This is a genomic window from Rhizobium sp. PvP014, assembly GCF_017876855.1.
Classification (GTDB): domain Bacteria; phylum Pseudomonadota; class Alphaproteobacteria; order Rhizobiales; family Rhizobiaceae; genus Neorhizobium; species Neorhizobium soli.
Genome location: NZ_JAGIOT010000002.1, coordinates 1710208 through 2162020, shown reverse-complemented (window position 1 = coordinate 2162020; position 451813 = coordinate 1710208). Strand labels below are relative to the sequence as shown.

Below are 451813 nucleotides of genomic sequence, written 5' to 3'. Positions count from 1 at the left end.
CGGCATGTGCCTTCGCGGCAAGGCCGGCTGGGGCGAGAACATGGCCTTCGTTTCGGCCCTCACCAACTCCTTCGGCGGACGCTGGTTCGACGAAAAGTGGAAGCCGCAGTTCGATCAGCCGGAATGGAAGGCAGCACTTACCTTCTACGCCGACATGATGAAGAATTCCGGCCCGTCGGGCGCTTCTTCCAACGGCTTCAACGAAAACCTGACGCTGTTCCAGCAGGGCAAATGCGGCATGTGGATCGATGCGACCGTCGCCGCATCGTTCGTGTCGAACCCGAAGGACTCAAAGGTTGCCGACAAGGTCGGTTACGCGCTCTTCCCAAGCAAGGAAGGCGTTGCCAACCACGGCAACTGGCTGTGGTCCTGGAACCTTGCCGTTCCGGCATCGTCCAAGAAGGCTGAATCGGCTCAGAAGTTCATCTCCTGGGCAACCAGCAAGGAATACACGACGCTTGTTGCTGCCAAGGAAGGCTGGGCCAACGTTCCTCCGGGCACGCGCACCTCGCTCTACAAGAACGCGGACTATCAGAAGGCCGCTGCCTTCGCAGCTCCGACGCTTGCTGCCATGGACGCTGCCGACATCACCAAGCCAACGGTCAAGCCGGTTCCTTATACCGGTGGCCAGTTCGTCGCGATCCCTGAATTCCAGGCTCTCGGCACCACTGTCGGTCAGTTGTTCTCGGCTGTCATCGCCGGCCAGTCCACGGTCGATGACGCTCTTGCCGCCGCTCAGGCAACGGCAACCCGCGACATGACCCGCGCCGGTTACATCAAGTAAGCTTGGTCAAGACACTGCTGTCCGGCATCCGTGCCGGGCAGCAGATCACAGGATGACGATTGGATGCTGAACTGCATCTCGCTGTTCCAGCACGCTACCCTATAAAAACAAGATCATGCCTTCGCGTCCTCCTCTGGCCGCGTGCGGCGCGCTTACCTCCGGGGAGGGGCCTCAAAGATGGCAACGCAAAATACCAAGACGTTGGCACGCCTGATGATGGCGCCCTCCGTCATCGTTCTTTTGGTCTGGATGGCCGTACCGCTCGCAATGACGCTGTACTACTCGTTCCAGAACTACAACCTGCTGACGCCGCAGAACGTGAGCTTCGCAGGCTTCTTCAATTATCAGTATTTCTACACCGATCCGGCCTTCTTCCAGTCGATCTGGAACACGATGCTGCTGGTGCTCGGCGTGCTCGGCATTACCGTCATCGGCGGTGTCGCGATCGCGCTTCTGCTCGACCAGCCGATCTTCGGCCAGGGTATCGTGCGCATTCTGGTGATCTCGCCGTTCTTCGTGATGCCGCCGGTGGCCGCGCTGATCTGGAAGAACATGATCATGCATCCGGGCTACGGCGTGCTGGCGGATCTCGCGCGGTTCTTCGGGGTTCAGCCGATCGACTGGTTTGCCCAGTATCCGCTGTTTGCGGTCATCATCATCGTTGCCTGGCAATGGTTGCCGTTTGCGACGCTCATCCTTTTGACGGCGCTTCAGTCGCTCGACAGCGAGCAGCGCGAAGCCGCCGAAATGGATGGCGCCAACTTCTTCAACCGCTTCATCTACCTGACGCTGCCGCATCTTTCGCGCGCGATCACGGTCGTCATCCTGATCCAGACGATCTTCCTGCTCGGCATCTACGCTGAAATCCTGGTCACCACCAATGGCGGCCCGGGCTATGCGTCCACCAACCTCACCTTCCTCATCTACCGCACCGCACGTCTCGGCTATGACGTCGGCGGGGGTGCAGCGGGTGGTATCATCGCCGTCGTCCTTGCCAATATCGTCGCCTTCTTCCTGATGCGCGCCGTCGGCAAGAACCTGGACAAGTAGGAGGAACGATCATGGCTCGCAAAGTAACAACCGGAGCGAAGATCGGCTGGACAATCCTGGCCTGGGTCGTCGCGCTCCTGATCTTCTTCCCCATCCTCTACGCGCTGATCACCAGCCTGAAGACGGAGCAGGAAGCGATCGCCGGCTTCAGCCTGATCCCATCGGGCACGCTTGAGAACTACATCACGGTGCAGACGCAGCGCGATTACTTCAAGCCGTTTATGAACTCGGTGATCCTGTCGGTCGGCTCCACCATCCTCGCGCTGATCATCGCGATCCCCGGGGCCTGGGCGATGGCGTTCGCACCTGGCAAGCGTACCAAGGACATCCTGATGTGGATGCTGTCGACCAAGATGATGCCGGCCGTGGCGGTGCTGCTACCGATCTTCATCCTGTTCCGCAACTTCGGCCTGCTCGACAGCCGCATCGGCCTCACCATCATGCTGACGCTGATCAACCTGCCGATCGTGGTGTGGATGCTCTACACATACTTTCGCGAAATTCCGGGCGAAATCCTGGAAGCGGCACGGATGGACGGCGCCAATCTGTGGAAGGAAATCGTCTACGTGCTGACGCCGATGGCGGTTCCCGGCATCGCCTCGACGCTGCTTTTGAACATCATCCTGGCCTGGAACGAAGCGTTCTGGACGATCCAGCTGACCACGACAAACGCGGCTCCGCTGACGGCCTTCATCGCCTCCTTCTCCTCGCCGCAGGGTCTGTTCTGGGCAAAGCTTTCGGCGGCCTCGACCATGGCCATCGCGCCGATCCTCATCCTCGGCTGGTTCAGCCAGAAGCAACTCGTTCGCGGCCTCACGTTTGGCGCGGTTAAGTAAGGATCACTTTCATGGGCAGCATTACTCTTTCCAAAGTGTCGAAGACGTTCGGCGAAGCCAAGGTCATCCCGTCGATCGATCTCGAGATCAACGACGGCGAGTTCGTCGTGTTCGTTGGACCTTCGGGTTGCGGCAAGTCCACGCTTCTGCGTCTCATTGCAGGTCTTGAAGACGTGTCCGGCGGCCAGATCAAGATCGACGGTCGCGACGTGACGGACGCTGCTCCCGCCGAACGCGGGCTTGCGATGGTGTTCCAATCCTATGCGCTCTATCCGCATATGAGCGTGCGCAAGAACATCGCCTTCCCGCTGAAGATGGCGAAGATGGAGCAGTCGGCGATCGACAAGAAGGTCGCCGATGCGGCGCACATCCTCAACCTCACCGATTATCTCGAGCGTCGCCCCGGCCAGCTTTCGGGCGGCCAGCGTCAGCGCGTGGCAATCGGCCGTGCGATCGTGCGCGAACCTTCGGCCTTCCTGTTCGACGAGCCGCTTTCCAACCTCGATGCGGCACTGCGCGGCACGATGCGTCTGGAGATCAGCGACCTGCACAACCAGCTGAAGACCACGATGGTCTACGTTACGCACGACCAGATCGAAGCCATGACCATGGCCGACAAGATCGTGGTGCTCAACCGCGGCAATATCGAGCAGGTCGGTTCGCCGCTCGAGCTCTACAAGTCGCCGCGCAATCTGTTTGTCGCAGGCTTTATCGGTTCGCCGAAGATGAACCTGCTGGAAGGCGATTACGCCAAGGCGCGGAACGCCAAGACCGTGGGCGTGCGTCCCGAACATATCGGGCTTTCCAAGGATAGCGGTCTGTGGACCGGCAGGGTTTCGGTTGCCGAACATCTGGGCGCCGACACGTTTCTGCATCTCGACGTAGATGGTATCGGCCCGATCACGGCCCGTGCCGGCGGCGAGTTCGGCGCGAGCTACGGCGACACCGTCTACCTGACGCCGGATGAAACCAAACTGCATCGCTTCGACGACAAGGGTCTTGCGATCCGGGCCTGAATGATCCCAAAGGCCTGAACAGCAGGCCAATCGGAGTATGAGAAAATGACTGTGAAGCTTTCGTTGGCAACTCTCAAGGATGCCGCAGCGACCGCTGGCGTGCCCGCCTACGATCCGAAGACGCTCTCCCCCGGCATCGTACATTTCGGCGTCGGCAACTTCCACCGCGCCCATCAGGCGATCTACCTGGACGACCTGTTCAACATCGGCAAGGGCCACGACTGGGCCATCATCGGTGCCGGCGTGATGCCGTCCGATGCGGCCATGCGCGACAAGCTGAAGGCGCAGGATTTCCTCACCACCGTCGTGGAGCAGGACAACAACAAGACCGGCGCCCGCGTGACCGCCCCGATGATCGACATCATCGCGCCTGACGACAAGCAGGCGCTGATCGAGAAGCTGGCCGATCCGACGATCCGCATCGTCTCGATGACGATCACCGAGGGCGGTTATTTCATCGACGCGTCCGGTCACTTCAACCCGGCCCATCCGGCCATGGTCGAAGACGGCAGCAACCCGGATGCGCCGAAGACGGTGTTCGGCCTGATCCTTGCCGGCCTCAAGCTTCGCCGTTCGCGCGGACTTGCGCCATTCACGATCATGTCCTGCGACAACATTCCCGGCAACGGCCACGTGACCGAAAACACCGTCGTTGGTCTCGCCAAGCTGTCGGACCCGGATTTTGCGACCTGGATCCACGACAATGTCGCCTTCCCGAATTCGATGGTCGACCGCATCACGCCGGCCACCGGTCAGCGCGAAGTCGATATCCTCAAGAACGACTACAATATCGACGATAACTGGCCGGTATTCTGCGAAGAGTTCAAGCAGTGGGTGATGGAAGATCATTTCCCGCTCGGCCGTCCGCCGCTTGAAGAAGTCGGCGTTCAGTTCGTGCCCGATGTCGCGCCCTACGAGCTGATGAAGCTGCGCATTCTCAACGGCGGCCATGCGACGATCGCTTATCCCGGCGAGTTGCTGGACATCCATTTCGTGCACGAGGCAATGGAGCATCCGCTGATCCGGGCCTTCCTTGCCAAGCTCGAGAAGGAAGAGATCATCCCGATCGTGCCGCCGGTTCCAGATACCATCCTCGACGACTATTTCGACCTGATCGAGCACCGCTTCCTCAACCCGAAGATCGGCGACACCATTCCGCGTTTGGCGCAGGACGGTTCCAACCGCCAGCCGAAGTTCATCCTGCCATCGACCCGCGACAGGCTGGACCAGGGCCTCGACATCGTCGGCCTGTCGCTTGTGTCGGCGCTGTGGTGCCGCTATTTTGCGGGCACGTCGGACAGCGGTCGCCAGATCGTGTTCAACGATACGAGTGCCGAGAAGCTGCAGGCGGCCGCGATCAAGGCCAAGGACGACCCGGATGCGTTCCTGGTGTTCGACGAGATCTTCGGCGAAGTCTCGACGTCTGAGTTGTTCCGCAAGCGGTTTGCGCATGCGCTGAAGACGCTCTGGACACAGGGCACGGCCAAGACGCTGCAGCTCTATCTCGACGACCAGCTCGTCAAGGATTGAGGTGAACACCGTGACGGGAATTAGCGCAATCAAACCACGCCATCTCGTGATCTTCGATTGCGACGGCGTCCTTGTCGACAGCGAGCCGCTGTCGGTGCGGGTTCTGGTGGCTGCGCTCAACCGCCACGGTATCGAAATGGCCGAGGAGGAAGCCTATGAGCGCTTCCTCGGTCGCAGCCTGGCGACCATGCGCCAGGTCATGGACGAGGAATATGGTTTCCACACCGGGCCGGAATTTCTCGAGGGTATGCGCACCGATCTCTACAGCCTGTTCAAGGCCGAGCTGAAGCCGATCCCCGGCATTGCCGAAACGCTCGAGGCGCTCGGGCTTCAAGCCTGCGTCGCATCCTCCAGCAATCCCGACCGCATCCGGCTGTCGCTGACGATCACCGGCCTGATCGACAAGCTCGATCCCCATATCTTTAGCGCCACAATGGTGAAGAACGGCAAGCCCGCGCCGGACCTCTTCCTGCTGGCAGCAAGCGAAATGGGGTTCGCGCCGCAAGATTGCATCGTCATTGAAGACAGCCCCGCGGGCATCGAGGCGGCCCAGCGGGCGGGCATGGCGTCATTCGCCTTTACCGGCGGATCGCACACCCACACTTCCGGATACCGTGACCGGATCGAGGCGCTATCGCCCGACGTCGTGTTTGACGCGATGCCGGATTTGCTCCACCTTGTCCAAAAATATATCGAGGATCGCAACGGTTCGGTTTCCGCGAACACCTGAAGCTCGGCTTTCAGGCTGGCGGGACGCGACGGGGACAGTCTGCGCGACTTACAGGGACAGGAAACAAATCGGGATGCGTGATTTTCTCGTTGCGGTCGATATCGGCACGGCAAGCGCCCGTGCCGGCGTGTTCGGCCGCGACGGAACGCTGATTGCGAAATCCAAACATCCGATCCTGATGTTCCGCCCACGGGATAAGCACGCCGAACATTCCTCCGAAGACATCTGGTCCGCAACCTGCATCTCCGTGAAAGCGGCGTTGGCCGAGGCTGGGATTTCTGCATCCCAGGTGGCGGCCATCGGCTTTGACGCGACCTGCTCGCTTGTGGCGCGGGACCGCGATGGGGAACCGCTGAGCGTTTCGGTCAGCGGGAACGCGCATCAGGATACGATTGTCTGGCACGACCACCGGGCGATCAGTCAGGCGGAGACGCTGTCAAGAAGCGGCCATGCGGTGCTCGATTTCGCCGGGGGATCGATCTCGCCGGAAATGGAAATGCCCAAGCTGATGTGGCTGAAGCAGAACCTTCCAGACAGCTGGAGCCGGGCCGGTTATTTCTTCGATCTTGCCGATTTCCTGACCTGGAAAGCCACAGGTTCCGCGTCGCGTTCGCGCTGCACGCTGACGGCCAAATGGAATTACCTGGCGCATGAGACGCCGGGCTGGAGCGCGGATTATCTGGCGCTTGCCGGGCTCGACGACCTTATTGAGAAGGGCGGTCTGCCGGACGATACGATCGGTGTCGGCGGCTCGATCGGACCGCTCAGCGAAAAGGCGGCGGCCGAACTTGGCCTCGATACCGGCGTTCAGGTCGCGCCGGGAATGATCGACGCTTACGCGGGTGCCTATGGCGTGCTTGGCGGTGTTGGGGCGAAAAGCTTTCCAGGCTCGTCGCTGGAGACGAGCGTTGCCCTGATCGGGGGTACATCGAGCTGCATCGTCGCCTTCACCAGGGAGCCGAAACCCGGTCGCAGCCTTTGGGGCCCATATTACGAGGCGGTACTGCCCGACCATTGGCTGGTCGAAGGCGGACAGTCGGCGGCGGGCGCGCTGCTCGATCATATCGTCATGATGCACGCAGCCGGCGGCGAGCCGACCACCGAGCTGCATGAGCGGATCATTGCCCGCGTCGGCGAGATGCGTGCAGCGGCAGGCGGCGAGGAGATTGCGCCGGATCTGCACATTCTGCCCGACTTTCACGGCAACCGGTCGCCGCTTGCGGACCCGCATGCGACCGGCGTCATCAGCGGGCTGACGCTCGATACGTCCTTCGACGGGCTTTGCCGCCGCTATTGGCGGACCTGCGTGTCGATCGCGCTCGGCATCCGTCATATTCTCGATGCGATGGCTGACTTTGGGTACCGGTTCGAGACGCTGCACGTGACCGGCGGGCATGTGAACAACCCGCTGCTGGTGGAACTCTATGCGGATGTCACGGGCTGCAAGGTGGTCATCCCGCACAACCGCGATGCGGTTCTGCTCGGAACGGCCATGGCTGCCGCGGTCGCGGGCGGTCTGCACGGCTCGTTGCTTGATGCCGGACATGCGATGAACAGCGGCGGCAGCGAGCGGCTACCCAGCACGGGACGAGACCTTTATGAGCGCGACTACCGGCGGTTCCTTGCGATGATCCGTCACCGCGAAGAGCTGCGGTCGCTGGACTAAGCTGCAACTCAGCCCGAAAGCTGATCCGCCTCGACGATGCGCTCTCCCTTTTCACCGCCGATTGCAGCATCCAGCAGAACTTTTGCCACCACATGGGCCGGGCTGATGCGCAGCCGTCGCGGCAGGATGGGATGGGCGATCTTCAGCGCGATGCTGGCAAGCCGTTCGCCGAGCCGGAATTCGCTGCGGTCGCCACCCAAAAGGCTGGGCCTGACGATGGTGAGCGTGGAAAAGCCGATGGCGCGGATGGCATCTTCAAGCTCGCCCTTGGTGCGCAGGTAAAGCAGGCTGGACTTCGAATTGGCGCCGGTGGACGAGACGAGCGAGAAACGGGTTGCACCTCGTTCATGCGCGCGCCGGGCCGCACCGAGCGGCGTGGCGTAATCCACCAGACGGAAGGCCTCGTCCGATCCCGCCTTTGCCCGCGTGGTGCCGAGCGCCGAAATGACCGCGTCGACAGTCCACCAGTCCGCCTCGGGCAGACCGCTGCTGAGATCGGTGATGGGATTTTCGAGCTTCGGATGGGCCGGCAAGGCGGTCGGAGGCAGCGGCCGGCGGGTGGGCGCGACGACGCGGGTGACCCGGTCGTCCTTGAGCGCCAGTTCGAGGACGTGGCCGCCGACCAATCCGGTCGCGCCAAGGAGCAGCAGGCTTGTCATGCGGATCTCCGTCACTACCACGCCCGGTGCGGGTGTCTGCCGGTGAGTATACGATTCTCGCGGCCAGATTCCTATATCCACCGGCGCTTGTTCCAGGGCGATGGTTGACCTACATGCTGCGGGCCTAACCTGGAGACGCCGATGATCCTCGACGCCGCACGCCTATCGCTGATCAACCTGTTTGCGCCCGAAACGAGATCGGCCTTCTGGAAGACGCTGGGGCTGACATTCCTTATCCTGATCGGGTTGTGGTTCGGATTGCGCGAGCTCTTCGCGCTCTATCTCTGGCCGTGGTTTGCCGCCTTCTTTCCCGATGTGCCGGATTGGACGGGATGGCTGACGCTGTTTGCGGCGATTGCTGCCGGTATCGGGCTGGCGCTGGTGCTTGCCTTGCTGATCGCGCCGATTACTGCGCTGATTGCGGGCCTGTTCCTCGACGATGTGGCGGCGGTGATCGAGAAGCGCGACTATCCCGATGATGTGCCGGGCCGGGAAATGCCGCTCGGCCAGGCGATCCTGGGGTCGATCCAGTTTCTCGGCATCGTCATCATCGGCAATATCATCGCGCTGCTTTTGCTGTTCATTCCCGGCGTCAACCTGATCGCGTTCTTCCTGGTAAACGGGTATCTGCTGGGGCGGGAGTTCTTCGAGTTCGCCGCGATGCGGTTCCGGCCGCCGGCAGAGGCGCGGGCTTTCCGCTCGAAGCATTCCTCCACCGTGTTCGTGGCGGGCCTTTTGATCGCCGGCTTCCTGGCGATCCCCTTCGTCAACCTGCTGACGCCGCTGTTTGCAGCAGGGCTGATGGTGCATCTGCACAAGAAGGTATCGAAGCGCGATCCGTCCTTCCGGCTTCAGACGCCGATCACCTGAGGCGGTAGCTCGACCAGCGGCGCCGGGAAAGGACAGGTCTTTTCGGGCGACCGACAGAGATCGGCGATAACGCAGTGCTCGCATTCAGGCTTGCGGGCCTTGCAGGTATAGCGGCCGTGCAGGATCAGCCAGTGATGGGCGTGGAACAGGTACTGGTCGGGGATGACTTTCAGGAACTGCTCCTCGACCTCATCCGGCGTTTTGCCCGGCGCCATCAGGCAGCGGTTGCCGATGCGAAACACATGCGTGTCGACGGCAAGCGTCGGAATGCCGAAGGCCATGGACATGACCACGTTGGCCGTCTTGCGGCCGACGCCCGGCAGGCGCACCAGGTCCACGCGTGTGCTTGGCACCTCGGATCCGAACTCGTCGATCAGCATGCGACAGAGCGCGATGACGTTCTTGGCCTTGTTGCGATAGAGCCCGATCGTCCTGATATGGGCAATGACGCCGTCCTCGCCGAGCGCCAGCATCTTTTCCGGCGTGTCGGCAATCTTGAACAGTTCGCGGGTCGCCTTGTTGACGCCTGCGTCGGTTGCCTGCGCCGACAGCGCCACGGCGACCACGAGCGTGAACGGATTGACGTGCTCGAGCTCGCCCTTCGGCTTCGGCCGCTGCACCGAGAAGCGGCGGAAGATCTCCACCATTTCGTCAGGCGTATAGGCCGGCTTGAAGCGCTTGGGCTTCCGGCCTTTGGAGATGCTGCTTTTTGTCGCCGGGGTTTTCGTGGATTTGATTTTCGCAAGGGCCATGACACTGTATAGTCTCGCGCCATGACGGAAATCAACGCGCAGCCGATCGATGAGAAACCGGTCTTTGCGGCCGAACTGACGCCCTATCGGTCGCTCGGCCGACGCGGGTTTTTTGTCGTGCTGTCGATATCGGGTGCCGTCTGCCTGTTCTACGGCCTTTTCTTCCTGGCGACCGGCGCCTGGCCGATCGGGCTGTTCCTCGGTTTTGATTTCCTGCTTCTCTATGGCGCGCTGAAACTCAGCTACCGTTCCGGCCGGCAGCGCGAGGAAGTCACGGTGTCGAGGACCAATCTTTCGATCCGGAAATTTTCACCAACGGGGCGGATGGTGGAGCATCGCTACAACCCGTTTTGGGCGCGATTTACTGTCAGCAGGCACGAGGAATTCGGGATTACGGCGATGCAGGTCTCGGGTGAGGGACGGCAGACCGAAATCGGTTCCTTTCTGAACCCGGACGATCGTGAGAGCTTTGCGAGGGCATTTCGCGGAGCGCTGGCGACCGTCACGAGACGATTGTGACCCCGACAAGAAACGGGTGGCTCTGATGGGATCGAGCGTGCATCTATAGGGCACAGGGAGACTGCCATGAACGCTCTTGCTACGCTTTCCAGGCCCGACATGTCCGCACCCGGCATCGACGTGACACCTGTGGCAGTGTGGGGTGGGGGGGGGGCCCAGACAGTCGGCCCGCGGGGTGACGCGTGAGCGGGCAGACGACTGGAACACGGGCTATTGTGGCTCCTTCGTACTGGGTAGGCCGATAACTCGGCGGTGCTACAGGATTATACGGCTGCTGTGGAGTGATTATTCGGCTAACGCCAGGAGCCGTCGGAGCAAAGGGCGGGAGCGGCGGGCCCGGTCGTGTGGAAGAGTAGATACGGAAAGCAGCGCCATATATGTATAGGAAGAGGCATAAGTGAGGAAATGTTGAATGGAAAAGGATAGATGTAAGATGATGAATTAAGGGGAGAAATTTGAGAAAGGTGAGTGAGGTAAACAGGATATGATAGTCGTTCTTTAGGATTGAAAAAAGTCGTGTCTATCTTGAGATGGGTGATAGTTAATTTATGGAAAAATTTTTAAATATTAAAGTAGAATGAAAAATGAATGATGGGATGAGGGTTATAAGGGATGTAAGGAATGATAAATGTCGTTCTGATCGGGACCGATTTTCAGCTCAAGGTGTGGCAGAGCCTGTTGAAGATCCCGTTCGGCAAGGCGGTCACCTATTCCGCCGTCGCCTCCGATATCGGCCAGCCGACGGCAAGCCGGGCGGTGGGTGCCGCAATCGGCGCCAACCCGATCTCCTTCGTCGTGCCCTGCCACCGGGCCGTGGCAAAGAACGGGGCTTTGACCGGGTATCACTGGGGTCTGACCCGCAAACGGGCGATCCTGGGCTGGGAGACAGGCAACGCCTGAGCCGCACAGTCCGCCCGACAACTTGCCGTCCTTCAGGTGCGTGTCAGCAAACAGGCCGAAATGATTGCCATCCTGCACTTCAACGGACGGCAGCATGGAACAGTCACGCGTCAGAAGCTGGTTTCGCATGGGAGCCTCGGCGATTTTCGCTGCCGCTCTGGGTTTGGGGGCCTATCTCGGGTATCTGCAGCTCAGCGGCAATTTCCATACGGTGATCGACGGCGAGCTCTACCGGTCTGCCCAGCCGGGTGCCGCCGATATCGAGACCTATGCAAAGACCTACGGCATCCGCACCATCGTCAACCTGCGCGGTGAGGACGACAAGGCCGGATGGTATGCCGAGGAGGTCTCCGCCGCAAAAAGGCTTGGCCTGACGCATCTCGATTTCCGGATGTCGGCTTCCAAGCAGTTGAGCGAAGCGGAGGCGGACCGGCTTGTCACGATGATGCGGGACGCACCGAAGCCGATCCTGATCCATTGCCGCTCGGGTTCCGACCGCACCGGCCTTGCCGCCGGGCTCTACAGCAGCGAGATCGCCGGCATGTCCGAAGAGATCGCCGAGCGCCAGCTTTCCCTCTACTTCGGCCATATCGGTATTCCGGTCATCTCGTCGGCCTATGCCATGGACAGGACATGGGAGCGGCTCGAGCACCATTCCTGGCGCGACAGGATTGCATTGCTGACAACGGATATCGACCTCTGACGTCGTTGCGGCCGAGGCTGGGAAACTCCTGTGGCAGTTGGCGGGTCGTGCCCAATGCGCTAGGATCTCGGCCAGTTCCAAGGAGCCATCATGCCAACATGCAACGTCGTTCTGACAGAGCACCACCAGCAGGTGATCGAGCGGCTTCTGGAAACGGGACGCTATCAGAACGCCAGCGAAATCGTGGGCGATGCACTGCGGCTTATCTGCCCAGGCCGACATCATCAAGATCATTGCCTATACGGATGAGAACTTCGGACGCGGCGCAAGGCGCCGTGACGTACAGCTTCTCGTGACTGCCTTTCGCGATTTGTCGCAAGACCCGACCGGGTTCAATCGATAGGGCGGAGCTTGGGGCAGGCATACGCAGCTTCCATCTCAGGCATAGCCGGACGAGGGCTAAGCACGCAAGCGGACTGGTCGTGCAGCCTCGCCACTTCATTCTCTACCGGTATCTTGAACCGTCGCTTATCGGGATCGGTCGCGTGCTTCATGACGCTGTCGATCTCGAAAGGCACCTCCCGTCAGCATTCGGCGATGAAAGCGGGCGGTCCTAATCCGCTTCCGCCAGCCGCAGCAGTTCCACTGCGGCGGTTTCGTCGGTGATCAGGGTGTTGCAGCCGATGCGGCGGATGGTGGCGCGGATGGCGATGGCGCGGTGTGTGCCGCCGGAGGAGAGGACGATGTGTTTTGCCTTGGCGAGCGTATCGAGGTCGACAGACATCACCCGCTCGTTGAGCTTCTGATCGACCGACCGGCCTTCCTCGTCGAGAAAATTGAACATCGTATCGCAGACGCAGCCGGCGGCGATCAGCCGCTCGAGTTCGGTGGCTGAAATGAAGCCTTCCGACAGCGAGGTCGAATGCGGGCCGATATCACCGCAGCTGACGACGGCGAGATCGAGGTTCTCGGCGAGGTCATAGACGGCATCGAGGCCGCATTTGTCGATCAGCGCCCGCTTGGTGGCGACGCTGTCGACCAGAAGCGGGGCGAGGAACATGAAGCATTCGGCGCCCAGCTGGCCGGCAAAGCGCCAGGTGAAGTCGATCGGGTTGGTCTGGTGGACAGCGACGATGCCGCCGAGCAGCGAGACGACCTTGCAGCGTTCGCGACGGGGCGGGCGGAAGCTCGAAAGCGCTGCCGTCATCGTGCGGCCCCAGCCGACGCCGATCGTCATGTCGTTCTGGATTGCTTCCGACAGGAACTGGCCGAGCGCCAGACCGACGGCGCCGGCCAGCGCATCGGCGCTGTTGTCGCGCGGGGCGGGCACCACGACCGCCTCATCCAGTCCGTAGGCGCGTTCCAGCTTGGTCGCCAGCTCGACACAGGTGTCGATGCCTTCCGAGATCCAGATCTGCACTTCGGAGCGTTTCATTGCCTCGTCGAGCAGGCGGATGACGGTCGAGCGACTGATGCCGAGCCGCTCGGCTACCTCCTTCTGAGTCAGGCCCTGGTTGTAGTAGAGCCAGGCAGCGCGAAGCCGCAGGGAGGACGCTTCCGAATATGCGGTGTGGGTATCGCGTCTCAGCTTGGCCAAATTCTGATGTCCTTTTTCATTCAGGACCATAGGGCTGACGTGAAACATATGTCAATTGTGAAGGACAAATGTCTTGACTTCTTTACCCTGAAGGGTTGTTATCCGGTCAACAGCGATCCAGAAACCATACGACGCCCCGAGCGTTTGTATTCGCTTAACAAGGATTTATTCGGATGACGTCGAAACTAGAGCAGCTTCGTTCCATGACAACGGTCGTCGCCGACACGGGCGACATCGAGGCGGTGACCCGCCTCAAGCCGGTCGATTGCACCACCAACCCGTCGATCGTTCTGAAGGCGATCGGTTCGCCGGCATTTGCCGACACGTTCCAGGAAACGGTAGCCTGGGGCCGCAAACAGGGCGGCAGCGACGACGCGATCACGGTTGCCGTGGCTGACAAGCTGGCGATCGACGTGGGCGCGGCGCTTGCGGGGATTGTCCCCGGCCGTGTTTCGACCGAAGTCGACGCCGACCTTTCCTTCGACACCGAAGGTTCGATCACCAAGGCGCACAAGATCATCGCAGCCTACAAGGATCGCGGCATCGAGCGCGAACGCATCCTGATCAAGCTGGCATCGACCTGGGAAGGCATCAAGGCCGCCGAAGTTCTGCAGGCCGAAGGGATCGACTGCAACCTGACGCTTCTGTTCAGCCACGCCCAGGCCGTTGCCTGCGCGGACGCCAAGGCGTTCCTGATCTCGCCCTTTGTCGGGCGCATTCTCGACTGGTACAAGAAGTCGACCGGCGAGGACTACACGTCCGAGACCGATCCCGGCGTCGTCTCGGTGCGTTCGATCTACAATTACTACAAGGCGAACGGCATCTCGACGATCGTCATGGGCGCTTCGTTCCGCAATGTCGGCGAGATCGAAGCTCTTGCCGGTTGCGACCGCCTGACGATTTCGCCGAACCTGCTCGACGAGCTCGACAAGGCGGAAGGCACGCTCGAGCGCAAGCTTTCGCCTGAAAAGTTCGAGCCGGCCGCGCCGATCAAGATGGACGAAAAGACCTTCCGCTGGATGCTCAACGAAGACCAGATGGCGACCGAAAAGCTTTCGGACGGTATCCGGGCGTTCAACAAGGATCTCGGCGCGCTCCGCGAGCTCGTGAAGAAGGAACTGGTCCGCGCCGCGGCCTGATTTCCTCAACGTTTTCCAATGACAAGGCCCGCCTCGTGCGGGTCTTTTTCGTTTTCCTAATGTGCGCGGCCGAGGCACAGGGTTAACCGAACGTTTAGCCGGAACTCCTAGATCTTTCAGCCTACAAATCACTTTGAAGCTGGAGCGCATCGATGGCTGGGATTTCTTTTGGCCGTATCTTGTCCAACGCCGCCGTGATCAAGGCCCTCAATCGGTCGCAGGCGATCATCGAATTCGACCTGAAGGGCATCATACTTGATGCCAACGAAAACTTCTGCAATGCGCTCGGCTACCGCCTGGACGAGATCGTCGGCAGGCATCACAGCATGTTCGTCGATCCGGCCGATGCAGCTTCCTCGGATTACGCGGCGTTCTGGGCACGGCTTTCCACCGGCGCGTTCGATCAGGGGAAATACAAACGCGTGGGCAAAAGCGGCCGCGAGATCTGGATCGAAGCCACCTACAATCCGATTCTGAAAGGCGGCAAGCCTTACAAGGTCGTGAAGTTTGCGACCGACATCACGGAAGCGCGCAAGCGGGCGCTCGAGGACCGGGGCAAGCTTGAGGCACTGTCGCGGGCGCAGGCGATCATCGAATTTTCGCCGACAGGCGAGATTCTCAACGCCAACGACAATTTCTGTGCCGCCGTCGGCTACCGTCTCGATGAGATCGTCGGCAAGCACCATTCTATCTTCTGCGAACCCGACTATGCGCGCTCGCCGGACTATCAGGAGTTCTGGAAGAAGCTCGGACGCGGCACCTTTTCGGCCGATCAGTTCACCCGCATCACCAAGACCGGCGAGAAGATCTATATCCAGGCATCCTACAACCCGATCATCGACGACAGCGGACGGGTGTTCAAGGTCGTCAAGTTCGCAACGGATGTGAGCGAACGGGTAAGGGTGGTCAACGATCTCGGCACCGGACTTGCACGTCTCGCCGATTGCAATATCCAGCAGACGCTGGATACGCCCTTCATCGTGGAATTCGAGCCGCTGCGCCGGGACTTCAACGCCTCGATCGGGGCGTTCCAGAAGACGCTGATGGGGGTCCTGCAGCAGACTTCCAGCCTCAACGACAGCAGCCAGGACATGCAGGTGGCGGCCGACCAGCTGTCCGCCCGCACCAAGGAGCAGGCAGCGTCGCTTCGAGAAACGACGGCGGCGCTGGAGCAGGTGACGGAGACGGTAAGGTCCTCCAACACCAATGCGGAGGAAACCCGCAAGCTGGTCAAGGGGGCGCTGCAATCTGCGACCACGTCCTCCTGCGTGGTGCAGGAAACCATCACGGCGATGAAGCGGATCGAAGGCGCATCGTCCGAGATTACGAAGATCATCAGCGTGATCGACGAGATCGCGTTCCAGACCAATCTTCTGGCGCTCAATGCCGGCGTCGAGGCGGCCCGTGCGGGCGAGGCGGGCAAGGGCTTTGCGGTTGTGGCACAGGAGGTGCGTGAACTGGCGCAGCGTTCCGCCAAAGCCGCCAAGGAGATCAAGGGACTGATCGAGAATTCCGGCCGGCAGGTCACGGAGGGCGTGCGCCTTGTCGACGCGACGGGCGCCGCGCTGCACGAGATCGAACGGTTTGTCGCCTCGATCGACCAGAATGTCCAGTCGCTGGCCACTGCGGCGCAGGAACAGTCGGGTGGCCTGTCCGACATCAACCAGACGGTTTCGCAGCTCGACCGGATGACGCAGCAGAACGCGGCGATGGTGGAGCACACGACCGGCATCAGCCGCCAGCTTGCAAACGGCGCGGCTCTGTTGTCGGAACTGGTCGGACATTTCAAGCTCAACAGGCGCGGCGAAATGCGCGAAACGGGTTCACCGCGTGCCGGCGGCGGACGCAGGGCCGCTTGACGCAACAGCGAGCGACGACCGGTGGAGAGGCCCGCGTCATGCGGGCCTTTTGTCGTCTGAAGGTCAGGCATGATGGGCGATGTGCCGGCCGGAGCGTGGATGCGCTTCGGGAGCCTCATTCCGGGACAGGCGTTGGGCGAAGGAAAAGCCCAGGCTTAAAGCTTCTTCAATCAGAGTAGCGCAGACTGCGGCTTGAGTATTCCATGTCTTGTTGTGCGTGATGGGGTGAAGATGCCGGAGTTCGGCGCGTGAAGATACGGCTATCGAAGAAGCTGCTCGCGGTCGTCGGCGGTATTTCCGTGCTCTGCGCCGGCAGCGGCGCGGCGGCCGTGTTCGTGGGCAAGGAAAAGCTTTTCGGCCCGTCCTACGCCGATCTCAACGGCCTGACCTGTTCGGTGTTGCAGACGTTCACGACCAAGCGCGACGGACGCACCTGGGTGCGCCGCTATGTGAATGCCGACGAGGTTGCCTCGGCGGATGGCGTTGGTGACGGCATGGCCCGCATCCGCACCGCATTGCGCGTGGCAAAATCCATCCAGGAGAAGGAAAAGGCCGACATCGTGCAGGTGGCGATGGTCGACAAGGCGGGTCCGAAGGACCGCGCCGAAATGCGCGGCCGCATGATCGGCGCGCAGGTCGTCTACATTCCAGATGTTTCCAAGGCACCTGATGGCGCAGCGCGGGAACCCTATTCCGCATTCTATGTCGAGGGTGCTGCGACATCCAAGGGCGAGTATTACGGCCAGCGCATCGACATGCCGCTCGCCGATATCGAGCATCTCGAAGCAAGTCTCACCGACAAGACCGATTGTATCGACCCCGTGGCGATTGCCGCGGCCGAGGCTGCTGCCGCAGAAGGACACGGCGCGGCCAAGGGGCATGACAAGAAGCCTGCCAAGGGGCATGAACCTGCCGGACATGGCGAAGCCTCCGGTGGGCACGACGCACCAGCCGCTGAAGGAGAAGCGCCGGTAGGCGAGCACGGCAGCGCGCCCGCCGAAGGACATGGCGAGGCCGCGGCCGCGGGCCATGGCGAGGGCGGGGAACCTGCCGCCAAGGAAAGCGGCGGTCTCCTGAGTTCGGTGACCGGCCTGATCTTCGGTTCGAAAGAGGAAGCAGCGCCTGCCGCCGCCGCGCATGCGCCGGACGGCGAGGGGCACGCTGCACCGCAAGGCGGCGAGCATCCAATCGACTCGAAGCAGGATGGTCATGCACCAGCTCCAGCCGCAGCGGGGGATGACACAGCCGAGGGTTCGAAAGAGCATGCCGCAAAGGGTGAGCCTATCTCTGCGCCGGCAGAAACACCTGCACCGACCGAAGAGAAGAGTTTTGTCTCTTCCATGAAGGAGATGCTCTTCGGTTCCAGTGACAAGGCTCCGGACGCGGCGCCGGATGCCACACATGACGAAGCCTCGGCTGAGCCGGCTTCGCCAAAGACCGAGCCCGCGCCAGAGCCCCGCACCTCTGCCGAGGGCGGCAAGCGCTGGTCGAAGCAGGATGGCAACGACGAGATCCGTTCCGGCGGGCCTTCAGCAAGCGACGCCGTGCATGACGACAAGGCCGCCGAGCCAGCCGCTACGGTCGCGTCGGATCAGCCGGGCGCGGCAGCAGGCGGGTCCAATGCCGCGGATGCGGCCGGTGCCGCGTGGCTTGAGAAGCTGCGGGCGCAACAGGCTGGGTCGGCCAGCAAGCCCTAGTCAAAAAACAACCTATCGGTTGCTCCATCGTCCAGAGAGGCCCTTGCCATCGATCCCCGTTGGCAAGGCGTGCGTATGGTCGGAACCTGCGAGAAGATCCACTGATCCTCTCCCCGTTTCAGGGAGAGGAGTCAGGTTGCTGACAAAGGTCTTGTCAAACAACTCTTGATGTCATTTTGGAAACGATCCGGTTGGCAACCTCCCCTCATCCTCGCCCTTTTGGCGGGGATCCCGTCAGCTCAAGTCCTTGAGCTGAGAGAGTCTTTGACCCGACGGACGTCGTGTCGCTGGATGACCGCCGCAAGGGCAAGGATGAGGGAGAGTGGGGTATCGCTCTCGCCAAGCAAGCTTCTTCAGCGTTTGTCGGCAGTCTGACCCTCTCCCTGTTTCAGGGGAGAGGAGCAGGTCTGTCTGATCAATCCGCCTTGGCGCGGCGGGCTGGGAAGAGGATGACGTCGCGGATGGACGGGGCGTTGGTGAGCAGCATGATCAGGCGGTCGACGCCGATGCCGAGGCCGCCGGCGGGGGGCATGCCCTGGTCGATGGCGTCGAGGAACTCGTCGTCGAGCTGCTTGTCCTTCTCGCCGCGGGCGTGGGCCTGTTCGAGCTGCTCGACCATGCGCTTGCGCTGCTCTTCAGGATCGTTCAGCTCGGAGAAGGCATTGCCCAGTTCCCAGGCGTTGCAATAGGTCTCGAAACGTTCGACGAGGCGTGGTTCGCCCGGGACTTCCTTGGCAAAGGGCGAGATGTCCTTCGGGAAATGGGTGACGTGGCTCGGCTGGATCAGCGTGGCCTCGACCTTTTCCTCGAAGATGAAGGCGAGGCATTCGCCCCAGGTCCAGTCCTTCTCGACTTCGAAGCCGGCAGCCTTGGCGGCGGTGCGGGCTTCCTCGTCGGTCTTCATGCTCAAGAAGTCGATACCGGTGACTTCCTTGACGGCGTCGGGCATCGGCACGCGCTTGAACGGGCCCTTGAACGACAGTTGCTTGTCGCCATAGGCGAATTCGGTGGAGCCGTGGATCTTCATGGCGAGGTCGGCGAACAGGCGTTCGACGAGGTCCATGATGTCCTCGTAGTCGGCATAGGCCCAGTAGCATTCCATCATGGTGAATTCAGGATTGTGCCGGGTGGAGACGCCTTCGTTGCGGAAGTTGCGGTTGATCTCGAACACCTTGTCGGTCAGGCCCGACACCAGCGTGCGCTTCAAGAACAGTTCCGGCGCGATGCGCAGGTACATGTCGAGCTTCAGCGTGTTGTGGTGGGTCTTGAAGGGTTCGGCCGTGGCACCGCCATAGACTGAGTGCAGCATCGGCGTTTCGACTTCCATGAAGCCGTCGTCTTCCATGAAGCGGCGGATGCCGGAGACGATCTTGGAGCGCTGCTGGAAGCGGAGCTTGCTTTCCTCGTTGCTGAGGATGTCGAGGTGGCGCTTGCGGTAGCGGATCTCGACATCGGCAATGCCGTTCCACTTTTCCGGCATCGGCAAAAGCGACTTGGTCAGCATGGTGATTTCGCGGGCGCTGATGGACAACTCGCCGCGCTTGGTGCGGCGCACGATGCCGGTGACGCCGATGATGTCGCCAAGATCGATCATCGACAGCATCGCCCGGGCTTCCTCGGGCGTCACGTCCTTGTGGGAGAAGATCTGGATCTTGCCGCCGGCGTCATGGATATCCATGAACATGCCGGAATTGCGCGAGGAAAAGACGCGGCCGGCAACCGTGACGACATCGGTGGTTTCGACGTCGGCCTCGAGATCCTTGTACTTTTCCGCCAGTTCCGCATTGGTCATGGTGCGGTGGAAATGCGCCGGATAGACGTCGCCGACGGTTTCGCGCAGCTTTGCCAGTTTCTGGGCGCGCACTTCTGTGGCGTCGGAGGAGAGGGCGGTTTCGGTCTTGGTGTTCTCGGTCATGGTTTTTGCCTTCGAGGCTGGTTGTTCTGGTTCGCCGATGCGGCGGGCTCGGCTAACCCTCCCCCTTGTGGGGAGGGTCGGAGCGCAGCGACGGGGAGGGGTATCCCGGATTGCGAAAGAAAAGGCCCCTCCCTAACCCTCCCCACAAGGGGGAGGGAAGCTGTCGCCGCAGGTATTACTTCTGCGCACCCACCATGGACGACACCACGGCGGCGGCGATCTTCAGGCGCTGGCGCACGACCGAACGGCCGAGGATTGCCATGCTGTCGAACAGCGGCAGCGAGCGCTGCGAGCCGGACATGGCGATGAACAGCGGCGGGGTGACGACGCGTAGCTTCTTTTCGAGCTTGTCGGCAACCGAGCGCAGTTCGGCATCTATCGCCTCGACGTTCCATTCGATCATCTTTTCGATGTCGGCCTGGACCATGGTGATGATGGCAAGCGTGTCTTCCGGCGAGGTCTTGAGGCCAGCAAAGGAGGCCGGTGTCAGGTTGACGTCGGCGGCGAGCAGGAAGCCTGCGAGGTTCGGTAGGTCGCCGAGCTTGGAAACGCGGCTCTGCGAGTGCTTCAGACCCTCGATCAGGCGCTGATTTTCCATCGCCCATTCGAGCGTGCGCGACACGAACTCTTCCGGCGAAAGCTTTTCGCGCAGCCAGCGGCCGTTCACCCAGTCCAGCTTCTGCAGATCGAAGATGGCGCCGGCCTTGGACAGGGCTTCCGGATCGAAGCTGCTGATCATCTCATCCATGGTCAGAAGCTCTTCGCCTTCTGCGATCTGCACGAAGAACAGACCGAGGAAGTTCATCAGGGCTTCCGGCAGGTAGCCGAGCGCCGAGTAATAGCTGATCGAGGTCGGGTTCTTGCGCTTGGACAGTTTCGACTTGTCGGCATTTCTCATGAGGGAGAGATGCATGAAGACAGGCGCTTCCCAGCCGAAATAGCGATAGAGAAGGATGTGCTTGGGCACCGATGCCAGCCACTCTTCGCCGCGCGCCACATGGGTGATCTTCATCAGATGGTCGTCGATGACGTTGGCCATATGATAGGTCGGCATGCCGTCGCCCTTGATCAGGACCTGCATGTCGACCGAATCCCACGGGATCGAGACATCGCCATAGACGCCGTCGGTGAAATCGCACGAGCCTTCGGTCGGGATTTTCATGCGCACGACGGACTGTTCGCCGGCCGCCATCTTTTCGGTAACTTCCTCGGCCGAGTATTTCAGGCAGAGACCGTCATACTTCGGCGGCTTGCCGGCAGCGCGCTGGCCTTCGCGCATCTGCTCCAGACGTTCCGGCGTGCAGAAGCAGCGGAAGGCATGGCCCTTGTCGAGCAGATCCTGCGCATGCGGCCAGTACATGTCCTTGCGGTCCGACTGGCGGTAGGGGCCGTAGGGACCGCCGATATCTGGACCTTCCGCCCAGGTAAGCCCGGTCCATTTCAGCGCGTCCAGCACCTTCTGCTCGTATTCGAGCGTCGAGCGGGTCGCGTCGGTATCTTCGATGCGCAGGATGAATTCGCCGCCGTGCTTTTTCGCGAACAGGTAGTTGAAGAGGGCGATATAAGCGGTGCCGACATGGGGCTCGCCGGTGGGCGATGGGGCGATGCGGACGCGAGGGGTCGGATTGATCATGGATGCTGCTCTTTCCACGGCGCGCATGGCTGCGCAAAGCCTGTGCCTTTGAATAGGGATTGGCGCAGGCTTAGGCCATATTCAGGCGGGAGCGTCAAGGTTTTTGGCGAAAACGGCTGCCCCGATCCCCTCGTTGAAGGGACGGGGTCAGCCTGGGTGGGTCGAGCGCGGAAAGGACTAGTTCACCGGCCAGATATAGAGGAGGGCCGGGACGCTGACGACAATGATCAGGAACGACAAAGGCAGGCCAAGTCGCGGGTAATCGGAAAACTTGTAGCCGCCCGGGCCGAACACCAGAGTGTTGCACTGGTGGCCGACCGGGGTGAGGAAATCGCAGCCGGCGCCGATCGCCACCGCCATCAGGAAGGGCTCGGGGCGAAAGCCGAGATTGGTGGCAAAGCTTGCGGCGATCGGCCCCATGACCAGCACGGTTGCTGCGTTGTTGAGGAAGGGGGTGACGGCCATGGCGGTGACGAGGATCAGGCCGATCGCGCCCCAGGCGGGCAAGGTCGCCGCCGCTTGGCCGAGCCATCCGGCGATCAGTTCGCTACCGCCGGAGGTTCGCAGAGAATCCGAAACCGGGATGAGCGCCGCCAGCATGACGAGGATCGGGCCATCAACGGATTTGTAGAAATCGGTCAGCGGAATGGCGCGGAAAACCACCATACCGAGAGCGGCCGCGAAGAAAGCGACCGGCACAGGGGCAAGCCCGACGGCCGTCGTGCCCATCGCCAGTGCCAGGATGATGAGTGGAATGAAGGCCTGCCTCCGCGTGCCGAGCAGCACTTCGCGCTGAGCGAGCGGCAAAAGCGAGAAGTCCTGCATCACCGTCGGCATGTTCTTGCGGCTGCCCTGCAACACGATCACGTCGCCCGCCATCAGGGTGATGGTGCCAAGACGCTGCTTGAGGCGTTCGCCATGCCGGCTGATTGCCAGAAGATTGACGCCACGGGTGTAGGAGAGCGCCAGTTCCTTGGCGGAAAGCCCCTTGAGCGGCGAATCCTGGGTGATGATCGCCTCGATGGAGATGACATCGGCCTGGGCCTGTCCGTTTTCCATCAGCGGCTTGCCGGAAAGCTGCAGCCTGCCGCCGGAGACCATCCGGTCGAGCGCCTTTGACGGGCCTTCGAGCAGCACGACATCGTTTTCACGCAGGATGAGGTCCGGGAACGGTGCCATGCGCGATGGACCGCGCAGGACGGCATTGGCAATCACCTCGCCGTCGCCGATCTTCAACAGCTCGGCGACCGTTTTTTCAAGAACAGTCGACAGCGGGGTAATAATCACCTCGGACGTATAGTTGGTGATCTCGACTGCTTCCTCGAGGGAATCATTCTGCTTTGTGCGGCTGGGCACCAGCCAGTGGAAGAACAACAGGAAGGTAATACCGACAAACGCCAGGATCGCACCCATCGGGGTGAAGTCGAACATCGTGAAGGATTCGCCGGTCAGTTCCTGGCGGATCCGCGACACGACGATATTGGGCGAGGTGCCGATCTGCGTCATCAGGCCACCGAGCAGAGCGGCGAAAGCCATCGGCATCAGGTATTTCGACGGCGAGGCGCCGGATTTGCGGGCGAACTGGAACGCTACCGGCATCATGATGGCAAGCGCGCCGATATTCTTGATGAAGGCCGACAGCACGGCGACGACGATCATCAGCAGTGCCAGCTGGGTATGCAGCGTGTTGAGGTTGGGGAAGAACTTCTTGATCGCCATGTCGACGATGCCGGAGCGGGCAACGCCTGCCGAAACGACCAGCGCGCTGCCGACGATGATGACGATATCATCCGAGAAGCCGGAAAACGCCTGGTCGACCGGAACGATCCCCACCGTCACCGCCACGACGAGCGCACAGCAGGCGACCACATCGTAGCGGAAGCGATCCCAGATGAAGACGGCCATCATCACAGCGATGACGGAAAAGGCAAGGATCTGCTGGGTTGTCATGTGGCTCCGGGGGCGCTGGAAATGGGATGCAGCGAGAGGCGATGATCGGCGTGGTGATAAGATCGTGCCCTAGAATGCCCCAGTGCCACAAATGTTGCAAAGTCTGATGACGTTTCGCAAAAGGCGTCTATCGCCGCTCAGGGCGTGTCTGCTGGACAAACCGTGGTGGACGCATAAGTAGACGATATCAACTGCAGTTGTTTGCGCCAATTCCCCTGCGCCAAAGCCCCCGGAGCCGTCATGACCGATATCCTTGCCATCCCCGTCAAGCTTGCCGACGGCCGGAATACGACGCTTGCCGAATACCGTGGAAAAGTCATGCTGGTGGTCAACGTCGCGTCCAAATGCGGCCTGACCACGCAGTATGAAGGGTTGGAAAAACTCTATGAGCAAAAGCGGGACAGGGGCTTTGTCATCGCAGCCTTTCCGGCCAACGACTTCATGGGGCAGGAGCCCGGCTCGGATACGGAAATCGTCGAATTCTGCCAGCTGACCTATGACGTGAAGTTTCCGATCTTCTCAAAGATTTCCGTCAAGGGCGATGCCAAGCATCCGCTCTACAAGGCGCTGACCGCAGATCCGGTGCCCACCATCGGCGACGGTCCGATGAAGGCGCGCCTGCGCGGCCGCGGCATGGACATCAAAGATGGCGAGATCGTCTGGAACTTCGAAAAGTTTCTGATCGGACGCGATGGTCGGATCAAGGCACGCTTCGCGCCTGACGTGACCGCAGACGATAACCGGCTGCTCGAAGCGCTGGACCGGGAACTGTCCGAGCGGTGATCGGCCGGGTCTAGGCCCTTGGGCCGACCACAAAAAAGGGCGCCTCGCGGGCGCCCTTTGCATGTCAATGTTTGTGGCAACGTCAATGCAGCGTGCCGGAGGCCTTTTTCTTGGCGCGGGCGCCCTTCGCGAACATGTTGAGGGCCTCGACGCCGGCCGAGAAGGCCATGGCGGCGTAGATATAGCCCTTCGGAACGTGCACGCCGAAACCTTCGACGATCAAGGTGCCGCCGATCATCAGCAGGAAGGCGAGAGCCAGCATGACGATGGTCGGGTTCCTCTCGATGAAGTTGGCAAGGGGGGTTGCTGCCAGAAGCATCACGGTGACAGCGGCGACGACGGCCACGATCATGATCGGCAGATGCGGCGTCATGCCGACTGCGGTGATGATGCTGTCGATCGAGAAAACCAGGTCGAGGATCAGGATCTGCACGATGGCGGCGCTGAAGCTCATCTGCACGACTTCCTTGCCGGCGCCGACCATGTCTTCCTTGTTGTCGACCACATCCACGGAATGGTGGATTTCCTTGGTCGCCTTGTAAACGAGGAACAGACCACCGGCGATCAGGATCATGTCCTTCCAGGAGAAGGGGTGACCGAAGGCTTCAAAGACCGGATTGGTAAGCTGAACGATCCAGGCAACGGTGCCGAGCAGACCAAGACGCATGACCAGCGCCAGGCCGATACCGATCTTGCGTGCCTTTTCCCGATGCTCAGGTGGCAGCTTGTTGGTGAGGATGGAGATGAAGATCAGGTTGTCGATGCCAAGCACCACTTCCATGACCACAAGTGTAACGAGCGCTACCCAGGCCGTCGGGTCTGCTACCAGCGCTGCAATGTCCATCCATCTCTCCTGTTTTCAATCAAAGGGCGCAATTTCCCGCCGCATTTGGGGATCGACCCATTAAAAACAAGAGTAGGTTGAATATGGACCGACCAGAATCAGGCGGAATCAGCCCCATTATCGATCACGGGTTTGTTATGACAACCATAGGCCGCCATGAAAACGCGGACTGCACCTTGGATGGTCCGGTGGATTTCCTCGTCTGACGGGGCGTCTTCCATGGACCCGAACAGACGAACCTTGAAATAGCCGCCGCTGACGAGGTCGATATACTGGCCTGCGGCAAGTTCGATATCGTCGATATTCAGCCTGCCGGCCTCGACGTGGAGGGCGAGAAAGTCGCGCATCACGGTGCGCAGATTTTCGGGTCCGCGGAAAAAGCGCCGACACAGGTCCGGCATACGCTCGCGGACGCCAAGCACGGTGCGCATCGCGGTGATGATTTTCTCTTCCGTCATGTGGCTGAGGAACGAGACGCCAAAATCGTAGAGGCTCTTTTCCACGTTGCCGTTGGTCGACAGAACGGACCGAACAGTGGCGAGGAAAGCGGCGCGCTCCTGTTCCACCATGGCGACGAACAAATCTTCCTTGTTCTGGAAGTAGACGTAGATCGTTCCCTTCGAAACGCCGGCCTCGCGCGTGATGTCGTTCATGCTTGCGGCTTCGAAACCAAGCTTCATGAAAACCCGCGTCGCGCCTTCCATGATCTGGCTGCGCTTGGCCGGATCCTCGCCCGCAGCAAAACGCCCTGCAGTGCGGGGGGACGTGTCTCGCGGCGCGGATCTCTTTAACGGTTTCGGCATTATAATTCAGCATTCCGGTTTTTTTCGAACCGATTGGTTCGATGTGGTCTTGATATGTGTGATCGAAGGCTTTATGTCAACGCTCCGAACTGATCGGTTCGATCGGTTTTCGCTTTTCAAAGATGGTTACGACAATGACGGCCTCCAAGAATGCCGGCGCGCTGCGCACCGTAAAAAACGAAGATGTGAATGCCGATGACACGGCGCGCGACGACGCGTCGCCGGCTGCCGAGAAACCTGCGGCACCTGTTGCAACGCCATCGCCCGAAGCCAAGGCCGACGCACCCGCAAAGAAGGGCAAGCGCGGCCTTATCCTGCCGATCATCGTGCTGGCGCTGCTCGCCGGTGGCGGCTGGTATGGATATCAGTGGTGGACGACGGGCCGGTTCATGGTGTCGACGGACGATGCCTATATCGAAGGCGATATTGCCACGATTTCCCCAAAGGTCACGGCTTTCGTTTCGAAAGTGAATGTCGCCGCCAACCAGCAGGTCAAGGCCGGCGATGTGCTGGCGACGCTCGACAATGGCGATTACCAGAACGCGCTTGATCAGGCCAATGCCGCCATCGAAACCGGCAAGCTGTCGCTGACCCGCATCGACGCACAGGTCGAAGGTGCGCAGGCAACCCTTGCCCAGGCGCAGGCCTCCAAGGTTGCACTGCAGGCAGCGGTCCGCGGTGCCGAGATCACGCTCAAGCGCCAGACCGAGCTTGCCGCAAAGTCGGTCGGCACGACCGCCGATCTCGACAGCGCCACGATTGCGCTCGATCAGGCCAAGGCCAACCTTGTCGGCGGCGATGCGTCGATCAAGTCGGCAGAAGCCAACATCACCATTCTTGAAGCGCAGCGCAAGGAAGCCGAAGGCCAGGTCCGGACGCTGGAACTGCAGCGCGACAAAGCGGCCCGCGACTTGTCCTTTACCGTTCTGAAGGCGCCCTATGACGGGATTGTCGGCAATCGCTCGGTGCAGGAAGGCGATCTCGTTTCGCCGGGACAGCGGCTGATGGCGCTGGTGCCGACGCGCCAGCTCTATATCGACGCCAATTTCAAGGAAACGCAGATCCAGCATCTGGAGATCGGTTCCAAGGTGGAAGTGCATGTGGATGCCTATAGCGAGGAGCCGATCATCGGGACGGTAGAATCGCTTGCGCCGGCTTCCGGCTCGGTATTCTCGCTGCTGCCGCCGGAAAACGCGACGGGCAACTTTACCAAGATCATCCAGCGCGTTCCGGTCAGGATCGCCCTGCCGCAGGATGCGCTCGACAGCGGCCGTCTTCGGGCGGGTCTGAGCGTTGTCGTCGACGTGGACATCCGCACCGCACCCAAGAAGTAACTGGGCTTTGGCCTAACAGCCCCATCGGGGCGGAGGTGGTCCCATGGCTGGGAGCGCAACGACAACTGCAGGATCGATATCGTCCGCGGCACAGGCATCGTCTGCTCCCAAGGTGGACGAGAAGATGCCGACCGGCCGGCTGATCGCGTTTTTCGCGATGGTCGTCGGCATGTTCATGTCGATCCTCGACATCCAGATCGTGTCTGCCTCGCTGTCTGAAATTCAGGCGGGCCTTTCGGCCGGATCGGACGAGATCGGCTGGGTGCAGACGTCGTATCTGATTGCCGAAGTCATCATGATCCCGCTCTCGGGCACCTTGGCGCGTATCGTCTCGACGCGCTATCTATTTGCGTTCTCGGCGGCCGGCTTTACGGCCGCGAGCGCGCTTGCGGCGACGGCATCCAATATCGACCAGATGATCGTCTACCGCGCGATCCAGGGCTTTATCGGCGGCGGTATGATTCCGTCTGTGTTTGCGGCAGCCTTCACCATTTTCCCGCCATCGAAGCGGGCGTTCGTCTCGCCGATCATCGGGCTGATCGCGACGCTTGCGCCCACGATTGGACCAACGGTCGGCGGTTATCTCTCGAACGCGTTTTCGTGGCACTGGCTGTTCCTGGTCAACATCATTCCCGGCATCTTCGTGACGATCCTGACCTGGCGGTTCATCGATTTCGACAAGCCGGAACTGTCGCTGTTCAAGAAGTTCGACTGGTGGGGCCTTGCCGCGATGGGCGTGTTCCTCGGCGGCCTCGAATATGTGCTGGAAGAGGGCAATTCCAACGACTGGTTCAACGACCACATGATCGTCATCGGTGCCATCGCATCGGGGCTTGGCTGCCTGGTCTTCTTCTATCGCGCCTTTACCTCGGAATTTCCCGTCGTGGACCTGACGGCGTTTACGAACCGGAACTTCGCGTTCGGCTCGATCTTCTCCTTCGTGATGGGTATCGGGCTCTACGGGCTCACCTATATCTACCCGGTCTATCTCAGCCGCATCCGCGGTTACGACAGCCAGATGATCGGCGAGACGATGTTCGTCTCGGGTCTTGCCATGTTCGTCACGGCGCCGATCGCAGGCAAGCTGTCGACCAAGATGGACCTGAGAGCGATGATGGTGATCGGTTTCATCAGCTTTGCCTCCGGCACCTATATCATGACCGGCATCACCGCCGATTGGGACTTCTACGAGCTTCTGATCCCGCAGATCCTGCGCGGTTTTGGCCTGATGATGTGCATGGTGCCGATCAATAATATCGCGCTTGGCACTTTGTCTCCGGCCCGCATCCGGGGGGCGTCCGGCCTGTTCAACCTGACCCGCAACCTTGGTGGCGCGGTGGGGCTTGCGATCATCAGCACGCTTTTGTCCAACCGCCAGGACGTGCATTACGAGCGGCTGCGCGAGCATCTCGACTGGGGCAACCGGATCGCTTCCGACCAGCTCGACTCGATGGCGTCCAATCTGAACACCTACGGTCTAGATGGCGCGACCGGCGCGATCCGGCAGATGGTGCAGCTGGTGACCAAGCAGGCCGTGGTGATGTCATTCTCGGACGTTTTCCTGATCCTGACCGTGCTGTTTGCGATGATGATCCTCGGCGTTGCCGCCATCGAAAAGCCAGCCCCCCAGGGCGGTGGCGGTGGTAGCGGCCACTGATCGCGGACTTCGCGCTGAAGATTTCTAAGAACCACCGCCTGCAGAGGGGTCGTCGCAAACCGCGGCGGCCCCTTTGCGATTCATCCAGCGCGTTGTTCGAATAAATTTGATTTACGTACCTCAAATTCTCCGTTACGAAGATCGGCGGAGGACCGCATGAAGCCAACCGTACACGATATCGCGCGTAGCGCCGGCGTCAGCCTGGCGACCGTCGACCGTGTGCTGAACGGTCGGCCGGGCGTGCGGCGCATCACCCAGGAGAAGGTCGAGGAGGCGATCGCCGTCCTCGGCTACGTGCGGGACGTGGCGGCTGCGAACCTTGCCAAGGGACGGACTTACGCCTTCACCTTCGTGCTGCCTGAGAACGACAACTCGTTTATGATCGGCTTGCGCGAAGAGGTGGAGCAGGCGGTTGGTCGCTCCGGCGCCGAACGAACCCGTATCCGCGTCGTCGACGTGCCGCCTTTCGACGGGCAGGCCTTGTCGACCATGCTGGACGGCGTGCTTGCCGACAGGCCTGACGGTGTCGCGTTCGTGGCGGTCGAAAGCAGCGACGTGCAGGCAGCAGTCGCACGGTTGCGGGAGGCGGGCATTGCCGTCGTGACGCTGGTGTCGGACCTGCCGGGCTCGCAGCGGCACCATTTTGCCGGGATCGACAACCACGCGGCCGGGCGCACCGCTGCCAATCTCCTCGGAAGGTTTCTCAGCGGTCGCGACGGGCGGGTGGCGATGGTTGCCGGATCGATGCTGGTGCGCGATCACCGCGAGCGGCTGGAAGGGTTTCTGTCCGTGCTATCGGAGGATTTTCCGCGGCTTGCCATCCTTCCCGTGATCGAAGCGCGCGACGATCCTGCAATTGCCGAGGAATTGGTGACGGGCCTGTTTCGCCGCTATCCGGATGTGATCGGGCTCTACAGCCTCGGCGCCGGCAATCGCGGGATCCTCAAGGCTGTGCGCAGCCTGCCGGAAGCACGCAGACCTGTGATTATCGCGCATGAACTGACGCGTTCGACGCGGGCAGCGCTGGCCGACGGTGTCGTCGATGCGGTGCTGAACCAGGATGCGGGTCATGAAGTGCGAAGCGCGATCCGGGTTTTGAAGGCAAAGGCGGACGGGCTGCCCGTGATCGCCGCGCAGGAGCGCATTCGTATCGACATATTCTTGAAGGATAACCTGCCCTGACAGGCAATCGTGCTCCGGATCGTATCAAACGGACCGGACACGACGCGTGATGAAACAAAGATCTGCCGAAACGCGGCAGCAACAGGAGAATGCAAGCATGTATCTCGGTCTCGATCTGGGCACTTCCGGCGTCAAGGCGATGCTGATCGACGGCGATCAGACGATCATCGGCTCGGGGAACGGGTCGCTCGACGTATCGCGCCCGCATTCGGGTTGGTCGGAACAGGATCCGGCTCACTGGATCCGCGCCTGCGAAGAGGCGATCGACGGGCTGAAGGCGAAGTTTCCCAAGGAGCTTGCCGCAGTAAAGGGTATCGGCCTTTCCGGCCAGATGCATGGTGCGACCTTGCTCGATGCCGACGACAAGGTGCTGCGGCCCTGCATCCTGTGGAACGACACACGCTCGTTTAAGGAGGCAGCGGCGCTCGATGCGGATCCGCGGTTCCGTGCCATCACCGGCAATATCGTGTTTCCGGGCTTTACTGCGCCGAAGCTTGCATGGGTGAAGAACAACGAGCCCGAGATTTTTGCGAAGGTCGCCAAGGTTCTGCTGCCCAAGGATTACCTGCGGCTGTGGCTGACGGGTGAGCACATTTCCGAAATGTCCGATTCGGCCGGCACGTCCTGGCTCGATACGGGCGCGCGCAAGTGGTCATCGGAACTCCTGGCGGCGACCGATCTTACCGAGGATCAGATGCCGACGCTGGTCGAGGGCACCGAGGAAGCCGGGCGCCTGCGGGGCGAGCTGAAGTCGAAATGGGGAATTGCCGGCGATGTCGTCGTTGCCGGCGGTGCCGGCGACAATGCGGCGTCTGCCTGCGGCATGGGCACCGTCGCCGAAGGGCATGCGTTCGTCTCGCTTGGCACATCCGGCGTGCTGTTTGCCGCCAACGCCTCCTATCTGCCGAAGCCGGAAAGTGCCGTGCATGCGTTCTGCCACGCGCTGCCGAAGACCTGGCACCAGATGGGCGTCATCCTGTCGGCGACCGATGCCCTGAACTGGCATTCGAAAGTGTCCGGCAAGCCTGCCGCCGATCTGGTCGCCGAACTCGGCGAAGGCCTCAAGGCACCGACGGGCGTCACCTTCCTGCCGTACCTTTCCGGCGAGCGCACGCCGCATAACGATGCCGTCATTCGCGGCGCATTTCTCGGGCTCGAGCACGAGAGCAGCCGTGCGGTGCTGACCCAGGCGGTGCTCGAAGGCGTGACCTTTGCGATCCGCGACAATCTGGAAGCGCTGAAATCCGCGGGAACCTCGATCTCCCGCGTGACCGCGATCGGCGGCGGTTCGCGCTCGCGCTACTGGCTATCGTCGATTGCCACCTCGCTTGGCGTTCCCGTGGATATTCCAGCCGACGGCGATTTCGGTGCAGCGTTTGGCGCTGCCCGGCTCGGACTGATCGCTGCAACCGGCGCCGATCCGGTTGCCGTCTGCTCCGCTCCCAAAACGGAAGCGGTGATCGAACCTGAAGCCGGCCTTCACGACGCCTATGAGGCTGCATACCAGCGCTACCGGGCTGCCTATCCAGCAATTCGCGGCTTGATGAACTAACCGGCAAAGGGGAGGAGACATCTCCTCCCCCAAGTCGGGCAACTCGAACCACGCTTTACCTGCTACAGTGAGGTACGTACCTCACCGTGGCGCACTTACCAGAACCAAGTTTCTACCAAGGAGGAAACCACCATGAGCACAGGCTTTTTCGGCGATATCACCAAGATCAAGTACGAAGGTCCTGACAGCACCAATCCGCTGGCATTCCGGCACTACAACCCGGATGAAATGGTCGGCGGCAAGCGGATGGAAGAGCATCTGCGGTTTGCCGTTGCCTATTGGCACACGTTCACATGGCCGGGCGGCGATCCCTTCGGCGGCCAGACATTCGAGCGTCCCTGGTTCGACGACAGCATGCAGGCAGCCAAGCTAAAGGCCGATGTTGCATTCGAATTCTTCGATCTGCTTGGGTCGCCTTACTACTGCTTCCACGATGCGGATGTGCGTCCTGAAGGCGCAAACTTTGCGGAAAACACGAAGAACCTCAACGAGATCGTCGACTACTTCGAGAAGAAGCAGGCGGACACCGGCGTCAAGCTTCTTTGGGGCACCGCGAACCTGTTTTCGCATCGCCGCTATATGTCGGGCGCTGCCACCAATCCCGATCCTGACGTGTTCGCGTTTTCCGCGGCGACTGTCAAAACGTGCCTTGATGCCACCAAGCGTCTCGGCGGTGCGAACTATGTCCTGTGGGGCGGTCGCGAGGGTTACGAGACGATCCTCAACACCGATTTCACCCGCGAACTCGACCAGATGGGCCGCTTCCTCAACCTGGTCGTCGAATACAAGTACAAGATCGGCTTTGAGGGCACGATCCTGATCGAGCCGAAGCCGCAGGAGCCGACCAAGCACCAGTACGACTACGACGTTTCCACCGTATACGCCTTCCTGCAGAAGCACGGGCTGGACAAGGAAGTGAAGGTCAATATCGAGCAGGGCCACGCGGTTCTTGCCGGCCATTCCTTCGAGCATGAAATCGCCATGGCGAATACGTTCGGCATTTTCGGCTCGATCGACATGAACCGCAACGACTACCAGTCGGGCTGGGATACGGACCAGTTCCCGAACAACGTGCCGGAAATGGCGCTGGCCTATTACCACGTGCTCGCCGGCGGCGGGTTCAAGAACGGCGGCACCAACTTCGATTCCAAGCTGCGTCGCCAGTCGCTCGATCCGGCAGATCTGCTGATCGGTCATATCGGCGGCATGGATTGCTGCGCCCGTGGCCTGAAGGCTGCGGCGAAGATGATCGATGACGGCGCACTGAAGACGCCGCTCGATGCGCGCTACGAAAAGTGGGACAGCCCGGAGGCTCAAAAGATGCTGCGCGGCGAGTACAAGCTCGACGAAATCGCCGCCCGCGTCGAGAAGGAAGGGATCAATCCCGAGCCGAAGTCCGGACGTCAGGAATATCTCGAAAACGTGATAAACCGCTACGTCTGAGACAAGCAGCCTCGTCCCCTTGTGACAAAGGCGTGAACGGCCCCGGAATGGCGAGAAATCGCGCAACATTTCGGGGCTGGAAACGTTTGATCCTGTGCTTATGTTATGGCTTGGCGAACGGGATTATCCTGCGACCCTTTCAAACGTGAGTTCTGCCGGGGCCTCGGTCGCGAAAGCGGCTGGCTTAAGGCCTCCAACGACACGAAGGAGAATGACATGAAGTGGACTGCACCTAAGTTTGTCGAAGTAAGCTGCGGCATGGAAATCAACCGTTACGCACCTGCAGACGGCAGCGAGCCGGTTCTGTTTTAATTATGAAGAGCACGGGACCCATGACCGGTCTCCGGTTTCTGGTGCTCGGCTCTGCAGCCGGCGGCGGATTACCGCAGTGGAACTGCAATTGTTCCAACTGCGCCGCCGCCCGCGATCCGTCTTCGGGACTTCAGCCGCAGACGCAGTCGTCGCTCGCCGTCAGTATTGACGGAGAGACCTGGGCGATCTTCAACGCCTCGCCGGATATTCGCCAGCAAATCCAGCAGACGCCGCATCTTCATCCGAAAGCCCTCCGCCACAGCCCGATCCAAAGCGTCGTCATCACCAATGCCGATGTGGATCATATCGGCGGTCTCCTGACGATCCGCGAGAAGCAGGCGTTTTCACTGTTTTCGACGGCCGCGATCGGCTCCGTTCTCGATGCGAGCCCGGTCTTCCGAGTCCTGGATCCTGATTTCGTGGCGCGCAAGACGATCCGTCTCGACGAGGATTTTTCACCGCTCGATGGGCTTGAGGCGCGCATCTTTGCAGTGCCCGGAAAGGTCGCCTTGTTTCTCGAGGATGGCGAACCTGAGCTTGGTCTCGAAGGCGAGCAGACAATCGGCGTCGAGTTCGTGGCAAACGGCAAGCGCGCCTACTATATTCCGGGCTGTGCGACGCTTCCGGACTGGCTTTGCGAGCGCATAAGCGGCGCCGACCTCGTGTTCTTCGATGGCACCGTGTTTACCGATGATGAGATGATCCGCGTCGGTACCGGCATCAAGACCGGCCAGCGCATGGGGCATATGCCGATCACTGGCGACGACGCCGGAGGTGGGGGTAGCCTGGAAGCCCTGTCGAAGCTTGGCATAGGCCGCATGGTCTATGTTCATATCAACAATACGAACCCGATCTGGCGCCAAGGCCCGGAGCGGGACGCGGTCACAGACGCCGGCTTCGAAGTCGGCCATGACGGCATGGAGATCGAACTTGCCTGACGCCCTGAATGTTGCCCTGAACAGAACCGATTTTGAAGCCCGGCTGCGCGCCATCGGTGCTGCGCGCTATCACGACAAGCATCCGTTTCACGGCATGCTGCATGGTGGCGGATGCTCGATGACGCAGGTGCGCGCTTGGGTGATCAACCGGTTCTACTACCAGAGCCGTATTCCGCTGAAGGATGCAGCCTTCATGTCGCGCTGCGAGGACATTTCGATCCGGCGCGCCTGGCGCAAGCGGATCGAGGATCACGACGGCGGCCGGGAAGAGGGCGGCGGTATACGGCGCTGGCTGAAGCTTGCCGAAGCGGTCGGGCTCGATCCGGATTACGTCGCGTCCAACCGGGGCGTTCTGCCGGGCACGCGGTTTGCCTGCGATGCCTATGTGCGTTTTGTGCGCGACATGCCGATGCTTGATGCGGTTGCCGCTTCGCTCACCGAGCTGTTCGCGCCGACGATCCACAAGAACCGCATTGCCGGTCTGCTCGAGCACTACGCTTTCGCGAATGAAATCGCGCTCTCCTATTTCCGCAAGCGTCTGGACGAGGCGCCGGTCGATGTCGCCTTCGGGCTCAACTACGTGCTCGACCATGCGGACACGCTGGAAAAGCAGGATGCGGCTGCCGCTGCGCTGACCTTCAAGACGGATGTGCTTTGGGCGCAGCTCGATGCGTTGCAGAGCGCTTACGTATCGCCGGCACTTCTGCCGCCGGGTGGATGGGACGGCAAGGAGGGCGTGATCGGCGCTCTCGACCAGCCGGCTCTGAGAGAGCCTGTGCGGGGAGCGGCGGAATGAGCGAACCTTCCGCAGTGACCGTCACGGCGCAGACGATTGCGAAGCTTGCCCGCGGTGTGCGGCTTCGGGAAGATCCGGTGCGCGGCCAGACGGTGCTGCTTGCGCCGGAACGGGCGCTGGCGCTCGACGAGATCGCTGTGATGATCGTCAACGCGCTCGACGGCGAGCGTGATCTCGATGCCATCGCGCAGGAGTTCTCCGTGAAATTCGAAGCGCCCAAGGAGCAGATCCTGGTCGACGTGATTGCTTTCGTCGACGAGTTTTCCAAGCGGCGCATGCTGGAGTTGAAATCGTGAACGAGCATGTCAGCATTGCGCGGATAAGCGACAGAACGAGCGAATGGACCGACCGGGACGGGGTGACGGGTCGTATCCGCATTCCCGCACCGATCGCCATGCTCGCGGAGCTGACGCATCGCTGTCCGCTGGCTTGCCCCTATTGCTCCAATCCGCTGGAGCTGGAAGGCATCAGCACCGAGCTTTCCACGCAGGAATGGATCCGGGTGTTTCAGGAAGCAGCAGCACTTGGCGTGCTGCACCTGCATCTCTCGGGTGGCGAACCGGCGTCGCGGCGCGATCTGGTGGAGCTCACGGCGGCGGCCGCCAAGGCCGGGCTTTATACCAACCTGATTACGTCGGGCATTGGCCTCAATGAGAAGCGCATCGCCGAGCTGTCCGCGGCCGGGCTCGATCATCTGCAGCTTTCGATCCAGGGCGCGACGCCTGTTCTGGCCGACAAGGTGGGTGGTTACAAAGGCGGTTACGATCGCAAGATCGCGGTGGCCGAGTGGACACATGCGGCCGGCATCCCGCTCACCGTCAACGCCGTCTGCCACAAGCAGAACATGGACGAGCTGGGCGCCATGCTGGATCTTGCCGTCGAACTCGGTGCGCGCCGCATCGAGATCGCCACCGTGCAGTTTCACGGCTGGGCCGAGAAGAACCGCAAAGCGCTGATGCCCACCAAGGAACAGGTGCTGCACGCCAACGCCTTTGTTGAGGAAGCGCGCAAACGGCTGGAAGGCATCATCGTCATCGATTACGTGCCGGCCGATCACCACTCGACCTTTCCGAAGGCCTGCATGGGCGGCTGGGGACGCACGGGCCTGAATGTTACGCCATCGGGCAAGGTTCTGCCCTGCCATGCGGCCGAAAGCATTCCGTCGCTCAACTTCGAGACCGTGCGCGACATGTCGCTGACCGACATCTGGTATGACAGCCAGGCGTTCAACGCCTATAGGGGCGACAGCTGGATGCCGGATCTTTGCCGGTCCTGCGATCGCAAGGGCGTGGATTTTGGCGGTTGCCGTTGCCAGGCGATGGCGTTGGCCGGCGACGCCGCGACCACCGACCCGGTCTGCATCCTGTCGCCGATGCGCCATCTCCTGGTCGAGCAGGCAGAGATCGACAGCCGCGCCGAGCCGCCTGAATTCGTCTATCGCGGCCGCTAACGCCACTCCCGGTGGTGTCGCGAATGTGAACGAAGCTCATGAGCTGAAACTGCTTTACGTACCTCAAATTCTTCGATAGCCTGAAATTCAGGGAGGAATTTCAGTGCATCACACCACTTGCGAGGAGGCAGGTGTTGTGGGCGTGCCGCGTTGCGGCTGCTTCACGACGCTTCAGATTTTGAGGCCGGTGCATGGTTGATGCGCCCGGGCAAACGGCTGCGCCTCTGCTCGATGCGCGCGGCCTTTCAAAGACGTTCGGCATTGTCGAAGTCCTCAAGGATATCGCGCTCACTGTTCGTGCCGGAGAGGTCCACGCGATCATCGGCGAAAACGGCGCCGGCAAATCCACCTTGATGAAGATCCTTGCCGGCAACCATCAGCCGACAAGCGGCGAACTTGCGATCGACGGGCAGGTCGTCAGCTTTTCGGGGCCGGTCGATGCGGAAAAGCATGGCATCGTGCTGGTGCATCAGGAAATCCTTCTCGCACCGGATCTGACGGTGGCGCAGAACATCTATCTCGGTCGCGAGGTTCGAAAGGGCATCGCGCTTGATGACCGGGCGATGAATGCGGGCGCAGCAGACGCGATCCGCGATCTGGGTGCCGATATCGATCCCGAGACCATCGTCTCAAGACTTTCGATCGCGCAGCGCCAGCTGGTGCAGATCGCGCGGGTCCTGCTGGTGCCGCATCGCATCGTCATCTTCGACGAACCGACGGCTTCGCTGACGCCGCACGAAACCGAAGCGCTGTTGAAGGTCATCACCGATATCCGCGCCAAGGGCGTCGGCGTGCTCTACATCTCGCACCGGCTGCCGGAGGTAAAGGAGATCGCCGACCGCGTGACGGTGCTGCGCGACGGGCGACTGGTCGCTTCGCACCCGACAAGCGAGCTGGAACCGGCCGACATGGCGCGTCTGATGGTGGGCCGCGATGTGGCAAAGCTCTACCCGGACCGGCAGGCGGCCGTTGAGCCCGAAACGGTGCTTCAGGTGGAAGGATTCGATGTGCCGGGCTACGCGCGCGATGCCGGGTTTACCCTGCACAAGGGTGAGATCCTCGGTTTTGCCGGGCTGATCGGCGCCGGTCGCACCGAACTGATGGAAGGGCTGGCCGGACTTCGACCGGCCAAGGGCAAGGTGACGCTACGGGGCCGGCCGGTTCAGTTTACCGACGTGCATTCGAGCCTCAAGGCGGGCGTCGCCTATCTGTCCGAGGACCGTAAGGGCAAGGGCCTGCTCTTGACCAAGGACCTGACCGTCAACCTGACGCTCGCCTCGCTCGGCAAGTTCATCCGTGGCCTGCAGATCGATCGCAAGCGAGAGGCGCAGGCGCTCGACAAGGCGATCGAGGATTTCGACATCCGCACCGGCACGAAGACGATCCTCGCAGGACAGCTTTCCGGCGGCAACCAGCAGAAACTGCTGCTTGCCAAGATGATGCTGCTCGATCCGCAGGTTGTCATCATCGACGAGCCGACGCGCGGCATCGATATCGGCAACAAAGAACAGATCTACAAATTCATCGCTGCTCTGGCCGCGGAAGGGCGCTCGATCATCGTCGTCTCGTCCGAAATGCCGGAGCTGATCGGCATCTGCGACCGCATCCTGGTGATGCGCGGCGGCCGGATCGTCGGCGAAGTTCAGGGAGACCACATGACGGAAAACGAGATCGTCCAGCTTGCAACCGGTGTCAATGTCGGTGCGGGGGAGGCGGCATGAGTGCGGTCGTAACCGAGACGAAGGCGCCGAAGACTTCGCGCGACTGGGACATGGCGGCCATCGCGCCGTTTGTTGCGCTGGCGCTGCTTCTGGTGCTCGGCTATTTCGCCAACCCGAATTTCGTGTCGCTGGCCAACCTCACCAACGTCATCACCCGCAGCGCCTTTATCGCCGTGATAGCGCTTGGGGCGACCTATGTGATCTCGGCGGGGGGACTGGATCTCTCGGTCGGGGCGATGGTGGCGTTTGTCGCCAGCCTGATGATCCTGTTCATGAACTCAGGCGTGATTGCCGATCCGATGCTGATGCTGATGGCCGGCATGGCGGTGGCGCTGGTTCTGGGGGCGGCCTGCGGGCTGGCGAACGGGCTTATCACCACGCTCGGGCGGATCGAGCCGTTTATCGCGACGCTCGGCACGATGGGGATCTATCGCGGCCTGACGACGTGGCTTTCCCAGGGCGGTGCGATCACGCTCAAGGACCGGCAGTTGCAGCAGCTCTACCGGCCGGTCTATTTCGGCGACGTGTTCGGCGTGCCGATCCCGATCATCGTGATCTTCGTGACGGCGGCGCTCGCTGCCTTCGTGCTCTACCGCACCCGGTATGGCCGTCATGTGATCGCCGTCGGATCGAACGAGGAAGTGGCGCGCTATTCGGGCATTTCGGTCAACAAGGTGCGCACCATCGCCTATGTGGTGCAGGGGCTCTGCGTGGCTGTTGCTGTCATGATCTACGTGCCGCGGCTGGGATCGACGTCTGCGACGACAGGCATCCTGTGGGAATTGCAGGCGATCACGGCGGTCGTTGTTGGCGGGACGGCACTTCGCGGCGGGGTCGGTCGCATCTGGGGCACGATCTGCGGCGCCTTCATTCTGGAAATCGTCGGCAACATCATGATCCTGTCGAACTTCGTGTCGGAATATCTGATCGGGGCGATCCAGGGCGCGATCATTATCATTGCCATGCTGGTGCAGAGGTCGCTGATGCGAAAGTAAGAGGTTGTTACGGGACCCCTCCGGCCTGCCGGCCATCTCCACCACAAGGGGGGAGAAGACTCGCCGCAATCGCCTGCCTCGATCGAGTGTTGGCGTTAGCTGCCGGGTTAAGCCCGCCCCCTTGTGGGCAGGGCGGGGAGGGGTTTCGGGTCGCTGAGACCAATGGTTTGGCCGGGCCTCTGGGGCGGGTCCGGTTTCGGGAGGATGACCCCTTAAACTCTGGGAGAGAGAACATGCATAGAAGAACATTCGGTCTCGGCGTTGCAGGACTTGCAGCGTCGGTTGCCGCCGCACCAAGCCTCGGGCTTGCACAGGAGGCGAAGAAGGTGACGATCGGTGTGTCCATTCCGGCGGCCGACCATGGCTGGACGGCTGGCGTGGTGTTCCATGCCGAACGCGTCGCGAAACTTCTGATGGCCGAGCACAAGGGCCTCACTGTCATCGTGAAGACCTCGGCGGATCCGGCGAGCCAGGCAAACGCGGTGCAGGATCTGGCGGTGCAGGGCATCGATGCGCTCGTCATCCTGCCGAGCGATCCGGATCAGCTGGTCACCGCGATCCAGCAGGTGAAGGACGACGGCAAGTTCGTGGCGCTGGTCGACCGTGCACCATCGGTCAACGACAACACGATCCGCAATCTCTACGTGGCCGGCAACAACCCGGCGCTTGGCGAAGTGGCCGGAAAGTACATCGCCGAGAAGACGCCGGAAGCGCAGGTTGTCGTGATCCGCGGCCTGCCGATCCCGATCGACCAGCAGCGCCAGGACGGTTTCGACAAGGGGATCGCCGGTTCCAAGGTGAAGGTGCTGGAGCGCCAATACGGCAACTGGAGCCGCGACGACGCCTTCAAGGTGATGCAGGATTTTCTGACCAAGCATCAGAAGATCGATGTGGTCTGGTGCCAGGACGACGACATGGCCGTCGGCGTGCTGGAGGCGATCGAGCAGGCGAAGCGCACCGACATTCAGTATGTCGTTGGTGGTGCCGGCTCCAAGGACATGATCAAGCGCGTCATGGACGGCGATAAGATGATGCCGGTCGACGTGCTCTATCCGCCGGCGATGGTGGCAACCGCCATGCAGCTGACGGCGGCCAACTTCTACGATCAGGTCCCGGTCAGCGGCAACTATATCCTCGACGCCACGCTGGTGACGAAGGAGAATGCGCAGAACTTCTACTTCGCCGACTCGCCGTTCTGAGATCACCAAGGCGAGAGGGGGCGTTTGTCGCAAGACGCCCTCTTTCCTCGCGTCATCCCTGTGCTCGTGACAGGGATTCAAGCCAGCCCAAGTCGCTGGGCTGAAGAAAATTGCTCTGACCCGACGGAAATCGGGTCACTGGATTCCTGTGACAAGCACAGGAATGCCGGAGAGTTTGCGGAACGCACCGAGCCCGACATCGAGGGCGGCATATCGGAAAGGAAACACCATGAAGACGATCAAGGGTCCGGGCATTTTTCTCGGTCAGTTTGCCGGAGACAAGGCGCCGTTCGACAGCTGGGACGGCATCACCAAATGGGCGGCCGACAAGGGTTATCTCGGTGTGCAGGTGCCGACCTGGGCGAGCCAGCTGATCGACCTCAGACAAGCTGCCTCGTCGAAGGATTACTGCGACGAGTTCGCCGGTGTCGCCCGCCAGAACGGTGTCGAAGTGACCGAATTGTCCACCCATCTTCAGGGGCAGCTGGTCGCCGTGCATCCGGCCTATGATGACGCCTTCGACGGCTTCGCTGCGCCGGAAGTGCGCGGCAATCCGAAGGCGCGTCAGGAATGGGCGGTCGAGCAGGTGAAGATGGCGATCACAGCCTCGAAGCATCTTGGCATCACGGCGCATGCCACCTTTTCCGGCGCGCTCGCCTGGCCCTACATCTATCCCTGGCCGCAGCGCCCGGCCGGTCTGGTCGAGACCGCCTTCGACGAGCTTGCCCGCCGCTGGACGCCGATCCTCGATCACGCGGACGAAAACGGCGTCGACGTGTGTTACGAAATCCACCCCGGCGAGGACCTGCATGACGGCGTCACGTTCGAGATGTTCCTGGAGCGGGTAAAGAACCATCCGCGCGCCAACATGCTCTACGATCCCTCGCACTACATCCTGCAATGCCTGGATTATCTCGATAATATCGACATCTACAAAGACCGGATCAAGATGTTCCACGTCAAGGACGCGGAGTTCAATCCGACCGGGCGGCAGGGCGTCTATGGCGGCTTCCAGAGCTGGGTGAACCGGGCCGGACGGTTCCGTTCGCCGGGCGATGGTCAGGTGGATTTCGGGGCGATCTTTTCCAAGATGGCGGCCAACGATTTCGACGGCTGGGCCGTGGTCGAATGGGAATGCGCCCTGAAGCATCCCGAAGACGGAGCCCGCGAAGGCGCGGAATTCGTCAAGCACCACATCATCCGCGTGACGGAACATGCATTCGACGACTTTGCCGCCGGCGGCACGGACGAGGCGGCCAACAGGCGGATGCTGGGGCTTTCATAGAAACCCCTCCCCACAAGGGGAGGGCTTAACCTGCCGCACCCTTCGGTCATGACCCGAGACGTTGCGGAGGGGTCTCTCCCCCCTTGTGGGGGAGATGGCCTGCAGGCCAGAGGGGACTTTCCCCGCAATGAATTTCCAAGGAGACATCATCGTGACCATCGAAGCCAAGGACGAACAGACACGCGCACCCCGTATCCGGCTCGGCATGGTCGGCGGCGGATCAGGTGCCTTTATCGGCGCGGTGCACCGGATGGCGGCGCGGCTGGATGACCGGTTCGAGCTTGTCGCCGGCGCGCTTTCCTCGACGGCGGAGAAATCGGCGGCATCGGGGCGGGAACTCGGGCTTGATACGGACCGAACCTACGGCTCCTATGAGGAGATGGCGAGCCGCGAGGCGGAGCGTGAGGACGGCATCGAGGCGGTGTCGATCGTCACGCCGAACCATGTTCATTTCGATGCCGCCAAAGCTTTTCTCAAGCGCGGTATCCACGTCATCTGCGACAAGCCGCTGACCTCCAACCTTGCCGACGCGAAGGCGCTGAAGCAGGTAGCCGACGAGAGCGGCGCACTGTTCATCCTCACCCACAACTACACCGGCTATCCGATGGTGCGCCAGGCCCGCGAGATGGTCGAGAGCGGCGCTCTCGGCGATATCCGCATCGTTCAGGCGGAATATCCGCAGGACTGGTTGACCGAGGCGGTCGAACAGACCGGCGCCAAGCAGGCGGTGTGGCGCACCGACCCGGCACAATCCGGTGCCGGCGGCTCGACCGGCGATATCGGCACGCATGCCTATAACCTCGCCTGCTTCATCACAGGGCTGACGCTCGACAGCCTTGCCGCCGATCTCGACAGTTTCGTCGAAGGCCGCCGGCTCGACGACAATGCCCATGTCATGCTGCGCTTCGCGGCAAGACACGGCGAGAAGCCGGCCAAGGGCATGCTCTGGTGTAGCCAGGTGGCGCCGGGCCATGAGAACGGCCTAAAGATCCGCGTCTACGGCACCAAGGGCGGCATCGAATGGGTGCAGGCCGATCCGAACTACCTCTGGTTCACGCCGTTCGGGCAAGAAAAGCGGCTGATCACCCGCAATGGCGCCGGTTCCGGCGCCGCTGCTGCGCGTGTCTCCCGCATTCCATCGGGTCATCCGGAAGGTTATCTCGAAGCCTTTGCAACGATCTACACGGAGGCGGCACTGGCAATTCACGCCCACCGGACGGGCGCGAAACTGGACGAGGCGGTTATCTATCCAACCGTCGACGACGGCGTGAAGGGCGTCGCCTTTGTCGAGGCCTGCGTGGAGTCGTCTCGGAACAATGGTGCTTGGGTGAAGGTGTAAAGACTTGGTGGGCGGCGTCTGCCCCTCACCCTAACCCTCTCCCCGTAGACGGGGAGAGGGGACGTGGCTCGATCGGGGCAAGGCGCGTGCGGCAAAGGACCTTCTCCCCAACTGCGGAGAGAAGGGTCCGCAGGACGCAGCCGGATGAGGGGCCTGGGGAAGAGGTGGCGGCACCCGGATAGGCGTTGGAACCCTCGCCGCGGCCGGATCTACCTCCAGTGTCAGGAGCCCAATATTGACATTTCCATTCAATCTGTACAGATATATGTACATTCTGAGAGGAGAGCATTGTGGCCCACGTTCGTTTGACCGAGTTTAGGCAGAACATTGCGACCCACTTCGACAACGTGATCGCCTCTCGCGCTCCTTTGCTGGTCACGCGTCAGGGGTCAGAGGCGTTGGTTCTGATTGCTGAGGGCGAATACGAGAGCATGCAGGAAACTCTGCACCTTCTTTCCACTCCAGCGAATTCTGATCGGCTGCGCGAGAGTATTGCGCAGCTTCGCGGAGAAGAGCTGATCGAAAAAGACCCGACTCTCTGACATGAACCTTCTCTGGACGGGAAACGCCTGGGAAGAGTATCAATACTGGCAAAGCGTCGATCAATCGATGGTCGAGAAAATCAACGAGCTGATCAGGGATACGAAGAGATCGCCCTTCAAGGGGCTTGGAAAACCGGAACCGCTGAAGGGCAGTCTCTCCGGGTTTTGGTCGAGGCGCATTCTTGGGGAGCATCGACTGGTGTATTGTGTGTCGGGTAAAGGAAGCACCCAGCAACTTCAAATCATCCAGTGCCGTTTTCACTATGAGAGATAGTATAGAGCGTACTTAAGACGATAATCGCGAACGAGCTCGTCGCGCTGAACGGGTTTTCGCGCTCCAATACCTGTACAACGGGCGGGCATTTGGGTACACGTCGCTGCTATGACGGCCGGGGTCATTGTCTCGGTCGCACCTCCATATGGCGGCATCCTCATGACTGATCCCAAAATTCTCGCAGCCCGCTTCCCGGGTGACTTCACGTTTGGCGTTGCGACCGCCGCCTACCAGATCGAGGGATCGACCAAGGCGGATGGCAGGAAGCCGTCCATTTGGGATGCGTTTTCCAACATGCCGGGGCGGGTTCACAACCGCGACAATGGCGATATCGCCTGCGATCACTACAATCGCTGGGAAGCGGATCTCGATCTGATCGCGGACATGGGCGTTTCCGCCTACCGGTTCTCGCTGGCGTGGCCGCGGATCATTCCTGAGGGCACCGGCCGGATCAACGAGCAGGGGCTCGATTTCTACGACAAGCTGATCGACGGATTGAAGGCGCGCGGCATCAAGGCCTTCGCGACGCTCTATCACTGGGACCTGCCGCTGGCGCTGATGGGCGACGGCGGCTGGGCCGCGCGATCGACTGCCTACGCCTTCCAGCGCTACGCCAAGGTGGTGATGGCGCGTCTTGGGGACCGGCTGGATTCGGTTGCGACATTCAACGAACCGTGGTGCTCGGTGTGGCTGAGCCACCTCTACGGCGAGCATGCGCCGGGCGAGCGCAACATGGAGGCGGCCCTTGCCGCCATGCACCACACCAATCTCGCGCATGGACTGGCGGTCGAAGCGATCCGGCATGTGACGCCGAATGTGCCTGTTGGTCTCGTCCTCAACGCACATTCCGTCATTGCGGGTTCCGATAGCGCCGAAGATAGCGCTGCTGCCGAGCGTGCCTTCGACTTCCACAACGGCGCCTTTTTCGGCCCGGTGTTCAAGGGCGAATATCCGGCGTCGCTGATGTCGGCGCTTGGCGATCGGATGCCGAAAGTGGAAGACGGCGATCTTGCCGTCATCAACCAGAAACTCGACTGGTGGGGCCTCAATTATTACACGCCGATGCGCGTTCTTGCCGATACCGCTGAGGGTGCGGAATTCCCGGCAACGCAGCCTGCGCCCTTCGTCGAAACGGCGGTGACCGATATCGGCTGGGAGATCTATGCGCCCGCCATGAAATTGCTGGTCGAGGATCTCTACCGTCGCTACGACCTGCCGGAATGCTACGTCACGGAAAACGGTGCCTGCGACAATACCGATCTTGGCGCCGACGGCACAATCGATGACACGATGCGGCTTGACTACTATGTCGAACATCTCGGCGTCGTCGCGGATCTCGCCCGCGACGGTTATCCGATGAAGGGCTATTTCGCGTGGAGCCTGATGGACAATTTCGAGTGGGCCAAGGGCTATCAGATGCGGTTCGGCCTCGTCCATGTCGACTATCAGACGCAGGTTCGCACGATCAAGCAGAGCGGCAAATGGTATCGGGATCTGGCTGCAGAGTTCCCCAAGGGTAACCACGCACCGGCTTAATTTTGCGCTGCGTAGAAGATTTTTTCTCGTTTTCGCCGAATTTGAAATCTCATCCCTGTAAAATGTGGCGCAGGCGGGGCATTGATGCGCCATCAATAACGAGGCCTCCCGGCTTCATTGAAAGCCGATCGAATGCTCCGCAAAGTCACCTGTCATCGAACGTGCCGCTTGGCTGCATGAATTGAGACGGCGACCCTTGTCGCCGGGATGACCTGACTGAACGTGTGAGCTTATCATGACACTTGTTACTGCCGTGGCCGATGCCGCTTCGCCTGACGTGGCGAATGCTGCGCCCATGGTGTCGTTCGAAAAGGTGGTGAAGCGGTTCGGCGGTGCGTCCGGGCAGCCCGAATTCACCGCGCTCGACGGTATCGATTTTTCGGTCGCCCGCGGCTCCATCGCCGGTATCATCGGCCGATCCGGGGCCGGAAAGTCGACTCTGATCCGGCTGGTCAACGGGCTTGAAAAGGCGACGTCCGGCACGGTCGTGGTCGATGGCGTCGAAGTGGGCGGGCTCGGCGAAGATGGTTTGCGTTCGCTGCGCCGCCAGGTCGGCATGATCTTCCAGCATTTCAATCTGCTGTCCTCGCGAACCGCGTTCGACAATGTGGCGCTGCCGCTCGAGATTGCCGGTGTGGACAAGGCGGCGATCAAGGCCAAGGTCGGGCCTCTGCTCGATCTCGTCGGTCTCGGCGACAAGGCCGGGCGTTACCCGTCCGAGCTGTCGGGTGGGCAAAAGCAGCGCGTCGGCATTGCCCGCGCGCTGGCGACCGATCCGAAACTGCTGCTCTCAGACGAAGCCACCTCGGCGCTCGATCCGGAGACCACGCATTCGATCCTTGATCTTCTGAAGCGCATCAACGCCGAACTCGGGCTGACGGTGCTTCTGATCACGCACGAAATGGAAGTGGTGAAAACGGTCGCCAGCCATGTGGCGGTGATCGATGCGGGTCGCATCGTCGAGGCCGGGCGCACGTTCGAGGTTTACGCCGACCCCAGGCACGAGACGACGCGCACGCTGCTTGCCTCTTCGCTCAACCTGCCGGAATGGCTGCGCAACGGCATCAAACGGCAACCATCGGCGGGGGACCGGGCGCTGGTGCGGCTGGTGTTCTTCGGCGACACGGCTTTCAAGCCGCTGACGGGACGTCTGGTTGCCGAACTGGGCGCCGACGTCAACATTCTGGCGGGCGCGATCGAGGAGATCGCCGGCGAGCCTTTCGGATCGCTGGTCGTTTCCTATTCCGCCGACCCGGCCGTGATGGCGCGGGCGCAACAATTCTATGCCGAGACCGGCCTGAAGACGGAGGTGCTCGGCTATGTCGCTTGAGATGCTCATCAACCTTCTCACCAAGGCGCTGACCCAGACGCTGCAGATGGTGGCGATCGCCGGCCTGATCGGCTCGGCCATCGGACTGCCGATCGGCATTTTTCTTGCCACCAGCGGCCGTGGCGAGCTGTTTCCGGCACCGGCGGCGAACCGCGTCATCGGCCTCATCGTCAATGCCGCGCGCTCGACGCCGTTCATTATTCTGGTCGTTGCGATCATACCGTTTACCCGGTTGATCACGGGAACCTCGATCGGCACCAATGCGGCTATCGTGCCTTTGACGATCGCCACCATTCCGTTCTTTGCGCGGCTCGTGGAGGCGGCGATCCGCGAGATCGACAGCGGTCTCATCGAGGCGGCCCGCGCCATGGGGGCTTCGCCGATGCAGATCGTCTTCAAGGTGCTGCTCGCGGAAGCCCGGCCCGGCCTGATCCTCGCGCTCACCATGACCATGGTCAGCCTGATCGGCTATTCGGCGATGGTCGGTGCGGTCGGCGGCGGTGGTCTCGGCGATCTCGGGATCCGCTACGGTTACCAGCGCTTCATGCCGGAAGTCATGCTTGCCGTCGTCGTGGTGCTGATCGTTCTGGTTCAGCTGGTCCAGAGCGCCGGCGACAGTCTTGCCCGACGGTTCGACAGGCGCAACCGCAAGACCTGATCAAGAACAAGCCATTCATTCTTTCAAATCCAAGGAGACAGACATGAAGAACATCATTCTCGCGGCCGCCTTCAGTGCGCTCACTGCCGCATCGGCCTTTGCCGAAGACATCAAGATCGGCGTGACGCCCGGTCCGCACGCGCAGATCATGGAAAAGGTCAAGGAAATCGCAGCCCCCAAGGGCCTCAACATCGATATCCTCGAATTCTCCGACTACGTCGTTCCGAACCAGGCGCTGGCTGATGGCGAACTTCAGGCCAATTCCTTCCAGCACAAGCCGTATCTCGACAATCAGGTAACCGACCGCAAGTTCGACCTGATCGCCGTCGGCACAACCGTCAACTTCCCGATGGGTGTCTATTCCAAGAAGGTGAAGAGCCTCGACGAACTGAAGGAAGGTGCTACGGTTTCGATCCCCAACGACCCGACCAATGGCGGTCGCGCGCTTTTGATCCTCGCCGACAAGGGTCTCATCAAGCTCAATGCCGACAAGGGCCTCAAGGTCACGCCGGCCGACGTCACCGAAAACCCGAAGAAGATCGAATTTGCCGAGCTCGACGCAGCTCAGCTTCCGCGTTCGCTCGATGACGTCGACGCGGCCGTGATCAACACCAACTTCGCGGTCGAGGGCGGTCTCAACCCGGCCAAGGACACGATCGCCAAGGAAGGCGAAAAGGCACCTTACATCAACATCATCGCGATCAACGCGAAGGACAAGGATGCCGCCTGGGTGAAGACGCTGGTCGACAGCTATCACAGCCCTGAGGTGAAGCAGTTCGTGCTCGACACGTTCAAGGGCGTCGTCATTCCGTCCTGGTAACACGTCGAAAGACGATAGGATCTCAGAGTGAAGTGATCTAATCGAGGCCGGTCTCCGCGGAGACCGGCTTTTCTTATTGAAGTTAACGATATCTGAAGAGATCGCCGTCCAATGTGGCCCCCTTAATGAAGGGGCGGGCTATTGTTGTTCATGCCGTCACATTTCCGGCGTTCCGTTCCGGCCGGCCGTCGGTCTGTCGTGGCGATGCAACTTGTCCTGTTCGCAGTCGTCGTCACGCTCGTGACCGTCTTCATTCTGACGGCCGTCGGCCGCATTGCAGATTATGCCAACCGGTATGACGACAGCCGCTCGATGCAGACCACCGAAGGCGCGCTGCAGACCTTCCGAACCCAGCTTCAGGCCACCCTCAACGATTATTCGGCATGGGATGATGCTGCCCAGTTCGTCTATGCCCCGGATGGCCAGGATTGGGTTGTCAGCAATTACGGCGATATGACGTCCAACAGCGGCCTGTTCGATATCGCGATCGTGATGGACACCGAGCGCAACGTGCTGATGTCCTATCAGGAGGGACGTCCGGCAGAATGGAACCCGCGAGAGTATTTCGATACGTCGCTCTGGACCTTGTTCGATCGGGTCCTGTCCACGGGTCGCGACGGTCTGCCGGAAGCCACGGGCTTTGTTCAGACACGCGACGGCGTTGCGGCTGTCGGCGTCGCCCTGGTGCGCGAAAAATCCGGCGCGCTCGACAAGCCGCTCTCGGAGAGACGGTTTCTCGTCTTTGCCCGCCAGCTGGACGAAAAGAAGGTGGCGGAACTTGCAAGGACCTATGTTGTCGAGGGTTTGCGGTTCATCGACAAGACCGATCAGACCAGCAACAGTGTCGAACTTCGCAACCTGCACGGCAAGCTTTTGGTCAAGCTTTCGTGGCAGCCGCGGCGTCCGGGCGACCTCGGCTTCTCCCAGGTGCAGCCTCTGGTCTATGGCGCGCTTGCCATGGTCGGGCTGTTTTTCCTGCTGCTCGTGGTCAGTGGCAGCATCACCCTAAATCAGCTCAAGCGCGACGAAGCCGATGCGAGACGGCTCGCGATGTGCGACCGGTTGAGCGGGCTTTTGAACCGTTCAGGTTTCTTTACCGCTCTCGACGCCCTTGTTCTCGAAAGCCGGGCGCAGGGCGCGCATGTTTTGCTTCTCTATCTGGATCTCGATGGCTTCAAGGAGGTCAACGATGCCTATGGTCACGGGACCGGCGACAAGCTGATCCGCGGCGTGGCGGCCGGGTTGAAGACGCTTGTTGGCAGCGAGGCGATCCTGGCGCGCGTCGGCGGCGACGAATTCGCCATCGCTCTGCCGGTGATGGGGGCATCTCCGGTGGCACCTGTTCTCTGCGACCGCATTCTCGGCTTCTTCGGCGAGCCCTTCGTCATCGGCGAACGGGTGGCTGTGATCGGAACCAGTATCGGTGTCGCCATCTCGCCGCGCGGCAACGTGCCGGGAGAAGAGCTTGTCCGTCGGGCCGACATGGCGATGTACCGTGCCAAGGAAACCGGCCGCGGCCGTTACGAGAATTACCGGCCGGAAATGGATGCCGAGCGCGAGGAGCGCAACCGGCTGGAAGTGGACCTGCGGATCGCCATCGAGCGGCGCGAAATCAACATCGTCTACCAGCCCGTGGTGGATGCAACGAACTGGCGGCTGATCGGCGTCGAAGCGTTGGCCCGCTGGACCCGCAAGGGTTACGGACCGGTGCCGCCGGATGTGTTCATTCCGATTGCGGAATCAAGCGGACTGATCGACCAGCTGGGTCTGTTCGTCATGCACCGGGCCTGCGAGCGCATCGCCGACTGGCCCGGCATCAAGCTTGCCGTCAATATCTCGCCCGGCCAGTTCCGTGATCCCGAATTTTCGCAGCATGTGGCCTCGATGTTCCGCAAGACCGGAACCGATCCGTCGCGCATCACGCTGGAAATGACCGAGGGGTATTTCATCCAGAACCCAGACCGCGCTCGCGCAGCGATTGCCAGGCTGAAAAAGCTCGGTGTCGAAATTGCTCTGGACGATTTCGGCGCTGGTTTTTCGAGCGTCGGATATCTGCGGCAGTTCGGTTTCGACCGGATGAAGATCGATCGCTCGCTGGTGCATGCGATGTCCGAGGGTGACCACGCGGTTCAGACGTTGCAGGCGACCGTGGCGCTTGCCCGTTCGCTCGGCATGCCGGTGACGGCGGAAGGCGTCGAGAGCGAGGACCAGGCGTTGAAGTTGCGGATGACGGGCTGTGATGAATTGCAGGGCTATTTCTTCGGTCGGCCGATGGAAGCCCATGAGATCGACGTCATTTACCGCACCGACCGGGGACGGGACGGAAAGCGGATTGCCTGAAAACGTCTCAGGCTAGAGATGCCGCGGCACCTTTGTCTTCAGGATTGCAATCAGGCCCGCATCCATGAAGTCGTAATCGTCAGGTATATCGAGACAGATCAGCCGCTTGCCCTTGAGCTTCGATCGGTATCTCTGCTGGATCTTTGCCCGGTGGGTCCGTTCCATGACGAAGAGGATGTCGGCCCATTCGATCAATTCGGCTGAGAGAGAGTTTTCGGCATCATTGTTGGTGCCGGCGGACGACACCTCGATGCCGGGCCATTCTGCAAAAACCTGCTCGGCCGTCGGGCTGCGCAGCTTGTTCTGGCTGCAGACGAAAAGGATGTTTTTCAGGTTACTCCATCCTTCTCGCGGACGCTCAGCTACCGATATGTTTGACGCCGCGCTGTTTGGCGAGGGCGATCTGGAGCTGCCGCTGACGGTAACGCAACCGGTCTTCCTCGGTGCGGCTGTCGTAGCAATGGGAACAGGAGACGCCTTCCTCATACTTGGGCGAGGTGACATCTTCGGCGGTGATCGGATTGCGGCAGGCGTGGCAGAGCTTGTGGTTGCCTTCCTTCAGGCCGTGCTCGACGGAGACGCGCTCGTCGAACACGAAACAGGCGCCTTCCCACAGGCTTTCCTCTTCCGGCACCTGTTCGAGATATTTCAGGATGCCGCCCTTCAGGTGGTAGACGTCCTCGAAACCCTGCTGCTTCATGAAGGCTGTTGCCTTTTCGCAGCGGATGCCGCCAGTGCAGTACATGGCGATCTTCGGCTTGTTGTGCAGGCCGGTATTGTTCTTCACCCAGTCCGGGAATTCGCGAAACGTCTTGGTGTTGGGGTCGACTGCGCCCTTGAAGATGCCGATCGCAGTCTCGTAATCGTTGCGCGTATCGATGACGATGGTCTCGGGATCCGAGATCAGCGCGTTCCAGTCCTTCGCCTCGACATAGGTGCCAACGATTCTGTTGGGATCGATATCCTCGACCCCCATCGTGACGATTTCCTTCTTGAGCTTAACCTTCATGCGCACGAAGGGCATTTTCGACGCGCGGCTTTCCTTGTGCTCCAGACTGGTGAATTCCGGCTGGGCGCGTAGGAACGTCAGAAGCTCCGCGATATCAGTGTCGGAGCCCGCCACAGTTCCATTGATGCCTTCGCGCGCGATCAGCAGCGTGCCCTTGATGCCGCGCGCGTCGCAAAAGGCCTGCAGCGGCGTCTGGAACTCACCAAATCGTTCGAACCGCGCAAAGTGATAGAGCGCGGCAACGAGAAATGCGCCCGTGGCTTCGGGGCGGGGGAGAAGGTGGCTTTCGGTCATGCCGGTCCCATACAACCAGATGCGCTGTTGCGCAATGGATCGGGCGTCGTCGTCACGACGCCGCGTGTTTCCAGAGGAGTGCGACAAGCTTGCTTTCCGTGGCGGCACTGTCGGAAAACACCGATTGGGCGATCGGCAGTGCTTCTTTCCGGAGTGCCTGCTGGCGGGCGATGATGGCGGCGAGTAGCCGCGCCAGCGTGTCGCTGTCGCCGAAAAGGTCGGGGCTTTCGTTGACGAGGCCCGAGAGAACGGAAAGATCGTGCTCGTGACCTAAGAGATCGACCAGCGATTTCGCCTCGGCCTGTTTGGCGCGCATCGCCGACGGCCAGATGTCGCGCAGGAGGGCAAGATGCATCCAGTAGGTCTGGCCGCTCTTGCGCAATTCGTGGAATGCCTCGGCATGGGCATTGCCTTCGCATTCCTTTATCGCGGCGATCGCCTGCAGGCGTTGTTTCTTCCAGACCTTGGCAAGCCGATTGGCGGTCTTTTCCGGCCGGTCGTCGAGGGAGAGGCCGTGCAACGCGTCGATGGCTTCGTGGCAGATGATCACCGCCGTCGCCATGCGGGCGGGCAAGTCTTCCTGGTGCTTGGCAATCTCGTCGCGGCGTTTGGAAAGGGCGTCGCGGGCAAATGCAAGTGCTGCCTGTTCTTCCGGCAACGTGGACTGGCCGGCAAGATAATCGACCGTTTCGACAAGTGCCGTTGCATCGCGCACGGCAGAGAGGCTGCGGGCCATGTCGCCGATCCGGGTGTTTTCCCGGCTTCTGAATTCCTTGGCATCCGGCTGGATCAGGCGGTACAGCGCCCGCACGCGCTTGAAACGCTTGCGCGCATCGTGGATCGCCGTGTGTTCTCCGTCGGGCTTGTCGGCGAGATAACGGACAGCCTTCGACAGCTGCTGCTCGGCAACCGCAACGAATTCGGCGGTAAACGGCTTATCGGGTCTCAGGCGATAGGCCATCGAGAAGCTCCCTGCTCAGATCCTGGTTGGCCATGACGGCATTGGAATAGCGGCGATCGCCGGTGACGTCGTCGCCGATCCAGTCCGGTATCGGCGGACGTTCGGTTTCGCTTTGAAGTTCGACCTCGGCGACAACCAGGCCGTTATAGACGCCCTCATAGACATCCACTTCCCAGGTGTAGCCCTGATGCTCGACATTGAAGCGGGTCTTGTCGAGGACGATGCCGGTGGCACCTGCTGCCATGTCTTTGGCATCGGCGAGCGGGATCTCGTATTCGAACTCCGAGCGCGAGAACAATTCCGAGCCGATCTTGATCGTCAGCTTGGCCTTCTCGTCATCCATGATGCGAACGCGAACCGAGCGATCAGCGGCAACGGCGATATAGGCCTGCAGGAACCGCGAGGAGGATGCGACCTCGTTCCGCCAGGCATCGTTCTTGACCAGATACTTGCGCTCGATTTCCTGTCCCATGGGCCTCGTCTTGGTTGTGGAGATGTACCGTAGCGCAAAGATGCACAAGGGCAAGAGTATCGGCAAGAGCATGGTAAAGCGGTGCTTCGGCCGGGTGCTTAAGAGAAGTCGGCAAGGGGCCCGAGGTTGCGTCGATCGGGGGATTTGTTCTCGACAATGACGTGATCGACCGTTATTTCCGGGCAAGGAATTTCAATCGTTTTAGGGAGTGTTCTTCATGGCTGACCAGAATCCGGGCCAGAACCCAAGCAAGACTGAAAAGCTGCTGACCATCCTGAAATTGCAGCCCGTCGTTCCGGTGCTGATCGTTGACGATGCGAAGTCGGCTGTCTTGCTCGCCCGGGCGCTGGTCGCCGGCGGGCTCCGGGCGATCGAGATCACCATGCGCACGCCGGCAGCACTCGACGCCGTGAAGGCGGTTGCAGCCGAAGTCGAAGGCGCCAATGTCGGTGCCGGCACGATCCTCAACGCGAAAGACTGGGAAGCCGCCGTGAAGGCCGGCTCGACCTTTATCGTTTCGCCGGGCGTATCTCCGGGTGTTCTGGCAGCCGCCAAGGATTCGCCGGTCCCACTTTTGCCGGGTGCAGCGACTGCCAGCGAAGTGATGACGCTTCGGGAAGCCGGTTACAACGTGATGAAGTTCTTTCCCGCCGAACAGGCCGGCGGCTCCGCCTATCTGAAGGCCCTTTCGTCGCCACTCGCAGGCACGCTGTTTTGCCCGACCGGCGGCATTTCGCTGAAGAATGCCAACGATTACCTGTCGCTCCCCAACGTCATCTGCGTCGGCGGTTCCTGGGTAGCCCCGAAGGAACTCGTCGCAGCCGGCGACTGGGCCGCCATCACCAAGCTTGCCTCCGAGGCATTCGCGCTCAGGGCTTAAATCCGTTCTGACATTTTCGTTATCGGCGGCGCGGGAAAATTGTTTTCCTGGGCTGCCGTTCCTATCTCCGTGTTCGAATTCAACAGTAGGAGATACGGATGTTCGACGCAAAAAAGCTTCTTGACCAGTTCCTGGGTTCGCAGGTTCCCGGTCTTTCGGGAAGCGTGAAGGGCCGGGCTGGGCAGTTCGGCGATATGGCGAAGAACAATCCGTTGAAGTCTGCAGGCATTGCCGCCGCACTTCTCGGCACCAAGACCGGCCGCAAGATTGCCGGCAATGTGGTGACCGTGGGTGGCATCGCAGCCGTCGCGGGTCTCGGCTATCTCGCCTACAAGAACTACAAATCCGGGCAGTCGCCGCAGGCCGCGATTCAGCCGACGCCGTCTGCTGCAGAGCCTATCGCGCTGCCGCCGCCGGACAGCCCGTTTTCGCTGCAGTCGCCTGAGCTGACCAACGATTTCGCCCTGACCCTGGTGCGCGCCATGATCGCCGCCGCTAAGGCAGACGGTCATATCGATGCGGCCGAGCGGGCCAATATCATGAACAAGGTGCATGAGGTCGATCTCGGCGACGAGGCGGAAGCCTTCATCCGCGACGAGCTTGCGAACCCCGTCGATATCGACGATCTGGTCGCCGCTGCCCGCACCGAGGAGCAGAAGGTGGAGCTTTACACCGCGACCCGCATGACCATCGATCCCGATACACGGGCCGAGCGCGGTTACCTCGATCTTCTCGCGGGACGCCTGGGTCTGCCCGATGCTCTGCTCGAGCATATCGATGCCACGGTCACCGCGGCAAAAGTGCCCGCTTAAAGGGCGAGAACATGGGTAACGATCTCGGTGACATCTACCGCGATTACATCCATTGCCTGAACCGGCAGGACTGGGAGCGGCTCGGGGACTTTGTGGATGACGGTGTCATCCATAACGACCGGCCGCTCGGGCTGTCCGGCTACCGCGACATGCTCGTCGGGAATTTCAGCGATATTCCCGACCTTCGCTTCAGCATTGATCTGCTGGTCGTCGATCCGCCGCATGTGGTCAGCCGGTTGCTGTTCGATTGTTCGCCTCGGGCCGAGTTTCTGGGGCTTCCGGTCAATGAGCGCCGGGTGTCGTTTAGTGAAAACGTCTTTTATCGGTTCCGCGACGGCAAGATCGTGCAGGTCTGGTCGATTGTCGACAAGGCCGCCATCGAAGCGCAGCTGTGAGCTCCGTCGATCAGCTTCGGCCGGTTGCCTTTCGACAGGCGCTGGCCTAAGCCTTGAGGCCTCATCTGCAGGGGTTGCGAGGCAGCCCTTGCGCAGCTTGCTGGAACCGCCCGAATGCGCGATCTCGCCAATTACAAAGTTTCCGCTCCGACACCCGTCACGCTGGCCGGACGGTTCTTGACGCTCGAACCCTATGACCGGGAGAAGCATCTGGCTGATCTTTGGGATGCACTTGGGGGTGCCGAGGGGATCAACGAGCTGATCCGCTATTTTCCGAACGATCAATATTCGAACGCCGAAGAGTTTGGCGCGTGGCTGGACAATGTGAATGCGAACCTTGGCTTCGTAACGCTGGTTGCGCGTGAAAACGCCTCTGGCGCGGTTGTCGGCATGGCGAGCTATATGCGGCCGGACCCGAAGAACGGTGTGATCGAGGTGGGGTCCGTGGCGCATGGGCTTGCCATGAAGCGGTCGCCGATGTCGACGGAGCTGCATTACCTGATGGCTCGCCACGTGTTCGAGACGCTGGATTATCGTCGCTACGAATGGAAATGCCACAACGAGAACGAGCCTTCCAAGGTGACCGCGCTGCGTTACGGCTTTACCTTCGAAGGCGTGTTCCGGCAGCACATCATCTCGCGCGGTGCCAACCGCGATACGGCCTGGTTCTCGATGATCGACAGCGAGTGGCCGGTGATCAAGGCCGGGTTCGAGGCCTGGCTCTCGCCCGATAATTTCGACGATGCCGGCCGGCAGAAAAAGCGGCTGGAAGATCTGAGGGCCGAATTTGCCGGCGGGAAAACCACATGACGCCAGAAGCGAAATCACAGGCGATCGCGGCTGCCGCCATTCTCTTCGGCGCGGCGGTGGTCATCTATCTCATGCCGACCATCGTGTTGTGGATCGGCAATTACTCGCCGCTGCTGGCGTTTTTCGTCGGCGCGCTGCTGGTTCTCGGCTTCTTCCTGATCTTCTGGCTGCGAGCAAGGTATCAGCGGCGGAAGTAATTGCAGGGTATGGTCGGGCGCAAGCGTGAAGACGTTCTCATCCCTGTGCCTGTCACAGGGATGAGTGTGGAAAGCTAGCCGCTCGCCCTTAAGCCGCTTTGGCGCCGATCGCTTCCAGCTCCGCCATCACATCTTCCGACAGTTCGATGTCGGCGACGGCGAGGTTTTCGCGCAGGTGCCCGCGCGACGAGGTGCCCGGGATCAGCAGGATGTTCGGCGAGCGCTTCAGCAGCCAGGCCAGTGCCACCTGCATCGGCGTTGCGTCGAGCCTTGCTGCTACATCCGACAGCGTCGAGGATTGCAGGGGCGAGAAGCCGCCGAGCGGGAAGAAGGGGACGTAGGCCGTGCCTTCTGCCGCCAGATGATCGATGAGGTCATCGTCGTCGCGGTGCGCGAGATTGTACTGGTTCTGGACGCAGACGATCTCGGTGATCTTGCGGCCATCCTCAACCTGCTTTCGCGTCACGTTCGACAGGCCGATATGCTTGATGAGGCCCTCGCGCTGGAGTTCGGCAAGGATCGTCAGCGGTTCTTCGAGCGAGCCTTCGGCCGGGCCATGGACATCCAGCATGGAGCGTAGGTTGACCACCTCCATCGCATCGAGACCGAGGTTCCTGAGGTTATCGTGGACGGCCTTCGTGAGTGCTTTTTTCGAAAAGGCCGGGTTCCACGATGCGTCGTCGCCCCTGATGGCGCCGACCTTGGTGACGATGACGAGATCGTCGCTATAGGGATGCAGCGCTTCGCGGATGATCTCGTTCGTAATATGCGGACCGTAGAAGTCGCTGGTGTCGATATGGTCGACGCCGGCTTCGATGGCCTCGCGCAGCACCGCAACGGCTTCCGCGCGGTCTTTCGGCGGGCCGAACACGCCCTTGCCGGCTAGCTGCATGGCGCCGTAGCCGAGACGCTTTACGGCGCGGTCGCCGAGTTTATAGGTGCCGGCTTTTTCAAGATTGGTCATGGTTTTACTCCCTATCGGTGAGGCAGAGATAGGGCTATCCAGCCCGCGCGATAATCGGTTACAATTCGAACGGGCTGTACGGCAGGGCGGACAATGAAATACGACGCTGGTGATCTCGAAGCATTCGTCGCGGTGGCGAGGACCAGAGGGTTCCGCGATGCGGCCCGGCTGACCGGTGGCAGCGCTTCGGGATTGAGCGACGCGGTTCGTCGTCTGGAGGAGAAGATCGGCGTCCGGCTTCTCAACCGCACGACCCGCAGCGTGACGCCGACGGAAGCGGGGAGGGCGCTGCTCGACCGGCTGGGACCGGCGCTATCGGAAATGGAAGCGGCGCTCGACATGGCTGCCGGGTTTCGGGGGCGGCCGGCGGGACTGTTGACGCTGAATGTGCCGGCCAGTGCGGCGCGGATCGTCCTGCCGCAGATCGTGCCGGCGTTTCTGGCTGCCTATCCGGACATCCGTCTCGACATCATGACCGACGAGAGCTTCGTCGATATCATCGCTGCCGGCTGCGACGCCGGCATCCGCTATGACGAGCGGCTGGAGCAGGACATGATCGCCGTGCCGATCGGTCCACGCGTTCAGCGTTTCGCACTCGCTGCGTCGCCAGCCTATCTTGCCGCGCGCGGCCGGCCGGACCATCCACGGGATCTTTTGGCGCATTCCTGCATCCGGAGCCGGTTCAGGGACCGTCCGGTGACGCCCTGGGAGTTCGAACGCGATGGCGAAGAGGTGGTGGTGGATCCACCGGCGCAGCTGATCGTGCAGGCGGGTGGCGGGTCCGATCTCGGTGTGGACGCGGCGATTGCCGGCACCGGTATCGTCGCGCTGTTCGAGGACTGGCTGAAGCCGCATTTTGACAGTGGTGCGCTGGAGCAGGTGCTCGAGCCGTGGTGGCCCTCATTCTCAGGGCCGTTTCTCTACTATCCAGGGCGACGGCTGGTGCCGGCTCCGCTGCGCACCTTCATCGATTTCATCAAGGCGATGCCGCAGCCGGGTTGAGCGTTCAGCCCTGCAGCGAGGCGCCGAGCAGGGAAAGGCCGATCAGCAGGATGAACAGGGCGCCGCCGATCTCGATCGCATGGCCGATGCGTCGTCCGCTGCGCGAGCCGGGGCCTGCGAACTTGAGCGCGATATCCTTGGCGCCGACGGCTAGCGTTGCGAGGATCGTCACCGTGATCGCCGTGCCGATCGACATGGCGAGGACAGACAGCACGCCGCCGAGATAGAGGCCATTCAGAAGCGAGAAGCTCATGACGAGGATGGCGCCGGAGCAGGGGCGAAGTCCGACAGCAATGATCGCCGACCAAGCTTCCTTGAGGTTGAAGTTGCGGGCGCCGAGCGTCGACGGGTCAGGCATGTGGCTGATGCCGCAGGCCTCGCAGGTGTCGCTGTCTCCCTGAAATGCGTGGTCGTCGATCTCGACCGCCTGGAAATTGAGACCGGTCGCGCGTCGTCCGTTGGAAGAGCCGTCGAACAGCATGGCGGTCGATCCGCCGGCTGAAGTCGCCGCTGCCGCCGTGCGGCCGCGGTCTGGAGCGCGCACGACCCGCATGCGGAGTGCCCGGATCTTCTTGACCAGCAGCCAGGCGCCGAACAGGGAGACCATGGCAAAGCTTGCAACCTCCATGGTCCAGGTGGCCTGGGTCATGGTGATGCCGGTGCCGCGGAGCAGGACGAAGGCAGCGCCGACCACGAGGATCGCGACCAGGCCCTGCAAAAGCGCGGAGATGAAGGAGATCGTGACGCCGCGGCGCAGTTCGACTTCGTTGGCGATCATGTAGGAGGAAATCACCGCCTTGCCGTGGCCGGGGCCGGCGGCGTGGAAGACGCCATAGGCAAAAGACAGGCCGATCAGGCCGACAAGTGCAGACGGATCCTCGCGCATCGCCCGCAGCGCGCCGGTCAGAGAGCGGTAGAAGCCCTGCTGGTAGGCGTTGATCCACTGGAAGAAGGGGGCAAGCGGCCCGCCCACCGAGAAAGAGGGTTCCGCTGCACCGACGCCGAGCGGCGACTGGGCGTGCGCGGCGGTGGCGACCAGCGCCGCCGCGAGAGCGGCAAACAGCAGGCTGGTCGACGCTTTCCTCAGCATGTCACTTCCATGCGGGTGGCAAAGAGCTTGGTCATGTCGGTCCCCGTCGGATCGTTGAAGAAAGCATCTGTCAGAGACGCGCTGTTTTGCGAAATCACGTCGTCTGGATCGGGCCGTACGACCTTGTGCTGGCACTTCTCGAAAGCGGCACCCTTCAGCACCAGATCCTTGTCGGTGGGGAAGTCGATTGCCGTGTACATGGTGGGATCGTAGATGCCGAAGGTGAGCTTGCCCTTGAGCGGCACGGGCTTTTCAGGCTTCACCGCAAAGATCAGCATCAACTGCTTGTCCTGCATTGTGGTGTGAAAGACGTCCGGCTTCTTTATGCCGATCTGTGCGCCATCCAGCGTCACGGTGGAGAAGTAGTGGTAGTCGGCAAGCGAGGTGCGGATGGTTTCGCCGAGTTCGGCGAGTTCATGCGGATCGAGCTTGAGATCGCCGTTCTTGTCGAAATCCAGAATCACGCTCGAGGAGAACACTTCATCGAAGCGCCAGACATTGCGCAGTTCCTGCACGGTGCCATCGGCGCCTGCGACAATTTCCAGCCGCGCCTCGGCGAAGATATGCGGATGGGCAAGAGCCGGTGCGGGAACGGCCAGGGGTGCAGCCAGGGCCGCTGCCGTCAGAATTGTCGCAAGTCTGTTTCGCATATCCGAGCAGGTCCAGCATAGTTGCGCAGCGGCATTGCGTCCGGACCTGCGCCAAATCAAAAGGGGTGTCGTTCGTCCGTCCGCAAGCTGTGGTCTGGCCCCGAAATGGGACGGAATTTCGACTTCGACGTTATAGAATTACAGGTCAGCGCGGTTGGCGGAACCAGTTGGCGAGGAAATCCACGAAGCTTCTCACCTTGGCCGGGAGGTAACGGCGATGCGGATAGACCGCATAGATGCCGCGTTCACGGGTGATGTATTCGTCGAACAGATTGACGAGTTCGCCCGACTGGATCGAGGCCATGGCGACGAAGTCGGGGATGATCGCGACGCCGAGACCGGCGCGGGCCGCGCGCAAGGTTGCCTGCGGACTGTTGACCTCGATCGGGCCCGAGACCGCGACTGAAATCATCGAGCCATCAGGATCGACGAAGCGGATATTGTTGTGCCAGCGCGAATTGGTGTCGATAATGAACGGTACCTTGTTCAGCTGCTGCGGATGCGTAAGGGGCCCGTATTGCGCCACGACATCGGGCGTTGCGACCGCATGGACCCGGAAATCGGCAAGCTTCTTGGCGATCAGGCCGGAATCCTCCAGGCGGGTGATTCGGATCGCCAGATCGAAATTTTCCTCGATCAGGTCGACAAACCGGTCATCGGCGACGATTTCCAACTGGACGTCCGGATGCGCCTTGGCGAAATCGATGAACGACTGGCCGACATCCGCATCGATGAAGGTGCGCGGCACGGAGATCCGCAGGCGGCCCTTGAGATCGGCATTGTTCTCGCGCACGAGGTCGGCAAGATTGTCGATCTCCTTCAGGATATCGGCAGCCGTGCGATAATAGGTATGGCCCGCCTCCGTCATCGAGAACTGGCGGGTGGTCCGGTTGAGAAGAAGCGCGCCGAGATCGTCTTCCAGTTCGCGGACATATTTCGACAGCAGCGCCTTGGAACGGCCGGTGCGACGGGCGGCGGCCGAAAAGCCCTCGGCCTCGACCACGTCGATAAAGGCGCGCATGCGGGTGAGTGTGTCCATGGGCGAAGGGTGCTCCCGATCTCAGAAGTCTTCTGTCTCCGCCAGGGAAAGCAGAAATACAAGCGCTGTGCTGAGCCGACGCATGTCTTTCTGGCTGAAGGCCCCTATCTTGCTGCCAATTCTCAAGCAAGAGACGCCGATGAACTTGTCCGTCATGACCTGTGACGGATGCCGCAGGCCATTTTCCCGATCGGGTTCGACAAGGATGCGGAAGTCGAGATCAAGACGTGTCGATGTCGTGGGGCAGACGACGACCGAAGGATAGGTATCCGACAAAGCGTTCGTCTGGATCACGATGGCCGGGCGCGGCTTCCCGTAGTCGCCGGAGATGGAAACGGTGACGATGTCGCCTCGTTTCATTCCTGCCGCGGCCCGCCTGGCTCGTCCTCATTCCAATCCGCAACCCTCTCCATCCATTCTAGGATCTCACGTTCCTCTTCCGGACCAAGGCTTGCGATCGCGGCTGCCAGCCGAGCCTGGGCCTCAGGGCTTTTCAGCTCCAGAAGCTGCTCCCGAATTTCAGGCGAGATCACCGTTGAGGACGGTGATCCATGTGTGGTCTGCTTCCCAACCGTCGGCATCCAGTATCGCCAACGCTGGCCTGTTCCACCAGTGGAATCGTGCGCGTGCCCTCGCGGAAATTCTACCGGGGGCTGCCTTTTGATTATTTTCCCCCCGGCCCAAAATACCGCTTGATTATGACCGCGAATATTCTTATTCCCCGTGCAGCCCAAAGTCGCACGTGCCCGTGGGTGTCCGCCGACCCTCTATTTGGTGAGGTCATCGGTAAGGTACCTGGAACTAACCCCTCCAGTCGCTATTCCGGCCATCCGGGAAATGCGAGGACATCTAAAGCAACGACGGTGCGGGCCTTTTTGTTCTCTCCCGGCTTTCCAACAGCCGGGGTTACTGAAGAGGCACACCATCATTGCCGGAAGTGCGGTAGGGACCTCCCTCCAATCCATGGCAGACAAAGCCGGATTTTCGTTCTTGGCAGAACGTTGATCCACTTACCGCGCGTTTGAGCGTGTCAGGGAACCGGTGTCTCCACCGACTGGATCCTGGCGCATGTTCATCCGTCCTTTGTCCTCCGGTTCGCAAGCCGGAGCCTTTGAGATTTGGAAGGGATTGACCATGACCACTGCCCGCATCCTCGACTTCATCAAGACCCAGCGTCCCGATGGTCCCTACCTCGTGGTCGATCTCGATGTCGTGCGCGACAATTTCAACGCCTTCCGTCATGCCCTGCCGGACAGCGCGATCTACTACGCCGTGAAGGCCAATCCCGAGCCGGCAATCCTCAAGCTTCTCGCTTCGATGGGTTCCAACTTCGACTGCGCCTCCGTCGCCGAAATCCAGATGGCACTCGATGCCGGTGCAAACGCATCGCGCATCTCGTTCGGCAACACGATCAAGAAGGAACGCGACATTGCGCGTGCTTTCGCGCTCGGCGTTGGCCTCTACGCCGTCGACAGCCATGAGGAAGTCGAAAAGATTTCCCGTGCAGCTCCCGGTGCAAAGGTGTTCTGCCGCGTGCTGACCGATGGCGAAGGCGCCGAATGGCCGCTGTCGCGCAAGTTCGGCTGCGTGCCGCAGATGGCCGTCGACGTTCTCGTCTACGCACACCAGCTTGGTCTCGAAAGCTACGGCGTCTCGTTCCATGTCGGTTCGCAGATGACGAAGGTCGATGCCTGGGATGCGGCTCTGGCCGATGCCAAGCGCGTGTTCAGCCAGCTCGCAAAGCAGGGTATCGTTCTGCAGATGGTCAACATGGGCGGCGGTTTCCCAACTAAGTACCTGCGCGACGTGCCGAAGGCTGAAGAATACGGCCAGGCGATCTTTGCTTCGCTGCGCAAGCATTTCGGCAATAACCTGCCGAAGACGATCATCGAGCCGGGTCGCGGCATGGTCGGCAATGCAGGCGTCATCAAGGCTGAAGTCGTTCTCGTGTCGAAGAAGTCGGACAACGACAACCACCGTTGGGTCTTCCTCGACATCGGCAAGTTCGGCGGTCTCGCCGAAACCATGGACGAGGCTATCCGTTACCCGATCCGCACCGAGCGCGACGGCGACGCGATGGAGCCTTGCGTTCTGGCCGGCCCGACCTGCGATTCGGCCGACGTGATGTACGAGAAGAACATGTACCCGCTGCCGATCTCGCTTTCGATCGGCGACGAAGTTCTGATCGAGGGTACCGGAGCCTACACGACCACCTATTCGGCGGTTGCGTTTAACGGCTTCGATCCGCTCAAGGCCTACGTCATCTAAGGCGTTACAAGCGTCACTACTTTCGCGGTTCCCGACCTCCAGACGGGAGCCGCAAATTCACAATGATCGTCCGATACCGTTTGAAACGGTTTTAAGTGCGGGAGGCCAGGATGGCCACTGTTCTTGATTCTGTCCGTGCGCTGTTTGCGCCCGCGTCCACATTCACCATCACTGCCGAAACTCCGGCCGACGTGGTGGCTCGTGAAACTCTGCTCGATCGCGCCATGGGCGCCGACCGACGCTTGAAGTCGTCCGAAAAGATCCGCCAGAACCGCGTGCCGGCCGAAGGCCTGGCGCTCGTTGCGCGCGACGAGGACGGTCATGTCATCGGCACCGTGCGTCTGTGGAACATCGAGGCCGGTATTTCGCCAGAAGGCAACGCCATCGACGCGCTTCTGCTTGGACCGCTTGCCGTCTGCTCGTCGCATGAGGGCAAGGGAATCGGTGCGGCCCTGATGCGTGCGGCGATCGGCCAGGCGCATGATCGTGGCCATGGCGCCGTGCTTCTGGTCGGTGACGCCGCCTATTACGAGCGCTTCGGCTTCTTCGGTGGCAAGACCCAGCATCTGGTGATGCCCGGCCCCTGCGACCGCGCGCGCTTCCTGGCGCTCGAGCTGAAAGCCGGTTGGCTCGAAGGTGCAGCCGGCATGATCGTTGCGAGTGGGCGCAAGCTCGCCTGAGCCGCTGCTGATCGAAATAACCATAGACCCCGTCTTCCCATAGAGGAGGCGGGGTTTTTTGTTTTCCGGCCGGCGACGGGTGGCGCAATGGTTTCACGCTCCGTCACCTTCGCGTGAATCTCGGGGCTCGGCCATAGTCGCGTGCGGGTCTCGACCTAGATTGGCATCCATGATCACACGCCGCACAGCTCTTCTTGCCACTCCTTTCGTCCTCACATCCATGCGGGCCTTCGCGCAGCAAACCGGCGGGACTGGCGTGGCGCAGGCGCCGCGGACGCTGAAGGCCGTGCTCGGCCGGGCGGCTGACCTCGAGCCGTTGAAGGTCGTGATGGTGTCGCGCAAGGGCGAGACGATTGCCAGGGAAGCGTTCAACGGCAGTGGCCTCAACGCCTCGACCAACATCAAGTCGGCGTCGAAATCGATCATCTCCTGCCTTGTCGGCATTGCGATCGATCGCAAGCTGCTCGAGGGGCCGGACCAGAAAATCGCCTCGATCCTGAAGGCCGATCTGCCGCGCGATGCGGATCCGCGTCTCTCCGAGGTCACCATCGGCAATCTTCTCTCCATGCAGGCGGGTCTGTCTCGCATGTCGGGGCCGAATTACGGGCGCTGGGTGGGCAGTTCCAACTGGGTGCGGTTTGCGCTGTCGGAACCGTTCGACGGCGAGCCGGGCGGTCAGATGCTCTATTCGACGGCCTCGACGCATCTCTTGTCGGCTATCCTCACCCGCGTCGGCAAACGGCCGACGCTGGCACTGGCGCGCGATTGGCTGGAGCCGGTCGACGGGTTTCGCATCGGGGCCTGGGAGCGCGATCCGCAGGGCATCTATCTCGGCGGCAACCAGATGGCGATGACGGCGGCATCCCTGCTGGCATTCGGCGATCTCTACCGCAACGGCGGGAAAACTAAGGGCGGCCGGCAGGTGGTCTCGCAGAGCTGGATCGACCAATCCTGGATGCCACGCACGAACTCGCGCTTTTCCGGCGACGGCTATGGCTACGGATGGTTTCTGCGTGAGATCGGCGGACAGGATGTGAAGTTCGGCTGGGGGTATGGCGGGCAAATGGTCTACGTGGTTCCCGCGCTCGACATGACCGTGGTGATGACGTCGAAGGAGAGCGGTCCGTCTGCCCGAAACGGCTACCGTGACCAGTTGCACGACCTTCTCGTCGAGATTATAGGCGCTGTCGCGTCAGCGTAAGCGCCAAGCGTTCGCATAGCAGAGGTCGTCCTGACATGCGCTACGAGCATGCGGGGCCGTGTGAGCCCCGCATGTTTCATTGCAAATTGGACTGCCGGCTTAGCCGGAAATGTCGATGACGCCGCAGTCGCCGGCTTCCGAGGAAAATGCCAGCAGCTTGCCGCTGGCGCTCCAGCTCATGCCGGTGATGGCGCCCTTACCGGGCCGGCGCAGCAGCGCTTCCTTGCCGTCGGCAATGCGAACGCCGAGGATCATACCGTCGATAAAGCCGATGGCGAGCACTTCTTCCAATGGATGAAACGCCACCTGCGTCACCATAATATTGGCGCGCGTACCAAGTTCCATCGGTGCCTTGCCCATCGGGCCGTCCTTTGCCGAAAACGGCCAGACGATCGCGGCTGGCGCACCGGAGGAGGCGAGCCACTTTCCCTTGACCGACCAGGACAGCGATTTGACCTTGGCCGGATAGCCGGTCATCCGCATATGGCGGCTTTCGCCCGACTTGCTGTCGAGCTTCCAGCCGTGCAGGGCGTTTTCCTGCATCATGGTGACGAGGAAGCGGCCGTCCGGAGAGAAGGTAACGCCCGTATGGGCACCCTTCCAGTCGAGATCCTGCATCGGACTGTTGGTGCCGACCCAATGCAAGGATACGCCGTTATAACGTGCGGCCGCAATCCGCAGGCCCTTGGGTGCGAAGGCGATCGCTTCGACGCTGCGCTCTTCCTTCACTTCCTTGACGGTGCCGTCGGACAGCTTCACGAAGCTGGATTTCCCTTGCGCCCAGGCAACCGCACCCTGAGGTCCACCGGCGACGACGGAGATCCACTTACGCGGCGTTTCCGAAATCGTGCTGACGGTGCCATCATGGGAAATGCGCTGCACCCTGCCGTCTTCGCCGCCACTCAATAACGTGGCGCTGAAGGGATCGCGGATGCAGGTCAACAGGCCATGATGCGCGTCCGTTACCTTTTCACCGCCGTCGAGGCGGTGAATGGTGCCGGCTGCGGTAGCAAAGATCGGGATATCGCCGAGAAAGTGAGCCGCGACGACATGACCGTCGATATCAAGAGGTGCAACGGTTGGCATCAGGCGACAACAACCTCAGCCTGGCAAGCCATGAAGCTCTTCTGGATCTTCTCGAAATCGAGCTCGCGGCCGATGAAGACGAGGCGGCTTTCACGCTTTTCGCCATCCTTCCACGGACGCTGGTGATCGCCTTCGACGATCATGTGGACGCCCTGGATGACATAGCGTTCCTCGTCGCCCTTGAAGGCGATGATGCCCTTGAGGCGCAGGATGTTCGGACCTTCCGCCTGGGTGATCTTCTGGATCCACGGGAAGAAACGATCCGGGTTCATCTCGCCGCCGCGCAGGGAGACAGACTTCACCGTGATATCGTGGATCGGCGACATCGCATCGTGATGCGCATGATGGCCGTGGTCATGATGCTTGTGATCATGATGATCGTGGTCGTGCGCGTGATGGTCATGCCCGTGGTCGTGGTGATCGTGGCTATGGTCGTGACCGCAATCGGGGCCGCACACATGGTCTTCGTGGTCGTGGTCGAGGAAATGCGGATCGTTTTCCAGCGCCCGTTCCAGATTGAAGGCGCCCTGATCGAGCACGCGGGCGAGATCGATCCCCGAACGGCTGGTGTTGTAGATACGGGCAGTCGGGTTGATGGCGCGAACCACGTCTTCGACGATCGCCAGCTCTTCCGGCGTCACGAGATCGGTCTTGTTGATCAGAACGACGTCGGCGAACGCGATCTGGTCTTCGGCCTCGCGGGAATCCTTGAGGCGCAGCGGCAGATGCTTGGCATCGACCAGAGCGATGACGGCGTCGAGTTCGGTCTTTGCGCGAACATCGTCGTCCATGAAGAAGGTCTGGGCAACAGGAACCGGATCGGCCAGGCCCGTCGTCTCGACGATAATGCCGTCAAAGCGGCCCGGGCGGCGCATCAGGCCCTCGACGACACGGATAAGGTCGCCACGAACCGTGCAGCAGACGCAGCCGTTGTTCATCTCGTAGATCTCTTCGTCGGACTCGACGATCAGATCGTTGTCGATGCCGATTTCGCCGAATTCGTTGACGATCACGGCGTATTTCTTGCCGTGGCTCTCCGACAGGATGCGGTTGAGCAAGGTCGTCTTGCCGGCGCCGAGATAGCCGGTCAGCACGGTCACAGGAATTGGCTTTGCAGCGACGGGAGCGGTGTTTTCAGTCATGGGAAACCTCTAAGGGTTCTGGAGCGCTCGGGGGAGCGCGGAAGCGTGTTGGCCTCATATAAGGGCAAGGCCGCGCGAGTTCAAAGGGGTTTTGAATGTTATATGATCACATCAAGGCAATGTCGACGCGTCGGTTTGCCGAAGAAGCTGGTCGAGCGTGAGAAGCGGCTCGCCGGCCACTTTCGCATGCGCGTAATGGAAACAGTCGAAGTTGCTCAAGTGCCGCTTACCGATGCCATGTTTCTGAGCCACCGCGACAGCAAAGCTTAAGAGCGCACGCGGCGAGCCCGCCTCACGGATATCAATGCCGCGCGCGTCGAGCCATTCCACGACAGCGCTTTCTGCCTGGCCGTAGGCGCAGTCTAATTGGTCGGGCCGAGAAAGCACGATAATTGCTTCCCAGGCAGCGAGAGGAGACGTGAATGGCAGTGTCGATTTTGCCAACGCCCTTTCATAGGCTTCCGCGGTATCTTCGCCAGCCATCAACGATACGATCGCACAAGCATCGACAAACATGTGCGATCAATCCAGGTCGTGGTCGAGATCGTGATAGGCGGAAGCTGGGGGCACGGGTCGAGTCTGTTTGAAGGAAAGCCCGTGCTTTGCAAGGATGCGGCTGGCTGTCTCGCCTGGCGTCTCCTGCTGCGCGCGCTTGTCGATGGTTTCCCGCAGTGCGGTGACCACCGCTTGCGTGATTGTCGTTCCATCTATCTGCGCGAGCTCTTTCGCAAGTGCCTGAGCTTCTTCACTGCTAATGTTGAGGGTCATGAGACACCACCTTCGTGTGCGCAAGTCTCGCACATTATGCGGCTCAGCGCTACTTCAACGCGTCAACATCAAACCGTGCCACATCCCGTAGCAACTCGATGATGCCGTTCACCGCGTGCTTCACCAGCTGCTCGCCCCGTTCTGCGGTGGCGGCGGTTGCGTTGCCGGCGGCGCCCTTGGCGCTGAGGTCAGACATCTTCCACCCGAACGCATGTGGGCCGTAGGCGCGCAGGTGACGAAAGTCTTTCGCGAAATCTGTCTGGCGCGATGGGAAGTTTTCGGCCCTCTCCATGTTCACCCGGTCCGGCCACAGTGCCAGCATGACGGAGGTCTCGATATCGCCGCCGTGGATATCGATTGCCTTGTTTTCCGGAGCGATCCAGCCTTCGGGCTGGCCGAAGCGCGTCCAGCTCGTCGCCACCGCCAGCATGTTGAAACGGACGCGGGCCTCTGTCGTGACGATCGTCAGCAGCGGCGCGTTGCCGCCATGGGCATTCAGCATCACCAGTTTGCGGATGCCTTGCTGGTGAAGTTCATCGGCGATGCCGAGCCAGCGGTCGATGGCCTCGGCGGCGGCCAGCGTCTTCGTTCCTGCCACATCCATGTGCTCGATCGAGTAGCCGACTGGCTCTACCGGCAGGAACGTCACCGGAAGATCAGCCGGAAGGGCAGGGATAATGCGGTCGACAAGGCCCTGTGCGATCAGCGTATCGGTCTCGAAAGGCAGGTGCGGACCGTGCTGTTCGTGGGCGCCGAGCGGCAGAACGGCGATCCAGTCGCCTCTTTTAGCGCTTTCTGTGGACGGGGGCGTAACATCGTTGTCATGATAGCGCGGCAAGGGATGCGGCATCTGGCGGTCAATTCCGGGTTTCGATAAGGGTGGCGTGGTATAGTTATAGCGCCGACTTCCATGACGCAAAACGGGCGGAGCCTATGAGCAAGAAAAAAGGCGACAAGAAATCCAAGTCGGGCAAGAAGAAGGACGGCGCTGGTCTTTCCGCAACCGACCTTGCGCCTGTCATTACACAGACCGCCCGGTCGATGCGCACCGCGTTGTCCCGCAGTCTGGTCGAAAGCGGCCTTTATGCCGGGCAGGACGGGGTGATCCTGGCGCTTTCCGAAGAAGACGGCATGACGCCGGGTCATCTTGCGAACCGCATGGGCGTCAAGGCTCCCACCATGACCCGCACGATCGGCCGCATGGAAGCGCAGGGATTTCTGGAGCGCCGGTCGGATGGAACGGATGGTCGCCTGACCAAGGTGCATCTGACGGAGACTGGTCTGAAGAGCGTCGAGCAGATCGGCCGCGCGGTGGCCGAGTGCGGCGAACTGGCGGTCAAAGGTCTTTCGGACAAGGAAGTTCGCACCCTTCTCAAACTTCTCAAAGCCGTCGAGCACAATCTTCAGTCGGATGAGGGCGATCGCGACTGAGGGTTGCGTTTGCCAACCTGCTCGTCCGAAAAATCCCGTCACAGGATTGTCGCAAGGAATTAAATTGTTTATTTAAACTTTAATTCGGGTGCTCTGCGTAAGAATGCAGGCTGCATGAGAACGCGGGGCTAGATGGCGCAGAAAATCAAACTGTCGACGATTGCCGAAAGTCTCGGTCTTTCAACAGCCACGATTTCGCTTGCTCTCCGGGACAGTCCGCTTGTCGCCGCCGATACCCGCGAGAAGATCAAGGAACAGGCGCGGGCCCTCGGCTACATCTACAATCGCCGTGCCGCCAGCCTTCGCACCTCGCGCTCCGGGATCATCGGAGTCGTCGTGCATGACGTGATGAACCCGTTCTACGGTGAAATCCTGAAAGCCATCGAGAGCGAGCTGGACCGCAGCCGTCACACGTTCATTCTCTCCAACCATTACGATTCGGTCGAAAAGCAGCGCACGTTTATCGAGACGTTGCTGCAGCTTGGCGGCGACGGGGTGATCATGTCGCCGGCGATCGGGACGCCGATCGAGGACATGAAGCTTGCCGAAGAAAACGGCATGCCGGCCATTCTTGTTGCCCGCTCGATGGAAGGCCTCGACCTGCCGACCTATCGTGGCGACGATGCTTATGGCATTTCGCTGGCCACCAACCATCTTATCGGACTGGGCCACCGGGCGATCGCCATGATCGGCGGCACCGACCAGACATCGACCGGTCGCGACCGTTACCAGGGCTACGTCAACGCGCTGCTGAAAGCCAATATCGAGGTCGATCCGAACCTGCGCATTCCGGGACCCCGTTCGATGCAGGGCGGGTTCGAGGCGGCGGTGCATTTCCTGTCCCTACCGCAAAAGCCGACGGCTGCGGTCTGCTGGAACGATCTGGTGGCGATCGGTTTGATGAACGGCATTGCGCGCGCCGGGCTGACGCCGGGCGTCGATATCTCCGTCACCGGCTATGACGATCTGGAACAGGCGTCGATCTCGACGCCGTCTCTGACCACCGTTTCCAACGGACAGGCCGATGTCGGGCGCTTAGCGGCGCGGGCACTGCTCGATCGTCTTGCCGGGAGCCATGAGCCTGACGGTCTCCATCTGATCAAGCCGGAAATGCGTCTGCGCCAGTCGACCGGCGTCTTTCGTCCACGCTGATTATTCTTCATAAAGAGGTTGCTGCATGTCTGAGAATCCTGCCACCATCTTCGTGCCGGGCCGTATTCATCCGCGCGTTCTGGAGCGTCTGAACGACAGTTTCGAGGTCATCTCGGCTCCGCATGCCGAACTGGCATCCGTCGACGCCGAGACGAGGGCGCGCGTGCGTGGCATCGCGGTTTCCGGCAAATGCGATGCTGCCGTCATCGACGCGTTTCCCAATCTCGAAGTCATCTCCAGCTTCGGCGTCGGTTACGACGGGACCGATACGAAGAAAGCTGCCGAGCGCGGCATCATCGTTACCAACACGCCTGACGTTCTGAACGACGAAGTGGCTGATACTGCCATTGCGCTGCTCCTCAACACGCTGCGCCAGTTTCCGAAGGCGGAAACCTATCTGCGCGAGGGACGCTGGGCGAGCGAAGGGCCGTTTCCGCTGTCGCCGTTTTCACTGAAGGGCCGCAGCATCGGCATTCTCGGCCTTGGCCGCATCGGTCTCGAAATCGCAAAGCGGCTTGAGCCGTTCAAGGTGACGATCGGCTATTATAGCCGCAGCCAGCGCTCGGATGTCGGCTATATCTACTATCCGTCCTTAAAGGAGATGGCTGAGGCCGTCGATACGCTGATCTGCATCGCGCCCGGGACGCCGGATACGTTCAAGATCATCAATGCGGAGATCTTCGAAGCGCTTGGGCCGGGCGGCGTGTTTATCAATGTCGGACGTGGATCGAGCGTTGACGAGGAGGCAATGATTGCCGCCCTCAGCGACAAGACGATTGCCGCGGCCGGGCTTGACGTGTTCTTCGACGAGCCGAACGTACCGGCGGAGCTGATCGCTCTCGATAATACCTGCCTTCTGCCGCATGTCGCATCCGCGTCGGTTCAGACCCGCAATGCGATGGCCGATCTTGTCGTCGACAACCTGATCGGCTGGTTCAAGGATGGCCGCGTGCTGACCCCGGTTCCGGAAACCCCCGTCAAAGGATAACTGGCAAACACGGCGAGGGCGTTTGCTTCACGCGGTGCGGGCAACCGTTGGGCTGGTCGCACCGCTTGTCGATGCCGCATAGGCGCGGGCCGCATCGCCGAACGCCCGGAACAGGGCGCCCGACGGTGCGTCGGTTTCGGCCCAGTATTCCGGATGCCACTGGACGCCAACGGCGAAATTCTTCGCGTCGATCACCGACACCGCCTCGATCGTGCCGTCTGCGGCCGTCGCCTCCACCTTCAGGCGGGGAGCGGTCTTTGCAATCGCCTGGCGGTGGAGCGAATTCACCTGGACTTCGCCGGAAAATCCGAGGAAATCCGCGATGCAGGATCCTTCCTTGACGAAGACCGGCTGGCGGATCGCGTACATCGCGTCGCGGTCTGGCAGGTCGGGCTTGCGGTGGTCCCAGTTGCCCGGCTGATCCTGGATCTCGCTTGCCAGCGTGCCACCGAGCGCAACGTTCAGTTCCTGGATGCCGCGACAGATGGCGAGAAGCGGAATGCCGCGCTCGATCGCGCGGCGGATCATCGGCAGCGAGGTGGCGTCGCGGCCGGGGTCGAACGGGCCGTCTGCCTCGGTTGCTTCGCGGCCGTAAAGCGACGGGTGGACATTGCTGACGGCGCCGGAGACCAGCACGCCGTCGACCCGGTCGAGGATCGTGTCGACATCGTTGCCCTCTTCGAAGGCGGGAACGATGAAGCTCATGACATCGGCCACTTTCAGCGCCGCATTGACATACTGGTTGGGCGTGGCGTGCCAGAGAGCGCCCTCGAATTGCCTGAGATCGGCGGGGACGGCGACGATGGGCTTGCGGCGCGAAACGGACATGAACAATCTCCAGGCGGGGCAGTGGTTCTCATCCCGTATTGCTGCCGGAGGCGGGGTGAAGTCAAGCCGTAGCGACGCCGTGCAGCGTGAACCACGACGATCGCGGAAGACGAAAGTATAATGCGGTTTAACCTTGGTCCGCCGTCATTGTTACATGGTCTGCTTGCAAGCATTCAAGCAACATGATTACCTCATCTAGGACTGGCGAGGTATGGGAGGAGACATCTTCGCGGTCTGTTCAACCCGGGAGGATTTTTGATGGATCGTCGTTCATTCCTGAAAAAGACGGCAGTCGGCGGCGCGGGAGCCGCTGCAGCCACAGTGCTTGCTGTTCCGCTTTCGACACCTGCCATTGCCCAGCAGAACCCGAAGATCAACTGGCGCCTGACATCGTCATTTCCGAAATCGCTGGACACGATTTATGGCGGCGCCGACGATATCGCGAAGCATGTTGCAGCCGCCACCGACGGCAATTTCACGATCCAGCCGTTTGCAGGTGGTGAGATCGTCCCGGGTCTGCAGGCGGCCGATGCGGTCTCCGCTGGCACGGTCGAGATGTGCCATACCTGCTCCTACTATTTTGTCGGCAAGGACCCGACCTTTGCGATCGGCACGGCGATCCCCTTCGGCATGAATGCGCGCCTGACGAACTCGTGGTTCTACCAGGGCAACGGCAATACGCTGATGAACGAGTTCTATGCCAAGCATCAGATCTACGGCATGCCGGCCGGCAATACCGGCGCCCAGATGGGCGGCTGGTTCCGCAAGGAAATCAACACCGTCGACGACTTTAAGGGCGTGAAGATGCGCATTGCCGGCATTGCCGGGAAGGTGCTCGAAAAGCTCGGCGCCGTACCGCAGCAGATCGCCGGAGGCGATATCTATCCGGCGCTGGAAAAGGGCACGATCGATGCGGCGGAGTGGGTCGGTCCCTATGACGACCACAAGCTCGGCTTCTACAAGGTGGCCAAGTATTACTACTATCCGGCTTTCTGGGAAGGCGGCCCGACAATCCATGCCTTCATCAACCTCGACAAGTGGAACAGCCTGCCAAAGCATTATCAGTCGGCGCTGACCGATGCCTGCGCTTTCGCCAATACCAACATGATGGCGAAATACGATCTGAAGAACCCGATGGCGATCAAGCAGATCGTATCGCAGGGGACGACGTTGCGGCCATTCAGCCAGGATATCCTCGAGGCCTGCTACACGGCTGCAATGGACGTCTACAAAGGTATTTCCGCAACCAACGCGGATTTCAAGAAGGTCTACGACGACCAGGTCGCATTCAAGAAGGAAGGTTACCTCTGGATGCAGCTTTCGGAGTACACATTCGACACGTTCATGATGATCCAGCAGCGAAACGGCAAGATCTGATCTTTCCATAGCGTTGCTACGACACGTACCCCGGATCGCAAGGTCCGGGGTTTTGTTTTGCAGCTGAGGGATGGCGCCGGACTGGATTCACGCAATAGACGCGCTGCACGTATGCCCGGTTGCGTCGGCTCGACAATCACACGCTGTTATCTATGATGGCAGTGTTCGGAAGCAGAAGCAGAGCACTCCGTGGCCAGCCGGAGTATCGGTGAAGACGGGCTTCCCCGACTTTTAGGCAAAAGCCTTGCCGTCGAACAGGAGGTGATGCGATGTGGTTTCCACTGAGCATTACGTTGCTGGTTAGGAAATACCGGACGGGCTGGTCAGTGTCCGTCCGGCTCAATTTCCTAGTCAAATAACAAACGGAGGGCAGAGTTCGCGCTTTGCTCTCCACTCCAATGTACTACTGCACCGGTTTTCTGGCAAGACGAAGCCGTTACGGGTTGATCTTGGGTGGCTCGCCGAAGTTGGGCATGCCGGGTAGTCCGGGGGCAGGTTGCGCGCCGCCGCCCTGACCGGGCGCACCATCCATCGGCGGCAGGCCAAAATTGGGCATCTGGTTGTTGCCGCTATCATTGCCGAAGCCGGGGATTTCGATCTTGATCGTATTGAGATCGACGTCTGGAGCCTTGTCCAGCCAGTAGGTGACGGATTCCGGCCAGAAGATGATGATGGCGACGAGGATCAGCTGCATCCCGAGCCACGGAATGGCGCCGAGATAGATGTCCTTCGTCTTCACAGTCTTCGGCGCGATCGAGCGCAGGTAGAAGAGTGCGAAGCCGAATGGCGGGTGCATGAACGAGGTCTGCATGTTGACGCAGAGCAGCACGCCGAACCAGATCAGGTCGATGCCGAGCGCGGTTGCGACCGGTGCCAGCATCGGCAGGACGATAAAGGCGATCTCGAAGAAATCCAGGAAGAAGGCCAGGAAGAAAATGAAGATGTTGACGAAGATCAGGAAGCCGAGGGCGCCGCCCGGAATATGAGACAGCAGGAATTCGATCCAGAGCCCGCCGTTCATGCCCTGAAAGACGAGGCTGAAGCAGGTGGCACCGACGAGGATGAAGACGACCATCGAGGTGATCGTCATGGTCGAATGCATGGCCTGCTTGACGAGGTCCCAGGTCAGGCGGCGGTGCATGGCAGCAAGCGCCATGGCGCCGACGACGCCGAGCGCGCCGGCTTCCGTCGGTGTGGCAAGTCCCATGAACAGGGTGCCGAGGACAAGGAAGATCAGCACGACCGAAGGGACCATGCCCCACAGCACTCTCAACACCAGCGCGGCATTGAGTTCGCCGCGGGCCTCCGGCGGCAGCGCCGGAACATCCTGGGGGCGGACGATCGAGGTGAAGAGAATGAACAGCAGGAAGATGACGACCTGCAGGATCGAAGGACCGATGGCGCCGAGATACATGTCGCCGACCGAACGGCCGAGCTGATCGGCCAGAACGATGAGGACGAGCGACGGCGGAATGACTTGGGTGATCGTGCCGGAGGCTGCGATTACGCCGGTCGCGAGACGCGGATTGTAGCCGTATTTCAGCATGATCGGCAGGGAAATCACACCCATGGTGATGACGGATGCGGCAACCGTGCCGGTGATGGCGCCGAGAATTGCGCCGACGATGATCACCGCATAGGCAAGGCCGCCGGGAATGGCGCCGAACAGTTTTCCGGTGCCTTCGAGCAGGTCCTCGGCAAGGCCGCAGCGTTCAAGAATGGCACCCATGAAGGTGAAGAAGGGAATGGCGAGAAGCAGGTCGTTGGAGACGATGCCGAAAATGCGCAGCGGCAGGGCCTGCATGAACGCATATTCGAAATGACCGGTGTAGATACCCAGGAAGCCGAAAAACAGCCCGACCGCCGAAAGGGAAAAGGCGACCGGAAAGCCGTAGAGCATGAAAATGATCATGCCCAGAAACATGGCCGGTGGCATTACGCCGTATTCAAACATGAGCTTGGTTTCCCCCCGGAATGGCGCGGTCTTATTGCAGTGGCTTTTCGTAGGTCGTGTCGACCTGGAGGGTGCCTGTGAGGCCGGCGATGCGCTTGATCAGCTCGGACAGGCCCTGAAAGGCAAGGAGCACGAACCCCGAGACGATGATGAATTTGACGGGCCAGCGGATCAGGCCGCCGGCATTCGAAGACACTTCGCCTTGCATGAAAGACAGGGAGAAGAACGGCCAGGACAGCCATGCCAGAAAGAGGCATGCCGGGATCAGAAAGATCACCAGGCCGATCGCATCGATCCACAACCGCTTGCGATCCGAGACGGCGCCGTAGATCAGATCGACGCGGACGTGTTCGTTGAGACGAAGCGTATGGGATGCGCCCAAGAGAACGATAAACGCGAACAGATACCACTGGATTTCCAGCCAGCCATTCGAGCTGTAGTTGAACGCATAGCGGATGCAGGCATTACCGGCACTGATCAGGCAGCAGGCCAGAACGAGATAACCCGCAAATTTTCCGACGATTTCGCTGACACGGTCAATTAACGCGCTGAATTTCAACAGGCCCGCCATACTCACTCGCTCCCCAGCAGGTCTTTACCTCTGCCCGAATGAGGCGATGTAAACGAACGCTTATTAAAAGAAAAGACCCCCATAGGTCGCATAAATGCCGTTTCCAGGCATTCCGCGAAATATTATTGCGAAGGTGGTCGCGAGAGCGCATAATTGAGTTTGGAGAGTTTCAGCAATCCCTGTTACCGTTCATTGATCGCTTTTCGACGAACCCCCACAATCCAAGGGGTCGCACTCCGACAACAATCAATTTTTAAAACGTTTTCTCCATTGTCGGTCTGATGGCAAGGGAATGTGCCCCTATGAAGAATGCGGAAGCGCAAACGCTGCCGACAGAAGTGTATCTGTCGTTCGTCGAATCGCTGTTTAGAAATCGTGGAACGCTGTGGACTGGCATGGTGGTCCATATCCTGTCGTGCGCAGTGATTTTTGCCACGACGGGCTCTACCTTCTATATCATGCTGATTGCGGTGTTCTTGGCCGTCTTCACGTTCCGGGTCATCTCGTTCCGTCGCTTCGACAGTCTCGACCGTGCGGTTCTTTCCCGCGACGAGATCGAAAGCTGGGAAACACGCTATGTCTACGGCGCCGCGGCGACTGCTTTCCTTCTCGGTATCAGCAGCGCCTATGCGGTTCTTGTCCTGCGGGACATGATGGCCGCCTTCATGTGCATCGCGGTCACCATGGCGTCGATGGTGTCGATCGTCGGCCGCAACTACGGGTCTGCTCGCGCGGTTGCGCTGCAGACGACCGGCTGCTGCTTGCCGCTGATCATTGCCTGCGTGCTGACCGGCGAAATCAATCTTGCGCTGATGGCGCTCTTTCTCGTGCCGTTCGGGTTGACCACCCAGTCGATGGCGACGGGGGTGCGGGAATTTCTCTACAAGAACGTCATCGTTTCGCGCGAGATGAAGACGGTTGCCGACCAGCTCGACAGTGCGCTCAGCACCATGACGCATGCGCTGATCATGCTGGACGCCGATGGCCGGGTGCAGGTCGTCAACCGGCGCGCGCATGAATTGCTGGGACTGGGCGATGCCGAAGACCTGATGGGCGCGAGTTTCATTGCCGCCCTGCGCGACCGCGAAAACGCGTTTCCGGACGAGATCCTGACGCAGATCGGCGGCTTGCTGGAAGGGCAGGCGGGCAAGACGCTGCTGCGTCTCAATGACGACACCTATCTGGAGTTCTCGCTCAGCCGCCGTTCCGAGGGCGGTCTCGTGATGATCTTCGAGGATGTCAGCGCAAGGGTCGCTGCCGAAGAGAAAATCCTTCACCTTGTTCGTTTCGACACGCTGACCGGCCTGCCGACGCGGGGACATTTCACCGAACAGGTCAAACGGCGGCTGGCAAATGCAGGTCCGGAGATGTGGGCCGGGCTTGCTATTCTTGATGTCGACGGGTTCAAGCATGTCAACGACATGCGCGGCCACGTGGTGGGCGACAAGCTTCTTGCAGCAATTGCCGAACGGGCAGCGGCGTTTGCGAGCGACGAGGTTCTGATCGGCCGGCTGGTCGGCGACGAGTTCGTTCTGCTGGTGACCGGCAAAGACGGTTCTTGCGCGATCGAGGCGCGTATCCGCGAGATTCATCGGACATTCGAGGGGGATTACCGGGTCGACGGGCTTAGTCTTTCGGTATCGCTCAACAGCGGTTGCGTCATTCTGCCCGCTGAAGATTTCGACATGGAATCCTGGCAGATCAAGGCGGACCTTGCCCTCAACGAGGCAAAGTCGACCGGCAACGGCACGGTTCGAACCTTCAGGCCGGAAATGGATGGTCGGTATGTGGCCGAGCAGCGTCTGCGGACCGATCTGCGCCATGCCATCGAAAACGGCCATCTGTCCGTCGTCTACCAGCCGATGTACCGGCCGGACGGGTCCGAGATGGAATGCTGCGAGGCACTGGTAAGATGGTCGCATCCCGAGCGCGGCTGGATCGGACCCAACATCTTCATCCCGCTTGCCGAAAGCATGGGCTTGATTTCGGACGTCACCCGGTTCGTGCTCGACAAGGCATGCGCCGACTGCGCCGAATGGTCGGGCGGTATGGCGGTCTCCGTCAATCTCTCGGTCAAGGATCTTCGTGGCGGTGCGATCACGGCAATGGTGGCCGAGACTTTGGCGCGCTACAGTCTGCCTGCCGCACGGCTGCATCTGGAAGTAACCGAAAGCTGCTTCATGGAGGAGCCTGTCGCCGTGAGTGCGACGCTCAGCCGGTTGCGCGCCAACGGCGTGACGATCGCAATCGACGATTTCGGCACCGGGTTCTCGAGCCTCAGTTATCTGGATTCCCTGCCGATCGATATCGTCAAGATCGACCGCGCCTTCGTGCGCGACATCGGTACCGATCCGCGCCGCATGAAGCTTTTGAGCGGCATCGTGCATCTTTCACGCGAGCTCGATCTCCGCATCGTTCTCGAAGGCGTCGAAACCCAGGAACAGCTGGATCTCGTGCGCAAGCACAATTTTGCGGACCTGGTTCAGGGCTACATCTTCTCGCCGCCGGTGCCGGTCGATGCGCTGGAGAGTCTGCGCGTCAACGGCGTTGCTCTCAGCAAGGCAGGTAGTCGTGCCGTATCGGGCCGCAAGAACGACGCGCCGCGGTCACTGAGCGCGGCTGGGTAGACGCGCTTCCCCATATCTTTACGGGCTATTTTTTGCACCCGCGGCATAAGGTTACCGCTGGCGGTTAACTATTTCTGTTTAAAATTTGTTAAACATAATTTCGGCGATTGCGATCAAGGCTCAGTTCACGGTTAATCCTGGGTTAACGTCCCATGGATAATTCACATGCCGATAAAGCAATCTGTTCCTGAAGCACCATTTTCCGAAAAGCTCCTCGCATCTCTCGACCACATCGAATACCGCCGCATTCAGAGCGCCGAAGATTTCGAAGATATCGCCAGATTAAGATACAAAGCCTACAAGGCGCAGGATGTTCTCCCCGTTGGTGCGGTGGACATGCTCGATGAGATCGATTTCGACCGCAACGCCTATGTCTTCGGCATTCATCATTACGAAGAACTGATCGCCACGATCCGCGTCCATTACGTGACGCCTGACCATCGTGTGTGCCAGTCAACAGGCGTGTTTCCCGATGCGGTCCACGCTTTCCTCGATGCCGGGATGACGCTGATCGATCCCGCCCGGTTTGCGGTCGATCCGGCTGTCGTCGCCGAATTGCCGACCATCCCCTATATCACGCTGCGGCCCAGCATCATGGCTGCCATCCATTTCGATGCCGACCGGGTGTTGCAGCATATCCGCCCGCCGCATGCCTCGTTCTACAAGCGCATCTTCCTGGCGGATATCGTCGTGCCGCCAACGATGGCCGGCATCTACGGCTTCGAGCTCACGCTTCTTGCGTCACGCGTCAAGGAGGTAAGGCCACAGTTGATGCGGCGGTTCCCGTTGTTCCGGTCGGAGGCCTATGAACGGCGGATGATGTTCGGCAACGAAGCGCAGTTCGACAGTCCGCCACTCACCGTTCTGCCGACCGCGAGGATCGCGGGAAGGCCGACCTCTCAGGAAATGGCGTTCGCCGAGTAGGTGTTAAAGCACCAGCCGCGGCGCGGCGCGATTGCGCTTTGAAGCGGTGTGTGTAATCTGGATCGAGAGGCGCTTTTCGGTGATCTGCCAAGGATTCGAAGAGCGAGGAGGAGGCTACCGCGCCACCCCGCCGTGATCGGCTCGTTGGCGCGGCGTTGAAGGAGATCGATGATGGACAATCACCAGAGCGGACCTATGGAGACCGGTGCTCCCATGGATTATCGCGAGCACGAGAAAACCTACGAGGGTTTTCTGGCCGCTGCAAAATGGGGCACGATGTCTACCGTCGTTCTGATGATCGCCATGGCGGCCGGCTTTTTCGGCGGCGCCGGACTTCTCGGCGGCCTCATCGTTTTCATCATCCTCAATATCGCTGGCGTCTTCCTGCTGCGCTAAGTCGGATCTGTTTCTGTCGGAGCGCGGGTGTGACGTTGCACCCGCGCGACCCTGCCGGCAGGTACTCCAGGCGCTATTTCATTCCATCTTCACAGACTTCGTTCGCAATCTGCGAACAATCCGTCTGCGCCCAATTCGCGGCAGGGCCCTAACGGATGCTGCTGCGGCATGCCATGTAGGGGGCAACACCTCTTCTCATGCGCATATTGCCGGAGCCCTCTTATGAAGAAAATCGGTTTCCTATCATTCGGTCACTGGACGCCGTCGCCACAATCGCAGACGCGCTCTGCGGGCGACGTGCTGTTGCAGTCGATCGATCTTGCCGTCGCTGCCGAGGAACTCGGTGCCGACGGCGCCTATTTCCGCGTTCACCATTTCGCCCGCCAGTTGGCTTCGCCGTTTCCGCTTCTGGCCGCCGTCGGTGCGCGCACGTCGAAGATCGAGATCGGCACCGGCGTCATCGACATGCGCTATGAAAACCCGCTCTACATGGCGGAAGACGCGGGATCGGCGGATCTGATTTCGCAAGGGCGCCTGCAGCTTGGCATCAGCCGCGGTTCGCCGGAACAGGTGATCGAGGGCTGGCGCTATTTTGGCTACGAGCCGGGCGAGGGGATGACGGATGCCGATATGGGCCGCCGCCACGCCGAAGTCTTTCTCGACGTGCTGAAGGGCGAGGGGTTTGCCAAACCCAACCCGCGCCCGATGTTTCCGAACCCGCCGGGCATGCTGCGTCTGGAGCCGCATTCGGAAGGGCTGCGAGACCGCATCTGGTGGGGCGCAAGCTCCGATGCAACGGCAGTCTGGGCGGCCGGGAAGGGCATGCATCTGCAGAGCTCGACCCTGAAGAACGACGAGACGGGCGAGCCTTTCCACATCCAGCAGGCAAAGCAGATCCGCGCCTATCGCGACGCCTGGAAAGCGGCCGGCCATCAGCGCGAACCGCGGGTATCGGTCAGCCGCTCAATCTTCGCGCTGACGGACGATCGCGACCGGGCCTATTTCGGCCGCGGCGGCAAGGAGCAGGACTCGGTCGGATATATCGACGACAGCACGCGGGCGATCTTTGGTCGTTCCTATGCGGCAGAACCGGAAGCCCTGATCGAGGAGCTGCGCCAGGATGAGGGCATTGCCGAGGCCGATACGCTGCTTCTGACCGTGCCGAACCAGCTCGGCGTCGACTATAATGCCCATGTCATCGAGTCGATCCTGAAGCATGTGGCGCCAGCGCTCGGCTGGCGCTGAGGGCTGTCAGCTAAAGCGCGACAGACGGTAGGGGGCGAGAAGCGGTTCTTGCGCCCCTTCCAGGATTTCGCCGGCGGCGAACAGGCCGATCGCCGGAGCGAGCGTGATGCCCGAATGGGTGACGGCAATGTAGAGGCCGGTGAGGGTTTGACCGGTCTGATCTTCGGCACGTCCGATGATCGGAAAGCCGTCCTTTGGCGTGGGGCGATAACCGACGGTGTAGAAGTCCATGACCAGGCTGTCGCCGCCTTTGACGGACCGCTTCAGTTTGCAGAACAGCTCTTCCGCCGCGCCATCCGGATCGGTACCCGGATCCATGCCGCCGAAATCGGTGCCGGCGACGAGCCGACCCTCCGCGGTTTGCCGCACATGCAGTTCCGGCGCAATGACAAGGCCGTTGAGGATCGGCGCGACCGGCGTCGAGTGGACGAGGAGGCCGGGTGGTGTTTCGACCGGAACGTCTATTCCGACAGAAGCGGCAAGGGTCGCGCTGCCGGCGCCGGCGGCGAGTACGATCTCACCGGCTGCGAATTCGCCGCTATCGGTGACCACAGTTGCGACATTGCCTTCGCCATTGCGCCTGAGGGCAGTGACCCGGACGCCTTCGATGAGGAGCATGCCGCGTCTTTGGGCGTCTGCGATGAGGATCTCGGCGCTCGCCTGCGGCTCGGCTACACCCTCCATCGCGGCGTAAAGCGCGGTGTTAGGCACGTCGTTCAAGGCCGGTTCGATGGCGGCAATCCTAACGGCATCGACCTCAGCAATATCGTAGCCCCAGCCGGAATGCTGGCTGGCGTAGGTCGTCAGGTCAGCCTGCGACATGTCCCAGCATAGGCCGCCCGCGAAAGATAGGGGCAGGGTGGGGACGTCCTTCGCAAGGCGCTTCCATTCGGCGATGGCGCGCATGCGCAGGTCGAAATAGGCGCGCGGATTGCCCCAGCTGGCGTTGATCCAGGCGAAGGAATTCGGCGTGGCTATGCCGCCCGGTTTCTCAGAAAGAAGATGAACTTTGGCGCCTGACACCGTGAGGTGCCAGGCAATCGAGGCGCCGACAATCCCGCCGCCGATGACGATGATATCATGGCGACCGGACTGCTGCATCGTCATGGCTCCGCTTAGCTATTGCCGCCGCGCGTACGTGCCGCGCCGTCTTGGGCCGGCTTGTAGTTCGGGTCCAGGCGGACGGCATGCGAGAACGAACGGTTGGCGCGGGCACGGTCGCCGCGATGCTCATACACCAGTGCCTGGTTGGCCCAGGATTCGGCAAGCTTGTCGTTCAGCTCGATGGCACGGTTGAAGTCGGCAAACGCATTCTCGTCGTCGTTCATGGCGAGATAGGAAATACCGCGACCGTTATAAGGCTCGGCCGAGCTGGAGGAGAGCGAGATCGCCTTGGAGAAGTCGTCGATCGCCTGCGCGTGCTGATTGCGGGCCTGATAGATCAGGCCGCGGTTGTGGTAAGCGCGACCATCGGTCGTATCGAGATCGATGGCCTTGTTGAAGTCACTGAAGGCTTCGTTGAGGCGGCCGGCCTGGCGATAGATATTGCCGCGGCCGATCAGGGCGACGTCGTAATTGGCATTGATCTGGAGCGCGCGGTTGTAATCGTTCGCGGCTTCGACAGGCTTGCCCATGTTGCGATAGACGAGCGCCCGGTTCGCATAGGCCTGGTAGAACTGCGGATTGATCTGGAGCGCGCGATTGAAATCGTCCAGCGCCCGCTTGAATTCGCCGGCGCGGCCGTAGGCCGACCCGCGAATGTTGTAGCCTTCCGGATCAGACGGGTTGGAGCTGATGACGGAGGACAGGGACGAGATGTTCTGTTCCGACCCCTGGGCGCGATCGACGCTGATCATGTCCGTCGACGTGGTCGTCGAGCAGCCGGCCAGCGCGAGCACTGCCACGATACCGATCGGAGCGAGGGCCTTGCGAATTGGGGCGACGGTCAAGGAATGGCCGGAGTTTCGGGTTCCATCGGAAAAAACGGCAGTCTTGGCGGCCATCAGGCGCATGTCCTCGTATCGGGCTGTCAGGATCGGCAGAACGTGTCGGAATGTCGACTGTTCCGAATCAAAAAAGCGGCGGCGCCCATGTCGCCACCGCTCATAATCACATGAAAACGTCGAAAAAACGACCGATCAACGAGCAGCCGGACGGGCGGTTGCCGGGCGCGGCGTTGCCGGAAGAAGACCTTCGCGCTGCATGCGCTTGCGGGCCAGCTTGCGGACGCGGCGAACGGCTTCAGCCTTTTCGCGGGCGCGCTTTTCCGAAGGCTTTTCGTAGTAATCACGCATCTTCATTTCACGGAAAATGCCTTCGCGCTGCATCTTCTTCTTGAGAGCGCGGAGAGCCTGATCAACGTTGTTGTCGCGGACAAGTACCTGCACGTGAAATCCCGTTCCTTTGGTTTGTTATCGCCAGGGAATCTGCAGGATTCGAGGCGAGAGAATGTCGGAGCCCGGCGGATAGCCGAAGCGATTGGTGAAGGCACTTAACAGAGGAGATGTCAAAAGTCTACCCGCGGCTGCGGGCTTCTCAAGAATTTTACAGCCGCTGCTCCGCGCGGGGTTATATCCGCCTAGCGATGTCCTATATCCGCCACCAAGCCATAGTCGATTTGCGCCCATGCGGGAACCTGTTCCCAACCGGCCCAAGCCTTGTCCTGCCGAGCCACGCGGGACCGAACGGAGAAATCTCATGCGTAGTGCCATTCATTCCAGTTTCGGCGATCCGTCTTCCGTCCTGTCGATCGAGGATCGCCCAATTCCGCAGCCCGGCCCCGGCCAGATCCGGATCCGCATGTCGATGGCGGCGATCCACAATCACGATCTTCTGACGGTTTCCGGCGATTACGGCTACAAGCCCGACCTGCCAGCCGTCGCCGGCACCGAAGGAACCGGTATCGTCGATGCGCTGGGCGAGGGCGTCTCGGACCTGAAGGTCGGGCAGCGTGTGGCGGCCTCAGGGCAGGGCACCTGGGCGGAGTATTATATCGCGTCGGCCATGGCGGCCGTGCCGCTGCCCGATTCGATTTCCGATGAGGCTGGCGCGCAGCTGATCTCGATGCCGCTCAGCGCCCTGACACTGCTCGATTTTGCGGGTGTCGAAAAAGGTGACTGGATCATCCAGAACGCGGCCAATGGTGCGGTCGGCAAGACGCTCGCGATGTTTGCCAAGCCGCGTCAGATCAATGTCATCAACCTCGTCCGACGTGACGAGGCGGTGCGCGAACTGGCGGATCTCGGCATCCAGAATGTCGTCTCGACGTCGCAGACCGGATGGCGCGAGACGGTCAATGCGCTCTCGGGCGGAGCCGCGATCAAGGCGGGGGTCGATGGCGTCGGCGGCCCGGCCTCCGGAGACCTGCTGTCGGTGCTTGGCGAAAACGGACTGCTGATCTCGTTCGGACTCATGTCGGGAACGCCGATGCAGCTTTCAGCCAGCGACATGATTTTCAAGCAGGCTGTGGTCAAGGGTTTCTGGCTCGCCAAGATCGCGCCCAAGCTTCCTGCGGAAAAGATGAAGAGCCATATCAGCGAGATCGTCGAAGCCGTCGCCAACGGCACCGTGACCCTCACCGTCTCCGAGGTCTTTGGTCTCGATGACATCGCCAAGGCGGCCAAGGCAGCCGGCGAGCACGGCCGCACCGGCAAGGTGCTGCTCCGGGCCTGATTTTGCCTCTCGATGACAAACCGGGGAAACTTTCCCTGGTTTCTGTCTGTCCAAAATTCACAGGAAGCCTGTGGCCGCGTTAACGGCCGGTCGCTCTAACGTCACGACCCCATCTTCCCTCCGCCGTCGTCACATGAACGTCGGCCGGGCCTTTCGTCCGAGGTTCCCGGGCCTGTTTTCCGCGCGTGTCGAAACAATCCTCTGAGGCGTCGCAAAACGGCCATTGCGGCGCATATTGATTTGCGATGGGTATGGTTCTACCCAAGAGCCTTACCGGCGGATCAAGGAGAAGCGGCCTCATGCGCAAATATTCGGTTTTCGCCATAGCCCGCGAGGCACTGCGCGCCCACAAGGGATGGGAGGCGCAGTGGACCTCTCCCGAGCCGCGCAGCTCATACGACGTGATCATCGTCGGTGCCGGCGGTCATGGTCTGGGTGCCGCCTATTATCTTGCCAAGGAACACGGCATCACCAATATCGCGGTGATCGAGAAGGGCTGGCTTGGCGGCGGCAATACCGGCCGCAACACGACCATCATCCGCTCGAACTATCTCTATGAAGAGAGCATGGACATCTATGAGCATTCCCTCAAACTGTGGGAAGGCCTGAGCCAGGAGCTCAACTACAACGTCATGTATTCGCCGCGCGGCGTGATGATGCTGTCGCACAACATTCATGACCAGCAGTCGTTCAAGCGGCACATCAACGCCAACAGACTTTACGGTATCGACAACGAGTGGATGACGCCGGAACAGGCGAAGGCCTTCGTTCCGGTTCTCGATATTTCGAAGACGGCACGCTACGCCATCAATGGCGCCGCCCTGCAACGCCGCGGCGGCACCGCCCGCCACGATGCCGTTGCCTGGGGCTATGCGCGTGCGGCGGCCGATCGCGGCGTCCATATCATCCAGAACTGCGAGGTCACCGGCATTCGCCGCGGACCGGGTGGCGAAGTTCAGGGCGTCGAGACCTCCAAGGGTTTCATCGGCGCCAACAAGGTCGGCGTATCGGCGGCCGGTCATTCGTCTGTCGTCATGGAAATGGCGGGCGTTCGCGTGCCTCTTCATTCCACCCCGCTGCAGGCGCTGGTCTCGGAGCCGCTCAAGCCGATCTTCCCCTGCGTCGTCATGTCGAACACGGTGCATGCCTATATCTCGCAGTCCGACAAGGGCGAGCTCGTGATCGGCGCCGGCACCGACCAGTATAATTCATACTCCCAGACCGGCGGCCTGCAGATCATTACCCATACGCTCGATGCGATCTGCGAACTGTTTCCGATCTTCCGCCGCGTCAAGATGATGCGGCAGTGGGGCGGCATTACCGACAACACGCCGGACAGGTCGCCTATTCAGGGTGTCACGCCCGTTCCAGGCCTGTTCGTCAACTGCGGCTGGGGTACCGGCGGGTTCAAGGCGACGCCGGGCTCGGCCAACCTGTTTGCGCATCTGATCGCCAAGGGCGAACCGCATAAACTGGCTTCGGGTCTCAATCTCGACCGGTTCCGCACGGGCCGCCTGATCGACGAGGCGGCAGCCGCTGCCGTCGCGCACTGATAGTGAGGGGATAGACCAGATGCTTTTGATCCACTGCCCCTATTGCGAAGAAGATCGCTCGGAACTGGAATTTCGCTGGGCCGGCGAGGCGCATATTGCCCGGCCGGAGAATATCGCGGCAATTTCCGACGAGGAGTTCGCGGAGTTCTTCTTTCTGCGCAACAACGAGAAGGGTCTCACCTATGAACGGTGGCGGCATATTCACGGCTGCGGCCGCTTCTTCAACGCGGCCCGCGATACGGTGAGCGACAGGTTCCTGATGACCTACAAGGCGGGTCTGCCGAAACAGCCGATCCCGGTCGCAAGCCATGCTGCGGCGATCGCCGAAGAAAAGACCGTCGAAACCTGGGAAGCTACGGAAGGAGACGCGAGATGAGTTCTTCCTCCAACTCGGGCGAATTCCGCATCAATGGCGCCGGACGCCATACGCCGGCTCGCACGGCGCGCTTCACATTCGACGGCAAAAGCTACACGGCGCTGGAGGGCGATACGGTCGCGTCAGCGCTTCTGGCGCATGGCGTGCATCTGCTCGGCCGCTCGTTCAAATACCACCGCCCGCGCGGCATCCTGACATCAGGTCCGGAAGAGCCGAATGCGCTGCTCGACGTGTCGCGAGATGCCGCTCGCCGTCAGCCGAACGTGCGCGCCACGGTGCAGGAAGTGTTCGATGGCGCAAAGATCGCCTCGCAGAACCGCTGGCCGTCGCTCAAATACGATATCGGCGCGTTCAACGACATGCTGTCGCCGTTCTTTGCCGCGGGTTTCTACTACAAGACCTTCATGTGGCCGCGGGAAGCCTGGCACAAACTCTATGAGCCGATCATCCGTCGCGCCGCAGGCCTTGGCGAAGCGCCGAAGGAAGCGGATCCCGATCATTACGCCAGCCGCTACGTGCATTGCGACGTGCTGATTGCAGGCGCCGGTGTTGCCGGCCTGACGGCGGCACTTTCGGCGGCGGCGACGGGCAAAAAGGTCATTCTCGTCGACGAACAGCCGGAAGTCGGCGGTGCGCTGCATTTCGACAGTTCCACGGTGATCGACGGCAAGAACGGTTTCGACTGGGCGCAGGCGACGGCTGCAAAGCTGAAGGCGATGGACAATGTCACGGTGCTGACCCGCACCACCGTGTTCGGCTATTACAACCACGGTTTCCTCGGCCTTGTGGAACGGGTGACCGACCATGTCGCGCTTCCGGGCCGGGATCTGCCGCGCGAGCGTCTCTGGCAGGTGCGTGCGAAAAAGGTCGTGCTGGCGACCGGCTCGATCGAACGGCATATGGTATTTGCCAACAACGACCGGCCGGGCATCATGCTGGCGTCTGCCGCGCGCAGCTTCCTCAACCATCACGGCGTTGCCGTCGGCCGCAATGTCGGCGTCTATACCGCGCATGACAGCGCCTATGAGGCGGCCTTCGACCTGAAGCGGGCGGGTGTGTCGATCGCGGCGATCATCGACAGCCGCAGCCATCCGGGCGATGCGGTGCTGGCCGAGGCACGTGCGCTCGGGATCGACGTGCTGACAGGCCATGCCGTGACCGACACGTCCGGCCGGCTGCGGATCAACTCCATCACCGTCTCCCGCAATGGCGGCGCCAATGCGCGCAAGATCAAAGTCGACGCGCTGCTCATCTCGGCAGGCTGGACTCCGTCAGTGCATCTGTTCTCGCAGTCTCGCGGAAAACTGCGCTTCGACGAGGCAAACCAGCGGTTCCTGCCGGATATCTATGCTCAGAACTGCATCTCGGTCGGTGCCTGCAACGGGACCGACGATCTCGCCGATCTGATCGACGAGGCGATTGCCGCAGGCGGCGGTGCAGCTGTGGTCTCGGGCGAAAACCGGTTCGAATGGACCGGCGGCATGATCGGGGCGGCCGAAGGGGCGGGACCGGAGGATGCGGTCAAGGCGTTCGTCGATTTCCAGCATGACGTGACCGCCAAGGACATCCGTCTTGCCGTGCGCGAGGGCATGCATTCGATCGAGCATATCAAGCGCTTTACCACCAATGGCATGGCGTCCGACCAGGGCAAGCTTTCCAACATGCATGGCCTCGCCATCGCGTCGGAAATGCTCGACCGGCCAATCCCGCAGGTGGGTCTCACCACGTTCCGTGCGCCCTATACGCCGGTCACCTACGGCACGCTGATCGCCCATTCGCGCGGCGAGTTGTTCGATCCGGCCCGGAAGACGCCGATGCATGCTCTGGAGGCGTCCGAAGGCGCCGAGTTCGAGGATGTGGGCAACTGGAAGCGGGCCTGGTATTTCCCAAAGCGCGGCGAAGACATGCACGCAGCCGTCAACCGCGAGTGCAGAACCGTGCGTGAGGTCGGCGGCGTGTTTGATGCCTCGACGCTCGGCAAGATCGAGGTGGTCGGCCCGGATGCGGCGAAATTCCTCAACCTGCTCTACACCAATGCCTGGGATACGCTGAAACCCGGCAAGAGCCGTTATGGGATCATGACAAGGGAAGACGGGTTCATCTATGACGACGGTGTCGTCGGGCGCCTGGCAGAAGACCGTTTCCATGTGACGACCACGACCGGCGGTGCGCCGCGGGTGTTGCAGCATATGGAAGACTATCTGCAGACGGAATTCCCGCATCTCAACGTATGGCTGACATCGACCACCGAACAATGGGCTGTCATCGCAGTTCAGGGTCCGAAGGCGCGCGAGATCATTGCGCCCCTCATCGACGGGCTCGACATTTCCAACGAAGCCTTCCCGCATATGAGCGTTGCCGAGTGCACGATCATGGGCGTTCCGGGGCGGTTGTTCCGCATGTCGTTTACCGGCGAGCTCGGGTTCGAAGTCAATGTGCCCGCCGATTTCGGGGCGGCGGTTTGGAAGGCGATCTGGGAACGCGCGCAATCGATGGGGGCCTGCCTCTACGGCACGGAAACCATGCACGTTCTCCGCGCCGAAAAGGGCTATATCATCGTCGGCCAGGATACGGACGGCACGGTCACCCCTGACGATTCCGGTTATGGCTGGGCTGTCTCGAAGAAGAAGACCGATTTCGTCGGCATCAGAGGGCTGAAGCGTCCGGACCTTGTGCGCGAGGGACGCAAGCAGCTGGTCGGCCTGTTCACCAAGGATCCGAAGGATGTGCTGGAAGAGGGCGCGCAGATCGTTGCCGATCCGAACCAGCCGAAGCCGATGACCATGCTCGGCCATGTGACCTCGTCCTACTGGTCGGAAACTCTCGGCCGATCGATCGCGATCGCGCTGGTTGCCGGCGGACGCGCAAAGATGGGCAGCACGCTCTACGTGCCGATGGCCGACAGGACGATTTCGGTGGAAATGACCGACATGGTGTTCTTCGACAAGGAAGGAGGCCGCATCAATGGCTGATTTTGCAATGGCTCAGCGCGTAGTCCCGATGACCGGTTTTCACGGCGGATCTTCCGTCGTCCGGCTCGAACCGGCAGCTCCGGCCGGCCGCATTTCGCTGCGGGCGAAGGCGGAGGATGTATCCGCACTTTCAGGCTCGCTCGGCGTCGATCTGCCGGTCAGGCCGAAGACGTCCGCATCCGCCAATGGCCGCACCGCGCTATGGCTCGGACCGGACGAGTGGCTGGTGATCGACGAAAGCGAAAGCGGCCTGATGACCGCTGCCGCCAATTCCGGTGTGCTGCATTCCGCGACCGACGTGTCTCACCGCAACACCGCGATCCTGATTTCGGGTCCGGGTGCGGAGGCCGCGATCAACACGGGTTGCCCGCAGGATCTGTCGCTGTCAGTCTTTCCGGTCGGTGCCTGCTCGCGCACGCTGTTTGGCAAGGTGGAAGTGGTGCTTCTGCGCACGGGCGAGGAGGCGTTCCGAATGGAAGTCTGGCGGTCGTTTTCCGACTACGCCTTCGGCCTTCTCTCGGAGGGCGCGAAAGACGCTGCGCTCTAGCTCTTCGACCATCGCCTGACTTGAATTGGGTTCGACAATACCGCACCCTCCCATTGCAGAATGGGAGGGTTTTTTATGGTGGACGCTGGTTGGCCGGATATTCAGTGGGTCTTGCTCGGGATCGCTGCCGCCATCGCCGGGGGCGCGGTAGCGGCGAAGTTGTCCGGTGTCGAACTGTGGAAGGGCATTCTGGTCGGCGGAGTAGCGGTCATTGCGGCGCTACTGGCTTCGCTCGTGCCGGGGATCGACCGCAGTCTGTCGATGCCGATCGCCGGGTTGATCGCGGCCGGGGTTTCCGGTTCTGCGCTGGGGCTGACGGCATCCCGGACGGCGCCCCTTCTCATCGGTGCCGCCTTGCCGCCGCTCATCGGGTTGCTGATGCTGGAATTGGGATGACGCGAGAGGAGATGAACGGGAGGTAACTCAGGCGTCTTCCGGCCGATCCTTCGGGTCGAACTGGACGATGGTGATCCATGTGGCGGTCAGTGCCGGCTTTTTCTCGTTCTCGATCTCGATCGAAACCTCGTAGGTGGTCATCAGCATGCCGGCGCCGCGGAAGCGGCTGTCGGCCAGCGTGAAGTGGCCGCGGACCCGCGCGCCGCTCTTGACGGGCGACATGAAGCGGACCTTGTCGAACCCGTAATTGATCCCCATCGTCTGTTCGCGGATTTTCGGCATGGTTTCGTAGTTCATGGCTGACAGCAGCGACAGCGACAGAAAGCCGTGGGCGATGGTGCCGCCGAATGGGCTTTCGGCCTTGGCGCGCTCTGGATCCACGTGGATAAACTGGTGATCGAGCGTCGCATCGGCGAACTGGTCGATCATTGTCTGGTTGACGGTAATCCAGTCGGAAACACCCAGTTCCTGACCGACCAGTCCTGCAACATCGGCGAGGGAAATTTCACGCATGCGCTGCTCTTTCCGTTGGTTGTGATGCGGACTCTTACAGGCTTTAAAGGACTTGGCGACAGGTTTTTGCAGTGCATCAATTTTCGATGCAAAAGCGGACCGACCGGGGGGCAAGTGCCGTATCCCACGGCTGGTTATCAGGATAACAACGCCAGTTCGGGCCGGAAAGGGCGAAGGTTTGGGGAGTGTGGCCGCGGTTGACGATGATGGCGAGCCGCGTGGCTTTTCCGGTCGTTGCATCGTCGGTTTTCAGCATGAAACCGAGGACCGGATTGGCGGGGTTTTCCCAGTCGGACACCTGCATCGGCTGGCCGCTTGGCGAGATCCATTCGATATCGCCATCGCCCGTGAGCAGGCTGGTTTCGGAGAATACGGAGAACCGTTTGCGGAGGGCTGAAAGCATTGCCGTGTGCTCGACCAGCGCCTCGTCGAGCGTTGCCCAGTCCATCCAGGTGATCTCGTTATCCTGCGCATAGGCGTTGTTGTTGCCGCGCTGGGAGCGGCCGGCCTCGTCGCCCATCGTCAGCATGATCGTGCCTCGGCTGGCAAACAGCGTCGAGAGCAGGGCTTCGGCGTCCCTTCGACGGTCGGCGAGGATATCGCGGTCGCGGGTCACGCCTTCGGTGCCGTTGTTCCAGGACATGTTGTCGCCGTGACCGTCGCGGTTGTCTTCGCCGTTCGCCTCATTGTGTTTGTGCTCGTTGGACACGAGATCCATCAGCGTGAAGCCGTCATGGGCGGCGAGGAAATTGACCGTGCGCGTGTGTCCGGAGAAAAGGTCAGACGAGCCGGCAAGCCGGGTGGCGAGCGCGCCTGTCGTCCACTCGTCGCCGCGCCAGTAACGGCGGATGTCGTCGCGGGCGCGGTCGTTCCACTCGAGGAATTTTTCCGGAAAATTGCCGAGCTGATAGCCGCCGGGGCCGATATCCCAGGGTTCGGCGATCATGACGCGGTCTTTCAGGACCTCGTCTTCGAGCATCGCGGTCAGCGTTTCGCTATCGGCGTCGAAACCGTTCGAGGTGCGACCGAGGATCGGTGCCAGATCGAAGCGGAAGCCGTCGACGCCTGCATGAATGACGAAATGGCGCAGCGTATCGACGATCAGGCGCCGGACTTCGGGATGGTCGCAGGCGAGCGTGTTGCCGGTACCGGTGTCGTTGATGAGAAGGCCGGGCTCACCCTGCGCGTGACGATAATAGGAGAGGTTGTCGATCCCGCGCATCGACAGCGTGGCACCGTAGCGATCGCTTTCGCCCGAATGGTTGAACACGAGATCGAGGATGACGCCGATGCCCGCCTCGTGCAGGGCGGCGACGGTGTCGCGCAGTTCTTGGACGCCACCGGGGCAGAGGCGCGGGTCGAGCGCCATGAAGGCGATGGGATTGTAGCCCCAGCCATTGGTGAGACCGAGCGACGGGAGGTGCCGTTCGTCGATCCAGGCGGTGATTGGCATCAGCTCGATCGCGTCGACGCCGATCCTCTTGAGATGGGCGATGACCGCTGGATGCGCGAGCGCTGCGACCGTGCCGCGGATATCTTCCGGCACGTCGGGGTGAAGAATGGTGAAGGGTTTTACGGCGACTTCGTAGATCAGTCCGCCGGGAGTAAACCGCGGCGCCTCGATCTTGGCTGCGACGTGCTCCGTGACGATCGCCTTGGGCACCAGGCCGGCCGTGTCGAAGTTGAACTGCGAGAGGTTCGGATCGTAGACGAAGGGGCGGTCGAGTTCTTTGGCGTAGGGGTCGACAAGCAGTTTCGACGGGTCGAACCAGAGGCCTTTATCCGGATCGTAGATGCCATGCGCACGAAAACCGTAGCGCTGGCCGGGTCTGATCGAGGGAAGGTCGATGCGGTAAAGGTTGTCGTCGCCGCGCGTCATCGGGTGGCGGGCGGTTTCCGTCTCGCCATCGGCATCGAACAGGCAGAGTTCGATCTTTTCCGCATGCTGCGACCAGACCGAGAATTCCGCCATCTTATCCAGGAGAACAGCGCCGCGTCTTTGAGCGTGTGCATAAGACATATCTGGTTCCTTATCGCTCATCCATTTCGCCAGCGACCCTGCGTTCGCGGCTGACAATCAGCCTGCCTTCTCTCCGCTTGGTGGGAAGAAGAGACATGTCCTGTGGAAGTAGGGTCCCGTGTCGCTGCGGCAAATCCTTCTCCCCGATTGCGGGGAGAAGGTTGCTGTCGCCGGATGAGGGGCAATGTCACCCGGCAGCCTCGATCAGGTGATCACCGTCGGGGCATCCCGGCCGGAGCGCTTCTTGAGATCCGAAATCTCGTCTGCCACCGCGATCAGGTCGGCAAGTGCTGTCTGGGTCTCGATGTCGTGACGGCTGGCATCGGGTTCGTAGCGCTCGACATAGACGCGGATCGTCGCACCCGACGTGCCGGTGCCCGACAGGCGGAACACGACGCGGGAGCCACCTTCGAACAGGATGCGGATGCCCTGGTTCTTCGAAACGGAGCCGTCGATCGGGTCGAGATAGGCGAAATCGTCAGCAAATTCGACCTTGAGTGCGCCGAAGGTCTGGCCGGGGAGCGTCGGGAGCTTTTCGCGCAGGGCCGCCACGAGAGCGTTCGCTGCATCCGAATCCACTTCCTCGTAGTCGTGGCGGGAATAGTAGTTGCGGCCGTATTCGGCCCAATGCGACTTGACGATTTCAGCGACGCTCTCGTTTCTGGCTGCCATGATATTCAGCCAGAACAGAACCGCCCAGAGGCCGTCCTTTTCGCGCACGTGGTCGGAACCGGTGCCGAAGCTTTCCTCGCCGCAGACGGTGGCCTTGCCGGCATCGAGCAGATTGCCGAAGAACTTCCAGCCGGTCGGCGTTTCGTACATGCCGATCTTCAGCTTTTCCGCCACGCGGTCGGCCGCCGCACTTGTCGGCATCGAACGGGCAATGCCTGCAATGCCCTTGGCGTAGCCGGGTGCCAGCGTCGCGTTTGCGGCGATGATCGCCAGACTGTCCGACGGTGTCACGAACATGCCCTTGCCGACGACCATGTTGCGGTCGCCGTCGCCATCGGAGGCGGCACCGAAATGCGGGCCGCTCTTGCTCATCACGTCGTCATAGAGTTCCTTGGCATGGACAAGGTTCGGGTCCGGATGATGACCGCCGAAATCGGGAAGCGGGGTCGCGTTGCGTACCGAGCCCTCGGGCGCACCAAGCCGGTTCTCGAAGATTTCCACGGCATAGGGGCCTGTGACGGCGCCCATCGAATCGATCGCAATGCGGACGCCGCTCGCAAGCAGGGCACGGATTGCCACGAAATCGAACAGCTGCTCCATCAGTTCGGCATAGTCAGCGACCGGATCGATGACCTGGACTTCCATTCCGGAGATCTTGAACGTTCCGACGTCATCGAGGTCGATATCGGCCGCATCAGCGATCTTGTAGGTGTCGATGACCTTGGTACGGGCATAGATCGCATCGGTGATCTTTTCAGGCGCCGGGCCGCCGTTGCCAGTGTTGTACTTGATGCCGAAATCTTCGTTCGGGCCGCCGGGATTGTGGCTGGCCGACAGGATCAGGCCGCCGAAGGCGTGGTATTTGCGAATGATGTTGGAGGCGGCCGGCGTCGACAGGATACCGCCCTGGCCGACCATGACCTTGCCGAAGCCGGAGGCCGCGGCCATCTTGATCGCCTTCTGGATGACTTCGCGGTTGTAATAGCGGCCGTCGCCGCCGATCACCAGCGTCTTGCCGGCAAATCCCTCGAGACTGTCGAAGATCGCCTGGATGAAGTTCTCGGCGTAATTCTCCTGAGCGAAGACAGGCACCTTCTTGCGCAGGCCGGAGGTCCCAGGCTTCTGGTCCTGATAGGGCGTGGTCGATACGGTTTTGATCATCTCAAATGCCTTTTCTTGCAAGTAGATCGGAATAGAGCGCGGCGTAGAGGCCAGCACTCCTTTCCCAGGAAACGTCGGATTTCATGCCCTGCTTCTGCATTTCCGTCCAGACATCAGGGTCCTTGTAGAGACGGATGGCGCGGCGCAGGGCGCGGCCAAGATTGTCGGCTGTTGCCGGGCCGAAGGAGACACCGGTTGCGGCCTTCGCAGCGAGTGCGGCGGGGCTGGCGTCGATGACCGTGTCGTTGAGGCCACCGGTGCGGGCAACGACCGGGATGCAGCCGTAACGCAGACCGTAGAGCTGGGTAAGGCCACACGGCTCGAACCGGGAGGGGATGATGATGGCATCGGAGCCGCCCTGAAGCAGGTGCGACAGCGGCTCGTCATAGGTGGTCAGAACCGAAACGCTGCCCGGATGGCGGCCTGCAGCGGCGTGAAATGCGGTTTCGAGCGCCTGATCGCCGGAGCCGAGCACCGCCAGCCTGCCGCCGGCCTCGACAAGGTTGTCGATCTCCTGCGCCAGCAGATCCATGCCCTTCTGCGAGGTGAGGCGGGAGATGACGCAAAACAGCGGACCGTCGCTTTCAACGAGGCCGAACCGCTCCTCGATCGCCCGCTTGTTGGCAGCGCGGCTCTTGAGGCTTCCGGCACCGTAGCGGGTGTGCAGGTTGATGTCGGTTTCCGGGTCCCAGATTTCAGCGTCGATGCCGTTGACGATACCCGTCAGATCCACGGAGCGGCGGGAGAGCAGACCCTCGAGCCCCATGCCGTATTCGCCGCTCAGAATTTCCTCGGCATAGGAGGGAGAAACGGTAGAGATTGCCCAGCTCGTCTCCAGCCCGGCTTTCAAATAGCTGATGCCGCCGAAATATTCGATCCCGTCCATCGCAAAGGCATGGTCCGGCAGACCGAGAAAGGGGAAGATATCGGCGCCGAACATGCCCTGGAACGCGATGTTGTGAATGGTGATCAGCGTCGGGATTTCGGGCGTTTCCGAGTAGCGCATAAAGGCCGGAAGCATGGCCGCCTGCCAGTCATGGACATGTGCGATGTCGGGCCGCCAGCCCGCGATACCGTCCTGCGCGATGATCGCACCCGCCTTGGACAGTGCCGCGAAGCGTCTCCAGTTGTCGGGATGGTCCTTGCCCGTCTGATCGAGATAGGGGCCGCCCGGCCTGTCGAAGAACATGGGGCAGTCGAGCACCAGGAGGTCTAGCCCCTGGTGCGTGACTTCGAGGATATCGGCACTGGCACCGAGAAGGTCGTCGAAACTCATGACGAGTTTTGCATCCTTCAGCACCCGCATGACAGCCGGATAGCCCGGCATCAGGGTCTTCATCGAGACGCCCTGGCTCTTGAGTGCCAGCGGCAGTGCGCCGGCCACATCGGCGAGGCCGCCGGTTTTTACCAGCGGAAAGACTTCGGACGCGACCGACAGAACATTCATCGGAGGATCCCGTTCACAGCTCGAGCTTGTCGATCATCGCCTGGGTGATCAGGCAGATACCGCTCTCGGTGCGGCGGAAGCGCTTGGCATCGAGTTCGGGATCCTCTCCGACGATCAGGCCTTCCGGAATGGTCACGCCGTGGTCGATGATGACGTCGCGAAGCTGGGCGCGTCGTCCGATCCGCACGTTCGGCAGCACAACCGCGCCTTCGAGCTTGGAATAGGAATTGGCACGCACGCCGGTAAACAGCAGGCTTCGGTTGAGCGACGAACCGGAAATGATGCAGTCGCCGGAAATGACCGAGGATGTTGCCGAACCGCGGCGGTTTTCGTCGTCATGCACAAATTTTGCCGGTGGGGTAATTTCACCGAAGGTCCAGATCGGCCAGGACTTGTCGTAGAGATCAAGGCCGGGCACGATTTCTGTCAGGTCGATATTGGCTTGCCAGTATGCGTCCACCGTCCCTGCATCGCGCCAGTAGGGCTCGCGCTCGAAATCGGACCGGACGCAGCTATCGGCAAAGCGGTGCGCGACGGCCTTACCGTGCTCGACGATATAGGGAATGATATCCTTGCCGAAGTCCCGGCTGGAGCCTTCGGCTTCCGCGTCGCGTTTCAGCGCCTCGATCAGGAATTTGGTGTGGAAGACGTAGATGCCCATCGAGGCCAGCGCGAAATCCGGATTGCCGGGAATTCCCGGTGGGTCGGCCGGCTTTTCGACGAAATCGATGATCTCGTCCTTCTCGTTGACATGCATGACGCCGAAGCCCGTGGCTTCCATGCGCGGAACCTCAAGGCAACCGACGGTGACGTCGGCGCCGGAGTTCACGTGCTGCTGCAGCATGTACTCGTAGTCCATCTTGTAGACGTGGTCGCCGGCAAGGATGACCATGTATTCCGGCGCGTAGCCTTCGATGATGTCGATGTTCTGGAACACCGCGTCGGCCGTGCCTTCATACCATTGCGTTTCCGAAACGCGCTGGGAGGCGGGCAGGATGTCGAAGCTTTCATTGCGCTCTGAACGCAGGAAGTTCCAGCCGCGCTGCATGTGGCGGATCAGCGAATGCGCCTTGTACTGGGTCGCAACGCCGATGCGGCGGATGCCGGAATTCAGCGCGTTCGACAGCGCGAAATCGATGATGCGCGCCTTGCCGCCGAAGTAGACCGCGGGCTTGGCGCGGCGATCCGTCAGTTCTTTCAGGCGACTGCCGCGGCCGCCGGCCAGGACATAGGCCATCGCGTCGCGTGAGAGTGGCTGTATGCGTTTGTCGTTCATGGTTCTCCCTCCCGGTCGTTATTGCAATTCCAGCATGATCGTCGCCAGAGGCGGCAACGTGATGTCGGCGGTGATCGTTCCTCCCGCATTCACCGCCTGCACGCGTCCGCCATTCCCCTTGCCGGTGCCGCCATAGATCTCGGCATCGGTGTTGAGGATTTCCCGCCATCTGCCCTCGCTTGGCAAGGGAATACGGTAATTTTCCCGGTAGACCGGGGTAAAATTCGTGATCACCGCCACCGGCTTTTCCCCCGGCGCCATACGCAGCCAGGCAAACACGGAGTTTTCGGCATCATCGGCAATCAGCCAGCGGAACCCTTCGCTCTCGCAATCGCGGGCATGCAGGGCGGGCTTGGAGCGGTAGCAGAAGTTCAGATCGCGGACGAGACGGCGCATGCCTTCGTGCGGGCTGTATTGCAGCAGGTTCCAGTCCAGCGACCGCTCCTCGCTCCATTCGCTCCACTGGGCAAATTCCTGGCCCATGAACAGCAGCTTCTTGCCCGGATAACCCCACATGAACCCGTAATAGGCGCGCAGATTGGCGAATTTCTGCCAGTCGTCGCCGGCCATCTTGGCGATCAGCGACCCCTTGCCGTGCACGACTTCATCATGGCTGAGCGGCAGGACGAAATTTTCGGAATAGGCGTAGACCATGCCGAAGGTGATGGCGCTGTGGTGATGCTTGCGGTGAACAGGCTCGCGCGCGAGATAGCTCAGCGTGTCATGCATGAAACCCATGTTCCACTTGAACCCGAAGCCGAGACCGCCTTCGTGGACCGGCGCCGAGACCTTGGGCCAGGATGTGGATTCCTCGGCAATGGTCATCACACCGGGATGATTGCCGTAGGAAAGCGAATTCATCTTCTGCAGGAAGCGGACAGATTCCAGGTTCTCGCGGCCGCCATACTCGTTCGGCACCCATTCGCCCTCGCGGCGGGAATAGTCGAGATAGAGCATCGAGGCGACCGCATCGACACGCAGGCCATCGAGGTGGAATTTCTCCGACCAGTAGAGCGCGTTGTTGACGAGGTAGGACAGGACTTCCAGTCGGCCGAAATTGTAGATCGCCGTGTTCCAGTCGGGGTGGAAACCCTGGCGCGGATCTTCATGCTCGTAGAGTGCGGTACCGTCGAAATGGCGAAGCCCGTGCGCATCGACCGGAAAGTGGGCGGGCACCCAGTCGAGGATGACGCCGATGCCGACCTTGTGGCAGCCGTTGACGAAGCGGGCAAAGCCTTCCGGCTCGCCGAAACGGGCCGACGGAGCATAGAGGCCGGTGGTCTGGTAGCCCCAGGACGGATCATAGGGATGTTCGGTAATCGGAAGGAATTCGATATGGGTAAAGCCCATGTCGGTGCAGTAGGGAATGAGTTCGGCGGCAAGCTCGTCCCAGGAGAGGAACGAACCATCCTGCTTGCGGCGCCATGAACCGGCGTGCACTTCGTAGATCGAGATCGCCTGCCGGCGATGATCAGCCTTTTCCCAGAATTCGCGGTGGGCTTCGTCATCCCACTTCTGCACCAGTTCCGGCGTGGTGACGGACGCCGTCTTCGGGCGCATTTCGGCGCGCCGGGCGTAAGGGTCGGCCTTGAGGGGCAGAACTTCGCCGTCGCTGCCGACGATCTCGAACTTGTAGGGGGTGCCAGCCAGGATATCGGGCGCGAAGATTTCCCAGATGCCGGTGTCTTGACGCAGCCGCATGATGTGGCGGCGGCCATCCCAGGTGTTGAAATCACCGACGACGGAAACGCGCTTGGCATTCGGTGCCCAGACGGCGAAATGATATCCCTCGACGCCCTCGTGCTTAAGGGGATGGGCGCCCATCTTGTCGAACAGGCGCAGATGCGATCCCTCGCGGACGAAATAATCGTCCATCGGTCCCAGAACCGGGCCGAACGAGTAGGGGTCCGTCACCGCCCACTCGTCATCACCGCGGCGGGCGCGGTAACGGACGGGCTGGCGTTGCGAGGCGGAGACGATGCCTTCGAAATAACCGGCTTCGTGGCGGCAGGTGAGTTCGCCCAGTTCCGTGCCGTTCAGCGCCGTGGCCGTGACGGCCTCGGCGCCGGGGATGAAACAGCGGACCCTGTAGACGTCCCCGACCTTGTGCAGGCCGAGAACGGCAAAGAGGTTTGTATGCCTGCCTTCCAAAATCGCCTCGATCTCGGATAACGGGATTTCTCCAGGAGCTCTCCCGTCATCGAGCGTACGCGGCGCTTTTGTCATCAGGCTCTCCAGATTTCCGACGCGTATTGGCGAATGGTTCTATCGGAGGAGAACCAACCCATGCGGGCGGTGTTGAGAATAGTCTTCGAATACCATGATTTAGGGTCCGACCAGATTTGGTCAACGCTGCGCTGCGCTGCTGCATAGGCATCGAAGTCGGCGGCAACCATGAACCAGTCGTGATTGTAGATCCCGTCCATCAGGACTGTGAAACGCGACCGGTCATCCGGCGAGAACACGCCTGTCGCGATGGCATTCAGGGCCTGTGCAAGTTCCGGAGACTGGTCGATAACGGCGCGGGGATCGTGGCCCTCGTCGCGGACCTTCTGCACCTCGTCCGCTTTCAGGCCGAAGATGACGATGTTGTCTTCCCCGACATGGTCGCGCATTTCGACATTGGCGCCGTCGAGCGTGCCGATCGTCAGTGCCCCGTTCAGGGCAAACTTCATGTTGCCGGTTCCCGACGCTTCCATGCCTGCCGTCGAGATCTGCTCGGAAAGATCGGCCGCGGGGACCATGATCTCGGCGAGAGACACGTTGTAGTTGGGTATGAAGACGATCTTCAGGAGACCGCGCACCGATGGGTCGTTGTTGATGACGCGAGCGACGTCGTTGGCCAGCTTGATGATCAGCTTGGCGTTGTGATAGCTCGGCGCCGCCTTGCCGGCGAACAGTTTTACGCGCGGCACCCAGTCGAGTTCCGGATGCGAGCGGATCTGGTCGTAAAGCGCTACCGCCTCGATGATGTTGAGGAGCTGGCGCTTGTATTCGTGGATGCGCTTGATCTGGATATCGAACATGGCCGACGGATCGAGCCTGATGCCCATGCGGCTGCCGACCAGATTGGCAAGTGCGATCTTGTTGGTGCGCTTGATCGCCGCAAACTTGTCCTGGAACGAGCTGTCGCTTGAGAATTTCTCAAGATCTGTCAGCGCCTCGGTGTCATCAAGGAATTTGTCGCCGATGGCGTCCTGGATCAGCGAAGTGAGGCCCGGATTGCACTGCATCAGCCAGCGGCGAGGGGTGATGCCGTTGGTCTTGTTGTTGATGCGGGTGGGATAGAGCGTGTGCAGGTCCTGGAACACAGTGACCTTCATCAGGTCCGTATGCAGGGCCGAAACGCCGTTGATCGAATGCGAGCCGACAAAGGCAAGGTTGCCCATGCGCACGCGGCGCTCGCCGCCCTCGTCGATCAGCGAGATCGAACGGATCTGGGTTTCGGAGAAGTTCTTCAGCTTGCGCGCTTCCAGCAAGATCTTGGTGTTGATCGCATAGACGAGCTGCATGTGGCGCGGCAGCAGGCGCTCGAACAACGGTACCGGCCAGCTTTCCAGCGCCTCGGGGAGAAGCGTGTGGTTGGTGTAGGAGAAGGTCTTGCGGACGATCTCCCAGCTCTCGTCGAAATCCACGCCGTGGATGTCGACCAGAAGGCGCATCAACTCGCCGATCGAAATTGCCGGATGGGTGTCGTTGAGCTGGATCGCGACCTTGTCGGGAAGATTGGTGAAATCCGGATACTGCTGCAGGTGGCGGCGCAGGATGTCCTGGAGCGAGGCGGAGGAGAAGAAGAATTCCTGGCGCAGGCGCAGTTCCTGGCCGGCCGGGTTGGCATCGGCCGGGTAGAGAACGCGGGTCAGGCTTTCGGCCTTGTTGCTTTCGCGCAGCGCACCGATGTGGTCACCGGCGTTGAAGGCGTCGAGCAGGATCGGATCGATCGGCTGGGCCGACCAGAGGCGCAGCGTGTTGACGCGCTTGCCACGCCAGCCAACGATCGGCGTGTCGTAGGCCATGGCGATCACGCGTTCGGCCGGCTTCCAGACATAGCGCGGCGCATCGTCGTAACCGCCGACGGTATCGACCGTGCCGCCGAAGCCTATTTCGTAGGAGCTTTCGCGGCGCTCGAATTCCCAGGGGTTGCCGTGGGCGAGCCAGGTTTCCGGAAGTTCCACCTGCCAGCCATCGGCCATCTGCTGACGGAACAGGCCGTGGACGTAGCGGATACCGTAGCCGTAGGCCGGGATCTCGACGGTTGCCATGCTCTCCATGAAACAGGCGGCGAGACGGCCGAGGCCGCCGTTGCCGAGGGCCGCATCGGGTTCGAGGCCGGCAATGACAGCCACATCGACGCCGAGCGATGTCAGCGCGTCGCGAATTTCCGACATCAGGCCGAGATTGCTGACGGCATCGCGCATCAGGCGGCCGATCAGGAATTCCAGCGATAGATAGTAAACGCGCTTCTCGCCTGTCTTGTAGACCTTGCGGGTCGAATCCATCCACCGGTCGATAATGCGGTCGCGCACCACCAGGATCGTTGCGGTCAGCCAGTCATGCGGCTTGGCGACCTGCGCATCCTTGCCGATCCGATAGGTCAGGCGCTCGATGATCTCCTCCGCCATGATTTCAGGCCGGGAGCTGCGTGGTGCCGGAAAGGGGAGTTCGACGTTAGAAGAGGTCTTGTCCATGTCGCGCTAACTTTCTGGTTAAGCGTGAGAATTGCGTCCGATTCGGACCCTCGTTGAAGATCTGGGAAACCAGTTATGCACCGTTACGAAACGCTTGCAACGGGCAATGATATTGGTCTTGAAATATGTCATGGGCATGTAAAATCGCAAAAAAGCAAAACCCCGCCGGTTGGACGGGGTTCTGCAAATAATCAAACGTTCCGAGAGACTTAGACTGCCGCCTAGTTGGTGAGGCGAACCGCGGATTTTGCCGCCTTGTTGGCGATATCGCCGAACGCGTTGACGAGATCGGTCATGTCTTCAGGCTCGTAATAGTAGTCGCTGGCGCTTGCGCAGGTGCTCAGCAGCGACTTGCCCTTGTCCGGCGCCATGAAGGCAACGGTGAAGATCTTGATGCCGTCGGCCTTGGCGGTTTCGCACTGGCTGCGCACTGTTCTGTCCAGCGCCGGATTCCAGTTGGCGCTTTTGCCGGTCATTTCGCCATCCGTCATCAGCACGATGTAGCGGTTGAAGGTGGCATTGCCCTTGGCCGTATGCGCCGTTGCCTCGGTCGTGTTGCTCGATTTCAGTGCATTCAGTGCGAGGGTCATCGCGCCGCTGGCATCGGTGCCGCCGGTCGGAACGCTTGGAAGCGCCGCCACGTACTTGGCAGCCTCGGTCGTGCCCCATGTCATCGGTGTCGGAGACTGCGTCTCATCGGTGTAGGAAACCGCACCGACACGGATCAGCGTGTTTTTCGGGTCGGACGTCTTCAGCGACGTGAACAGCCCCGTTGCCGCCGTCTGCAGGGCCTCGATCTTGCGGATGTAGCAGGGCCAGTAGAAGGCGACCGACGGCCAGTCAGCGTTGGTGTAGTTGTCACAGTAGGACCGTAGTGTATTCCTGTCGCTGGTGACAAAGGACATCGAGCCGGACCGGTCAAGCGCCAGGTACATCGAGATGCCGTTGGTCGTTTCCGAACTGCTGGATGCCGTGGCCGCAATATTCAGCGTGATGGACTGGCCGCCGATCATGCTGGTGATCGGATTCAGCTTCATCGTGTACTTGGTGTTGAGCGCCACCGTGTAGCCCTTGCTGGAAGCGCTGTTGTTGGTGGTCTTGGCGCTGACGGCGGTGGCCTTGCGGATCGCCTCCTGCTGCGCTGCCTTTTCTTCAGGTGTGGCGTTCGCGTCTATGCCATTGGCAAGGATCTGGCCGGCAAGGTAGTCGGTCGCCAGTTCCTGGGCGTCCTTCTCGTTCATGCCTTTCTGGGCCATCGATGAGGCAGCTGCCAGTGCCGCGGAATCCGCCAGACCCTGCATCTTGCTCTTGATCTGCATGGCATTGGTGAAATCAAGCGCGACGCCCGCCGAACCCAGGAGGATGGGCAGGAGCACCGCTGTCATAAGGCCGAAATTTCCGTCGCGGTTCTTGGAAAACCGCGTCCAAATTGATGCTGTCATCGCACTTACCCCCGTGCCGTAACCGCGCAACTCATTTGCACTAACACGTGGTCTTGATAGCGCGGAGCGGGTGGAGGAACCGCTAAATCAACCTTTAAAAATTGAACCAACACGACGATTCAGCGCCAAAACGGGTCTATCTGACCGGTATCACATCAACCCCCTGGATGATCTTTCGATTTCCGTAACCTTTGAGCACGCCGATGACAGGTGCGATATCGGAATAGTCACGGCCGTAGGCGACAACGATATGGTCGGTGCCGGCCATGATGTCGTTGGTGGGGTCCAGTTCGACATAGCCGACCGCCTCGCCGCACCAGACCTTGACCCAGGCATGCATCGCGTCCGCGCCTTCCAAACGCTCCTTGCCCGGGGGCGGCAGAGTGCGCAGGAACCCGGAAACATAGCCTGCGGGGATGCCGAGGCTGCGCAGCGCGGTGATCATGATATGGGCAAAGTCCTGGCAGACGCCGCGCTTCAGCTTGAAGGCCTCGCGCGGGGTTGTGTCGACCTTGGTCGCCTTGGAGTCATACTCGAAGTCGTCGTAGATGCGGGTGCAGAGCTCCTTTGCGATCTCCAGCACCGTCTGGCCCGGCTTGACGACGTCGCGGGCATAGGCGGCAATCTGCGGATCTTCGGGCAGGCGAGGGCTTGCGCCGGTCAGGTTGTGCGGCGAGCTGCCGTCGACGCTAAGATACGCTGCAAGCTCCCGCCTCAAGCCATCGAGCCGTGGCGACAGATCCGCGGAGATCGTCGGGGTCTCGACCATGACGCGCGCCTGCATACGGATGTCGAACCGTTCATGCGGCGCGCGCAGCAGGATTGAGGTCGCCTGCTGGCCGAAGAAATCAATGAAGGTGGCTTTCTCCTCTGCGTTCGGCGTGACGGTGATCGTGCCTGCAATCAGCCGCTGGCGGCCGGGCAGCGACAGGGGCAGGACCCGGATCACATGCCGTGCGACCGAGGCCGGCTGGTCATAGACATAGCCCATGTGCATGGAGAGGTCGTAAAGCATGGCGTGTCCTCTCCCGCTCAGTTGAAATAGGTTCGGGCGAGAATGTCGGAAAGCCGTTCAAGCTCCTGCTCAAGCTTACGGTAAACTTCCACGTCCATGCCCTCGGGGGTCATGACTGCAAGGCCCGAATGCAGCCGCATCGCTTCCCTGTAGAAGGGCGACATCTGGCCGTTGAAAACGGCATTGGGCAGTTGCTCGACCTCGGTGCGGATCTCGGCCAGCTGGAACAGGATGGAGCGCGGGTTGAGCGGATCGAGCGCCAGGAGGTCGGCGACCGTCAGCCGCGCGGTGTTGACGTTGTAGCGGCGCCGGTGGGTCATGACGCTGTCGCCGATTTCGAGCAGCATGTCCAGCGAACCGTCCGGGGCGTCCGGGCCGGACATGTGGGCGAGCAGCCGCGTCATATGAAGGCCGCGTTCGAGGTAGCGACCGATGGAAAGAAAACGCCAGCCGGTGAAGCGATACATGTTTTCGTGCACGAGACCGGCAAAACCCGCCAGTTTGCGCAGAAGAATGGTGCTGGCATGGGCGGCATCATCGCCCGGTTGTGCGGTCTCATGGAAGCGCTTGGTGGTCTTGGCAAGGTCCGTCAGGGCCAGCCAGCCATCCGGCGAAAAGCGGTCGCGGATGTTGCTGGCCGAATAGATGGCGCTGTTGAGGTGGGACAGAAGCGGCGCCGGCACGGCCTTTGCCATGTCCATATCGATCGACTTCAGATAGCCGTCGACGTCGACCAGAAGCGGCGCGTCGGGATCTGCTGACTCCGCGTAGCGCAGGTGCCAGGAGCGCAGGATGCGCAAGGCACCTTCGGAGCGCTCGATATAGCGGCCGAGCCAGAACAGATTGTCGGCGGCGCGCGAGGGCAGCGAACCCGGCATGTTGCGGGTAAAGCTTTCTTCCGGTGGCAGCAGCGTCGGCTTGTCGACGGGCTTGTCGGAAACGATCCAGACATCGGCCGCGGTGCCGCCGGCCTGCATGGCGATTGCGGCCACGTCGTCGCCCGAACCGATACGGGCAAAACCGCCGGGCATAAGCTGCCAGCCATCTTCGGTGCGCGCCGCAAAGACGCGCAGCGACATCGGACGCGGGACCAGCTTGCCATCGACATAGGCAGGCGTTGTCGACAGCGTCACGACTTCCTGGCCGACGAGCTTGGCGCCTTCGCTCGACAGCCATTCACCGATCGATTCTCTTGCGGTCTCTCTCAAGGACGATCCGAGCACCGACTGGCCGTTGTCGTCGAAGAAGGGCAGGCCGGAATAGGCCGGGCCGATGACCATCCGCCCGATATTCTTGGCCACATGGTCCCGCTCGGCCTTCTGGCCGCACCACCAGGTCGCGATCGACGGCATGATCGGTTCTTCGCCGAGCAGGCGGTGGCAGATGGCGGGCATGAAGGCGAGCAGCGCCCGGGTTTCGAGGATACCGGAGCCGAGCGCATTGACGAGTGTCAGCGACCCGGACCGCAGGGCCTGCACCATGCCGGGCGTGCCGATATGGGAGCTCTGGTTCAGTTCCAGCGGATCGGCATAGGAGGCGTCGAGGCGGCGCCAGAGAACGCCGATGGGTTTGAGACCCGCCGCGGTGCGCACCATGACGCGGTTGTTGAGAACGGTCAGGTCCTCGCCTTCCAGCAGCATGAAACCGAGATAGCGGGCGATATAGGCGTGTTCGAAATAGGTTTCGTTGGCGGGGCCGGGGGAAAGAACCGCGATCCGGTCGTCGGGATATTGCTTGTGGCTCTGCAGCGCATCGCGGAAGGCGCCGAAGAAGGAGGCGAGGCGGTGAACATGGCTTTCGGCATAGATATCCGACAGCGCGCGTGTGGTGGCGACGCGGTTTTCCAGCGCAAAGCCTGCGCCGGATGGAGCCTGCGTGCGATCCGCCAGAACCCACCAGTCGCCATCCGGACCGCGGCCGATTTCGAACGAACAGAAATGCAGGTAGTGGCCGCTGACCGGCTTTATGCCAACCAGCGGGCGCAGAAACTCCGGGTTGCCGGCAACAAGCTGCGGCGGCAGAAAGCCTTCCTCGACCAGCTTGTTGTCGCCGTAGATATCGGCAAGCATCGCTTCCAGAAGGTCTGCGCGTTGCTTGAGGCCGCGGGAGATCTCCTCCCATTCCTTTTCTGCGATCAGGACCGGGATATGGCTGATCGGCCAGGCACGTTCGCCGCTGCCGCTTCCGGCCGTGCTGCCGGGTGCCGCATAGGTGCGGTAGAACACGCCGGCATCGCGCAGGTAGCGATCGGCGCGGGCAAACCGTTCGTGCAGCTCGGCTTCCGAGAGACGGCTCAGATGCGCGATCAGGTTCTCCCAGACCGGCTTGATACGACCTTCGGCGTCCAGCATCTCGTCGGTGACGCCGGCCAAGGCCGCGTAGCCGAGGATCGGGTCAATGCCGATCTCGCCAACGCCTGTCTCGCCAATGGCGGCTTCCGCCTTGGCGTGCTCTGTTGCCGGTCCGTTGGACATGGCTTGCTGTCAACTCCAGTTAAAACCCAGGCGGTCCGTTTAAATCCCGGGTGGCCGGCGCAGGTCGAGTGTCAGCGGAAATTCGGGCGACGGCATTTCCTGCATCAAAGCATAACTGCCCGCCGTGTGTCCCCACGGTTCGAACCGTGCGAGCCTTCGCGCTTCCGCTTCGTTGCCATTGACCGGAAAGGTCTCATAGTTGCGACCGCCCGGATGGGCAACATGATATATGCAGCCACCGATCGAGCGGCTGGACCATGTATCATAGATATCGAATGTCAGCGGTGTATTGACCGGCAGAACCGGATGCAGGCCAGACGAAGGCTGCCAGGCCTTGAAGCGCACGCCGGCGACCGAAACACCGGATATGCCCGTCGGCGTCAAGGGGACGGCGCGACCGTTGCAGGCGACCGTATAGCGCTGCGGATTGCTGGTTTCGAGCCGCACCTGCAGGCGTTCTACTGAACTGTCGACATAGCGCACCGTGCCGCCGATCGCGCCCTGTTCGCCCATCACATGCCAGGGCTCCAGCGCCTGGCGCAGTTCCAGCTTGGCGCCTTCGTACTCGACTTCACCGAAGAATGGGAAGCGGAACTCGAGCTGTGCCTCGAACCATTCGGGCCTAAGGTCGAAGCCGTTTTCGCGAAGGTCCGCCAGCACGTCCATGAAATCGGCCCAGATGTAATGGGACAGCATGAACCGGTCCGCCAGCGCCGTGCCCCAGCGGGTAAACCTGCCCTGAACCGGGTTTTTCCAGAAGCGGGCGATCAGTGCCCGCACAAGCAGCTGCTGCGCCAGCGACATGCGCGCATTCGGCGGCATTTCGAAGCCGCGGAATTCCACGAGGCCGAGGCGACCGGTCGGACCGTCGGGGGAAAATAGCTTGTCGATGCAGATTTCCGAACGGTGGGTGTTGCCGGTGACGTCGGTCAAAAGGTTGCGGAACAGTCGGTCCACGAGCCATGGCAGCGGTGCGGCACCCTGGCCCGGCATCGGCACCTGTGCCATCGCGATTTCAAGCTCGTACATCGAATCGTGGCGGGCTTCGTCGAGGCGCGGTGCCTGGCTGGTCGGGCCGATGAACAGGCCGGAGAACAGGTAGGACAGCGCCGGATGGCGCTGCCAGTGCAGCACGAGGCTTTTGAGCAGGTCCGGACGTCGCAGGAAGGGGCTGTCGTTCGGGTTGGCACCACCAACCACGACGTGGTTGCCGCCGCCGGTGCCGGTGTGGCGCCCGTCGATCATGAACTTGTCGGCGCCGAGACGGCTCTGGCGGGCCTCTTCATAGATCGCCGTTGTCGTCTCGACCGTCTCCTTCCAGCTTGCGGCCGGATGGATGTTGACCTCGATGACGCCAGGATCGGGCGCGACGCGGATGACGTTGATGCGCTCGTCATGCGGCGGCGCGTAGCCTTCGATATGGACGGCGAGACCGAGCTTCGTCGCGGCGTTTTCGGCAGCAGCGATCAGTTCGAGATAGTCCTCGATCTTTTCGACCGGCGGCATGAAGACGCAGAGACGGCCATCGCGCGGCTCGACGGAAATTGCCGTGCGCACAGCGCCGCCAATTTCACCGAGCGTCTGTTCGACGCGGCCGGGATTGACCGGGTCGCCTGCCGTGAACGACTGCTCCGGCATCGCGCGGCCTTCGGTCGCTTCGTGACCGGGCGGGACGATCACGTCGGGCAGGGCAGTGCGGGGGATCGAGGGATCGGCCTCGTGGATATAGGGGAACTGCGATGGCGGGATATAGGGAAGCGTGCCGAGCGGCAGGCGGTAGCCGACGGGGCTGTCGCCGGGCACAAGGAAGATCTTGCCGCGACGGGTGCTCCATTTTTCGCTGATCCAGCGCTTTGCGCCCATGCTGCCGCCTCTCGCATGCGACTGCCAGGCCTGAACAGGCAGGATATAACCCGACGGGTTGGTCAGGCCCCGTTCGAAGACGCGGGCAATGCGGTTGCGCTCTTCCGGGTCCTTGAGTTTCGAATTGGATGGATCGACATTATCAGGCAGCGAGCCCTCCTTGATGATCCACTCGGCCGGATCCTCATAGGCGGGCACGACCATCTCTGCGCCGATATCGAGTTCCGCTGCGAGTGCCGTCAGGAATTGCTGCGAGTCCTGTTCGCCGCTGCCATAGTCGAGGCCTTCTTCGGCCACCAAATCCGGATTGCTCCAGATCGGCTTGCCGTCCTTGCGCCAGTAGAGCGAGAACGTCCAGCGCGGCAGGCTTTCGCCCGGATACCATTTGCCCTGGCCGTAATGCAGGAAGCCGCCCGGCGCAAATTTCTCGCGCAGCTTGCGGATGAGGACGTCGGCCTTTTCGCGCTTGGTAGGGCCGACGGCGCCGGTGTTCCATTCGTCGGATTCGAAGTCGTCGATCGACACGAAGGTCGGTTCGCCGCCCATGGTGAGGCGCACGTCCTGGGCTTCCAGCACGCGGTCCACCTGTTCGCCAAGATCGTTCAGCGCGTCCCAGCTGTCATCCGAGAAGGGCTTGGTGATGCGCGGATGTTCGGCAACGCGCGTGACGTTCATGGCGAAGTCGAACGACGTGTTCGCCTCGCCGAAGTAATCGCCTGAAATCGGCGCGGCGTTGCGGTAATGGGGCGTGGCGGCCAGCGGAATGTGGCTTTCGCCGGTCAGCAGGCCCGATGTCGGATCAAGGCCGATCCAGCCGGCGCCTGGCAGATAGACTTCGCACCAGGCATGCAGATCGGTGAAATCGACTTCGGTGCCGGAGGGGCCGTCGAGCGCCTTCAGGTCCGGCGTCAGCTGGATGAGGTAGCCGGAGACGAAACGGGCAGCGAAGCCCAGATGGCGCAGGATCTGCACCAGCAGCCAGCTCGAATCGCGGCAGGAACCCATTGCCGAGGTCAGCGTCTGCTCGGGCGTCTGGACGCCGGGTTCCATGCGGATGACATAGCCGATCGCCTGCTGCAGGCGGGCATTGATGCCGACCACCATGTCGACGGTGGGCTGGCCGGGCGACATGTCCAGCGTCTTCAGGTATTCGACGAGGGCAGGTTCCGGCGGCTCGGGCGTGCGGTAGATCGACAGGTCTTCGATGAGATCGGCCGGGTAGGTGAACGGCCAGGCCTGCGCCTCTTCCTCGACGAAGAAGTCGAAGGGATTGTAGACCGTCATGTCGGCGACGAGGTCGACCTCGATCTTGAATTCGGTCACCGGTTCGGGAAACACGAAGCGGGCGAGGTAGTTGCCGTAGGGGTCCTGCTGCAGGTTGACGAAGTGATTCTCCGGCGTGACCTTCAGCGAATGCGACAGCACTTTTGTGCGGGAATGGGCGGCGGGCTTGAGCCGGATGATCTGCGGCCCCATGCGGACCGGCCTGTCATAGCTGTAATGGGTGAGGTGGTAGATGCTCGCCTTGATCGACATTATGCCCCTTGCCGGCCTTGTTGAACGGGCCGTTACGTCATCGTTGCCGCGAGTTTGTGCAATGCATGAAAAGAATGCAAGGCGGGGCAGGCTGTTTTCCCGCTCGTGTCGAAAGGTGAGCTTCGTTCGGTTTTCGATGGTCGTGCCGGGGTAGGCTCATCCGCCCGCGACTGCCCATCATCCGGCTGCCGCCACCTTCTCCCCGAAGGCGGAGTGAAAGACGCGAGCCGCTTGCTCTACGCCTCAATCAAGGCACGTCCCCTCTCCCCGCGAGGGGGGAGAGGTTTAGGGTGAGGGGCGCCACAGATATTTCCGCTAAGCGGCGACGGCTTCCGTCGGGACCTTGGCGCCGGTCATGAAAGCCACCGCGTCCGACATCGTGTAGTCCTTCGGGTTGATGACGGTCAGGCGTTTTCCGAGCCGGTGGATGTGGATACGGTCGGCGACTTCAAAGACATGCGGCATGTTGTGGCTGATCAGCACGATCGGAATGCCGCGCGAGCGCACGTCGAGGATCAGTTCCAGCACCTTGCGGCTTTCCTTGACGCCAAGCGCCGCCGTCGGTTCGTCGAGGATGATCACCTTGGAACCGAAGGCCGCAGCGCGCGCCACAGCGACACCCTGGCGCTGACCGCCCGAGAGTGTCTCGACCGCCTGGTTGATGTTCTGGATGGTCATCAGGCCGAGTTCGGAGAGCTTGCCGCGGGCAAACTTTTCCATGGCGCCATGATCGAGCTTGCGCAGGTATTTGCCCATGAAACCCTTGCTGCGGATTTCGCGGCCGAGGAACATGTTGTCTGCGATCGACAGTGCCGGCGAGAGCGCGAGGTTCTGGTAGACGGTCTCGATGCCCGCATCGCGGGCCTCGATCGGCGAGCGGAACTGGACCGGCTTGCCTTCCAGCGTGATCTCGCCCTCGTCGGGACGGATCGCGCCTGAAATCGCCTTGATCAGCGACGACTTGCCGGCGCCGTTATCGCCGATGACGGCGAGGATTTCACCCGGGTAGAGGTCGAAATCCGCGTTGTCGAGGGCGGTCACGCGGCCGTAGCGCTTGACCAGTCCGCGGGCGGCGAGGATGGGTTGAGTGTTCGGATCGCGTGCCATCAGCCGGCTGCCTTTCTGATCCATTGATCGATTGCGACGGCGGCGATGATCAGCACGCCGATCAGGAGGTAGGTCCACTGCACGTCGGTGCCGAGCATTCGAAGGCCGAACGAGAACACGCCGACGATGAGGGCGCCGAACACCATGCCGAGGATCGAGCCGCGGCCGCCGAACAGCGATATGCCGCCGATCACCACGGCGGTGATCGATTCGATGTTGGCGAACTGGCCGACCGTCGGGGAAACCGAGCCGTTGCGGCCGATCGAGACCCAGCCTGCAAGCGCGCAGATGGTGCCGGCCAGAACGTAGACCGAAATCAGCATGCGCTTGACGTTGACGCCGGAAAGCTCTGCCGCTTCGGGATCGTCACCGACTGCGTAAAGATGTCTGCCCCAGGCGGTCTGGTTGAGGACGTACCAGAGTGCCGCGACAAGAAGCACCATCGCGACGACGCCAAAGGTGAAGACGGCGCCGCCGACCTTGAACGTCGTGCCGAGGAACTGCAGAAGCGGAGCCGTCGCCTCGATTTCCTGCGAGCGGATCGTCTCGTTGGAGGAATAGAGGAAGTTGGTGGCAAGCACGATCTGCCACATGCCGAGCGTGACGATGAAGGGCGGCAGTTTCACGCGGGCGATCAGGAAGCCGTTGATGAAGCCGCAAATCGCGCCGACCGCGAAGCCGCAGGGAATGGCGATTTCAACAGGAACCCCGTAGCGGAAGACCATCTGGCCCATGACGACAGAGGAAAGGACCATGATGGCGCCGACCGAAAGATCGATGCCGGCGGTCATGATGACAAGCGTCTGTGCCGCGCCGATAATGCCGGTGATTGCCACCTGCTGCAGGATCAGCGTCAGGGAGAAGGCGTTGAAGAATTTTCCGCCGAGAAGGATGCCGAACACCAGCAGGGCTGCGACGAGGACGATCAGCGAAACCGCCGACGGACTGGTGTGCAGGAAGTGCTGGAATTTCTGGACTGGCGTTTTCTTGTCGCCGTCGAAGGATGCGACGTCGGTCGAACTGTCCTTCAGAACCTTTTCGTAGTCATGATGCGGCGATGCCGCCGTTGGCTCGGTCATGGATGTTCCTCCGAGAAATTCCGTTGTCGCTCGACAGTTAGAGACCCTCTCCGGCCTGCCGGCCATCTCTCCCACCCCGGTGGGAGAAGACTTGCGGCGGACGCAGGGATTGTCTGAGCGGTTGCCGCCGGATCAAGCCCTCCCCGTTGCGGGGAGGGTAGTGGTTTGATCTTTCAAATGCAGGTGGGGATCAGCCCCAGCACTTGTTCAGACCTTCCTTGGTGTCGATCGACTTGATCGCGGGAACCGGCTTGTCGGTCACGAGCGTCACGCCTGTGTCGAAGAAATCCTTGCCGGCAGTCGGCTTCGGCTTTTCACCGGTATCGGCGAACTTCTTGATCGCCTCGATGCCGAGCGACGCCATCTGCAGCGGATACTGCTGCGAGGTTGCACCGATGACACCGCCGGCAACGTTCTTGACGCCTGGGCAGCCGCCGTCGACGGAGACCAGAAGCACGTCCTTCTCGCGACCGACGGCCTTCAGCGCTTCATAGGCGCCGGCTGCTGCCGGTTCGTTGATCGTGTGAACGACGTTGATGGTCGGATCCTTCTGGAGAAGGTTTTCCATCGCGGTGCGACCGCCTTCTTCATTGCCGTTGGTCACGTCATGGCCGACGATGCGCGGATCGTCTTCGTCGCCGATCTTGTTCGGATCCTTCGGATCGATGCCGAAACCGATCATGAAGCCCTGGTCGCGCAGGATGTCGACGGAAGGCTGCGACGGGGTAAGGTCGAGGAAGGCCACCTTGGCTTCCTTGGCCTTGTCGCCGAGCGTTTCCTTGGCCCACTGGCCAATCAGCTTGCCGGCGAGAAGGTTGTCGGTTGCAAACGTCATGTCGGCAGCGCTGATCGGCTCCAGCGGCGTGTCGAGCGCGATGATCAGCAGTCCGGCGTCGCGAGCCTTCTTGAGGTTCGGCACGATGCCCTTGGTGTCGGACGCGGTGATCAGGATACCCTTGGCGCCATCGGCGATGCAGGTTTCGATCGCCGCAACCTGGCTTTCGGAATCGCCATCGATCTTGCCGGCGTAGGATTTCAGCGTGACGCCGAGTTCCTTGGCTTTCGCGGTTGCGCCGTCCTTCATCTTGACGAAGAAGGGATTGGTATCTGTCTTGGTGATGAGGCAGGCGGAGACGCCGGCTGCGTGCGCCGGAGCGGAAAACGCAACGCCGAGGACAAGCGCCGCAAAGGCGCCAGAAAGCACTGTCTTCTTCATGATATCTCCTCCCGAGAGATCTTTTCCCCAGGTCTGGGGCGATTGATGCAAATGTTCAGAAACACCGGGTGCCATCGAATTCGACGAGCGCCGTCTCCAAGCCTCCCATGTCCTCTGCAGCCCGGATTAAGACCAGTTTTCCATGAGCTGTCAATAATTAATTCCGATTGAATTATTTATCCACGGTGGCATATTCGGCATGCGTGGAGATGACGATCCACGGCGAGTTTCGGGAGGAGTTCCAATGTCGATCGCGGGAAGTACCGCGACAGGGTCGATGCCGCTCGGCAGTTTTTCGGGCGGATCGAACCAGGTTCGCGTGCGTGCCTATAACGAGAGGCTGGTCCTTTCGCTTGTTCGCATGCACGGCGAAATGTCGAAGGCGGACATTACCCGCGCCAGCGGACTGTCGGCGCAGACTGTGTCGGTGATCATGCGATCGCTCGAAAAGGACGGGCTTCTGCTGCGCGGCGAACCGATCCGCGGCCGGGTGGGGCAGCCGTCGGTACCGATGCGGCTCAATCCCGATGCCGTGTTTTCCTTCGGGGTGAAAATCGGCCGGCGCAGCGCCGATCTGGTGCTGATGGATTTCGTCGGGCAGATCCGGATGCATCATCACGAAACCTATGCCTACCCAGTGCCGCAGAAGATCATCGAAATCATCGGCAAGGGGATCGGCAGGCTCGAGGGCCAGCTCAGCATGGTCGAGCGTGAGCGGATAGCCGGCATCGGGATCTCGGCGCCGTTCGAACTGTGGAACTGGGCAGATGAGGTCGGCGCGCCTGCGGGCGCGATGGACCTCTGGCGCGATTTCGACCTGCAGCAGGAGGTCTCCGCCTCGACCAAGCATGCCGTCTACCTGCAGAACGACGCGACCAGCGCCTGCGGTGCGGAGCTGGTGTTCGGGATCGGTCCATCCTATCCGGACTTCGTCTATTTCTTCATCGGGTCATTTATCGGCGGCGGCATCGTTCTGAACTCCGCCGTGTTTTCCGGCCGAACCGGGACTGCCGGCGCCGTCGCGCCACTTCCGGTGCGCGGCAGGGACGGTTCAACCCGGCAGTTGCTCGACGTCGCTTCGATTTTCGTTCTCGAGAACATGCTGAAGGAAAAGGGGATCGATCCGGAGCCGCTCTGGTATTCGGCCGACGAATGGATCGATTTCGGGGCGCCGCTCGATCTGTGGATCGGCGAGACGGCGGCAGCGCTTGCCCAGGCGATCATTGCCAGCGCCTCGATCATCGATTTCGGGGCTGCCGTGATCGATGGCGGATTTCCGTCATGGGTGCGCAAGCGGATCGTCACCGAGACGATCGAGGCCGTCAAGCGGCTCGATCTGCAAGGTGTCATCATCCCCGATATCATCGAGGGCAAGGTCGGCAGCCACGCCCGCGCCATCGGCGGCGCCAGCCTGCCGATCTTTGCGAAATACCTCACCGATCCGAGTGTGCTGTTCAAGGCGATGTGACGAGCGGACGTCCGCATTCGATCGTGGGACGCTCGACGCTGTTCCCGGTCAGCCGTGAACGGCACGCCTTTCTCGCACCTTCGCAATTCCCTTGTGGTAGTTAGGACTCGACACAGACAGGCAGGAGCCGGCGGCAGATGGTGAATTCGCAAGATAAGGCGGAGCCCTATGAACTTCCTCTGTCTGGCCAGCTCAAAATGATGACAGGGGCGTTCTGGGCGTCCCCGGTGCGCAATCCCGTTCTCGCGCTCACGGCCGCGCTGCTCTGCGTCATCTTCGCGACCACCTACGCCACCTATCGGCTGAACGAGTGGAACGGACCGTTCTACGATGCCTTGGCGCGGCGCGACATGCCCGAATTCCTCCACCAGCTTGTGGTGTTCGGAGTCCTCGCCTCGCTCCTGACACTGCTCAACGTCATCCAGCAATGGCTGAACCAGATCGCTGCGATGCGGATGCGAGAAGGGCTGGCCCGCGATCTCGCCGATGTCTGGCTGACGCCGGGGCGGGCCCTGAAGCTTGCCGGTGCCGGCGCGATCGCCGACAATCCGGACCAGAGACTGCATGAGGACACCCGCATCCTGGCCGAAAACACGACGTCACTGTCGATCGGTCTCGTCAATTCGACCATTCTTCTTGCAAGTTTTATCGGCGTGCTATGGTCGATCTCGACTGATTTCGGCCTGCAGATCGGAGGTCGTACCATTGTCATTCCCGGCTATATGCTGTGGGCGACGATCCTCTACGCCCTTTTCGGATCCGTCATGAGCAACGTTGTCGGCAGCCGGCTGGCGCGGCTGAATGCGCAGCGCTATGCCCGCGAGGCTGATCTGCGCGCGACCCTTGTGCGGGCGAACGAGAACATGAAGCCGATCACGCTTGCGCGCGGCGAGGAAAGCGAGCTTTTCCGCGTTCACACCGCAATCGATGGCGTGCTCGGCATGCTGCGCAAGCTTGCCTGGGCGCTCACCAACCTCACCTGGGTGTCGGCCGGTTTCGGCTGGCTGGCGTTGGTGGCGCCGATCATCATTGCCTCGCCGATGTATTTTTCCGGCAATCTTTCGTTCGGCGGTCTGATGATGGCGGTCGGCGCCTTCAACCAGGTCAACCAGGCGCTGCGCTGGTATGTTGCAAATTTCAGCGTCATCGCCGACTGGCGGGCGACGCTCGGCCGTGTCTCCTCGTTCCGCAACGCACTGGTTTCGATGGATACGCCGGCGATGGAAGGCTCCGTCCTCACCTACCGGAAAAGCGATGGGGAGGACGTGCTGTCCGTGACCGACCTTGCGGTTTTCGGAGAACCCGACAAGGGCGGGGACGGCCATGGCATCAGGGTCGCCGAAGGCGCGTTCACCATCCGGCCCGGCGAGCGGGTGCTGATCAACGGCAATCCGGGGACAGACCGGCATCTTCTGTTCCAGGCACTGTCCGGCATCTGGCCCTGGGGCAAGGGCGAGATCCGACTGCCGGCCGCAGATCGGATGATCATGATGCCGCAGGAAGGTTATCTGCCGACCGCATCGCTGCGCGAGGTCATGACCTATCCGGCGACTGGGCCCGCTGGCATGCGCGATGGCATTCCCGACATGACCGACGCGGCGCTGGCGCAAGCGTTGGAGAAAGTCGGTCTGCATCGGCTCGTCGATAAACTCGACGAGGTGGAGCGATGGGACCGGCTGCTCGACAAGGACGAGGAAGTGGCGCTGCAGATCGCCAATGCCGTGCTTCGAAAGCCGGACTGGCTGATCATGGACGACGTCCTGGAAGGGCTCGAACCGGAGACGCAGGCGCTGTTGCTCGACGTGCTGGCCGGGCTTACCGGCTCGACACTGATCTATATCGGCCGCTCCGACGTGTTTTCGGACAGATTTTCACCAAAGGTATTTCATCTGGCGCCGCTCCTGGCTGTCGATACGAAGAACGAGGCTTGAGACAATGGGTAAGCATGCTTCTCAAACGACAGGGAGAACCGGGCAATGCCTCATCTGCGGTCGCACGTTTGCGGTATCGAAGCTTCACAAGGCGGGCACTCTAAGGCCGCATCTCTTCGAGATGATCGCGGAGGAGGTAAAGACCTGTAGCGCCGACAGTCTGATCTGCGACGAGGATCTGGCGCGCTTCAGGCGGCGCTACGTGGAGGCACTGCTGGAAGAGGAGCGGGGCGAGATCACCGAGCTTGACGCCCGCGTGCTCGACAGTTTCGAAAAGGGAACGCTGACGGTTCAGGCGGGCGCGCCCGCCGCAATCGACCAGGCGGAAACGTTCGGGGAAAGGGTCGCCGACAGGGTCGCCGCCTTCGGAGGCTCCTGGACCTTCATCCTGTCCTTTTTAGCCGTGCTGGTTTTGTGGATGGCGCTTAACGTGGTCGGTTTGTCCGCCGATCCGTTCGACCCCTATCCGTTCATCCTGCTCAATCTCGTCCTGTCCTCGCTTGCCGCCCTGCAGGCACCCGTCATCATGATGAGCCAGAGGCGGCAGGAGGACAAGGACCGGCTGCGCAGCGAAAACGACTACATGGTCAACCTTCGAGCCGAACTCGAAATCCGCCAGCTGCATGAAAAGATCGATCACCAGATGGCCAAGCAGTGGGAACGGCTCGCGGAACTGCAGCAGATCCAGATCGAGTTGCTGGAGAAACGATGATCAGTCGGCGTGAGGGATGAGAGGGGACACGCTTTACGTGGATCTCGGAGATTGATAATTTCGAGGAAACAAGCGTGGATCTTATGCCTTCCAGTTATGAACTCGGCCCCCATTACGAAAGCTTCGTGCGCAGGCTGGTGGAAAGCGGACGCTATGCAAGCGAAAGCGAAGTCATGCGCGATAGCCTTCGCCTGCTCGAAGAGATGGAGGAGCATGGCAAGGCCGGCTTCGACGCACTGAAGGCGGATATACGCACCGGGATCGAGAGTGGGCCGGGCATTCCGGCGGATGACGTCTTCGATCGGCTTGAAGCCAGATATGGCGGACGCCGCTCCTGATGCGCGACCGGGCTTCGTTGCATCCACTTCAAACGGTACGTGATGTTCTACACCGTGTCCCAGGATGGTGTGAGAATTGAGCGCATCCTGCACGGCGCGCGATATCCCCGCAGCATTCAAGGAACAAGACTAAACCGATCTCACGGCGGCGTCTGTTGGATTCTTCCGGCGTTCGGGCGTCGCAGGTTGAAGAGGTTGCCGGCGAGGATGAGGATTGCGCCGGCGGCGGTCAGGCCGTCGATGGCTTCGGCGTAGAGAAGGTAGCCGATGAGGGCCGAGGCCGGCACGCGGAGATAATCCATCGGCATCGCCACCGTCGCATCGGCATAAGACAGCGCCTTTGCCATGCAGTAATGCGCGAATGTCCCGGTGAACGCGATCAGGAAGATCCACGGCCAGATCCCCGCGGACGGCCAGGTCCATACCCTGATTGCCGGGATCAGCCCGATGATCGACTGGATGATCAGCATCCAGAAGATGATCTTGGTGGCGCTGTCGGTGCGCGTCAGGAGCTTGGTGGTGATGAAGGAGATGGCGAAGAAGAAGGCAGCGCCCAGCACGATCAGGTGGCCGGGGTTGAGCGGGGCGGCGCCTGGCCGCAGGATCAGAAGCACGCCGGCGAGCCCGAAGCCGATCGCCGCACCCTTGCGCCATGTCAGCTTCTCCCCGAGGAAAGCCGCTGCCATGAGCGCTGCCCAGATCGGGGCGGTGAATTCGATGGCGATGACCTGCGCGAGCGGGATCAGCGTCAGGCCCATCAGCCAGGCGAACTGGCCGATATAGTGGGCGACGTTGCGGCCGATATGGGCCGGCAGGATGGTGGTCCGCATGGCTTTGAAGCCGCCCTCGCGAAACACCAGCGGCAAAAGCATGAAGAAGGCGATGATCGAGCGCATTTCCATCACCTGGAAGACGTCGATCTCGCGGGTGATGATCCGGCCGGAAATCGCCATCAGCAGCAGCAGGCTGATCGACGTCAGCATCCACGCTGCAGCCTTCTTCGTCGACGGGGCCGGCTGGGCTGACGACGTCGCCCGCGAGGCCCTTGCCGATTGATTGCTGTCCACTTCAGTCTCCTTCGACGCAGAACGGTCGCTCTAATGCTTTTTCGGTTTGAAAGGAAAGCCTTTCCGCCCACCGGTTGTGTCTGCTGCTTATCCCGACGTCAGAATTCCCATCGAGCGGAGCAGGTTTTCGTGCTGGTCGCGGCTGACAGTCATGCCCTTGAACGACGCCATGGCTGCAAGATCCATCTCGTCGAAGGTCGCCTGCGAGAGGTTGGCGAAATCAAGCGTCGCGCCGGTGAAATCGATATTGTTGAGGCTCGAACCCATCAGGCTGACGCGGCTCAGATTGCTGTCGACAAACGAGCAGTCTCTGAGATCGCAGCTCTCGAACCGGCTCTCTTCGTAGCTTGCGGCCGCAAACACCGCGTATTGCAGCTTGCAACGCTGGAGAACGACACCACCGAACATCATGCGCTTGCTGATCTTGCGATGAACCTCGGCGTCGAACTGCAGACCGACAGCCGACGAGTCGGTAATCTCGAGCAGGAAGGCCTCGCATTTGACGATGCGGTTGTTGGAAAGGTTGCAAGCCTTAAACTTCGCCTCGTTGAGGTCGCAGTAATTCCACGCAGATCCTGCCTGCGTTTCGCGATCGACGAAGATGCAGTTGAAAAACTCGGCTTCCTTGAAGGAGCAGTTGGAAAAGCTGCAGCCGATGAATTCGCATTCCCTGATCTTCGCGCCGTCGAAGACGCAGTCGTTGAACCGGCAATCTGCGAATTTCGACTCGGACGTGATGAAATCGGTCAGGTCTTCGGATGCAAATCGGAGGCCGATGACGGGTTCCTTCATCGAGAATGCGGCTTCCAGCGACGATTTCTCCACCACGCAATCTCCAATGTCGGGCGTACTGCCTATAAGCCCACGCCACGTTCGCGGTGTGACAGCGGGCTCTCGTTCGCTCTGGGGGTCACCGCCACATCCCGCGCATTCTTGCGGTTACGTCGATGCGGATCTGGTGGCGGGCTTGGCGTTCGGCTTCCGTCATCTGCGCCACCACCGGCCAGGCGGTGCTTTCGAAGAACTGCAGGAGCGTTGCCGGGATGAAGCGGGAGCGCGAGGCGTAGACGTGCCTGTCGCCCTGGGAATGCTGGCCGTGGGTAAAGAATCGCTGCGGCGTGATCAGATGTAGATGATCCTTCGCCCGCGTCATCGCCACATAGAGAAGCCGCCGTTCCTCCTCGATCTCGGCCGTCGTGCCGGTGCCGAGATCGGAGGGAATGCAGCCGTCGACACAGTTGAGCAGGAAAACCGAGCGCCATTCCTGGCCCTTGGCGGAATGGATGGTCGAAAGGATCAGGTAATCCTCGTCCAGCAGCGGAACGCCGGCCTGATCGCTCGTCGCATCCGGCGGATCGAGCGTCAGTTCGGTGAGGAAGCGTTCGCGCGACGCGTAGCCCGAGGCGATCTGCTCCAGTTGCAGAAGGTCGGCCTTGCGGGTGTCGGCATCTTCGTGGATGCGGCTAAGATGCGGCTCGTACCATTGGCGGGCGAGACCGATTTCGGAAGGCCAGCCTTCGCTTTTCCTGACGGCGCCAAGCATCTCGACAAAGGCCGGCCAGTCTTCGCCGGACCTTGGAGGCGAGGGGATTTCCTGGAGTGCTGCCAGCGGTTCCGGATCGGCTGCGATCGCATCGAGGATCTTTGCCGCCGTTTGCGGGCCGATACCCGGAATGAGCTGCAGAAGCCTGAACCCCGCAACCCGGTCACGCGGGTTCTGGGCAAAGCGCAGAGCCGCCAGCATGTCCTTCACATGGGCGCTATCGAGGAATTTCAGGCCGCCGAACTTGACGAAGGGAATGTTGCGGCGCGTGAGTTCCACTTCCAGCGGACCGGAATGGTGCGAGGCGCGAAACAGCACGGCCTGCTGCTTCAGCAACATGCCGGTTTCGCGGTTCTCGAGGATTTTTTCCACGATATAGCTCGCCTGCTCGGTCTCGTCCTTGACGGTGACCAGACGCGGCCGCTCCTCCGACTGCCGGTCGGTCCACAGGTTTTTGGTGAACCGCTCGCGGGCAAGTTCGATGACGCCATTGGCGGCTGCCAGAATGGTGGTGGTCGAGCGGTAGTTGCGGTCGAGCGTGACGATGTTGGCCGGCGGGTCGAAGGTCGCGGGAAAATCGAGGATGTTGCGGATCGTGGCGGCACGGAACGAATAGATCGACTGGGCGTCGTCGCCCACCACCGTCAGGCCGCGGCCGCCGGGTTTCATCGCCATCAGGATCGAGGATTGTAGCCGGTTGGTGTCCTGGTATTCGTCGACCATGACGTGATCGAACCGTTCGCCGACATCCTGCGCAATCAGCGGCTCGCTCATCATCTGCGCCCAGTAGAGCAGAAGATCGTCGTAATCGAGAACGTTCTGCGCCTGCTTGGCGTCCACATAGGAGGCGAACAGGTCGCGCAGCTGCGGTTCCCAGGCAAGGCACCATGGGAAGGAGGTCTTCAGCACCTCGTCCAGCGGCGTCTCGGAATTGACGGCGCGCGAATAGATCGCAAGGCAGGTGCCCTTGGTCGGAAACCGGCTCTCCGTCTTGGAGAAGCCGAGCTCGTGGCGAACGAGGTTCATCAGGTCGGCGGAATCCTCACGGTCGTGGATGGTGAATTCCTGGTCGAGGCCGATCTGTTCGGCATAGATCCGCAACAGCCTTGCGCCGATGCCGTGAAACGTGCCGGCCCAGGCCAGCGCATCGGTCATGACGCCGGACTTCGCCCCCATCACTTCGCGGCAGATGCGCTGGACGCGGCGGCCCATTTCGGAGGCCGCACGGCGGGAAAACGTCATCAGCAGCAGGCGGCGCGGATCGGCGCCCGACACGATCAGGTGGGCGACGCGATGGGCAAGCGTGTTGGTCTTGCCGGAGCCTGCGCCTGCAATCACCAGAAGCGGTCCCGCCGCGCCGCCATCCGGCACGTCCGAACCATGTTCGACCGCGCGGCGCTGGGCCTCGTTCAATTTTTCCAGATAAGCAACCGACATTCAGCTTCCGAGGCATGTTCTTGATGTGTTCGTTTCAGCTCTACCTGATTCGCCGGCATTTGCCGCAATCGGTCTCCATCCCCGTTCGATTCTTAAACTTGACTACGCAGGTCGGCTTTGGCTATCGATGCGATGACGCTTATGAATTGGAGGCAAACTTGAAAATTGTGTCTGCTCTTTCGGCCGGAGCTTCGCTCGCCGTTTCGCTACTCGCTCTGTCCATGCCGGCCAACGCGCAGGTCGCCGACAGCCTGACGATCTACAATGCCCAGCACGAGGGCCTGACCAAGGAATGGGTCGAGGCCTTCAAGGAAGAGACCGGCATCGTCATTACGGTGCGCAACGGATCCGACCTCGAAATGGCAAACCAGATTGTGCAGGAAGGCGCCAACTCGCCGGCCGACCTGTTTCTGACGGAAAATTCGCCGGCCATGGCGCTTGTCGATGGCAAGGGGCTGTTTGAGCCTGTCGACAAGGCAACGCTCGATCTCGTTCCCGAGCAGTTCCGCCCGGCCAACGGTCACTGGACCGGAATTGCCGCGCGCTCCACCGTGTTTGCCTATGACAAGACCAAGCTCACCGAGGACAAGCTGCCGAAATCGATGCTCGATCTCGCCAAGCCCGAATGGAAGGGCCGTTGGGCCGCATCTCCATCGGGCGCCGATTTCCAGGCGATCGTCGGCGCGTTTCTGCAGCTGAAGGGTGAGCCGGAAACTGCTGCCTGGCTGAAGGGCATGAAAGAGAACTTCACCGCCGTGCGGGGCAATTCCACCGCCATGAAGGCCGTCAATGCGGGCCAGTTCGAAGGCGCGCTGATCTATCACTACTACTATTTCGGCGATCAGGCGAAGACCGGCGAAAATAGCAAGAACGTTGCGCTGCATTACTTCAAGAACCAGGATCCGGGCGCCTTCGTGTCGATCTCCGGCGGTGGCATTCTGGCCTCTTCCAAGCACAAGGAGCAGGCGCAGGCATTTCTGAAATGGCTTGCCGGCAAGGGCGGCCAGAAGATTCTGCGTGACGGCACCTCGTTCGAATACGCCGTCGGCAAGGACGAGGCTTCCAACAAGGCGCTCGTTCCGATTGCCGACCTTCAGGCGCCGAAGGTCGAGCCTTCGAGCCTCAACAATGCCAAGGTCACCGACATGATGACAGCCGCCGGCATTCTCTAAACACCATCGAATCCTGTTGCGCACGGACATCGCAGGGCGTACCTGCGATGTCTCTTCTTTCTTGAGCACGCGATGACGTTTACCACCGAGAGCATGGTTGCCAGCCGGCCGCGCCGGAAGCCTGCGGGGAAACCCCTTGCCGGATCGTCTTGGACGCTGGCAATCGCCGTTGCGATTGCCGCCCTGACGCTGACGCCGCTCGGGTTCGTGTTCTGGGCAACGGTTGCGACCGGCTGGGAAACGGCAGCGCAGCTGATCTTCCGTTCCCGTGTCAGCGACCTCCTGTTCAATACCGTTGCGCTGATCGTCTTCACGGTGCCGGTCGCGACGGTTCTTGCAACAGCGCTTGCATGGCTGACGGAGCGCACCGACCTGCCGGGCGCAAAGCTATGGGCCTGGCTTGCCATCGTGCCGCTCGCTATTCCCGCCTTCGTGCAGTCCTATGCCTGGATCGGTATGTGGCCGCGGCTGAACGGGCTTGGAGCGGGCGTGGCGATCTCGGTCGTGACCTACTTTCCCTTCGTCTACCTGCCCGTGTCGGCGGCGCTTCGGCTGATCGATCCAGCGCTCGAGGATCAGGCGGCCTCTCTCGGTCTTTCGCCTGCTGCGGTCTTGCGGCGTGTCGTGTTGCCGCAACTCAGACTGTCGCTGTGTGGCGGGGCGCTGCTGATCAGCCTGCATCTCCTGTCGGAATACGGGCTCTATGCGATGATCCGGTTCGATACGTTCACGACGGCAATCCTTGACCAGTTCCAGTCCACCTACAACGGCGTTGCAGCGCATATGCTGGCGCTGGTGCTGGTTGCCTGCTGCTTCGTGCTGATCGGCGTCGATGCCGCCGTGCGGGGCCGCCGTCGCTATGCCCGGATCGGGTCGGGCGTTGCCCGCCATCCGGTGCGCGCCTCGCTTGGCGTCTGGCGATATCCCTGCCTGCTGCTGCCGGTCGTGACTACTGCGGTTTCGCTTGGCGTGCCGGTGCTGACGCTCGGGCGCTGGCTGATCGCCGGTGGTGCTGATATCTGGCAATTCAGCGAGATCGGGTTGGCCCTTTCCCAGACGCTGACGATCTGCGTGATCGGCGGTGTGGCGACGGCTGCTGCCGCCGTGCCGATCGCCTGGCTTTCGGTGCGCCGCCCGACGCGTTCCAGTCGGTTTCTCGAAGGCTGCTATTATCTCGCAAGCTCGATGCCGGGCGTGGTTGTCGCGCTCGCTCTGGTGACGATCTCGATCCGGGTGATGCTGCCGCTTTACCAGACGGTGGCGACGATCGTCATCGCTTACGTCATCATGTTTCTGCCGCGGGCGCTGGTCAGCCTGCGCGCCAGCATCGCGCAGGTGCCGGCAGAGCTGGAACAGGCGGCCGAAAGTCTCGGACGTTCGCCCGCGCGGGCGCTCTGGTCCACCACAGTGCGGCTGGCGGCGCCCGGCGCTGCATCTGCCATGGCGCTTTCCTCGCTCGGCATCATGAACGAGCTGACCGCGACCCAGATGCTTGCGCCCAACGGCACGCGCACGCTTGCCATGGCATTCTGGGCGCTGACCAGCGAGATCGACTATGCGGGAGCCGCACCCTATGCGCTGCTGATGATCCTGTTTTCGCTGCCGCTTACCCTTCTCCTTCACCACCAGTCAAAAAAGATCGCCGGGCGATGACGCTGCTTACCCTTTCCTCCGTTGCCAAGAGCTACGGTTCCGTCGCAGCCGTTGCCGGTGTCGACCTTGCAGCCCAAAGCGGAAGCCGCACGGCCATCGTCGGCCCTTCCGGCTGCGGCAAGACCACGCTGCTACGGCTGATCGCCGGGTTCGAGGTTCCTGACGCCGGCTCGATCACGCTTGGCGGCGAGATCATGTCCAATGCGGACGCGCATGTTGCTGCCTACCGACGTAATATCGGCATCGTGGCGCAGGACGGTTGCCTTTTTCCGCATCTCTCGGTGCTCGACAATATCGGTTTCGGCATGGACGCGGATCGCACGGCCAAACAGGCAAGGGCTGCGGAACTGATGGAGATGGTCGGACTCGACGGGGCGATGCTTGCCCGCAAGCCGGATCAGCTTTCCGGCGGCCAGCAGCAGCGCGTGGCGCTGGCAAGGGCGCTTGCCCGCAGGCCACGGCTGATGCTGCTGGACGAACCCTTCTCGGCGCTCGACATGGGCCTGAGGACCGCCACCCGAAAGGCTGTGGCCGACGTACTGTCTGCTGCCGGCGTCACCACCATTCTCGTGACCCATGACCAGGCGGAAGCGCTTGCCTTCGCCGATGAGCTGGTCGTGATGCGGGCGGGAAAATTCGCCCAGGTCGGCACGCCGCGCGAGGTCTATCTGAAACCCGTCGACCGGGCGACGGCCACCTTCCTCGGAGAAGCGGTCGTGCTGCCGGCCGTGGTCGGCGACGGGATAGCCGACAGCCCGATCGGCCGGCTAGAGGTTGCGGACGTCACCTATCGCGGCCGGGCGCAGATCATGATCCGGCCTGAGCAGTTTACCGTCAGCCGGATCGAATACGCGCCGGACAACGGGGTCTCGGCTGTGGTCAGCGACGTGGTTTTCTGCGGGCCATCGCTTGATGCGAGGATAACACTCGCCGGAGACGGTATCGCCGAGGGCGAGATTTCCTTCCGCCTGGATATCCCCGGCCGCGAGCTGCTTGCGTCAGGCGACCGGGTGTCGATCGGCATCTCGGGACGAGTGCATCTGCTTGCCGACGCGTAGTTCACATTTTTGCCGGAATATTTCTTCGCGGCCATCACGGCGCTGGAACCTGGAACCTTTTGTCACGTTGTTCCCGCATCAAATATGAAGGAATAATACCATGCTGAAATGGGCTCTCATCTTTCTCGTCATCTCCGTGATTTCAGGCTTCCTCGGCTTCTCCGGCGTCTCCTCTGCCACCGCGGGCATCGCGAAAATCCTGTTCTTTATCGCTATCGTGATCTTCCTGATCTTCCTGGTTCTGGCACTGACGGCAGGCGCCGTGGTCTTCTAAGAAAGACCCCAAGGATCAAAACAGCAAAGCCGCCCTGGAGCTTCCACGGGCGGCTTTTGTTTGCGGTAAATTCGGGAAGTGAAGCGCTATTGAAGCGGCCAGAGCCCCACACGACCCCGGCCGCCTGAGTGCCACTGGCCGAGAGGCCAGCCACAAACTCAGACCCACAAGCTCCCGCATCCGCAAGCCTCGCGCTATTGGTATTGTTACGGATGGAAGAATGGTGACGGGACGTTATGCGGTCGGTTAACGGCTTGAAACGAAAAAGGCTTCCGGTTTCCCGGAAGCCTTTCGTGCCTTGCGGCTAATCAGGATGGTGGGCGTAACAGGGATTGAACCTGTGACCCCTACGATGTCAACGTAGTGCTCTCCCGCTGAGCTATACGCCCATCCGATGGGCGGCTTAAGACCACAGAAACCGATGTGCCGTCAATAGGCTTTTTCCGGTTTTGTGAAGTCTTTTTGACAGCCGCCGGAAAACCGGGCTTACGCGGCCAGAAGCTTGTTCACTTCATCCACAAGATCGCGCAGGTGGAAGGGCTTGGAGAGAACCTTTGCATCCTTCGGGGCCTTCGAATCAGAATTCAGAGCGACGGCGGCAAACCCTGTGATGAACATGACCTTGAGATCGGGGTCGAGTTCGGTCGCGCGCCGGGCGAGCTCGATGCCGTCCATCTCGGGCATGACGATGTCGGTCAGGAGCAGCGAGAAAGGCTCTTCGCGGAGCCGGTCGTAGGCGCTGGCGCCGTTGTCGAAGGAAATGACCTTGTAGCCCGCCTTTTCCAACGCTTTCACCAGGAACCGGCGCATGTCGTTGTCATCTTCGGCGAGAAGGATTTTTGGAAGCATCTCGGGGACCGCTATCTGTCTATGAGTCGTGGCTGTATGGCCGTCTACACTCTCAATTGACGGTAAACATCCGTTTAATAAGAGCCGAAGCAGCCTTGGTGGGATTACATAGTATGGACTTCCCGCCGGGCAACTGGCAACATACCTCATCCGACTTGTTCATGACATGGTAAAAACGGAATGGATTTCAACGCCGGCGATCCTGAGCATTTCGAGGTAAGGGAACCCGCCAGGCAAACCATTCCCTTCGTGTACAACTCTCCCCATAGCGGCCGGTGCTACCCGGAAAGCTTTCTTGCCGACAGCAATCTCGACTCGATGTCGATTCGCCGTTCGGCAGATCATTATGTCGACGATCTCTTCGCCGATGCGCCGGAACTTGGCGCGCCCTTGCTGGCCGCCCATTTCCCCAGGGCCTATCTCGACGTCAATCGCGAGCCGTTCGAACTCGATCCGCGTATGTTCGATGGTCCGTTGCCGCCTTACGCCAATATCGGATCGATGCGCGTTGCCGGTGGCCTCGGCACCATTCCGCGCATCGTCGCCGAGAACATGGATATCTACCGGCGCAAGCTTTCGGTGGTGGAGGGCCTGTCCCGGATCGAGGCAATCTACAAGCCATACCATGCCTGCCTACGCCGGCTGATCGCGGCCACGCATGCCCGGTTCGGCATCTGCGTGTTGATTGATTGTCATTCGATGCCTGGCAATATCCGGCTTTCGGGTTCGAACGTGAAGCCCGACTTCATCATCGGCGATCGTTACGGCACAAGCGCGTCTGCCGAAATTTCGCGCGCAGCGCTCAGCTTCCTGAGTGAGATGGGTTTTGCCGCCGTGCGCAACAAACCCTATGCTGGCGGCTTCATCACCGAACACTACGGCCGGCCCGTGCGCGGCCTGCACGCGCTGCAGATCGAGATCAACCGCGGGCTTTACGTGGATGAGGGGACGCTTTCGAAGCGGCCGGAATTTGATGCGATCGCCGCCGCACTCTCGCTCTTCATGCGCCAGATGGCCGACTTCGTCGCTGATTTCTCGGCCGGCGACACTGCGCTCGCAGCGGAATAGTTTCCCCGCATCAGGCTGACTTCGATCGCCGAGGTAGCCGACTCCCTGACAGAACTCAATGCCGCAGCATGCAGACATCTGCGTGCTCATCGAGCGATATCCTTCCATCCCTGTATTTGGACAAAAAAAACCGCGCTTACAGCGCGGCTAAGTCTAGGGAGGAAACACCCAAGGAGGGTATTTACAGTCAAAGACTGTATGAAGACGCTACGTCCGTTATGCACATTTGTCAATCAATTATTTGACTTGATGAAAATTGCATCATTATTTGGCGAAGTGATCACGTTTTGGTCAGTCGAAGAACGGTTCAGGCCTTTCTAAGCGTCAAGACCTGCTTTAGAACGGGGGCAGCTTTTCTGGGACGGAGTTGTTGATGCTGCCTGATCGCGCTTTTTTCGATACGCTTGCCGATGCCGCCCGCGAGCAGACGCTGCCGCGCTTCCGCACCGGTGTCTCCGTCGTCAACAAGCTGGCCGGCGGTTTCGATCCGGTGACCGAGGGCGACAGGGCGGCGGAAACCGCGATCCGGACCTTGATCGAGGCGCGTTTCCCCGAACACGGCATCCTGGGCGAAGAGCATGGCAATGTCGGGCTCGACCGCGAGCATGTCTGGGTCATCGATCCGATCGACGGGACGCGGGCCTTTATCTCAGGCGTGCCGCTGTGGGGCACGCTGATCGGCTTGCAGTCGAATGGTCGGGCCACGATGGGCATGATGGACCAGCCGTTTACCGGCGAACGCTATTTTGCCGATGGCAAGGTCGCAACCTATCGCGGCCCGGGTGGTGAGGCCGTCCTTGCCGTGCGTGACTGCGGACAGCTATCCGATGCGGTTCTCTTCACCACGTCACCGCATATTTTCGAGGGCGAGGATCTGGCCCTTTACCGCTCGATCGAAGAGAAGGTGCGGCTGTTCCGCTATGGCTGCGATTGCTACGCCTATTGCCTTCTGGCGGGCGGTCATATCGATCTCGTGGTCGAGAATAATCTGCAGCCCTATGATGTCGGTGCGCTGATCCCGATCATCGAGCAGGCGGGCGGCATCATCACCGATTGGGATGGTGGCCGGCCGGAGAACGGCGGCAATATCATCGCCGCCGGTTCGCGTAGCGTGCACGCCGAAGCGCTTGCGCTGCTGGCGCGCCGATAAGACGGGTCAGGCCGCGGTTTCGCTAAGGTCTATGCCGCCATCGAGACCGGGCATGAAGGCCTCGAGCGCCGCCATCACCTGGGCCCGGTAGATATTCTTTTCCTGCAGCAGCTCATGGCGGCCGCCGGTGATGGTGATGAGCTGTGCCGCGCGGAAATTTCGCGATAGTTCCTCCTGCGCCGAATACGGCACGACGCCATCGAGGACAGGCGCGATGATCAGCGTCGGAATGGTGATCCGTGTCAGATGCGCCTGCGACGAGACACGCCGGCCTGCGCGAAGGGTCTCGTGAACCCAGCCGGCCGTCGGTGCGCCGACTGTCAGTTCCGGATAGGCGGCGTAGAGGCCGAGATTTCGCTCGAAGCGGGTGCGATCGCCGGTCAGGCCGTTTCGTTCGAAGGGTATGAAGCGTTTGTCTCCGCCAAGCTGGATCTTGCCGAGCCCGGTCCAGCGCATGACCGTCGAAAGCGGCCAGACGATGCGTTCCGGCAGGGCCTGGCCCTGAAAGCCGATATAGGGCGACAGCAGCGCCATGCGGCTGATCCGGTTGGCGAGTTTCGGCGCCGACGACAGTGCGATCAGTGCGCCGGTGGAATGGGCGATCAGAAAAAAAGGCAGGCGTGCATCCGGAAGCACGATCTGCTCGAGAAAGATGTCGAGGTCTTTCTGGTAGTCGGAGAAATGTCTGACATGGCCTTTTTTCAGATGCCGTGTCTCGCGGTCGGAACCGCCCTGGCCGCGCAGATCGTAGGTCGCGACCCACAGGCCCATCGCGTTGAGCTCGCGGATAGTCTCGAAATATTTCTCGATGAACTCATTGCGCCCCTGCAGCAGCACGATCGTGCCGCGGGCCGGTGAGACCGGTGAGCGGAAAAGCGCGTAACGCAGCTTCGTGCCGCGGTGACCGGTGAAATGGCCAGCGGTGTAATCGGCCGGCGCCGGATTTTCCGGGGTCGATCGCAACAGGGTCTGTGAGGCGTGGGGCGTGTCAGTCATGCCGACAGGCTCAAGCGATCCGGGCCGCCACGTCAAGTGAAATCATCTGAAATGGTGGATGCGGATAGAGGCGAGGCCGGAGCGGAGAACTCTGACCTGCCGGCCTATAACCAGAAAGCCGAGCCCGTCACCGGATGAATTTCCCCCGACAAAAAACCTCTTGAATGACGGAAAATCAATTCCCATCTTTCCTCTGCAGGCGCCGAAAGGGCCTGCAGAACGGGGTCTTCATCGCCAGAACGGGGTGAGACACCAAAGCTAAACCGCAACGTCGCTTCAATGGAGGACTTTATGCGTCACGTCGATTTTTCCCCCCTTTACCGCTCCACCGTCGGTTTCGACCGTCTCTTCAATCTGCTCGACAATCGCAACCTTGGCGATCAGGCCCAGAGCTATCCGCCCTACAATATCGAGCGGACCGGCGACAACACCTATCGCATCACGATGGCTGTCGCGGGATTTGACGAGAAGGAACTCTCGATCGAATTCCAGGCCCATTCGCTGACCGTGAAGGGCGAGAAGAGCGATGACGAAGCCGGTGCCGAGACCGAATATCTCTACCGCGGCATCGCCAAGCGCGCCTTCGAGCGCCGCTTCCAGCTCGCCGATCACGTGGAAGTCGAAACCGCTTCGCTGAAGAACGGTCTCTTGCACATCGATCTGGTGCGCAACATTCCGGAAGCGCTGAAGCCACGCCGTATCTCGATTGCGGCCGATGCTTCCGACAGCGTCAAGACGATCGAAGCGCAGATCGCTCCGCAGCAGGTCAACTGACCCGCCACGGAGAGTAATGACAGCCCAATGACCTCCAGTCACGGGTAGCATACAGACGCCTCTTCCCACGCCGGGAGGGGGCGTTTTTTGCGTGGGATTGATCAGGGCCAAAGCTTCGGCCCTGATTGGCACACCTTAAGGTCTGCACGCCGGTTTCAGGCTGCGGCGACCTTGGCGAGGGCTTCTTCCTTGGCCCTGGCGCGATCGGCGTATTTCTGGGCGATCGCAGCGCAGGCCATCAGCTGGATCTGATGGAACAGCATGATCGGCAGTACGATGGCGCCGATCGAGGCCGACTGGCCGGAGAAGATGGCGTTGGCCATCGGTACGCCGCTTGCCAGCGATTTTTTCGAGCCGCAGAAGGTGATGGTGATCTCGTCTTCTTTCTTGAAGCCGAGCAGTCTGCTGCCGAACATGGTGATGCAGATGACGACGGTCAGAAGCAGCATGTCGATGACGACGACTGCGGCGATGTCGCTCACCGAAAATCGGCTCCAGATCCCTTCGATGACCGCTTCCGAGAAGGCGAGGTAGACGACCATCAGGATCGAGCCGCGGTCGACGGGCGAGAGGATCTTTTTCTTGGAGCGGATCCAGTTGCCGATCCACGGCTGCAGGATCTGGCCGGCGATGAACGGTGCCAGAAGCTGAAGACCGATCTTCTGGATGGCATCGGTCGAAACGCCGGCGTCGCCAGTCGTCGACAGAAGCAGGCCGACCAGAAGCGGGGTCAGGAACATGCCGAGGATGTTGGAGCCGGATGCCGCAACGATTGCCGCCGGCACGTTGCCGCCCGCCATCGAGGTAAAGGCGATCGACGACTGCACGGTGGACGGCAGCACACAGAGGAAGAGGATGCCCATGTAGAGCGGTGCCGGCAGGATGTCTTCCGGAACGAACCCGATCATGAGCCCAAGGATCGGGAAGATCGCAAACGTCGTCAAAAGGATCGTCAGATGCAGGCGCCAGTGCAGGACGCCTGCAACCACCACATCCCGCGACAGGCGCGCGCCATGCAGAAAGAAGAGCAGGCCGATGGCGATGTCTGTCGCCACCCCGAACCATTCCGCCCATACACCCTGGATCGGCAGGAAGGAGGCGAGGATGACGGTGCAGACGAGCATGACTGTGAAGCGATCCGGCAGGTAGCGGCGCATGGAAAATCCTTCGACGATTTCATTGTTTGTCGAGGCTGTCTTCGCTTATCATGAATTTGAATGCAAACACTAACAGCTATCGTGAAGTCGGATAACCATGCTCAACCTGCATCACCTGAACAGTTTTCTCGTGCTGGAGCAGACGGGAAGTTTTACCGATACGGCAGCGCGGCTGGGGCTCGGACAATCGACCGTTACCCAGCATATCCAGCGGTTGGAAAAGTCGCTCGGGCGTCAGCTCGTTTCGCGGGATACGCACCACGTGCGGCTGACGACGGAAGGGGAGGCGCTGCTGGGCTATGCGCGCGGAATGCTGGATCTGAACAGCAAGGTGTCGTCGCTGTTCGGCGAAAGCCGGCTGCGTGGCAGATTGCGGCTCGGCGTTTCCGAGGATGTGGTTGCGAGCCGGCTGACGGGCATTCTCGAAGATTTTATTCGTCTGCATCCACTGGTCGATCTGGAGCTGACCGTGGCGCTGTCGGCCGTGCTCAACCAGATGCAGGACGCGGGCGATCTCGATCTGGTTCTCGCCAAACGGCATGTGGGGGAAACCCATGGGCGTCTGCTCTACCGCGAGCCGCTTGTGTGGCTGGCGCGGGATCCGGAGCGCATGATCGACCGGACCGATGCTCTGCCGCTGATCGCCTTCCCGTCGCCCTCGATCACGCGGCGGGTGGCGCAAGAGGCGCTGGATGGAGCCGGTATGTCCTGGCGGATCGTCTGCACCTGCGGCAGTCTCAGCGGTCTGACGGCTGCGGCGCGGGCGGGAATGGGCGTGCTCGTGCAGCCGCGCAGCATGGCGCCCGAAGGCCTCAAGGAGATCACCGGGGACCGTTTGCCAACGCTGCAGGATGTCGAGTTCGTGCTGATTTCCAGGCGCGGCGCAGATGCCGCGCTGGTCGAGGCCCTGTCCAGCCTGATTACGGCGCAGATTGCGCCACAAAAGCAGGGCTGACGATCAGGCGGAAGCGCAGATCGACAGGAACTGGTCGACGTCCTCTTCAGTGGTCGCAAACGATGTGACCATGCGGATGAGCACTTCGTCTGCCTTGACCTTTTCCGGAATGTCGCGGGGTGCCGGCCAGTTGTAGAAGCGTGCGCCCTGTTCTTCGGCGGCCTTGGCTGAGGCTTTCGGCAGGACCGCGAACACTTCGTTCGATGTCGTCGGCCAGGCAAGCCGGGCGCTGTTGAGCGCGCCGAAGCCAGTGCGCAGGCGATCGGCCATGGTGTTGGCATGGCCGGCGAGACCCATCCACAGGTCGTCCTTCAGATAGGCGTCGAACTGGGCTGCGATAAAGCGCGATTTCGAAAACAGCTGTGCGCTGCGCTTGCGCAGGAATGCAAAATCCTTGGCGAGATCAGGATTGAAGAACACGATCGCCTCGGCGCACCAGCAGCCGTTCTTGGTGCCGCCGAAGGACAGCACGTCGACGCCGCGCTTCCAGGTCATCTCGGCGGGCGAGCAATCAAGCGCGACCAGAGCATTGGCGAAGCGGGCCCCGTCCATGTGCAGCGGCAGACCGTTGTCCTTGGCGATCTTTGCGATCGCGTCGATTTCATCGAGCGTATAGATCGTGCCGACTTCTGTTGCCTGCGTCATGGTGATGGCGGCGGCGCGGCCGTGGTGAATGGCGTCCTGCGGGTAGCGTGAGATGCGCTCCACGAGGTTTTCCGGCAGCATTTTGCCGGCCGGTCCCTCGACCGCGACCATGCGCATGCCCGAGAAGAAGTCGGGTGCTCCGCATTCGTCCTCGATCACATGCGCTTCGGAATGACAAAAGGTGAGGCCGCCGGGGCGGGCGACGCTGGCAAGCGCTAGCGAATTGGCTGCCGTGCCGGTCGCGACAAAGAAGACGGCGACGTCGCGTTCAAACATCTCGTTGAAGCGAGCCTCGATCGAGCGGTCGAGCTCGCTGTTGCCGTAGGCCGCGGAAAAGCGGGTGGATTCCTTCGACAAGCGTTCATTGATTGCGGGATGGGCGCCAGCCCAGTTGTCCGAGGCGAAGAACATGACGTTACCTTGCAAGCGATGTGGGATAAGATGCGGGGCTTTGAGCGAGGCGGACCATAAGCCTTTTGGACCGTTGATCAATCGGGAAACGTGCCGAATGAGCGGTGTCTGCTCGTGCCGCGTAATCAAAGCCGAGTTTTGTCATTCGCGGCGCAAGATTATTTCAAGCTGGCATCGCAACCAGTAATCAAGTGTCGTTTAGCTTTAACTTTTTCGTGGGCCGGGGATTGAAGACAGGCGGCACATATGTCATAAAATTCGAGAATTAGGACAGAAATGTTGTCCTAATTTTTGAACTGAAGGTGGTTTTTCGCTTCCGAGCGGTGACCGTCGACGTGTTCAAGGGTATGCTTCGCACTCTCAAGGGCTTCCTGCTTCAGCAGTCTGCCACCTGAAAGGACGAGGCATTTCTTCGGGTGAAATGAAGAATACGCCGTTTGCAAGCTCGATCGTGAGTGGCCAACAGGAGGAATAGCAATGACGAAGAATGTTCCTGAAGTGCACTGTCTGCCCGCCACCGCGACCGCGGCGGAAGCTGGCTCGGGCGTCGAACAGCGTCTGCCATTCATTGCCTCCGGTATTCCGGCAGCACAAGGTCTTTACAACCCGGGCAACGAGCACGATGCCTGCGGCGTCGGCTTCATCGCCCATATGAAGGGCCAGAAGTCGCACCAGATCATCAGGGATGGCCTGTTCATTCTGGAAAACCTCACCCATCGCGGCGCCGTCGGCGCTGATCCGCTGATGGGCGATGGTGCCGGCATTCTGCTGCAGATCCCCGACAAGTTCTTCCGCGAGGAAATGGCGAAGCAGGGCATCACCCTGCCCAAGTCTGGCGAGTATGCCGTCGGTCACTTCTTCCTGCCGCGCGACCCGGATCAGATCGAGCATTTCAAGAAGGTCATCGTCGATGTGACGGCCGAAGAGGGCCAGCAGTTCATCGGCTTCCGCGAAGTGCCCGTCGACAACTCCTCGCTGTCCAAGGCGCCGGATATTGCCGGTACCGAGCCCTATCACCTCCAGGTGTTCATTGGCGCCGGCCGCGATGCTGCGACCAATCAGGATTTCGAGCGCAAGCTCTTCCTCATTCGCAAGGTCATCTCCAACCGAATCTACGATCAGTTCGGCGGTCAGGAAACCGGCTTCTATCCGGTATCGCTGTCATCGACGACGATCGTCTACAAGGGCATGTTCCTCGCCTATCAGGTCGGCGCCTATTACAAGGATCTGGCCGACCCGCGGTTTGAAAGTGCTGTCGCCCTCGTGCACCAGCGGTTCTCGACCAACACGTTCCCGTCCTGGAAGCTCGCGCATCCATACCGCATGGTTGCCCATAACGGCGAAATCAACACGCTGCGCTCCAACGTCAACTGGATGGCGGCGCGTCAGGCGTCGGTGTCATCGCCGCTGTTCGGCGACGACATTTCCAAGCTCTGGCCGATCTCCTACGAGGGCCAGTCGGATACGGCCTGCTTCGACAACGCGCTCGAATTCCTTCTGCGCGGCGGCTATTCGCTGGCGCATGCGATGATGATGCTGATCCCCGAAGCCTGGGCCGGCAACCAGTCGATGTCGAAGGAGCGCAAGGCTTTCTACGAATACCATGCGGCTCTGATGGAGCCATGGGATGGTCCGGCTGCCGTGTGCTTTACCGATGGCCGCCAGATCGGCGCGACGCTCGACCGCAACGGTCTGCGCCCGGCGCGTTACCTCGTCACGGACGACGATCGCATCATTCTGGCATCCGAAGCCGGCACGCTGCCGGTGCCGGAAGAAAGCATCATCAAGAAGTGGCGTCTGCAGCCGGGCAAGATGCTGCTGATCGACATGGAAAAGGGTCAGATCATCTCCGACGAGGAGTTGAAGACCACGCTTGCAACCCGCCATCCATACGAAAAGTGGCTGGATCGCACGCAGCTGATCCTCGAGGACCTGAAGCCGGTCGAACCGCGGGCGCTGCGTCGCGACGTGTCGCTGCTCGATCGCCAGCAGGCGTTCGGCTACACATCCGAGGACACCAAGATTCTGATGTCACCGATGGCGACGACCGGTCAGGAAGCCGTGGGCTCGATGGGCACCGACACGCCGATCTCGGCGATGTCGCAAAAGTCGAAGCTGCTTTACACCTATTTCAAGCAGAACTTTGCGCAGGTGACGAACCCGCCGATCGATCCGATCCGCGAAGAGCTCGTCATGAGCCTCGTCTCGTTTATCGGGCCGCGGCCGAACATTCTCGACCATGAAGGTGCCGCCAACGCCAAGCGCCTGGAAGTGCGCCAGCCGATCCTCACCAATGGCGATCTGGAAAAGATCCGCTCGATCGGTCACACGGAAGACCGTTTCGACACTAAGACGCTCGATTTCACCTACGATATCGAGCGCGGCGCCGAAGGCATGCCGGAAATGCTCGATCGCCTCTGCGAGCGTGCGGAAGCGGCGGTCAAGGGCGGCTATAACATCATCGTTCTCTCCGACCGCCAGATCGGACCGGACAGGATTGCCATTCCGGCGCTTCTCGCAACGGCTGCCGTGCATCACCACCTGATCCGCAAGGGTCTTCGCACCTCGGTCGGTCTCGTCGTCGAATCGGGCGAGCCGCGCGAGATCCACCATTTCTGCCTTCTCGCCGGTTATGGTGCCGAAGCCATCAACCCGTATCTTGCCTTCGATACGCTCACCGACATGCACATGCGCGGCGAGTTTCCGAAGGAAGTGGACAGTTCCGAGATCGTCTCGCGCTATATCAAGGCGGTCGGCAAGGGCATCCTCAAGGTCATGTCCAAGATGGGCATCTCGACCTACCAGTCCTATTGCGGCGGCCAGATCTTCGATGCCGTCGGTCTGAACACGGAGCTGGTCAACCAGTATTTCTTCGGCACAGCGACGTCGATCGAAGGTATCGGTCTCGATCATATCGCCGAGGAAACCGTCACCCGCCACCGCGCAGCCTTCGGCAAGGATCCGGTTCTGGCCTCCTCGCTCGATATCGGCGGCGAATATGCCTACCGCATGCGTGGCGAAAGCCATGCCTGGACGCCGGATGTGGTCGCCACCCTGCAGCACGCCGTGCGCGGCAACAGCCAGGATCGCTACCGCGAGTTCGCCGAAATGGTGAACGAGAGCGCGGTGCGGATGAACACCATTCGCGGCCTGTTCAAGATCAAGTCGGCGGAACGGTCCGGTCGCAAGCCGGTGTCGCTCGACGAAGTCGAACCGGCGGTCGATATCGTCAAGCGCTTCTCGACCGGCGCCATGTCGTTCGGCTCGATTTCGCGTGAGGCGCATACGACGCTCGCGATTGCCATGAACCGCATCGGCGGCAAGTCGAACACCGGTGAAGGCGGCGAGGAAAGCGATCGTTATCTTCCGCTTGCCGACGGTTCGATGAACCCGGAGCGTTCGGCGATCAAGCAGATCGCATCCGGCCGCTTCGGTGTGACGACCGAGTATCTGGTCAATGCGGATATGCTGCAGATCAAGGTGGCGCAGGGTGCAAAGCCCGGCGAGGGCGGTCAGTTGCCCGGCCACAAGGTGGATGCGACCGTTGCCAAGACCCGTCACTCGACGCCGGGGGTCGGCCTCATCTCGCCGCCGCCGCATCACGATATCTATTCGATCGAAGATCTGGCGCAGCTGATCTATGACCTGAAGAACGTCAACCCGACCTCCGACATCTCCGTCAAGCTGGTCTCGGAAGTGGGCGTTGGCACGGTTGCGGCTGGCGTTGCGAAGGCACGCGCCGACCATATCACGGTCGCAGGCTTCGACGGCGGCACGGGTGCTTCGCCACTGACGTCGCTGAAGCATGCGGGTTCGCCTTGGGAAATCGGCCTTGCCGAGACCCAGCAGACGCTGGTGCTGAACGGTTTGCGGTCGCGTATCGCGCTGCAGGTCGATGGTGGCCTGAAGACCGGCCGCGACGTCATCATCGGTGCCCTGCTTGGAGCCGACGAGTTCGGCTTTGCGACGGCTCCTGTCATTGCTGCCGGCTGCATCATGATGCGCAAGTGCCATCTCAACACCTGCCCCGTCGGTGTCGCGACGCAGGACCCGGTTCTGCGCAAGCGCTTCAAGGGCACGCCGGAACACGTGATCAACTACTTCTTCTTCGTGGCTGAGGAAGTGCGCGAGATCCTCGCATCGCTTGGCTTTACCAAGTTCGACGAGATCATCGGCCTTTCCGAGCTGCTCGAGAAGGACGACATGCTGGCGCATTGGAAGTCGCAGGGCCTCGACTTCACCAAGCTGTTCCACAAGGTTGAGGCTCCGAAGTCTGCTACCTACTGGACCGAGCGGCAGAAGCATCCGATCGACGACATTCTCGATCGCAAGCTGATCGAGAAGTCGCAGGCGGCCCTTGATAGCAAGGAGCCTGTTGTCTTCGAAGTGCCGATCAAGAACGTCGACCGGTCCGTTGGTGCCATGCTCTCCGGTGCGCTCGTCAAGCGCTGGGGCCAGAAGGGCCTGAAGGACGACACGATCCATGTGACGCTGCGCGGCACGGCCGGACAGTCGTTCGCGGCGTTCCTGGCGCGTGGCATCACGTTCGACCTGATCGGTGACGGCAACGACTATGTCGGCAAGGGTCTGTCGGGTGGACGCATCATCGTGCGGCCGCCGGAAAACTCCAACATCGTCGCTGAGAACTCGATCATCGTCGGAAACACCGTGCTCTACGGCGCAACGACCGGCGAGTGCTACTTCCGCGGCGTCGCCGGTGAGCGTTTCTCGGTGCGCAACTCGGGCGCCATCGCGGTGGTCGAGGGCGTGGGCGACCACGGCTGCGAATACATGACCGGCGGCATCGTCGTCGTGCTCGGCGAAACCGGCCGCAACTTCGCAGCCGGCATGTCGGGCGGCGTGGCTTACGTTCTCGACGAGACGGGCGATTTCGCCAAGCGCTGCAACATGGCGATGGTGGAACTGGAGCCGGTTCCGGAAGAAGACGACATGCTGGAAAAGCTGCACCATCACGGCGGCGACATCATGCACAAGGGACGCGTGGACGTTTCCGAAGACATGACGCGTCACGACGAGGAGCGGCTCTACCAGCTGATCTCCAACCACATGCACTATACCGGTTCCACCCGCGCCAAGGACATTCTCGACCGCTGGAGCGAGTTCCGTCCGAAATTCCGCAAGGTCATGCCGGTCGAATATCGCCGTGCGCTGGTGGAAATGGAACGGATGCGGATGGGCGTGGCTGCGGAGTGAACCGCAGCTGCCCCTCACCCCGCCTCCGCTTCGCTCGGCGCACCCTCTCCCCGTAAACGGGGCGAGGGGACATCGAGACGGTGCGGCGCCACCCCTTCGCCCCGTTTACGGGGAGAAGGTGCCGGCAGGCGGATGAGGGGCGTTACGACAAGAACAACGAGATTGAGGGAAGTAGACATGGGCAAGGTCACTGGATTCATGGAAATCGACCGGCAGGTTGGCAAGTACCAGCCGGCGTCCGATCGTATCCGCCATTTCCGCGAATTCACCATTCCGATGTCGGATGCGGAAGTGACGAAACAGGCGGCCCGCTGCATGGACTGTGGCATTCCCTATTGCCACGGCCCGACCGGCTGCCCTGTTCATAACCAGATCCCCGATTGGAACGACCTCGTCTACAACAACAAGTGGGAGGAGGCGATCCGCAACCTTCATTCCACCAACAACTTCCCGGAATTCACCGGTCGCGTTTGTCCCGCGCCGTGCGAGGAAGCCTGCACGCTCAACCTCGAAGATGCGCCAGTCGCGATCAAGACCGTCGAGCAGGCGATTGCCGACAAGGCGTATGAGCTCGGCTATATCGTGCCGCAGCCGGCGACCGTAAAGACTGGCCGCAAGGTTGCCGTCATCGGCTCCGGTCCTGCCGGCATGGCGGCGGCCCAGCAGCTTTCCCGCGCTGGTCACGACGTGCATCTGTTCGAGCGCGAGTCCAAGGCCGGCGGTCTGCTGCGCTACGGTATTCCGGATTTCAAGATGGAGAAGAACTTCATCGACCGGCGCGTCGAGCAGATGACCGGCGAAGGCGTGACCTTCCACTACGGCGTCAATATCGGCGTCGACAAAAAGGTCGAGGAACTGACCGCAGAATTCGATGCCGTGCTCTATTGCGGCGGTTCGGAAACCCCGCGTCCGGCCGGGATTCCCGGCACGGATCTGCATGGCGTCTATGATGCGATGCCGTATCTCGTGCAGCAGAACCGCCGCATCGGTCGCGAGAATATCGACAGCGTCGCCTGGGCCGCCGAGCCGATCCTCGCCGGTGGCAAGCATATCGTCGTCGTCGGTGGCGGCGATACCGCGTCCGACTGCGTCGGCACCGCGTTCCGTCAGGGTGCCGTCAAGGTGACCCAGCTCGACATCCGCCCGCAGCCGCCGGAAAAGGAAGACAAGCTTGCCGTCTGGCCATTCTGGGCAACCAAGATGCGCACCTCGTCAAGCCAGGCCGAAGGCGCGATCCGCGAGTTTCAGGTGGCAACGCTCGAATTCGTCGGGGAAGATGGCCAGCTGACCGGGGTTCGCTGCTGCGAGGTAGACGATCGCCGCCAGCCGATCGCGGGCACCGACTTCATCATCAAGGCCGATCTCGCCTTCATCGCCATCGGCTTCTCCGGTCCGGCAACCGACAGCGTGCTGTCCGAACTCGACGGCAAGCTGGCGCTCAACGTCGACCGTCGCGGCTCCACCAACGTCATCGCCAACGAACGCGACTACAAGACCTCGGTCGACAAGCTGTGGACCGCCGGCGACGTGCGTCGCGGCCAGTCGCTGGTCGTGTGGGCGATCCGCGAAGGCCGTCAGGCAGCACGAGCCATCGACGAAGCGCTGATGGGATCGAGCGTTCTGCCGCGCTAACCGGTTTGTTAAAATGAACGGCCTCTCTCCGTTTTGCGGGGAGGGGCCGTTTTCGTTTCGGCAGAATCAGGTCATGCTTGCCCATGACCATCCCGCAATCGATCTTGGCCTCCTCGATACGCTGTGTATCGCTCGGATCATTACTTTCACGATCGGATTCCTGCGCTCAGACGGTCATCACAAGGATCGACCCGAATTGCTGCTTAGCCGACGCTTGCGTTCCACGATAAGCGTCTGGTCTAACGATCGCATCACTCGCTGCTGGAGAGAAACGCGTCGATCATCTTGATGGTGGCATCCGGCTGTTCTTCCATCAGCCAGTGGCCGGCATCGGCGATTACGCCTTCGCTGACCTGCGTGGCTGCGGTGCGCATGACCGCCGCCATGCCCGGCCCGAAGGACTTTTCACCGCCAACGGCCAGAATGGGCATTTCCAGTTTTGCGCCCGTGGCTGCCCAGGCGCGGTTGTCGATCGCATCCTGGTCGAAGGCCGCGAACTGGGCGAAGCCGGAATGCATGGCGCCGGGCAAGGCATAGAGGGCGGCATAGTGTTTGCGGGATGCTTCGTCGAACCGCTTTGGGTCGGCGGAAAATTCGTTCCAGAACCGGTCCAGATAGATCCGCTCGCGCCCGGCGACGAGACGCTCCATGTCCGGCCCCCCGAAGCGGAAATGCCAGAGAAGCGGGTTTTTCAGGATCTCGTCCCATGGGCCGATGCCGGGAACGGGCGCATCGAGCAGCGCGAAGCGGGTCACGCGGGCGGGTTGCTGCGTCGCGAGGGCGAAGCCCACCATGTTGCCGATATCGTGCGTGACCAGCGCGAAACGATCAATGTGCAGTCCGTTCAGAATGGTGGCCAGGTCGCGGGCCTGGCTCGCCTTGTCGAAGCCGCCTTCGGGGTGTGATGACAGACCCATGCCGCGAAGATCGGGAACGATGACCAGATGATCCATCTCGAGCTTTGCAGCCAGCGGCGCCCACATGTCGCCGGTTTCGCCGTAGCCATGTAGCAGAACGACGGCAGGTCCCCTGCCGCCAATCCGGAGATGGATGTCTACGTTGCCGACATGGACAGTTTGGGTCCTGAAGGTGGATGGAAACGGCGGAACCTCTGCAAGGACCGGCGTCGCAAGCAGGATCGTGGATACTATAACGCGAAAAAGCAGGTTCATGCGGGCACTCCGATAAAAGAGATCAGCTAGGCCATGCACGTCTGAACTGGGAATTTATGACTATGTAGCACGTTTTTTCACGAAGCTACAGGCGAGAGCTCGCGCTCGTGTCAAAGACCTACTGGGTCGTGAGCCGGTAGTCGTCGATCCGACCGGCCGGGGCGGGCTCGAGTTCGCCGCGTTTGACCAGTTTGTCGCGCGGCGTTTCCGTCAGACGGGCCGGTGGCGCATTGCCGCCCAGAAGCTCCTGGCCGCCGTCCAGCTCCGGGTCAACCAGGCTGATCGGCCGTACGGGCACTTCGGGGTTGGCAGGAGATTCGAGCGTCTGGAGCGGCGGGAGGGTGCTGCTGTCGAATTTGGCGAGATCGGGGCTTGCCATGTCGCCCAGATGCCGGCGCAGGACCTTGTCGACATAGAAGGCGAGCTTTTCCTTGCCGGGCTTGGTGAGCGTGATGCCGTCGGAATTGCGCAGGCGTACCTGCTGTCCGTTGACGTCCGAGCCAGTCAGGACGAACCTGCCGTCCTCGTCGACGAAGCCGTCCCAGATGTCGACGAATTCGCCGCCGACCTTCTCCACCTGTCCCCGATAAAGCGTGTTGAGCGTGACCGCGTCCGCCATCATCGATGGCGACTGGAACGCCGGCAGGCCGACCCAAAGCAGCGTCAGCTTGCGCTGCGCGATCATGCCGGCAAGCTCCGCGACACGGGTTTCATATAGTTTGAACCAGGCATCCGTGCGGAATTTCTCGCGGCCGCTGGCGGTGTCCATTTGCTGGCGGTCGTTGGCACCCAGCATGACGACCACGATCGCGGGTTTGGCCTCGTCGAGAATAGCCGGCAGTTGGCCAAGCCAGTCGTAATGGTCGTCGCGCACCAGGCCGGAGGATCCGTCGCTGCGGCTGATGATCGAAACCCCCGGGGAGGTCGCAAACGTCGTTTCCAGCTCACCCCCGATATTGCCGGCGAGAAAATCGCCGATAACGAGTATTTTCTTGGCGGTTTCCAGTTTGGCGACGGGTTCGGCCTGGGGCTGAGAGGGTATCGGCGCCGTCCTCGTGCGGGGAGCCGCAGCCTGCGGAGTGGCACGGCTTCTCTGCCGGCGTGGCGCCATCTCGATGATCGATCCATCCTGCCGGTCATATCGCCGGGTCGGACGTTCGTAGCGTTCATATCGCTCTGTGCGGGGCGCACCGAACAGCATGTTGAACAGGTTGCGCCGATCGCCGCCGTCCTGGGCAAACGAAACGGTTGATGGCAGCGACAGCACGAGGCTGGTCGCTACCATGAATACCGTCCGGACCAGGCGTCGGTTTGGCCTGTTGTGGCGCAAGAGCTTCATCGTTTTCATGCCTTTTGGCCGCACCGTTCACGATGCGGCGCATCGCATGCTAGCCTCAACGGATCGCCTTGAGAAGAGAATGCGACGGCTCGCCATCCGGCTGCATGCCAAGGCGCTTCTGAATGGCGGAGATCGCGGCCTTCGAGCCGGAGCCGAAATTGCCGTCCACTTCGCCTTCGTAATAGCCGAGTTCCTTCATGCGGCTCTGCAGCTCGAACTTCTCCTTGATGTCGAGCGTGCCGTTGGGGCGCGGCCAGGACTGCTGTACACCGCCGAAACCTGCGATCTCGTCGGCGAGAAGACCGACCGCGAGCGCGTAGCTGTCGGCTGCGTTGTAGCGCTTGATGGTGAAGAAGTTGGAGAGCATCAGGTAGGCTGGACCGTTCGCGCCGGCCATCAGCTTCAATGTCGCGCGGTCTGCTCCGCGCGGAAAACCCTTGCCGTTCGGACGCTGGAAGCCGAGCGCTGCCCACTGCGCCAAGGTCTTGCTCTGGCCTTCGTATTTTGCGGCGCCGGCGGGAAGCACGGATTCGTAGCCCCAGGTCTTGCCGGCAGTCCAGCCGTTCTTGGCCAGGAGGTTGGCGGAGGTCGCCAGCGCATCGGGAACCGAATGCCAGATGTCGCGCTTGCCGTTGCCATCAGCGTCGACCGCATAGAGCAGGTAGCTCGTCGGGATGAACTGGGTATGGCCCATCGCGCCTGCCCAGGAACCGGTCAGCTGCTTGGGGGATACGTCGCCTGCCTGCAGGATCTTCAAGGCGGCGATCAGCTGGTTGCGCGCGAACTTGCCGCGCTTCGGATCGCCCCACCCGAGCGTCGCCAGTGCCTGCGGCACGTGGTGCAGACGTTCGGGATTTTCCAGAGCTGCGCCATAGTTGGATTCCATCGACCAGATGGCGAGGAGAATGTTTCTGTCGACACCGAAATGCCGCTCCACGGCGTTCAGCGTCGCGCCATGGCGGGCAGCCATTTCGCGGCCGATCTTGACCGTGTAGGGATTGACGCGGCTGTCGAGATAATCCCAGATTTTCGACTTGAATTCCGGCTGGTACTCGGCCTTGCGCAGGACTTCCTGATCGGGACCGCTGATGCCTGCAAAGGCGCGATCATAGGTCGAGCGACTGATGCCGCTTTTGGCAGCAGTCGAATAGAAATTTGCAACCCACGTCTTGAAACCGGCATCGGCGCGGGCATCTATCGCGCAGGTCGATATGGCAAGGCCGGCGACAAGCGAGAAGATCGTTGCGCGGAAGCGATTGGGGCTTTTTTTTTTCATCGGCAGTCGGTCCATTTTTATTCTGGCCATCATGGCGAGATCGGGATGCGGCTCAACGATGTGATAACAGGATAGGGTCAACAAATTCTTTACCATGAAACGCGCGGCCGGGGCAGATCTTTGCTAAAAGGTAGCAAATGTTTATTACAGCCGACAAAAGACCCGAAACCGCACAGCGAAATGCATCAGGAGGCATGAGTGTCACAAGAACGGAAAATTCGTAAAGCAGTCTTCCCTGTTGCGGGCCTCGGCACCCGCTTCCTGCCGGCCACAAAGGCTGTGCCAAAAGAAATGCTGACGGTCGTCGACAAGCCGGTCATCCAGTATGTGGTCGATGAAGCGGCGGAAGCCGGCATCGAACATTTCGTATTCGTGACCGGCCGTGGCAAAGGTGTGATCGAAGACTATTTCGATATTCAGTTCGAACTCGAGCAGATGCTGCGCGAGCGCAACAAGAATGCCGAACTGACGCTGCTCTCGCATATCCTGCCGAAGGCCGGTACGGCGAGCTTCACCCGCCAGCAGGTTCCGCTCGGTCTCGGTCACGCCGTCTGGTGTGCGCGCGACATCGTCGGCAACGAACCCTTCGCGGTCCTGTTGCCGGACATGATCATGTCGTCGGAAAAGAGCTGCCTCAAGGGCATGGTCGAACTTTACGACCAGACCGGCGGCAACGTTCTCGCGGTCGAGGAATGCGATCCGGACCAGGCCCACAAGTACGGTATCGTCGGCAAGGGTGAGACCGTCGGCGACGGTTTCAAGATCACCGAAATGGTCGAGAAGCCTGCCAAGGGTACGGCCCCTTCGAACTTCTTCATCAACGGCCGCTACATCCTGCAGCCGGAGATCTTCAAGATCCTGGAAACCCAGGAACGTGGCGCCGGCAACGAGATCCAGTTGACCGACGGCATGCTGGCGCTGGCCAAGAGCCAGGAATTTGCCGGCTACCACTTCAAGGGCGAGACCTACGACTGCGGCGCCAAGGACGGCTTCATCATGGCCAATATCGCCTTTGCCCTGCAGCGCCCGGACATTCGCCCGGCGATCGAGGAGCCCCTGAAGGCGCTCGTCTCGAAGCTGATGTAAGCCTATCCGTTACTGCAAAAGAAAACGCCCCCGCGAGACGATCGCGGGGGCGTTTTTCGTTTCGGGGATCCATGCCTTCGATCAGGCGGCCCTGTGACCCTTGAGGCCGTAATAGGCGATGTAGAGGTAGCATATCGCCGGCATCAGGAAGGCGAGGTGGATGCCGACCGTATCGGCCAGCATGCCCTGCACGACCGGCAGGATGGCACCGCCGACGATCGCCAGGCACAGGATGCCCGATCCCTGGCTGGTGTGGCGACCAAGACCCTTGAGTGCCAGGCTGAAGATGGTCGGGAACATGATCGAGTTGAACAGGCCGATGGCGAGGACCGACCACATTGCCAGCGAGCCGCCCGCAAACACCGTGAGCAGGATCAGCAGGATCGCAACACCGGCATTGAACGCCAGCGCCTTGCCGTCGTCGACGAAGCGCATGACATAGGCGCCGACGAAACGACCGATCATGGCGCCGCCCCAGAAATAGGCGACGTAATGGGCGGCTTCGGATTCCGGCATGCCGGCGATGCTTGGTTCTGCCAGGTAATTGACCAGGAACGAGCCGATCGACACTTCGGCACCGACATAGACGAACAGGCCGATCGCGCCGAGAACGAGGTGACGGTAGGCCCACGCGGAGCTACGTTCGCCGCCTTCGGAGACCGTCGTGTCTTCCGTTTCGACATGCGGCAGCTTCAGGGCTGCAAAGACGGCGGCCAGCACGAGGAAGGCGATTGCCAGAAGCATGTAAGGGAAGCGGACGGCATCAGCCTCTGCGAGGCGCAAGGCTTCGAGTTGTTCGCCGCTGGCGTTCTGGATGTCGCCGGTCGCGGCCGACAGGATAAGGAAGGCGCCGAAGAGCGGTGCGATCGTGGTTCCGAGCGAGTTAAAGGCCTGGGTCAGCGTCAGCCGGCTCGAGGCAGTTTCAGGGGCGCCCAGCTCCGTCACATAGGGATTGGCGGCAACCTGCAGAATGGTGACACCGCTTGCCAGCACAAACAGCGCGCCGAGAAACAGCGCATAGACGCGGTAGCTGGCAGCCGGGATGAACAACGCACAGCCGATCGCTGCAATCAGCAGGCCGACGACGATGCCCCATTTGTAGCTGATGCGCTTCACAAGCGCGCCGGCCGGCAGCGACACGATGAAATAGGCGCCGAAAAAGCACAGCTGGATCATCATCGACTGGGTGTAGTTGAGCTGGAAGACGTTCTTCAGGTGCGGGATCAGAATGTCGTTCAGGCAGGTGATAAAGCCCCACATGAAAAACAGGGAAGTCAGGGCAACGAGAGCAAAGCGGTAATTGTTACCTGCCGTCGAACTTGTTGCTGTGCGCGGTGTGGTCGCGCTGTCTGTTGGAATTCCAGCCACGTTGAGCCTCTAATTTATCAGGATGTATCGATGGAGTGCATTAATGCTGCACTGCGACAATTCGACGTGAGCGCTTATATGTTGCGCACAGTCCTGAGGGGAAGTGGGCGGAAGCCCGGGCGCAAGCTTTGTACAACGTGCATGGACGGCGTGATCGGCTGGAGAAGCCATGCGCTGGAGGAGTGGCTGGAGCAACGATTGCTGCAGTGCGGAAATTATTGTTCGCGGGAAGGTATGTTGGAGACAGAACCCATTCCGATCCCGGGCCGTTTAGCGCGACTTCGTACTTTATGCCTATTGTGAAGGCACACATGTCGAAGCATTGGCGCCGAGTGGCGGCAGTACCGGGATAGATATCACGGAAACGTGATTGCCTGATGGGCGCTATCGCTTCAGAGTCAGCCCCATGCCCGCGCGAACGATGTTCTGTTCGGTGCCGCCCGTGGTTTTCTCGTATTCAACGTCGCTCGTGAGATCGAGATAGCGGTTGATCGCCCATGTTATCCCCGCGCCGGCAAGCCAGGTGACCTCGTCTTCGCTGCCGGAATCAAAGTTGCGGAACACGGTGCTGCCGCTCAGGCGTGCCACGACGCTGTCGCGCATCTCGTGCGCAAGCGCTGCGGTGAGCTCATACTCCACCCATCCGCCTTCGCCGGGCGTTGTGGAATCCTGGACTGTCGTGCGCAGACCGAGATTGACGTCGGTGCCGCGCTGTGGTGACCAGGTCGCATCGCCATCAAAGCTGATGCCACCGACATTCTTGAGGCGGTTATCCTCGTAGTCGACGACCTCATAGCCCGTTCCCAACTCGCCGCGCAGTTTCTCGCCGAAATCGAACTCGACGCCGGTGCGCGCGGCATAGGTCTGCGATGAGCGCTGATAGCCAGAAGCATCGCGCTTGCGATCGTAGAATGTGTGGCCCGATGCGATTTCCCCAAACGGGATGAGGGCAGGCGAAAGTTCATAGCCGAGGCGCAGTCGACCATCGATGCCGCTGCGATTGCGGTCTTTCATGTTGAGCGTGCCGCCGTCCGCAAGCTTTGCCTCGGTATAGACATATCGAGAGCCGTTGACGGCGGCGAGTGCTCTGATCTTGCCGATGTCGCGGCCGATCGAGGACCCGGTCTGGAACAGGTGCACGCCGGACTGGACGTCGGCGCCACCGACGGCGTTCGGGTCGTCATTGTCCTCACGGGTAAAGCTGTAACCGCTGGTCAGATGCGCAACGGTATCGTCTGCAAGATCGAGACGCAGATCCGCGCTGATCTTGCCCTCCGGATCCTCGCCTTCCTTGCTCTTGGTGAAATTGTGCTCGATCGTGGTTTCGCCGGTAACTGTCAGCGCATGCCGTGACCAGTCGGAGGTCAGCGTTCCGCGAATCCCGGTTGCCGCGTAATTGCGCGTTTCCTTCGATCCGTTCTCGCGGGTGATTTCTGTGTTGATGCTCTGATTGATGGACGGGCGCAGCATGAACGTGCCTAGCCGGATGCCGGTCGAATCCACCTCTTGACGCGGAGCCTCCTGCGGATCGATTGCCTCGGGACCATCATCGAGCGGCTCGAGATCGGACGGACCGATCGGCTGGTTGAGATCGACTTCCGGCTCCTGAACACGCGCGGCCGCACTTTGTTGCGCCGTCGTATCGGCGGTCCGTTCGTCTCCGGCGACGGCGACTATGCCGGGAATCGTCCCGCCGACCGGTGCAGTCGGGGTGTTGCGGGTAATCGTCGATGTTCCGGCTGTTCCGACCTGGCTGCTGGGAATGGCGGGAAGCGCGCTGCCGCTGTCTGGAAAAAGGCTCTGCGAAACGGCAGCCGACGGGAGGATCAGCGCCGAGCCGGCCAGCAGCAGTCCATACGCACGGCCGCGCAACGAAAGCGTCGTGGCTTTTGTCCTGCTGATAATCATCGGACTGCCCGGAAATCGGAAATGCTGATCCAAAGGCAAAGTCCAGCGTCGCTCCGCATCCACAGGTCCGTCCTGGCTAAGTGTATGCTTTGAAACACGAATGTCACCTTGTCGGATTTATCGCGAAGTATGCCTCGAAAGGGTTAGTTTATGGTTAACAGTTGGTGAAGCCGGCCGCGTGGGGCTGCGCGACTGCCCTTCACGCTATCCGTCCACTCGCCAGGAGATGCCACCACGTTTGCATGAACATTCACAACGCGCATGGATGGTCACAGGGCACAAACGCCGGTTGCCCAGGCAGGCGAATTCGCGCGTTTACCGTGATTTAACCAAGTCAAACGTGACATTTACACACATTGGATTTGTTTAAGCGCATTAAGAAAATGTATCTACAGTTCAAGTATAGAAACTTGACATCGGAGCAATTCCGTTCCGAGGGGCGAGTCAGGGAAGAGTTATATGTCAATTCTTGCACGCATGATGAAGGATGAGTCGGGCGCGACTGCCATCGAATATGGCCTCATTGCCGCACTCATTTCCGTTGCTTTGATTGCCGGCGCAACAACGCTAGGCGGCGCTTTGAATAACCAGTTCAGCAACATAGCAGGAAAGCTCACCTGCGACGGAAGTGCCACCACTTGCTGATTGCAGTCTGCGAAATGCCATAGAAGGAGCCGTCTCGACATTCGAGGGGGCTCCGTTCGTCATCAGGCTGCACTGCGCAGGGACCTGTTGGACCTATTTATTCCGCGAAAATCTTGAAACGCTGGACGCGTTGGTGATGAACGCCAACAGCCGTGCGATTTTCCGTTGCCTAGTCCCTTCTTTGCTCAGCGACGCTCTAGCCACCGATCGGTTTCGAAGATCGACGCATTGTTTTCTCGAAGTCCGCAATACTTGCTCAGCGGCTAATGCGATGGACTTGACCAGGAAAAAGCGCTAAGCCTGCGACATGATAAAGAGAGCGTTGCAGGCCGCAGAGGTCGATGTCATTGATTCCGCCCTGCGGACGATTGCCTTTGGAAAACAGGGCCTTGTAGCCCTTGATCATGCCCTTCAGAATGGCCTGGGCGGCCCGTTCCGCGCAGCGGCCGAGCTGATCGGTGGCATCAGCGGTCGTGTCATCGTGACCGGCATCGGCAAGAGCGGCCATATCGGCAAAAAGATTGCTGCAAGCTTTGCCTCGACAGGAACGCCAGCCTTCTTCGTGCATCCGGTCGAAGCAAACCACGGCGATCTCGGCATGATTGCGCCCGGCGATGTCGTGCTGGCGCTGTCCTGGAGCGGCGAGACCGCCGAGTTGCAGGGGATCGTATCGTTCACCCGTCGCTTTTCTATTCCTTTGATCGCACTCACGTCTGGTGAGGTCTCAGCGCTTGGCAGAGCGGCAGATGTCGTTCTGCTTCTGCCGAAGGAACAGGAAGCCTGTCCGCACGGGCTGGCTCCAACCACCTCCACGCTGATGCAGCTTGCGATGGGCGATGCACTTGCTGTTGCGCTGCTGGAAGCGCGCGGTTTTTCGGCAACCGATTTCCGCGTCTATCATCCTGGCGGCAAGCTCGGCGCCATGCTGTCGCATGTCAGCGACCTCATGCATGTCGGCGACAGCATTCCGTTGGTGCGCCAGGGCGTGCTGATGCCGGAAGCGGTGCAGGAACTGTCGCGCAAGCGGTTCGGCTGCGTCGGTGTTACCGATGATGAGGGCCGGCTTGTCGGCGTCGTCACCGATGGCGACATTGCGCGCCATCTCGATGTCGACCTGACGAAGATGCCCGTGGACGAGGTCATGACCGTGCGCCCGAAGACTGTCGGCAAGGATACGCTGGCGACTGCGGCTCTTGCGCTTCTCAACCAGTACAGTATCGGTGCACTTCTCGTCGTCGGCGAAGATCAGCGCCCGATCGGCATCGTCCATTTCCACGATCTGCTGCGCGTCGGCGTCGCCTGAAACCCATCTGAGTTTCAGGTTGGACGCAAGACGGTGGCGGTTGCTTCGACGCGAAGATCGCGGCCATTTGATTCGATGATCACCACCTGAGTGCCGGCCGGCAGGTCCGGCCCGATGATCGACCACCACGTATCATCAAGCCTGATCCGTCCGTGACCTTCCGCGATCGGCTCGTGCAGCGTTGCGGTGCGCCCGACGAGGCTTTCGCCACGCCGGTTGAGGTTCGGCTGATCGCTCTCGCCGCCACGGCCGGAATAGAAGCGACGCCCAACCACCGCCAATCCGACCGCTAGCACGGCAAACAGCAGAAGCTGCACCTGCCAGGTCCAGATGCCGGTATCCCAGAGTGCCAGAGACAGCGCGCCGATGATGATGGCAGCAAGCCCGATCCAGATCAGGAAGGCACCGGGAACGGCCAGTTCTGCTGCGAGCAGGACGAGGCCGAGGAGCCACCAGCTCCACGAGCCGAGGCTGCGTACCAGATCGATGATCATTGCAGCCTCATTTGTCGGAGGAGGGCGTATAGGGCGGGATGACAGCGGTCACGCTGGGCGTGCTGCGGGTGGTGCGCGAAGGCTGGCCGGGTTGCGTGCGGGGCGCTGCCGGGGCAGGGCCGTCGCCATTTCCGAAGACTTCCTTGGCGATGGCGCCGATGCCGCCGAGCGAACCGATCAGCGACGAGGCTTCAAGCGGCATGAGCACGATCTTGGAATTGTTCGCCTTGCCGATCTCGACCAGAGCTTCGGTATATTTCTGCGCCACGAAGTAGTTGATCGCCTGCACGTTGCCGGAGGCGATTGCTTCGGAGACGACCTGCGTCGCGCGCGCTTCGGCTTCTGCCAGACGCTCGCGCGCCTCGGCATCGCGGAACGCTGCTTCGCGTTCGCCTTCGGCCTGCAGCACAGCTGCCTGTTTCGCGCCCTCGGCCCGCAGGATCTGCGCGTTGCGTGAGCCTTCGGCCTCGAGGATCTGGGCGCGCTTCTCGCGCTCCGCCTTCATCTGGCGGCCCATCGATTGCACGAGGTCTGCCGGCGGCTGGATGTCCTTGATCTCGACGCGGGTGACCTTGATGCCCCAGGGATGAACCGCCTGGTCGACGACGCGCAGCAGCCGTTCGTTGATGACTTCGCGGTTGGACAACAGCTCGTCGAGGTCCATCGAACCCATGACCGAGCGAATATTTGTCATCGTGAGGTTCTGGATGGCGAGCTGGAGATTGGTGATCTGGTAGGCGGCCTGCGCGGCGTTGAGCACCTGATAGAAGGCGACGGCATCGGCCGAAACGCTGGCATTGTCCCGGGTAATGACTTCCTGGGTGGGAATATCAAGCACCTGTTCCATGACGTTCATCCGCGCGCCGATGCGCTCGATGAACGGTGTCAGGATATTGAGGCCCGGCTCCAGCGTGCGCGTGTAGCGGCCAAACCGCTCGACGGTGTAGTTATAGCCCTGCGGCACGGTCTTCACGAGGGCAAAGAGCAGGAGTATCGCGAGGATTACGATACCGATGACAAAATAGTCGAAACCGTCCAGGCTCATGAAGAGGCCTCCTGCCCAATAAATTGCGTTCGTTTCATACCCGACAACCCTAGAGATGTGCGGAGGTGTTCACAAGCGCATGTTCTTGCACTAGAAACCGCCGGACACACGGGTCGCAGCCTACCCCGACAAAACAAGGACCAAAACCATGAAGACCATCGTCGTCTGTTCCGGCGGACTGGATTCCGTTTCGCTTGCCCACAAGATTGATGCCGAGCAGGATTTGATCGGGCTCGTCTCGTTCGACTACGGCCAGCGGCACCGGAAGGAACTCGACTATGCCGCGGCTTGCGCGACGCGGCTGGGTGTACCCCACCAGATCATCGATATGCGCTCGATCGGAAGCCAGCTGACCGGATCGGCGCTGACGGACGATCTCGACGTGCCTGACGGCCATTACGCTGAGGAAACCATGCGCGTCACCGTCGTGCCGAACCGCAACGCGATCATGCTGGCGGTCGCGTTCGGCGTGGCGGCGGCACAGAGCGCGGATGCGGTGGCGATTGCCGTCCATGGCGGCGACCATTTCATCTATCCCGATTGCCGGCCGGGCTTTATCGACGCGTTCCAGACGATGCAGGATCATGCGCTCGACGGATACGCCTCGGTGCGGCTGCTGGCGCCTTATGTGAATGGGTCGAAGGCCGATATCGTCACCGACGGCGCGAAGCATGGCACACCGTTCGGCGACACCTGGTCCTGCTACAAGGGTGGCGAAAACCATTGCGGCCGGTGCGGCACCTGCGTCGAGCGTCGCGAAGCGTTTCATCTCGCTGGCGTCGCGGATCCGACCGAGTATGAGGATGCCGATTTCTGGAAGGCTGCAACCGACGGGTTTCGCGCCGACGAAGTGCGGTAAGCGCTATTCGGCGTAGATCATCTTTTTCGTCATGCCGCCATCGAGGGTCAGGACCTGGCCGGTCATGAAGCCGGCACCCGTCAGATAGAGGACGGCGTCGGCAATGTCCTTCGGGCGACCGACGCGGCCGACCGGATGCTGTGCGTGGTCTTCCTCGCTCAGCGTCGTCTCATTGGTGATCCAGCCCGGCGCGATGGCATTGACCCGGATTTTCGGGCCAAGGCTGATCGCAAGTGCGTGGGTGAAGGCGACCAATGCGCCCTTGGACGCGGCATAGGCTTCCGTATCCGGTTCCGACATTAAGGCGCGTGTCGACACCATGTTCACGATGGATCCGCCTGATGACATCAGCGGAACTGCAGCGCGGGTCATCAGGAAGGCGCCCGTCAGATGGCTATCGGTCACGCGGCGCCAGTCGGCCAGCGACAGCTGCGCAATCGGGCCATGGTTCGGGCTGGCGATGCCGGCATTGTTGACGAGCAGGTCGAGACTGTGCCAGCCGAGTAGCGCAAAGGCTTCCTCGACCGAGGTTTCGTCGGAGACATCGCAGAGAACGGGCTGAACGCCCTTCGGAACATCAGCCGTTTCGCTGAAGTCGAACGAGGCGACCTCGAAACCGTGGTCGGCCAGATCAGTGCAGATCCCGCTTCCGATCAGGCCGGCACCGCCGGTAACGATGGCTCGCTTCATCGCGATCTCCCTAAAGCTCAGACCCAGCCCTGCAACTCGCGACGAACCACCGTCTCAAGCACGTTGATGCCGTCGACGCTGTCGTTGAGGCAGGGAATATGGACGAAATTCTCGCCGCCATGGTGCATGAAGATCTCGCCAGCCTCGCCGGCAATTTCCTCAAGCGTTTCCAGGCAGTCGGAGACGAAGCCGGGGTTCATGATGGCAACGCGCTTGATGCCTTCGGCGGCAAGCGTTTCCATCGTCTTGTCGGTATAGGGCTGCAGCCATTCCTCGGGCCCGAAGCGCGACTGGAAGGTCAGGCGCAACTGCTTCTCGGTATAGCCGAGCTCTTCGCGCAGCAACCGTGCGGTCTTGTAGCAGAAACAGTGATAGGGGTCGCCGGCCTTGAAATAGGACTGCGGAATGCCGTGGAAAGAGGTGATCAGCAGCTGCGGTTCCCACTCGAGCGTCGACAGCGTCTGGCGAACGGAATTGGCCAGCGCCACGATATAGGCGGGGTCATCGTGATAGGTTGGCACCGTGCGCAAGGCCGGCTGCCAGCGCTGCTTCATCAGGTATTCGAACGCCTTGTCGTTGACGGTCGCCGTCGTTGCAGCCGCGTATTGCGGGTAAAGAGGAAACAGCAGGATCCGGTCGCAGCCCTGCGCCTTCAGCGCGTCCATGCGCTCGGCGATGGAGGGCTTTCCGTAGCGCATGCCCCAGTCGACCACGACGTTTGGCAGATCGGCCAGACGCTCGGCCATTTTCTCGCCCTGGCTGCGGGTGTAGGTGCGCAGATAGCTCTCGTCGAGATCCTTGTTCCAGATCTCCTCATAGGCCTTGCCGACCTTCTGCGGGCGCTTGTTGAGGACGATGCCGTAGAGGATCGGATACCAGAACAGCCGCGACCATTCGATCACGCGCTTGTCGGACAGGAATTCGGCGAGATAACGCCGCATCGACCAGTAGTCCGTGCCGTCGGGCGTGCCGAGGTTGACGAGCAGGACGCCAACTTTGCCGAAGGTAACCTTCGGATGACCGGTGGGCAGTTTTGAGGGCACGATATTCATGCGGTCACTTCCGATCGGGTTCGACCGCAGGATGCGGCCGGAGGATTGTCTGGCTCTATTTAGAAACAATCAACGGCCCGGGGAAGCCCCGAGCCGTCGGTTGCATCAGGACAAATTGTCCCGCTTTCGATTTTATCTGGCCGGCAGTTCCAGCTCCTTGCCGATCTGGATGACATCCGGGTTGCGAAGGCTGTTGGCCTTGGAGATGTCCATCCACTTCTCGCCGTCGCCATAGGTGCTTTCGGCGATCTTCCACAGCGAGTCACCCTTGACCACGGTGTATTTGCTCGGGCCAGCAGGAGCCGGGGACGCCGTCGTGGCCGGTGCAGGGGTGGCTGGTGCAGGTGCGGCTGGTGCAGGTGCTGCCGGTTCCGTTGTCATGGGCACGGGGGCGGCTGGAGCCGCTGGTGCAGGAGCCGGTGCTGCTGGTGCGGGGGTCGCAGGTGCCGGGGTTGCCGGTGCCGCTGGCGCCGGTGTGGCCGGAGCAGGAGTAGCCGGAGTGGCCGGGGCGGGAGTAGCCGGGGCAGAGGGGGCAGGAGTGGCAGGAGCTTGGGCCGTCGTTGCCGGTGCAGCCGGTGCGGGAGTTGTAGCAGGCGCCGGAGCAGGAGTTGCGGCAGGCGCCGGAGCAGGCGTTGCAGCCGGTGCCGGTGCCGGGGCGGCAGCTGCCTTCGGTAACGGCTTGTAGTCTGCCGGTGTCAGGTCGGTGATGCGGCCATCGGTATAGGGCTTGTAGGGGCTGTTGGCCGAGATGTAGTCGGCAACGGCGTTTTCGAGGTTGGGTCCGAAGTCGTAGGCGTTGACGGCCGCGGTGTTGAAGATCTTGTAGCCGTCGCCGCCGGTGCGGACGTAGTTGTTGGTAACGACGCCGTATGTCTTGTTCGGGTCGATCGGAACGAAGGCCTCGCCTTCCTTGACCTGAACGTCGCTGATGCGGCTGCCGCTCGACTTCGACCGGTCGAAGGAGAACTTCATGCCTGCCACCTGCGGGAAGCGACCGGCGCCGTCGTCGATCTGGCTGACGCCGTTTTCAAGGGCGGTGACGACATCCGAGCCTTTCAGCTGGAAGGTTGCGATCGTGTTCTGGAACGGCAGGACGGTAAGGATTTCGCCCATCGTCACTTCGCCGGAATCGATCGAGGCACGCAGGCCGCCGCCGTTCTGGATGGAGAGCGTGATGCCCTGATCCTTGACGCGGTCAAGCTGTGCATCGGCAAGCAGGTTGCCCATCGTGCATTCCTTGGCGCGGCAGTTGAGGCGATCGCCATCGATGACGCCTTCGGTCGAGCCGACGACCTTCTTCTTGATCTCTTCGAGCGGGCCGCCGAGTTCCTTGACCTTGGCGACAAACGCCGCGTCCTGCGGAACGCTGGAATCGAGCAGCTTCGGTGCCCCCGCTGAAGACCTCACGACGCCGTTGTCATCAAACACGACGGAGAGATCACCGAGATACTTGGAGTAGGCGTAGGAGGTCACGATCGGAATATCGACGCCGGCAGGGCTTTTGACGATGGTCGGGTAGGGGCCGGATGCCTTGGGATCGGTGCTGGACAGGTAGGTATGGCTGTGGCCGCCGACGATCACGTCGATGCCGGCAACGGCTGCCGCGATTTCCTTGTCCTTGACGTAGCCGACATGGGAGAGGAGCACGATCTTGTTGATGCCCTGCGACTGAAGGTCCGCTACGGCATTCTTCACATAGGTGATCTCGTCCTCGAAGGTGATGTCGGGACCCGGCGAAGAGGTCTCGCTCGTATCTTTCGCGAGAACGGAGACGATGGCAACACGCTGGCCGCCGAAATCCTTGATCACGTAACCCTTGTACTTGTCGGCCAGCGGTGTTCCAGCCTTGGCGATGGTATTGCCGGAAATGATCGGAAACTTCAGCGCGGTAATGAACTTCAGCAGTTCCTGCGGGCCATCGTCGAACTCGTGGTTGCCGATCGCCATCGCATCGAAGCCGATGCCGTTCATGAATTCGGCAACGGGTGCGCTCTTGTAGGTGCTGTAAAAGAGCGAACCCTGAAACTGGTCACCGGCGTCGAGAACGAGAACGTTCTTGCCCTGCAACTCGCTGCGGCGGGCGTCGATGGCCGACTTCATGCGCGCGATGCCACCGAAGCATTCGTTCTTTTCGGTCTCGGCCGGCGTGCAGGTGGAATCGTATTTGTTGATCGGCTCGATACGGGAATGCAGGTCGTTGATGTGGAGAATGTTGAGTTCGAAGTCGGCCATCGCGACGCCGCTCGAAAGGGCAATGACCGATGCGGTCACGATCCCCAATCCGATAGTTCTCATCATCATCTCTCTCCTTTTATGATTGCGCGCGTGTGGGCGTGCATGTTCCCGATTTTTGTATCACGCCATGGTGACGATCGTTGTGCAGCGCATGTTTTCACCAAGCAAAACTGGTTTCAAGGTAAATGTGACAAGGCCGGAGCTATTCGCCCTCGCGCACAACGCGAAAGGCCCCGCATCAAGCGAGGCCCTCCCTAACTCTGGAATGACTGTGAAGCTGGGCGATCAGCTGCGGCGGGCGAGCGAAAACTGCGCGCCGCTATCCTGCGTGCAGTTCAGCTGGCTCTGCGTGACCAACGAGCAGTTGACGCGCGACTGCGTCTTGCGCACCAGCGAGGTCATGTTGATCTCGACCAGCGTCGGCGAGAGCTTGTTATAGGTGCCGGAGGCGAGAAGCGCGTTGCTGTCGCTTGCACGGGTGTTGAACGTGCCCGCCTGGAAGGTGGAGACGATACCGTTCGGATCGACCCATGCACCCTCGACGCCCTGCGGCTGCACTGGTGCTGATACCATGCGTGGCGGCGGAGAAGAGACGCAGGCCGTGAGGCTGGCTGCCGCAATGAGCACGAGGCCCGTTTTGAAGTTCATGATCTGTCTCCCGCGATTCGGTCCGGCTTGTGGTCTGCAACCATGCCTTCTGGAGCCTATGTAAAGCAAGACTGCGGATTGGGAAGACTGGGGACAGGCAGGAGTTTTCGCTTTGTGAAGAACGGGCGCGGGTGTGGCTTTTATACGCTCCAGCCGGTTCTTCCCGTCATGGCCTGGAAGAGGCCGCAAGTTGCCGCCGCAAGGCGCGATCGAGGCGGGGTTCCGCGCCGCGCAAGCGGGAGAGGGCGTGGGGCCCGCGGCTGACGCGAGCCCCCTCATTGATTCCTAGCGAACCAGGATGTTCTTGAACTGCCAGGCGTCCTTTTCGTCGATGTCTTCCGGGAACAGACCCGGGCGACCTTCGAGCGGGGTCCAGTCGGTGTAGTGGCCTTCGACCGGGCCGAGATACGGCATCTGCACTTCGAGGCAGCGCTTGTAATCCACCTCGTCGGCTTCGACGATGCCGGCCTTCGGGTTTTCGAGCGCCCAGACCATGCCGGCGAGAACCGCCGAAGTTACCTGCAGACCGGTTGCGTTCTGGTAAGGCGCGATGCGGCGGGTTTCTTCCAGCGACAGGCGCGAGCCGAACCAGTAGGCATTCTTCTCGTGACCGTAGAGCAGCACACCGAGTTCATCGACACCGTCTTCCAGTTCATGCTCGTCGAGCACGTGCAGGACGGGCTGCTGAGTGCCGCCATTGCCGAACATTTCGTGCAGCGACAGAACCGCGTCATTGGCCGGGTGATAGGCATAGTGGCAGGTCGGACGGTAGACGACTTCGCCGTCCTTTTCGACGGTGAAATAGTCGGCGATCGAGATCGACTCGTTGTGGGTGACGAGGAAACCGTATTGCGGACCCGGCGTCGGGCACCAGGTGCGAACGCGGGTGTTGGCGCCCGGCTGTTCGAGGTAGATTGCGGCCTGGCAGCCCTTCTTGTGCTTCTTGGCGTTCTTCGGCATCCAGTTTTCGTGGGTGCCCCAACCGAGTTCGGCCGGCTGCAGACCTTCCGAGATGAAGCCTTCGACAGACCACGTGTTCCAGAACACGTTGAGCGGCTTGGGGTTCTTGGTGCGCTGGGTGTCGCGCTCGGCAATGTGAACGCCCTTGACGCCCAGCTTCTTCATCAGCTTGGCCCAGCCTTCGCGGTCGTGCTGGTCCGGCTCGTCGAATTTGAGGCCGGTGTCGTTGGCAAGGTTGACCAGCGCCTGCTTGACGAACCAGGAAACCATGCCCGGGTTTGCGCCGCAGGTGGAAACGGCCGTGGTGCCGCCCGGGTTCTTCTTCTTCTCATGGCGCACGGTCTCGCGCAGCGCATAGTTGGTGCGCTCGGAGTTCTTCATGCTCTTGTCGAAATAGAAGCCGAGCCAGGGTTCGACGACGGTGTCGATATAGAGAACGTCGAGCTTGCGGCACATCTTCATCAGGTCGAGCGAGCCCGTGTCGACCGACAGGTTGACGCAGAAGCCCTGGCCTTCGCCTTCGGTCAGAAGCGGCTTCAGCAGCTCCTTGTAGTTTTCCTTGGTGACATGGTCTTTGATGTGACGGATGCCGTGCTTCTTGAGGATCTCCATGTCGGAGGGCTCTTCGCGCGGGTCGATAACCACCATCCGGCTCTTGTCGAACTTGAAATGGCGTTCGATCAACGGCAGCGTGCCGCGGCCGATCGATCCGAAACCGATCATCACGATCGGACCGGTGATTTCGCCATATACCGGATAGGTCTCGTCTTTCATCGTATTCTCCCTATGGGTCGACTGCTCTTCCACCGCCGCAGCCTGCGTTTTGCAGGCGTAACGGACCCGTGTGACATGCATCTGATGCCCGGCCTAGATCACAAAATTTCGTCACAATAAAGGGGTCGCGTTTGAGGCGTACGGTGGAATAACGGTCCCGAGGTTGTTTTCGCCCGACCGGCGCGCCGGCCGCCCAAAATGTGGTTTCCGCTCGGTTGGTCCGTTTTGCGTGGATAATGCTAAATCTAGCACCTGTCCCTTGGATCCGTTTTCGCGCACCCTAAAATCTGCTGGGAACGACCAGGGGAATGTCATGTTGAAATTCGGTTTGCGTTTGTCGCCGAATAGGTCAGGGCGCGGGGGCATCGGGGCGATCGTGGTGCCGTCGAAGCTTAGCAGGATCCGGCGCGGCAATGCGTCGATGGCACGTGCTTTTCCGGCGTGGGGATTGTGGGTCGTGTTCTGGCTGGTGCTGGCGCTTGGGTGCACCATGGCGGTGGCTGTCGCCCGGTCGCCTGCCTGACATCACTCATCTGGTCCTTTGCAGGTGATCCACCAGAGCGCGCAGTTTTGGTGCCATGTTCCGCCTGCTCGGATAGTAGAGATAGAAGCCCGGAAACCACGGGCTGAATTCTTCGAGCACCGGCACCAGCTCGCCCGTGGCGATCGCCGGGCGGAAGCTCTCTTCCATGCCGAAGCTGATGCCCGCACCGGCAATGGCCAGGCGAACCATCAGCGCCATGTCGGTCGTGGTGATCGTGTCAGAAACGGCGACCGAGAATTCCTTGCCGTCTTGCGAAAACTCCCAGCGATAGGGCGCCTGATGGAGGGAGGCCCGCCAGCCGATGCAACGGTGAACGCCAAGTTCGCGTGGGTGAGCCGGGGTGCCGTAGCCTTTGAGGTAGCCCGGCGAGGCGACGGCGATCTGGCGCTGGTTTCCGGAAACCGGCACGGCGATCATGTCCTGCGCGATGACTTCGCCGAGCCTCACGCCCGCATCATAGCCCTCCGCAACGATATCGAATTCTTCGTCGGTCACAGTGATATGCAATGTCACCTCCGGATGTTCCTCGGAGAAGGACGCGAGCACGGGGCCGGATAGAAAGCTCTCGGCAATCGAGGAGACCGCAAGGTTCAGGCGGCCGCGCGGACGTCCGTGCAGGTTTGCTGCCGCCTCGGTGGCGCTGCGCATCTCCGACAGCGCTGGCGCAACCTCGGAATAGAGCCGCTCGCCCGCCTCCGTCAGGGCAACGCTGCGGGTGGTGCGTGCAACGAGCGCGATGCCGAGCGTCTCTTCCAACCGGCGGATCGTCTGGCTGACGGCCGAGCGGGTGACGCCGAGGCGGTCGGCGGCGGCACGAAAGCTTTTTTCTTCTGCAACCAGCGTGAAGACCGCGAGCGCATTGTAATCAGTCAGCATTGGTTAGAATTCCTTGCCACTGTGGAAACAACTGGGCGGCTTATCGCGACAATGGAGGAGGAATAGGGTCCTTGCAATCCGCAGGCAAGCGGAGAGCAAAGGAGCTAATCACATGGACAAGGTTGTTCTCATCACCGGCGCATCGAGCGGGATCGGTGCAGGTATCGCCCGCGAACTGGCAAAAGCCGGGGCGGCACTGATGCTGGGCGCCCGCCGCACCGACCGGCTGGAGGAGCTCGCCCGGGAACTCCGGGACTTGGGCGCCAAGGTCGCGACACGCAGGCTTGACGTCACCGATCGCGCCGATGTGGCGGCATTTGCGCAGGCGGCGGTGGCGGAATTCGGCCGGGTCGACGTGATCGTCAACAATGCGGGCGTCATGCCGCTATCGCTGATGTCTTCGCTCAAGGTCGACGAGTGGGACCGGATGATCGACGTGAATATCAAGGGCGTGCTCTACGGCATCGCCGCCGTACTGCCGCAGATGACGGCGCAGGGCTCAGGCCAGATCATCAATATCGCATCGGTCGGCGCTCTCAGTGTTTCACCCACGGCTGCAGTCTATTGCGCCACCAAATATGCGGTGCGGGCGATTTCCGACGGCTTGCGGCAGGAGCATGACAACCTGCGCGTCACCTGCATCCATCCGGGTGTGGTGGAAAGCGAGCTTGCCGATACCATCACCGATGCCGTGGCTGCCGAGGCCATGAAGACCTACCGCGCCATTGCCCTGAAGCCGGATGCGATCGGTCGCGCCGTGCGCTTCGCGATCGAGCAGCCCGACGATGTCGATGTGAATGAGATTGTCGTTCGCCCGACGCGGGCGCAGTGAAGGGTACGGCTGCCATGAACCGCCGCCATCTCCTCCTCGTTGCCGCCGCGTCTTTCGGCGCGGCGCTTCCCTCCCGTGCAGAGGACATCATGGACAACAAGATCCAACCCGCGAGTCATCCCTACGTCGGAATGTGGGTAACGGCAGACGGACATATCCGCCACGAGCTGCAGCAAGATAACCGCTATGATGAAGCACGCGGCTCTCGCAAAAGCGCGTATCAGGGCCGGTATCTCGTCACCGGCGATCACATCGAGTATTGGGACGATACCGGGTTCACCGCCGATGGCGACTTCATCGACGGCGTGCTGCATCATGCGGGCATGGTGCTTTACCGGGAACAGTAGGGGCTTCGCTTCAGACCAGTTCGGCCCGGATCAGGCCGCGCAGGGAATTGCCGACGAAGAGGCGTTTCCCGGCAAGGTCGGTCTGTTTCACAAGGCCAGACTTGGCGCGGCCCTCGCGGATCAGATCGCCGCGCAGGATCCCCGCAAGCAGACCGGATGAGATCGGCGGTGTCGTCAGCGTGCCGTAGGCCTGCTCCACGAAGAGATTGGTGCGCGTGCCTTCGCAGACCTCTGCGCGTTCGTTGAGCAGGATCACCTCGTCCACGTCTTCAGAGAATTCGGCGCGGGCGGCGTCATAGACTTCGCGGCGCGATGTCTTGTGGCGATACATCGGATCATCCGAGGGCAGGCGCGTCTGCGCGATCCCGATCCGCCAGATCGCATCCTTGGCAACGGGCGCGAACGGCGTGGCGACGATCTCGACCTTGCCGCGGAACGTCATTTCCAGCCGCACGCGAAGCGGCGTCTCTCCTTCGACCGAGGCCTGGAGCTGTTTCATCAGGTCTGGCGGGGCCGGGCGAAAGCCCAGGGCATCGGCCGAACGGTTCAGCCGACGCAAATGCTGGTCGATCCGGGTAAAACCGGAACCCGGCTCCCAGCGCATGGTTTCGATCAGCGAAAGATCCACCGGTTTTGCACCGCGACCCTTGGCCTTCACAGACATCGCAACCCCTCCGACCTGCGTTTGACCGTCCGTTGATCAGACAGCCTTGTCCAAAGCTTCCAACTCGTCGATCAGACCTTCGATCATCGACAGGCCCTTCGACCAGAAGGACGGATCGGTGGCATCTAGGCCGAATGGCTTGAGCAATTCCGAATGATGCTTGGTGCCGCCTGCCTTCAGAAGGTCGAAATACTTGTCCTGGAAGCCGGGTGCGGCGTTCTGGTAGACCGCGTAGAGCGAGTTCACCAGGCAGTCGCCGAAGGCATAGGCATAGACGTAGAAGGGCGAATGGATGAAGTGGGGGATATAGGTCCACCACGTCTCGTAGCCTTCCGAGATCCGGATTGCCGGGCCGAGGCTCTCGTTCTGGACGGACAGCCACAGTTCGCCGATCTGCTCCGACGTCAGTTCGCCCTGCTTGCGGGCCGTGTGGATCTTGCGCTCGAACTGGTAGAAGGCGATCTGGCGGACGACCGTATTTATCATATCCTCCACCTTCTGGGCGAGCATCGCCTTGCGTTCGCGCTTGTCCCTGGTCTTTTCCAAGAGTGCCCGGAACGTCAGCATCTCGCCGAACACGGAGGCGGTTTCGGCAAGCGTCAGCGGTGTCTGGCACATCAGCGCGCCCTGGCCGCCGGCGAGAACCTGATGCACGCCGTGGCCAAGCTCATGGGCAAGCGTCATCACGTCGCGCGGCTTACCCATATAGTTGACGAGAACGTAAGGGTGCGCAGACGGCACGACCGGATGCGCGAACGCGCCCGGTGCCTTGCCGGGCCGTGCCGGCGCGTCGATCCATTCCTCGTCGAAGAAGCGGCCGGCGATGGCGGCCATCTCGGGCGAGAAGGCGCCGTAGGCGGATAATACGGTGTCCTTTGCTTCCGGCCAGGAAATGAGGCCCTTCGGCGTTTCCGGCAGCGGCGCGTTGCGGTCCCAGTAGTTCAGCTGGTCGACGCCGAGCCATTTCGCTTTCATCGCGTAATAGCGGTGCGACAGGCGCGGATAGGCTTGCGTGACAGCTTCTGAAAGCGCGTCGACGACCTCGCGTTCGACACGGTTCGCCAGGTGACGGCTGTCGGCGATATCCTCAAAGCCGCGCCAGCGGTCGGAAATTTCCTTGTCCTTGGCGAGCGTGTTGGTGATCAACGTGAAGACGCGCAGGTTTTCGCCAAAGGTTTTCGACAGTGCTACGGCCGCCTTGGCGCGGGTTTCCGGCTCGGGCTCTACCAGCATGTTGAGCGTGATTTCGAGCGGTTGTTTTTCGCCGTCCACCTCGAAGCGCAGCTCCGACATGGTTTCGTCGAACAGGCGGTTGAAGGCTGCGGCCGACGTCATCGACTTTTCGAGAAAGAGCTGCTCGAGCTTGTCGTCCAGCTGGAAGGGCTTGTCCATTCTCAAGTCCACCAGCCAGGGGCGGAAATGGCCGGTTGCGGGATCGCGGTCCATCGCCGCATTGATGACCGCATCGTCGATCCGGTTCAGTTCCAGCGCGAAAAACAGGAGATGCGAGGAGAGATCCGTCAGCTTTGTCTGAATGTCGCCGTAGAACTTGCCGTTTGCGGGGTTGGAAGTGTCTGAAAAATAGGTGAGGCCGGCGAACGAGCCGATCTTGCCGAGGAGGTCGTCGAGCGCGTCATATTCCGACAAGGCCTCGCCAAGTCCGCCGGCACCGGTTTTTGCGGCAGCGTCTGCAAGCTTGCCCTTCCACTTTTCCTCGAAAGCGAGCGACAGCGTGCGCGCCTTTTCCAGATCGGCCACAAATTCTGGGGCATCCTTGGCAGCGTAGAGATCGGACAATTTCCAGACTGGCAGGAGACCGAGCGCGGGGTCGGCGGGCGAAGCAGCGGGCGACGCGCCGGAAAAAGCAGGAGAGGCGGTCATGGTGTGCCAGTAACGGAAATTTCTCACGGTTTTCTCCTGTCGACGGCGATCCTGTGCCAGAACCGACTGTTTTCCCCCTCGGACGTTAAAATGCAAGCTTTTCTCAAAAGGGGATGTTCAAGCCTCTCTGACACAACTTGCAGCATAAGAGCCCATCAAGGGTGCACGATGAACGTTGCAGGAGCCGAGCATGATTGCCCATGTCCTAGTCGTAGATGACGATCCGATCCAGCGCCGCCTCTTGAAGAATGCCGTCGAACGGTTCGGACATGTCGCCCATCTCGCCGAGAACGGCCTCGTTGCTCTCGACTTTCTCCAGAACCTCAGCGGACCGGTCAATGTCATCGTGCTTGACCTGATGATGCCGGAAATGGACGGGCTGAGCTTTCTTTCAACCATCCGCAGCATGGGCATCGATACGCCCGTCATCGTGCAGACCGGCCAGGGCGGCATCGAAACGGTGGTGGAAGCCATGCGCGCCGGTGCCTTCGATTTCGTCGTCAAGCCGGTTTCGCCGGAACGGATCGGCGCGTCGATCGGCAATGCCCTCAAGGTTGGCCAGAAGGAAACCAAGTCGCGCACCGGTCGCCGCCGCGCCGGCATCGTCGGTTTCAACGATATCGTTTCGGCAAGCCCGGACATGCTGCGCGTCATCGATCTGGCCCAGCGCGCCGCGCATTCCAACATTCCGGTGGTGCTCGAAGGCGAATCGGGCGTTGGCAAGGAAATGGTGGCCCGCGCCATCCAGTCCGCCAGCGACCGCGCAGGAAAGCCATTCATCACCGTCAATTGCGGTGCCATCCCGCACAATCTTGTCGAGAGCATCCTGTTCGGTCACGAGAAGGGCGCGTTTACCGGCGCCTCCGAGCGGCACACGGGCAAGTTCGTCGAGGCTGACGGCGGCACGCTGTTCCTGGACGAGATCGGTGATCTTCCACTTGAAGTTCAGGTGAAGCTTCTGCGCGCCGTGCAGCAGGGTGAAATCGAGACGGTTGGGGCCGGCAAGGTCCAGAAGGTCAACGTGCGGCTGATTTCGGCGACCAACAAGGACCTGATCGAGGAAGTCCGGGCAGGGCGGTTCCGCGAGGACCTCTATTACCGTCTCAACGTCTTCCCCATCACCATCCCGGCGCTGCGTCGCCGCAAGGAAGACATTCCGCATCTGGTCCGGGTTTTCGCCGAGCGCTTTTCGGTGGAACAGAAGCTCGAACGCAGTGTCGGGATCAGCGCCAGCGCGATGGCACTTCTGACCGCCTACGACTGGCCGGGCAATATCCGCCAGCTGGAAAACGCGATCTTCCGCGCCGTGGTTCTGACCCAGGGCGACAAGCTGACGGACGAAGATTTCCCTCAGATTGCAGCTCAGCTGCCGGAATTCCGCAGCGAAGAATTGGCCGCGACCGGCGCTGCCGTGCAGCCTTCATCGCTCGAGATGGATCCGCGTCCGCGTCTGCGGCACGAGGCCGTTGTCGATGGTGGCTTCCCGATCCCGGTACGGTCCGCCATGCATACCCAGCCAATGCGGCCCGATCCGCGCGCGCTGCTGGCGGCCGCCTATCCGGCTTCCGACAACGTCATCGTCAGCACGGACGACACCGGCGAAGTGCGTAAACTGGCCGACGTGGAAGAAGAGCTGATCCGTTTTGCACTGAAATTTTATCGCGGACAGATGAGCCAGGTGGCGCGCAAACTCGGCATCGGACGCTCGACTCTCTACAGAAAACTCAAGGATTATGGCATCGATCCCGACGATCCGCTGAAGGAAGCGGCCTGAATCCGCGCGAAATCGGGATTTTTATGACGATAATCTTCGCGCAAGCCTCTTCCCCTAACCTTGTCAATCTCTCATTAGCAATTCATTGACTATACGAGAGGTGCTTGTGCTTGTGTGACACATTTGCCATGCTGTCACCGCATTTAGCAGTCAGATGAGACGACGAGGGTAGTTGTCGACAGGACGGGGAACGCTTTGCCGTATTTCAAAGTTCAGAAAACGCCTTCGGGTGTGCGCTCTGACGATGACCGTGCGGCGCGCGTTGGCGCCGGATCTGGTCGTCTTGCAGGGATCAGATCGTCGATCTTCAAGCGGATCGCCAAGCGTTTCGTCGTGGCGTCGACCCTTGCTGCAATCGCATTTACGATTTTTCCAGCTTCGGTGCACGAGGCAGAGGCCGCTGGCGATACCCGCAGCCTGAAGCTCTATTTCGTCCACACCGGCGAGAAGGCCACCATCACCTACAAGCGCAATGGACGATTCGATCCGCGCGGTCTGGCACAGCTCAACCAGTTCCTCCGCGACTGGCGCCAGAACCAGCCGACGAAGATGGATCCGCGCCTGTTCGACCTGGTTTGGGAAGTCTACCAGCGCTCCGGCGCCACCGATTCCATCCACATCGTCTCCGCTTTCCGTTCGCCGACCACAAACGGCATGCTGCGCGGTCGCTCGCGCAAGACGGGCGTCGCGAAGAACAGCCAGCACATGCTCGGCAAGGCGATGGACTTTTACATTCCGGGCGTGAAGCTCTCGACCCTCCGGGCGCTCGCCATGCAGATGCAGGTGGGCGGCGTCGGCTTCTACCCGACTTCCGGTTCCCCTTTCGTGCATCTCGATGTTGGCGGCGTTCGTGCCTGGCCGCGCATGACCCGCAAGGAACTGGTTCAGATCTTCCCGAAGGGCAACACGCTGCATCTTCCGGCTGACGGCAATCCGTTGCCGGGCTACGAGGTCGCTCTCGCCGATTACAAGAAGCGCGTTGGTTCTGATTCAATTGCGATCGCCAGCACAGCCGGCGGCTCGATCCGCGGCGAAGCACCCAAGCGTCGCGGGTTCCTTGCCGCACTGTTTGGCGGCGGTGGTGCCGACGAGGTCGAAGACAACGAAGACATGAAGGCACCAATGGTCGCCAGCCGTGGAGCACCGCGTTCCGCTCCGGCTGCCGACGATGGCGAAGAGGCACCGGTCGCGACTGCACGGGTTGCGCCGACGCCGACTGCCCCGACGCCGACTGCACCGACACTCGTTGCTGCTGCTGAGCCGGTCGAGCCGGCGATTGCAGCGCCTGTGCCGCTGTCACGGCCGGCCTTCCGTTCCGATTCCAGCACCGCGGGTCCGGGTGGGCTTGCCACGGCGCTCTATCAGCCGACCCGCAATGCGGCGCAGGACGCGCTTGCCATGCAGACGGCTGCTGCAGCCGATGTGCAGCGGGCTGAAAATTTCGCCGATCTGTCCGGTTACGCCATTCCGGTTCCGACCCTCCTTGGTCCTCGCGGGCTGAAGGGTGATGCGGAAACCAGCGTCTTGACTGCCTCCATAGAGCCGGCGCCATTCGAAAACCTTGGCTCCGTGCCAGTTCCGATCCACCGCCCGGGTGCTCCAGCAGCGCCGCTCGTTGCATCGCGCCCGCAGAGCGATCAGCAGAGCCTTACGCCGGAACTGGTGGCAGCGCTGTCGCGAAGCGTCGAAGCGCCGGTTGTTCCGGCACCGCAGGCGGCGCCAGCAAGAGCGCCAGCCCAGGCCGTCGCCGTGTCGGCACCGGTGCCGATGGCCGCGCCTGCGCAGCGCCAGATGGCGGCTCTTTCGCCCAAGGTGATCCAGCCGTCCGCCAAGCAGATGCAGTTCGGCGACGGGTTTGACGCGCCGCGTCCTGCAACGGCGTCGCTGGGTACCATGCCGAGCTACGGCACCGCCAAGAGCGGCCGCTCCGGCAAGCCTGCGACTGCACAGGGGCAGGCCAAAGCTGGCAAGAACGGCTTGACCGGTGACATGGTGGCGAAATGGGCGGTGAACAACAATCGCGCCGAAGGTCAGAACCCGGTTTCGATGAAGGCGCCTCGCGTGGTCAGCCGGACGCTCGATCGTGATTATTCGGCCGGTTACACAAGCAGCGGCTTCAAGCCTGTGAGTGCTGCCGTCGCCATCGATCCCAACCGGTTCAGCGGCCAGGACTGAGTTTCAGGACTTTGGCCGCCACCTGTTTGCCGGCGACGATTGCCCCCTCGACATAGCCCGGGAAAGACGGCGACAGTTCCGACGATGCGAAATGTACCGGCGGCATGCCGGTTGTCAGGGTCGCTTCCGCGTCGTTGGCGTCGAGACTGGTGATCACGTCACTATAGGCGCCGTCGCTCCAGCGGTCGTCGACCCAGTCACGCATGCGAATGTCCAGACTGTGTCTGGCCTCGTCGCCCAGCGCCTCCGCCAGTTTCTCAATTACGAACGTTTCAAGCTCACGGGCGGGCTTGTCGTGCCACGCCGCCGCCAAAGGTCCGCTAACGAAGACGATCAGTCCGGCGTAACCGTCGCGACTGGCGTCGCAGGCAAACAGGCCTTGCGGATCATTCCACATGGTCATGCCGCTAAGATCCCGGTCTCGCCAGAAGGGTCGCTCAAAGCGGATGTTGAGCTTGATGACCATGCCGGGGATCCACGCATCCAGTGCTCTTGTCAGATGCGGCGGGAGTGCTGGGGCGTAGGACAGGCGGCGCGCCATGATGGGCGGCACTGCGAGCACAACCTGCGCTGCCGTCATTTTTCCCGTGCCGGTCATCACCGTGACGCCGCCACCGGAAATGGCAACCTCATTGACAGGCGTACCAAGCCTGAGCCGATCTCCGAGTGTTGCCGCCAGATCGTCGGCCAGCGCATGCATCGTTCCGGCGAGAAACAGCTCGAGCTCGGACGTGGTGTTGGTGATGCGTCTGTCGTTTGCCGCGAGATAGGTGAAGGCAATCTCCTCCGGCGCGCGGCACCAGAGGCCGGTCACCATGCGCAGAAACCCCTGCCGTATATCGTCCTCGACCGGCTGTCTCTGCGCCCAGTCGTAAGCCGTCAGCTTTCTCAGCGCCGGATCGGAAAGATCGCTTGCGATCATCGTCTCGCGCAGTGCATCGACGCCGTTCCAGATCGCTTCTGCCCGCCCGCGGGGGACTTCGGGAAGGTATGTGGTGTCGCCCTCGGCATAGGTCTTCACAAAGGTCCTGCCGAACTCTCTTGCCAATGAGACCACTTCCGGCATGTCGCTGCAAAAGAACTGGCCGCCTGCATCGACGGCCGTGCCATCCTCAAAAACCTGCGCCTCGACGCGGCCGCCGACGCGCTCCTGGGCTTCGAGCAGAACAACGTTCACGCCCGCTTTCATCAGCTGCGTTGCAGCAGTCAGACCCGTAAAGCCGGCGCCGACGACGATGACATCATAATCCATGACCGATACCGAGCGTCTCTGAGGAAGATGCGATGCTTGCGCCCATGAAAAAACCCGCCGTTGCCGGCGGGTTCCTTGTCGTCTTCGAAATTGTTTAGGCTGCGTCCTGTTCGGCCGGGCTTTCGATCATGCCGAGGGCGGCCAGATAGGTGTCGAGGATCAGGTCCTCTTCCATCCGCTCCTGGTCGTCCTTCTTGCGAAGGGCGATGACCTTTTTCATGATCTTGGTATCGTAGCCCATGCCCTTTGCCTCGCCGTAGACATCCTTGATGTCGTCGGCGATGGTCTTCTTCTCTTCTTCCAGTCGCTCGATGCGCTCGATAAATGCGCGGAGCTGGTCGCGGGCGACGCCATGAGCATCAGACATCGGGGCCTCCTGATCTTGATCTGTGTTGATTGGCTGTCACCTGCCGAAAAGCGGCGGCAAGGTCAAGGCCCAAATACGCGAGCCTTGTCCGTGGGCGTCAGCCATGGGTCGGCTTGTTGCCCTCGAATGCGGCTTTTTGAGCGCCTGTCGATTCCGCCTGGTGCAGATTTTTCCAGTCCTCGTAGGGCATGCCATAGACGATCTCGCGGGATGCATCCTTCGTGAGAGCAAGACCTGCCTCGTCGGCTGCGTCCTTGTACCAGTTGGACAGGCAGTTTCGGCAGAAGCCGGCCATGTTCATCAGATCGATGTTCTGGACGTCGGTCCGCTCGCGCAGATGTGACACGAGGCGACGGAAGGCTGCAGCCTCGAGCTCGGTCTGCTGTTCCTTGGAAAGTTCGGTCATCGTGACCTCCTTTGTCTGAACGCTCACGCGGGGTAGGGGCCGGTGCGCGACGGAAAGATTTTGTACTCGTGCAATGTGGGGTCTGCATTGAGCGTCGTGAAGATCGGCGCCAGTCTTTGTGCCCAGTCCTCGATGCCTTGCTCGTCGCCGATCAGGTCCTGGCGCACTTCGAGCAGGGTGTGCGGAATGCCCGGGATCATGCAGTGCCGGTACATGGTGTCGCCCCTGAGTGCGCCGTCATAGGGTTCGTTGTCGCCGACGACGATATCGCCGGGAAGGCGAAGCTGCTCGATCAGCGGCACCACGACCCGATCGTCGGTATCCCACAGTACGCCCGCATGCCAGGGCCGCGGCGTTTCGCGCCAGAACGGCGTGAAGGAATGCAGCGACAGAACAAGCGGTGCCCGGCCGGACGCGCTGGCCCTTGAAATCGTCTGTTCGACGGCGCGGTGATAGGGCCGGTGGTAGTTGGTAAGCCTGAAATCCCATTCTTCCTGGGTGATCGGGTGGTTGCCGGAAACGATGGCGCCGTCGGAGATCTTCATGATCAGCGTCGGATCATCTTCGCCGCGGTTCGGATCGATCAGCAGGCGGGAAAAGCAACCGAGCACGGCCGGCACGTTCAGAATGTCGGCCAACCGGCGGGTCAATCCCTCGATGCCGATATCGAAGGCGATGTGGCGCCGGAATGCGTCTTCTGGCAGGCCAAGATCGCCGTAGCGGGCGGGCAGGCGGTTCATTGCGTGGTCGGCGAGAAGAACCATCCCGCCGTCATAATCGCCGTCTATGATTTCGAACGGTTGGAAGTCGTCTGTGTCCATCGGGGCTTGTACCATTGTTTTGCGCAGCCTGTCCCGGTGATATCTCGGCCGTTTCCTGCCATGGTCGCCGCGGACAAGGCAAGCGGCCCCCGGCGGGCGTTCAGAATATAATCGATTAGATTGCGTTGACTTTCAAACCCTGCCGCGCGAGAAAGTGCATCACGAATAACCATGGAGTCCTGACGGAAACCGTGTCGAAAAAATCCCTTAGAACATATCTTTCCGCCCTGTTTTCTGTGCCTGCCGTGGCATCCGCGCTCTGCGTCAGTGCGCCGCTGTTGATGGCGTCTCCGGCACTTGCGGATTTCCGCGTCTGCAACGGAACCCAGAACCTCGTCGGCGTGGCGATCGGCTACCGTGCCAAGGATGGCTGGAACACCGAAGGCTGGTGGCAGGTACCCGCATCAACCTGCGCGACGCTGATCGAAGGCGAGCTGCAGTCCCGCTATTATTATCTCTATGCCGAGGACGCGGCCCGCGGCGGCCGCTGGACCGGCGGCGTCAACATGTGCGTCGCCGAGAACGAGTTCAAGGTCGTCGGCGTCGACGACTGCTTCACCCGTGGCTTCCAGCGCATGGGTTTCAAGGAATATGACACGGGCCGTCAGGGCAGCTGGATGGTCCAGCTTTCAGACACGTCCGGATCCCAGGAAGGCCAGAATTGATGAGGCGATACCGCAAAGTTAAGATCCTTGCCACACTCGGCCCGGCATCCTCCGACGAGGAGATGATTGCCAAGCTGCACGAGGCAGGCGCGGATCTTTTCCGCATCAACATGAGCCATTCGAGCCATGAGATGATGCGGACGCTGATCGAGCGTATTCGCTCTGTCGAAAAGAAGTCCGGTCGCCCGATCGGCATCCTCGCCGACCTCCAGGGTCCGAAACTGCGCGTCGGCAAGTTTGCCGATACCAAGGTGACGCTGGTCCCAGGCCAGACGTTTACACTCGACAATAATGAGGCTCCCGGCGACGAGAACCGAGTCTTCCTGCCGCATCCCGAAATTCTCGAATCGGTGAAGGTCGGCGATCGCCTGCTGATCGATGACGGCAAGCTGGCGCTGCGGGCCGAAAAGGTTGACGGCACGTCGATCACCTGCACTGTCGTTGCCGGCACCGGCATTTCCGACCGCAAGGGTGTTAGCCTTCCCGATACGCTGCTCGCCGTTGGCGTGCTCACCGACAAGGATCGAGCCGATCTCGATGCCGTGCTTGAGACCGACGATGTCGACTGGGTCGCTTTGTCCTTCGTTCAGCGCCCGGAAGATCTCGCCGAAGTTCGCAAGATTGCCCGCGGCCGCGTCGGCATCATGTCTAAGATCGAAAAGCCGCAGGCACTCGAGCGGATCGACGAGATCATCGATCTCTCCGACGCCGTCATGGTGGCCCGTGGCGATCTTGGCGTCGAAATGCCGATCGAGGCGGTCCCCGGCATCCAGAAGCAGCTGACACGCGCATGTCGCCGCGCCGGCAAGCCGGTCGTGGTCGCGACCCAGATGCTGGAATCGATGATCAGCGCGCCGGTTCCGACCCGCGCCGAAGTTTCCGACGTCTCGATTGCCGTGTTCGAAGGTGCCGATGCGATCATGCTGTCGGCCGAATCGGCGTCCGGTCAGTATCCGGTCGAAGCCGTTTCGATGATGGCGTCGATTGCCCGCAAGGTGGAAGACGATCCGCTTTATCCGAGCATCATCTACGCGCAGCGTGCCACACCGGAAGCAACCGGTGCCGATGCGATCTCGCTTGCTGCTCGACAGATCGCCGAGACGCTGCGGCTTGCCGTGATCGTCACCTACACATCGTCGGGCACAACAGGCCTTCGCGCTTCGCGCGAGCGTCCGAACGTTCCGATCCTGGCACTGTCGCCAAGCGTCAAGACCGCGCGTCGGCTGTCGATCGGCTGGGGCATGCACTGCGTCGTCACCCATGACGCGACTGACCTCGACGACATGGTCAACAACGCCTGCCGCATCGTCGCCTCCGAAGGCTTCGGCAAGCCGGGCGACCGGATCATCATCTCGGCCGGCGTGCCACTGGGCACACCGGGCGCCACCAACATGCTGCGCATCGCCTATATCGGCGCAGATGGGCAGAGTGGGGTGTAAACCCGCTTTCAACAGTGTGAAATATGAAAGGCCGTCGGAGTGATCCGGCGGTCTTTGTCGTTTCAGGTCTTTTCGATCGAGAAATCCATGTCCGGCATGGGCTCGTCGACCACCTGCGCCAGTCGCGCCTCGACCCTGCGGGCAACGGACTGCAGGTCGCGGTGGTGGCCTGCGAGCTTTTCGATCCCGGCTATGGCGAGATCGGTCGCGAGGTAATCCGGCTTGTGGCCGAGGCCGCGGATGACGACCAGTTCGGCACCGGCGACGGCGGCCGTCAGCGCCTTCGCATGGATATCCATCGAGACGATCTTGTCGCTGTCGCCGTTGATGATCAGCGTCGGTGCGGTGATCTCGCTGTAGCGCGGTGCGACCCTGGTGACGTAGTCGTTGAGATTGGCGACGTCGATCGCGTTGTTGCGGAAGTTCTCGGGCCGCAACACCAGTGCGGTGGCGCCGCCGTCGAGGTAGCGGTCTGGACGGGGGTTGGGATGGAAGACGGCATGGGTTGCCTTCTCCATCAGCACTAGCCCGGCGGGAAGAGCGAGGAAGCGGGTGAACAGACGTCCGAGATAGGGGCGGGCTGCGAGATTGTAGTACCAGTCGACGCCGCCCGGCCAGGGATGGGTGGCGGGCGCAAGCAGTAGCAGCCCCGCTGTCTTTTCCGGGTGGTAAAGCGCGAAGGATGTGGCGATCGCGCCCCCGAAGGAGTGACCGACGATGATGGCCTTGTCGATGCCGTAACGATCCATCAGGCGCGCAATCGTGTCGGCCTGGCCATCCGGGAAACCGTTCTCTTCTCCGCCACGCTCGGAATAACCGTGACCGGGACGGTCGACGAACAGCATTTCGGCGCGCCCTTCTAGCGGTCTGCGGAACGCTGCTTCCTGGTCCTTCAGATTGCCGCTGGCGCCGTGGATGAAGACGATCGGGGGAAGGTCGCCCTCGGCTGGTGCTGCGACGTGAAGGGCGTTGATGCGGATATCGCCGAGATCGGTAAGTTCACCGTCGTTCGGCAGGTCGGCCTCGATCGCTTTCGCCTTCCAGGCAGTGAAGCCGAAGCCGAATGCGATGAGAGACAAGATAAGAGGTACAATCCCCATGGCGGCCCATCAGGTTCGGTTGCCGGCGATCTTTTCGGATAGCTTGGTCACAGCCTCCTGCGCCTCGCGATCGGCGGGGTAGATGTCGAGATAACGCTCCCACGCATTCAGCGCCTGGCTGTCCCGTCCGGCTTCGGTGAGGATTCCGGCAAGACCGGCCAGCGCGCCGAAATGGCGAGGCTCACGCTTCAGCACTTCGGCAATATCGGCCATCGCCTTGCGCTGGTCGCCCATCGCGTAATGCATTGTGGCGCGGCGGTTCCAGCCTTCGACATAGGCGGGATCGATGAGAGTGACGCGGTCGAGGAAGTCGAGGGCGGCGGCGTTGCGCTTTTCCTTGGCGGCCGTGGCCGCCCAGCCCATCAGAAGATTGACTGTGGGACTGCCCGACTCACCCATGTTCATGGCGATCTGCGTGGCGATTCCGCGCGCCTTTTCCGGATTGCGCTCACGTTTCAGCGCCGCAAATAGTGGGTCGACCCTGGCGTTGAGAGGCTGGCCGGCATTCGGTGCTGCCTGCGTACCTCCCTGCGCCGGACTTTCCAGCGACGGAGCGGGAGGCATCGGTTGGGATGGCGGCATGGGCTGGGGCAGGGTCTGCGCAAAGGCAGGCACCGCAACACACACAGCAAGGATCACGAAGCTTGAACGAAAATAGCGCATGCGGATAAAGTAATCCGCATGCGCCGAAGGTCAAACCCGAAATTTCACGCTACCGACAATTTGATCGTCTCAGGCGTGCCCGGACAACCCGTCGATATCAGCGCAAATCAGCCCTGGCGGGCCTTGAAGCGCGGGTTCTGCTTGTTGATGATGTAAACGCGGCCCTTGCGGCGAACCAGACGGTTATCGCGATGACGAGCCTTCAGCGCCTTGAGCGAGTTCTTGATCTTCATTGTACTGGTCCAGAAGTCTGTGGGCTCAAAGAGCCGCTTGTCTCTATCAATCGAAAGCGTGCCGCCTATCTGTCGACGAGGGGCGCGCTCAGGTTGGCGTGCAGATAACCCGTGGCTGGATGCGTGTCAACCTTGTGACGCACTTTATGACCGGGTTTTCCGCCCCTTCAGCTCCGTGACATGGCCCATTTTCCGGCCCGGACGGGATTCTGTCTTGCCGTAGAGGTGGACCAGCACGTCGGGCCTGGCGAGCCAGCCGGGCACGTCGAGGATGTCGTCGCCGATCAGGTTGGTCATCACGCAATCGGAATGACGGCGCGGATCGCCGAGGCTTGCGCCGGCCACCGCGCGGATATGCTGCTCGAACTGCGAGACCACGCAGGCAGCCTCTGTCCAATGACCGGAATTGTGCACGCGCGGTGCGATCTCGTTGGCAATCAGGGTGCCATCGGCCATCACAAAGAATTCCATGCCGATCACGCCGACATAGTCGAGGGCAGCGAGGAGCTTTTCGGCGGCACTGCGCGCGGTCTGCGCGGTCGTGTCTGGAATGGTCGCGGGCAGGGTGGAGGTATGAAGGATGCCGTTGCGGTGGATGTTCTCGGCCGGATCGTAGCAGGAGACCGTGCCGTCCTTGGCGCGCGCGGCGATGATCGAGATTTCGCGCTCGAAGGGCACGAAGCTTTCAAGAACCATCGGCACCGAGCCGAGGTCCGCATAGGCGCCATCGGCCTTGTCGTCGCTGGAGCGGAACACGCGCTGGCCCTTGCCGTCGTAGCCCATGCGGCGGGTCTTCAAAACACCCTTGCCGCCGAAGTCTGCAAGCGCTGCTTCGAGATCGGACTGGCTGTCGACGGAATGAAACCTTGCGGTCTCGATGCCGCAGCCGTTGAGGAACTGCTTTTCAACAATCCTGTCCTGCGCCACTTCCAGGGCCTTGGCCGGCGGGTAGACTGGAACCGACTGCTGCAGGAACTCGGCTGCCTCAACCGGTACGTTTTCAAATTCGTAGGTCACGACGTCGCAGCGGCTGGCGAGATCGGCCAGCGCCGTCCTGTCGTCGTAGGCCGCCGTGATCTGTTCGTTCGCGACCTGGGCGGCCGGGCAATCCGCCTGCGGTTCAAGGATGATGATGCGGTAGTTCAGGCGTGCGGCAGCGATCGCCAGCATGCGGCCGAGCTGGCCGCCGCCGATTATGCCGATGGTGCGGATCGTCATGATGTTTCTCAGGGTGCTTCGTCGATGGGATATTCGGCGACCGATGCGGTGTGGTGCGCGCGATAGGCGTCGAGCCGGTCGGCAAGGTCATCGTCGGAAAGGGCAAGCACCGCTGCAGCAAGAAGGGCGGCATTGATCGCGCCGGCACGGCCGATGGCCAGCGTGCCGACGGGAATTCCGGCCGGCATCTGGACGATCGAGTAGAGGCTGTCGGTTCCGCTCATCGTTTTCGACTGGACGGGCACGCCGAACACCGGAAGCGGCGTCAGGGCCGCTGTCATGCCCGGCAGGTGGGCAGCGCCGCCGGCACCGGCGATGATGACCTTGAAGCCCTCGTCGCGGGCGCTCTTAGCGAATTCGTACATCCGGTCCGGCGTGCGGTGTGCCGAGACGATCCGTGCTTCGTAACCGATGTCGAGCGTATCAAGCGTGTCGGCGGCGTTCTTCATGGTCTCCCAGTCGGACTGGCTGCCCATGATGATGGCGACTGCGGGTCTTTCTGACATTCCAGGCCCTTTAAGGTGAACTCAAGCGATGATGTCGGGAATGATCTGGTCTTCGATCTGGGTCATCCGGTCCTTGATGGCCAGCTTCTTCTTCTTCATGCGCTGGATGCGAAGAGCCTCACAGCCAACCTTGATCATGGCATTGATCGCGGCGTCGTAATCTTCGTGTTCCTGGCGAAGTTTCGCGAGTACCAGCCGGTTATCCGCCTGTTCCTGATCACGCATGCTCAGTCCCCATTCTTTACGCCGGCTTTTTGCAAACCCCGGCTTCATCCGCAAGCTCCTACCATCAAACCGCGTTAACTGGAAGTTAGCCGACGCCACGAATTTGCCGCTGAGAGACCATGATTTCTCCTTCGACAAAGCGGACCAACCGTGTCACACTTCTGTTGCAAACCTGAAGCCTTGGCTCAGAGGAGTGCCAAGGCAGGTACCTAAGGAAGGAACATGCCACATGACCGTCCAGGCGCATATCGCATCGCTTGAAAAGAAGCACGGCGACCTCGAAGAGGAACTCCAGTCCGTTCTCGCATCTCCATCCGCCGACGATCGTGAGATCGCAGAGCTCAAGCGCCGCAAGCTGCGCATCAAAGACGAGGTGGAGCGGTTAAAGACCGACACCCGTCATTAGGCGATCAAAAGCGCCACGCGCCTCACGTACATTCGTGAGAGGGTGCCCACAGCGGCACGATAAATTCCAAGACTAAAAGCAACAGTTCTGGTCGTAACGTCACAGTCGCGGCCAGAATTCACGTCCAGAACTGGTCGAGCCACAGGTTGAGCCGGGTGAAGCCGCTGCCGTTCACGGCATAGATGCGCCGCGTTCCCTCTGGTGTGACAGTCACGAGATCGCTGTCCAGCAGTGCTTTCAGATGCTGCGAGACGGCCGGCCTGCTGATCGGCAGTCCTTGTGCAAGTTCATTCACGGTTTTCGGCGCGCGTCTCAGCTCTTCGAGGAGATGGCGCCGGTTCGGGTCGGCAATGGCTGAAAACGGATCGAGTGTCATAGTTTGAAGCTAAGCATAACTTGACGAAGCATCAACCGTTTTCGTGTCTCGCGACTGGCGGAAGGCCTTATTGTAATTGGGTTTTTTATGATGTTCGGATGGACCGGTCAGATCGGCAGGCCGTCCCACAGAAGCTTTACGCCGGCAACGAGAGCGAGCGCGTAGGTCATCGGATAGAACACTTCCGACTTCAGATGCTTGACGATCGCGGCACCGAGCATGGTCGAGACCAGGGCTGCCGGCAGCAATGTCGCCGAGATCGTCAGGTTTTCGGCCCCCAATGCGCCGAGAAGGAAATAGGGGATGATCTTGACGGCGTTGACGATGGCGAAGAAGCGGATGCTGGCCCCGGTGTATTTCTTAGGATCGAGCTTCATCGGCAGAACGTAGATCTGGAAGGGCGGGCCGCCGGCATGCGCCACGAAACTGGCATAGCCCGACAGCGCGCCCCAGAACGTGGCGGCCGCCGGACGATGCGGCAGTGCGGCGGCCGGACGGTTCTTATCCGGGCCGTAGACCTGCCAGAAGTAGCGGAGGGCGAAGAAGATCGTTGCCGCGGCAATAACAATCCGCAACGCGTCGTCCGAGACATAGGCCGAGGTCGCCCAGCCGAGCGCGATGCCGATGACACCGCCCGGCAGGATCATCAGCAGGGTTTTTCTGTCGTTGAAATGGCGCCAGGACCAAAGCGCCACGATATCCATCAGGATCAGGATCGGCAGGAAGATCGCCGCCGCTTTGACCGGGTCGACGGCAAGCGACATCAGCGGCATGCCCATCAGGCCGATCGCGCCGCCAATGCCGCCCTTGGAAAGCCCGACCAGCATCACGGCGGGCACCGCTGCTGCAAAGAAGGCGAGGCTGAGCGTATCGGAGGAAAATATGTCTGGCATGGGCACTTCAGGCTTGCACCGTTGAGGCGGGCAGATGGGATGAGCGGTTGATTGCGCAATCCTTCCGGTCTATCGAATCATTCAAGAGAAAACGAGTGCGGATCGCCGGGTTGCGGTTCGCTGCATGGGAAGAAACATGAAGAAACAGGAAGAGCGTTGCCGTCTGGTGCTGATCGTGCCGCAGGATGCGGATGCGAAAGCGCAGGCGGACCGACTGGAGAAGGCGCTTGCGGGCGGCGATGTCGCCTCGGTGATCCTGCCGCAATATGATGAAGACGATACCGCGTTCCAGGACCGCGCCGAACTCATGGTGCCGATGATCCAGGCCGCGGGTGCCGCAGCGCTGATCGCCGGAGACAGCCGCGTCGCAGGTCGCGTCAAGGCAGATGGCCTGCATATGGCCGGTTCGATGGAAGAGCTGGAAGAAACGATCGAGAAATTCAGCCCGAAGATGATCGTCGGTGCCGGTGGCGCATCCGAGCGTCACACGGCGCTCGAAGTGGGCGAGCGCCGCCCCGACTATATTTTCTTCGGCAAGCTCGATGGCGACATCAAGCCGGAGGCGCATCCCAAGAACGTCGCGCTTGCGGAATGGTGGGCTTCGATGGTGGAAATTCCCTGCATCGCCATGGGCGGCACCGACATTTCCTCGGCGCTGGTCGTGGCCGAAAACGGTGCCGAATTCGTGGCCCTGAGACTGGCCGTCTTCGATCATCCCGAAGGTCCGCAGGAAGCCGTGCGGTTGGTCAACGCCGATCTGGACGAAAAAGCGCCACGGTTTGAGGCTTGATGGTCGGTATGCCATCGATTCGCCGCGCCTCATCCACTGTCCTGATACTTGCCGCCAGCCTTTGCGCGTCTGTCGTATTGCCGCATTCGGCAGTCTCGCAGGTGCAGCAACCCGGTGCGGTGGAGCAGGAGGGGCCGACGGCGGCGCAGTCGCGTCAAGTGGTGACGAGACCGGTCGCGCCGGATGCAATGGGCGTCGAACGCGGTGCACAGCCCGATGGCATCGTGCCGTCCGCCGGTGTCGAACTCTATCAGCGCATGGGCGTGACCTTGCCGCCACTGCCGCCGGAGAAGCCCTATACGGGCCCGATCGACGAGGCCTATGGTGCGTTCCAGCGCGGCTTGTACGTCAAGGCGCTCGATGTCGCACTGAAGCGTGCGTCGGCCGGCGATGCGGCGTCGCAGACGCTTGTCGCCGAAATGATGAGCAAGGGGCTCGGCATCAACCGCGACGCAAAGACCGCGGCCTTCTGGTACGGGCAGGCTGCCGAGCGCGGCGATCCTGCCGCCATGTTCCAGTATTCGCTTCTTTTGATGAGCGGCCGTTACGTGCCCGCCGACAAAAAGAAGGCCGACGACTATATGCGCAAGGCGGCGGAAGCCGGCAATTCATCGGCGCAGTTCAACTGGGGCCAGATCCTGGTGTCGGACAATCCGGGCGACAAAGGTTTCAAGCTGGCGTTGCCCTTCTACGAGCGGGCGGCAAAGCAGGGCGTGGCGGATGCGCAATATGCGGTGGCCCAGCTCTACGTGAACATGAAGGGCGTGCCCGAGGAGAAGAAGGCCGAGGCTCGCCGATGGCTGGAGCGCGCGGCGAAGGCCGGGTTCGACACGGCGCAGCTCGACATGGGCATTTGGTTCGTCAACGGCGTCGGCGGCGAACGCAACTACGACAAGGGCTTCGAATGGCTGCGGATTGCGGCCCATCGCGGCAATGTGGTTGCCCAGAACAAGCTGTCGCATCTCTATATCGAGGCGCTGGGGACACGACCGAACCCGGTCGAGGCCGCCAAGTGGTATGTGCTTTCCCGTCGTGCCGGACTTCAGGACGCGGCGCTTGAAGATTTCTACCTCGGCATCAACGACGAGCAGCAGCGACAGGCGATCGATGCGGCGAACCGCTTCCGACGCCAGTAGTCAACCGCCAGTAGTTCGAGTGGTCAGGCGGTTGCCTTCATCGCCGCCAGCGTGAACAGGGCGTGGCGGATGATAAAGCCGTGGGCAAGCGCCAGGATCAGCAGCGTTACCAGCCAGACGATCAGGTAGATGCCCGGCGAGGCCTTGATACGGCCGCCCATGCGGGGGCCAAGTGCGAACATGGCCGTCACGAACAGCGCGCAGGCCGGCAGAAGCAGCAGCGCGATCATGGCTGGTGCCGTGCTGGTCGGTGTACCGGTCAGGGTGAAGTGGATCGGCAGCTGGGTATCGGCCGGCAGCGCCGAGATCAGACCCAGCGACAGCATGGTCATCACGCCCACAAGTCCGAGGCTGATGCCGAATGGCAATGCGATCTTCACGGTGATACTCCTAAAATCTCGATAGCCGGCGTTCTGGCAGATCGCAGGCAGGCGGGCAATGTCGCATTTTGTCCGTTCACGCGGGGTTTGTCGGCTTCGACTTGAATTTCCCTTGGTTTTGTGGTCTTGAACCGGCCAATCAAGACAATTCGCCACAGACACGTCCCGGCTGATGCATGTTCGGGACCATACGATCAGGATTTCCCGCATGGCCCGCTCAGCCCTTCTCAACGTCATGGTTCAGGCCGCCCTCAAGGCTGGCAAGTCGCTCTCCAGGGATTTCGGCGAAGTTCAGAACCTGCAGGTTTCGGTCAAGGGACCGGGCGATTTCGTGACCCAGGCGGATCTCAAGGCGGAAAAGATCGTCCATGACGAGCTGATGAAGGCGCGCCCGACCTACGGCTTCCTCGGTGAGGAAAGCCAGGAGGAGAAGGGCACGGACGGCGCTCACCGCTGGATCGTCGATCCGCTCGACGGCACGACCAACTTCCTGCACGGCATTCCGCAGTTCGCGGTGTCGATCGCGCTGGAGCGCAATGGCGAAATCGTCGCCGGCGTGATCTTCAACCCGGGCACCGACGAACTCTATACGGCAGAAAAGGGCGGCGGCGCGTTCTTGAACGACCGTCGCATTCGCGTTGCCGCACGCCGGGTCCTGTCCGATTGCGTGGTTGGTTGCGGCGTGCCGCATCTCGGCCGCGGCGATCACGGCAAGTTCCTGGTCGAACTGCGCCACGTGATGGGCGAAGTGGCGGGCGTTCGTCGCCTTGGCGCTGCGTCGCTTGATCTCGCCTATGTCGCTGCCGGTCGCTTCGACGGTCACTGGGAAATCGGTCTTTCGCCGTGGGACATCGCTGCCGGCCTCGTTCTCATCCGCGAAGCGGGCGGCTTTGTCAGCGACATCAAGGGTTCGACCGATATGTTCGGCACCAAGAGCATTGTTGCCGGCAACGAGCTGATCCAGAAGGCGCTGCTGGAAGTTTCCAATCGTCCGGTTCCGTCGCGCTGATTGCTGATGCGGTGACGGCCGGAGTGCTGCTTGTCATTTGAAATGGCGAGGAAAAAACTTCGGCTTGTCCCGGTCTTTGCACCGTGGCGACACTTCAATTCGTCGCAATTTTGCTCTAGCCTCCGCGCGACGCGACCCAGAGGCGAGGCTTATTATGGCGAATGCGACAGTGGACGATCTGGACGAAACTGAAGCTAACCGCCGCCGTTTTACCGAAAAGCTTTCCAACCCGGCTTCCTTCCTCTGGACGATGCTGATCTTCCTGATCATCGTCGGTTTTGTCTGCTCGATCCTGTACCGTCAGGCCGCACAAGCGTTCCAGACCAATCCGGGTCTGAACGGTCTGATCCTCGGCGTCCTGTTGATTGGTATCGTCCTGGTTTTCCTGCAGGTCATCGGCCTTATTCCGGAAGTGCGCTGGTTCAACTCGTTCCGCGCTGCCGGCACCGTCGACAAGGTGGGCCGCGAGCCGAAACTTCTGGCGCCGATGCGCTCGCTGATCGGTGGTCGCCGCAAAACGGCGCTTTCGACCGCAACCTTGCGCTCCATTCTCGATTCGATCGGCACCCGCCTCGACGAATCTCGGGATACGTCCCGTTACCTGATCGGGCTCCTGGTGTTTCTCGGCCTGCTTGGCACGTTCTGGGGCCTGATCGGCACGATCGGCTCGATCAGCGACGTCATCGGTGCGCTCGATCCGGGCGCCGGCGGCTCCAACGACATTCTGTCGGCTATCAAGACCGGTCTTGCGCAGCCGCTTGCCGGTATGGGCACGGCGTTCTCCTCGTCGCTGCTCGGCCTCTCGGGCTCGCTGATCCTCGGCTTCCTCGATCTCCAGGCAGGACGTGCGCAGAACCGGTTCTATACGGAACTCGAAAATTGGCTCTCATCGGTGACCGATACGGGATCGGACGCGCCGGTTGCGGCGGCAGGGCTTTCAGCTGGTTCCTCCGGCGAATTCAAGACGCTTGCCGACGAGCTGCGCAAGATTGCGGCGGCTCAGGGCAGAACCGGCAGCGGTGATGTCCAGCAGAACGAGAAGTCGCTTGCGGCCATGGCAAACCTTGCCGAAGGCATTCAGGGGCTGGTCAAGAACATGCGCAACGAGCAGCAGATGCTGCGCGACTGGATCGAGGCGCAGCAGGAAGAATCGAAGGCCTTGCGGCGCACGCTGGACCGGCTCTCCGACAAGATCGGTCAGTCCGACAAGATCGGGAGCAAGTAGACCATGGCGCTGGGCAAGAACCGTCGCCGCCAGCACGGCGTGGACTACTGGCCGGGCTTCGTCGACGCGCTGACCACGCTTTTGATGGCGATCATGTTCCTGCTGACGGTGTTCGTGCTGGCGCAGTTCCTGCTCACACGCGAGATTTCCGGTCGCGACGAGGTTCTGAACCGGCTGAACAGCCAGATCGCGGAACTGACAGAGCTTCTGGCGCTGGAAAAGGGCAACAATCAGGATATCGAAGACCAGCTCGCCAACCTGCAATCGTCGCTGGCGGTTGCTGAAAGCGACCGGTCGCGGCTGCAGCAGCTTCTCAACCAGGGCAGTGGTGCAAGCGACGCGGCCAATTCCCGCGTGACCACTCTGACGGGTGAACTCTCCAACGAGCGGCAGGTCAGCGCCCGGGCGATGAGCCAGATCGAGCTTCTCAACCAGCAGATCGCGGCGCTGCGGGCCCAGATCGCCGCCGTCGAACAGGCACTGCAGGCGTCGGAAACGAAGGACGCCAACTCGCAGGCGCAGATTTCGGATCTTGGTCGTCGCCTCAACGTGGCGCTTGCAGCCCGCGTGCAGGAGCTCAATCGCTACCGCTCCGACTTCTTCGGGCGTCTGCGTGAGATTCTCTCCGATCGCGAAAACATCCGCATCGTCGGCGATCGGTTCGTGTTTCAGTCGGAAGTTCTCTTCCCGATCGGCGGCAACGAACTCGATGCGGCCGGTCTCGTGGAGATGGACAAGCTTGCCGCCGCACTTCTCGATCTCGCCAAGGAAATTCCGGCCGAGATCAACTGGGTGCTGCGGGTCGACGGACATACGGACAACGCTCCGCTTTCCGGCACCGGACGTTACCGCGACAACTGGGAGCTTTCGTCTGCGCGCGCGACGTCGGTGGTCAAGTATCTGATCTCGAAGGGCGTGCCGGCCAACCGGCTGGTGGCCGCGGGCTTTGGCGAATTCCAGCCGATCGCGGCTGGCGATACGCCGGATGCTAGAAACCAGAACCGCCGCATTGAACTGAAGCTTACCGAACGCTGACATGACCTACAGCAAGCCCGACATCGACGCGATCGCCAAGGCGGTGGCAGATACGCCTCGCCGCGATAACACCGCCTATCACGAGGCGATGGCGCAGGCGCGTCGGGCGTTCGAGGAGGCGCAGGCTGCGTTCGGCGAGCAATCGGTCCAGCTGAAGATGAAGACCAAGATCAAGCGCAATGGCGATCATGTCGTCAAATGGACGTTCAAACGCGCGAAGTGATCAGGTGCCGGCGTTTTTGTGCTCGAGCGGAGTGGCCGGATAGCGGAATCCCAGCCGGTCGAGGCCGCGGCGCACTTCCGGAGCGGCCATGAACAGTTTCCACAACAGACCCGAGCGGTGGTTCTCGATCATCGCGACGATCGGACCCTGGTCGATAGCGATGTAGGTCGATGCGACCCAGCCTGTCTTCGGCGCAAACGCGTCGGCGAAGCCGAAGCGGTTGACCAGCCGTCCGTTCTCGTAGGCAAGGAGCGCGCGCAAGGCTTCTTCCGCATGGCCGGGCACGAAAGGAAAGCTCGACAGTGCTGCAGACGGTGCAATCGCGCCGAAATCGACCAGCGGCGAATTGGCGGCGTAGCCGGCCTGGGCTTCCGATGCCGTCAGGCCCCAGACGCCGGCTGCGGCATATTCCGGCACCGTCAGGCAATAGGCGCGATTGATCCGTGAATGCGCGACCGCCTGGCGCCAGTAATCGGCGTAGCGATCGGACAGACCGCGTGGATTGAGCGCACAGAAGGAATATTGCGACAGGAACAGCGGCCCGCCCATGGGTTCACCGAGCGGCAGCTGTATGCCGAAATATTCTTCGCCGTTCTTCATGGCGCCGTTGCGTGCCCATCCGCAGTGATAGTTCTGCGGATCGATCGGAAACGTGTCCGAGCCGGCGGCAAAGACATAGGTTGACAGCGCCTCGTTCCAGCCGGTGATCGGCAGGTTCATCGCCCATTCGTTGATCGGGCTCCAGTGCCAGTAGATCGGGCCGTCGGTCTTGCCGCGGGTGTACCAGGTCCACTCGACTTCGTCGAACAGCCGGGTGATCGCGGTGCGCAGCGATTTCTCGGAAATGGTCTCTGCCGCGAAATATTCACGGGCGCAGATCAGGCCCTGTAGGAGAAGCGTCGTTTCGACGATGTCGCCCCCATCATCCAGCGCCGAAAACGGAATCATTGCGCTGGTAGCGGGATTGATGAAGTGAGAGAACGCGCCGTGGTAGCGCGGTGCCAGTTCGAGGCTCTCGACAATCGTGGTAATGCGAACCAGCGCCTCGTCGCTGGTGATCCAGCCGCGCTCGCAGGCGACCAGAATTGCCATCAGACCAAAGCCCGTGCCGCTGATCGAGATCGCATCGATGCCGGGTGTGCCGTCGAGAAGGCATTTGTCATAAGGGAGGCCGCTCTGCGGATGGGCACCATCCCAGAAATACCGGAAGGTGCGCTGCTGAACGTCATCGAGCAGACTATCCAGATCTGCGGAGATGATGGGGGTCGCGTCCATCAGATCGCGCTGACGGAAGTTTGCTCGAGATCATGGAATTGCAGCCGCGCGAGCTTCGCATAGAGACCGCCAGCCGCCACCAGGCTCTGGTGCGTGCCTTCCTCGACGACGCGACCGTTTTCCAGGACCAGGATCCGGTCGGCTTTCAACACCGTCGCAAGGCGATGGGCGATGACGAGCGTGGTGCGGTTGCGCATGAGACCGTCGAGCGCCTTCTGCACCAGTGTTTCGCTTTCCGCATCGAGCGCCGAGGTGGCTTCGTCGAGCAGCAGGACCGGAGCATCCTTCAGGATGGCGCGGGCGATGGCGATCCGCTGGCGCTGGCCGCCGGACAGGGTGATGCCGCGTTCGCCGGCGAGCGTGTCATAGCCGTTGTCGAGCTTCGCGATGAATTCGTCTGCTTGGGCAGCGATTGCTGCGGCACGCACGGCCTCGCGGGTCGCGTTCGGTACCCCGAAGGCGATGTTGTCGTGGATGGAGGCTGCAAAGATCGTCACGTCCTGCGGTACGATCGCAAGCCGTGAGCGGATGTCTTCAAGGGTCGCATGGCGGAGGTCGACGCCGTCGAGCCGGATCGATCCGGCCGTCGGATCGTAGAAGCGCAGCAGCAGCGAAAAGATCGTGCTCTTGCCGGCACCGGAGGGACCGACGATGGCGACAGTTTCTCCGGGCGCCACATGCAGGGAAAGCGCATTGAGCGTGATGGCGCTGACACGGGCGGGATAGGCGAAGGAGACGCTGTCGAACGCGACATCGCCGCGCGGGGGTGAGGGGAGGGCTTTCGGGTGTTCCGGGTCACGCACGGCGGACACTTCATCCAGCAGTTCGGACAGCCGTTCGGCGGCGCCGCCTGCAGACGACAGTTCGCCCCAGACTTCCGACAGTGTGCCGAGCGAGCTTGCCGCAATCACCGAATAGAGCACGAACTGGCCGAGCGTGCCCGGTGTCATCGTGCCGGCAAGCACGCTCTGGGCGCCGTACCAGAGGACGCCGACGATCGAGCCGAAGATCAGCACGATGCCGAAGCCGGTCAGAAGCGCGCGGGCGCGGATCGACTTGCGGGCGGCCTCAAAGGCATTCTCGACTGTGTCGCTGTAGCGCGAGGTGGCGACAGCCTCGCCGGTGAAGGCCTGAACGGTGCGTGTGGCGCCGATCGTTTCGGCTGCATATGCCGAGGTCGCGGCCAGCATGTCCTGTGCGGCGCGCGACCGGCGGCGCACCGAGCGGCCGAAGCCGACGAGCGGAAAGACGATCAGCGGGATGGCGCCGAGTGCCAGAGCCGAGAGTTTGGGGCTCGTATAGACCATCATGCCCATCGCTCCGAGACAGAGGATGGTGTTGCGCAGGGCCTGGGACGCGGCAGAACCGAAGGCGGACTTGATCTGGGTCGTATCGGCGGTCAGCCGCGAGACGATCTCGCCGGACTGGTTGACGTCGAAGAAGGAAGCAGACAAACGCGTCACATGCGAAAAGACCTCACGGCGAAGATCCGCCACCACGCGCTCGCCGATGGTGATCACATAATAGTAGCGCATGCCGCTTGCGATCGCGAGAAGCACCGCCAGAACGAACAGCATCACGAAATAGTTGTTGATGAAATGCCCGTCAGATGACGCGAATCCATGATCCACCATGCGGCGGACGGCCAGCGGCAGCGCAAGTGTGGTGCAGGCGGCAAGGACGAGAAAAAAAGTCGCGCCGGCGACCATGGCTCGATAGCGGGAAAGATAGGGGAGCAGTCGGGAAAGCGGCTTGAGACTGCGGTTTTTCTTCTGATTTTCTCGGCTTTCGGCCATGTCGTCTCCATGGCCCCCGGGCAGCGGAATCTCAGCCTTTCGGGGACTTGTACTTGCGGCGCCCTTCCTGTATAGGCTCCGCATCCAATTGGGAAGCCGTGACCGCGCCGGTTTGCGGCTTCATTCATTAAAGACGGTTCTTGCTCGCGCAATGCGACGAATGGACCTCGCAGAGCAGGAATATCGACATGAAGGCTGGCATCCATCCCGACTACCACAAGATCAAGGTCGTCATGACCGACGGTACCGAATACGAGACGTTCTCGACCTGGGGCACCGAAGGCGCCACCATGAACCTCGAAATCGACCCGACGTCGCACCCGGCCTGGACCGGCGGCAACCAGCAGATGCTGGACCGCGGTGGCCGCGTTTCCAAGTTCAACAAGCGTTTCGGCGGTCTCGGCCTCTAATCGCTTTTTGCATTTTGACAAAAGAAGCCTGGCGAAAGCCGGGCTTTTTTGTTTTTCTAGAAGGCATGGAGGAGAAGGCCAACTGTCTGTCCAAGCTACCGCTTCCGCTCTGCCGCGTGCTCATTTTCGGCAATGGCGGATCGGGTAAGACGTGGCTTGCGACAAGGATGGGGGAGGCGCTCGGCCATCACCCGATTCATCTGGACGACGTCCACTGGGAGCCGGGACGTTACGGCATCGCCCGTGACAGGCAGGTCGTTGACGACGACGTTTGCCGGATTGCAGCACAGGATGTCTGGCTGATCGAGGGCGTCTATGGCCGGCTTGCCAGTCTCGCCATCACCCGGGCAACGACGCTGATCTTCCTCGACATCGCCGACGACGTCTGCCTCGAAAACATTCGCCATCGCGGTCTTCAGGGTGGGGGAAGCGTTGCGTCCTTCGAAGAGCTACTCCATTGGGTGGCGGGCTATCGCTTCCGACACAACAACTGGAATTCATTCGAGGCGCATGACCGGATGTTCAGCGCCTTCGAGGGCCCGAAACACCGGCTGGACTGTCGTGACAGTGTCAACGCCTATCTGGCGTCGCTATCTGCATAGTCCCAAACGCAAAAAGGCAGGCCCAATGCCTGCCTTTGGACTGTCGACGTTAAAATCTCAGCCACCAAATGCGGTGTGAAGCAGGTTCTGCTGGGCGCGGACACTGTTTTCGTTGTCGGAGATGACAACGGCTTCCGGGGCGCGATAGATTTCGCGGTCCAGAAGAGCGACGCGGTTCTGCAAACGAAGCGAGCGTTCGACAAGATCACGGAAACTTTCCGGCAGATCGAGCCAGCCCGGAGCATTGCGATCGACATTGAAGCCGTCGAGACGCACCTTGCTCTTTTCCGAAAGAACCTGATCGCGGCTCATCTCGCCGTTGTTGACGGCACGCTGAAGCAGAAGCCACGATGCCATCTGCATCAGGCGAGTTGTCAGACGCATGGATTCAGCTGCATACAAAACTGAGGCCATGCGCGGCAGAACCTTGGATGCAGCACGACCCTGACCGTCCAGATAGCTTGCTGTCTCTTCAACAAGAGCCATGCCTTCGGAGTATAGTGACTTGAACTGGGCAGAGCTTGCGGCGCGGCCCGCAAAACTCACTGTGTTCAATCCCTGCTCGGACATCGAATTCATTCCTGCTAATGCTTTCTTACTCAGGCAATGGCGAAGTGGCTCAAAAAGTTCCATCTGGCCCGCTGAATGAAGTGAACATGATCCTTATACTGGAAATCCGCAAGGCGTTTCTTAATGAAAGGTTAATACCCACAGGAACCGGTAAACGCCTCGATCTTCTTGAAATGAAACAGATCTTGCGAAAGCGCAAGTCCCCTGAAAATGGCCTTGGGAACGGGTTTTTGATGGCTGCGTGAGCCTGTACAGACCGACAGCCAAAAAAAAGAGCCGCAAAAGCGGCTCTCAAGGTAAAACAGGGAGAAATCAGACCATTCGCCGAGCGGTGAAACTGTCTGAGTCCGGCAGAACCGAACATCGCTATATTCTCTGTTAATGATTAATGTTTGCTTAAGATTGGTCGTAGTTTTGCGGTTTATTCTTAGTCCGGCAGATCAGGTCCGGAAAAAGCTGTCAGCGGCCTTGCGACCCTCAGCCTTCCTCGCCTTCTCTGCTTCCAGTCTCGCGATCTCTTCCTGCAGGATGGTGATGCGCGTCTGCAGTTCGTCCGCAGAGAGCAGCGAGAGATCGGCGCCGATCTCGTGGGCTGCGGGTTTCTTCGGGCGGTCGTCGTCGAGAAATGACATTTCAAGGCTCCTTGGCCGTTATGGCGTCGTCTGCTGTTCAGGCGCGGCTGCATCCTTGGGTCTTGCGCGCGGATCGAGCGAGAGGCCCTCGGGTGTCGCGAGTGGTCCGTTGGTTCCAGTCACCGTCGTGTAGGCGTCGCGTTCGCCGGCAGGGACGGGTGCGCGCTGCCGGCTTCGGACGATCGCATAGACGGTGATCATCAGATGGGCGACAGCCGTGACGCCGAACAGCGCGTGCGGGCCGGCCCAGGTCATGACAGGACCTCCAAGCGTCGGGCCGATGATCGTCCCGATGCCGTAAAGAAGCAACAGGCCGCCGGAGACCTTTACGAAGTCCTCGGGCTGGGCGAAGTCGTTGGCATGGGCAACGGCTATCGGGTAGAGCGCGTTTGCGGCGGCGCCATAGGTCGCGACGAGGATAACGATCGTGTAGACGTTGGTCGGCGCAACCAGCACAACGGCAAGGCCTGCCAGCGCACTGACGCCGGAGAGGACTGCAAGGACATGGCGGCGGTCCAGCCTGTCCGACAAACGACCCGCCGGAAACTGCATGATCGCGCCGGCAAAGATGGTGATCGAGACCATCGCTGCGACCGATCCCTTGTCGAGGCCGACCTTGGTGGCGAACACGGCGCCGAGCGTGCCATAGGCGCCGTTGGCGATGCCGACCAAGAGAATGCCTACGCAGGAGATCGGCGAGTTTCGAAACAGTCCCTTGAGATCCAGCCGCGCGCGTTTCAGCGGTTGTGGTGACGCAGCCTTGGACAGCGTCGTCGGCAGGGCGGCGATCGAGTAGAGGATGCCGCAGACCATGAACAGCGTCGGCAGCGTCACATCGGCAAACGGCACCATCAACTGGCCACCGACAACGCCGAACAGGGTGATGGAGATATAGAAGGAAAAGATCGTGCCCCGGTTTTCCGGTGTGGCACGTTCGTTGAGCCAGCTTTCGATGATCATCGACGTACCGGCAGTGCAAAAGCCGGTGATTGCCCGCAGGATGAGCCACGCGACGTCATCGACCAGCAGGCCGGTCATAAGCACGTTGAGGCAGATCAGGGCCAGAAAGCCGGAAAAAGCGCGAACGTGCCCGATGCGGCGCACGACATTCGGTGCCACGAAGCAACCGATGACGAAACCTGAGGCCCAGGTTGTGCCGAGGAGGCCGAGAACCTCGTTCGAGTAACCTTCGATCGAACCGCGCACCGGCAACAAAAGACCCTGCAGGCCGTTGCCGAGGAACAGAAAGAGCGTACCAGTGAGGAGGGCGAGAACGGGAAGGAGATTACGGCTCATCGTCTATACTGTCAGCTCTCTTCGTGGTCGGTGATCCGCCCTGCCGTGCCGGAGCGATGTTGCGCAGACCGGCACAGGACGTTAACGAAGGTAAGGCAGATCAGAGATCATGACGCAACAGACCCCGATTCTCCTCCCGGTCTAACTGTGGTGGAGAGCAAAAATGTCCAGCCTGTGGCGAGCCTTTGAAACAGTGACGAAAGACAGATGACAAAAACAATCTCCGTCCTGTTGATGCTGGCCATGGTCGTGCAGATCATCAAGCCATTGAACCTCCCGGGCCTCAGGCGCCGGATGGATTTCTGGAAGCTGGCGCTGGTCGCCTTCGCGCTCTGGTCCGTGGCACTGCTGCTGCGCGAGTTCGTCGGCTGATTACAGCTCGATCCGGCCGCTCATCACCTTCACGCAGCTTCCGCTGATCCGCACATCGGTGACGCGACCCTGTCTTTTGACCATGGCGAGCTCGATCACGCTGCGGCGGCCCATCTCCACACCCTGTTCGACGGTCATGCGGATATCGGCGTCGGTTTTAGGGTCAAGCATCGCAAGGAACGCGCCGAGCGCTGCAGACGCGCTACCCGTTGCCGGGTCTTCCGGCACATTGTCGAGCGGTGCGAACATGCGGGCACGGATATGCAGGGGATCCTTGGCATCACGGACATAGAGAAACAGCGAAAACTCCATCTGATCGCCCGGGCTGATCTCGGCCGCGCGATGGAATGACGTGAGATCCGGCCTGGCCGCGGCGAGCGCGTGCAGGCCGTCCAACTCAGCAACTGCGAATGGCAAGCCGACCGATGCGAAGACGGGTGCGTGGTTGTGCATGACGACATGCTCGACGCCGATGGAGGCGCAGTCGGCGATACGTTCGGGCTCGATCTCGGCGCCCAGTTCAAGTGGCCGCGGTGCCCGGATGGTTGCGCCGACAACCACATCGCCCTTCCGGATCAGGTCGATCTCGACCAGTCCGGCGATTTCCTCGAAGCGGAGCGTGTTGCCTAAAGCGTTGCCGAACAGGTCGGGCAGGTTTCCAAGGACGAAGGCAGTTCCGACATTCGGATGGCCGGCAAAGGGAACCTCTGTCGTCGGCGTGAAGATGCGCACGCGCGCCGTGTTGGCTGGATTGTCCGGTGGAAGCACGAACGTGGTTTCGGAATAGCCGAACTCCGTTGCGATCGCCTGCATCTCATCGCCCGAAAGGCCGCGGGCGTCTGTGATGACCGCAAGCGGATTGCCGAAGAAGCGCTGGTCGGTAAAGACATCGACGGTGACGAAATCGGCAACAGGCATGGACAGGCTCCCCAGTTGAGGCCCCACTTCTAGAGCCTGCGATCTCCCATCACCAGACAATGGTTTTGATGGAAGACATCAATCCTGATTGTCTGGGCAGGGTCTGGAAACGAGAAAGGCCGCACCCCCCGGTGCGGCCTCTTCCTCCCATGAAAAGGGCCAGAGCTATTAAAGCTGAGGCGGCCTTTTCCAGGTTCGTGTTCCCGATGCCGCAGCATCAGGGTTAGAGCATCAGGCCTTGTTGACGCTTGCGGAATAGATCCCGTCGATGGTTTCAGCCAGGCTCGCGTCGAAATCTGCATCGCTCATCGATACGCGCAGGTTTTCGGTGAGCGCGCGCGAGAAGCTCGCGATCATGTCGCGGTTGTGGCTGAGCTTTTCGCAGGCGTCGGCACGGCTGTAGCCGCCGGACAGGGCGACGAGGCGAACGACCGACTTGTGAGCGGCAAGATCCGCATAGAAGTCGGCGACCGTTGGGATCGTTACCTTCAGCATCACGTCTTCGCCCGGACCGAGCGTATCGAGCTGCTGGGCGATCTCGTCGCGCAGGATGGTCTCAGCTTCAGCCTTGGTCGGGCTGTTAATGAGGATCTCCGGTTCGATGATCGGAACGAGGCCCTGTGCGATGATCTGGCGCGCGACTTCGAACTGCTGCTGCACGACGTCAGCGATGCCGGCCTTGTCGGCAGAGGCAATCACCGAGCGCATCTTTGTACCGAAAATTCCCTTTTCGCGGCCGCGGATCAGGAGAGCGTCGAGATCGGGCATCGGCTTCATCAGCTGCACGCCGTTTTCTTCGGCAGCAAGGCCCTTGTCGATCTTCAGGAAAGGCACGACACCGCGCTTTTCCCAGAGGTAGGAGGGAACAGGTTCGCCATCGACATCGCCATCCATGGTGCGCTCGAAGAGGATGGCGCCGACGACCTTGTCGCCTGTAAAGGCCGGTGCCTTCATGATGCGGGCGCGCATGGCGTGCATCAGGCGGAACATCTCTTCGTCGCCCTGGTATTCGGTTTCGGCAATGCCGTAGAGCAGCAGCGCTTTGGGTGTCGAACCACCGCTCTGATCAAGCGCCGCAATGAAACCGGGCGCCGACCTGACTTTGTCCAACATCTTCGCGTCTACCATAATCGCTCCTATCCCTCACAATGGCGCGTTGCGCGCGTGTGCCCATTCAATCTCCGGAGAGCCCGATATTGAAGAGCATATCCGAAGTTCTCTCCCGCCGATAACAGAAGTTCTTTTAAAGGGAAATGATGCTCTAAGCCATTGAAACGATTGAAATCGTTTCAATCGTTTAAAATATTGAATTTCTTTAAATCCGCCTTGCCGATCGGGCGCGGAAGCCTATGTCCCGCGCCTCCGAACCCATCGAGGGTTGCGTCCTGGAAAGCCGGTTGATCAGGCCTTGGTCAGCACCGAAACGCCGGGCAGTTCCTTGCCTTCCATCCATTCCAGAAAGGCGCCGCCTGCGGTCGAGACGTAGGAGAAATCGTCGGCCACGCCTGCATGGTTGAGTGCTGCCACCGTATCGCCGCCACCGGCGACCGAAACCAGCCTGCCGGCCTTGGTCTCACTCGCTGCGAACTTTGCAGCGGAGACTGTCGCGGTGTCGAACGGGGTGATCTCGAAGGCGCCGAGCGGGCCGTTCCAGACCAGCGTCGAGGCCTTGCCGATCCATTCGTTGACGGTTTCGACGGATTTCGGGCCGACGTCGAGCATCATCGCGTCAGACGGGATGGCATCGATCGCGACGGTTTCGTTTGCGGCATTCGCCTTGAATTCGCGTGCCACGACGCCGTCGGTCGGCAGCACGATCGTGCAGCCGGACGCTTCGGCTTCCGCCATGATGGCGCGGGCAGTGTCTGCAAGGTCATGCTCGCAAAGCGACTTGCCGACATCGATGCCTTGTGCGGCAATGAACGTGTTGGCCATGCCGCCGCCGATCACCAGCGCATCCACCTTCTTCACCAGGTTCTGCAGCAGATCGATCTTGCTCGACACTTTGGCGCCGCCGACGATGGCGACGACCGGGCGGGCAGGGGCGCCGAGGCCCTTTTCCAGCGCTTCGAGTTCAGCCTGCATGGTGCGGCCGGCATAGGCGGGCAGGCGGTGGGCAAGTCCTTCCGTGGAGGCATGGGCGCGGTGGGCGGCCGAGAAGGCGTCGTTGACATAGATGTCGCCGTTCTTGGCCAGTTCTTCGGTAAAGCCGCTGTCGTTCTTTTCTTCGCCCGTGTGGAAGCGGGTGTTTTCGAGAAGGAGAACATCGCCGTTCTTCATCGAGGCGACAGCATCCTCGGCTTCCGGGCCGATGCAGTCGGAGGCGAACAGGATCTTCTGACCGAGCACCTGATTGACGGCCATGACGATCTGGGACAGCGACATGTCGGCGACCGGTTCGCCCTTGGGGCGGCCGAAGTGGGCGAGCAGGATGACCTTGGCGCCTTTCTTCGACAGTTCCGTGATCGTCGGAGCAACGCGCTCGATACGGGTCGCGTCCGTCACCTTGCCGTCGCTCACGGGAACGTTGAGGTCGACGCGGACGAGAATGCGCTTACCTGCGATATCGGTGAGGTCGTCGAGGGTCTTGAAGGCCGGCATGGTACTGATCCCGTTGCTTGATAAAGGGTGGCGGGACCATACTATTCTTGTCCGACGGCGCAAGGCTGTCAGCTCAACGAATTAGCCTTTGCGCCGGTTGCCGGATGGCGGCCGGGGTTCAGGCGGAGGGGCGGCCGGGCACCGGCTTGCCGCGATACTTGCGGATCTGGTCCCTTATCCGGTGGGCGATTTCGCGCATGTTGATGAAGATCGGCAGCTTGGTGGCAGGCTCCACCGGTTCCAGCGAAACGCCGATCTTGGTGACATGATCAAGCTCGTCGGTTTCCCGGACGATCAGCACGATCGAGCCGAAACGCATGCGGTCGGCATATTCCGTCTTGCCGCCCAGCCGGGAATGCATCAGTTCGCCGATCGTCATTGCCTGCTCGGTTGCCGAGAGCAGGCCCGGACCATAGGCGAGGTCCAGTTCGGTTGCGGGCCGTGTCGGCGAGATGGCGAAGGCGCCGAAGAACTCGGCATCGTCATCATCGACAGGCACGCGGCTCGCAAACAGCCGATCGAGCAGTTTCGTGTAGTTCGGCGTCACGAACAGATAGACCTGATCGTTCTCCCGCAGGCGTCCGGCATACTGGTAGCGCAGGCTGCGGCCGTCGCGGATGACCAGCGACGGCATGGCCCAGCGGGGAATGCGTTCGCCGGACAGGATCGGGCTGTCTTTGAGGACGCGGTAGGAGATCAGCTCATGCGTCGCCTTGCCGGGAAGATCGAGTTCCAGCTTGTCGACGGCGCCGATCCGCGGCGGAATGATCAACCCGAGATACCGCGCCACCGGCTTGATCGTCCAACCCTGGAGAAGAAGCGAGACGAGCACGATGATGAAGGTGACGTTGAAGAAGACGGACCCGTTTTCGGCGCCCGACAGGATCGGCGTGATGGCGAGCAGGATGGACACCGCGCCGCGCAGACCGACCCAGGACAGAAAACCGATTTCCTGCTGCGTGAAGTCATAGGCCATCAGGCTGATCCACACGGCAATCGGGCGGGCGACGAAAATCAGGAACAGCGCCAGACCGATCGCCGGCACGAGCAGGATCGGGAACTGGGAGGGTGTGGCGAGCAGGCCGAGCACCAGGAACATGATGATCTGCGCCAGCCACGTCAGCCCCTCGTTGAAGCGCGTGATCTGATGCTTGGCAAACATCTTGCGATTGCCCGAGTAGATGCCGGCCACATAGACCGCAAGAAAGCCGCTGCCGCCCATGGCGCCGGTGAAGGCGAACACGAGCAACGCAAGCGTCAGGACCAGGATCGGAGCGAGACCCCGATCGGAGGTGAAGCGGTTCAGCACCCAGACGATCATCAAGCCGCCGAGCAGGCCGAAGATGACGCCGAGCCCCATTTCCTCGAGGAACATGACGGCGAAATGCAGGTCGAGGCCGCCGAAGCCCTGGCCGGTGGCGAGCAGTTCGGACAGCGCGATCGTCAGGAAGATCGCCATCGGGTCGTTGGTGCCGGATTCCACTTCGAGCGTGGAGCGCACCTTGTCGCGGATGTTGATGCCGCCGATGCGCAGCAGAAAGAACACCGCGGCAGCGTCAGTCGAGGCGACGATCGACCCGAGCAGGAAGCCTTCGAGCCAGCTGAAGCCCAGGAAATACTTGGCCGCGACGCCGAATACGCCGGCGGTCAAGAGCACGCCGACGGACGCGAGCGTGAGCGCCGGAACCGCGGCTATTCGGAAGGAGTGGAGCGAGGTGCCGAAGCCGCTGTCGAACAGGATGATGGCGAGCGCCAACGACCCCAGCATGAAGGTGAAGGAGTAGTTCTCGAAGCGGATGCCAAGACCATCGACACCGGCCAGCAGGCCGATCGACAGGAAGACGAGAAGCAGGGGGGCGCCGAACCGGAAGGCAAGCAGGCTGGAAAAGGCCGCAGCCAACACCAGAACCGTGCCAACCAGCAGGATGATGTAGAAAGCCTCCAAAGTCCCCGTCCTTCCTCTCGCCGCCGTTTACGGAAGTCCATCCATCAGCAGGCCCGGCGATTGTCGGATCCTGTGCCGCTGTCGCGATGCGACAAGATAGCCATGGAGCAGATCCCGGTCAGTGGCCGGGCGATTCGATGTGCATATTCAAATAGACGGGAACAAATCCGGCAAGAGAAGGGCCGGGGCTAAGAAAAATCACGCCGGTGCGAAGTGAATGGTTGGCGCAGGCCGGTCCGGCAGCGACCTCGGCCACGATGGCGTCATTGTCGGTCAGCACGTCGTGAAGGTTGGTTTGGTCGCGGACACGCCGAAGAGCTGCTCGCAGCGCAGGTCTAAGGAGCGAAAAGCATTTCCCTTCGCTGCTATTACTCAGCGGCGACCCTGCCGATCACCGTCAGTGGATCGGCCGCACGTGCCGTGACGAACAGGAGTTCGCCGCTGGCAGGAACGATGTTGGTAAGCCCGGTTATGTTGACCTGGTGGGTGACCAGCACAACCGGCCGGCCGGGCGGCAAGCCCGTCATCCAGGCGCGCAGGGCCTGCGTCTGCGGCCTGCCATCTTCGGGACTGCCGAAAAACGAGTTGAGCAGCGGCTGCGGCTCGACCGGTCCAAGACCAAGACCTTTAGCGGTATCGAGGCAGCGGCACCACTGGCTGGAAAAGACCCGCGCCTGCGCCACGCCCTTCTCCCGGAAGAGCGTGCCGATCCGGCTCGCCTGCGCGATGCCCTGCGCGGAGAGATTGCGCTGCGTGCTGCAATCATTGACCGCAAAATTCGCCGGATCGCCGGTTCCGGGCGCAATCGCGTGGCGAAGAAGCACCATAGCCGCGCCGGTGCGAAGCTCTGCCCACGGGTCGGATTGCGCCCTTGCCTTGCTGGTCAGGGCAAGAGCGGAGGCGATCAGCAACTGGCGTCGCAGAAACATGGCGTATCTCCAGGTGGTGCTGGCGTTTGTCTGTCCAAAGCCAATACGTGCAATGATACTGCGTGGTTTCCACCCTCACGAAAAATAACATCCCTCGGATGGGGTATCTGCTGACGCCGGCAGTCATGATCGCAATTGGGTCGTGCCAGAAAGTGTGCTAAGCGCCGGCGAAACAATGACTGGAGCATACCATGAGCGAACCGACCGTAGCCGAAGCGACAAACCGCATTTATGAATCGCTTCAGGCCAACAATGCCGATCTCGACACGCATATCGCAACCCTCAAGGCAGCGCTGACCCAGGCTGGCCAGAAGGAAGCTGAGTTCGACCCGGCGCGGATCGTGCAGAACAATCGTCAGGGCCGCAAGCTGATGCAGGCCTATTTTCGCCAGCGCGGCGTGACGGTGAAGTTTACGGCGTCCTGAAGAATTGTTGCGCGGGCGACCTCTCCCGTCCACATCCTATAACGCAAAACCCCCTCCTTTAAGGGGAGGGGGTTAAAAGCCCGAGCATCAAGACCGGTCCTTGAGAACCGGCATACGCGCTTTCTTTAGATCAGCTTGCCCATGGCAACAGCGGTATCCGACATGCGGTTGGAGAAGCCCCACTCGTTGTCGTACCAGGTCAGGATGCGCACGAACGTGCCTTCGAGAACCTTTGTCTGGTCGAAAGCGAAGATCGAGGAGTGGCTATCGTGGTTGAAGTCGCGGGAAACCAGCGGCTCGTCGGTGTAGCCAAGGATGCCCTTCAGCTTGCCGTCTGCGGCAGACTTGATGGCGTCGTTGATTTCGGCAACGGTGGTGGCGCGCTTGGCGACGAAGTTGAAGTCGACGACCGAGACGTTCGGGGTCGGAACGCGGATCGACGTGCCGTCCAGCTTGCCCTTCAGTTCCGGCAGAACGAGGCCAACGGCCTTGGCTGCACCGGTCGAAGTCGGGATCATCGACAGAGCCGCTGCACGGGCGCGGTAGAGGTCCTTGTGCATCGTGTCGAGGGTCGGCTGGTCGCCGGTATAGGAATGGATCGTGGTCATGAAGCCGTGGTCGATGCCGACAGCGTCGTTCAGCACCTTGACGACCGGAACCAGGCAGTTCGTGGTGCAGGATGCGTTGGAGATGACCAGGTGGTCCTTGGTCAGCTGATCGTCGTTGACGCCGAACACGACCGTGAGGTCGGCATTGTCGCCAGGCGCCGAGATGATGACGCGCTTGGCGCCGGCCGTCAGGTGGGCAGCGGCCTTGTCACGGGCGGTGAAGATGCCGGTGCATTCGAGCGTGATATCGACGCCCATTTCGGCGTGCGGCAGCTGGGCCGGGTCACGCACCGCGGTTACCTTGATCGGCTTGCCGCCGGCAACGATGATCGTGTCGCCTTCGACCTTGACGTCCGCCGGGAACTTGCCGTGGATCGAGTCGTAGCGCAGAAGATGGGCATTGGTCTCGACCGGGCCGAGATCGTTGATCGCGACCACTTCGATATCGGTGCGGCCGGATTCGACGATCGCGCGCAGGACGTTGCGGCCGATACGGCCAAAGCCGTTGATGGCAACCTTTACAGTCATAGGGTTCTCCCGAAAAAATAGTTTGGCAGCTGGACGGGGCGGGCGGTGTGACCGTCGCCCCGTCGTTTGAATGATCAGGCGAGCTTTGCTTCGGCCGCAGCGACGATGGCGTCAGCCGTGATGCCGAAGTGCTTGAAGACATCCTTGGCAGGACCCGAAGCGCCGAAGCCCTTCATGCCGACGAACGTGCCTTCCGGACCGATAAAGGCATCCCAGCCTTCACGGACAGCAGCTTCAACCGCGATCTTGACCGGCGAGTTGCCGAGGATCTCGCGGCGATAGTCGTCCGGCTGTTCGAAGAACAGTTCGGTGCAGGGCACGGAAACGACGCGTGTGCTGGTGCCCTTTTCCTCGAGTGTCTTTGCCGCCGCAATCGCCAGTTCGACTTCCGAACCGGATGCGAAGATGGTGACCTTGGCATCTGCATTGCCCGACAGCGTGTAGGCGCCGAGCGTGCAGAGGTTCTTTTTCGAGTATTCGGTGCGGGCCGGTGCAAGGTTCTGACGCGTCAGCGCAAGCGCTGACGGACGGTCCTTGGTTTCGAGCGCGATCTGCCAGCATTCGGCCGTCTCAGTCGCATCGGCCGGACGGAACACCATCAGGTTCGGGATGGCGCGAAGGCTTGCCACCTGTTCGACCGGCTGGTGGGTCGGGCCATCTTCGCCAACGCCGATCGAGTCATGCGTCAGGACGTGGATGACGCGAATGCCCATCAGGGACGCGAGGCGGATCGGCGGACGGCAATAGTCCGAGAAGATCATGAAGCCGCCGCCATAGGGGATCAGACCGCCATGCAGGGTGACGCCGTTCATGGCGGATGCCATGCCGTGTTCGCGGATACCCCAGTGCATGTAGCGGCCGGAGAAGTCCGTCGGCGTGATCGAGACCATCTGGCTGGTCTTGGTATTGTTCGACGGCGTCAGGTCGGCGGAGCCGCCGAGCGTTTCCGGCACGAAACCGTTGATGACTTCCAGAACGTCTTCCGACGCCTTGCGGGTCGCAACGGTCGGCTTGGTTTCAGCAAGCTTCTTCTTGAAGTCGTTGATGGTGGCGTCGAAACCTGCAGGCAGGTCACCGGCGAAGCGGCGGTCGAACTCGGCCTTGTGGGCAGACGCTGCAAGGCGGCCTTCCCAGGCCTTGACGGCTTCGAGGGAGCGGACGCCGGCTGCGCGCCAGTCGGACAGAACGTCGTTGGGAATGACGAAGGGTTCGTATTCCCAGTTCAGGGCCTTGCGGGTCGCTGCAATTTCCTCGGCGCCGAGCGGCGAACCGTGAACCTTGTGGCTGCCGGCCTTGTTCGGCGAACCGAAGCCGATCGTGGTCTTGCAGGCGATAAAGGTCGGGCGGTCGGACTTGTGGGCCTGCTCGATCGCGTCTGCGATAGCGGCCTGATCGTGACCGTCGATCTCGATCGTGTTCCAGTGCACGGCCTTGAAGCGGGCGATCTGGTCCGTCGAGTCGGACAGCGACACGGCACCGTCGATGGTGATCGAGTTGTTGTCCCAGAACAGGATCAGCTTGTTCAGCTTCAGGTGACCGGCAAGTGCGATCGACTCGTGGGAGATGCCTTCCATCAGGCAGCCGTCGCCGTTGATCACGTATGTGTAGTGATCCTGCAGGTCGGCGCCGAATTCTTCGCGCAGCTTGCGTTCGGCGATTGCCATGCCGACGGCGTTGCCGATGCCCTGGCCGAGAGGACCAGTGGTGGTCTCGATGCCGGTCGCATGGCCGTATTCCGGATGTCCGGCAGTCTTGGAGCCGAGCTGGCGGAAGCCTTTCAGGTCGTCCACCGACATGTCAGGGTAGCCGGTCAGATACAGTACCGAGTACAGCAGCATCGAGCCGTGGCCGGCCGACAGCACAAAGCGGTCGCGGTCGGGCCAATGCGGCTTGGTCGGGTCGAATTTCAGGTATTTGGTAAACAGGACCGTTGCGACGTCAGCCATGCCCATGGGCATGCCCGGGTGTCCGGAATTCGCCTTTTCGACGGCATCCATGGCAAGGAAACGGATCGCATTGGCCATCCGGTCGTGTTGTTCGCGAGAAATCATGGCTAATCCACTATCGTCCGAGTGTCGGTCAGGCCCTATGATCGGGCCTCGTCAGGAAGCGTCCGATCCATATCAGGTGGGGCGCGCAAGTCAACAAAAGGCGGGCCACCGGTGGCACATAATGATCGGGTTTAGCACAGTCTGCCTGCTATTTCGGCAGGGCCGCCGAGTGCCCTTGATCAGCGACGATCCACAGTTCGATGCGGTATCGTCTGCGTGTTTTATTGACCGGCTTTCAAGCGGTGAATAGTCTACGGCGCTTGTTGGCGAGGCGCTGCCGTACGATTCGGCGCCGATCGCGACCTCACGGGATATACGCATGCCGGCAGAAAAGACGGTGGATCTGGCGCTTTCGGAACTTCGGGCTGCGATAAGCGGGCTGGAGAATGCCGTCGATGTGCGCATCGAGCAGCAAAGAGACCAGGGCGAGATGGAAGGCGAGGTCAAGCGCGTGCATGCCGATCGATCGCGCCTGGCGCAGGAACTGGATCAGTCGCAGTTTCGGGCCAATCGTCTCGAAGAGGTCAACCGAGAGGTTTCCCGCCGTCTGGTGACGGCGATGGAGACGATCCGCGCGGTTCTGGACCGGTAAGGAAAAAGAGATGGCCCAGGTAACGGTAACGATCGACGGCAAAGCCTATCGGATGGCTTGCGAAGAAGGTCAGGAACAGCACCTGACGGACCTCGCCGACCAATTCGACCGCTATGTCGGACATCTGAAGGGCCAGTTCGGCGAGATTGGTGATCTTCGCATCACGGTCATGGCCGGGATCATGATCATGGATGAGCTTTCCGAGCTGACCCGCAAGGTCGGTGCGCTCGAAGGCGAGGTGCAGTCGCTAAAATCCAACCGCGCCGGTGCCGCTGAAAACCAGAGCCGCAGCGACGAGCTTGTCGTCTCCGCCCTGAGCGAGCTTTCATCCAGACTGGAAGGCCTGACCGCCAAGCTCAACGGCCGTGTGCCGGCGAACTAAGACCGTCTCACGCCGGGGTTCAGCGTCGCTGAAAGCCTGCAGAAAAAAATGCCTCGCGATGCCACTGGCGCGCCATCGACTTCAGCCTTATATTGAAAATGCGTTCTGCGCTTCTCGACAGGAACCACAATCCCTGGGGCCATACTCGATCCAAAGGGAGCTGTCCCTGGCCAGGCCCGTGGGCTTGGACATATGGCGCCCACCTACGTTTGTAGGCACCCAGGATCGTAAAAATCCATCGGTCGCCGCGGATCGCACCTTACAGAATTCGGGCTCGATCATTCATAATGGTCGCGCCCAAAAACGAAAAACCCCGCTCAAGGCGGGGTTTTGCACGTCTAGTCGATTGGGATGCTTACGAGCGCTTTTCGATCGAGCAGACCAGAACACGGGAGAGAACGCGCTCATAGCCGACGATTTCGCGGGCGATCCGCATAACGCGGGCATGATCGCCACTGGAGCTGACAACGCCTTCAAGAACAATGAAGTCGCCGGTCACGTCGACGGTGAGATTGCTGCTGTCGAAGTTGGGGAGGTAACTCAGTTCCGTTTCGATAGCGGTCTTTTCCATCATCATGCCGTGGTCATGGGCAAAGGCGAATGAAGCGGTAGGCTGAAGGCTGCTCAAGAACATTGTCGAAACTCCCAACATGAACGTCTGATGAATGAACTGTTGTCTTACGTTTATGTTCCGAATGTGTCCGCGCTTTTTCTAATTTCTTTTTCCAGTACACGAGTTCGTCAGATTGCCAGTCCGGTTTTCCCCTGATGTGGCATCAGGCGCCCCTGTCTGACGCTTGACAATGGCCGCGCCGTTTCCGAGTAAGTCTGCGTGTTTTCAATCGGCGGACTTCTTCATGCCCAACGCAAAAGCCACGTTCGCCCGCTCGTCGCTCCTGATGCTCGTCATCGGCGCGGCTATCCTGCTCGGCATCGTGATGTCTTCTTTCTTCCTGGCGCAGATGACCAGGACGTATTTCGATGACGTCACGAAGCTGAGAGCATTGCGCGCGACCACTGCCGATCTGCTTTTGCTTGTGCAGACCGCCGAGACCGGACAGCGCGGCTACCTTTTGGTGCAGGATCCGCTGTTTCTCGAGCCCTACCGGACATCCATCGGTGCGCTGCCGCTCCAGCTGCAGAAGGTGGAGCGGACGGCGGCCAATCAGGACATCGTCAGCGTTCCGCTGGACGAGATCCGCAGCCTGATCGCGCTAAAGACCAATGAGATGCAGGCGACGCTGTCGCTCGCAAGTTCGGGTCAGGTCGAGCAGGCAGTCGCCATCGTTCGCAACCAGTCGGGCCTTGAGGCCATGCAGAAATTGCGCGCCCTGCTTGGCGGCGTGATCGGCGAACTGGATGGACACCTGATTTCTGGGATCGGAGAGATTCGCGGAAGTTCCGAAAAGCTGCAGTGGTTTACCGTCGGCGGCGGTATCCTGATCATTCTCGTTCTCGGGGGCGCGATTGCCATCGTCTTCCAGCATGTCCGCCAGCTACAGAAGGCCCGTGCCGAGGTGGAAACCTTGAATGCCGGATTGGAGGAGCGGGTCAACGAGCGTACCGAAGACCTCATCCAGGCAAACCGCGAGATCCAGCGATACGCCTATATCGTCTCGCACGATCTGAGAGCGCCGCTTGTCAACATCATGGGCTTTACCAGCGAGCTGGATAGTTCGCTCAAATCGATCTCCGCCTACGTGCTGGCCGATTACGTCAAGCCGAGCGAACTTCAGGTGAGGGACGCCCGGCTTGCAGTCGAGGAAGATCTTCCAGAGGCAATCGGTTTTATCCGTTCCTCGACCAAGAAGATGGATGGCCTGATCAACGCCATCCTGAAGATCTCCCGCGACGGAAGGCGTGAGCTGAAGCCGGAGCGGATCGATCTCGCCGAACTGCTGGAGGCAACCGCTGCAAGCGTCTACCACCAGGTCAATGAGGGCGGCGGCGAAGTGGCGATTTCCACGTCGGCCGCAAAGACCCTCGTCACCGACCGGTTCTCGCTGGAGCAGGTTTTCGGTAACCTGTTCGACAATGCGGTCAAATACCAACATCCCGACCGGCCGCTGGCGCTGTCGATCACGTCAACGCCGCTCGGGCGAAGCTTTGTCCGGATCGAGGTTGCCGATAACGGGCGCGGCATTGCGCCGGAAGACCACGAACGGGTGTTCGAGCTGTTCCGCCGTTCCGGCGTGCAGAACCAGCCCGGCGAGGGCATCGGCCTTGCGCATGTGCGATCATTAGTCAGAAATTTAGGTGGCGAGATTACGATCACGTCAACCTTGGGCGGCGGTGCGACATTCATCATCCGTCTGCCCACCGATCTGTCCCAATATGTCAGGAGTCATGGGTCATGAATGCTGCCGGCAAAGAAGTTACCATCGTTATGGTCGAGGACGACGAGGGGCATGCGCGCCTCATCGAAAAGAATGTCCGTCGAGCAGGCGTCAACAACGAGATCGTACCGTTCACAAACGGAAACGCGGCGCTCGATTATATTCTCGGCGCTGACCGCCTGGGAGCGGCCAATGCGGATCGGTATTTGCTGATCCTTCTCGACCTCAACCTCCCCGATATGTCGGGTATTGACATACTTGAGAAGGTGAAGTCCAACCCTCACTCGAAGCGACTGCCCGTGGTCATCCTGACCACGACCGACGACGAGCGAGAGATCCAGCGGTGCTACGATCTCGGTGCCAACGTTTATATAACGAAGCCAGTGGATTATGAGAGTTTCGCGCACGCCATCAGACAGCTCGGTCTGTTCTTTGCCGTGATGCAAATTCCCGGACAATGACGAGACGTGATGCAGCACACCATTCTCTACGTCGATGACGACCTTGCCCTTGCGCGGCTTGCCGTGCGCAATCTGGGTCGCTTCGGCTATCAGGTCGTCCATGCCGTGGATCTGTCCGCGGCAATGGAGACCGTTGAGAAGGGTGGCGTGCACGCAGTGGTTCTCGACCACTATCTCAGCACCGGTACCGGCCTCGAAATCCTTCACAGGCTGAACGAGATGGGGGCGGGGCTCCCGGTCATCTACGTCACCGGTTCGAGCGATGCGACGATCGCGATCGACGCATTGAAGAACGGTGCGTCCGACTATGTCATCAAGACGGTGGGCGACGAGTTCTGGCCGCTGATGCAGAGCGCGATCGGCCAGGGGATTGCGACCGCCGAGCTTCGCCGCGCCAAGGAGCGCGCCGATCAGGAGATCCGGCTTGGCAAGGAACGCGCCGAGGTGCTGTTGACGGAAGTCAACCATCGCGTCGCCAACAGCCTGGCGCTGGTTGCCGCGCTGATCCGCCTTCAGGTGTCGAGCAGCAAGAACGACGACGTCAAGGCGGCCCTGTCGGAGACGCAGGCGCGCATCTCCGCGATCGCCGGCATGCACCGCAGCCTTTATACGTCCGACGACGTGCGCCAGGTGGAGATGGACAAGTATCTCGGCACTCTGGTCAAGGAAGTGCAGGGTACGGTCAACGATCACCAGAGCGCGACGATCCTTTTGCAGGCCGACGAACTCGCGCTGAAGTCCGACCGGGCCGTCTCCGTCGGGATGATCGTGACCGAACTTCTCACCAATGCGCTGAAATATGCCTATCCGCCGGGCGCTGAGGGCGAGGTGCGTGTGCTTCTCAAGCGGCAGGATGATGACAAGGCGCTGCTTGCGGTGGAGGACGACGGCGTCGGCTGGAAGGAAGGCGACATGCCGAAGGGCACGGGTCTTGGCAGTCGGATCGTCAAGTCGATGGCGGCAACGCTTGGTGCTTCCATCCAATATGTGCCGCGCGAAAGCGGCACCCGCGCCGAACTGCTGATCGACCTGACGGCGTGATTTCTCCCTTTCCGACCGGACGCTCGCAAGTTCCACAGTGACGGCCATTGCATTGGACGCATGCTGACCCTATGATTTCCACCGCGAGCGAAGGTGCATAGCTCCGAGAACCCCCAAGGATTGCGGGCGGTTTTCCGAACTGTGCGCGAAGCAGCGCCGACGCTCCCATAGGGTGCGTTCGATAACGGTTCTCGTTGAAGTGGGCCGTGGCGTCAGTTTTGCAGGCAGGATATTGTTCCAGATTAAGAGCCCCTTTTGTTAACCGAAATATTCATCGTCGTTGCACTCACCATTCTCAATGGTGTCCTCGCAATGTCGGAACTTGCCGTCGTGTCCTCGCGTCCCGTGCGCCTCCGGGTCATGGCAGAGCAGGGAAATCGTGGCGCAGCTGCCGCCATCAAGCTGGCTGAAGATCCAGGCCGCTTCCTTTCCTCCGTTCAGATCGGCATCACCCTTGTCGGCGTTCTCTCCGGTGCGTTTTCCGGTGCAACGCTCGGCACCCGTCTGACCAACTGGCTGTCCGAGCAGGGTATGCCGCAAAACTTCGCCGACTGGCTCGGCGTCGGCGGTGTCGTCGTGGTCATCACCTATATGTCGCTGATTGTCGGCGAACTCGTGCCGAAGCAGATCGCATTGCGGGCGCCTGAGCTCGTGGCCGCCAAAGTGGCGCCGGCGATGAAGATGGTCGCGACAATCGGTGCCCCGGTCGTGTGGTTCCTCGACATCTCGGGTCGGTTTCTTCTGGCCCTTCTCGGCCAGAGCGGGGAATCGAACGAGAAAGTCACCGACGAGGAAATCCGCACCGTGCTTGCCGAGGCACATAGCGCGGGCGTGATCGAGACCGAGGAATCGGCGATGATATCAGGCGTCATGCGACTGGCCGACCGTACCGCGCGCGGCCTCATGACGCCACGCCGCGATGTGGAGGTGCTCGATACCGAAGATGAGCCGGAAGAGCTTCGTGCCCAGCTGCGGGCGACGACACGGTCGCGTCTGCCTGTACGCAAGGGCTCGTCGGACGAGATCCAGGGCGTGCTCTTCGTCAAGGACGCCTATGAATTCATGGCCGGCGGCAGGGGCGGCGATCCCGCCTCGCTGATGCGTGAAGCGCCTGTCGTTTCCGACCTGACCGGCGCGCTCGACGTCATCCAGGCCCTGCGCAAGTCACCGGCACATATGGTTCTCGTCTATGACGAATACGGCCATTTCGAAGGTATCATCACCTCCGGCGACGTGCTCGAAGCCATCACCGGTGTGTTCCAGGAGGACGAGGTTGAAGAACCCGCCATCGTCGCGCGCGACGACGGATCCTATCTCGTCGCCGGCTGGATGGCAGTCGACGAGTTCTCCGCGCAGATGGGCGTGCCGATCGAGGATGACCCGGGTTACGAGACCGTTGCAGGCTTCGTTCTCGACGAGCTGAAGCATCTGCCGGAACTGGGCGAGAAGTTCACAACACGAGGCTGGACCTTCGAGGTGATCGATCTCGACGGACGTCGTATCGACAAGCTGCTGCTCAGCCGCGCACCAGACTGACGGCACGGGACCGATGAGCGAGGCTTTTTCCGACAATCGCATGCGCAAGACGGAACTGCGGCGCCAGAGCCTCACCGCGAGAGACGCTCTGTCTGTTTCGGATAGGGTCGAAAAGAGCCAGGCGCTTGCCGTTCATGGCGCCGGGGCAATCGAGTTGCATGCCGGAGCGATCGTGTCGGGCTTTCTGCCGATCCGATCCGAGGTGGATCTCCATCCTCTGATGGCATTGCTGCGGGATCGCGGCGGGCGCATCTGCCTGCCCGTCGTCCTCGACAAGGAAACGATCGTGTTTCGCGAACTGACGCCTGAGACGGTGCTTGTACCCGGTACGTTCGGGACATCGGGTCCCGGGCCCGAGGCGGAAGAACTCGAGCCCGAGATCATGCTCGTGCCACTGGCCGCATTCGATGCGCGCGGCCACCGGATCGGCTATGGCGGCGGATATTATGACCGGGCCATTCACCGTTTGCGCGAAAAAGGCTTGAACCCGCGGTTGATCGGCATTGCATTCGACTGCCAGGAAGTGGCATCAGTGCCTGAAGAACCTCATGATATGAAGCTCGATGCCGTCTTGACCGAAAGCGGCTATCGGCCGTTCGCGGGTATGCCCGCGTAGATTGGACAAGCATGCGTCTTTTGTTTCTGGGTGACATGGTCGGCAAAACCGGCCGTACGGCGGTTTGGGACAAGTTGCCGGGGCTGGTGTCCGACCTGAAACTCGACTTCGTGATCGTCAACGGCGAGAATGCCGCTGGTGGCTTCGGCATTACCGAGGAGATCTTTCTCGAGACGATCAATGCCGGTGCCGACGTTGTCACCACCGGCAACCATGTCTGGGACCAGAAGGAAGCCGTCGGCTTTGCCGGTCGCCACGACCAGTTCCTGCGCCCGGCCAACTATCCGGCCGGCACGCCCGGCAAGGGATCCGGCATCTTCTACGGCCGCAACGGCGCGCGCATCCTCGTCGCCAACATCATGGGCCGGGTCTTCATGCATCCGGAACTCGACGATCCCTTCAAGTCCGCCGAGGCGATCCTTGCCGCGGCCCCGCTGAAGGAACAGGCGGATGCCATCATCTTCGACTTCCATGCGGAAGCCACCAGCGAAAAGCAGTGTTTCGGGCATTTCGTCGATGGTCGTGCGTCGCTCGTCGTCGGCACGCACACGCATGTGCCGACCGCCGACTGCCAGATCCTGAACGGCGGCACCGGCTACATGTCGGATGCCGGCATGTGCGGCGACTACGATTCGTCGCTCGGCATGGACAAGGAAGAGCCGCTCAACCGCTTCATCTCGAAAATGCCGAAGGGCCGTTTCGAGGCGGCAAACGGTCCCGCGACAATCTGCGGTCTCGGCATCGAGATTTCCGACACGACGGGACTGGCCGAGAAGATCGAGCCGCTCCGGATCGGGCCGCGGCTCGCGGAGACCATTCCGAGCTTCTGGCGGTAGAATGGTTCGGGCGCTGCTTCTGTTTGCGGTTCTGATGCTTCCGGTTTTCGGAGCATCGGCACAGCAAAGCGTCCAGCCTTCAGCCGGAACGTGGGCTCAGAAGAAGTGCAGTTTCTACGCCAAGGCTTGGCACGACCTGCTTTCGATGTCCGCTGACGGCGACGTTACCCGTGCTTTCATTGAGGGGAACAATGCTTTCATTGCAGCCGGCTGCTCCAACGGTGCGGATGTGTGCCCGTCGTCCAAGGGTGATATCGATCTTGCCAATCGCCTCACCATGGCCGCGATGAACTTCGGGACAGCGAGCTCATTCCTGCCCTTCGTCTGCCGGACGCGTTGAGGCGCTAACCACTCAATGACATGATTGTGAGACGACCTCGGCGCTTCGTCGCTGGACGCTTCGCCATGCTTGCCGCATCCTGAGTACCAGAATGGCATGAACGCATCGGCTCGATTTTTCGCAACGCGGTTCGGGGTGTGGCATGAAGCTGCGAACGCTGGCATTCAGTTTTTCGGCTCTCCTTCTATCCGCCATATCGGCGCTGGCGCAGGAGGGCGGGTTGCCGGTCAGCCAGTGCCAGGCGATTGCGCAGAACCTGCCGGGCGAGAAATTCCCCCATGTCCGCTATGCCAGCTTCAACCCTTCGGGTCCCGCGTTTGCGCCAGTCGTCAAACCGGTAAACCTGTCGGCGCGGGAAGAGGTGAAGATTACCTTCGTCGGCCACTCGACCTATTTCATCCAGAGCCCCGACGGTATCGGCATCGCCACCGATTACAGCGGCGTTCACCAGCCGTCACGGATGCCTGACGTGGTGACGATGAACAAGGCGCATTCCACCCACTATACGATGATGCCGGATCCTGCGATCGCCCACGTGATGCGCGGATGGAGCGATGTGCCGGGTGAGAAGGCCGAGCATCGGGAAATGGTCGGGGACGTCTATATCCGCAATGTCGTCTCTGATATCCGCAACTGGGGCGGCGGGATCGAGCCGGACGGCAATTCGATCTTCATCTTCGAGGTCGCCGGGCTCTGCATCGGGCATCTCGGCCATCTGCATTTTGAACTCAACGAGCAGCAGTACACGCAGATCGGTCGGCTTGATATTCTGATGGTGCCTGTTGATGGTGGTTTGACGATGGGGGCGGACAGCATGAGCCGCGTCGTTCAGCGGCTGCGGTCGTCACTGATCCTGCCGATGCACCGTTTCGGGCCGCCGCTCGAGCGGTTCCTGTCGATGTTCGACGGCAAGTTCGACATCGCCTACGCGCCGAGCGAGACGATCACCGTGTCGATGCGAAGCCTGCCGAAGAAGCCGACGATCATGGTGCCGCAAGGGCTGTGACAGGGGCTGTTCAAGCCCCTGTCGGTCGTTTGATCAGGCGTGACGCGTGAAGGTCAGGCGCTTGTTGACGCCGACTTCCGGCATCTTCTCGTCGTTCAGGTTCGCCTTGGCGATTTCCCAGCCGAACTTGAGCGTGCTGTCGGTCGACGCCCAGATTTCCGCATCATCGACACGGAAGGCCAGCATGGTGAGATGGGGATCGGACTTACCGTGTTCGTACCAGGCAGCCGTCACGGCGCTCCAGTATTCATCGATCTTCGCCTCGTCCTTGCGGACTTCCAGGGTGCCCGAGAGGCAGGCGTGGTAATCGTGATCCTTGCCGACCACGTTGAAGTGGGCGCGGGAGGCTGTGCCGAGCGCCTTCACCAGATCCGTATCGGTCCTGGTATAGAACCAGATCGTGTTGGTCTCGGAATCGACATTCGGCGCCATCGGCTGAAAATGCATGTGCGCACCTTCGATGCCGAGCATGCCCGCATGGATTCCGTTGATTTCGTCCCACATCTGACGTTCGGGGGCTTCGCGTGCTTCGGTAAGGCTCGCCATCTATAATTCTCCTTCTTTGTCGTGCGGTTGAAGAACGGAGGCGGGGCGGGGTTTGTTCCTCATCCGAAAGGCTCTTGAACGGCCTCCGCTTCGAAACTATAAGGCGGCACAATTCCAGATAATGATGCAGACAGGGGTGCCATGGCTGGCCATTCACAGTTCAAGAACATCATGCACCGCAAGGGCAAGCAGGACGGTATCCGTTCCAAGATGTTCTCCAAGCTTGCACGCGAGATCACCGTTGCGGCAAAGTCCGGTCTACCCGACCCGGATATGAACGCGGCACTGCGCCTTGCCGTTCAAAACGCCAAAGCGCAGTCGATGCCCAAAGACAATATCGACCGCGCCATCAAGAAGGCGTCGGGCGCCGATGCTGAGAACTATGACGCGGTGCGTTACGAAGGCTATGGCCCAGGCGGCACGGCCGTGATCGTCGAGGCTCTGACCGATAACCGCAACCGTACCGCCTCCAACGTTCGCTCGATCTTCACGAAGGCCGGCGGTGCTCTTGGCGAAACCGGTTCGGTGTCCTTCTCCTTCGACCATGTCGGCGAGATCACCTACAAGGCGTCGGTCGGCGATGCGGATACGGTCATGGAAGCTGCGATCGAAGCGGGTGCCGACGATGTGATTTCCGACGAGGAAGGCCACACGATCATCTGTGGGTTCGAGGCGCTCGGTGAAGTCTCCAAGGCGCTCGACGCCACGCTCGGCGGTGCCGAGACGGTCAAGTCGATCTGGAAGCCGCAGAACACGATCGAAGTCGACGAGGAACGCGCGCTGTCGCTGATGAAGCTCATCGGCAATCTCGAAGACGACGACGACGTGCAGAACGTCTATTCGAACTTCGAAGTCTCGGATGAGGTCATGGCCAAGTTGTCGGCCTGATCGCCTCTCTGGTCTTGAAATGAAGCGGGCCGGTCGTTGAGACCGGCCCGTATTCGATTACGCGGCTCGCTGCAGCTGGCTATCCATCAGCGACAGCTGCGAAAACAATTCCACCGAGCGGAGACGCTTGTCGATATCGTGGATCGGCATCGAGATGATGAGCTCGTCGGCCTGGGTTTCGGCCAGGAACTCACCGAGCTTGCGTTCGATGGTTCGCGGCGAGCCGACCGCTGCGTAGCGCAGCGTGTGCTCCACATTCATCTTCTCCATCGGCGTCCAGAAACCGGCCATCGTATCGAGCGGTTTCGGGAAAAGGCCGCGGACATTCTTGCGCAGGTTGACAAACTGCTGCTGCGACGAGGTGAAGAGCCTGTTTGCTTCCTCATCCGTATCTGCTGCCACACCCATGACACCGGCCATCACATACGGTTTGTCGAGATCCGCCGAGGGCTGGAAGCGATCGCGGTAGATGGCAATCGCGTCGAGCAGCATGTCGGGCGCAAAATGCGAGGCAAACGCGTAGGGGAGACCCAAAGCGGCCGCCACGTGGGCGCTGTAGGTCGAGGAGCCGAGCAGCCAGATCGGCACATTCGCCTCGGTTCCCGGCACGGCAAGGATTGCCTGGTTCGGGACGGGCGTTCCAAGCAGATGCTTGAGCTCGACGATATCCTGCGGGAAGTTTTCTGCGCCCGCATCGAGATTGCGTCTCAGCGCATTTGCCGTGCGCATGTCGGTTCCGGGCGCTCGGCCGAGGCCGAGATCGACACGGCCGGGGAGCAGCGCTTCCAGCGTGCCGAACTGTTCGGCGATCACAAGAGGAGAATGGTTTGGCAGCATGATGCCGCCGGAGCCAACCCGGATGGTCTTGGTCGCGGCGCCGACATGGGCGATGACGAGCGCGGTGGCCGCGCTGGCAATGCCCGGCATGCCATGGTGTTCGGCAAGCCAGAGGCGGTTATAGCCATGCTGTTCGGCCTTGATCGCCAGCCTGCGGGACTGGTCGAGAGCCTGGCTGACGGAATACCCTTCGCCGATCAGCGAAAGGTCGAGAATGGAAAACGGGATCATCGGCATATCCTGAAATGGATAGGAAAACGTGTTCTCCCTATCTAGGCAGCCGGTCTTGCAAATACGACCCCGCCGGCGATGAAAGTCGCTCGGCGGGGTCGGTGGAGGTCCGACAGTGAGGTCGCTGCCTCAGGTCTTGATCAGGCGCAGGAAGGGCTTGCGACCTCCCGACGACGGGGGCGACCCTTCAGGCGGAAAGAGTGGTGGCGCCGGCAAAATGGTCACGTCGGAGTAGCGTGCGGCAGCGCGATCAATCTCGCCGATGCTGCGGTTCAGACTGTCGAGAACAAGCGGCGTGGTCAGGATTTCGGGGGCCCGGGCATCCTTTGCCTTGGCCATTTCGTCGAGCTCGCCACGGATAGCCTCGGCCTCGGCCGCCTGAGCATCGGCGGATTCGGTCAGTTCCTCGACATTCTGGGCCAATGCATCGACGTAAAGGCCGATCGCACGCAGTTCGCGCTCGATCTCTTCGGTCTTGGCGCGGATTGCGCTCATGCCTGTAGCACTGGGCGTACCGGCCGACAGTTCCATCGTCTCGATCAGCTTCAACGCGGCAGCGACCGCTTCGCGCGGTCGGCGCATGTCAAGCTTGGTGTTGTGAGCGATCGTGCCGACGTGACGGGTGATTGCCTGACGCTGCTTGGCGCTTCTCTCATGCGCGCTCGTCTTTGACTTCGCGCGGGTAATTCTGTCTGCCTGATCCTGGCGGGCCTGAGCCTGGCTGCGCAGGATGGCGGCCATGGCTTCGGTGTCGGCCCGCATCGTCTCGACACTCGAAACGACGGTGCCGATGGTCCGGTCGATTGTTGCGAGGCCACGATTGAAATCGCGGCGCATGCCCTCAAAACGCAGTGGCATGGGTTCATCAAGTGTGGTGCGGATATCACCGCTTGCAAAGCGGCGCAGACCGCCGTCCAGGATGTCGGCGGTTCTGCGAAGATCGCGCAGCTCGGTCTCATTCCGATCATAGTCCCGTATCATTCGGGCGCCTCCTCGTGATTCTTAAGAAACCCTTTGTGACGAACCAACGCCATTAGGAAAAGGTTGTTGCGGTTGGATCACCACTTCTGCCCAAAACGATGCGGTTATGGTTAACAAAAGATGAACGCTTCCGACGGCTTCGGTCCGCATGTTGGCCTGCAGAGTCACTCCGCGTTTCGGCCTTGGCGCAGGATTCCCGGCGTGACACAACAGTTGCCATGACAAAACCGATTCGCATCATCGGCATCGATCCGGGGCTTCGCCGCACAGGGTGGGGTGTTATCGAGACACTGGGAAACTCGTTGCGCTTTGTGGCATCGGGGACGGTCGTGTCCGACGGTGACATCGACCTCGCCTCGCGCCTCTGCCAGCTGCACGATGGTCTGGCCGAAGTTGTGCATACCTACACGCCAGACGAGGCGGCGGTCGAGCAGACGTTCGTCAACAAGGATGCGGTGGCGACGCTGAAGCTTGGTCAGGCGCGTGGCGTCGTGATGCTGGTGCCGGCGCGTGCCGGGTTGCCTGTTTCGGAATATGCGCCAAACGCTGTCAAGAAAGCGGTCATCGGCGTTGGCCACGGCGAGAAGCAGCAGATCCACATGATGGTGAAGATTCTGATGCCGAAGGCGGAGTTCAAGGGTAATGATGCCGCCGACGCGCTGGCGATCGCCATCTGCCACGCCCATAACCGCGTTGCAAACCGCATGCGCCAAGCTTTGGCCGGCTGACGCATCAGCCTCCTCTGTTCTTGACTTGTTCTGACGCCCTCAGTAGGTATTTCGGCAGAGGCCGTACGCTCGCATCGGCTTCTGACGCGCGATGCAGCGCGCTATCGTGCCTGTTTCCCGATGCTCGGCATCATGATTTCCGGAACCCATTCTCCTTCATCCTCAGCGGCGGACCTAAGACATGATCGGCAAGCTCAAAGGCACTATCGACGAGATCGGCGAGGACTACGCGCTCGTTGACGTGCACGGCGTCTGCTACGAAGCCTTCTGTTCGGCCCGCACGCTGGCCCGCCTCAATGTGGGCGAAGCGGCAGTGCTGTTTATCGAGACCTATGTGCGCGAGGACCAGTTGAAACTGTTCGGCTTCCTGTCGGCACTGGAGCGCGAGTGGTTCAACCTCCTGCAGAGCGTGCAGGGCGTCGGCGCCAAGGTGGCGCTGGCCTTGCTCTCAACGCTGACACCGGGCGAACTGGCCAATGCGATTGCGCTGCAGGACAAGACCGCAGTGTCGCGGGCGCCCGGTGTCGGCCCCAAGGTCGCCGTCCGCATTGTCACAGAACTCAAGAACAAGGCGCCCGCCTTTGCCGGCGAGGCATCCGCCAATATCGGCTTCAAGCAGGAACTGGGCGAGGGCGTGGCGTCTGCGCCCGTCAGCGATGCGGTCTCGGCGCTCACCAATCTTGGCTATTCCCGAGACCAGGCGGCCAATGCCGTCGCCGCAGCTTTGAAGGCAGCCGGTGAGGATGCCGACAGCGCCAAGCTGATCCGGCTGGGTCTGAAGGAACTGGCGAGGTCGTGATATCCGGGGTAAGCACTGGGATATCGATAGGGCCAGACGATTACGGGAAGTAACAGATTGGGTGCGTTCACGAACATGGCTCTTGAAGGTCAGATCACGATAGCGATCAAGGATCGCGACGTGGCGAGAGTTGCTGCTCCACATGGCCGGTGCCACTGCTCCATGACATCAGACACAAAGGCCGCATCCTGCGCGCCCGAGATGGAAATTCTTGCATGACCGACGAAAACCGCCTCATCTCGCCGGAAAAACGGGGCGAAGATTTCGATACGGCGCTGCGCCCGCAGTCGCTCGACGAGTTTACCGGGCAGGCAGAGGCTCGCGCCAACCTCAAGATCTTCATCGAGGCCGCCAAGAACCGGGGTGAGGCGCTGGATCACGTGCTGTTCGTCGGCCCGCCGGGTCTCGGCAAGACCACGCTTGCGCAGATCATGGCCAAGGAACTGGGCGTCAATTTCCGCTCGACCTCCGGTCCTGTCATTGCAAAGGCCGGTGATCTTGCGGCGCTTCTGACCAATCTCGAAGACCGCGACGTGCTGTTCATCGATGAAATCCACCGTCTCAACCCGGCGGTCGAGGAAATCCTCTATCCGGCGATGGAAGACTTTCAGCTCGATCTGATCATCGGCGAAGGGCCGTCGGCACGGTCGGTGAAAATCGACCTGTCGAAATTCACGCTGGTTGCTGCCACCACCCGTATCGGGCTGTTGACCACGCCGCTGCGCGACCGGTTCGGCATTCCCGTGCGCTTGTCGTTCTACACGGTCGAGGAACTGGAAGGCATCGTCCGGCGTGGTGCGCGCCTGATGAACCTGCCGATGACCGATGGCGGCGCGCGCGAGATCGCACGGCGCGCCCGTGGCACGCCGCGTATCGCCGGACGGCTGTTGCGCCGTGTCCGCGATTTTGCCGAAGTGGCGCGTGCGGAAGCCGTGACCAAGGAGATCGCCGACGAGGCGCTGATCCGCCTCAATGTCGACCACGCCGGTTTCGACCAGCTCGACAAGCGCTATCTCAACATGATCGCCGTCAACTTCGGCGGCGGGCCCGTGGGCATCGAGACGATTGCGGCGGGACTTTCGGAGCCGCGCGACGCGATCGAGGATATTATCGAGCCCTACATGATCCAGCAGGGCTTCATCCAGCGCACGCCGCGGGGCAGGGTGCTGACGGCGATCGCCTGGAAGCATCTGGGCCTGCAGCCGCCCAAGGATATGGAAGCCGCCCAGTTCAGGATCAGCTTCGACGATGAGTAAGCGCGACAAACCCCAGGATCTGCGCATCCGGATGAAGTTCAAGCCGAAGCGCATTTTCCAGATGCGCATCGCCGGGCTTGGTTTTCGCGATGGCCATGTGCTGGTGCACCGCGCCGTGCACGAGACGTTCTGGACCTTTCCGGGCGGACGCGCGGAAGTGGGTGAAATGTCCGAAGAGACGCTAAAACGCGAGATGGTCGAGGAACTCGGGGCCGAGGTGAAGGTCGGGCGGCTGCTCTGGGCGGTCGAGAACTTCTTCCACTACGAAGACCGCGACTGGCACGAACTCGGCTTCTACTACCTGATGGAGCTGCCGGAGAGCTTTCCGTTTCATCCGACCGATATCGTCCATCGGATCGTCGACACGCACGAACTCGAGTTCAAGTGGGTGAAGGCGACGAGGGACTCGTTGAAGGCGCTGGATATCCCGCCCTATTTCATCGCGGACGAGATCGAAGATCTGACCATGAGCCCGAAACACGTGGTCTGGCGCGATGGCGATCTCGATCTGAAAGACTGATGTTGGAACATCCTTTGCTCGCTTGAGTTTTTTCAGGAGTAGAAGGAGATGATCCATGCAGAAGATCAGCGTCGGAAACGAAGTCGAATGGAAATGGGGAAAGTCGAAGGCCGAAGGTAAGGTCGCCGAGAAGTTCACCAAGGATGTCGAGCGCAAGATCAAGGGCAAGACGATCAAGCGCAAGGCAGATGCCGACAAGCCCGCCTTCCTCGTCAAGCAGGAAGACGGCGACAAGGTTTTGAAAAGCCAATCGGAGCTGAAGAAGACCGATGGCTGAAAGATCTTCGCACGAACATCAGCACGAGCAGTCTAAGACTCGCGCGCGCAGCCCGTCCAAACCATCGCAGCTTGACCACAAGCCGCCAGCCGACGTTGCGGCTGCGGCCGAGAAGGGCTTGAAGCTGCGCGCCGAATATCGCCGTGGCGGCACGACGGTCGGGATAGCACGCGCTCGCGATCTTCAGCATCGCAAGCATCTGTCGGAACAGACGGTGAAGCGGATGGTAAGCTACTTCAAGCGTCACAATGTCGACAAGCGCTCCGACAATTTCGGCGACGACGGCAACCCATCTGCTGGTTACATTGCCTGGCTTTTGTGGGGCGGCGACGCCGGCCAGAAATGGGCCGAAGAGCACATGAAGCAGATCGACAAGACGAAGCAAGAGGCCAAGACGCAACGCACCTCGTCCCACTAGGATCGTAGCGGGGATAAGATCAGGAGGAGGCGAGGCGGCGGATTGTTTGTGCAAGCAACGGTTTGCCACCGCCCCTCCAGCCAAGCGCCTCGATCTTTGCCGTCGGCATGACGCGCACTCGCGACAGATCAGCCTTCTCGGGCAAGCGGCGGCCATTGTCGACGTGACTGAGGATTTCGCTTCGATCGGTGAGTATGTCTGACACGTTGAAACTTTCGCCGGCGATCCTGGAGGCTTCGGCTTCCAGCATCAGACGAACGGCGGAGCCGACATCGCTGCCGTTTACTTCCGTTCCCGCACGCGGTTCAATGACGCCGCCGGAACGGTAGGTTTCAAACATCTGATCCCATTTGTTGGGTCTCAGATGTCCGTAGACACCAGTCAACCGCAGGCTTGCGGTCGAAAAGTGCGCGTCGCAAAGCCCGGCGACTGCCAATTCGCCTTTATGCTTGATTTCGCCGTAGAGACTTGTCGGTGACAGATCCGTGTCTTCGATCAGCGGCAACCCGTCAGGCAGGCCGTCATAGACAGCGCGGCTGGAGATGAGGACGGCGCGGCGGAGACCGGCTCGTTTGGCAGTCTCGAACAGTTTCATCGTGCCATTGAGGTTCATGCGGGCAAACCGCGTGGGATCGTCGCCTTCGCCGCCCCGGTATTTCCCCGCGACGTGGTCGAAGGCGGCGTGGACGAAGAAATCGGCACCGGTGAAGACATCACTCTGGTCGAGATCGGGATCGAGCGAGAGGGGGACGAATTCGACTGGTTTCGAGAACAGGTCGGGTTGCGGCCGTGTCCGGCCGCCGACGGTGACCGAGTAGCTGGCGTCCAGCAGCGCTTCGACGATATAGCGGCCAACGAGCCCGGTCCCGCCCGAGACGAGGACTTTCATGGCAACGGCGCCGGATTGGGCAGCGCGGTGATGTCGGGCGAGCGCCCTTCGTAGAAGTCCCACCAGAGATCGATCAGAGGTCTCAACTGCTGCGCCTTCGGGTGATCCTTCTCCCAGGGCTTTTCATACTGGTAGTGGAGGATGCCGATGCTTTCCCAGTTCCAGAGATCGGGCATTGCGAACCACACATATTGCAGCATGTTCATGGTCACCGGCAGGCCGTGCCAGTCCGGAAAGAAGTGTTCCAGAAACGTCTGGTCGGTGCGCCGCCAGAAGGCGTCGGGAACGTCCAGCGCCGCCATCATACCGTCGAAGGTCTGCAGCGAGGGTTTGGCTACGAAGACGCCGGAGTTCATCCGGTGGAAGTCGGCCATGCTCTCGTAGACGTTCGGTGCCGCGGAAAACTCCGGATAGGCGAACAGCTTGTCTATGTTCTTCAGCACCAGCGCGTCCGCATCGACGAAAACGACCTTGTCGTAGTCGGTCAGCTGCCACAGGCGCAGCTTGCAGAAATTGTCGAGCGGCGTGTGGAACTCCGGCTTGTTGCCTTTGGTAAAAGGCGCCGCGCCATGCAGGTGCTTACGGGCGTGACGGTCGTTGAACGCGTCGGACAGCGGAAGGTGTGTGACTTCCACCATACGGCAGCCCAGGGCTTCGAGGGGGCCAAGGTCGGATGCTGAGACCGCCGCCGTATGCAGCACGACGATCTCGGCCGTGGTCCCGGTCAACCTGATCGACCGGGCCAATGCCGTGGCGCCCATCGCGTAATCGGCATTGGTGACGAGGGTGACGAAGGCGTTTTTCATTGCGCCATCACGAGACGGATTTCAGCCGCATGCCTTCCGGATCGTGCTCCACTTTGGCGGCGATATCGCGCGTCCAGGCGGAAACGGCGGGGACACGGCTGCGATCGACGCGGTAGGCATATTTCTTCGCGACATCAACGATCTCGGCGAGCAGGCCTTCGCCGAGCGTCGTCGGCTGCAGGCCGAGGCTCAGGAACTTGTCGTTCTTCACGACGAGATCGTTTTCCGGGGCTTCCTTGCGCGGGTTGGGCAGCCAGGCAATCTGGGCGCCGCTCATCTTGGAGATCATTTCGGCCAGATCCCGCACCCGGTGGGTTTCCGTCATCTGGTTGAAGATCTCGACGCGGTTGTTGCGGGCCGGCGGCGCGTTGAGCGCGATCTCGATGCAGCGCACCGAATCCTGGATGTGGATGAAGGCCCGCGTCTGGCCGCCGGTTCCGTGTACCGTCAGCGGATAGCCGATCGCCGACTGGATCAGGAAGCGGTTGAGAACCGTGCCGTAATCGCCGTCGTAGTCGAACCGGTTGATCAGCTGCTCGTGCCGGCGTGTCTGCTCCGTGTGGGTTCCCCAGACGATGCCCTGATGGAGGTCGGTGATCCGCAGGCCGTCGTTCTTAGCATAGAAGGCAAACAGCTGCTGATCGAGGCATTTCGTCATGTGGTAGATCGAGCCGGGATTGCTTGGATAGAGGATCTCCTGGCTGACCGTGCGCCCATCCATCGTCTCGATGCCAACAGGAAGGTAGCCTTCCGGGATCGCCGCACCGACGGTCGAGTAGCCATAGACACCCATCGTGCCCAGGTGGATGAGATGCGCGTCGAGGTCGAGCTCGACCATGGCGTTCAACAGATTGTGCGTGGCGTTGACGTTGTTGTTGACAGTGTAGTTCTTGTGGCGGTCGCTCTTCATCGAATAGGGGGCTGCCCGCTGTTCGGCGAAGTGGATGATGGCGTCTGGACGGTTCGCCGCCAGCCAACCCTTCAGAAGCTCGTAATCCTTGGCAAGGTCGATCAGGTGAAAGTGGATGCGGCGGCCGGTCTCGGCGTGCCAGATGCGGGTCCGTTCCTGAATGCTGTCCATCGGCGTCAGCGACTGAACACCGAGTTCCGTATCGATCCAGCGGCGCGACAGGTTATCGAGAATATGCACCTCGTGGCCGGCATCGGACAGGTGAAGCGATGTCGGCCAGCCGACGAAACCATCGCCGCCAAGGACTGCAATCTTCATGAATGTTCTCTCCGTTCGCGGGTGCCCTATTTTATGCGGGCGGGAAGTATGACAGGACACCGAAAGTGGATCGGTATTCCGCCTTTATCCAGGGGATGAAGATGGAATTTCAAGGCAAGCTTATGACAGAGCAGAATTTTTTGTTATCCGGAGAACTGATCGAGGGCGGTCACAGCCTCGTCCAGCGGGTCTATTACGAGGACACGGACTTCTCCGGCCTCGTCTATCACGCCCGCTACCTGCACTTTCTCGAGCGCGGCCGAACCGATTATCTGCGTTGCCTCGGCTGCGAGCAGGGTGCGCTTCTGTCGGCGGATGAGGAGGGGCTGGTCTTCGTCGTGCACCGCATGGAGATCGATTTCAAGCAACCGGCCCGGATGGACGATATACTGACGATCCAGACGATCACCGAAAAGGCGGGTGGCGCCAAGATGGTTCTCACCCAGGAAATCCGCCGCGGCGAAACGCTGCTGATTGCGGCGAAGGTGGTCATCGCCGTCATCAACAGATACGGCCGTCCACGACGACTGCCGGAGGCGATCGCGGAGAAGTTTCTAACAGCGCCGATCTGAGCTTCAGACAATAGAGCCAAAGCGCTGATCAAGCTTGCGGCCGTAACACATTATTAACGATAATGTAGTCTTACTAACCCGTGAGGAATTTGTGCAACGCACGCCTTCCTTTGACCAAATTTGAAGGCGAGAAGCCAAGCTGAAAACTCAGGACATCTTGGGCGTTAGGCGGCGATCTCGGCGGACAGAAACATTCTCGCGAGAGCGCGCTTTGGAACCCGCCCGGTTGTGAAATGCCGGGCGTTTGGATTCGGGGATTGAAGACAGATGGAACAGGTAGCTCTGGAAGCTGCGACGCATGACGTGAGCCTTTGGGCGCTGTTCATGCAGGCCGGACTGATCGTCAAGATGGTGATGATCGGGCTGATGGGTGCCTCGGTCTGGACCTGGGCGATCGTCATCGACAAATATATGGCCTTTTCAAAGGCGCGGCGTCAGTTCGATCAGTTCGAACAGGTGTTCTGGTCGGGTCAGTCGCTCGAAGAACTCTACCGCACCCTTGGCGAGCGCCAGAATACAGGCCTTGCCGCCATCTTCGTCGCTGCCATGCGCGAGTGGAAAAAGAGCTTTGAACGCGGCGCCCGTTCGCCGATCGGTCTCCAGATGCGTATCGACCGCGCCATGGACGTGACGATGTCGCGTGAAGGCGAGGCCTACGAGGCACGTCTTGGGTCGCTCGCAACCATCGGTTCGGCCGGTCCGTTCATCGGTCTGTTCGGTACCGTCATCGGTATCATGACCTCCTTCCAGGCGATCGCCGGATCGAAGTCCACCAACCTTGCGGTCGTTGCACCGGGTATCGCCGAAGCGCTCTTGGCAACCGCCATCGGCCTTGTTGCCGCTATCCCGGCAGTTATCGCCTACAACCGTTTCATGGGCGAGGCTGGCAAGCTTTCATCGCGGATGGAAGGTTTTGCCGACGAATTCTCGGCCATCCTTTCGCGCCAGATCGACGAGAAGCTGCAGCCACGCCAGGCCGCTCAGTAATCAGGCACAACGCCAGGAGTAAGCACCATGGGCATGTCGGCCGGAGGAGCAAAGTCGGGAGGCGGTCGTCGCGGACGTCGCGGTGGGCGAAGCCGTAGCGGCGCGATCAGCGAAATCAACGTCACGCCGCTTGTCGACGTCATGCTCGTGCTTCTCATCATCTTCATGGTCGCCGCACCGATGATGACTGTCGGCGTGCCGATCGACCTGCCTGAAACCCAGGCCAAGGCGATGAATTCCGATACGCAGCCGATCACCGTTTCGGTCAATCCGGAAGGGCAGATCTTCCTGCAGGAAACCCCGATCACGATCGACGAAATCCTGCCGAAGCTGCAGGCGATCGCCACGACCGGCTATAACGAGCGCATCTATGTGCGTGGCGACACTGCCGCTGCCTATGGCGTGGTGATGAAGGTCATGGCCCGCATTTCGTCTGCCGGTTACAAGAACCTCGGCCTCGTTACCCTTCAGGAACAGGAGCAGTGATCCCACGCCATGAAGGGTAGTATCGGCACATCGCTGGTTCTCCATTCGGTGCTTCTCGGCTGGGCGCTTGTCTCGCTGAGTTCACCGATGCAGCTCAACGTCGCCGACGTCGAGGCGCTTCCGGTCGACATTGTCCCGGTGGAATCGATCACCCAGATGCAGCAGGGTGACAAGAAGGCGCCTCTCACCGAAAAGCCTTCGGTGAAGGAAACTAAGAACCAGAAGGTCGTCGAAAACGCCGAGAATGCCGGCGAGAGCGACATCGACCTGAAGTCCCCGCCGACACCCGCCAAGAAGCCCCTGAAGACCGAAGCCGCCGCCGCGCCAAAGCCGGTGGAGCGCCCGACGCCGACCCCGACGGACGAGGACAACCAGGTCAAGGATATCGTCAAGGAAGAGACGGCACCGAAGCCTCAGGAAGTGGCAGCGCTGCCGCAGCCTAAGCCGGAGCCGACCCCGCCAAAGCCCGAGCCGACGCCGCCCAAGGCCGAGACACCGCCACCGACCCCAACTCCGACCGAAGCCAAGACCGAGGAAGCGCCGCTTCCCGACAGCGTTCCGGTGCCCGCTGCCAAGCCGAAGCAGGAACCGCCGAAGGAGCAGGCAAAGCCCGTCGAAAAGCCGGTCGAGAAGAAGCCTGACCCGCCGAAGCCGACAGAAACCGCCAAGGCGGATACCAAGGCGACGGAAGCTTCAAAGCCGACCGACAAGAAGGAAGGCAAGAAGCAGGAGACGGCCAAGTCCTCGTCTTCCAAGGCCAGCGACTTCAATGCCGACCAGATCGCAGCGCTTCTCAACAAGCAGGACGCGTCGGGCGGCGGTGCCAAGCGTTCGACGTCGCCTGCTTCCACCGGCAGCACTAAGCCGTCTACTGGTTCAAAGCTCAGCGTCAGCGAAATGGACGCGTTGCGCGGGCAGATCGGCAAGAACTGGTCCTATATCGCCGGCATCGAAGGTGCAGAAGGCGTGGTGATCCGCGTCCATATGCGGCTCGACCAGTCGGGCATGATCGTCGGCGAACCCGAAGTTTCCTCAAGCGGCGGTTCAGATACGGCCCGCCGGACGCTTGAATCCAGCGCGCGCCGCGCTGTCTTGCGTTCGTCGCCGTTCAAGAACCTGCCGGCAGACAAATACGATGCGTGGAGCGAAGTCATCGTGAACTTCAGCCCCAGCGATCTTGATATGCTTTGAAAGGCCAAACCATGATCAGACGTTCCTTCCTCGGGCTCATGATGGCGTCCGCCGGTGCCGCCGCGATCTCCAACCCCGCAAACGCGGTGGTCGAGATCAACATCAACAAGGGCAATGTTGAGCCGCTGCCGATCGCGATTACCGATTTCCTGTCCAACAACGAGCTTGGACCGCAGATTTCGCAGGTTATCGCCGCCGATCTTCAGCGCTCGGGCCTCTTTGCGCCTGTGAACAAGCAGGCGTTCATCGAAAAGATCACCGATCCGGGCCGCGCGCCGCGTTTCGAAGACTGGAAGGCGATCAACGCCCAGGCGCTGGTCGTCGGCCGTGTCAGCCGTGAAGGCGACGGTCGTCTGCGCGCCGAATTCCGTCTCTGGGATACGTTTGCCGGCCAGCAGATGACCGGCCAGCAGTTCTTTACTCAGCCGGAAAACTGGCGTCGTCTGGCGCACATCATCGCCGACGCGATCTACAAGCAGATCACCGGCGAGCAGGGCTATTTTGACACCCGCGTCGTGTTCGTATCCGAAAGCGGTCCGAAGACTGCCCGTCAGCGTCAGTTGGCAATCATGGACCAGGACGGTTTCAACGTCCGCATGCTGACCGGCACCAAGGATCTCGTGCTGACGCCGCGCTTTTCGCCAAGCCGTCAGGAAGTCACCTACATGTCGTTCGAGGGCAACCAGCCGCGGGTCTACCTGCTGCAGCTGGAAACTGGACAGCGCGAAGTGGTGGGCAATTTCCCCGGCATGACGTTCTCGCCTCGCTTCTCGCCTGACGGTCAGAAGGTGATCATGAGCCTTCAGCAGGAAGGCAACGCCAATATCTACACGATGGACCTGCGTTCGCGCACGACGACGCGCCTGACGTCGACGGCTGCGATCGATACCGCGCCATCCTATTCGCCCGACGGTGCCCGCATCACGTTCGAAAGCGACCGTGGCGGCCGCCAGCAGATCTACGTGATGGGGGCCGACGGTTCGGGCCAGAGCCGCGTCTCGTTCGGCGATGGTTCCTATTCGACGCCGGTCTGGTCGCCGCGTGGCGATCTGATCGCGTTCACCAAGCAGTCGGGCGGAAAGTTCTCGATCGGCGTGATGCGTCCGGACGGTTCCGGCGAGCGCATCCTAACATCGGGCTTCCATAACGAGGGTCCGACCTGGGCACCGAACGGTCGTGTTCTGATGTTCTTCCGCCAGAACGCCGGCGCCGGTGGTCCGCAGTTGTATTCGATCGATCTCAGCGGCTATAACGAGCAGATGGTCAAGACACCGGCATTCGGGTCCGACCCGGCCTGGTCGCCGCTTCTTGAATAGGAGGCACGTTTGAGGCGCGGCAGATCTGCCGCGCTTGCGTTCCAACCGGCAGCGAACGACTGAAAAATAGGGCACCGGAAGGAATTCGTTAACCATAAGCGTTTGATCATGGTTAACCTAAATCCGTTAGAGTTCGGCAACTCTTAAATTAAATGATCAAGGAGAGAACGGCCATGAGCCGCATTCATACCCCGGCGATGAGCCGTATGCAGACCCTCGCTCGCAACCCGGCCGTCATCGCTCTGACGCTGGCCCTCGCTCTCGCAGGCTGCGCCAACAAGAAGAACCTTCCGAACAACGCGGGTGACCTTGGCCTCAACGGCGGTGGTGCCGGCGGCTCGGCGACACCTGGCTCGAGCCAGGACTTCACGGTCAATGTCGGCGACCGGATCTTCTTCGATACGGACTCGACCTCGATCCGTGCAGATGCCCAGCAGACGCTCGATCGTCAGGCTCAGTGGCTGCAGCGTTACCCGAACTACGCGATCACCGTCGAAGGCCATGCCGACGAACGCGGTACCCGCGAATACAACCTGGCACTCGGCGCCCGTCGCGCTTCGTCCACCAAGGAATATCTTGCTTCGCGCGGCATTCCTGCCAACCGCATCAAGACCATCTCCTTCGGCAAGGAACGTCCGGTCGCCGTTTGCGACGACATCTCCTGCTGGTCGCAGAACCGCCGCGCGGTTACCGTTCTCGGTGGCGCTGGCATGTAATGCCGGTGAGGGGCGGGGCCAGTCTCCGTTCCACACATGACATTTTGGTGAGAAAAGGTGGCCTTCGCGCCACCTTTTTTGTTTTTCCTTAGTTTGGCCCCGTTTCCCTTGATTTTGAACGTCGACTTGGTTGCTTTTTGACGGCAGTTCAGAAAAATCCGTATTGCGCCAATCCGGCGCAAGCTACAGCGCCGCGCACCGGGTTTCCGATGCGCACAGCGCGTTGTAGAACATAGGTTGCGCTTCGTTCTTTCCGAAAGCCATTCCGGCTTGAGGGCCGAAGCGCGGGAAGCAGGACGGACGACATGAAGAAAATTGTCTTGGCAGCGATGCTGGGGCTGGCGGCGATGGCGGGCCCTGCTGGGGCCTTCTCATTTCCGAAACTCTTCCAGGGCGAGCAAAGCGTTCCGCAACAGCCGCAGGCCGAACAACGGCCTGTGATCCTCGCGCAGGGCGGCGATGCCGTCCGGACGCAGCAGCTTCAGGAAGAGGTACGGCAGCTTAACGGCCGTATCGAGGAAATGAGTTATCAGCTCCTGCAGATGCAGGAACAACTGCGCAAAACGCAGGAAGATAACGAATTCCGTTTCCAGGACCTGGAAAAGAAGAAGAGAAGCGACTTGGGCGACACGGGCGGGCAACCGGCCGTGGCGTCCAACCGCCCTTCGTCTTCGGCTTCCTCCGGCGAACCCTCCCCACCTGCCGCGCAAGGCGCCGACGACGTGGCTCGCATCATTGGTGAGCCTTCCAGCCCATCCGCGACCACAGGCAACCGCGCCGCACCAGCGCCAACAACGCTTGGCTCGATGAATCTCGACACGAGCGGAAATACTGTCGGTGCGTCCCGCAACGACAATGCCCGCAATTCGGCCGGTCTTCCCGGTGTTGCTTCCGGCTCGTCGCGCAGCGGTGGGTCGCAGGATCCGCAGCAGACGGCCTCGCTCGGCAGTGAGGGCGACAGCTACAAGATCGCCTATGACCATGTTCTTTCCGGCGACTACCCGCTCGCCGAGAAAGAATTCTCCAGCTACCTTGCCAGCTACCCGAAGAGCTCACGGGCCGCAGACGCCAATTTCTGGCTCGGCGAAGCGCAGTTCTCGCAGGCGAAATATGCCGATGCGGCAAAGACCTTTCTCAACGCGCACCAGACCTACGGCAAGTCCGCCAAGGCGCCGGAAATGCTGCTGAAGCTCGGCATGTCGCTTGCGGCTCTCGACAACAAGGATACGGCCTGCGCAACGCTTCGCGAGGTTCCCAAGCGCTATCCGAATGCGCAGCGCGCCGTGCTTGGCAAGGTGACGACCGAGCAGAAGCGGCTGTCCTGCTGATCCCGCGGCGGTGACCACCCCGGATCCATCCCCGCAGTCAGCGGTTCGTGAATTTCTCGCCGGTCTTTCAAGGCCGGCGAAACTGCTTGTGGGGATCTCCGGCGGCAGTGATTCGACCGGGCTTCTGCTCGCGCTTCAGGAGGCGCTGGCCACTGACCCGGAAGGCGGGATCGAACTTGCCGCCGCAACGATCGATCATTCGCTGCGGGCCGAATCAGGCGCGGAGTCCGGCGCGGTGGCATTTCTTTGCGCACGCATGGGCATCCCCCACACGATCCGCCGCTGGGACGGCGACAAACCAACGACCGGCATTCCGGCTGCTGCACGAGAAGCTCGCTACCGGCTGCTGATGGAGATCGCTGACGAGATCGCAGCTACCGCCATCCTCACGGGCCATACGCTGGATGACCAGATCGAAACGGTGGCGATGCGCGCAGTGCGCAACGGCACGAAGGGCAAGCTCGGTCTGGCGGGCATGGCAGGTGCCGTCCTGCTCGACAGACGGCGCTGGCTGCTGCGACCGTTTCTGTCTGTGCGTCGCTCAGCGATCCGGGATTTTCTTGCAGCGGGAGGCGAGGGCTGGATCGACGACCCGAGCAACCTCGACAGCCATTACGAGAGGGTCAGAACTCGAAATGCTCTGACGGGCATCGAAACGGTGACGATGGACGAGATCGCTGCGGCCGGCGCTTCGCGAACGCGTCTGTCCCGCCATGCGGCGGAACTGGCCCGCGAGCAGCTGACCATCAGCCATGGGGTTCTGGCTTATCTTCCGGTCGAAGCATTGGGCGGCGATCCACTGGCTCGGGACCATCTGCTCGGACATCTCATCGCGCTCCTGGGCGGACGGGAACACGTTCCTTCGACCGAGACGATGACACGGGTCGCGGCATTTTTGGATGGCCGGCAGCTCGGCCGAATGTCTGCAGGGCGGGTCATCTTCGATCTGCGTCGGGATGGGCTGTATCTTTACCGGGAAAGCCGCAATCTGAACCCTGTTCGCATCGCGGCGGGGGCGGTGAAGGTCTGGGATGGCCGATACCGCGTCCACAACCCAACCAATAGCGAAATCGTGATCGGGCCGACCATTCCCGATCGCACGCTGGCGGGCTCACTTTTCCCGAATGCGCCCGGGTCGGTCGCGATGCGGGCCATGGCGGCAATGCCACAGGTGCAAACACTCGAAACTGGCCTGCTGCACGCGATTGACATGCACCCGGTCCTGGGGACGTTCGAACGCTTCCTGTCGCAGTTCGAGCTCGAAATTGCAGCCCAGTTCGCCGATTTGGTCGGATGCGACGATATACCCCCGCTTCCGGTTAAGCTTTCCCAGCGGAAAAGCTAGGCGTCCGTGCCGGTTCGCCTTGGCAATGCCAAAGCTCAACCCTATGTTAGGTTCCAAGAAGGGCGGTCGCCATGATGTGACCGTTGGCATACTGGGGAGTTCGATGAACCCAAATTTTCGCAATTTTGCCCTCTGGGCCATTATAGCCCTGCTGCTGATCGCTTTGTTCAGCATGTTCCAGACGGCGCCGTCGCAGACGTCCTCGCGCGAAATTCCGTATTCGCAGTTCCTGCGTGACGTGGATTCCGGCCGCGTTCGCGACGTCGTCGTGACCGGCAATCGTGTCCTCGGCACCTATACCGAGAACGGCACCAACTTCCAGACCTACTCCCCGGTCATCGATGACAGCCTGATGGAGCGTCTTCAGTCGAAGAACGTCTCGATCATGGCTCGCCCCGAGACAGACGGATCGTCTGGCTTCCTGAGCTATATCGGCACGCTGTTGCCGATGCTGCTGATCCTCGGTGTCTGGCTGTTCTTCATGCGTCAGATGCAGGGTGGCTCACGCGGTGCGATGGGCTTCGGCAAGTCGAAGGCGAAGCTTCTGACCGAAGCGCATGGTCGCGTCACGTTTGAGGACGTTGCCGGCGTCGACGAAGCCAAGGCTGACCTCGAGGAAATCGTCGAATTCCTGCGCGATCCGCAAAAGTTTCAGCGTCTCGGCGGTCGTATCCCGCGCGGCGTGCTGCTTGTCGGCCCTCCGGGCACAGGTAAGACGCTGCTCGCCCGTTCGGTGGCAGGTGAAGCCAACGTGCCGTTCTTTACGATCTCCGGTTCGGACTTCGTGGAGATGTTCGTTGGTGTCGGCGCATCCCGCGTGCGCGACATGTTCGAGCAGGCCAAGAAGAATGCGCCCTGCATCATCTTCATCGACGAAATCGACGCCGTCGGCCGTCACCGTGGCGCAGGCCTCGGCGGTGGTAACGACGAACGCGAGCAGACGCTGAACCAGCTTCTGGTCGAGATGGACGGCTTTGAGGCGAACGAGGGTATCATCCTCATCGCCGCGACCAACCGTCCCGACGTTCTCGATCCCGCTCTTCTGCGTCCAGGCCGTTTCGACCGTCAGGTCGTCGTGCCGAACCCTGACATCGTCGGTCGCGAACGCATCCTCAAGGTGCATGCACGCAACGTGCCGCTCGCTCCGAATGTGGATCTCAAGGTTCTTGCCCGCGGTACGCCCGGTTTCTCCGGTGCCGACCTCATGAACCTTGTCAACGAATCTGCCCTGATGGCAGCGCGCCGTAACAAGCGCCTTGTCACCATGCAGGAATTCGAAGACGCCAAGGACAAGATCATGATGGGCGCCGAGCGTCGCTCGTCCGCCATGACCGAAGCCGAAAAGAAGCTCACCGCCTATCACGAAGCCGGTCATGCGATCACCGCCCTCAAGGTGGCCGTTGCCGATCCGCTGCACAAGGCGACCATTATTCCGCGCGGCCGTGCGCTCGGCATGGTCATGCAGTTGCCGGAAGGCGACCGCTATTCGATGAGCTACAAGTGGATGGTATCGCGCCTGACCATCATGATGGGTGGCCGCGTTGCTGAAGAACTGACATTCGGCAAGGAAAATATCACGTCGGGTGCATCCTCGGATATCGAGCAGGCGACAAAGCTTGCCCGCGCCATGGTCACCCAGTGGGGCTTCTCCGACATTCTCGGTCAGGTCGCCTATGGTGAGAACCAGCAGGAAGTGTTCCTCGGCCATTCGGTTTCGCAGTCGAAGAACGTCTCCGAATCGACGGCCCAGAAGATCGACAGCGAAGTTCGCCGCCTGATCGACGAAGCCTATACGGAAGCGCGCCACATCCTGACTGAATACCACGATCAGTTCGTGGCCATCGCTGAGGGCCTTCTCGAGTACGAAACCCTTTCGGGTGACGAAATCAGAGCGCTGATTCTCGGCCAGAAGCCGTCGCGTGACCTTGGCGACGATTCGACGCCAAGCCGTGGTTCGGCTGTGCCGAGCGCCGGTGCAAAGAAGGACGAGCCGAAGGGCGATGCGCCCGAAGGCGGTCTTGAACCGCAGCCGCACTGATCTCTACTGCATCAAACCTATTAAAGCCGCTGCGGAAACTTCCGCGGCGGCTTTTGCTTATAGATCTTAGCGGGCCTGGTTCGGTAACGGGATATAAGCGATTTTGACGGTAATTTAGGTGCCAACGCAGACGAACTGTGGCATGAGCCGATCTTGGACGGCAGTGCCGCCGATCCGCTCGGGCATGTTGCACATACAGACATAACCGGGCGAAGACCGCGCTTTTGAAAGCGCGTGTACCAGGGAGCTTACATGACACGCCGCTATTTTGGGACTGATGGCATCCGCGGGCATTCCAACGTTTATCCGATGACGCCAGATCTTGCGATGCGCGTCGGTATTGCCGTCGGAACGATTTTTCGCAACGGAACGCACCGCCACCGCGTGGTGATCGGCAAGGATACCCGTCTTTCCGGCTACATGCTGGAAAATGCCATGGTCGCGGGCTTTACCGCAGCCGGCCTCGACGTGTTTTTGCTTGGCCCGATCCCGACTCCCGCCGTTGCCATGCTGACGCGCTCGCTGCGTGCGGATGTCGGCGTGATGATTTCCGCTTCACACAACCCGTTCGAGGATAACGGCATCAAGCTGTTCGGCCCCGACGGCTACAAGCTTTCCGATGAGCTGGAAATGCGGATCGAGGATCTGCTCGACAGCGACCTCCATTCGCAGCTGGCAAAATCGGCCGATATCGGTCGCGCCAAGCGCGTCGAGGGCGATATCTACCGTTATATCGAACAGGCCAAGCGCACGCTCCCGCGTGACGTGACGCTGCACGGTCTTCGGGTCGCGATCGATTGCGCCAATGGTGCCGCCTACAAGGTCGCGCCGCTGGCTCTGTGGGAGCTCGGCGCCGAAGTGGTCACGATCGGCAACGAGCCGAACGGCACCAACATCAATCTCGATTGCGGCTCAACCAGCCCGGCGGCGCTGCAGCGCAAGGTCCACGAGACGCGCTCCGATATCGGCATTGCGCTCGACGGCGACGCGGACCGTGTCATCATCGTCGACGAGAATGGCGATATCATCGATGGCGACCAGCTGATGGCGGTCATCGGCGAAAGCTGGGCGGAAGACGACAAGCTGACCGGCGGCGGCATTGTCGCGACCGTCATGTCCAATCTCGGGCTCGAGCGCTTCATGGAGAAGAAAGGCCTGACGCTTGCGCGCACCAAGGTCGGCGACCGGTACGTGGTCGAGCACATGCGCAATCACGATTTCAACGTGGGTGGCGAACAGTCCGGTCATATCGTGCTGTCGGATTTCGGCACCACCGGTGACGGTCTTGTCGCAGCCTTGCAGATTCTTGCCCGCGTCAAGCGGCTCGATCGCCCGGTGAGCGAAGTCTGCCGCCGGTTCGAGCCAGTGCCGCAGCTTTTGAAAAACGTGCGCTTTGCGGGTGGCAAGCCGCTGGAAAACGCCGTCGTTCGTCAGGCGATCGCGGATGCGGAAGCCGAGCTTGCCACCAAGGGCCGACTCGTCATCCGCCCATCGGGCACCGAGCCGCTGATCCGTGTCATGGCTGAAGGCGACGACCGGGCCCAGGTCGAGCGCATCGTCGGCGATCTCGTTACGGTGATTGCCAACGCCAGACCGGAAGCGGCCTGACGGATCGTTCGGATCTAGCCTCTCCCGGCTATGACGGGAGAGGGATGGGCCACGACCTTGTGGCCGTTCGCTGGTTACGGCCGCCACTGCCTGAACTTGCCGTCCAGTGCGCCGTCGAGGTAGAAGGCGGCGCTGATCAGGGCGAGGTGGGTGAAGGCCTGCGGGAAGTTGCCGAGGAACTCACCGCGCGGATCGAATTCTTCCGCATAGAGCTGCAGGTGATTGCCGAACAGGAGCAGCTTTTCCATGTTGATCTCGGCTTCCGCCAGGCGACCGGCGCGGGCGAGGCACTCCACATACCAGAATGAACAGGCGGCGAAGAAGCCTTCATCGCCGTCCAGGCCGTCCTTGCGCTTGTAGCGCATGACGAGCGCATCATCGGCAAGTTCGTTGCCGATTGCATCGAGCGTCGCCAGCCAGGCCGGGTCGGTGGCACTGATGAAGCGCACGAGCGGCATCATCAGCATGGACGCGTCGAGATCACTGCCGCCCTTGGCATGAACGAAGTGCCCGAGATCGGCATTCCAGAAGTTTGCCCAGATGTCGTCGCTGATGGCATTGCGTGCCTCGACCCAGCGTCCGAACGGAGCTGTTAGCGACCGCTTCTGAGCCAGCCGGATGGCGCGATCGACAGCGACCCAGCACATGAGCCGGGAATGCAGATGTTCCTGCGGCTCGCTGCGGATTTCCCAGATGCCGGCATCGGCGTCCTGCCAGATGTCGCAGACATGGTCGACGATGCGCCGGACAGCATTCCAGTTGTCGTGGGAGATCGCCTCGCCGTATTTGTTGCTTATATAGACCGAATCGAGAAGCTCGCCGTAGATGTCGAGCTGGATCTGTTCGGCGGCATTGTTGCCGACGCGGATGGGTTTGGCACCGCCATAGCCCGAGAGGTGGTCGAGTTCCTGTTCGGTGTCGACGCGACTGCCATCGAGATTGTACATGATCTGTATTTCCCCACCTGGCGACCGGTCCGTCCTGTCGACGAGCCAATGGGAAAATGCGTTCGCTTCGTCCTGATAGCCAAGGCGCATCAGCGCGTAGATCGTGAAGGAGGCATCCCGGATCCAGGTCGCACGGTAATCCCAGTTTCGCGGGCCGCCCGGAGCTTCGGGCAAACCGAATGTGCCCGCTGCGGCGATGGAACCGTTCTTTTGCGAGGTCAAAAGCTTGAGCGCCAGTGCCGAGCGGGTGACGGAGGAGCGCCAGCGACCGGTATAGGTCGAGCGTTTTGCCCAGCCCTGCCAGTATTCTATGGCGTCCGCGATTGCAGCGCTGACAGCGTCCTTGTCCCAGACGTCGCCGTCGTTTCCGTCCAGAACAAAGTCGGCCGTCTCTCCGGCTTTCAATGAAAACGTGGCGCTGACACCGCCGTCTTCCTTTTCGAAGGTCACCGGGCCCGAGAGGCGAAGGGTGAAATCACCGCAGCGGAACGTTGACACGCCGCCGTCGACCGTGATCTCGGGCACCTTGCGCGCATAGTCGAAGCGCGGCCAGCAACGCAGCGAAAACGTCATCTCGCCGCGGGTGACTTCAACCCGGCGGATCAGGTTCTCCACCCCGTCCTCGGTTTTTGGCACCGGCATCAGATCGACCACTTCGGCGCTCTGGTGCTGTCCGAGCCAGCGGGTGAGGAGGACGTTGGTCTCGGGGATATACATCTGCAGACGACGGGCATCGTCGATGTCAGGCGAAAGCTCGAACGCGCCGCCCTTTTCCGGATCGAGGAGTGCGGCGAAGATGCTGGGACTGTCCAGATCCGGCCAGCAGAGAAAATCGATCGCACCATCGCGCGCAACCAGCGCCAGGGTTCTCAGATTGCCGACCGCACCATGTTCGGCGATCGGTCGCGGCACGTCGGCGTGGACCGCCAATGATTTCCCAGTATCGGTATTCAGTTGTGTCAAAACCTGACCCTTTCCTATGCAGAACGGACAACTCCGAAGCAGCAGATCGGTTCGCCGATAACGTCTTGGCTCGCCAAGAAGTTACCCCTGATTTTTTAGGGATCGAACTTCGAGATGGTGCGTTCTCTTTCCCGCAAGGACGGGATGGAAGAGATGCAGCACGTGAAAATCGAAGCTGTCCGCAGGGCAGCGGTCAAACTTGTCGCAAGGCATGAGCAGGAAAAACTGAGGACTGCGCTCGCCGACCATCTTCGATCCGTGGCCGAGCTGAAACGCAAAGCCAAAGCGGACCGGGAAGGCTGACCGACGCGAGTGGGCGGCAGGCGAGGGCGTCATTCACGAAAAATTCGCCGATAATTTTTTAGAATTCACTTATATAATGTGAACATGTCGTTAAGAGCAGTGTGCTGTTAACCGCAAATCTTCACGAATATAACCTTGCTGGGGTTATAGTTAATCAGCATTTAACCTTTTTTCTTCATTCTTCATTGTCAAAGAGGTGGCCGGGCGTCGTGCCTGCCATTGACGCGACAAGCTTGGAGATGAGCCATGAAGAAGTGCCTAGCAGCCACGATGGCGTTCTTGCTGACGACCACCGTTGCCTATTCCGCGGATGTCTATCAGCCGCAGCCGGAAGCCTTTCAGGATGCACCGGAAGTGACCGTTCAGGAGTCGACCGGGTGGTACCTGCGCGGCGACGTCGGTTATTCCTTCAACAAGCTGCGCGGCGCCAAGTTCTTTCAGGGCGGCAGCTCGGCAAGCGAAACGGATTTCCGGTCGACGGATATCGACGACAGCTTCACGTTCGGCGGTGGTGTCGGTTACCAGATCAACAACTACCTTCGCTCGGACGTGACTTTCGACTACCTGACGAAGAGCGACTTTGAAGGGTCGACAAGCGGCAGCTGCGGCGTGGCGGCGGACTGCATCTCCAAGGATCGTGCATCGATGAGGGCCTATAGCCTTCTCGCCAACGTTTATGTCGATCTCGGCACATACGCCTATTTCACGCCCTATGTCGGCGCCGGTATCGGTGCGACCTACGTGAAATGGGACAAGCTGCGCAACACGTCCTGCGCCACCGGAAACCCGGCGCTGTGCGATGATTCGGTTGAACACGGCGGCAAGGGCTCGTGGCGCGCGACCGGTGCCCTGATGGCTGGCGCGACCATCGACGTGACCTGCAACGTCAAGGCCGATGTCGGCTACCGCTTCCGCTATGTCGACGGCGGCGACATGTTCGGTTACGCCTCGAATGGTGGTCCGGGCCGCGACAAGGGCTTCTACAGCCACGAAGCACGCCTTGGCGCTCGCTACGTCTTCGGCGGCTGCGCGACACCCGTCGCCTACGAGCCGGAACCGGCTCCGCTGGTCTATAAGTAAGCTTTATCTCGACCTCGAGAAAAAAGGGTCGCCTTCCGGGCGGCCTTTTGTCGTTTGCCTGTCTCGGACGATGACCGGTTGCCTCTGCCCTTTCATCTCACTGGTACACTAAGAGCGTCACGAGGAGGCGCGCTAGAGCCAGATCGCGGCGTCAACTGTCTAGGCGACCAATCCAGGGCTTTCAGGGAAGTCTGATCGACGGTCAGTCATCGAACGGACCGTCGATCCTGTGTCTGTCGATTATGCGCAGGCTACGATCAGGTTCGATGACGTAAGTTTCGCTGATCCGTTCACCGAACTGATTGCGAAATTCATGGGGTATCCTGCTGCCCACCGGTGCGTTTTTCAGCCGCGTGTGAGGCTGCCCTTTGTATGTGATGCTCCCGGGGATGGGGGAAAGGTCGACCTGTGATGTCGAGCAGGCCGTGAGGAGGCCTGCTGCAGCCAGTACAAGAAAGCGTTTCATGGTCTGCTCCTGGATCTGTAGGTAAGCTGTCAAACAGCCTGGGCGGAGAAAAGTTTCCTGACAGGCTGCGGGCTTCAGGCTCATATTGCTGAAGACGCACTGACGTTGCAGGGCTGCACGCCATTTCGACAGTATTGGCGCAATAGTCTTTTGAACTTTGCAAGGGTGATCAGTCGGGGGATCGGCATATCAAACATATGCTAGCAGACCGATCCCGGTCTTGTGCTACTCCGGCTCCATCAGCGCGATCTTGCTAGCCGCACTCTCCAGAAACCCATTTCCACTTGCGCTTTTCTCATCTTTCCACTATCCACGGCTGCGGGACACTCCTCCCCAACGAGGGTACAAGTCTTTCCCGCTAACCCTTTGTTTTCCCATTTGTTTGCATTGACACAACGGCTCCCGGTGTCACTGGTGTGTCAGTCAGCCGATCCGCGAGGGTATCGTCGCTCATCGCGTGACCGTATGTCTCGAAGACGTGCTGCGCAGACTTCCACCCGCCAAGCTTCGAAACTGTGATCGGATCGACGCCCTTGTGCAAGAGCGAGGTCGCGAACCCATGCCGGCAGCAATGGAAGCTGTAGAACGGAATGCCCGCGCGCTTGCAAGCCTTCATCCATTGAGGGTTGGCTGTGCTTCGCGTCGAATATTTGAAGACCTTTGACCCACGTTCCCGATCACTCTCGATATTCGCGATTGCTGCGATGAGCGCGGCCGGCAGATGAGCGTTGCGCTCGTCTCCGATCTTCGTCTGCCGGATTTTCGCGCGGCGCTTGACGAGATCCACATCCTCCCAACGAAGATTTATGGCCTCGCTCACTCTGGCGCCGGTCAAGAACATGAAACAGCAGAGCGCCGCCAGGTGCGGGTTCGATGCGGCCATGAAGGCCTGCACCCATTCCCATGTCACCGGCGTCTTGATCTTGTAGTTCTCTGGGAATCGCTCAACCTTCAGCGGGCTGCATAGATCGAGCGAGGCGGCATGATTGATCACTGCCTGCGTCGGCACGATCACATGACGATTCCGCGTTGCCCCTGTCGCCTTCGGGTAAAGCGCCATTGCGGCTTTACGCACGGCCCCTGAGGTGATCGATTTGACGAGCGTGTCCTTCCAATAGTCCTCGACCATTGAAAGGAAACGGTGCGATCGTTCGGCCAGCCGGTAGTGGGCAGCCGCGTCGGAAAATCTCAGGATGGCTTCGGGGCCATCGAAATCACCTTTCCAGTGCTTTTCCTCGAGCTGGCTGATAAATCGCTCTGCGATTGCTTTCTTCGCAGTTCCAGTAGACCCGCGTAGCCTTTGCCCGTTGATAGAGCCACGGTAGTGGTAGATTTTACCGCCGGGGCGCTTGTAGAGGGTGAGGGGCATGGCCTGCTGGCCTCCATGATCGCATCAAAGTCTTGTTGGGTGAGCACCATACGATTGCCCAAAATTCGGCAAGCGCCAAGCTCTCGTGCCAGTTCGCGCAAGGTGCGCTCGCTGCAGCCTATGTGTTCGGCCACTTGCTCGGGGGTGAATACCGTTGGCAAACCCGTCATCATCTCCCCACGCTTTCTGTGTTCGGACCCAGCGCCCTCGTTTGCGGCGCTGGTGGGTGAGCGTAAAGCGGACGGTATTCCGCCTCTGTGCGTCGGTCAGCAAAAGGTCGAGGACCATCAGGGGCGTGATACCACTCTCCACCAGTGGCCCGGGGATGCCGCCACTGCCATGCAACCGGCTCCACATGCGCCTCGGGCTCTGGGTTGCCCGATCCACCCCCTTCTGGAATAGCCGCTCCGGCTGCTTCAGAAACAGGGGTGGTTTCTGACATAGCGCGCGCATGTTCTCGCTGGCGGGAAACACGGCTGTCTTCGATGCCGAAGCTTCCCGGCTGGACATCACGTCGGCGCACAGCCTCGTGTCGTTTGATGACCGCATAGATTTCCTCGATAACGCTGGCGTCCTCCATCGCACCGTCAAAGACCTCGTCGACGATCAGGCCCATAAGCTCGCGGCTCATGCCAGGCGCTGGGGTATCCGACTGCTTGTTCTGTTCGGTCATGGGGATTCCTCGCGGTATAGCTGGGGACGGGGAAGGGGTGGCATGCCCTTGTTCGGGACGCCGCGATCGGACTTGTCGGGTTTGGCGAAGCCGGCACCCTGGAGAGTTTTGGCTGGCTTCAGCTTGATTCCGCGCGCCTTGTCCTGCATGCGGACGGTCTTTGCGGCCATCGGGATATCGTGCTTCGCCGTCTTGTGCTTGTGGCAGGGGATGCAGACTGCAGCGCAGTTCGCCAGCGAGTTATCCTTACTGTTGGCATCGAGGACGATGTGATCGAACTCCACGCCCTTGGCGAGATCCGCGTTGCAACGTTTGCCAGGCTCAAGGCCGTACATCGCGCCCGTCGCCTCGCATTTGTAGCCGGATCTTGCGAACGCCTCGCGCTGCGTCTTTTTGGTGAATTCACGGCGAGCCATTGATAAAATCCTCCACGTCGATCTGCGGGTTTTTGCGACGACGCGTTATCCTGGCATTCGCTGCATGGTGCTTTGCGTCCCACCGGAGGTGGCAGCGCTGGCATAGCGCGCGGCAACGATCTGGATCCGAATGGCTCTCGTCGTGATCCATATGCGCGATAGTGAGGACCACTTTGCTGCCGGTGACCGGGTGCGGCTGCTTGTTCTCCGCGCGGCAGTCTGGGTGCATGGGAGTGCCTTCACAGCGGTTCCCGGCTCTCTCGAGAAGTGACGCGCGAAAAGCTTTCCACTCTTTCGAGTGCGTTCCGCCTCCGAGATACAGGGCCTTTCGTTCAGCGCGGATCGGCATCAGATACCCCTCACCAGTTCAGCAAGCGTCCTAAGCAACGACTTGTGCTGCTCGATCGGCATAGGCACCGGCCCCGGTACTGGATCGGGGATAGGTGCTGCCAGGCGATCGTCATTCGCGGAGACGAGCTCGACACCCCACTTGCTTGCGAATCTGCGCCGCTTCGCATCGTTCAAAGGCGCAAACGGGTCCGGCTTCTTCTCCGGGGCGCGACGGGTGTATGATTTGACGGGGATTTTACCACTCATCTTTCACACCCTTCAGGATGGCATTTTCTGGCCAGATCGTTACCGTCTCGCCGTGAGCCATCGCTTCGCGGACAAGCCAAACGATATCTTCGTCGGTCTGGAATGGAGTATGGGTGCGGCATAGATGGCCGTCCGCATCGCGCGTCTCAGCCTGCCAACCAAGCTTGCGGATTTCGTCGCTGGTCTGCAGGTTGACGGGGTTCGGGTTATTCATGCTGCCCTCCGATAGGCCAGAGTGAACGGAAGCCGATCGGACAGCACCCACATGTGATACATGTCGGCCTCATCGATCAGCTCTGACGCCGGCGGCATGACCTGCACGGCTGTCGCTTCTTCCCCGCAGATGTCGTTCTTGATGCGCTGCAGGTCGCGCCACGGCGGCTCGAGCTGCGAGGCGGTGCGAATGGCGAGATGCTTCATGCGGTTGCCCTGCTCGTCAGTGAACGGCCGGATCAGCACCACATAGAGATTGTTCGCCTGAGCGTGGCGCACCTCTTTGCACCAACCACTGCCGCCGGGGATTCCGTCAGGAAGATTGGTGATGCGCCAGAGGCCCCAATCACCCTTCAATCCTTTGCGCTCCAATGCGCGTCCGGCGAGACGTTGCTGACGATTGCTCATAGCTCTGCCCTCGCTGCTGCAAGGCATTTCACCCACAAGAGCGGCGTGATCGCGTCCATGTCATTGTCGCGGACCAGAACCTCAAAGGCCTGTCCCTCGTCGCACTCGTGATCCATCATGATCTCGATGATGCGCTCCTCGGCAAGATCGATGTCATAGCGGTGACCGGACTTGATCAGGTCGCTGACAGTTGTGCAGTCGACGCACACGACTTCCTCGCCGATCGCCCGACCGCCATCCTCGGCATAGGCTTCACTGTCGCAGCGCGTGCACGAATAGCCAAAGCCCGCTCTGATCCAGTGGTGCCCCTTGATCTCGTCAGGTCGGAGACCGTCCATAATAGGCGCGCGCGAGACTCCCAGTTCCATTTGCGCGAGCTCGGCATCCAGTTCGACGTCGGTCATGGTCATGGTCATCGTCAGGGCGATCTCTTCGTCATTGCCGTGGCCGTGATAACGGAGAAGCTGACGGATCACGTCGCGCTTTGTGTCGCCGATGAAGGGTTTCCAGTCGAACTCGCCCCAGTGCCCGCCGACCCACGTCGGGGTGGCCGGCTGAGCCGCTGATACGGCTGGCACAGTGCTGGCGATCGAGGGTAAGGCTGGCGCGATAGCGAGCGCCGCCGTGCTGGCGAGAAATATGCGACGGCTGATCATCATGCCACTCTCCAATCATTCGCGCCATCATGGAAGCCGCCACGGATCGTCTCGGTGAGATGGATTCCGTTCGTGTCGCAGAAGGCAATTGCATAGGTTATGAGGCTCGCGGCGCGACCGACCGACATGCGGGCGGTACTCTCGCGAATGTTGACGAACTCGTTTTCGAGGCCGGGAATGATCTCGACCTCGCCGGCTGTCGCAACGGTATGCCCGGAGACGAGCAAGACCTTCCAAGCTTCGGCATCCCGGCGCTTTCCAGCCCACGTCATCTGCGAGCTGGCTATGTCGGTGCAGATCGCATGAAACTTTGCGTTCTGGTCTCCGCTGCGCGTCTTCGGCCCGATGCTGATCGCGCTGCCTTCGTCGGCAGCAGCAACAGCGGCGAGGGCGTTCGCGCGCACCTTGTCGTTGATGAGGATGAACCGTTGGCGCTGGGTCATGGATCAGCCGCCATTCATCGGGTGAAGCTGCGCAAGACGCCGCGTCTTGATCGAGAACGCCGCATCGATCATGTCGGCATGGCCCTCGCTTTCCAGCGTGGCCAGCGCATCGAAGTCGTTCCAGATCTCTTCTACGCTGGCTTCATCCGCCGCGCTTCCGAGCGCCGTTTCGATTTCCTCGAGATATCCGCCAAGATCGAACTGATCTTCGCCCGCATCGTCCTTTGCCGGCTCGGCTTCGATCGTCTTCGCGGAAGGAGGCGCTGGCGGCTTCGGTGGCTTTGGAGGTGTGGGACGGCTTTCAGATACCGGGGTTACGTCCCGCATCTCGTCGGCGTCGGCAATCTCGCGCGCTTCGAACTCGTCGCGAATGCCGCCGAGCACGTCGCCGAAAAGTTCACGAAGGCAGTAGCCGGCCGCGCGCCATGCAAGCATACGCTTCGGAAAGCGATACCAAGGGCTGTCATTCGGCTTCTGTTCGTTCTTTTTGTCCCACTTGTTCCACTTTGTGACGACGGCTTCGGTCTGCCACAGTCCAGCCCGAACGGCGTCGTCCTGGCTGAACTCGACGCGCTTGTCTTCACCGGTATCGCTCCGCTTCGCTTCACAGAAGCCGATGAGCTTGCCGTTGACCTCGTCGCATCCGGTCCGCAGGTAGGTGACCTTGCCGGACATCCGGACGACGTTGATTAGGCCATCGCCGTAGAGCGCTGGCTTGCCATTGATGACGGTGAAGCTTCGGAGGCTGACCATTGGCTTAAGGCCAAGCTCGGCGCCGGACATGATGGCAACGGCGACAGCAGCAGCCGCCGCGTCACCTTCGAGCTTGCCGACAAGAGCAGAGGGCGCGAGCCCGGAAGCGACGACGGCGCGAGAGACACGCATCGTTTCTTCGAAGGTCTGCGGCACAATGGCCATGACCTGGCCGCCGGCGGATAGTGCAGGGACGTGAGCGTTCATCAGGCAGCCCGCTGTTCAGATTTGATTGCCATGCCGGCCAGCTCGACGCCGGAGCGCGCCGCGCGGTTTGCCAGCGTCTCGACAACTTCGCGGATCTCCGCCCGGTCCTTCAGCGCAAGCAGAAGAGCGTCGAAATCTGTGATCTCGGCAAAGACGAAGGTGCGGAGCGAAACTTTGGCACCGGTGCGGCCGGCGCTGGCGTTCCGAGCCTGCGTTTCCTTCGCGGCGGCTGCCTGACCTGAGCCCCTGACCTTCCTCCAGATTTTGGTAGAGTCCGTCACATCAAGGAGACGGACGAATGAAGCGTTCACGGTTCACGGAAGAACAGATCATCGGGATATTGAAGGAGCAGGAGGCGGGCGCGAAGACGGCGGACGTCTGCCGCAAGCACGGCATCTCGGACGCAACCTTCTACAAATACAAGGCGAAGTATGGCGGCATGGACGTGTCCGATGCGCGCAAGCTGAAGGCGCTTGAGGACGAGAATGCCAAGCTGAAGAAACTGCTCGCCGAAGCCATGCTGGACAATGCGATCCTGAAGGATGTCGCTGCAAAAAAATGGTGACGCCCGATGTGAAGCGGGATGCGGTGGCTCATGTCTGTGCGCAGCATGGGGTGAGCCAGCGTCGGGCGTGCGAGGTTCTGTCGGTGGATCGGTCGAGCATGCGATATCGCAGCGTGCGGCCTGACGATGCGGCCATTCGTGAGGCGATGAAGAAGGTGGCATCTGAACGACGCCGCTTCGGTTATCGCCGTATCCACGTCATGCTCGACCGGCAGGGGATCGTCATGAACCTGAAGAAGCTTCGGCGTCTTTATCGGGAGGAGAAGCTGACGGTGCGCAAGCGCGGCGGCCGGAAGCGAGCCTTGGGGACAAGGCGTCCTCTGGCTCTGCCCTCGCGTCCCAATGAGCGCTGGAGCCTGGACTTCGTCAGCGATGCCTTCACCGACGGTCGCCGCTTTCGGGTCCTGGCCGTCGTTGACGACTTCACCCGCGAATGCCTATGCCTGGTCGCCGATACATCCCTGTCAGGCGCAAGGCTTGCCCGTGAACTGGATAGTCTCATCGCCAGACGCGGAAAACCGAGGACGATTGTCTCGGACAACGGGACGGAGATGACCAGCATGGCCATCCTCAAATGGTGCCAGGAGAGCAAGGTCGAATGGCATTACATCGCCCCCGGCAAGCCGATGCAAAACGGCTTCGTCGAAAGCTTCAACGGCAGCTTCCGCGACGAGTGCCTGAACGAGACGCTGTTCTCGTCGCTCGCTCAGGCCCGCGCCGCAATCACTGCATGGAAGGAGGATTACAACAGAAACAGACCGCACTCGTCGCTGGGCAATATCACCCCCAGCGAATTCGCAATGAAAATGGCCATGGAAAAACAGGCCGCATGAGGCCAGATTAAAAATCCAAGACTCTCCCGAAAACTGGAGGGAGATTGGGTCTCAGGTCAGAACCCCAACAGCAACGCGACGATGGATCCGGCTATCAACCCACTTCCGCCAATCAGAAAGGCGGACGCCCTATCTATCCGTTTGAGGTAAGCAAGAAACTCGGCATCGTCCATCTGGTCTGTGGTGCTCGGCTTCATTAGAAATCAACTCCGTTCTCGTTCCTGGGCTCTTCATTCTTTTCCTTTCCCTTATCCGAAGCATCCGGAAACTCCTCTAACAGGAGCTGTAGGAGTTTGAGATTCCTGGTCACTTGTTTGATATCAGGTGTCAAAGGAGGAAGTGAGGTTGTCATCGTCTCGTCCACACGCAGTTGAGAAGGATCCTGCACGGTAGTAGAAGCCTGTATCGCTCCGACCTCTAAGCGAAAGTTGCACGTTGTCGGTTTAGTTGAAATCACACAGACAAGTTGTTCCGCATTATTCCGTCGGCATTCAATACGCTGTATATAGGCTGTTGGGCAAAACCGTTTGAATAGCGCTAGCCAAGCCGATGGTGGCATAACCGTTAAATGACTGTGTCCATCATCATAACACGCTATGACATGATGCTGCGCGGCACCTGCTGAGCAAAACTTTGCTACAACTGGTGCGAGGTCAGTCGGTGCAAAGTGTTCGAGTACATCCGCTGAACAGACTACATCAGCTTGAGGGATGGGCTGTATGCGAACGTCACCGTGATGAAATGTGACGTTTTCAGGAGGTGCTTCCATATAGTCGGATTTTGCCCAGTCAAATGCATGCACAACTGCAACGTGTGGTGCAATTATTGCTGTAAACTGGCCGTTACCACACCCAATTTCTACAACTCGGCCATTGCCAGAGATAGAGAGAATCTCGTTCAGTTCCGACGTGAGCCAGTTGTTCTCCCGATACGCATCATTTCCCTCGTGTAGATCTTGGTAATACGACGCAAGCAGACCTGCACCGTTGCGTGGGCGCTTCACCGTTGTGCCATTGGGATAGGTCATCGGGTTTTCAACCCGAAAGCCCACACGGACTAGGAGATTTGCTTGCCTCGTTTCAGAGGCAACTAGCGCTACGCTTGTCGCTTCAACTGGTGTCATTAGCTCAACGCCCGAGCCGCGGAGGCCGCTCTCATATCCAATATCTTCTCGATAGCTTGTTCTATCTCAATCAAATTGCCCGTGGTTGTATCAACGTAGACAGAATGATCTATGCACGCTACATGGAACAGGTCTTCGATGGTTCGGGCTTGATCACGTCGAGGTACAATAGACCGGTCGTCAGTAAGACCCCAGCCCGCATAGAATGGCACTCCAAACGTGACGACCCTCTTTCGACGCATGAGACCCTCCAGCCCGACTTGGGATGATACGGTATAGATAGCTTCGCACTGATCAATTATCGATCCGATCGAGACATTGTCCGGGAGAACCTTTACTTCTTTTACGCCTCTATTTCTGTAAGAGTTCATATTCCGTTGGATACTATCGGGATGTCTCTTAAAATAGATAGGTTTTCCGCTGTTATCTGCGACTGCGGTTTGCAGCATACGTTCAAATGTAGCATCGGTTGCCCCTGCAAATTCGATCGAGGCATCCCCTTTTTTCTGATCGATCACTAAAACTGCTCCCGGCTCGAGTACGTACGATCCAGGCGTGTCGTTATACTTATTGTACTTTGTGATGCCCTCGGCACAGATGCGTTCAATGAGCTCAGCAGCGCGCTTGCGCTCAGCTGCGCTTAGTGACCACTCAGGGCTGTTGAGTGTTCTTTCTATCCGCGAGGGTTGTCGCGCATCGAAGTAGTATCCCATGTCGTCAAGCATAAACCCAAGGGCGCGTCTCTCGTCCAGCGTAGCATCTGGGTCGAAATAGGAAGCGAATGCACCGAACAAAGCGACTTCGGCAAAGTATAGTGGGCGGTTGTAAAGGAATGCGGCCTCCAAGCACTCCCAGAACATAGCTTGATCCTTTCGTTGCGAAAGGACAATGACGGCATCTGGGATACGGTCGTTAAAAAAAGAGATGTTGGGCGTTCTCGTGATCGTTTTGATGTTTTCGGCGTAGCCTCCATCCACGTCTTTCTTGCTGACGTTGGACATGATGTGCGAGAACTCAGGCAGCTTTTCCAGAACTTCCTTTGCATTGAATGTTGGGGCCGTATTCCGAGACAATGACAGCAGAAGCTGCTTCAGATCAATGCTTGTCCCCAATTGGGTGTATTGGGGCGGCTCTTTGCTGCTCGTCACAGTGGCGGGCTGCGCGACGCGCTTTACGGCGGCTACGCGGCGCTCGAGATCCATGACGGCAAGGCGAGTTTTGCGGATTTGAATGACGCTCAATGCTACGCCAGGGACAATGACTTTGAAGAACCTGCTAAGAGAGAACTTTGGCTTCGACCTGAGAGGTTGTGTTTTTGGCGTAACTTTCTTCGTAGGAGATTTGGAATCGGAAACCGGCTTAGGTATAAGAGACTGATATGGCGTCAAGGAAAGATAGGAGAACCATGTCGCGGACTTCGGGTGTTCAAGCGAAATCCAAGGTTTGCGCTTTAAGGTGTAGTGAATTATCGCTGGCGACTGAATAGCTGACGCAGCTTGTTTTTGCTCCATCGTGTTTTCTACCCCAGCATGAGATGTCGCCCAATTTGGGTTAAACATCGAACCGTGCACGTTCCATTTTAGGGGCAGATAGGTTATCGCGCCGTGGAATAGCTCTGCGATAATTTGTTGGTCACCTAGCATCAGCCGATATCGATTGGATGACAGGTAGAGGGATAAGATATCATCAAATCCGATCGACCTCATGATGTTCATGTTGATTAACATGACGCCAGCATTGATGTGGCGGCCATCTGTTTGGATTCCAAACTTTTTATTGTAAGTTTTGGAAATAGTGTCTTCAACGCCGGCGAAGATGTGACCCTTCATAGGAAAGGTGAAGAGCTCGTCGAGCGATGATTGTATTATGAGGTCGCTGTCAAGATATAGCACTTTCTCGACGTCAGTCGGAAGAATGTTATGCAGGAGCAACCGATAGTAGGTCGCAATCGAAATGCCATCACTAGTTTTAATATTCCTAAACTTTGCCGCATCGACTACTATTTGAACAAGTTCGAATTTCCCAATTGAGTTTAGGCTCTCGATACGCTCAACCTCTTCAGGCAACAGCATCTCATCCAGCAACAAAAACACCCGTATTGGTAATGTTCCTGTATAGTTTTTGACTATAGATGCAAGCGTGACAGCTGTATACGGAATATACTCTGCATCTGAAGCGAAGACGATGTTTAAAACTGAGGCGCTCGGCTCTGCATCATTTAGGGCAGAGATGCGTTCGACGGCAACCTCGTTTAACATGAGAGGCATGGAGTTCTCCGTGGATATGTATTCGACTTGGATCAATTAGCGCGTTTTATGAAGCTCTGTAAGGGCGGCGATGCACAGCGCTATCATAGGCGAGGCGCCCTGACAGGCCGGTGCCGAACCAATCTTCGCACTTCCCATTCCAGGCTCCCAACTGCATCCCCCGACATGTCCTGGGACCAATTCTTGGGCGAGACGATAAGCATCGAAAAGGTTAGAAGTGTAAAATGGGACGTTTGCTGCATCGTTGGATGTAGGCACCAACCACAATGTTCGCTGCTTGGTCTCGCCCGTCTTCGCGTCGATAAAGGGCTCAACCTTCCGTCGCCACCCAAGAAGTTCGGCAATCTCAATTTCTACGCCGCGATCCGGACCTTTCATTACCTGAAGCTTTGCGATTAAGGTCTCTACGGACATTTTGTCGGTCTCTCTAATTTGGAAGTCTCATGGCTATTACAACACGGAGCGGGAGCTTCAAAGCGCAAAACTCGAAGCGTCTCCGCAATCAAGGAGCGCTGTTAATAGCAATAATTTTCTTCCTCATCCCACCTGTGTGGTCAGAGGTAGCTACTGCTTCGCCTTCGAATTGCGCCGAGGAACAAGTCCGAGAGATTATGAGGGATACAAGCGAACCCTACTTTCTCCAGTGCAATATGAAACTGCCTCCCGGGGCACGTATCACCAGGCAAATAGTCATCGAAGGAAGCGCGTCATCGGGTCTCACTTTAGACTGCAATGGCGCCATATTAGATGGTTCTGCTTTGCCCGAAGAATCTGAGGTAGGACAACTGTTGGTTCGGTCAAAGCCTGATCAACCGGTGTGGGACCGGCCAGAGGATATAACGGTTAGGGGCTGCCATATACTTGGTTCAGCAAAGGTATATGGCATCGGTCTCAGCGGAAATGCAGATCGCGTGAGAGCGTCGTCTCTAAAGCCAAATCATACTGCGTTCGTTCAGGCGTCTGCCCCAACTCGGGTGACGTTTTCGGAGATGGTGTTCGAGACAACCGGTCGCCTGCCGCTGTATATTTCGCCTGGAGCGACGTATGTTTCAGTTTCTTCCTCGGTTTTTAAGGGCCGATCCCGCACAGTCGCTATCTATCTGGATGCCGAAACAAAGCACACGCTGATTGAGGATTCAGATTTCGAAATTACGACCAAACGAAGAGAACTTATTGCCATAGACGGCGCTGCGAACAACACGATTCAGAACAACATTTTTCGCGATGCCTCTAATGGGGGGATTTTCCTTTATCGCAATTGTGGTGAAGCTGGCGCTATTCGGCACCAAGCTCCCCAGTTTAACGTGATCTCTGGAAACGAGTTCTTCGTTAAGCGCAGATCCTCGCGACCGGCAATCTGGCTAAATTCGAGAAATGGTAAGCAGCCTTTCTGTTTCCGAGACGAGCGATACCCATTTGGGAGCAGCCTTGACCCGATGGACAATGCGAAGAATAATCGCGTAATCGGCAACATCGTCTTCGGCGCTGGACCATCCTCCTTTCGGAATGCCGCCCCCTCCAACGTACTCCTCAACAACTCATTCCGTAGGTGAGACACTGGCGTTTGCATTTCTCAGAGTTGCAAGTTGAATTCAAATTCCGCGGGACGAAGCATGATCCTTGTTTTTCAGAGAGTGGGATGGGCTGTTGCTAAGAAGGCGCGGCTCGCGCTAGCGTTCATGAGAGCCAGAAAGGGAGGGCATCAGGAGTCCGCAGCGTTCGTGCGGGCGCTGCGGGTGAACGGATTGCGCGATCGCGCGAATGCGTATCTCAAGGCGCTGCCTGACGACGTGGCCAAATCACCATCTGTGGTGCTTGAGAGCGCTGAACTGCAGCGGGGTCAACACCTCTACGCTGAGACCAAAGCGACGCTCGAAGCCTTGCTTCCCACGCTTGGCGGGAAGACGAAGAAGGCCGTTCAACACCGCGTTCGTGAGCTGAAGGTGATCCTGCGATGCGATGTGCAGGTTCTGGCTCAGTCCAAAGATCACTCGATCACGTTGTTCGAGCAAAAATCGGGAAGTGACACAGTGATTGTCACATTCGGAACCGTTAGCAGCGGTCTGCTGTCGGCACCGTTTGGTCTGCCGTTCATACTTGAGAATGGATTTCACCAGATTCATGTCGCGCAGCGCGAGTTTACCTTCTACCAAGGCCTGAGCAATGAAGAATTCGCAGATGCGGTATCTGAGTTCTGCGAAGGGAAAAAGGTTATCTGCTATGGCTCCAGCCTCGGTGGCTACGCGGCACTCTATTACGCCGGCGGCATCCAAGCCAAAGTTCTCGCCTCAAGCCCGGTAAATTACCTCGACAACTCTATCCGACGTCTTCGCTACATTTTTGTGCCGAACCGTCATCAAAAACTGTCCGATCTGCCTCGTAGTCCTCATGCACCGACCATCTACGTGGACCCATTGGCAGATGAGCGCGACATGATATTTCTCAGACATAATGTCTCGCCTGCGTACCCCGATGCAGTGATTAAAGAATTGCCCGGCGCAGGGCACGAGGTGTTCAGGGCCTTACTTGCTCAAGGTGACCTGAAGAGAGTTTTCTTGGAAGCAGTTTCTGAGGTAGGCAGCCCTTAGTTCTGTTTTGCGCTACCTCCGCCTGACGCCGACCATATCTGGCCACCGAAACAGAGCGATGCCACGCTGAGAGGATCGAATGCAGAGTAGCTGCAGACGCTCCTTTTTGGATGCCGGCGAAATCGTGGTCAACCCAGACGGCACAGTGACCTAGTCTAACTAAAGACATTCGTAGTTATAAAAAGGCTCGCTCCGGCGGGCCGTTTTTGTTGCCCCCTCAACATTGGAGAACACCATGAACACGAACGTGCCCGCCGGCGCGGCGCTGGTCGTCGACTATGACGTGGCGATGGAGATCGCCAGCCACGAAGCGATCATCCGCCAAGCCTACAAGGACAGTGAAGGCGTCTGGACCTAGTCCGTGGGCCTGACGTCCGCTACCGGCCATGTCGTCGAGCGCTACATCGGCAAGCCGCAATCGCTCGAGCATTGCCTTCGCGTCTATGTCTGGGCGCTGGACAACTACGCCGACGCGGTCCGCAAGGCCTTCGCCGGTGTCGAGCTTTCGAAGGAGCAGTTTGCAGCAGCTCTGTCGTTCCACTGGAACACGGGACAGATCGGCAAAGCCTCTTGGGTGAAGCTATTCAAGGCCGGCAAGCTCGGGGAAGCCAAGAAGGCCTTCATGAACTACTCGAAGCCAAAGACAATCGTTCCTCGCCGCCAGGCGGAGCGCGATCTGTTCTTCTCCGGCAAGTGGTCGAACACCGGCAAGATGGTGGAATACACCCGCGTAACCGCCAAGGGAACTCCGGACTGGGGCAGCGCCAAGCAAATCAACGTGGAAAAGGAACTGAAGGCGGCGCTCGCCGGCGAAATCCCTGACGCCGACAAGGTCATCGTGACCGAGGAGAAGATCGTAGCGGTTCCGGTCTCGATAGAGAAGCAGGTCGTCCCGCAAAAGGTCGAAGACAAGGTCAAGGAGAAGTCGAACTGGCTGACCTAGCTGACCGGTGGCGGCGGTCTCGGCACGATCGGCCTGGGTTGGCTCACAGGCATGAACTGGCAGGCGGTGCTTGCTGGTGGCGTGATCCTGATCGTCGTGCTGCTGCTGTTCATTCTGCTTCGCAGCCAGATCATCTCCGCCGTCCGCGAGATCAAGGCGGAGGTCGGCTGATGTCGTCCACTCTGCGCATCATCGTCATCTTCGCGATCGTCACCGCCATCATTGGCGCGGCGACATGGTTCTACAACGCTGGCGGAGCTGGTGCTCTCAACACAATCGAAAGGCAGAACAATGAAGCAGGCGAACAGTCTGATCGCGCTCGCAGCGCTTATGACGTGTGCATTGATGGCGGCCGGTTGTGGGACTTCCGCTCCGGCAAGTGCGCCGGGCCTGCGTCGAATCGTGGGGACTGACCTTATCGGTGCAAGGGGTGCATCGCCGATTGACCAACGGAAGATCGACCGAACTGTCGTTGGCCTGTGCAGTGGAAAACTCTGGACAGCGGAAGAATGCACCCGACACGGAGACGCAGCCAATGAATGACGGCTACTCCGGACCAGGCATCTGGATCCGCATCAGGCACCGCTTCGGCCCTCGCATGACCGAATGGTTTATGGCTGGGCATATGATCCTGTTCGGGTATGTCCTGCTCTTACCCTCCGAGACATTCAACCAGCCTGCGTTCCAAGCTTTCCGCAACCTCGTTCCATCGGAAACGGTGTTGGGTTGGGTGATGCTCGTGGTTGGTTGTCTGCGGATCACGGGCCTCGTAATCAACGGGGCGAGGAAGAACGTGACCCCGCAAATCCGGCAGTTATCCGCTGGCATTGGATGCCTGATCTGGTCAGGCATCTCCTATGGCTTTGCATCCTCTGATGTCATCAGCACATGGCTCGCTATTTACCCGCTCTTCGCCGTTGGAGAGCTGGTCAACATCAACCGTGCTGCACGCGACCAAGGGGAAACACGGTATGGAACAGCTATCTGAACTTCCGCCGCTTGCGATCGTCGTATTCGGCGCAACCCTTGCCGTCATTTTCGGGGTCCGCTACCTCGGCTTGCTTTCGGGCACAAACAAACCTCCTGAGAAAAGCCCAGCCGCTGCGCAGGTTGCTGCGGTCATCGTCGATCCATCTGCACTGAACCGTCACACGGCCTCTACCGAAGCGCTGAACATGACGTTCGTCGAACTGCTGGCGGTCTTGAAGGAAAACGGACGGATAGCCAACCTCATGGCGATCGAGCTTGATCGCATCAGGGAAGAGTTGCGTATTCAGCGCGAGATAGGCCGGCGAGATCGCGAGCGTTAAGGCATCCCCACCAGCTTCAGCAATTGGGCGACGAGGATAACGGTGGCCAAGATAGCCACTGCAAGAGACGGCACAGAAAACGCTACTCTTCGACGCCTCAAAAAAATACTTGGCGCAGTGCTCCGTTTGGTGCTCGAAAAGGCTTCTGTAAGAATTCGAAGCACAGGGGCGAAAATGGCAGAAATCTGGCGCGGCAAGCATTATGGCAATGAAGAGAACATTCTAGGCGGTACGAGGCTTTTCGTACTCGGAGAGGCGCACTATCACGCAGATGCTCCGATCGGAACAAACATGCCTGAGATAACGCAAGAAGTCGTTGAGTCTTACATCGCTGGACGAATGGGCGCCAATGCCATGTTTTTTCGGCGGATCGAGCGGCTCGTCTGCAAACGCCTTAGCCGCGGTCTGACCCAGCAAGAAAGCTGGGACTTTTGGCACTCGGTCGTCTTCAGCAACTACATCCCCGTCATTGCAGGTAACGGTCCAGGAGACCGGCCCCCAGCGGCGTTGTGGGAAGGACAGGCGCCGGCAGAATTCTGTGCCAACGTTCAGAAGACAGAGGCTGAGATGGTCTTGGTATGTGGCACAGAGCTATGGCGGCGGAAGCCCTTCAACCACGCTGTCACCGACGCCTACCGCGTAGGCAAGCGAGGGTATGAGGGACACGAGATTAGGTGGTCAGAGAACTATTTTGCGATGGCGGCCCATATTCCACACCCATCAGGATCGCGAGGATGGTCATACGAACGTTGCCTTCCCGTCGTTGAATACCTTTTCAAGAACATGAATGAACGTAGGCGGCTACTAGACATCCCCGTCGCCGTTCCTTCGACTTGGAATGAAGCTGATGCTATCGTGTGATTTGAATGCTCCCCAACTTGGATTCTTCTGGTTGATACCTTCAGGAGATGGGCATGAACTCTACGGCGTGTTCGAATTTTTCGACTTAGTTCCTGTGGTTTCAGGTCGGAAGCTAAGCGGCAGTCGAGAGTGCGCCTGGGGCATATTACAGGCTCATTTCCCTGAGTTCCTCAACATATCAAGCGATTATTTCACTCAAGGTGAAATATTGTGGAGAGAAATCGATGACATGTTTCAGATGACTATCGTCGGCGGGCAGATTGAGGAGGGACGAATCGATGAAATCGCAATGGATCATTTAATCCCCCTGAATAGGTTGGTAGTGTGTATGGACCGAGACCAATAGCGGCCGGACGCGATCTTAAGGGAAATTATCGTTCGCGACGAACGCAGGGAACGGCTTTCGCGCTGCGCGATAGATCGCGCCGGACTCAGGCCGCTACGGGTCTGACAGAAGACGTGCCTTCCCTGCCGAAGTGAGTGTGTACACAATGCCCCGGTTTCCTCGCCGGAAGGCAGCGGCAAGGCCAGTTTCCAAAAGCGAAGCAATCGCCGTCGAACCGATTCGTCGCAGGACAAAGTCCCCCTTACTGACATGCTCGTAGCGAGCAAGGACTTTCAAAGCTTCGCGAACCTGACACTCAACTGTTAGTGGTTTCAATGATGGGGTCACCTGGTCTGATAGCTCTCAACGGCCCGCCGTCCTGCTGGTCGGCATCGAGGGCGTCACGAATAAAACTGAGATTTTGCGGCTGCCGCATCGGGGACAACGCAGACGCTCAGACACTCTATCGATCGGAAAGTCGCGCCCGCGGGTAGCGACCTATGTCGTCATGTCGAGATTGTACTTCCAGTCGCATTTGCGGCTGCTGCTGCCTGTGTCGACAAGGCCATGGCGGCAGGCAGCCGAAAGCTGCCAACCCTGATTGAATGCGTCGCCTATGGTCCCGATCTCGCTCATGACGGCGAACGTAAATCGGTCGTCGAAAAAGAACAACGCAAGAACAGACGAATATCAAATTTTGTGCGTCTGTCTCAGGTAAGAGCTCGCCGAGAGCGCTCTCAAGTCCCGGCCCCCGTGAACGTCCAAAGAACAGAGGTGTGTCAGCCCTGTGTCAACTGGGGCAACTCGTTCCCGAGCTGTTCCGCAAGATGCAGCAAGAACTTGCATGGTCGCTTTGAAAATATCACCAGCAGACTTGCGCTTTTCTCGACTTTCCACTATCCACGGCGGCGGGACACTCCTCCCCAACGAGGAGCCAATTACCTGGAAGGGTATACATATGGCCACTGCCGCAAAGCCGGACCTGCGTCCGAATAACGCCCATTTTTCTTCTGGCCCTTGCTCGAAGCGCCCCGGTTGGTCGCTCGACGCTCTCTCCGATGCCCCGCTCGGTCGTTCGCACCGCGCCAAGGTTGGCAAGGACAAGCTCAAGCAGGCCATCGATCTCACCCGTGAAGTTCTGAACGTTCCGGCCGATTACCGTATCGGCATCGTTCCCGCATCCGACACCGGCGCCGTCGAAATGGCGATGTGGTCGCTGCTCGGCGAGCGCGGCGTCGACATGGTCGCCTGGGAGAGTTTTGGTGCCGGCTGGGTCACCGACGTGGTCAAGCAGCTGAAGCTGAAGGATGTCCGCAAAATCGAGGCCGATTACGGCGTTCTTCCCGACCTTTCCACTATCGATTTCGACCGTGATGTGGTCTTTACCTGGAACGGCACGACGTCTGGCGTTCGCGTTCCGAATGCCGACTTCATCCCTGATGACCGCAAGGGCCTCACCATCTGCGACGCAACGTCGGCCGCATTTGCGCAGGACCTCGATTTCGCCAAGCTCGATGTCACCACCTTTTCCTGGCAGAAGGTGCTGGGCGGCGAGGGCGGTCACGGCATGATCATCCTGTCGCCGCGCGCTGTCGCCCGTCTTGAAAGCTACGTCCCGGCGTGGCCGCTTCCAAAAATCTTCCGCATGACCTCGGGCGGCAAGATTTCCGAAGGCATCTTCAAGGGCGAGACGATCAACACGCCGTCGATGCTCTGCGTCGAGGACTATATCGATGCACTGCAGTGGGCAAAGTCGCTCGGCGGCCTCAAGGCGCTGATCGCCCGTGCCGACGCCAATGCGAAGGTGATCTTCGATTTCGTGGCGGCCAACGACTGGATCGCCAATCTGGCGCAGGTCGATGAGACGCGCTCCAACACCTCGGTCTGCCTGAAGATCGCCGATGCCGATGTCGCCGCTCTCGACGCTGACGCACAGGCAGCCTTTGCCAAGGGCGTGACCTCAATCCTCGAAAAGGAAGGCGTCGCACTCGACGTCGGCGCTTACCGCGACGCACCGTCGGGCTTGCGCATCTGGGCTGGCGCCACCGTCGAAGAGGCGGACATGAAGGCGCTGATGCCGTGGCTCACCTATGCGTTCGAAACGCAGAAGGCCGCGCTGTCCAAGGCCGCTGCCTGATCGAATTCCGGTGCCGCCGCTCACCCGTCTAGGGACGCGGCACCGTTTCATCCGCATTTAGAGATTACACCCCTTATCAGGAGCCCAACCCATGGCACCTCGCGTTCTCGTATCCGACGAACTCTCCGAAACCGCTGTCCAGATCTTTCGCGATCGCGGCGTCGAAGTCGATTTCCAGCCGAAGCTCGGCAAGGACAAGGACAAGCTCGCCGAAATCATCGGCAATTATGATGGCCTCGCCATCCGTTCCGCCACCAAGGCGACCGAGAAGCTGATCGCTGCTGCGACCAACCTCAAGGTCATTGGCCGCGCCGGTATCGGCGTCGACAATGTCGACATCCCGGCTGCCTCGAAGCGCGGCATCATCGTCATGAACACGCCGTTCGGCAACTCGATCACGACGGCTGAACACGCGATCGCGCTGATGTTTGCCGTTGCCCGGCAGTTGCCGCAGGCCGATGCCTCGACGCAGGCCGGCAAGTGGGAAAAGTCGAAGTTCATGGGTGTCGAAATCACCGGCAAGACGCTTGGCGTCATCGGCGCCGGCAATATCGGCGGCATCGTCTGCAAGAAGGCGATCGGCATCGGCATGCATGTCATCGCATACGACCCCTTCCTCTCGGCTGAACGCGCGCTGGACATGGGCGTCGAGAAGGTCGAGCTGGACGATCTGCTGGCGCGCGCCGACTTCATTACGCTGCATGTTCCGATGACCGACAAGACGCGCGGCATTCTCGGCAAGGAAAACCTTGCCAAGACCAAGAAGGGCGTGCGGATCATCAACTGCGCCCGCGGCGGTCTGGTCGATGAAGCAGCGCTTGCTGAAGCCATCAAGTCCGGCCATGTCGCCGGTGCTGGTTTCGACGTGTTCGAAGTCGAGCCTGCGACGGAAAGCCCGCTGTTTGGTCTCGACAACGTCGTGTGCACGCCGCATCTGGGCGCCTCCACCACGGAAGCCCAGGAAAACGTGGCCTTGCAGGTGGCTGAACAAATGTCGGACTATCTGGTCAAGGGTGCCGTTTCCAACGCCATCAACATGCCTTCGATCACCGCTGAAGAAGCACCGATCCTGAAGCCGTTCATCCGTCTTGCCGATGTTCTCGGTGCCTTCGTTGGTCAGGTCACGGAAGATCCGATCAAGGAAATCGAGATCCTGTTTGATGGCGCAACGGCCGGAATGAACACCAAGGCGCTCACCTCCGCGCTTCTGGCTGGTTTGATCCGTAACCAGGTGGCAGACGTGAACATGGTTTCCGCGCCGATCATGATCAAGGAAAAGGGCATCGTCCTGTCCGAGGTCAAGCGCGACAAGACCGGTGTCTATGACGGCTACATCAAGCTGACGGTCACCACCGACAAGCAGAGCCGTTCCGTCGCCGGCACCGTGTTTTCCGACGGCAAGCCGCGGTTCATCCAGATCAAGGGCATCAACATGGACGCCGATGTCGGCGCCAACATGGTCTACATCTCCAATACCGACGTACCTGGCATGATCGGCTTCATGGGCACCACGCTCGGTGATGCCGGCGTCAACATCGCCAACTTCCATCTCGGCCGCGAGAAGGATGGCGGCGATGCGATCGCGCTGCTTTATGTCGATGGTCCTGTTTCGAACGACGTGCTCGCCCGCCTGACCGCCAACCCGGCGATCCGTCAGGCCCGCCAGCTGGTCTTCAACGTCGAATAAACCATCCTCCCGGATGACCAAGACAAAGCCCGGTGCCAGCGCGCCGGGCTTTTTCGTTGTGATCAAGCCGATGTGATCGGTCCATACGCTAAATCTCCCGCTGGTTGTATTTGCGTCGCTTGGCTCCCGTTTCATCGTCCGATATCTACTTCGGCGGGAAAAGATGGTGGTGGCTCTAAAATTCGCGCCTGCCACTCTCTATATCTAGGATCACGACCGCATCGGGCGGCCAGAGGAGAAACCAATGTTATCCAAGCTTCGGCGTTTCCAGAAACTCTTCGCGATCTTCGCGGTCGGAATGGCAGTTTCGCTAACAGCCGTCGATATGGCGGAGGCGCGCCGCGCCGGCGGCGGTTCCAGCTTCGGCAGCCGCGGTACACGCACATTCGCACCGCCGCCGACCACGAACACGGCACCAGGCACGGCAACCGGCATCAATCGTTCGATGACGCCCAACACGCAGCAGAACGCAGCGTCTCCTGCTAACGGCGCAGGCGCTCAGGCGGCTCAGCCGCGTCGTGGCCTGTTCGGCGGCATGGCGGGTGGTCTTCTTGGCGGTCTGGCTCTCGGTGGCCTGTTCGGCATGATGATGGGCAACGGTTTTGGCGGTATGGCCGGCATGTTCGGCATGCTGTTGCAGATCGCGCTGATCGCGGGTCTTGCCATGCTGGCCTTCCGCTTCTTCGCCCGTCGTCGCCAGCAGCAGCACCCGGCGGGTCCTGCCGGCAACGCGCGCGATAACGGTTTCGGCGGTAACAGCCGTGACAACAACAACCATGCCTATCAGGCACCGCAGAACAACGGTGGCGGCTTCCAGATCCCTAAGATCGGTTCTGGCGGCGGTGCGATGGGTGGCTTCGGTGCCACGCAGGCGGCGTCTGCTCCGCGTCAGGCGGGTCCCGACACGGATGAAGTCGGTATCACCGGTCGCGATCTCGGCCTCTTTGAAAAGATGCTGACGGATGTCCAGGCTGCCTATGGCGCGGAAGACTACGCGAAGCTTCGCAATCTCACCACGCCGGAAGCCATGTCCTATCTGGCTGAAGAGCTCGGTGAAAACGCCACCAACGGCGTGAAGAACGAAGTCCGCGACGTGACCCTGTTGCAGGGCGACCTTTCGGAAGCTTGGCGCGAAAACGGCCAGGAATACGCAACGGTTGCGATGCGCTACTCGAGCGTCGACTTCCTCAGCGATCGCAACACCGGCGCTGTCGCCGAAGGTGATCCGAATGCCGTGACGGAAACGGTCGAGATCTGGACCTTCGTGCGCAAGCCGGCCAATGACTGGAAGGTCTCGGCCATCCAGTCGGCTGCCTGATCAGCCAATTCCCAGCAGCGCGATCGTCTTGTCGTCGCGCTGACCGCCGAAGAACTTCTCAAGGGCTCGCTCGAAAGGCGAGCCCTTTTCTGTTGCGGCTTTATCGAACAGCGTCATCGAACTGCGAAACTTCATGTCGTCGGGGGACCCGAGGATGGTGCGCGCCGTAAGTCCTTCATGCGGAAGCATGGCGTGCGTGCATTCGAGGAGACGTGGTCCAAGCACCGGATGGTCGAGATAGGTCTGGGCTTCTTCCAGAGAGGTAAGTGCGAAGCGTTGTGACATGATCGAGGGACCAAGACCGGCGATCTGCGGGAAAATGTACCACATCCAGTGCGACTCTTTGCGGCCGTTTCGCAGTTCGCTCATGACCTGCGCGTAGACCGGATCTTGTGCATCCACGAATCGGGTCAGATCGGATTTTCCGTTATCGACAGTCATGCCGCGCTCCTCGCATCATCTCCCAACGGCCGCCATGAAGACACCGCAACTGTGAAATTTTTGCGGCAGGGGTGTTTCATGCTGCACTGCACCCTAAATCGGTTGGATGGATTTTTTGATTACAGAGTTTCGTCAATATACCGACTGGCTGCCGAACTGGATGGTGAGCGTCGGCCTTCTCGTGGGCGCGGTCCTGATTGGTCTGGCGATCCACCGTTTCGCGTTCGGTATCTTCAAGCGGCTGGTGGAAGACAAGGACCTGTTCTGGCGATCGCTGGTGTCGCGCGGGCGCCGGCCGATGCGTTTGACGGTTCTGACATTCACTGTATCGTTTGCATCATCTATCGCACCGCTTGCGGCTCGACCGGCCGAAATCATCCGGCATGTGCTGCTGCTGGGTTTCATCCTCGTGCTCGGCTGGGTCGCAAAGACGGCTTTGCATATTTGGATGACGGTCTATCTGCGCCGCTTCAAGCTGGATGCGGAAGACAACCTTCTTGCCCGCACCCACGTGACCCAGTCGCGGATTGCCGAGCGCATTGCCGGCGCGATGATCGTCATCGTCACGGTTGCCGCGATGCTGATGACCTTCCCGGCCGTCCAGCAATACGGCGTCAGCGTGCTCGCCTCCGCCGGTGTCGCCGGTATCGTGCTGGGTCTTGCCCTGCAGCCCATGCTGAAGAACATCTTTGCCGGCATCCAGCTTGCCATCACGCAGCCGATCCGCATCGACGACGCCCTGATCGTCGAAGGGGAGTGGGGCAATGTCGAGGAAATCACCTCGACCTACGTGGTGGTGAAGCTGTGGGACTGGCGGCGGATGATCCTGCCGCTCTCCTACTTCATCGAGAACCCGTTTCAGAACTGGACCCGCGAAGGATCGGCCCTGATCGGCACCGTGATGATCTATCTCGATTATTCCGTCCCCGTCAGCGCCATCAGGCGCAGGGTCGAGGAAATCGCCAACGAGTCGAAGATCTGGGACAGGCGCGTGGTCAATGTTCAGGTGACGGATTTCAAGGAAAGCGTGATGGAGATCCGTATCCTGGTCTCCGCCAACAACGCGCCGAAGACGTTCGACATGCGTTGCGAGATGCGCGAGAAGATCATCGACTTCGTTCAGCGGGAATATCCGGCAGCGCTGCCTCGTCTAAGGGCCGAAGGTGCGAGCAACAGCAACGGGCACGCAAACGGCGCCGTCGCGGAGACGGCCCTGCGTCACGCGAACTTCCAGTCCTGATGTTGCTGCTCTCTGACACTGAGGGCGCAGATGGGGTGAACGGGCTTCTCTTGCGCGCCAGCTCATTCCTTTCTATATCCTCTTTCTGAAAGCCTTTGCGCGGACGATCCCGCACATCTGGTGCCACTCTGCCGGCGTGCTTGCTGCCGCGGCCTGAGAGACTTTAAGAGAGTACCCCGTGAATACGCTGGATTTTGACAAGAAGCCGGAAGATACGCGTGTCGTGGTCGCCATGTCGGGCGGCGTGGATTCCTCCGTCGTGGCCGGCCTTTTGAAGCGCGAAGGCTATGACGTGATCGGGATCACGCTTCAGCTCTACGATCACGGCGCTGCCGTCCACCGCGCAGGATCCTGCTGCGCCGGCCAGGATATCGACGATGCCCGCCGGGTCTGCGAGACATTGGGCATTCCGCATTACGTTCTCGACTATGAGAAGCGGTTCCGCGAGACGGTGATCAATCCGTTTGCCGAAGCCTATGCGATGGGCGAAACGCCGGTTCCCTGTGTTGCCTGCAACCAGACGGTCAAGTTTGCCGATCTTTTGGCGACCGCGCGCGAGCTCGGCGCCGATGCGCTGGCAACCGGCCATTACATCCGTTCGGCGCCGAACCCCACGGCCGACAATCCGGGCCGCCGTGCGCTGTTCAGGCCGATCGATGCCGACCGCGACCAGAGCTGGTTCCTGTTTGCGACAACGCAGGAGCAGATCGACTACCTGCGATTTCCGCTGGGCGGCATGGGCAAGGCGCAGGTGCGCGAGCTTGCCGAAGACATGGGGCTGGTGGTTGCCAAGAAGGCCGACAGCCAGGACATCTGTTTCGTGCCCGCCGGCAAATATGCCGATATCATCGCCAAGGTGAAGCCGAACTCGGCACTGGTGGGCGATATCGTCCACATGGACGGCCGCGTACTGGGCCGCCACGAGGGGATCGTCCATTACACGATCGGGCAGCGGAAGGGTTTGGGCGTTGCGACAGGCGAGCCGCTCTACGTGGTTTATCTCGATGCCCGCTCGCGCCGCGTCATCGTAGGTCCCAAGGAAGCGCTCGATACGCACCGGGTCTATCTGCGCGACGTCAACTGGATCGGCGACGGGACGCTGCAGGATGATGCGGGCAACGGCTTTGCGTGCTTTGCCAAGGTACGCTCGACGCGCCCGCCGTCACCTGCCACGCTGCATACGGATGAGCGCGGCGTCTATGTCGATCTGGCGATCGGCGAGCAGGGCGTGGCACCCGGTCAGGCCTGCGTTCTCTATTCCGCCGAAGGTGCCGATGCGCGCGTCCACGGCGGCGGCTTCGTCGAACGGTCCGAACGGGCGGCCGATGCCGAGGCATCGTTGCGGGCGCTTCTGGCGACCCCTGTAGCCGCTTGAAAGACCGGTTTTATTCGGCCTGGAGAATGAACGAGGGATCGGGAAAATAGCGGTTCAAATCTCGCCGTTTTTCTCCCATCCTGCGCTTGACACTTCAGTGACGCGGGTTCTATAAGCCGCACATCCAAACGGATCGAGACACTCGATCCACCCTGTGGCGGGGTAGCTCAGTTGGTGAGAGCGCAGGATTCATAACCCTGAGGTCGGCAGTTCAATTCTGCCCTCCGCTACCAAATTTCCCTAAATTTCTATCTGATCTCAGCTGTATCCTGCGGGTGATATCCGAGGCTTGGCCCGGATGCTTCTGCGCCCGCAGCTTCTCGGTGCGAAGTGCTGCAGCCCGCACATTTTCACAGGCAGCAGCTGTTGCGGAAAATCACTTCGCCCGCGCGGCCAGCGCCTTTGCGCGCTTCATCCTGGCGAGGCGTTTCTTTGCGAGGTTGCGGCGGTGCTTGCGAGCTCTGATCTTGAGCTTGGCCTCCCGGTTCTCCAGTCTTCGCTGCAGGCGGACCTGATCGCGGAAGTGCTTGTCGTACGCAAGCGCGCGCGCGCGAACTGCGAAGAACACGGCTGCAATCAGAAGGACCAGGAAACCCAGCAGTGTTACGAGAATGGTGACCATTATTGCGATGCGAACCTTTTTGCTCGCATGAGTAATAGCTCACTTTCCGATAGGGTCAATGTCGCGAAGTTGCAGGAGTGCGCAGGCGTCCGTCGAGAGCGCACTCCTGCGCATCTTTGCGCGTCCCGGATCAACCGGTACGTTCGATGCGCTTTCCGGCGCTGTCGAAAAGATGAAGATGGTGGGGCGCTGTCGTCACGGGCAGTTTCTCGCCGATCGCGATGCGCGAGCGGCCGGGGACCCGGAAGACAAGAGGGCTTCCGTCCGACGTCGCACCATGGACGTAGCTTTCTGCTCCGACGAGTTCGACGGCGATGACCTCGACCTCGGCTCTGAAAGGCGAGGAAACCTCTCCCTCGGCAATCACGATGTCTTCCGGACGAATGCCGACGGTGGCGACAGTGGAGGGAAGGCCTTCGGCCACGCTCCAGCCGCCGGGCTTGCCAAGTGTCATCAGGTTCATTGACGGAGACCCGATGAAGGTTGCGACGAAGGTGGTCGCGGGTTTCTCGTAGAGCTCGATCGGCGTTCCGACCTGCTCGATCCGGCCGGCGTTGAGGACGACGAGGCGGTCGGCGAGCGTCATCGCTTCCATCTGGTCGTGTGTCACGTAGATCGACGTCGTCGCGAGCGATCGCTGCAGCCGGCGGATCTCGACCCGCATCTGCACGCGCAGTTTCGCGTCGAGGTTCGACAGCGGCTCGTCGAACAGGAAGGCTGCGGGCTTGCGCACGATCGCGCGGCCCATGGCGACGCGCTGCCGCTGGCCGCCGGAAAGCTGCCGTGGCTTGCGGGCGAGGAACGGCTCGATTTCGAGTGCGCGCGCGGCCTCGGTGATGCGCCGTTCGATCTCGTCCTTCGAGGTTCCGCGGTTCTTCAGACCGTAGGCAAGGTTCTGCTTGACCGTCATGTGCGGATAGAGCGCGTAGTTCTGGAACACCATCGCGATATCGCGCTCGGCCGGTTCCATGTCATTGACGCGCTTGCCGTTGATGATGACGTCGCCACCGGTGATGCTTTCGAGCCCGGCGACCATGCGCAGCAGCGTGGACTTGCCGCAGCCGGATGGGCCGACCAGAACGATCATCTCGCCGTCTGCGATGTCCAGTGACACGCCCTTGATGGCGTCGATATTGCCGCCATAGACCTTGCGGACGTCTTTCAGTTCAATTGTTGCCATTACTTTTCGGTCTCCACCAAACCTTTGACGAACCAGCGCTGCATGAGCACCACGACGATGACGGGAGGGATGATTGCCAGGATCGCCGTGACCATGACGTAGTTCCAAGGAGTTGATGCATCAGTGAAATCGACCATGCGGCGCAGGCCGATGATGATCGTGTTCATCTCCGCACGGTCGGTGACAAGCAGCGGCCAGAGATACTGGGTCCAGCCGTAGATAAACAGGATGACGAACAGGGCCGCGATATTGGTCGTCGACAGCGGCAGCAGGATATCGCGCATGAACCGGAACGGCCCGGCATTGTCGATCCGCGCCGCCTCGACCATTTCGCCGGGGATGGTGAGGAAGAACTGGCGAAACAGGAAGGTCGCCGTTGCCGATGCCATCAGCGGCAGCGTGAGGCCGGCATAGGTGTTGAGCAGGCCGAGATCGACGATCACCTTGTAGGTCGGCAGGATGCGCACTTCGACCGGCAGCATCAGGGTGATGAAGATCATCCAGAAGAAGCCCATTCGGAACGGAAAGCGAAAGAAGACGATCGCGAATGCCGACAGGAAGGAGATGATGATCTTGCCGACGGCAATTGCGACCGCCACCACGAAGCTGTTGAACAACAGCCGCTCCAGACTGACGCCGACGACGCGCTCGACACCGCCGGAAATGGACTCGCTATAGTTTTCGACCATATGGCCGCCCGGCAAGAGCGACAGCGGTGGTCGGATGATCGCGCTCGACGTCGCCGTCGAGGCAATGAATGTGTAGTAGATGGGGAAGGCGACGATGATGATCCCAAGGATCAGCATCAGATGCGCCATCAGGCGTGCGACAGGACGGTTCTCGATCATCTGATAATTTACCCGTAATGGACGCGTCGCTCGACGAAGCGGAACTGGAAGGCGGTCAGCGCGATGACGATGACCATCAGGATCACCGACTGGGCCGCAGACGAACCGAGGTTGAGGTTCACGAAGCCGTCGTTATAGACCTTGTAGACCAGCGTTTCGGTAGCCTTTGCCGGTCCGCCGCCGGTCACCGAATGGATGATGCCGAACGTGTCGAAGAAGGCGTAGACGGTGTTGACGACCAGAAGGAAGAAGGTGGTCGGCGCAAGCAGCGGGAAGACGATCGTCCAGAACCTTCGGCTCCCTCGCGCGCCATCGATCGCGGCGGCTTCGAGCAGGGATTTCGGGATTGCCTGCAGGCCGGCGACGAAGAACAGGAAATTGTAGCTGATCTGTTTCCAGGCGGCTGCCACTACGACGAGGGACATGGCTTGATCGCCGTTCAGCAGCGGGTCCCATGCAATGCCGTTGCGCCGCAGGATATAGGCGAACGTGCCCATGGCCGGGTTGAACATGAACAGCCACAGCATGCCGGCAACCGCCGGCGCCACCGCATAGGGGATGATCATCATCGTGCGGTAGAAACCCTTACCACGCACGACGGTATCGGCAGCTGTCGCCAGCAGAAGCGCGACACCCATGGAAAGCAGCGCGGTTGCCACGCTGAAGACGACGGTGACGCGGAGCGCGTGAAGATAGCTCTCGTCGGCCAGGATGGCGGAAAAGTTGGCGAAGCCGACAAAGCTGCTCTGCAGCCCGAACGGATCTTCGCGCATGGCCGACTGGTAGAGCGCCTGGCTGGCTGGCCAGAAGAAGAACACGACGGTCAGGACAATCTGCGGCGCCACCAGAAAATACGGCAGCACCTTGTTGGGAAATACGACGCTTTGCACGGGCAGGCTCCGTTGAAATGCTGCAGGCCGCCCGCGACAGTCGCCGGGGCGGCCCTTATGCTTACCGCTTACTTGCCGATGGCTTGCTGAATGGCGGCATTGCCCCGCTGGACAGCCTTGTCGAGGGCGGCCTTGGCATCCTGCTTGCCGGCGAGCATCGATTCGAACTCTTCGTTCATGATGTCGCGGACCTGCGGCAGGTTGACGAGGCGAACGCCCTTGGAGTTCTCGGTCGGAGCCTTGCCCATCATCTGCAGCAACGGCGTTTCGCGCGCCGGGTTCTTCTCGTAGAAGCCGGATTTCTTGGTATCCTCGTAGGCTGCCATCGTGACCGGCATGTAGCCGGAGACCTGGTGCAGCCTAGACTGGATCTTGGTCTGGGACAGGAAGTTGAAGAAGGTCGCGACCCCCTTGTATTCGGCATCGCTCTTGCCGCCGAAGACCCAGAGGCTGGCGCCGCCGGGGATGGTGTTCTGCGGGCGTCCCGGACCTTCTGCATAGGGCAGCTGGCCGATGCCGTATTTCAGGCCGGACTTGACGATGTCGCCCAGACCGCCGGAGGATTCGGTCAGGATGGCGCATTCGCCCGAGGTGAACAGCTGCTTGGCTTCAGACGTGCGGCCGCCGTAACGGAACGTGCCGTCCTTGGCGAGATCGGCGATTGCCTGGAAATGCTTGACGAAGGGTTCGGCGTTGAAGGCAAGCTTGACGTCGGTGCCGCCGAGGCCGTTTTCATTGCTTCCGTAGGAGAGGTTGTTCCAGGCCGCAAAGTTTTCCGTCTGGATCCATGTGAGCCATGTCGAGGTAAAGCCGCAGGGAGCGGCACCGCTGGTCTTGATCTTCTTGGCGGCGTCAAACACCTCGCCCCAGGTCTTCGGCGGCGTGTCGGGGTTCAGCCCGGCCTTCTCGAAGATATCCTTGTTATAGTAGAGGATCGGCGAGGACGAGTTGTAGGGGAAGGACAGCATCGTGCCGTCAGGCTTCGAATAGTAGGCAACGATCCCCGGCAGGTACTGGCTCTTGTCGAATTTGAAGCCGCCCTTTTCCAGAACGTCCGCAACCGGCACGATGGCACCCTGGGCGCCCATCATGACGCCGCTGCCAGCGTCAAACACCTGCATGATGGCCGGTGGCTGCTTGGCGCGGAAGGCGGCGATGCCGGCGTTCAGCGTTTCCGGGTAGGTGCCCTTGAAGACAGGCATGACCTTGAAGTCCGACTGGCTTTCGTTGAATTCCTTGGCGAGCTGGTCGACAACCTCGTTGTTGGCGCCGGTCATGGCGTGCCACCACGAGATTTCCGTCGCGGCCATGGCGGTTGATCCCATCAGAAACGATGCGGTCGCCAGAATTGCCGAGCCTGTAATGACTTTCATGAAAATTCCTCCCTTGGCATGAATACCGGTCGAGATCCTCCAATCCCGATCGACGCACCGTGTCGATGACGGCGCATTGGCGGCGACTATGTGTTGGCGAGAGCGCCCACGTCAACACCTGTCGTTCGCGGCGAGCCGATGGTTGTGGATAGAGAAAGCAGATGAAGCGGTGTCACTTCAGCCTTCAAAGCGGCTGACCGGCCCGAAGCGTGATCCGGGTCAGTTCGGAGGGAACACCGATCCGCAGCGCGAAACCGGGCCAAATCCCCGTGCCGTTGTTGACGTAGAGGGTCATCCCGCCGATCTGATAGCGGCCCGAAACAAAGCCGTTGTTGGCGCGTGCGACCACGCGATCAAGGCCGACAACCATGCCGCCATGAGTATGTCCCGACAGTTGGAGGGCGATCCCCGATGCGGCGGCTTTCTGTGCCAACCTGGGCTGATGGTCGAGAAGAATGATCGGCGCGTCGGCGGGAGCGCCCGCAATAGCCGTATCGAGGTCCGGGGCCGGCGCTCCGTGTCCGCGTGCCGAAAGGTCCGTGACACCGGCCAGCACGAGCCTGCCGCTCCCTCGCGTCAGCACCACGTGGGCATTCTGAAGCATCGTCATGTTCAAGGTTGCGAGGTGGCGCATCCAGTCCCGGTAATCGAAGAAGTATTCGTGGTTGCCAGGGATGGCATAGACCCCATCGCGCGCCCGCAGGTTTGCCAGCGAAGCGACGTCGCTGCGGCGGTCTGCGACGCTGCCGTCGATAAAGTCTCCCGTGATGACGATGAGGTCCGCATCGAGCGCGTTGGTTTTCGATACGACCGCCTCGGCCCATTTCGCTGGGAACAGTCGGCTGATGTGGAGATCGGTCAGCTGGACGAGGCGATAGCCCTCGAATTCCGGCGGCAGGTTTGCGATTGCAATCTCGATATCGTTGAGTGGCGGCACACGGATTGCCTGGCTGACACCATAGGCGGAAAGGCAGAGCGCGACGCCACCCATGGCATAACGGAGCCCGGCGGGTGCGGCGGGGAAGTGTCCGTTGAAGAGCATGATCAGGAGCGAGGCGACATCGAGCGCGATCTGGAAGACGGCCAGAAAAACGATCGCGCCAAACAGGAGGTTGAACGCAATGATCAGCGGTCGCGGAAACTCCGGCGAAAAGACCGAGCCGGACGAGAGCCGGCTGAAGAAATGGTATTGCGAGGCGATCAGCAAAAGCACCGCCACTGCCACCTTCGCCGACCAGTGCCAGGGCAGCGGCTGAATGAAGCGGAGGACGACAATCAGCCAGGGCAGTCCAAAGATGAGATGAAACATTGGGTACTTTCAGTTGCGCATGTCGACCGCGGCGCCGGTTCCGCAATCCTACCTATCCCTCGTCGATAGGGTGTGGAAGAGCCGAGCGGGCCGTGTCTGCTCGAAGTAGCGCAGATCAGTCCCGTATCTTTCCGTTTGACGGCTTGAGGCAGGTGCCATGTTCGTGGCTGCGGCTGTTTGATCCTCCCCTTGAGTCGCGGCTGGAGTTCGTTAACATGCCTGTTGGAGGAGGGGCTTCGCTTCTCGATGGAAACCGCGGAGACTGACGGTCAGACTGTGCGAAGTCATGCGCAGGCTGACTGTTTGTTCGCGCGATCGGTCGAGAAAGCGGACGTGTGATGCTGTCGTTTACGGCTGTGGCGCATCCCTCGAAGCTGGCTATCTGGTTTCTCGAAGAAAGGATGCGACCTTGGACATCAAACAGATCATCGGCGGCCAGTTGGCCGACGCCATTTCGGGCAAGACGTTCGAACGGATCAGTCCCTTTACGGGCGATGTCGCGAGCCGATCGCCGGCGTCCGGCATCGAGGATGCCAAGGCCGCGGTCGCCGCAGCGCAGACCGCCTTTCCGGCATGGTCGACGACCGGTCCCGGCGCACGTCGCGCGCTTCTCAACAAGGCGGCAGATGTTCTTGCCTCCAAGGGTGGCGAGCTCACCGAGCTGATGACCGCCGAGACCGGCGCGACAGGCGGATGGGCCGGTTTCAACGCACATCTTGCGGCCAACATGCTGCGCGAGGCGGCGGCCATGACGACCCAGATCCAGGGTGAGATCATCCCGTCGGACAAGCCCGGAAACCTGTCGATGGCGATGCGCCAACCGGTCGGCGTCTGCCTTGGCATCGCGCCGTGGAATGCACCGATCATTCTCGGCGTGCGGGCCATCGCCATGGCGCTTGCCTGCGGTAACACGGTCATCCTCAAGGCCTCCGAAGCATGCCCCGGACTGCATGTCGCGATCGGCAAGGTGTTTATCGAGGCCGGTTTCCCGGATGGAGTCGTCAACGTCATCACCAATGCACCCGAGGATGCCGCCGTCGTTGTCGAGGCGCTGGTTTCGGCACCCGAAGTCCGCCGCGTCAACTTTACCGGTTCCACCAAGGTCGGCCGCATCATCGGCGAACTCTGCGGCCGCCATCTGAAGCCGGCGCTTCTCGAACTGGGCGGCAAGGCACCGATGCTCGTGCTTGAGGACGCCGATATCGATGCGGCCGTCAACGGCGCGATCTTCGGCTCGTTCATCAACATGGGCCAGGTCTGCATGGCGACCGAAAAGCTGATCGTCCACGACAAGATCGCCGACGAATTCGTGGCTAAACTGTCCGAGCGCGCAGCCAAGCTTCCGGCGGGCGATCCCCGCGGTCACGTCGTGCTCGGTTCGCTGGTGACGGTCGGTGCCGCGGAGAAGATGGAAGAGATCATCGCCGACGCGATCGCCAAGGGGGCCAGTCTCACCGCCGGCGGCAAGCGCACCGGCAGCGTCGTGGAGGCTACGGTGCTCGATCACGTCAAACCCGGCATGCGCATCTATGACGAGGAGTGCTTCGGTCCGGTCAAGCCGATCATCCGCGTCAAGGACGAGGAGGAGGCGATCCGGATCGCCAATGATACGCAATATGGTCTCTCGGGTTCGGTCTACAGTCGCGATATCCAGCGCGCGCTCGCCGTCGCCGGCCGGGTGCAATCGGGGATCTGCCACATCAACGGCCCCTCTGTCGCGGATGAGGCACAGATGCCGTTTGGCGGCGTCAAGGGCTCCGGTTATGGCCGCTTCGGCGGCAGGGCGGCGATCAACGAATTCACCGATCTGCGCTGGATCACCATCGAGGATCCGCACCAGCACTATCCGTTCTAGCGCGAACGCGGCTGAAGAGGGAGGCCGGCCAATGCGGACGGCGCGCGGGGTTACCTCGTGACGTCGATCACGATCCGGCCGCGCACCTTGCCGGCGATGATCTCTTCTGCCAGTTGCGGCAGGTTGGACATCGGTTCCGTTCTGGTGATGGCGGCAAGCTTTCGGCTGTCGAGATCGCGGGCAAGGCGCGACCAGGCGGTGAGGCGTTGTTGGCGCGAGGCCATGACCGAATCGACCCCGATCAACGTGACGGCGCGCAGGATATGGGGAAGGACCGTCGCTGGAAGGTCGGGTCCACCGGCAAGGCCGCAGGCTGCGATTGCGCAGCCCCGCATGGTCTGCGACAGGGCGTTGGCAAGCGTCGTCGAGCCGACGCTGTCGATGCCCCCGGTCCAGCGCTCCGTCTGCAGCGGGCCGCCCTTTTCGGCAAGCGTCGCGCGATCGATGAAGCTGGTGGCACCGAGCGAGGCCAGATAGTCGTGGGTTTCGGGGCGACCGGTCGAGGCTGTGACGACGTAGCCGCGCGCCGCCAGAAGCGCGATCGCCACCGAGCCGACGCCACCGGCGGCGCCGGTCACCAGGACTTCGCCTGCGCCGGGTTTAATCGAGCCCCATTTTTCAAGCGCGTCGACGCAGAGTGCCGCGGTATAGCCGGCTGTGCCGATTGCCATCGCCTGTTCCATCGTGAAGGCGTCGGGCAGCGGGATCAGCCATTCCGGTTTGACCCGCTGGTAGCGGGTATAGGCGCCCCATTCCGTTTCTGACAGGCCCCAGCCGTTCACGACCACCTTGTCGCCCGGCTCCCAATCCGGGGAGCGTGATTCGACCACGGTTCCGGCAAGATCGATGCCGCCGACCATCGGCATCCGGCGAGCGATCCGGCCTTTGCCGGTGATGGCCAGACCGTCCTTGTAGTTGACCGTCGAATAGGCAATCTCGACCAGAACGTCATTGTCAGGCAGATCGGCGACGGAGATTTCCCGGAAGGCGCCTTTCGGCTTGCCGGCGACGGTATCGATCACCATGGCGGTAAATGTCTCGGTCATCTCCATGCCTCCCGGGCTCTTCAGGTCTTGACGAGTTGATCCTTGTCTATCCAGATCTCGATGCACTCAGGTGCGTCGGCATCGAGGACCCCACAGGTCAGGCCTGCCTGCGGGGTGCTCCGATCAGGCGACGAGCGGCGTGGTCTTGCGCTCGCGAGGCCGGCCGATCCGTTTCGGCGCCTTGATCTCGACCGCCTGGGCGGTGGTCAGCGCGCCACGAACCGCATCGGAAATGGTGGTGACGACAAAGTCTGCATCGATGTCCTCTGTCGCAAGCGGGCTTTCCCGCTGACCGTCAACGCCGGTGATCATGATCCCCACCCGAACCGACGGCTTCTGTCGCTTGAACCGGCGGACGGCCTGGCGGGCGTGGGCTTTGGAGCCGCCATTGAGGAAAGCGATGAGAACCGTGTCGACATCGGTCAGGTTCATCAGGCTTACCGTCTTGCCGCTCACGGCCGTGTGGTCGGCCTGAGACACGGTGGCGCCCTGAATGGCGAGAACCTGCGACAACATGGCGGCCGCGGCATCGTCGATCGCGCCTCTGCCGCCGAGGCAGAGAACGGATTTCCCTTCGCCGCTGGGCAGGTCGATTTCACCGGTGATCTGCTCTGTGACAGCGGCTTCCCCTTCGGCCGGATCGTCTTCCGCTTCTTCCTCGATCGCGATCTCCGCCAGATTGCCGATCAGCGTCTGGGTGGTTGAGGCAAACAGGGCGATCTGGGCCTCGCTCATCACGCCGCGCTGCCGGTCCAGTTCACCCAGCCTGAGTGCAGGCAGTCCGACTTTTTCATAATAGTCGACGAGATACTCCTCCTCGAGAAAATCCTCCGCGTTGTCGGTCGCCTCGTTGGGATCGCCGGCAAGCAGTCTCTGGTAGAGTTTTTCCTGCGGTTGTAGAACCGGCTCATTGCCGAGCAGCACGTCGAGAAAGCTGAACTGCGGGACGTAGCGACCGAGAACGACGAGACAGACGGTGAGGGGCGTCGAAAGCATCAGCCCGACAGGCCCCCACAGCCACGACCAGAAGATGGCCGAGACGATGATGGCGAGCGGCGAAAGGCCCGTATGGCTTCCATAGAGCCACGGTTCAACGACGTTGTTGCTGACGAGTTCGGTGACGATAAACAGTGCGGCGACCCAGGCAACCAGCGACCATCCGGGGGCAATCGCCAGTGCCAGAAACAGCGGCAGGATCATGCCGATGACCGGACCGATATAGGGGACAAAGCGCAGGACGAGCGTCAACAGTCCCCACAGGATGGCGTTCGGAATACCGAGCAGCCAGAGGCCGATCGAGATCGGCAAGGCATAAAGCGCGTTGACGACCAACTGCATCAGCAGATATTTGCCGACGCGTTTTCCCGCGTCCTGAAGAGCCGCCGTTGTCCTGTGGAGATCGCCGAGGCCGACAAGGCGTATGAACCGGTCGCGCAGTTCCTCCCGCTCAAGCAGCATGAAAATCACGAGGACGATAACCAGACCCGCGGTTGCAAAGGGACTGATGAGTGGCAGAATGAAATTGCCGAGCGTTTCGATCGGGTTGGCGCGGGTTACGATCTCGACAGGCATCGGATCGCGACGCTTGATCTGTGGCGGCGCGTCTTCCTTGCTCTCTTCCGCGTTGTCCTGCAGTTCCGAGCCTATGCGCTCGACGACCTTGCTAAGATGTTCGAACACGCCGTTGCCGGAGCCCGCCTGGCTGAGAGAGTGCACCTTAGCGACGATGTTGCGCTGATAGGTCGGAATATTGTCCGCCAGATTGGCGACCTGTCCGGCAACGATGAAACCGAAGGCTGCAATGACAAAAAACGCCGTGGCGACGGCGAGGAGGACGGCGGCGATCCTCGGGACGTAGCGCTTGCGCAGGAAACTGACGATGGGTGCGAGCGTGAAGGTGAGGAGGAGTGCGAGCGCAAGCGGCACAAACACTTCCTGGCCGACATAGAGGATCACCGCCACGCCGATGAGAATAAGGATCGTTCGGCCCGAAAGGGTCGGCGCGCTCAGCCCGACAGGCTTGTTCGCGATCCCCGCCGCTGCGATAGCCCCTTTACTCATGTCGCTCATAGCCGTCCCCGATTGAATGCGCTGCTGCCAGAACCCAGGCATGTCAGTGTAAATGCGCTTGGAACAAAACTTATCGAGCGGTGACGCGAAAATAATTCGCGAGAGCCGTTTGCGTGTAACGCTGACGGGGAAGTTGGAAGCATTCAAGCCAAGCAAAACCGCAAGTCGTTGCGGCACGGTTTGTCCCAGAAACGATTAGCTGGACGCAAATCGCGAGAGCGAGACCTCGGCCGACCATTCGAGGTCGCTGGGGTTGTAGTGGACGTCCCGTTCGGAAAACGACAGCGGATTGAGGCCGTAGCACTCGGTCCAGCTGCCGCCCGGCTCGATGATCTTGTCGCTTCGAAGCGTTGCCCTGTAGATCAGCGAGCTGTGACCCGCCTGGCGTGCACTCAGCGTGAAGGATGTCGCGAGCAGCTGTCTGTCCGCGTTGTTGGTGAAGGTGACGGAGACGGGCGCGCCGGGTGCCTTGCATGTCTCGCCTCCGGAGCCTGCGACCACGGCGACGGACTGGTTGGTCGGCACTTTCGAGTTGATCTGTCCCGACATCAGCCAGAGGCCGACATAAAGCACAGCCAGAACGGCCACCGCCACTATCCCCGCCCGTCGCGAGTACAGGTAGAGAACCACGACGGCTGCTGCGCCTATTACCCAAATCATCGCGCACCTGTCTTTTCCGGAGTGATATCAACTCCGTATATGTAAGGATTTGGAGGTTAAACCGCAACGGGAACTCCGCAAAGGCCGAGCCCTAAGCGGCCGACAGCAAGATACCGACACGCGAGCGTGCGGGCAAATTCCTATGCGGTTTATATTTCTTAGGCTTCTGGGCCATCTCGAATCCCTATGGGGTTCCGCCGCATATTGAGGACGAGACGGATCGTGATCGTCTCCAGCCGGAGAGAGAATGACGCGTTATCAGAACGACGCCCTTCCTGGCTGACACCACGAACAACTAGGATTCCAGAACAATGATGGATCTTATTCTCGTCGCGGCGACCGTTGGCTTCTTCGGTCTCTGCCTGGTCTATACCCGCGCCTGCGACAGGCTTTGAGGAGGGATGCCATGACCCTCGATTATATCCTCGGCGGCGGTGTGACCGTCTTCCTCGCCCTCTACCTCACCTATGCTCTCATTCGCCCCGAACGCTTCTGACCAAAGCTTCAGCTTGCCCGAAAGTCTCTTCCCATGACCTTCAACGGATGGCTACAGATCCTCGTCTATTGCGGGATCCTCCTTCTGCTCGTCAAACCGCTCGGGGCCTATATGACCCTTGTGTTTTCCGGCGGGCGCACTTTTCTCTCCCCCGTGTTCGGTCCGATCGAACGCGGGCTTTACGCGCTGGCCGGCACCAGCGAGCGTGAAGAGCAGCATTGGACCGCCTATGCGTTTTCCGTGCTGATGTTCAATCTCGCCGGTTTCCTGCTGCTCTACGGCATCCTGCGCCTGCAGGACGTTCTGCCGATGAACCCGGCAGGTCTCGCATCGCCCGGACCGGAATTGTCGTTTAACACCGCCGTCAGCTTTGTTGCCAATACCAACTGGCAGAGTTACGGCGGCGAAAGCACCATGTCCTATTTCAGCCAGATGACTGGTCTCGCGGTGCAGAACTTCGCGTCTGCTGCGACAGGCATGGCGATCGCCATCGGCCTCATTCGCGCGTTTTCGCGGGCATCGGGCAAGGCGATCGGCAATTTCTGGGTCGATACGACCCGCGCCACGCTCTACATCCTCTTGCCGCTCTGCGTCGTGCTGACGCTCATCTATGTCTCGCTCGGCGTTCCCCAGACGTTTTCGGCCTATATCAATGCCACGACGCTTGAAGGCGTCCAGCAGACGATTGCGGTCGGCCCTGTCGCGTCGCAGCTTGCCATCAAGATGCTCGGCACCAATGGCGGCGGTTTCTTCAACGCCAACTCGGCGCATCCTTTCGAAAACCCCGACAGCATTTCCAACATGATCCAGATGCTGTCGATCTTTGCGATCGGTGCCGCCTTTACCAACGTGTTCGGCCGGATGGTCGGCAATCAGCGCCAGGGTTGGGCGATCCTCGCCTCGATGGGCATCCTGTTTCTGGCCGGCGTCGCCGTCGTCTACTGGGCGGAAGCCTCCGGAAACCCGATCATGCATACGCTCGGCTTTTCGGGCGGCAACATGGAGGGCAAGGAAGTCCGCTTCGGGGTCGTCATGTCGTCGCTGTTTGCGGTCATCACCACGGCGGCCTCGTGCGGCGCGGTCAATGCCATGCACGGCTCGTTCACGGCGCTCGGCGGGCTTATCCCGCTCATCAACATGCAGCTTGGCGAAGTCATCGTCGGCGGTGTCGGCGCGGGCTTCTACGGTATCGTGTTGTTCATCATCGTCGCCGTGTTCGTGGCGGGTCTGATGGTTGGCCGCACGCCGGAATATCTGGGCAAGAAGATCGAGGGCAAGGACATGAAGATGGCGCTTCTGGCCATTCTCTGCCTGCCGCTCGCCATGCTGATCTTTACGGCTATCGCCAGCGTGCTGCCTTCGGCGGTCGCCTCTATCGGGACGGCTGGTCCGCACGGCTTCTCCGAGATCCTCTATGCCTATACCTCGGCCGCCGCCAATAACGGCTCCGCGTTCGGGGGACTGTCGGCCAACACGCCATGGTTCAACATCACGCTCGGCATCGGCATGCTGATGGGCCGCTTCCTGGTCATCATTCCGGCGCTGGCCATTGCAGGCTCGCTGGTCGCCAAGAAGACGGTTCCGGCATCGGCCGGCACGTTCCCCACCGACGGCCCGCTGTTTGTCGGTCTGCTTGTTGGCACGATCATGATCGTCGGTGGCCTGACCTTCCTGCCGTCACTGGCGCTCGGTCCTGTCGTCGAGCACTTGATGATGATCGCGGGCCAGACGTTCTGATGGCGCACCATGCGTAACCGTCAGAGGCACCCCGCACAGTCACCTCCCGTCACGCCAAAGCGTGGCGGGATGGTCCCCCGCTGGTGGTGCGGATCGAACGCCATTCTCGTGATGATGACGGCCGTGCTCGCCATCGTCGCAACACTAGAAATCCTTCGTGGCTGACCTTTCCCCGGTCGCCTCCCTTTCCAAGGCTGGAGCCTCATATGAGCCAGGCAAAATCCGATAGCGCACCAAGATCCGCAAGTATCCTTGACAAGCGCATCCTCGTTCCGGCAATCGGCGGTGCTTTTACCAAGCTGAACCCGAAAACCCTCGTCAAAAACCCGGTCATGTTCGTCGTGGCCACGGTGTCTGTGCTGACCACCGTTCTGTTCCTGCGCGATCTTGCCGCCGGCAGCGACGACCTGGGCTTCTCCCTGCAGCTCAACATCTGGCTCTGGTTCACCGTCCTGTTCGCCAATTTCGCGGAAGCCGTTGCCGAAGGACGTGGCAAGGCGCAAGCAGAATCGCTGCGCAAGGCCCGCACGGAGGTCCAGGCGAAACTTCTCACCGGCAAAGAGCGGACCGACTACCAGATGGTCGCCGGCACCACTCTCAAGCTGAACGACATCGTTCTGGTTGAAGCCGGCGACATCATCCCCTCGGATGGGGAAGTGATCGAAGGCGTCGCCTCCGTCAACGAAGCAGCAATCACGGGCGAATCCGCCCCTGTGATCCGCGAATCCGGTGGTGACCGCTCGGCCGTCACAGGCGGCACGCAGGTCCTGTCCGACTGGATCCGCGTGCGCATCACGGCCGCTGCCGGCTCGACCTTTATCGACCGGATGATTTCGCTCGTCGAAGGCGCCGAACGTCAGAAGACCCCGAACGAGATCGCGCTCAACATCCTTCTCGCCGGCATGACGCTGATCTTCGTTCTGGCAACCGCGACCATTCCGGCGTTCGCCTCCTATGCCGGCGGCTCCATTCCGGTCATCGTGCTGGTCGCGCTGTTCGTGACACTGATCCCGACGACGATCGGCGCGCTGTTGTCGGCGATCGGCATTGCCGGCATGGACCGCCTGGTGCGCTTCAACGTGCTCGCCATGTCCGGCCGCGCGGTTGAGGCTGCCGGCGATGTGGATACGCTTCTGCTCGACAAGACCGGCACGATCACGCTCGGCAACCGCCAGGCGACGTCCTTCCGTCCGGTCAAGGGCGTATCGGAACAGGATCTTGCCGATGCAGCCCAACTGGCCTCGCTTGCCGACGAAACGCCTGAGGGACGTTCCGTCGTCGTGCTTGCCAAGGAAAAATACGCCATCCGCAGCCGCGACATGGCGAGCCTCAAGGCAACCTTCGTTCCGTTCACGGCACAGACCCGCATGAGCGGTGTCGATCTGGACGGAGAGCAGATCCGCAAGGGTGCCGTCGATTCCATCCTTTCCTATATCCGCCAGAATGCCGTTGCCGGTGGGCCCGTCACGCAGGACGCCGTCCTGGTGGAATGCCAGGCGATCGCCGACGAGATCGCCAAGGCCGGCGGCACGCCGCTGGCCGTTGCCCGCGGCGGAAGGTTGCTGGGCGTCATCCAGCTCAAGGATATCGTCAAGGGCGGCATTCGCGAGCGGTTTGCCGAATTGCGCCGCATGGGCATCCGCACCGTGATGATCACCGGCGACAATCCGATGACGGCGGCAGCGATTGCGGCCGAGGCGGGGGTCGACGACTTCCTTGCCCAGGCAACGCCGGAAAACAAGCTGTCGCTGATCCGCGAGGAGCAGGCCAAGGGCAAGCTGGTCGCCATGTGCGGCGACGGCACCAACGATGCGCCGGCGCTCGCCCAGGCCGATGTCGGCGTGGCGATGAACACCGGCACGGTGGCGGCCCGCGAAGCCGGCAACATGGTCGATCTCGACAGCGATCCGACCAAGCTCATCGAAATCGTCGAGATCGGCAAGCAGTTGCTGATGACCCGCGGCGCGCTGACGACGTTTTCGATCGCCAACGACATCGCCAAGTATTTCGCGATCATTCCGGCCATGTTCCTGGCCTTCTATCCGGAGCTCGGCGTTCTCAACGTGATGGGACTGGCGACACCGCAGAGCGCCATCCTGTCGGCGATCATCTTCAACGCGCTTATCATCGTTGCACTGATCCCGCTGTCGCTGCGCGGCGTCAAATACCGCGCCGTCGGTGCCGGTGCGCTGCTGTCGCGCAACCTTCTGATCTACGGCCTCGGCGGTATCATCCTTCCCTTCTTTGCCATCAAGGCGATCGACATGGTCATCACGACCATCGGTCTTGCCTAAGGAGCATTCGTCATGTTGAAACAGATCCGTCCGGCAATCGTCATGATCGTTGCCGTCACCGTCATCACCGGTCTTGTCTATCCGTTTGCCATGACCGGCATTGCCCAGGCGATCTTCCCCGTCCAGGCGAATGGCAGCCTGATCGAACAGGATGGCAAGGTCGTCGGCTCCGCGCTGATCGGCCAGGCGTTCACCGGCGAGCAGTATTTCCATGGTCGCCCGTCGGCTGCAGGCGACGGCTATAATGCAGCCTCGTCCTCCGGTTCCAACCTCGGCCCGACCAGCCAGAAGCTGATCGACCGCGTGAAGGCCGACACGGAGGCTGCGAAAGCGACCAACCCGGGCGCGGATGTGCCGATCGACCTCGTCACCGCATCGGGCAGTGGTCTCGATCCGCATATCTCGCCGGAAGCGGCGCTGTTTCAGGTGCAGCGTGTCGCAAGGGCGCGCAGCATGGATGAAGCCGCCGTCCGCGCCATGGTCGAGCGTCATATCGAACAGCGAGAACTGGGCTTTCTGGGTGAGCCTGTGGTGAATGTGTTGGCGCTCAATATGGCGCTCGACGCCGAGAAGTCGTAGTGGAACGAGCGGCGGTCAGTTTGGCCGCCGCTCGTTTGCGGAACGAAAGACCTCCATGCCGGAAGCAAAACACGAAGGCGCTAGCAGACCATCACCGGATGCTCTTCTTGAGTACGCCCGGCAGGAGGGGCGTGGCCGGCTGAAGATCTTTCTCGGGGCCGCACCCGGCGTCGGCAAGACCTATGAAATGCTGATGTCCGGCCGCAGCCGAAAGGCCGACGGCATCGATGTGGCGATCGGCGTGGTCGAAACCCATGGGCGGAAGGAAACCGAAGCGCTGGTCGAGGGCTTCGAAATGATCCCCCGCCGCGTGTTCGACTATCGCGGCCAGCAGCTCGACGAGATGGATCTCGATGCGATCCTTGCCAGACGCCCGCGTCTGGTGCTGGTCGATGAACTGGCCCATACCAACGCCCCCGGCAGCCGCCATCCGAAGCGCTACCTCGACGTCCTCGAAATTCTCGCCAGCGGCATCGACGTCTTTTCGACGCTGAATATCCAGCATGTGGAGAGCCTGAACGACATCGTCGCGCAGATCACGCGTATCCGCGTCCGGGAAACGGTGCCGGACTCGGTGATCGACCGCGCCGACGATATCGAGATCATCGATATTACGCCGCAGGATCTGATCAAGCGTCTGCATGACGGCAAGGTCTATCTGCCGACGACCGCGCGGCGTGCGGTCGAGAACTATTTCTCTCCGGGCAACCTCACGGCGCTGCGCGAACTGGCGCTGCGTCGCACGGCGCAGCGGGTCGATGATCAGCTTCTCAATCACATGCAGGCGCATGCCATTGCGGGTCCCTGGGCTGCGGGCGAACGCATTCTCGTTTGCCTCGATCATGGCCGAAACGGCGCGGCACTGGTGCGCTACGCAAGACGGCAGGCCGACAGGCTGCGGGCACCCTTGACGGCGCTGCATCTGGAGACGCCCGGATCTGCCAATCTGGGCGAGGCCGACAAGGACCGGTTATCGGCTGCGATGCGGCTCGCCGAACAGCTCGGTGCAGAAACCGTGACGCTGCCGGCCTCGCGCGTATCGCGCGAAATCATCGCCTACGCCAATTCCCACAACTTCAACCACCTGATCATCGGCAAGTCCACCAAGCCGCGCTGGCGGGAGCTGTGGGATGGGTCGATCACGCATGATCTCATCCGCTATTCCGGTGCGATCAGCGTTCATGTGATGTCCGGCGGCAGCGAGGAGGCCGTCTCTCCAGGTGTGCGGACAGCGCTGCCGGCGAAGAAGATCAATCCGAAACATTATATCCGCGCATCGCTGTTCATGACGGCGGCCGTTGCGATCGGCACGCTGCTCGACCAGGCGCTCGACGTGCAGAACCTGGCGCTTGTCTTTCTGATGGGCGTGCTCGCCTCGGCAATCCGGGGAGGGCTCGGGCCGGGTCTCTATGCGTCCTTCATCGGCGCTCTCGCCTTCAATTTCTTCTTTCTCGAGCCGCGCTTCACGTTCACGATCCGAGATCCGGAAAGCGTCGTTGCCCTTCTCTCGTTTCTCGGAACCGCCGTTGTGGCGAGCAATCTGGCCGCGTCGGTTCAAAGGCAGGCGATAGCCGCCCGGCAGAGAGCCCGCACGACCGAGGATCTCTACCTGTTCTCGAAGAAGCTTGCCGGAACCGGGACGCTTGACGACGTGCTCTGGGCCACCGCGTTCCAGATTGCCTCCATGCTGAAGGTTCGGGTTGTCATTCTGTTGCCCGAGAACGACACCCTTGCCGTCCGGGCCGGCTATCCGCCTGATGACACGCTTGTCGATGCCGACATCGCGGCGGCGAAGTGGACATGGGAACACAATCGTCCGGCCGGCCGCGCGGCCGATACGTTACCCGGCGCCAAGCGGTTGTACCTGCCGTTGCGCACCGGACGCGGGGCGATCGGCGTTGTCGGGCTCGACAACGACCGGCAGGGACCATTGCTCACCCCGGACCAGCAGCGTTTGTTCGATGCGCTGGCCGATCAGGCCGCACTCGCGATCGAGCGCATTCAACTCGTCGCTGATGTCGACAAGGCAAAGCTTGCCGCCGAGACGGACAAACTGCGCACCGCGCTGTTGACCTCGCTTTCCCATGACTTGAAGACGCCACTTTCGGCCGTGCTCGGGTCGGCGAGCACGCTGAAGGATTTCGGGGCGAACCTGACCGATCACTCGCGAGACGAACTTCTGACCACCGTGATCGAGGAGTCGGAGCGTCTCAACCGGTTCATCGTCAACCTGCTCGACATGACGCGCATCGGATCAGGCGCCATGGAGCCAAACTTTGCGCTTCATTATGTCGGCGATATCGTCGGGACGGCCTTGAAGCGGGCACAGAAAATCACCGCGGATCACAAGCTGAAGGTGGCTATTCCATCCGAAATGCCGATGATCAGAAGCGATCCGGTGCTTCTGGAGCAGGCACTCTTCAATCTCATCGACAACGCGGCCAAATATGCGCCAGAGGGTACAACGATCGAGGTTCTGGGCTGGTCAGATGCGAAATACGTCACCCTTGCCGTTCTGGACGAGGGGCCGGGGATCCCCGATGCCGACCTGGAACGGGTGTTCGACACTTTCTACCGGGTGCGCAAGATCGATCATGTCAAGGCCGGCACGGGGCTTGGACTGTCCATCAGCCGTGGTTTCATCGAAGCGATGGGTGGGCGTCTGACGGCGGGAAACAGACCAGCGGGTGAGGGAGCGATCTTTACGATCCGTATGCCAATTCCGGCCCAGCTGCAGATTGACGGAGACATGCGATGAACCAGGCCGCCACGAGAATTCTGGTCGTCGATGACGAGCCGCCGATCCGCAAGCTGTTGCGGGTCGGGCTTTCGACGCAGGATTTCGTCATCATCGAAGCACCGAACGCGAAGACCGCAATGGAACTCGTGGCTGCCGATCAGCCCGACCTCGTTCTGCTGGATCTCGGCCTGCCCGATATGGCCGGGCACGATCTTCTGGCGAAATGGCGCGCCGAGGGGCTGACGCTGCCGATCGTGATCCTGTCGAGCCGGACGGATGAGGAAGGGATCGTCAAGGCGCTGGAAATGGGGGCAGACGATTACCTCACCAAGCCGTTCAACATGAACGAACTGATTGCGCGGATCCGGGTTGCGTTGCGTCACCGGTTGCAGACCCAGGGCGAAAAACCGATCTTCCAGACGGGTGATCTCAGTGTCGATCTCGTGCGGCGCGTGGTCAGGGTGAAGGGCGAGGAGGTAAAATTTTCGCGCAAGGAATACGACATCCTGCGGATCCTCGTGCAGCATGCGGGGCGCGTGCTGACCCACCGGTACCTGATCGATCAGGTCTGGGGGGAGGTCACCGACATCCAGTACCTGCGCATCTACGTGCGCCAGATCCGCCAGAAGATCGAGGAAATGCCCGACCAGCCGAGGTATATCTTGACCGAAACGGGCGTCGGTTACCGGCTGACCGAAAGCTGAAATCCGGCGGCGGGGTGATCTGGCCGGTTGATCGGTGTATGTCTGCAGCCTGATTCCCGACTGTGATGCGCATCCATGGAAACCTCCCTCTATCTACCGGTCAAATCCTTTCTCGAGACTGCAGGCTATGTGGTGAAGGGCGAAGTTGGCGGCTGTGATCTCGTTGGTCTGAGCGAGGGCGATCCCACCGTGGTCGTCATCTGCGAGCTCAAGCTGAGCTTCAATCTCGAGCTTATTCTCCAGGCGGTCGACAGGGCGGCTATCGCGGACGAGGTCTGGATTGCGGCAAAGCTTTCGCTCAAGGGCAAGGGCCGCGAAACGGACAAGCGGTACCGCGACCTCTGCCGCCGGCTTGGCATCGGTATTCTCGGCGTTTCGGCCGCAGGAGATGTGAGCGTCATCGTCGGCTCCGTGTCGCCCATGCCGCGGACCAATCCGAAACGGCGTTCGAGGCTGATGCGCGAACACCAGAAGAGACGCGGCGATCCCGTGCTTGGCGGCAGTACGCGGGTTCCCGTCATGACTGCCTATCGCCAGCAGGCGCTTAGCTGCGCCGCCATGGTCTCCGACGGGCCGTCCCGCGTGCGCGATATCAGGGCGGTTGCCCCGGATGCCGGCAAGATCCTGCTTTCCAACGTGTATGGATGGTTCGAGCGGCTCGACAGAGGCGTCTACGGCCTCACCGACGCTGGCCGTGAAGCACTGCAGAGATGGCCCCAGCCGGATCCCCGGTCTTCTGACGTTTGATTACCGGCAGGGGCTCCCACGACCACGCCAATGTTCCATGGCTGCATCAGTTTGATGAGGAAATGCGAGAATTATTTGCGACACTTAATCGCGAATTAACTTGTGTTCGGATTCACGAAGTCTCAACGCGTTTGTAGTCCAGTGTGGCGAGCTGAAAGCCGCCAGGCGCGTCCGCGTGGTCGTTTCGAACCGTATTGGAATTACCGCATGCTTGCTTTGATCGACCGCTACATCAAGCAGGCCTGTGCGTCGGACCGGTTCGAGACGCGACGCAAAGTCCTCGCATTCGCATTGCTCATGACCGTTTGCGTCACCGTTGTTGCCGACATTCTCAACGTTGCGGCCCACTACACGCTTCATGCCTTGGGATGGCTGCCGTATGACGTCGTGCCCGCCGCAACGGTTGGGGTTATCATCTCGACTGTCGTTGCATCGGCGCTGACATTTTCGATCGTCTATATCGTTGGTCTAGCAATTCATCACCTCACGATCTCCCGGGCGGCTTTCGAGCATTTGAGCCGGACGGACATGTTGTCGGGGCTGATGAATCGGCGAGCGTTCCTGGATGAGGTGACGCGCGCTCCCGCCGCATCTTCTCTCATCCTGTTCGATATCGATAAGTTCAAGGCGATCAACGACCGCTTTGGCCACGATATCGGGGACCAGGCCATCATTGCAGTTGCGCATCAGCTCGCCGAGATCTTTTCGCAAAGTCGTGCCGTTGCCCGGATCGGTGGTGAGGAGTTCGCAGTCCTCGTGTCAGCGCTTTCGCCGACGGAGCGTCTCTCGCTCGCGCACCGCTGCAGGGCCCTGATTGCTGCACGGCCCATACAAGCGGGCAAAAGGCAGGTCGATATCACGGTGTCCGGTGGCGTTGCGGACCAGGAGGACTACCCTACGTTCGAGGATCTCTACAAGGCCTCCGACAAGGCGCTGTTCGTTGCCAAGGCGTCCGGGCGTAATTGTGTCGTTCACAGCAAAGACATCGCGGTCATTCTCGACGCGCATAAGGTGGCCACGATGTAACGGCCTGTCCGGTAGGCGGCGAGAACACGCTCCAATTCGTTCAGGCCGCTGTCAGCTTGCCGTCATACCCATCCGGTGATGACAACCGGAGGTAAACCCATGCTCACAATCCGAAACACCGCTATTGCACTTGCCCTTTTCGTTGCTGCAACGCCTGCACTGGCCGCCTCTATGGTCAAGGTTGCCGAGTCCGGCGAAGCGGGTGAGCCGATGACGTTGACGATGGATCAGACGACTGTTCCGGCAGGCGACACAACGTTTATGGTCCACAACGACGCGACGACCGAGGAGCACGAAATGGTGCTCGTCAAGTTGAAGTCGCCAGATCAGACACTCACCGTAGTCAAGGCCAAACATCGCGTCGATGAGAAGACGCTGAAAAGCCTTGGCGAAGTTGCCGATCTGAAGCCCGGTGCCGACGGCCAGTTGAAGGCCAAGCTCGTCCCCGGAACGTATATGCTCTTTTGCAACATCAAGGGCCATTACGAAGCCGGCATGCATGCGACCCTCACGGTGACGAAGTAATCACCGCTTGCGTGTGGGCTCCGCCGCCTCATAGCGGCGGTCAAGTCACGATCGGACCGTCAGGCAGACGTGGTCGCCAGCGAAAGGCGTTGCAGCTGTGCAACGCCTCAGGTTGAACCGCGGCTCGATGTCAGGGACGAGCGGTTTCGCGGGAGATAGCGGCCGCGGCTTTTGGGCCCGGTCAGCTCTCCGTCCTTGACGATGGTCCTGCCGCCCAGCAGCATCTGCACCGGCCAGCCGCGGATATCGAGCCCTTCATAGGGCGTATAGTCCGCGCCGTGTTTCAGGAGGTCGTTCGTGACGGTGACGCGCTTGTCCGGATCCCAAAGCGCGATGTCTGCATCGGCGCCGATCGCGATCGTGCCTTTGCGGGGATAGAGACCGTAGAGTTTGGCATGATTGGTCGAAGTCACCGCAACGAACGTGTTGATGTCGATGCGCCCCTTCATGACGCCTTCGGAAAACAGGATCGGCAGACGGGTGGCGACGCCCGGTATGCCGTTCGGGATCCAGCGGAAATTGCGCTTGCCCTTCTCGTTGAGCTTGCCTTCGGGATCGTCGAAGCGGAAGGGGCAGTGGTCGGAGGAGAAGAGGTCGAAGACGCCCTGTTCCAGTCCCTCCCAGCAGGCATCCTGGCTCGCCTTGTCGCGCGGCGGCGGCGAGCAGACGAATTTGGCGCCTTCCATCTCCGTCTGGTCGAGATCATCAGCCGTCAGCATCAGATATTGCGGGCAGGTCTCGCCGGCAATCTTCTGGCCCCGCTTTCGGGCGCGGCGGATTTCTTCCATCGCCTCTCGGTTGGAGACATGCACGATGACAACAGGCACATCGACGATTTCGGCCAGCGACAGCGCCCGGTGGGTGGCTTCGCGTTCGGCGGCGATCGGCCTGGTCGTGGCATGGAATTTCGGGGCGAACTTGCCTTCTTCCTCATGCCGGCCGATCAGGTAGCGGATCGCATCCTCGTTTTCGCAATGGACCATGACCAGCGCGCCGGTGCGCCGTGCGGTATCGAGCGTCGCCAGGATCTCGTCGTCGCGCAAACGCAGACCCTCATAGGTCATGAACACCTTGAGCGAGGTGTAGCCGTCCTCGACAAGCGCCGGCAGTTCCTGGCCGAGGACTTCAGGGGTCGGATCGGTGATAACAAGATGGAAGGCGACGTCGACATGGCATTTGCCGTCGGCCTTGGCGTGATAGATCTTCAGCGCCTCGCGCAACGTCTGGCCCTTCTCCTGCATGCAGAAGGCGAGAACCGTGCTGTTGCCGCCGATCGCCGCCGACCGGGTGCCGGTATCGAAGTCGTCTGCCATGACGATGCCGTCGCCGGACGGCTGGTCGAGATGGACATGGCTGTCGATACCACCCGGCAGGACGAACAGCCCTGTCGCGTCGATCACCTCGTCGGCATCGGTGAGTTCCGCCGCAAGGGCGGCGATCCGGCCGTCCTTGATGCCCACATCGCTCACGAACGTGTCGCTCGCTGTGACCACCGTGCCGTGTCTGATAACCGTATCGAAGCGCATGATCCGTTCCCTTCTTAAGCGGCAGCGGCCGCGCGACCGGCGTCGGTTGCGAGGATCCGGTCGAGTGCTTCGGTAAAGCGATCGATCTCGTCCAGCGTGTTGTAGTGGACCATCGACACGCGAACCATGCCGCCGTGGTCTGTCAGGTCGAGATATTCGGCAAGCCGGCGCGAGTGGAAATCGCCGAAGCGGATGGCGATCTTTTCGCCGTCCATCGCCTTGCAGATTTCGCCGGCGTCGCGGCCATCGAAGCGGAAGGCGATCGTCGGGACCCTCGTGCTGCCGCTGTTCGTCGTCTGGCCGACGATGCGGCAGTCGTTGCGCGAGCGGAGGTACGCGAGAAGGCGTTCCGCCAAGAGGTTTTCCTGGGCCGTGATTGCCGCGAAAGCCGCTTCGATCTTCTGGCGCACCGTGCCGGTCTCGCCGGCCTGTTCGCCGAGCGCCGTCAGGTAGTCGACGATGCCGCAGGTCGAATAGGCAAGCTCGTAGTTCGGGTTACCCGGCTCGAGCTTGCCCGGCACTTTGTCCTTGCCGTAGAAGTAATGATAGAGCGTATCGAGCTCGGCCAGCAGATCGTATTTGCCATACATCAGCGCGTAGTGCGGACCATAAGTCTTGTAGAGGCTGAAGACGTAGTAATCGACATCCAGCGCCTGCACGTCGACGGCGCGGTGCGGGGCATAGGCCACGGCATCGACGCAGATCTTTGCGCCACGGGCATGCACGAAATCGGCGATCTCTCTGATCGGGTTGATCGATCCGAGGATGTTCGACACGTGCGTGACACAGACCAGCTTGGTGCGATCGCTCATCAGCGGCGCAAGGTCGGCCAGATCAAGCGTCAGCGTGTCCTTGTTGAGCGGCCAGAACTTCAGCGTGATGCCGCGCTCCTGCAGCCGGTCCCAGGGGCCGATATTGGATTCGTGATCGCTGACGGTGACGATGATTTCGTCGCCGGGCGAGAGCTGGCTCTGCATGGCGCGGGCGAGGTTTTGCAGCAGCTGAGTGGTGGAAGCGCCGAAGACGATTTCTTCCGGACGCGAGGCGTTTACCAAGTTCATGGCCGCGGTGCGTGACTCGTAGAGTGCGGCGGCTGCTGCCTGCGAGACCGCGTAGGAGCCGCCGATCTGGACGTTCTTCTCGATCAGGAATGTGTTGATGCGCTCAACGGCACCTTTAAGGATCTGCGACCCTCCGGCGTTGTCGAACAGCGTCCAGCCGCGCGCGAGGCCGGGAAACTGGCTGCGTACATAATCGAGATCGAGTGGAGAGGTGGTGTTCATCCCTGTGGTCCTGCGTTTGTTGTTCTTGTCAATGATTGAGCACGGCGCGCAGGAAACTGCGTGTCCGTTCTTCCCTAGGATTGTCGAAGATTTCGGCCGGCGTGCCCGCCTCGACAAGGCGTCCCGCATCCATGAAGATCACCCGGTCGGCGACCTGGCGGGCAAAGCCCATCTCGTGGGTGACGATGATCATGGTGACGCCGGTGCCGGCAAGCTTGCGCATCACGTCCAGAACTTCGCCGACCATTTCGGGATCCAGCGAAGAGGTCGGCTCGTCGAACAGCAGCACGCCGGGTTCCATGGCGAGCGCCCGGGCAATTGCCACGCGCTGCTGCTGGCCGCCGGAAAGCTGGCCCGGAAACTTTTCCGCCTGTTCGGAAATACCGACGCGTGCCAGCAGTTCGCGGGCTTTGCGCTCGGCGTCTTCTGGCGATGCCTTCCTGACGCGCATCGGTGCCAGCATGACATTTCTCAGCACCGTCATATGCGGGAAGAGATTGAACGACTGAAACACCATGCCGACTTCGGCGCGGACTTTCGCAAGCGCCGGGCCCGGCGCGACGCGGATGCCATCGACGGTGATGGTGCTTTCCGGCGAAAACGCTTCGAGGTGGTTGATGCAGCGGATCAGCGTCGATTTGCCGGAGCCGGAGGGGCCGATGATGCAGACGACTTCGCCTTCGGCCACATCGAGATCGATATCGTGCAGAACGGTGAATGTGCCATAGGCCTTGTTCAGGCGGCGGATCGAGATGAGGGGGCCGGTTGTCTTCGCCATCAGCGTTTCCCCCGGCTGTAATGCTTTTCGAGACGGGCGACGACGGCCACCATCGGCCAGAGCAGCGCGATATAGATGAGAGCGGCCCCGATCAGCGGCGTCGGGTTGGCGTTGAGCGCCTGCGCCTGGGTTGCTTGCTTGAGCAGATCCGGCATGGCGACGACGGAGGCAAGTGCCGTGTCTTTCATGACGTTGATGCAATTGTTGGTGAGCGGCGGAATGACGATGCGGATCGCCTGCGGCAGGATGATATCCATCATCGTGCTGCGACCCGACAGACCAAGGGCAGCAGATGCCTCGAACTGCCCGCTCGGAATGGCCTCGATGCCGGCGCGAAAGATCTCTGCCGTATAGGCGGCTGAGACGAGCGACAGCGCGGTCACGGCCGACAGAAACGGCGACAGGCGGATGCCGACGAAGGGGAGGGCGTAGTAGACGACGATCAAAAGCACGAGCAGCGGTATCGAACGAAAGATGTCGATATAGATGCGGATCAGGACCTGAAAGAATGCCGGCGCATAGAGCCTTGCCACCGCCAGAAACAGTCCGCCAGCGAGGCCGACCAGGATGCTGGTAATGCCGATTTGCAGCGTGACGACCAGACCCCAGAGCAGCTGCGGCAGACTGTTCAGGAAGACCGGTATGTTGAAGAATGTATTGAGAAGGTTCATGCCGGATCGGCTCCCTTGGCAAGCCGACGGAGCGTTTGGCGCTCCGCCGGATGCAATTCAAGCGTGCTCGGGTGAGCCTTACTTGGCCTTCGGCATGTCGAGAACGGCGACGGTCGAGGTCGTGTCTTCGGCCTTGGCACCGAACCATGTCTGGTGCAGCTTGGCGATAAAGCCTTCGCCCTTCAGCGTGGTGATGACGGCGTTGACTTCGGTTGCGAGCGGATCGCCCTTGTTGAACATGATCGAGTATTTCTCGCCGGTCGGGATGCGCTCGACGACCTTCAGTTCCGGCTTGTCCTTGGCGTAGTAGAGCAAGGCCGGAATGTCGGAGATGTAGCCATCGACGCGGCCGGCAACGAGATCGAGCATGGCCGGCTGCAGGCCCTCGAAGCGGCGGATTTCGCCGAGCTTGTATTCGCCCTTGTGGCTGTCTGCCCACATGTCGCCGGTCGAGCCGGTATCGACGCCGACGACCTTGCCGCTCATGCCCTTGAGGCCGGTGATGCCGGAAGCGGCCGTGACGGTCAGCGACTGGTCGCTGTCGTAATAGGGTTGGGCGAAGGACACAGACTGCAGGCGCTTTTCGGTGATGGTGATCGACGACACCGCCATGTTGATGCGGCCCGACTGTACCGCCGGGAACAGGCCGTTGAACGGCGTGTTGACGAATTCGACGGTCTTGCCGAGGCGCTTGGCGATTTCGTTGACGAGATCGATCTCGAAACCGGTCACCTTGCCGCTGGCGTCTTCGAATTCCCACGGCACATTGCCGATATTGGCGCCGACGGTAAGATCGGCGGCATGAACGCCGATTGCGCCGAGCGCTGTAAACAGGCCGGCGAGAACTGTGGTTTTGATGCGTGACGCGTGTAGCATTGAGAGAACCCCTTGTTTTTATGATGAGACGCAATCTATGTTGGTCTAACTGGTCAGACCAGTCCGACCAAACAAGCACGGCACTTTGGGCTTTGCAAGATAGCTCGGGGAAAAATATATCTGACAGGCCGCAGGGGCCCAGCTGGAATAGGTTCGCATGCTCAACAAAACGCTCGTTCCGCAGTCGGTGGCCCGCGAAATCCAGACCATGATCCAGGCCGGCCAGTTGAAGGCCGGCGAAAAAATCCCGTCGCAGCGTGAGTTTTCGCAAAAGTTCGGGATCAGCCGGGCGTCGTTGCGCGAGGCGCTGCTGACTTTGGAAACGCTGGGATTGCTGAAGACTGAAGCCGGTCGCGGCACGTTCGTGACGGCGGGTTCGAGCTCGGTCTCGGACGGCGCCATCAGCCAGTCCGGTCACATGGCGCCGTGGCGTTACTCGGACAGCTACTCGGTGTTCGACGTGTTCCAGACCCGCATCCTCTTGGAAGGCGAGATCGCGCGTCTCTCCGCGGGGCGCCTGTCGCAGGCGCAACTCGAGAAGATGGAGATGGCGACGCAGACGATGGAGGATTGCTGGGCCCGCCAGGACCTGCTCGCAAACGTCGACGCGGATCTGGATTTCCACGGCACGATCGTTTCGGCCTGCGCCAACACGATGCTGAAGGCGCTCTACCAGACGGTGCGCGACCAGGTCACCGAGACGCAGCGGCAACCGATTCCGATGACCGATCCCGAGCGCATGCGACAGTCGATCGCCGAGCACCGGCGCATCATTGCGGCCTTGAGATTGAACGACGCGGCGTTGGCGAAGAGCGAAATGGAAACGCATATCCGCAACACGGCACGCTGCGCGGGTCTTCAGCCATAGGCCGGAATTGTGGCGCATCCGGTGGCTCAAGGGTCACCAGGGCGGCAACCGGAGCCGCGGTGGATGCTCTGATAAATTGTGCCTTTGCCCTCTAGTGCTTGTTGCATAAAGGCTTTAGCGTTCGGACTATTCGAATTCCTCAATGCAGAGTTCCCCCATGACTGAGCCTTCTCTGTTTGCCCGTGTCGTCGCCTTTATTGGCCAGGGCGCTGTCCTCATCCGTCATTCGGGGGATGGCCCGCGACAGCCGGTGTTCGGCACGACGCCGGCCATTCCGGCCGCAAAGCCGCAGGGCAAGATCCCGACGCTGAAGATGCCGACAGCCAAAGGCTGGGAGGGCGATCACAAGCCAACGGCAGCGGCGGGCCTCAAGGTCAATGCCTTTGCGCGCGGGCTCGTGCATCCGCGCAACATGCATGTTCTCCCCAACGGCGATGTGCTCGTGGCGGAATCAATGGGCGAGCGGGGCAATCCACGCAGCCTGTTCGACCATGCCATGTCGGCGACGATGCAACGGGCGCGCGCTTCCGGCGACAGCCCCAACCGCGTGACGCTGCTGCGCGACGCCGATGGCGACGGCGTGGCCGAGCAAAGTTTCGCCTATATCGAAAACGTGCGCCAGCCCTACGGTATCGCGCTTGTCGGTGACACGCTCTATGTGGGAGCGAGCGATGCGCTTCTGGCCTATCCCTACGAGGCCGGCGCGACGAAGATTACCGCGCAGCCGAAAAAGCTGATGGATCTGGTGCCCGGCGGACACTGGACGCGCAACCTGATCGTCAGCAATGACGGCACCAAGCTTTTTGTCGCCGTCGGATCGCTCAGTAATATTGCCGACGAAGGCATGGGCGTGGAAGAAAACCGCGCCTGCATTCACGAATACGACCTTCAGACGGGCCAGTCGCGCATCTTTGCCGGTGGTCTTCGTAACCCTGTCGGCATGGCGTTCGAGCCTGAAGGCGGCATGCTGTGGACGGTTGTCAACGAACGCGACGGCCTGGGTGACGAGACGCCGCCGGATTATCTGACATCGGTTCGCGACGGCGGGTTCTACGGCTGGCCCTACTGCTACTGGAACCGGGTCGTGGACGACCGGGTTCCGCAGGATGCCGCAAAGGTGGCATCCGCGCAGCAGCCCGACTATGCGCTGGGCGGCCATACGGCGTCGCTCGGGCTCTGCTGGTTGCCGGCGGGCACGCTGCCGGGCTTTCCGGCGGGGATGGCCATCGGCCAGCACGGGTCGTGGAACCGGTCCAAGCTTTCCGGCTACAAGCTCGCCTTCGTCGCCTTTGAGAACGGCAAGCCCGTGGGAATGCCGCGCGAAATCCTCACCGACTTCCTCTCGAAGGACGAAAAGCATTCCTTCGGCCGTCCGGTCGGGGTGGCACTTGCCGCCGACGGTGCCGTGCTGATGGCGGACGATGTGGGCGATGTCATCTGGCGCGTCACCGGCGCTTGATCGCGCGACGTAGAACATTTGAGTTGATTGCTGCGTGCCACCCGATGGGTGCGCAGCAATCGCGTTCCGTCGCTGCAGGCCCGACCGCAGCGGCGATGATCAATCCGCAAGCTCTTGCGTCAGGATCCGTCCGGCAAGGCGGGCAATGGCCATGAGGCGGTCCAGTTCCAATCCGCTGCGGGCCTTGGCGGAGAGGCCGGTCATTGTGGTCGAGACGAAATCGGTCACGCTTTCCGCCTTTTCCGGATGCCGCGCTGCGATATAGCCACGGATCACATCCTCCGCCGCTGTCTGCAATGCGCGGGTCGCCGCACGTGCCTCCGGATCATCGCAATGGGTTCCCTCCAGAACGAGACAGCCAGCGGTAGCCGGGTCGGCCGCATAGCGCCGGCAGGCGTCTTCCAGCACGGCCGCAAGGCATTCGGCAACCGGGCGGTCGGGCCTCAGGATATCAGCAAGCGGAATCGCCGCCGTTAGCGAGTAGCGTTCAAGAACGCGCGCGTACAAGCCGGCCTTGTTGCCGAAGGCGGCATAGAAGCTCGGCGGATTGATGCCGAGTGCCTGCGTGACATCGGCAACCCCCACGGCATCATAGCCGCGCGCATGGAACAGCTTCTGGGCAATCTCCACACCTTGGTCGGCATCAAAACGACGTGGGCGACCGCGGGTACGCGGAATATCTGTAGTCATTATTACAAAATACCTTGACGATGAACCCTGATGATTTATGTAGCAGTCATTACTGTATTTCTCAAGGATCTCAGATGACGACTTTTCAGGGAAAATCCGTTCTGGTTCTCGGCGGTAGCCGGGGTATCGGCGCCGCCATCGTGCGGCGGTTTGCAAACGACGGTGCCAACGTGACCTTCACCTATGCCGGCTCTCGCGCGGCGGCGGATGAGCTGGCGGCAGAGACCAAGACTACGGCTGTTCAGACCGACAGCTCCAGCCGCGATGCCGTGATTGCCCGGGTGCGAGAAAGCGGCCCGCTGGACGTGCTGGTGGTCAATGCCGGAATTGCTGTCTTCGGCGATGCGCTTGAACAGGATCCGGACGCGATCGACCGGCTTTTCCAGATCAATATCCATGCGCCCTATCACGCCTCGGTCGAAGCGGCGCGTCAGATGCCGGACGGCGGGCGGATCATCGTCATCGGTTCCGTCAATGGTGACCGGATGCCCATTCCGGGCATGGCCTCCTATGCGGTGAGCAAGTCTGCCCTGCAGGGACTGGCCCGCGGGCTGGCGCGCGATTTCGGGCCACGCGGCATCACCATCAACGTCGTTCAGCCGGGGCCGATCGATACGGATGCCAATCCGGAAAACGGACCGATGAAAGACCTGATGCACAGCTTCATGGCGATCAAGCGCCACGGTCGTCCGGAAGAGGTTGCTGGAATGGTCGCCTGGCTCGCCGGCCCGGAGGCGGGGTTCGTGACCGGGGCAATGCACACGATCGACGGTGCGTTCGGAGCGTAATCCCGGCATACCCCATCCGGGGCGACATCGCATAAGGCCAGTCGCACGACTGGCCTTACAGCTCTCGACTCAGCAATCTGCGATCTGCTTGCCCAAGTCTTTCAGCGCGTGGGAACAACGGCGCGGGTTTTCGGTTCCTCTCTCTCAGAAAAGAGAGGATTATCGATGACGCAGATCGTTTTCGTGCATGGCATGTTTCAAAATCCCAAAAGCTGGGACAACTGGGTTCGCTACTTCAGCGACAAAGGCTACGACTGCAGCGCCCCGGCATGGCCTCTCCACGATGGCGATCCGAAGGCATTGCGCGACAACCCGCCAGCCGGGCTCGGTGAGCTGAGCCTCGATGCCATCTATGCATCCATCAAATCGGCGGTCGCAGGCCTCGATAAGCCTGTCGTCATCGGTCACTCTGTCGGAGGTCTCATCGCGCAGAAGCTGCTCGCGGATGGCCACGTCTCGGGTGCAGTGGCGATCTCGTCGGTTGCGCCGAATGCCATGCTCGATTTCGACTGGGGCTTCATCAAGAACAGCGCCATCATCACCAATCCGCTGAAGGGTGATGAGCCGGTCTACATGGACGCAAAGACGTTCCATGGCTCCTTCGCCAACACGCTGTCGGAAGAGCAGGCGGCTGTCGAGTTCGAGAAGACGGCGACCCACGACAGCCGCAACGTTCTGCGCGACTGCATGGGTTCGTCCGGCAAGATCGATCTCAGCCGTCCGCATGAACCTTTGCTTCTGGTTGCCGGCGAGAAGGATGAGATCATTCCCGCCGATCTCAACGAGAAGAATTTCAAGGCCTACGAGAATACCGGCAGCGTGACCGACTTCCGCGAGTTCCCCAACCGTGGCCACTACATCTGCGGTGAACCCGGCTGGGAAGAGGTCGCCGCCTATATCGACGGCTGGCTTCAGCAGAACCGGTTCGACGTCGACAACCGTATCTATGCTCCAAGCGCGATCTGAGGTGCAACCATGACCAATATCAAAGCACGCGGGTTCGAAAGCACCGCTCTTCTCAATGAACATCTCGACGAGTTGGACGACGTCGCCTATGGCGAGCGCGGCGCATCGGCCGGGGCCATGTCCGGCAGCGAGGCCGAAATGGAACGGCTGCGTCGGGAAGTCGTCTATCTGCGCAACCGGATTGCCGAGATCGAAGGCGAGGGCCAGACCCGGCGTGCATCGCCGTCCTCCCAGACCCCAGAAAATTCGTGGGTGAAGCTGATCGGAACCGCCACGGCAACCTTCGTTCTTGGTCGGCTTGCACAACGGTTGCGGCTTGGACCTGTGGGGACGGCTGCCGTTCCGCTGATCGCCGGACAGCTTCTCAGCCGTATCCGCTGAACCACTGACATATTGCACCGGCGGCAGAGCTGCGGCCGGTGCATTCTTTGCATGGATTACGCCTGGTCTGGTGGCTGAACGAAGCCTCCCGTGAAGATAGACAGGCGAATGTGGGAACACTCCCCGTCCACCTTAGTTCTTGGGTTATAATCCAGGAACATTATCGTGCCGACATTCCCATCGTTCATTCTTTCCCGCCGACACATGCTTGCGTCCACCACAGCGGCGCTCGCCGCTTCGGCGTTGCCGGCATTTTCTCAAGATACGACTGTAAAGGCATCCAGTATGGAAGACCCGACGACCAAGTACCCGCAGCCTCCGTTTCAGGAGCAGACCCAGCCATTCCCAGGCTTGGCCGGCAAGATGACGCCGAAGCCGGATCACGGCGAGACCTCGTATAAGGGCTCGGGCCGGCTGGCTGGACGCAAGGCTCTGATCACCGGCGGCGATTCCGGGATGGGCCGTGCGGCTGCCATCGCCTATGCCCGCGAGGGTGCCGATGTCGCGATCAACTATCTGCCCGATGAAGAGCCGGATGCCAAAGAAGTCATCGCCCTGATCGAAAAGGAAGGTCGCAAGGGCATCGCACTTCCCGGCGATCTGCGCGACGAGGCATTCTGCGTGAAGCTCGTCGAAGATGCCGCAAAGGCTCTGGGTGGTCTCGACATTTTGGTCAACAATGCGGGCCGTCAGCAGCAGGCCCAGTCGCTGTCTGATATCACCACCGAAGCCTTCGACGCGACGATGAAGACGAACATCTACGCGATGTTCTGGCTGACCAAGGCGGCGCTCAAGCATCTGCAGCCGGGATCGTCGATCATCCAGACGACGTCCGAACAGGCCTACGATCCGTCCGAGAACCTGGTCGACTATGCCATCACCAAGGCGGCCGGCATGAGCTTCACGAAGTCGATGGCCAAGCAGCTCGGCCCGAAGGGCATACGCGTCAACGGCGTTGCGCCGGGCCCGGTCTGGACGCCGCTGCAGGTGTCGGGCGGTGCGACGATGGAAAAGCTGGTCGAGTTCGGTGGCGATACGCCGCTCGGCCGACCGGGTCAGCCTGCCGAGCTTGCGTCGATCTACGTCCAGCTTGCCGACAACGGCGCAAGCTTCTCGACGGGACAGATCTACGGTGCTGCCGGTGGCAGCGGGCAACCTTGAACATGAACATGCGCATGAACACCAACGCGAATGCAACACGACCGGAGGTTAGAACGTGAAAGCTCTTACATGGCACGGCAGCGGTGATATCCGCTGCGAAGAAGTAGACGATCCAATCATTCAGCATGACCGCGATGCGATCATCAAGGTCACGAGCTGCGCCATCTGCGGCTCGGATCTTCACCTTTATGGTGGTTTCGTTCCCGGCATGCACGCAGGCGACGTGATGGGCCATGAAACGATGGGTGAGGTGGTCGAAGTCGGCCGCGGAAACTCGAAGCTCAAGGTCGGCGACCGCGTGGTCGTGCCGTTCACGATTTCCTGCGGCGAGTGCCGTCAGTGCAAATGGGGTCAGTTCTCGCTTTGCGAACGATCCAACCCCAACGGCGCGATGCAGGCCAAGCAGATCGGCTATCCGACGGCCGGCCTGTTCGGCTTCTCGGAAATGTACGGCCAGATCCCGGGCGGCCAGGCCCAGTACCTGCGCATTCCCTACGCCGATGTCGGGCCGATCGTGGTGCCGGATGGATTGACCGATGAACAGGTCCTGTTCCTCTCCGACATCTTCCCGACAGGCTACATGGCGGCCGAAAACTGCGACATCAAGCAGGGCCAGACGGTTGCCGTGTTCGGATGTGGTCCGGTCGGCCTGTTTGCGATCAAGTCGGCGTTCTTGCTCGGTGCAGAGCGCGTGATTGCGATCGACACCGTGCCGGAGCGCTTAGCGCTTGCGCAACAGTCCGGTGCCGAGACGCTTGACTATGCGGATGAGGATCTGCAGCAGCGCATTCTCGACATGACGAACGGTCTTGGGCCGGATGCGGTCATCGAGGCGGTGGGTCTTGAGAGCCATGGCGCCGGTGGCGTGATGGAAACGCTTCAGACCAAGCTGTCGGCAACCGAGCGTCCTTACGCGCTCAACCAGGCAATCCTCGCCTGCCGGCCCGGTGGTACGGTCTCTCTTCCCGGCGTGTTTGTCGGTCCGGCCGTTCCGACGTCGCTGGGCGCCTTCATGGGCAAGGGCCTGACCCTCAAGACCGGTCAGACCCACGTTCAGCGTTATCTCGAGCCGCTGATGAAGCTGATCCAGGATGGCAAGATCGATCCGTCATTCCTGATCACGCACCGCATCGGACTTGAGGAAGGTCCGGAGGCCTACAAGACGTTCCGCGACAAGCAGGACGGCTGCGTCAAGGTCGTGATACGCCCGAACGGCTAATCAAATCGAATGGCCTGCGGCATCTGCCGCAGGCCATTCTCTTGTAAGCATGAAGAGGATGCGGCGAAGCACCGGGCATTCAACCGCATTGTCGTTTTGATACCTTGATTTTAACGGAAGATGCCGGTCGCGAGCGCGCGCTGTATGCCGCGCACATCGGTGCCCTTTTTCAGCGTTTTCGCAATCGGGCTGTCGCTACCCGATACCCAGATTTTCAGCTCCGAATCCAGATCGAACGTTCCCGCAGTCTCGACCGAAAACCGGGTGATCGACCGGTAGGGAATCGACATGTAGTCGACCTTACTTCCCGTCATCCCCTGGATGTCGACCATGATGATGCGATACTGGGTGAAGACGAAGAAATCGCGGATGAGTTTGAAGGCGAGTTGCGGCTGTTCTCCATCGATCAGCACGCCATCGAGACGCTTGTTCAGGTCTGCCGGGTCGACTGTCGATCCATGGCCCAGAAATCCGTCAAAAAGGCCCATGATTGCAATCTCCCGGCAAAGGTTTTGGGTCTCAGTCCTGAAGCGGCTTGATCATCTCGATCACTCCACCGGCGTCGATGACGCCGCGAGAGAGATCGGTTCGGCCACGCGCAATTTCAATGACGGTGTAGAGCATTTCGTCCCGGAACGCGCTGGCGAAGTCGGTGCTGACGCCTTCGGCAGGCGCTGCGTCAACTTGCTGGAAGTCAACTTCCTGGCTGGTCGCGACAATCCTTGCATCGCCGGCAGTCCTTGCGGCAACCGTGACTGCGCCCTGCATGGGAGCATTCTGCCACCGCGGATCGTCGCTACGGGCGGTCGGTTCGAGCCTGTAGATGTTGAGCGTTTCGCCGGGCGTGGTCGTCACCGACGCGTCTCTGATCTGGGCCTCGCTTTCGACCGATTGCCCAACCCTTGTCTCGCTGATCGAGGTGTCCGAGAATTTGTCACCGTGGATGTCGTCGATATCAGACATTGCGTTTTCTCCTGCAAGGTTCCCGAACTGACGGCGGGTTGCACAGTTCCACTGCTCTGCTCGTTTACCGACAAGTGCTGCGATCAGTCGTTCGAGCCGTCTGGTTAAATGCGGAAGGCGACACCATATATTGGCGAGACGGACGAACAGGAGATACATCATGACAACCGAACGCGCAGTTTTAGCAGGCGGCTGCTTTTGGGGAATGCAGGATCTGATCCGCAAGCTTCCCGGTGTCCAATCCACACGCGTGGGCTATACGGGCGGAAGTGTTGCAAACGCGACCTATCGCAATCACGAGGGCCACGCGGAGGCGATCGAGATCAATTTCGATCCGACCAAGACGACCTACCGCGACCTGCTGGAGTTCTTCTTCCAGATCCACGATCCAAGCACCCGCAATCGGCAAGGTAACGACGTCGGCTCGAGCTATCGCTCCGCGATCTTCTTCACCAGTGACGAACAGAAGAATGTTGCCGCTGACACGATCGCCGATGTGGATGCGTCCGGTATCTGGCCGGGCAAGGTCGTGACGGAAGTCGTGCCTGAGGCAGAATTCTGGGAGGCGGAGCCTGAGCATCAGGATTATCTGGTGCGAATCCCCAATGGCTATACCTGCCACTTCCCGCGGCCCAACTGGCGGCTGCCGAAGCGTGCAGCGTAACGGGTCGCCCGATAACATTATCCCGAAACGCACTTGGGCCCGGTGGAAACACCGGGCCCAAGTCGTAATGCCATCCCACTTGGGGACAGATCAGCTTACAGCGAGATCTGGCCTTCGTCGCTGCCGTCCCAATAGCGGATCGTCTTTGCCGTCACGCGGATCATCACGACACCGGGGGTGTCGATCCCTTCCGGGAAATACCGGTCGAGGTCCTTGGTCCAGTGATCCTTGAATGTCGCTTTGTCGGTGATGAGCGTTGCCGAGCCTTCAACGCCGACAAAGAGCGGCGAACCACCCAGCATGCCGACTGCGCCCGCATAGGTAAGGCCGACTGCGCTGTCAGCGCGGATTTCCGCAATCTTTTTCGACTGCTCGTAGGCGAAGAAATAGCTGTCGCCGTCGTACTCGACGTCGCCGTTGTTGCTCATCGGCCGCGAAGTGAGATTGCCTGATGATGTCGTGGTGGTCAGCATGGCAAAGTCCAGCTTTGCCATCTTCTTCGACAGGTCGTGCAGCGTAAGTTCGGACATGGTTGCTCCAGGTGTTGCTCGAATGGAGTAGGAACTGGCGGTTCTCTCGTTGGTTCCGGTGCGCCAGTCTCGGGCGCCATAGACCGGCATCCGGTCACCTACCTACGTACGTTAACGTACCCTTCCCGGATTGGGCGTCATCGAACGGAACGATGAGCGCAACTGCGACTTGAGTTACCTCTAGTAGGAGGAGACGAGAATGGATGCCGATCTCAGATTGCACCACGAAGTCGTAGCACTTATTCCAGCGCTGAGGCGCTTTGCGATGCGCTTCCATCGAAACGCGACCGATGCTGACGACCTTGTCCAGGAAACCTTGCTCCGGGGCCTCGCGGCGCTGCCTTCGTTCGCCACCGGGACCAACCTCAAATCATGGTTGTTCACCATCATGCGCAACACCCATCATACCGCCTTTCAGCGGGCAAAGCGCATGAGCATCGGAACCGAAAATCTCGAGCACCTCATGCCTGCAGCGTCTTCGCCCCAGGAGTGGGCCATCCGCAAGAGCGAGTTCGACCGGGCATTGATGGCGATGCCGGAGACGTACCGGGATGCCTACAAGCTGGTGATTGAGGACGGCCAGTCCTATGACGTTGCAGCCGATAAATGCAATGTCGCCGTCGGTACGGTGAAGAGCCGGATCAGCCGTGCCAGGCATTTCCTCGCAGCCCAGATGGGCGAGACTGTCTCCACAGTGGCGTCGATCTGAGCGCCACCGTGACCGAATATCGTCAGGCTGAACACAGTGTCAGCCAGACGACGCCGGTGAAGCAGAAGGCGGTCGAGAACAGGGCCGCTATCGAGACGTAGATCGCCACACGGTTCATGAAGCTGGACGTCTCGGAAACGGGTGACGTCCGGCTCGACCGTAGCTGGCGCAGCAGAATTACGACAACCGCCATGACGCTTGCGATCATCATCGATATCAACAGCAGCCGGAGCGGCGATGTCCAGGCTCCGAGGTTGCCACTCTGCCAGTCCAGGCTGCAGCCGGTCGCCTGAACCGCGTAGATCGTCAGGAATGCTCCACTCCAGACCACGAACGCCGAGATAGCAAGCAGAAGCGGATGGCGCATCTATAGGCCTCCTTCGCCGATCAGGCTTTGCAGAGCCAGATAGAAAGCCGCCGCGCAGATGCCTGCTGCTGCCGTATAGTCATGCCACAGCCTGCCAATCCTGAGATCGAGGGAAAGAATAGCCTTCCTGTTTCCGAGGCTCGTCCACAGGGCGTGGGCCGCAAACACGGCGCCGATGGTGCCGTGCAGGGCGGCGTAGATGAAGATCACGAACACGGAGGCGATCGCGGCATGGCCCGACGGCGCGGGAAGGACCAGCAACGCGATGGCGAGGAACAGCCCGGTCGAGATCAGGTGTCCGAGCAGCGCCAGCGCGCTGCCCACCATCACCGCCCCGTTGCGACGGGCCGCTAGGCGACCTCCGACACAACTCATGATCACTCCGCCGACGGCGAGCGCCAAAAGCTTCACGTCGACGACAAAGCCGGCCGGCGGCCAGTTGGGGGCGGAAACCCACAGGAAAAGGCAGCCGAACAACAGGGATATGTAGAGCGTCGCATCGGCAACAAGCGTGAGAACCATCGCCAGATAGGATGGCGGCGTGCTCGCATGCAGATGAACCGGCACGCTAAGGCCGTGCCCGATCGGAACGAGATCGTTTTCCACGGGCAGCGGATCGCGGCGAGTCCAGAGCCAGAAGCATGCGACGACGGAGATCAGCGCCAGGGGCGTTGCCCAGTAGAGCTTGAACAGCATCATCAGGAAGAATGCGCCTGTGGCGATCGCGGTCCAGATCGGCAGGTATGTCTGGCGCGGCAGCATCACCACCTGGTCCGGCTCTCCTGTGACCGGATCCACGCCCAGCACTTCCATGCGATCATTGCGCGGCATGCCGAGATAACCGCGTCCAGCCGCAAGATAGGGGCCGAGCGTATCGGGATCGAGCAGGTCTGCGCGTTTGTCGATCCGCGGAATGGAAGCGAAGTTGTAGGATGGCGGCGGTGTCGGCATCGCCCATTCCAGCGTCCCGGCCTTCCACGGATTTCGTCTGAACGGCCGACCGAACTTGAACAGAAGGATGAAATCGAGCGCCACCAGCGCAAACCCCATCGCCATGATGAAGCTTCCCATCGACGAGATGAAATTCAGGGTCTCCCATCCGAACTCGGTCGGATATTCGAAGACGCGCCGCGGCATGCCGAGCAGACCCGTCAGGTGCATGAAGAAGAAGGTGACGTTAAAGCCGATGAAGATCATCCAGAACGCCGCATTCGACAGGTGTTGAACGGGTTGTTTTCCGGTCAAATGCGGCAGCCAGTAATAGGCCATGGCCAGCATCGGGAAGATAAAGCCGCCGACGAGAACGTAATGCAGGTGGGCGACCACGAAATGGGTGTCGTGGGCCTGCCAGTCGAACGGCACCATGGCCAGCATGACACCCGTCAGGCCTCCGATGACGAAGACGAAGAAGAACCCGAAGATATGCAGCATCGGAATGGAAAAGCGCGGGCGCCCATGCGCCATGGTGGCGAGCCAGGCAAAGATCTGGACGGCCGTCGGCACCGCGACCAGCGCGCTTGCCGCCGAGAAGAAGGAGAGCGCCACATGCGGTATGCCGACCGTGTACATGTGATGCACCCAGAGGCCGAAGGACAGAAACGCCATCGAGACGATGGCCGCGACAATCACCCGGTAACCCGCGAGCGGCGTGCCCGCGAGCACGGGGAGAATGGTCGAGATCGCGCCGGCTGCGGGCAGAAAGATGATGTAGACTTCCGGGTGACCGAACAGCCAGAAAAGGTGCTGCCACAAAAGCGGATCGCCGCCGCGCGTGGGGTCGAAGAACGGCAGGTCGAAGGCGCGCTCCACCTCGAGCAGGATCGATCCGAGGATGAGCGGCGGAAATCCGACCAGCATCATGGTTGCGACCACGAGCATGTACCAGGCGAAGATCGGCATCCGGTCAAGCGACATGCCGGCGGCGCGGATCTTCACGATCGTCACGATGATCTCGACAGCAGCGGAGAGGGCAGAGATCTCCACGAAAGTGATGCCGAGCAGCCAGACGTCGGAGTTGATGCCGGGAGAATAGACCGACGAAGATAGCGGCGTGTACATGAACCAGCCGCCGGAGGGCGCAACGCCGCCGATCAGCGCGCCGATCAGGATCATGCCGCCGAACAGGTAGCACCAGTAGCCGTAGGCCCCGAGACGGGGAAAGGCGAGGTCGCGGGTGCCGAGCAGTTTCGGCAAGAGGTAGATCGCCATGCCCTCGAAGAAGGGGATCGCGAACAGGAACATCATGATGGTGCCATGCATCGTGAACACCTGACCGTAGGTCTCGGCGTCCATGAACACGCTGTTGGCGGAGGCAAGCTGGGTGCGGATCAACATTGCCAGGATGCCGCCGATCGCAAAGAACACGAGAGCGGTCAGCATGAAACGGACGCCAACCACATTGTGGTTCACGGCAGCGAGACGACCCCAGCCGGGCTTTCCAGCCCATAAGCGGTCCAGCGCGCGATGCAGCGCAATCGGGTCGTGCCCGGGTGACGTGGGGTCGGTCATCGGGCTAGTTCCCCAATGATTGCCTTTTCGAAATCGTCAGCCGTGTGCGCCTGTACCTCGAAGCGCATGCCGGCGTGTCCCGTGCCGCAATATTCCGAGCAGACGCCGCCATATCGTCCGGGTTGGTCGGCGCGGATGCGCAGCCGGTTGGCATGGCCTGGAACGGCATCGATCTTGCCGCCAAGGCGGGGAACCCAGAAACTGTGAATGACGTCCTCGCTTTCGGCGATGATTTCGATGGTTCTGCCCGCCGGGATATGCAGGAGGTCGGTTGCGGTCCGGCTGCCCGGCAGGGACGGGTAGGAGAACTGCCATTGCCACATGCTGCCCACAGCCCTGACCTCCAGCACATCCTCTGTCTTCGCGCTGCCGCCGCTCAACAGAAATTCGCCTTGAGAAAACGCATAGAAGGTCAGTGCGGTGAGGACGGGCAGGGGAAGAACGAGGCCGCCCCATATAATCCAGCCGCTCTGAGAGAGGCCGCGTCCAAAGCGCGGGCGAAACAGGGTGGCGGCAAAGAGCCCGACGACGAGGGTAAAGAGGACGACAGACCCCCACAGCATCACCCACCACAGCTGGGCAATCGAACCCGCGGATGGTCCGGCGGGGTCGAGCGCGGAAAGGTCGCCAGTGCAACCGCTGAGCGCTGCAGAAACACAGGCCAGCGCGAGGACGCGGAACCAAGTGCGGACCTGATGGATTTGCCCTGCGAACGGAGGGACGTAATGAAAGACGATACCGAAACGACGAACCCGGTCGTGGCCGATGTCAGGGACAAGGATGCCAGCTCGGCAATTGCCGTCGCCGGGCACCCGCTGCATGCGATGAGCGTGCACTTCCCGATCGCCCTTGCCTTCATAACGCTTGCGGTCGATGCGCTGTTCTGGTGGTCCGCCGATCCGTTCTGGCTGCGGGCCGGCCTCTGGAGTTCCGGTGGCGTCTTCTTCTTCGGTCTCGCAGCCGGTGCTGTCGGCACGATCGAGCTTTTGTCGGTGCCGGGCATTCGCGGCCGCGTCGCCAGCTGGGCACATGCGATCGCCGCGGTGACGCTGATCGCCTGCGCCGGCCTCAACTGGGGTCTGCGGGTCACTGGCGCCGGCGACGTGTTGCCGCATGGAATCCTGGTGTCGCTGCTCACCTGCATCATGACGGGCATGGCTGGATGGCATGGCGGCAAGCTGATTTTCGATCATGGTGTCGGCCTCATGGTATCGGCCAAGGACTGATTCGCTCGGCAAGCGTGCGCAGGCCGCCCGGGCGCATGAATTCGCCGGGCAATTCCAGTCCGATAAACGGTTTGGCGAGGGCGACGAAAACGATTGCTCCAACGACCGCGGTGGTGACGATGGTTGTCGCAACAAAGCGCCAGACGGGATACGTCTCCCCCTCCTTGAAAAGCCGGATGATGATCAGGCCGGTCAGGACATGCAAGATGGCAAGCAGGCCAACGAACAGCAGCTTGATCGAAAACCACCCGGCAAACGTCTGCTGTCCAAAAATCAGAGCCGTGCCGCTCGCCACCGCCACGAAAGCCGCGGGCGAAATGATAGCCACATAGGCGTAGCGTACGATCATCTGAAGACGGTAAAGCGCATCCTTATCCTTCACATGGGCACGTTGCACGTAGAGACCCGGCAAGCTGATCAACCCGGCTGCCCAGATGGCAATCGTGGTGATGTGAACGAATTTCAGGAATGCGATGATCAATACCGGCCCAATGCATGACGGATGTGGTGCAAGCGTGCGTAAATGGAGCCGTGTACCCGTCTTTCCAGGACACGAATCTGTGAGGACCTCGTAGCGGCCGTCCGTGCGCGGCGAGATCGAAGGCTGTGGGACTATCCGAGCAACCCGTCGCGCCCGAATTCTTCCCAGCCCGAGAGGTCCGCTCCCTTGTTGTCATCAGCCGTTTTTCCAGCCGTCGATTGGCGTTTGGCGGCGGTCTTCAGCGAGCGGGTCAGCTTCGTCTTGAGCGCGGCCCGCCGTCTGTTTTCCGCCGCCATCGCCTTGTCGTCCTCCCGCCACTCGTCGACGGTGCCACCGTCGAGCAGCTCTTCAACGAGGCGGGGATCGAAGATATGGAAGGTGATCTTCTTCGCGCGTCCCGCCAGCCGCACGGTGCGAGTTCCGGCGCTGGGCAAGCGGCCGTCGGTGAGCCAGCGAAGTCGCTCGGTCGGGGAGATCGTCAGGATATCCTGGATTTCGCGCGGGATCACGGCGAGGCTTTCGATGCCGACGAGCGCTTGGCTGACAACGCCCGACACAAAACGAAATTCGGTCTTCGAGGTCTCGGGCATGGCAAGCACGAGGCTGCCTCCATCGAGATCCAGCAACTTGCGCGAAGCGGCAGGCAGCCGCGCGCGGATCTCCAGCAGGATCCCCTTGGCGCGGACCGCCGAGCCGAGCGTCGCCTTGGGAGGCAGGGGCCACTGTTTAAACAGTTCCGGCGCCTCATTCGTCTTTTGTTTTGGCATCAGGGATAAATGGTCCGCCGGGTCTCTAGCGTCAATGCCGTTGTTGGCTGAGACTTGGCCGATGCTGTGCTTTGTACGAAACACAGACGAAACGCTCTCATTTGGCTGTGTCGGCAAAGACTGTGCCTCCAACTTGTTAGGAACACATTCTCATGACATGGAATGCGCATCGGCATTGCTGATGAGCGTCGGGCTATTCGATGTTCGCAACTGCCGCTTTCGCTTCCTACCTTTGACCACGGATGTACTGGCACCGGTGAATGAAGCGACGATGAGGAAGGTCGGTGCAATTTTGCCCGGCCTTTTTTCATTCTAAACATACCGAAAGACAATCATGAAAAAGACCGATGCGGCGCTGCTTCTCAAGAAGGCTGAGCGACAGATTGCGAATACCAGCGGCGGTGGTCATCTCGGTGGCACAAATCACGGCCAAGGCTATGATGCCAAGACGACCGGCGCGCACAGCCAGGGCCGCAAGGCGTCGCCCCGCGGCGGCTCTGCCAAGAAGTAAACGAGCTACCAGACCATTGATCAGACCCGTCGTTCACCACGGCGGGTTTTGTCGTTTTAGGGCTTGGGTATTCTCCCCCTCTATCGCTTCCCGTCTTGTTTTGACGCCACCTCAGGCGATGCGGGACGCGGTTCGCACCGGCTCTGGCCGAACCGCCGCCGGACTGCACACGAAAGTGTAATCGCCGAGGGGCAATCGTTGCCGCGGGTTTCCGGAACGATTTGGGATGGCTGTGGTTTCGGGTGGGATCAATCAGGAATACCCATGCCGCGCCTGAACTTCGCCGTCCCGTTCACATCTGCTTCCATCTTCTTGATGACGCTTCTGTCCAGCCCGGCTCATGCCGTGGATGCCTCGGGAACGCGCGCTGACCTGCGCGCGCCAAAACCGGTTGCAGGGCCGATCGAGGCGGGCGTCCCTCTTGTCGATCAGGCGAAAGGAGAAGTTGCCATCAAAACCTCTCAAACGAAACCGCGTCGTCTGGTGATTTTCCTGCACGGCATCAGAGGCTCCGGTTCGGTCATGGCGGCCATCGGCAATTCCTGGCAGTCAATCCTGATAAACACGCGGTTCGTCGCGCCGGATGCGCCGTTTGCGCATCGATCCGGCGGTCGTCAGTGGTTTGCGGTCGACGATCAGGTGCTGCGGCCGGATCGTATCGAAGGTGCCAGAAAGGCTTTCGACAAGCTGATGGCCGGCATCGTCGAACGCGAAGGTTTCAAAAGTGATCTGGAAAGTGTCGCCTTTGTCGGCGTGTCTCAGGGTGCAATCATGGCGCTGGATGCCGTGTCCTCCGGGCGCTGGAAGGTCGGCGCAGTCGTCAGTATCGCCGGCCTGTTGCCGCTGCCGCCCAAGGCCTCGGCCTCGAAGATACCGGTTCTTCTGATGCATGGCGAGGCGGATCAGACGATCCCGTCCGTGGCATCCGTTGCCGCCGCCGGCCAGCTGCGGGGCGCGGGTTACGACGTTACTTTGAAACTCTATCCCCAGGTCGGGCACACGATCTCGTCCGAAGAGGCGAGGCAAGCCGTGCTTTTTCTGCGCGACCGGTTTGATCGCTAGCAACAAGCGCGGGGCACCGCCCGGGAGCTAAGGTCGGTCCTCGTCAAACTGCTCCGCGTCCGGCAGCGCGGCAAGCCATGGCTCCCGTCGTTTGATCCAGAGTTCGTAGGTCGGCACTATACCCGAAGGCGCGTCGCGCAGGCTTCCGAGCTTGACCTCGGCTTCGTGCTCGTCGCAGGCGAAAAGCCTTGAACCGCACGACGGACAGAAGCGCCGTCCCCCTTGTTCGGCCGTCGTTCCTTCACTCAAGAAAGCATGAGCAGGCCAGATGCCGAAATAGGTGAAAGCCGATCCGCTCTCCTGACGGCAGTCGGTACAGTGACAGAGCCCAACCCGCGTGGGTTCGCCCGCCACACTGAATGTCACCTTGCCGCAGAGGCATCCACCCTTTCGCACGACCGTCATGACGACCTCCTCCGGAATGCGCTTCGTCTTTGTCCGGAACATCATCGTCCGGTGCTGGTTCCAATTGCAAGATCCAAGAAGGAACCGATATGACCCAACTGGCCGACAATTTCATCGCTGCCCTTCATCGTCTGGAAAAGTCCAGCGACGTCGATACTATCGCCCGCCTGTTCCGCGACGATGCTGTCCTGTCCAACCCGTTGTCGATCCATGATTCAGCCGAGTCGGGAGCCGCACAGACGTTCTGGACGGCCTATCGCGCCGCGTTTTCAACGATCGAGTCCGAATTCATCAACGTCGTCGAAACCGATGGCGTCGCGATACTCGAATGGCGCAGTGACGCGGTTGTCGAGGGGCAGTCCGTGGCCTATTCAGGCGTCAGCGTTCTCGAAAGCGATGGCGAAGAGATCAAGTCGTTCCGGGCCTATTTCGATCCTCGCGAGCTTGTCGCCAAAGTCGATACCCGTGCGGTGGATGCAACGCCGAGCGACGTTGAGCCCGCCTGACTTTATGTCGAGATCGTCATCGCTGCCAAATCCCGTCTGCCGAAGCCCCGTCAGACCAGGGCGGCAGCGTTCTCCCGGGCGCTGTTCAGGCGCCCGGTCTGGATCTTGCCATGAAGCTCGAACCGCACGCCGTCGAAGTTGTAGAGGGTCTTGCCTTCGCCTTCAAAATACGCGGGCACGATCTTGTTGGTCAGCCGTGATCCAAATCCCGTCCTGGCCGGAGCCATTACGGGTGGGCCCCCGGTTTCCTGCCAGACCAAATGGAACGTCCCGTCCGCTGTGACTTCCCACGAAATTCCGATCCGCCCGGTCTCTGTGGATAAGGCGCCGTATTTCACGGCGTTTGTCGCAAGTTCGTAGACCGCGAGCGAGAGTCCGATCGCCTGCTGCGATGCCACGTAGAGGTCCGGCCCGGAGATCACCGCACGATCGGACCGATCGAGATGCGCTGCAAGGGCTGCCTCGACGATCCCCCGGACGGGGGTGTTGTCGGCAGAATCGTGCAGAAGTTCCTGCGCGCTCCCAAGCGCGGCGATCCGGTCCGAGACGGTGGCCCTTGCCTGGTCGAGGCTGCTTGCCTGACGCAGCGTCGAGGAAACGACCGCGGCTGTTACCGCAAGCGTATTCTTGACGCGGTGTACCAGCTCGCGCTGCAATGCGCGCTGGTTCCTGCGGGCGAGCACTCCCGGCGTTGCGTCGAGGGCGATGTTGATCATGCCCTTGATCTCGCCCTTCTCGTAGAGCGGGCTGTAGGAAAAGGTCCAGAAGGTCTCTTCGTCGTATCCGTTGCGCCGCATCGTCAGAGGAAGTTCCTCGGCCCAGGTTCCATCTCCCGACAGCGCCTGGTTGACGAAAGGCTCGATATCCGGCCAGATTTCCGACCAGACCTGTTTGGCAGGCTGACCGAGGGCGCCGGCTTCCTTTGCGCCCAGAAGCGGTGCGTAGGCATCGTTATAGAGGATGTTGAGTTGCTCCCCCCAGAACACGCAGATCGCATGCTTTTGGCCCAGCATCATTTCGATGACAGAGGTCAGCGCTTCGGACCATGACGAAATCGGTCCCAGCGATGTTGGCGACCAGTCGTATTCAGCCGTCAGCCTCGCCATCCGGCCGTTGCCAATATTGGACAGAGGTCTTGTCATCTCGTGGTTCTTTCGCGGTGGGCGATCTCGATGTACCTCATTCAGATCGTTGAAGATAATCCCAATTCGAAGAGCGCGACGCTGAGCTGGCGTTCCGAGATCGGTTTCGACAGGAAGCGTGCTCCCTGCGGCAAACTACCCTGATCGGGCGAGAAACGTCCAGAGATGACGATGATTCTGCATTCCGGCCACCGCGAAGCCGTCAGGTTTGCGAGTTTGATGCCGTTCATCGATCCCGGCATGTCGATATCCGTCAGCATCGCCTTGACCGGAATGCCGGCCTCCAGAAGCGCAAGCGCCTGATCGGCATTGGCGGCTTCGACCACATCGAAGCCGCTGTCGCTGAGGACGTCCGCCAGATCCATGCGGATCAGACCGTCGTCTTCGACCACGAGGATGGGATGATGTTTCATCAATGTTCCTGCTGGAAACCCTGGAGGTCTGCGTCAATCCGGAAGGTGAGACCTGAAGGCTGGAATGTGAAGGCGACGGTACTGTCTGCGGTCCCGTTAAGCCCGGCATTGATCAGACGCAAACCGGAACCGGGGCCTTCGGGTTGTTGCACCGGCGGCCCGCCTGTCTCGGTCCAGATAAGTTCGAAGCGATCCGATTTCGGGCCGGCGATCTTCCACTGGATATTGACCCGCCCGTCCGGAAGCGAAAGGGCTCCGTATTTGACCGCATTCGTCGCCAGTTCGTGCAGGATCAACGAGAGAGAGAGGGAAGGGCGCGAGCCGACCTTGATATTCGTGCCTGTAACGGTGATGCGGGGATTTGCAGGGTCGTCATGAAGGGACGTCATCTTGTCGACGAGCTGCGTGACAGTCGAGGCGCCCATACCGCCTAGCAGAATGGTATCGTGGGCGGCGCTGAGGACGGCGATCCGGTCCGAAAGGCGGACTCTGGCGCTGGCGAGGTCTGTCGAATTTCTAAGCGTTTGCGATGCGATCGCCTGCACCATTGCAAGCTGGTTTTTCAGGCGGTGCCCCAGTTCATGCGACAGCTGTGCCTGTTTTTCCTCCTCCGCTCGAAGCTCCGTGACATCGATTGCCTGAACGAGAATGCCGATGACCTTGCCGTCGTCCTCCACCATGGGCTGATAGGCGAGATCGATGACCCGGTCCTGCTTTTCGCCGGCGGTTCCTCTGTTCAATTCGATCCGAAGGTTTTTCGCAACGAAGGGTTCGCCCGTCTGGTAAACTCTGTCGAGGATGTCGATGTAACCCTGGCGGACCACTTCCGACACGGCCTCGGCGACGGTCTTGCCGATGATGTCGCGGCCGCTGCCGATCATCGAGTAGTACACTTCGTTGGCGTATTCAAAGACGTGATTGGGTCCGGTCAGCATGGCGATACCGCCGGGGCTGAGCTCGAAGACCTGCTCGAAGCGCTCCCGCAGGGTCCGTTCGGCGTTTCGTGCCGCCACGGTCGATGTCTGCTCGGTGCAGGCACAGAACATTCCCAGCACCGTTCCCCAGGGGTCTCGGACCGGCGTGTAGGAAAAGGCGAAATGCGTTTCTTCGGGAACGCCGTTGCGATGCATGACGAACTCGATATCGTCCATCGACGTACCTTGTCCGGCGTAGGCTGCGGAAATGATCGGCTCCACCTGATCCCAGATGTCGTGCCACAGTTCGCCGAAGGGTTTTCCGAATGCGGCCGGGTGCCGCTTGCCGCACATTTCGGCGTAGCCGTCGTTGTAGAGCGTCGTCTGTGAAGGGCCCCACACGATCAGCATCGGTTGCAGCGACCCGAGCATGACGTTCACCAGAGTCCGCAACTCCACGGCCCAGCGATCCTTCGGGCCGATATCTGAGGATTCCCAGTCATATACGTCGAATAGATTTCGACACTCTGGATTGGTTTCCAGCGTCAATTCCTTACCGTCCTTCATCAGCGCGCGCACAGGAACGCGGTTACCGGTCGTTTGTTCCAGGTGCGAGAAGAGTCTTCTACGGCCGCCCATAAATCATAACTTTCCCCTGCTTCCAATGGCTGGGAAGCAGGGAGCGACGACGGAGCTGCTTCGTACGGGGGCGGACAGAGCGGATCGAACTCAGCTCATGGAGCGGGCGGCGATGTAACCGCAGGCGCTGGCGATGCCCGTCAGGACTGTTCCCCAGATCATGTCGATGATGACAAGCGAAGCCGGCCAGTTTTTCAGCGTCGAGAGATTGGTGATGTCATAGGTGCCGTAGGCGGCCAGACCGAGCAATGCGCCACATCCGATCGCAACCCACAAGGACCCTCCATCGAGACCCGGCTTTACCGCCAGGATGACGATCGCAACCGCGAAGAAGAGGTAGAAGATCGCAGCGATCCCGAGATTGGGAGAGGGAAGCATGAGGTCGCCGAGTTTTTCCCGGTACATCTTGCCGGCAACAAGGCCGAGCCACACAGCGTCGATTGCGAGAAAGGAAACAAGAGTGGCCACATAGGCAATGGCGAGAGATTTCATGAGGCGTTCCACATCAGGGTTGAAGTGCAGAGATAACCCTGTGTTGTTCACCTTGTTCCGCCCGACCAATGTGGTTGTGATCGCAGGCGGCGAGGACCGTTTGCGCAGCGGTCAATCGACGACTTTCTCGAGACGGAAATAATACCGGCGTGGGTCGCCTTCGACGATCATCTTGCCCGCGATCTCTGTATCGGAGATCCGCCGGAACATGTCGGTAATCGGTTGCTGGTCGTAGACCATCGCGGCAGTCAACACGTCGCGATCCATCCTGTTTTCCAGGGATGCGGTGGTGGATTTTGCGCGCACGCGCGGGCGTATGTGGGAAAACAGGTTCACCGCGCTCGAGGTGCGGCCGAACCTTGCAAGCCGGATCGCCCACCGGATGGGAAACACTTTCGGGTCGACTGCAACCAGCCTGCCCGGTGCGCCCTCAAAAAGCAGCGCATCAGCCCGCCCGTCCGGATGGAAGCGCTTTCCGAACCAGCGCAGGTTTTCAAGGACGCCATCGAGCGGATGGTCGGACGGGTGGCCGCGGCCTCTCCACAGGCCGACCATGTCCTGAGGCCTGACCGGCTCAAGGGACGCGAACCACTCGGCGCTTTCATCCTGCAATGCCTGCGCTGGGCTTTTTGTCATTGTCTTCGCGGGTCCTCAGCCGCCGCCCGGCGAAACGCTCTCGTCATCCGTATCCGGCAACGAGCCCGTACCAGGCGTCTTGCTCTCATCCATCAATTCAGGCTTGGCGTGCGGACCGGCGGCAGGGGAATCCGATGTCGCCGGCGCTTTCTTGCCAGTTTCTTCGACGGCTTCCTGAGCGTTCTTGTTATCGTCCATGATATCTCCCATTCGGCTGCTACAAGACTGTAGATCCTCAGTCAGGAATGGGTGGGCACGGCAAAATGTTCCATGGGAGCCGTTGTCCGCCGCATCACCGGTTGGCAAAACTCTGTGTCAACGGCCTGAGCGCGCGTCCGTGTCCAGGCGCGATCTCATCGCGGCGGCCATCTCGACTGCTTCTTCTCTGGCATTGTGAAAATAGCTGATAAGGCCCGGCGTCATGCCGATGAACCAGAGGCCCGGAATATCAGGGCCGCTCGGGGATGGGACGTGACCGTTCTCGATGGCCAGCTCGCCAAGAAGCGATTGATGGTGCGCGCCGTAACCGGTCGCGTAGATGATCACATCCGGGGCTGTCACCAAGCTGTTCTTGTGCAGAACGGTGCCGGCTTGCGTGCATTCGACAACTTCGCCGACAACCTTGATGCGGCCTTCACGTACGGCCTTGATAGCGCCGTCATCGACCGGGACCGCCACATGATCGCGGGAAAGCCGCGTTGCGGCCTTGTGCGATGATCTGGGAAACCCGAGCTTGGTCAGATCCCCGAAGGCCAAGCGTTCCGTCAGCGAGATCGCGATATCGACCACAGGCGTGGGAAGACGTGCCAGCCATGGCGAGAATTTATGGACGGCCACGCCGAACAACCGCTTGGGAAGAACCGATGAACCGGTGCGAACGGAAAACCAGCAGTCGGCCAGATCGACCTTCGCCAGGTGATTGGCAATGTCGAACCCCGAATTGCCGGCGCCGACGATCAGCACCCGCTTTCCCCGGTACTGCTTCGCATCCCCGAAGTCGCAAGCGTGTATGCTTTGTCCGCCGAAGTTTTCCGCACCCTTGAACAGAGGCTGCCACGGATCGCCATCGCGTCCTGTGGCGACCACGACGTTGCGGCACAAAAACGGACCGGCGGATGTTGCAAGATGGAAGACGCCGTCGCGTCTGCTCAACGCCTCAACCGAAACGCCGTGTTCAATATCAAGGGCGTTGTCACGGGCAAACTGCGCCAGATGCTCGGCCACCACGTCGCGTTTTGGAAAAGCCGAGGTGCCGCTCGGGTATTGCAGCCCCGGCATGTGGGAAATGTCGCGATGCGTGTTGAGAGAGAGCTGCGGATGGCGCTTGCGCCAGGTCGATCCGACCTGCTCTTCACGGGCAATGATTCGGGCGCGGATGCCGCGCCTTCCCAGCTCATAGGCGGCGGTCATTCCAGAAAGCCCGGCACCAATGACCACGACATCTTCGATTTGGAGAGGCTCAGCGGGCAGATTCATGGCCAGACAATGCTGAAAAACATGCGCTGCTGCAACACCCAATCCTGAAACAGCGGGGAGATGCCCTCCCAGTTTAGAATATCTCTATGTACCGTAAGACGCGCGTGCCAAAAGTGCGGACATCGACTTTGAGGAAAATCGTATGGCAGGCCTCCGCGGGTACATCGACTCGGTTCTTGACCGTGGCCTTCCGCATCTCGCGTCCGCTCAGTTGTCAGATGAACGCAGGATGGAGCTTTGCCGGCAACACGGCGACTTCTCGCTGGCGTATTCGACGGCGGTTCAGAAGAACCTCAGCCACTTCGGCGACGACAAGGGATATATCGCCTACGCGACGAAGATGGGGCACATGTTTGCCTTGGGCGATCCTGTCGCCGACAAGGCCGATCGTGCCCGGTACGTGTCCGATTTCGTCGCAGCGGCCGAACGTCCCTGTTTCGTGCAGATCGGCCGGCAGACGGCAGAGACACTGTCTCGGCTCGGCTACCGGATCAATCAGATGGGCGTCGATACCCGTCTCGTGCTCAACGAGCATTCGTTTGCCGGAAAGAAGAACGAGACGGTCCGCTATTCGGAGCGGTGGCTGCTGAAGAACGGTTACCGGATTGTCGAGTGTGACGGCAGTCTGGCCAGGCCCGACCAGATCAAGGCCGTTTCCGAAGAATGGCGCGCTGGCCGCATCGTCCGTCGGCGGGAAATGTGTTTCCTGAACAGGCCGTTCAAAGCCGAGCTGTCGGCGCATATGCGCCGGTTCCTGATCCTCGATCCGCAAGGCGAAACCATCGCCGTGCTCGATTTCGATCCGATTTTCGATGCGGGGCAGGTGACGGGATACACGTCCACTTTCAAGCGGAAGAAGACGGGGACGACCCCGCATGCCGAGATCGGTCTGACGAAGTTCGCGACGGACCGCTTCAGGGAAGAGGGCAGGTCGCTGGTGACGCTTGGGCTTTCGCCCCTTGCGGCGATCACGACAAGCGGGTTTGCGGAAAGCGCATTCTGGCGCGGCAGGTTCGAATATGCCTACAAGTCGCCGGCCATCAACAAGAGGATCTTCAACCTGCAGGGACAGGCGGCATTCAAGCGCCGGTTCCATGGCGCCGAAGAGCCGACCTACATCGCCTTCAAGCGTCGCAGCCCTCTGGAAATGCTTGCTCTTTTGAGACTGCTCAAGACCCTCTGAGCCGAGGTCACTTCTTAGCCGGCTTTCCGTAAGCCGCAGAATAGGCGAGGGCCACGAAGGCTCCGCCGATCACATTCCCGATCGTTGCCGGCAGCAAGTTGCCGAAGATGTCGCTGATGCCCAACAGCGCCGTCGAGGGTTCAAGCATGCCCTGGACGAGAGTGGCATAGGTCAGCAGATACATGTTGGCGATGGAGTGCTCGAAGCCTGCCGCGACGAACGCTGCGACCGGCAGAAGCAGACCGAAAATCTTCTGCGTGACCGTATGGCCCGCATAGGCCAGCCAGACACCGAGACAGACAAGCGTGTTGGCAAGGATGCCGCTTGCAAGCGTTGTTGCGAACCCCTTGGCAGTCTTCGTTTCAGCAAGCTCGAATGCCGCGCGACCGACCGCTCCGTCGCCGGCCTCATGCAAGCCGGCGAAAACCGCGACGACAGCAAGCGCAATCGAACCGGCGAAGTTGGCCAGATAGACAGTCGTCAACGCCCCCGCCGCCCGGCCAGCGGGGATCCGTCCGGCAACCACCGGACCGATCATCAGTGTGTTGCCGGTGAACAATTCTGCGCCGGCGACCATCACCAGTGCGAGACCGAGCGAAAACACCGTGCCGGCGAGGATCTGCGCGACGCCGAAGGGAAGGCTGTCGGCGCCAGCCAGTGCCACCGTCGCAAACAGTCCACCGAAGCCGATGTAAATGCCGGCAAGCATGCCGAGAATGATCATCTTACTGAGGGGAAGGCCGGCTTTGTCCTCGCAGGCACAAAAGACCGTCTCGCAAAGGTCGGGCGGTGGCGGCAGTGAATTGGTGTCCGACATGACATCCTCCTGTCGATCGTGTCCGGCGAGGACGTAGATGAGACAGACGACGGATCCGGGAAGGGCACGATCCCGTGAGCCTGTTTTGAGGAGGGTGTCGTGCGCCTGCGTCCTTAGAGGTCGGACGTGGTTCCACTCAGTTTCGCGCTGAGAGCGTTTATGGTCGCCAAGGTCGCGTTGACTTGAGGCTGATCCATGCCGACGGCATCAACGATGCACTTCGTCACGGCGTCCGACTTCTCCTGCAGGGCGCGGCCTTTTTCCGTCAGGTAGATATCGACGCGGCGCTCGTCGTCGTCCCTGCGCATCTTTGTCACGAGACCCATCAGCGAAAGCCGCTTGATCAATGGCGTGGTCGTGCCGGAATCGACGCCGAGCCTTAGCGAGATCTCGCCCACGGAAAGGCTGCCCTCGCTCCACAGAAGCTTCATCGTGAGAAACTGCGGATAGGTCAGCCCCGTCGGCGCCAGCGCAGTCCGGTAGACCCGGTTGAAGGCCTGTTCGGCTCTATAGACGGCGAAGCACAGCATTTGGTCGAGTTCAACCGATGCCGGTTTTTCAGGGATATCTGTCATTCGCGCAATCTATATTGTGCGCAAGGTAATTGCAAGCAATTGACAGGCGCTGCAGAGCGCGATATCAATGGCGTGCAATTGAGTTGCGAATTAAGAAAATTCATCCGCCCCAACCCAGGAGAAGACTATGTCTGTCGACGCGAAGTACAAGACCAGCGCAACTGCATCCGGCGGTGGCCGTGACGGCAAGACGGCGCTTTCCGACGGGACGCTGGAACTGCAGCTGGTCGTGCCGAAGGAACTCGGTGGCCCCGGCGGTGATGGCGCCAATCCGGAGAAGCTGTTTGCGCTTGGATATTCGGCCTGCTTCCTCGGCGCCCTGCGCGTCGGCGCTACGCAGCTGAAGACCAAGGTTCCGGATGGTTCGACCGTTGATGCAACCGTCGGCATTGGCCCGCGCTCGGAAGGCGGCTTTGGCATCACCGCTGCCCTGGATGTTTATCTGCCGGGTATGTCGGAAGCCGACGCACAGAAGCTCGTCGAGGTCACCCACGACATCTGCCCGTATTCCAACGCGATCAAGGCAAGCGTCGACGTCGATTTTACGATCCGCACCTGATCGAAAACGGAAGTCGTTCGATTGGGAAAATGTGATGGACGGCTCTGGAATAACGCCGCCCAATAGTAATTCTGTCTGACAACTATCGCAGGCGGCCGGCAACGGTCGCCTGTCGGTTTTGGCCGCTACTCGCCGTCGCGGCACCCGGCAAGCGGTGTCCGCCGAAAATCAGCATCTGTAGATTGGCATTTGAAAAAACAGCATTATCTGGAACATAAGGCCATCGTCCCGGTTAGCTAGCCATCTAAACCGGAGACCCAACATGAAGTCCTCAATGTTTGCGAAAGCACTTCCTCTCGCACTGGTAATGGCCGCCCCGCTTGCCGTCCCGTCGTTTGCGCAGGAGATGGCAAAACCCACCACAGATATGCAGGCCGTGCTCGACAAGCTTGGTGCGCTAGACGCCAAGCCGTTTTCGAGCTTGAGCGTTCCGGAAGCCCGCACACAGGCAAGCCCTGCCGATGCTGCAAAGGCTGTCCAGTGGGAAAAGCGCCTGTCGTCCAATCCCGAAGCGCAGGTGACCACCAAGGACATCACCATTCCGACGGCTGAAGGCGGTATCGCCGCGCGCGTCTACATGCCGGCCGGCAAGGGTCCGTTCCCCGTCGTCGTCTACTATCACGGCGGTGGCTGGGTGGTTGCCGACCTCAACGTCTATGACGGCGCACCGCGTGCCCTCTCGCTCGGCGCCAAAGCCATCGTCGTCTCCGTCGAGTACCGTCATGCGCCGGAGCACAAGTTCCCGGCTGCTCATAACGATGCCTGGACGGCGTATAAGTGGGTTGTCGAGAACATTCACGACATGAACGGCAACTCCGACAAGATCGCGGTTGCGGGCGAAAGCGCCGGCGGCAACCTGGCGGCCAACGTCGCCCTGATGGCCAAGGAGATGAAGGCGAAGCAGCCGGTTCACCAGCTTCTCGTCTACCCGGTCGCCGGCAACGACATGGAAACGGCGTCCTACAAGGAAAACGCCAATGCCAAGCCGCTCGGCAAGGCCGATATGGAATGGTTCGTGAAGAACACGGTCACGTCCATGGATGAGACCAAGGACCCGCGCATCAACCTCAACGGTCGCTCCGACCTTGCAGGCGTTGCTCCGGCAACCGTGATCCTCGCCCAGATCGATCCGCTGCGCTCCGACGGTGAGACCTATGCGTCCAAGCTCAAGGACGCCGGCGTTGCGGTAAATACCAAGACCTATAACGGCGTGACACACGAGTTCTTCGGCATGGGCAAGGTGGTTCCGGAAGCCAAGCAGGCACTGGATCTCGCTGTCGCCGATCTCACCGCAGCCTTCGACAAAGCCAAGTAAGGAGAGCCCCTATGAACAAGATGATTTCAGCCTCGCTCGTATCGCTCTCGCTTCTGATGTCCTCGGCAAGCTTTGCGGCACAGCCCGCCAGCGCCGACAAAGCCGCTGCCGCGTTCAACGTCGACAAGGCTTCCTTTGTCAAAGCCGTCACCAGCTCCAACGCCTTCGAGATCGAGTCGAGCAAGCTTGCCGAACAAAAGGCCAAGGATGCCGACGTGAAGAAGTTCGCGTCAGAGATGATCAAGGATCATACGATGGCGGGCGAAGAACTCAAAAAGGCGGCCAAGCTCGGAGACGAGGCACCGGTTATGTCGCCAAAGCACGCGGCCATGCTTGAAATGCTGAAGGGTGCATCTGACCAGGACTTCGAGCCGCTCTATATCGACATGCAGGCAACAGCGCATATGGAAGCGGTCAGCTTGTTTGCGACCTATGCCAAGGGCGGTGACGATGCGGCGGTCAAGGAGTTCGCGGCCAAGACTCTGCCGAAACTTGAAATGCACAAGATGCACGTGACGAAGCTCGTCGCGACTCACTGAGGCGGGCAGCATCTGGAGCCTGCGTCCCAGCAGGCCGGGTGAATGTCGAGACGTTTAAAACAATGGCCGCTCCGGAAACGGGGCGGCCATTGTTGTTCCAGGGGTTGTGGAGAGGACGGTTCAAGCTGGAACGGGTGACGATCCTGCGGCCGTTTTCGGCAATGTGATGGTTTGGCGCAGTCCCTTATCGTCTTGATTGCGAAGCGCAATCTTTCCGCCATAGAGCTGTGCGAGTTCATTGGCGATCGTCAGGCCGAACCCATCTCCAGCGACCGTCTCATCCATCCGCACACCCGGCAGAAATGCCTTCTCGATCGTATCGTCGGAGATGCCGGGGCCATCGTCTTCGAGCGTGATGACGATCGAGCGTCCGTCCGTGCGGGCATCGATTGCGACAAGGCTGCCAGCCCATTTGAACGCGTTGTCGAGGAGATTGCCGACGATCTCGTCGAAATCCTCGGCCGCACAGGCAACCGAAATTTGCGGCTCGATCGTGCATTGCACCGATATGCCCCGGTCAGCGTGGATGCGCGACATGACAAGCACGAGATCGTCTATGCGGGGGTTCACCTGCGTTGCTGAAACGGTGCCGCTGGAGGCAGTCTTGCGGGCACGGGCGAGATGATGGCGGATGCGCTGGTCGATCCTGTCGACCAGATCGCGCATCTCGTTGGTGGGGTCGTTGGCGCCGTTTAAGGCTAATTGCAGGCTTGCGACGGGTGTCTTCAGGCCGTGCGCGAGGTTTGCGAAATGCAGGCGCGTTTCGGCGAGCCTCTCGGCATTCTTGTCCACGAGGCGGTTGATCTCGCGGGATGCGGGCTGCAACTCCTCGACGTCCTGATCCGGCAACCGCGGCAGCGCGCCTGCGGAAATGGATGCGATGTCTGACGTCAGTTGTCTCAGCGGTCGAAGCCCGTAGCGGACCTGCAGCAGGATGCCGCCGACGAGAACGCCACCCAAAAGAAGCATCGCAGGAACCAGCCACAACAATGCCCGCCCGGCGGGTGCGCTCAGGGAAGATTGCGGCGCCGATGCAATGATCTCGACCGTCCGATCTCCGACCATCGTTTCCAGCGTTCGCAGATACAGTGTCTCTTCGCGGAAGGCGACACGATCGGCCGGAAGTGGCTTGGGCTTCGCCGCGTGGCGCCAGTCGAAAGGGCGGGGCGGGCTTTCCAGGGTTTCCTCGGCCAGCGACCGGGAGGTTATGCGGGTCCGATCGTCGGACACCTGCCAGTACCAACCCGAGTGGGGGCGATCGAATGGCGGGCCGTCGAGGTCTGCAGAGAGGACGACGTCGCCGGCACTGTCGGTGGTCAGTGCATTTCGCAATCCCTCGATCTGGGTGTCGAGCCGCTGGTCGATCTGTTCCCTCACCACGCCCGCCACGATCAGGTAGAGAATGACGGATGCGACGATCACCGTCGCCGTCACGAAGATGATGGAAAAGCCGGCCAGCCGCCGGGCGATCGACGCCTGGCCGGATAGGTTGAGCCCGCTCATGGCGCTGCCGTCAGCATGTAGCCGCGGCCGCGAACCGTTTCGATCAGTTCCGCGCCGATCTTACGGCGCAGTCGCGCGACGATCACCTCGATAGAATTGGAATCGACCTCGGCATCGCCTTCGTAGACGCGCTCGATCAGCTCGCGCCGATCGACGATGACGTCCTTGCGCAGGATCAGGCAAGAGAGCACGCGCCATTCCAGCGCGGTCAGTTTCAGCGACAGGCCGTTGAACTCGAACGTGCCGAGCTGGGCGTCGAACTCCAGGGGACCGCAGAGGATTTTGGAGGATGCATGGCCCGTGGCGCGGCGGACGAGGGCGCGCATGCGCAGCACCAGTTCCTCGATCTTGAACGGCTTGGTGAGGAAATCGTCGGCGCCCGCCTTGAAGCTCTCGACCTTGTCCGGCCATCCGTCGCGCGCGGTCAGGATCAGGACGGGGAGGGTGCGGCCCGCGGCCCGCCACGATTTCAGAACCGACACGCCATCGATCTTCGGTAGGCCCAGATCGAGAATGGCAACGTCGTAGAGTTCGGTCAGTCCTGCGTGCTCGGCATCCTCGCCGTTCTTTGCAATGTCCACGACAAAACTTTCGGCCCGCAGGCTGGCTGCGATGCGTTTGGAAAGATCGGTGTCGTCTTCGACCAGAAGTACGCGCATGTGCAACCCGTTTGCCGTGGTGGAGAGACGCTGTCCTATGGCGGCAAGGCTTAACTCAAACTGAACCACAAGGTTCAGGCTGTTATCGGTCGTCGGCTGATAAATCTCTCCTGGCATACAAAAACAGGAGAAGACCATGTCAATTTCGGACAACAACACGACCGTCGATCAGAAGGATGGTTCGGCCGACAAGCCGCATGCACCCAAGCCCCCGCACAAGACCGGCAACCGGCGTATGGCAACCTTCGGCGTCACGGCCTTGGCGATCCTTGCCATCGGGGCCGCGGCCGGAGCCGGCGCAATGAAGCTGACCGGGCCGAGCGTCGAGCTTGCGCCCATGAACCCGGTCGCCATCTCCGCCGTCAAGGAGGACAGCCTGGTGACGGTTAAGGGGACGGTAGCCGAGGTATTCGGCAACAAGTTCGTCGTTCAGGACGACAGCGGACGGGCACTGGTTGAAACCGGGCCATCGGGTGACGACGGCAAGCTTGTCGATCTCAACGAAGCCGTCAGTGTCCAGGGTCGCTTCGACAACGGCTTCCTGCACGCGACCTATATCGTTCGCCAGGACGGCAGCATGGAAGCGCTCGGCCCGGCCGGCGGCCCTCCGCGTCACGGACCGGCGGGCGGCCCTCCGCCTCATGGCCCGGCCGGCGACCCTCCGCATGACGGTCCGCGCGGTGATATGCCGACACCCCCTGCGCCAAAAGGGTAAAGCCCTGGTTGCAAAACCTGGTGGCGGAGCCCTGACGGCAGGGTTGTAACGGGAAAGCGTTGCCCGATCTTCTTTCGGGCACGCTGGAACCCCGCGTCCGCCACCGGCGTTGGACGCCACAATTTTCAAGCATGTAGCATGATGAAGCGAGGCTGGCATGCGATCCACCCTACAGACAGGTCTGACTGATCGATCCCTGGTGGCACTTGCCGTCCTCAACTTCTTTCTCGCCGACGCCCGCGACGGGCTTGGACCGTTTCTCGACGGGTTTCTCGCCACCCACGGGTGGTCGCCGATGACGCTCGGCTTCATCGCCACGCTTGGCGGTGTACTCGGAATGATCGCCACGCCGCTGTTTGGGGCGTGGGTGGATGCCTCCAAGCGTAAACGCACGCTCATCATCATCCCGGTGATCCTGGTGACGGCGGCAGCCTTGTGGACGCTTGCCAGCCCCGGAAACGCATCGGTGTTCGGCGGCCAGTCGGCAACCGCCATCGTTGGCGCCGTCGTCGGTCCGGCGCTGATGGGGCTGACGCTTGGCCTCGTCGGCGAAAAGGCGTTTTCCCGTCAGGTGTCGCGAAACGAATTCTGGAACCATCTCGGCAACGTCGTCTCGCTCGCCGGCATCTATTTAGCGACGGTCTACTTCGGCGTCAGCGGTGTCATCGGATTGATGATCGTCACGGCGGTCGCCGCCATTCTGGCAGCGCTTGCGATCGACCCGGAGCGGATCAATCACAACGCGGCGCGCGGTCTTGCGCATGACGATGGAGCGCCGGGTCCCTCCGGCTATTCCGTCCTCGTGGGCAGCAAGGGGCTGATCCTGCTTGCCGTGACGCTGATGATCTTCCACTTCGGCAACGCGCCGATCAGCCGCCTCATTGCCCAGGACTTCTCGATCCATCTCGGGACGCCGTTTCAGACGACGGCGGTGACGACCGGCGTGTCGCAGCTGTCGATGATCGTCATGGCTTTAGCGGCGCCTTTCCTGATCCGGCGGTTCGGGCTGGCGACGGTCTTCCTCATCGCGCTGCTTGCATTGCCGATCCGCGGTGCGATTGCGGGCTCCTTTAGCAATTTCGCTGTGATCTATCCGGTGCAGATCCTCGATGGAGTTGGCGCAGGCCTGATCGGTATCGCCACCCCGATTGCTACGGAACGGATCCTTGCGGGAACCGGTCGTTTCAATGTCGGACTGGCTGCGGTCATGACCGTTCAGGGCATCGGCGCATCGCTGAGCAACGTCGTCGCCGGCTGGCTGACGGATGTCGGCGGCTATGCGCTTGCCTACTGGGTGCATGGCGGCGTTGCAGCGCTTGCCGTTGCCGCCTTTCTCGCCGGGCGCAAGAGCATTGCCCCTTCCCAAAAAGGTGCGAACAAGGCAGGAGACGATCGCGAGATCCCTGTCGCACCATAATCGTTTCGGTTGGACCATCCATGAACGCATTGACCATGACCTGGAGCATCGCCGGCCTGACAGCGCTCGGCGTCATTACCCGGCCGTTTGCCTGGCCGGAAGCGATATGGGCCGTGCTTGGCGCATCGCTGCTTCTGGCGTTCGGCCTGATCGCCCCCTGGGATGCCTGGGCCGGCGTCGCCAAGGGTCTCGACGTCTACTTGTTCCTGATCGGCATGATGCTCTTATCGGAACTTGCCAGACGGGAAGGGCTGTTCGACTGGCTGGCATCGATTGCGACCGCCTATGCAAAAGGCTCGCCGAAGCGATTGTTCGTCCTGATCTATGGGGTCGGCATCGTCGTCACCGCGTTCCTTTCGAACGATGCGACCGCGGTCGTGCTGACGCCTGCCGTTTATGCGGCGTGCCGCACGGCAAAGGTGAAGGATCCGATGCCCTATCTTCTCATCTGCGCCTTCATCGCCAATGCCGCAAGCTTCGTGCTGCCCATCTCCAACCCGGCCAATCTGGTAATCTTTGGCGGCGGAACGATGCCGCCTCTGTCGCGCTGGCTCGCCACGTTCGGTCTTCCCTCAATCGTCTCAATCGTCGTGACGTTTATCGCGCTTTATTGGACGCAGCGCTCGACCATCGCGGCCGACAGCGTGTCCCCCGTGGTTGAAAGCGTGCCGCTGTCGCATAGCGCAAGGCTGACGGGGATTGCCTTGTGCGCGACGGCGGTCCTGCTGCTCGGAGCATCGGCGCTGCATTTCGATCTCGGGTTGCCCACCTTTGTGGCCGGCTGCATCGCGACGGCGGCTGTTCTCGCGATCACCCGGCAGAGCCCTGTCGAAACGCTGAAGGGCGTGTCCTGGAGCGTGCTGCCGTTGGTGGCCGGCCTGTTCGTCGTGGTCGAGGCCCTGAACCGGACGGGCCTGATCGATGCATTGGCGCATCAGCTGACCCAGAATGCCTCGCTTTATCCCGCCCAGACGGCAGCGATCGCCGGTACGGTCGTGGCGCTCGGCTCCAACCTCGTCAACAACCTGCCGGCCGGCCTCGTTGCGGGAAGCGCCGTGGAACTGGCGCATGTGTCCGACAAGATTGCCGGCGCCGTGCTGATTGGCGTCGATCTCGGCCCCAACCTCTCGCTCACCGGGTCGCTCGCGACCATTCTGTGGCTGACGGCGCTGAAGCGCGAAGGGTTGCACATCGGCGCCCTGAGCTTTCTCAAGCTGGGCGCCGTCGTCATGCTTCCGGCGCTCGCCCTGTCGCTTGCAGTCCTCCTCATCCAATGAGGCGCTGGCGCGCTTTGCGGGCTAGTCCATCAATAGACCATCGCATCGAGGTCGGAGATCAGCGTCGGGCCGGACGGGTGCCAGTCGAGCTTTGCTTGTGTCTTCGCGCTCGATGCCCTCATGTCGAGACCGACGAACCGTGCCATCGCGCCAAAATGCTCCGAAGCCTCGTCGGCTGAGATGGAAACAACAGGGACATTCAAGCCGCGACCCAGCGCTACCGCGATAAGGCGCATCTCCACGCCTTCTTCGCCGACCGCGTGATAGCGCGCACCGGGTTCCGCTTTCTCTATGGCAAGGCGGTAGAGGCGCGCAACATCGCCAAGGTGACCGGCCGACCAGCGGTTCGTTCCGTCCCCCACGTAAGCTGAAACGCCTTTTGCTCTGGCAATGTCGAGGAGCGGCGAGATGAGGCCCTGCTTGAACGTGTTGTGGACCTGCGGCAGACGGAGCACGGAGACGTTGATCCCTCCGTCCAGAAGCCGGTTTCCAGCGCGCTCAGAAGCAATGCGCGGGTTTGGGTGATCCGTATCGAAGACGTCTTCGACAGCGAGCTCGCCTTTGCCGCGCGCGCCCATCGCGATGCTCGAGGTGATCAGCAGCGGGCGTTCGGAACCGGAAAGGGCTGATCCCAGCGCTTCGATGACCCGCCGGTCCTTTTCGCAATTCTCGGTGAAGCGTTCGAAGTTGTGGTCGAACGCCGTATGGATGACGGCGTCTGCATTCCGGGCGCCGCGTTCTATGCTTTCGAGGTCTTCGAGCGTCGCCAGATGTGGCTCGACCCCTGATGCGATCAGCTTTTCGGCGCCTGCCTGCGAGCGGGTCATGCCGATGACTTCGTGGCCCGCGTCGAGAAGTTCAGGAACCAGCGCCGAGCCGATGAAGCCCGTGGCACCGGTGAGAAATACACGCATTGTCATTCTCCAGTTGCTTTGACACCGGGACTATCTGCGCTCTTGTTATTCCGTTAAAGTAGTGACCGTATCAGGGTATAATTGCTAACAGGGTATCGATGCCGGACATCACGCCGAATTCATTGGCAGCGTTTCTGAAAGATCGCCGCACGAGGCTCGATCCTGGCGCCTTCGGGTTTTCGGGAAGACGACGGACGCCGGGGCTTCGCCGCGAAGAGGTTGCTCAACGCGCCAATATCAGCCCGACTTGGTACACGTGGCTCGAGCAGGGCCGCGGCGGCGCGCCCTCGGCTGACGTGCTGAACCGGATCGCCAGCGGATTGATGCTGACGGAGCCGGAACGCGAACACCTTTTCATGCTCGGTCTCGGACGGCCGCCGGAGGTTCGCTACAAGTCTACGGACGGGATTACGCCGCGGCTGCAGCGTTTGCTCGATACGCTCGATGCGAGCCCCGCTTTCGTCAAGACCGCGACATGGGACGTGGTGGCGTGGAATGCGGCGGCGGCCGTGGTTCTGACCGACTACGGGAAACTGCCCGAAGGCCAGCGAAACCTCCTGCGACAGATTTTCTCGAGCCCGTCGCTCCGCGCCAAGCAACATGACTGGGAAGGGCTCGCCCGGTTTGTCGTCGGCGCCTTTCGCGCCGATGCCGCACGGGCCGGTGCGATGTCGGAGGTTTCGGATCTCGTCGACGAGCTCTCGAAGTCCAGTCCGGAATTTGCGGCATTCTGGGGTGAAAACGACGTAAGGCTCCAGAGCGACGGCCTGAAGCGGATCGAACATCCGGATCTCGGCACGGTCGAGCTGGAATATACCGCATTCTCCGTCGACGGTCGGCCGGATCTCGGCATGATGATCTACAATCCGGTCGATCCGGCTATGGCCGCAAGAATCCGGCAGCGCGTCGCGGAGCGCACGGCATCAGCTAAACCCTGACCGCTCTATCTTACCAGGGAATACTGCTTCCATCATAGGCGACGAAAGAGCCGGAATTCTCCGGGGCGAGGCTGTTGAGCGTTGAGAGGATCGACGCTGCCGCCTGTTCCGGGCTGACCGTGTTGTGACCGCGTGAATAGGGGTCTGATAGACCCGTGCGAACCGTCCCCGGATGAATGGCGGTGATGACCGCTGCCGGATGGGTGCGGCCATATTCGATCGAAACGGTGCGGACAATCTGGTTGAGCGCCGCCTTGGCGGATCTGTAGGACACCCAGCCGCCGAGCCTGTTGTCGCCGATCGATCCGACACGGGCTGACAGGAATGCGGCGATCGAGCGGGTTTCGCGATCAAACAGTGGGAGAAAGTGTTTCGCGACAAGGGCGGGGCCGACGGCGTTGGTGCGGAACTGGGCCATCATCGTTTCGGGATCGAGCTGCCGCAGAGACTTTTCCGGGCCGCGGCCATCGGTCGTCAGGATGCCGGTGGCGCAAATGAGGAGGTGGATCGGCTTTGCCGAGATCGAGCCTGCGGCGTCCGCCACGCTCGTCTCGTCGGCGAAGTCCAGACCGTCGCGGCTGCGGGAAAAGGCGATCAGTTCGCCGAGATGCGGCTCGTTCTGCAGACACTCGCAGATCGCGGAACCGATACCGCCGCTTGCCCCGATCACTGCCGCCCGGAACCCGTTCGGCAGCGATGCGAGAAGACTGGTTTCAGTGCCTGCCATGTCTGACAAATCCGAGATGCGCGCGTGGACGTCGATTGTTCAGCGCACTATGCCCGAAGTCCGAACTATTTGGTAGGCGCCGTCAGTCGGAGTTGATGGTCGGAAGATGGGTTTCGACTTCGCGCAGGCGGGTGTCTTCCAGCGGCTCGATCTGCGTCTTCCAGAACTCGTCTGCCTCGGCCGGTTCGTCGTCCCATTTTCTGACGTCGGCGATGTTGTCGTCGAGCTTTGCACGGCGCGTGCCGCCGAGTTCGAGATATTTCATCGCGAGTTTCTTGGTCGAGGTTTCCTGATCGGTCATGAACCGGTTCCTTCCCGTTGCGTCAATCGTCTGCCAAGTCGCCTCGACCCCGCTCAAGCGCTGTCGCAAGCGCTCGTAAGATCGGACCTTGAGTTAGATTAACGGCGCCCCGGTCATCCTGTTCCTGCCACTTCACGTTTCTGCAGCGAGATGTCTTTCGGGCTGGAACAGAAGCCAAGCTCGCCAGTTGACCCGCGTCATCAAAAGGAGAAATCGCATGGCTCACATCGAAGACGAACACGAGAAGGTCTGGGACCTTGCGGAGAAGATCGGGTTTTGCATGCTCACGACCCAGTCGGGTACGGATCTGCGGGCACGGCCGATGGCGGCCTATGCGGAGCGTCTTGAAAATGCGTTCTACTTCCTGACGGATGTGGCAAGCCACAAGGACGAGGAAATCGCGCGCTACCCGAACGTCTGCCTGGCGTTTGCGGATTCCAAGGGCCAGAAATACGTGTCCATTTCAGCAACGGCAGAAGTGCAGAACGATCGCGAGAAGATCCGCGATCTCTGGGCGACACCTGCAAAGGCCTGGTGGGACAGCCCGGAAGATCCATCGATCCGCGTCCTGAAGATCACGCCGTCAGCAGCTGAATACTGGGATAGCCCCGGCACCGTCATCAGCTACATCAAGATGGCGGCCGCCGCCGTTTCCAATTCGAAGCCCGACATGGGCGACAATGCCAAGGTTCAGATGTAAGCTTCGTGGCGGACGGGCAACCGTCCGCCATTCTTCTGCGGCCCGCATAGACGGGCCGGCGTCTCAGTTGAAATCGCCGATCGTTCCGGTTTGAAAGATAATCACCGGTTCGCCTTCCTCACCAATAGCTGGCGATGCCTCGCGCTTCCAGACTACCACGCCGGCATGTCGATCGCCGAGTTTGCGGGCCTCATCGATCGCAGTCGTCTCGTCTTGTGCTTCCCTTACCGCAAACGCCGGAACGGTCTGCCCTCTCTCATCGAGATCGAAGGCGAGGACGAAGATAGATTTGAACGCTCCGGGCATCAGTTTTCATTCCTTGATATGGCTTTGGACGCGGGCACGCTCTCTTTGATCGCGACCGGAAACAACGGCGTCTCGATCTTCCGCAAATATCGCGGAGGTTTCATGCTGCCAGGGTCCATCGAGGTATTTCCACAGATCAACACCTGTAATCTCGATGGTGTATGGCTGAAACTCCGCACGAAGCTCCTGATACAGCCGGTCGGCCCGGTCCTTCGATACCTTGTTCTGGATCGTGATATGCGGCTGCCATTTCTGCATATCCTGCGGACCGAGCCATGGTAGGAAGACCTCCTTCAACCGGGCTCGCACATCCTGAAGCGCGGCACTGTCGATCGTGAAGGCGACGCCCGCACCGAGATGGCGGACGCCGCTGACCTCGGCTTTGATCGATGACCCAGCCTCGGCGACCCGTTTGAGGTGCTCGACGATCCGGTCCGTATATTCGCCCGGTAGCCGATGGAACATCGTCAGATGCGCACCGAGGAAATTCCGGTCCGGCGGGAAATGGGTTTTCCGCAAGAGATCGAACGGCGCCTTGTCGCTTTCCGCGATACGGGCTGTCAGGATCAGCGGCTGAAGCGTCTTCACGGGCAATGAACCTTCCGGGCCAGATTTGGAACAGGTCTTCGAAGCCGTCATCTGGGATGCGGGCCTGCGAGATCAATCTTTCAGTTGCGCGAACCAATCCGCATAGGGCGTGTTCTTGGCCATATGCCGGTTGAGATCCGGCTCGCCGTCATCCCACCAGACCGGGCCGCGTTCGCCAAGCTGAACCTTGGCATCGTCGACCCGCCGGCGCGCTTCGGCCATCGCGTCGGGTTTGCCTTTCGCATCGCGGACGGCCCGGCGTGCCGACATCAGGTCCGAGACCAGCTCCTGACGCGTCTCGGCGTCCAGTGCCGGGTTGCTTCGACGCCAGAGCCTGCCGCGGACGACGAAATACTTGCCGTCGGGTGTATCCGGATACGTCTCGCTCATCGTCCAACCCCGGTTTTCGCCATACCGATTACAGGAGCGTTCCCTGCGGCGGGTCAACGACGGGCGGCTGTGGTTGTTCACCGCGGCGCGTCAGTTCGGTGCGGGCGCTGAAGCGGATATCGATATCCCGGTCTTCGGCGAGGTCCCGAAGCGCATCGTCGCTGATCCGGTCCCAGGTTTTGCCGCGATCCGGGCCTGATGGCACGCGCGGCAGCAGACCCGGCTCGCTGCTCCAGGCCAGGAGGTCTTCGAGTGATGCCTCGTTGAGGAGGTCGCGCAGGTGGTGCGCCGTGACATAGGCATCAGGCATGGCGCGATGCGCCGGCAGGCCGATCTCGTGGACCAGACCTTCGGGCATGCGCAGGTAGCGCAGCATCTGGTTGGAGAACCGCGGCAGTTCGGGCCAGACCCGCAGGCTGCATTTCCAGGTGCAGATCCAGGGCAGGCCGCCCGTTAGCCGCGGTGTACAGTATCGCTGTTCGAAGGCGGCGCGATGGGCGGCAAGCGCTTCGATCCGGTGCGGGGGACGCAGGACAGTCGGTGCGATATCCTTCCAGAACGGCGCGTCGGCGACATGGCTGTCGAGGATATGATGGATCGCGATCGTATCGGGCGACATCGGACGGCCGGGATTGACCAGAAGCGCACCGCGGTCCTCGTTGACCTGCCATCTTCCGTCTGCCCCTAGGGTCACATCCTGCCAGCCGATCTCGCAGACGTCGTTCGGTCCGTTGCCGCCGGTCTCGAGGTCGATGACGCGGATGGTGGGATTGCTCATGTCGAAGTCCTTGTCGACGCTTATTGGCCGCGCTCTTTGTGTGCTTGTCGATTATAAATCGAGACCGAGCTGCGGTTGTTCCACGTCATCCGGCCCGGCGCCGACCAACGAAGAGAGGGATACGCCCAGCAGCCTTACCGAACGCCGGAAAGGGTAGACGGTAGCCAGGAGCCCGGATGCCGCCGCCAGCACTTCCGCGACGCTTGCATAGGGGAGGGACGCCGTGCGGCTGCGTGTCGCCTGGGTGAAGTCGGAATATTTGATCTTCACGGTGACGGTCTTGCCCGAAATGCGATGCGCTTCGCAGTGGCGCCAGACCTTTTCGGCAAGGGGCTTCAGTTCGGCGGTCGCAAGGTCGAGGGCGTCGATATCCTCAACAAATGTATCCTCGGCGCCGACGGATTTGCGGATCCGGTCGGGACGCACCTGGCGCTCGTCGATGCCGCGGGCGATGCCGTAGAAATAGGGTCCGGATTTGCCGAAGCTCTCGGCGAGAAACTGCAGCGACTTCGACTTGAGGTCAGCGCCGGTCTCGATGCCGTATTTCTTCATCCGCTCGGCAGTCGCGGGCCCGACGCCGTGGAATTTCTTGACCGGAAGCGATTCCACGAAGCCCGGGCCGTTCTTTGGCGTGATCACGGCCTGGCCGTTCGGCTTGTTGAGGTCGCTTGCCATCTTGGCGAGGAACTTGTTGTAGGAGATGCCGGCCGATGCGTTGAGGCCCGTCACCTGCTTGATCTTGGCCCGGATCTCCAGCGCAATCTCGGTGGCGATCTCCATGCCCTTCAGGTTCTCGGTGACGTCGAGATAGGCCTCATCAAGCGACAGCGGTTCGATCAGCGGCGTATATTCCGCAAAGATCTCCCGGATCTGCTGGGATACCGATTTGTAGACCTCGAATCGCGGCGGCACGAAGATCAGGTCCGGACATTTGCGCTTGGCCGTGACGGAGGGCATGGCTGAGTGAACGCCGAAGGCGCGCGCCTCGTAGCTTGCGGCCGCCACCACACCGCGCGCCGCAGATCCGCCGACCGCCAGCGGCTTGCCGCGCAGGTCAGGATTGTCGCGCTGCTCGACGGACGCATAGAACGCATCCATGTCGACATGGATGATCTTGCGGGTGGATATGGAGGCCGTGACATTCATGCGGGCGTGCGGTTTGCTGGATCGTATGGAAACAAAAAGAGAACATAGCAGTCTTCCGACAAATATCCAAGCTCTCTGCCCAGCTTCCTGCGCATGAGGGAAACAAGCGGGCTTTGAAGGCGTTTGCTTCTGGTGATTTAGCAACAGGAGACAGTTTCATGGCTGACGACAGCACGACAACCATTCGAGCGACTTTCGACACCCGTGCGGCCGCAGACCTTGCGGTCGAACATCTGGTGCAGCAGCACGGTATCTCGCGTCCGGATATCTTCATCCAGTCCGTCGGTGCCGACAACACGGTCGGATCCGCTCCGTCGGGTGGCGATGCGTCGCATGATGGCGGAGAGCGCACCGATGGCCCGCTGGAGGGCGAGATCGAGGTTTCCGCCGATATCACTGAGAGCAAGATGGCGGCGGTGCAGAAGAGTTTTGGCGAAGCAGGCGCGATACGCGTGACCGGCCGCTGACTTCAGTGAACCGAGGGGCCGGCTCTCAGCCGGCTCCATATGGCGGTGAGCTCAGAGGTTTGCTGCAATCGAATCGGCGACGAGCAGCGCATGTTCCGCAACCTGCGGAAAGCCCATCAACTCGCCAAAATGTCCGCGTGCCAGCGGTCCGGCGATGAAAAGCTTTGGTTCGGACTTGCCATCCGCGTCTATCGCGTTGGACTGCTCGTTGCAGGAAAGACCAAGCCCCGTCGGATCGAGGTGCAGAAAGCCTTGATCGCGGAGTTGCCGCAGCCATTGCTGGCTCTGCAGCACGTTGCCGTGGGCGGGGCCGGTCGTGACCGCGACGGCATCGAACTGGTGGACTTCGACACCATTCTTCCCGCGCCGCTTGATGGTGACATCGATGATGTCTCCGTCGGTGCTGACGTCGACGATGCCTGCGGCGAGGATGTCGAGCCTGCCGGCTGCCGCCTCCGCGTCGAGCACGTCTTCCACCTGCGGCGCAATCCGGAAGCGGTGGACGTCCCAATAGGGACGCAGGTGTCGCACGATCCGGCGGCGTGCCTCGAGCGGCAGATGCTTCCAGATGCCGCCGCCTTGCGAGCGCAATTGGTCGAGAACCGCATGCCAGGTCTGACCCTCCGCCTGCGCTTCCCGGATTGCGGCCCGCACGCGGTGCAGGATCTCGGATGCGCTTGTGGCGGGATGGTCGAGAAAGTCGCCGAACGGTTCCTGCGCAAAGGTGGCGTGTCCGCGCGAGCGCAGGCCACGGCGCGAGAGGGCGGTAATGCTGCCGCTGTGCCCGCAACGCTTCAACGAAGCGATGACATCTGCGGAGGTCAGCCCGTTGCCGACGACGAGGACCCGATCGTCGGCCCGGATCGGCGCCAATGCGTTCGGCGCTGTCGGGTCCGCGACATAGCGCGGATGCTCGGCCAGTCGTCTCAAGGAGCGTGGGGCAACCGGAGCAGGGTGGGTGGCAGCGATCACCAGGATATCCGCAACCAGCGTCTGCCCGGTGGTATCGGTGACATGCCATTGGTCGTGCCGCTTTTCGACGCCGGTCACCGCGGCGCAGATATGGCGGACGGCTCCTGATGCCAAAAGAGGTTGAAGGTTGGACAGGACATAGTTTCCGAAGATGCCCCGGCGCGGAAACACGTTGCCATCGGCGCGAAATGCCGCCTCATCGTCCGCAACGGAGCCGGTCGTTTCCATCCATCTCGAAAAATGCTCGGGATCGCCAGGAAGTATGCTCATTCGCGTTGCCGGGACGTTGATCCGGTGCACCGGGTCCCGCGTATCGTACGCGAGGCCCCTGCCGATTTCGGCACGCGGCTCGAAAATGGTGATGTCGACGGCGTCCGCCTTGTGGCCCGTCGCGAGATGGAAAGCGACCGCTGCTCCGGTCACGCCGCCGCCGATAATGGCGATTGAAGATCGTGTTGGTTTAGGCCGTTCAGACGTCGTCGATGCTGTCACTGTCAGTCACTTCGGTTAGACGCGGCCGCTCTTTTAAACTCGCACGGTACGTCGTTGAATCAAAAATCGATAGGCGCTGCGCTTGCAAAAACGGGCTTTTTCCTAGGCATCGGAAACGGAGCACGTTTATCCCTTGGCGCGGCTAAATTTAGTCCAGTGTTCTCGCAGGCAATATTGTTCACGACTCCCTCTGACGCGACATTACACATCAAAGATCGGGAAGGAATGGAGAGCGTGATGATTGGTGGCGGCTTTTCGATATTTGGGATCGATCTGTTCGGATCGACAAGGCAGTTGGCCGGTGACCGAAAAGAAGAAGCCGCGGCATTGCCACGGCTCGAGACGCAGAAGGTCGAGGAGACTGATGCCGATCGACTGACGGATACCGACCAGCAGGACATTTTTCTCTGGAGTACGTCTCTCGCCTACTGAGACATGACGCGGAAGCCGGTCTCAGCCGGGCCTTCGTCATGTCTCAACCGTCCGGATGACGGGAATCGCAAGCAGTTTTCATCAGATAGAAGTTCGGGCGCCTGCAGTGGAGCGCCCGAAACCATTAATCGAGAAGTTCGGCAGGCACCTTGCCGCCGTTTTCGGACAGCTTCTTCAGCAGCGCCTTGTGCAGCCACATGTTCATCGTGGCGGAATCGCTCTGGTCGCCGGTGTAGCCGAGTTCTTCGGCCAGTTCCTTGCGCTCCGAAAGGCTCGCGTCCATGCCGAGCGCCTTCATCAGGTCGACGATCGAATGCTTCCAGTCGAGCTTCTGGCCGCTCTTCTTGACGGCTGCGTCGAGGACCGGTGCGATATCGACGGTCTGCATCGTGGCAGAGGTCGAGCCTGGAGTTGCGACTGGCGGTGCGCCTGCAGTCTTCGGCGCAGCCTGGGCTGTTCCGCCGACCGGCGGGGCTGTGGTCGCAGCAGGTTCTGGCGTTGCCATGGACGTCGGTGTCGGCTCGGCGCCTGTTGGCGAAGCCGGTGCAGCCGCGGCAGGATGGCCGAAGATGGCGTCCTTGATCTTGCTGAATATGCTCATGGATAGTTCCTCCGTTGGTTTATGCCATACATGGTACGAGATCACGTCGATGACGGATCACTTTAGTTCTGCGGGACAACGACGCGATCGCCGCGTGAGCCGCGGTCTGAACGGTCCGGTCCGCCACGACCGCTGGAACGGTCACGGCCATCGCGACCACCCCGATCATTGCGGCCGTCGCGGTCGTTGCGGATGTAGCCGGGGCGCTCCGGGCGGTCGCCACGGTTCCAGTCCCGATGCGGGCGATCGTTGTCACGGTCGGGCCGGCGGCCGTCGTGACGGCCGTGGTGGCGATCGCGGTCGCGGTGATGACGGTAACGGTAGTTCGGACCGTCGTAACGGTTGAACCGGTCGTAGCGATCGGACGAACGGTACTCGGTGTAGGTGCCGCCTTCGCTGACGCAGCCCGCCAGCATCAGGCAGGCAAGACCGACAGCGGTCACCGCCTTCAATGCTCTGAATTTCATGTGATTGCCCCTGTTACCATTTTATCGAGTGCTAAACAGGAAAAGGGGCCAAGAAGTTCCTCATATACCTCTTCGGGCGTGCGTGGCGCTGCAACAGTTTTTGATGTCGTAATCTGAGGTGACCTGTCGCGTCTGTCCCTCTAGTATCGCGGCTTCACTCGGTTGGGGCATGCAATGGCAGAATTTCCGCAAAAGGCTAAGGTCGTCATCATCGGGCTCGGTGGCATCGTCGGTGCGTCGATCGCGCATCACCTTGTCGAGCGCGGCTGGGACGATATCGTCGGCATCGACAAGTCTGGGGTCCCGACCGATATCGGGTCGACCGCGCATGCCTCGGACTTCTGCTACACGACCAGCCATGACTACCTGTCGGTCTGGACCACCCAGTACTCGGTGGATTTCTACGAGAAGATGGGGCACTACGCCCGCATCGGCGGTCTCGAAGTCGCGCGCACCGGCGACGATGCCTGGATGGAAGAGATCAAGCGCAAGCTGACCTCTGCCAAGGCCTTCGGCACCCGGGCGCATTACGTCTCGCCGTCCGAGATCAAGGCGATGTTCCCGCTGATCGAGGAAGATCAGGTGCAGGGCGGTCTGTTTGATCCAGATGCCGGTCTCGTCATTCCGCGCTCGCAGACAGTCGCCGGCAAGCTGGTGGACGCCGCCGAAAAAGCCGGAAAGCTCAAGGTATTCGGCAATACGGCGGCGCAGTCTCTGATTATCGAGGGCGGCCGCATCAAGGGCGTCGTCACCCACCGCGGCACGATCATGGCCGACCATGTCGTCGTCTGCGCCGGCATCTGGGGCCGGCTGATTGCCGAAATGGCGGGCGAGGATCTGCCGGTCATGCCGGTCGATCATCCGCTGACCTTTTTCGGGCCCTATAACGAGTTCGAAGGCACCGGCAAGGAAATCGGCTATCCGCTTTTGCGCGACCAGGGCAATTCGGCCTATATGCGCGACACCGGCGATCCGAAGACGACCGAGGGTGGTCAGATCGAGTGGGGTTACTACGAGACCACCCATCCGCGCCTCTGTCATCCCCGCGACATTCTTGAAAAGCACGAAGCGCGGCTGTCGCCGTCGCAGCGCGATCTCGACATGGAACAGATCATCGAGCCGCTGGAAAAGGCGATCGAGCTGACGCCGATCCTCGGCGAACTCGGCTATAACGAAGGGCATTCGTTCAACGGCCTCTTGCAGGTGTCGGCCGGCGGCGGTGCCTCCTGCGGCGAAAGCCAGAAGGTGCGCGGGCTGTGGTACTGCGTTGCCATCTGGGTCAAGGACGGCCCGGCCTATGGCAAGCTGATCGCCGACTGGATGACCGACGGCCGCACCGAGATCGACCACAACTCGATTGATTACGCGCGCTTCTATCCGCATCAGCTGACGGAAGAGTTCATCGAGGGGCGCACCTTTGAGGCGGCCCAGAAGATCTATTTCCCGGCCGTTCATCCGCGCGAACCCTATGCGACGGGCCGCGGCGCCAAGCGTTCGCCGTTCCACGACCGCGAACAGGAACTCGGCGGTTACTTCATGGAACTCGGCGGCTGGGAGCGTGCCCACGGCTACGCGGCCAACGAGCATCTGCTGGAGAAATACGGCGACCGGGTGCCGAAGCGCGAAAACGAGTGGGACAGCCGCCACTTCTGGCGCGTGTCGAATGCCGAGCATCTGGCGATGAGCGAGGATTGCGGCATCGTCAACCTGTCGCATTTCCACATGGTCGATATCGAGGGGCCCGACCATGTCGAGCTGCTCGAATGGCTGTGTGCGGCCAAGATCGGTGGCGACGGCAATATCGGCAAGGGTATCTACACCCACTTCCTCGACGACGAGGGCATGGTGCGGGCCGATTTCACCGTCTTCCGTCTGGCTGACCGCGGCCGTCTCGTCAACGGCGCCGATGCCGGCCCGCGGGACCTGCTCTACATGAAGCGTGTCGCGCAGGATCGTGGCCTCGACGTCACCATCACCGATGTCTCGGAACAGTTCATCACCATCGGCATCTGGGGCCCGAACGCGCGCGAGACGCTGAAGAAGGTCGTGGCCGACCCCGATGGTCTTAATGTCGAGAACTTCGCCTTCGCCGCGATCAAGCCTATCGAGATCGCCGGCAAGCATGTCACGGCATTCCGCATCTCCTATGTGGGCGAGCAGGGCTGGGAACTGCATATGAAATACGAAGACGGCGTTGCCGTCTGGGACGCGCTGCGCGCCACCGGCGTGATGGCCTTCGGCGTCGAGACCTATGCCAACTCACGCCGCATGGAAAAGAGCCTGCGCCTGCAGAACGGCGATCTCCTGACCCAGTACAACCTGATCGAAGCGGATCTTGCCCGTCCAAAGGTCAAGGAAGCCGATTTTTGCGGCAAGGCGAAGCATCTCGAATACAAGGCCCGCGACCATCAGCCGGCGATGCTCTGCACGCTCTTGATGACCGACAATGTCGATGCGTCCGGTGTCGCCCGCTATCCGGTCGGCTCGCTGCCGGTGATGGATCCGGACACGGGCGAGGTTCTGATCGATGAACTCGGACGGCGTTCCTATACGACCTCGATCGCCTACGGCCCGACCATCGGCAAGAATATCGCGCTCGCCTATCTGCCTTGGTCGCATTGCCAGGTCGGCCGGAAACTGACGGTGGATTATTTCAACGAGGCGTTCCCGGTGGAAGTCGCAGCGGTTGGTTACAAGCCGCTCTACGATCCTGAGAACCTCAAGCCGAGAAGCTGACCGGCTTCGGGTCCGACAAACAAAAAACGCTCCGCGGATGTCCACGGAGCGTTTTTTTATTGGCTGAGACTGGTCTTAGTACTGTGCAGTCGGGGATGAAGACCCCTGCTGGTTGCCGTTGAGGCCGGTTGCGACGACCGACACGCGGAACTTGCCGTCGAGGTTCTTGTCGAAGATCGCGCCGACGACGATGTCGGCCTCGGCTTCGACTTCGTCACGGATGCGGCTCGCAGCTTCATCGACTTCGAACAGTGTCATGTCGGTACCGCCTGAGATCGAGATGAGCACGCCCTTGGCGCCCTTCATCGAGATGTCGTCGAGCAGCGGATTGGCGATTGCAGCTTCGGCGGCGATCAGCGCGCGGCCATCGCCGGATGCTTCGCCGGTTCCCATCATCGCACGACCCATGCCCTTCATCACCGATTTCACGTCGGCGAAGTCGAGGTTGATCAGGCCTTCCTTGACAATCAGGTCGGTGATGCAGCTGACGCCCGAAAACAGCACGCGGTCCGCGATCATGAACGCGTCGGCAAAGCTGGTCTTGGCGTCGGCAATGCGAAACAGGTTCTGGTTCGGAATGACGATGACCGTATCGGCGGCTTCACGCAGGGCTTCGATACCCTCGTTGGCCGTCTTCATGCGGCGGTGTCCTTCGAACGAGAAGGGTTTTGTGACAACCGCGACCGTCAGGATGCCGGCAGAGCGTGCCGCGCGTGCAATCGCTGGCGCAGCGCCGGTTCCGGTTCCGCCGCCCATGCCGGCCGTGACGAAGCACATATGCGATCCGGCGAGATGATCCATGATTTCGTCGATCGATTCTTCGGCGGCCGCGCGGCCGATATCCGGCAGCGAGCCAGCACCGAGACCTTCGGTCACCTGAGCACCCAGCTGGATGCGGCGCGACGCCTTGGATGTCGCCAGAACCTGGGCATCCGTATTGGCGGCGATGAATTCCACGCCGTGGAGATTTTCCGTGATCATGTTGTTGATCGCGTTACCGCCACCGCCTCCGACACCGATCACGGTTATCTGCGGTTTCAATTCGGTCAAGCCGCTCTTAATATCCGTCATCTTCGTCTCCTTCAGCTCCTTCCGGTCGTCCCATACCAGAAGGACGGCGAATCGCCCCGCAGGCTATCTGTCCGCAAGGTCATAGACCAGAGCGCTGTCAGGCCAAAGAGGCAGGAGTAGGGTGAGGGCGATGTGATCGCGATTTAATGTACAGCATCCCTGAATTGAACGCCTCACAAAGGTCGCGACCAATCCAAAATAGACCGTTGCGTAAATTGGTATGTTATACTATTACACTCAGCAACGGCAGAGATCGCGCGGGGATCGCTCTGGACAAGCACCGGCGTGTTCCCTATCAGTTGGGGCGCTACGGTTCTGCAATCGCAGATAAAAAGGGAATGCGGTGAGGCTTTCGGGCCAAGTCCGCGACTGCCCTCGCAACTGTAAGCGGCGAGCCAGCCATCGATACCACTGATCATCCGATCGGGAAGGCGATGGAAGGCGTTCGAGCCGCAAGTCAGGAGACCTGCCGTGGCATGGACAACCAACACCGGACGAGGGGTTCCGGCAGGGAGATGATTATGACGCAAGCAATGCGCTCGTGCGCCATGTCGACGTCGAGCCGTTCTGCGGCCTCGTCCTGCCCTTTTTTCCGATCACCAAAGGACAGGACATGAAGTCAGGGCTTATCGCCGCCTTAGTTGCGGCACTTCCCACATTCGCCTTTGCCGCACCGACCAGCTACCCGCTGACGATCGAGAATTGCGGCCGCCCCGTCACGTTCGACAAGGCGCCCGAGAAGATCGTCTCGATCGGGCAGGGCATGACCGAAGTGCTTTATTCGCTCGGGTTGGCCGAGAAGGTGGCGGGCACTGCCGTCTGGGTCGGGCCGGTGCTTGCGCCCTATGCCGAGGTGGATTCGAAGATCAAACGGCTTGCCGACAACGACCCGAGCTTTGAATCGGTCGTCAGTCTCGAACCGGATCTGGTCGCTGCCGAGTTCGAGTGGCATGTCGGGCCGATGGGATCGGTCGGCAAGCGCGAGCAGTTTTCCGATCTCGGCATCAACACCTATGTCTCGCCCGCCGATTGCGTCGCCAAGACCAATGTCGATGGCGGTGACGGCGTTCGCAACGAACTGTTCAAGATGGACCTGATCTACCGCGAGATTTCAGAGCTCTCGAAGATCTTCGATGTCGAGGACAAGGGCACCGCTCTGATCGCAGACCTGAAACAGCGCGAAGCCGCAGCCGTCGCATCGATCAAGGGCGTTGAGCTAAAGAACCTGCCGATCGTCTTCTGGTATTCCAGCAAAGAGACCAAGGGCGACGCCTTTATCGCGGGCAAGAACAGCGCACCGGCTTATATCCTTGAGACGATCGGCGCCCGCAATGTGGTGACGACGGAAGAAGAATGGCCGCTGATCGGCTGGGAAACGATTGCTGAGGCCAACCCCTCCGTCATCGTCGTCGCCACCATGGACCGTCGCCGCTATGCCGCGGATGATCCTGCCGTGAAGATCAAGTTTCTCGAGACTGATCCCGTCGTCAGCCAGCTGGATGCGGTGAGAAAGAAGCGTTTCGTGATGATGGACGCCCAGTCGATGAACCCGACGATCCGCACGATCGAGGGCATCGAGACGCTCGCCCGGGGCATCCAGTCCTTCGGCCTTGCGAATTAGGGTGCGGCGGGAGATGATATCTTTCCCTGTTTCCGCCATCGTCGATGAGCCGAATTTGCCCGACCTGCCCAGGCGCCCCAAGTGACGCGATCCCGTATCGGACGCTGGGCGCTGGGTGCCGCAGGCGTGTTCCTGGTGCTCTCAGCGCTTCTCGTCGCCATCGTTGCCGGGGTGGCGATCGGTGAGATGACCATTCCCATGGAGACGACGATTGCGGCGGTGACGAACCGGCTCGGCTTTACGGCCGTGGCCTTGCCGCGCATCCAGGAAGCGGTGATCTGGGATTATCGCCTGTCGCGCTCACTTGTCGCGGCGTTTTGCGGCGCCGGACTGGCGCTGTCGGGGGCGATCCTGCAGTCGCTGCTGCGGAACTCGCTGGCCGAACCCTATGTTCTCGGCATTTCGGCTGGAGCATCGACCGGTGCGGTCAGCGTCATGCTGCTCGGGTTTGGCGCGGGCGCGATCTCGCTTTCCGCCGGAGCCTTTGTCGGCGCGCTGATCGCCTTTGTCTTCGTGGTGATGCTGTCGAGCGGACGCCAGACGGCGGACCGGACCATTCTGGCCGGCGTTGCCGCCTCGCAATTGTTTAATGCGCTGACCTCCTACATCGTCTCGACGTCTGCCAATGCCGAACAGGCGCGCAGCGTGATGTTCTGGCTGCTCGGCAGCCTTGCCGGCGTCCGCTGGCCGGAGGTGACGCTCGCCGCATCGGTGGTGACCGTCGGGCTCATCGTCTGCATCTGGCATGCGCGGGCGCTCGACGCGTTTACCTTCGGCGAGGATGCGGCGCGGTCGCTCGGCATCGCGGTCCGACGGGTCCGCGTGGTGCTGCTGCTCGTCACGGCGCTGATGACAGCGACGATCGTCAGCATGGTCGGTGCGATCGGCTTTGTCGGGCTCGTCATTCCGCATGCGGCCCGGTTTATCGTCGGTCCCGGCCATATCCGGCTTCTGCCTGCCTGTGCGCTGATCGGTGCGTTGTTCATGGTGCTCGCCGATATCGTCTCGCGCATCGTCATCGCACCGCAGATCCTGCCGATCGGGGTGGTGACGGCGCTGGTCGGTGTTCCCTTCTTTTGCGTCATTCTCTATCGGGCACGGAGGGTCGCATGACATCCGATCCCGTATCCGCCCCGGTCCTGGCCGCAACTGCCGTGAGCTGGCTTGCCGGACGCAAGGTCATCCTCGATGGCGTCACGGTTTCGGTCGATGAGGGCCGGACGCTCGGGCTGATCGGGCCTAATGGTTCCGGCAAGTCGTCACTGATCCGACTGCTGGCGGGTCTGAGGGCGCCCGCCGCCGGCAAGGTCACGCTCGACGGAAAGCCGATGAGCGGTTTCGCACGACGCGAGCTCGCCCGGCGCGTTTCCGTTGTCGAACAGCATTCGGCAACCGAAGCAAATGTCACCGTCATCGACGTGGTCCGGCTTGGACGCACGCCATACCGGTCGGCGCTGTCGCCCTGGACGCAAGAGGACGACCGGATCGTGACCGAGGCTCTGGTCCGCGTCGGGCTGGATGATCGCCGCGAGCAGTTCTGGCATACGCTGTCGGGGGGCGAGCGTCAGCGCGTGCAGTTGGCCCGGGCGCTCGCACAGTCGCCGTCGGTGCTGATCCTCGACGAACCGACCAACCATCTCGACATCCAGCACCAGATCGACATCCTGCGGCGTGTCTCGGAGCTGCCGCTGACGACGGTCGTCGCGATCCATGATCTCAACCTCGCCGCCCGGTTCTGCGACGTGATCGCCGTTCTTTCCGAAGGACGCCTGGTCGCCTGCGGTTCGCCCACCGATATTCTGACCGAGAAGATGATCGCCGACGTATTCGGCGTTGAAGCCCATGTCTCGACATCGCCGCATCACGGCCGGCTGCATATCCAGTTCCTGATGTGAACCAGTCTAGTCGGCGGCGATCTGCAGCAGGTTGCGCAACAACATCGCACGGGTGAGCGCGCCGACCGAACCCTGCGGCGGGGTTACCCAGCCTGCGACCTCGGCGACATCGGCTGCGACGTCCGAGACCATCGATCCATCTGTGCCGTAGCTGATGCCGACGCCGACGACGGCGGCACCGGGCTTGACCATGTCTGCGGTGACGAAACCGGGCTGGCCAAGCGCGGCGATGACGATGTCGGCGCGCCTGATGTCCTCGGCGATATCCCGAGAGGCGCTATGTAGAAGCGTCACCGTCGCATCGATTCCCTTGGCCGAAAGAAGCATGGCAAGCGGGCGACCGACGAGCTGGCCGCGGCCGATGATGGCGACCCGCCGGCCGGCGAGCGGAACGGCATTGTCCTGCAAAAGCGCGAGGATGGCGGCCGGGGTACAGGGCAGGAGCCCCGGCTTTCCCGCCAGAAGGAGGCCGAGGTTTCGCGGATGCAGGCCGTCGATATCCTTGGCCGGCGAGACGGCGGTCATCACCCGTGTCTCGTCGATGTCAGGCGGCAGCGGCAGTTGCACCATCTGGCCATGGATGGCGGGGTCGGCATTGACGGCGGCAATCTGGTCTAGCAGGGCTTCGGTGGTCGTATCCGAGGGCAGGCGCAGGTCGATGGCCTCGATACCGACCTCGACGCAGTCTGCATGCTTGCGGCCGATATAGGTGGCGCTGGCTGGATCATCTCCCACCAGCACCGTCACCATCTTCGGCGCAATGCCCCGGGCGCGGAGACCGGCAACCTCTGCTGCCATCTCGCGCCTCAGCCGGGCGGCGAGGGCTTCGCCATCCAGCAGTGTTGCGGTCGTTCTCGGCAGGGTCACGCTCATTTCAGCCCGATCGACGGATCGATGAAGCGGTTGGTGACCACTTGATCCGGCTTCACATCCGGGTCGGCGCGCTCGTCGAAACGCGGCTTGACCAGTTTGAGCATCTCGGCGACGCGGTCCATGTCGAAATCGCCGATCGTCGCGTTGGGGCCGTTGCCGATAATGCCGGTGTCGACCATCGTCTTTGCGGCATAGGCCATCAGCTCCGGCGCCGTCTTCCACCAGCTGGCCGCATGGCCGGCAGTGTTGAAGTCGACGATCACCTTGTTTGCCTCGGCCGGATCCTTGGCATAGTGGGCAGTTGCCTGCTGCAGAAGCGGCACGAGCTTTGCCAGGCACGGCGCCAGCTCTTCCATTCTCGTGGTCGCGACGGAGAGCATGCCGGTGTAGTTGCGATAGCCGAGGTCGTTCATGTTGAGGTAGCCGATCGGCTTGCCCCAGTTGTTGCCGTGCTCGAACTTGTAGACCTCGCTGGTGACAAAACCCTGGTTCAGCCATGTGCCGTTGTTGGTGACGAAATTCTCGCCGTCACCGCGATAGCCCTCGACGAACACGTCTGCGGGAATGCCCTGCTCGACGAGATAGAGACCGAAGGTGCGCTTAGTGGTCGAGACGTAGATCTTGCCCTTGCCGCTTTCCGAGAAGGTCTTGAGATCGGCGATCGACTTGAAGCCGTCAGGATAGGTAGCCTTGTCCCACAGGAGAACCGTCGGGGCGATGTCGAGCGGTGCCATGACGCCGACGACGGGGAAGCGCTTAGAGAAGATGAAGGCGTTGTCCAGTTCCTGATAGCCGAGATGCGGTGTGACGCCGGCCTTGGAATTGCCCATGTAGAGCGCCGAATAGGCGGTCTCGCCATCGCCCATGCCAAGCCCGCCGCCACCTTCAAGAATGGTCAGCTCGATGCCGGTCGAGCCAAGCGGGCCGGTATATTGGCCCGACGTCATCTCCCCACCCGAGCCGATCAGCTGGTAGAGGGGGCCTTGCTCGGCCTGGGCCAGCCAATCCTTCTGGATGATGAACGGGCTGGGGCAGACATCGGCGAGCGGTGTCGTGTAGCGGGTCTTGGCGAACTCGCCGGCGGCCGCACCATTTGCTGTAGACAAGGCAGTTGCGAACGTAGCGATCGCCATGGCGGTGGTCAGTGTGGCAGTCAGTTTTTTTGTCATGTTTGTTCCCCTGATTGCTTTTTTCTAGGTCAGTTCAACAGCGGTGTCAGCGTTGCCTGTCGCTCGATTCGTGCCAATGCGCAAACAGCCGGTTCCCGAGCCAGTTGAAGGACAGGTAGACGGTGATCGACAGGGCGGAGGCGACGATCAGTGCGGCATACATCTGCTCGTATTTGAAATCGATCTTGGCATTCATCAGCAACTGGCCAAGGCCTCCCTTGCCGGACAGGAAGAACAGTTCCGAAACGATCGCGGCGATGACGGCGAGACTTCCGGAAATCCTCAAGCCCGCAAACAGCGTCGGCGCGGCAGACGGCAGCGCGGCCTTGCGCAGCATCACCCACCAAGAGGCATTCTGCAGCTTGAACAATTCGAGAATGTTGCGGTCGACGCTTTTGAGGCCGAGCAGCAGCGTCGTTGGAATGGCGAAGAAGGTGAACAGCGCGACGATCAGCACCTTGGGCATAAAGCCGAAGCCGAGGGCGCTCTGGATCAGCGGAATGATCGCCATGATCGGGATCGACTGCAGCGCCACGAGATAGGGGAAGACGGCTTTTTCCAGCGCATAGACGCGGAACATGACGATGCCGAGCATGATGCCGACGGGAATCGACACCGCAAGTCCCGTGATGGCGATGGAGATCGTGGTCAGCGCCCGCATCAGCAGCTCAGAGCGGAAGGCTGCAATGCCGAATGCCTGGCTCCACAGGCCCTCCGCACTCGGCATCAGGAACTGGCGATGCGCTGGAAGGTCGGCCCGGATCAGGGCGTAGGCTGCGACGATCAGGATGCCGAGGATGAGAGGCGGTGCGAAGCTTAAGACGAGGCGGCGGCCGACGCTTGGTGCCGGTGCAAGCGGGACGGGGCTGTAGCGCTCGACCTGCGCCTTCAGCGGCGTCGATTTGTAAGCGGCGACAATAGGATCCGACATGGCGCTCAGGCCTCTATGGCATGGCGAAGGGCACGCGATACCGCTCCGCACAGTTTCGAGAATTCCGGCTCGTAACGCAGGTCCGGCTGGCGCGGGAAGGGAAAGCCGATGTCGAGCGTATCGATGATGCGGCCGGGCCGGCGCGACATCACCACGACCTTGCTCGACATGTAGACGGCCTCGGGAATGGAGTGGGTGACGAAGATGCCGGTGAAACCTTCGCGGCAATGAAGGTCGATCACCTCGTCGTTCAGCCGTTCGCGGGTGATCTCGTCGAGCGCGCCGAACGGTTCGTCGAACATGAAGACATTGGGATTGAGCGCCAAGGACCGCGCCAGCGAGGCGCGCATCCGCATGCCGCCGGAAAGCCTTCGCGGAAAATGGGCCTCGAAGCCGGAAAGGCCGACGAGCTCGATCTTTTCCTTGGCGATTTCGCGGCGCTTCGCGGCCGGGTAACCGCGCAGCTCCATCAGCAGTTCGACATTACCCTGCACTCGCCGCCATGGCAGCAGGGTCGCATCCTGGAACGTATAGCCGAGCTGCTGCCGATCGACCCAGACATCGCCGGAACTGTGGCTCGACAGGCCGCTCGCGATCCGCAGCAGCGTCGATTTTCCGCAGCCGGACGGGCCGACGATCGACACGAACTCGCCATGTCCGATGGCAAGGTCGACATCGGAGAGCGCTTCCGTTCCATCCGGGAACGTCATCGAGACCTTTTCGAACACCACGGCATTGCCGCCGGGCAGGGGCGGGTGGGGACGTGCACCAATATCGGCGGCGTTGACTGTCGGCGATCCCGTCATGACAAATCCCCTTTTCTCATCTCAAAACCGCAGCATGGACATGCGGACCTGCTCGATGAAGGCCTCCGTGCGCTCATTGGTGACGTTGTTGATATCGTAGAGCGCGTGATATTTCACCTTCACCCGCGGATTGCAGACGACGCGCAGGAAGCGGGTGGCGTTGCGGCGTGGCGGATCGCCGAGAACCATCGCACGCCAGCGTTTCGAGCCGTAGGTGGTGACGGTCGCGAGCTTGCGGATATTGGTAAGGCCCGGCGAAAGCTGTCCGTCCTGCAGCTTGAACGACACGTCGGGCAGAAACACCCGGTCGAAATAGCCCTTGAGGATCGCCGGCCAGCCGAAATTCCACACTGGATGGCAAAGAACCAGTGCATCGCAGGACATCAGCCGGTCGACATAGGGCGCGACGCGGCTGCGATTGATGGAAAGGTCATGATAGTCGCGCCGATCCTCCGCCGACAGAACCGGATCGAACCCTTCCGCGTAAAGATCCAGGTCGTCCACCGTATGCCCGGCCTCAAGGAGGCTCGCAACGACCGTATCGTGCAGGCGCGAGGCGAGGCTTTCCTTCAGCGGGTGGGCGTAAATGACATGTACCTTCATCGGTCGATAATTCTCGTTATCGGTTGAAAAGGAAGATGCGGCCGGGAGCGGGGACCCAGTCAGGATGCGTCCAGGCGATCATCTTGCCGGGGTTGAGCAGGCCCTTGGGATCCGTCTGGCGCTTGAATTCGAGCTGGGCCGGATCGGTGCGTTTCATGCCGCCTTCCTCGAGTGTCACCCGATGCGGGTTGAACACCGTGACGCCCAGCCGTGTTTCGAGGATCTCGACCACCTCTTCGAGCCGCTCAGTGCCTTCATAGCGCAGCAGCGGCATGGCGACGGCGGCGACCTTGCCGGAAAACCGTGTGAATTCGAAATGCAGGATCAGCTCATCGCCGAAGGTTTCAGCGATGCGGTCGATCGCGCCGTAGAGATCGTCCTGCGGCAGCATCATCTGCAGGTAGGTGATCGACGGATCGATCTTGATTGCCCGAAGCGTCGTGTGGTTCCAGGCCAGCTCATAGGCCGGAGGCAGGCGCATGCCGGCACCATCGCGGTCGGCGCGGAAGCGGATGGCGGCGCCGGCGGTGTCGTCGACTGCGGTCACCAGCGTATCGAGATCCTGCCTTGCGACCATGACCGCGATCAGCGCCTCGCCGGATTTCAGGAAAGCCGCATGCCGGGTGAAATAGCGATCGGGAATGGCGCTTTCGAAGGTCGAGAGCATGCGGAGCGTGATCGCGTCATCTTCACCGAGACGAAAGGCGAGCCGGGTCGCTGCTGCAAAGTTGGGGGCGCCGATCAGCACGTCGACCCAGTCTCCGGCCGGATCGACCGGGATCTCGATTTCGGTGATGACGCCGTTGACGCCGTAGGCGTGTGCCGCCTTGGCAATGTCGTCGCCGACAAGGTCGAGCACGCGAGGCTCTGCCTCCATCGTCACGAGACGCAGACGGCGGATGTTGGCGGGGTTGCGCAGGCCGCCCCAGCGGATGGCGCCCACACCGCTCGATCCGCCGGCGATGAAACCGCCGAGCGTCGCGGTTGCCGTGGTGGAGGGAAACAGGCGGATTTCCAGACCCTTTTCGCGTGCCGCCAGTTCGAGATCCGCCATGACGGCGCCGGCTTGGGCAACGAGATGATCGTCACCGATGCGAACGACCACGTTCATGTGTTTCATATGCAGAACGACGCCGCCCTGCAGCGGCATGGACTGGCCGTAATTGCCGGTTCCGGCCCCTCTGACGGTCACGGGCACGTCACAGCGGTGGCAGATCGAAAGGATCTCGATCACCTCGGCTTCGCTGCTGGGAGCAACCACCAGATCGCCGCAGACGTCTTGCAGAAGATCTTTCAGGACCGGGCTGTACCAGTAGAAATCCCGGCTTTTCTGCTGCACCGTGCGCGGATTGTCGTCGATGTCGAACCGGGCGAGGGCTGCCCGGCAGGCTTCCAGCTCTGCACTCACGGGCGCCTCCGTTCGATACCTGCCGCTTCGGCAGTCTTGATGCCCAAGGGTTTGCCGTTGCGCAAAACAGTGCGGGCGGTGTTCGTGCGGGAGAAGAGGTCGGTCCAGCCGGTCGCTTCGAAAATGATGGCATCCGCCGGTCCGCCGGCGCGGATCATGCCGGCGTTCTCGAGACCCACGGCGGCCGCCGGTCCAGAATGGCAGGCGGTGGCCCAGCCTGCGGGATCGCCTTCGAGCTGGCCGAGGAACTGCGCCTGGCGCATCACATCCAGCATGTCGAAATCGCCGTAGGGGTAGAATGCGTCCTGCACATTGTCCGACGCGAAGGCGACGTTGACGCCGGCGGCGCGCAGTTCGGTGACCGGGGCAAGGCCGCGCAGACGCGGCGTGCGGCCGGGTTTGCGGTCCTGCAGGAAGCCGTTGGTGAGCGGCAGCGCCACGACATGGATGCCGGCTTCGGCAATGCCGGCGATCAGGGCTTGCGCTTCGATCTCGTTCTTTTGAGCAAGCGCGCAGCAATGTCCGGCGACGATGCGTCCGGCAAACTTGTGCCGCAGGGCCGTTTCGACGACGAGCGAAAGGCCGTCAGCGGATGCGTCCGTCGTTTCGTCCACGTGAAGATCGAGGTCGAGCCCGTGTCTTGCGGCTGCCAGAAACAGCCTGTCGATCCGCTCAGGCGTGGCGCTGCCCGGTCCGATAAAGGCGCCGAGCGTGCCGTCGCGCTTCGCGATTTGCGCGCAGCGTCGATCGAAACCGTCCTGCTCCACCCGAAACAGAGCCATCAGGGCGACCGCCTGCAGGGTCAGACGGTGCTTCCAGGCGGACTGGATTTCGCCAAAGGCGATCCAGGCGGGGCTGGCATCCGGTTCCTCAAACGTATCGAGATGGGTGCGCAGCGCGACCGTGCCATGCTGTTCGGCCCTAGTGAGTGCGCGGTCCATACGCTGCACGATATCCTCGACGGTCCGGTTGGGCGCATCGGCCATCGCCAGTTCGACAGCTCCGGCAAGGCCGTTGTCGGAAAACCCGGTTCGCTCGGACGTGAAAGCCTTGTCGAGATGGATGTGCATGTCGATGAAGCCGGGCAAAGCGAGGCGTCCCTGCGCATCCCACTCGCGCTCGCTTGAGCTTGGCGCATGAAAACGACCGTCGCGGATCGTGACGTCGAAGGTGACGAGGCCGCTGCGGCTGTCTGCTGCGTGGTGGGGAAGGCCATCGACCAGCGCTGCCGGTGCACGCATATTGCGGACGGTGAGCGGCGCGTCGCCGAATGGGGGGGTAACGGCGTTCATAGCGGCGGTGTCCCGATGGCAGGCATGCCCGGATGGGCGGCGACCTCGTCCAATAACTTGGCGTAACGGGTTGCTGCATGGGCAACGATGGCGGCGCCGATCGCAGGCGTTGCGGATGCCGCATCGCCGGCGACGCCTGCCGGGTGCAGATCCTCCGCGACCCAGCCGGCGCTGATCGGGCCGAGCAGGCGAAGGACGTCGTTGTTGTCGGCGACGGCTGCCGAGGCCGGCACGAAACTGCGGGCTTCGTTCAGGTCGACCAGATCGGGCCGGAAATGCAGCATGGCCGCGGTTTCGACCAGTCCGCCATGGATGCCGTCGCGCTGTTCGAGCGGCGAGACGAGGCCCGGCGGAAAGCCCATCGAGATCCATCCTGCCGATACCACGAACAGCTCCGTTTCCAGCCGCAGGCTTCGCGCCGCGATCTGCAGAACCGGAACGTTGCCGCCATGGGCATTCAGAAACACCAGCTTGCGAAAGCCGGCGCGGGCAACGCCGTGACCGATCTGGGTGAGGGTTGCCAGAAGCGTCGTGGCATCGAGTGTCAGCGTGCCGGGAAAGGACAGGTGCTCGTCGGATTTGGCGTAAGCGATGGTCGGAAGGATGTAGACGGCTGCATCCTCGACGAGCCGCGCTGCCTCGATCGCCATGCGTTCGGCAAGGATGCTGTCAGTGGCCAGCGGCAGGTGCGGGCCGTGTTGCTCCGTCGCGCCGACAGGCAGGACCGCGACAGCGCGACCTTTGTCGATGGCTGCGAAATCGGTGGTCTTGAGGTCTTGCCAAAACTGAAACGGCATGGTTTGTTCGCTTATCGAGCAATTGTTCGCTAAATCGTAACTTATGTCGCCGGTTCGTCAAGGTGAAAAATGTTGCGGTGCGGAAAAGATAGGCACACGAGTTCAACCTCGGGTCTGGAAGGAGCGCCGGTGCTGGATGAAAACGACAAGGAAGTCTCGCTGACCTTCGCCAAGGGGCTTGCGGTCCTGCTTGCTTTCGATGCGAAGGATCGCGCCATCACGATCAGCGAGATTGCCGACAAGGTCCAGCTCAACCGCGCCGTTGCACGGCGGCTGGTGCGGACGCTGGAGCAGCTTGGCTATCTCGCCTGCGATCGCGGCCGCTATGAGCTGACCCCCCATGTGCTGCGGCTGAGCCAGGGTTTTATCGAGGGCCGGGGCATTCCGCAGATCATCCAGCCGGTGCTGCGCAATGCGGCGCAGGAGGTCGGCGAGTCCGTGTCCTATGCGATGCTCGACGAGACGGATGCCGTTTATGTCGCCCATGCGTTCCTACCGTCGAAATTCACGCTCAACCGGGTCACGACAGGCACGCGGGTGCCGTTGCTGCCGACAGCTTCGGGGCGTGCGATCCTCGCATTCCTCGATACGGTGCGGCTCGATGCGATCCTCGACAGTGCCGCCTTCTCGGCCCATACCGACCAGACCGAGACCCACCGGGACCGCTTGGAGGAGGCTTTGAAACAGATCCGCGAGCGCGGCTATGCGCTGACCGACAGCGAATATGTGAGCGGTGTCGCATCGCTCGCGGCTCCCGTGTTTCACCCCGGCATCGGCGAGGTCGTCGGTGCCGTGTCGATCATCTTCGAGCATGGACAGTATGACGATGCATCGCTTTCCGAAATGGCGGCACGGCTGAAGGTCTGCGCCGGGCAGATAGCCTCCACACTCTAGGGAAGTCACATGCTTGAGATCGTCACCGGGTTCGAAATTGCAGCCGGGATCAATGCCGAAACACGCCGGCGCATTTCGGCAAGCGGCCGCGCGGTTCGCTGCGTCGTGCTGCTCGATGATGGCAACCCCGGCATGGCCGCCTATGCGCGTCGCCAGAAGGCCAGTGCGCAGGAGGTCGGGATAGATCTGCAGCTCGAAGCCTATCCGTCGGATGTCGGCGCGCTGACGGCGCGGCTGGAAACGCTGGCAGCGCTGGATGAGATCGATGCAGTCGCGACGCTCTATCCGTTGCCAGCGGGCATGGATGCCCGCACGACTGCGCTTCTGATCGGGCCGGACAAGGACGTGGACGGGCTGCATCCCCTCAATGCCGGTGATCTGGCGCTTGGCGTCGTGACCCGCCCGCCGGCGACGGCGAAGGCTTGTTTCCTGATGGCGGAGGCGCTGGCCGGTTCGCTCAGGGGACGCGAGATCGTGCTGGTCGGGGCGTCGCGCATCGTCGGCCGACCGCTCGCCAATATGCTGCTGGACGCGGAGGCGACCGTGACGATTGCGCATGCGGCGACCCGGGATCTGGCGGCTCATACGCGCCGCGCCGATATCGTTGTCACCGCGGCGGGCGTTGCCGGGCTGATCGGGTCGGAGCATCTGCAAGATGGCGCGATCGTGCTCGACGTCTCAATCAACCGCGGCCCGGCCGGGCTCGTCGGGGATGTCGATCTCGACGCGGTTGGGGGTCGCAACGTGACGGTGACGCATGTGCCCGATGGTATCGGACCGGTGACAACGGCCTGCCTGATGCGCAATGTCGCGGATGCGGCGCTCGGATCGTCCTGACGGAAATCAGGCTGATGTCGTCACGAGTATATTGCGCTGCACCAGAATTTGCGCTTTTCTACTTATATCCGAACACAAGTTCGATAAACGAACAACAACGGGGAACTCACAATGACCTTCCATCTGCGCAGCTTCGTGCTCAAAACGCTTTCCGCCGCTCTCGTCGTCGCCTCCGTTGGGACAGCACAGGCTGCGGATATCCGTCCCGGCGTCACTTTTGCGGGAACGCCGTCCACCGATCCCGCGCGTGCCGCCATGGAGAACCTGGTCTTCGACCTCGCATCCGCCTGGGCATCCTGCAACCGCGACCTTATGACGAACGCGGTCACCGAGGACGTGGCCTTCTCCTATCCGACCAGCAGCATCACCGGCCGTGACAAGATGCTCGCCGACCTCGACACGTTCTGCAAGGCGGCCAAGGATACGAGCATCTACCTTCCGGAGGACGCGTTCTTCATCGATACGACGACCGGCCGCATCGCGGTCGAGCTGCAGTTCCGCACGTTCCAGCGCGGCAGCCGTCAGGTCGTCAATGATGTCTGGATCGCCCATGTGAAGGACGGCAAGATTTCGGTGATCAAGGAATATCTCGACGGAAGGGTGAAGGATCTGCAGGCGCTCGGCGTGCTTCAGCTCGAGGAAAGCCCGAAGACGCTGACGCCGTGGCCGGCCCGCACCGAACAGTGGAAAGGCTGCTTCCCGATCGTCAAGGCGGCACCAGTCAACACCTGCCCGTGATCCTCACGTCGTGAAGGCAGCACGCGAGCCTTGGGGTCGCGTGCTGCAGATTTCCGGTTAAGCCGTGAGCAGGACGCTCATCTGATAACCGCCTTCGAGTTCCACCACGACGCGCCCGGCGCCGGGCAGCGGCATTGCGCCCGAGAGCGCACCTGTCGTCACCGCCATGCCTGACGTGAGTGATGTGGCCGGGCGTGTGGCGTCATTGGCATAGGCGACCAGCCAGGCGAGCACGTCTCCGACCGGATGGGCCACTGGTCCGTCATAGACCGGGCTGCTGTCGTGGGTGACCTTGAGGACAAGCCCGCCGACTGTGTCGATCAGCGTCTTCGGGACCTTCGGGCCGAGCGCGTAACCGCCATTGCCGATGCGGTCGGCGAGGTAGAGCGGGAAGGAAACGCTGCCGCCTTCCTCGACTGCGGTGACCAGCAGTTCCGAGCCAAGATAGGCGTCCGCCACGGCGTCCAGCACCTCCGCCCTTGTATAGGCTTCTGATCTTACCGGCAGATCCGCGCCGAGCTTGACGGCGATCTCGACTTCAAACCGTGTGCCGGGGGAATATGGAAGCTTCGCTTCGCTGGTGGTCTCCACGTAAGGGAACAGCGGCGCGATCACCGGCTGCTTGTCCGTCGACATCGCGACTTTGATCATCTTCGCGCTGGCGCCGATCCTCTGTGCCACGGCGTTCTGTGCCGCCATGCCGGCGCTCAGATCCTGGGGCAGGGCAAAGCTTGCGGACGGCGCCTTGCGGCCTTCGTTACGCAGCGTGATCAGGCTCTCGGCCAGCGTTTCTGGATTGAACGCCTGGGTTGAGAGTTCGGCCATGAATGTCTCCGATCGAATGATTTGCGGCTGAGCTTTTTTGGGCTCTCGCCAGCGTTTCGCTGTGGTTCAGCGGGGTGGAGATCGTCGCGAACGCAGAGCCGTCCGTCAAGGCTTTGCGGGCAATATCCCGGCCCGACGCGCATGGATCTGTTCAGCAGGCCGACTTAACCTGCTGATATCGTTCGTTGAGAGGACAGGATTCTTGGTCAGTCGACGAGATACTTGTCGTTCTTGGCGCTCGGTATCTTCACCACTGTCAGCGTAGCGTCCGTCAGCGCTTCGAACGCGTTGACCGTGCCGGGCTCAATGACGATCAGGCTGCCTTCGCCCCATTCCCTGTCCAGCATGCGGACACGGCCGGAGACGACGAGCGTGATTTCCCGGGCGATCTTGTGGTAGTGGCGGGCATCGCGATCGCCCGCCTTGTAGCTCTTGACGCCCACTTCGAACGCGTCGGTCTTGACGACGCTCGGATCGAAATCGCCGACGAACCAGCCGCCGATCATGTTGTCGAGATTATAGGACGGTTCGCACATCTTAACCTCTCAGATCGACAGTTCGCTCAGCTGGCGGTCCGATTTGATCGGATGATAGTCCTTCGCGTCGATCGGGTAGACGCCGATCTTCTTGTCCTCGAGAACGAGCTCGTTATAGACCGGGCAGACATAGAACATGTCGTTGTGCCGGGCATCCTTGCGGATCGCGGCCTTGGCTGCCTTGACGAAATCGGACCCTTTGCGGAAGTAGTAAAAGCCCGCCGTCGCGTTGTCGCTGATCGGGTGCTTTTCGGCTGCCTCGACCACCATCTGGCGCTCGTCGAGCCGGACGAACGAGTAGCGCGGGTGGACCGACCGGAAGGTGACGGTGCCGCCATCGAGCTGGCGCCGGCTGAAATCGGCGATGATGGTTTCCATCGGAACGGTCAGGAATTCGTCGCCGTTGAGGATCAGAAGCGGTGTGTCGTTGTCGATGCTGCCGGCGGCAAGCAGGGCGGTGCAGGCAGCACCCTGGGTCTTGTCCTTGACGGCAACGATCTCGGCGGTCGGATCGATCAGCCGGACGACGTCGTCGAGATGATAGCGGCGCAGTTCCTTTTCCTGCATCGCGATGATCACCCGGTGACCGATGATGCGCGCGCATTGTTCGAGCAGACGCTGCACCAGCGGCATGCCGTCCACCTCGACCAGCGGGGTCGGGAAGCTGTCTGCGGAAAGGATGCGGGGCTCGCCCGCCATCAGGATCAGGATGTTCATGCGACCACCTGCAGTGCCGGAAGCTCGAACGATGCCTGCAGCTTGTCGATCGACTTGCTGATCGACTGGTAGTTCACCTCGGACACGTCGTTGACGACCATGACATGGGCACCGGAGGCACGCGCTGCCCGAATTCCGTGGTCGTTGTCTTCGACGATCAGGCATTCCTCGGGCGAAAGGCCGAGGATGCCGATGGCCTTCAGATAGATTTCCGGGCTGGGCTTGCCGACGGTCACGTCTTCGTTGCTGAGCTGGAATTCGAGATAATCCTCAAGACCGGCCTTTGCCATCATCAGGTTGACGGTGCTGCGGATGGAGTTCGAGGCGACGCCGAGACGGTAGCCTTCGCCGCGCAGGCGCGCGAGCGCGTATTGCTGGCGAAACACCGGCTTGCACTTGGTGTGGATCAGCTCGGTCGTGTAGCGCTGCTTCATCTCGTTGACGAAGCCGTGCAGGGATTCCGGAAGACCGCGGGTGGAAGTCAGCATCTGCAGCTTGGTGCGGGTCGGCAGGCCGTCGAACGTGGTCAGGTGCTCGTGCAGCGGAATGGTAAAGCCGAACAGTTCAAGCGCCCGGTTCAGCGCTTCGTAATGCCACTCGCGGGCATCGATCAGCACGCCATCCATGTCGAAAATCACAGCCTTAATCATCGTCATCAAACCTCGTGCGCCGGACCTTGCGCTATACGCGCAGCAGTTCCTTGGCTTTCTCGGGAAAATCGGTGCAGATCATCAGCCCTTCGCGATCGCGCAGTCCGGACGAGACCAGCCAATGCAGGAAAGGTTCGTATTCGTCGTGGCGGCGGTGCAGGTCGGGCGCGACCAGCGCGACCAGCTTGCCGTCATCCAGCAGTTTTTCGACCAGCGGCGCTTCGTACCAGCGGCCGGGCAGAAAGTTGTCCAGCCAGACGCCGGTGATGCCGGGTTCGCTGTAAAGCGAAGGCACGCGCTCGTATTCGCTCAGTCGGGTAAACGAGGTCATGCCGCGCTTCACGCCCTGGATCAGGTCCGGAACCGAGCTGTCGAACAGGAAATAGTTGTCGTAGCCTTCGGCGGTGAGCACCTCGGCCAGCATGTCATGCAGCCCGTCGGCCTTGATATTGAGTGCCAGCGTCGGAGACCCGTGCTGTCTGGCCAGGCTCAGAAGATAAGCGAAGGAGATTTCGGTGCCGTTTGGAATGTCGTGCGAGATGACCAGCCGCGGCTTGCCGCCAACGAGGCAGTCGCGCACATCGGTCTCGGTGCCGTAGCCGAGCGAGAACGACCGGACGAAGGCCTCGACCGTGTTCTTTTCCTCGGGGAATTTCCAGTATCCCCGATGACTGAGGATCTGGATCATGCCGGTTCCTTGATGGACTGAGTCACTCTCAGAGACAGCGGCAGATTGCGGAAGCTCTCAAGATCTTCGGGAACGCCGAGGCCGTGCATGCCCTTGTCGACGGAGCCGATCGAGTAGGCGCCGATCTTCATGCCGTCCTCGATCATGAAATTGTAGACGGGAGCCACGTAGAACTCACCGTTGACGCGGAAGTCGCGCTCGATCATCCGGTCGGCATGGGCGACGAAATCCGATCCCTTGCCGAAATTGTAGATGCCGACGGTGGCATGGTTGGAGATCACCTGTTTTTCGACGACGTTGTCGATAAAGCCGTTGTCGCCGAAGGAGACAAAGCTCCACTTCGGATCGTCCGCCGACATGGTCATGATCAGGCCATCGAGACCGTCTGCGGCGGCAAGGTAGGCGTTGATGTCGACATCGACATACTGATCGCAGTTGGCGATCATCATCGGGTTGCCGTTGTCGATGGCGTCGCGCGCCAGAAGCACGGTGCAGGCGGCGCCCTCGGTGACGGTTTCGACCAGATAGATATCGCAACCCGGCGCCCACTGGCGGAGATGCGCGTCGAGACCGTAGTCCCTCACATGCGATGCCTGGCAGATGAAGATGAAGCGGTGCTCGACATCAGGCTTCAGGTTCTCGATCACGAGGCGGATCATCGCGACGTCATGCACGGGCAGGAGCGGTTTTGGAAGCGTGTAGCCGGCTTTTGCAAAGCGGCTTCCATGACCTGCCATCGGCACGACGATATTGAGCATCTGCGGCGGTATCCAAAATAAAAGTTTGCAGTTGATCTAGTGCCTGAAACCTTAAGGCTTGAAGCTGGTGCCAAGCTGTCAAACAGGTCAATTTCCAGCGTCCGCGCCCGACCGCGGGCAAGGTCGAAACGCCTATTCGGCCTGGATTTCGCCGAGCTGCATGCCCATCGACGGCGACGGCGTGGTCAGTCGCGGCCGGTTGAAGATCTTGTAGAGCGGGTTGTCGCATTCCGGATTGGCAAACAGCGTGTTGGAATCGAAGTAGCCGTCTTCGATGAAGCGGAGGTTTGCGTGCATGGTGCGCAGGAAATAGTACATCAGATGCAGGTGAGCGCGACCCGAAAGCTGGTTCATGATCATGGCATTGTAGAAATGCGAAATCGCGCTCTTGCCGATCACATGCACGGCGTCGCCGACGCGCCAGTGGTCGCGCCAGTAGGATTTGTATTCCTTGAAGGGAAAGTAGATGCTGTCGCGGGTGATATCGACGTTCCAGTCCGAGATCTTCTTCCTGAACTGCAGGTCGAAGCGGATCACGGCGAGCGCATCGTATTCGTCTTGGGCGAAGACGTGCTTCAGGCCTTCCTTGTAGGTCTCGATCTGCGAGCTGCCCTGCGCATCCAGCTTGATCAGCTCGCACGGTCCAAGCTTATCCTGAAGCTCGGCCAGGGCCGGGCTGTCATAGGTGGCGAGGTAGATTTTCGCATCGGGATTGCTTTCACGCACCGGCGCGACAATGTTCTCGATGATCGAGTCGATGTTCTTGCGCGCATCCATCGGCAGGCCGAAACGGTCCTTCTCGATGTAATTGTTGCCCCGGATCAGTACGGAAAGTCTCAACGTTGCCCCCTATGGAAACGATTATCGCAGTCGCTGATCAACGTCTTGCCCCCGCCGATCCTGTCTCTCTGCGATAGTCCCCGTAGCTGGTGCGGAGCAGGTCAGGCCCTCTTTCAGGCCGGAATCGACGCCGCCTGCACATTGGTCGCGGTCTGTTTCGGCTTGCCGTAGAGCCCGATATTCTCGTCGCCCCAGGCCTTTAACGCGGTCAGGATCGGTTTGATGGTGAGGCCGAGCGGCGAGAGGCTGTATTCCACCTTGGGCGGCACCTGCGCATAGACCTTGCGAGTGATCAACCCGTCCGCCTCCAGCTCGCGTAGCTGGTTGGTCAGCATGCGCTGGGTCACGGCGGGAATCTGGCGGCGGATTTCGTTGAAGCGCAGCGTGCCGTCCAACAGATGAAACAGGATGACGGACTTCCACTTGCCGTCGATCAGGCCGATCGCCGCTTCCACCGAGCAGCCGGGGCTGCAGTCGAACCTGGTATGGTGGGCCTTGGCCATCACGGTATCCTTTTTGACACTATAGGCTGTTTTTGTGCGTATTGGCTTTGGATGATCATAGCGCCATATGAGGCTTATATCAATTCTGCAAGCAAAGGAGAACGCCATGAAAGCCATAGCCTACAGAACTGCCGGATCGCTTGATCGGGACGACGCGCTTGAAAATGTCGAACTGGACCGGCCAAAGGCGACGGGGCGGGATATTCTCGTTGCGGTGAAAGCGATTTCGGTCAATCCGGTCGATTACAAGATCCGCAAGAACGTCTCGGCTGAAGACGGCCAGTGGAAGGTGCTGGGCTGGGATGTGGCGGGCGAGGTGGTCGAAGTCGGCGATGACGTGTCCGCCTTCAAGCCGGGCGACGAAGTGTTCTATTCGGGTTCGCTGATCCGGCAGGGCGCCAACAGCGAGTTTCATCTGGTCGATGAGCGGATCGTCGGCCACAAGCCGAAGTCGATCTCGAATGCGCAGGCGGCCGCCCTGCCGCTGACGGCGATTACCGCCTGGGAAATGCTGTTCGACCGGCTCGATATCGAAAAGCCGGTTCTGGGTGCAGCCAATGCGATCGTCATCATCGGTGGTGCCGGCGGTGTCGGATCGATCGCCATCCAGCTGGTCCGGGCTCTGACCGACCTCACCGTGATTGCGACGGCGTCACGGCCGGAGACCCAGGCCTGGGTCAAGGAACTGGGCGCCCATCACGTCGTCGATCATTCCAAGCCGATCGCCGAACAGGTGAAGGCGCTCGGGATCGGCGCGCCCGGTTTCGTCTTCTCGACGACCGAAACGCCACGTCATACGAAGGAGATCATCGAACTGATTTCGCCGCAGGGTCGGTTCGGGCTGATCGACGATCCGGAAACCTTCGACATCACCGGTTTCAAGCGCAAGGCTCTTTCTGTGCATTGGGAGCTGATGTTCACCCGGTCGATCTATGAAACGGCCGACATGGACGAGCAGGGAGAGCTTCTGAACGAAGTCGCCGCACTGATCGATGCCGGCCGGATCCGCACCACCGTCACCGACGTGATGAGCCCGATCAATGCGGAAAACCTGAAGAAGGCGCATGCCACGCTGGAAAGCGGCAAGGCCCGCGGCAAGATCGTGCTCGAAGGGTTCTGAGGCCTGCGAAACAATGATCCGGGGTCAGCCCCGGATCACCTCTTCCAGGCCCATGGCAGCGGTCAGAAGCTTCTCGTCGTCGTGAGCAACCGCCGACAGGAGGAATCCGACCGGCATGCCGGCTTCGCCGGTTCCGCAGGGGATCGACACGCCGCACCAGTCGAGGAAATTGCCGTAGCCGGTATTGCGGAGCGTCCTGCCGTTGGCCGCGAAAAACGCCTCGTCGTCGGCCTTCAATGGCGCAATGGCTGGTGCCACATGGGCGACGGAGGGGAAGGCGACGAGGCGACCGGCGATCAGGGCCTCGGTCTCTGCCGTCATCCGGGCGCGAGCATCGATGATTGCGAGATAGTCGGCGGTCGTGGTCTTTTCGCCAAGCCTGGTGCGGGCAACGACGCGCGGGTCCATTCCGCCAGCATCCGCACCCGCCAGTCGTTCTCGATGGAGCGCAAAGGCTTCCGCGGTCACCATCGGTCCGTATTTCGCCATCAGTTGCGGCAGTTCGTCGAAGGACGGGAAGGCGAGGCGGGTGATGCGGGCACCGCCTGCTGCCAGCCTCTCGATCGCTGCCTCGAACGCCTCGACCACACCCGGCTCGGCGCCGTCGAACACGCCATTGGTGGGGATGACGATATCGAGCGTCTGCGTGGGCTTTCGCGGCGTCAGCGGCGTTCCGAGACCCCGCATTGCCGCGTCGATCCACACGGCGTCCTGTACGGTATTGCAAAGCGGTCCCAGCGAATCGAGGCTTCTCGCCAGCGGGAAGACGCCGTCCATGGCATATCGGCCACGGGTCGCCTTGTAGCCGACGACGCCGTTGAAGGCAGCCGGGATGCGGACCGAGCCACCCGTGTCGGTTCCCATGGCAACCGGCACGAGGCCAGCGGCCACGGCCACGCCAGCACCTGACGAGGATCCGCCCGGCACGCGGGGCATGTCTGTCGAGCGCGGATTTTCCGGCGTGCCGTAGGTCGGATTGATGCCGATGCCCGAAAATGCGAATTCGCTCATGTTGGTGCGGCCGATCGCGACCATGCCGGCCTGTTTCAGGAGATCGACGACCGCTGCATCCTTGGTCGCCGCCGGATCTTTGGCCATCACGCTCGAGCCTGCCGTGGTCGAAAGGCCTTCGATGTCGAATAAGTCCTTCCAGGCGATCGGGATACCATCGAGAATTCCGAGCGAGCGATTTTCGCGCAGGCGCTTTGACGCAGCTTGGGCTTCGGAAAGCGCACGGTCCCGCAGAAGCGTCACGAACACGGCCTTGTCGGAATAGGATTCAATCGTCGACAGGACCGATTCAGTCACTTCAACCGCATCAACCTTGCCGAGCTGCAAAAGCGTCGAAAGCTCGGCAATCGACATCGATCCGTAAGACTTGGTCACAGTGCTCATCCTTTATCCGTTCACCTGGGATCAGAGGTGTAACGGATTCGTGCAAAAGGAGAAGACATTGCCGCTCCAGCTTCAGGAAGCGTGTTCCGGCTTTCCCTTGCGTTTCGTGGAGGCCAGTTCGTCGAGCTGCTTTTCGCTCATCGACTTCTCCATGCTTTTGGAAGCACCCTTCAGTTCCGATTTCTTGGTCTCGCCGCGCTTTGCGGAAAGCGCGGCGCCTGCTGCCTTTTGCTGCGCACTTGATTTTGCCGGCATGTCGTCCTCCTTCGTTTCCGCTTAAAACTTGGCAAACCGTTTCCCGGTTCCCGACAGCACGGAACCTCTGCAGCGTCTCGGCGGTTTCCCCACCGGCTCGCCACATTGCTGGCCTGACGACGTCAAAGGAGACCATGATGGAAAACGAAAAGCACGAAGACGACAAGGCGCGCGAACCGGTTCGTGACGAATTGAGCGAGCAGATGGAAACGACCAACCCGGCAGCCGTGCGCGAAGCTGCGCGTCGCGGCGAAATCGACCGTTTCATGGTCAAGACCGATCTTGAAGACATCGACCAGCGCGAAGACGGCGACCAGCCGGACGGACGCCCAAGCCCGATGGCCAATGCGGACAACCAGGAAAAGCCGTGAGGCTGAGCCTGACGCTCAGGCGGGAAACAGCGGGAAAACGCGCTGTTCCCGCTACCCACTGACATTCGGAGAAAACCGATGAATGCCGATGTAGAAAAGCGCCATGGGCTCGCCCCCGCACCGACGGCGGCGCGAGAAACGCCGCCCCATCCGCTCCAGGCAATGCCCGATCTCGAGGTCAAGGCGGCGCCGTTTCTGGCCGATGCCGATGCGGAGGCCTTCGTTGCCGTAGCGCTGGAGGATCTGGTCGATTGCCACATCCCGTTTCTTCTGGCCGGCACGTTCGCGCTCAGCGCCTATACCGGCATTACTCGTCAGACCAAGGATCTCGATATCTTCTGCAAGGCCGGTGACTACGCCCGGATCCTCTCGCATTTCAAACAGAAGGGATACGAGATCGAGGTCGAGGACGACCGCTGGCTGGGCAAGGTCAAGAAGGGGAAGCACTTCTTCGATGTGATCTTTGCAGCCTCCAACGGCACAATGCCGATCAGCGACAGCTGGTTCGAGAATGCCAGACAGATCGAGATGAACGGCCACAAGGTCCGTATTATCGCCCCAACGGAGCTGATCTGGTCGAAATGCTTCGTCCAGCTTCGCCACCGCTACGACGGCGGCGACATCGTCCACACGATCCTGCGCGCCCATGACCAGATCGACTGGGAGCGGCTGCTCAACCATATGGAAGTGCATTGGGAAGTGCTGCTGATCCACCTTCTCAACTTCCGCTGGATCTACCCGACCGAGCGCGACAAGGTTCCTGATTGGCTGCTCGACGAGCTTCTCGACCGCCTGAAGGCGCAGCGCGAACTGCCCCTGCCGCAGATGAAGGTCTGCCGTGGCCGCATGTTCAGCCGCATCGATTTCGAGATCGATGTCAAGGAATGGGGTTTCGCCGACGTCGGTGGCGAGGGAGAGCTGCGCGCGGGCGTCGATGAAAAAACTTTGGAAGGAGGCCCGGTATGAGCAAGTCTGACAAGGCTGCCGAAAAACAGAAGAGCGATCGCAAGAAGCCTGCGGGCCTGCAGCGCATCGCTGCCATGGGCGATCTCCACGTCAAGGAACACGGCTCGGAATCCTACAAGGACCTGTTTGCCGAGATCTCGCTGGAGGCGGACATTCTGGTCCTGACTGGCGACCTGACCGACCTCGGCAAGGTCAAGGAAGCCGAACTGCTGGCCGCCGATCTGCGCTCATGCTCGATCCCGATGGTCGCCGTACTCGGCAACCACGATTATGAATGTGGCTGCGTCGAGGAAGTCACCCACATACTGAAGGACGCCGGCGTCCACCTTCTCGAAGGTCAGGCAGTCGAAATCAACGGCGTCGGTTTCGCCGGAGCCAAGGGTTTTGCCGGTGGCTTCGGGCGTCACATGCTGGGTTCCTTCGGCGAGCCGGCGATCAAGGCGATGGTGGCCGAAAGCGTCGAGGAAACGATGCGGCTCGAAAACGCGCTGCGTCAGGTTCGCTCCGAACGCGCCATGGTCGTGCTCCACTACGCTCCGATCCGCGAGACGGTGGAAGGCGAACCGGAGGAAATCTTCCCCTTCCTCGGCTCGTCGCGTCTGGCCGAAACGATCGACCGCTTCCCGGTCAAGGCCGTTGTCCACGGCCATGCCCACCGCGGCCGCTACGAAGGCAGGACGCCAGGGGGCGCGCCGGTCTATAACGTTGCTTCGCATATCGAAAAGCCGACAGGTCGGCCTTATGCGCTGCTCGATCTCTGAGCGCTTTCCAGGCTGAAAAACATCAGCCTGCGAAAATCACTGATCGTGAAAGGTTTGCCTGTTCCATGATGGAACTGTCACGCCTTTCACTCGTTTGCCGGTCGCTCTCAACCTGATGAAAGGGACCCCATGTCGGACGTCAATGCCGTCGCCGAACTCCGAAGCTTTCCGAAAACCTGGGGAGCGGAATATGTCGCTGCTGGCGAGGTAAGGTTCCGTCTCTGGGCTCCGGGCCAGGAAACGGTCGTGCTCCGTCTCAACGGCAAGGATGCCGAGATGAGCCGCAGCGACGACGGATGGTTCGAGATCCTGGCAACTGGCGTCGAACCAGGCGCGGAATACAACTACGTGCTGGCCGATGGTACCGCTGTCGCCGATCCCGCATCCCGTGCCCAGAAGTCCGAGGTCAACGGAGCTTCGCTTGTCATCGATCCAACCAGTTACGACTGGCAGACAACGGAGTGGACCGGTCGCCCCTGGGAAGAAACCGTCGTTTACGAGATGCATGTCGGCACCTTCACCCCTGACGGCACGTTCCGCGCCGCGATTGAGAAGCTGCCCTATCTCGCCGAACTCGGCATCACCATGGTCGAGATCCTGCCGATTGCGCAGTTCGGCGGCAACCGTGGCTGGGGTTACGACGGCGTTCTTCTTTATGCGCCGCATGCCGCTTATGGCTCGCCCGATGATGTCAAAGCCTTCGTCGATGCCGCTCACGCGCATGGCATCTCCATTGTGCTTGACCTCGTGCTCAATCATTTCGGCCCGGAGGGCAATTATCTGCCGCTTCTGGCGCCCGACTTTTTCCACAAGGAGCGTCAGACACCGTGGGGTGCGGCCATCGCCTATGACGTCGATGCGACCCGCCGCTACATCGTTGAGGCCGCGCTCTACTGGCTGCATGAATACAATTTCGACGGCCTTCGCTTCGATGCGATCGACCAGATCGAGGATATTTCCGACAGCCACGTGCTGAACGAGATCGCCGAGCGCATCCGCGCCGAGATTACCGACCGGCCGATCCACCTGACGACCGAGGACGCCCGCAACATCATCGACCTGCATCCGCGCGACGAAGACGGCAATGCACCTCTGTTTACCGCGGAGTGGAACGACGACTTTCACAATGCCGTCCATGTTTTCGCGACCGGCGAAACGCACGCCTATTACGAAGATTTCGCCAAGCAGCCGGAAAAGCTCGTCGCCCGGGTTCTGGCCGAAGGGTTTGCCTATCAGGGCGAAGTCTCGCCGCATGCCGGCGAAAAGCGCGGCGTGAAGAGCGCAAGCCAGCCGCCCGTCGCTTTTGTGGATTTCATCCAGAACCACGACCAGGTCGGCAACCGCGCCGAGGGCGAACGTCTGATCGAGCTTGCCGGTGCCGATCGCACCAAGGTCCTTTACGCCTCGCTTCTGTTTTCGCCGCATATCCCGCTTCTGTTCATGGGCGAGGAATATGGTGAGACGAACCCGTTCCTGTTCTTCACCGATTTCCACGGCGACCTTGCCAAGGCCGTGCGCGAAGGCCGTGCGAAGGAATTCCAGGGCCATGCCGGCCACGAGGGCGATGTCGTCCCCGATCCGAATGCCAAGACGACCTTCGACGCCTCCAAGCTCGACTGGAAGAAGCACGATAGCCGCGACGGCAAGGAGTGGCTTGCGCTGACGAAGGAACTGCTTTCCCTTCGCCAGCAGCACATCGTGCCGATGCTTGAAACGGCCACCGGCAATTCCGGCAAGGTTCTGAAGACCGACGAGGGCTTCCTGGCCGTCACCTGGACTTTCCCGAAAGGCACGTTGTCGATCGCGCTCAACATCGGCGAAAAGGTGCAGCCGCTTCCCGATCTGCCGGGTGAGACGCTCTTTGCCTGGCCGTCCGAAACGCCGGATCTGCCCCAGAACTCTATCATCGTCCGCCTCGCGCCCGCCGGAGACACCAAGTGAAAATCCCCACATCGACCTACCGTATCCAGTTTCGCAACGGCATGACCTTCGATCGCGCGAGCGAGCTCGTGCCTTACATGAAGCGCCTCGGCATCAGCCACCTCTACGCATCGCCGATCTTCACGGCCACGTCGGAGTCAACCCATGGCTATGACGTGACCGACGCCAACGAGATCGAACCCTCGATCGGTGGTCGCGAAGGCTTCGATCGCATGGTGAAAACGTTGAAGGACGCAGGTCTTGGCCTGATCCTCGATATCGTGCCCAACCACATGGCCGCATCGCTTGAAAACACGTGGTGGCGCGATGTTATTGAAAATGGCCAGAACAGCCGGTTCGCAAAGCATTTCGACATCAACTGGTCGCGCCCGCTGACGCTGCCTTTCCTCGGCGACTCGTTCGAGACTGCACTTTCCAATGGCGACATCTCGGTGAAGCCCGACCCGAAGACCGGAAAGCCGGCTTTCGCCTATTACGACAGCTACTATCCGCTCGCGCCGGAAACCTATCAGGGCCGCGAAACCGAGGTGATCAAACTTACCGACAAGGCATCACTTGTCGAACTGCACGAGCGCCAGCCGTACCGGCTGATGTCGTGGCGGGAAGCGCCGCGCGATCTCTCCTACCGCCGCTTCTTCGAGATCACCGGCCTTGCCGGCGTCCGCGTCGAAGACAAACAGGTATTCGACGACACCCACCGCCTGATCCTCGAACTGGTTCACTCCGGCGCCGTCGACGGTTTGCGCGTGGACCACGTGGACGGTCTCGCCGATCCAAAGGCCTATATCGAGCTTCTGCGCCAGGAAGCTGGTGCCGATTGCTACATCACCGTTGAAAAGATCCTCGGCGAAGGTGAGCACATCCCTGCAGACTGGCCGATCTCAGGCACGACGGGTTACGAGTTCATCGCCTCGCTGTCCGACGCTCTTGTGGACGGCGCACAGATCGCCGGTCTGCGCAAAGCCTATGACGACGTTGTCGGCAAGCCGGTCGACATGGCGGCCGAACTGCGCGCTGCCAAACTTCTGATGGCCGACAAGAACTTCGAGGGCGAGTTCACGGCGCTGCTGAAACTTGCCGTCGCGATCGCCAACACGGATGGCATCAGCGTGGACGAGAAAACCACGAGGTCTGCACTGCGCGAACTGCTGGTCGCATTCCCGGTCTACCGGACCTATGGGACGGAAACAGGTCTGCCGCCGGAGGGCCACGAGATGCTGAAGAGCGTCGTCGACAAGGTCAGGCAGGGCCCGAATGCGCCGGATCAGGCAGGCCTCGATCTGATCACCCGCATCCTCGGCAACGACGTGTCCGAGAAAGCCTCGGGCGATGCGGCCAATTTCCGCACCCGCTTCCAGCAGCTGACCGGCCCGCTGACGGCAAAGTCCGTCGAAGACACGCTGTTCTTCCGTCAGCATATGGCGCTTGCACTCAACGAAGTCGGCGCCGAACCGCTGCCGCGTGACTTCTCGGTCGAGCGTTTCCATCATGACATGGAAACCCGGCTAGAGCGCCAGCCGGATGCGCTGTCTGGGACATCCACGCACGACACCAAGCGCGGCGAAGATGCCCGTGCCCGTCTCTACGTGCTGACCGAGGCGCCCGAACTCTGGGCGGAGTGCGTTGCCCGCTGGCGCAAGATGAACGCGACGAAGGTCGTCTCGCTGGATGATGGCCCGGCACCGGAGCCTGCGGTCGAATGGATGCTCTATCAGGCGCTCGCAGGCGTCTGGCCGACAACGCTGCAGCCGAAGGACGAGAGCGGCCTCAAGGCACTCGAGGAGCGTTTCCTTGCCTATGTCGAGAAGTCGATCAAGGAAGCCAAGCTGCGCACCAACTGGGGTGACAGCAACGAGGCGTACGAGAAAGCTGTGCTCGACTACGCCCGTTACATGCTGTCGCCGGAAAACCAGGAATTCCTGGCGGACTTCTCCTCGGCGCTCCAGCCCTTCATCCGGGCCGGTCTGGTCAACAGCCTGACCCAGACGATCGTCAAGCTGACGGCACCGGGCGTGCCTGACATCTATCAGGGCAGTGAAGCCCTCGATTTCAGCCTTGTCGACCCCGACAACCGTCGCGAACCGGATTTCGCCATGCTGCAGGACCTCCCTGCGGAGAACGACAATCCGGACTCCTCGACAGAGGACGGATGGTTGAGCGGACGGCTGAAACAGCACCTGATCCAGCGTCTGCTGCACCAGCGTCGCGACGCGCCGGACCTGTTCCGCAAGGGCGACTACGTGCCGCTCAAGGCGACCGGAAACCGGGCTAAAAACATCCTGGCCTTCGCCCGCACCGATGGCGATCAAGCCGTGATCGTAATCGTACCGCGGCTTGTCTTCGGCGCGCTCAACGGCGACGTCTATCCGTCACGGGGCGAGCGCTGGGCGGAGACGGAAGTGGAGCTGCCTACACAGCTCGCCAACCGTCGCTACCGCGATCTCTCCACCGGCAAGGACGTCGAGGCCAAGGACAGCATCGCCGTCAACCTCGCTTTTGCCGATCATCCGTTTGCACTGCTGACTGCCGAATAGGCGAGCCCTCATCTGATCACACTGCTCGCCGAAGTGACGGCGGGCAGTGACCCACCCAGGCGGGACGTCACCAATACGAAAAAGGCGCCGGTTCGATCAGAACCGGCGCCTTTTTGTTTCTCCACCTGAACCTGAAGTTCAGTGGAAAAGGGCAATCAAATCAAGCGAATCCAACGAGGTTCAGAACCGCGATTACGATGACGACTGCGCCTACCAACCATACGATGCTATTCATGATAGTGTCTCCTTTTGCTGTTGGGAGGTGAACGGTGAGGCGTAAAAAAGGTTCCTGAAAACGTGATCTCTGCGTCGACAGATGTGAGTCCGCCTCAGGCGCCGGGTGCTGCACTGCCATCGCCCCGGCGCAACCGCTTCAGCTGGTTGACGACGCGCAGGGAATTGTTGGCTCGGAGGGCCGATCCGTCGGAGCTTGTGGACAGGATGCGAAGCATGTCTTCTGCCTCATCCACCGAAATGGTGCCTCTTGCGGCAAGGCCGTCGATCATCAGCAGCATTGCGCCCTCAAGCGCCAGCGACCGCCGCTGTGCTTCCGTCTCAGTCTCTTGCATTTCCGGCATGACAGGCTCCTTGCTTGTCATGTCGAATGGTTGGCGCGGGAAATTGTTCCGGTACTCGCGCGACGAGCGGCAGTCGGAGACCACCCGGTCGCACCAGAATCAGACGTCGTTCGGGCTTCCTTGCAATCTGCCCTCCCGCGCCCGGTAGATATATTGGCTGGCGACGAGCCAGCCTTTCAGCGGTCGCAGCGGCAGGATGCAGGTCAGAAGCAGGAAGGGGAGAGAGATGAGAAGATGCACCCAGAACGGCGGCGAAAACACCGTCTCGATCCACACTGCGAGTGCCACCGAGGGCACGCAGGCAAAGCAGATGACGAAGAAGGCCGGACCGTCTGCGGGATCCGCAAAGGCGTAATCAAGCCCGCACGCTTCGCATCGCGGCCTGATCGTCAGAAAGCCTTTGAAGAGATGGCCCTGGCCGCAGCGCGGGCAGCGCCCTCGCACGCCCGTTTCGTAAGGCGAAAGCGGCGCCCAGTTCCCGTCGTCTGCCATGTTGCCTCCCAATCATGCCATGTCGATCTACCCGACACGGAATAAGTGCAACGGCTGCAACCCACAAGAGGCGCGCGTGAGGCGCGTCAATCTGCCTCGCCCGACGAAAGTCGATCGCAGGACGCCCTCTAGTCGGAGAAGGACTCTGAAATGACGTGCCGATCGATGATGCGCAGGCTGCGGTCCGGCTCGATCACATAGGTCTCGCTCACCCGGTCGCCGAACTGGTCGATGAACTCATGCGGAAACGTGCTGCCGATGGGGGATTTGGTCAGCTTCGAACGCGGCTGGCCGCCATAGGTGATGCTCCCCTTGATCGGGGCAATGTCAGATCCGCCACCACTGGCGCCGGCGGTCGTGCAACTGCTGAGCGCCAGGGCAAGTCCCAGAAGGCCGGCAGAGAAGGCGACGATTTTCATGGCATTATCCTCATTGGTTAGCACACGCTGCACCCACCTCTATCCAACTTAGGGTCCAGAGCGCTTTTGGCTAGATTGACCCATTCTGCCTGTGCGCTCATGCCGTCGGCAGCGGGCGAGCGGGAACCGCGGGCGCCATTTCTTCTCGACGCAACGGTGTCAGTGGGGCATTCTTGTAAACGGACAACCTCCTGAAAGCTCACAGATCGAGCGCGATTCCAATCAACGATCGAAGGGATGAAACAATGGCGCCACGGACGATACCCGCAGAACTCGATGCTGCCTTAACGGCGTTGCCTCTGAGGACCGGCATCTATGTGCCGGAAGATCTTCTGGAAGACTGGTTTGCGCCAGGGACGGGCATGAGCCCTGTCAGTGCCGAGGCGTTGTCGCAGGCCGAAACCTACGGCCGAAAACTCGAGTGCGAGTTCAAATATTACCCGGAAAGATTGGAAGGCGTGTTCTGGAAATGGGTGCCGGCTCTTTAAGGAGCCTGTTGTCCGCTGATCCGCGCTGCTGCGCAAATCGTGTAGGTTCGGAAATTATCCAATCCGAACCTACATCACTTACAGGCTCGCGTAACGATCGCGCAAAGCCTCGAATTTCACCAGCTGATCCGCCATCAGTTCACGGCCAGCGTCGCGCTTGACGAAAACCTTGAACATGGCGGCGCCCTTCTGGTTCATGAACCAGACCGAGCAGGAACGGCGACCATGGAACGCACGGTCGACGAAGGTGATAGAGGCGCAGTTGTCCTTGCGGATGTGGCCACCGATCGGGCTGTCGCCATGGATGTTGAACCAGCCGTGGCTTTCCGATCCGGCCGGAAGGATGCCGTCGATCTCGGCCACCACGTCCTCCGTGTGAACGAGAAACAGCACGACGCCCCAGGTGGTCAGCTCCGACCAGATTTCGTCGAAGCGTTCCTTGCCGGCAATGACGGCCGACCCCTCCGGCAGGACTGCCAGGATTTCTGCCGCCGTCACACCGGCGCCTGCTGCAATCGATTCAACGACGCCGTCGGGCTTTTCTGAGAGGGCTTTGAGCGCGCGTTCGCGGCGGTCGGGCGCGATCTCCGAGTGGGTGTCCATTGGGGACCTCAGGCTGCGTCGGCGGCGCGGACGCCGTTCTTGTCTTCACTGATGATGACTTCGAAACCTTCAAACTGCGGGCCGGAGAGGTATTCGACCTTGCCGCGGTTCTGGCCGGCATTGGCATGGGCAGCGCGGAACTGTTCGGACTTTGTCCAGGCCAGAAAATGCTCAACGGTTTCCCAGATCGTGTGGGAGGCATAGAGCGTGTGATCGTCGGCCTTCGGTCCCTTCAGCATGTGAAACTCGACATAGCCTGGCACTTCGGCAAGCCGGCCCTGGCGGCTTTTCCACATGTCTTCAAACGCTTGCTCGAAGCCCGGCACGACGCGGAAACGGTTCATGGCGATGTACATGGAATCAATCCTCACATAAGTTTCACTTCGCACTCAAGTTATCTCTTGATGCCTGTCTTGAAAACCGGAAAAAACTTGTCTAGTCAACTCAAGTTATAGGGCAGCTGGGGCGGATCGCATCGCAACCGAGTTTGCCCTCTGGTATCACAAGGGCGGGTCTCATGGTTTTCTCTCTCCGGGTTTCCTCACCAAGGTTTGCACATCTGCTTGCGCTTGCCGTCGTCACGTCCGCTGTCGCATTCAGCAGCGCCACGGCATCGGAAACGGGCAATCCGGACGCCCGGCGCATCGTTTCGATCGGCGGCACGATCACCGAAATCCTCTACGATCTGGGCGCCGAGGACCGTATTGTAGCGCGAGATTCCACCAGTTCCTATCCTGCCGCCGCAAATTCCAAGCCTGACGTCGGCTATATCAGGGCACTCTCTGCCGAAGGCATTCTCGGCCAGAAACCTGATCTGATCCTGATGGAAGAGGGGTCCGGTCCGCCACCGGTGCTGGAAATCCTTACGGCCAGCGAGATCCCTGTCGTGGTCATCCCGACGCCGCCGGCTGCGGACAAGATCGGCCAGAAAATCCGCGACGTCGGTGCCGCCGTCGGCCTTGCCGACAAGGCGGGGGTACTCGCCGCAAACACCGAGGACGGACTGAAAGCGCTCGCTGCCGATGTCGCGAAAATTCCCGGCGACAAGAAGAAGGTGCTGTTCGTTCTCTCCGTTGCCAACGGGCGGCTGATGGCGGGCGGTGCCGATACGGAAGCCGGCGCGATCATCGAAATGGCGGGTGGCGTCAATGCCGCGCCCTCGATCAAAGGCTACAAGCCGCTGTCCGACGAGGCGGTGATTGCCGCGGCTCCTGACGTGATCCTCTCCATGTCGCGCGGCGACCATTCGACCACGCCGGATGAGATGTTCGCGCTGCCGTCGATGCAGACGACGCCGGCCGCTGCGTCGAAGGCGCTGATCTCGATGGACGGGTTGCTGCTCTTGGGCTTTGGTCCGCGCACGCCTGACGCCGGCCGGGCGCTTGCCGAAAAACTCTATCCGGATGCGATGCACTGATGATGAAGACGCTGGCCATGCCGTTTCGCAACACGGGCGAGGGCGATCGCACGTCGCAGGGCGTGCTGGTCATCGTCCTTCTCGTAGTGCTCCTGATCGCCGCCTGCCTTCTGTCGCTCGGCGTTGGCCCGACCGGCGTCGGCCTTCGCGATCTCTTCGCCTACCTGACCGGCAACGGCGACAGCCTCACCACCCAGGAACGGGTCATCCTCGAAGCCGTCCGCCTGCCGCGCACGGCGCTCGGCCTTCTGGTCGGCGCGGGGCTCGCTGTCTCAGGTGCGATGATGCAGGGCCTGTTTCGCAATCCGCTCGCCGATCCCGGCATCGTCGGCGTCACATCCGGTGCAGGCCTTGCGGCGGTGCTGGCGATCGTGCTCGGCGGCACGGTGCTTGCCCCGGTCTCGATGCTGCTCGGAAACCAGTTCCTGCCGCTGATGGCGTTTTTCGGCGGCCTGATCAACACCTGGATGCTCTACGTCATCGCCACCCGCGACGGGCGAACCTCGACCACGGCGCTAATCCTTTGCGGCATCGCGATCGGTGCCCTGTCGGGCGCTTTCATGGGCCTTCTGATCGTCATGGCCGATGACCGGCAGTTGCGCGACATCACGTTCTGGAGCCTCGGTTCGCTCGGCGGTGCCACCTACGGGCGGGTGCTGTCGATCCTTCCGTTCATCGTCTTCGTCATGGCGATCATCCCCTTCGTGGCGCGGGGTCTCGATGCGCTGGTGCTTGGCGATGCCGCAGCCTTCCACATGGGCGTGCCGGTGCAGCGGCTGAAGCGGATCGTCATCGTCGCGGTTGCAGCGGCCTGCGGCTCCACGGTCGCCGTCGCCGGCTCGATCGGTTTTGTCGGGATCGTGGTGCCGCATCTGCTGCGGCTTGCGATGGGGCCATCGCACCGGTTTCTGCTGCCGGGATCGGCACTCGGCGGCGGCGCGCTTCTGCTGATCGCCGATGCGGTGGCACGAACCGTTGCCGCCCCCGCGGAACTGCCGATCGGGGTGATTACGGCGCTGTTCGGCGCGCCGGTCTTCCTGTTCCTGCTGATCGGACGCAACGGCATCGGCATGCGGGACCTGCCATGAGGGGCATACGAGGAGGACGGGCATGATCAGGGCAGAAAACGTCACCGTCAGCCGCGCCGGTCGCAAGCTGATCGACAGCGTCAGCCTGACGCTGGACCCCGGCCGTTTCAGCGTGGTGATTGGCCCGAACGGTGCCGGAAAATCGACGCTGATGAAGGTCCTGTCCGGTGAGATGGTCCCGGATAGCGGTCATGTTTCCTACTACGGTGCCGATGTGGCGGCCTGCAAGCCGGTCGATCTGGCGAGGCGCCGAGCGGTGCTACCGCAGGCGACGCAGCTGGCCTTTCCCTTCTCGGCGCTGGAGATCGCCCGCATGGGCGCGGTCGCTCATGGGTCGCTCAATCCGGACGAAGAAGCGCGCAAGGCCTTGGCACGCGTGGGCCTGCGCGGTTTCGAAAGCCGGCCCTATCCGTCGATGTCGGGCGGCGAGCAGCAGCGCGTCCAGTTTGCCCGCGCGCTGGCGCAGGTGCCGAGACCTGTGGTCGACGGCGTGCCTTGCGCGCTGTTTCTCGACGAGCCGACCGCCAGTCTCGATCTGGGCCACCAGATCTCGGTGCTCGAAACCGCCCGCGATTTTGCGGCTGCCGGTGGCATGGTTCTCGCCATCCTGCACGACCTCAACCTTGCTGCGGAATTTGCCGACCATTTGGTGGTTTTGAACCACGGCTGCGTGGTTGCGGAAGGACCCTGCCATGACACGGTGAGCGACGAGATGATCGCTTCTGTCTATGGCATCGCCGGTGCCGTCGGTCGCGTGCCGGCAGCGCATGTGCCTTACGTTCTGCCGCAGTCGCGGCATCGCTAGCTCAGGCGTCCGGTCGCGTCAGCATGAAGATGGCCGGGCCGATCATCAGCGCGGCAACCAGAATGGCGAGCCAGGCTGCCGGGTGCGAGCCGAACCAAAAGCCGGTATAGCTGACGGCCATCAGCGAGATCGCCGTGACCTTTGCCCTTCGCGAAATAGCGCCGCGCTCGCGCCAGTTCCTGAGCGGCGGGCCCAGCGTCTCATGGTCCATCAGCCAGGCTTCCAGCTTTGGCGACGAGCGCGCAAAGCAGGCGACGGCCAGCAGCAGGAATGGCGTCGTCGGCAGGATCGGCAGGAAGGCGCCGATCACGCCAAGCCCCACGAACAGCCAGCCGAGACTGAGAAAGATGTAACGCATCAAAGGACCTACGGGAATCTGCTGACAAGGATAGACAAGTTCGCGGCGCCCGTCTTCATGTAAAGAATCAACTGCACGGGGATGCTGTCTGGTGTTCTGCCATGGGGAGCGGGACCCCTGATATGGCCTCTACCCTTCCCATTTGAAACCCTGTCGGTATAGTGCCGCCGATTTCGAAGAAGCAGGAGCGATGATGTCTAAGAAAAAGGTGCTTGTCGTTGGTGGGGCAGGGTATATCGGGTCCCATACGTGCCTCGTTCTGGCGGACCGGGGTTACGAGCCCGTCGTTTTCGACAATCTTTCCAACGGCCATGCGGAATTTGTCCGTTGGGGCGAGCTCGAACAGGGCGATATCCGCGACCGTGCACGGCTCGACGAAGTGCTCGCCAAGCACAAGCCGGACGCCATCCTGCATTTCGCCGCGCTGATCGAAGTCGGCGAATCCGTCAAGAACCCGGTCGGCTTCTACGACAACAATGTCATCGGTGCGCTGACGCTTCTGTCGGCCGCGATCGACGCCGGCGTGAAGGCCTTCGTGTTCTCCTCGACCTGCGCAACTTACGGTCTTCCAGACCGGGTGCCGATGGACGAGACGCACAAGCAGGCGCCGATCAACCCTTACGGCCGCACCAAATTCATCATCGAGCAGGCGCTGAAAGACTACGGCACCTACAAGGACCTGAAATCGGTCATGCTGCGCTATTTCAACGCCGCCGGTGCCGATTTCGAAGGCCTGATCGGCGAATGGCACACGCCCGAAACCCATGCGATCCCGCTTGCCATCGAGGCAGCGCTTGGCCGTCGCCAGGGCTTCAAGGTGTTCGGCGACGATTACGACACGCGTGATGGTACCTGCGTCCGCGACTATATCCATGTTCTCGATCTGGCCGACGCGCATGTCCGCGCCGTCGATTACCTGCTCGCGGGCGGCGATACGGTCGAGCTCAATCTCGGCACCGGCACCGGCACCACTGTGAAGGAACTGCTGGACGCCATTTCCGACGTGTCGGGCAAGCCGTTCCCGGTCGAATATGTCGGCCGCCGCGAAGGCGATTCCACCTCGCTCGTCGCCAACAACGACAAGGCCAAGGCCGTGCTCGGCTGGGAGCCCCAATATTCCCTGCAAGACATCATCCGCTCAGCCTGGAACTGGCATTCCAAGTCGAACCACATCCTTCGTTAAGGAGCGCTCCGATGGCAAAGATGGTGCATTCGATGATCCGCGTGCTGGACGAAGCGCGCTCGGTCGAGTTCTACGACAAGGCGTTCGGCCTGAAGGTCGCCGATCGCAGGCCGTTCGACGGTTTCACGCTGATCTACCTCTCCAATCTCGAAACCGGTTTCGAACTGGAACTGACGGTCAACGGCAATCGTTCTGAACCCTACAACCTTGGAGACGGTTACGGCCATCTGGCGGTGACGGTCGAGGATGTCGAGGCGGAACACAAGCGCTTCTCCGAACTGGGCCTGACGGTGGGCAAGCTTGCGGACATGCCGCATGAGGGCCGGCCGTTTGCAAAATTCTTCTTCGTCACCGATCCGGATGGTTACAGGACCGAAGTCATCCAGCGCGGCGGACGTTTCACCTAAAGGACACCTGCATGGCGGACGGCGATATCAAGCTCGAGGAAACCTGGAAATTCGCGCTCGAAACCGAGTTCGAAGATCCGTATATGGCCGATCTCAAGAGCTTCCTTGTGTCCGAGAAGAAGGCGGGAAAGCTCATCTTTCCAAAGGGTTCGGAGTATTTCCGCGCACTTGACCTGACGCCGCTCGATGAGGTTAAGGTGGTGATCCTCGGACAGGACCCGTATCACGGTGAAGGCCAGGCGCATGGCCTGTGCTTCTCCGTCCGGCCCGGTGTTCGTATCCCGCCATCACTCGTCAACATCTACAAGGAAATGGAAGCGGATCTCGGCATCGCGCCGGCAAAGCACGGTTTTCTCGAACACTGGGCCGAACAGGGCGTGCTGCTTTTGAACAGCGTGCTGACCGTGGAAGAGGGCAAGGCCGCGGCGCATCAGGGCAAGGGTTGGGAACGCTTCACGGACGCTGTCATCCGCACCGTCAACGAGGAATGCGACGGCGTCGTCTTCATTCTCTGGGGAGCCTATGCCCAGAAGAAGGCGGCTTTTGTCGATGAGGAACGGCATCTCGTCATCAAGTCCGCCCACCCGTCGCCGCTCTCGGCCCATAACGGGTTTCTGGGCTCCAAGCCGTTTTCCAAGGCGAATGAGTATCTGCAGTCCATCGGCAAGGATCCCGTCGACTGGGAGCTGCCGGAAACTGTCTGAGTGGTGAACGCTTCGGTCATCTCGTCAACGAAAAATGAACAATCCGTTCGGATGTGATCCTCTATCCAATTCGCATCCGATCACCAATTATCACCCCAGACAACGGCTCGCTCCCGAGCCGACAAATTGAAAAGGGGTTTGACATGATTAACCAGATCAAGGGCCTCCACCACGTCACGTCGATGGCGGCCAGCGCGTCCACCAACAACCGGTTCTTCACCGATACGCTCGGTCTGCGCCGGGTCAAGAAGACCGTCAACTTCGACGCACCTGACGTCTACCATCTCTATTACGGCGACGAAATCGGCACGCCCGGCTCGGTCATGACCTATTTCCCGTTCCCGCATATCGCCAGGGGTCGTCCGGGCTCAGGCGAGGTGGGTACGACCGTGTTCTCCGTGCCGCAGGGCTCGCTCGGCTACTGGACGGATCGTCTGACGAAAGCGGGTGCCGATGGTCTGAAGGCCGATGAAGCCTTCGGCGAAAAGCGCTTGCAGTTTGCAGGTCCCGACGGCGACGGGTTTGCGCTGGTCGAAGTCAAGGATGACGACCGTGCCCAGTGGACCGGCAACGGCGTCGGTGCCGACGAAGCGATCCGCGGCTTTCATTCAGCGTCGCTCAGACTGCGCGACGACGGTGCCAATGCCGAGCTCTTGAAGTTCATGGGCTACGAGCAGGTTGATGCGAGAGACGGTGTCACCCGCTTCGGCATGCCCGGCGGCAACGGCGCCGACTTTATCGACGTCGACACGATGCCGAACATTTCGGGCGCCCGTCTCGGTGCCGGCTCCGTGCATCACCTGGCGTTTGCGGTCGAAAACCGTGAAAAGCAGCTCGAAGTTCGCAAGGCGCTGATGGATACAGGTTACCAGGTCACGCCGGTGATCGACCGCGATTACTTCTGGGCCATCTACTTCCGCACGCCCGGCGGCGTGCTGTTCGAGATCGCGACCAATGAACCCGGTTTCGATCGCGACGAGGATACCGCGCATCTGGGCGAAGCCCTGAAGCTGCCAACCCAGCACGAGCATATGCGCTCAGTGCTCGAAGGGCATCTGGAGCCGCTGGCTTAAGGAGAGATACGATGAGTTTCGACAGTTATGAGCACCGGGCGCGGCCCGGTGCTCCCGGTGCACCGATCCTGTTCACCTTTCATGGCACGGGCGGCGACGAGAACCAGTTCTTCGATTTCGCGAGCCGGCTCGTTCCGGGCGCGACGATTATCTCTCCGCGCGGCGACGTCGCCGAGCATGGGGCGGCGCGCTTTTTCCGACGCAAGGCGGAAGGGGTCTACGATCTCGACGATCTCGCCCGTGCGACCAAGCGGATGTCGGAATTCGTGGAGGCCAATCGCGACCGCTACGAATCCTCGACCGTGCTGGGCCTCGGATTTTCGAACGGCGCCAACATTCTTGCCAATGTGATGATCGAAAGGCCCGGCCTGTTCGAGGCTGGCGTGCTGATGCATCCGCTCATCCCGTTCACGCCGCCTGCGCGGACGACGGGCGAAAAGGCGCATGTGCTGATCACGGCCGGCGAGCGGGATCCGATCTGCCCGGTCCCGCAGACGCAGGCACTTGCGGATTATCTCCGCGCGGCCGGTGACGAGGTCACGCTGGAATGGCATGCCAGCGGCCACGAGATCCGCCCGAACGAGATCGAAGCGATCAAGACGTTCCTAGCGCCCTACGGCGCCCGAAGCGAATAAACAAGTCCGCCGAGCCCGCAAATCCGCGAGTTTGGCGGAACCGTCAGATATGCGGTTCGGAATAGGCCGTGCACTCGCCGACATCCTGCCATGTCGGCTTTCTGCCGGCGCGCTTTGCCTTGCGGTCGGAATGACCGAGATAGAGATCGAGGCGGCGGTCATGCAGGCCGGGAATGAAGCTCAACGGTGAGAAGGGCAGCGGCGAGAACGGATTGGTGCGGTGATAGGCATGCAGTTCGACCCGCATCGTGTGCTTGAAGCTGACCGCGCGCGAATGGAACGCATAGGTATCGGCAACGACAAGCGTATTGGCCGGCACAGTCACCTTCTTCGGCTCGAAATCACCAAGCGTGGTCAGCTCTTCCGGCGTAATCCGAAATGATCCGTCGGCGTGATGGGCGCGGTTGTCCGTGCTGGCGATCAGGCTTTGCCGATATTCCCATTCGATCCGCTTTTCCGTCAGCTTGTGGCTGCCCGGCACGAATACGAAGGGACCGTTGTCCGCCTCCACATCATCGAGAAACAGCCAGGCCTTGGAGGTCGAGTGAAACGTGTCCGCGTGCAGTGCGGTCTGCGGATCGGCCTTGGCCAGCGCCGGTTCGGCAATCACCGTCTGGATGAAGTGGATCGGATCGCCGCCGGCACCGCCGACATAGCGCAGGAGGCCGGCGATCGACTGGTTGTGGCTGAAGCGAGCCAGATCCGGCAGGCGATTCAGCGCTGTCGGGCCGATCGGAATCATCCGCGTCACCGCCTGTCCCTGCCGCATCTCGCGTGCCGGCAGAGGCTCGCTCTTGAGGAAATCCCGGATGCGCAGGAAGACGTCCTGCGGCAATGCGTTTTGCCGGATCACGAACCCGTCGCGATCAAACGCGCTGCGTTCCTCCGGTCTGACCTGTGACCCCAGGATGCGGCGACGGTAGTCTGCCATCCAAGCGGCTATCCGCACCCGCTCCCGATGCAGGCCAAGCTCGTTCAGGTGCGGATGGCCGATCAGCGGGTTTCTGCGAAACGACTTGTCGCTGCCAAGAATGCCAAGCGCCAGCCGCGGATAGCGCCACCATTGAATTGTCTGCTGCGCCATACCCAACCCCGTATCTTCGTCGCTGCGATCATACCATCAGGCATTGAGGCCGCAAGGGATCAGGTCGCCTGCTCTTTGCCCCGTCCCAGGCTCGTTTTCAGGGGAGGGTTGGCTTGCAGCGTCGGCCGTTGAGAGGTCTAGTGCGCCATTGCCATGCTTTGAAGAGAGTAGCATTCCTCGATGAAGACGACATTCAATCCGCCATCCGTCCGTCAGCCGTTCGGCGCCTACAATCACGGTCTGCTCGTGCCGCCAGGAGCCAGTCTGCTGGTCACCTCGGGCCAGCTCGGCATTGGCCTTGACGATGCGATCCCGGCCGATGTTACCGCCCAGGCAGAACTCTGCTTTAAGGCGATTGGGGCGATCCTTGACGAGGCCAAGATGACCTATGCCGACGTCATCCGCATTTCCGGCTTCGTGACGAGGCGCGAGGACTTCCAGGCCTACATGGCGGTGCGCGATCGTTTCACGCTCGACCCAAAGCCAGTCTCGACGCTGATCATCGTCGGCGGATTCACCCGCGCGGAATTTCTGGTCGAGGTCGAGGTGACGGCTGCGAAGGTATTTTAGGGCGGATCTCGCTTTGCCACGATACTATCAGGATCAAATGGTAATAGTCTTGTCAGTTGATGCCTTATTTTCGAAATTTACTGTGCCGATTAAACAAAATTCGAAATAATCAACGACGGCCACGCTAGCCTATATTGAAACGTTTCTCGCAAAGTGATGATGTCTTTTCATGGTAAGGGGCTTTCCGGGGGGGCATTTCATGCGCCACTACATGGTTGGAGCTGCACTGTTTTCGTGTGCGCTTGTCTTTGCGTCGTCCGCACTGTCCGCCGGCCTGGTCGCCAGCGTCAGCCTGTCGTCCCAGACGATGACGGTGAGCGAAGACGGTGTTGATGTCTACCGCTGGCCGGTATCGACCGCTCGGAAAGGCTACAGCACGCCGCTCGGCAGCTGGAGCGCAAAATGGCTGTCGAGGAGCCACAGGTCGCGCAAGTACGACAACGCGCCAATGCCGTTCGCCGTGTTCTACAATGGCGGCTATGCCGTGCATGCGACGTTCGATACCAAGCGCCTCGGTCGACCAGCCTCCCATGGCTGTATCAGGCTGCATCCGGAAAATGCCGCAACCTTTTTCGCGCTGACGAGCCGGTATGGAACCGCTAACACCCGCATCGTCGTCGGCTACTAGGCCGTGTGCAGCTTAGCCTGCACGGGAACCAAGGTTCAGTATCCGCAACGGCGCAGTTGCGCCTCGTATCTGGCTGCCATGGCGGCAGATTTCTTTGCGGTCTGGCGAACCCCGCCGCCGAACTGGCCGCGCTCATAGCCGCCGTGGCCGGTATAGTAGGCGAGGTAGAGGTTGTAGGTATCGCTGAGGGGGATGTTGTTCCGGATATGGCTCTGGTGGTGATACCAGCCGACAAAGCGGATGGCATCGCCGAAGTCACTGCGGCTGGCGGCCCAGCGACCCGTCGATTTGCGGTAACCGTCCCAGGTTCCGTCCAGCGCCTGTGCGTAGCCATAGGCCGAAGAGATACGGCCCCAGGGAATGATGCCGAGCACATATTTGCGCGGCGGGCGGGCGCGGGCGCGGAAACTCGACTCGACGTAGATCGTCGCCATCAGGATCGGGACCGGCACGCCGTATTCGCGGCTTGCTGCGCGCGCCTGGCGGGCCCAGTTGTTGAAAAGCCCGTCTCTCTGCTCGAAAATCGCGCAGGCATCTCCGATCCGGCTCGGCGCGGAGGCGCAAGCCGTGAGGGACATCATCAGAAGGGCGATGTAAAACGCATTACGCATCGCGCGTTCTTTCAGGCTTGGACTTAAGGCTCTATCTCTGAGGTTTCAGACTGGAACAATGCCACTAAAACTTAACGAAAAGTTTAACGGCCCAGAAAGCAGCCGAAAGGCTCCACGCGCTCGCCTCGGCGCGATGGTTTGCGATCGTCGACATTGAAGGGGTTGCGGAGACTCGGACTAATCGTCGAGGTATCGTTCGTGGTCCTCGACCATCACTTTTTTGGAGAAGGCTGACTGGATCAGCGCTGCGGGCAAAAGCACGATAAACGCGACCACGGTGGCGACACCGTAGGCGAGGGCGGCCAGCGCCCATAGAATGCGGTTGATCATCGGCTTCATCCAAATTGCCCGATCGGTTGCCTCGGCCCGCACACATAGCACGAAGATCTCTCCAATTCATGAGTATGTTTTCACATACACGAGCTGCGCAGAAAAGTTTTATAGCGCAGTCGCAGGGGCGTTCGCTGAAGCCCCGATATCGAAAGAAAAAGGCCGCTCAATGGAGCGGCCTTGATCATGTCTGCGATACGCCAGAGGGCGATCAGCAAGTTGGATTGGTTTCCATGGTCATCATGGCTCCACCGGCGGTACCAGTGTTGGTGCTGGCGCCCGGATTGGAGTTGTTGCCGGAAGCCACGCCCGGATCCTTCATCGTGCCTGCCTGGCAGTTGGTCGATGGCGTTGTGCCGGATGTGCTGTTGGTCGAGGACGAATCCACGCCCGGCAGCGACGTTGTCGGCGCGGTCTGTTCGACACCGGACATCGGCATCGACTTGCCGGTGCTTCCGGATCCGTCATTGCCGCCCGAACCGGAGCCGCTGGTCTGTGCAAAAGCCGAGGTTGCGAGACCGAGCGAAAGGGCTGCGACGGTGATTAGTTTAATGCTCATGGGAATGTTTCCTTCTTGTTGTCCTCACAGTTACCAAACCGCCCCAGGTGCAGTTGGTTCCAGCTATTGCGCGCCAATTCCTTTTGTGTGCCAGCGCGGGAAAAAAATGGATTTCAATAAAATTGCATCTATTCGTTTAAGCGCGCCGCAAACCTGGCTGCGTATGGTCGTCCCATAACGAAACGAGATGGCAACAGAGCCATCCGCCAAACAGGGTACGGGCCATGATCAAGAAGCTCATCATTTCCGCGATCGTACTGACCGCGCTGGTTGCAGGCAAGGAAGCCAATGCTGCAGGTCCGGGCTCGTTTGCCCGCTCGCTCTCAGGCGTTTCCGCTCTCCACATGCAGGTCGCCCAGAACCGTACCCATGGCGCTGAAGGCTCCAACACGATTTCCGAATTTACCATCGACCAGGCCCACGAACTGAAGCGCGTCAACGACGCGGTCGACGGCACGCTTGCAGCCGTCGACGGCTATCTCGACACGTTCGCCGACGACCTTGCTGCCGATCAGGATCTCTGCCTCGATTGCGCCGATCTCAAGCGCGACCATCTCGTTTCCATCGGCTGGGATAGCCGCAACCTGACGATCGGCTACGCTCTCAACGACGAGGGCCGGATCGAACGGGTCCTGGTTGTTGCAACGCCGCGCGGCGACATCGTGCTCTCGCATGGCGGCCTGACGGTCGACAGGACTGCCCGGACGATGACCGAGACCACGAAGGCTAGCGATGCTCTGCCTTCGCCAGCTGCCACTGCCGACCATTACGATATCTAAAGCTCACTGACCCTGCTGGCCGGTGGCGTCGACGTGCCCTGACGCTGCCGGCCCTTTTTTTCCAAGTTGTCGCCCGTTCGCGTCTATCGCTGTGCGGGCTTTCCCCATTCTGCGATGGCAATGCCGCCAAGCGCTAGAACCAGCGCCACGATGTGGAATGCCTGCAGGTTTTCGCCAAGAACGATCACCGAAAGCAGGGTGCCAAAAACAGGCACGAGATTGATGAACAGGCCGGCCCGGTTGGCACCGATCTCCTCGACGCCGCGGATATAGAGCACCTGCGCGATCAGCGATGCGAAAACGGCGGTGTAGACTGCGATGATCCAGCCGTTGGCGTCCGGCCAGATCATTCGGTCAGCCGAATATTCCCAGGCGGCGGCGGGAATGCTGCCGAGCAGGGCGAACAGCGCCGGGATTGCCATCAGGCTGCGCCAGCTGATGGCCGGACGAAAACGCAGCGCCACCGTATAGACCGCATAGGCGACGATCGCGATCATCATGACCGCATCGCCGAAATTGACGCTCAGCGTGACGATGGTCGACAGGTCGCCATGGGCTGCCGTCAAAAGCCCGCCCATCAGGGTCAGCGCGAAGCCGACGATCTGCAGCCAGGATACTTTCATCCGGAACAGCACGAAATTGAACAGGAAGATCAGCACCGGAATAAGCGTCTGCTCGACGGTGACGTTGATCGCCGTGGTGTAATTGACCGCGGTGTAGAGCGCCGCATTGAAGACGACGTAGCCGACGAGGCCGAGAAAGGCGAGAAGCGGCAGGTTCGACCGGATCACCGGCCAATCGCGGCGAAGATCGGGTATGGAGATCGCGAAAATGATGACGGTCGCAAACGCCCATCGCCAGAAGGTCAGGAGCATCGGGCTGATATGACCGATCGCAAGCTTGCCCGCGACCGCATTGCCGCCCCAGCACAGCGTCGCGACGATCAGGAAGATATAGGCTCTGCGGTACACGATAATCTCCTCCGCGTGCCGTATCGACGGCCCGTCCTTGCCCTATCGTCTTTCGTCGGCGCCGACCTTGGCCGGAACGCTTGGCGTGGGCCATAGCGTGGGAATTTGCAAATTGTCACGCAAAAACCGTCCAGCATTCACAAACAGGTCGCTTTCCTCGGGCCAAGGCATTATAGATGCGCGCGTTTGCAGGGGCGGGTCCGGCGCGGTTTCGGACGAGCGCCCTTGTGGGAGAGAACTCTATCTGGCGCTCGCAACGCCGCTGTCTCAGAGCAGCGGTGCTGTCGCGGCGCTGTGGCGTGCTTGAAGGGCAGGCCCGAAACGCAGGAAAGCAAAGATGACGAATGTAGTCGTGGTTGGTTCGCAGTGGGGTGACGAGGGCAAGGGCAAGATCGTCGACTGGCTCTCTGAACGGGCGGATATTGTCGTTCGGTTCCAGGGCGGCCACAATGCCGGCCATACGCTCGTCATCGACGGTGTCAGCTACAAGCTGTCGCTGCTGCCCTCCGGTATCGTCCGCGGCAAGCTTTCGGTTATCGGCAACGGCGTCGTCGTCGATCCGCACGCGCTGGTCGCTGAAATCGCAAAGCTCGACGGGCAGGGCGTCAAGGTCACCCCGGACGTGCTGCGCATCGCCGACAACGCGACGCTGATCCTGTCGCTGCACCGCGAGCTTGACGGCCTGCGCGAAGATGCGGCATCCAACACCGGCACCAAGATCGGCACCACCCGCCGCGGCATCGGCCCGGCCTATGAAGACAAGGTCGGCCGTCGTGCGATCCGCGTCATGGATCTTGCCGACCTCGATACGCTGTCGGCCAAGGTCGATCGCATCCTCACCCATCACAACGCGCTGCGCCGCGGTCTGGGCGAGCAGGAAGTCAGCCATGAGACGATCATGCAGGAACTGACGTCCGTCGCCGAACAGGTTCTGCCGTTCCGCGAAACCGTCTGGGAACTGCTGGACAAGGAGCGCCGCAAGGGCTCGCGCATCCTGTTTGAAGGCGCGCAGGGCTCGCTGCTCGACATCGACCACGGCACCTATCCGTTCGTGACGTCGTCGAACACGGTTGCCGGCCAGGCTGCTGCCGGTTCCGGCATGGGCCCGGGCTCGCTGGGCTACATCCTCGGCATCACGAAGGCCTACACGACGCGCGTTGGTGAAGGCCCGTTCCCGACCGAACTCCATGACGAAATTGGTCAGTTCCTCGGTGAAAAGGGCCATGAGTTCGGCACCGTCACGGGTCGCAAGCGTCGCTGTGGCTGGTTCGACGCGGCGCTGGTTCGCCAGTCGGTCGCGACCAACGGCATCACCGGGATCGCGCTGACGAAACTCGACGTTCTCGACGGTCTGGAAGAACTGAAGATCTGCGTCGGCTACATGCTCGACGGCCAGCGGATCGACCATCTTCCCGCAAGCCAGGCGGCGCAGGCTCGGGTCGAGCCGATCTACGTGACGCTGGAAGGCTGGAAGGAATCCACCGTTGGTGCAAGGTCCTGGGCGGACCTGCCGGCACAGGCGATCAAATACGTTCGTCAGGTTGAGGAATTGATTGGCGCGCCAGTTGCGCTACTTTCCACAAGTCCGGAACGCGACGACACCATACTTGTGACGGACCCGTTTGAAGATTAATGTCAACTATTGATTATCCATTCAGCCGGCTTGAGCCCGGCGACAATGAGAAGTGCTGATGGCAGATTTTGTAGCGGTGATCCGCCGCGCTGTTGATGGTCTGGCGACAAACTCGCCTGAAGCCCGCGCGAAAGTGTATGAAAAAGCGCGTGGTGCCGTTCAACGGCAGCTCGAGAACATGAAGCCGCGGCCGCCGGAAGAAATGCTTCGGCGGCAGATGGACAAGCTCGAAACGGCGATCGTCGAAGTCGAGAGCGAGCACGCGGAGGCGCTGGCGCCGTTCGAGAACGAGGCTGGTTTCGCCGACGACGAATTTGCCGCCGGCCAGCCTGCGCCCGCTGAAGAGACGGTGTTGCCGGCTCCACCGGAGCCCGAGCAGGAACCGGCACCCGCTCCGGGCGAAGAGCCCGAACAGGCAGCACTGCTCGCCGCTACCGAGCCGGCTGGCTATTCGTATGACGAGCCGCCGCGCTATGAGGAACGGCACGAGCCTGTTGCTCCTGTTGCAGCCGAAGAACGCGAACCTGACGTTGCCCATTACGAACCGGCTGTAGAGCCGGAGACGTATGAGGCACGCACGGCCTACGAAGAGCGTCCGCTTTACGAAGAGCCTGCGCCGTCCGAGGAGCAGGACACTGTTCATCAAGGTGGATGGCCGGTCGGCGATGTCGCTGCCGTCAGTGAACGCGATGAGCAGGTCCACAACGAACCTGTGGCCGATGACGGCCGTGCACATTCTGTCGACGCGCCGATCGAGCAGTATCCCGGGACTGTCGACGAGCCTGTTGCAAACGAGCGGGATGATGATCTTCCCTACTCGGCTGCCCGTCAGGACGATGACGTCGCCCACGTCCAGTGGCCACCGCAGACCAGTGCGGAGCCAGCGCGCACGGAACATGCGCCGCTTTTCGAAGAGCCCACCTGGCATGAGCCGGCGCATTCCGAAAACACCGCCGCAGCCGCCTGGGACGACGTTCCGGAACTGGTGCCGGCCGGTCCCGTCGAGCCGGTCCATCAGAACCAGCCGCAGGCCGATCTAAACAGTGGTGATCGCGTCGACGCGCATTTCGACCAGGAAACCCATGTTTCTGCCGATGCAGTTCGCATGCCATCGGTCGCTGAGCTCCCAAGTTTCGGCCAGACCGGGACGGAGACCGGGCGCAAAGACGACAGCGACGATTTCTTCGCGGGCTACCAGCTTGACGCAAAAGCGGATGAGCAGGCACAAAAACCTGCCGGCAAGGATCACGAGAAGGATCCCTGGAGCGATCTGGATGACCTGATCGGGTACAGCAAGGGCGCGGCAATCGCCGGCGCCGGCGCTGCCGCCTCGAGCCCGAGACAGGCCCAGTCGGATGACAATCTCGAAGACCTGATGCCGACCCCGGCTAAGCCATACCGGGTGACGACGACGCGCAAGCGCAATTACGGTGGCCTCGCACTCGGACTGGTCGGCCTTCTGCTGCTGGGTGGCGCTGGTTATGCCGCCTGGATGAACCGCGACGCGCTGAGCGAGATGGTCGAAGGCTTCATGCCATCTTCCTCGACGGACACGGCGGTCTCGACCGCTGAAACGCCCGCGACCTCGCAACCGGCCTCCGGGAACGCAACTACGGCTCCGGCAGCAGCGCCGGCCAACCCGACGCCTTCGACGCAACAGGCAAATGGCCAGCCCGCCGGTCAGACGAGCCCGCCGCCAGCCGCGGACGGTTCGACCGCCAGCCCGAAATTCACCCAGCGTCTGATGCCGGATGGCACAGAGGTGGATGAAGGTCCGGGTTCGGCCGGAAGCCTTGCCCAGAACGCCGAAGGGCAGTCGGTGGCGCAGCTCAACGCCCCGCCGACCACGCCGCCTGCGGCGCCTGGTGCTGCCGCGACGGCTGCAACTGCGCCGGGCGCACCTGCAGCGCCTGCCCCCGACGCCAATCCGGCAGCGACCCCTGCTGTCTCCGGCGAAAAGATGTTCCTCTATGAAGAACGTCTTGGCCAGACCGCGCCGACCGCGATCGACGGGAGCGTTTCCTGGTCTCTGCAGCGCGAGCCGGGTTCCAACGGCGGTCCGCCTCAGGCTGAAGTCCAGGCCCGCATCACCATACCCGGTCGTGGTCTGACCGCGCTTGTGACGTTCAAGCGCAACTCGGATCCGTCGCTGCCCGCGAGCCATCTGATCGAGATCGTCTTTGCCGTCCCGCCCGACTTCGAGGGCGGTGCCATCGACAGCGTCCAGCGAATTGCGATGAAGACATCCGAGCAGGATCGCGGCAACGCCCTGATCGCGGTTCCGGCCAAGATCACCGACGACTTCCACATGATCGCGCTCAACGACTTCCCGGATGCCCGCAACACCAATATGGAGCTGCTGCGCACCCGCAACTGGATCGACATCCCGGTCGCCTATCGCAACGGACGCCGCGCGCTGTTCACGCTCCAGAAGGGGCCTGAAGGCGAAAAAGCGTTCAACGAGGCCATCCGCGAATGGGGCCAGGCCGGCGGCCAGACGGGCCAGTAAGCGACCGGTCGCAGGACATAGATCATAGGAGAAGGGTCGCGAAAGCGGCCCTTTTCCATTTCCAGCCTCCCGTTGCGAACTCCCATGGCTCCGGCCAAAGAAAAAGGCCGCAAAATGCGGCCTTCGATCTGCGGATACTGGTGTCTCTCGTTACGCGTCGACGACGCGCAGGGCCTGAGCCTGTGCGAGCGCTTCCTTGCGCACCGCATCCTGCACCTTTTCGAAGGCGCGGACCTCGATCTGGCGAACGCGTTCGCGGCTGATGTCGAACTCGGTGGACAGTTCTTCGAGCGTCACCGGGTCTTCCGACAGACGGCGGGCTTCGAAGATGCGGCGCTCGCGTTCGTTCAGCACGGCAAGTGCCTTGCCGAGCATGCGGCGGCGCGTGTCGAGCTCGTCCTGCTGGATCAGGACCGCTTCCTGGCTCTCATGATCGTCGACCAGCCAATCCTGCCACTGGCCGGCTTCGCCTTCAGCAGCCCGGATCGGGGCGTTGAGCGAAGCGTCGCCGGAGAGGCGGCGGTTCATCGAGATCACTTCTTCCTCGGATACGTTCAGCTTGGTGGCGATCTCGGTCACCTGGTGCGGCTTCAGATCGCCTTCCTCGATCGCCTGGATCTTGCCCTTGAGGCGGCGCAGGTTGAAGAACAGCCGCTTCTGGTTGGCGGTCGTGCCCATCTTGACCAGCGACCAGGAGCGCAGGATGTACTCCTGGATCGAGGCCTTGATCCACCACATTGCATAGGTCGCCAGACGGAAGCCGCGTTCCGGGTCGAATTTCTTGACGGCCTGCATCAGACCGACATTGCCTTCCGACACGACTTCGCCGATCGGCAGGCCGTAGCCGCGATAGCCCATGGCGATCTTTGCAACGAGACGCAGGTGGCTCGTCACCATCTTGTGTGCGGCAGCGCGGTCGCCATGCTCAGCGTAACGCTTCGCGAGCATGTATTCCTGCTGTGGCTCCAGCATCGGGAATTTGCGGATTTCGTCGAGATAGCGATTGAGACCGGCTTCGCCGGCGGTAATCGAAGGCAGATTGTTACGGGCCATGAAGCACCCCTTTCCGATCGTTGTCGGTTCCCGGCAGATTTCATCTGCCCTTACGGCGAACCGATTATGGCGCGGATCGTTCCCGACCCCGCACCAATGCGAGTGTCAGATAAGTGTGGCGGAACAGCGATTCAAGCGTTCACACCAACGTTATGACATTACAAATGCGTAATGATCGATCGGACTTCCGGCGACGGTCAGGCCGTCATTGCCGCAGGGCTTCGATCAACTGTTCCAGGTCGTCGGGGATCGGAGCCTCGAATTCCATCACCTCGCCCGTGCGGGGGTGTTCGAACACAAGCAGATAGGCGTGCAGCGCCTGGCGGGGGAAGGCGCTGACGACGGTGCGGGCGGGCTCGGGGATCTTGTTGACCTTGGTCTTGAAGCCACCGGCGTAATCGAGGTCGCCGATCAGCGGATGGCCGATATGAGCCATGTGGACTCGGATCTGGTGCGTGCGGCCGGTTTCCAGACGGCATTCGATCAGGGCCGCCAGCGAGGTTGCCTCGGGCGTCTCGTGGAAACGCTCGATCACCTCGTAATGGGTCACCGCCTCGCGCGCGTCCACGGCATTCTCGCGGGTGACGGCGCGCTTGGTGCGGTCGCCACCGGCGCGGCCGAGCGGTGCGTCGATCGTGCCCTTCAAACCTTTCGGGCGGCCCCAGACGACGGCCATATAGGCGCGTTCCAGCGGACCGGAACGACCATGGTCGGCGAACTGGTCGGCGAGGTGGCGATGCGCCAGATCGTTCTTGGCGGCAACCATCACGCCCGACGTATCCTTGTCGAGCCTGTGCACGATACCCGGCCGCTTGACGCCACCGATGCCGGAAAGAGTGTCGCCGCAATGGTGGATCAGCGCGTTGACGAGGGTCCCGGTCCAGTTGCCGGCGCCCGGATGCACGACGAGACCCGGTGGCTTGGCGATGACGATCAGGTCCTCGTCCTCATAGAGAACATCGAGCGGAATATCCTCGCCCTTGGGTTCGGGATCCTCCGGTTCCGGCAATGTGATCTCGATTTGATCGCCTGGGGACACCTTTTTCTTTGGCTCCGTGCAGGCCTTGCCGTTCAGAGTGACGACGCCCTGTTCGATCAGAGCCTTGATGCGGTTTCTGGAGAATTCGCCGTCCAGAACCTGTGTCAGCCACGCATCCAGCCGTCCTTCTGCTGCCTCATCGGCAGTCAGGACTTTCCTCGGGGCTTCGGCTTGTTTAAAGGGGTCGTTCATTCCGGTTTCCGTCAATTCGCAATCTTGCACGCATAAGGACAATTCATGCCCCAACCAGAAGTCGAGGAAAAGGAAGAGCCGCTTGATCCGGCGATGGAGAGAATCCGCCGGAAGATGGTGCTTCTGCAGCTCGTTTCGGGCGGGATCCTGTTTGTCTGCTTTATGGCGGTCCTCGCCGCGATTGTCTACAAGATCTCCCAGCGTCCCGCAGACGGCCCGGCAACGGTCGCCACGTCGGGAAGTTTCACCGTCCCGTCCGACCAGCCGCTGAAAGCCACCGCCGCACTGCCGACCGGTTTCCAAATCGACAATGTGTCGATGTCCGGCAGCCAGCTCGTCTTCCTCGGCCAGTTGAACGGTGCCCGCAAGGTGTTCGTGTTCGACATCGTGCTCGGCCGGATCGTCGCCGACGTGACGATCGCCACCGGTCCGTGATGGAGACAATCCGCATCGAGGATGCGGACGACCCGCGGATCGCCGAATTTCAGGCGGTCCGCGATCGCGACCTGACGGGGAGGGGCGGACGGTTTATCGCCGAGGGTACGGTCGTGCTGCGCATGCTGGCGCAGGCCCACAGGGCCAAGTCCGGCTTCGTCGCGGAGAAGCTTCTGCTTCTGGAAAATCGGGTGTCCGGGCTGGAAGACATCCTTGGCCGTTTCCCTGACGATGTCCCGGTCTATGTCGCATCCTCTGCCGTTCTCGACCGGATCGTCGGCTTCCACCTCCACCGCGGTGTGCTGGCGATCGGTCGCAGGGCTGAGGAGCCGTCGATTGCGGACCTCCTGCAGAACCTGCCGGAAAAGGCATTGGTCGTTGCGGCCTTCGGCATTTCCAACCACGACAATATCGGCTCGATCTTTCGCAATGCGGCCGCTTTCGGCGCCGATGCGGTGCTGCTCGATGCCGCCTGCTGCGATCCGCTCTATCGAAAGTCGCTGCGCGTGTCGGTCGGCTCGGTTCTCTCGGTGCCCTATGCCCGCACGGGGACGATGACGGAGCTTCTCGATGCGCTGATGTCGCGCGCCTTCGCGATCTGGGGCTTATCGCCGGCCGGACATGCCGAAATCCGCGACGTACCGGCGCATCCGCTGATGGCGCTGATCACCGGAACCGAGGGCGACGGACTGCCGGCGCATATCCTCTCCGCAGTCAAGACCGCCCGCATCGCCCAGAGGCCGGGACTGGACAGTCTCAACGCCGCAACCGCGACCGGTATCGCGCTCTACGAGATCGCCATGCGGCAGGGCCGGCTCTAGGAATTTCAGGTGTCGTTCAGGACGACGACTGCTCGTTCAGTTTCGCCATGGCCTTCTTGGCCTTGGCAGCCAGGCTTTCGCGATCGCTGTTGCCGGATTTTCCAGACAGGATCGTGTTGATCGGCGAGGCTTTGCCTTCGCGCGCGGCCGTGAGCGCCACAAGGCTTGCAGCGATGGTTGCAAGCTCCTGCCGAAGCGCTGCATCGTTAGCGCCATCGCGGCTCTTTAAAAGCCGTTCCGACACCGCGGTCGCCCGGTTGCGGGCATCGTCTGCGAGATCGATCATGGCCGGCGTCATCATCGCAGCTGTCATCATGGTGGGCTCTGGGTCCATGCCCGTCGGGCGGGCGACGGCTAACACACCCTCCTCGAGGAGATGCGCCGCCTGGATGTCTTCGGGACCGGGCGTGTTGATCTTGCCTGAATTCGACTTCGGTTTTGATCCGGCTGGCGACCCGGTTTTGCGCAGGGCCCGGCTCGCGTCACGGGCTTCCGCATTGGCAGTTTTCAGTTTTTCGCGCAGCCGTTCGATTTCCTGCTGACGGCGGTCCAGCGCCTCGGCCCTGTCGGCACCCTCGGCGATCTCCCGGTCCAGCCTTTCCTGCAGCGCTATCCGGCGTTGCTCTTCCAGCTTGACCTTGCCCTCGGCTTCCTTGGCGCGGGTGGTCATGTCGCGGATTTCCGTTCGCAGCGTCTCGCGTTCGTCGCGAAGATTGCCGATCCGGGCCTTGAGCCCTTCCATCTCTGCCGCATGAGACGAGAGGTCGATGCGGAAATTGTCCGTATCGGCAATCAGCCGGGCAACGTGCTGCTGGCGTTCGCCGATCTCGACATCGCGCATCCGCAGGTCGTCGTGGGACTGTTCCAGCGCCACCTTCAGCTCCTGGATATAGCTGTCTTCCTGGCGAAGACGCGAGCGGGTGGCGGCAGCCTCGACATCCAGCGTGTCGGCCTGCATCTTCAGGTCCTGCCGGTCGTCTTCAAGGGTACGGATGGTCGCATTCAGCGCCTCGATATCGAGCATCAGGCGGGTGTTTTTCTCGCGCGCCTGGATCAGTTCCTGAAAGGTCCGGGCGTTTTCCGCCGCATAGACGGCACGTGCCATATCACGCTGGGCACGCACTTCCTCAGGGCTGATCGGCAGTGTCGCGCGGATGCGGTTTTCCGTGTAGCGCACGATCCGCCTGTGGATCGCCGGCGAAATCAGGATGGCAAGCAGCGCCGCGCTGAGGAAACCCAGGCCAAACAGGAGTGCGTATTGGATCACGGAAAGCCGTTCTTTGTGTCTGGAGCGGACAGGCTCTTTTAAGCACGGGCGCCTGCACCCGGCAAGTGGGCTCGCCCGGTGGAGGCGTCTGCCTGCCGCTCAGAAGGGGTTCCAGGTGGCTTCGCGGGTCATCTTCAGATAGCCGACATTGATGCCGAGACGGGCGCCAAGGCCGGTGCGGATCGGCACCAGGATCACGTTGTTGTTGCGCAGGACCGTCATGCCGACGCCGGCGACCACGAAGGCCGAGCCGGAAACGCCACCGAAGCGGGCATAGAGCGAATCGACCGTCGGCAGGTCATAGACCAGCATCATAGCGCGGGTGCCCTGGCCGCCGTAATCGATGCCGAGCGATGGGCCCTGCCAGTAGGTCGGATGCTGTCCGGCGTTTTTCGTGTATAGCTGGCCTTCGCCATAGGTCAGGCCGGCGATGAAGGCGCCGGAGCCTTCCTGGCCGAGAATGTAACCGTTGGGCAGGCCGTATTTCGAGAAAGCGTTTTCCACCACCTTGGCGAGACCGCCGCTGGTGGAGCCGAAAAAGCCGTGGCCGGCATCGACAATTTCCTGCATCGAATACTGCGAAGCATTCTGCTGGGCGGATGCCCTTTCGATTGTGACACAGAAAGCGGTTGCCATGACCACGAAAGCGGTGGCAAAGCGAGCGAAGGCGGAAAGGTTCTGGCGGCGCATATTGAAGTCCGTTTGTTAAATCTTCCGTTATCAAGCGTCATGCTTAAGCCGCCTCTATCTTGGCGGCATGACGTTAACAATCGGTTTACCACAAATGGTGTCATTATGGCGGCACCTATACACATTGACCGTCGACAATCCCCGCGCAATGTTGCTGTGGCACATGCGCGAGGGAATATTTTCATCCAGCCGGAGACACGCATGCCTAAAAATCCCAATCTAACCCTCGGCGGTCCGGATCTGGCAGCTCTCCTCTGCAGCCGGGTCTGCCACGATATCATTTCGCCGGTCGGAGCCATCAACAATGGCCTGGAGCTTCTCGATGAGGGAGCCGCCGACGCGGATGCGCTCGACCTGATCCGTACATCCGCCATGAACGCCTCGGTGCGTCTGAAATTCGCGCGGCTTGCTTTCGGCGCCTCCGGCTCTGTTGGTGCATCGATCGATACGGGCGAGGCCGAAAAGGCTGCCAAGGAGTTCGCGGTCGCCGAAAAGAAGACGGAAGTCTCCTGGAACGGCCCGCGCGCCATCATCCCGAAGAACCGGGTCAAGCTGCTCCTCAACCTCTTCACAGTCGCTTACGGCGGCATTCCGCGCGGCGGCTCTCTCGATGTAACACTCGAAAACCCGGAATTCGACGCGAAGTTCATCATCACCATCAAGGGCCGGATGATGCGCGTGCCGGCGAAATTCGTCGAAGTCCTGTCGGGTGCCATGGAAGAGGCGGTCGATGCCCACACGATCCAGCCCTATTACACGGTTCTGCTGGCCGACGAATGCGGCATGGATTTGAAATACGTGGTGTCTGAAGACAAGATCACCTTCATCGCGGAAACCGTCCCTGCCGAAGTGCCGGCCGTTTCCGAAGAGGTCTGAGACCCGATCAAGCGCTCTGACATGTGAAAAGCGCGGGTTGCCTTGAGGCGGCCCGCGCTTTTCGCGCTGCGCCTGACGCGTAACTCTTTCTTAGCTTCATTCGGGTCATGGTGGATGTTGCCCAGGGACGGGCACAGCATCAGGGGAAACACGATGCAGCGAATGATGATTGCAGACAGTTCGGACATCGTGCGCAAAGTGGGCAAGCGCATTCTCTCGGAGATCGGCTTTCTGGTTTCCGAAGCGGGCACTGCGCAGGAAGCACTGACCGGCTGCCGTGCAACCTTGCCGAACTTCCTGATCGTCGATGCAGGCCTCGACGACGCGCTCGGTCTGATCGCCTCTGTCCGGGCAATGGATCGCGGCAAGGACGTCAAGATCTTCTACTGCGTCATCGAGACGGACCTGAAGAAGATGATGGCCGGCAAACGCGCCGGCGCCAGCGATTTTCTCCTCAAACCTTTCGACCGCAAGATCCTGACATCGGTGTTCGGCGGCTTTGCTGTTGCGGCTTGATAGTTTCAGCGTTTGCAGCGTGCGCTGAGTGAAGCCGCGTCTCGGAGGTGTCCTGTGAGCGAAGACGAACTTCTCGTTCTCTACCCCGTACCCAGTCTCATCGCGACGCTACTTCAAAGCGAGAGAGCGAAGGGGAGCCCTCTGACGGAAGACGAGGTCCTCGAAATCACCGACACGTGTGAGGTCATCGCAGTTTCCCGTGATGTTGCTCAGAAAATGGACGAGCAGCGCGGCTATCTCGACATCGATCCTGAGAACTGCTGGGACGAGTGGCAACAAGCTCGAACCGTGTTTATGGAAACTTGATCCGGACACCGCGCTGAATTCGTCAATCCTCAGCGCTTTCACCTCGGCAATCTCAAACGCAAAAACACCCGCTTGCGCGGGTGCTCTTCAATCCGGGATAGGGAAAAGTTTTCAGGCTCAGGCGGTTTCTGCGAGCTCGACATTGTCAGGTTCGCGCAGCACGTAGCCACGGCCCCAGACAGTCTCGATGTAGTTCGCGCCACCGGCCGCATTTGCGAGCTTCTTGCGCAGCTTGCAGATGAAGACGTCGATGATCTTCAGTTCCGGCTCGTCCATACCGCCATAAAGGTGGTTGAGGAACATTTCCTTGGTGAGCGTGGTCCCCTTGCGGAGCGAAAGAAGCTCCAGCATCTGGTATTCCTTGCCCGTCAGGTGCACACGCTGGCCGCCGACTTCGACGGTCTTGGCGTCGAGGTTCACGATCAGTTCGCCGGTGATGATGATCGACTGGGCATGGCCCTTCGAACGGCGAACGATGGCGTGGATACGTGCAACCAGTTCGTCCTTGTGGAACGGCTTGGTCATGTAGTCGTCTGCGCCGAAACCAAGGCCTCGTACCTTGTCTTCGATGCCCGCCATGCCCGACAGAATCAGGATTGGCGTCTTGACCTTTGACAATCTCAGAGTGCGAAGCACTTCATAACCCGACATGTCGGGGAGATTGAGGTCAAGAAGAATGATATCGTAGTCATACAACTTACCAAGGTCGACGCCTTCTTCGCCAAGGTCGGTCGTATAGCAGTTGAAGCTTTCCGATTTCAGCATCAGCTCGATCGACTGGGCCGTCGCGCTGTCATCTTCGATGAGTAGAACCCGCATAATTTTCCCCTTTACCGCCGCGTAAGGTTACCGATGCCCCCTTACTCGATACGGATCCAGACTGAGCCTGATTTGGAAGCTGCCAGAAACTGGTTAACAAATTATGAGCGGTCCTGGCAAGGTGCATCATTTTGTTAAGCAAAATTAGTAGCAGCCTGTTTTACTTTAAGGATTGGCCATCGCCAGCTTGATTCAGCGGAGGAGGAAACCCCGCTAAGTGATTCAAACGACTCCGACATTGTCGTGACCGAAAACCGGCCTTGGCATTTACCGACCCTTAAATGATCAGGCTTATTGTTAATGATGCCTGTAAATGAAAGGTTAACGCGGCGCCAAATTTGTTAACGCCTCGGAAATTTTTTGAGCCTCGCACTGTATTGAACAGGGGTTTACCGGCCTGGGTCTCGCTATCCACGGAGTATTGCGTATGAAATCGCGTGACAATCTTGTTCGCCTGAAGAACTTTCAGGTTAACGAAAAGCGTCGTCAACTGCAGCAGTTGCAGACGATGATGGCCGAATTCGAAAGAATGGCGAAGGAACTGGAGCACCAGATCACCGTCGAGGAGAAGAAATCGGGAATTTCCGACCCGAATCACTTCGCCTATCCAACTTTTGCCAAGGCTGCCCGCCAGCGGGCCGACAATCTGCAAGTCTCGATCCGGGAACTTCGGATCCAGCAGGATGCGGCCGAGCTTGCGCTGGAAGAGGCGGAAGCCGAATTTGCAAAGGCGTCGGCGCTCGAAGAGCGCGACACCGGTATGCGCGCCCGCGCCTGATGCCTTACGGCTGGTTGCCAGCCGAGCGCATCACACGATAGCGAGAGGACTTTGACGAGGGGACCGCGGACCGGTGCCCCCGTTTTTGCTTTTTCGACTTTTTCCACGGAGCGGCAGGGCAGACGTGTGGCCCAAGCTTTGCCATGGGTGCCCGATGAGAAGGCTCATCTGGTTTTCGCTTTATGCCGTCGCTTGTGTTTTTCTGGCCCCGGGTCTGACCCTGCCGATCATTCGCTTCGACCGCCTGTATTTCTTTCGCGAGACGCCGTCGCTGGTCGAACTCGTTTCTGCTCTATGGGGGCAGGGCGATGTCGCGCTTGCGCTCATCGTCGGACTGTTCTCGATCGTCTTCCCGGTTGCAAAGCTTATGGCGCTCGGCGCGCAAGCCTTTCGCGGCAATCGTCAGCCGAGATTTTTCGCGCGCGTGATGCCGCATCTTGCGAAATGGTCGATGATGGATGTGATGCTGGTGGCACTCGTGGTGTTTGCGGCCAAGACGTCCGGCCTCGCGCAGGCAGTAACGCAACCCGGCCTGTGGTTCTATGCGGCCTCGGCGATCATCGCGGGCATATTGCCGCAACTGGCGCGGCGAGAACCGTCCTTGTCCCGATAAATTTCAAACCAGGGCAAATAAAAAGTGCCGCTGCGGTGAGGCAACGGCACTTCGATTTTACCGATGAACAGTGGTCTGCTGACTTCGCCTAATGGCGGTACTGCTGAATGCGGGTGGTCCGAAGACCGGCCAGGCCGTAGTCGTTGATAGACGCTTGCCAGGACAGGAATTCTTCGACGGTGAGCGTATAACGCTCGCAGGCTTCTTCCAAGCTCAACAGGCCGCCGCGAACCGCGGCGACAACCTCTGCCTTACGACGGATAACCCAGCGGCGCGTATTGGCCGGCGGAAGATCCGCAATCGTAAGCGGGCTGCCATCGGGACCGATGACATATTTAACTCGGGGACGTATCATTTCGGTCATTGGACTCTCTACACAACGCAAGACCACAAACGAGAGCCTACCGGGGCAGTTTTAACATTTGACTAAACGAGACGCGCCATTTGTGGCCAAACCCGCATTGGTCGCAATTCACTTGATTCGAGCCGACAAAAACCTTTTAAAACAAGGCATTGTTAGAGTTGTCTTAAGTGATGAATTTCTTGTTTTATTTCATGGCTGCTCCGGAAGAGGACACATTGTGGCCACCGCGCGGGTAAAATGGCCGATCTTTGCAACTGGAATTGCGATAATCGGCCACGTCGATTTTGGTCAGAGCAGGGTCAGCGAGAGCTCCGTCTTGCCGGCACCCAGTGTCACCTGTGCGGTGCCGGAGTGCTGAAGCGTCAGGCTATCGCCTGCGCTCAGCGAAAGCACGCCGCTCGCACTCTGTGACTGAGCACCACCCGTTATGCCGGTGAGGGTCATCAGTGTCTCCGTACCGTTGCGCAGCAGCACGGCCCCATGCCCGGATGATGTGGTGACGACGAGATTGAGGGTGACGAGGTAGACGCCGGCGGCAGGAACCGTGATCGCATTGCCGCCGCCGGCTGCCGCAGCCCCAAGCACGAAACTGCCCTGGTTGAGGGCATAGGTGGTAAAGCCGCTTTGCTGACCCGATGTCGGCGTGAACGTGGTGCCTGTGCGATAGGCGCGCGCTGCCGGCTGGTTGGGGCGGCTGACGCGTCCCGTCGGGCTGATCGCGAGACCCGTGCGCCAGGTGGTGCCGTCGCTGATCTTGATGGAGAATTCGGTGTTTCCGGCAAGCCCCATTTCTGCGAACCCGGTCCAGTTGGACTGGAACAGCAGCGATGCGGTGTCGGTTGCGGCCGCCTTGTTGACCTTGATCTGGTGACCGTTGCCGGCATGGTTGAAGAGGCTTGCAGGAGACGACAGCGACAATCGGTTGGTGGCATCGGCGACAGCGTTTATGCCGAGCAGGCTCAGGGTGCCCTGATCCGGCAGCGGAACATCCCGCCATGCAGCGCCATCAAACACACGCAGGCGAGAAGTTTCCGCAAACCATGCCCGCCATCCCGTCTTCACGGTCAGGAAGGTCCAGGCGCCGTCCTGCCAGGCGGCGATGCTGCCGGTCTTGCCAGTCCATTCACCGGTTGCGCCAGCGCCGACCAGATGGCGATTGCCCTCGGCCGGCGTCGTCGGCGGAGCCGACAGTTCGGAGAGGATTGTCAGATGCACCAGCGCGTCCAGAACAAGCAGCGCCTCGTTGTGAGTGATGTGTTTTTGCGCCTGCGACGGCAGGATGAAGGGCATGTCGAGTTGGGTGGTCGTATCGGGCATGTCGCGCTCCCAAAGGTTGGCCAGTGTTGGTCGCGTGGATTTTACGGCCGTGCCCGCGCGTGAGGATGTAACTCGTGTTAAGTAACTGAAATATAATACGTGCCTGCGCCAAAATCGGCGCCCGCAACGTCCGGCGTGGCGGGACGGCAACGGTGTGGGGGCTTGTCTCGCCATGGCTTCAAACAGGCGTTCTGATGTCCCGATTGCCCTTGTTTCTTCGTCCGCATGTGCGAATGTGGGCGCAACGAGCACGGGAACACGGCATGCGATATTCCGCCTTATCGATCATCAAGCAGGCGCTTTCGGGCAATCGTCGCTGGACGCCGGCATGGCGCGAGCCGGAGCCGAAACCGCATTACGATGTGATCATCGTCGGCGGTGGCGGGCATGGTCTGGCGACGGCCTACTACCTTGCCAAGGAATTCGGCATCACCAATGTCGCTGTGATCGAGAAGGGCTATATCGGGTCGGGCAATGTCGGCCGCAACACCACGATCATCCGGTCCAACTACCTGCTGGAAGGCAATAATCCGTTCTACGAGATGTCCTTGAAGTTGTGGGAAGGGCTGGAGCGGGACTTCAACTACAATGCCATGGTGTCGCAGCGTGGCGTGCTGAATCTTTTCCATTCCGACGGCCAGCGCGATGAATACGCGCGTCGCGGCAATGCGATGCGGCTTCACGGCGTCGATGCGGATCTGCTCGACCGCGAACAGGTGCGAAGGCTCGCGCCCTATCTAAATTTCGACCACGGCCGCTTTCCCGTCATGGGCGGTCTCCTGCAAAAGCGCGGCGGCACGGTGCGTCACGATGCGGTCGCCTGGGGCTACGCACGGGGTGCCGATGCGAGAGGTGTCGATATCATCCAGCATTGCGAGGTGACGGGCATTCGCCGTGGACCGGGCGGCGAAGTCGAGGGCGTCGAGACGACCAAGGGCTTTATCGGCTGCAACCGGCTGGCGCTGGCCGCTGCCGGCAACACGACGACGGTCGGGCGGATGGCGGATCTGGCTTTGCCCATCGAGACGCATGTGCTGCAGGCTTTCGTGTCGGAGGGGCTGAAGCCTGTCATCGACAACGTCATCACCTATGGCGCGGGACATTTCTACATCTCGCAGTCGGACAAGGGCGGTCTCGTGTTCGGTGCCAATATCGACTACTATTCCTCCTATGCTCAGCGCGGCAATCTTGCGACCGTCGAGGAGACGATGCAGGAGGGAGTGTCGCTGATCCCCGGACTTTCGCGCGCCAAGGCGCTGCGGGCCTGGGGTGGCGTGATGGACATGTCGATGGACGGATCACCGATCATCGACCGCACGCCGATCGACAATCTCTATCTCAACGCCGGCTGGTGCTACGGCGGCTTCAAGGCCACGCCGGCCTCAGGATTCTGCTTCGCGCATCTGATTGCCAAGAACGAAACCCATCACGTCTCGCGCTTCATGCGGCTCGACCGGTTCGAGCGAGGCTATGTGCTCGACGAGGGTGGCAAAGGCCCGCAACCGAACATGCACTGAGCCGTATCCGCACCGAGACGAAGACCGAGAACAAAGACCGAGATTAAGACATGGCAAGCCTGATTACCTGCCCCCATTGCGGAACGCGGCCGAAGGAAGAGTTTTCGGTGCGCGGTGCCGTGATTGCCCGCCCGTCGGCGTCCGAAAAGGACGAGGCATGGCACCGCTATGTCTATGTCCGCGACAATCCGAAGGGTCGATATCAGGAATACTGGCATCACGCGGCCGGCTGCCGCCGCTGGCTGGTGGTCGATCGCGACAATCTCACGCATGAGGTCTTCGGCGTGACGGATGCGCAAGCGTCGCGGGAGGGGAGCCAATGAGCGCCTATCGCCTCGATGCCGGCGGTCTCGTCAACCGCGCCAATCCCCTGACATTCACGTTCGATGGCAAGAGCTATACCGGGTTCGACGGCGATACGCTCGCCTCGGCGCTGATTGCCAACGACCAGATGCTGATGGGCCGCAGCTTCAAGTATCACCGCCCGCGTGGCCCGGTGACATCAGGTTCCGCCGAGCCGAATGCGTTGATGACGATCGGTAGCGGCGCCCGATCCGAGCCGAACGTGCGGGCTACGGTCGCCGAGCTCTACAACGGCCTCACCGCCGTCAGCCAGAACCGCTGGCCTTCGCTTGCCTTCGATATGGGGGCCGTCAACGGCTTGCTGTCGCCGTTTCTTGGCGCAGGCTTCTACTACAAGACCTTCATGTGGCCGGCGATCTTCTGGGAAAAGCTCTACGAGCCTGTCATCCGCCGGGCCGCCGGTCTCGGCAAGCTGACCATGGAGGCGGATCCGGATCGCTACGAGAAAGCCTGGGCGCATTGCGACCTGCTGGTCGTCGGCGCAGGGCCTGCGGGCCTGATGGCAGCGCTTTCTGCTGCCCGTGCCGGTTTGCGTGTGCTCATTGCCGATGAAAGTGCCCGCTTCGGGGGCTCGCTGCTATCCGAAAACGTCGTGATCGGCGGGCAGGTGGCGAGCGATTACGCGGCAACTCTGGTCGAGGAACTCGCGTCCTTTCCGAACGTGACGATGATGCCGCGCACCACCGTGTTCGGCTGGTATGACGATATGGTGTTCGGCGCCGTCGAGCGGGTGCAGAAACACGTGCAGACACCGTCGCCGGATCTGCCCGTGGAGTGTGTCTGGCGCATCGTTGCCAAACGGGCGATCCTTGCCTCCGGTGCCGAAGAGCGGCCTCTCGTGTTCGGCGGCAACGACCGCCCGGGGGCTATGACCGCCAATGCGGCGCGCACCTATCTCAACCGCTATGGCGTGGCTGTCGGCTCCAAAGTGGCCGTGTTTACCAACGGTGGGTCCGGTTATCGCACGGCGGCGGATCTTTCCGCCCGTGGCGTCGAGGTTGCCGCGATCATCGATGCGCGCGCCGCCTCCACCGATCCGGCACCCTACGGCATTCGTGTCATCCATGGCGGTGCCGTCGTCGCCACAAGGGGCCGCAACCGCATCGATGCGCTGGTCGCAGAGCGTGCCGGTTTCGAGGAAGAGATCGCCTGCGATGCGCTGGCCATGGCCGGCGGCTGGTCGCCGATCGTGCATCTGATGTGCCAGCGCGGTGCCAAGCCCGTGTGGTCGGAGGCGGCGAAGGCATTTCTGGCGCCGGATGTGGGCGCAAGCTTTGTTGCTGCCGGCTCGGCTGCCGGTGCCGACAGCATCGCCGCCTGCCTTCGTGACGGGGCATCGAAGGCGGCTGCGTTTTCGACCGCACTCGGCTTTGCCGCCTATGAAGCAAACATTCCCGAGGTGGAAGGCGAATACGATCCTGATTTCGCGCCGCTCTGGTATGTGCCGGGGGCCAAGGACAAGGCCTTCGTCGATTTCCAGAACGACGTGCATGTCAGCGATCTCGGCCTCGCGCAGCGCGAGGGTTTCCGGCATATCGAGCATACCAAGCGCTACACCACGTCCGGCATGGCGACCGATCAGGGCAAGCTCGGCAATGTCGCGACGATCGGGATTGTCGCTGCCATGCGCGGCGTGTCGCCGGCCGAAATCGGCACCACGACCTTCCGGCCGTTCTACACGCCGGTCTCGATGGGTGCGCTTGCCGGCACGTCGCGGGCCGAGCATGCAGCGCCCGTCAGGACCTCGCCGCTGCATGGCTGGGCGAAGAAGAACGGCGCGACCTTCGTGGAAAGCGGCCTCTGGTACCGCTCATCCTGGTTCGCGCGCGACGGAGAAAAGACCTGGCGCGACAGCGTTGACCGTGAAGTGCGCAATGTGCGCGAAAACGCCGGTCTCTGCGATGTCTCGACGCTCGGCAAGATCGAGATTTTTGGCACAGGTGCTGCTGAATTCCTGAACCGGGTCTATTCCAACGCCTTCCTGAAGCTGCCGGTCGGCAAGGCGCGTTACGGCCTGATGCTGCGCGAGGATGGGATGGTGTTCGACGACGGCACGACCAGCCGCCTGTCGGAAAACCACTATGTGATGACCACCACGACAGCCTATGCGGCCGAAGTGATGGCGCATCTGGAATTTGCAAGGCAGACCTTCTGGCCTCACCTCGACGTGCGCTTCGTGTCCTCCTCCGACCAGTGGGCGCAGATGTCGCTCGCCGGTCCGAAGGCGCGGATCATCCTTGCCCGGATCGTGGAAGACGACATTTCCGATGCGGCGATGCCGTTTCTCGGTGCGAAGGTCGTCACGCTCAAGGGCGGGCTGAAGGCGCGCCTGTTCCGCATCTCGTTTTCGGGCGAACTCGCCTACGAACTGGCGGTACCCGCAGGCTATGGCGAAGCCGTGGCCGATGCGATCATGCAGGCAGGCCGCGAGGACGGTATCTGTGCCTACGGCGTCGAGGCGCTCAATGTCCTGCGCATCGAAAAAGGCTTCGTCACCCATAGCGAGTTGGAAGGCCGGACCACGGCCGACGATGTCGGTTACGGGAAAATGATGGCGATGACCAAGCCGGATTTCATCGGCAAGCGTCTCTCGACCCGTTTCGGCCTCACCGCCGCCGATCGCCTCCAACTCGTCGGCCTGAAGCCTCTGGAAACGGACAAGGAATTCATGGCCGGCGCCCATCTGCTCAAGGACGGCGCCGCCGCGACGCTTGCGGGCGACCAGGGCTTCGTATCATCAGCCTGCTATTCGCCGACGCTCGGACACACGATCGGTCTCGGCCTTCTCAAATCCGGCCGCGAGCGGATCGGGGAGAAGATCACTGTCTGGGATGGACTTCGCGGCACCGAAGTCGCGGCGGAAGTCTGCCTGCCGGTCTTTGTCGATCCGCAAAACACAAAACAGCATCTTTGAGGGCATGACGATGGTTTTGACACTTCTCCACCGCCATGCGCTCGAAGATCACATCCTGGGCTTCGAGACGAGCGCCAACCCCAACCACCTGTCCGTCGCGCGGCGGCCGGTGATCTTTTCGGTGCTTGCCCATGCGGGCCAGGAGCAGGCCGTGGGCCTAGCACTCAAGGCTGCCCCGGATATCGCGCCGCGCTTCTGCGGCCCGGCGGAATGGCTGGCGGTGTCGCTCACCGCAGGCTCAGAGACCGTTGCCGGTCACTTATCCGAAATATCCGGCGCCTCCGTCGTTGATCAGAGCGACGGCAAGGTGCTGATGGCGATTTCGGGACCCAGCGTGCGGCAGATCCTTGCAAAATGCGTCGGCGTCGATCTGCATCCGCAGGCGTTTGCGCAGGGGCATTCCGCAAACATGCAGTTCGGCCACGTCGCAGTGAATTTGGCGCGCACCGGCCCCGATGCCTTCGAGATCATCACGCCCCGGTCGTTCGCCGGCTCGGTCTACGAAGAGCTGATGGAAATGGGCCGCGAATTCGCCCTGACGGCATCGTTTTCGGGCGGGTGAAATTCGTCCGGGCCGTGACAGGTCTCAACCCGCCAAGGCATATTCCTCGATAGTCGCGAGTTCCGCCTCAAGAGCCTGCGCCTGCGTTTTCAGGTCGTAGCTCGTCTGCATATTCATCCACAGTTCAGGCGAGGTCTTGAAGAACCTCGCGAGACACAGCGCTGTATCCGTCGTGATGCCGACTTTCTCCCCGACGATGCGTTCAATCCGCGTGCGTGGAACATTGAGCTTCTTGGCAAGAGCGTAAGGGGTCATGTCCAGCGGCTCAAGATAGAGATCTCGCAGGATCTCGCCTGGATGAATTGCCGGGAGTACAGAGTTCACCATTCACGTCGCCTCGATGCCTCATGGGTGCATCCAACTTTTAGTATCACGCATTGATACTAAAGGCGTCAAGTCGAAGCGCTCAGTGCTTCTCGCGAACGAAGCTCCAGAGGCCCTTTTCCTGCGATGCTGCCATGACGAGGTCCGGCCGCTTTTCGAGCGCCGGGACGAGACTGGAAAGGCCTTCGACGCGGTTCAGGAGGTCGACGAATTCGGGGGCGAGGTCCTCGGCGAAATCGCGGCAGAAGCCCTGGATCACGCCGAACTCGATTGTCTTGCGCGGTGTCGCATCGCGCATCGTGGTCAATACGCTGCCTACCAGTTCGTCGAAGCTCAGCACGTTTGTCATTGCGCTATTCCCTGTCGGTTGGCGTTCATGAAAGGGCATACGCAAGGATTGAAAAATAAGTTTCACGCTCTTGCTCGAACATGGCGCGAAACGAACAGCGACTATGTCGGAAACGACAAATCCGGGTTCGCAGAACAGCCTATTGGCAATTCTCAGGAGGTTCTAGGCTCACCCCAAACAGGCATCAAGTTATGGGAACGGGATCCATGAAAAGCCATGCTCGAGTTGTCGTCATCGGTGGCGGTGTCGTCGGATGTTCGGTCCTCTACCATCTGACCAAGCTCGGCTGGAGCGATGTCGTTTTGCTCGAGCGTTCGGAACTCACCTCCGGCTCCACCTGGCATGCAGCAGGGGGCATGCATACGATCAACGGCGATCCGAACGTCGCCAAGCTGCAGAAATACACGGTCGAACTCTACAAGGAAATCGAGGCCTATTCCGGCCAGGATATCGGCCTGCACATGACCTCCGGCCTCATGCTGGCGGCGACGCCGGAGCGCTTCGACTGGTTCAAGTCGCTGCTTGCCAAGGGCAAGTATGCAAACGGTGAAGCGCGGCTCGTCTCGGTCGAGGAAGCGCATGCGATGATGCCGTTGCTCGACCCGACGCAGTTCGTGGGCGCCGTGTTCGATCCGCACGAGGGCCATCTCGACCCCTACGGCACCACCCATGCCTATGCGAAATCGGCTAAGAAGAACGGTGCCGAGATCTACCTGCATACCAAGGTCGAGGATCTGATGCAGCTTCCCGACGGAACCTGGCGGGTGATCACGGACAAGGGCGAGATCCGTTGCGAACATGTGGTGAATGCGGCCGGTCTCTGGGCCCGCGAAGTGGGGCGCATGGTCGGGCTGGAGCTGCCAGTGCTGGCCATGGAGCACATGTATCTGATCACCGAGGACATGCCTGAGGTCATCGACTTCAACAAGACGTCCGGCCGCGAACTGATGCACTGCGTCGATTTCGACGGCGAGATCTACATTCGCCAGGAACGCAACGGCATGCTGATGGGCACCTATGAAAAGGACTGCCGGCCGTGGTCGCCAATCGAGACGCCCTGGACGTTCGGCCATGAACTCTTGGCCGAGGACCTTGAGCGCATCACGAACGAGCTGGAGGTTGGCTTCCGGCATTTCCCGGCCTTCAACAGTGCCGGCATCAAGACGATCATCAACGGGCCCTTCACCTTTTCGCCAGACGGCAACCCGCTTGTCGGGCCCGTGCGCGGCATGACGAATTTCTGGTCGGCCTGCGCTGTCATGGCCGGGTTCAGCCAGGGCGGCGGCGTCGGGCTCGCGCTTGCCAACTGGATCGTCGAGGGCGATCCCGGCTTCGACGTGTTCGCCATGGATGTAACCCGTTACGGCGACTATGCGTCGCTTGCCTATACCAATGCGAAAGTGCGCGAAAACTATTCCCGCCGCTTCTCGATCCGCTATCCCAACGAGGAACTGCCGGCTGCCAGGCCGCTGCTGACGACGCCGGTCTACGACGCGCTGAAGGCGAGGGGTGCGGTGTTCGGCGCGTCCTACGGGTTGGAAACGCCGCTGTGGTTTGCGCCAGAGGGCGTCAAGGATGCGTTTTCCTGGCGTCGTTCCACCGATTTCGAGCATGTCGGCCGCGAGGCAAAGGCGGTGCGCGACAGTGTCGGGGTGATGGAGACATCCGGGTTCGCCAAATATTCGATCGGGGGCGAGGGGGCGCATGCCTGGCTCGACCATATTCTCGCGGGCAAGGTTCCGCCCGTCGGCCGCATGGCGCTTTCGCCGATGCTGAACGAGGCCGGAAAACTGATCGGCGATTTCACGCTCGCCAATCTCGGCGACGATGCGTTCCTACTGATCGGCTCCGGGATTGCCGAAGACTATCATATGCGATGGTTCGAGACGCATCTGCCGGACGATGATTCGGTTTCGTTCGATTGCCTCAATCTCGGTCTGGTCGGCCTGTCGATTGCGGGTCCCCGGTCACGCGATGTGCTGCAGAAGCTTACCCATCTCGACCTGTCGGATCAGGCTCTGCCGTTCATGGGCATCGTCGAGATCGATCTCGGCATGGCCCCGGTCATCCTCGGCCGTGTCAGCTATACCGGTGATCTCGGCTTCGAGCTGTGGATGAAGCCGGAATATCAGCGCTATCTGTTCGATCTCATCATGGAAGCCGGTGCCGAGTTCGGGATCACCCTGTTCGGCCTCCGCGCCTTGAATGCGCTACGCGTCGAAAAATCCTTCGGCAGCTGGTCTCGCGAATACCGGCCGCTTTACGGTCCCGTGGAAGCGGGGCTCGGTCGCTTCATCGCCTATGGCAAGGAGGCCGATTTCATCGGCAAGGCCGCGGCGATCGAGGAAAAGGCGGAGGGCGGCGCGCTGCGTCTCGTCACCTTCGTCGTCGATGCAAAAGATGCGGACGTGCTCGGCGACGAGCCGATCTCGCTTGACGGCCAGGTCTGCGGCTGGGTGACCTCGGGTGGATACGCCCATGCCGCCGGCGTGTCGGTTGCCATGGGCTATGTGCCGAAAGAGGTCTCCCGAACGGAGGAGGGGTGGCAGATCGAGGTGCTCGGCGAGATGCTCATCGCCCGGCTTCAGCCGCATCCGATCTTTGACGCCAACGGGTCGCGCATGCGGTCCTGACCGTCGAAAGCTGAAGAAGCGGATAAGCCAAGACCGAAGCAGACCAGAGGTTATTTCTCTATAGTTTTTGCCATTCGTGTGGAAATCGTGCCGTTTTTTCAACAATGCCAAGCGGATTTGCGTCACGTGCTGCAAAAGCCACTGAAATTATGTCTGCCTCTTTCTTTTGCACTTCACATTTCGATCGAAACCGGTAGGAATCAAAAAAATTGAAGATCCTATCAGGGACATTCAAGCGAAAGATGCGGCCGCCAAGGATCGCATCCGCAGGGGAAAATATATGGAATATTTTATCCAGCAGCTCATAAACGGGCTGACTCTCGGATCCATCTATGGGCTCGTGGCAATCGGCTATACGATGGTTTACGGCATCATCGGCATGATCAACTTTGCCCATGGTGACATCTTCATGCTCGGCGGCTTTGCCGCCCTGATCGTGTTCCTGCTTGCCACATCCTTCTTCGCCGGCATTCCGGTGGCGCTGCTGCTTTTGCTGATGTTGCTCGTCGGCATGCTGATGACAGGCCTTTGGAACTGGACGATCGAGCGGATCGCCTACCGACCGCTGCGCGGCTCGTTCCGCCTGGCGCCGCTGATCACCGCGATCGGCATGTCGATCTTCCTGTCGAACTTCATCCAGGTGACGCAGGGTCCGCGCAACAAGCCGATCCCGCCGCTGGTCACCGACACCTATCATTTCGGTGCGATCACGGTGTCGCTGAAGCAGATCCTGATCGTCGTGATCACCTCGATCCTGCTGTTCGCGTTCTGGTACATCGTCAACAAGACGCCGCTCGGCCGTGCCCAGCGCGCCACCGAACAGGATCGCAAGATGGCGGCTCTGCTCGGCGTCGACGTCGACAAGACGATCTCGATCACCTTCATCATGGGCGCGGCTCTCGCCGCCGTCGCCGGTGCCATGTACCTGATGTATTACGGTGTCGCCTCGTTCAACGACGGCTTCATTCCGGGTGTGAAGGCATTCACCGCAGCCGTTCTCGGCGGCATCGGCTCGCTGCCGGGCGCTGTTCTCGGCGGGTTGCTGATCGGCCTCATCGAAAGCCTGTGGTCGGCGTATTTCTCGATCGCCTACAAGGATGTCGCGACCTTTGCGATCCTCGCCTTCGTGCTGATCTTCAAGCCGACCGGCATCCTCGGTCGTCCTGAAGTGGAGAAGGTGTAACATGGCGACCGTATCGGAAACCGTTCCCAACAACGTCATGGCCAAGGCGATCAAGGAAGGCATCTTTGCAGGCGTCATCGCCTTCCTGATGTTCCTCCTGTTCGTCGGCATCGAGACCTATCAGGACATCAACAACCAGCTCGTCTGGCGCACCCGCTGGGGCCTGCTTGCAGTGTTCGTGGCAGTCGCTGCCGTCGGTCGCTTCCTGACCGTCGCCTTTATCAAGCCCCATCTCGACCGTCGCAAACTTGCCAAGGCAAAAGCCGGCATTCTCGAGATTTCGGAAGAGAAGAGCTTCTTCCATCGCCACTTCCTCAAGTTCGCGCTGGTCTTCCTGCTCATCTATCCATTCCTGTCGCTGCTGATTGTCGGCAAGCAGGGCTCGCTGAAATATGTCGACAACTTCGGCATCCAGATCCTCATCTATGTGATGCTCGCCTGGGGCCTCAATATCGTCGTCGGTCTCGCCGGTCTGCTCGATCTTGGCTATGTCGCCTTCTATGCGGTCGGCGCCTATTCCTACGCGCTGCTGTCATCCTATTTCGGCTTCTCGTTCTGGCTGCTGCTGCCGATGTCCGGCATTCTCGCCGCGCTCTGGGGCGTCATCCTCGGCTTCCCGGTGTTGAGATTGCGGGGTGACTACCTTGCCATCGTGACGCTCGCCTTCGGTGAAATCATCCGGCTTGTTCTGATCAACTGGACCGACGTCACCAAGGGCACGTTCGGTATCTCGGGCATTGCCAAGGCGTCGTTCTTCGGCATCTGGTCGTTCGATACGGGCTCCCCGAACAACTTCGTCAAGGCCTGGGGTCTTTCGGCTTCGTCGGTCTATTACAAGATCTTCCTGTTCTACATCATCCTCGCGCTCTGCATGCTCACCGCTTACGTCACCATTCGCCTGCGTCGCATGCCGATCGGTCGCGCATGGGAAGCGTTGCGCGAAGACGAAATCGCCTGCCGCTCGCTCGGCATCAACACCGTCACCACCAAGCTCACGGCATTTGCCACGGGCGCGATGTTCGGCGGTTTTGCGGGCTCCTTCTTCGCGACCCGCCAGGGCTTCGTCTCTCCGGAAAGCTTCGTCTTCCTGGAATCGGCGGTCATTCTGGCCATCGTGGTTCTCGGCGGCATGGGTTCGCTGACCGGTATCGCGATCGCCGCTGTCATCATGGTCGGCGGCACCGAAATCCTGCGCGAGATGTCGTTCCTGAAGATCATCTTCGGCCCCGACTTCACCCCGGAACTCTACCGCATGCTGCTGTTCGGGCTGGCGATGATCATCGTCATGCTGTTCAAGCCGCGTGGCTTCGTGGGCTCGCGTGAGCCGACAGCCTTCCTGAAGGAGCGCAAGGCCATCTCCGGCAGCTTCACCAAGGAAGGCCACGGCTGATGGCGACGGATATGACGACTATGACGAAAGACACGATCCTGAGGGTCGAGCATCTGTCGATGCGGTTTGGTGGCCTGATGGCGATCGACGACTTCTCGTTCGAAGCCAAGCGCGGCGAAATCACCGCGCTGATCGGCCCGAACGGCGCCGGAAAGACGACGGTGTTCAACTGCATCACCGGCTTTTACAAGCCGACGATGGGCATGCTGACCCTGCATCGCAGCAACGGCCGGGAGTTCCTTCTGGAACGCCTTCGCGATTTCGAGATCAACAAGGTCGCGGGCGTTGCCCGTACCTTCCAGAACATCCGGCTGTTTTCCGGCCTGACGGTTCTCGAAAACCTGCTGGTCGCGCAGCACAACGTGTTGATGAAGGCTTCGGGTTACACGATCCTCGGCCTCTTGGGTCTGCCGACCTATAAGAACGCTGCCAAGGCCGCGATCGAAAAGGCCGAATACTGGCTGGACAAGGCGGATCTGACGGACCGCGCCGACGACCCGGCCGGCGACCTTTCCTATGGTGCCCAGCGCCGGCTGGAAATCGCCCGCGCCATGTGCACCGGGCCGGAGCTTCTGTGCCTGGACGAGCCCGCCGCCGGCCTCAACCCGAAGGAATCGCTCACGCTCAACGCGCTGTTGCGCGGCATCCGCGACGAAGGCACGTCTCTGCTCCTGATCGAGCACGACATGTCCGTCGTCATGGAGATTTCGGATCACGTCGTGGTTCTGGAATACGGCCAGAAGATTTCCGACGGAACGCCTGATCACGTGAAGAACGACCCGAGGGTGATCGCAGCCTATCTCGGCGTCGAGGATGATGAAGTTGAAGAAATCGAGGAAAAGCTCGACAAGGGCATTATTGAAGAGGGGTCCGTCTGATGGCCGGTGAACCCCTTCTGAAAGTCCAGGGCGTCGAAACCTACTACGGCAACATCCGGGCTCTCGACGGCGTCAATGTCGAAGTCAACAAGGGCGAGATTGTCAGTCTGATCGGCGCCAACGGTGCCGGCAAGTCGACGCTGATGATGACGATCTGCGGCAGCCCGCAGGCCCGCAAGGGTCAGGTCATCTTCGACGGCGAAGACATCACGCAGGTGCCGACGCATTTGATTGCGCGTCGGCGTATCGCCCAGTCGCCGGAAGGCCGCCGCATCTTTCCGCGCATGACCGTGCACGAAAACCTGCAGATGGGCGCCGGTCTCGACAACCTCAAGTATTTCAAAGAGGACGTCGAAAAGATCTTCACCCTGTTTCCGCGCCTCAAGGAACGCCAGGCCCAACGCGGCGGCACGCTGTCGGGCGGCGAGCAGCAGATGCTGTCGATCGGCCGTGCGCTGATGGCGCGTCCGAAACTGCTTCTCCTGGACGAGCCGTCGCTCGGCCTCGCACCACTGATCGTCAAGGGCATTTTCGAGGCGATCAAGAAGCTGAACAAGGAAGAGGGGCTCACCGTCTTCCTCGTCGAGCAGAACGCGTTTGCGGCACTCAAACTGTCCGATCGCGCCTATGTGATGGTCAATGGCAAGGTGACGATGTCCGGCTCCGGCAAGGAACTGCTCGCAAATCCCGAAGTCCGCGCCGCCTATCTCGAGGGGGGCCGGCATTGAGCACCATGATCATCATTCCGGCGACCGGGGGACACTGAGATGCAGGGCCTGTTTTTCGAAACCGATACTGGCGTGCGTTATTTCCTGCGCGCACTCGTCATGGTCCTCGGCTTCTGGACGGCGTGGCGCGCCGGCAAGGCGGTCGCAGAAGGCTGGAACGGCTATGGCCATGTCATCGCCTATACGCTGCTGCTGGCCGTCGCGATGCAGTTCATGCATTACGCGCTGTTCCAGGGACCGTTCATCAGCTTGTTCCATTACATCATCGATGTGGTGCTGCTGATGGCGTTTTCCATCTCCGGATTCCGCATTCGCCGCACCCGTCAGATGGTTCAGAACTACTACTGGCTCTATCAGCCTGTCTCCGCTTTCTCATGGAAGAAGAAAGATTGACAGTCGCTCATTTCTGACTTCAGATTGGGTTGGGTCAAATAAGAATACACCAGAGGGTGGAACATTTCTCCGGCGCAATGATGGTGGGTATTGCGTCCGGGTCCCAAAAAACCGCTCACCTAAAAACTGGGAGTAAATCAATGAAGAAGTCTCTTCTTTCCGCCGTCGCGCTGATGGCGATGGTCGCATTCAGCGGCAACGCCTGGGCCGATATCATCATCGGCGTTGGCGGCCCGCTGACCGGCCCGAATGCTGCATTCGGCGCGCAGCTGCAGAAGGGTGCTGAACAGGCTATCGCCGATATCAATGCCGCCGGCGGCATCAACGGCGAAAAGCTGGTCATCGCGCTCGGCGACGACGTTTCCGATCCGAAGCAGGGCATTTCCGTCGCCAACAAGTTCGCGTCCGATGGCGTGAAGTATGTGGTCGGTCACTTCAACTCGGGCGTTTCGATCCCGGCTTCGCAGGAAGTCTATGCCGAAAACGGCATGCTCGAAGTCACCCCTGCAGCAACCAACCCTGTCTTCACCGAGCGCGGCCTGTGGAACACGTTCCGCACCTGCGGCCGTGACGACCAGCAGGGCGGCGTCGCCGGCAAGTATCTTGCCGAGAAGTTCGCCGATGCAAAGATCGCGATCATCGACGACAAGACACCTTACGGCCAGGGTCTCGCTGAAGAAACGATGAAAGCCTACAACGCGGCCGGCAAGAAGCAGGTCATCCGCGAAGGCGTCAACGTCGGCGACAAGGACTTCTCAGCGCTGATTTCCAAGATGAAGGAAGCCGGTGTTTCGATCATCTACTGGGGTGGTCTCCACACGGAAGCCGGCCTGATCATCCGTCAGGCGAAGGATGCTGGCCTCAAGGCAACGCTCGTATCGGGTGACGGTATCGTCTCCAACGAACTGGCCTCGATCGCTGGCGATGCAGTCGAAGGCACGCTGAACACGTTCGGTCCCGATCCGACACTGCGTCCGGAGAACAAGGAACTGGTTGCCAAGTTCAAGGCTGCCGGCTTCAACCCTGAAGCCTACACGCTCTATTCCTACGCAGCCGTTCAGGTCATCGCCGAAGGCATCAAGCTTGCTGGCAGCCCTGACGACGCAGAAGTCGTTGCCAAGGCTCTCAAGGAAAAGGGTCCGTTCAAGACCGTTCTCGGCGACATGGCTTTCGACGCCAAGGGCGACCCGAAGCTCCCAGGCTACGTCATGTACGAGTGGAAGAAGGGTCCGGACGGCAAGTACAGCTACTTCCCGCAGGGCTGAGCCTTCAAGGCTTGAACCATCATTCGACAGGAAGCCCGGCCATTGGCCGGGCTTTTTGCATTGATGCCTGCAGGGTTCAGATATCGAGCTCTAAGTTTCCCGAGCTCAAACCCTGAAAATCCCATCAGAAACTTTCGGGGGTGAAACTGGCAAACCGCGCCGCGGGAAGAGGGCCGGCGGTCATCAGTGTGAAATCGAAATTCGACTTTGCTTCCGATCCCAGAACGTATTGACGGTGCACGCGCAGGAAATCGCGCTTGATCCTGTTGTAGCGCTCGGGCGCCATCATCCGCTTGACCCTGATGAAGGCAAGCGTCGCCTGGGGTGCATCTTCATGTCCTGCCAGCGCCACGACGCGGCTCTTGTAGAAGTGAATGCTGTCGGTGAGGCACTGAACCTCCAGCCAGAAGATCTGTGGCGATCGGGCAATGCGGCCGACACATTCGCGCAATGTCGTAGCGGGCCGCAGCAGCGAGCATTGCAGGATCGCGCCACCGAGCGTCACGAAGCTCACCTTGCGTTCGCTCCGAGCGGGGCCCCGCCTGAACGCATCAGGACTTTCCGCAAGCAGCATGCCGATCACGTGGGTCGCGACAGCCGATCCCATGCTGTGCGACGTGATGAGATATTCGTCCGCATCCTCAGTCAGTGCCTCGCGGACACCCTCCATGCAGCTCGCCAGCCAGGCGTTGACATCGGGCCTGTCGAGATTGCCCATCGCGTCGGCCATCTCCCAGTCGGCAAACAGGTGCAGCGTGTGAAACCGTGCCATGAAGGGCAGGAAGGCGTAGCGGAACAGCGCAAGACCAAGCGGTATGCTCCACAACAGATGCAACATATTGAGCCCGAGCAGTGCGGGCAGGGCAGCGATCACGGCGGTGAGCCCAAGCGCTATCGCCACCAGCAGGAATGGAAACAGGAAAAACAGGCCGAACCGCCACGCATGCCTGAGATAGCCGGCCATGCCGCCCTGGGTGACGATACGCAAGGCGCTTCGATAACCGTCGAGGATACGGCGCGGCAGCGGCTTGCCGTTCAGGCTGTTGACCAGCGCGCAGTGGTCGAAGATGTAGAACCGGCTTTGCGTGACGCCGTCGCCCGCATCCCGCACCCGACAGGTTATGTCGAAATACGCCGTCTTTGCGGTCCGCTGCAGCTCACCTGTCTGGAGATCCAGGTTCCATGTCTTGGCGCTCTGTGCCGCCGCGCGCACATAGCGGGCATGATGCATGCCGGCGTCGAGCGGCTCGAAGCCCGGGAAATGCAGGACGACGCGTTTCCTCACCCGGTCCGCCGTCGGGGAGTTATCTGCGTCGTGGGGCGTCTGTGCTGTCAAAGGCGATTGTGTAGTCATGACTGCGGAGTTCCGGATGCGGCTTGTCTAAGCCGTTGAGGGTGCGCGCGGATCTATCCCTTGGCATCGCCGACTGCAAGTGTCTGGCCCCGGTCGGCCCGTTTGCGTCTAGTCGGGCCGGTCGCCTGCGTGCAGGACGTTCGCCGCCATGACCGCTGCCGAGGCGCGATTTTCGACGCCGAGCTTGATGTAGATCTGTTCGAGATGCTTGTTCACGGTGCGGGCCGATAGGCCGAGGATATCGCCGATATCTTTGTTCGCCTTGCCCTTGGCGATCCATAGGAGCACTTCCGACTCCCGTTGCGTCAGCGGAAAGTGCTGGCGCAGGATTTCGTCGTCCGGCCGCTTGATGACAGCGGCCGACAGCCGGAACAGGAATTCGTCGGCGCCGATCGCGCCGAGAAACGCAAACTGCAGGCTGGTCTGCAGGTTTTCGGACAGCGAGAAGGCGGCGTTGCGGGCAAAGCCTGCCGTATCGCGCTCCGCCATCCAGGCGCCGATGCGGCCCGCGACGATGGCAATTCCATCGTCGCTTTCCGTCGCGGCATTCATCAGCCGCGTTGCCTGCGGCGTCGACCAGCGGATCGAGCCGTCGTTTCTGACCGCAAGCAGATGCCGGCCGGCGGCATCGAGCGCGACGCGGGCGCTCTGGGCGGAGCGGGCGTTGGAAAGATGTACCCGTATTCTCGCCCGCAGCTCGTCGATATTGATCGGCTTGCTCAGATAGTCGACGCCGCCGCTGTCGAGCGCGTTGACGACGTGTTCAGTCTCGGTCAGGCCCGTCATGAAGATCACTGGCACTTGAGCTGCCGCATGCGCCTTCAGTCTGCGGCAGGTCTCGAACCCGTCCATGCCGGGCATCACGGCGTCGAGCAGGATCAGATCGGGCGTGATGCGCTCGACGATCGAAAGCGCTGCCTGTCCCGACGTGGCGATCAGCACCGAAAAGCCGGATTGCTCCAGCGCTTCGGTCAGGAAGCCGAGCGTGTCGGGACTGTCGTCCACCAGGAGGACGATATCGCGCGGTGTCGTCGCGTCAGCCATCGCTGTTTTCCCGTTCTTCCAGTTCCGCTGTCTCCATGCGTTCCAGGTATTTCATGTAACCGGCCATGTCGAAGGCCTTTACATAGGTTCCGAGCTCTTCCGCGAACGGGCGGTGGGATTGATCCGTCGCAAGATCCGCGAGCTTGGCTTCGATGCCGCGCACGTAACCGATTTCACCGAGCCGCAGGAGATCCTGAAGATGGCCCGTCCCGGGGCTGATGACCGGCTGCTTGACCAATGCCGAAAGCGCCAGTGCCGGCGCTTCGTCCTCGTAGACCCATTTAAGGGAGAGATGCGAGGCAAGCTTGTCGGCAAGGCGGCGCAGGTTGACGGGCTTTGAAAGCGTATCGTCATGCCCTTCGCCACCGGCATCCGCGGTCGTGCCATCGCCGATATTGGCCGAGAGCATGATCATGGGCGCCGTCTGGCCCTCCTCGCGCAACCGCGAAACAAGCTGCCAGCCGCTCATGCCGGGCATGGAGATATCGACCAGAAACAGATCCGGCCGCACACCCTCGATCAGCGTCAGGCATTCCGGTCCGTCGACGGCCGTCAGGATGACGAAATCCATCGGCGCCAGCACCTCGCGCATCAGGTCACGGTGATCCTGGTTGTCGTCGACCACGACGATGGTTCGGCGCGGCCCGGTATAGGAGACGATCTTGCGCTCGGCCTCCGGCGTCGTATTCGGCCTCTCGATCGCCGACAGCATGAGACGCACCTTGAAGATCGAGCCTTCACCCTTGGTGCTGGCAACGGAGATTTCACCGCCGAGGGTGTTGGTCAGAAGCTGGGTGATCGTCAGCCCAAGCCCAAGTCCCGGCATCGGCCGGATGCTTTCCGCTTCGCCGCGCTGGAACGGCTCATAGATGCGGCCGAGATCCTTCTCCGCGATGCCGCGGCCGGTATCGGTCACGGTGAAAGTCGCGACCTGGCTGCGATAGCCGATCTCGAAGCGCACCGTGCCTTCGTCGGTGAATTTGACCGCGTTGGAGAGGATATTGACGAGGATCTGGCGAAGCCGCTTTTCGTCGGTGCGCACATATTGCGGCAACGTGCGGGCGCGCACGTGTTCGAATGCAAGGCCCTTGGCCTGCGCCTGGAGGCTGAACATCTCGACGATCTGGTCGAGGAAATCCTGGATGTTGATCTCGTTGGAATAGACCTGCAGCCGCCCGGCCTCGATCTTGGAAATGTCCAGCAGCCCGTCGATCAGGCCGGAAAGATGATCCGCGCTGCGCTTGATGACCTTGATTGCCGACTGCCGCGGGGCAGGGATGGTGTCGTCGCGCTCCAGGATCTGGGCATAGCCCAACACGGCGTTGAGGGGCGTGCGCAGCTCGTGGCTGAGGCCGACGACATACCGGCTCTTGGCGCGGTTGGCGGCTTCGGCGGTTTCCTTGGCATCCTGCAGCGCCGCGTCGGTCTTCTTGTGTGCCGAGATTTCCTTGAGCAGAAGCGTGTTCTGCCTCGAGGATTCCTCCTCGGCCACCATCCGGCTGTCATGCGCCAGCACGTAGAACCAGGAGAAGATGCCGGTGATGATGGCAAACACGAAGAAGACGATCAGGATCGTGCCGTAGATGACATCGGCATTGGCAGGCGCTGCCTCGCCTACCTGATAGGCGATCAGCGACAGGATGGCGCCAATCGCCGAGATCGAGATCACCGCCGTCATTCCGTAGCGGCCAAGCCGGGTCGTCAGCTTGGCGATGACGCGTTCGGTGAGGAAGGTGCGTGCCACGGTGCCGACCTGGGTGTTCAGCCGCGCATGCGGCTTGCACATGTCGTGGCAGCGGCTGTCCAGCGAGCAGCAGAGCGAACAGATCGGCGCCGCATAGGCCGGGCACCAGGCCATGTCCTCGTGCTCGAACGGGTGTTCGCAGATCGAGCAGGTGATCGAGCCCAGCGTCTTCCAGCTCTGGCGCGGTTTTCTGGCGAGGTAGTATTTGCCCTTCGTGGCAAAGGCGATCGCTGGCGACACCACGAAGGCGCTGAGCGTCAAATAGGTGGCAAGCGACGCCATCAGCGGTCCGAACAGGCCGAAATGGGCAGTCAGCGCAATGCCTGTCGCACCAAACATGGCGCCGAGCCCGACCGGATTGACGTCATAGAGATGGGCGCGCTTGAACTCGATGCCGGGCGGCGACAGACCGAGCGGCTTGTTGATGAAGAGATCCGCCGAAATCGTGCAGAGCCAGCTCATCGCCACGATCGAGAAAATGCCGAGCGTTTCCTCGAGCAGCCGGTAGATGCCGAGTTCCATCAGGAGCAGCGCGATGATGACGTTGAACACCAGCCAGACGACGCGGCCGGGATGGCTGTGGGTCAGCCGCGAGAAGAAGTTCGACCAGGCAAGCGACCCCGCATAGGCGTTCATCACGTTGATCTTCAGCTGCGACACGACCACGAAAGCCGCCATCAGCATCAGCGCCGCGGTCTCGTTGGGGATCATGTAGCCGAAGGCGGCGAGATACATGTGGGCAGGATCGGCCGCGTCCTCGACCGGCACAGCGCTCGAGAGCGTCAGCACGGCGAGGAAGGAGCCCGCGAGAAGTTTTGGCACGCCGACCAGCACCCAGCCGGGTCCCGCCAGAAACACCGCGAACCGGTGGCGCCATTTCCGCTGCCCTTCCGGCGGCAGGAAGCGAAGGAAATCGACCTGCTCACCGATCTGCGGCATCAGCGCTAGGATGACGGCAGACGCTGCCCCGAACTCCACCAGATCGAACGGCGCCGAACCGCCGATTTCGCCGTTCGAATGGCCAATGCCGGCAAAGGCGCGCCAGAGGTCGAATTTCTGCCAGTCCATGAAGGCGATGAAGACAAAGGGCAGTATGTTGAGGATGATCCAGAACGGCTGGGTCAGAAGCTGAAACCGCGAGATCAGCTGCACGCCGTAGATGACGAGCGGGATCACCACGGCCGCCGAAATGATATAGCCGATCCAGGGCGGTATCCCGAAGGCGAGATCCAGCGCGCCGGTCATGATGGACGCTTCGATCGCAAACAGCATGAAGGTAAAGCTCGCATAGATCAGCGAGGTGATGGTGGAGCCGATATAACCGAACGAGGCGCCGCGGGTGAGGAGATCGATATCGACCCCGTGGCGGATCGCATAGCGGCTGATCGGCAATCCCACGACCAGCATGACGAGAGCGGCCACCAGAATGGCGAAAAACGCGTTGGTCGTGCCGTAGGAGAGCGTAATCGCCCCGCCGATCGCCTCCAGCGCCAGAAACGAGATCGCACCGATCGCCGTCTGCGAAATCCGGCTGGATGAGAAACGGCGCGCGCTCTTTGCGGTAAACCGCAGCGCATAGTCTTCCAGCGTCTGGTTTGCGACCCAGCGATTGTACTCACGGCGAACCGGTATGATGCGTTGGCGTGCTGCCATGCCTAAAAACGATCGCCTTTATCGGGGAGACTGATATTTAGGCAGTTTCGACTTTGGTGCAGGGTTTTGCAAGGGCGGTTTTACCGCCGCTCACACCTCGCTGCGCTTCAGCAGGTAATCCAGCCCACCGGCGCGATACCAGCGATAGCCATAGGGCTCGATCACGATGTGATGCTTGCCTTTGTCGTCCGCTGTGCTGTCCGAGTCGTCGGCGATGTCGATCAGGTTCTTGCCCGCATCCTCAAGGCCGACGTCGAAGGTGATCTCCACCGGCCGGTCGTGGAAATTGTGGAGGATCACCAGCGCGTTGTCGCGCCAGTCGTAGCGCATGGCGAGCACACCGTCGTCGCCGGTATCGAGGCATTCGAATGTGCCCCAGCCGATCTCCGGCGCTTCCTTGCGCATACGGATCATCCGCTCCGTCCAGTTGAGCATGGAATCCGGATCGCGACGCTGGATGGCGACGTTGACGTGGTCGAAGCCGTAGGGTCCCTCGTGGATCACGGGCAGGATCGGTTTGTCGCTCTTGGTGAAGCCGCCCTGAGGCTCGTTCGACCATTGCATCGGCGTGCGGGCGCAGTTGCGCTCGGGCAGCGACAGGTCGTCGCCCATGCCGATTTCGTCGCCGTAGCGCAGAACCGGGGTTCCGGGCAGGGAATACATCAGGCTGTAGGCGAGTTTCAGGCGGCGCGGATCGCCGCCCAGCATCGGCGCCAGACGGCGGCGGATGCCGCGGTCGTAGAGCTGCATGTCCTTGTCCGGACCCATCTTGTCGAACACCGTCTGGCGCTGCTTGTCGGTCAGGCGGCCGAGATCGAGTTCGTCGTGGTTGCGCAGGAAAATGCCCCACTGGCCGGTCGCCGGGCGTTCCTTGGTGTCGTTCATCGCCTTTGCGAGCGGCCTCACGTCGGCGCTGGCCATCGCGTAAAACAGCGACTGGTTGACGTGGAAGTTGAACATCATCTGCATCCGGTCGCCGTCGTCGCCGAAATATTGCAGGTTCTCCTTCGGAACGACATTCGCTTCGGCCAGAATGATGCTGTCACCCTGGCGCCATTGCAGGAATTCGCGGAAGGACCGCAGCATGTCGAACTGCTCCTTCGGCTTTGTGACGTCGGCGCCCTTTTCGGCAATCACGAAGGGAACCGCATCCATGCGGAAGCCGGAGACGCCGAGCTGCAGCCAAAAGCCCATGATCTTCAGGATCTCGGCCTGCACATGCGGGTTGGCGGTGTTGAGATCCGGCTGGAATTCGTAGAAGCGGTGGAAGTAGTACTCGCCGGAAGCCTTGTCGCGCGTCCATGTCGTCTTCTGGATGCCCGGAAACACCATGCCTTCATCGGCATTGGCCGGTTTCGTCTTCGACCAGACATACCAGTCGCGGTAGCGCGAATTCTTGTCGGCACGGGCTTCCTTGAACCAGGGGTGTTCGTCCGATGTGTGGTTGACGACGAGATCGATCAGGACGCGGATGCCGCGTTGCTTGGCACTGTGGGTGAACTCGACGAAATCGCCGAGCGTGCCGTAGCGGGGATCGACATTGTAATAGTCTGAGACATCATATCCGTCGTCGCGACCGGGAGACGCCTGGAACGGCATCAGCCAGATCGCGGTCACGCCGAGGCCGGCGAGGTAGTCCAGGCGCCGCTGCACCCCTTGAAAATCACCGACCCCGTCGCCGTTGGAATCCATGAAGGTTTCGACATTGAGGCAATAGAAGACGGCATTTTTGTACCAGAGGTCGTTGATCACGGGATGCTCCACGGCTTCGATCGATCCGGGGCAATTGCATCAGACGTTGAATTGTTCCCGTCCGATTGTGAGTTTGCGATCATGCGTCGGAAAATGCCCTATCAAACCGGTGTAATAACGCTTGCTATTTTACCCGGATCAGAGGCTATGCTTCACCATCAACATGAGGAGATAGGTCATGGCCAAGGGTCAGGTACGCGGCAACAAGGAAACGCGCAAACCCAAGAAGGACAAGGCCGCTCCAGCGGCTGCGCCGACTTTGGGTTCGCAGGTCAAGTCGGCCGAAAGCAACACCAAAAAGAAGTAGTCTGCTCCTTCGTCATGCCGCGATCTCCTTGGTCGCCGGCAGACACAGGACGGCTTCAAGACCTCCCATTTGCGACCGGGAGAGGCTCAGCTTCCCGCCGTAAGCATTTGCGATGTCGCCGGAAATCGCCAGGCCAAGGCCTGTTCCGGCGCCATCGCCGTCTTCCTCGTGCTGGCCGCGAACACCGCGCTTCAACATGGAGGCGTAACGCTCCGGCGTAACGCCCGGGCCATCGTCCTCGATACGCAGCAACACCATCCCGCCATCGCCCCTCGTTGCCGTCAGCGCGATGCGCCGTCTTGCAAAACGGACAGCGTTGTCGAGAATGTTGCCGATCGCTTCGGCTGCGTCGGCCGGGTCCGCCTGGACCGTGAGCGCCGGATCGATGTCGAGCTCCCAGTCGATCCCGCGGTTTTCGGTGACGGGCGACAGCACGCTCACAAGCTTTCCCGAAATGCCGAGAAGCGATGTCGTCGCCATCTGTTCGACGCCCATTCGAGCGGCCTGCAACTGCCGGTCGGCGCGCTGGCGCACCAGCTCGATCTGCTGCAGGGCCGTTTCGCGACGGGCGCCCGGCAGATCCTCGACGAGATGGGACAGGACGGTCAGAGGCGTCTTCAGGCCATGTGCCAGATCGCTTGCCCGGGCGCGCGCCCTCTCGACGGCATTTTCCCGCTCCGACAGAAGAAGGTTGATCTCGTTGACGAGCGGCGTGACTTCGCTTGGCCCCTGCGCACCGATGCTCGGCAGGCGACCCGCCCGGATATCGGCTACATCCTGGCGCAGGCGGGAAAGCGGCCTCAGACCGACGAGGCTCTGCAGGAGTGCGGCAAGGAAAAGCAGGGCACCGATGGCGATCAGCATCATGACCAGGGGCCGGTGATAGGTGGCGAGCGCTTCCTCCATGTCGTTCTTGGAGAAGGCGGTGTAGAGGGTGAAGCGCTGCAGGGCGTCGCCTTCGCCGATCGACATCTCCCTGACCGTGATCAGGATCGGGCCACCATCGGGTCCCTCGGTCTGGTAGAAGCCGCAATAGAGATCGGGAGAAAACAACTGCCGCGAAAGTTCCTGGTCCCAAAGCGAGCGCGAGCGCAGCGGAGGTTTCCCGTTGGCTGGCGATATCTGCCAGTAGAGGCCACCGGCCGGGATCTGGAAGCGTGCATCGGACGGCTCGCTGGCCAGGGAGAGACCGTTCTGCTGAATGGTCAGCCGGGCGCCGAGCGCGTCCGAGACGGCCGTCATCTCCGCGGAATACTGGTCGGCTACATAGTCCTCGAACAGGTGACCGAGCACGAACCAGGCGAGCCACAGGGCCACACCGATCGATATCAGGGCGCCGATTGCCAGCCGGAAACGCAGGGAGCGGATCACGGGCGTTTCTCCGGCAAGACATAGCCAAAGCCGCGGCGGGTCTCGATCGCGTCGCTGTCAGTTTTCTTGCGCAAGCGGGCAACCATCGCCTCGACGGCGTTCTTGGCGGCGTCGTCGTCGCGGCCCTGAACCTGGCTTGCAAGTTCTGCGGGCGTCAGGACGGCGCCGGGGCGGTCGATGAACAGCGAGATCATGCGGTATTCCAGAGGGCTCAGATCCAGCTCGCGTCCGTCGAACGTCACACGGCGGGCCTGCTCGTCCAGCGTGAACCGGTCGGCCGATTTGACGCGTGCCTGAACCTTGCCGGTTCGGCGAAGCAGCGCCTTCAGCCGGGCGAGCAGCTCCTCGCTGCGAAACGGTTTCGGCAGGTAGTCGTCGGCGCCCGCGTCGAAGCCATCGACGCGTTCCATCCACGAACCGCGCGCCGTCAGCACGAGGACGGGCGTTTCGACGCCGCTTGCCCGCCAGCGCTTGAGAATTGAAAGCCCGTCCATCCCCGGCAGGCCGAGATCGAGGATAATGGCTGCATGGTCGCCTGTCTCGCCCCGTTCCCAAATGTCTGGTCCGTTCGAGAGAGTTTCGACAAAATAGCCCTCGCGACTGAGCTTCTCGACGACGAGAGCTGCGATCTGGGCGTCGTCCTCTGCAAGCAGGATCTTCATGATATCAACCGCCTCCCAGAAGCGAGCCGCTTCTCGCATCGACCCGCAGGGTGCGGATGGCACCGGTGTTGTCGCGCAGTTTCAGTTGATAGACGTCGCGCGACTGCGAGCGGCTGAGACGGATGTCGATGATGCGACCATACCTGGTGGCGTCGATCTTTCTCAGCATCGTCTTTAGCGGCATGATCTGACCGCTGCGAACCGCATCGCGGGCCCGATCGGAATCGTTTGGGCCATAGCTGCCCCCCGATGCGTCATGGCTTCCCGCACCGTCCTTGCCGTCGTCATCACCGCCATCGTCATCGCCGCCGTGGTTATCGCCATCATCGCCACCGCCGTCATTGCCCGAGCCGGAAGATCCGCTGCCACCGCCGCCGTCGCCGTCCTTGGCGAATGCGGGCGCAACGGGTGCGACAATCGCCGACCCGAGTGTGGCCGCGAGCAGCGCAGCAAGACAGATACGACGGGTCACGCCCATTGATACTCCGGATAGGACTGTGTGGCAGCGCTTTTGAGCCGCGAAACACTACTCTGCCATGATGGCGATGTTGCTGCAAACGGCCGCACCCCCGCCGGCATCCGGCGGGGGTGCGGACAGTGGTCGGACAAAGCCTATTTGTGGCCGCCGCGCGTGCCGCCCTTGTGGTCGTTCTTGTTGTGGTTTGCAGAGTCATCGCTGCTCTTGCCGCCGCGCTTTCGGCCCTTGTCGTCGTTCTTGTCATGGGTCGCGGCGTCATCGCTGCTCTTTCCGCCGCGCTTTCCGCCCTTGTCGTCATTCTTGTCATGGGTTGCAGCGTCGTCGCGGCTCTTGCCGCCGCGCTTGCCACCCTTGTCGTCATTGGCATCATGGTTCGGACCATCGTCCGCACCCTGGCGGGCAAAGGCTGCGGATGTGCCGGCAAAGGGAACGGCTGCCTGGACCAGTGGCAGCGAAGCGGTGAGGGCGAGTGCGGCGGCGAAGGTCGTCAGAGCAAGTTTCGTTTTCATGGCATGTTTCCTCTCGTATTTGGTTGACGAGTGCAGAATGCCATCGGGGCCCTGACAGGCCACTGAGTGCCGCTGTCAGCAAACTGTCAGACTGGAGAGGACTTGCCCTCCAACGGGCCGGTTCACCCCTCCCGATACGTCATTCGACGTATACGTTTTTGCGGTGCAGCAGCCGATAGTCCGGTTAAGCAACGGTTAAATCTCCGGTTGCTTGAACGAACAAGAAGAGGGGTTCGACCAATGACATCCAGGGTGAAACTTACCGGCGCGCTGCTTGCCGCTGCCATGTCCGCCACGGCGCTTTCGGGCGCATACGCTGCCGACGATACGATCAAGATCGGCGTTCTGCATTCGCTGTCCGGTACGATGGCGATTTCCGAGACGACGCTGAAAGACGCCATGCTGATGATGGTGGAAGAGCAGAACAAGAAGGGCGGCGTTTTGGGCAAGAAGCTCGAAGCCGTCGTCGTCGATCCGGCCTCCGACTGGCCGCTGTTTGCCGAAAAGGCCCGCCAGCTGATCAGCCAGGACAAGGTTGCAGCCGTTTTCGGTTGCTGGACCTCGTCGTCGCGCAAGTCGGTTCTTCCTGTCTTCGAAGAGCTGAACTCGATCCTGTTCTACCCGGTTCAGTACGAGGGTGAAGAATCCTCGCGCAACATCTTCTACACCGGTGCCGCTCCGAACCAGCAGGCCATTCCTGCGGTCGATTATCTTGCCAAGGAAGAAGGCGTCCAGCGCTGGGTTCTCGCCGGCACCGACTATGTCTATCCGCAGACGACCAACAAGATCCTCAAGGCCTATCTGATGTCGAAGGGCGTCGCCGAGGCCGACATCATGGTCAACTACACGCCGTTCGGTCATTCCGACTGGCAGACCATCGTCTCCGACATCAAGAAGTTCGGCTCTGCCGGCAAGAAGACCGCCGTCGTTTCCACCATCAACGGTGATGCCAACGTGCCGTTCTACAAGGAACTCGGCAACCAGGGCATCAAGGCCGAAGACATTCCGGTCGTGGCATTCTCGGTCGGCGAAGAAGAGCTTGCCGGTCTCGACACCAAGCCGCTGGTCGGCCATCTCGCCGCCTGGAACTATTTCCAGTCCGTCGATGCCGAGGTCAATGCGTCCTTCATCAAGGAATGGCATGCCTTTACCAAGAACGACAAGCGCGTGACCAACGATCCGATGGAAGCCGCCTATATCGGTTTCCAGGCCTGGGTTAAGGCCGTCGAATCCGCCGGCACGACCGATACGAACGCGGTTCTGGACTCGATCATCGGCGTTTCGGTGCCGAACCTGTCGGGCGGCTATTCCACCGTCATGCCGAACCACCACATCACCAAGCCGGTGCTGATCGGTGAAATCCAGGCCGACGGCCAGTTCGAAATCGTCCAGGAAACGCCGGCCGTCGTCGGTGACGAATGGTCGGATTACCTGCCGGACTCCAAGGACCTGATCTCCGATTGGCGCAAGCCCATGTCCTGCGGCAACTTCAACGTTGCCACCGGCAAGTGCGGCGGCAAGGGCGGCAGCTGATCCAGTCTCGGCCATAGTTGAGCTTGCCCCTCACGCGTCCCCTCTCACCGCGAACGGGGAGAGGGGACCTGCCACGCGAGAGCGTGACCGGGGGGCGGCGAGGGCGTGACGATTATCCTTCTCCTCGCTTGCGGGGAGAAGGTGCCGGCAGGCGGATGAGGGGCGATCGAGCCCTCCGCCCCACGCGGCCATCCGGGGGACAAAGATATGCCTATCCGTTTTTTCACGCTGATTTTTCTGATCTTTTCGTTTGCAGCACCGGCCTTTTCGCAAGGGGCTGATCCGAAGCCGCTGTTTAACCAGCTCGCCGATGCCGATTTCGGCCAGGCTGAATCGATCGTCGCACAGATCGCCAACAGCGGCGATATCCGCGTCGTGCCGGCGCTCGAGGCGTTTGCCGAGGGCGATCTCTATTTCCGCAAGGCCGACAAGGCCGTCTTCGTGGCCAAACCCGCCGGCGCGCAGCTGGATCTGATCGATCCCGTGACGGCGGAAAGCGCCGGCCAGGTCGCCAAGGGCGCCGTCACCAAGATCCGCGTCAACAATACGCTGCGGCGCGCCATTCGTGCAGCGCTTGGCGGTCTGACGCTGATGAGCCCGGATCGCGGTGTCCGTCTTGCCGCAGCCGATGCGATCCTTTTGTCGCCGAGTGCGGAGGCGCTCGATCTGGTCGAGGCTGCCATTGCCAAGGAAACCGACCGCGACGTCAAATTCCGCATGGAAGAGGCGCGCGCCGTCTCGGTGCTCTCCTCCGACCGCTCGCTCGACGAAAAGCGTGCCGCGATCCAGACCATGGGCAATCTTGGCGGGCGAAGCGCGCTCGGCATCCTCAGTTCGGTCTCGTCAACGATCGATCCGAGCCTGAAGGGCGATCTCGATGCGGCGATCAAAGCCATCCAGAACGAGCAGCAGCTGTGGGATCTGGCCCAGAACGTCTGGTACGGCGTGTCGCTCGGTTCCGTGCTGCTCTTGGCCGCCATCGGGCTTGCCATCACCTTCGGCGTGATGGGCATCATCAACATGGCGCATGGCGAAATGGTCATGCTCGGCGCCTATTCCACCTATATGGTGCAGGAAGTGATCCGCAGCCACGCGCCCGGCCTGTTCGACTGGTCGCTGACGATTGCGCTGCCGGTCGCCTTTCTCGTGACCGGTGCCGTTGGCTTCGTCGTGGAACGCGGTATCATCCGCTTTCTCTACGGCCGGCCGCTGGAAACGCTGCTCGCCACCTGGGGCGTGTCGCTGATCCTGCAGCAGACGATCCGCTCCATCTTCGGTCCCACCAACAAGGAAGTCGGCAACCCGTCGTGGATGTCCGGTTCGTTTCCGCTTGGCGGCATGACGATCACCTGGAACCGCATGTGGATCGTGATCTTCTCGCTGTCGATCTTCTTTGCGCTGCTGGTGGTGATGAAGAAATCCGCCTTCGGCCTCAATATGCGGGCCGTCACCCAGAACCGCCGCATGGCGTCGTCGATGGGCATCCGCACGCCATGGGTCGATGCGCTGACCTTCGCGCTCGGCTCGGGCATTGCCGGTATCGCCGGCGTCGCGCTCAGCCAAATCGACAACGTCTCGCCCAATCTCGGCCAGAGCTACATCATCGACAGTTTCATGGTCGTGGTGTTCGGCGGCGTCGGAAATCTCTGGGGCACGCTGGTCGGGGCACTTTCGCTCGGGGTGCTCAACAAGTTCCTCGAACCCTCGGTTGGCGCCGTTCTCGGCAAGATCCTGGTTCTGGTTCTTATCATCCTCTTCATCCAGAAACGTCCGCGCGGCCTGTTCGCGCTCAAGGGAAGGGCGATCGAAGCATGATTACCGGCTTCATTCTGCGTGCACTCGAAGGCAAGATCGTCGTTGCCATCGCCATCCTGCTCGGCGTCGCCATTCTCGTCCCGGCGCTCAATCTCCTGACCTCGCCAGACAGCGCGTTCCACATCCCGACCTATGCCATGGCGCTGATGGGCAAGTATCTCTGCTACGCGCTTCTGGCGCTGGCACTCGATCTGGTCTGGGGCTATTGCGGCATTCTCTCGCTCGGCCACGGCGCGTTCTTCGCGCTCGGCGGTTATGCGATGGGCATGTATCTGATGCGCCAGATCGGCTCGCGCGGCACCTACGGCAATCCGCTGTTGCCCGATTTCATGGTCTTCCTCAACTGGAAGGAATTGCCATGGTTCTGGTACGGGTTCGATCACTTCGCCTTCGCGATGCTGATGGTTCTGGTCGTGCCCGGCCTGCTTGCCTTCGTCTTCGGCTGGTTCGCCTTCCGCAGCCGCGTCAACGGCGTCTATCTGTCGATCATCACCCAGGCGATGACCTACGCGCTTCTCCTCGCCTTCTTCCGCAACGACATGGGGTTCGGCGGCAATAACGGCCTGACCGATTTCAAGGAAATCCTCGGCTTCAACGTGCAGGCCGGCGGCACCCGTGCGGCGCTGTTTGCGATGTCGGCGATCATGCTGGCTCTCTGCCTTCTGGTCGCCTCGGCCATCACCCGCTCGAAATTCGGCAAGGTGCTCGTTGGCGTGCGCGATGCGGAAAGCCGCGTCCGCTTCCTCGGCTTCCGGGTGGAGAATATCAAGCTGTTCACCTTCGTCGTTTCGGCCATGTTTGCCGGCATTGCCGGTGCACTGTTCGTGCCGCAGGTCGGCATCATCAATCCGGGCGAATTTGCCCCCGCGAATTCGATCGAAGTCGTCGTCTGGACGGCGGTCGGCGGCCGCGGCACGCTGATCGGCCCGATCATCGGCGCCATCCTCGTCAATGCCGGCAAGAGCTATTTCACCGGCGCCTTCCCGGAGATCTGGCTGTTTGCGCTGGGCGGCCTGTTCATTGCCGTCACGCTGTTTTTGCCGCGCGGCATCGTCGGCACGATCCAGCACGGCTTTGCCGGCCGCAAGGCTCTGAAGGCAGCGGCCGAGGCGGAAAAGGGCAGGGATGCCGGGGCGGTCCCGGTCGCCCGACAGGTTCAGGCAGCGGAGTGAGACGATGAACACGATTGCCGAAACACGCGCCAAAAGCCTGCTCTATCTCGAAGACGTCTCGGTCTCCTTCGACGGGTTCAAGGCGATCAACTCGCTGTCGCTTGTGGTCGAACCGGGAGAGCTTCGCGCCATCATCGGCCCGAACGGTGCCGGCAAGACGACGATGATGGATATCATCACCGGCAAGACGCGTCCCGATACCGGCCGGGTGATCTTCGAAGACACGATCGACCTCACCAAGAAGGACGAGGCCGATATCGCCCAGCTCGGCATCGGCCGCAAATTCCAGAAGCCGACCGTGTTCGAAAGCCACACCGTGTGGGACAATCTCGAACTGGCGCTCAACCGGTCGCGCACCGTGTTCGGCACGCTGTTCTATACGCTGTCGGCCAACGACGAGGCGCGCATCGAGGAGATCCTCGAGACGATCCGCATGACGCATCGCAAAAACGAATATGCCGCCAATCTTTCGCACGGCCAGAAACAGTGGCTCGAGATCGGCATGTTGCTCGCGCAGGAGCCGAAGCTGCTTCTGGTCGACGAGCCGGTCGCCGGCATGACGGATGCCGAGACATCCGAGACCGCATTGCTGCTGAAGGAAATCGCCAAGACCCGCTCGGTCGTGGTGGTGGAACACGACATGGGCTTTATCCGTGATCTCGGCGTCAAGGTGACGTGTCTCGCGGAAGGGTCGGTGCTGGCCGAAGGCTCGATCGATTTCGTGTCGAACGATCCGAAGGTGATCGAGAATTATCTGGGGCGGTGAGGGATTACCCTCCCCTTGAGGGGGAGGGTCGGCGCAAAGCGCCGGGGTGGGGTGATCTTTGGGATCCCGGCGGTCACCCCCACCCGCAGCTTCGCTGCGACCTCCCCCCTCAAGGGGGAGGTGAAAGGGTGCCGCAAGCTTGTCGATACTCCAGCGGCCGACACAACGAGAAAAGAGACCGACCATGCTGACAGTCGAAAACGTCAATCTCCATTACGGTGCAGCACAGGCCTTGCGCGGCGTGTCGATCAAGGCGGATATGGGCAAGATCACCTGCGTTCTCGGTCGCAACGGCGTCGGCAAGTCGTCGCTGCTCCGCGCCGTCACCGGGCAGCATCCGGTGTCAGCGGGGACGATCAGCTTTCAGGGCGAGACGTTGAACGGGCTTGCACCCTATCACCGCGCCAGGCACGGCATCGGCTATGTGCCGCAGGGGCGCGAAATCTTCCCGCTGCTCACCGTTCAGGAAAACCTGCAAAGCGGTTACGCACCGCTGGAGCGCAAGGACAAGTTCATCCCGGACGACATCTTCGCGCTGTTCCCGGTGCTCAAATCCATGCTCGGGCGCCGCGGCGGTGATTTGTCCGGCGGCCAGCAGCAGCAGCTGGCGATCGGACGCGCCATGGTCACGCGGCCGAAAATCCTGGTGCTGGACGAGCCGACCGAAGGCATCCAGCCGTCGATCATCAAGGATATCGGCCGGGCTATCCGTTACCTGCGCGACAGTACCGGCATGGCGATCCTGCTGGTCGAACAGTATCTCGACTTCTGCCGGGAGCTGGCAGATCATGTCTATATTATGGATCGTGGCGAGATCGTGCACGAAGGCGCCGCTGAGACGCTGGATACGGCAGAAGCAAGGCGGCACCTCACTGTTTAGGGGTGAATGTTTGCATGGCTTCTATTCGTTAACGCGGTTTCAAAGCCTGGGCCTGTGTGCTAGATGAACAGCAGATGAACGCATCTTCCGAACATCGTAGATAACCCCCGCACCCCATGATGAGGCGCTGATGGTCTTTGAACGCATTGTTGGTTCTCGTTCCCGCTCCGCCCTTCGCGCCACCGCGACCGGAGCGTTTTTCTTGGCCGCAGGTGCCGCTTTTGCCGGCTGTGGCCAGCCTATGACGCCGGGTCTCCACCCGGTCACCATCGAGACCGACGGTATCGAACGCCAGGCCGTCTACTTCGTGCCGTCCTCCTATACAGGCAAGGACAAACTGCCCGTCGTGTTCGATTTTCACGGCAGCAACTCCAATCCGGTCGGCCAGTTGAAGCGCTCTTCCTGGGACAAGGTTGCCGAAAAGAACGGGTTTATCGCCGTGGCGCTGCAAGGCAGCCTGTCCGGCAAGGCGCCGGGCACCTATGGCTGGAACGTTCCGCATGTGCAGGTGAGCCAGGCTATTCTTCCCAATGGCGCCCAGGGCGGCCAGGACGAGATCGCCTTTATCGAGGATGCCGTCGAAGAGGTGAAGGATGACCTCTGCGTCGATCCGAACCGCATCTTCGCGTCTGGTTATTCCGGTGGCGGCCGCATGCTGTCGGCCTATGTCTGCTCCGGTCAGGACGATTTCGTCGCGGCAGGTTTTGTGAATTCGCTGCGCGCCGGTCGCCCCGTCGAGACCGATGGCAAGTGGGGGCCCGATGCCGCCAACTGCAATCCGGCCAAGCCGATCTCGATCGTGGCCTTTGCCGGCGAAAAGGATGCGCAGAACCCCTATGCCGGCGGCGGCAGCGCCTATTGGCAGTATGGTTTCAAGACGGCGATCAAGCGCTGGACCGATCTCGACGGCTGCAAGGGCAACGGTAACGCAAAGACTGTCGAAGGCGTGACCTACACGATGTACGGCACCTGCACCAACGGCGCCCGCATCGCGACCTACGTCTTCGAAAAGGGCACGCATGACTGGCCGAGGCCTTCGGAAGCCCGGGAAGCGGTGATGGCTGCCGCCAAGGATGGCGTTGCCGGTGTCACCAAGGTTTCGAGCGTCGTGCCGGCCAAGCCTGCCTTCGACGCCAATGTCGATCCGGCTTTCCGCATGTGGGATTTCTTCTCGAAGGCCGACACGACGGATATGGTCGCCACGGCCGCGCCTGCGAAATCCTCTAGCGGATCGAAGTCTGGCACGACTGTTGCGTCTGACTGCTCGACACAGATCAACATGCAGGACACGACGTGCAGCAGCATTCAGCCGACGACACCCCGCCGCAGCGGGCAAGGGGTTCGGGACGCCTTGTAACCAAGGCGTTTGGCGGGCGCACACGGCTTGACCAGTTCTTCCAGGAAGGCTGCGCAAAAATACGCCTTCCGGAAACCTTTTCGCCTGAAATGGAGGCGATCCTCATCAACACGTCAGGGGGACTGACGGGCGGCGACGTGATCGATTGGTCCGTCGCCGCATCCGATTCCACCCGCCTCTCGGTCACCACGCAGGCCAACGAGAAGATCTACAAGGCGGCCGCAGACACCGCCTCCGTCTCCACTCATATCACCGTCGGAGAAAACGCTTCCGTCCACTGGCTGCCGCAGGAAACCATCCTGTTCGACCGTTCGTCGCTGACGCGCCGGCTCGATGTGGATCTGGCCGAAACCTCCGAATTCCTGGCCGTCGAGGCCGTCATTCTCGGTCGCAAGATGATGGGCGAAGCCGTCGATCTCGGCTTCTTCCGGGATCGCTGGCGTGTCCGGCGCGCGGGCTCCCTCATTCACGCGGAGGAAATGCGTTTCGACGGCGAAATCGCGCGACTGGCGAAAGCGGCCGCCGTCCTTTCGGGCCAGGTCGCCTTCGCGACGCTGTTTTATTCCGGACCGCTAGCGGAGGCTCTGTTTCCGAAGCTGAGGGACTGTCTCGGCCCCACATCCGGCGGGGCGAGCTTCTTCAACGGCAAGATCGTTGCGCGTCTCACGGCACCGACGGGGTTCGAGCTCAGAAAAAGCCTGGTACCGGCAATTTCCGTATTGCGTAACGGCGCGCCAGTGCCGAAAGTCTGGAACATCTGATTTGTCATTGATGACGCCGATTGCGGGAAGCCCATGAACCTCACCCCACGCGAAAAAGACAAGCTTCTGATTTCCATGGCCGCGGTCGTTGCCCGTCGTCGCCTGGAGCGGGGCGTCAAGCTTAACTATCCGGAAGCGATCGCGCTGATCACCGACTACGTGGTGGAAGGTGCCCGCGATGGGCGCTCCGTGGCCGCTTTGATGGAAGAGGGCGCGCATGTCATCACCCGCGACCAGGTGATGGATGGCATCCCCGAAATGATCCACGACGTGCAGGTGGAAGCGACGTTCCCGGACGGAACCAAGCTCGTCACCGTGCACGAACCGATCCGCTGAGGAGTTCGCCATGGCTCTCGAACTGCGCCCCAACTGCGAATGCTGCGACAAGGATCTCGCGCCCGACAGCCGCGAGGCGATGATCTGCACGTTCGAATGCACCTATTGCATCGATTGCGCTACGAGCGTGCTTGCCGGTATCTGCCCGAATTGCAATGGTGAACTGGTGCGTCGTCCGGTGCGCCCGGCTGCTGCACTCGTCAACAATCCGGCCTCGACGGTGCGTGTTCTGAAGGCCGAAGGCTGCCAGCCAAAATTAGCATTGAGCGCCTGAGGAGGTGGACCATGATACCCGGTGAAGTCTTTACCGTTGCAGGCGAGATCGAACTCAATGTCGGCGCCCCGACGATCTCGATCGAGGTTTCCAATACCGGCGACCGGCCGGTGCAGGTGGGCAGCCACTACCATTTCTTCGAGACCAATAACGGACTTGCGTTCGATCGCGACAAGGCGCGCGGCATGCGGCTCGATATCCCCGCCGGCACCGCCGTTCGCTTCGAACCGGGTCAGACCCGGTCGATCACGCTGATCCCGCTGTCCGGCGCCCGCAAGGTCTACGGGTTCCAGCAGAAGATCATGGGTGCCCTATGAAATCGCTGGCGCTTCTGGCCGCCTGTGGCTGCGTGCTCCTGATCGATGCTCCGGCATCCGGCGAGGACAGGCCGGACGTGGACTGCGACAACGCCCAGGTCCAGATGGAACTGACCTACTGCGCCGAGCAGGAATTCATCGCCGCGGACAAGCTTCTCAACACTCAATACAAGAAGACCCGCGACCTGATGCGGGCCCGTGATGCGGATGCCGATCCCTCCACGGCAGGTGCGGAGAAAGCCCTCGTCGCAGCGCAACGCGCCTGGGTCGCCTACCGCGACGCCCAATGCGCCTCCTACGGCTTCCAGGCCCGCGGCGGCTCGATGGAACCGATGCTGATCTATGGCTGCCAGGCGGGGCTGACTGCGAAGCGGACGGACGAGCTGAAGGAGCTGACGGAAGAGGGGAACTGAGCCTTTTTTGCGCCAGAAGCGACATTGGTTAGGCAGGAATTTTTGCGGTAAACTAGGCGCTTTCGATAGCGCCGGAGCACGATAATGGGCAGGTTCGAAGCCAAAACATCGACGGATGGAGAAGCAACGATCCCGGTCGAGGTGCGTCAGGCGCTCGGCCTGAAGCCTGGGGGCTCGCTGCAGTTCATCGTTGATGACGAGGGCAAGGTCACCGTCGAGGCGAAGAAGAGCGATCTCGCGCATTTGCGCGGCATCTTCGGCAAGCACGACGGCCCGCCAATGGATATCGAGGAGGCGATCACAGAGACGGTCGCCCGCCGAACGTCTCCCAGTCGCTCGGAGGATGATCCTTGATCGGTCTCGATACCAATATTCTTGCTCGATATTTTCTGGACGATGACCCTCTTTGGTCGCCACGGGTGGCGCAATTTTTTCACGAAAGACTTTCCACGAGCCGGCCGGGGTTCATCAATCCATCACGCTGGTTGAACTCGTCTGGGTACTTCGTCGCAAAACCGGTTACGATCGCGAACGACTGGCCAGCCTTATCGAAGGACTTATCTCGTGCGATCGTCTTGTCATCGGCGACGCTGATGCGGTGGTCAGAGCGCTTGCGTCGTTCAGGACGGGAACTGCCGGTTTTGCGGATTACTTTATTGCCGAACTCAACACGGCTGCCGGCGCGTCACCAACCGTGACACTCGACCACGCCGCCGCCAAGAACATGCCTTTCATTCTGCTTTCTCAGGAAGTCTGATCCATGCCCTACAAAATGTCCCGCGCGTCCTATGCTTCCATGTTCGGCCCGACCACCGGTGACAAGGTGCGGCTTGCCGATACCGAACTCATCATCGAAGTCGAGAAGGATTTCACCGTCTATGGCGAGGAGGTCAAGTTCGGCGGCGGCAAGGTCATTCGTGACGGCATGGGACAGAGCCAGGCAACGCGGGCCGAGGGCGCTGTCGATACTGTCATCACCAATGCGCTGATCGTCGATCACTCCGGCATCTACAAGGCCGATGTCGGTCTGAAGGACGGCCGGATCCATGCGATCGGCAAGGCGGGCAATCCGGATACGCAACCGGGCGTGACGATCATCGTCGGACCATCCACCGAGGCGATTGCCGGCGAAGGCAAGATCCTGACCGCCGGCGGCATGGATGCGCATATCCATTTCATCTGCCCGCAGCAGATCGAGGAAGCGCTGATGTCGGGCATCACGACGATGCTTGGTGGCGGGTCGGGACCGGCGCACGGTACGCTTGCCACCACCTGCACCGGCGCCTGGCATATCGAGCGGATGATCGAAAGCTTTGATGCGTTTCCGATGAACCTCGCGCTGGCCGGGAAGGGCAATGCCTCGCTGCCGGCGCCGCTCGAGGAAATGATCCTCGCCGGCGCGTCATCGCTGAAGCTGCACGAGGACTGGGGCACGACGCCCGCCGCCATCGACAACTGCCTGACAGTCGCCGACGCTTTCGACGTGCAGGTGATGATCCACACCGATACGCTCAACGAAAGCGGCTTCGTGGAAGACACTATCGGCGCCATCAAGGGCCGCACCATTCATGCCTTCCACACGGAAGGGGCCGGCGGCGGTCACGCGCCTGACATCATCAAGATCTGCGGCAATCCCAACGTCATTCCGTCCTCGACCAATCCGACGCGGCCCTACACGATCAACACGCTGGCCGAACATCTCGATATGCTGATGGTCTGCCACCACCTGTCGCCGTCGATCCCGGAAGACATCGCCTTTGCCGAAAGCCGTATCCGCAAGGAGACGATCGCAGCCGAAGACATCCTGCACGATATCGGCGCCTTCTCGATCATCTCGTCGGACAGCCAGGCGATGGGCCGCGTCGGCGAAGTTGCCATCCGCACCTGGCAGACGGCCGACAAGATGAAACGCCAGCGCGGTCATCTGCCCGACGAAACCGGTGATAACGACAATTTCCGCGTCAAACGCTATATCGCCAAATACACGATCAACCCCGCGGTCGCGCACGGCATCAGCCATGAAATCGGCTCGGTCGAAGTCGGCAAGCGCGCCGATCTGGTGCTCTGGAGCCCTGCCTTTTTCGGCGTAAAGCCGGAAATGGTGCTGCTCGGCGGCTCGATTGCGGCAGCACCGATGGGTGATCCAAACGCATCGATCCCGACGCCGCAGCCGATGCACTATCGCCCGATGTTTGCAGCCTATGGCAAGCTGCGCACCAATTCCTCCGTCACCTTCGTCTCCCAGGCGTCGCTCGACGCGGGCATCGTCGGCAGGCTGGGGGTCGCTAAAAAGCTTCTCGCTGTGCGCAATACCCGTGGCGGCATCTCCAAGGCGTCGATGATTCACAATTCGCTGACGCCGCATGTGGAGGTCGATCCGGAAACCTACGAAGTGCGCGCCGATGGAGAGCTCCTGACCTGCAAGCCGGCAACGGTTCTGCCGATGGCACAGCGGTACTTCCTCTTCTGATGCAATACCTTCCCGGACACGGCGCATGAAGAGGCTTGCAAGGCGGTTGCTGCTGGCGATCCCGGCAATCGCTATCCTGATCGTTCTCGCCGTCGCCGTTGGCACATTCGTGCCGCGGCCACTGTTTGCGCCGGATCCCCCGCACGCTTCCGAAAACACGCGCCGGATTCTGGTTCTTTCGAACCCGATCCATACGGATCTCGTCATCCCTCTCGATGCGGAAACGCGGGCGTCCTATTCGTTTCTGGATTCATCAGGCATTCCCGTCGCCGATCCCGCGGCAGAATGGCTGGTGATCGGCTGGGGAGGGCGGTCCTTCTATCTGGAAACGCCGACCTGGGCCGATCTCAAACCCATGCCGGCCTTCCGCGCGCTGACCATCGATTCCTCGGTCATGCATGTCGATGTCGCCGGCGGCATAGACGACACGCATCCGGCCGTGCAGGCGTTCGATCTCGATGCAGATCAATTCCAAGCCATGTCCGACTTCATTCGTGCCAGTTTTGTGGAGGTGGATAACAAGGTCGTGCCCATCCCCGGCGCAGGCTACGGCGTCTATGACCGCTTCTTTGAAGCGCATGGATCGTTCAACGCGCTTGTCGGCTGCAACACCTGGACCGCGCGGGCGCTGAGGGCCGCGGGACTGCGCACGGGGCTGTGGAATCCACTGCCGCAGTTGCTGGCGCTGTCGCTGCGGATTTTCAATTGACGGCCCATGCTTTTCCCGGCCACGGATTTTGCAGCCGGGAGCGTAACTAGGCCTTGTGCCGAGCATCGCGCTTGGTGATTATGCCGCCTTCAAGGAGACTTTCATGCAGCATATCCATTCCTATCGTCCCGCCGGTGAAATCAGCGATCCGCCGGTGGATGTCGTCACCTTGCCGCATGATCTGCGGCACCTGCGCCGCAAGCTGCTGCATTTGTCGAACGGCGACATGGTGATGCTCGATCTCAAGGAAGCGGTGCTGTTTCACCATGGTGACCGGCTGGTGCTTGAGAACGGGGATACGGTGGAAGTGCAGGCGGCGCCGGAAAAGCTGTTCGAGGTCAAGGCGCGCGATACGCTGCACCTGATCGAGCTTGCCTGGCATCTCGGCAACCGGCACCTGTCGGCGCAGATCGAGGACGGCCGTATCCTCATCCTGCGCGATCACGTCATCCGTTCCATGCTGCAGGGCCTCGGCGCAACCGTCACCGACATTGACGAACCCTTCCAGCCGGCCCGCGGCGCCTATCACGCGCATGGCGGCCATGATCACGGCAGTCACGGTCATCATGCCCATGACTGAACCGGTATGATGCAAGACGTGGGTCTGCAGGGTAAGCTTGGGCAGGGGCTAGATACGCACGCCTTGCTCCGTCTGATGGCATGGCTGTCTCCGGCTTTTCCGATCGGCGGCTTTGCCTGGTCGGGCGGGCTGGAGCGCGCGGTGGCGGATCGGCTGGTGACATCGGCCTCGGATCTCGCATCCTGGCTCGAAACCATCCTGCTTCACGGTTCGCTCTGGAACGATGCGGTTCTGTTTTCGAGCGCTTTCGAGGCTGTCGATCAACCCGACGCGTTGAAGGACCTCTCCGAACTCGGTCTGGCGCTGGCAGGCTCGGCAGAGCGTCATGCGGAAACGTTATCGCTCGGCCAGGCCTTCGTCACGGCGGCCATCGCCTGGCCGCACCCTGTGCTGCAGCTTTTGCCGAAACAGGTGCCCTTTCCGATCGCGGTCGGCGCCATCTCGGCGGCCCATGGCGTACCGAAGACGAGCGCAATCGCCGCCTATCTGCATGCGGCTGTCTCGCAATCGGTCTCAGCCGGCATCCGCCTTGGTGTGTGCGGTCAGGCCCACGGCGTCGGCATTCTGGCCGGTCTCGAGGCTCTGGTTGGCGAGATTGCGACCAAGGCACAAGGCGCAACGCTCGATGATCTCGGCGGTGCCGCCGTGCAGGCGGAGATCGCCTCGCTTCGCCACGAAACACAGCATTCGCGGCTGTTCCGGTCCTAGCGACCGGGATAAGCTGTTGCAGCAATCGAAAGGAATGTCCTCATGAAATCGGCAAACGGACCGCTTCGCGTCGGGATCGGCGGGCCGGTCGGCTCCGGCAAGACGGCGCTCACCGAAAAGCTCTGCAAGGCGATGCGCGACAAATATTCGGTCGCCGTCGTCACCAACGATATCTACACGAAAGAGGATGCCGAAGCGCTGGTGCGGATGCAGGCGCTGTCGTCGGACCGGATCGTCGGCGTCGAGACGGGCGGATGTCCGCATACGGCGATCCGCGAGGATGCGACGATCAATCTTCAGGCGATCGCCGGTCTCAACGAGCGCATTCCCGATCTCGACATCGTGTTCATCGAATCCGGCGGCGACAATCTGGCGGCGACGTTTTCCCCGGATCTCGCCGATATCACAATCTACGTGATCTCCACCTGCCAGGGCGAGGAAATTCCGCGCAAGGGCGGGCCGGGTATCACCCGCTCCGATCTCCTGATCATCAACAAGAAGGACCTGGCGCCTTACGTCGATGTCGATATCGACGTGATGGACAGGGATGCTTCGCGGATGCGCGAGATGAAGCCGCATGTCTTCACCGACCTCAAGCGCGGCGAGGGCGTCGAGCATGTGGTGCGGTTTCTGGAGACGCAGGGCGGGCTGTGAGATCGCAATGACGAGGTCTGCGGTTTCCTGACCCTTTGAGGCAAGCCATGCTGACGCGAGTGGCCGGCCTGCTCGGGCCGGCCTCCCGGGTTACTTGCTTCGACGGTTCAGATTTCCCGCAGCGCCTGTACGTCCACCACCTGGATGATGCGGCCGCGAACCGTGACACCTGTCTTGCGCAGAGACGAAAAGGCGCGCGACAGGGCTTCGGGAGCCAGTCCCAGCATGCCGGCGAGCAGGCTTTTCTGGAACGGCAGGCGGATCGCTGCCGGTCCACCGTCAACCGGGCAGCGGCTGAGGATGTAGTTTGCCACCCGTTGCGGCGCCGTGAACAGCCGGTCGTTGGCAACACAGTCCATCGTGCTGATCAGATGACGCGACAGGGTCGTCATCACGGCGCGGGAGATACCGGGATCCTCTTCAGCCAGATCCTTGACCGTCTGCAGGTCGAAACGCACCAGCGTGCAGGTCTCTGCGGCCTGGGCGAAAAAGGGATACTTCCGGTCCGCATAAAGCATGCACTCGCCGAACGTATCTCCCGGTGCGGAAATGCGGATATCCGCATCGCGCCCGTCTCGGCTCAGCCGGTAGAGGCGGACATAGCCATTCAGCACACAGTAAAACGCTTCGGCACGTTGGCCCTCTCGCACGATGAGGTCACGGGCGGACACTGTCTCGACACTCATCGCCGACAGCATCTTGACCAGCGAGTTACCGGTCAGGCCGTGCATGAAAGGCGTTTTCATGAGAACCGCGCGGTCGCGATTGTTGAGTTTGATGTCGCCGTTGCCCATGTCCGTTCTTCTTTTCTGGCGGGGAGCTTCCTAGAATGTAATTATTCTAAATTAACACGTGCTCCGAAGCGCGTTTTGACGTCGATCAAATCGTCCAAGATTCTTTGCGATCGGGATGCGCTTTTGCATTTCCGCACCCTTCGACGTCTTCTGCCCCACCCGGAATCGCTTGCTCGGACCGGTGTTTTTACTCCGCAGCCATGGGCGGAAGCCGCAGGACCTTGGCGCCGCCAGAGGCGCTGAGCATATCGTGGTCGATGCCGTTTTCGCGTTCCAGCCGGCGAAGCCGCTCGCCGAGGTCACGGTTCTCCTGGGTCAGTTCCTCGTTGGAAAGGCCGAAATCCTCCTCTTCTTTCTTGCCGACCAGGCGACCGAAGATCCGCCCGAGCAGGCCGGAAAGATCGTCCATGATGAGGAAGAAGGCGGGGACAACGAGGAGCGACAGGACGGTGGAAACGATGATGCCGCCGATCACGGCGATTGCCATCGGGGCGCGGAACGATCCGCCTTCGCCGATACCCATCGCCGAGGGCAGCATGCCGGCCGACATGGCGATAGACGTCATGATGATCGGGCGGGCGCGCTTGCGGCCGGCTTCGACCATGGCGTGAACACGCTCCAGTCCGTGGCGTTTCATCTCGATGGCGAAATCCACGAGCAGGATGGCGTTCTTCGTGACAATCCCCATCAGCATCAGGATACCGATCAGAACCGGCATCGACAGCGCGTTCTGGGTGACAATCAGCGCCACCGCCACGCCGCCGATCGCAAGCGGCAGCGAGAACAGGATGGTCAGCGGCTGGATGACGTCCTTGAACAGCAGGATCAGCACGACCAGAACCAGAAGCAGGCCCATCAGCATGGCATTGCCGAAGCTCTGGGTCATTTCCGCCTGCACCTTGGCGTCGCCACTTTCGGCCAGCCGAACGGATGGCGGAAGGTTGGTTTCGTCGACGATGCGTTTGAACTCGGCCGACGACGTGTCGAGTGCCGTGCCGAAGGGCACATCCGAGCCGATCGCCACGACGCGGTTGCGGTCGTTGCGCGTGATCGAGCTCGGGCCTTCCGAATAATCCACGTCGGCAACACTGGTGAGCGGCACCGTGGCGCCGCTTGCGGTCCTCAGCTTCAACGCCTTGATCGCTGCTAGATCACGCCGCACATCGAGTGAGGTCTGGACACGGATCGGGATCTGCCGGTCATCCAGGTTGATCTTGGCGAGATTGGCGTCGATATCGCCGATGGTTGCGACGCGCACCGTTTCGGAGATCTGCTGCGGCGTAATGCCGAGGCGCGCGGCTTCCGCCATGCGCGGACGGATCTGCAGTTCCGGCCGGGGCAGGGCGCCGTCGGAGGAAACATTGGCAAGGATCGGCGAAGCGCGCAGGCGCGATTCCAGGAGCCCGATCGCATCGTTCAGGTCCGCCTCGTTGTCGGAGAGGAAGTTGAACGCCAGTTCGCGCTCGGCGCGGTCGTTGACCTTCGAGATACGCACGTCCGGGATATCGCGGATTGCGGCAAAGATGTCCTTTTCCACGTCCCATTGCGGACGGGTACGGCCATGTTCTTCCATTTTCGGCAAAGAAGAGCCGATCAGCGGCAGGCTACCCAGCCCCTTGTTGACCAGCGTCTTGATCAGCGAATGGTCGATGTTTTCGAGGATGACACGAACGGTCGAGCGGCGCAGTTCAAGATCGCCCTTGGGCGATGCGCCACCGAGCACGAAGACGCTTTCGACGCCGTCGATATCGCGAACCGCGTGGTCGATCCTTTCAGATGTCTCGGCGGTCTCCTCCAGCGTCGCATTGGGCGGCAGCTCGACGGAGAGAACGACGCGCGAGGAATCGTCCGGCGGCAGGAAGCTGCCGGGCACCTGGCTCAGCAGCATGAGCGAGCCGGCGAGGAAGGCGATGGCGCCGAGAAGCGTCGCATAGCGCCAGTACCATTTGCGGGTCGTGCCGGTGACCAGGCGCGTGTAGGCGCGCATGATCCAGCCGTCATTGTCGTGGTGGTCTTCCATCCCGTCTTCGGCGCGCATCAGATAGGCCGCCATCAGCGGCGTGATCAGGCGCGCGACCGCCAGCGAGAAGAAGACCGAGAAGGCGACGGTGAGACCGAACTGGATGAAATACTGGCCCGGAACGCCCGGCATGAAGGAGACGGGCACGAAGACGGCGATGATGGTGAAGCTCGTCGCGATGACCGCGAGGCCGATCTCGTCGGCCGCCTCGAGTGCGGCCTTGTACGGCGTCTTGCCCATCTTGATATGACGGGCGATGTTTTCGATCTCGACGATCGCGTCATCCACCAGAATGCCGGTCGCAAGCGTCAGCGCCAGGAACGAGACAAGGTTGAGCGAGAACCCCATCAGGTCCATGACCCAGAAGGTCGGGATTGCCGACAGCGGCAGGGCGACGGCCGCAATCAGCGTAGCGCGCCAGTTGCGCAGGAACAGCATGACGACGATGATGGCAAGGATCGAGCCCTCCACCAGCGTGTGAAGGGCCGCTTCGTAATTGCCGTAGGTGAAATAGACGGAATCGTCGACCATGGCGATCGCAACGTCGGGATGCGCCTTGCGCACGCCGTCGAGGCTTTCCGCCACGGTTTCGGCGACCGAGACTTCGCTTGCACCCTTCGCGCGGAAGACGGCGAAGGTGACGGCCGGCGTGCCGTTGAAGCGCGAGAAGGATTTCTGCTCCTCATAGGTATCGGTGACGGTGCCGAGTTCCGACAGCCGCACGAAACGGTTGTTGGAGAGGCTGATCGACGTCTCGGCCAGTTGCGCGACATCGCGGGCATCGCCGAGCGTGCGGATCGTCTGTTCGTTGCCGGCCACCTGGCCGCGGCCGGAGCCGAGGTTGACGTTGGTGCCGCGGATCTGCTGGTTCACGTCGGCTGCCGTGATGCCATAGGCATCGAGCTTGGCGGGATTGAGCGACACGCGCACTTCGCGATCCGAGCCGCCGTAACGGTCGATTCGACCGATACCGGCCTGGCCTTCAAGCGCCCGCGTCACTGTGTCGTCGACGAACCAGGAGAGTTCCTCGAGCGTCATGTTGGGCGATGAGACGGCGAATGTCTGGATTGCCTGTCCTTCGACATCGACCTTGGTGACGATCGGTTCCTCGATGCCGGCCGGCAGGTCGCCGCGGATCTTGTCGATCGCGTCCTTGGTATCCTGCACCGCTTCGGGCGTGGGCTTTTCGATGCGAAAGACGACGACCGTCTGCGACTGGCCATCGGTGATGGTGGACTGGACTTCGTCGATGCCGCTGATCGAGGCGACGGCATCCTCGATCTCCTTGGTCACCTGTACTTCCAGTTCGGCAGGCGATGCGCCGGACTGGACGACGGTGACGGAGACGACGGGCACGTCGATATTCGGGAAGCGGGTGATCGGCAGCGCATAGAAGGACTGGATGCCGACGTACAGCAACAGGGCAAAGCCGAGAAGCGGCGCGATCGGGTTGCGGATGGACCAGGCGGAGAAGTTCATCTTCGCGTCCTCAATTCGAAACGGCGGCGGGCGGGGCCCGGTCAGCTTCGGCCTTGTCGGCGCCAGCCTTTGAGCCCGGCAGGACCGGGTTGATCTTGTCGCCGTCGCGCACAAAGGCGCCGGCCTTGGCGACGACCCGGTCGCCCTCGGCAATGCCACTGACGATCTGGATGAAGCCGCCGTCCTGAATGCCGGTTTCTATCTTGACCTGCTTGACGGTGTCGCCTTCCACCTTGCGGGTGACCGAGCCCGAAGGCGCGGTGGTCACGGCCGAGAGCGGCAGGGCCAGCGCCGTCGTTTCGGTGATGACGATCTCCGCACTGCCATACATGCCCGATCGGGCACCACTCTCGTCATCGACGACGATATGCACGGCGCCGAGGCGGGTGGTCGCATCGACGGAGGGCGAAACGATCCGCACCTTGCCTTCGATCTTGCGTGTGCCGCCGGCAATGGTGATGATCGCCTTCTGGCCGAGCTTCACCTTCTGGATGTCTGTTTCCGAAAGATCGGCCACGAGTTCGATCGCGCCGTCCTTGATGATGGTGAAGAGCGGTTCGCCGGCGCCGGCGGCAATCGCGCCGATCCGCGCATTCTTGGCCGTGACGACGCCATCAACCGGGCTTTTGACGCCGGTGCGGGCAAGGTTGAGGTCGACGTCCTTGATCTGCGCATCGACGACCTTGACGTCGGCCTCACCGACGGAAACGGCCTGTTTCGCCGCGTTCAGCCGTGCTTCGGCGACTTCAACCTGGGCCTGCGTCTGTTCGACCTGGCTCTGGCTGCTGGTGCCGTTTTGTCCGAGTTTTCTGGTGCGGTCGCGCTGGCGGATGGCGTCGGCCAGATTGGCTTCGGCCTCGATCACCTGCGCCTTGTATTGCGCGACGCCGGCCTCGGCCTTGGCCCTGTTTGCCTCAAGCTGGCTTTTTTGCAGAATGAGCGAGTCGTCGTTGAGGGTTGCGAGAACCGCGTCCTGCTTCACCTCGTCGCCGACATCGGCATCGACGCTGCGGATAGAGAGACCGTCGACCAGAGGCTGGATGTAGATTTCCTCGATCGGGCGGATCGTACCGGTCGCGATGACCCGATCGGTCATCGGGCGGGTTTTGGCCTCGGTCACGATGATCGACGGAAGGTTCTTCTGCGGTGCGGTCGGCTGTGCTTGCTGCGCCAATGCCGGAAAGGCGAGGAGCGTGATCAGGGCAGGGGCGAGGGACGCCGCCAACAACGCGAGCTTTGACGAAATGCGAAACATGCGACGACTTCCGATGCACCAGAGGGTCTTTATTTCGCTGTCCGGGATCCGCGCCCCTCCCTGCGCAGTTCCTGATGAGGTGGTGACGACCCAAAGCCGCCACAAGTCCGTCACCCGACAAATTCATGTCCCGTGTTTTTACGGCTTCCGTCGCCGCAAATCAATCTGCTCGCGGAAATGCCAAGACCAAGATCAGTGATGGTTACCGCCCCATAAAATATGCCCGGCAGCGCGCCGGGCATATACTGTTTTCGGCAGGTTAGATCGGCTCGATCAGGCCCTGCTTATTTAAGAGCGGCGGTCGTTACATCGGTCGTGTAGCCACCATCCGGCTGCTTGGTGATGATCTTCTGGTCGAGCAGCGCCTTTACCGTGCGCTCGTAGGTCGCCATGTCCAGCTTGCCGTCGCCGATCAGCTTTGCCACTTCGCCCATCATGCGCTTCTGGTGGTTCTCGTCCTGGCCGCCATTGTCCATGACGATCTCTGCGGCTTCTTCCGGGTTCTCGATCGCGTATTTCCAGCCCTTCATCGAAGCGCGCACGAACTTGACCATGTTCTCCTTGAACTTTGGATCGGCCAGCTTTGTGTCGAGAGCGTAGAGCCCGTCTTCCAGAAGGTCGTTGCCGAGCTTGGTATAGTTGAAGACGACCAGATCTTCGGCCTTGAAGCCGGCGTCGATCGCCTGCCAGTATTCGTTATAGGTCATGACGGAGATGCAGTCCGCCTGCTTCTGGATCAGCGGCTGGACGTCGAAGCTCTGCTTCAGAACCGTCACGCCATCCGTACCGCCCTCGGTCTTCAAGCCGATCTTGTTCATCCAGGCAAAGAACGGATACTCGTTGCCGAAGAACCAGACGCCGAGCGTCTTGCCCTTGAAATCGGCTTCCGTCTTGACCGGGCCGTCCTTCGGGCAAATCAGCTCGAGACCGGACTTGGCGAAAGGCTGGGCGATGTTGGTCAGCGGTACGCCCTTTTCGCGGGCAACCAGCGCGCCGCCCATCCAGTCGACGATCACGTCGGCGCCGCCGCCGGCGATCACCTGTTCCGGAGCGATGTCGGGACCACCCGGCTTGATCGTCACGTCAAGGCCTTCCTCCTCGTAGAAGCCCTTGTCCTTGGCCACGAAATAACCGCCGAACTGGCCCTGGGCGACCCATTTCAGCTGCAGCGTCAGCTTGTCGGCGGCGAATGCATTGGATGCGGCAAGCGAGAACGCTCCCGCCATCAGTGCCATGATCATCTTTTTCATTGTCGTTTCCCTCTTTTGTTGCCGCCCCCGTTTTCGGGATGCGGATCGTCAGCGACTAACCCCCACGGTTAGACGGATGCCAGAATGTCGTTGCTCTCTCGGCAAGGGCGACGACGCCATAAAAGAGCGATCCGGCGAGCGCCGCAACCGCGATTTCGGCCCAGACCATGTCGACATTCATGCGCCCGATCTCGGTGGAGATGCGAAAGCCCATGCCGACGATCGGCGTGCCGAAGAATTCCGCGACGATGGCGCCGATCAGCGCCAGGGTGGAATTGATCTTCAGCGCGTTGAAGATGAAGGGCATGGCGGCCGGAAGCCTGAGCTTCATCAGCGTCTGCCGGTAATCCGACGCATAGGAGCGCATCAGGTCACGCTCCATCGTTCCGGAGGCGGAAAGCCCGGCCACCGTGTTCACCAGCATCGGGAAGAAGGTCATGATGGTGACGACGGCCGCCTTCGACTGCCAGTCGAAGCCGAACCACATGACCATGACCGGCGCGACGCCGATGATCGGCAGCGCCGACATGAGATTGCCGATCGGCATCAGTCCGGCGCGCAGGAACGCAAAGCGGTCGGCAAGGATCGCCACTACAAAGCCTGCGCTGCAGCCGAGGATGTAACCCGCCAGCACCGCCTTGAAGATGGTCTGCTGGACGTCCGCCCAGAGGATCGACAGCGAGGCTGCAATCCGCAGTCCGATCGAGGAGGGCGGCGGCAGGAGGATGAAGGGCACGCCGAAGCCGCGGGTGAGCGCTTCCCACAGGAGCAGCAGCCACGCGCCGAAGATCGCGGGGATCGCGAGACCCAGCAGTCCATCCGCGAACCTGGAACGGGTCCGGATCTCCGACAACAGGCTGACGCAGCGCCATGCCAGCAGCCAGTTGGCCGCGATCATCAGGAAATACGCCGTTGCCGCCTTGCCCTCGTTTCCGGAAAGGCCTGAAATCAGGATGCCGGTCGACAGGTGGCAGAAGACGAAGATCGCTGCCGCGAGAAACAGGGGCGGCAGGGGCAGAAACGACACGACGGCGCCTGCAATCGACAGAGCAAAGATCGCAAACAGCGTCATCGGTGCAAAACGCGCCACCGCATCGGGATCGAGGAGCGGAAGTGTCGCAAGTGCCGCGATCGACAGCGCCAGCGATAGCCGGCCCTGCCATGACTTAAGGAGGGATGTTCGCATCAGCGCGCTCATGTCGGCTTTCCTCCCATGTTGCGGTTGACGATCTTTCCGGCGATCCCGACGACTGCGACCAGAAGCGATGCCAGCACCGAGCCCGCCACGAGCGCCGCCCAGATGTCGATCGTCTGGCTGTAATAGGCGCCGGCCAGAAGCTTCGAGCCGATGCCGGCGACAGCACCGGTCGGCAGCTCGCCGACGATCGCGCCGACGAGACTTGCAGCAATCGCCACCTTCATCGAGGTAAACAGGAACGGCACCGAGGCCGGGACACGCAGCTTCCAGAAGGTCTGTGCGGCGCTGGCATGATAGGTGCGCATCAGATCGAGCTGGATCAGTTCCGGCGAGCGCAGGCCCTTCACCATACCGACTGCGACGGGGAAGAACGAGAGGTAGGTGGAGATCACTGCCTTGGGCACCAGACCGGAAATCCCGATCGCGCCGAGCGTGACGATCACCATCGGCGCGACGGCAAGGATCGGCACGGTCTGCGACGCGATGATCCACGGCATCAGGCTGCGGTCGAGCGCGCGCACGTGGACGATGCCGACCGCGATCAGGATGCCGAGAAGCGTGCCGAACCCGAAGCCCGCAAGCGTCGAGGAGAGGGTGACCCAGGCGTGATAGACGAGGCTGCGGTTGGAGTTGAGCTTGCGCAGAAACGTGTTCTCGAAAACATTCGACGCCACCTGGTGCGGCGCCGGCAGGATCGGCTTCGGCTGCGACATCGTCTTGCCGAGGAATTCCATCGGCGTCGAGGTGACACCGGCGCGCCGGTCGAGATCGCGCTGGAACGGCGCATTCATGAAATATGCGCCGACATACCAGATCGCGACAATGACGAGGACGACCGTTGCGACGGGGAGAATGCGGTGACGGAACAGGGTTTCCTTGTGCATCAGCCTTTCGCTCCCATCGGCACCAGCATCAGCACCATGGCAGCGACCCCTAGACCGACTCCGGCCAGCTGCTGCGGCGTCAGTTTCTCGCCGAAAACGGCAAAGGCGATGACGTTGATGAGAAGCAGCTGCGCGATCGCCGAAACGGAAATGGCGAGCCCCAGCCCGCCCTCGCGCATCAGCTTCACCATCATCAGGTTGCCGACGCAGTAGAGCACCAGCGATAGCAGGAGAAGGAGGATGTTGCTGGAGGCGATATAGGCGCGCGAGGCGGTCGCCGCCGCAAGAAATGTCGCCATGGCGCCGCACAGCCAGAGCAGGAAGGCAGCGTTCATGCTGAGATCTCCCAATGAACGCCTTTTGCCGCCGGAAGAGACCGAGCCTTCAGCGTGAGAGAAGAGTACAAATCCCTATTCCTCATAGCTATGCCCCGCGCGCAGACCTTCGCGGACCCGGTGGGCGATCGCCAGGAATTCGGGCGTCTCGCGGATATCCAGCGGGCGTTCCTTCGGCAGGGTCGACGTGATCACGTCGGTCACCCGCCCGGGTCGCGGCGACATCACCACGATCTTGGTGGAGAGATAGACCGCCTCGGGGATCGAGTGGGTGACGAAGCAGATGGTCTTTTGCGTCCGCTCCCAGAGTTTCAGGAGTTGCTCGTTCAGATGGTCGCGGACGATCTCGTCCAGTGCGCCGAAGGGCTCGTCCATAAGAAGGAGATCGGCATCGAAGGCGAGGGCCCGGGCGATCGAGGCGCGCTGCTGCATGCCGCCGGAAAGCTGCCAAGGATATTTCTTGCCGAAGCACGAGAGATTGACGAGATCGAGCGTCCGCTCGATGCGGCTCGCGCGTTCTGCCGTCGAGTAGCCCATGATTTCGAGCGGAAGGGCTATGTTGTTCTCAATCGTCCGCCAGGGATAAAGGGCAGGCGCCTGAAACACGTAACCGTAGGAGCGGCTTTTGCGCGCCTCCTCCGGCGTCATGCCGTTGACGAGGATTTCGCCCGAGGTTGCCCGTTCCAGATCGGCGATCACCCGCAGAAACGTTGTCTTGCCGCAGCCGGAGGGGCCGATGAAGGAGACGAAGTCGCCCTTCTTCACGTCGAGATCGACATCAGACAGCCCATGAACCGGCCCGTCGCCGGTCTCGAAGGTGAGGCCGAGATTTCTCGCGGAAACGACGGAGTAGGTCATGGGCGCGCTCCGTCGTAAGCGTGGCTGATCGTTTGAAGGGCCGGGTTTTCTGGTATCATGGAGCTGCACATCCGGCCGTCGGCGCCATGAAGGCGGCCGCGGCTCCGCTGGAGAGGGGGAATTTCAATGGACACGTCATCAAGACCGACCTGCCGTATCGTCAGGCCCGACGCTGCCTATGACGGCAAGCAGGGCCTCACCTATGTGCAGGGCATTTCGGCCGAAACGGTCGGCTCCAAGGGCATCTGCATGCATCTTCTGACCATTCCGCCGGGGGCAAAAGCCAAGGCGCATCTGCACGAGACCCACGAGACCGCGATCTACATGCTCTCCGGCTCCGCCGACACCTGGTATGGCGACCGGCTGGAGAACCACGTCGTGCTGCATGCGGGCGAGCTGATGTACATCCCGGCCGGCGTTCCGCATCTGCCGGCCAACCGGTCGGGCACGCCCTGCACCGCGATCATCGCGCGCACGGATCCCAACGAGCAGGAAAGCGTGGTCCTGCTGCCGGAACTGGACGCGCTGGTGGACTGAGCCACGGGCCTCCGCCTCATCGGGTATCGCTGTCATCAAACCGCTCATACGCCTGATGCCGGGATGCCGGAGCGTTCCACCTTGCGCGGCGCGGTGATCTCCTTCCAGGCCGACAGCGCCTTGCTGACGGCTGGGAACGGCGGGCGGGAAACGAACTTGCCGTCGCCCGGCTTCGTGCGGATCTCGCCATTGGCATAGGCGACATTGCCGCGCGACAGCGTGAAGCGCGGCAGGCCGGTCACTTGCTTGCCTTCGAACACGTTGTAATCGATCGCCGATTGCTGGGTTGCGGCTGAGATCGTCTTCGATGCCTTAGGGTCGAGCACCACGATATCCGCGTCGGCTCCAACCAGGATCGCGCCCTTCTTCGGGTAGATGTTGAGGATCTTGGCGATGTTGGTGGAGGTGACTGCCACGAACTCGTTCATGGTGATGCGGCCGGTCTCGACGCCGTGGGTCCACAGCATCGGCAGGCGGTCTTCAAGGCCGCCGGTGCCGTTCGGGATTTTGCGGAAATCGCCGCGCCCGGTGCGTTTCTGTTCCGTCGTGAAGGCGCAGTGGTCGGTCGCTACCACCTGCAGCGAACCGGACGCCAGGCCCGCCCATAGCGAATCCTGATGGCGCTTGTCGCGGAACGGCGGTGACATCACCCGTCGGGCGGAATGATCCCAGTCCGGATGGGCGTATTCGCTCTCGTCGAGCGTCAGATGCTGGATCAGCGGCTCGCCATAGACCCGCATGCCGGACTGGCGCGCGCGCCTGATCGCCTCATGCGCCTGTTCGCAGGACGTGTGCACCACATAGAGGGGAACGCCGGCGGTATCGGCGATGATGATGGCACGGTTGGTCGCTTCGCCCTCAACGGAGGCGGGCCGCGAATAGGCATGCGCCTCCGGCCCGTCATTGCCCGCATCCATCAGTTTCTGCTGCATGGCGGCGACGATATCGCCGTTTTCGGCATGCACGAGCGGCAGGGCGCCAAGCTCGGCGCATCGCGAGAACGAGGCGAACATCTCATCGTCGTTGACCATCAGCGCGCCCTTGTAGGCCATGAAATGCTTGAACGTGTTGATGCCGTGGTTGCGCACCACCGCCTTCATCTCGTCAAACACTTGCTCGCCCCACCAGGTGATCGCCATGTGGAACGAATAGTCGCAGTGCGCGCGGGTCGCCTTGTTGTCCCAGCGCTTCAGCGCATCAAGCAGCGACTGACCCGGCTCCGGCAGGCAGAAATCGACCACCATCGTGGTGCCGCCCGAAAGCGCCGCGCGTGTGCCGCTATCGAAATCGTCGGCCGAATAGGTGCCCATGAAGGGCATTTCCAGATGCACATGCGGATCGATCCCGCCCGGCATTACGTAAGCGCCTGACGCATCCAGGACTTCCTCGCCCCGGAGATCCGGCCCGATCTCGACGATACGACCACCTTCGATCTTCACATCCGCCTTGTA

Annotated in this window: 454 protein-coding genes, 2 tRNA genes, 1 other RNA gene, 2 pseudogenes and 1 riboswitch (2 of these 460 running past the window's edge); of the genes and pseudogenes, 243 read left to right on the top strand and 216 right to left on the bottom strand. The window is 61.0% G+C overall.

Going from position 1 to position 451813, the window contains the following annotated elements:
• From J3A65_RS15120 to J3A65_RS15090, 7 genes are all read left to right on the top strand, one after another.
• Positions 1-784, top strand: partial view of a sugar ABC transporter substrate-binding protein gene (locus J3A65_RS15120; RefSeq protein ID WP_209901993.1) — the 3' portion only. Its footprint begins 533 nt before the window's first position; the window shows 784 of its 1317 coding nt (coding positions 534-1317); the start codon falls outside the window, past its left edge; it ends in the stop codon at positions 782-784.
• A 177-nt stretch (positions 785-961) separates the two neighbouring features.
• Positions 962-1834, top strand: a complete 873-nt coding sequence (locus tag J3A65_RS15115; protein ID WP_062461269.1) for a sugar ABC transporter permease — start codon at positions 962-964, stop codon at positions 1832-1834.
• Positions 1835-1845: 11 nt separating this feature from the next.
• On the top strand, positions 1846-2670 hold the full coding sequence (locus J3A65_RS15110) for a carbohydrate ABC transporter permease (RefSeq protein ID WP_062461266.1): 825 nt from the start codon (positions 1846-1848) through the stop codon (positions 2668-2670).
• An 11-nt stretch (positions 2671-2681) separates the two neighbouring features.
• The gene (locus J3A65_RS15105; RefSeq protein ID WP_209901991.1) at positions 2682-3686 is read left to right on the top strand and encodes an ABC transporter ATP-binding protein; all 1005 of its coding nucleotides are present in this window, start codon (positions 2682-2684) and stop codon (positions 3684-3686) included.
• Between the two features lie 45 nt (positions 3687-3731).
• The gene (locus J3A65_RS15100) at positions 3732-5216 is read left to right on the top strand and encodes a mannitol dehydrogenase family protein (protein WP_209901988.1); all 1485 of its coding nucleotides are present in this window, start codon (positions 3732-3734) and stop codon (positions 5214-5216) included.
• 19 nt (positions 5217-5235) lie between these two features.
• A complete protein-coding gene (locus tag J3A65_RS15095) occupies positions 5236-5946 on the top strand; it encodes an HAD family hydrolase (RefSeq protein WP_209903542.1) in 711 nt (236 codons plus the stop codon).
• A 73-nt stretch (positions 5947-6019) separates the two neighbouring features.
• Entirely contained in the window at positions 6020-7612 is a 1593-nt protein-coding gene (locus J3A65_RS15090) for an FGGY-family carbohydrate kinase (RefSeq protein ID WP_209901986.1), read from the top strand.
• Between the two features lie 8 nt (positions 7613-7620).
• Here the strand turns inward: J3A65_RS15090 and J3A65_RS15085 are convergent, their stop codons facing one another.
• Positions 7621-8271, bottom strand: a complete 651-nt coding sequence (locus J3A65_RS15085) for an NAD(P)H-binding protein (protein ID WP_209901983.1) — start codon at positions 8269-8271, stop codon at positions 7621-7623.
• A gap of 141 nt (positions 8272-8412) precedes the next feature.
• Here J3A65_RS15085 and J3A65_RS15080 point away from each other — a divergent pair, with 141 nt between their 5' ends.
• Positions 8413-9141: a sulfate transporter family protein gene (locus tag J3A65_RS15080; RefSeq protein ID WP_209901980.1), complete on the top strand. Its 729-nt coding sequence runs from the start codon at positions 8413-8415 to the stop codon at positions 9139-9141.
• Here J3A65_RS15080 and nth read toward each other — a convergent pair.
• Positions 9123-9893: an endonuclease III gene (gene nth, locus J3A65_RS15075; RefSeq protein WP_209901978.1), complete on the bottom strand. Its 771-nt coding sequence runs from the start codon at positions 9891-9893 to the stop codon at positions 9123-9125. The two genes, J3A65_RS15080 and nth, sit on opposite strands and share 19 nt — an antisense overlap.
• A gap of 21 nt (positions 9894-9914) precedes the next feature.
• Here nth and J3A65_RS15070 point away from each other — a divergent pair, with 21 nt between their 5' ends.
• From J3A65_RS15070 to J3A65_RS15055, 4 genes and pseudogenes are all read left to right on the top strand, one after another.
• Positions 9915-10412: a DUF2244 domain-containing protein gene (locus tag J3A65_RS15070; RefSeq protein ID WP_209901976.1), complete on the top strand. Its 498-nt coding sequence runs from the start codon at positions 9915-9917 to the stop codon at positions 10410-10412.
• 630 nt (positions 10413-11042) lie between these two features.
• Positions 11043-11312, top strand: a pseudogene (locus J3A65_RS15065) (methylated-DNA--[protein]-cysteine S-methyltransferase); the annotation flags it as partial.
• Positions 11313-11406: 94 nt separating this feature from the next.
• Positions 11407-12015, top strand: coding sequence for a dual specificity protein phosphatase family protein (locus tag J3A65_RS15060; protein ID WP_245341556.1), 609 nt, complete (start codon positions 11407-11409; stop codon positions 12013-12015).
• A 90-nt stretch (positions 12016-12105) separates the two neighbouring features.
• Positions 12106-12264 carry a type II toxin-antitoxin system ParD family antitoxin gene (locus J3A65_RS15055; protein ID WP_113167016.1) on the top strand — a complete coding sequence of 53 codons (159 nt, stop codon included), beginning with the start codon at positions 12106-12108 and terminating at the stop codon, positions 12262-12264.
• A gap of 304 nt (positions 12265-12568) precedes the next feature.
• On the opposite strand, the gene J3A65_RS15050 is transcribed toward J3A65_RS15055, so the two are convergent.
• On the bottom strand, positions 12569-13552 hold the full coding sequence (locus J3A65_RS15050) for a sugar-binding transcriptional regulator (RefSeq protein WP_192077686.1): 984 nt from the start codon (positions 13550-13552) through the stop codon (positions 12569-12571).
• 173 nt (positions 13553-13725) lie between these two features.
• Here J3A65_RS15050 and tal point away from each other — a divergent pair, with 173 nt between their 5' ends.
• The 3 genes from tal (at position 13726) to J3A65_RS15035 (ending at position 18247) form a co-directional block, all read left to right on the top strand.
• Entirely contained in the window at positions 13726-14691 is a 966-nt protein-coding gene (tal, locus tag J3A65_RS15045) for a transaldolase (protein ID WP_113111915.1), read from the top strand.
• Between the two features lie 152 nt (positions 14692-14843).
• A complete protein-coding gene (locus J3A65_RS15040; RefSeq protein ID WP_209901974.1) occupies positions 14844-16550 on the top strand; it encodes a PAS domain-containing methyl-accepting chemotaxis protein in 1707 nt (568 codons plus the stop codon).
• Between the two features lie 248 nt (positions 16551-16798).
• Positions 16799-18247, top strand: coding sequence for a hypothetical protein (locus tag J3A65_RS15035; RefSeq protein ID WP_209901972.1), 1449 nt, complete (start codon positions 16799-16801; stop codon positions 18245-18247).
• Between the two features lie 415 nt (positions 18248-18662).
• Here J3A65_RS15035 and lysS read toward each other — a convergent pair whose 3' ends face one another.
• The 3 genes from lysS to J3A65_RS15020 form a co-directional block, all read right to left on the bottom strand.
• Positions 18663-20162, bottom strand: a complete 1500-nt coding sequence (gene lysS / locus J3A65_RS15030; protein ID WP_062461227.1) for a lysine--tRNA ligase — start codon at positions 20160-20162, stop codon at positions 18663-18665.
• Positions 20163-20337: 175 nt separating this feature from the next.
• Complete coding sequence (gene gltX / locus J3A65_RS15025) at positions 20338-21795, bottom strand: glutamate--tRNA ligase (RefSeq protein ID WP_092659691.1); 1458 nt, start codon at positions 21793-21795, stop codon at positions 20338-20340.
• A gap of 177 nt (positions 21796-21972) precedes the next feature.
• A complete protein-coding gene (locus tag J3A65_RS15020) occupies positions 21973-23745 on the bottom strand; it encodes an SLC13 family permease (RefSeq protein WP_209901970.1) in 1773 nt (590 codons plus the stop codon).
• Between the two features lie 240 nt (positions 23746-23985).
• Here J3A65_RS15020 and J3A65_RS15015 point away from each other — a divergent pair, with 240 nt between their 5' ends.
• The gene (locus J3A65_RS15015; RefSeq protein ID WP_209901968.1) at positions 23986-24528 is read left to right on the top strand and encodes a glutathione peroxidase; all 543 of its coding nucleotides are present in this window, start codon (positions 23986-23988) and stop codon (positions 24526-24528) included.
• A gap of 82 nt (positions 24529-24610) precedes the next feature.
• On the opposite strand, the gene J3A65_RS15010 is transcribed toward J3A65_RS15015, so the two are convergent.
• Complete coding sequence (locus J3A65_RS15010) at positions 24611-25372, bottom strand: TerC family protein (protein ID WP_062461215.1); 762 nt, start codon at positions 25370-25372, stop codon at positions 24611-24613.
• A 98-nt stretch (positions 25373-25470) separates the two neighbouring features.
• Positions 25471-26175 carry a TetR/AcrR family transcriptional regulator gene (locus tag J3A65_RS15005; RefSeq protein WP_062461212.1) on the bottom strand — a complete coding sequence of 235 codons (705 nt, stop codon included), beginning with the start codon at positions 26173-26175 and terminating at the stop codon, positions 25471-25473.
• Positions 26176-26309: 134 nt separating this feature from the next.
• On the opposite strand from J3A65_RS15005, the gene J3A65_RS15000 reads away from it, so the two are divergent.
• From J3A65_RS15000 to J3A65_RS14895, 22 genes are all read left to right on the top strand, one after another.
• A complete protein-coding gene (locus J3A65_RS15000) occupies positions 26310-27509 on the top strand; it encodes an HlyD family secretion protein (protein WP_062582076.1) in 1200 nt (399 codons plus the stop codon).
• A 43-nt stretch (positions 27510-27552) separates the two neighbouring features.
• Positions 27553-29166: a DHA2 family efflux MFS transporter permease subunit gene (locus J3A65_RS14995; RefSeq protein ID WP_092659696.1), complete on the top strand. Its 1614-nt coding sequence runs from the start codon at positions 27553-27555 to the stop codon at positions 29164-29166.
• Between the two features lie 156 nt (positions 29167-29322).
• Entirely contained in the window at positions 29323-30348 is a 1026-nt protein-coding gene (locus J3A65_RS14990; protein ID WP_062582080.1) for a LacI family DNA-binding transcriptional regulator, read from the top strand.
• 97 nt (positions 30349-30445) lie between these two features.
• On the top strand, positions 30446-31900 hold the full coding sequence (gene xylB, locus J3A65_RS14985; protein ID WP_209903538.1) for a xylulokinase: 1455 nt from the start codon (positions 30446-30448) through the stop codon (positions 31898-31900).
• 132 nt (positions 31901-32032) lie between these two features.
• Positions 32033-33343 (top strand): xylose isomerase, encoded by a 1311-nt coding sequence (gene xylA, locus J3A65_RS14980; protein ID WP_062461195.1) that lies wholly within the window; start codon positions 32033-32035, stop codon positions 33341-33343.
• A gap of 216 nt (positions 33344-33559) precedes the next feature.
• Entirely contained in the window at positions 33560-33655 is a 96-nt protein-coding gene (pqqA, locus tag J3A65_RS14975) for a pyrroloquinoline quinone precursor peptide PqqA (protein WP_062461193.1), read from the top strand.
• A gap of 20 nt (positions 33656-33675) precedes the next feature.
• The gene (gene pqqB, locus J3A65_RS14970) at positions 33676-34593 is read left to right on the top strand and encodes a pyrroloquinoline quinone biosynthesis protein PqqB (RefSeq protein ID WP_245341555.1); all 918 of its coding nucleotides are present in this window, start codon (positions 33676-33678) and stop codon (positions 34591-34593) included.
• Positions 34594-34597: 4 nt separating this feature from the next.
• Complete coding sequence (gene pqqC, locus J3A65_RS14965) at positions 34598-35389, top strand: pyrroloquinoline-quinone synthase PqqC (RefSeq protein WP_245341687.1); 792 nt, start codon at positions 34598-34600, stop codon at positions 35387-35389.
• Positions 35386-35685 (top strand): pyrroloquinoline quinone biosynthesis peptide chaperone PqqD, encoded by a 300-nt coding sequence (pqqD, locus tag J3A65_RS14960; protein WP_113111905.1) that lies wholly within the window; start codon positions 35386-35388, stop codon positions 35683-35685. The genes pqqC and pqqD overlap by 4 nt, the downstream gene beginning before the upstream one ends.
• Positions 35686-35747: 62 nt before the next feature.
• Positions 35748-36839 carry a pyrroloquinoline quinone biosynthesis protein PqqE gene (gene pqqE, locus J3A65_RS14955; protein WP_325263582.1) on the top strand — a complete coding sequence of 364 codons (1092 nt, stop codon included), beginning with the start codon at positions 35748-35750 and terminating at the stop codon, positions 36837-36839.
• Positions 36840-37030: 191 nt separating this feature from the next.
• Positions 37031-38560, top strand: coding sequence for a sugar ABC transporter ATP-binding protein (locus J3A65_RS14950; protein ID WP_209901962.1), 1530 nt, complete (start codon positions 37031-37033; stop codon positions 38558-38560).
• Entirely contained in the window at positions 38557-39555 is a 999-nt protein-coding gene (locus tag J3A65_RS14945) for an ABC transporter permease (RefSeq protein ID WP_062461179.1), read from the top strand. Before J3A65_RS14950 ends, J3A65_RS14945 begins: the two co-directional genes overlap by 4 nt.
• Positions 39556-39788: 233 nt before the next feature.
• Positions 39789-40754, top strand: coding sequence for a substrate-binding domain-containing protein (locus J3A65_RS14940; protein WP_113167792.1), 966 nt, complete (start codon positions 39789-39791; stop codon positions 40752-40754).
• Between the two features lie 229 nt (positions 40755-40983).
• Complete coding sequence (locus J3A65_RS14935; protein ID WP_209901960.1) at positions 40984-42039, top strand: sugar phosphate isomerase/epimerase; 1056 nt, start codon at positions 40984-40986, stop codon at positions 42037-42039.
• A 151-nt stretch (positions 42040-42190) separates the two neighbouring features.
• Positions 42191-43378, top strand: a complete 1188-nt coding sequence (locus J3A65_RS14930; RefSeq protein ID WP_209901958.1) for a Gfo/Idh/MocA family oxidoreductase — start codon at positions 42191-42193, stop codon at positions 43376-43378.
• Between the two features lie 290 nt (positions 43379-43668).
• Positions 43669-43920, top strand: a complete 252-nt coding sequence (locus J3A65_RS14925) for a type II toxin-antitoxin system Phd/YefM family antitoxin (protein ID WP_092659709.1) — start codon at positions 43669-43671, stop codon at positions 43918-43920.
• A 1-nt stretch (position 43921) separates the two neighbouring features.
• Complete coding sequence (locus J3A65_RS14920; protein ID WP_062461172.1) at positions 43922-44194, top strand: Txe/YoeB family addiction module toxin; 273 nt, start codon at positions 43922-43924, stop codon at positions 44192-44194.
• Between the two features lie 159 nt (positions 44195-44353).
• Positions 44354-45730 (top strand): GH1 family beta-glucosidase, encoded by a 1377-nt coding sequence (locus J3A65_RS14915; RefSeq protein WP_062583082.1) that lies wholly within the window; start codon positions 44354-44356, stop codon positions 45728-45730.
• Between the two features lie 295 nt (positions 45731-46025).
• Entirely contained in the window at positions 46026-47060 is a 1035-nt protein-coding gene (locus J3A65_RS14910) for an ATP-binding cassette domain-containing protein (RefSeq protein WP_113167550.1), read from the top strand.
• Positions 47050-47718: a methionine ABC transporter permease gene (locus J3A65_RS14905; protein ID WP_062461169.1), complete on the top strand. Its 669-nt coding sequence runs from the start codon at positions 47050-47052 to the stop codon at positions 47716-47718. The genes J3A65_RS14910 and J3A65_RS14905 overlap by 11 nt, the downstream gene beginning before the upstream one ends.
• 43 nt (positions 47719-47761) lie before the next feature.
• Positions 47762-48538 (top strand): MetQ/NlpA family ABC transporter substrate-binding protein, encoded by a 777-nt coding sequence (locus J3A65_RS14900; protein WP_062461166.1) that lies wholly within the window; start codon positions 47762-47764, stop codon positions 48536-48538.
• 204 nt (positions 48539-48742) lie between these two features.
• A complete protein-coding gene (locus tag J3A65_RS14895; protein ID WP_245341686.1) occupies positions 48743-50878 on the top strand; it encodes an EAL domain-containing protein in 2136 nt (711 codons plus the stop codon).
• 12 nt (positions 50879-50890) lie between these two features.
• On the opposite strand, the gene J3A65_RS14890 is transcribed toward J3A65_RS14895, so the two are convergent.
• The 4 genes from J3A65_RS14890 to J3A65_RS14875 are packed head-to-tail and all read right to left on the bottom strand — an operon-like array spanning position 50891 to position 53614.
• The gene (locus J3A65_RS14890; RefSeq protein ID WP_209903536.1) at positions 50891-51211 is read right to left on the bottom strand and encodes a low molecular weight protein tyrosine phosphatase family protein; all 321 of its coding nucleotides are present in this window, start codon (positions 51209-51211) and stop codon (positions 50891-50893) included.
• A gap of 25 nt (positions 51212-51236) precedes the next feature.
• A complete protein-coding gene (locus tag J3A65_RS14885; protein ID WP_209901956.1) occupies positions 51237-52181 on the bottom strand; it encodes a rhodanese-related sulfurtransferase in 945 nt (314 codons plus the stop codon).
• Between the two features lie 52 nt (positions 52182-52233).
• Entirely contained in the window at positions 52234-53142 is a 909-nt protein-coding gene (locus tag J3A65_RS14880; RefSeq protein WP_209901954.1) for a CHAD domain-containing protein, read from the bottom strand.
• Positions 53117-53614 (bottom strand): CYTH domain-containing protein, encoded by a 498-nt coding sequence (locus J3A65_RS14875; protein WP_209901952.1) that lies wholly within the window; start codon positions 53612-53614, stop codon positions 53117-53119. The genes J3A65_RS14880 and J3A65_RS14875 overlap by 26 nt, the downstream gene beginning before the upstream one ends.
• A 217-nt stretch (positions 53615-53831) precedes the next feature.
• Between J3A65_RS14875 and J3A65_RS14870 the strand changes: the two genes are divergently transcribed.
• The 5 genes from J3A65_RS14870 to J3A65_RS14850 all read left to right on the top strand — a co-directional run bounded on the left by J3A65_RS14870 (position 53832) and on the right by J3A65_RS14850 (position 56708).
• The gene (locus J3A65_RS14870; protein WP_209901949.1) at positions 53832-54494 is read left to right on the top strand and encodes a 2-dehydro-3-deoxy-phosphogluconate aldolase; all 663 of its coding nucleotides are present in this window, start codon (positions 53832-53834) and stop codon (positions 54492-54494) included.
• A 98-nt stretch (positions 54495-54592) separates the two neighbouring features.
• Positions 54593-55306 carry a tellurite resistance TerB family protein gene (locus tag J3A65_RS14865; RefSeq protein ID WP_062461148.1) on the top strand — a complete coding sequence of 238 codons (714 nt, stop codon included), beginning with the start codon at positions 54593-54595 and terminating at the stop codon, positions 55304-55306.
• 11 nt (positions 55307-55317) lie between these two features.
• A complete protein-coding gene (locus tag J3A65_RS14860; RefSeq protein ID WP_209901947.1) occupies positions 55318-55701 on the top strand; it encodes an ester cyclase in 384 nt (127 codons plus the stop codon).
• 114 nt (positions 55702-55815) lie between these two features.
• On the top strand, positions 55816-56511 hold the full coding sequence (locus tag J3A65_RS14855; RefSeq protein WP_209901945.1) for a GNAT family protein: 696 nt from the start codon (positions 55816-55818) through the stop codon (positions 56509-56511).
• Positions 56508-56708 carry a hypothetical protein gene (locus J3A65_RS14850; protein ID WP_062582124.1) on the top strand — a complete coding sequence of 67 codons (201 nt, stop codon included), beginning with the start codon at positions 56508-56510 and terminating at the stop codon, positions 56706-56708. Before J3A65_RS14855 ends, J3A65_RS14850 begins: the two co-directional genes overlap by 4 nt.
• 88 nt (positions 56709-56796) lie before the next feature.
• On the opposite strand, the gene J3A65_RS14845 is transcribed toward J3A65_RS14850, so the two are convergent.
• A complete protein-coding gene (locus J3A65_RS14845) occupies positions 56797-57672 on the bottom strand; it encodes an aldo/keto reductase family oxidoreductase (RefSeq protein ID WP_209901943.1) in 876 nt (291 codons plus the stop codon).
• A 93-nt stretch (positions 57673-57765) separates the two neighbouring features.
• Here J3A65_RS14845 and J3A65_RS14840 point away from each other — a divergent pair, with 93 nt between their 5' ends.
• Positions 57766-58674, top strand: a complete 909-nt coding sequence (locus J3A65_RS14840; protein WP_209901941.1) for a LysR family transcriptional regulator — start codon at positions 57766-57768, stop codon at positions 58672-58674.
• 4 nt (positions 58675-58678) lie between these two features.
• Here J3A65_RS14840 and J3A65_RS14835 read toward each other — a convergent pair whose 3' ends face one another.
• The 4 genes from J3A65_RS14835 to J3A65_RS14820 form a co-directional block, all read right to left on the bottom strand.
• Positions 58679-59764, bottom strand: coding sequence for a nickel/cobalt transporter (locus tag J3A65_RS14835; protein ID WP_092659731.1), 1086 nt, complete (start codon positions 59762-59764; stop codon positions 58679-58681).
• On the bottom strand, positions 59758-60414 hold the full coding sequence (locus tag J3A65_RS14830) for a DUF1007 family protein (protein WP_209901939.1): 657 nt from the start codon (positions 60412-60414) through the stop codon (positions 59758-59760). The genes J3A65_RS14835 and J3A65_RS14830 overlap by 7 nt, the downstream gene beginning before the upstream one ends.
• Before the next feature lie 145 nt (positions 60415-60559).
• A complete protein-coding gene (locus J3A65_RS14825; protein ID WP_062461123.1) occupies positions 60560-61453 on the bottom strand; it encodes a LysR family transcriptional regulator in 894 nt (297 codons plus the stop codon).
• 21 nt (positions 61454-61474) lie between these two features.
• Positions 61475-61813: a type II toxin-antitoxin system PemK/MazF family toxin gene (locus tag J3A65_RS14820; RefSeq protein WP_209901937.1), complete on the bottom strand. Its 339-nt coding sequence runs from the start codon at positions 61811-61813 to the stop codon at positions 61475-61477.
• Between the two features lie 774 nt (positions 61814-62587).
• Between J3A65_RS14820 and odc2 the strand changes: the two genes are divergently transcribed.
• The 3 genes from odc2 (at position 62588) to J3A65_RS14805 (ending at position 65602) form a co-directional block, all read left to right on the top strand.
• On the top strand, positions 62588-63721 hold the full coding sequence (gene odc2 / locus J3A65_RS14815; protein WP_062461910.1) for an ornithine/lysine decarboxylase: 1134 nt from the start codon (positions 62588-62590) through the stop codon (positions 63719-63721).
• 110 nt (positions 63722-63831) lie between these two features.
• Entirely contained in the window at positions 63832-64401 is a 570-nt protein-coding gene (locus J3A65_RS14810) for an N-acetyltransferase (RefSeq protein WP_062461118.1), read from the top strand.
• Positions 64402-64570: 169 nt separating this feature from the next.
• A complete protein-coding gene (locus J3A65_RS14805) occupies positions 64571-65602 on the top strand; it encodes a serine hydrolase (protein ID WP_209901935.1) in 1032 nt (343 codons plus the stop codon).
• 99 nt (positions 65603-65701) lie between these two features.
• Here J3A65_RS14805 and J3A65_RS14800 read toward each other — a convergent pair whose 3' ends face one another.
• From J3A65_RS14800 to J3A65_RS14780, 5 genes are all read right to left on the bottom strand, one after another.
• Positions 65702-66688: a WD40 repeat domain-containing protein gene (locus tag J3A65_RS14800; RefSeq protein ID WP_062461116.1), complete on the bottom strand. Its 987-nt coding sequence runs from the start codon at positions 66686-66688 to the stop codon at positions 65702-65704.
• Entirely contained in the window at positions 66688-67830 is a 1143-nt protein-coding gene (locus J3A65_RS14795) for a GTP-binding protein (protein WP_209901933.1), read from the bottom strand. The genes J3A65_RS14800 and J3A65_RS14795 overlap by 1 nt, the downstream gene beginning before the upstream one ends.
• 111 nt (positions 67831-67941) lie before the next feature.
• On the bottom strand, positions 67942-68346 hold the full coding sequence (locus tag J3A65_RS14790) for a type II toxin-antitoxin system VapC family toxin (protein WP_062461111.1): 405 nt from the start codon (positions 68344-68346) through the stop codon (positions 67942-67944).
• A 6-nt stretch (positions 68347-68352) separates the two neighbouring features.
• Positions 68353-68598, bottom strand: a complete 246-nt coding sequence (locus J3A65_RS14785; protein ID WP_062461108.1) for a type II toxin-antitoxin system VapB family antitoxin — start codon at positions 68596-68598, stop codon at positions 68353-68355.
• 49 nt (positions 68599-68647) lie between these two features.
• Positions 68648-69448, bottom strand: coding sequence for a creatininase family protein (locus J3A65_RS14780; protein WP_209901931.1), 801 nt, complete (start codon positions 69446-69448; stop codon positions 68648-68650).
• An 83-nt stretch (positions 69449-69531) separates the two neighbouring features.
• Between J3A65_RS14780 and J3A65_RS14775 the strand changes: the two genes are divergently transcribed.
• The 3 genes from J3A65_RS14775 (at position 69532) to J3A65_RS14765 (ending at position 72169) form a co-directional block, all read left to right on the top strand.
• Entirely contained in the window at positions 69532-70029 is a 498-nt protein-coding gene (locus J3A65_RS14775; protein WP_062461102.1) for a MarR family transcriptional regulator, read from the top strand.
• Between the two features lie 132 nt (positions 70030-70161).
• Positions 70162-71181 (top strand): LacI family DNA-binding transcriptional regulator, encoded by a 1020-nt coding sequence (locus J3A65_RS14770; RefSeq protein ID WP_062582147.1) that lies wholly within the window; start codon positions 70162-70164, stop codon positions 71179-71181.
• A 25-nt stretch (positions 71182-71206) separates the two neighbouring features.
• Positions 71207-72169 (top strand): 2-hydroxyacid dehydrogenase, encoded by a 963-nt coding sequence (locus tag J3A65_RS14765; protein ID WP_062461092.1) that lies wholly within the window; start codon positions 71207-71209, stop codon positions 72167-72169.
• A gap of 27 nt (positions 72170-72196) precedes the next feature.
• Here the strand turns inward: J3A65_RS14765 and J3A65_RS14760 are convergent, their stop codons facing one another.
• Positions 72197-72997 (bottom strand): gamma-glutamyl-gamma-aminobutyrate hydrolase family protein, encoded by an 801-nt coding sequence (locus J3A65_RS14760; protein WP_209901928.1) that lies wholly within the window; start codon positions 72995-72997, stop codon positions 72197-72199.
• 258 nt (positions 72998-73255) lie between these two features.
• Between J3A65_RS14760 and J3A65_RS14755 the strand changes: the two genes are divergently transcribed.
• Positions 73256-74374, top strand: coding sequence for a TRAP transporter substrate-binding protein (locus J3A65_RS14755; protein WP_062461086.1), 1119 nt, complete (start codon positions 73256-73258; stop codon positions 74372-74374).
• Positions 74375-74810: 436 nt separating this feature from the next.
• Here J3A65_RS14755 and J3A65_RS14750 read toward each other — a convergent pair whose 3' ends face one another.
• On the bottom strand, positions 74811-76328 hold the full coding sequence (locus J3A65_RS14750) for a TRAP transporter large permease subunit (protein WP_062461083.1): 1518 nt from the start codon (positions 76326-76328) through the stop codon (positions 74811-74813).
• Between the two features lie 31 nt (positions 76329-76359).
• Positions 76360-76899, bottom strand: a complete 540-nt coding sequence (locus tag J3A65_RS14745; RefSeq protein ID WP_062461080.1) for a TRAP transporter small permease subunit — start codon at positions 76897-76899, stop codon at positions 76360-76362.
• Between the two features lie 302 nt (positions 76900-77201).
• Here J3A65_RS14745 and J3A65_RS14740 point away from each other — a divergent pair, with 302 nt between their 5' ends.
• From J3A65_RS14740 to J3A65_RS14725, 4 genes are all read left to right on the top strand, one after another.
• On the top strand, positions 77202-79526 hold the full coding sequence (locus J3A65_RS14740; protein ID WP_062461077.1) for a GGDEF domain-containing phosphodiesterase: 2325 nt from the start codon (positions 77202-77204) through the stop codon (positions 79524-79526).
• Between the two features lie 171 nt (positions 79527-79697).
• Positions 79698-80450 carry a hypothetical protein gene (locus tag J3A65_RS14735; RefSeq protein WP_062461904.1) on the top strand — a complete coding sequence of 251 codons (753 nt, stop codon included), beginning with the start codon at positions 79698-79700 and terminating at the stop codon, positions 80448-80450.
• Positions 80451-80621: 171 nt separating this feature from the next.
• Entirely contained in the window at positions 80622-80846 is a 225-nt protein-coding gene (locus J3A65_RS14730) for an aa3-type cytochrome c oxidase subunit IV (protein WP_062582159.1), read from the top strand.
• A gap of 222 nt (positions 80847-81068) precedes the next feature.
• Positions 81069-82091, top strand: coding sequence for an LLM class flavin-dependent oxidoreductase (locus J3A65_RS14725; RefSeq protein ID WP_113109729.1), 1023 nt, complete (start codon positions 81069-81071; stop codon positions 82089-82091).
• 6 nt (positions 82092-82097) lie between these two features.
• Here the strand turns inward: J3A65_RS14725 and J3A65_RS14720 are convergent, their stop codons facing one another.
• The 3 genes from J3A65_RS14720 to rpsU all read right to left on the bottom strand — a co-directional run bounded on the left by J3A65_RS14720 (position 82098) and on the right by rpsU (position 84478).
• The gene (locus J3A65_RS14720; protein ID WP_209901926.1) at positions 82098-83192 is read right to left on the bottom strand and encodes an FAD-binding oxidoreductase; all 1095 of its coding nucleotides are present in this window, start codon (positions 83190-83192) and stop codon (positions 82098-82100) included.
• A gap of 14 nt (positions 83193-83206) precedes the next feature.
• Positions 83207-84094: a tetratricopeptide repeat protein gene (locus J3A65_RS14715; protein WP_082476443.1), complete on the bottom strand. Its 888-nt coding sequence runs from the start codon at positions 84092-84094 to the stop codon at positions 83207-83209.
• Positions 84095-84229: 135 nt separating this feature from the next.
• A complete protein-coding gene (gene rpsU, locus J3A65_RS14710) occupies positions 84230-84478 on the bottom strand; it encodes a 30S ribosomal protein S21 (protein WP_062461068.1) in 249 nt (82 codons plus the stop codon).
• A gap of 310 nt (positions 84479-84788) precedes the next feature.
• Here rpsU and J3A65_RS14705 point away from each other — a divergent pair, with 310 nt between their 5' ends.
• The 6 genes from J3A65_RS14705 (at position 84789) to J3A65_RS14680 (ending at position 91607) form a co-directional block, all read left to right on the top strand.
• The gene (locus J3A65_RS14705; RefSeq protein WP_209901923.1) at positions 84789-85763 is read left to right on the top strand and encodes a zinc-binding dehydrogenase; all 975 of its coding nucleotides are present in this window, start codon (positions 84789-84791) and stop codon (positions 85761-85763) included.
• Positions 85764-86062: 299 nt separating this feature from the next.
• Entirely contained in the window at positions 86063-87316 is a 1254-nt protein-coding gene (locus tag J3A65_RS14700; protein ID WP_209901921.1) for a sarcosine oxidase subunit beta family protein, read from the top strand.
• A 19-nt stretch (positions 87317-87335) separates the two neighbouring features.
• Positions 87336-87692: a sarcosine oxidase subunit delta gene (locus J3A65_RS14695; protein ID WP_209901918.1), complete on the top strand. Its 357-nt coding sequence runs from the start codon at positions 87336-87338 to the stop codon at positions 87690-87692.
• Positions 87689-90664 carry a sarcosine oxidase subunit alpha gene (locus J3A65_RS14690; RefSeq protein ID WP_209901917.1) on the top strand — a complete coding sequence of 992 codons (2976 nt, stop codon included), beginning with the start codon at positions 87689-87691 and terminating at the stop codon, positions 90662-90664. The genes J3A65_RS14695 and J3A65_RS14690 overlap by 4 nt, the downstream gene beginning before the upstream one ends.
• Positions 90657-91211 (top strand): sarcosine oxidase subunit gamma, encoded by a 555-nt coding sequence (locus tag J3A65_RS14685; protein WP_113109734.1) that lies wholly within the window; start codon positions 90657-90659, stop codon positions 91209-91211. The genes J3A65_RS14690 and J3A65_RS14685 overlap by 8 nt, the downstream gene beginning before the upstream one ends.
• 75 nt (positions 91212-91286) lie before the next feature.
• A complete protein-coding gene (locus J3A65_RS14680) occupies positions 91287-91607 on the top strand; it encodes a hypothetical protein (RefSeq protein ID WP_062461049.1) in 321 nt (106 codons plus the stop codon).
• Positions 91608-91634: 27 nt separating this feature from the next.
• On the opposite strand, the gene J3A65_RS14675 is transcribed toward J3A65_RS14680, so the two are convergent.
• From J3A65_RS14675 to J3A65_RS14610, 14 genes and pseudogenes are all read right to left on the bottom strand, one after another.
• Positions 91635-92120: a MaoC family dehydratase gene (locus J3A65_RS14675; protein WP_062461045.1), complete on the bottom strand. Its 486-nt coding sequence runs from the start codon at positions 92118-92120 to the stop codon at positions 91635-91637.
• A gap of 76 nt (positions 92121-92196) precedes the next feature.
• On the bottom strand, positions 92197-94140 hold the full coding sequence (gene glgX, locus J3A65_RS14670; RefSeq protein WP_209901915.1) for a glycogen debranching protein GlgX: 1944 nt from the start codon (positions 94138-94140) through the stop codon (positions 92197-92199).
• Between the two features lie 204 nt (positions 94141-94344).
• Positions 94345-95973: an alpha-D-glucose phosphate-specific phosphoglucomutase gene (locus tag J3A65_RS14665; RefSeq protein WP_209901913.1), complete on the bottom strand. Its 1629-nt coding sequence runs from the start codon at positions 95971-95973 to the stop codon at positions 94345-94347.
• A gap of 1 nt (position 95974) precedes the next feature.
• On the bottom strand, positions 95975-97420 hold the full coding sequence (gene glgA / locus J3A65_RS14660) for a glycogen synthase GlgA (protein ID WP_209901911.1): 1446 nt from the start codon (positions 97418-97420) through the stop codon (positions 95975-95977).
• 13 nt (positions 97421-97433) lie between these two features.
• Entirely contained in the window at positions 97434-98696 is a 1263-nt protein-coding gene (glgC, locus tag J3A65_RS14655) for a glucose-1-phosphate adenylyltransferase (RefSeq protein ID WP_062461037.1), read from the bottom strand.
• 18 nt (positions 98697-98714) lie between these two features.
• Positions 98715-100922 (bottom strand): 1,4-alpha-glucan branching protein GlgB, encoded by a 2208-nt coding sequence (gene glgB, locus J3A65_RS14650; RefSeq protein ID WP_209901908.1) that lies wholly within the window; start codon positions 100920-100922, stop codon positions 98715-98717.
• Complete coding sequence (locus J3A65_RS14645) at positions 100922-103384, bottom strand: glycogen/starch/alpha-glucan phosphorylase (protein WP_062461031.1); 2463 nt, start codon at positions 103382-103384, stop codon at positions 100922-100924. The genes glgB and J3A65_RS14645 overlap by 1 nt, the downstream gene beginning before the upstream one ends.
• 221 nt (positions 103385-103605) lie before the next feature.
• The gene (locus tag J3A65_RS14640; protein WP_209901906.1) at positions 103606-104826 is read right to left on the bottom strand and encodes a TadE/TadG family type IV pilus assembly protein; all 1221 of its coding nucleotides are present in this window, start codon (positions 104824-104826) and stop codon (positions 103606-103608) included.
• Between the two features lie 136 nt (positions 104827-104962).
• Positions 104963-105841, bottom strand: coding sequence for a transglutaminase family protein (locus J3A65_RS14635; RefSeq protein ID WP_209901904.1), 879 nt, complete (start codon positions 105839-105841; stop codon positions 104963-104965).
• 17 nt (positions 105842-105858) lie between these two features.
• Positions 105859-108225: pseudogene (locus tag J3A65_RS14630) on the bottom strand (circularly permuted type 2 ATP-grasp protein); the annotation flags it as partial.
• A 129-nt stretch (positions 108226-108354) separates the two neighbouring features.
• A complete protein-coding gene (locus J3A65_RS14625) occupies positions 108355-111714 on the bottom strand; it encodes a transglutaminase family protein (RefSeq protein ID WP_209901900.1) in 3360 nt (1119 codons plus the stop codon).
• A 315-nt stretch (positions 111715-112029) separates the two neighbouring features.
• Positions 112030-112821, bottom strand: coding sequence for an ATP-binding cassette domain-containing protein (locus J3A65_RS14620; protein ID WP_062461891.1), 792 nt, complete (start codon positions 112819-112821; stop codon positions 112030-112032).
• Positions 112821-113900, bottom strand: a complete 1080-nt coding sequence (locus J3A65_RS14615) for an ABC transporter permease (protein WP_113109742.1) — start codon at positions 113898-113900, stop codon at positions 112821-112823. The genes J3A65_RS14620 and J3A65_RS14615 overlap by 1 nt, the downstream gene beginning before the upstream one ends.
• Before the next feature lie 190 nt (positions 113901-114090).
• The gene (locus J3A65_RS14610) at positions 114091-115116 is read right to left on the bottom strand and encodes a sugar ABC transporter substrate-binding protein (protein ID WP_209901898.1); all 1026 of its coding nucleotides are present in this window, start codon (positions 115114-115116) and stop codon (positions 114091-114093) included.
• A gap of 244 nt (positions 115117-115360) precedes the next feature.
• Here J3A65_RS14610 and J3A65_RS14605 point away from each other — a divergent pair, with 244 nt between their 5' ends.
• From J3A65_RS14605 to J3A65_RS14590, 4 genes are all read left to right on the top strand, one after another.
• Positions 115361-116584, top strand: a complete 1224-nt coding sequence (locus J3A65_RS14605) for an ROK family protein (protein WP_062461012.1) — start codon at positions 115361-115363, stop codon at positions 116582-116584.
• A 137-nt stretch (positions 116585-116721) separates the two neighbouring features.
• The gene (locus J3A65_RS14600) at positions 116722-118515 is read left to right on the top strand and encodes an ABC transporter ATP-binding protein/permease (RefSeq protein WP_209901896.1); all 1794 of its coding nucleotides are present in this window, start codon (positions 116722-116724) and stop codon (positions 118513-118515) included.
• A 4-nt stretch (positions 118516-118519) separates the two neighbouring features.
• A complete protein-coding gene (locus tag J3A65_RS14595; protein ID WP_092659788.1) occupies positions 118520-119227 on the top strand; it encodes a DUF1003 domain-containing protein in 708 nt (235 codons plus the stop codon).
• Positions 119228-119310: 83 nt separating this feature from the next.
• The gene (locus J3A65_RS14590) at positions 119311-119565 is read left to right on the top strand and encodes a type II toxin-antitoxin system ParD family antitoxin (RefSeq protein WP_209903534.1); all 255 of its coding nucleotides are present in this window, start codon (positions 119311-119313) and stop codon (positions 119563-119565) included.
• A gap of 140 nt (positions 119566-119705) precedes the next feature.
• On the opposite strand, the gene J3A65_RS14585 is transcribed toward J3A65_RS14590, so the two are convergent.
• From J3A65_RS14585 to J3A65_RS14575, 3 genes are all read right to left on the bottom strand, one after another.
• Positions 119706-120548, bottom strand: a complete 843-nt coding sequence (locus J3A65_RS14585) for a DMT family transporter (RefSeq protein WP_174196783.1) — start codon at positions 120546-120548, stop codon at positions 119706-119708.
• A 171-nt stretch (positions 120549-120719) separates the two neighbouring features.
• Positions 120720-121460 carry a pentapeptide repeat-containing protein gene (locus J3A65_RS14580; protein ID WP_209901894.1) on the bottom strand — a complete coding sequence of 247 codons (741 nt, stop codon included), beginning with the start codon at positions 121458-121460 and terminating at the stop codon, positions 120720-120722.
• Positions 121461-121542: 82 nt separating this feature from the next.
• On the bottom strand, positions 121543-123612 hold the full coding sequence (locus J3A65_RS14575) for an ATP-dependent helicase (protein ID WP_192086031.1): 2070 nt from the start codon (positions 123610-123612) through the stop codon (positions 121543-121545).
• A gap of 158 nt (positions 123613-123770) precedes the next feature.
• On the opposite strand from J3A65_RS14575, the gene J3A65_RS14570 reads away from it, so the two are divergent.
• The 4 genes from J3A65_RS14570 to J3A65_RS14555 all read left to right on the top strand — a co-directional run bounded on the left by J3A65_RS14570 (position 123771) and on the right by J3A65_RS14555 (position 127769).
• Entirely contained in the window at positions 123771-124784 is a 1014-nt protein-coding gene (locus tag J3A65_RS14570) for an iron ABC transporter substrate-binding protein (protein ID WP_245341553.1), read from the top strand.
• A 72-nt stretch (positions 124785-124856) separates the two neighbouring features.
• A complete protein-coding gene (locus J3A65_RS14565; protein WP_209901890.1) occupies positions 124857-126437 on the top strand; it encodes an iron ABC transporter permease in 1581 nt (526 codons plus the stop codon).
• Complete coding sequence (locus tag J3A65_RS14560) at positions 126434-127495, top strand: ABC transporter ATP-binding protein (protein ID WP_062582208.1); 1062 nt, start codon at positions 126434-126436, stop codon at positions 127493-127495. Before J3A65_RS14565 ends, J3A65_RS14560 begins: the two co-directional genes overlap by 4 nt.
• Positions 127496-127595: 100 nt before the next feature.
• On the top strand, positions 127596-127769 hold the full coding sequence (locus tag J3A65_RS14555; RefSeq protein WP_082471987.1) for a DUF1328 domain-containing protein: 174 nt from the start codon (positions 127596-127598) through the stop codon (positions 127767-127769).
• Positions 127770-128083: 314 nt separating this feature from the next.
• Here the strand turns inward: J3A65_RS14555 and J3A65_RS14550 are convergent.
• Together J3A65_RS14550 and cpdR1 are read right to left on the bottom strand one after the other, a co-directional pair.
• Positions 128084-128158, bottom strand: a tRNA-Val gene (locus J3A65_RS14550).
• Between the two features lie 97 nt (positions 128159-128255).
• Positions 128256-128618, bottom strand: coding sequence for a response regulator CpdR1 (gene cpdR1, locus J3A65_RS14545; protein ID WP_062460988.1), 363 nt, complete (start codon positions 128616-128618; stop codon positions 128256-128258).
• 180 nt (positions 128619-128798) lie between these two features.
• Between cpdR1 and J3A65_RS14540 the strand changes: the two genes are divergently transcribed.
• A complete protein-coding gene (locus J3A65_RS14540; protein WP_209901888.1) occupies positions 128799-129686 on the top strand; it encodes an N-formylglutamate amidohydrolase in 888 nt (295 codons plus the stop codon).
• Positions 129687-130059: 373 nt separating this feature from the next.
• Complete coding sequence (gene hisN, locus J3A65_RS14535; RefSeq protein ID WP_209901886.1) at positions 130060-130836, top strand: histidinol-phosphatase; 777 nt, start codon at positions 130060-130062, stop codon at positions 130834-130836.
• 6 nt (positions 130837-130842) lie between these two features.
• Here hisN and J3A65_RS14530 read toward each other — a convergent pair whose 3' ends face one another.
• Complete coding sequence (locus tag J3A65_RS14530; protein ID WP_209901883.1) at positions 130843-131832, bottom strand: alpha/beta hydrolase; 990 nt, start codon at positions 131830-131832, stop codon at positions 130843-130845.
• A 291-nt stretch (positions 131833-132123) separates the two neighbouring features.
• On the opposite strand from J3A65_RS14530, the gene J3A65_RS14525 reads away from it, so the two are divergent.
• Positions 132124-132606, top strand: coding sequence for an Hsp20 family protein (locus J3A65_RS14525; protein WP_062460976.1), 483 nt, complete (start codon positions 132124-132126; stop codon positions 132604-132606).
• A gap of 155 nt (positions 132607-132761) precedes the next feature.
• Here J3A65_RS14525 and J3A65_RS14520 read toward each other — a convergent pair whose 3' ends face one another.
• Entirely contained in the window at positions 132762-133763 is a 1002-nt protein-coding gene (locus J3A65_RS14520) for a bile acid:sodium symporter family protein (protein ID WP_062582327.1), read from the bottom strand.
• 97 nt (positions 133764-133860) lie between these two features.
• Between J3A65_RS14520 and J3A65_RS14515 the strand changes: the two genes are divergently transcribed.
• Positions 133861-134718, top strand: a complete 858-nt coding sequence (locus J3A65_RS14515; RefSeq protein WP_062460971.1) for a LysR family transcriptional regulator — start codon at positions 133861-133863, stop codon at positions 134716-134718.
• Positions 134719-134721: 3 nt separating this feature from the next.
• On the opposite strand, the gene J3A65_RS14510 is transcribed toward J3A65_RS14515, so the two are convergent.
• The gene (locus tag J3A65_RS14510) at positions 134722-135774 is read right to left on the bottom strand and encodes a low specificity L-threonine aldolase (protein ID WP_209901881.1); all 1053 of its coding nucleotides are present in this window, start codon (positions 135772-135774) and stop codon (positions 134722-134724) included.
• Between the two features lie 477 nt (positions 135775-136251).
• Here J3A65_RS14510 and gltB point away from each other — a divergent pair, with 477 nt between their 5' ends.
• Complete coding sequence (gene gltB / locus J3A65_RS14505) at positions 136252-140988, top strand: glutamate synthase large subunit (RefSeq protein ID WP_209901878.1); 4737 nt, start codon at positions 136252-136254, stop codon at positions 140986-140988.
• 177 nt (positions 140989-141165) lie between these two features.
• The gene (locus J3A65_RS14500) at positions 141166-142620 is read left to right on the top strand and encodes a glutamate synthase subunit beta (RefSeq protein WP_062460963.1); all 1455 of its coding nucleotides are present in this window, start codon (positions 141166-141168) and stop codon (positions 142618-142620) included.
• A gap of 251 nt (positions 142621-142871) precedes the next feature.
• On the opposite strand, the gene J3A65_RS14495 is transcribed toward J3A65_RS14500, so the two are convergent.
• The 3 genes from J3A65_RS14495 to J3A65_RS14485 all read right to left on the bottom strand — a co-directional run bounded on the left by J3A65_RS14495 (position 142872) and on the right by J3A65_RS14485 (position 146407).
• A complete protein-coding gene (locus J3A65_RS14495; RefSeq protein WP_209901875.1) occupies positions 142872-143792 on the bottom strand; it encodes an alpha/beta hydrolase in 921 nt (306 codons plus the stop codon).
• Between the two features lie 118 nt (positions 143793-143910).
• Positions 143911-145077: a DUF459 domain-containing protein gene (locus J3A65_RS14490; RefSeq protein WP_209901873.1), complete on the bottom strand. Its 1167-nt coding sequence runs from the start codon at positions 145075-145077 to the stop codon at positions 143911-143913.
• Positions 145078-145186: 109 nt separating this feature from the next.
• On the bottom strand, positions 145187-146407 hold the full coding sequence (locus tag J3A65_RS14485) for a lytic murein transglycosylase (protein ID WP_209901871.1): 1221 nt from the start codon (positions 146405-146407) through the stop codon (positions 145187-145189).
• Between the two features lie 198 nt (positions 146408-146605).
• Between J3A65_RS14485 and galU the strand changes: the two genes are divergently transcribed.
• Positions 146606-147493 carry a UTP--glucose-1-phosphate uridylyltransferase GalU gene (gene galU / locus J3A65_RS14480; protein ID WP_062460958.1) on the top strand — a complete coding sequence of 296 codons (888 nt, stop codon included), beginning with the start codon at positions 146606-146608 and terminating at the stop codon, positions 147491-147493.
• An 81-nt stretch (positions 147494-147574) separates the two neighbouring features.
• On the opposite strand, the gene fucP is transcribed toward galU, so the two are convergent.
• Both fucP and J3A65_RS14470 read right to left on the bottom strand, forming a co-directional pair.
• The gene (gene fucP, locus J3A65_RS14475) at positions 147575-148852 is read right to left on the bottom strand and encodes an L-fucose:H+ symporter permease (RefSeq protein WP_348635228.1); all 1278 of its coding nucleotides are present in this window, start codon (positions 148850-148852) and stop codon (positions 147575-147577) included.
• Positions 148853-149245: 393 nt separating this feature from the next.
• Positions 149246-150769 carry an outer membrane beta-barrel protein gene (locus tag J3A65_RS14470; protein WP_209901867.1) on the bottom strand — a complete coding sequence of 508 codons (1524 nt, stop codon included), beginning with the start codon at positions 150767-150769 and terminating at the stop codon, positions 149246-149248.
• A 459-nt stretch (positions 150770-151228) separates the two neighbouring features.
• Between J3A65_RS14470 and J3A65_RS14465 the strand changes: the two genes are divergently transcribed.
• Entirely contained in the window at positions 151229-151414 is a 186-nt protein-coding gene (locus J3A65_RS14465) for a Flp family type IVb pilin (RefSeq protein ID WP_062460949.1), read from the top strand.
• A gap of 307 nt (positions 151415-151721) precedes the next feature.
• Positions 151722-152717: a KpsF/GutQ family sugar-phosphate isomerase gene (locus tag J3A65_RS14460; protein ID WP_062582344.1), complete on the top strand. Its 996-nt coding sequence runs from the start codon at positions 151722-151724 to the stop codon at positions 152715-152717.
• Positions 152718-152731: 14 nt separating this feature from the next.
• On the opposite strand, the gene J3A65_RS14455 is transcribed toward J3A65_RS14460, so the two are convergent.
• Together J3A65_RS14455 and J3A65_RS14450 are read right to left on the bottom strand one after the other, a co-directional pair.
• The gene (locus J3A65_RS14455) at positions 152732-153211 is read right to left on the bottom strand and encodes an NfeD family protein (RefSeq protein WP_209901865.1); all 480 of its coding nucleotides are present in this window, start codon (positions 153209-153211) and stop codon (positions 152732-152734) included.
• Between the two features lie 7 nt (positions 153212-153218).
• The gene (locus tag J3A65_RS14450) at positions 153219-154256 is read right to left on the bottom strand and encodes an SPFH domain-containing protein (protein WP_092659823.1); all 1038 of its coding nucleotides are present in this window, start codon (positions 154254-154256) and stop codon (positions 153219-153221) included.
• Positions 154257-154404: 148 nt separating this feature from the next.
• On the opposite strand from J3A65_RS14450, the gene queC reads away from it, so the two are divergent.
• Positions 154405-155115 carry a 7-cyano-7-deazaguanine synthase QueC gene (gene queC / locus J3A65_RS14445; RefSeq protein ID WP_209901862.1) on the top strand — a complete coding sequence of 237 codons (711 nt, stop codon included), beginning with the start codon at positions 154405-154407 and terminating at the stop codon, positions 155113-155115.
• 3 nt (positions 155116-155118) lie between these two features.
• On the opposite strand, the gene J3A65_RS14440 is transcribed toward queC, so the two are convergent.
• The 6 genes from J3A65_RS14440 to J3A65_RS14415 form a co-directional block, all read right to left on the bottom strand.
• Positions 155119-155805 (bottom strand): SDR family oxidoreductase, encoded by a 687-nt coding sequence (locus J3A65_RS14440; RefSeq protein WP_209901860.1) that lies wholly within the window; start codon positions 155803-155805, stop codon positions 155119-155121.
• Between the two features lie 17 nt (positions 155806-155822).
• Positions 155823-156857: a ferrochelatase gene (gene hemH, locus J3A65_RS14435; protein WP_113109760.1), complete on the bottom strand. Its 1035-nt coding sequence runs from the start codon at positions 156855-156857 to the stop codon at positions 155823-155825.
• A 132-nt stretch (positions 156858-156989) separates the two neighbouring features.
• Positions 156990-159155 carry a 5'-nucleotidase C-terminal domain-containing protein gene (locus J3A65_RS14430; protein ID WP_209903532.1) on the bottom strand — a complete coding sequence of 722 codons (2166 nt, stop codon included), beginning with the start codon at positions 159153-159155 and terminating at the stop codon, positions 156990-156992.
• Positions 159156-159377: 222 nt separating this feature from the next.
• Positions 159378-159740, bottom strand: coding sequence for an outer membrane lipoprotein Omp10 (gene omp10, locus J3A65_RS14425; protein WP_062460929.1), 363 nt, complete (start codon positions 159738-159740; stop codon positions 159378-159380).
• Between the two features lie 285 nt (positions 159741-160025).
• Complete coding sequence (locus J3A65_RS14420; RefSeq protein WP_062460925.1) at positions 160026-161474, bottom strand: homospermidine synthase; 1449 nt, start codon at positions 161472-161474, stop codon at positions 160026-160028.
• Between the two features lie 529 nt (positions 161475-162003).
• Positions 162004-162894, bottom strand: coding sequence for a LysR family transcriptional regulator (locus tag J3A65_RS14415; protein WP_209901858.1), 891 nt, complete (start codon positions 162892-162894; stop codon positions 162004-162006).
• 112 nt (positions 162895-163006) lie between these two features.
• Here J3A65_RS14415 and J3A65_RS14410 point away from each other — a divergent pair, with 112 nt between their 5' ends.
• Both J3A65_RS14410 and J3A65_RS14405 read left to right on the top strand, forming a co-directional pair.
• Positions 163007-163726: an SDR family oxidoreductase gene (locus J3A65_RS14410; protein ID WP_209901856.1), complete on the top strand. Its 720-nt coding sequence runs from the start codon at positions 163007-163009 to the stop codon at positions 163724-163726.
• A gap of 89 nt (positions 163727-163815) precedes the next feature.
• The gene (locus J3A65_RS14405; protein WP_245341684.1) at positions 163816-164073 is read left to right on the top strand and encodes an Atu4866 domain-containing protein; all 258 of its coding nucleotides are present in this window, start codon (positions 163816-163818) and stop codon (positions 164071-164073) included.
• A gap of 10 nt (positions 164074-164083) precedes the next feature.
• On the opposite strand, the gene J3A65_RS14400 is transcribed toward J3A65_RS14405, so the two are convergent.
• The gene (locus tag J3A65_RS14400) at positions 164084-164737 is read right to left on the bottom strand and encodes an aminotransferase class IV family protein (protein ID WP_209901852.1); all 654 of its coding nucleotides are present in this window, start codon (positions 164735-164737) and stop codon (positions 164084-164086) included.
• A gap of 36 nt (positions 164738-164773) precedes the next feature.
• A complete protein-coding gene (locus J3A65_RS14395) occupies positions 164774-166618 on the bottom strand; it encodes a M3 family oligoendopeptidase (protein WP_209903530.1) in 1845 nt (614 codons plus the stop codon).
• A gap of 190 nt (positions 166619-166808) precedes the next feature.
• Here J3A65_RS14395 and J3A65_RS14390 point away from each other — a divergent pair, with 190 nt between their 5' ends.
• Complete coding sequence (locus tag J3A65_RS14390) at positions 166809-168392, top strand: sigma-54 dependent transcriptional regulator (RefSeq protein ID WP_113167694.1); 1584 nt, start codon at positions 166809-166811, stop codon at positions 168390-168392.
• A 231-nt stretch (positions 168393-168623) separates the two neighbouring features.
• Positions 168624-170567: a DUF882 domain-containing protein gene (locus J3A65_RS14385; protein WP_348635818.1), complete on the top strand. Its 1944-nt coding sequence runs from the start codon at positions 168624-168626 to the stop codon at positions 170565-170567.
• Here J3A65_RS14385 and J3A65_RS14380 read toward each other — a convergent pair.
• From J3A65_RS14380 to J3A65_RS14365, 4 genes are all read right to left on the bottom strand, one after another.
• Positions 170551-171819: an FAD-dependent oxidoreductase gene (locus J3A65_RS14380; RefSeq protein WP_209901850.1), complete on the bottom strand. Its 1269-nt coding sequence runs from the start codon at positions 171817-171819 to the stop codon at positions 170551-170553. The genes J3A65_RS14385 and J3A65_RS14380 overlap by 17 nt on opposite strands.
• 94 nt (positions 171820-171913) lie before the next feature.
• Complete coding sequence (locus tag J3A65_RS14375) at positions 171914-172186, bottom strand: DUF2312 domain-containing protein (protein ID WP_062460899.1); 273 nt, start codon at positions 172184-172186, stop codon at positions 171914-171916.
• Positions 172187-172283: 97 nt separating this feature from the next.
• Positions 172284-172592 (bottom strand): DUF1244 domain-containing protein, encoded by a 309-nt coding sequence (locus J3A65_RS14370; RefSeq protein WP_062460896.1) that lies wholly within the window; start codon positions 172590-172592, stop codon positions 172284-172286.
• A gap of 23 nt (positions 172593-172615) precedes the next feature.
• Positions 172616-173413 carry an N-formylglutamate amidohydrolase gene (locus J3A65_RS14365; RefSeq protein WP_209901848.1) on the bottom strand — a complete coding sequence of 266 codons (798 nt, stop codon included), beginning with the start codon at positions 173411-173413 and terminating at the stop codon, positions 172616-172618.
• Positions 173414-173694: 281 nt separating this feature from the next.
• Between J3A65_RS14365 and J3A65_RS14360 the strand changes: the two genes are divergently transcribed.
• Together J3A65_RS14360 and pyk are read left to right on the top strand one after the other, a co-directional pair.
• Entirely contained in the window at positions 173695-174078 is a 384-nt protein-coding gene (locus tag J3A65_RS14360) for a DUF1036 domain-containing protein (RefSeq protein ID WP_082472039.1), read from the top strand.
• Positions 174078-175517: a pyruvate kinase gene (gene pyk, locus J3A65_RS14355; RefSeq protein WP_062460890.1), complete on the top strand. Its 1440-nt coding sequence runs from the start codon at positions 174078-174080 to the stop codon at positions 175515-175517. The genes J3A65_RS14360 and pyk overlap by 1 nt, the downstream gene beginning before the upstream one ends.
• Positions 175518-175579: 62 nt before the next feature.
• On the opposite strand, the gene J3A65_RS14350 is transcribed toward pyk, so the two are convergent.
• The 6 genes from J3A65_RS14350 to J3A65_RS14325 form a co-directional block, all read right to left on the bottom strand.
• The gene (locus J3A65_RS14350) at positions 175580-176617 is read right to left on the bottom strand and encodes an alpha/beta hydrolase (protein WP_209901845.1); all 1038 of its coding nucleotides are present in this window, start codon (positions 176615-176617) and stop codon (positions 175580-175582) included.
• Between the two features lie 9 nt (positions 176618-176626).
• Positions 176627-177280 (bottom strand): tetratricopeptide repeat protein, encoded by a 654-nt coding sequence (locus J3A65_RS14345; RefSeq protein WP_209901843.1) that lies wholly within the window; start codon positions 177278-177280, stop codon positions 176627-176629.
• A 107-nt stretch (positions 177281-177387) separates the two neighbouring features.
• Entirely contained in the window at positions 177388-177513 is a 126-nt protein-coding gene (gene ykgO / locus J3A65_RS14340; RefSeq protein ID WP_003497670.1) for a type B 50S ribosomal protein L36, read from the bottom strand.
• Between the two features lie 144 nt (positions 177514-177657).
• Positions 177658-178731 (bottom strand): 5-(carboxyamino)imidazole ribonucleotide synthase, encoded by a 1074-nt coding sequence (locus J3A65_RS14335; RefSeq protein WP_209901840.1) that lies wholly within the window; start codon positions 178729-178731, stop codon positions 177658-177660.
• An 8-nt stretch (positions 178732-178739) separates the two neighbouring features.
• Positions 178740-179237 (bottom strand): 5-(carboxyamino)imidazole ribonucleotide mutase, encoded by a 498-nt coding sequence (gene purE / locus J3A65_RS14330; RefSeq protein ID WP_062582383.1) that lies wholly within the window; start codon positions 179235-179237, stop codon positions 178740-178742.
• Between the two features lie 21 nt (positions 179238-179258).
• Positions 179259-179462: a YdcH family protein gene (locus J3A65_RS14325; RefSeq protein WP_062461867.1), complete on the bottom strand. Its 204-nt coding sequence runs from the start codon at positions 179460-179462 to the stop codon at positions 179259-179261.
• A 229-nt stretch (positions 179463-179691) separates the two neighbouring features.
• Between J3A65_RS14325 and J3A65_RS14320 the strand changes: the two genes are divergently transcribed.
• Positions 179692-179868, top strand: a complete 177-nt coding sequence (locus J3A65_RS14320; RefSeq protein ID WP_082471995.1) for a DUF465 domain-containing protein — start codon at positions 179692-179694, stop codon at positions 179866-179868.
• A gap of 118 nt (positions 179869-179986) precedes the next feature.
• Here the strand turns inward: J3A65_RS14320 and J3A65_RS14315 are convergent, their stop codons facing one another.
• Both J3A65_RS14315 and J3A65_RS14310 read right to left on the bottom strand, forming a co-directional pair.
• Complete coding sequence (locus tag J3A65_RS14315; protein ID WP_062460875.1) at positions 179987-180244, bottom strand: metalloregulator ArsR/SmtB family transcription factor; 258 nt, start codon at positions 180242-180244, stop codon at positions 179987-179989.
• Positions 180245-180351: 107 nt separating this feature from the next.
• Positions 180352-181137 (bottom strand): sulfite exporter TauE/SafE family protein, encoded by a 786-nt coding sequence (locus J3A65_RS14310; RefSeq protein WP_062460872.1) that lies wholly within the window; start codon positions 181135-181137, stop codon positions 180352-180354.
• Positions 181138-181273: 136 nt separating this feature from the next.
• On the opposite strand from J3A65_RS14310, the gene J3A65_RS14305 reads away from it, so the two are divergent.
• Complete coding sequence (locus tag J3A65_RS14305; RefSeq protein WP_209901838.1) at positions 181274-181927, top strand: thiamine phosphate synthase; 654 nt, start codon at positions 181274-181276, stop codon at positions 181925-181927.
• 8 nt (positions 181928-181935) lie between these two features.
• Positions 181936-183063 carry a tetratricopeptide repeat protein gene (locus J3A65_RS14300; protein WP_245341551.1) on the top strand — a complete coding sequence of 376 codons (1128 nt, stop codon included), beginning with the start codon at positions 181936-181938 and terminating at the stop codon, positions 183061-183063.
• A gap of 23 nt (positions 183064-183086) precedes the next feature.
• On the opposite strand, the gene J3A65_RS14295 is transcribed toward J3A65_RS14300, so the two are convergent.
• Positions 183087-183443, bottom strand: coding sequence for a hypothetical protein (locus J3A65_RS14295; protein ID WP_062460866.1), 357 nt, complete (start codon positions 183441-183443; stop codon positions 183087-183089).
• A gap of 208 nt (positions 183444-183651) precedes the next feature.
• Here J3A65_RS14295 and J3A65_RS14290 point away from each other — a divergent pair, with 208 nt between their 5' ends.
• The 4 genes from J3A65_RS14290 to J3A65_RS14275 all read left to right on the top strand — a co-directional run bounded on the left by J3A65_RS14290 (position 183652) and on the right by J3A65_RS14275 (position 186935).
• Positions 183652-184452, top strand: a complete 801-nt coding sequence (locus J3A65_RS14290) for an inositol monophosphatase family protein (RefSeq protein ID WP_062461861.1) — start codon at positions 183652-183654, stop codon at positions 184450-184452.
• A 154-nt stretch (positions 184453-184606) separates the two neighbouring features.
• Positions 184607-185677, top strand: coding sequence for a hypothetical protein (locus tag J3A65_RS14285; RefSeq protein ID WP_062460863.1), 1071 nt, complete (start codon positions 184607-184609; stop codon positions 185675-185677).
• Positions 185678-185680: 3 nt separating this feature from the next.
• Positions 185681-186712: a peptidoglycan -binding protein gene (locus tag J3A65_RS14280; protein ID WP_062582385.1), complete on the top strand. Its 1032-nt coding sequence runs from the start codon at positions 185681-185683 to the stop codon at positions 186710-186712.
• Between the two features lies 1 nt (position 186713).
• A complete protein-coding gene (locus J3A65_RS14275; protein ID WP_062460856.1) occupies positions 186714-186935 on the top strand; it encodes a hypothetical protein in 222 nt (73 codons plus the stop codon).
• Here the strand turns inward: J3A65_RS14275 and J3A65_RS14270 are convergent, their stop codons facing one another.
• On the bottom strand, positions 186936-188210 hold the full coding sequence (locus J3A65_RS14270) for a glucoamylase family protein (RefSeq protein WP_209901836.1): 1275 nt from the start codon (positions 188208-188210) through the stop codon (positions 186936-186938).
• Positions 188210-190006, bottom strand: a complete 1797-nt coding sequence (locus J3A65_RS14265; protein WP_209901834.1) for an ABC transporter transmembrane domain-containing protein — start codon at positions 190004-190006, stop codon at positions 188210-188212. The genes J3A65_RS14270 and J3A65_RS14265 overlap by 1 nt, the downstream gene beginning before the upstream one ends.
• A 188-nt stretch (positions 190007-190194) precedes the next feature.
• Here J3A65_RS14265 and rpmE point away from each other — a divergent pair, with 188 nt between their 5' ends.
• The gene (rpmE, locus tag J3A65_RS14260; RefSeq protein ID WP_062460846.1) at positions 190195-190416 is read left to right on the top strand and encodes a 50S ribosomal protein L31; all 222 of its coding nucleotides are present in this window, start codon (positions 190195-190197) and stop codon (positions 190414-190416) included.
• Positions 190417-190481: 65 nt separating this feature from the next.
• Entirely contained in the window at positions 190482-191018 is a 537-nt protein-coding gene (locus J3A65_RS14255) for an AAA family ATPase (protein WP_156461895.1), read from the top strand.
• Positions 191019-191075: 57 nt separating this feature from the next.
• Here J3A65_RS14255 and J3A65_RS14250 read toward each other — a convergent pair whose 3' ends face one another.
• The gene (locus tag J3A65_RS14250; protein ID WP_062461855.1) at positions 191076-191588 is read right to left on the bottom strand and encodes a DUF1465 family protein; all 513 of its coding nucleotides are present in this window, start codon (positions 191586-191588) and stop codon (positions 191076-191078) included.
• Between the two features lie 44 nt (positions 191589-191632).
• Here J3A65_RS14250 and J3A65_RS14245 point away from each other — a divergent pair, with 44 nt between their 5' ends.
• Positions 191633-191833, top strand: a complete 201-nt coding sequence (locus J3A65_RS14245; RefSeq protein ID WP_209901831.1) for a hypothetical protein — start codon at positions 191633-191635, stop codon at positions 191831-191833.
• Between the two features lie 195 nt (positions 191834-192028).
• On the opposite strand, the gene J3A65_RS14240 is transcribed toward J3A65_RS14245, so the two are convergent.
• Together J3A65_RS14240 and J3A65_RS14235 are read right to left on the bottom strand one after the other, a co-directional pair.
• Positions 192029-192220, bottom strand: coding sequence for a DUF1192 domain-containing protein (locus tag J3A65_RS14240; RefSeq protein ID WP_062460843.1), 192 nt, complete (start codon positions 192218-192220; stop codon positions 192029-192031).
• An 18-nt stretch (positions 192221-192238) separates the two neighbouring features.
• Positions 192239-193516 carry an MFS transporter gene (locus tag J3A65_RS14235; protein ID WP_062460840.1) on the bottom strand — a complete coding sequence of 426 codons (1278 nt, stop codon included), beginning with the start codon at positions 193514-193516 and terminating at the stop codon, positions 192239-192241.
• Between the two features lie 207 nt (positions 193517-193723).
• Here J3A65_RS14235 and J3A65_RS14230 point away from each other — a divergent pair, with 207 nt between their 5' ends.
• Positions 193724-193888, top strand: coding sequence for a hypothetical protein (locus tag J3A65_RS14230; protein WP_092659869.1), 165 nt, complete (start codon positions 193724-193726; stop codon positions 193886-193888).
• Here the strand turns inward: J3A65_RS14230 and J3A65_RS14225 are convergent, their stop codons facing one another.
• The 6 genes from J3A65_RS14225 to J3A65_RS14200 all read right to left on the bottom strand — a co-directional run bounded on the left by J3A65_RS14225 (position 193889) and on the right by J3A65_RS14200 (position 200281).
• Positions 193889-194806, bottom strand: a complete 918-nt coding sequence (locus J3A65_RS14225) for a PhzF family phenazine biosynthesis protein (protein WP_209901829.1) — start codon at positions 194804-194806, stop codon at positions 193889-193891.
• A 231-nt stretch (positions 194807-195037) separates the two neighbouring features.
• Positions 195038-195934 carry a fructose bisphosphate aldolase gene (locus tag J3A65_RS14220; RefSeq protein WP_113109778.1) on the bottom strand — a complete coding sequence of 299 codons (897 nt, stop codon included), beginning with the start codon at positions 195932-195934 and terminating at the stop codon, positions 195038-195040.
• A 273-nt stretch (positions 195935-196207) separates the two neighbouring features.
• Complete coding sequence (locus tag J3A65_RS14215; RefSeq protein WP_209901827.1) at positions 196208-197407, bottom strand: phosphoglycerate kinase; 1200 nt, start codon at positions 197405-197407, stop codon at positions 196208-196210.
• Positions 197408-197525: 118 nt separating this feature from the next.
• On the bottom strand, positions 197526-199352 hold the full coding sequence (locus tag J3A65_RS14210) for a potassium/proton antiporter (protein WP_062460829.1): 1827 nt from the start codon (positions 199350-199352) through the stop codon (positions 197526-197528).
• A gap of 118 nt (positions 199353-199470) precedes the next feature.
• A complete protein-coding gene (locus J3A65_RS14205) occupies positions 199471-199632 on the bottom strand; it encodes a hypothetical protein (protein ID WP_162763059.1) in 162 nt (53 codons plus the stop codon).
• Between the two features lie 88 nt (positions 199633-199720).
• Positions 199721-200281, bottom strand: coding sequence for a histidine phosphatase family protein (locus tag J3A65_RS14200; protein ID WP_209901825.1), 561 nt, complete (start codon positions 200279-200281; stop codon positions 199721-199723).
• Positions 200282-200472: 191 nt separating this feature from the next.
• Between J3A65_RS14200 and J3A65_RS14195 the strand changes: the two genes are divergently transcribed.
• Positions 200473-200706, top strand: coding sequence for a hypothetical protein (locus J3A65_RS14195; protein ID WP_092659879.1), 234 nt, complete (start codon positions 200473-200475; stop codon positions 200704-200706).
• Between the two features lie 125 nt (positions 200707-200831).
• Here the strand turns inward: J3A65_RS14195 and gap are convergent, their stop codons facing one another.
• Together gap and tkt are read right to left on the bottom strand one after the other, a co-directional pair.
• Positions 200832-201842: a type I glyceraldehyde-3-phosphate dehydrogenase gene (gene gap / locus J3A65_RS14190; RefSeq protein ID WP_209901822.1), complete on the bottom strand. Its 1011-nt coding sequence runs from the start codon at positions 201840-201842 to the stop codon at positions 200832-200834.
• A 74-nt stretch (positions 201843-201916) separates the two neighbouring features.
• On the bottom strand, positions 201917-203893 hold the full coding sequence (gene tkt / locus J3A65_RS14185; RefSeq protein ID WP_209901820.1) for a transketolase: 1977 nt from the start codon (positions 203891-203893) through the stop codon (positions 201917-201919).
• A 319-nt stretch (positions 203894-204212) separates the two neighbouring features.
• On the opposite strand from tkt, the gene J3A65_RS14180 reads away from it, so the two are divergent.
• The 3 genes from J3A65_RS14180 to ssrS all read left to right on the top strand — a co-directional run bounded on the left by J3A65_RS14180 (position 204213) and on the right by ssrS (position 205125).
• Entirely contained in the window at positions 204213-204485 is a 273-nt protein-coding gene (locus J3A65_RS14180) for a DUF4164 domain-containing protein (RefSeq protein ID WP_062460818.1), read from the top strand.
• A gap of 10 nt (positions 204486-204495) precedes the next feature.
• Complete coding sequence (locus J3A65_RS14175) at positions 204496-204867, top strand: cell division protein ZapA (protein ID WP_062460814.1); 372 nt, start codon at positions 204496-204498, stop codon at positions 204865-204867.
• Between the two features lie 99 nt (positions 204868-204966).
• A non-coding RNA gene (gene ssrS, locus J3A65_RS14170) (6S RNA) lies at positions 204967-205125 on the top strand.
• 97 nt (positions 205126-205222) lie between these two features.
• Here the strand turns inward: ssrS and J3A65_RS14165 are convergent.
• The gene (locus tag J3A65_RS14165) at positions 205223-205501 is read right to left on the bottom strand and encodes a BON domain-containing protein (protein ID WP_062460811.1); all 279 of its coding nucleotides are present in this window, start codon (positions 205499-205501) and stop codon (positions 205223-205225) included.
• Positions 205502-205724: 223 nt separating this feature from the next.
• Here J3A65_RS14165 and J3A65_RS14160 point away from each other — a divergent pair, with 223 nt between their 5' ends.
• From J3A65_RS14160 to J3A65_RS14125, 8 genes are all read left to right on the top strand, one after another.
• The gene (locus tag J3A65_RS14160) at positions 205725-207224 is read left to right on the top strand and encodes an ATP-binding protein (RefSeq protein WP_209901818.1); all 1500 of its coding nucleotides are present in this window, start codon (positions 205725-205727) and stop codon (positions 207222-207224) included.
• Positions 207221-207664 (top strand): response regulator, encoded by a 444-nt coding sequence (locus J3A65_RS14155; RefSeq protein WP_062460808.1) that lies wholly within the window; start codon positions 207221-207223, stop codon positions 207662-207664. Before J3A65_RS14160 ends, J3A65_RS14155 begins: the two co-directional genes overlap by 4 nt.
• A gap of 9 nt (positions 207665-207673) precedes the next feature.
• Positions 207674-208705, top strand: a complete 1032-nt coding sequence (locus tag J3A65_RS14150; RefSeq protein WP_174196154.1) for a sensor histidine kinase — start codon at positions 207674-207676, stop codon at positions 208703-208705.
• Positions 208706-208960: 255 nt separating this feature from the next.
• A complete protein-coding gene (locus tag J3A65_RS14145; protein WP_082476442.1) occupies positions 208961-210241 on the top strand; it encodes a hemolysin family protein in 1281 nt (426 codons plus the stop codon).
• A gap of 13 nt (positions 210242-210254) precedes the next feature.
• Positions 210255-210857: a 5-formyltetrahydrofolate cyclo-ligase gene (locus J3A65_RS14140; protein ID WP_245341550.1), complete on the top strand. Its 603-nt coding sequence runs from the start codon at positions 210255-210257 to the stop codon at positions 210855-210857.
• Between the two features lie 11 nt (positions 210858-210868).
• A complete protein-coding gene (locus J3A65_RS14135; RefSeq protein WP_062460799.1) occupies positions 210869-211693 on the top strand; it encodes a TIGR00282 family metallophosphoesterase in 825 nt (274 codons plus the stop codon).
• A 1-nt stretch (position 211694) separates the two neighbouring features.
• Entirely contained in the window at positions 211695-212033 is a 339-nt protein-coding gene (locus J3A65_RS14130) for a hypothetical protein (protein ID WP_174196155.1), read from the top strand.
• Between the two features lie 142 nt (positions 212034-212175).
• Positions 212176-213039 carry an MBL fold metallo-hydrolase gene (locus J3A65_RS14125; RefSeq protein WP_209901816.1) on the top strand — a complete coding sequence of 288 codons (864 nt, stop codon included), beginning with the start codon at positions 212176-212178 and terminating at the stop codon, positions 213037-213039.
• A 33-nt stretch (positions 213040-213072) separates the two neighbouring features.
• Here J3A65_RS14125 and J3A65_RS14120 read toward each other — a convergent pair whose 3' ends face one another.
• On the bottom strand, positions 213073-213585 hold the full coding sequence (locus J3A65_RS14120) for a pyridoxamine 5'-phosphate oxidase family protein (protein WP_062460791.1): 513 nt from the start codon (positions 213583-213585) through the stop codon (positions 213073-213075).
• Positions 213586-213726: 141 nt separating this feature from the next.
• Between J3A65_RS14120 and J3A65_RS14115 the strand changes: the two genes are divergently transcribed.
• A complete protein-coding gene (locus J3A65_RS14115; RefSeq protein WP_062460788.1) occupies positions 213727-214473 on the top strand; it encodes a YebC/PmpR family DNA-binding transcriptional regulator in 747 nt (248 codons plus the stop codon).
• 57 nt (positions 214474-214530) lie between these two features.
• Here the strand turns inward: J3A65_RS14115 and J3A65_RS14110 are convergent, their stop codons facing one another.
• Together J3A65_RS14110 and J3A65_RS14105 are read right to left on the bottom strand one after the other, a co-directional pair.
• Positions 214531-215541 (bottom strand): LLM class flavin-dependent oxidoreductase, encoded by a 1011-nt coding sequence (locus J3A65_RS14110; protein WP_209901814.1) that lies wholly within the window; start codon positions 215539-215541, stop codon positions 214531-214533.
• 129 nt (positions 215542-215670) lie between these two features.
• Positions 215671-216522, bottom strand: a complete 852-nt coding sequence (locus J3A65_RS14105; protein WP_209901812.1) for a methyl-accepting chemotaxis protein — start codon at positions 216520-216522, stop codon at positions 215671-215673.
• A 218-nt stretch (positions 216523-216740) separates the two neighbouring features.
• Here J3A65_RS14105 and ruvC point away from each other — a divergent pair, with 218 nt between their 5' ends.
• From ruvC to J3A65_RS14075, 6 genes are all read left to right on the top strand, one after another.
• Positions 216741-217250, top strand: coding sequence for a crossover junction endodeoxyribonuclease RuvC (ruvC, locus tag J3A65_RS14100; RefSeq protein WP_062460782.1), 510 nt, complete (start codon positions 216741-216743; stop codon positions 217248-217250).
• Positions 217251-217431: 181 nt separating this feature from the next.
• On the top strand, positions 217432-218049 hold the full coding sequence (ruvA, locus tag J3A65_RS14095; protein WP_062460779.1) for a Holliday junction branch migration protein RuvA: 618 nt from the start codon (positions 217432-217434) through the stop codon (positions 218047-218049).
• Between the two features lie 215 nt (positions 218050-218264).
• A complete protein-coding gene (ruvB, locus tag J3A65_RS14090) occupies positions 218265-219305 on the top strand; it encodes a Holliday junction branch migration DNA helicase RuvB (protein WP_209901810.1) in 1041 nt (346 codons plus the stop codon).
• A gap of 31 nt (positions 219306-219336) precedes the next feature.
• Complete coding sequence (locus J3A65_RS14085) at positions 219337-219825, top strand: NUDIX hydrolase (protein WP_245341683.1); 489 nt, start codon at positions 219337-219339, stop codon at positions 219823-219825.
• Between the two features lie 55 nt (positions 219826-219880).
• Positions 219881-220102: a DUF2945 domain-containing protein gene (locus J3A65_RS14080; RefSeq protein WP_062460771.1), complete on the top strand. Its 222-nt coding sequence runs from the start codon at positions 219881-219883 to the stop codon at positions 220100-220102.
• Entirely contained in the window at positions 220095-220520 is a 426-nt protein-coding gene (locus J3A65_RS14075; RefSeq protein ID WP_325263012.1) for a hypothetical protein, read from the top strand. Before J3A65_RS14080 ends, J3A65_RS14075 begins: the two co-directional genes overlap by 8 nt.
• A 19-nt stretch (positions 220521-220539) precedes the next feature.
• Here J3A65_RS14075 and J3A65_RS14070 read toward each other — a convergent pair whose 3' ends face one another.
• The 3 genes from J3A65_RS14070 to J3A65_RS14060 are packed head-to-tail and all read right to left on the bottom strand — an operon-like array spanning position 220540 to position 223443.
• The gene (locus tag J3A65_RS14070; RefSeq protein ID WP_209901805.1) at positions 220540-221409 is read right to left on the bottom strand and encodes an NAD(P)-dependent oxidoreductase; all 870 of its coding nucleotides are present in this window, start codon (positions 221407-221409) and stop codon (positions 220540-220542) included.
• On the bottom strand, positions 221406-222215 hold the full coding sequence (locus tag J3A65_RS14065; RefSeq protein ID WP_209901802.1) for a glycosyltransferase: 810 nt from the start codon (positions 222213-222215) through the stop codon (positions 221406-221408). The genes J3A65_RS14070 and J3A65_RS14065 overlap by 4 nt, the downstream gene beginning before the upstream one ends.
• A 7-nt stretch (positions 222216-222222) precedes the next feature.
• Positions 222223-223443, bottom strand: a complete 1221-nt coding sequence (locus tag J3A65_RS14060) for an NAD-dependent epimerase/dehydratase family protein (RefSeq protein ID WP_209901800.1) — start codon at positions 223441-223443, stop codon at positions 222223-222225.
• Between the two features lie 122 nt (positions 223444-223565).
• Here J3A65_RS14060 and ybgC point away from each other — a divergent pair, with 122 nt between their 5' ends.
• The 10 genes from ybgC (at position 223566) to glmM (ending at position 235030) form a co-directional block, all read left to right on the top strand.
• Complete coding sequence (gene ybgC, locus J3A65_RS14055) at positions 223566-224015, top strand: tol-pal system-associated acyl-CoA thioesterase (RefSeq protein ID WP_062461839.1); 450 nt, start codon at positions 223566-223568, stop codon at positions 224013-224015.
• Between the two features lie 267 nt (positions 224016-224282).
• Positions 224283-225002, top strand: coding sequence for a protein TolQ (gene tolQ, locus J3A65_RS14050; protein WP_062582426.1), 720 nt, complete (start codon positions 224283-224285; stop codon positions 225000-225002).
• Between the two features lie 27 nt (positions 225003-225029).
• Entirely contained in the window at positions 225030-225488 is a 459-nt protein-coding gene (tolR, locus tag J3A65_RS14045) for a protein TolR (RefSeq protein ID WP_062460755.1), read from the top strand.
• A 9-nt stretch (positions 225489-225497) separates the two neighbouring features.
• Positions 225498-226679 (top strand): hypothetical protein, encoded by a 1182-nt coding sequence (locus J3A65_RS14040; RefSeq protein ID WP_209901798.1) that lies wholly within the window; start codon positions 225498-225500, stop codon positions 226677-226679.
• Between the two features lie 11 nt (positions 226680-226690).
• A complete protein-coding gene (gene tolB, locus J3A65_RS14035) occupies positions 226691-227995 on the top strand; it encodes a Tol-Pal system beta propeller repeat protein TolB (protein ID WP_062460748.1) in 1305 nt (434 codons plus the stop codon).
• A 173-nt stretch (positions 227996-228168) separates the two neighbouring features.
• On the top strand, positions 228169-228711 hold the full coding sequence (gene pal, locus J3A65_RS14030; RefSeq protein WP_062460745.1) for a peptidoglycan-associated lipoprotein Pal: 543 nt from the start codon (positions 228169-228171) through the stop codon (positions 228709-228711).
• Between the two features lie 305 nt (positions 228712-229016).
• On the top strand, positions 229017-230039 hold the full coding sequence (ybgF, locus tag J3A65_RS14025; protein WP_062582428.1) for a tol-pal system protein YbgF: 1023 nt from the start codon (positions 229017-229019) through the stop codon (positions 230037-230039).
• Between the two features lie 10 nt (positions 230040-230049).
• Complete coding sequence (gene tilS, locus J3A65_RS14020) at positions 230050-231384, top strand: tRNA lysidine(34) synthetase TilS (RefSeq protein WP_209901795.1); 1335 nt, start codon at positions 230050-230052, stop codon at positions 231382-231384.
• Positions 231385-231487: 103 nt separating this feature from the next.
• Complete coding sequence (gene ftsH, locus J3A65_RS14015) at positions 231488-233422, top strand: ATP-dependent zinc metalloprotease FtsH (protein ID WP_062461836.1); 1935 nt, start codon at positions 231488-231490, stop codon at positions 233420-233422.
• Positions 233423-233674: 252 nt separating this feature from the next.
• Entirely contained in the window at positions 233675-235030 is a 1356-nt protein-coding gene (gene glmM / locus J3A65_RS14010) for a phosphoglucosamine mutase (RefSeq protein ID WP_092659907.1), read from the top strand.
• Between the two features lie 74 nt (positions 235031-235104).
• Here glmM and J3A65_RS14005 read toward each other — a convergent pair whose 3' ends face one another.
• A complete protein-coding gene (locus J3A65_RS14005; RefSeq protein WP_209901793.1) occupies positions 235105-236940 on the bottom strand; it encodes a glycoside hydrolase family 15 protein in 1836 nt (611 codons plus the stop codon).
• Between the two features lie 114 nt (positions 236941-237054).
• On the opposite strand from J3A65_RS14005, the gene J3A65_RS14000 reads away from it, so the two are divergent.
• Together J3A65_RS14000 and J3A65_RS13995 are read left to right on the top strand one after the other, a co-directional pair.
• Positions 237055-237243: a hypothetical protein gene (locus J3A65_RS14000; RefSeq protein ID WP_062460731.1), complete on the top strand. Its 189-nt coding sequence runs from the start codon at positions 237055-237057 to the stop codon at positions 237241-237243.
• A gap of 246 nt (positions 237244-237489) precedes the next feature.
• Positions 237490-238323 (top strand): outer membrane protein, encoded by an 834-nt coding sequence (locus J3A65_RS13995; protein ID WP_062460728.1) that lies wholly within the window; start codon positions 237490-237492, stop codon positions 238321-238323.
• A 202-nt stretch (positions 238324-238525) separates the two neighbouring features.
• Here the strand turns inward: J3A65_RS13995 and J3A65_RS13990 are convergent, their stop codons facing one another.
• From J3A65_RS13990 to J3A65_RS13975, 4 genes are all read right to left on the bottom strand, one after another.
• Positions 238526-238789 (bottom strand): hypothetical protein, encoded by a 264-nt coding sequence (locus J3A65_RS13990; protein ID WP_062461833.1) that lies wholly within the window; start codon positions 238787-238789, stop codon positions 238526-238528.
• Between the two features lie 358 nt (positions 238790-239147).
• A complete protein-coding gene (locus tag J3A65_RS13985) occupies positions 239148-240158 on the bottom strand; it encodes a site-specific integrase (RefSeq protein ID WP_209901791.1) in 1011 nt (336 codons plus the stop codon).
• A 169-nt stretch (positions 240159-240327) separates the two neighbouring features.
• Complete coding sequence (locus tag J3A65_RS13980; protein ID WP_209901789.1) at positions 240328-240831, bottom strand: hypothetical protein; 504 nt, start codon at positions 240829-240831, stop codon at positions 240328-240330.
• Complete coding sequence (locus J3A65_RS13975) at positions 240828-241247, bottom strand: HNH endonuclease signature motif containing protein (protein ID WP_209901787.1); 420 nt, start codon at positions 241245-241247, stop codon at positions 240828-240830. The genes J3A65_RS13980 and J3A65_RS13975 overlap by 4 nt, the downstream gene beginning before the upstream one ends.
• A 130-nt stretch (positions 241248-241377) precedes the next feature.
• Between J3A65_RS13975 and J3A65_RS13970 the strand changes: the two genes are divergently transcribed.
• Positions 241378-241518, top strand: coding sequence for a hypothetical protein (locus J3A65_RS13970; protein WP_209901785.1), 141 nt, complete (start codon positions 241378-241380; stop codon positions 241516-241518).
• Between the two features lie 77 nt (positions 241519-241595).
• On the opposite strand, the gene J3A65_RS13965 is transcribed toward J3A65_RS13970, so the two are convergent.
• From J3A65_RS13965 to J3A65_RS13935, 7 genes are read right to left on the bottom strand one after another with little or no spacing between them, the layout of a single operon-like run.
• Positions 241596-241844, bottom strand: coding sequence for a hypothetical protein (locus J3A65_RS13965; protein WP_209901783.1), 249 nt, complete (start codon positions 241842-241844; stop codon positions 241596-241598).
• Positions 241834-242058 carry a hypothetical protein gene (locus J3A65_RS13960; RefSeq protein WP_209901781.1) on the bottom strand — a complete coding sequence of 75 codons (225 nt, stop codon included), beginning with the start codon at positions 242056-242058 and terminating at the stop codon, positions 241834-241836. The genes J3A65_RS13965 and J3A65_RS13960 overlap by 11 nt, the downstream gene beginning before the upstream one ends.
• Positions 242055-242465, bottom strand: coding sequence for a hypothetical protein (locus J3A65_RS13955; protein WP_209901779.1), 411 nt, complete (start codon positions 242463-242465; stop codon positions 242055-242057). The genes J3A65_RS13960 and J3A65_RS13955 overlap by 4 nt, the downstream gene beginning before the upstream one ends.
• Complete coding sequence (locus J3A65_RS13950; protein WP_209901777.1) at positions 242462-243124, bottom strand: hypothetical protein; 663 nt, start codon at positions 243122-243124, stop codon at positions 242462-242464. The genes J3A65_RS13955 and J3A65_RS13950 overlap by 4 nt, the downstream gene beginning before the upstream one ends.
• Positions 243121-243564: a recombination protein NinB gene (locus tag J3A65_RS13945; protein WP_209901775.1), complete on the bottom strand. Its 444-nt coding sequence runs from the start codon at positions 243562-243564 to the stop codon at positions 243121-243123. The genes J3A65_RS13950 and J3A65_RS13945 overlap by 4 nt, the downstream gene beginning before the upstream one ends.
• Before the next feature lie 3 nt (positions 243565-243567).
• Positions 243568-244524 carry a recombinase RecT gene (locus J3A65_RS13940; protein WP_209901773.1) on the bottom strand — a complete coding sequence of 319 codons (957 nt, stop codon included), beginning with the start codon at positions 244522-244524 and terminating at the stop codon, positions 243568-243570.
• Positions 244524-244805 (bottom strand): hypothetical protein, encoded by a 282-nt coding sequence (locus J3A65_RS13935; protein WP_209901771.1) that lies wholly within the window; start codon positions 244803-244805, stop codon positions 244524-244526. Before J3A65_RS13935 ends, J3A65_RS13940 begins: the two co-directional genes overlap by 1 nt.
• A gap of 17 nt (positions 244806-244822) precedes the next feature.
• Between J3A65_RS13935 and J3A65_RS13930 the strand changes: the two genes are divergently transcribed.
• A protein-coding gene (locus J3A65_RS13930; protein WP_209899056.1) for an IS3 family transposase occupies positions 244823-245922 on the top strand; the annotation gives its coding sequence in 2 pieces (ribosomal slippage) (positions 244823-245075 and positions 245075-245922; 1101 coding nt in all).
• A gap of 196 nt (positions 245923-246118) precedes the next feature.
• Here J3A65_RS13930 and J3A65_RS13925 read toward each other — a convergent pair.
• Complete coding sequence (locus tag J3A65_RS13925) at positions 246119-246949, bottom strand: class I SAM-dependent methyltransferase (protein ID WP_245341549.1); 831 nt, start codon at positions 246947-246949, stop codon at positions 246119-246121.
• 95 nt (positions 246950-247044) lie between these two features.
• Positions 247045-249312, bottom strand: coding sequence for a glycosyltransferase (locus tag J3A65_RS13920; RefSeq protein WP_209901767.1), 2268 nt, complete (start codon positions 249310-249312; stop codon positions 247045-247047).
• A 443-nt stretch (positions 249313-249755) separates the two neighbouring features.
• Between J3A65_RS13920 and J3A65_RS13915 the strand changes: the two genes are divergently transcribed.
• The 9 genes from J3A65_RS13915 (at position 249756) to J3A65_RS13885 (ending at position 255014) form a co-directional block, all read left to right on the top strand.
• Positions 249756-250865, top strand: coding sequence for a right-handed parallel beta-helix repeat-containing protein (locus J3A65_RS13915; protein WP_209901765.1), 1110 nt, complete (start codon positions 249756-249758; stop codon positions 250863-250865).
• A gap of 60 nt (positions 250866-250925) precedes the next feature.
• Positions 250926-251900, top strand: a complete 975-nt coding sequence (locus J3A65_RS13910) for a hypothetical protein (protein ID WP_209901763.1) — start codon at positions 250926-250928, stop codon at positions 251898-251900.
• A 235-nt stretch (positions 251901-252135) separates the two neighbouring features.
• On the top strand, positions 252136-252258 hold the full coding sequence (locus tag J3A65_RS23495; protein WP_281064396.1) for a hypothetical protein: 123 nt from the start codon (positions 252136-252138) through the stop codon (positions 252256-252258).
• A 3-nt stretch (positions 252259-252261) separates the two neighbouring features.
• Positions 252262-252843 (top strand): hypothetical protein, encoded by a 582-nt coding sequence (locus tag J3A65_RS13905; protein WP_209901761.1) that lies wholly within the window; start codon positions 252262-252264, stop codon positions 252841-252843.
• 170 nt (positions 252844-253013) lie between these two features.
• Positions 253014-253256, top strand: coding sequence for a hypothetical protein (locus tag J3A65_RS13900; RefSeq protein WP_209901759.1), 243 nt, complete (start codon positions 253014-253016; stop codon positions 253254-253256).
• Positions 253174-253386, top strand: coding sequence for a hypothetical protein (locus J3A65_RS23360; RefSeq protein WP_245341548.1), 213 nt, complete (start codon positions 253174-253176; stop codon positions 253384-253386). Before J3A65_RS13900 ends, J3A65_RS23360 begins: the two co-directional genes overlap by 83 nt.
• Entirely contained in the window at positions 253379-253831 is a 453-nt protein-coding gene (locus J3A65_RS13895; RefSeq protein ID WP_209901757.1) for a hypothetical protein, read from the top strand. Before J3A65_RS23360 ends, J3A65_RS13895 begins: the two co-directional genes overlap by 8 nt.
• Positions 253815-254153, top strand: a complete 339-nt coding sequence (locus J3A65_RS13890) for a hypothetical protein (RefSeq protein WP_209901755.1) — start codon at positions 253815-253817, stop codon at positions 254151-254153. The genes J3A65_RS13895 and J3A65_RS13890 overlap by 17 nt, the downstream gene beginning before the upstream one ends.
• 42 nt (positions 254154-254195) lie before the next feature.
• On the top strand, positions 254196-255014 hold the full coding sequence (locus J3A65_RS13885) for a hypothetical protein (protein WP_209901753.1): 819 nt from the start codon (positions 254196-254198) through the stop codon (positions 255012-255014).
• Positions 255015-255837: 823 nt separating this feature from the next.
• Here J3A65_RS13885 and J3A65_RS23355 read toward each other — a convergent pair.
• The gene (locus J3A65_RS23355) at positions 255838-255975 is read right to left on the bottom strand and encodes a hypothetical protein (RefSeq protein WP_245341547.1); all 138 of its coding nucleotides are present in this window, start codon (positions 255973-255975) and stop codon (positions 255838-255840) included.
• A 322-nt stretch (positions 255976-256297) separates the two neighbouring features.
• Here J3A65_RS23355 and J3A65_RS13875 point away from each other — a divergent pair, with 322 nt between their 5' ends.
• The 3 genes from J3A65_RS13875 (at position 256298) to J3A65_RS13865 (ending at position 260481) form a co-directional block, all read left to right on the top strand.
• Positions 256298-257476: a phosphoserine transaminase gene (locus J3A65_RS13875; RefSeq protein WP_209901750.1), complete on the top strand. Its 1179-nt coding sequence runs from the start codon at positions 256298-256300 to the stop codon at positions 257474-257476.
• A 91-nt stretch (positions 257477-257567) separates the two neighbouring features.
• Positions 257568-259163: a phosphoglycerate dehydrogenase gene (serA, locus tag J3A65_RS13870; protein ID WP_062460720.1), complete on the top strand. Its 1596-nt coding sequence runs from the start codon at positions 257568-257570 to the stop codon at positions 259161-259163.
• A 244-nt stretch (positions 259164-259407) separates the two neighbouring features.
• Positions 259408-260481: a Tim44 domain-containing protein gene (locus J3A65_RS13865; RefSeq protein ID WP_062460715.1), complete on the top strand. Its 1074-nt coding sequence runs from the start codon at positions 259408-259410 to the stop codon at positions 260479-260481.
• Here J3A65_RS13865 and J3A65_RS13860 read toward each other — a convergent pair whose 3' ends face one another.
• A complete protein-coding gene (locus tag J3A65_RS13860) occupies positions 260482-260922 on the bottom strand; it encodes a DUF1810 domain-containing protein (RefSeq protein ID WP_092659917.1) in 441 nt (146 codons plus the stop codon). It lies immediately after the preceding gene.
• 106 nt (positions 260923-261028) lie between these two features.
• On the opposite strand from J3A65_RS13860, the gene J3A65_RS13855 reads away from it, so the two are divergent.
• The 3 genes from J3A65_RS13855 to J3A65_RS13845 all read left to right on the top strand — a co-directional run bounded on the left by J3A65_RS13855 (position 261029) and on the right by J3A65_RS13845 (position 263770).
• Positions 261029-262162: a mechanosensitive ion channel domain-containing protein gene (locus J3A65_RS13855; RefSeq protein ID WP_092659919.1), complete on the top strand. Its 1134-nt coding sequence runs from the start codon at positions 261029-261031 to the stop codon at positions 262160-262162.
• Positions 262163-262340: 178 nt separating this feature from the next.
• Positions 262341-263537, top strand: coding sequence for a tRNA 2-thiouridine(34) synthase MnmA (gene mnmA / locus J3A65_RS13850; protein ID WP_062460702.1), 1197 nt, complete (start codon positions 262341-262343; stop codon positions 263535-263537).
• A gap of 156 nt (positions 263538-263693) precedes the next feature.
• Positions 263694-263770, top strand: a tRNA-Met gene (locus tag J3A65_RS13845).
• Positions 263771-263913: 143 nt separating this feature from the next.
• Here the strand turns inward: J3A65_RS13845 and J3A65_RS13840 are convergent.
• The 6 genes from J3A65_RS13840 to J3A65_RS13815 all read right to left on the bottom strand — a co-directional run bounded on the left by J3A65_RS13840 (position 263914) and on the right by J3A65_RS13815 (position 269759).
• On the bottom strand, positions 263914-264159 hold the full coding sequence (locus J3A65_RS13840) for a hypothetical protein (RefSeq protein WP_062460699.1): 246 nt from the start codon (positions 264157-264159) through the stop codon (positions 263914-263916).
• 130 nt (positions 264160-264289) lie between these two features.
• A complete protein-coding gene (locus J3A65_RS13835) occupies positions 264290-265339 on the bottom strand; it encodes a sn-glycerol-3-phosphate import ATP-binding protein UgpC (RefSeq protein WP_209901748.1) in 1050 nt (349 codons plus the stop codon).
• Complete coding sequence (ugpE, locus tag J3A65_RS13830) at positions 265339-266187, bottom strand: sn-glycerol-3-phosphate ABC transporter permease UgpE (protein WP_062460693.1); 849 nt, start codon at positions 266185-266187, stop codon at positions 265339-265341. Before ugpE ends, J3A65_RS13835 begins: the two co-directional genes overlap by 1 nt.
• A gap of 8 nt (positions 266188-266195) precedes the next feature.
• Positions 266196-267077, bottom strand: coding sequence for a sn-glycerol-3-phosphate ABC transporter permease UgpA (ugpA, locus tag J3A65_RS13825; protein WP_062460690.1), 882 nt, complete (start codon positions 267075-267077; stop codon positions 266196-266198).
• A 68-nt stretch (positions 267078-267145) separates the two neighbouring features.
• The gene (gene ugpB / locus J3A65_RS13820) at positions 267146-268450 is read right to left on the bottom strand and encodes a sn-glycerol-3-phosphate ABC transporter substrate-binding protein UgpB (protein WP_062460687.1); all 1305 of its coding nucleotides are present in this window, start codon (positions 268448-268450) and stop codon (positions 267146-267148) included.
• Between the two features lie 184 nt (positions 268451-268634).
• Positions 268635-269759, bottom strand: coding sequence for a metallophosphoesterase (locus J3A65_RS13815; protein WP_209901746.1), 1125 nt, complete (start codon positions 269757-269759; stop codon positions 268635-268637).
• 409 nt (positions 269760-270168) lie between these two features.
• Between J3A65_RS13815 and J3A65_RS13810 the strand changes: the two genes are divergently transcribed.
• Positions 270169-271614 (top strand): aldehyde dehydrogenase, encoded by a 1446-nt coding sequence (locus tag J3A65_RS13810; protein WP_245341546.1) that lies wholly within the window; start codon positions 270169-270171, stop codon positions 271612-271614.
• A gap of 50 nt (positions 271615-271664) precedes the next feature.
• Here the strand turns inward: J3A65_RS13810 and J3A65_RS13805 are convergent, their stop codons facing one another.
• From J3A65_RS13805 to J3A65_RS13795, 3 genes are all read right to left on the bottom strand, one after another.
• Positions 271665-272660, bottom strand: a complete 996-nt coding sequence (locus J3A65_RS13805; protein ID WP_209901742.1) for an MDR family oxidoreductase — start codon at positions 272658-272660, stop codon at positions 271665-271667.
• 123 nt (positions 272661-272783) lie between these two features.
• Complete coding sequence (locus J3A65_RS13800; RefSeq protein ID WP_082471999.1) at positions 272784-274730, bottom strand: AI-2E family transporter; 1947 nt, start codon at positions 274728-274730, stop codon at positions 272784-272786.
• Between the two features lie 195 nt (positions 274731-274925).
• Complete coding sequence (locus J3A65_RS13795) at positions 274926-275390, bottom strand: hypothetical protein (RefSeq protein ID WP_209901740.1); 465 nt, start codon at positions 275388-275390, stop codon at positions 274926-274928.
• Positions 275391-275796: 406 nt separating this feature from the next.
• Here J3A65_RS13795 and kdpF point away from each other — a divergent pair, with 406 nt between their 5' ends.
• The 9 genes from kdpF to J3A65_RS13750 all read left to right on the top strand — a co-directional run bounded on the left by kdpF (position 275797) and on the right by J3A65_RS13750 (position 286238).
• Positions 275797-275886, top strand: a complete 90-nt coding sequence (kdpF, locus tag J3A65_RS13790) for a K(+)-transporting ATPase subunit F (RefSeq protein ID WP_062460674.1) — start codon at positions 275797-275799, stop codon at positions 275884-275886.
• Between the two features lie 33 nt (positions 275887-275919).
• Positions 275920-277623 carry a potassium-transporting ATPase subunit KdpA gene (kdpA, locus tag J3A65_RS13785; RefSeq protein ID WP_209901738.1) on the top strand — a complete coding sequence of 568 codons (1704 nt, stop codon included), beginning with the start codon at positions 275920-275922 and terminating at the stop codon, positions 277621-277623.
• Positions 277624-277829: 206 nt separating this feature from the next.
• A complete protein-coding gene (kdpB, locus tag J3A65_RS13780) occupies positions 277830-279917 on the top strand; it encodes a potassium-transporting ATPase subunit KdpB (RefSeq protein WP_209901735.1) in 2088 nt (695 codons plus the stop codon).
• Between the two features lie 12 nt (positions 279918-279929).
• Positions 279930-280496: a potassium-transporting ATPase subunit KdpC gene (kdpC, locus tag J3A65_RS13775; protein WP_209901733.1), complete on the top strand. Its 567-nt coding sequence runs from the start codon at positions 279930-279932 to the stop codon at positions 280494-280496.
• A 55-nt stretch (positions 280497-280551) separates the two neighbouring features.
• Positions 280552-283254, top strand: a complete 2703-nt coding sequence (locus tag J3A65_RS13770) for a sensor histidine kinase KdpD (RefSeq protein WP_209901731.1) — start codon at positions 280552-280554, stop codon at positions 283252-283254.
• Positions 283251-283940: a response regulator transcription factor gene (locus J3A65_RS13765; protein WP_209901730.1), complete on the top strand. Its 690-nt coding sequence runs from the start codon at positions 283251-283253 to the stop codon at positions 283938-283940. Before J3A65_RS13770 ends, J3A65_RS13765 begins: the two co-directional genes overlap by 4 nt.
• Before the next feature lie 75 nt (positions 283941-284015).
• Complete coding sequence (locus J3A65_RS13760) at positions 284016-284687, top strand: DUF2161 domain-containing phosphodiesterase (protein WP_209901728.1); 672 nt, start codon at positions 284016-284018, stop codon at positions 284685-284687.
• A 207-nt stretch (positions 284688-284894) separates the two neighbouring features.
• Positions 284895-285713: a GGDEF domain-containing protein gene (locus tag J3A65_RS13755; RefSeq protein WP_113165496.1), complete on the top strand. Its 819-nt coding sequence runs from the start codon at positions 284895-284897 to the stop codon at positions 285711-285713.
• Between the two features lie 99 nt (positions 285714-285812).
• Entirely contained in the window at positions 285813-286238 is a 426-nt protein-coding gene (locus J3A65_RS13750; protein WP_209901726.1) for a plastocyanin/azurin family copper-binding protein, read from the top strand.
• A gap of 107 nt (positions 286239-286345) precedes the next feature.
• Here the strand turns inward: J3A65_RS13750 and hydA (J3A65_RS13745) are convergent, their stop codons facing one another.
• The 5 genes from hydA (J3A65_RS13745) to J3A65_RS13725 all read right to left on the bottom strand — a co-directional run bounded on the left by hydA (J3A65_RS13745) (position 286346) and on the right by J3A65_RS13725 (position 291372).
• Entirely contained in the window at positions 286346-287764 is a 1419-nt protein-coding gene (gene hydA, locus J3A65_RS13745; RefSeq protein WP_209901724.1) for a dihydropyrimidinase, read from the bottom strand.
• A gap of 14 nt (positions 287765-287778) precedes the next feature.
• Entirely contained in the window at positions 287779-289047 is a 1269-nt protein-coding gene (locus J3A65_RS13740) for a cysteine desulfurase-like protein (RefSeq protein ID WP_209901722.1), read from the bottom strand.
• A gap of 28 nt (positions 289048-289075) precedes the next feature.
• The gene (locus J3A65_RS13735) at positions 289076-289825 is read right to left on the bottom strand and encodes an amino acid ABC transporter ATP-binding protein (protein WP_209901720.1); all 750 of its coding nucleotides are present in this window, start codon (positions 289823-289825) and stop codon (positions 289076-289078) included.
• Complete coding sequence (locus J3A65_RS13730; RefSeq protein ID WP_209901718.1) at positions 289825-290496, bottom strand: amino acid ABC transporter permease; 672 nt, start codon at positions 290494-290496, stop codon at positions 289825-289827. The genes J3A65_RS13735 and J3A65_RS13730 overlap by 1 nt, the downstream gene beginning before the upstream one ends.
• A gap of 78 nt (positions 290497-290574) precedes the next feature.
• Entirely contained in the window at positions 290575-291372 is a 798-nt protein-coding gene (locus J3A65_RS13725; protein ID WP_062582473.1) for a transporter substrate-binding domain-containing protein, read from the bottom strand.
• A 157-nt stretch (positions 291373-291529) separates the two neighbouring features.
• Here J3A65_RS13725 and J3A65_RS13720 point away from each other — a divergent pair, with 157 nt between their 5' ends.
• Together J3A65_RS13720 and J3A65_RS13715 are read left to right on the top strand one after the other, a co-directional pair.
• Entirely contained in the window at positions 291530-292240 is a 711-nt protein-coding gene (locus J3A65_RS13720; RefSeq protein ID WP_209901716.1) for an FCD domain-containing protein, read from the top strand.
• A 157-nt stretch (positions 292241-292397) separates the two neighbouring features.
• Positions 292398-293699 carry a sorbosone dehydrogenase family protein gene (locus J3A65_RS13715; protein WP_184653876.1) on the top strand — a complete coding sequence of 434 codons (1302 nt, stop codon included), beginning with the start codon at positions 292398-292400 and terminating at the stop codon, positions 293697-293699.
• A 99-nt stretch (positions 293700-293798) separates the two neighbouring features.
• On the opposite strand, the gene J3A65_RS13710 is transcribed toward J3A65_RS13715, so the two are convergent.
• Positions 293799-294389, bottom strand: coding sequence for a TetR/AcrR family transcriptional regulator (locus J3A65_RS13710; protein ID WP_209901714.1), 591 nt, complete (start codon positions 294387-294389; stop codon positions 293799-293801).
• A 74-nt stretch (positions 294390-294463) separates the two neighbouring features.
• Here J3A65_RS13710 and bdcA point away from each other — a divergent pair, with 74 nt between their 5' ends.
• From bdcA to J3A65_RS13685, 5 genes are all read left to right on the top strand, one after another.
• The gene (bdcA, locus tag J3A65_RS13705) at positions 294464-295177 is read left to right on the top strand and encodes an SDR family oxidoreductase (protein ID WP_062460623.1); all 714 of its coding nucleotides are present in this window, start codon (positions 294464-294466) and stop codon (positions 295175-295177) included.
• A 165-nt stretch (positions 295178-295342) separates the two neighbouring features.
• Positions 295343-296143 (top strand): alpha/beta fold hydrolase, encoded by an 801-nt coding sequence (locus tag J3A65_RS13700; protein WP_062460619.1) that lies wholly within the window; start codon positions 295343-295345, stop codon positions 296141-296143.
• Between the two features lie 9 nt (positions 296144-296152).
• Positions 296153-296524: a hypothetical protein gene (locus tag J3A65_RS13695; RefSeq protein WP_192077518.1), complete on the top strand. Its 372-nt coding sequence runs from the start codon at positions 296153-296155 to the stop codon at positions 296522-296524.
• Positions 296525-296809: 285 nt separating this feature from the next.
• Complete coding sequence (locus J3A65_RS13690; protein WP_244508768.1) at positions 296810-297685, top strand: SDR family oxidoreductase; 876 nt, start codon at positions 296810-296812, stop codon at positions 297683-297685.
• 55 nt (positions 297686-297740) lie between these two features.
• A complete protein-coding gene (locus tag J3A65_RS13685) occupies positions 297741-298904 on the top strand; it encodes a zinc-dependent alcohol dehydrogenase (protein ID WP_062460610.1) in 1164 nt (387 codons plus the stop codon).
• A 110-nt stretch (positions 298905-299014) separates the two neighbouring features.
• Here J3A65_RS13685 and J3A65_RS13680 read toward each other — a convergent pair whose 3' ends face one another.
• Together J3A65_RS13680 and J3A65_RS13675 are read right to left on the bottom strand one after the other, a co-directional pair.
• A complete protein-coding gene (locus J3A65_RS13680; RefSeq protein WP_062460606.1) occupies positions 299015-299392 on the bottom strand; it encodes a PH domain-containing protein in 378 nt (125 codons plus the stop codon).
• Between the two features lie 31 nt (positions 299393-299423).
• On the bottom strand, positions 299424-299867 hold the full coding sequence (locus J3A65_RS13675; protein WP_209901712.1) for a hypothetical protein: 444 nt from the start codon (positions 299865-299867) through the stop codon (positions 299424-299426).
• A 160-nt stretch (positions 299868-300027) separates the two neighbouring features.
• Here J3A65_RS13675 and msrA point away from each other — a divergent pair, with 160 nt between their 5' ends.
• Positions 300028-300531, top strand: a complete 504-nt coding sequence (msrA, locus tag J3A65_RS13670; RefSeq protein ID WP_062460601.1) for a peptide-methionine (S)-S-oxide reductase MsrA — start codon at positions 300028-300030, stop codon at positions 300529-300531.
• A gap of 95 nt (positions 300532-300626) precedes the next feature.
• Here msrA and J3A65_RS13665 read toward each other — a convergent pair whose 3' ends face one another.
• Positions 300627-301061: a pyridoxamine 5'-phosphate oxidase family protein gene (locus J3A65_RS13665; RefSeq protein ID WP_209901710.1), complete on the bottom strand. Its 435-nt coding sequence runs from the start codon at positions 301059-301061 to the stop codon at positions 300627-300629.
• 199 nt (positions 301062-301260) lie between these two features.
• Between J3A65_RS13665 and J3A65_RS13660 the strand changes: the two genes are divergently transcribed.
• A complete protein-coding gene (locus J3A65_RS13660; protein ID WP_062460596.1) occupies positions 301261-301770 on the top strand; it encodes a sigma-70 family RNA polymerase sigma factor in 510 nt (169 codons plus the stop codon).
• Positions 301771-301792: 22 nt separating this feature from the next.
• On the opposite strand, the gene J3A65_RS13655 is transcribed toward J3A65_RS13660, so the two are convergent.
• From J3A65_RS13655 to coxB, 3 genes are read right to left on the bottom strand one after another with little or no spacing between them, the layout of a single operon-like run.
• Positions 301793-302137 (bottom strand): hypothetical protein, encoded by a 345-nt coding sequence (locus J3A65_RS13655; protein ID WP_209901708.1) that lies wholly within the window; start codon positions 302135-302137, stop codon positions 301793-301795.
• Positions 302138-304645, bottom strand: a complete 2508-nt coding sequence (ctaD, locus tag J3A65_RS13650) for a cytochrome c oxidase subunit I (RefSeq protein ID WP_209901706.1) — start codon at positions 304643-304645, stop codon at positions 302138-302140.
• Positions 304642-305310, bottom strand: coding sequence for a cytochrome c oxidase subunit II (gene coxB / locus J3A65_RS13645; protein ID WP_281064433.1), 669 nt, complete (start codon positions 305308-305310; stop codon positions 304642-304644). Before coxB ends, ctaD begins: the two co-directional genes overlap by 4 nt.
• A gap of 60 nt (positions 305311-305370) precedes the next feature.
• On the opposite strand from coxB, the gene J3A65_RS13640 reads away from it, so the two are divergent.
• Positions 305371-305871, top strand: coding sequence for a DUF2231 domain-containing protein (locus tag J3A65_RS13640; RefSeq protein ID WP_062460587.1), 501 nt, complete (start codon positions 305371-305373; stop codon positions 305869-305871).
• Here the strand turns inward: J3A65_RS13640 and J3A65_RS13635 are convergent.
• Both J3A65_RS13635 and J3A65_RS13630 read right to left on the bottom strand, forming a co-directional pair.
• A complete protein-coding gene (locus tag J3A65_RS13635; RefSeq protein WP_245341544.1) occupies positions 305849-306352 on the bottom strand; it encodes a CopD family protein in 504 nt (167 codons plus the stop codon). The genes J3A65_RS13640 and J3A65_RS13635 overlap by 23 nt on opposite strands.
• A 131-nt stretch (positions 306353-306483) precedes the next feature.
• Positions 306484-307119: a hypothetical protein gene (locus J3A65_RS13630; RefSeq protein ID WP_209901702.1), complete on the bottom strand. Its 636-nt coding sequence runs from the start codon at positions 307117-307119 to the stop codon at positions 306484-306486.
• A gap of 334 nt (positions 307120-307453) precedes the next feature.
• Between J3A65_RS13630 and J3A65_RS13625 the strand changes: the two genes are divergently transcribed.
• Both J3A65_RS13625 and J3A65_RS13620 read left to right on the top strand, forming a co-directional pair.
• A complete protein-coding gene (locus J3A65_RS13625; RefSeq protein WP_165699875.1) occupies positions 307454-307630 on the top strand; it encodes a hypothetical protein in 177 nt (58 codons plus the stop codon).
• 264 nt (positions 307631-307894) lie between these two features.
• Complete coding sequence (locus J3A65_RS13620; protein WP_245341543.1) at positions 307895-308692, top strand: dienelactone hydrolase family protein; 798 nt, start codon at positions 307895-307897, stop codon at positions 308690-308692.
• Between the two features lie 27 nt (positions 308693-308719).
• Here J3A65_RS13620 and J3A65_RS13615 read toward each other — a convergent pair whose 3' ends face one another.
• Positions 308720-309097, bottom strand: coding sequence for a GFA family protein (locus tag J3A65_RS13615; protein ID WP_209901700.1), 378 nt, complete (start codon positions 309095-309097; stop codon positions 308720-308722).
• Positions 309098-309186: 89 nt separating this feature from the next.
• On the opposite strand from J3A65_RS13615, the gene J3A65_RS13610 reads away from it, so the two are divergent.
• A complete protein-coding gene (locus J3A65_RS13610) occupies positions 309187-309603 on the top strand; it encodes a nuclear transport factor 2 family protein (RefSeq protein ID WP_209901697.1) in 417 nt (138 codons plus the stop codon).
• A gap of 50 nt (positions 309604-309653) precedes the next feature.
• Here the strand turns inward: J3A65_RS13610 and J3A65_RS13605 are convergent, their stop codons facing one another.
• The 7 genes from J3A65_RS13605 to J3A65_RS13575 all read right to left on the bottom strand — a co-directional run bounded on the left by J3A65_RS13605 (position 309654) and on the right by J3A65_RS13575 (position 315315).
• Positions 309654-310745, bottom strand: coding sequence for a sensor histidine kinase (locus tag J3A65_RS13605; protein WP_245341542.1), 1092 nt, complete (start codon positions 310743-310745; stop codon positions 309654-309656).
• A gap of 41 nt (positions 310746-310786) precedes the next feature.
• On the bottom strand, positions 310787-311158 hold the full coding sequence (locus J3A65_RS13600) for a response regulator (protein ID WP_062455024.1): 372 nt from the start codon (positions 311156-311158) through the stop codon (positions 310787-310789).
• Complete coding sequence (locus J3A65_RS13595) at positions 311158-312531, bottom strand: PAS domain-containing protein (protein ID WP_162238002.1); 1374 nt, start codon at positions 312529-312531, stop codon at positions 311158-311160. Before J3A65_RS13595 ends, J3A65_RS13600 begins: the two co-directional genes overlap by 1 nt.
• A gap of 270 nt (positions 312532-312801) precedes the next feature.
• Entirely contained in the window at positions 312802-313203 is a 402-nt protein-coding gene (locus tag J3A65_RS13590; RefSeq protein WP_062455028.1) for a DUF2177 family protein, read from the bottom strand.
• Between the two features lie 111 nt (positions 313204-313314).
• A complete protein-coding gene (locus J3A65_RS13585; protein WP_209901695.1) occupies positions 313315-313839 on the bottom strand; it encodes a GXWXG domain-containing protein in 525 nt (174 codons plus the stop codon).
• Between the two features lie 15 nt (positions 313840-313854).
• A complete protein-coding gene (locus J3A65_RS13580; protein WP_062582515.1) occupies positions 313855-314037 on the bottom strand; it encodes a hypothetical protein in 183 nt (60 codons plus the stop codon).
• 117 nt (positions 314038-314154) lie between these two features.
• Positions 314155-315315 carry an NAD(P)/FAD-dependent oxidoreductase gene (locus J3A65_RS13575; RefSeq protein ID WP_209901693.1) on the bottom strand — a complete coding sequence of 387 codons (1161 nt, stop codon included), beginning with the start codon at positions 315313-315315 and terminating at the stop codon, positions 314155-314157.
• A gap of 142 nt (positions 315316-315457) precedes the next feature.
• On the opposite strand from J3A65_RS13575, the gene J3A65_RS13570 reads away from it, so the two are divergent.
• On the top strand, positions 315458-316498 hold the full coding sequence (locus J3A65_RS13570) for a phosphatidylglycerol lysyltransferase domain-containing protein (protein ID WP_062582519.1): 1041 nt from the start codon (positions 315458-315460) through the stop codon (positions 316496-316498).
• 7 nt (positions 316499-316505) lie between these two features.
• On the opposite strand, the gene J3A65_RS13565 is transcribed toward J3A65_RS13570, so the two are convergent.
• Both J3A65_RS13565 and J3A65_RS13560 read right to left on the bottom strand, forming a co-directional pair.
• A complete protein-coding gene (locus J3A65_RS13565; protein WP_209901691.1) occupies positions 316506-317315 on the bottom strand; it encodes a formate/nitrite transporter family protein in 810 nt (269 codons plus the stop codon).
• Positions 317316-317428: 113 nt separating this feature from the next.
• The gene (locus tag J3A65_RS13560) at positions 317429-317890 is read right to left on the bottom strand and encodes a MarR family transcriptional regulator (RefSeq protein WP_082472002.1); all 462 of its coding nucleotides are present in this window, start codon (positions 317888-317890) and stop codon (positions 317429-317431) included.
• A 127-nt stretch (positions 317891-318017) separates the two neighbouring features.
• Between J3A65_RS13560 and J3A65_RS13555 the strand changes: the two genes are divergently transcribed.
• The 3 genes from J3A65_RS13555 (at position 318018) to J3A65_RS13545 (ending at position 320303) form a co-directional block, all read left to right on the top strand.
• Positions 318018-318449 (top strand): organic hydroperoxide resistance protein, encoded by a 432-nt coding sequence (locus tag J3A65_RS13555; protein ID WP_062582523.1) that lies wholly within the window; start codon positions 318018-318020, stop codon positions 318447-318449.
• Between the two features lie 262 nt (positions 318450-318711).
• Positions 318712-319764 (top strand): alpha/beta hydrolase, encoded by a 1053-nt coding sequence (locus tag J3A65_RS13550; protein ID WP_209901689.1) that lies wholly within the window; start codon positions 318712-318714, stop codon positions 319762-319764.
• An 11-nt stretch (positions 319765-319775) separates the two neighbouring features.
• Positions 319776-320303, top strand: coding sequence for a DUF4142 domain-containing protein (locus tag J3A65_RS13545; protein WP_245341541.1), 528 nt, complete (start codon positions 319776-319778; stop codon positions 320301-320303).
• Between the two features lie 120 nt (positions 320304-320423).
• Here J3A65_RS13545 and J3A65_RS13540 read toward each other — a convergent pair whose 3' ends face one another.
• Together J3A65_RS13540 and J3A65_RS13535 are read right to left on the bottom strand one after the other, a co-directional pair.
• Positions 320424-321806 carry a HAMP domain-containing sensor histidine kinase gene (locus J3A65_RS13540; RefSeq protein ID WP_209901686.1) on the bottom strand — a complete coding sequence of 461 codons (1383 nt, stop codon included), beginning with the start codon at positions 321804-321806 and terminating at the stop codon, positions 320424-320426.
• Entirely contained in the window at positions 321803-322465 is a 663-nt protein-coding gene (locus J3A65_RS13535) for a response regulator transcription factor (RefSeq protein ID WP_062583141.1), read from the bottom strand. The genes J3A65_RS13540 and J3A65_RS13535 overlap by 4 nt, the downstream gene beginning before the upstream one ends.
• Positions 322466-322601: 136 nt before the next feature.
• Here J3A65_RS13535 and J3A65_RS13530 point away from each other — a divergent pair, with 136 nt between their 5' ends.
• The 3 genes from J3A65_RS13530 to J3A65_RS13520 all read left to right on the top strand — a co-directional run bounded on the left by J3A65_RS13530 (position 322602) and on the right by J3A65_RS13520 (position 325874).
• Positions 322602-323180, top strand: coding sequence for a hypothetical protein (locus J3A65_RS13530; protein WP_209901684.1), 579 nt, complete (start codon positions 322602-322604; stop codon positions 323178-323180).
• Between the two features lie 157 nt (positions 323181-323337).
• Positions 323338-324597 (top strand): MFS transporter, encoded by a 1260-nt coding sequence (locus J3A65_RS13525; protein ID WP_209901682.1) that lies wholly within the window; start codon positions 323338-323340, stop codon positions 324595-324597.
• 20 nt (positions 324598-324617) lie between these two features.
• Positions 324618-325874, top strand: a complete 1257-nt coding sequence (locus J3A65_RS13520; protein ID WP_209901680.1) for an arsenic transporter — start codon at positions 324618-324620, stop codon at positions 325872-325874.
• Between the two features lie 29 nt (positions 325875-325903).
• Here the strand turns inward: J3A65_RS13520 and J3A65_RS13515 are convergent, their stop codons facing one another.
• Positions 325904-326788: an SDR family oxidoreductase gene (locus J3A65_RS13515; protein WP_209901677.1), complete on the bottom strand. Its 885-nt coding sequence runs from the start codon at positions 326786-326788 to the stop codon at positions 325904-325906.
• Between the two features lie 98 nt (positions 326789-326886).
• Between J3A65_RS13515 and J3A65_RS13510 the strand changes: the two genes are divergently transcribed.
• Positions 326887-327726, top strand: coding sequence for a helix-turn-helix transcriptional regulator (locus J3A65_RS13510; protein WP_209901675.1), 840 nt, complete (start codon positions 326887-326889; stop codon positions 327724-327726).
• Between the two features lie 10 nt (positions 327727-327736).
• Here the strand turns inward: J3A65_RS13510 and J3A65_RS13505 are convergent, their stop codons facing one another.
• Positions 327737-328453, bottom strand: a complete 717-nt coding sequence (locus tag J3A65_RS13505) for an SDR family oxidoreductase (protein WP_209901673.1) — start codon at positions 328451-328453, stop codon at positions 327737-327739.
• Between the two features lie 82 nt (positions 328454-328535).
• Positions 328536-328754, bottom strand: coding sequence for a hypothetical protein (locus tag J3A65_RS13500; protein ID WP_209901670.1), 219 nt, complete (start codon positions 328752-328754; stop codon positions 328536-328538).
• A 217-nt stretch (positions 328755-328971) separates the two neighbouring features.
• Here J3A65_RS13500 and J3A65_RS13495 point away from each other — a divergent pair, with 217 nt between their 5' ends.
• On the top strand, positions 328972-329454 hold the full coding sequence (locus tag J3A65_RS13495) for a pyridoxamine 5'-phosphate oxidase family protein (protein WP_209901668.1): 483 nt from the start codon (positions 328972-328974) through the stop codon (positions 329452-329454).
• Between the two features lie 63 nt (positions 329455-329517).
• Here the strand turns inward: J3A65_RS13495 and J3A65_RS13490 are convergent, their stop codons facing one another.
• From J3A65_RS13490 to dinB, 5 genes are all read right to left on the bottom strand, one after another.
• The gene (locus tag J3A65_RS13490) at positions 329518-329760 is read right to left on the bottom strand and encodes a hypothetical protein (protein WP_209901666.1); all 243 of its coding nucleotides are present in this window, start codon (positions 329758-329760) and stop codon (positions 329518-329520) included.
• Positions 329761-329766: 6 nt separating this feature from the next.
• On the bottom strand, positions 329767-330348 hold the full coding sequence (locus tag J3A65_RS13485; RefSeq protein ID WP_209901663.1) for a 2'-5' RNA ligase family protein: 582 nt from the start codon (positions 330346-330348) through the stop codon (positions 329767-329769).
• A 72-nt stretch (positions 330349-330420) separates the two neighbouring features.
• On the bottom strand, positions 330421-330738 hold the full coding sequence (locus J3A65_RS13480) for a hypothetical protein (protein ID WP_092660009.1): 318 nt from the start codon (positions 330736-330738) through the stop codon (positions 330421-330423).
• A gap of 28 nt (positions 330739-330766) precedes the next feature.
• Positions 330767-331516 (bottom strand): DNA polymerase III subunit epsilon, encoded by a 750-nt coding sequence (locus tag J3A65_RS13475; RefSeq protein ID WP_209901661.1) that lies wholly within the window; start codon positions 331514-331516, stop codon positions 330767-330769.
• Between the two features lie 51 nt (positions 331517-331567).
• Positions 331568-332662 carry a DNA polymerase IV gene (dinB, locus tag J3A65_RS13470; protein ID WP_209901659.1) on the bottom strand — a complete coding sequence of 365 codons (1095 nt, stop codon included), beginning with the start codon at positions 332660-332662 and terminating at the stop codon, positions 331568-331570.
• Positions 332663-332820: 158 nt separating this feature from the next.
• Here dinB and J3A65_RS13465 point away from each other — a divergent pair, with 158 nt between their 5' ends.
• On the top strand, positions 332821-333129 hold the full coding sequence (locus J3A65_RS13465; RefSeq protein WP_062455075.1) for a hypothetical protein: 309 nt from the start codon (positions 332821-332823) through the stop codon (positions 333127-333129).
• A 51-nt stretch (positions 333130-333180) separates the two neighbouring features.
• Here J3A65_RS13465 and J3A65_RS13460 read toward each other — a convergent pair whose 3' ends face one another.
• Positions 333181-334593, bottom strand: coding sequence for an FAD/NAD(P)-binding protein (locus J3A65_RS13460; protein WP_209901656.1), 1413 nt, complete (start codon positions 334591-334593; stop codon positions 333181-333183).
• 54 nt (positions 334594-334647) lie between these two features.
• On the opposite strand from J3A65_RS13460, the gene J3A65_RS13455 reads away from it, so the two are divergent.
• Positions 334648-335025, top strand: coding sequence for a hypothetical protein (locus J3A65_RS13455; protein WP_139283779.1), 378 nt, complete (start codon positions 334648-334650; stop codon positions 335023-335025).
• Between the two features lie 124 nt (positions 335026-335149).
• On the opposite strand, the gene J3A65_RS13450 is transcribed toward J3A65_RS13455, so the two are convergent.
• Positions 335150-335626, bottom strand: a complete 477-nt coding sequence (locus J3A65_RS13450) for a DUF3597 domain-containing protein (protein WP_113109845.1) — start codon at positions 335624-335626, stop codon at positions 335150-335152.
• 62 nt (positions 335627-335688) lie between these two features.
• A complete protein-coding gene (locus J3A65_RS13445; RefSeq protein ID WP_174196285.1) occupies positions 335689-336093 on the bottom strand; it encodes a hypothetical protein in 405 nt (134 codons plus the stop codon).
• Between the two features lie 174 nt (positions 336094-336267).
• Between J3A65_RS13445 and J3A65_RS13440 the strand changes: the two genes are divergently transcribed.
• Positions 336268-338829, top strand: coding sequence for an FAD-dependent oxidoreductase (locus tag J3A65_RS13440; RefSeq protein WP_209901654.1), 2562 nt, complete (start codon positions 336268-336270; stop codon positions 338827-338829).
• A 75-nt stretch (positions 338830-338904) separates the two neighbouring features.
• Here J3A65_RS13440 and ftsZ read toward each other — a convergent pair whose 3' ends face one another.
• A complete protein-coding gene (gene ftsZ / locus J3A65_RS13435) occupies positions 338905-339900 on the bottom strand; it encodes a cell division protein FtsZ (RefSeq protein WP_062455086.1) in 996 nt (331 codons plus the stop codon).
• Between the two features lie 293 nt (positions 339901-340193).
• A riboswitch (cobalamin riboswitch) is annotated at positions 340194-340389 on the top strand.
• Between the two features lie 124 nt (positions 340390-340513).
• On the opposite strand from ftsZ, the gene J3A65_RS13430 reads away from it, so the two are divergent.
• From J3A65_RS13430 to J3A65_RS13420, 3 genes are all read left to right on the top strand, one after another.
• Entirely contained in the window at positions 340514-341521 is a 1008-nt protein-coding gene (locus J3A65_RS13430; RefSeq protein WP_209903515.1) for an ABC transporter substrate-binding protein, read from the top strand.
• Positions 341522-341602: 81 nt separating this feature from the next.
• Positions 341603-342634: an iron ABC transporter permease gene (locus tag J3A65_RS13425; protein ID WP_209901652.1), complete on the top strand. Its 1032-nt coding sequence runs from the start codon at positions 341603-341605 to the stop codon at positions 342632-342634.
• Positions 342631-343416 (top strand): ABC transporter ATP-binding protein, encoded by a 786-nt coding sequence (locus J3A65_RS13420; RefSeq protein WP_209901650.1) that lies wholly within the window; start codon positions 342631-342633, stop codon positions 343414-343416. The genes J3A65_RS13425 and J3A65_RS13420 overlap by 4 nt, the downstream gene beginning before the upstream one ends.
• Before the next feature lie 6 nt (positions 343417-343422).
• Here J3A65_RS13420 and J3A65_RS13415 read toward each other — a convergent pair whose 3' ends face one another.
• The 8 genes from J3A65_RS13415 to J3A65_RS13380 are packed head-to-tail and all read right to left on the bottom strand — an operon-like array spanning position 343423 to position 351295.
• A complete protein-coding gene (locus tag J3A65_RS13415; RefSeq protein ID WP_209901648.1) occupies positions 343423-344283 on the bottom strand; it encodes a tetrahydrofolate dehydrogenase/cyclohydrolase catalytic domain-containing protein in 861 nt (286 codons plus the stop codon).
• A 2-nt stretch (positions 344284-344285) separates the two neighbouring features.
• A complete protein-coding gene (locus J3A65_RS13410) occupies positions 344286-345458 on the bottom strand; it encodes a hypothetical protein (RefSeq protein ID WP_209901646.1) in 1173 nt (390 codons plus the stop codon).
• Between the two features lie 46 nt (positions 345459-345504).
• Positions 345505-346389 carry an ABC transporter permease subunit gene (locus tag J3A65_RS13405; protein WP_209901644.1) on the bottom strand — a complete coding sequence of 295 codons (885 nt, stop codon included), beginning with the start codon at positions 346387-346389 and terminating at the stop codon, positions 345505-345507.
• A gap of 5 nt (positions 346390-346394) precedes the next feature.
• Positions 346395-347195 (bottom strand): ABC transporter ATP-binding protein, encoded by an 801-nt coding sequence (locus tag J3A65_RS13400; protein ID WP_200933890.1) that lies wholly within the window; start codon positions 347193-347195, stop codon positions 346395-346397.
• A 21-nt stretch (positions 347196-347216) separates the two neighbouring features.
• Positions 347217-347798 (bottom strand): NAD(P)H-dependent oxidoreductase, encoded by a 582-nt coding sequence (locus tag J3A65_RS13395; RefSeq protein ID WP_113109852.1) that lies wholly within the window; start codon positions 347796-347798, stop codon positions 347217-347219.
• A gap of 16 nt (positions 347799-347814) precedes the next feature.
• Positions 347815-349206 (bottom strand): FAD-binding oxidoreductase, encoded by a 1392-nt coding sequence (locus tag J3A65_RS13390; RefSeq protein WP_348635217.1) that lies wholly within the window; start codon positions 349204-349206, stop codon positions 347815-347817.
• Positions 349203-350498: an amidohydrolase family protein gene (locus tag J3A65_RS13385; protein WP_209901642.1), complete on the bottom strand. Its 1296-nt coding sequence runs from the start codon at positions 350496-350498 to the stop codon at positions 349203-349205. The genes J3A65_RS13390 and J3A65_RS13385 overlap by 4 nt, the downstream gene beginning before the upstream one ends.
• Positions 350495-351295: a creatininase family protein gene (locus J3A65_RS13380; protein ID WP_209901639.1), complete on the bottom strand. Its 801-nt coding sequence runs from the start codon at positions 351293-351295 to the stop codon at positions 350495-350497. Before J3A65_RS13380 ends, J3A65_RS13385 begins: the two co-directional genes overlap by 4 nt.
• A 129-nt stretch (positions 351296-351424) precedes the next feature.
• Here J3A65_RS13380 and J3A65_RS13375 point away from each other — a divergent pair, with 129 nt between their 5' ends.
• The 3 genes from J3A65_RS13375 (at position 351425) to J3A65_RS13365 (ending at position 353764) form a co-directional block, all read left to right on the top strand.
• The gene (locus J3A65_RS13375; protein ID WP_209901637.1) at positions 351425-352189 is read left to right on the top strand and encodes an IclR family transcriptional regulator; all 765 of its coding nucleotides are present in this window, start codon (positions 351425-351427) and stop codon (positions 352187-352189) included.
• 9 nt (positions 352190-352198) lie between these two features.
• Positions 352199-353026, top strand: coding sequence for a bifunctional 5,10-methylenetetrahydrofolate dehydrogenase/5,10-methenyltetrahydrofolate cyclohydrolase (locus J3A65_RS13370; RefSeq protein ID WP_209901635.1), 828 nt, complete (start codon positions 352199-352201; stop codon positions 353024-353026).
• A 111-nt stretch (positions 353027-353137) separates the two neighbouring features.
• Positions 353138-353764, top strand: a complete 627-nt coding sequence (locus J3A65_RS13365; RefSeq protein WP_209901633.1) for a nuclear transport factor 2 family protein — start codon at positions 353138-353140, stop codon at positions 353762-353764.
• A gap of 57 nt (positions 353765-353821) precedes the next feature.
• Here J3A65_RS13365 and J3A65_RS13360 read toward each other — a convergent pair whose 3' ends face one another.
• From J3A65_RS13360 to J3A65_RS13325, 8 genes are all read right to left on the bottom strand, one after another.
• Positions 353822-354589 (bottom strand): 2-keto-4-pentenoate hydratase, encoded by a 768-nt coding sequence (locus J3A65_RS13360; RefSeq protein WP_113165539.1) that lies wholly within the window; start codon positions 354587-354589, stop codon positions 353822-353824.
• Between the two features lie 206 nt (positions 354590-354795).
• A complete protein-coding gene (locus J3A65_RS13355) occupies positions 354796-355125 on the bottom strand; it encodes a hypothetical protein (protein ID WP_174196298.1) in 330 nt (109 codons plus the stop codon).
• Positions 355126-355134: 9 nt separating this feature from the next.
• Complete coding sequence (locus tag J3A65_RS13350; RefSeq protein ID WP_209901631.1) at positions 355135-355842, bottom strand: glycosyltransferase family 2 protein; 708 nt, start codon at positions 355840-355842, stop codon at positions 355135-355137.
• On the bottom strand, positions 355839-356498 hold the full coding sequence (locus J3A65_RS13345; RefSeq protein ID WP_245341540.1) for an HAD family phosphatase: 660 nt from the start codon (positions 356496-356498) through the stop codon (positions 355839-355841). Before J3A65_RS13345 ends, J3A65_RS13350 begins: the two co-directional genes overlap by 4 nt.
• 25 nt (positions 356499-356523) lie before the next feature.
• Positions 356524-357180, bottom strand: coding sequence for a hypothetical protein (locus J3A65_RS13340; protein WP_192086131.1), 657 nt, complete (start codon positions 357178-357180; stop codon positions 356524-356526).
• A complete protein-coding gene (locus J3A65_RS13335; RefSeq protein WP_192086132.1) occupies positions 357177-357938 on the bottom strand; it encodes a glycosyltransferase family 2 protein in 762 nt (253 codons plus the stop codon). Before J3A65_RS13335 ends, J3A65_RS13340 begins: the two co-directional genes overlap by 4 nt.
• 132 nt (positions 357939-358070) lie before the next feature.
• Positions 358071-358778 carry a hypothetical protein gene (locus tag J3A65_RS13330; RefSeq protein WP_209901629.1) on the bottom strand — a complete coding sequence of 236 codons (708 nt, stop codon included), beginning with the start codon at positions 358776-358778 and terminating at the stop codon, positions 358071-358073.
• A gap of 113 nt (positions 358779-358891) precedes the next feature.
• The gene (locus J3A65_RS13325; RefSeq protein ID WP_209901627.1) at positions 358892-359281 is read right to left on the bottom strand and encodes a helix-turn-helix domain-containing protein; all 390 of its coding nucleotides are present in this window, start codon (positions 359279-359281) and stop codon (positions 358892-358894) included.
• A 106-nt stretch (positions 359282-359387) separates the two neighbouring features.
• Here J3A65_RS13325 and J3A65_RS13320 point away from each other — a divergent pair, with 106 nt between their 5' ends.
• The gene (locus tag J3A65_RS13320; protein ID WP_209901625.1) at positions 359388-360401 is read left to right on the top strand and encodes a zinc-binding alcohol dehydrogenase family protein; all 1014 of its coding nucleotides are present in this window, start codon (positions 359388-359390) and stop codon (positions 360399-360401) included.
• Positions 360402-360425: 24 nt separating this feature from the next.
• Here the strand turns inward: J3A65_RS13320 and J3A65_RS13315 are convergent, their stop codons facing one another.
• The gene (locus J3A65_RS13315; protein WP_209903509.1) at positions 360426-361787 is read right to left on the bottom strand and encodes an amidase; all 1362 of its coding nucleotides are present in this window, start codon (positions 361785-361787) and stop codon (positions 360426-360428) included.
• Positions 361788-361868: 81 nt separating this feature from the next.
• Positions 361869-362051: a DUF3008 family protein gene (locus J3A65_RS13310; RefSeq protein WP_062582591.1), complete on the bottom strand. Its 183-nt coding sequence runs from the start codon at positions 362049-362051 to the stop codon at positions 361869-361871.
• A gap of 134 nt (positions 362052-362185) precedes the next feature.
• Between J3A65_RS13310 and J3A65_RS13305 the strand changes: the two genes are divergently transcribed.
• From J3A65_RS13305 to treY, 5 genes are all read left to right on the top strand, one after another.
• The gene (locus J3A65_RS13305; protein WP_162238003.1) at positions 362186-362422 is read left to right on the top strand and encodes a hypothetical protein; all 237 of its coding nucleotides are present in this window, start codon (positions 362186-362188) and stop codon (positions 362420-362422) included.
• Positions 362423-362584: 162 nt separating this feature from the next.
• Positions 362585-363388 carry a nucleotidyltransferase family protein gene (locus J3A65_RS13300; RefSeq protein ID WP_062457812.1) on the top strand — a complete coding sequence of 268 codons (804 nt, stop codon included), beginning with the start codon at positions 362585-362587 and terminating at the stop codon, positions 363386-363388.
• A gap of 74 nt (positions 363389-363462) precedes the next feature.
• Positions 363463-364149 carry a metallophosphoesterase gene (locus J3A65_RS13295; protein WP_192087097.1) on the top strand — a complete coding sequence of 229 codons (687 nt, stop codon included), beginning with the start codon at positions 363463-363465 and terminating at the stop codon, positions 364147-364149.
• A 129-nt stretch (positions 364150-364278) separates the two neighbouring features.
• Positions 364279-366090 (top strand): malto-oligosyltrehalose trehalohydrolase, encoded by a 1812-nt coding sequence (gene treZ, locus J3A65_RS13290; protein WP_209901623.1) that lies wholly within the window; start codon positions 364279-364281, stop codon positions 366088-366090.
• On the top strand, positions 366087-368624 hold the full coding sequence (gene treY, locus J3A65_RS13285; RefSeq protein ID WP_209901621.1) for a malto-oligosyltrehalose synthase: 2538 nt from the start codon (positions 366087-366089) through the stop codon (positions 368622-368624). Before treZ ends, treY begins: the two co-directional genes overlap by 4 nt.
• A gap of 329 nt (positions 368625-368953) precedes the next feature.
• Here the strand turns inward: treY and J3A65_RS13280 are convergent, their stop codons facing one another.
• The 3 genes from J3A65_RS13280 to J3A65_RS13270 form a co-directional block, all read right to left on the bottom strand.
• Complete coding sequence (locus tag J3A65_RS13280) at positions 368954-369202, bottom strand: hypothetical protein (protein ID WP_139283784.1); 249 nt, start codon at positions 369200-369202, stop codon at positions 368954-368956.
• Positions 369203-369301: 99 nt separating this feature from the next.
• Complete coding sequence (locus J3A65_RS13275; protein ID WP_209901619.1) at positions 369302-369694, bottom strand: DUF983 domain-containing protein; 393 nt, start codon at positions 369692-369694, stop codon at positions 369302-369304.
• A gap of 128 nt (positions 369695-369822) precedes the next feature.
• Positions 369823-370113 carry a hypothetical protein gene (locus tag J3A65_RS13270; protein WP_062455134.1) on the bottom strand — a complete coding sequence of 97 codons (291 nt, stop codon included), beginning with the start codon at positions 370111-370113 and terminating at the stop codon, positions 369823-369825.
• A 245-nt stretch (positions 370114-370358) separates the two neighbouring features.
• Between J3A65_RS13270 and J3A65_RS13265 the strand changes: the two genes are divergently transcribed.
• Complete coding sequence (locus J3A65_RS13265; RefSeq protein WP_062455136.1) at positions 370359-370601, top strand: hypothetical protein; 243 nt, start codon at positions 370359-370361, stop codon at positions 370599-370601.
• A 78-nt stretch (positions 370602-370679) separates the two neighbouring features.
• On the opposite strand, the gene hutX is transcribed toward J3A65_RS13265, so the two are convergent.
• Positions 370680-371204: a heme utilization cystosolic carrier protein HutX gene (hutX, locus tag J3A65_RS13260; RefSeq protein ID WP_062455138.1), complete on the bottom strand. Its 525-nt coding sequence runs from the start codon at positions 371202-371204 to the stop codon at positions 370680-370682.
• A gap of 8 nt (positions 371205-371212) precedes the next feature.
• On the bottom strand, positions 371213-371560 hold the full coding sequence (locus J3A65_RS13255) for an antibiotic biosynthesis monooxygenase (protein WP_174196304.1): 348 nt from the start codon (positions 371558-371560) through the stop codon (positions 371213-371215).
• A gap of 161 nt (positions 371561-371721) precedes the next feature.
• Here J3A65_RS13255 and J3A65_RS13250 point away from each other — a divergent pair, with 161 nt between their 5' ends.
• The 3 genes from J3A65_RS13250 to J3A65_RS13240 are packed head-to-tail and all read left to right on the top strand — an operon-like array spanning position 371722 to position 374514.
• Complete coding sequence (locus J3A65_RS13250) at positions 371722-372621, top strand: ABC transporter substrate-binding protein (RefSeq protein WP_209901616.1); 900 nt, start codon at positions 371722-371724, stop codon at positions 372619-372621.
• Positions 372621-373709, top strand: a complete 1089-nt coding sequence (locus tag J3A65_RS13245) for an iron ABC transporter permease (RefSeq protein ID WP_082472008.1) — start codon at positions 372621-372623, stop codon at positions 373707-373709. The genes J3A65_RS13250 and J3A65_RS13245 overlap by 1 nt, the downstream gene beginning before the upstream one ends.
• 22 nt (positions 373710-373731) lie before the next feature.
• Entirely contained in the window at positions 373732-374514 is a 783-nt protein-coding gene (locus J3A65_RS13240) for a heme ABC transporter ATP-binding protein (protein WP_209901614.1), read from the top strand.
• Position 374515: 1 nt separating this feature from the next.
• Here J3A65_RS13240 and J3A65_RS13235 read toward each other — a convergent pair whose 3' ends face one another.
• Complete coding sequence (locus tag J3A65_RS13235) at positions 374516-374872, bottom strand: YbaN family protein (protein ID WP_062582604.1); 357 nt, start codon at positions 374870-374872, stop codon at positions 374516-374518.
• Between the two features lie 193 nt (positions 374873-375065).
• On the opposite strand from J3A65_RS13235, the gene galE reads away from it, so the two are divergent.
• The 5 genes from galE to J3A65_RS13210 all read left to right on the top strand — a co-directional run bounded on the left by galE (position 375066) and on the right by J3A65_RS13210 (position 378874).
• Entirely contained in the window at positions 375066-376055 is a 990-nt protein-coding gene (galE, locus tag J3A65_RS13230; RefSeq protein WP_209903507.1) for a UDP-glucose 4-epimerase GalE, read from the top strand.
• 11 nt (positions 376056-376066) lie between these two features.
• Entirely contained in the window at positions 376067-376462 is a 396-nt protein-coding gene (locus J3A65_RS13225) for a VOC family protein (protein ID WP_113164972.1), read from the top strand.
• An 11-nt stretch (positions 376463-376473) separates the two neighbouring features.
• Positions 376474-377166 (top strand): uracil-DNA glycosylase, encoded by a 693-nt coding sequence (gene ung, locus J3A65_RS13220; protein WP_113109867.1) that lies wholly within the window; start codon positions 376474-376476, stop codon positions 377164-377166.
• 143 nt (positions 377167-377309) lie between these two features.
• Positions 377310-378239, top strand: coding sequence for a VOC family protein (locus J3A65_RS13215; RefSeq protein ID WP_209901612.1), 930 nt, complete (start codon positions 377310-377312; stop codon positions 378237-378239).
• Positions 378240-378250: 11 nt separating this feature from the next.
• Positions 378251-378874, top strand: a complete 624-nt coding sequence (locus tag J3A65_RS13210; RefSeq protein WP_209901610.1) for an alpha/beta hydrolase — start codon at positions 378251-378253, stop codon at positions 378872-378874.
• Positions 378875-378917: 43 nt separating this feature from the next.
• Here the strand turns inward: J3A65_RS13210 and J3A65_RS13205 are convergent, their stop codons facing one another.
• Positions 378918-379958 (bottom strand): phytanoyl-CoA dioxygenase family protein, encoded by a 1041-nt coding sequence (locus J3A65_RS13205; RefSeq protein ID WP_209901608.1) that lies wholly within the window; start codon positions 379956-379958, stop codon positions 378918-378920.
• Positions 379959-380138: 180 nt separating this feature from the next.
• Here J3A65_RS13205 and J3A65_RS13200 point away from each other — a divergent pair, with 180 nt between their 5' ends.
• Both J3A65_RS13200 and J3A65_RS13195 read left to right on the top strand, forming a co-directional pair.
• A complete protein-coding gene (locus tag J3A65_RS13200; RefSeq protein WP_062582616.1) occupies positions 380139-380528 on the top strand; it encodes a RidA family protein in 390 nt (129 codons plus the stop codon).
• A 199-nt stretch (positions 380529-380727) separates the two neighbouring features.
• Positions 380728-381156, top strand: a complete 429-nt coding sequence (locus tag J3A65_RS13195) for a L,D-transpeptidase (protein ID WP_062457824.1) — start codon at positions 380728-380730, stop codon at positions 381154-381156.
• Between the two features lie 35 nt (positions 381157-381191).
• Here J3A65_RS13195 and J3A65_RS13190 read toward each other — a convergent pair whose 3' ends face one another.
• The 3 genes from J3A65_RS13190 to J3A65_RS13180 form a co-directional block, all read right to left on the bottom strand.
• The gene (locus J3A65_RS13190; protein WP_062455153.1) at positions 381192-381767 is read right to left on the bottom strand and encodes a hypothetical protein; all 576 of its coding nucleotides are present in this window, start codon (positions 381765-381767) and stop codon (positions 381192-381194) included.
• A 177-nt stretch (positions 381768-381944) separates the two neighbouring features.
• Complete coding sequence (locus J3A65_RS13185) at positions 381945-382106, bottom strand: hypothetical protein (protein WP_209901606.1); 162 nt, start codon at positions 382104-382106, stop codon at positions 381945-381947.
• A gap of 202 nt (positions 382107-382308) precedes the next feature.
• Positions 382309-382656 (bottom strand): hypothetical protein, encoded by a 348-nt coding sequence (locus J3A65_RS13180; RefSeq protein WP_092660075.1) that lies wholly within the window; start codon positions 382654-382656, stop codon positions 382309-382311.
• A gap of 224 nt (positions 382657-382880) precedes the next feature.
• Between J3A65_RS13180 and J3A65_RS13175 the strand changes: the two genes are divergently transcribed.
• Entirely contained in the window at positions 382881-383435 is a 555-nt protein-coding gene (locus tag J3A65_RS13175) for a transglutaminase-like cysteine peptidase (RefSeq protein WP_209901604.1), read from the top strand.
• Between the two features lie 83 nt (positions 383436-383518).
• On the opposite strand, the gene J3A65_RS13170 is transcribed toward J3A65_RS13175, so the two are convergent.
• Complete coding sequence (locus J3A65_RS13170; protein WP_113109872.1) at positions 383519-384406, bottom strand: DMT family transporter; 888 nt, start codon at positions 384404-384406, stop codon at positions 383519-383521.
• Positions 384407-384743: 337 nt separating this feature from the next.
• On the opposite strand from J3A65_RS13170, the gene J3A65_RS13165 reads away from it, so the two are divergent.
• Both J3A65_RS13165 and J3A65_RS13160 read left to right on the top strand, forming a co-directional pair.
• Positions 384744-386039 (top strand): adenylosuccinate synthase, encoded by a 1296-nt coding sequence (locus J3A65_RS13165; protein WP_092660079.1) that lies wholly within the window; start codon positions 384744-384746, stop codon positions 386037-386039.
• A gap of 58 nt (positions 386040-386097) precedes the next feature.
• Positions 386098-388548, top strand: a complete 2451-nt coding sequence (locus tag J3A65_RS13160; protein ID WP_209901602.1) for a hypothetical protein — start codon at positions 386098-386100, stop codon at positions 388546-388548.
• Positions 388549-388698: 150 nt separating this feature from the next.
• Here J3A65_RS13160 and rpoH read toward each other — a convergent pair whose 3' ends face one another.
• Together rpoH and J3A65_RS13150 are read right to left on the bottom strand one after the other, a co-directional pair.
• Complete coding sequence (gene rpoH, locus J3A65_RS13155) at positions 388699-389601, bottom strand: RNA polymerase sigma factor RpoH (RefSeq protein ID WP_062455169.1); 903 nt, start codon at positions 389599-389601, stop codon at positions 388699-388701.
• A gap of 205 nt (positions 389602-389806) precedes the next feature.
• Positions 389807-390832, bottom strand: coding sequence for an RluA family pseudouridine synthase (locus J3A65_RS13150; protein WP_192077457.1), 1026 nt, complete (start codon positions 390830-390832; stop codon positions 389807-389809).
• 45 nt (positions 390833-390877) lie between these two features.
• On the opposite strand from J3A65_RS13150, the gene J3A65_RS13145 reads away from it, so the two are divergent.
• Positions 390878-391267: a hypothetical protein gene (locus J3A65_RS13145; RefSeq protein WP_092660094.1), complete on the top strand. Its 390-nt coding sequence runs from the start codon at positions 390878-390880 to the stop codon at positions 391265-391267.
• The gene (locus tag J3A65_RS13140) at positions 391267-392088 is read left to right on the top strand and encodes an RNA methyltransferase (protein ID WP_209903505.1); all 822 of its coding nucleotides are present in this window, start codon (positions 391267-391269) and stop codon (positions 392086-392088) included. Before J3A65_RS13145 ends, J3A65_RS13140 begins: the two co-directional genes overlap by 1 nt.
• 16 nt (positions 392089-392104) lie before the next feature.
• On the opposite strand, the gene J3A65_RS13135 is transcribed toward J3A65_RS13140, so the two are convergent.
• Complete coding sequence (locus tag J3A65_RS13135; protein ID WP_209901600.1) at positions 392105-393355, bottom strand: hypothetical protein; 1251 nt, start codon at positions 393353-393355, stop codon at positions 392105-392107.
• A 99-nt stretch (positions 393356-393454) separates the two neighbouring features.
• Positions 393455-393991 (bottom strand): EipA family protein, encoded by a 537-nt coding sequence (locus J3A65_RS13130; RefSeq protein ID WP_062457827.1) that lies wholly within the window; start codon positions 393989-393991, stop codon positions 393455-393457.
• Positions 393992-394246: 255 nt separating this feature from the next.
• Between J3A65_RS13130 and J3A65_RS13125 the strand changes: the two genes are divergently transcribed.
• The 3 genes from J3A65_RS13125 (at position 394247) to J3A65_RS13115 (ending at position 395743) form a co-directional block, all read left to right on the top strand.
• Entirely contained in the window at positions 394247-394921 is a 675-nt protein-coding gene (locus J3A65_RS13125) for a histidine phosphotransferase family protein (RefSeq protein WP_062455179.1), read from the top strand.
• A 153-nt stretch (positions 394922-395074) separates the two neighbouring features.
• The gene (locus tag J3A65_RS13120; RefSeq protein ID WP_062455181.1) at positions 395075-395437 is read left to right on the top strand and encodes a response regulator; all 363 of its coding nucleotides are present in this window, start codon (positions 395075-395077) and stop codon (positions 395435-395437) included.
• Positions 395438-395491: 54 nt separating this feature from the next.
• On the top strand, positions 395492-395743 hold the full coding sequence (locus J3A65_RS13115; protein ID WP_209901598.1) for a hypothetical protein: 252 nt from the start codon (positions 395492-395494) through the stop codon (positions 395741-395743).
• 117 nt (positions 395744-395860) lie between these two features.
• Here J3A65_RS13115 and ctrA read toward each other — a convergent pair whose 3' ends face one another.
• On the bottom strand, positions 395861-396562 hold the full coding sequence (ctrA, locus tag J3A65_RS13110; RefSeq protein WP_062455185.1) for a cell cycle two-component system response regulator CtrA: 702 nt from the start codon (positions 396560-396562) through the stop codon (positions 395861-395863).
• A 427-nt stretch (positions 396563-396989) separates the two neighbouring features.
• On the opposite strand from ctrA, the gene J3A65_RS13105 reads away from it, so the two are divergent.
• Together J3A65_RS13105 and J3A65_RS13100 are read left to right on the top strand one after the other, a co-directional pair.
• Positions 396990-397340, top strand: a complete 351-nt coding sequence (locus J3A65_RS13105) for a hypothetical protein (protein WP_062455186.1) — start codon at positions 396990-396992, stop codon at positions 397338-397340.
• Positions 397341-397494: 154 nt separating this feature from the next.
• Positions 397495-397953, top strand: a complete 459-nt coding sequence (locus J3A65_RS13100) for a paraquat-inducible protein A (protein WP_209901596.1) — start codon at positions 397495-397497, stop codon at positions 397951-397953.
• Between the two features lie 88 nt (positions 397954-398041).
• On the opposite strand, the gene J3A65_RS13095 is transcribed toward J3A65_RS13100, so the two are convergent.
• Both J3A65_RS13095 and J3A65_RS13090 read right to left on the bottom strand, forming a co-directional pair.
• Positions 398042-398317: a DUF1153 domain-containing protein gene (locus tag J3A65_RS13095; protein ID WP_209901594.1), complete on the bottom strand. Its 276-nt coding sequence runs from the start codon at positions 398315-398317 to the stop codon at positions 398042-398044.
• Positions 398318-398605: 288 nt separating this feature from the next.
• Positions 398606-399634 carry a DUF2793 domain-containing protein gene (locus tag J3A65_RS13090; RefSeq protein WP_209901592.1) on the bottom strand — a complete coding sequence of 343 codons (1029 nt, stop codon included), beginning with the start codon at positions 399632-399634 and terminating at the stop codon, positions 398606-398608.
• A 263-nt stretch (positions 399635-399897) separates the two neighbouring features.
• Here J3A65_RS13090 and J3A65_RS13085 point away from each other — a divergent pair, with 263 nt between their 5' ends.
• Genes J3A65_RS13085 through J3A65_RS13070 form a run of 4 tightly spaced genes read left to right on the top strand, consistent with a single transcriptional unit; the run spans position 399898 to position 404990 of the window.
• Positions 399898-401151, top strand: coding sequence for a sarcosine oxidase subunit beta family protein (locus tag J3A65_RS13085; protein ID WP_062455194.1), 1254 nt, complete (start codon positions 399898-399900; stop codon positions 401149-401151).
• Positions 401152-401201: 50 nt separating this feature from the next.
• Positions 401202-401474 (top strand): sarcosine oxidase subunit delta, encoded by a 273-nt coding sequence (locus J3A65_RS13080; RefSeq protein WP_209901590.1) that lies wholly within the window; start codon positions 401202-401204, stop codon positions 401472-401474.
• Positions 401471-404428, top strand: a complete 2958-nt coding sequence (locus tag J3A65_RS13075; RefSeq protein ID WP_209901588.1) for a sarcosine oxidase subunit alpha family protein — start codon at positions 401471-401473, stop codon at positions 404426-404428. The genes J3A65_RS13080 and J3A65_RS13075 overlap by 4 nt, the downstream gene beginning before the upstream one ends.
• A 10-nt stretch (positions 404429-404438) precedes the next feature.
• Entirely contained in the window at positions 404439-404990 is a 552-nt protein-coding gene (locus J3A65_RS13070; RefSeq protein ID WP_209901586.1) for a sarcosine oxidase subunit gamma family protein, read from the top strand.
• Between the two features lie 24 nt (positions 404991-405014).
• Here the strand turns inward: J3A65_RS13070 and J3A65_RS13065 are convergent, their stop codons facing one another.
• On the bottom strand, positions 405015-405317 hold the full coding sequence (locus J3A65_RS13065) for a HigA family addiction module antitoxin (protein ID WP_209901583.1): 303 nt from the start codon (positions 405315-405317) through the stop codon (positions 405015-405017).
• A gap of 79 nt (positions 405318-405396) precedes the next feature.
• The gene (locus J3A65_RS13060; RefSeq protein ID WP_192086153.1) at positions 405397-405663 is read right to left on the bottom strand and encodes a hypothetical protein; all 267 of its coding nucleotides are present in this window, start codon (positions 405661-405663) and stop codon (positions 405397-405399) included.
• 206 nt (positions 405664-405869) lie between these two features.
• Here J3A65_RS13060 and J3A65_RS13055 point away from each other — a divergent pair, with 206 nt between their 5' ends.
• From J3A65_RS13055 to J3A65_RS13025, 7 genes are all read left to right on the top strand, one after another.
• Positions 405870-408296, top strand: a complete 2427-nt coding sequence (locus J3A65_RS13055; RefSeq protein WP_209901581.1) for an FAD-dependent oxidoreductase — start codon at positions 405870-405872, stop codon at positions 408294-408296.
• Between the two features lie 280 nt (positions 408297-408576).
• A complete protein-coding gene (locus J3A65_RS13050; protein ID WP_062455207.1) occupies positions 408577-409479 on the top strand; it encodes a branched-chain amino acid ABC transporter permease in 903 nt (300 codons plus the stop codon).
• Position 409480: 1 nt separating this feature from the next.
• Positions 409481-410869 carry a high-affinity branched-chain amino acid ABC transporter permease LivM gene (livM, locus tag J3A65_RS13045; protein ID WP_113109884.1) on the top strand — a complete coding sequence of 463 codons (1389 nt, stop codon included), beginning with the start codon at positions 409481-409483 and terminating at the stop codon, positions 410867-410869.
• Entirely contained in the window at positions 410869-411747 is an 879-nt protein-coding gene (locus tag J3A65_RS13040; protein WP_062455210.1) for an ABC transporter ATP-binding protein, read from the top strand. The genes livM and J3A65_RS13040 overlap by 1 nt, the downstream gene beginning before the upstream one ends.
• Positions 411747-412475 carry an ABC transporter ATP-binding protein gene (locus J3A65_RS13035; protein ID WP_062455212.1) on the top strand — a complete coding sequence of 243 codons (729 nt, stop codon included), beginning with the start codon at positions 411747-411749 and terminating at the stop codon, positions 412473-412475. Before J3A65_RS13040 ends, J3A65_RS13035 begins: the two co-directional genes overlap by 1 nt.
• Before the next feature lie 39 nt (positions 412476-412514).
• Positions 412515-412868 carry a DUF6867 family protein gene (locus J3A65_RS13030; RefSeq protein WP_209901579.1) on the top strand — a complete coding sequence of 118 codons (354 nt, stop codon included), beginning with the start codon at positions 412515-412517 and terminating at the stop codon, positions 412866-412868.
• Positions 412869-413008: 140 nt separating this feature from the next.
• A complete protein-coding gene (locus J3A65_RS13025; protein ID WP_209901577.1) occupies positions 413009-414133 on the top strand; it encodes a branched-chain amino acid ABC transporter substrate-binding protein in 1125 nt (374 codons plus the stop codon).
• A 124-nt stretch (positions 414134-414257) separates the two neighbouring features.
• Here J3A65_RS13025 and J3A65_RS13020 read toward each other — a convergent pair whose 3' ends face one another.
• The 4 genes from J3A65_RS13020 to J3A65_RS13005 all read right to left on the bottom strand — a co-directional run bounded on the left by J3A65_RS13020 (position 414258) and on the right by J3A65_RS13005 (position 421680).
• Positions 414258-415487, bottom strand: coding sequence for a hypothetical protein (locus tag J3A65_RS13020; RefSeq protein ID WP_245341538.1), 1230 nt, complete (start codon positions 415485-415487; stop codon positions 414258-414260).
• A 108-nt stretch (positions 415488-415595) separates the two neighbouring features.
• The gene (locus J3A65_RS13015; RefSeq protein ID WP_174196322.1) at positions 415596-416531 is read right to left on the bottom strand and encodes a response regulator transcription factor; all 936 of its coding nucleotides are present in this window, start codon (positions 416529-416531) and stop codon (positions 415596-415598) included.
• Positions 416524-419928 (bottom strand): ATP-binding protein, encoded by a 3405-nt coding sequence (locus J3A65_RS13010; RefSeq protein WP_209901575.1) that lies wholly within the window; start codon positions 419926-419928, stop codon positions 416524-416526. The genes J3A65_RS13015 and J3A65_RS13010 overlap by 8 nt, the downstream gene beginning before the upstream one ends.
• Before the next feature lie 90 nt (positions 419929-420018).
• Positions 420019-421680: an alpha-amylase family protein gene (locus tag J3A65_RS13005; protein ID WP_209901573.1), complete on the bottom strand. Its 1662-nt coding sequence runs from the start codon at positions 421678-421680 to the stop codon at positions 420019-420021.
• A 178-nt stretch (positions 421681-421858) separates the two neighbouring features.
• On the opposite strand from J3A65_RS13005, the gene J3A65_RS23490 reads away from it, so the two are divergent.
• A complete protein-coding gene (locus tag J3A65_RS23490; RefSeq protein WP_256413792.1) occupies positions 421859-421987 on the top strand; it encodes a hypothetical protein in 129 nt (42 codons plus the stop codon).
• Positions 421988-421999: 12 nt separating this feature from the next.
• On the opposite strand, the gene J3A65_RS13000 is transcribed toward J3A65_RS23490, so the two are convergent.
• The 4 genes from J3A65_RS13000 to J3A65_RS12985 form a co-directional block, all read right to left on the bottom strand.
• Positions 422000-423358, bottom strand: a complete 1359-nt coding sequence (locus J3A65_RS13000) for a HAMP domain-containing sensor histidine kinase (protein ID WP_209901571.1) — start codon at positions 423356-423358, stop codon at positions 422000-422002.
• Positions 423355-424020 (bottom strand): response regulator transcription factor, encoded by a 666-nt coding sequence (locus tag J3A65_RS12995; RefSeq protein ID WP_113109890.1) that lies wholly within the window; start codon positions 424018-424020, stop codon positions 423355-423357. Before J3A65_RS12995 ends, J3A65_RS13000 begins: the two co-directional genes overlap by 4 nt.
• 4 nt (positions 424021-424024) lie before the next feature.
• Positions 424025-424498: a hypothetical protein gene (locus tag J3A65_RS12990; RefSeq protein ID WP_062582663.1), complete on the bottom strand. Its 474-nt coding sequence runs from the start codon at positions 424496-424498 to the stop codon at positions 424025-424027.
• 134 nt (positions 424499-424632) lie between these two features.
• Complete coding sequence (locus J3A65_RS12985; RefSeq protein WP_209901569.1) at positions 424633-425007, bottom strand: hypothetical protein; 375 nt, start codon at positions 425005-425007, stop codon at positions 424633-424635.
• A 240-nt stretch (positions 425008-425247) separates the two neighbouring features.
• On the opposite strand from J3A65_RS12985, the gene urtA reads away from it, so the two are divergent.
• The 18 genes from urtA (at position 425248) to ureG (ending at position 439752) form a co-directional block, all read left to right on the top strand.
• The gene (gene urtA / locus J3A65_RS12980; RefSeq protein ID WP_209901567.1) at positions 425248-426540 is read left to right on the top strand and encodes an urea ABC transporter substrate-binding protein; all 1293 of its coding nucleotides are present in this window, start codon (positions 425248-425250) and stop codon (positions 426538-426540) included.
• A 207-nt stretch (positions 426541-426747) separates the two neighbouring features.
• Positions 426748-428355, top strand: a complete 1608-nt coding sequence (gene urtB, locus J3A65_RS12975) for an urea ABC transporter permease subunit UrtB (RefSeq protein ID WP_209901564.1) — start codon at positions 426748-426750, stop codon at positions 428353-428355.
• Positions 428352-429527 (top strand): urea ABC transporter permease subunit UrtC, encoded by a 1176-nt coding sequence (gene urtC, locus J3A65_RS12970; protein ID WP_209901562.1) that lies wholly within the window; start codon positions 428352-428354, stop codon positions 429525-429527. The genes urtB and urtC overlap by 4 nt, the downstream gene beginning before the upstream one ends.
• Before the next feature lie 4 nt (positions 429528-429531).
• Positions 429532-430293 carry an urea ABC transporter ATP-binding protein UrtD gene (urtD, locus tag J3A65_RS12965; RefSeq protein ID WP_192077439.1) on the top strand — a complete coding sequence of 254 codons (762 nt, stop codon included), beginning with the start codon at positions 429532-429534 and terminating at the stop codon, positions 430291-430293.
• Positions 430294-430477: 184 nt separating this feature from the next.
• Positions 430478-431173 carry an urea ABC transporter ATP-binding subunit UrtE gene (urtE, locus tag J3A65_RS12960; protein WP_113165714.1) on the top strand — a complete coding sequence of 232 codons (696 nt, stop codon included), beginning with the start codon at positions 430478-430480 and terminating at the stop codon, positions 431171-431173.
• 202 nt (positions 431174-431375) lie between these two features.
• Entirely contained in the window at positions 431376-432530 is a 1155-nt protein-coding gene (locus tag J3A65_RS12955) for a polyhydroxybutyrate depolymerase (RefSeq protein ID WP_209901560.1), read from the top strand.
• A complete protein-coding gene (locus J3A65_RS12950) occupies positions 432467-433291 on the top strand; it encodes an urease accessory protein UreD (protein ID WP_209901558.1) in 825 nt (274 codons plus the stop codon). The genes J3A65_RS12955 and J3A65_RS12950 overlap by 64 nt, the downstream gene beginning before the upstream one ends.
• Positions 433292-433324: 33 nt before the next feature.
• Entirely contained in the window at positions 433325-433627 is a 303-nt protein-coding gene (locus tag J3A65_RS12945; RefSeq protein WP_062455242.1) for an urease subunit gamma, read from the top strand.
• A gap of 10 nt (positions 433628-433637) precedes the next feature.
• Positions 433638-433901 (top strand): DUF1272 domain-containing protein, encoded by a 264-nt coding sequence (locus J3A65_RS12940; protein WP_113109899.1) that lies wholly within the window; start codon positions 433638-433640, stop codon positions 433899-433901.
• 11 nt (positions 433902-433912) lie between these two features.
• Positions 433913-434218, top strand: a complete 306-nt coding sequence (locus J3A65_RS12935; RefSeq protein ID WP_062455246.1) for an urease subunit beta — start codon at positions 433913-433915, stop codon at positions 434216-434218.
• Positions 434215-434631: a lysozyme inhibitor LprI family protein gene (locus J3A65_RS12930; RefSeq protein WP_174196334.1), complete on the top strand. Its 417-nt coding sequence runs from the start codon at positions 434215-434217 to the stop codon at positions 434629-434631. The genes J3A65_RS12935 and J3A65_RS12930 overlap by 4 nt, the downstream gene beginning before the upstream one ends.
• Before the next feature lie 84 nt (positions 434632-434715).
• A complete protein-coding gene (locus J3A65_RS12925) occupies positions 434716-434985 on the top strand; it encodes an AbrB/MazE/SpoVT family DNA-binding domain-containing protein (protein WP_062455249.1) in 270 nt (89 codons plus the stop codon).
• Between the two features lie 52 nt (positions 434986-435037).
• On the top strand, positions 435038-435388 hold the full coding sequence (locus J3A65_RS12920) for a hypothetical protein (protein WP_209901556.1): 351 nt from the start codon (positions 435038-435040) through the stop codon (positions 435386-435388).
• A 3-nt stretch (positions 435389-435391) separates the two neighbouring features.
• Positions 435392-437101, top strand: coding sequence for an urease subunit alpha (gene ureC, locus J3A65_RS12915; protein ID WP_192086169.1), 1710 nt, complete (start codon positions 435392-435394; stop codon positions 437099-437101).
• Between the two features lie 25 nt (positions 437102-437126).
• Positions 437127-437810, top strand: coding sequence for a TIGR02117 family protein (locus J3A65_RS12910; RefSeq protein WP_209901554.1), 684 nt, complete (start codon positions 437127-437129; stop codon positions 437808-437810).
• Between the two features lie 103 nt (positions 437811-437913).
• Complete coding sequence (ureE, locus tag J3A65_RS12905) at positions 437914-438390, top strand: urease accessory protein UreE (protein WP_062457838.1); 477 nt, start codon at positions 437914-437916, stop codon at positions 438388-438390.
• Between the two features lie 6 nt (positions 438391-438396).
• Positions 438397-439098: an urease accessory protein UreF gene (locus J3A65_RS12900; protein WP_245341537.1), complete on the top strand. Its 702-nt coding sequence runs from the start codon at positions 438397-438399 to the stop codon at positions 439096-439098.
• Between the two features lie 42 nt (positions 439099-439140).
• Positions 439141-439752, top strand: coding sequence for an urease accessory protein UreG (gene ureG / locus J3A65_RS12895; RefSeq protein ID WP_062582696.1), 612 nt, complete (start codon positions 439141-439143; stop codon positions 439750-439752).
• 107 nt (positions 439753-439859) lie between these two features.
• Here the strand turns inward: ureG and J3A65_RS12890 are convergent, their stop codons facing one another.
• The 8 genes from J3A65_RS12890 to J3A65_RS12855 all read right to left on the bottom strand — a co-directional run bounded on the left by J3A65_RS12890 (position 439860) and on the right by J3A65_RS12855 (position 449825).
• Positions 439860-440546: a Crp/Fnr family transcriptional regulator gene (locus tag J3A65_RS12890; protein WP_062455259.1), complete on the bottom strand. Its 687-nt coding sequence runs from the start codon at positions 440544-440546 to the stop codon at positions 439860-439862.
• Positions 440547-440733: 187 nt separating this feature from the next.
• The gene (locus J3A65_RS12885) at positions 440734-444045 is read right to left on the bottom strand and encodes an efflux RND transporter permease subunit (protein ID WP_209901552.1); all 3312 of its coding nucleotides are present in this window, start codon (positions 444043-444045) and stop codon (positions 440734-440736) included.
• Between the two features lie 10 nt (positions 444046-444055).
• On the bottom strand, positions 444056-445300 hold the full coding sequence (locus tag J3A65_RS12880; protein WP_209901550.1) for an efflux RND transporter periplasmic adaptor subunit: 1245 nt from the start codon (positions 445298-445300) through the stop codon (positions 444056-444058).
• A gap of 284 nt (positions 445301-445584) precedes the next feature.
• The gene (locus tag J3A65_RS12875) at positions 445585-446550 is read right to left on the bottom strand and encodes an ABC transporter substrate-binding protein (RefSeq protein WP_062455262.1); all 966 of its coding nucleotides are present in this window, start codon (positions 446548-446550) and stop codon (positions 445585-445587) included.
• A gap of 55 nt (positions 446551-446605) precedes the next feature.
• A complete protein-coding gene (locus tag J3A65_RS12870) occupies positions 446606-447736 on the bottom strand; it encodes an ABC transporter permease (RefSeq protein WP_209903499.1) in 1131 nt (376 codons plus the stop codon).
• Positions 447737-447744: 8 nt separating this feature from the next.
• Positions 447745-448632, bottom strand: coding sequence for an ABC transporter permease (locus J3A65_RS12865; protein ID WP_209901548.1), 888 nt, complete (start codon positions 448630-448632; stop codon positions 447745-447747).
• A complete protein-coding gene (locus J3A65_RS12860) occupies positions 448632-448967 on the bottom strand; it encodes a hypothetical protein (protein ID WP_113109907.1) in 336 nt (111 codons plus the stop codon). Before J3A65_RS12860 ends, J3A65_RS12865 begins: the two co-directional genes overlap by 1 nt.
• Positions 448968-449042: 75 nt before the next feature.
• The gene (locus J3A65_RS12855) at positions 449043-449825 is read right to left on the bottom strand and encodes an ABC transporter ATP-binding protein (protein WP_209901547.1); all 783 of its coding nucleotides are present in this window, start codon (positions 449823-449825) and stop codon (positions 449043-449045) included.
• Positions 449826-449951: 126 nt separating this feature from the next.
• Between J3A65_RS12855 and J3A65_RS12850 the strand changes: the two genes are divergently transcribed.
• Positions 449952-450362, top strand: coding sequence for a cupin domain-containing protein (locus tag J3A65_RS12850; RefSeq protein ID WP_113165702.1), 411 nt, complete (start codon positions 449952-449954; stop codon positions 450360-450362).
• A gap of 44 nt (positions 450363-450406) precedes the next feature.
• Here the strand turns inward: J3A65_RS12850 and hydA (J3A65_RS12845) are convergent, their stop codons facing one another.
• On the bottom strand, positions 450407-451813 hold the 3' portion of the coding sequence (gene hydA, locus J3A65_RS12845; protein WP_209901545.1) for a dihydropyrimidinase. Its footprint extends 48 nt past the window's final position; 1407 of the gene's 1455 nt are visible here — the last part of the coding sequence; the start codon falls outside the window, past its right edge; the stop codon is at positions 450407-450409.

Bases quoted from the DNA above. Each gene is read 5' to 3' on its own strand.
- J3A65_RS14410 (WP_209901856.1), top strand. From the start codon at position 163,007: ATGGACAAGGTTGTTCTCATCACCGGCGCATCGAGCGGGATCGGTGCA.
- J3A65_RS13265 (WP_062455136.1), top strand. From the start codon at position 370,359: ATGGCGCCACGGACGATACCCGCAGAACTCGATGCTGCCTTAACGGCG.
- J3A65_RS13145 (WP_092660094.1), top strand. From the start codon at position 390,878: ATGCCCCAACCAGAAGTCGAGGAAAAGGAAGAGCCGCTTGATCCGGCG.
- J3A65_RS14675 (WP_062461045.1), bottom strand. From the start codon at position 92,120: ATGCGTGAAATTTCCCTCGCCGATGTTGCAGGACTGGTCGGTCAGGAA.
- J3A65_RS13580 (WP_062582515.1), bottom strand. From the start codon at position 314,037: ATGGACGATAACAAGAACGCTCAGGAAGCCGTCGAAGAAACTGGCAAG.
- J3A65_RS14685 (WP_113109734.1), top strand. From the start codon at position 90,657: ATGGCTGATTTTGCAATGGCTCAGCGCGTAGTCCCGATGACCGGTTTT.
- J3A65_RS14615 (WP_113109742.1), bottom strand. From the start codon at position 113,900: ATGACCGAGCCAACGGCGGCATCGCCGCATCATGACTACGAAAAGGTT.
- J3A65_RS13570 (WP_062582519.1), top strand. From the start codon at position 315,458: ATGGCAGGCCTCCGCGGGTACATCGACTCGGTTCTTGACCGTGGCCTT.
- J3A65_RS14805 (WP_209901935.1), top strand. From the start codon at position 64,571: ATGATCACACGCCGCACAGCTCTTCTTGCCACTCCTTTCGTCCTCACA.
- J3A65_RS14000 (WP_062460731.1), top strand. From the start codon at position 237,055: ATGGTGCGTTCTCTTTCCCGCAAGGACGGGATGGAAGAGATGCAGCAC.
- J3A65_RS14875 (WP_209901952.1), bottom strand. From the start codon at position 53,614: ATGGGACAGGAAATCGAGCGCAAGTATCTGGTCAAGAACGATGCCTGG.
- J3A65_RS15085 (WP_209901983.1), bottom strand. From the start codon at position 8,271: ATGACAAGCCTGCTGCTCCTTGGCGCGACCGGATTGGTCGGCGGCCAC.
- J3A65_RS13190 (WP_062455153.1), bottom strand. From the start codon at position 381,767: ATGCGTAATGCGTTTTACATCGCCCTTCTGATGATGTCCCTCACGGCT.
- J3A65_RS14120 (WP_062460791.1), bottom strand. From the start codon at position 213,585: ATGGCGAGCCTTACCGAAGCACGCGAAGCCCCCGAACGTCAGATGTGG.
- J3A65_RS14305 (WP_209901838.1), top strand. From the start codon at position 181,274: ATGAAGAAACAGGAAGAGCGTTGCCGTCTGGTGCTGATCGTGCCGCAG.
- J3A65_RS13025 (WP_209901577.1), top strand. From the start codon at position 413,009: ATGAAGAAGTCTCTTCTTTCCGCCGTCGCGCTGATGGCGATGGTCGCA.
- J3A65_RS13365 (WP_209901633.1), top strand. From the start codon at position 353,138: ATGACCTTCCATCTGCGCAGCTTCGTGCTCAAAACGCTTTCCGCCGCT.
- J3A65_RS14310 (WP_062460872.1), bottom strand. From the start codon at position 181,137: ATGCCAGACATATTTTCCTCCGATACGCTCAGCCTCGCCTTCTTTGCA.
- J3A65_RS14325 (WP_062461867.1), bottom strand. From the start codon at position 179,462: ATGCGTGATCAGGAACAGGCGGATAACCGGCTGGTACTCGCGAAACTT.
- J3A65_RS14950 (WP_209901962.1), top strand. From the start codon at position 37,031: ATGGTTGATGCGCCCGGGCAAACGGCTGCGCCTCTGCTCGATGCGCGC.
- J3A65_RS13175 (WP_209901604.1), top strand. From the start codon at position 382,881: ATGATCAAGAAGCTCATCATTTCCGCGATCGTACTGACCGCGCTGGTT.
- J3A65_RS14065 (WP_209901802.1), bottom strand. From the start codon at position 222,215: ATGAAAAACGCCTTCGTCACCCTCGTCACCAATGCCGATTACGCGATG.
- J3A65_RS13450 (WP_113109845.1), bottom strand. From the start codon at position 335,626: ATGAGCATATTCAGCAAGATCAAGGACGCCATCTTCGGCCATCCTGCC.
- J3A65_RS23490 (WP_256413792.1), top strand. From the start codon at position 421,859: ATGGCCAAGGGTCAGGTACGCGGCAACAAGGAAACGCGCAAACCCAAG.
- xylA (WP_062461195.1), top strand. From the start codon at position 32,033: ATGAGCACAGGCTTTTTCGGCGATATCACCAAGATCAAGTACGAAGGT.
- J3A65_RS13195 (WP_062457824.1), top strand. From the start codon at position 380,728: ATGCGCCACTACATGGTTGGAGCTGCACTGTTTTCGTGTGCGCTTGTC.
- J3A65_RS13080 (WP_209901590.1), top strand. From the start codon at position 401,202: ATGGCAAGCCTGATTACCTGCCCCCATTGCGGAACGCGGCCGAAGGAA.
- J3A65_RS14755 (WP_062461086.1), top strand. From the start codon at position 73,256: ATGGATCGTCGTTCATTCCTGAAAAAGACGGCAGTCGGCGGCGCGGGA.
- J3A65_RS13255 (WP_174196304.1), bottom strand. From the start codon at position 371,560: ATGTACATCGCCATGAACCGTTTCCGCGTCGTGCCGGGCTTCGAGCAA.
- J3A65_RS13955 (WP_209901779.1), bottom strand. From the start codon at position 242,465: ATGAGCAATCGTCAGCAACGTCTCGCCGGACGCGCATTGGAGCGCAAA.
- J3A65_RS13095 (WP_209901594.1), bottom strand. From the start codon at position 398,317: ATGACCGAAATGATACGTCCCCGAGTTAAATATGTCATCGGTCCCGAT.
- J3A65_RS13295 (WP_192087097.1), top strand. From the start codon at position 363,463: ATGGGCGATCTCCACGTCAAGGAACACGGCTCGGAATCCTACAAGGAC.
- J3A65_RS14810 (WP_062461118.1), top strand. From the start codon at position 63,832: ATGGCCACTGTTCTTGATTCTGTCCGTGCGCTGTTTGCGCCCGCGTCC.
- J3A65_RS14740 (WP_062461077.1), top strand. From the start codon at position 77,202: ATGAAGAATGCGGAAGCGCAAACGCTGCCGACAGAAGTGTATCTGTCG.
- J3A65_RS13915 (WP_209901765.1), top strand. From the start codon at position 249,756: ATGGCTATTACAACACGGAGCGGGAGCTTCAAAGCGCAAAACTCGAAG.
- J3A65_RS13945 (WP_209901775.1), bottom strand. From the start codon at position 243,564: ATGACCCAGCGCCAACGGTTCATCCTCATCAACGACAAGGTGCGCGCG.
- J3A65_RS14540 (WP_209901888.1), top strand. From the start codon at position 128,799: ATGGATTTCAACGCCGGCGATCCTGAGCATTTCGAGGTAAGGGAACCC.
- ureG (WP_062582696.1), top strand. From the start codon at position 439,141: ATGAAATCGGCAAACGGACCGCTTCGCGTCGGGATCGGCGGGCCGGTC.
- glgA (WP_209901911.1), bottom strand. From the start codon at position 97,420: ATGAATGTTCTGTCGGTCGCGTCCGAAGTCTTTCCGCTGGTAAAAACC.
- J3A65_RS14775 (WP_062461102.1), top strand. From the start codon at position 69,532: ATGAGCAAGAAAAAAGGCGACAAGAAATCCAAGTCGGGCAAGAAGAAG.
- glgB (WP_209901908.1), bottom strand. From the start codon at position 100,922: ATGACAAAAGCGCCGCGTACGCTCGATGACGGGAGAGCTCCTGGAGAA.
- J3A65_RS13950 (WP_209901777.1), bottom strand. From the start codon at position 243,124: ATGATGATCAGCCGTCGCATATTTCTCGCCAGCACGGCGGCGCTCGCT.
- J3A65_RS13740 (WP_209901722.1), bottom strand. From the start codon at position 289,047: ATGAACACCACCTCTCCACTCGATCTCGATTATGTACGCAGCCAGTTT.
- J3A65_RS13350 (WP_209901631.1), bottom strand. From the start codon at position 355,842: ATGAACATCCTGATCCTGATGGCGGGCGAGCCCCGCATCCTTTCCGCA.
- J3A65_RS14835 (WP_092659731.1), bottom strand. From the start codon at position 59,764: ATGCTGAGGAAAGCGTCGACCAGCCTGCTGTTTGCCGCTCTCGCGGCG.
- J3A65_RS14365 (WP_209901848.1), bottom strand. From the start codon at position 173,413: ATGGACACAGACGACTTCCAACCGTTCGAAATCATAGACGGCGATTAT.
- J3A65_RS14625 (WP_209901900.1), bottom strand. From the start codon at position 111,714: ATGTCGATCAAGGCGAGCATCTACCACCTCACCCATTACAGCTATGAC.
- J3A65_RS12930 (WP_174196334.1), top strand. From the start codon at position 434,215: ATGAAATCGCTGGCGCTTCTGGCCGCCTGTGGCTGCGTGCTCCTGATC.
- J3A65_RS13410 (WP_209901646.1), bottom strand. From the start codon at position 345,458: ATGACAAAAAAACTGACTGCCACACTGACCACCGCCATGGCGATCGCT.
- J3A65_RS13910 (WP_209901763.1), top strand. From the start codon at position 250,926: ATGATCCTTGTTTTTCAGAGAGTGGGATGGGCTGTTGCTAAGAAGGCG.
- J3A65_RS14200 (WP_209901825.1), bottom strand. From the start codon at position 200,281: ATGTTTCTGCGACGCCAGTTGCTGATCGCCTCCGCTCTTGCCCTGACC.
- ruvA (WP_062460779.1), top strand. From the start codon at position 217,432: ATGATCGGCAAGCTCAAAGGCACTATCGACGAGATCGGCGAGGACTAC.
- J3A65_RS14110 (WP_209901814.1), bottom strand. From the start codon at position 215,541: ATGATCCCGTTTTCCATTCTCGACCTTTCGCTGATCGGCGAAGGGTAT.
- J3A65_RS14275 (WP_062460856.1), top strand. From the start codon at position 186,714: ATGACCTACAGCAAGCCCGACATCGACGCGATCGCCAAGGCGGTGGCA.
- J3A65_RS14130 (WP_174196155.1), top strand. From the start codon at position 211,695: ATGGTTCGGGCGCTGCTTCTGTTTGCGGTTCTGATGCTTCCGGTTTTC.
- J3A65_RS12890 (WP_062455259.1), bottom strand. From the start codon at position 440,546: ATGGGCAACGGCGACATCAAACTCAACAATCGCGACCGCGCGGTTCTC.
- J3A65_RS13335 (WP_192086132.1), bottom strand. From the start codon at position 357,938: ATGCTCAATATCGTCGTGCCGATGGCAGGTCATGGAAGCCGCTTTGCA.
- J3A65_RS14530 (WP_209901883.1), bottom strand. From the start codon at position 131,832: ATGACTGACACGCCCCACGCCTCACAGACCCTGTTGCGATCGACCCCG.
- treZ (WP_209901623.1), top strand. From the start codon at position 364,279: ATGTCGGACGTCAATGCCGTCGCCGAACTCCGAAGCTTTCCGAAAACC.
- J3A65_RS15105 (WP_209901991.1), top strand. From the start codon at position 2,682: ATGGGCAGCATTACTCTTTCCAAAGTGTCGAAGACGTTCGGCGAAGCC.
- J3A65_RS14885 (WP_209901956.1), bottom strand. From the start codon at position 52,181: ATGACCGAAAGCCACCTTCTCCCCCGCCCCGAAGCCACGGGCGCATTT.
- J3A65_RS13840 (WP_062460699.1), bottom strand. From the start codon at position 264,159: ATGGTCACCATTCTCGTAACACTGCTGGGTTTCCTGGTCCTTCTGATT.
- J3A65_RS14780 (WP_209901931.1), bottom strand. From the start codon at position 69,448: ATGCCGCATCCCTTGCCGCGCTATCATGACAACGATGTTACGCCCCCG.
- J3A65_RS14870 (WP_209901949.1), top strand. From the start codon at position 53,832: ATGGCTGACCAGAATCCGGGCCAGAACCCAAGCAAGACTGAAAAGCTG.
- J3A65_RS14375 (WP_062460899.1), bottom strand. From the start codon at position 172,186: ATGTCTGATGCTCATGGCGTCGCCCGCGACCAGCTCCGCGCATTTATC.
- J3A65_RS13700 (WP_062460619.1), top strand. From the start codon at position 295,343: ATGACGCAGATCGTTTTCGTGCATGGCATGTTTCAAAATCCCAAAAGC.
- J3A65_RS23495 (WP_281064396.1), top strand. From the start codon at position 252,136: ATGAACACGAACGTGCCCGCCGGCGCGGCGCTGGTCGTCGACTATGAC.
- J3A65_RS14395 (WP_209903530.1), bottom strand. From the start codon at position 166,618: ATGACCGCCTCTCCTGCTTTTTCCGGCGCGTCGCCCGCTGCTTCGCCC.
- livM (WP_113109884.1), top strand. From the start codon at position 409,481: ATGGCGACCGTATCGGAAACCGTTCCCAACAACGTCATGGCCAAGGCG.
- J3A65_RS13660 (WP_062460596.1), top strand. From the start codon at position 301,261: ATGGATGCCGATCTCAGATTGCACCACGAAGTCGTAGCACTTATTCCA.
- J3A65_RS14945 (WP_062461179.1), top strand. From the start codon at position 38,557: ATGAGTGCGGTCGTAACCGAGACGAAGGCGCCGAAGACTTCGCGCGAC.
- J3A65_RS13970 (WP_209901785.1), top strand. From the start codon at position 241,378: ATGGCTCTCGTCGTGATCCATATGCGCGATAGTGAGGACCACTTTGCT.
- J3A65_RS14040 (WP_209901798.1), top strand. From the start codon at position 225,498: ATGAAGGGTAGTATCGGCACATCGCTGGTTCTCCATTCGGTGCTTCTC.
- J3A65_RS13320 (WP_209901625.1), top strand. From the start codon at position 359,388: ATGAAAGCCATAGCCTACAGAACTGCCGGATCGCTTGATCGGGACGAC.
- hemH (WP_113109760.1), bottom strand. From the start codon at position 156,857: ATGAATATCGTGCCCTCAAAACTGCCCACCGGTCATCCGAAGGTTACC.
- gltB (WP_209901878.1), top strand. From the start codon at position 136,252: ATGACGAAGAATGTTCCTGAAGTGCACTGTCTGCCCGCCACCGCGACC.
- J3A65_RS13010 (WP_209901575.1), bottom strand. From the start codon at position 419,928: ATGGCAGCACGCCAACGCATCATACCGGTTCGCCGTGAGTACAATCGC.
- rpmE (WP_062460846.1), top strand. From the start codon at position 190,195: ATGAAGGCTGGCATCCATCCCGACTACCACAAGATCAAGGTCGTCATG.
- ruvB (WP_209901810.1), top strand. From the start codon at position 218,265: ATGACCGACGAAAACCGCCTCATCTCGCCGGAAAAACGGGGCGAAGAT.
- J3A65_RS14215 (WP_209901827.1), bottom strand. From the start codon at position 197,407: ATGCCGGCCTTCAAGACCCTCGACGACCTCACCGATATCGCAGGTAAG.
- tolQ (WP_062582426.1), top strand. From the start codon at position 224,283: ATGGAACAGGTAGCTCTGGAAGCTGCGACGCATGACGTGAGCCTTTGG.
- J3A65_RS13340 (WP_192086131.1), bottom strand. From the start codon at position 357,180: ATGATCCAGATCCTCAGTCATCGGGGATACTGGAAATTCCCCGAGGAA.
- J3A65_RS14700 (WP_209901921.1), top strand. From the start codon at position 86,063: ATGCGCAAATATTCGGTTTTCGCCATAGCCCGCGAGGCACTGCGCGCC.
- J3A65_RS13900 (WP_209901759.1), top strand. From the start codon at position 253,014: ATGTCGTCCACTCTGCGCATCATCGTCATCTTCGCGATCGTCACCGCC.
- J3A65_RS13960 (WP_209901781.1), bottom strand. From the start codon at position 242,058: ATGAATAACCCGAACCCCGTCAACCTGCAGACCAGCGACGAAATCCGC.
- J3A65_RS13270 (WP_062455134.1), bottom strand. From the start codon at position 370,113: ATGAAAATCGTCGCCTTCTCTGCCGGCCTTCTGGGACTTGCCCTGGCG.
- gap (WP_209901822.1), bottom strand. From the start codon at position 201,842: ATGACTGTAAAGGTTGCCATCAACGGCTTTGGCCGTATCGGCCGCAAC.
- J3A65_RS14115 (WP_062460788.1), top strand. From the start codon at position 213,727: ATGGCTGGCCATTCACAGTTCAAGAACATCATGCACCGCAAGGGCAAG.
- odc2 (WP_062461910.1), top strand. From the start codon at position 62,588: ATGACCACTGCCCGCATCCTCGACTTCATCAAGACCCAGCGTCCCGAT.
- J3A65_RS14165 (WP_062460811.1), bottom strand. From the start codon at position 205,501: ATGTTCTTGAGCAGCCTTCAGCCTACCGCTTCATTCGCCTTTGCCCAT.
- galE (WP_209903507.1), top strand. From the start codon at position 375,066: ATGTCTAAGAAAAAGGTGCTTGTCGTTGGTGGGGCAGGGTATATCGGG.
- J3A65_RS13795 (WP_209901740.1), bottom strand. From the start codon at position 275,390: ATGATTTGGGTAATAGGCGCAGCAGCCGTCGTGGTTCTCTACCTGTAC.
- urtB (WP_209901564.1), top strand. From the start codon at position 426,748: ATGCCTATCCGTTTTTTCACGCTGATTTTTCTGATCTTTTCGTTTGCA.
- J3A65_RS13990 (WP_062461833.1), bottom strand. From the start codon at position 238,789: ATGAAACGCTTTCTTGTACTGGCTGCAGCAGGCCTCCTCACGGCCTGC.
- J3A65_RS14645 (WP_062461031.1), bottom strand. From the start codon at position 103,384: ATGGACAAGACCTCTTCTAACGTCGAACTCCCCTTTCCGGCACCACGC.
- J3A65_RS14235 (WP_062460840.1), bottom strand. From the start codon at position 193,516: ATGAGCCGTAATCTCCTTCCCGTTCTCGCCCTCCTCACTGGTACGCTC.
- J3A65_RS13695 (WP_192077518.1), top strand. From the start codon at position 296,153: ATGACCAATATCAAAGCACGCGGGTTCGAAAGCACCGCTCTTCTCAAT.
- rpoH (WP_062455169.1), bottom strand. From the start codon at position 389,601: ATGGCCCGTAACAATCTGCCTTCGATTACCGCCGGCGAAGCCGGTCTC.
- J3A65_RS13405 (WP_209901644.1), bottom strand. From the start codon at position 346,389: ATGTCGGATCCTATTGTCGCCGCTTACAAATCGACGCCGCTGAAGGCG.
- J3A65_RS15015 (WP_209901968.1), top strand. From the start codon at position 23,986: ATGACCGATATCCTTGCCATCCCCGTCAAGCTTGCCGACGGCCGGAAT.
- J3A65_RS14415 (WP_209901858.1), bottom strand. From the start codon at position 162,894: ATGCTGACTGATTACAATGCGCTCGCGGTCTTCACGCTGGTTGCAGAA.
- J3A65_RS12990 (WP_062582663.1), bottom strand. From the start codon at position 424,498: ATGGGCGTGACCCGTCGTATCTGTCTTGCTGCGCTGCTCGCGGCCACA.
- J3A65_RS13755 (WP_113165496.1), top strand. From the start codon at position 284,895: ATGCTTGCTTTGATCGACCGCTACATCAAGCAGGCCTGTGCGTCGGAC.
- J3A65_RS14595 (WP_092659788.1), top strand. From the start codon at position 118,520: ATGGGTAAGCATGCTTCTCAAACGACAGGGAGAACCGGGCAATGCCTC.
- J3A65_RS14230 (WP_092659869.1), top strand. From the start codon at position 193,724: ATGACAAAAACAATCTCCGTCCTGTTGATGCTGGCCATGGTCGTGCAG.
- J3A65_RS13440 (WP_209901654.1), top strand. From the start codon at position 336,268: ATGGCAGAATTTCCGCAAAAGGCTAAGGTCGTCATCATCGGGCTCGGT.
- J3A65_RS14140 (WP_245341550.1), top strand. From the start codon at position 210,255: ATGAGCGAGGCTTTTTCCGACAATCGCATGCGCAAGACGGAACTGCGG.
- J3A65_RS14760 (WP_209901928.1), bottom strand. From the start codon at position 72,997: ATGTCCGTTTCGCGCCGCAAGCCCATCGTCGCCGTCCCCGCCGATCTC.
- J3A65_RS14770 (WP_062582147.1), top strand. From the start codon at position 70,162: ATGGCGCAGAAAATCAAACTGTCGACGATTGCCGAAAGTCTCGGTCTT.
- J3A65_RS13210 (WP_209901610.1), top strand. From the start codon at position 378,251: ATGAGTTTCGACAGTTATGAGCACCGGGCGCGGCCCGGTGCTCCCGGT.
- J3A65_RS14855 (WP_209901945.1), top strand. From the start codon at position 55,816: ATGCGCGATCTCGCCAATTACAAAGTTTCCGCTCCGACACCCGTCACG.
- J3A65_RS14290 (WP_062461861.1), top strand. From the start codon at position 183,652: ATGGCCCGCTCAGCCCTTCTCAACGTCATGGTTCAGGCCGCCCTCAAG.
- bdcA (WP_062460623.1), top strand. From the start codon at position 294,464: ATGACGACTTTTCAGGGAAAATCCGTTCTGGTTCTCGGCGGTAGCCGG.
- J3A65_RS13395 (WP_113109852.1), bottom strand. From the start codon at position 347,798: ATGAAGGTACATGTCATTTACGCCCACCCGCTGAAGGAAAGCCTCGCC.
- J3A65_RS23355 (WP_245341547.1), bottom strand. From the start codon at position 255,975: ATGAGCGAGATCGGGACCATAGGCGACGCATTCAATCAGGGTTGGCAG.
- J3A65_RS14935 (WP_209901960.1), top strand. From the start codon at position 40,984: ATGAAGACGATCAAGGGTCCGGGCATTTTTCTCGGTCAGTTTGCCGGA.
- J3A65_RS13730 (WP_209901718.1), bottom strand. From the start codon at position 290,496: ATGAACCTTCTCAATACATTCTTCAACATACCGGTCTTCCTGAACAGT.
- J3A65_RS14795 (WP_209901933.1), bottom strand. From the start codon at position 67,830: ATGACTGAAAACACCGCTCCCGTCGCTGCAAAGCCAATTCCTGTGACC.
- J3A65_RS14500 (WP_062460963.1), top strand. From the start codon at position 141,166: ATGGGCAAGGTCACTGGATTCATGGAAATCGACCGGCAGGTTGGCAAG.
- ugpE (WP_062460693.1), bottom strand. From the start codon at position 266,187: ATGATCGAGAACCGTCCTGTCGCACGCCTGATGGCGCATCTGATGCTG.
- J3A65_RS14845 (WP_209901943.1), bottom strand. From the start codon at position 57,672: ATGACCAATCTTGAAAAAGCCGGCACCTATAAACTCGGCGACCGCGCC.
- kdpA (WP_209901738.1), top strand. From the start codon at position 275,920: ATGACCTTCAACGGATGGCTACAGATCCTCGTCTATTGCGGGATCCTC.
- J3A65_RS13675 (WP_209901712.1), bottom strand. From the start codon at position 299,867: ATGTCTGATATCGACGACATCCACGGTGACAAATTCTCGGACACCTCG.
- J3A65_RS14995 (WP_092659696.1), top strand. From the start codon at position 27,553: ATGGCTGGGAGCGCAACGACAACTGCAGGATCGATATCGTCCGCGGCA.
- J3A65_RS13475 (WP_209901661.1), bottom strand. From the start codon at position 331,516: ATGAGCAATCCCACCATCCGCGTCATCGACCTCGAGACCGGCGGCAAC.
- ctaD (WP_209901706.1), bottom strand. From the start codon at position 304,645: ATGACCGACCCCACGTCACCCGGGCACGACCCGATTGCGCTGCATCGC.
- J3A65_RS13715 (WP_184653876.1), top strand. From the start codon at position 292,398: ATGACTGAGCCTTCTCTGTTTGCCCGTGTCGTCGCCTTTATTGGCCAG.
- J3A65_RS14785 (WP_062461108.1), bottom strand. From the start codon at position 68,598: ATGACCCTCAACATTAGCAGTGAAGAAGCTCAGGCACTTGCGAAAGAG.
- J3A65_RS14940 (WP_113167792.1), top strand. From the start codon at position 39,789: ATGCATAGAAGAACATTCGGTCTCGGCGTTGCAGGACTTGCAGCGTCG.
- J3A65_RS12935 (WP_062455246.1), top strand. From the start codon at position 433,913: ATGATACCCGGTGAAGTCTTTACCGTTGCAGGCGAGATCGAACTCAAT.
- J3A65_RS13690 (WP_244508768.1), top strand. From the start codon at position 296,810: ATGGAAGACCCGACGACCAAGTACCCGCAGCCTCCGTTTCAGGAGCAG.
- J3A65_RS13860 (WP_092659917.1), bottom strand. From the start codon at position 260,922: ATGACTGTCGATAACGGAAAATCCGATCTGACCCGATTCGTGGATGCA.
- ybgC (WP_062461839.1), top strand. From the start codon at position 223,566: ATGACAGAGCAGAATTTTTTGTTATCCGGAGAACTGATCGAGGGCGGT.
- J3A65_RS13355 (WP_174196298.1), bottom strand. From the start codon at position 355,125: ATGTGCGAACCGTCCTATAATCTCGACAACATGATCGGCGGCTGGTTC.
- J3A65_RS14390 (WP_113167694.1), top strand. From the start codon at position 166,809: ATGATTGCCCATGTCCTAGTCGTAGATGACGATCCGATCCAGCGCCGC.
- J3A65_RS13980 (WP_209901789.1), bottom strand. From the start codon at position 240,831: ATGACCGAACAGAACAAGCAGTCGGATACCCCAGCGCCTGGCATGAGC.
- J3A65_RS13575 (WP_209901693.1), bottom strand. From the start codon at position 315,315: ATGAATCTGCCCGCTGAGCCTCTCCAAATCGAAGATGTCGTGGTCATT.
- J3A65_RS14470 (WP_209901867.1), bottom strand. From the start codon at position 150,769: ATGATTATCAGCAGGACAAAAGCCACGACGCTTTCGTTGCGCGGCCGT.
- J3A65_RS13765 (WP_209901730.1), top strand. From the start codon at position 283,251: ATGAACCAGGCCGCCACGAGAATTCTGGTCGTCGATGACGAGCCGCCG.
- J3A65_RS13380 (WP_209901639.1), bottom strand. From the start codon at position 351,295: ATGCCGTTTCAGTTTTGGCAAGACCTCAAGACCACCGATTTCGCAGCC.
- J3A65_RS13710 (WP_209901714.1), bottom strand. From the start codon at position 294,389: ATGACTACAGATATTCCGCGTACCCGCGGTCGCCCACGTCGTTTTGAT.
- J3A65_RS13085 (WP_062455194.1), top strand. From the start codon at position 399,898: ATGCGATATTCCGCCTTATCGATCATCAAGCAGGCGCTTTCGGGCAAT.
- J3A65_RS14510 (WP_209901881.1), bottom strand. From the start codon at position 135,774: ATGTTCTTCGCCTCGGACAACTGGGCTGGCGCCCATCCCGCAATCAAT.
- J3A65_RS14590 (WP_209903534.1), top strand. From the start codon at position 119,311: ATGCCTTCCAGTTATGAACTCGGCCCCCATTACGAAAGCTTCGTGCGC.
- J3A65_RS14640 (WP_209901906.1), bottom strand. From the start codon at position 104,826: ATGACAGCATCAATTTGGACGCGGTTTTCCAAGAACCGCGACGGAAAT.
- J3A65_RS13235 (WP_062582604.1), bottom strand. From the start codon at position 374,872: ATGCGTTACATCTTTCTCAGTCTCGGCTGGCTGTTCGTGGGGCTTGGC.
- J3A65_RS13995 (WP_062460728.1), top strand. From the start codon at position 237,490: ATGAAGAAGTGCCTAGCAGCCACGATGGCGTTCTTGCTGACGACCACC.
- J3A65_RS14440 (WP_209901860.1), bottom strand. From the start codon at position 155,805: ATGAAGCGAGCCATCGTTACCGGCGGTGCCGGCCTGATCGGAAGCGGG.
- J3A65_RS12985 (WP_209901569.1), bottom strand. From the start codon at position 425,007: ATGAAAACGAAACTTGCTCTGACGACCTTCGCCGCCGCACTCGCCCTC.
- J3A65_RS14915 (WP_062583082.1), top strand. From the start codon at position 44,354: ATGACTGATCCCAAAATTCTCGCAGCCCGCTTCCCGGGTGACTTCACG.
- J3A65_RS14850 (WP_062582124.1), top strand. From the start codon at position 56,508: ATGACGCCAGAAGCGAAATCACAGGCGATCGCGGCTGCCGCCATTCTC.
- J3A65_RS13040 (WP_062455210.1), top strand. From the start codon at position 410,869: ATGGCGACGGATATGACGACTATGACGAAAGACACGATCCTGAGGGTC.
- urtD (WP_192077439.1), top strand. From the start codon at position 429,532: ATGAACACGATTGCCGAAACACGCGCCAAAAGCCTGCTCTATCTCGAA.
- J3A65_RS13360 (WP_113165539.1), bottom strand. From the start codon at position 354,589: ATGGCCGAACTCTCAACCCAGGCGTTCAATCCAGAAACGCTGGCCGAG.
- J3A65_RS13895 (WP_209901757.1), top strand. From the start codon at position 253,379: ATGAATGACGGCTACTCCGGACCAGGCATCTGGATCCGCATCAGGCAC.
- J3A65_RS14300 (WP_245341551.1), top strand. From the start codon at position 181,936: ATGCCATCGATTCGCCGCGCCTCATCCACTGTCCTGATACTTGCCGCC.
- glmM (WP_092659907.1), top strand. From the start codon at position 233,675: ATGACACGCCGCTATTTTGGGACTGATGGCATCCGCGGGCATTCCAAC.
- J3A65_RS13590 (WP_062455028.1), bottom strand. From the start codon at position 313,203: ATGAAATCTCTCGCCATTGCCTATGTGGCCACTCTTGTTTCCTTTCTC.
- J3A65_RS13020 (WP_245341538.1), bottom strand. From the start codon at position 415,487: ATGACTACACAATCGCCTTTGACAGCACAGACGCCCCACGACGCAGAT.
- J3A65_RS14830 (WP_209901939.1), bottom strand. From the start codon at position 60,414: ATGCGAAACAGACTTGCGACAATTCTGACGGCAGCGGCCCTGGCTGCA.
- J3A65_RS14370 (WP_062460896.1), bottom strand. From the start codon at position 172,592: ATGACCGAACTTTCCAAGGAACAGCAGACCGAGCTCGAGGCTGCAGCC.
- J3A65_RS13240 (WP_209901614.1), top strand. From the start codon at position 373,732: ATGATCAGGGCAGAAAACGTCACCGTCAGCCGCGCCGGTCGCAAGCTG.
- J3A65_RS13760 (WP_209901728.1), top strand. From the start codon at position 284,016: ATGGAAACCTCCCTCTATCTACCGGTCAAATCCTTTCTCGAGACTGCA.
- J3A65_RS15070 (WP_209901976.1), top strand. From the start codon at position 9,915: ATGACGGAAATCAACGCGCAGCCGATCGATGAGAAACCGGTCTTTGCG.
- J3A65_RS13805 (WP_209901742.1), bottom strand. From the start codon at position 272,660: ATGACCGAGACATTTACCGCCATGGTGATCGATACCGTCGCCGGCAAG.
- J3A65_RS14520 (WP_062582327.1), bottom strand. From the start codon at position 133,763: ATGCGCCGCTACCTGCCGGATCGCTTCACAGTCATGCTCGTCTGCACC.
- J3A65_RS13445 (WP_174196285.1), bottom strand. From the start codon at position 336,093: ATGAAATTCAGAGCATTGAAGGCGGTGACCGCTGTCGGTCTTGCCTGC.
- J3A65_RS14450 (WP_092659823.1), bottom strand. From the start codon at position 154,256: ATGAGCCTGGACGGTTTCGACTATTTTGTCATCGGTATCGTAATCCTC.
- J3A65_RS13065 (WP_209901583.1), bottom strand. From the start codon at position 405,317: ATGGTGAACTCTGTACTCCCGGCAATTCATCCAGGCGAGATCCTGCGA.
- J3A65_RS15110 (WP_062461266.1), top strand. From the start codon at position 1,846: ATGGCTCGCAAAGTAACAACCGGAGCGAAGATCGGCTGGACAATCCTG.
- J3A65_RS14255 (WP_156461895.1), top strand. From the start codon at position 190,482: ATGGAGGAGAAGGCCAACTGTCTGTCCAAGCTACCGCTTCCGCTCTGC.
- J3A65_RS13815 (WP_209901746.1), bottom strand. From the start codon at position 269,759: ATGTTTCATCTCATCTTTGGACTGCCCTGGCTGATTGTCGTCCTCCGC.
- J3A65_RS14155 (WP_062460808.1), top strand. From the start codon at position 207,221: ATGAATGCTGCCGGCAAAGAAGTTACCATCGTTATGGTCGAGGACGAC.
- J3A65_RS14420 (WP_062460925.1), bottom strand. From the start codon at position 161,474: ATGAAAGACGAGACCTATCCGGTATATGGCGAAATCACCGGTCCGATC.
- J3A65_RS13250 (WP_209901616.1), top strand. From the start codon at position 371,722: ATGGTTTTCTCTCTCCGGGTTTCCTCACCAAGGTTTGCACATCTGCTT.
- J3A65_RS15100 (WP_209901988.1), top strand. From the start codon at position 3,732: ATGACTGTGAAGCTTTCGTTGGCAACTCTCAAGGATGCCGCAGCGACC.
- J3A65_RS13165 (WP_092660079.1), top strand. From the start codon at position 384,744: ATGACGAATGTAGTCGTGGTTGGTTCGCAGTGGGGTGACGAGGGCAAG.
- J3A65_RS13615 (WP_209901700.1), bottom strand. From the start codon at position 309,097: ATGACGGTCGTGCGAAAGGGTGGATGCCTCTGCGGCAAGGTGACATTC.
- J3A65_RS14125 (WP_209901816.1), top strand. From the start codon at position 212,176: ATGAAGCTGCGAACGCTGGCATTCAGTTTTTCGGCTCTCCTTCTATCC.
- tal (WP_113111915.1), top strand. From the start codon at position 13,726: ATGACGTCGAAACTAGAGCAGCTTCGTTCCATGACAACGGTCGTCGCC.
- J3A65_RS14825 (WP_062461123.1), bottom strand. From the start codon at position 61,453: ATGGACACACTCACCCGCATGCGCGCCTTTATCGACGTGGTCGAGGCC.
- J3A65_RS13975 (WP_209901787.1), bottom strand. From the start codon at position 241,247: ATGGCTCGCCGTGAATTCACCAAAAAGACGCAGCGCGAGGCGTTCGCA.
- J3A65_RS14360 (WP_082472039.1), top strand. From the start codon at position 173,695: ATGGCGTCTCCGGCACTTGCGGATTTCCGCGTCTGCAACGGAACCCAG.
- xylB (WP_209903538.1), top strand. From the start codon at position 30,446: ATGTATCTCGGTCTCGATCTGGGCACTTCCGGCGTCAAGGCGATGCTG.
- J3A65_RS14840 (WP_209901941.1), top strand. From the start codon at position 57,766: ATGAAATACGACGCTGGTGATCTCGAAGCATTCGTCGCGGTGGCGAGG.
- J3A65_RS14575 (WP_192086031.1), bottom strand. From the start codon at position 123,612: ATGTCGGTTGCTTATCTGGAAAAATTGAACGAGGCCCAGCGCCGCGCG.
- J3A65_RS13345 (WP_245341540.1), bottom strand. From the start codon at position 356,498: ATGACGATGATTAAGGCTGTGATTTTCGACATGGATGGCGTGCTGATC.
- J3A65_RS14910 (WP_113167550.1), top strand. From the start codon at position 46,026: ATGGTGTCGTTCGAAAAGGTGGTGAAGCGGTTCGGCGGTGCGTCCGGG.
- J3A65_RS14380 (WP_209901850.1), bottom strand. From the start codon at position 171,819: ATGGATTATGATGTCATCGTCGTCGGCGCCGGCTTTACGGGTCTGACT.
- J3A65_RS15000 (WP_062582076.1), top strand. From the start codon at position 26,310: ATGACGGCCTCCAAGAATGCCGGCGCGCTGCGCACCGTAAAAAACGAA.
- J3A65_RS13465 (WP_062455075.1), top strand. From the start codon at position 332,821: ATGGCTGACGACAGCACGACAACCATTCGAGCGACTTTCGACACCCGT.
- J3A65_RS13130 (WP_062457827.1), bottom strand. From the start codon at position 393,991: ATGGCAACCGCTTTCTGTGTCACAATCGAAAGGGCATCCGCCCAGCAG.
- J3A65_RS13030 (WP_209901579.1), top strand. From the start codon at position 412,515: ATGCAGGGCCTGTTTTTCGAAACCGATACTGGCGTGCGTTATTTCCTG.
- ung (WP_113109867.1), top strand. From the start codon at position 376,474: ATGGCGGACGGCGATATCAAGCTCGAGGAAACCTGGAAATTCGCGCTC.
- J3A65_RS13865 (WP_062460715.1), top strand. From the start codon at position 259,408: ATGTTATCCAAGCTTCGGCGTTTCCAGAAACTCTTCGCGATCTTCGCG.
- J3A65_RS13605 (WP_245341542.1), bottom strand. From the start codon at position 310,745: ATGACAAGACCTCTGTCCAATATTGGCAACGGCCGGATGGCGAGGCTG.
- J3A65_RS13725 (WP_062582473.1), bottom strand. From the start codon at position 291,372: ATGCTACACGCGTCACGCATCAAAACCACAGTTCTCGCCGGCCTGTTT.
- J3A65_RS14085 (WP_245341683.1), top strand. From the start codon at position 219,337: ATGAAGTTCAAGCCGAAGCGCATTTTCCAGATGCGCATCGCCGGGCTT.
- J3A65_RS14800 (WP_062461116.1), bottom strand. From the start codon at position 66,688: ATGCCAACCGTTGCACCTCTTGATATCGACGGTCATGTCGTCGCGGCT.
- tolB (WP_062460748.1), top strand. From the start codon at position 226,691: ATGATCAGACGTTCCTTCCTCGGGCTCATGATGGCGTCCGCCGGTGCC.
- J3A65_RS14990 (WP_062582080.1), top strand. From the start codon at position 29,323: ATGAAGCCAACCGTACACGATATCGCGCGTAGCGCCGGCGTCAGCCTG.
- J3A65_RS13495 (WP_209901668.1), top strand. From the start codon at position 328,972: ATGGCTCACATCGAAGACGAACACGAGAAGGTCTGGGACCTTGCGGAG.
- J3A65_RS13940 (WP_209901773.1), bottom strand. From the start codon at position 244,524: ATGAACGCTCACGTCCCTGCACTATCCGCCGGCGGCCAGGTCATGGCC.
- pqqA (WP_062461193.1), top strand. From the start codon at position 33,560: ATGAAGTGGACTGCACCTAAGTTTGTCGAAGTAAGCTGCGGCATGGAA.
- J3A65_RS13305 (WP_162238003.1), top strand. From the start codon at position 362,186: ATGATGGAAAACGAAAAGCACGAAGACGACAAGGCGCGCGAACCGGTT.
- ugpB (WP_062460687.1), bottom strand. From the start codon at position 268,450: ATGAAAGTCATTACAGGCTCGGCAATTCTGGCGACCGCATCGTTTCTG.
- J3A65_RS14345 (WP_209901843.1), bottom strand. From the start codon at position 177,280: ATGCGCTATTTTCGTTCAAGCTTCGTGATCCTTGCTGTGTGTGTTGCG.
- J3A65_RS13625 (WP_165699875.1), top strand. From the start codon at position 307,454: ATGAAAAAGACCGATGCGGCGCTGCTTCTCAAGAAGGCTGAGCGACAG.
- J3A65_RS13385 (WP_209901642.1), bottom strand. From the start codon at position 350,498: ATGAACGCCGTTACCCCCCCATTCGGCGACGCGCCGCTCACCGTCCGC.
- ruvC (WP_062460782.1), top strand. From the start codon at position 216,741: ATGACAAAACCGATTCGCATCATCGGCATCGATCCGGGGCTTCGCCGC.
- J3A65_RS15005 (WP_062461212.1), bottom strand. From the start codon at position 26,175: ATGCCGAAACCGTTAAAGAGATCCGCGCCGCGAGACACGTCCCCCCGC.
- J3A65_RS13075 (WP_209901588.1), top strand. From the start codon at position 401,471: ATGAGCGCCTATCGCCTCGATGCCGGCGGTCTCGTCAACCGCGCCAAT.
- J3A65_RS12900 (WP_245341537.1), top strand. From the start codon at position 438,397: ATGATGCAAGACGTGGGTCTGCAGGGTAAGCTTGGGCAGGGGCTAGAT.
- J3A65_RS13090 (WP_209901592.1), bottom strand. From the start codon at position 399,634: ATGCCCGATACGACCACCCAACTCGACATGCCCTTCATCCTGCCGTCG.
- J3A65_RS13920 (WP_209901767.1), bottom strand. From the start codon at position 249,312: ATGCCTCTCATGTTAAACGAGGTTGCCGTCGAACGCATCTCTGCCCTA.
- J3A65_RS14585 (WP_174196783.1), bottom strand. From the start codon at position 120,548: ATGCTGACGTCGATCAGCCTGCTGCTGCTGATGGCGATTTCCGGCCGG.
- ftsH (WP_062461836.1), top strand. From the start codon at position 231,488: ATGAACCCAAATTTTCGCAATTTTGCCCTCTGGGCCATTATAGCCCTG.
- J3A65_RS14465 (WP_062460949.1), top strand. From the start codon at position 151,229: ATGTCAATTCTTGCACGCATGATGAAGGATGAGTCGGGCGCGACTGCC.
- J3A65_RS13325 (WP_209901627.1), bottom strand. From the start codon at position 359,281: ATGGCCAAGGCCCACCATACCAGGTTCGACTGCAGCCCCGGCTGCTCG.
- J3A65_RS14865 (WP_062461148.1), top strand. From the start codon at position 54,593: ATGTTCGACGCAAAAAAGCTTCTTGACCAGTTCCTGGGTTCGCAGGTT.
- J3A65_RS14555 (WP_082471987.1), top strand. From the start codon at position 127,596: ATGCTGAAATGGGCTCTCATCTTTCTCGTCATCTCCGTGATTTCAGGC.
- J3A65_RS14285 (WP_062460863.1), top strand. From the start codon at position 184,607: ATGGCGAATGCGACAGTGGACGATCTGGACGAAACTGAAGCTAACCGC.
- J3A65_RS13750 (WP_209901726.1), top strand. From the start codon at position 285,813: ATGCTCACAATCCGAAACACCGCTATTGCACTTGCCCTTTTCGTTGCT.
- J3A65_RS14135 (WP_062460799.1), top strand. From the start codon at position 210,869: ATGCGTCTTTTGTTTCTGGGTGACATGGTCGGCAAAACCGGCCGTACG.
- J3A65_RS14105 (WP_209901812.1), bottom strand. From the start codon at position 216,522: ATGATACGGGACTATGATCGGAATGAGACCGAGCTGCGCGATCTTCGC.
- J3A65_RS14720 (WP_209901926.1), bottom strand. From the start codon at position 83,192: ATGCAGCAGTCCGGTCGCCATGATATCATCGTCATCGGCGGCGGGATT.
- J3A65_RS13545 (WP_245341541.1), top strand. From the start codon at position 319,776: ATGAACAAGATGATTTCAGCCTCGCTCGTATCGCTCTCGCTTCTGATG.
- serA (WP_062460720.1), top strand. From the start codon at position 257,568: ATGGCACCTCGCGTTCTCGTATCCGACGAACTCTCCGAAACCGCTGTC.
- J3A65_RS14560 (WP_062582208.1), top strand. From the start codon at position 126,434: ATGACGCTGCTTACCCTTTCCTCCGTTGCCAAGAGCTACGGTTCCGTC.
- J3A65_RS13875 (WP_209901750.1), top strand. From the start codon at position 256,298: ATGGCCACTGCCGCAAAGCCGGACCTGCGTCCGAATAACGCCCATTTT.
- J3A65_RS13125 (WP_062455179.1), top strand. From the start codon at position 394,247: ATGCCTAAAAATCCCAATCTAACCCTCGGCGGTCCGGATCTGGCAGCT.
- J3A65_RS13490 (WP_209901666.1), bottom strand. From the start codon at position 329,760: ATGCCCGGAGCGTTCAAATCTATCTTCGTCCTCGCCTTCGATCTCGAT.
- J3A65_RS13585 (WP_209901695.1), bottom strand. From the start codon at position 313,839: ATGACAAAAAGCCCAGCGCAGGCATTGCAGGATGAAAGCGCCGAGTGG.
- J3A65_RS12910 (WP_209901554.1), top strand. From the start codon at position 437,127: ATGAAGAGGCTTGCAAGGCGGTTGCTGCTGGCGATCCCGGCAATCGCT.
- J3A65_RS14220 (WP_113109778.1), bottom strand. From the start codon at position 195,934: ATGGTAGACGCGAAGATGTTGGACAAAGTCAGGTCGGCGCCCGGTTTC.
- J3A65_RS14315 (WP_062460875.1), bottom strand. From the start codon at position 180,244: ATGACACTCGATCCGTTTTCAGCCATTGCCGACCCGAACCGGCGCCAT.
- J3A65_RS13060 (WP_192086153.1), bottom strand. From the start codon at position 405,663: ATGACAAACGTGCTGAGCTTCGACGAACTGGTAGGCAGCGTATTGACC.
- J3A65_RS14405 (WP_245341684.1), top strand. From the start codon at position 163,816: ATGGACAACAAGATCCAACCCGCGAGTCATCCCTACGTCGGAATGTGG.
- J3A65_RS14270 (WP_209901836.1), bottom strand. From the start codon at position 188,210: ATGGACGCGACCCCCATCATCTCCGCAGATCTGGATAGTCTGCTCGAT.
- J3A65_RS14820 (WP_209901937.1), bottom strand. From the start codon at position 61,813: ATGAAACGAGGCGACATCGTCACCGTTTCCATCTCCGGCGACTACGGG.
- J3A65_RS13055 (WP_209901581.1), top strand. From the start codon at position 405,870: ATGAAAAGCCATGCTCGAGTTGTCGTCATCGGTGGCGGTGTCGTCGGA.
- J3A65_RS23360 (WP_245341548.1), top strand. From the start codon at position 253,174: ATGACGTGTGCATTGATGGCGGCCGGTTGTGGGACTTCCGCTCCGGCA.
- tolR (WP_062460755.1), top strand. From the start codon at position 225,030: ATGGGCATGTCGGCCGGAGGAGCAAAGTCGGGAGGCGGTCGTCGCGGA.
- J3A65_RS14730 (WP_062582159.1), top strand. From the start codon at position 80,622: ATGGACAATCACCAGAGCGGACCTATGGAGACCGGTGCTCCCATGGAT.
- J3A65_RS13300 (WP_062457812.1), top strand. From the start codon at position 362,585: ATGCCCGATCTCGAGGTCAAGGCGGCGCCGTTTCTGGCCGATGCCGAT.
- J3A65_RS14250 (WP_062461855.1), bottom strand. From the start codon at position 191,588: ATGTCCGAGCAGGGATTGAACACAGTGAGTTTTGCGGGCCGCGCCGCA.
- glgX (WP_209901915.1), bottom strand. From the start codon at position 94,140: ATGTCTTATGCACACGCTCAAAGACGCGGCGCTGTTCTCCTGGATAAG.
- J3A65_RS12880 (WP_209901550.1), bottom strand. From the start codon at position 445,300: ATGTTTCGCATTTCGTCAAAGCTCGCGTTGTTGGCGGCGTCCCTCGCC.
- J3A65_RS14280 (WP_062582385.1), top strand. From the start codon at position 185,681: ATGGCGCTGGGCAAGAACCGTCGCCGCCAGCACGGCGTGGACTACTGG.
- ureC (WP_192086169.1), top strand. From the start codon at position 435,392: ATGCCCTACAAAATGTCCCGCGCGTCCTATGCTTCCATGTTCGGCCCG.
- J3A65_RS14620 (WP_062461891.1), bottom strand. From the start codon at position 112,821: ATGGCACGCGATCCGAACACTCAACCCATCCTCGCCGCCCGCGGACTG.
- pal (WP_062460745.1), top strand. From the start codon at position 228,169: ATGAGCCGCATTCATACCCCGGCGATGAGCCGTATGCAGACCCTCGCT.
- nth (WP_209901978.1), bottom strand. From the start codon at position 9,893: ATGGCCCTTGCGAAAATCAAATCCACGAAAACCCCGGCGACAAAAAGC.
- J3A65_RS13400 (WP_200933890.1), bottom strand. From the start codon at position 347,195: ATGACGGGATCGCCGACAGTCAACGCCGCCGATATTGGTGCACGTCCC.
- J3A65_RS13430 (WP_209903515.1), top strand. From the start codon at position 340,514: ATGAAGTCAGGGCTTATCGCCGCCTTAGTTGCGGCACTTCCCACATTC.
- J3A65_RS13680 (WP_062460606.1), bottom strand. From the start codon at position 299,392: ATGGGCCTTTTTGACGGATTTCTGGGCCATGGATCGACAGTCGACCCG.
- J3A65_RS13100 (WP_209901596.1), top strand. From the start codon at position 397,495: ATGAGAAGGCTCATCTGGTTTTCGCTTTATGCCGTCGCTTGTGTTTTT.
- tkt (WP_209901820.1), bottom strand. From the start codon at position 203,893: ATGATTTCTCGCGAACAACACGACCGGATGGCCAATGCGATCCGTTTC.
- J3A65_RS12945 (WP_062455242.1), top strand. From the start codon at position 433,325: ATGAACCTCACCCCACGCGAAAAAGACAAGCTTCTGATTTCCATGGCC.
- J3A65_RS13280 (WP_139283784.1), bottom strand. From the start codon at position 369,202: ATGCCGGAAATGCAAGAGACTGAGACGGAAGCACAGCGGCGGTCGCTG.
- J3A65_RS14455 (WP_209901865.1), bottom strand. From the start codon at position 153,211: ATGATCATCGATCTGGTACGCAGCCTCGGCTCGTGGAGCTGGTGGCTC.
- J3A65_RS13640 (WP_062460587.1), top strand. From the start codon at position 305,371: ATGAAAGACGATACCGAAACGACGAACCCGGTCGTGGCCGATGTCAGG.
- J3A65_RS14600 (WP_209901896.1), top strand. From the start codon at position 116,722: ATGGTGAATTCGCAAGATAAGGCGGAGCCCTATGAACTTCCTCTGTCT.
- J3A65_RS13205 (WP_209901608.1), bottom strand. From the start codon at position 379,958: ATGGCGCAGCAGACAATTCAATGGTGGCGCTATCCGCGGCTGGCGCTT.
- J3A65_RS14860 (WP_209901947.1), top strand. From the start codon at position 55,318: ATGGGTAACGATCTCGGTGACATCTACCGCGATTACATCCATTGCCTG.
- J3A65_RS14525 (WP_062460976.1), top strand. From the start codon at position 132,124: ATGCGTCACGTCGATTTTTCCCCCCTTTACCGCTCCACCGTCGGTTTC.
- J3A65_RS14765 (WP_062461092.1), top strand. From the start codon at position 71,207: ATGTCTGAGAATCCTGCCACCATCTTCGTGCCGGGCCGTATTCATCCG.
- J3A65_RS13245 (WP_082472008.1), top strand. From the start codon at position 372,621: ATGATGAAGACGCTGGCCATGCCGTTTCGCAACACGGGCGAGGGCGAT.
- pqqB (WP_245341555.1), top strand. From the start codon at position 33,676: ATGACCGGTCTCCGGTTTCTGGTGCTCGGCTCTGCAGCCGGCGGCGGA.
- J3A65_RS14400 (WP_209901852.1), bottom strand. From the start codon at position 164,737: ATGTCTGTGAAGGCCAAGGGTCGCGGTGCAAAACCGGTGGATCTTTCG.
- J3A65_RS14485 (WP_209901871.1), bottom strand. From the start codon at position 146,407: ATGAAAAAAAAAAGCCCCAATCGCTTCCGCGCAACGATCTTCTCGCTT.
- J3A65_RS13515 (WP_209901677.1), bottom strand. From the start codon at position 326,788: ATGCGTGTATTTCTCACCGGTGCCACGGGCTTCATCGGCTCGGCGCTG.
- J3A65_RS13735 (WP_209901720.1), bottom strand. From the start codon at position 289,825: ATGGCGAAGACAACCGGCCCCCTCATCTCGATCCGCCGCCTGAACAAG.
- hutX (WP_062455138.1), bottom strand. From the start codon at position 371,204: ATGGACACCCACTCGGAGATCGCGCCCGACCGCCGCGAACGCGCGCTC.
- purE (WP_062582383.1), bottom strand. From the start codon at position 179,237: ATGTCAGAAAGACCCGCAGTCGCCATCATCATGGGCAGCCAGTCCGAC.
- urtC (WP_209901562.1), top strand. From the start codon at position 428,352: ATGATTACCGGCTTCATTCTGCGTGCACTCGAAGGCAAGATCGTCGTT.
- urtE (WP_113165714.1), top strand. From the start codon at position 430,478: ATGCTGACAGTCGAAAACGTCAATCTCCATTACGGTGCAGCACAGGCC.
- J3A65_RS15060 (WP_245341556.1), top strand. From the start codon at position 11,407: ATGGAACAGTCACGCGTCAGAAGCTGGTTTCGCATGGGAGCCTCGGCG.
- ureE (WP_062457838.1), top strand. From the start codon at position 437,914: ATGCAGCATATCCATTCCTATCGTCCCGCCGGTGAAATCAGCGATCCG.
- J3A65_RS14920 (WP_062461172.1), top strand. From the start codon at position 43,922: ATGAACCTTCTCTGGACGGGAAACGCCTGGGAAGAGTATCAATACTGG.
- J3A65_RS13015 (WP_174196322.1), bottom strand. From the start codon at position 416,531: ATGGCTGACGCGACGACACCGCGCGATATCGTCCTCCTGGTGGACGAC.
- J3A65_RS13420 (WP_209901650.1), top strand. From the start codon at position 342,631: ATGACATCCGATCCCGTATCCGCCCCGGTCCTGGCCGCAACTGCCGTG.
- J3A65_RS15055 (WP_113167016.1), top strand. From the start codon at position 12,106: ATGCCAACATGCAACGTCGTTCTGACAGAGCACCACCAGCAGGTGATC.
- J3A65_RS14180 (WP_062460818.1), top strand. From the start codon at position 204,213: ATGCCGGCAGAAAAGACGGTGGATCTGGCGCTTTCGGAACTTCGGGCT.
- J3A65_RS14495 (WP_209901875.1), bottom strand. From the start codon at position 143,792: ATGAACCTGCTTTTTCGCGTTATAGTATCCACGATCCTGCTTGCGACG.
- J3A65_RS13565 (WP_209901691.1), bottom strand. From the start codon at position 317,315: ATGTCGGACACCAATTCACTGCCGCCACCGCCCGACCTTTGCGAGACG.
- J3A65_RS14070 (WP_209901805.1), bottom strand. From the start codon at position 221,409: ATGAAAGTCCTCGTCTCGGGCGGGACCGGGCTCGTTGGCCGCTATATC.
- J3A65_RS12925 (WP_062455249.1), top strand. From the start codon at position 434,716: ATGGGCAGGTTCGAAGCCAAAACATCGACGGATGGAGAAGCAACGATC.
- J3A65_RS12875 (WP_062455262.1), bottom strand. From the start codon at position 446,550: ATGAAAAAGATGATCATGGCACTGATGGCGGGAGCGTTCTCGCTTGCC.
- J3A65_RS13965 (WP_209901783.1), bottom strand. From the start codon at position 241,844: ATGAGTGGTAAAATCCCCGTCAAATCATACACCCGTCGCGCCCCGGAG.
- J3A65_RS12940 (WP_113109899.1), top strand. From the start codon at position 433,638: ATGGCTCTCGAACTGCGCCCCAACTGCGAATGCTGCGACAAGGATCTC.
- J3A65_RS13720 (WP_209901716.1), top strand. From the start codon at position 291,530: ATGCTCAACAAAACGCTCGTTCCGCAGTCGGTGGCCCGCGAAATCCAG.
- J3A65_RS14680 (WP_062461049.1), top strand. From the start codon at position 91,287: ATGGTGGACGCTGGTTGGCCGGATATTCAGTGGGTCTTGCTCGGGATC.
- J3A65_RS14080 (WP_062460771.1), top strand. From the start codon at position 219,881: ATGCAGAAGATCAGCGTCGGAAACGAAGTCGAATGGAAATGGGGAAAG.
- J3A65_RS13535 (WP_062583141.1), bottom strand. From the start codon at position 322,465: ATGCGCGTACTTCTGGTCGAAGACGACACCGATCTTTCCAAACGCATC.
- J3A65_RS15115 (WP_062461269.1), top strand. From the start codon at position 962: ATGGCAACGCAAAATACCAAGACGTTGGCACGCCTGATGATGGCGCCC.
- J3A65_RS13890 (WP_209901755.1), top strand. From the start codon at position 253,815: ATGGAACAGCTATCTGAACTTCCGCCGCTTGCGATCGTCGTATTCGGC.
- kdpC (WP_209901733.1), top strand. From the start codon at position 279,930: ATGTTGAAACAGATCCGTCCGGCAATCGTCATGATCGTTGCCGTCACC.
- J3A65_RS13520 (WP_209901680.1), top strand. From the start codon at position 324,618: ATGAACGCATTGACCATGACCTGGAGCATCGCCGGCCTGACAGCGCTC.
- J3A65_RS12855 (WP_209901547.1), bottom strand. From the start codon at position 449,825: ATGACCTACTCCGTCGTTTCCGCGAGAAATCTCGGCCTCACCTTCGAG.
- J3A65_RS14905 (WP_062461169.1), top strand. From the start codon at position 47,050: ATGTCGCTTGAGATGCTCATCAACCTTCTCACCAAGGCGCTGACCCAG.
- J3A65_RS12995 (WP_113109890.1), bottom strand. From the start codon at position 424,020: ATGAAGATCCTGCTTGCAGAGGACGACGCCCAGATCGCAGCTCTCGTC.
- cpdR1 (WP_062460988.1), bottom strand. From the start codon at position 128,618: ATGCTTCCAAAAATCCTTCTCGCCGAAGATGACAACGACATGCGCCGG.
- J3A65_RS14635 (WP_209901904.1), bottom strand. From the start codon at position 105,841: ATGCTTTACGACCTCTCCATGCACATGGGCTATGTCTATGACCAGCCG.
- J3A65_RS13185 (WP_209901606.1), bottom strand. From the start codon at position 382,106: ATGAAGCCGATGATCAACCGCATTCTATGGGCGCTGGCCGCCCTCGCC.
- kdpB (WP_209901735.1), top strand. From the start codon at position 277,830: ATGAGCCAGGCAAAATCCGATAGCGCACCAAGATCCGCAAGTATCCTT.
- pqqD (WP_113111905.1), top strand. From the start codon at position 35,386: ATGAGCGAACCTTCCGCAGTGACCGTCACGGCGCAGACGATTGCGAAG.
- J3A65_RS13225 (WP_113164972.1), top strand. From the start codon at position 376,067: ATGGCAAAGATGGTGCATTCGATGATCCGCGTGCTGGACGAAGCGCGC.
- J3A65_RS13105 (WP_062455186.1), top strand. From the start codon at position 396,990: ATGAAATCGCGTGACAATCTTGTTCGCCTGAAGAACTTTCAGGTTAAC.
- J3A65_RS13480 (WP_092660009.1), bottom strand. From the start codon at position 330,738: ATGAGCGAGACGTATCCGGATACACCCGACGGCAAGTATTTCGTCGTC.
- J3A65_RS14610 (WP_209901898.1), bottom strand. From the start codon at position 115,116: ATGAAGAAGACAGTGCTTTCTGGCGCCTTTGCGGCGCTTGTCCTCGGC.
- J3A65_RS14060 (WP_209901800.1), bottom strand. From the start codon at position 223,443: ATGAAGATTGCAGTCCTTGGCGGCGATGGTTTCGTCGGCTGGCCGACA.
- J3A65_RS14895 (WP_245341686.1), top strand. From the start codon at position 48,743: ATGCAACTTGTCCTGTTCGCAGTCGTCGTCACGCTCGTGACCGTCTTC.
- J3A65_RS13985 (WP_209901791.1), bottom strand. From the start codon at position 240,158: ATGCCCCTCACCCTCTACAAGCGCCCCGGCGGTAAAATCTACCACTAC.
- J3A65_RS14160 (WP_209901818.1), top strand. From the start codon at position 205,725: ATGCCCAACGCAAAAGCCACGTTCGCCCGCTCGTCGCTCCTGATGCTC.
- J3A65_RS13530 (WP_209901684.1), top strand. From the start codon at position 322,602: ATGTCAATTTCGGACAACAACACGACCGTCGATCAGAAGGATGGTTCG.
- hisN (WP_209901886.1), top strand. From the start codon at position 130,060: ATGCTGCCTGATCGCGCTTTTTTCGATACGCTTGCCGATGCCGCCCGC.
- J3A65_RS13835 (WP_209901748.1), bottom strand. From the start codon at position 265,339: ATGGCAACAATTGAACTGAAAGACGTCCGCAAGGTCTATGGCGGCAAT.
- J3A65_RS13070 (WP_209901586.1), top strand. From the start codon at position 404,439: ATGGTTTTGACACTTCTCCACCGCCATGCGCTCGAAGATCACATCCTG.
- J3A65_RS15040 (WP_209901974.1), top strand. From the start codon at position 14,844: ATGGCTGGGATTTCTTTTGGCCGTATCTTGTCCAACGCCGCCGTGATC.
- J3A65_RS13140 (WP_209903505.1), top strand. From the start codon at position 391,267: ATGGAGACAATCCGCATCGAGGATGCGGACGACCCGCGGATCGCCGAA.
- queC (WP_209901862.1), top strand. From the start codon at position 154,405: ATGAAGACCATCGTCGTCTGTTCCGGCGGACTGGATTCCGTTTCGCTT.
- J3A65_RS12870 (WP_209903499.1), bottom strand. From the start codon at position 447,736: ATGCGAACATCCCTCCTTAAGTCATGGCAGGGCCGGCTATCGCTGGCG.
- J3A65_RS14240 (WP_062460843.1), bottom strand. From the start codon at position 192,220: ATGTCATTTCTCGACGACGACCGCCCGAAGAAACCCGCAGCCCACGAG.
- J3A65_RS13160 (WP_209901602.1), top strand. From the start codon at position 386,098: ATGGCAGATTTTGTAGCGGTGATCCGCCGCGCTGTTGATGGTCTGGCG.
- ctrA (WP_062455185.1), bottom strand. From the start codon at position 396,562: ATGCGGGTTCTACTCATCGAAGATGACAGCGCGACGGCCCAGTCGATC.
- J3A65_RS14790 (WP_062461111.1), bottom strand. From the start codon at position 68,346: ATGTTTGTCGATGCTTGTGCGATCGTATCGTTGATGGCTGGCGAAGAT.
- J3A65_RS14225 (WP_209901829.1), bottom strand. From the start codon at position 194,806: ATGCCTGTTGCCGATTTCGTCACCGTCGATGTCTTTACCGACCAGCGC.
- J3A65_RS12885 (WP_209901552.1), bottom strand. From the start codon at position 444,045: ATGAACTTCTCCGCCTGGTCCATCCGCAACCCGATCGCGCCGCTTCTC.
- J3A65_RS13800 (WP_082471999.1), bottom strand. From the start codon at position 274,730: ATGAGCGACATGAGTAAAGGGGCTATCGCAGCGGCGGGGATCGCGAAC.
- J3A65_RS13310 (WP_062582591.1), bottom strand. From the start codon at position 362,051: ATGCCGGCAAAATCAAGTGCGCAGCAAAAGGCAGCAGGCGCCGCGCTT.
- J3A65_RS12860 (WP_113109907.1), bottom strand. From the start codon at position 448,967: ATGAACGCTGCCTTCCTGCTCTGGCTGTGCGGCGCCATGGCGACATTT.
- J3A65_RS13770 (WP_209901731.1), top strand. From the start codon at position 280,552: ATGCCGGAAGCAAAACACGAAGGCGCTAGCAGACCATCACCGGATGCT.
- J3A65_RS14605 (WP_062461012.1), top strand. From the start codon at position 115,361: ATGTCGATCGCGGGAAGTACCGCGACAGGGTCGATGCCGCTCGGCAGT.
- dinB (WP_209901659.1), bottom strand. From the start codon at position 332,662: ATGAATGTCACGGCCTCCATATCCACCCGCAAGATCATCCATGTCGAC.
- ftsZ (WP_062455086.1), bottom strand. From the start codon at position 339,900: ATGACGGATATTAAGAGCGGCTTGACCGAATTGAAACCGCAGATAACC.
- J3A65_RS14150 (WP_174196154.1), top strand. From the start codon at position 207,674: ATGCAGCACACCATTCTCTACGTCGATGACGACCTTGCCCTTGCGCGG.
- J3A65_RS15020 (WP_209901970.1), bottom strand. From the start codon at position 23,745: ATGACAACCCAGCAGATCCTTGCCTTTTCCGTCATCGCTGTGATGATG.
- glgC (WP_062461037.1), bottom strand. From the start codon at position 98,696: ATGAACGACAAACGCATACAGCCACTCTCACGCGACGCGATGGCCTAT.
- J3A65_RS13560 (WP_082472002.1), bottom strand. From the start codon at position 317,890: ATGACAGATATCCCTGAAAAACCGGCATCGGTTGAACTCGACCAAATG.
- J3A65_RS14195 (WP_092659879.1), top strand. From the start codon at position 200,473: ATGAGCGAACCGACCGTAGCCGAAGCGACAAACCGCATTTATGAATCG.
- J3A65_RS14430 (WP_209903532.1), bottom strand. From the start codon at position 159,155: ATGATGAGAACTATCGGATTGGGGATCGTGACCGCATCGGTCATTGCC.
- J3A65_RS13200 (WP_062582616.1), top strand. From the start codon at position 380,139: ATGAAGACGACATTCAATCCGCCATCCGTCCGTCAGCCGTTCGGCGCC.
- J3A65_RS13215 (WP_209901612.1), top strand. From the start codon at position 377,310: ATGATTAACCAGATCAAGGGCCTCCACCACGTCACGTCGATGGCGGCC.
- J3A65_RS13610 (WP_209901697.1), top strand. From the start codon at position 309,187: ATGACCCAACTGGCCGACAATTTCATCGCTGCCCTTCATCGTCTGGAA.
- J3A65_RS13120 (WP_062455181.1), top strand. From the start codon at position 395,075: ATGCAGCGAATGATGATTGCAGACAGTTCGGACATCGTGCGCAAAGTG.
- J3A65_RS14350 (WP_209901845.1), bottom strand. From the start codon at position 176,617: ATGGGGATTGTACCTCTTATCTTGTCTCTCATCGCATTCGGCTTCGGC.
- J3A65_RS13655 (WP_209901708.1), bottom strand. From the start codon at position 302,137: ATGCGCCATCCGCTTCTGCTTGCTATCTCGGCGTTCGTGGTCTGGAGT.
- J3A65_RS13370 (WP_209901635.1), top strand. From the start codon at position 352,199: ATGCTTGAGATCGTCACCGGGTTCGAAATTGCAGCCGGGATCAATGCC.
- J3A65_RS14175 (WP_062460814.1), top strand. From the start codon at position 204,496: ATGGCCCAGGTAACGGTAACGATCGACGGCAAAGCCTATCGGATGGCT.
- J3A65_RS15010 (WP_062461215.1), bottom strand. From the start codon at position 25,372: ATGGACATTGCAGCGCTGGTAGCAGACCCGACGGCCTGGGTAGCGCTC.
- hydA (WP_209901724.1), bottom strand. From the start codon at position 287,764: ATGCGCTTCGATACGGTTATCAGACACGGCACGGTGGTCACAGCGAGC.
- J3A65_RS14075 (WP_325263012.1), top strand. From the start codon at position 220,095: ATGGCTGAAAGATCTTCGCACGAACATCAGCACGAGCAGTCTAAGACT.
- J3A65_RS13180 (WP_092660075.1), bottom strand. From the start codon at position 382,656: ATGAGCATTAAACTAATCACCGTCGCAGCCCTTTCGCTCGGTCTCGCA.
- J3A65_RS13540 (WP_209901686.1), bottom strand. From the start codon at position 321,806: ATGAGCGGGCTCAACCTATCCGGCCAGGCGTCGATCGCCCGGCGGCTG.
- gltX (WP_092659691.1), bottom strand. From the start codon at position 21,795: ATGATCAATCCGACCCCTCGCGTCCGCATCGCCCCATCGCCCACCGGC.
- J3A65_RS14715 (WP_082476443.1), bottom strand. From the start codon at position 84,094: ATGGCCGCCAAGACTGCCGTTTTTTCCGATGGAACCCGAAACTCCGGC.
- J3A65_RS13510 (WP_209901675.1), top strand. From the start codon at position 326,887: ATGCCGGACATCACGCCGAATTCATTGGCAGCGTTTCTGAAAGATCGC.
- J3A65_RS13925 (WP_245341549.1), bottom strand. From the start codon at position 246,949: ATGACCTATCCCAATGGCACAACGGTGAAGCGCCCACGCAACGGTGCA.
- J3A65_RS12865 (WP_209901548.1), bottom strand. From the start codon at position 448,632: ATGCACAAGGAAACCCTGTTCCGTCACCGCATTCTCCCCGTCGCAACG.
- J3A65_RS13525 (WP_209901682.1), top strand. From the start codon at position 323,338: ATGCGATCCACCCTACAGACAGGTCTGACTGATCGATCCCTGGTGGCA.
- J3A65_RS13275 (WP_209901619.1), bottom strand. From the start codon at position 369,694: ATGGCAGACGACGGGAACTGGGCGCCGCTTTCGCCTTACGAAACGGGC.
- J3A65_RS14690 (WP_209901917.1), top strand. From the start codon at position 87,689: ATGAGTTCTTCCTCCAACTCGGGCGAATTCCGCATCAATGGCGCCGGA.
- J3A65_RS13550 (WP_209901689.1), top strand. From the start codon at position 318,712: ATGAAGTCCTCAATGTTTGCGAAAGCACTTCCTCTCGCACTGGTAATG.
- kdpF (WP_062460674.1), top strand. From the start codon at position 275,797: ATGACCCTCGATTATATCCTCGGCGGCGGTGTGACCGTCTTCCTCGCC.
- J3A65_RS14335 (WP_209901840.1), bottom strand. From the start codon at position 178,731: ATGACGATCCGCACCATCGGCATAATCGGCGGCGGCCAGCTCGGCCGC.
- J3A65_RS14725 (WP_113109729.1), top strand. From the start codon at position 81,069: ATGAAGAAAATCGGTTTCCTATCATTCGGTCACTGGACGCCGTCGCCA.
- J3A65_RS14900 (WP_062461166.1), top strand. From the start codon at position 47,762: ATGAAGAACATCATTCTCGCGGCCGCCTTCAGTGCGCTCACTGCCGCA.
- J3A65_RS14490 (WP_209901873.1), bottom strand. From the start codon at position 145,077: ATGGTAGCGACCAGCCTCGTGCTGTCGCTGCCATCAACCGTTTCGTTT.
- pyk (WP_062460890.1), top strand. From the start codon at position 174,078: ATGAGGCGATACCGCAAAGTTAAGATCCTTGCCACACTCGGCCCGGCA.
- ybgF (WP_062582428.1), top strand. From the start codon at position 229,017: ATGAAGAAAATTGTCTTGGCAGCGATGCTGGGGCTGGCGGCGATGGCG.
- J3A65_RS13600 (WP_062455024.1), bottom strand. From the start codon at position 311,158: ATGAAACATCATCCCATCCTCGTGGTCGAAGACGACGGTCTGATCCGC.
- J3A65_RS13620 (WP_245341543.1), top strand. From the start codon at position 307,895: ATGCCGCGCCTGAACTTCGCCGTCCCGTTCACATCTGCTTCCATCTTC.
- J3A65_RS14705 (WP_209901923.1), top strand. From the start codon at position 84,789: ATGCGTAGTGCCATTCATTCCAGTTTCGGCGATCCGTCTTCCGTCCTG.
- J3A65_RS13665 (WP_209901710.1), bottom strand. From the start codon at position 301,061: ATGTCCGAACTTACGCTGCACGACCTGTCGAAGAAGATGGCAAAGCTG.
- ykgO (WP_003497670.1), bottom strand. From the start codon at position 177,513: ATGAAGATCAAGAACTCGCTCAAGGCGCTGAAGGCTCGTCATCGCGAT.
- J3A65_RS14880 (WP_209901954.1), bottom strand. From the start codon at position 53,142: ATGGCCTATCGCCTGAGACCCGATAAGCCGTTTACCGCCGAATTCGTT.
- lysS (WP_062461227.1), bottom strand. From the start codon at position 20,162: ATGACCGAGAACACCAAGACCGAAACCGCCCTCTCCTCCGACGCCACA.
- J3A65_RS14665 (WP_209901913.1), bottom strand. From the start codon at position 95,973: ATGATCAAAACCGTATCGACCACGCCCTATCAGGACCAGAAGCCTGGG.
- J3A65_RS13855 (WP_092659919.1), top strand. From the start codon at position 261,029: ATGGATTTTTTGATTACAGAGTTTCGTCAATATACCGACTGGCTGCCG.
- J3A65_RS14320 (WP_082471995.1), top strand. From the start codon at position 179,692: ATGACCGTCCAGGCGCATATCGCATCGCTTGAAAAGAAGCACGGCGAC.
- J3A65_RS14745 (WP_062461080.1), bottom strand. From the start codon at position 76,899: ATGGCGGGCCTGTTGAAATTCAGCGCGTTAATTGACCGTGTCAGCGAA.
- J3A65_RS14265 (WP_209901834.1), bottom strand. From the start codon at position 190,006: ATGGCCGAAAGCCGAGAAAATCAGAAGAAAAACCGCAGTCTCAAGCCG.
- J3A65_RS13035 (WP_062455212.1), top strand. From the start codon at position 411,747: ATGGCCGGTGAACCCCTTCTGAAAGTCCAGGGCGTCGAAACCTACTAC.
- urtA (WP_209901567.1), top strand. From the start codon at position 425,248: ATGACATCCAGGGTGAAACTTACCGGCGCGCTGCTTGCCGCTGCCATG.
- J3A65_RS13500 (WP_209901670.1), bottom strand. From the start codon at position 328,754: ATGACCGATCAGGAAACCTCGACCAAGAAACTCGCGATGAAATATCTC.
- J3A65_RS14460 (WP_062582344.1), top strand. From the start codon at position 151,722: ATGATAAAGAGAGCGTTGCAGGCCGCAGAGGTCGATGTCATTGATTCC.
- J3A65_RS15090 (WP_209901986.1), top strand. From the start codon at position 6,020: ATGCGTGATTTTCTCGTTGCGGTCGATATCGGCACGGCAAGCGCCCGT.
- J3A65_RS15080 (WP_209901980.1), top strand. From the start codon at position 8,413: ATGATCCTCGACGCCGCACGCCTATCGCTGATCAACCTGTTTGCGCCC.
- J3A65_RS14565 (WP_209901890.1), top strand. From the start codon at position 124,857: ATGACGTTTACCACCGAGAGCATGGTTGCCAGCCGGCCGCGCCGGAAG.
- omp10 (WP_062460929.1), bottom strand. From the start codon at position 159,740: ATGAACTTCAAAACGGGCCTCGTGCTCATTGCGGCAGCCAGCCTCACG.
- J3A65_RS13050 (WP_062455207.1), top strand. From the start codon at position 408,577: ATGGAATATTTTATCCAGCAGCTCATAAACGGGCTGACTCTCGGATCC.
- J3A65_RS13505 (WP_209901673.1), bottom strand. From the start codon at position 328,453: ATGGCAGGCACTGAAACCAGTCTTCTCGCATCGCTGCCGAACGGGTTC.
- J3A65_RS14695 (WP_209901918.1), top strand. From the start codon at position 87,336: ATGCTTTTGATCCACTGCCCCTATTGCGAAGAAGATCGCTCGGAACTG.
- J3A65_RS14750 (WP_062461083.1), bottom strand. From the start codon at position 76,328: ATGTTTGAATACGGCGTAATGCCACCGGCCATGTTTCTGGGCATGATC.
- J3A65_RS13630 (WP_209901702.1), bottom strand. From the start codon at position 307,119: ATGCCAAAACAAAAGACGAATGAGGCGCCGGAACTGTTTAAACAGTGG.
- msrA (WP_062460601.1), top strand. From the start codon at position 300,028: ATGACAACCGAACGCGCAGTTTTAGCAGGCGGCTGCTTTTGGGGAATG.
- J3A65_RS12850 (WP_113165702.1), top strand. From the start codon at position 449,952: ATGGACACGTCATCAAGACCGACCTGCCGTATCGTCAGGCCCGACGCT.
- J3A65_RS13555 (WP_062582523.1), top strand. From the start codon at position 318,018: ATGTCTGTCGACGCGAAGTACAAGACCAGCGCAACTGCATCCGGCGGT.
- J3A65_RS14515 (WP_062460971.1), top strand. From the start codon at position 133,861: ATGCTCAACCTGCATCACCTGAACAGTTTTCTCGTGCTGGAGCAGACG.
- J3A65_RS13150 (WP_192077457.1), bottom strand. From the start codon at position 390,832: ATGAACGACCCCTTTAAACAAGCCGAAGCCCCGAGGAAAGTCCTGACT.